420 protein-coding genes, 17 tRNA genes, 3 rRNA genes and 3 pseudogenes (2 of these 443 running past the window's edge) are annotated in these 461373 nt (G+C 28.2%); 212 read left to right on the forward strand and 231 right to left on the reverse strand.

Annotated features, from left to right (window positions below; genetic code table 11):
- Positions 1–780 carry the 3' portion of a VWA domain-containing protein gene (locus tag D3Z07_RS06495; protein ID WP_076084407.1) on the forward strand. The gene continues 126 nt to the left of window position 1, outside the view, so the window shows 780 of its 906 coding nt (coding positions 127–906); its start codon lies off the left edge, out of view; the stop codon is at positions 778–780.
- A gap of 7 nt (positions 781–787) precedes the next feature.
- Here the strand turns inward: D3Z07_RS06495 and D3Z07_RS06500 are convergent, their stop codons facing one another.
- The 5 genes from D3Z07_RS06500 to ileS all read right to left on the reverse strand — a co-directional run bounded on the left by D3Z07_RS06500 (position 788) and on the right by ileS (position 6372).
- Positions 788–1393 (reverse strand): 2'-5' RNA ligase family protein, encoded by a 606-nt coding sequence (locus tag D3Z07_RS06500; protein WP_083657085.1) that lies wholly within the window; start codon positions 1391–1393, stop codon positions 788–790.
- The gene (locus D3Z07_RS06505; RefSeq protein WP_076084401.1) at positions 1381–2664 is read right to left on the reverse strand and encodes a UDP-N-acetylmuramoyl-L-alanyl-D-glutamate--2,6-diaminopimelate ligase; all 1284 of its coding nucleotides are present in this window, start codon (positions 2662–2664) and stop codon (positions 1381–1383) included. Before D3Z07_RS06505 ends, D3Z07_RS06500 begins: the two co-directional genes overlap by 13 nt.
- Positions 2645–3238, reverse strand: a complete 594-nt coding sequence (locus tag D3Z07_RS06510) for a hypothetical protein (RefSeq protein WP_076084398.1) — start codon at positions 3236–3238, stop codon at positions 2645–2647. The genes D3Z07_RS06505 and D3Z07_RS06510 overlap by 20 nt, the downstream gene beginning before the upstream one ends.
- Positions 3238–3516, reverse strand: coding sequence for a NifU family protein (locus tag D3Z07_RS06515; RefSeq protein WP_076084395.1), 279 nt, complete (start codon positions 3514–3516; stop codon positions 3238–3240). The genes D3Z07_RS06510 and D3Z07_RS06515 overlap by 1 nt, the downstream gene beginning before the upstream one ends.
- Positions 3517–3642: 126 nt before the next feature.
- Positions 3643–6372, reverse strand: a complete 2730-nt coding sequence (gene ileS, locus D3Z07_RS06520; RefSeq protein WP_122893380.1) for an isoleucine--tRNA ligase — start codon at positions 6370–6372, stop codon at positions 3643–3645.
- Positions 6373–6624: 252 nt separating this feature from the next.
- Between ileS and D3Z07_RS06525 the strand changes: the two genes are divergently transcribed.
- The 33 genes from D3Z07_RS06525 (at position 6625) to D3Z07_RS06685 (ending at position 27375) form a co-directional block, all read left to right on the forward strand.
- Positions 6625–7989 (forward strand): FAD-dependent oxidoreductase, encoded by a 1365-nt coding sequence (locus D3Z07_RS06525; protein ID WP_076084389.1) that lies wholly within the window; start codon positions 6625–6627, stop codon positions 7987–7989.
- A 135-nt stretch (positions 7990–8124) separates the two neighbouring features.
- Entirely contained in the window at positions 8125–8631 is a 507-nt protein-coding gene (locus D3Z07_RS06530; RefSeq protein ID WP_122893381.1) for a CinA family protein, read from the forward strand.
- Positions 8632–8687: 56 nt separating this feature from the next.
- A tRNA-Lys gene (locus D3Z07_RS06535) sits at positions 8688–8763 on the forward strand.
- A gap of 22 nt (positions 8764–8785) precedes the next feature.
- Positions 8786–8860: transfer RNA gene (locus D3Z07_RS06540), tRNA-Glu, on the forward strand.
- A gap of 13 nt (positions 8861–8873) precedes the next feature.
- Positions 8874–8949, forward strand: a tRNA-Val gene (locus tag D3Z07_RS06545).
- Positions 8950–9043: 94 nt separating this feature from the next.
- Positions 9044–9120: transfer RNA gene (locus tag D3Z07_RS06550), tRNA-Asp, on the forward strand.
- 15 nt (positions 9121–9135) lie between these two features.
- Positions 9136–9211 (forward strand) — tRNA-Lys (locus tag D3Z07_RS06555).
- Positions 9212–9233: 22 nt separating this feature from the next.
- Positions 9234–9308 (forward strand) — tRNA-Glu (locus tag D3Z07_RS06560).
- A 13-nt stretch (positions 9309–9321) separates the two neighbouring features.
- Positions 9322–9397 (forward strand) — tRNA-Val (locus D3Z07_RS06565).
- A gap of 94 nt (positions 9398–9491) precedes the next feature.
- A tRNA-Asp gene (locus D3Z07_RS06570) sits at positions 9492–9568 on the forward strand.
- A 14-nt stretch (positions 9569–9582) separates the two neighbouring features.
- Positions 9583–9658, forward strand: a tRNA-Lys gene (locus D3Z07_RS06575).
- Positions 9659–9680: 22 nt separating this feature from the next.
- A tRNA-Glu gene (locus tag D3Z07_RS06580) sits at positions 9681–9755 on the forward strand.
- Between the two features lie 13 nt (positions 9756–9768).
- A tRNA-Val gene (locus tag D3Z07_RS06585) sits at positions 9769–9844 on the forward strand.
- Positions 9845–9938: 94 nt separating this feature from the next.
- Positions 9939–10015 (forward strand) — tRNA-Asp (locus tag D3Z07_RS06590).
- A 14-nt stretch (positions 10016–10029) separates the two neighbouring features.
- Positions 10030–10105 (forward strand) — tRNA-Lys (locus D3Z07_RS06595).
- A gap of 22 nt (positions 10106–10127) precedes the next feature.
- A tRNA-Glu gene (locus D3Z07_RS06600) sits at positions 10128–10202 on the forward strand.
- 13 nt (positions 10203–10215) lie between these two features.
- Positions 10216–10291, forward strand: a tRNA-Val gene (locus D3Z07_RS06605).
- A 94-nt stretch (positions 10292–10385) separates the two neighbouring features.
- A tRNA-Asp gene (locus tag D3Z07_RS06610) sits at positions 10386–10462 on the forward strand.
- A 14-nt stretch (positions 10463–10476) separates the two neighbouring features.
- A tRNA-Lys gene (locus D3Z07_RS06615) sits at positions 10477–10552 on the forward strand.
- A 110-nt stretch (positions 10553–10662) separates the two neighbouring features.
- Positions 10663–12246, forward strand: coding sequence for a sensor histidine kinase (locus D3Z07_RS06620; RefSeq protein WP_076084383.1), 1584 nt, complete (start codon positions 10663–10665; stop codon positions 12244–12246).
- Positions 12227–12889: a response regulator transcription factor gene (locus D3Z07_RS06625; RefSeq protein WP_076084380.1), complete on the forward strand. Its 663-nt coding sequence runs from the start codon at positions 12227–12229 to the stop codon at positions 12887–12889. Before D3Z07_RS06620 ends, D3Z07_RS06625 begins: the two co-directional genes overlap by 20 nt.
- A gap of 176 nt (positions 12890–13065) precedes the next feature.
- Positions 13066–13320 carry a DUF4212 domain-containing protein gene (locus D3Z07_RS06630; protein ID WP_076084377.1) on the forward strand — a complete coding sequence of 85 codons (255 nt, stop codon included), beginning with the start codon at positions 13066–13068 and terminating at the stop codon, positions 13318–13320.
- A gap of 12 nt (positions 13321–13332) precedes the next feature.
- The gene (locus D3Z07_RS06635) at positions 13333–15213 is read left to right on the forward strand and encodes a sodium:solute symporter family protein (RefSeq protein WP_076084374.1); all 1881 of its coding nucleotides are present in this window, start codon (positions 13333–13335) and stop codon (positions 15211–15213) included.
- Positions 15214–15309: 96 nt separating this feature from the next.
- Positions 15310–17127 (forward strand): DUF294 nucleotidyltransferase-like domain-containing protein, encoded by a 1818-nt coding sequence (locus tag D3Z07_RS06640; protein ID WP_076084371.1) that lies wholly within the window; start codon positions 15310–15312, stop codon positions 17125–17127.
- On the forward strand, positions 17127–17759 hold the full coding sequence (locus D3Z07_RS06645) for a 3'-5' exonuclease (protein WP_076084368.1): 633 nt from the start codon (positions 17127–17129) through the stop codon (positions 17757–17759). The genes D3Z07_RS06640 and D3Z07_RS06645 overlap by 1 nt, the downstream gene beginning before the upstream one ends.
- Before the next feature lie 231 nt (positions 17760–17990).
- A complete protein-coding gene (locus D3Z07_RS06650; protein ID WP_076084365.1) occupies positions 17991–18305 on the forward strand; it encodes a DUF485 domain-containing protein in 315 nt (104 codons plus the stop codon).
- Positions 18305–19957: a cation acetate symporter gene (locus D3Z07_RS06655; protein WP_076084362.1), complete on the forward strand. Its 1653-nt coding sequence runs from the start codon at positions 18305–18307 to the stop codon at positions 19955–19957. The genes D3Z07_RS06650 and D3Z07_RS06655 overlap by 1 nt, the downstream gene beginning before the upstream one ends.
- Positions 19958–20316: 359 nt before the next feature.
- Positions 20317–20631, forward strand: a complete 315-nt coding sequence (locus D3Z07_RS06660) for a DUF485 domain-containing protein (protein WP_076084359.1) — start codon at positions 20317–20319, stop codon at positions 20629–20631.
- Positions 20631–22280 carry a cation acetate symporter gene (locus D3Z07_RS06665; RefSeq protein ID WP_076084356.1) on the forward strand — a complete coding sequence of 550 codons (1650 nt, stop codon included), beginning with the start codon at positions 20631–20633 and terminating at the stop codon, positions 22278–22280. Before D3Z07_RS06660 ends, D3Z07_RS06665 begins: the two co-directional genes overlap by 1 nt.
- Positions 22281–22426: 146 nt before the next feature.
- Positions 22427–24268 carry a putative nucleotidyltransferase substrate binding domain-containing protein gene (locus tag D3Z07_RS06670; protein WP_076084353.1) on the forward strand — a complete coding sequence of 614 codons (1842 nt, stop codon included), beginning with the start codon at positions 22427–22429 and terminating at the stop codon, positions 24266–24268.
- On the forward strand, positions 24261–24881 hold the full coding sequence (locus D3Z07_RS06675) for a 3'-5' exonuclease (RefSeq protein ID WP_076084350.1): 621 nt from the start codon (positions 24261–24263) through the stop codon (positions 24879–24881). Before D3Z07_RS06670 ends, D3Z07_RS06675 begins: the two co-directional genes overlap by 8 nt.
- A gap of 265 nt (positions 24882–25146) precedes the next feature.
- On the forward strand, positions 25147–26139 hold the full coding sequence (pta, locus tag D3Z07_RS06680; protein WP_076084347.1) for a phosphate acetyltransferase: 993 nt from the start codon (positions 25147–25149) through the stop codon (positions 26137–26139).
- Positions 26140–26172: 33 nt separating this feature from the next.
- Complete coding sequence (locus D3Z07_RS06685) at positions 26173–27375, forward strand: acetate/propionate family kinase (protein WP_076084344.1); 1203 nt, start codon at positions 26173–26175, stop codon at positions 27373–27375.
- 69 nt (positions 27376–27444) lie between these two features.
- Here the strand turns inward: D3Z07_RS06685 and sppA are convergent, their stop codons facing one another.
- From sppA to aroQ, 3 genes are read right to left on the reverse strand one after another with little or no spacing between them, the layout of a single operon-like run.
- Positions 27445–28335 (reverse strand): signal peptide peptidase SppA, encoded by an 891-nt coding sequence (gene sppA / locus D3Z07_RS06690; RefSeq protein WP_076084341.1) that lies wholly within the window; start codon positions 28333–28335, stop codon positions 27445–27447.
- Positions 28328–29551, reverse strand: coding sequence for an aminofutalosine deaminase family hydrolase (gene mqnF, locus D3Z07_RS06695; RefSeq protein ID WP_122893382.1), 1224 nt, complete (start codon positions 29549–29551; stop codon positions 28328–28330). Before mqnF ends, sppA begins: the two co-directional genes overlap by 8 nt.
- 10 nt (positions 29552–29561) lie before the next feature.
- Positions 29562–30038: a type II 3-dehydroquinate dehydratase gene (aroQ, locus tag D3Z07_RS06700; protein WP_122893383.1), complete on the reverse strand. Its 477-nt coding sequence runs from the start codon at positions 30036–30038 to the stop codon at positions 29562–29564.
- 76 nt (positions 30039–30114) lie between these two features.
- On the opposite strand from aroQ, the gene D3Z07_RS06705 reads away from it, so the two are divergent.
- Genes D3Z07_RS06705 through mnmA (D3Z07_RS06720) form a run of 4 tightly spaced genes read left to right on the forward strand, consistent with a single transcriptional unit; the run spans position 30115 to position 33791 of the window.
- Positions 30115–31140: a M24 family metallopeptidase gene (locus D3Z07_RS06705; protein WP_122893384.1), complete on the forward strand. Its 1026-nt coding sequence runs from the start codon at positions 30115–30117 to the stop codon at positions 31138–31140.
- A 21-nt stretch (positions 31141–31161) separates the two neighbouring features.
- On the forward strand, positions 31162–31653 hold the full coding sequence (gene folK / locus D3Z07_RS06710) for a 2-amino-4-hydroxy-6-hydroxymethyldihydropteridine diphosphokinase (protein ID WP_122893385.1): 492 nt from the start codon (positions 31162–31164) through the stop codon (positions 31651–31653).
- Positions 31650–32747, forward strand: a complete 1098-nt coding sequence (gene mnmA, locus D3Z07_RS06715) for a tRNA 2-thiouridine(34) synthase MnmA (protein ID WP_122893386.1) — start codon at positions 31650–31652, stop codon at positions 32745–32747. Before folK ends, mnmA (D3Z07_RS06715) begins: the two co-directional genes overlap by 4 nt.
- A gap of 9 nt (positions 32748–32756) precedes the next feature.
- Positions 32757–33791, forward strand: a complete 1035-nt coding sequence (gene mnmA / locus D3Z07_RS06720; protein ID WP_122893387.1) for a tRNA 2-thiouridine(34) synthase MnmA — start codon at positions 32757–32759, stop codon at positions 33789–33791.
- A gap of 32 nt (positions 33792–33823) precedes the next feature.
- Here mnmA (D3Z07_RS06720) and D3Z07_RS06725 read toward each other — a convergent pair whose 3' ends face one another.
- On the reverse strand, positions 33824–34915 hold the full coding sequence (locus D3Z07_RS06725; RefSeq protein ID WP_122893388.1) for an Opr family porin: 1092 nt from the start codon (positions 34913–34915) through the stop codon (positions 33824–33826).
- Positions 34916–35117: 202 nt separating this feature from the next.
- On the opposite strand from D3Z07_RS06725, the gene D3Z07_RS06730 reads away from it, so the two are divergent.
- The 10 genes from D3Z07_RS06730 (at position 35118) to D3Z07_RS06770 (ending at position 47620) form a co-directional block, all read left to right on the forward strand.
- Positions 35118–36050, forward strand: coding sequence for a ribose-phosphate pyrophosphokinase (locus D3Z07_RS06730; protein ID WP_076084324.1), 933 nt, complete (start codon positions 35118–35120; stop codon positions 36048–36050).
- A 60-nt stretch (positions 36051–36110) separates the two neighbouring features.
- Positions 36111–37199 carry an OmpA family protein gene (locus D3Z07_RS06735; RefSeq protein WP_122893389.1) on the forward strand — a complete coding sequence of 363 codons (1089 nt, stop codon included), beginning with the start codon at positions 36111–36113 and terminating at the stop codon, positions 37197–37199.
- A gap of 166 nt (positions 37200–37365) precedes the next feature.
- Complete coding sequence (locus tag D3Z07_RS06740; RefSeq protein WP_122893390.1) at positions 37366–38490, forward strand: OmpA family protein; 1125 nt, start codon at positions 37366–37368, stop codon at positions 38488–38490.
- Positions 38491–38640: 150 nt separating this feature from the next.
- Complete coding sequence (gene lepA, locus D3Z07_RS06745; protein ID WP_122893391.1) at positions 38641–40428, forward strand: translation elongation factor 4; 1788 nt, start codon at positions 38641–38643, stop codon at positions 40426–40428.
- 51 nt (positions 40429–40479) lie between these two features.
- Positions 40480–41052, forward strand: a complete 573-nt coding sequence (locus D3Z07_RS06750; RefSeq protein ID WP_122893392.1) for a ComF family protein — start codon at positions 40480–40482, stop codon at positions 41050–41052.
- Between the two features lie 29 nt (positions 41053–41081).
- The gene (gene hisH / locus D3Z07_RS06755; protein ID WP_122893393.1) at positions 41082–41687 is read left to right on the forward strand and encodes an imidazole glycerol phosphate synthase subunit HisH; all 606 of its coding nucleotides are present in this window, start codon (positions 41082–41084) and stop codon (positions 41685–41687) included.
- Positions 41688–41705: 18 nt separating this feature from the next.
- Complete coding sequence (gene hisA / locus D3Z07_RS06760; RefSeq protein ID WP_122893394.1) at positions 41706–42413, forward strand: 1-(5-phosphoribosyl)-5-[(5-phosphoribosylamino)methylideneamino]imidazole-4-carboxamide isomerase; 708 nt, start codon at positions 41706–41708, stop codon at positions 42411–42413.
- Positions 42413–42574 carry a protein YpmT gene (ypmT, locus tag D3Z07_RS14420; RefSeq protein WP_407641341.1) on the forward strand — a complete coding sequence of 54 codons (162 nt, stop codon included), beginning with the start codon at positions 42413–42415 and terminating at the stop codon, positions 42572–42574. Before hisA ends, ypmT begins: the two co-directional genes overlap by 1 nt.
- Positions 42571–43815, forward strand: coding sequence for an MFS transporter (locus D3Z07_RS06765; RefSeq protein WP_122893395.1), 1245 nt, complete (start codon positions 42571–42573; stop codon positions 43813–43815). The genes ypmT and D3Z07_RS06765 overlap by 4 nt, the downstream gene beginning before the upstream one ends.
- 100 nt (positions 43816–43915) lie before the next feature.
- On the forward strand, positions 43916–47620 hold the full coding sequence (locus D3Z07_RS06770; RefSeq protein ID WP_122893396.1) for a transporter substrate-binding domain-containing protein: 3705 nt from the start codon (positions 43916–43918) through the stop codon (positions 47618–47620).
- A gap of 28 nt (positions 47621–47648) precedes the next feature.
- Here the strand turns inward: D3Z07_RS06770 and D3Z07_RS06775 are convergent, their stop codons facing one another.
- The 18 genes from D3Z07_RS06775 to D3Z07_RS06860 all read right to left on the reverse strand — a co-directional run bounded on the left by D3Z07_RS06775 (position 47649) and on the right by D3Z07_RS06860 (position 69882).
- Positions 47649–50609, reverse strand: coding sequence for a MutS-related protein (locus D3Z07_RS06775; RefSeq protein WP_122893397.1), 2961 nt, complete (start codon positions 50607–50609; stop codon positions 47649–47651).
- A 1-nt stretch (position 50610) separates the two neighbouring features.
- A complete protein-coding gene (locus tag D3Z07_RS06780; RefSeq protein WP_122893398.1) occupies positions 50611–51030 on the reverse strand; it encodes a heme-binding domain-containing protein in 420 nt (139 codons plus the stop codon).
- A gap of 9 nt (positions 51031–51039) precedes the next feature.
- A complete protein-coding gene (locus tag D3Z07_RS06785; RefSeq protein ID WP_122893399.1) occupies positions 51040–51369 on the reverse strand; it encodes a thioredoxin family protein in 330 nt (109 codons plus the stop codon).
- A complete protein-coding gene (locus D3Z07_RS06790) occupies positions 51332–53356 on the reverse strand; it encodes a DUF1538 domain-containing protein (RefSeq protein WP_122893400.1) in 2025 nt (674 codons plus the stop codon). Before D3Z07_RS06790 ends, D3Z07_RS06785 begins: the two co-directional genes overlap by 38 nt.
- Positions 53357–53488: 132 nt before the next feature.
- Positions 53489–55042: a 2-isopropylmalate synthase gene (locus D3Z07_RS06795; protein WP_076084284.1), complete on the reverse strand. Its 1554-nt coding sequence runs from the start codon at positions 55040–55042 to the stop codon at positions 53489–53491.
- Positions 55043–55282: 240 nt separating this feature from the next.
- Complete coding sequence (locus D3Z07_RS06800) at positions 55283–56563, reverse strand: GGDEF domain-containing response regulator (RefSeq protein WP_122893401.1); 1281 nt, start codon at positions 56561–56563, stop codon at positions 55283–55285.
- Between the two features lie 34 nt (positions 56564–56597).
- The gene (locus tag D3Z07_RS06805) at positions 56598–58196 is read right to left on the reverse strand and encodes a sensor histidine kinase (RefSeq protein ID WP_122893402.1); all 1599 of its coding nucleotides are present in this window, start codon (positions 58194–58196) and stop codon (positions 56598–56600) included.
- Complete coding sequence (locus D3Z07_RS06810; RefSeq protein WP_122893403.1) at positions 58193–59074, reverse strand: type 2 periplasmic-binding domain-containing protein; 882 nt, start codon at positions 59072–59074, stop codon at positions 58193–58195. The genes D3Z07_RS06805 and D3Z07_RS06810 overlap by 4 nt, the downstream gene beginning before the upstream one ends.
- Before the next feature lie 82 nt (positions 59075–59156).
- Positions 59157–61184: an ATP-dependent zinc metalloprotease FtsH gene (gene ftsH / locus D3Z07_RS06815; protein ID WP_122893404.1), complete on the reverse strand. Its 2028-nt coding sequence runs from the start codon at positions 61182–61184 to the stop codon at positions 59157–59159.
- Between the two features lie 12 nt (positions 61185–61196).
- Entirely contained in the window at positions 61197–62006 is an 810-nt protein-coding gene (locus D3Z07_RS06820; RefSeq protein ID WP_122893405.1) for a 50S ribosomal protein L11 methyltransferase, read from the reverse strand.
- 84 nt (positions 62007–62090) lie between these two features.
- Positions 62091–63038 carry a tRNA dihydrouridine synthase gene (locus D3Z07_RS06825; protein ID WP_122893406.1) on the reverse strand — a complete coding sequence of 316 codons (948 nt, stop codon included), beginning with the start codon at positions 63036–63038 and terminating at the stop codon, positions 62091–62093.
- Positions 63038–64051: a hypothetical protein gene (locus D3Z07_RS06830; RefSeq protein WP_122893407.1), complete on the reverse strand. Its 1014-nt coding sequence runs from the start codon at positions 64049–64051 to the stop codon at positions 63038–63040. Before D3Z07_RS06830 ends, D3Z07_RS06825 begins: the two co-directional genes overlap by 1 nt.
- Before the next feature lie 16 nt (positions 64052–64067).
- On the reverse strand, positions 64068–64421 hold the full coding sequence (gene dksA / locus D3Z07_RS06835; RefSeq protein ID WP_122893408.1) for an RNA polymerase-binding protein DksA: 354 nt from the start codon (positions 64419–64421) through the stop codon (positions 64068–64070).
- Positions 64422–64471: 50 nt separating this feature from the next.
- Positions 64472–64927: a 23S rRNA (pseudouridine(1915)-N(3))-methyltransferase RlmH gene (locus D3Z07_RS06840; protein ID WP_122893409.1), complete on the reverse strand. Its 456-nt coding sequence runs from the start codon at positions 64925–64927 to the stop codon at positions 64472–64474.
- 96 nt (positions 64928–65023) lie between these two features.
- Positions 65024–65893 carry an acetyl-CoA carboxylase, carboxyltransferase subunit beta gene (gene accD / locus D3Z07_RS06845; protein WP_122893410.1) on the reverse strand — a complete coding sequence of 290 codons (870 nt, stop codon included), beginning with the start codon at positions 65891–65893 and terminating at the stop codon, positions 65024–65026.
- A 19-nt stretch (positions 65894–65912) separates the two neighbouring features.
- Positions 65913–67121 (reverse strand): methionine adenosyltransferase, encoded by a 1209-nt coding sequence (gene metK / locus D3Z07_RS06850; protein ID WP_122893411.1) that lies wholly within the window; start codon positions 67119–67121, stop codon positions 65913–65915.
- Between the two features lie 95 nt (positions 67122–67216).
- Positions 67217–69022 carry a glutamine--fructose-6-phosphate transaminase (isomerizing) gene (glmS, locus tag D3Z07_RS06855; RefSeq protein ID WP_122893412.1) on the reverse strand — a complete coding sequence of 602 codons (1806 nt, stop codon included), beginning with the start codon at positions 69020–69022 and terminating at the stop codon, positions 67217–67219.
- Positions 69023–69108: 86 nt separating this feature from the next.
- Positions 69109–69882, reverse strand: coding sequence for an inositol monophosphatase family protein (locus D3Z07_RS06860; protein WP_122893413.1), 774 nt, complete (start codon positions 69880–69882; stop codon positions 69109–69111).
- A gap of 236 nt (positions 69883–70118) precedes the next feature.
- On the opposite strand from D3Z07_RS06860, the gene D3Z07_RS06865 reads away from it, so the two are divergent.
- The 3 genes from D3Z07_RS06865 to D3Z07_RS06875 all read left to right on the forward strand — a co-directional run bounded on the left by D3Z07_RS06865 (position 70119) and on the right by D3Z07_RS06875 (position 72131).
- Positions 70119–70523 (forward strand): BLUF domain-containing protein, encoded by a 405-nt coding sequence (locus D3Z07_RS06865; RefSeq protein ID WP_122893414.1) that lies wholly within the window; start codon positions 70119–70121, stop codon positions 70521–70523.
- 79 nt (positions 70524–70602) lie between these two features.
- Positions 70603–71532 (forward strand): AEC family transporter, encoded by a 930-nt coding sequence (locus D3Z07_RS06870; protein WP_122893415.1) that lies wholly within the window; start codon positions 70603–70605, stop codon positions 71530–71532.
- 20 nt (positions 71533–71552) lie between these two features.
- Positions 71553–72131: a hypothetical protein gene (locus D3Z07_RS06875; protein WP_122893416.1), complete on the forward strand. Its 579-nt coding sequence runs from the start codon at positions 71553–71555 to the stop codon at positions 72129–72131.
- 105 nt (positions 72132–72236) lie between these two features.
- Here D3Z07_RS06875 and groL read toward each other — a convergent pair whose 3' ends face one another.
- The 6 genes from groL to D3Z07_RS06905 all read right to left on the reverse strand — a co-directional run bounded on the left by groL (position 72237) and on the right by D3Z07_RS06905 (position 76201).
- Positions 72237–73877 carry a chaperonin GroEL gene (groL, locus tag D3Z07_RS06880; protein WP_122893417.1) on the reverse strand — a complete coding sequence of 547 codons (1641 nt, stop codon included), beginning with the start codon at positions 73875–73877 and terminating at the stop codon, positions 72237–72239.
- 1 nt (position 73878) lies between these two features.
- Entirely contained in the window at positions 73879–74136 is a 258-nt protein-coding gene (gene groES / locus D3Z07_RS06885; protein WP_076084228.1) for a co-chaperone GroES, read from the reverse strand.
- Positions 74137–74258: 122 nt separating this feature from the next.
- The gene (locus tag D3Z07_RS06890; protein WP_122893418.1) at positions 74259–75122 is read right to left on the reverse strand and encodes a polyprenyl synthetase family protein; all 864 of its coding nucleotides are present in this window, start codon (positions 75120–75122) and stop codon (positions 74259–74261) included.
- Between the two features lie 4 nt (positions 75123–75126).
- Complete coding sequence (locus D3Z07_RS06895; protein ID WP_122893419.1) at positions 75127–75447, reverse strand: YbaB/EbfC family nucleoid-associated protein; 321 nt, start codon at positions 75445–75447, stop codon at positions 75127–75129.
- Positions 75440–75823, reverse strand: a complete 384-nt coding sequence (panD, locus tag D3Z07_RS06900) for an aspartate 1-decarboxylase (protein WP_076084223.1) — start codon at positions 75821–75823, stop codon at positions 75440–75442. Before panD ends, D3Z07_RS06895 begins: the two co-directional genes overlap by 8 nt.
- A gap of 21 nt (positions 75824–75844) precedes the next feature.
- Complete coding sequence (locus D3Z07_RS06905) at positions 75845–76201, reverse strand: (2Fe-2S) ferredoxin domain-containing protein (protein WP_122893420.1); 357 nt, start codon at positions 76199–76201, stop codon at positions 75845–75847.
- Positions 76202–76349: 148 nt separating this feature from the next.
- On the opposite strand from D3Z07_RS06905, the gene D3Z07_RS06910 reads away from it, so the two are divergent.
- Entirely contained in the window at positions 76350–76880 is a 531-nt protein-coding gene (locus D3Z07_RS06910; RefSeq protein WP_122893421.1) for a peptidylprolyl isomerase, read from the forward strand.
- A gap of 21 nt (positions 76881–76901) precedes the next feature.
- Here the strand turns inward: D3Z07_RS06910 and D3Z07_RS06915 are convergent, their stop codons facing one another.
- The 16 genes from D3Z07_RS06915 to D3Z07_RS06990 all read right to left on the reverse strand — a co-directional run bounded on the left by D3Z07_RS06915 (position 76902) and on the right by D3Z07_RS06990 (position 93787).
- Positions 76902–78257 (reverse strand): response regulator, encoded by a 1356-nt coding sequence (locus D3Z07_RS06915; RefSeq protein ID WP_122893422.1) that lies wholly within the window; start codon positions 78255–78257, stop codon positions 76902–76904.
- A complete protein-coding gene (locus tag D3Z07_RS06920) occupies positions 78244–78648 on the reverse strand; it encodes a response regulator (RefSeq protein ID WP_076084213.1) in 405 nt (134 codons plus the stop codon). The genes D3Z07_RS06915 and D3Z07_RS06920 overlap by 14 nt, the downstream gene beginning before the upstream one ends.
- 16 nt (positions 78649–78664) lie before the next feature.
- Positions 78665–79144 (reverse strand): chemotaxis protein CheW, encoded by a 480-nt coding sequence (locus D3Z07_RS06925; RefSeq protein WP_122893423.1) that lies wholly within the window; start codon positions 79142–79144, stop codon positions 78665–78667.
- Positions 79145–79211: 67 nt separating this feature from the next.
- Complete coding sequence (xseA, locus tag D3Z07_RS06930; RefSeq protein WP_122893424.1) at positions 79212–80465, reverse strand: exodeoxyribonuclease VII large subunit; 1254 nt, start codon at positions 80463–80465, stop codon at positions 79212–79214.
- A gap of 16 nt (positions 80466–80481) precedes the next feature.
- Positions 80482–81192: a bifunctional demethylmenaquinone methyltransferase/2-methoxy-6-polyprenyl-1,4-benzoquinol methylase UbiE gene (gene ubiE / locus D3Z07_RS06935; RefSeq protein WP_122893425.1), complete on the reverse strand. Its 711-nt coding sequence runs from the start codon at positions 81190–81192 to the stop codon at positions 80482–80484.
- A gap of 25 nt (positions 81193–81217) precedes the next feature.
- Positions 81218–81478: a hypothetical protein gene (locus D3Z07_RS06940; protein ID WP_228144687.1), complete on the reverse strand. Its 261-nt coding sequence runs from the start codon at positions 81476–81478 to the stop codon at positions 81218–81220.
- 5 nt (positions 81479–81483) lie between these two features.
- Positions 81484–82275, reverse strand: a complete 792-nt coding sequence (locus D3Z07_RS06945) for a P-loop NTPase family protein (RefSeq protein ID WP_076084203.1) — start codon at positions 82273–82275, stop codon at positions 81484–81486.
- 5 nt (positions 82276–82280) lie between these two features.
- The gene (locus D3Z07_RS06950) at positions 82281–82922 is read right to left on the reverse strand and encodes a 3-methyladenine DNA glycosylase (RefSeq protein WP_206423308.1); all 642 of its coding nucleotides are present in this window, start codon (positions 82920–82922) and stop codon (positions 82281–82283) included.
- Complete coding sequence (locus tag D3Z07_RS06955) at positions 82915–83742, reverse strand: TIGR00282 family metallophosphoesterase (RefSeq protein WP_122893426.1); 828 nt, start codon at positions 83740–83742, stop codon at positions 82915–82917. The genes D3Z07_RS06950 and D3Z07_RS06955 overlap by 8 nt, the downstream gene beginning before the upstream one ends.
- Positions 83743–83812: 70 nt before the next feature.
- Positions 83813–84970 (reverse strand): BaiN/RdsA family NAD(P)/FAD-dependent oxidoreductase, encoded by a 1158-nt coding sequence (locus D3Z07_RS06960; protein WP_228200589.1) that lies wholly within the window; start codon positions 84968–84970, stop codon positions 83813–83815.
- On the reverse strand, positions 84958–86211 hold the full coding sequence (locus tag D3Z07_RS06965) for an ArsS family sensor histidine kinase (RefSeq protein WP_228200580.1): 1254 nt from the start codon (positions 86209–86211) through the stop codon (positions 84958–84960). The genes D3Z07_RS06960 and D3Z07_RS06965 overlap by 13 nt, the downstream gene beginning before the upstream one ends.
- Positions 86204–86881, reverse strand: a complete 678-nt coding sequence (locus D3Z07_RS06970) for a response regulator transcription factor (protein WP_122893428.1) — start codon at positions 86879–86881, stop codon at positions 86204–86206. Before D3Z07_RS06970 ends, D3Z07_RS06965 begins: the two co-directional genes overlap by 8 nt.
- A 238-nt stretch (positions 86882–87119) precedes the next feature.
- A 5S ribosomal RNA gene (gene rrf / locus D3Z07_RS06975) occupies positions 87120–87235 on the reverse strand.
- A gap of 155 nt (positions 87236–87390) precedes the next feature.
- Positions 87391–90306 (reverse strand): 23S ribosomal RNA (locus D3Z07_RS06980).
- 375 nt (positions 90307–90681) lie between these two features.
- Positions 90682–92198 (reverse strand): 16S ribosomal RNA (locus tag D3Z07_RS06985).
- The 16S, 23S and 5S rRNA genes sit together here, the layout of an rRNA operon.
- A gap of 344 nt (positions 92199–92542) precedes the next feature.
- Complete coding sequence (locus D3Z07_RS06990; protein WP_122893429.1) at positions 92543–93787, reverse strand: BaiN/RdsA family NAD(P)/FAD-dependent oxidoreductase; 1245 nt, start codon at positions 93785–93787, stop codon at positions 92543–92545.
- Positions 93788–93846: 59 nt separating this feature from the next.
- Here D3Z07_RS06990 and D3Z07_RS06995 point away from each other — a divergent pair, with 59 nt between their 5' ends.
- Complete coding sequence (locus D3Z07_RS06995) at positions 93847–94845, forward strand: endonuclease/exonuclease/phosphatase family protein (RefSeq protein ID WP_122894203.1); 999 nt, start codon at positions 93847–93849, stop codon at positions 94843–94845.
- Between the two features lie 169 nt (positions 94846–95014).
- Here D3Z07_RS06995 and mfd read toward each other — a convergent pair whose 3' ends face one another.
- Complete coding sequence (gene mfd / locus D3Z07_RS07000) at positions 95015–98002, reverse strand: transcription-repair coupling factor (protein WP_122893430.1); 2988 nt, start codon at positions 98000–98002, stop codon at positions 95015–95017.
- Positions 98002–98310 carry a hypothetical protein gene (locus tag D3Z07_RS07005; RefSeq protein WP_122893431.1) on the reverse strand — a complete coding sequence of 103 codons (309 nt, stop codon included), beginning with the start codon at positions 98308–98310 and terminating at the stop codon, positions 98002–98004. The genes mfd and D3Z07_RS07005 overlap by 1 nt, the downstream gene beginning before the upstream one ends.
- A 245-nt stretch (positions 98311–98555) precedes the next feature.
- Here D3Z07_RS07005 and D3Z07_RS07010 point away from each other — a divergent pair, with 245 nt between their 5' ends.
- From D3Z07_RS07010 to D3Z07_RS07025, 4 genes are all read left to right on the forward strand, one after another.
- Positions 98556–99407, forward strand: a complete 852-nt coding sequence (locus D3Z07_RS07010) for a transglutaminase family protein (protein ID WP_076084181.1) — start codon at positions 98556–98558, stop codon at positions 99405–99407.
- A 196-nt stretch (positions 99408–99603) separates the two neighbouring features.
- Complete coding sequence (locus tag D3Z07_RS07015; RefSeq protein WP_122893432.1) at positions 99604–102972, forward strand: transglutaminase family protein; 3369 nt, start codon at positions 99604–99606, stop codon at positions 102970–102972.
- Entirely contained in the window at positions 102973–105474 is a 2502-nt protein-coding gene (locus D3Z07_RS07020; protein ID WP_122893433.1) for a circularly permuted type 2 ATP-grasp protein, read from the forward strand.
- Between the two features lie 2 nt (positions 105475–105476).
- Entirely contained in the window at positions 105477–106406 is a 930-nt protein-coding gene (locus tag D3Z07_RS07025; RefSeq protein WP_122893434.1) for a transglutaminase family protein, read from the forward strand.
- A 39-nt stretch (positions 106407–106445) separates the two neighbouring features.
- On the opposite strand, the gene D3Z07_RS07030 is transcribed toward D3Z07_RS07025, so the two are convergent.
- Together D3Z07_RS07030 and D3Z07_RS07035 are read right to left on the reverse strand one after the other, a co-directional pair.
- Positions 106446–107111, reverse strand: a complete 666-nt coding sequence (locus tag D3Z07_RS07030) for an alpha-E domain-containing protein (RefSeq protein ID WP_122893435.1) — start codon at positions 107109–107111, stop codon at positions 106446–106448.
- 1 nt (position 107112) lies between these two features.
- Positions 107113–108477, reverse strand: coding sequence for a circularly permuted type 2 ATP-grasp protein (locus D3Z07_RS07035; RefSeq protein ID WP_122893436.1), 1365 nt, complete (start codon positions 108475–108477; stop codon positions 107113–107115).
- Positions 108478–108761: 284 nt separating this feature from the next.
- Here D3Z07_RS07035 and D3Z07_RS07040 point away from each other — a divergent pair, with 284 nt between their 5' ends.
- Positions 108762–109529, forward strand: coding sequence for an SHOCT domain-containing protein (locus D3Z07_RS07040; protein ID WP_122893437.1), 768 nt, complete (start codon positions 108762–108764; stop codon positions 109527–109529).
- 18 nt (positions 109530–109547) lie between these two features.
- On the opposite strand, the gene D3Z07_RS07045 is transcribed toward D3Z07_RS07040, so the two are convergent.
- Genes D3Z07_RS07045 through D3Z07_RS07060 form a run of 4 tightly spaced genes read right to left on the reverse strand, consistent with a single transcriptional unit; the run spans position 109548 to position 131253 of the window.
- The gene (locus D3Z07_RS07045; protein WP_122893438.1) at positions 109548–110885 is read right to left on the reverse strand and encodes an HlyD family type I secretion periplasmic adaptor subunit; all 1338 of its coding nucleotides are present in this window, start codon (positions 110883–110885) and stop codon (positions 109548–109550) included.
- Entirely contained in the window at positions 110879–112558 is a 1680-nt protein-coding gene (locus D3Z07_RS07050) for an ATP-binding cassette domain-containing protein (protein ID WP_122893439.1), read from the reverse strand. The genes D3Z07_RS07045 and D3Z07_RS07050 overlap by 7 nt, the downstream gene beginning before the upstream one ends.
- Positions 112558–129906, reverse strand: a complete 17349-nt coding sequence (locus D3Z07_RS07055) for a Calx-beta domain-containing protein (RefSeq protein ID WP_122893440.1) — start codon at positions 129904–129906, stop codon at positions 112558–112560. The genes D3Z07_RS07050 and D3Z07_RS07055 overlap by 1 nt, the downstream gene beginning before the upstream one ends.
- Before the next feature lie 18 nt (positions 129907–129924).
- Positions 129925–131253 carry a TolC family protein gene (locus tag D3Z07_RS07060; RefSeq protein WP_122893441.1) on the reverse strand — a complete coding sequence of 443 codons (1329 nt, stop codon included), beginning with the start codon at positions 131251–131253 and terminating at the stop codon, positions 129925–129927.
- Between the two features lie 383 nt (positions 131254–131636).
- Between D3Z07_RS07060 and D3Z07_RS07065 the strand changes: the two genes are divergently transcribed.
- The 10 genes from D3Z07_RS07065 (at position 131637) to D3Z07_RS07110 (ending at position 143982) form a co-directional block, all read left to right on the forward strand.
- The gene (locus D3Z07_RS07065; RefSeq protein WP_122893442.1) at positions 131637–132821 is read left to right on the forward strand and encodes a tyrosine-type recombinase/integrase; all 1185 of its coding nucleotides are present in this window, start codon (positions 131637–131639) and stop codon (positions 132819–132821) included.
- Positions 132811–134010, forward strand: a complete 1200-nt coding sequence (locus D3Z07_RS07070) for a hypothetical protein (protein ID WP_122893443.1) — start codon at positions 132811–132813, stop codon at positions 134008–134010. Before D3Z07_RS07065 ends, D3Z07_RS07070 begins: the two co-directional genes overlap by 11 nt.
- A 96-nt stretch (positions 134011–134106) precedes the next feature.
- Positions 134107–134301 carry a MerR family transcriptional regulator gene (locus tag D3Z07_RS07075; RefSeq protein ID WP_122893444.1) on the forward strand — a complete coding sequence of 65 codons (195 nt, stop codon included), beginning with the start codon at positions 134107–134109 and terminating at the stop codon, positions 134299–134301.
- Positions 134302–134316: 15 nt separating this feature from the next.
- Positions 134317–135867: a primase-helicase family protein gene (locus tag D3Z07_RS07080; protein ID WP_122893445.1), complete on the forward strand. Its 1551-nt coding sequence runs from the start codon at positions 134317–134319 to the stop codon at positions 135865–135867.
- Between the two features lie 80 nt (positions 135868–135947).
- Entirely contained in the window at positions 135948–137003 is a 1056-nt protein-coding gene (locus D3Z07_RS07085) for a hypothetical protein (protein WP_122893446.1), read from the forward strand.
- Positions 136993–138885, forward strand: a complete 1893-nt coding sequence (locus D3Z07_RS07090; RefSeq protein ID WP_122893447.1) for a hypothetical protein — start codon at positions 136993–136995, stop codon at positions 138883–138885. The genes D3Z07_RS07085 and D3Z07_RS07090 overlap by 11 nt, the downstream gene beginning before the upstream one ends.
- Positions 138886–138979: 94 nt before the next feature.
- Positions 138980–139972, forward strand: a complete 993-nt coding sequence (locus D3Z07_RS07095; RefSeq protein ID WP_122893448.1) for a hypothetical protein — start codon at positions 138980–138982, stop codon at positions 139970–139972.
- Positions 139973–140767: 795 nt separating this feature from the next.
- Entirely contained in the window at positions 140768–141556 is a 789-nt protein-coding gene (locus D3Z07_RS07100; protein ID WP_122893449.1) for a substrate-binding periplasmic protein, read from the forward strand.
- A 14-nt stretch (positions 141557–141570) separates the two neighbouring features.
- The gene (locus D3Z07_RS07105; RefSeq protein ID WP_122893450.1) at positions 141571–142815 is read left to right on the forward strand and encodes a GGDEF domain-containing protein; all 1245 of its coding nucleotides are present in this window, start codon (positions 141571–141573) and stop codon (positions 142813–142815) included.
- A 732-nt stretch (positions 142816–143547) separates the two neighbouring features.
- Positions 143548–143982 (forward strand): hypothetical protein, encoded by a 435-nt coding sequence (locus D3Z07_RS07110; protein ID WP_122893451.1) that lies wholly within the window; start codon positions 143548–143550, stop codon positions 143980–143982.
- Positions 143983–144198: 216 nt separating this feature from the next.
- On the opposite strand, the gene D3Z07_RS07115 is transcribed toward D3Z07_RS07110, so the two are convergent.
- Positions 144199–144801: a TlpA family protein disulfide reductase gene (locus D3Z07_RS07115; protein WP_122893452.1), complete on the reverse strand. Its 603-nt coding sequence runs from the start codon at positions 144799–144801 to the stop codon at positions 144199–144201.
- Positions 144802–145078: 277 nt separating this feature from the next.
- On the opposite strand from D3Z07_RS07115, the gene D3Z07_RS07120 reads away from it, so the two are divergent.
- The 3 genes and pseudogenes from D3Z07_RS07120 (at position 145079) to D3Z07_RS14365 (ending at position 145932) form a co-directional block, all read left to right on the forward strand.
- Positions 145079–145276, forward strand: coding sequence for a hypothetical protein (locus D3Z07_RS07120; protein ID WP_122893453.1), 198 nt, complete (start codon positions 145079–145081; stop codon positions 145274–145276).
- A gap of 110 nt (positions 145277–145386) precedes the next feature.
- A pseudogene (locus D3Z07_RS14425) lies at positions 145387–145746 on the forward strand (putative iron-sulfur cluster-binding metallochaperone); the annotation flags it as partial.
- Positions 145747–145773: 27 nt separating this feature from the next.
- Positions 145774–145932, forward strand: coding sequence for a GDCCVxC domain-containing (seleno)protein (locus D3Z07_RS14365; protein WP_303572596.1), 159 nt, complete (start codon positions 145774–145776; stop codon positions 145930–145932).
- 137 nt (positions 145933–146069) lie between these two features.
- Here the strand turns inward: D3Z07_RS14365 and D3Z07_RS07130 are convergent, their stop codons facing one another.
- On the reverse strand, positions 146070–146744 hold the full coding sequence (locus tag D3Z07_RS07130; RefSeq protein WP_122893455.1) for a DsbA family protein: 675 nt from the start codon (positions 146742–146744) through the stop codon (positions 146070–146072).
- Position 146745: 1 nt separating this feature from the next.
- A complete protein-coding gene (locus D3Z07_RS07135; RefSeq protein WP_122893456.1) occupies positions 146746–147165 on the reverse strand; it encodes a disulfide bond formation protein B in 420 nt (139 codons plus the stop codon).
- Positions 147166–147404: 239 nt separating this feature from the next.
- On the opposite strand from D3Z07_RS07135, the gene D3Z07_RS07140 reads away from it, so the two are divergent.
- From D3Z07_RS07140 to D3Z07_RS07180, 9 genes are all read left to right on the forward strand, one after another.
- On the forward strand, positions 147405–148667 hold the full coding sequence (locus D3Z07_RS07140) for an SO_0444 family Cu/Zn efflux transporter (RefSeq protein WP_122893457.1): 1263 nt from the start codon (positions 147405–147407) through the stop codon (positions 148665–148667).
- Positions 148668–148669: 2 nt separating this feature from the next.
- The gene (locus D3Z07_RS07145; RefSeq protein ID WP_122893458.1) at positions 148670–149014 is read left to right on the forward strand and encodes an ArsR/SmtB family transcription factor; all 345 of its coding nucleotides are present in this window, start codon (positions 148670–148672) and stop codon (positions 149012–149014) included.
- A gap of 200 nt (positions 149015–149214) precedes the next feature.
- Positions 149215–150789, forward strand: a complete 1575-nt coding sequence (locus D3Z07_RS07150; RefSeq protein WP_122893459.1) for an IS1182 family transposase — start codon at positions 149215–149217, stop codon at positions 150787–150789.
- Between the two features lie 312 nt (positions 150790–151101).
- Positions 151102–151317, forward strand: a complete 216-nt coding sequence (locus D3Z07_RS07155; protein ID WP_122893460.1) for a hypothetical protein — start codon at positions 151102–151104, stop codon at positions 151315–151317.
- A gap of 1 nt (position 151318) precedes the next feature.
- Positions 151319–152302 (forward strand): leucine-rich repeat domain-containing protein, encoded by a 984-nt coding sequence (locus D3Z07_RS07160; RefSeq protein WP_164707209.1) that lies wholly within the window; start codon positions 151319–151321, stop codon positions 152300–152302.
- Positions 152299–153537, forward strand: a complete 1239-nt coding sequence (locus tag D3Z07_RS07165) for an RES family NAD+ phosphorylase (RefSeq protein ID WP_122893462.1) — start codon at positions 152299–152301, stop codon at positions 153535–153537. The genes D3Z07_RS07160 and D3Z07_RS07165 overlap by 4 nt, the downstream gene beginning before the upstream one ends.
- A 1-nt stretch (position 153538) precedes the next feature.
- On the forward strand, positions 153539–155101 hold the full coding sequence (locus D3Z07_RS07170) for a hypothetical protein (protein ID WP_122893463.1): 1563 nt from the start codon (positions 153539–153541) through the stop codon (positions 155099–155101).
- Positions 155098–157287, forward strand: coding sequence for a WD40 repeat domain-containing protein (locus tag D3Z07_RS07175; protein ID WP_122893464.1), 2190 nt, complete (start codon positions 155098–155100; stop codon positions 157285–157287). Before D3Z07_RS07170 ends, D3Z07_RS07175 begins: the two co-directional genes overlap by 4 nt.
- An 11-nt stretch (positions 157288–157298) precedes the next feature.
- Positions 157299–160460 (forward strand): AAA family ATPase, encoded by a 3162-nt coding sequence (locus tag D3Z07_RS07180; RefSeq protein WP_122893465.1) that lies wholly within the window; start codon positions 157299–157301, stop codon positions 160458–160460.
- A gap of 141 nt (positions 160461–160601) precedes the next feature.
- Here the strand turns inward: D3Z07_RS07180 and D3Z07_RS07185 are convergent, their stop codons facing one another.
- From D3Z07_RS07185 to D3Z07_RS13860, 7 genes are all read right to left on the reverse strand, one after another.
- Positions 160602–161504, reverse strand: coding sequence for an IS3 family transposase (locus D3Z07_RS07185; RefSeq protein ID WP_122893061.1), 903 nt, complete (start codon positions 161502–161504; stop codon positions 160602–160604).
- On the reverse strand, positions 161480–161776 hold the full coding sequence (locus tag D3Z07_RS07190) for a transposase (RefSeq protein ID WP_076083151.1): 297 nt from the start codon (positions 161774–161776) through the stop codon (positions 161480–161482). The genes D3Z07_RS07185 and D3Z07_RS07190 overlap by 25 nt, the downstream gene beginning before the upstream one ends.
- Positions 161777–162081: 305 nt before the next feature.
- Positions 162082–162384 (reverse strand): DUF2958 domain-containing protein, encoded by a 303-nt coding sequence (locus D3Z07_RS07195; protein WP_122893466.1) that lies wholly within the window; start codon positions 162382–162384, stop codon positions 162082–162084.
- 1 nt (position 162385) lies between these two features.
- The gene (locus tag D3Z07_RS07200) at positions 162386–163075 is read right to left on the reverse strand and encodes a Rad52/Rad22 family DNA repair protein (protein ID WP_122893467.1); all 690 of its coding nucleotides are present in this window, start codon (positions 163073–163075) and stop codon (positions 162386–162388) included.
- A gap of 10 nt (positions 163076–163085) precedes the next feature.
- Positions 163086–163682, reverse strand: a complete 597-nt coding sequence (locus D3Z07_RS07205; RefSeq protein WP_122893468.1) for a hypothetical protein — start codon at positions 163680–163682, stop codon at positions 163086–163088.
- A 10-nt stretch (positions 163683–163692) separates the two neighbouring features.
- Positions 163693–164508, reverse strand: a complete 816-nt coding sequence (locus D3Z07_RS07210; RefSeq protein ID WP_122893469.1) for a DUF932 domain-containing protein — start codon at positions 164506–164508, stop codon at positions 163693–163695.
- Positions 164509–164645: 137 nt separating this feature from the next.
- Positions 164646–164798, reverse strand: coding sequence for a hypothetical protein (locus D3Z07_RS13860; RefSeq protein ID WP_164707210.1), 153 nt, complete (start codon positions 164796–164798; stop codon positions 164646–164648).
- Between the two features lie 259 nt (positions 164799–165057).
- Here D3Z07_RS13860 and D3Z07_RS07215 point away from each other — a divergent pair, with 259 nt between their 5' ends.
- The 7 genes from D3Z07_RS07215 to D3Z07_RS07245 are packed head-to-tail and all read left to right on the forward strand — an operon-like array spanning position 165058 to position 178262.
- Positions 165058–165234: a helix-turn-helix domain-containing protein gene (locus tag D3Z07_RS07215; protein ID WP_122893470.1), complete on the forward strand. Its 177-nt coding sequence runs from the start codon at positions 165058–165060 to the stop codon at positions 165232–165234.
- 2 nt (positions 165235–165236) lie between these two features.
- Positions 165237–167999 carry an SNF2-related protein gene (locus D3Z07_RS07220; protein WP_164707211.1) on the forward strand — a complete coding sequence of 921 codons (2763 nt, stop codon included), beginning with the start codon at positions 165237–165239 and terminating at the stop codon, positions 167997–167999.
- Positions 167996–170920: a DNA methyltransferase gene (locus tag D3Z07_RS07225; protein WP_122893472.1), complete on the forward strand. Its 2925-nt coding sequence runs from the start codon at positions 167996–167998 to the stop codon at positions 170918–170920. Before D3Z07_RS07220 ends, D3Z07_RS07225 begins: the two co-directional genes overlap by 4 nt.
- Positions 170921–170922: 2 nt before the next feature.
- Positions 170923–173514, forward strand: a complete 2592-nt coding sequence (locus D3Z07_RS07230) for a TrlF family AAA-like ATPase (protein WP_122893473.1) — start codon at positions 170923–170925, stop codon at positions 173512–173514.
- Positions 173502–174668: an RNA-binding domain-containing protein gene (locus tag D3Z07_RS07235; RefSeq protein ID WP_122893474.1), complete on the forward strand. Its 1167-nt coding sequence runs from the start codon at positions 173502–173504 to the stop codon at positions 174666–174668. Before D3Z07_RS07230 ends, D3Z07_RS07235 begins: the two co-directional genes overlap by 13 nt.
- Entirely contained in the window at positions 174658–177741 is a 3084-nt protein-coding gene (locus tag D3Z07_RS07240) for a DEAD/DEAH box helicase family protein (protein ID WP_164707212.1), read from the forward strand. The genes D3Z07_RS07235 and D3Z07_RS07240 overlap by 11 nt, the downstream gene beginning before the upstream one ends.
- Positions 177742–177749: 8 nt before the next feature.
- On the forward strand, positions 177750–178262 hold the full coding sequence (locus tag D3Z07_RS07245) for a hypothetical protein (protein ID WP_122893476.1): 513 nt from the start codon (positions 177750–177752) through the stop codon (positions 178260–178262).
- Between the two features lie 143 nt (positions 178263–178405).
- On the opposite strand, the gene D3Z07_RS07250 is transcribed toward D3Z07_RS07245, so the two are convergent.
- Positions 178406–179113 carry a DUF445 domain-containing protein gene (locus D3Z07_RS07250; protein WP_122893477.1) on the reverse strand — a complete coding sequence of 236 codons (708 nt, stop codon included), beginning with the start codon at positions 179111–179113 and terminating at the stop codon, positions 178406–178408.
- Between the two features lie 123 nt (positions 179114–179236).
- Between D3Z07_RS07250 and D3Z07_RS07255 the strand changes: the two genes are divergently transcribed.
- Entirely contained in the window at positions 179237–180949 is a 1713-nt protein-coding gene (locus D3Z07_RS07255; protein ID WP_122893478.1) for a lysophospholipid acyltransferase family protein, read from the forward strand.
- Between the two features lie 8 nt (positions 180950–180957).
- On the opposite strand, the gene D3Z07_RS07260 is transcribed toward D3Z07_RS07255, so the two are convergent.
- The 12 genes from D3Z07_RS07260 to yajC form a co-directional block, all read right to left on the reverse strand.
- Positions 180958–182571 (reverse strand): cation:proton antiporter, encoded by a 1614-nt coding sequence (locus tag D3Z07_RS07260; RefSeq protein WP_076084157.1) that lies wholly within the window; start codon positions 182569–182571, stop codon positions 180958–180960.
- Positions 182572–182588: 17 nt separating this feature from the next.
- The gene (locus D3Z07_RS07265) at positions 182589–184712 is read right to left on the reverse strand and encodes a DEAD/DEAH box helicase (RefSeq protein ID WP_122893479.1); all 2124 of its coding nucleotides are present in this window, start codon (positions 184710–184712) and stop codon (positions 182589–182591) included.
- A complete protein-coding gene (locus D3Z07_RS07270; RefSeq protein ID WP_076084151.1) occupies positions 184699–185136 on the reverse strand; it encodes a bactofilin family protein in 438 nt (145 codons plus the stop codon). Before D3Z07_RS07270 ends, D3Z07_RS07265 begins: the two co-directional genes overlap by 14 nt.
- A complete protein-coding gene (locus tag D3Z07_RS07275; RefSeq protein WP_076084148.1) occupies positions 185082–185984 on the reverse strand; it encodes a M23 family metallopeptidase in 903 nt (300 codons plus the stop codon). Before D3Z07_RS07275 ends, D3Z07_RS07270 begins: the two co-directional genes overlap by 55 nt.
- Complete coding sequence (locus D3Z07_RS07280; protein ID WP_122893480.1) at positions 185974–187143, reverse strand: Mur ligase family protein; 1170 nt, start codon at positions 187141–187143, stop codon at positions 185974–185976. Before D3Z07_RS07280 ends, D3Z07_RS07275 begins: the two co-directional genes overlap by 11 nt.
- Positions 187144–187146: 3 nt before the next feature.
- Complete coding sequence (gene lptE / locus D3Z07_RS07285) at positions 187147–187692, reverse strand: LPS assembly lipoprotein LptE (protein WP_228200526.1); 546 nt, start codon at positions 187690–187692, stop codon at positions 187147–187149.
- Positions 187693–187699: 7 nt separating this feature from the next.
- On the reverse strand, positions 187700–190165 hold the full coding sequence (gene leuS / locus D3Z07_RS07290) for a leucine--tRNA ligase (RefSeq protein WP_122893481.1): 2466 nt from the start codon (positions 190163–190165) through the stop codon (positions 187700–187702).
- A complete protein-coding gene (locus tag D3Z07_RS07295; protein WP_076084139.1) occupies positions 190165–190509 on the reverse strand; it encodes a DUF6394 family protein in 345 nt (114 codons plus the stop codon). The genes leuS and D3Z07_RS07295 overlap by 1 nt, the downstream gene beginning before the upstream one ends.
- A 73-nt stretch (positions 190510–190582) precedes the next feature.
- Positions 190583–191074: a hypothetical protein gene (locus tag D3Z07_RS07300; protein ID WP_122893482.1), complete on the reverse strand. Its 492-nt coding sequence runs from the start codon at positions 191072–191074 to the stop codon at positions 190583–190585.
- A 130-nt stretch (positions 191075–191204) separates the two neighbouring features.
- On the reverse strand, positions 191205–192173 hold the full coding sequence (gene secF / locus D3Z07_RS07305) for a protein translocase subunit SecF (RefSeq protein ID WP_076084133.1): 969 nt from the start codon (positions 192171–192173) through the stop codon (positions 191205–191207).
- Entirely contained in the window at positions 192173–193738 is a 1566-nt protein-coding gene (gene secD / locus D3Z07_RS07310; RefSeq protein WP_122893483.1) for a protein translocase subunit SecD, read from the reverse strand. The genes secF and secD overlap by 1 nt, the downstream gene beginning before the upstream one ends.
- A gap of 76 nt (positions 193739–193814) precedes the next feature.
- Positions 193815–194090, reverse strand: coding sequence for a preprotein translocase subunit YajC (yajC, locus tag D3Z07_RS07315; RefSeq protein ID WP_076084127.1), 276 nt, complete (start codon positions 194088–194090; stop codon positions 193815–193817).
- 28 nt (positions 194091–194118) lie between these two features.
- Here yajC and D3Z07_RS07320 point away from each other — a divergent pair, with 28 nt between their 5' ends.
- Positions 194119–195351, forward strand: coding sequence for an apolipoprotein N-acyltransferase (locus D3Z07_RS07320; RefSeq protein WP_122893484.1), 1233 nt, complete (start codon positions 194119–194121; stop codon positions 195349–195351).
- 7 nt (positions 195352–195358) lie between these two features.
- Here D3Z07_RS07320 and D3Z07_RS07325 read toward each other — a convergent pair whose 3' ends face one another.
- From D3Z07_RS07325 to D3Z07_RS07380, 12 genes are read right to left on the reverse strand one after another with little or no spacing between them, the layout of a single operon-like run.
- Positions 195359–197350, reverse strand: a complete 1992-nt coding sequence (locus D3Z07_RS07325; RefSeq protein ID WP_122893485.1) for an EAL domain-containing protein — start codon at positions 197348–197350, stop codon at positions 195359–195361.
- Positions 197351–197383: 33 nt separating this feature from the next.
- Entirely contained in the window at positions 197384–198787 is a 1404-nt protein-coding gene (locus D3Z07_RS07330) for a CCA tRNA nucleotidyltransferase (protein ID WP_122893486.1), read from the reverse strand.
- On the reverse strand, positions 198762–199589 hold the full coding sequence (locus D3Z07_RS07335) for a mechanosensitive ion channel family protein (protein ID WP_228200527.1): 828 nt from the start codon (positions 199587–199589) through the stop codon (positions 198762–198764). Before D3Z07_RS07335 ends, D3Z07_RS07330 begins: the two co-directional genes overlap by 26 nt.
- A gap of 16 nt (positions 199590–199605) precedes the next feature.
- On the reverse strand, positions 199606–201327 hold the full coding sequence (locus D3Z07_RS07340; RefSeq protein WP_122893487.1) for a proline--tRNA ligase: 1722 nt from the start codon (positions 201325–201327) through the stop codon (positions 199606–199608).
- A 16-nt stretch (positions 201328–201343) separates the two neighbouring features.
- Positions 201344–202636, reverse strand: a complete 1293-nt coding sequence (gene hemA / locus D3Z07_RS07345) for a glutamyl-tRNA reductase (protein WP_076084112.1) — start codon at positions 202634–202636, stop codon at positions 201344–201346.
- Positions 202636–203535, reverse strand: a complete 900-nt coding sequence (locus tag D3Z07_RS07350) for a polyprenyl synthetase family protein (RefSeq protein ID WP_122893488.1) — start codon at positions 203533–203535, stop codon at positions 202636–202638. Before D3Z07_RS07350 ends, hemA begins: the two co-directional genes overlap by 1 nt.
- Positions 203536–203543: 8 nt before the next feature.
- A complete protein-coding gene (locus tag D3Z07_RS07355; RefSeq protein WP_076084106.1) occupies positions 203544–203846 on the reverse strand; it encodes a DUF2018 family protein in 303 nt (100 codons plus the stop codon).
- A gap of 39 nt (positions 203847–203885) precedes the next feature.
- The gene (gene hisD, locus D3Z07_RS07360) at positions 203886–205181 is read right to left on the reverse strand and encodes a histidinol dehydrogenase (protein ID WP_076084103.1); all 1296 of its coding nucleotides are present in this window, start codon (positions 205179–205181) and stop codon (positions 203886–203888) included.
- Positions 205182–205691 (reverse strand): shikimate kinase, encoded by a 510-nt coding sequence (locus tag D3Z07_RS07365; RefSeq protein WP_228200529.1) that lies wholly within the window; start codon positions 205689–205691, stop codon positions 205182–205184.
- Between the two features lie 51 nt (positions 205692–205742).
- Positions 205743–207653 carry a sensor histidine kinase gene (locus D3Z07_RS07370; protein ID WP_122893490.1) on the reverse strand — a complete coding sequence of 637 codons (1911 nt, stop codon included), beginning with the start codon at positions 207651–207653 and terminating at the stop codon, positions 205743–205745.
- Positions 207654–207681: 28 nt separating this feature from the next.
- Positions 207682–209586, reverse strand: a complete 1905-nt coding sequence (locus tag D3Z07_RS07375; protein ID WP_122893491.1) for a sensor histidine kinase — start codon at positions 209584–209586, stop codon at positions 207682–207684.
- 14 nt (positions 209587–209600) lie between these two features.
- Positions 209601–210467 carry a 1-aminocyclopropane-1-carboxylate deaminase/D-cysteine desulfhydrase gene (locus D3Z07_RS07380; protein ID WP_122893492.1) on the reverse strand — a complete coding sequence of 289 codons (867 nt, stop codon included), beginning with the start codon at positions 210465–210467 and terminating at the stop codon, positions 209601–209603.
- A gap of 63 nt (positions 210468–210530) precedes the next feature.
- Between D3Z07_RS07380 and D3Z07_RS07385 the strand changes: the two genes are divergently transcribed.
- Both D3Z07_RS07385 and D3Z07_RS07390 read left to right on the forward strand, forming a co-directional pair.
- Positions 210531–211007 (forward strand): MotA/TolQ/ExbB proton channel family protein, encoded by a 477-nt coding sequence (locus D3Z07_RS07385; protein WP_076084090.1) that lies wholly within the window; start codon positions 210531–210533, stop codon positions 211005–211007.
- A 4-nt stretch (positions 211008–211011) separates the two neighbouring features.
- Positions 211012–211401 (forward strand): ExbD/TolR family protein, encoded by a 390-nt coding sequence (locus D3Z07_RS07390; RefSeq protein WP_122893493.1) that lies wholly within the window; start codon positions 211012–211014, stop codon positions 211399–211401.
- Positions 211402–211433: 32 nt separating this feature from the next.
- Here D3Z07_RS07390 and D3Z07_RS07395 read toward each other — a convergent pair whose 3' ends face one another.
- A complete protein-coding gene (locus D3Z07_RS07395; protein ID WP_122893494.1) occupies positions 211434–211814 on the reverse strand; it encodes a DUF779 domain-containing protein in 381 nt (126 codons plus the stop codon).
- 95 nt (positions 211815–211909) lie between these two features.
- Positions 211910–213406 (reverse strand): aldehyde dehydrogenase family protein, encoded by a 1497-nt coding sequence (locus D3Z07_RS07400; RefSeq protein ID WP_076084084.1) that lies wholly within the window; start codon positions 213404–213406, stop codon positions 211910–211912.
- Between the two features lie 217 nt (positions 213407–213623).
- Here D3Z07_RS07400 and D3Z07_RS07405 point away from each other — a divergent pair, with 217 nt between their 5' ends.
- Both D3Z07_RS07405 and D3Z07_RS07410 read left to right on the forward strand, forming a co-directional pair.
- Positions 213624–215537: an FIST N-terminal domain-containing protein gene (locus D3Z07_RS07405; protein WP_122893495.1), complete on the forward strand. Its 1914-nt coding sequence runs from the start codon at positions 213624–213626 to the stop codon at positions 215535–215537.
- A complete protein-coding gene (locus D3Z07_RS07410) occupies positions 215534–216193 on the forward strand; it encodes a response regulator transcription factor (RefSeq protein ID WP_076084080.1) in 660 nt (219 codons plus the stop codon). The genes D3Z07_RS07405 and D3Z07_RS07410 overlap by 4 nt, the downstream gene beginning before the upstream one ends.
- A gap of 38 nt (positions 216194–216231) precedes the next feature.
- On the opposite strand, the gene D3Z07_RS07415 is transcribed toward D3Z07_RS07410, so the two are convergent.
- Positions 216232–217107: an AraC family transcriptional regulator gene (locus D3Z07_RS07415; RefSeq protein ID WP_076089180.1), complete on the reverse strand. Its 876-nt coding sequence runs from the start codon at positions 217105–217107 to the stop codon at positions 216232–216234.
- Between the two features lie 125 nt (positions 217108–217232).
- On the opposite strand from D3Z07_RS07415, the gene D3Z07_RS07420 reads away from it, so the two are divergent.
- Positions 217233–217916, forward strand: a complete 684-nt coding sequence (locus D3Z07_RS07420; RefSeq protein ID WP_076084078.1) for a hypothetical protein — start codon at positions 217233–217235, stop codon at positions 217914–217916.
- Positions 217917–217964: 48 nt separating this feature from the next.
- Here D3Z07_RS07420 and pqqE read toward each other — a convergent pair whose 3' ends face one another.
- The 10 genes from pqqE to D3Z07_RS07470 form a co-directional block, all read right to left on the reverse strand.
- Entirely contained in the window at positions 217965–219065 is a 1101-nt protein-coding gene (gene pqqE, locus D3Z07_RS07425) for a pyrroloquinoline quinone biosynthesis protein PqqE (RefSeq protein ID WP_122893496.1), read from the reverse strand.
- Positions 219058–219327, reverse strand: a complete 270-nt coding sequence (gene pqqD, locus D3Z07_RS07430; RefSeq protein WP_076084073.1) for a pyrroloquinoline quinone biosynthesis peptide chaperone PqqD — start codon at positions 219325–219327, stop codon at positions 219058–219060. The genes pqqE and pqqD overlap by 8 nt, the downstream gene beginning before the upstream one ends.
- Positions 219299–220039 (reverse strand): pyrroloquinoline-quinone synthase PqqC, encoded by a 741-nt coding sequence (gene pqqC / locus D3Z07_RS07435; RefSeq protein WP_206423273.1) that lies wholly within the window; start codon positions 220037–220039, stop codon positions 219299–219301. Before pqqC ends, pqqD begins: the two co-directional genes overlap by 29 nt.
- Positions 220040–220056: 17 nt before the next feature.
- The gene (pqqB, locus tag D3Z07_RS07440) at positions 220057–220974 is read right to left on the reverse strand and encodes a pyrroloquinoline quinone biosynthesis protein PqqB (RefSeq protein WP_076084066.1); all 918 of its coding nucleotides are present in this window, start codon (positions 220972–220974) and stop codon (positions 220057–220059) included.
- Positions 220975–221079: 105 nt separating this feature from the next.
- Entirely contained in the window at positions 221080–221154 is a 75-nt protein-coding gene (pqqA, locus tag D3Z07_RS07445; RefSeq protein WP_076089178.1) for a pyrroloquinoline quinone precursor peptide PqqA, read from the reverse strand.
- Between the two features lie 36 nt (positions 221155–221190).
- Positions 221191–222957 (reverse strand): methanol/ethanol family PQQ-dependent dehydrogenase, encoded by a 1767-nt coding sequence (locus D3Z07_RS07450; protein WP_076084063.1) that lies wholly within the window; start codon positions 222955–222957, stop codon positions 221191–221193.
- 117 nt (positions 222958–223074) lie between these two features.
- Positions 223075–223857 (reverse strand): ABC transporter permease, encoded by a 783-nt coding sequence (locus D3Z07_RS07455; protein ID WP_076084060.1) that lies wholly within the window; start codon positions 223855–223857, stop codon positions 223075–223077.
- A gap of 29 nt (positions 223858–223886) precedes the next feature.
- A complete protein-coding gene (locus D3Z07_RS07460) occupies positions 223887–224606 on the reverse strand; it encodes an ATP-binding cassette domain-containing protein (protein ID WP_076084057.1) in 720 nt (239 codons plus the stop codon).
- Between the two features lie 5 nt (positions 224607–224611).
- A complete protein-coding gene (locus tag D3Z07_RS07465; RefSeq protein ID WP_122893498.1) occupies positions 224612–225571 on the reverse strand; it encodes a PQQ-dependent catabolism-associated beta-propeller protein in 960 nt (319 codons plus the stop codon).
- Positions 225572–225604: 33 nt separating this feature from the next.
- Positions 225605–226024 carry a cupredoxin domain-containing protein gene (locus D3Z07_RS07470; protein WP_122893499.1) on the reverse strand — a complete coding sequence of 140 codons (420 nt, stop codon included), beginning with the start codon at positions 226022–226024 and terminating at the stop codon, positions 225605–225607.
- A 128-nt stretch (positions 226025–226152) separates the two neighbouring features.
- Between D3Z07_RS07470 and D3Z07_RS07475 the strand changes: the two genes are divergently transcribed.
- Complete coding sequence (locus D3Z07_RS07475) at positions 226153–227301, forward strand: type 1 periplasmic-binding domain-containing protein (RefSeq protein ID WP_122893500.1); 1149 nt, start codon at positions 226153–226155, stop codon at positions 227299–227301.
- Between the two features lie 5 nt (positions 227302–227306).
- Here the strand turns inward: D3Z07_RS07475 and D3Z07_RS07480 are convergent, their stop codons facing one another.
- The 3 genes from D3Z07_RS07480 to D3Z07_RS07490 form a co-directional block, all read right to left on the reverse strand.
- Positions 227307–228029, reverse strand: a complete 723-nt coding sequence (locus tag D3Z07_RS07480; RefSeq protein ID WP_122893501.1) for an ABC transporter ATP-binding protein — start codon at positions 228027–228029, stop codon at positions 227307–227309.
- A gap of 1 nt (position 228030) precedes the next feature.
- Positions 228031–228708, reverse strand: a complete 678-nt coding sequence (locus D3Z07_RS07485) for an ABC transporter permease (protein WP_228200530.1) — start codon at positions 228706–228708, stop codon at positions 228031–228033.
- 65 nt (positions 228709–228773) lie between these two features.
- Entirely contained in the window at positions 228774–229742 is a 969-nt protein-coding gene (locus tag D3Z07_RS07490) for an ABC transporter substrate-binding protein (RefSeq protein WP_122893503.1), read from the reverse strand.
- A 148-nt stretch (positions 229743–229890) separates the two neighbouring features.
- Between D3Z07_RS07490 and pedF the strand changes: the two genes are divergently transcribed.
- Entirely contained in the window at positions 229891–230307 is a 417-nt protein-coding gene (gene pedF, locus D3Z07_RS07495) for a cytochrome c-550 PedF (RefSeq protein WP_076084037.1), read from the forward strand.
- 9 nt (positions 230308–230316) lie between these two features.
- A complete protein-coding gene (locus D3Z07_RS07500; protein ID WP_122893504.1) occupies positions 230317–231177 on the forward strand; it encodes a substrate-binding periplasmic protein in 861 nt (286 codons plus the stop codon).
- Between the two features lie 21 nt (positions 231178–231198).
- Here D3Z07_RS07500 and D3Z07_RS07505 read toward each other — a convergent pair whose 3' ends face one another.
- The 4 genes from D3Z07_RS07505 to D3Z07_RS07520 are packed head-to-tail and all read right to left on the reverse strand — an operon-like array spanning position 231199 to position 235173.
- The gene (locus D3Z07_RS07505) at positions 231199–232635 is read right to left on the reverse strand and encodes a leucyl aminopeptidase (protein ID WP_076084031.1); all 1437 of its coding nucleotides are present in this window, start codon (positions 232633–232635) and stop codon (positions 231199–231201) included.
- Positions 232636–233235: a M15 family metallopeptidase gene (locus D3Z07_RS07510; protein WP_122893505.1), complete on the reverse strand. Its 600-nt coding sequence runs from the start codon at positions 233233–233235 to the stop codon at positions 232636–232638.
- A 42-nt stretch (positions 233236–233277) separates the two neighbouring features.
- Positions 233278–234345, reverse strand: a complete 1068-nt coding sequence (gene fbaA / locus D3Z07_RS07515; protein ID WP_076084028.1) for a class II fructose-bisphosphate aldolase — start codon at positions 234343–234345, stop codon at positions 233278–233280.
- An 18-nt stretch (positions 234346–234363) separates the two neighbouring features.
- Positions 234364–235173 carry a foldase protein PrsA gene (locus D3Z07_RS07520; protein ID WP_122893506.1) on the reverse strand — a complete coding sequence of 270 codons (810 nt, stop codon included), beginning with the start codon at positions 235171–235173 and terminating at the stop codon, positions 234364–234366.
- Between the two features lie 167 nt (positions 235174–235340).
- On the opposite strand from D3Z07_RS07520, the gene hsrA reads away from it, so the two are divergent.
- Positions 235341–236042 (forward strand): homeostatic response regulator transcription factor HsrA, encoded by a 702-nt coding sequence (gene hsrA, locus D3Z07_RS07525; RefSeq protein ID WP_076084022.1) that lies wholly within the window; start codon positions 235341–235343, stop codon positions 236040–236042.
- A 9-nt stretch (positions 236043–236051) separates the two neighbouring features.
- Entirely contained in the window at positions 236052–237347 is a 1296-nt protein-coding gene (locus D3Z07_RS07530; RefSeq protein WP_122893507.1) for a sensor histidine kinase, read from the forward strand.
- Between the two features lie 9 nt (positions 237348–237356).
- Here the strand turns inward: D3Z07_RS07530 and D3Z07_RS07535 are convergent, their stop codons facing one another.
- Positions 237357–237785 carry a CoA-binding protein gene (locus D3Z07_RS07535; RefSeq protein WP_122893508.1) on the reverse strand — a complete coding sequence of 143 codons (429 nt, stop codon included), beginning with the start codon at positions 237783–237785 and terminating at the stop codon, positions 237357–237359.
- Positions 237786–237860: 75 nt separating this feature from the next.
- Entirely contained in the window at positions 237861–239675 is a 1815-nt protein-coding gene (locus tag D3Z07_RS07540) for a mechanosensitive ion channel family protein (protein WP_122893509.1), read from the reverse strand.
- Positions 239676–239802: 127 nt separating this feature from the next.
- Between D3Z07_RS07540 and D3Z07_RS07545 the strand changes: the two genes are divergently transcribed.
- The 5 genes from D3Z07_RS07545 to D3Z07_RS07565 are packed head-to-tail and all read left to right on the forward strand — an operon-like array spanning position 239803 to position 245095.
- Positions 239803–240786 carry a zinc transporter ZntB gene (locus tag D3Z07_RS07545; protein WP_122893510.1) on the forward strand — a complete coding sequence of 328 codons (984 nt, stop codon included), beginning with the start codon at positions 239803–239805 and terminating at the stop codon, positions 240784–240786.
- Positions 240786–241829, forward strand: a complete 1044-nt coding sequence (locus D3Z07_RS07550) for a peptidase M42 (protein ID WP_076089174.1) — start codon at positions 240786–240788, stop codon at positions 241827–241829. The genes D3Z07_RS07545 and D3Z07_RS07550 overlap by 1 nt, the downstream gene beginning before the upstream one ends.
- On the forward strand, positions 241822–242301 hold the full coding sequence (locus tag D3Z07_RS07555; protein ID WP_122893511.1) for an ATP-dependent zinc protease family protein: 480 nt from the start codon (positions 241822–241824) through the stop codon (positions 242299–242301). Before D3Z07_RS07550 ends, D3Z07_RS07555 begins: the two co-directional genes overlap by 8 nt.
- Complete coding sequence (locus D3Z07_RS07560) at positions 242298–243710, forward strand: mechanosensitive ion channel family protein (protein WP_122893512.1); 1413 nt, start codon at positions 242298–242300, stop codon at positions 243708–243710. Before D3Z07_RS07555 ends, D3Z07_RS07560 begins: the two co-directional genes overlap by 4 nt.
- Before the next feature lie 20 nt (positions 243711–243730).
- On the forward strand, positions 243731–245095 hold the full coding sequence (locus D3Z07_RS07565; RefSeq protein ID WP_122893513.1) for a magnesium transporter: 1365 nt from the start codon (positions 243731–243733) through the stop codon (positions 245093–245095).
- A 10-nt stretch (positions 245096–245105) separates the two neighbouring features.
- Here the strand turns inward: D3Z07_RS07565 and D3Z07_RS07570 are convergent, their stop codons facing one another.
- The 6 genes from D3Z07_RS07570 to rpsO all read right to left on the reverse strand — a co-directional run bounded on the left by D3Z07_RS07570 (position 245106) and on the right by rpsO (position 249532).
- Complete coding sequence (locus tag D3Z07_RS07570; RefSeq protein ID WP_228200531.1) at positions 245106–246161, reverse strand: succinylglutamate desuccinylase/aspartoacylase family protein; 1056 nt, start codon at positions 246159–246161, stop codon at positions 245106–245108.
- Positions 246151–247077: a 30S ribosomal protein S6--L-glutamate ligase gene (rimK, locus tag D3Z07_RS07575; RefSeq protein WP_076083995.1), complete on the reverse strand. Its 927-nt coding sequence runs from the start codon at positions 247075–247077 to the stop codon at positions 246151–246153. Before rimK ends, D3Z07_RS07570 begins: the two co-directional genes overlap by 11 nt.
- Positions 247074–247508, reverse strand: coding sequence for an ATP-dependent zinc protease family protein (locus D3Z07_RS07580; protein ID WP_122893514.1), 435 nt, complete (start codon positions 247506–247508; stop codon positions 247074–247076). Before D3Z07_RS07580 ends, rimK begins: the two co-directional genes overlap by 4 nt.
- A gap of 136 nt (positions 247509–247644) precedes the next feature.
- Positions 247645–248706 (reverse strand): DHH family phosphoesterase, encoded by a 1062-nt coding sequence (locus D3Z07_RS07585; protein ID WP_076083990.1) that lies wholly within the window; start codon positions 248704–248706, stop codon positions 247645–247647.
- Positions 248703–249104: an RrF2 family transcriptional regulator gene (locus D3Z07_RS07590; RefSeq protein ID WP_076083987.1), complete on the reverse strand. Its 402-nt coding sequence runs from the start codon at positions 249102–249104 to the stop codon at positions 248703–248705. Before D3Z07_RS07590 ends, D3Z07_RS07585 begins: the two co-directional genes overlap by 4 nt.
- Before the next feature lie 155 nt (positions 249105–249259).
- A complete protein-coding gene (rpsO, locus tag D3Z07_RS07595) occupies positions 249260–249532 on the reverse strand; it encodes a 30S ribosomal protein S15 (RefSeq protein WP_076083984.1) in 273 nt (90 codons plus the stop codon).
- Between the two features lie 177 nt (positions 249533–249709).
- Here rpsO and D3Z07_RS07600 point away from each other — a divergent pair, with 177 nt between their 5' ends.
- Positions 249710–250348: a hypothetical protein gene (locus D3Z07_RS07600; RefSeq protein ID WP_076083981.1), complete on the forward strand. Its 639-nt coding sequence runs from the start codon at positions 249710–249712 to the stop codon at positions 250346–250348.
- A 13-nt stretch (positions 250349–250361) separates the two neighbouring features.
- Here D3Z07_RS07600 and moaA read toward each other — a convergent pair whose 3' ends face one another.
- Complete coding sequence (moaA, locus tag D3Z07_RS07605) at positions 250362–251333, reverse strand: GTP 3',8-cyclase MoaA (RefSeq protein WP_076083978.1); 972 nt, start codon at positions 251331–251333, stop codon at positions 250362–250364.
- A 59-nt stretch (positions 251334–251392) separates the two neighbouring features.
- Complete coding sequence (locus D3Z07_RS07610; RefSeq protein ID WP_122893515.1) at positions 251393–252310, reverse strand: glycosyl transferase; 918 nt, start codon at positions 252308–252310, stop codon at positions 251393–251395.
- Positions 252311–252397: 87 nt separating this feature from the next.
- On the opposite strand from D3Z07_RS07610, the gene D3Z07_RS07615 reads away from it, so the two are divergent.
- From D3Z07_RS07615 to D3Z07_RS07645, 8 genes are all read left to right on the forward strand, one after another.
- The gene (locus tag D3Z07_RS07615; protein WP_122893516.1) at positions 252398–253063 is read left to right on the forward strand and encodes a Crp/Fnr family transcriptional regulator; all 666 of its coding nucleotides are present in this window, start codon (positions 252398–252400) and stop codon (positions 253061–253063) included.
- Complete coding sequence (locus tag D3Z07_RS07620; RefSeq protein WP_122893517.1) at positions 253060–254067, forward strand: type IV pili methyl-accepting chemotaxis transducer N-terminal domain-containing protein; 1008 nt, start codon at positions 253060–253062, stop codon at positions 254065–254067. The genes D3Z07_RS07615 and D3Z07_RS07620 overlap by 4 nt, the downstream gene beginning before the upstream one ends.
- Positions 254068–254209: 142 nt before the next feature.
- A complete protein-coding gene (locus tag D3Z07_RS07625; protein ID WP_076083968.1) occupies positions 254210–254536 on the forward strand; it encodes a hypothetical protein in 327 nt (108 codons plus the stop codon).
- Between the two features lie 18 nt (positions 254537–254554).
- Entirely contained in the window at positions 254555–255229 is a 675-nt protein-coding gene (locus tag D3Z07_RS07630) for a c-type cytochrome (RefSeq protein ID WP_076083966.1), read from the forward strand.
- A complete protein-coding gene (locus tag D3Z07_RS07635; protein WP_076083964.1) occupies positions 255219–256640 on the forward strand; it encodes a cbb3-type cytochrome c oxidase subunit I in 1422 nt (473 codons plus the stop codon). The genes D3Z07_RS07630 and D3Z07_RS07635 overlap by 11 nt, the downstream gene beginning before the upstream one ends.
- A 9-nt stretch (positions 256641–256649) precedes the next feature.
- On the forward strand, positions 256650–256805 hold the full coding sequence (locus tag D3Z07_RS13865) for a hypothetical protein (RefSeq protein ID WP_164707213.1): 156 nt from the start codon (positions 256650–256652) through the stop codon (positions 256803–256805).
- 147 nt (positions 256806–256952) lie between these two features.
- Positions 256953–258671, forward strand: a complete 1719-nt coding sequence (locus tag D3Z07_RS07640) for a nitrite reductase (RefSeq protein ID WP_122893518.1) — start codon at positions 256953–256955, stop codon at positions 258669–258671.
- A 57-nt stretch (positions 258672–258728) separates the two neighbouring features.
- Positions 258729–259868, forward strand: coding sequence for a multiheme c-type cytochrome (locus D3Z07_RS07645; protein ID WP_122893519.1), 1140 nt, complete (start codon positions 258729–258731; stop codon positions 259866–259868).
- Between the two features lie 92 nt (positions 259869–259960).
- Here D3Z07_RS07645 and D3Z07_RS07650 read toward each other — a convergent pair whose 3' ends face one another.
- Both D3Z07_RS07650 and D3Z07_RS07655 read right to left on the reverse strand, forming a co-directional pair.
- Positions 259961–260146 carry a hypothetical protein gene (locus D3Z07_RS07650; RefSeq protein ID WP_076083958.1) on the reverse strand — a complete coding sequence of 62 codons (186 nt, stop codon included), beginning with the start codon at positions 260144–260146 and terminating at the stop codon, positions 259961–259963.
- Between the two features lie 10 nt (positions 260147–260156).
- Positions 260157–260774, reverse strand: coding sequence for a tetratricopeptide repeat protein (locus tag D3Z07_RS07655; protein ID WP_122893520.1), 618 nt, complete (start codon positions 260772–260774; stop codon positions 260157–260159).
- A 125-nt stretch (positions 260775–260899) separates the two neighbouring features.
- Between D3Z07_RS07655 and D3Z07_RS07660 the strand changes: the two genes are divergently transcribed.
- Genes D3Z07_RS07660 through cobA form a run of 4 tightly spaced genes read left to right on the forward strand, consistent with a single transcriptional unit; the run spans position 260900 to position 264178 of the window.
- Positions 260900–261229 carry a c-type cytochrome gene (locus tag D3Z07_RS07660; protein WP_122893521.1) on the forward strand — a complete coding sequence of 110 codons (330 nt, stop codon included), beginning with the start codon at positions 260900–260902 and terminating at the stop codon, positions 261227–261229.
- 1 nt (position 261230) lies between these two features.
- The gene (locus D3Z07_RS07665; protein WP_122893522.1) at positions 261231–262352 is read left to right on the forward strand and encodes a radical SAM/SPASM domain-containing protein; all 1122 of its coding nucleotides are present in this window, start codon (positions 261231–261233) and stop codon (positions 262350–262352) included.
- A gap of 1 nt (position 262353) precedes the next feature.
- Positions 262354–263448 (forward strand): cytochrome D1 domain-containing protein, encoded by a 1095-nt coding sequence (locus D3Z07_RS07670; protein WP_076083952.1) that lies wholly within the window; start codon positions 262354–262356, stop codon positions 263446–263448.
- A 1-nt stretch (position 263449) separates the two neighbouring features.
- A complete protein-coding gene (gene cobA / locus D3Z07_RS07675; RefSeq protein WP_076083950.1) occupies positions 263450–264178 on the forward strand; it encodes a uroporphyrinogen-III C-methyltransferase in 729 nt (242 codons plus the stop codon).
- A 25-nt stretch (positions 264179–264203) separates the two neighbouring features.
- Here cobA and D3Z07_RS07680 read toward each other — a convergent pair whose 3' ends face one another.
- On the reverse strand, positions 264204–264836 hold the full coding sequence (locus D3Z07_RS07680; RefSeq protein WP_076083948.1) for a Crp/Fnr family transcriptional regulator: 633 nt from the start codon (positions 264834–264836) through the stop codon (positions 264204–264206).
- 90 nt (positions 264837–264926) lie between these two features.
- A complete protein-coding gene (locus D3Z07_RS07685) occupies positions 264927–265307 on the reverse strand; it encodes a hypothetical protein (protein ID WP_076083945.1) in 381 nt (126 codons plus the stop codon).
- 147 nt (positions 265308–265454) lie between these two features.
- On the opposite strand from D3Z07_RS07685, the gene ahbA reads away from it, so the two are divergent.
- The 8 genes from ahbA to D3Z07_RS07725 all read left to right on the forward strand — a co-directional run bounded on the left by ahbA (position 265455) and on the right by D3Z07_RS07725 (position 273726).
- A complete protein-coding gene (gene ahbA / locus D3Z07_RS07690; RefSeq protein WP_122893523.1) occupies positions 265455–266456 on the forward strand; it encodes a siroheme decarboxylase subunit alpha in 1002 nt (333 codons plus the stop codon).
- A gap of 9 nt (positions 266457–266465) precedes the next feature.
- The gene (locus D3Z07_RS07695) at positions 266466–266852 is read left to right on the forward strand and encodes a hypothetical protein (protein WP_076083939.1); all 387 of its coding nucleotides are present in this window, start codon (positions 266466–266468) and stop codon (positions 266850–266852) included.
- 189 nt (positions 266853–267041) lie between these two features.
- Positions 267042–268058 carry an amino acid ABC transporter substrate-binding protein gene (locus D3Z07_RS07700; protein ID WP_076083936.1) on the forward strand — a complete coding sequence of 339 codons (1017 nt, stop codon included), beginning with the start codon at positions 267042–267044 and terminating at the stop codon, positions 268056–268058.
- Positions 268059–268141: 83 nt separating this feature from the next.
- Positions 268142–269326, forward strand: coding sequence for an amino acid ABC transporter permease (locus D3Z07_RS07705; RefSeq protein ID WP_122893524.1), 1185 nt, complete (start codon positions 268142–268144; stop codon positions 269324–269326).
- A gap of 1 nt (position 269327) precedes the next feature.
- Positions 269328–270404: an amino acid ABC transporter permease gene (locus tag D3Z07_RS07710; protein WP_076083930.1), complete on the forward strand. Its 1077-nt coding sequence runs from the start codon at positions 269328–269330 to the stop codon at positions 270402–270404.
- 18 nt (positions 270405–270422) lie between these two features.
- Positions 270423–271169 (forward strand): amino acid ABC transporter ATP-binding protein, encoded by a 747-nt coding sequence (locus D3Z07_RS07715; protein ID WP_076083927.1) that lies wholly within the window; start codon positions 270423–270425, stop codon positions 271167–271169.
- A gap of 143 nt (positions 271170–271312) precedes the next feature.
- The gene (locus D3Z07_RS07720; RefSeq protein WP_076083924.1) at positions 271313–271876 is read left to right on the forward strand and encodes an SCO family protein; all 564 of its coding nucleotides are present in this window, start codon (positions 271313–271315) and stop codon (positions 271874–271876) included.
- Entirely contained in the window at positions 271876–273726 is a 1851-nt protein-coding gene (locus tag D3Z07_RS07725) for a methyl-accepting chemotaxis protein (RefSeq protein ID WP_076083921.1), read from the forward strand. Before D3Z07_RS07720 ends, D3Z07_RS07725 begins: the two co-directional genes overlap by 1 nt.
- A 54-nt stretch (positions 273727–273780) precedes the next feature.
- Here D3Z07_RS07725 and D3Z07_RS07730 read toward each other — a convergent pair whose 3' ends face one another.
- A complete protein-coding gene (locus D3Z07_RS07730) occupies positions 273781–274407 on the reverse strand; it encodes a LysE family translocator (RefSeq protein WP_076083918.1) in 627 nt (208 codons plus the stop codon).
- Positions 274408–274452: 45 nt separating this feature from the next.
- Entirely contained in the window at positions 274453–275346 is an 894-nt protein-coding gene (locus tag D3Z07_RS07735; protein WP_076083916.1) for a glycosyl transferase, read from the reverse strand.
- A 136-nt stretch (positions 275347–275482) separates the two neighbouring features.
- Between D3Z07_RS07735 and napA the strand changes: the two genes are divergently transcribed.
- The 12 genes from napA to D3Z07_RS07795 all read left to right on the forward strand — a co-directional run bounded on the left by napA (position 275483) and on the right by D3Z07_RS07795 (position 286426).
- Positions 275483–278287 carry a nitrate reductase catalytic subunit NapA gene (gene napA, locus D3Z07_RS07740; protein ID WP_122893526.1) on the forward strand — a complete coding sequence of 935 codons (2805 nt, stop codon included), beginning with the start codon at positions 275483–275485 and terminating at the stop codon, positions 278285–278287.
- 58 nt (positions 278288–278345) lie between these two features.
- Positions 278346–279146 (forward strand): ferredoxin-type protein NapG, encoded by an 801-nt coding sequence (napG, locus tag D3Z07_RS07745; protein WP_076089168.1) that lies wholly within the window; start codon positions 278346–278348, stop codon positions 279144–279146.
- Positions 279146–279976, forward strand: coding sequence for a quinol dehydrogenase ferredoxin subunit NapH (napH, locus tag D3Z07_RS07750; protein WP_076083910.1), 831 nt, complete (start codon positions 279146–279148; stop codon positions 279974–279976). The genes napG and napH overlap by 1 nt, the downstream gene beginning before the upstream one ends.
- Positions 279963–280565, forward strand: a complete 603-nt coding sequence (locus D3Z07_RS07755; protein ID WP_076083907.1) for a nitrate reductase cytochrome c-type subunit — start codon at positions 279963–279965, stop codon at positions 280563–280565. The genes napH and D3Z07_RS07755 overlap by 14 nt, the downstream gene beginning before the upstream one ends.
- A 9-nt stretch (positions 280566–280574) precedes the next feature.
- The gene (locus D3Z07_RS07760) at positions 280575–281051 is read left to right on the forward strand and encodes a ferredoxin-type protein NapF (RefSeq protein ID WP_076083904.1); all 477 of its coding nucleotides are present in this window, start codon (positions 280575–280577) and stop codon (positions 281049–281051) included.
- 12 nt (positions 281052–281063) lie between these two features.
- Positions 281064–282020: a WD40 repeat domain-containing protein gene (locus D3Z07_RS07765; RefSeq protein WP_076083901.1), complete on the forward strand. Its 957-nt coding sequence runs from the start codon at positions 281064–281066 to the stop codon at positions 282018–282020.
- A gap of 31 nt (positions 282021–282051) precedes the next feature.
- The gene (locus tag D3Z07_RS07770) at positions 282052–282438 is read left to right on the forward strand and encodes a chaperone NapD (protein ID WP_076083898.1); all 387 of its coding nucleotides are present in this window, start codon (positions 282052–282054) and stop codon (positions 282436–282438) included.
- 2 nt (positions 282439–282440) lie between these two features.
- Entirely contained in the window at positions 282441–282896 is a 456-nt protein-coding gene (locus tag D3Z07_RS07775) for a PAS domain-containing protein (protein WP_122893528.1), read from the forward strand.
- A gap of 38 nt (positions 282897–282934) precedes the next feature.
- Positions 282935–283324, forward strand: a complete 390-nt coding sequence (locus D3Z07_RS07780) for a hypothetical protein (RefSeq protein ID WP_122893529.1) — start codon at positions 282935–282937, stop codon at positions 283322–283324.
- A 501-nt stretch (positions 283325–283825) separates the two neighbouring features.
- The gene (locus tag D3Z07_RS07785; RefSeq protein ID WP_122893530.1) at positions 283826–284041 is read left to right on the forward strand and encodes a 4Fe-4S dicluster domain-containing protein; all 216 of its coding nucleotides are present in this window, start codon (positions 283826–283828) and stop codon (positions 284039–284041) included.
- 2 nt (positions 284042–284043) lie between these two features.
- Entirely contained in the window at positions 284044–284676 is a 633-nt protein-coding gene (locus D3Z07_RS07790) for a ferric reductase-like transmembrane domain-containing protein (RefSeq protein WP_076083886.1), read from the forward strand.
- Between the two features lie 4 nt (positions 284677–284680).
- Positions 284681–286426 (forward strand): FAD-dependent oxidoreductase, encoded by a 1746-nt coding sequence (locus tag D3Z07_RS07795; protein ID WP_122893531.1) that lies wholly within the window; start codon positions 284681–284683, stop codon positions 286424–286426.
- On the opposite strand, the gene D3Z07_RS07800 is transcribed toward D3Z07_RS07795, so the two are convergent.
- The 3 genes from D3Z07_RS07800 to D3Z07_RS07810 form a co-directional block, all read right to left on the reverse strand.
- Positions 286423–288876, reverse strand: coding sequence for a transporter substrate-binding domain-containing protein (locus D3Z07_RS07800; RefSeq protein ID WP_122893532.1), 2454 nt, complete (start codon positions 288874–288876; stop codon positions 286423–286425). The genes D3Z07_RS07795 and D3Z07_RS07800 overlap by 4 nt on opposite strands.
- A 111-nt stretch (positions 288877–288987) precedes the next feature.
- On the reverse strand, positions 288988–290232 hold the full coding sequence (gene serS / locus D3Z07_RS07805; protein WP_122893533.1) for a serine--tRNA ligase: 1245 nt from the start codon (positions 290230–290232) through the stop codon (positions 288988–288990).
- A gap of 74 nt (positions 290233–290306) precedes the next feature.
- Entirely contained in the window at positions 290307–290513 is a 207-nt protein-coding gene (locus D3Z07_RS07810) for a hypothetical protein (RefSeq protein ID WP_122893534.1), read from the reverse strand.
- 119 nt (positions 290514–290632) lie between these two features.
- Between D3Z07_RS07810 and D3Z07_RS07815 the strand changes: the two genes are divergently transcribed.
- Complete coding sequence (locus D3Z07_RS07815) at positions 290633–291919, forward strand: TAXI family TRAP transporter solute-binding subunit (protein WP_164707214.1); 1287 nt, start codon at positions 290633–290635, stop codon at positions 291917–291919.
- Positions 291920–291966: 47 nt separating this feature from the next.
- A complete protein-coding gene (gene trpS / locus D3Z07_RS07820) occupies positions 291967–292932 on the forward strand; it encodes a tryptophan--tRNA ligase (protein ID WP_122893536.1) in 966 nt (321 codons plus the stop codon).
- Positions 292933–292968: 36 nt separating this feature from the next.
- Here trpS and D3Z07_RS07825 read toward each other — a convergent pair whose 3' ends face one another.
- Genes D3Z07_RS07825 through D3Z07_RS07850 form a run of 6 tightly spaced genes read right to left on the reverse strand, consistent with a single transcriptional unit; the run spans position 292969 to position 297023 of the window.
- On the reverse strand, positions 292969–293571 hold the full coding sequence (locus D3Z07_RS07825; protein WP_122893537.1) for an FmdE family protein: 603 nt from the start codon (positions 293569–293571) through the stop codon (positions 292969–292971).
- Between the two features lie 46 nt (positions 293572–293617).
- Positions 293618–294316, reverse strand: coding sequence for a class I SAM-dependent DNA methyltransferase (locus D3Z07_RS07830; RefSeq protein ID WP_122893538.1), 699 nt, complete (start codon positions 294314–294316; stop codon positions 293618–293620).
- Complete coding sequence (hisG, locus tag D3Z07_RS07835) at positions 294316–294924, reverse strand: ATP phosphoribosyltransferase (RefSeq protein ID WP_122893539.1); 609 nt, start codon at positions 294922–294924, stop codon at positions 294316–294318. Before hisG ends, D3Z07_RS07830 begins: the two co-directional genes overlap by 1 nt.
- Positions 294902–295537 (reverse strand): type III pantothenate kinase, encoded by a 636-nt coding sequence (locus D3Z07_RS07840; RefSeq protein WP_228200532.1) that lies wholly within the window; start codon positions 295535–295537, stop codon positions 294902–294904. The genes hisG and D3Z07_RS07840 overlap by 23 nt, the downstream gene beginning before the upstream one ends.
- Complete coding sequence (locus D3Z07_RS07845) at positions 295515–295847, reverse strand: hypothetical protein (RefSeq protein WP_122893541.1); 333 nt, start codon at positions 295845–295847, stop codon at positions 295515–295517. Before D3Z07_RS07845 ends, D3Z07_RS07840 begins: the two co-directional genes overlap by 23 nt.
- 45 nt (positions 295848–295892) lie before the next feature.
- Positions 295893–297023, reverse strand: a complete 1131-nt coding sequence (locus tag D3Z07_RS07850) for a DUF3095 family protein (protein ID WP_122893542.1) — start codon at positions 297021–297023, stop codon at positions 295893–295895.
- A gap of 166 nt (positions 297024–297189) precedes the next feature.
- Here D3Z07_RS07850 and D3Z07_RS07855 point away from each other — a divergent pair, with 166 nt between their 5' ends.
- Both D3Z07_RS07855 and D3Z07_RS07860 read left to right on the forward strand, forming a co-directional pair.
- Positions 297190–297963 carry a threonine/serine exporter family protein gene (locus tag D3Z07_RS07855; protein WP_122893543.1) on the forward strand — a complete coding sequence of 258 codons (774 nt, stop codon included), beginning with the start codon at positions 297190–297192 and terminating at the stop codon, positions 297961–297963.
- A gap of 1 nt (position 297964) precedes the next feature.
- Entirely contained in the window at positions 297965–298435 is a 471-nt protein-coding gene (locus D3Z07_RS07860) for a threonine/serine exporter family protein (RefSeq protein ID WP_122893544.1), read from the forward strand.
- A gap of 31 nt (positions 298436–298466) precedes the next feature.
- On the opposite strand, the gene D3Z07_RS07865 is transcribed toward D3Z07_RS07860, so the two are convergent.
- From D3Z07_RS07865 to trmD, 12 genes are all read right to left on the reverse strand, one after another.
- Positions 298467–302036 (reverse strand): proline dehydrogenase family protein, encoded by a 3570-nt coding sequence (locus tag D3Z07_RS07865; RefSeq protein WP_122893545.1) that lies wholly within the window; start codon positions 302034–302036, stop codon positions 298467–298469.
- A 201-nt stretch (positions 302037–302237) separates the two neighbouring features.
- Positions 302238–302963, reverse strand: coding sequence for an amino acid ABC transporter ATP-binding protein (locus D3Z07_RS07870; protein ID WP_122893546.1), 726 nt, complete (start codon positions 302961–302963; stop codon positions 302238–302240).
- Positions 302960–303610 (reverse strand): amino acid ABC transporter permease, encoded by a 651-nt coding sequence (locus D3Z07_RS07875; RefSeq protein ID WP_206423274.1) that lies wholly within the window; start codon positions 303608–303610, stop codon positions 302960–302962. The genes D3Z07_RS07870 and D3Z07_RS07875 overlap by 4 nt, the downstream gene beginning before the upstream one ends.
- Positions 303610–304275, reverse strand: coding sequence for an amino acid ABC transporter permease (locus tag D3Z07_RS07880; protein ID WP_122893548.1), 666 nt, complete (start codon positions 304273–304275; stop codon positions 303610–303612). Before D3Z07_RS07880 ends, D3Z07_RS07875 begins: the two co-directional genes overlap by 1 nt.
- A 58-nt stretch (positions 304276–304333) precedes the next feature.
- Positions 304334–305161 carry a transporter substrate-binding domain-containing protein gene (locus D3Z07_RS07885; protein WP_206423275.1) on the reverse strand — a complete coding sequence of 276 codons (828 nt, stop codon included), beginning with the start codon at positions 305159–305161 and terminating at the stop codon, positions 304334–304336.
- 35 nt (positions 305162–305196) lie between these two features.
- The gene (locus tag D3Z07_RS07890) at positions 305197–305856 is read right to left on the reverse strand and encodes a hypothetical protein (RefSeq protein ID WP_122893549.1); all 660 of its coding nucleotides are present in this window, start codon (positions 305854–305856) and stop codon (positions 305197–305199) included.
- Positions 305856–306155, reverse strand: a complete 300-nt coding sequence (locus D3Z07_RS07895; RefSeq protein ID WP_228200533.1) for a hypothetical protein — start codon at positions 306153–306155, stop codon at positions 305856–305858. The genes D3Z07_RS07890 and D3Z07_RS07895 overlap by 1 nt, the downstream gene beginning before the upstream one ends.
- A gap of 130 nt (positions 306156–306285) precedes the next feature.
- Positions 306286–307161 carry a DMT family transporter gene (locus D3Z07_RS13900; protein WP_122893551.1) on the reverse strand — a complete coding sequence of 292 codons (876 nt, stop codon included), beginning with the start codon at positions 307159–307161 and terminating at the stop codon, positions 306286–306288.
- Complete coding sequence (locus tag D3Z07_RS13905; protein WP_122893552.1) at positions 307162–307767, reverse strand: DedA family protein; 606 nt, start codon at positions 307765–307767, stop codon at positions 307162–307164.
- 9 nt (positions 307768–307776) lie between these two features.
- A complete protein-coding gene (locus D3Z07_RS07910; RefSeq protein ID WP_122893553.1) occupies positions 307777–308298 on the reverse strand; it encodes a hypothetical protein in 522 nt (173 codons plus the stop codon).
- A 35-nt stretch (positions 308299–308333) separates the two neighbouring features.
- Entirely contained in the window at positions 308334–308690 is a 357-nt protein-coding gene (gene rplS, locus D3Z07_RS07915; RefSeq protein WP_076083750.1) for a 50S ribosomal protein L19, read from the reverse strand.
- A complete protein-coding gene (gene trmD / locus D3Z07_RS07920; protein ID WP_076083747.1) occupies positions 308687–309364 on the reverse strand; it encodes a tRNA (guanosine(37)-N1)-methyltransferase TrmD in 678 nt (225 codons plus the stop codon). The genes rplS and trmD overlap by 4 nt, the downstream gene beginning before the upstream one ends.
- Positions 309365–309467: 103 nt before the next feature.
- Here trmD and D3Z07_RS07925 point away from each other — a divergent pair, with 103 nt between their 5' ends.
- From D3Z07_RS07925 to D3Z07_RS07940, 4 genes are all read left to right on the forward strand, one after another.
- Positions 309468–309812 (forward strand): hypothetical protein, encoded by a 345-nt coding sequence (locus D3Z07_RS07925; RefSeq protein ID WP_076083744.1) that lies wholly within the window; start codon positions 309468–309470, stop codon positions 309810–309812.
- A 62-nt stretch (positions 309813–309874) separates the two neighbouring features.
- Positions 309875–312145 carry a 5-methyltetrahydropteroyltriglutamate--homocysteine S-methyltransferase gene (gene metE / locus D3Z07_RS07930; RefSeq protein WP_076083741.1) on the forward strand — a complete coding sequence of 757 codons (2271 nt, stop codon included), beginning with the start codon at positions 309875–309877 and terminating at the stop codon, positions 312143–312145.
- Between the two features lie 101 nt (positions 312146–312246).
- The gene (gene ilvA, locus D3Z07_RS07935) at positions 312247–313452 is read left to right on the forward strand and encodes a threonine ammonia-lyase (protein ID WP_076089160.1); all 1206 of its coding nucleotides are present in this window, start codon (positions 312247–312249) and stop codon (positions 313450–313452) included.
- A gap of 89 nt (positions 313453–313541) precedes the next feature.
- Entirely contained in the window at positions 313542–314228 is a 687-nt protein-coding gene (locus D3Z07_RS07940) for a F0F1 ATP synthase subunit A (RefSeq protein ID WP_076083738.1), read from the forward strand.
- Between the two features lie 67 nt (positions 314229–314295).
- On the opposite strand, the gene D3Z07_RS07945 is transcribed toward D3Z07_RS07940, so the two are convergent.
- Positions 314296–317028, reverse strand: a complete 2733-nt coding sequence (locus tag D3Z07_RS07945; RefSeq protein WP_076083735.1) for a RecB-like helicase — start codon at positions 317026–317028, stop codon at positions 314296–314298.
- Between the two features lie 112 nt (positions 317029–317140).
- Between D3Z07_RS07945 and argB the strand changes: the two genes are divergently transcribed.
- The 5 genes from argB to D3Z07_RS07970 all read left to right on the forward strand — a co-directional run bounded on the left by argB (position 317141) and on the right by D3Z07_RS07970 (position 322343).
- The gene (argB, locus tag D3Z07_RS07950; RefSeq protein ID WP_076083732.1) at positions 317141–318046 is read left to right on the forward strand and encodes an acetylglutamate kinase; all 906 of its coding nucleotides are present in this window, start codon (positions 317141–317143) and stop codon (positions 318044–318046) included.
- A gap of 9 nt (positions 318047–318055) precedes the next feature.
- Complete coding sequence (thrC, locus tag D3Z07_RS07955) at positions 318056–319537, forward strand: threonine synthase (protein ID WP_076083729.1); 1482 nt, start codon at positions 318056–318058, stop codon at positions 319535–319537.
- Positions 319538–319697: 160 nt separating this feature from the next.
- Positions 319698–320198 carry a ubiquinol-cytochrome c reductase iron-sulfur subunit gene (petA, locus tag D3Z07_RS07960; protein WP_076083726.1) on the forward strand — a complete coding sequence of 167 codons (501 nt, stop codon included), beginning with the start codon at positions 319698–319700 and terminating at the stop codon, positions 320196–320198.
- Between the two features lie 10 nt (positions 320199–320208).
- The gene (locus D3Z07_RS07965; RefSeq protein WP_076083723.1) at positions 320209–321459 is read left to right on the forward strand and encodes a cytochrome b; all 1251 of its coding nucleotides are present in this window, start codon (positions 320209–320211) and stop codon (positions 321457–321459) included.
- Positions 321459–322343 carry a c-type cytochrome gene (locus D3Z07_RS07970; protein ID WP_076083720.1) on the forward strand — a complete coding sequence of 295 codons (885 nt, stop codon included), beginning with the start codon at positions 321459–321461 and terminating at the stop codon, positions 322341–322343. Before D3Z07_RS07965 ends, D3Z07_RS07970 begins: the two co-directional genes overlap by 1 nt.
- 80 nt (positions 322344–322423) lie before the next feature.
- Here the strand turns inward: D3Z07_RS07970 and D3Z07_RS07975 are convergent, their stop codons facing one another.
- Both D3Z07_RS07975 and D3Z07_RS07980 read right to left on the reverse strand, forming a co-directional pair.
- Positions 322424–323095: a 16S rRNA (uracil(1498)-N(3))-methyltransferase gene (locus D3Z07_RS07975; RefSeq protein WP_122893554.1), complete on the reverse strand. Its 672-nt coding sequence runs from the start codon at positions 323093–323095 to the stop codon at positions 322424–322426.
- Positions 323095–323490: a hypothetical protein gene (locus D3Z07_RS07980; protein WP_228144679.1), complete on the reverse strand. Its 396-nt coding sequence runs from the start codon at positions 323488–323490 to the stop codon at positions 323095–323097. The genes D3Z07_RS07975 and D3Z07_RS07980 overlap by 1 nt, the downstream gene beginning before the upstream one ends.
- A gap of 92 nt (positions 323491–323582) precedes the next feature.
- On the opposite strand from D3Z07_RS07980, the gene D3Z07_RS07985 reads away from it, so the two are divergent.
- From D3Z07_RS07985 to accA, 8 genes are all read left to right on the forward strand, one after another.
- Positions 323583–324803, forward strand: coding sequence for a molybdopterin molybdotransferase MoeA (locus tag D3Z07_RS07985; RefSeq protein WP_122893555.1), 1221 nt, complete (start codon positions 323583–323585; stop codon positions 324801–324803).
- Positions 324796–325485 (forward strand): 7-cyano-7-deazaguanine synthase QueC, encoded by a 690-nt coding sequence (gene queC, locus D3Z07_RS07990; RefSeq protein ID WP_076083708.1) that lies wholly within the window; start codon positions 324796–324798, stop codon positions 325483–325485. The genes D3Z07_RS07985 and queC overlap by 8 nt, the downstream gene beginning before the upstream one ends.
- 2 nt (positions 325486–325487) lie before the next feature.
- A complete protein-coding gene (locus tag D3Z07_RS07995) occupies positions 325488–326021 on the forward strand; it encodes a 6-carboxytetrahydropterin synthase (RefSeq protein ID WP_122893556.1) in 534 nt (177 codons plus the stop codon).
- Positions 326014–326778: a 7-carboxy-7-deazaguanine synthase QueE gene (locus D3Z07_RS08000; protein WP_122893557.1), complete on the forward strand. Its 765-nt coding sequence runs from the start codon at positions 326014–326016 to the stop codon at positions 326776–326778. The genes D3Z07_RS07995 and D3Z07_RS08000 overlap by 8 nt, the downstream gene beginning before the upstream one ends.
- A 61-nt stretch (positions 326779–326839) precedes the next feature.
- Positions 326840–327583 carry a 3-oxoacyl-ACP reductase FabG gene (gene fabG / locus D3Z07_RS08005; RefSeq protein ID WP_076083699.1) on the forward strand — a complete coding sequence of 248 codons (744 nt, stop codon included), beginning with the start codon at positions 326840–326842 and terminating at the stop codon, positions 327581–327583.
- 94 nt (positions 327584–327677) lie between these two features.
- Positions 327678–327908: an acyl carrier protein gene (gene acpP, locus D3Z07_RS08010; protein WP_076083696.1), complete on the forward strand. Its 231-nt coding sequence runs from the start codon at positions 327678–327680 to the stop codon at positions 327906–327908.
- A gap of 129 nt (positions 327909–328037) precedes the next feature.
- Positions 328038–329294, forward strand: coding sequence for a beta-ketoacyl-ACP synthase II (locus tag D3Z07_RS08015; RefSeq protein WP_076083693.1), 1257 nt, complete (start codon positions 328038–328040; stop codon positions 329292–329294).
- 69 nt (positions 329295–329363) lie between these two features.
- Positions 329364–330305 (forward strand): acetyl-CoA carboxylase carboxyl transferase subunit alpha, encoded by a 942-nt coding sequence (accA, locus tag D3Z07_RS08020; RefSeq protein WP_076083690.1) that lies wholly within the window; start codon positions 329364–329366, stop codon positions 330303–330305.
- 44 nt (positions 330306–330349) lie between these two features.
- On the opposite strand, the gene D3Z07_RS08025 is transcribed toward accA, so the two are convergent.
- Entirely contained in the window at positions 330350–330682 is a 333-nt protein-coding gene (locus D3Z07_RS08025; RefSeq protein ID WP_076083687.1) for a histidine triad nucleotide-binding protein, read from the reverse strand.
- 130 nt (positions 330683–330812) lie between these two features.
- Here D3Z07_RS08025 and D3Z07_RS08030 point away from each other — a divergent pair, with 130 nt between their 5' ends.
- From D3Z07_RS08030 to efp, 7 genes are all read left to right on the forward strand, one after another.
- Positions 330813–331811, forward strand: a complete 999-nt coding sequence (locus D3Z07_RS08030) for a phenylalanine--tRNA ligase subunit alpha (protein WP_076083684.1) — start codon at positions 330813–330815, stop codon at positions 331809–331811.
- Positions 331808–334129, forward strand: a complete 2322-nt coding sequence (pheT, locus tag D3Z07_RS08035) for a phenylalanine--tRNA ligase subunit beta (protein ID WP_122893558.1) — start codon at positions 331808–331810, stop codon at positions 334127–334129. The genes D3Z07_RS08030 and pheT overlap by 4 nt, the downstream gene beginning before the upstream one ends.
- Before the next feature lie 28 nt (positions 334130–334157).
- Positions 334158–335435, forward strand: coding sequence for a 3-phosphoshikimate 1-carboxyvinyltransferase (gene aroA, locus D3Z07_RS08040; RefSeq protein ID WP_076083678.1), 1278 nt, complete (start codon positions 334158–334160; stop codon positions 335433–335435).
- 119 nt (positions 335436–335554) lie between these two features.
- On the forward strand, positions 335555–336391 hold the full coding sequence (locus tag D3Z07_RS08045; protein WP_076083675.1) for a 4-hydroxy-3-methylbut-2-enyl diphosphate reductase: 837 nt from the start codon (positions 335555–335557) through the stop codon (positions 336389–336391).
- Positions 336392–336456: 65 nt separating this feature from the next.
- Positions 336457–338109: a 30S ribosomal protein S1 gene (locus D3Z07_RS08050; RefSeq protein WP_076083672.1), complete on the forward strand. Its 1653-nt coding sequence runs from the start codon at positions 336457–336459 to the stop codon at positions 338107–338109.
- Positions 338110–338129: 20 nt separating this feature from the next.
- Positions 338130–339716, forward strand: a complete 1587-nt coding sequence (gene serA / locus D3Z07_RS08055; protein ID WP_076083669.1) for a phosphoglycerate dehydrogenase — start codon at positions 338130–338132, stop codon at positions 339714–339716.
- A gap of 9 nt (positions 339717–339725) precedes the next feature.
- Positions 339726–340286: an elongation factor P gene (efp, locus tag D3Z07_RS08060; protein ID WP_076083666.1), complete on the forward strand. Its 561-nt coding sequence runs from the start codon at positions 339726–339728 to the stop codon at positions 340284–340286.
- 56 nt (positions 340287–340342) lie between these two features.
- Here the strand turns inward: efp and ribD are convergent, their stop codons facing one another.
- From ribD to nadA, 12 genes are all read right to left on the reverse strand, one after another.
- A complete protein-coding gene (gene ribD, locus D3Z07_RS08065) occupies positions 340343–341353 on the reverse strand; it encodes a bifunctional diaminohydroxyphosphoribosylaminopyrimidine deaminase/5-amino-6-(5-phosphoribosylamino)uracil reductase RibD (protein ID WP_122893559.1) in 1011 nt (336 codons plus the stop codon).
- Between the two features lie 86 nt (positions 341354–341439).
- Complete coding sequence (gene rimP / locus D3Z07_RS08070) at positions 341440–341868, reverse strand: ribosome maturation factor RimP (RefSeq protein ID WP_076083660.1); 429 nt, start codon at positions 341866–341868, stop codon at positions 341440–341442.
- Complete coding sequence (gene rbfA / locus D3Z07_RS08075) at positions 341865–342224, reverse strand: 30S ribosome-binding factor RbfA (protein WP_076083657.1); 360 nt, start codon at positions 342222–342224, stop codon at positions 341865–341867. Before rbfA ends, rimP begins: the two co-directional genes overlap by 4 nt.
- Before the next feature lie 2 nt (positions 342225–342226).
- Entirely contained in the window at positions 342227–344929 is a 2703-nt protein-coding gene (gene infB / locus D3Z07_RS08080) for a translation initiation factor IF-2 (protein ID WP_122893560.1), read from the reverse strand.
- Positions 344919–345194 (reverse strand): DUF448 domain-containing protein, encoded by a 276-nt coding sequence (locus D3Z07_RS08085; protein WP_076083651.1) that lies wholly within the window; start codon positions 345192–345194, stop codon positions 344919–344921. Before D3Z07_RS08085 ends, infB begins: the two co-directional genes overlap by 11 nt.
- Positions 345195–345230: 36 nt before the next feature.
- Positions 345231–346112: a homoserine kinase gene (thrB, locus tag D3Z07_RS08090; protein WP_076083648.1), complete on the reverse strand. Its 882-nt coding sequence runs from the start codon at positions 346110–346112 to the stop codon at positions 345231–345233.
- Between the two features lie 11 nt (positions 346113–346123).
- A complete protein-coding gene (locus D3Z07_RS08095) occupies positions 346124–346576 on the reverse strand; it encodes a hypothetical protein (RefSeq protein ID WP_076083645.1) in 453 nt (150 codons plus the stop codon).
- Between the two features lie 9 nt (positions 346577–346585).
- The gene (gene lpxC, locus D3Z07_RS08100) at positions 346586–347491 is read right to left on the reverse strand and encodes a UDP-3-O-acyl-N-acetylglucosamine deacetylase (RefSeq protein ID WP_076083642.1); all 906 of its coding nucleotides are present in this window, start codon (positions 347489–347491) and stop codon (positions 346586–346588) included.
- The gene (locus D3Z07_RS08105; RefSeq protein ID WP_076083639.1) at positions 347488–348873 is read right to left on the reverse strand and encodes a M23 family metallopeptidase; all 1386 of its coding nucleotides are present in this window, start codon (positions 348871–348873) and stop codon (positions 347488–347490) included. Before D3Z07_RS08105 ends, lpxC begins: the two co-directional genes overlap by 4 nt.
- On the reverse strand, positions 348857–349843 hold the full coding sequence (locus tag D3Z07_RS08110) for a DHH family phosphoesterase (protein ID WP_122893561.1): 987 nt from the start codon (positions 349841–349843) through the stop codon (positions 348857–348859). Before D3Z07_RS08110 ends, D3Z07_RS08105 begins: the two co-directional genes overlap by 17 nt.
- Before the next feature lie 60 nt (positions 349844–349903).
- Positions 349904–350725 carry a carboxylating nicotinate-nucleotide diphosphorylase gene (gene nadC, locus D3Z07_RS08115; RefSeq protein ID WP_122893562.1) on the reverse strand — a complete coding sequence of 274 codons (822 nt, stop codon included), beginning with the start codon at positions 350723–350725 and terminating at the stop codon, positions 349904–349906.
- The gene (gene nadA / locus D3Z07_RS08120) at positions 350722–351711 is read right to left on the reverse strand and encodes a quinolinate synthase NadA (protein WP_122893563.1); all 990 of its coding nucleotides are present in this window, start codon (positions 351709–351711) and stop codon (positions 350722–350724) included. The genes nadC and nadA overlap by 4 nt, the downstream gene beginning before the upstream one ends.
- Before the next feature lie 112 nt (positions 351712–351823).
- Between nadA and plsY the strand changes: the two genes are divergently transcribed.
- The 5 genes from plsY to prfB all read left to right on the forward strand — a co-directional run bounded on the left by plsY (position 351824) and on the right by prfB (position 356040).
- The gene (gene plsY / locus D3Z07_RS08125; RefSeq protein ID WP_122893564.1) at positions 351824–352447 is read left to right on the forward strand and encodes a glycerol-3-phosphate 1-O-acyltransferase PlsY; all 624 of its coding nucleotides are present in this window, start codon (positions 351824–351826) and stop codon (positions 352445–352447) included.
- Positions 352447–352758, forward strand: coding sequence for a dihydroneopterin aldolase (locus D3Z07_RS08130; protein ID WP_122893565.1), 312 nt, complete (start codon positions 352447–352449; stop codon positions 352756–352758). The genes plsY and D3Z07_RS08130 overlap by 1 nt, the downstream gene beginning before the upstream one ends.
- A 226-nt stretch (positions 352759–352984) precedes the next feature.
- Positions 352985–354148 carry a porin gene (locus tag D3Z07_RS08135; protein WP_122893566.1) on the forward strand — a complete coding sequence of 388 codons (1164 nt, stop codon included), beginning with the start codon at positions 352985–352987 and terminating at the stop codon, positions 354146–354148.
- A 125-nt stretch (positions 354149–354273) separates the two neighbouring features.
- Complete coding sequence (locus D3Z07_RS08140; RefSeq protein WP_122893567.1) at positions 354274–354915, forward strand: c-type cytochrome; 642 nt, start codon at positions 354274–354276, stop codon at positions 354913–354915.
- A 30-nt stretch (positions 354916–354945) separates the two neighbouring features.
- Positions 354946–356040: a peptide chain release factor 2 gene (gene prfB, locus D3Z07_RS08145; protein ID WP_122893568.1), complete on the forward strand. Its 1095-nt coding sequence runs from the start codon at positions 354946–354948 to the stop codon at positions 356038–356040.
- Positions 356041–356070: 30 nt separating this feature from the next.
- Here the strand turns inward: prfB and D3Z07_RS08150 are convergent, their stop codons facing one another.
- The 12 genes from D3Z07_RS08150 to D3Z07_RS08205 all read right to left on the reverse strand — a co-directional run bounded on the left by D3Z07_RS08150 (position 356071) and on the right by D3Z07_RS08205 (position 367910).
- On the reverse strand, positions 356071–358431 hold the full coding sequence (locus D3Z07_RS08150) for a PD-(D/E)XK nuclease family protein (protein ID WP_122893569.1): 2361 nt from the start codon (positions 358429–358431) through the stop codon (positions 356071–356073).
- The gene (locus D3Z07_RS08155) at positions 358421–358981 is read right to left on the reverse strand and encodes a hypothetical protein (RefSeq protein WP_122893570.1); all 561 of its coding nucleotides are present in this window, start codon (positions 358979–358981) and stop codon (positions 358421–358423) included. Before D3Z07_RS08155 ends, D3Z07_RS08150 begins: the two co-directional genes overlap by 11 nt.
- Positions 358982–359620 carry a hypothetical protein gene (locus tag D3Z07_RS08160; protein WP_122893571.1) on the reverse strand — a complete coding sequence of 213 codons (639 nt, stop codon included), beginning with the start codon at positions 359618–359620 and terminating at the stop codon, positions 358982–358984.
- A gap of 103 nt (positions 359621–359723) precedes the next feature.
- Positions 359724–359996 carry a DUF4006 family protein gene (locus tag D3Z07_RS08165; protein ID WP_122893572.1) on the reverse strand — a complete coding sequence of 91 codons (273 nt, stop codon included), beginning with the start codon at positions 359994–359996 and terminating at the stop codon, positions 359724–359726.
- A gap of 1 nt (position 359997) precedes the next feature.
- A complete protein-coding gene (locus D3Z07_RS08170; RefSeq protein ID WP_122893573.1) occupies positions 359998–360885 on the reverse strand; it encodes a cbb3-type cytochrome c oxidase N-terminal domain-containing protein in 888 nt (295 codons plus the stop codon).
- A 1-nt stretch (position 360886) separates the two neighbouring features.
- Positions 360887–361105, reverse strand: coding sequence for a CcoQ/FixQ family Cbb3-type cytochrome c oxidase assembly chaperone (locus D3Z07_RS08175; protein ID WP_076083601.1), 219 nt, complete (start codon positions 361103–361105; stop codon positions 360887–360889).
- A 10-nt stretch (positions 361106–361115) separates the two neighbouring features.
- A complete protein-coding gene (ccoO, locus tag D3Z07_RS08180) occupies positions 361116–361799 on the reverse strand; it encodes a cytochrome-c oxidase, cbb3-type subunit II (RefSeq protein WP_122893574.1) in 684 nt (227 codons plus the stop codon).
- Between the two features lie 14 nt (positions 361800–361813).
- Positions 361814–363280, reverse strand: coding sequence for a cytochrome-c oxidase, cbb3-type subunit I (gene ccoN, locus D3Z07_RS08185; protein WP_122893575.1), 1467 nt, complete (start codon positions 363278–363280; stop codon positions 361814–361816).
- A gap of 465 nt (positions 363281–363745) precedes the next feature.
- Positions 363746–364222 carry an SsrA-binding protein SmpB gene (smpB, locus tag D3Z07_RS08190; protein WP_076083591.1) on the reverse strand — a complete coding sequence of 159 codons (477 nt, stop codon included), beginning with the start codon at positions 364220–364222 and terminating at the stop codon, positions 363746–363748.
- Between the two features lie 8 nt (positions 364223–364230).
- On the reverse strand, positions 364231–364992 hold the full coding sequence (locus D3Z07_RS08195; RefSeq protein WP_076083588.1) for a 4-(cytidine 5'-diphospho)-2-C-methyl-D-erythritol kinase: 762 nt from the start codon (positions 364990–364992) through the stop codon (positions 364231–364233).
- Positions 364989–365837: a tRNA pseudouridine(55) synthase TruB gene (gene truB / locus D3Z07_RS08200; protein ID WP_122893576.1), complete on the reverse strand. Its 849-nt coding sequence runs from the start codon at positions 365835–365837 to the stop codon at positions 364989–364991. The genes D3Z07_RS08195 and truB overlap by 4 nt, the downstream gene beginning before the upstream one ends.
- An 18-nt stretch (positions 365838–365855) precedes the next feature.
- Positions 365856–367910: an ATP-dependent helicase gene (locus tag D3Z07_RS08205; RefSeq protein ID WP_122894209.1), complete on the reverse strand. Its 2055-nt coding sequence runs from the start codon at positions 367908–367910 to the stop codon at positions 365856–365858.
- A 117-nt stretch (positions 367911–368027) separates the two neighbouring features.
- Here D3Z07_RS08205 and D3Z07_RS08210 point away from each other — a divergent pair, with 117 nt between their 5' ends.
- Both D3Z07_RS08210 and D3Z07_RS08215 read left to right on the forward strand, forming a co-directional pair.
- The gene (locus D3Z07_RS08210) at positions 368028–368924 is read left to right on the forward strand and encodes a LysR family transcriptional regulator (RefSeq protein WP_076083583.1); all 897 of its coding nucleotides are present in this window, start codon (positions 368028–368030) and stop codon (positions 368922–368924) included.
- A 94-nt stretch (positions 368925–369018) separates the two neighbouring features.
- Positions 369019–370542 (forward strand): bifunctional GNAT family N-acetyltransferase/carbon-nitrogen hydrolase family protein, encoded by a 1524-nt coding sequence (locus D3Z07_RS08215; RefSeq protein ID WP_076083581.1) that lies wholly within the window; start codon positions 369019–369021, stop codon positions 370540–370542.
- A 46-nt stretch (positions 370543–370588) separates the two neighbouring features.
- On the opposite strand, the gene purF is transcribed toward D3Z07_RS08215, so the two are convergent.
- The 7 genes from purF to trxA all read right to left on the reverse strand — a co-directional run bounded on the left by purF (position 370589) and on the right by trxA (position 378617).
- Positions 370589–371935, reverse strand: coding sequence for an amidophosphoribosyltransferase (purF, locus tag D3Z07_RS08220; protein WP_122893577.1), 1347 nt, complete (start codon positions 371933–371935; stop codon positions 370589–370591).
- A gap of 92 nt (positions 371936–372027) precedes the next feature.
- Positions 372028–372801: a 4-hydroxy-tetrahydrodipicolinate reductase gene (gene dapB, locus D3Z07_RS08225; RefSeq protein WP_122893578.1), complete on the reverse strand. Its 774-nt coding sequence runs from the start codon at positions 372799–372801 to the stop codon at positions 372028–372030.
- Positions 372802–372816: 15 nt separating this feature from the next.
- A complete protein-coding gene (gene trxB, locus D3Z07_RS08230; protein ID WP_122893579.1) occupies positions 372817–373746 on the reverse strand; it encodes a thioredoxin-disulfide reductase in 930 nt (309 codons plus the stop codon).
- 136 nt (positions 373747–373882) lie between these two features.
- The gene (locus D3Z07_RS08235) at positions 373883–374539 is read right to left on the reverse strand and encodes a response regulator transcription factor (RefSeq protein WP_122893580.1); all 657 of its coding nucleotides are present in this window, start codon (positions 374537–374539) and stop codon (positions 373883–373885) included.
- Entirely contained in the window at positions 374539–376701 is a 2163-nt protein-coding gene (locus tag D3Z07_RS08240) for a sensor histidine kinase (RefSeq protein WP_122893581.1), read from the reverse strand. The genes D3Z07_RS08235 and D3Z07_RS08240 overlap by 1 nt, the downstream gene beginning before the upstream one ends.
- Positions 376702–376749: 48 nt before the next feature.
- Positions 376750–378162, reverse strand: a complete 1413-nt coding sequence (locus D3Z07_RS08245; protein ID WP_122893582.1) for a DASS family sodium-coupled anion symporter — start codon at positions 378160–378162, stop codon at positions 376750–376752.
- 137 nt (positions 378163–378299) lie between these two features.
- Entirely contained in the window at positions 378300–378617 is a 318-nt protein-coding gene (trxA, locus tag D3Z07_RS08250; RefSeq protein ID WP_076083564.1) for a thioredoxin, read from the reverse strand.
- Positions 378618–378801: 184 nt separating this feature from the next.
- On the opposite strand from trxA, the gene alaS reads away from it, so the two are divergent.
- Both alaS and D3Z07_RS08260 read left to right on the forward strand, forming a co-directional pair.
- The gene (alaS, locus tag D3Z07_RS08255; protein WP_122893583.1) at positions 378802–381357 is read left to right on the forward strand and encodes an alanine--tRNA ligase; all 2556 of its coding nucleotides are present in this window, start codon (positions 378802–378804) and stop codon (positions 381355–381357) included.
- A gap of 9 nt (positions 381358–381366) precedes the next feature.
- Positions 381367–381843, forward strand: coding sequence for a hypothetical protein (locus tag D3Z07_RS08260; protein ID WP_122893584.1), 477 nt, complete (start codon positions 381367–381369; stop codon positions 381841–381843).
- Between the two features lie 35 nt (positions 381844–381878).
- Here D3Z07_RS08260 and D3Z07_RS08265 read toward each other — a convergent pair whose 3' ends face one another.
- Both D3Z07_RS08265 and D3Z07_RS08270 read right to left on the reverse strand, forming a co-directional pair.
- Positions 381879–382073, reverse strand: a complete 195-nt coding sequence (locus D3Z07_RS08265; RefSeq protein ID WP_076083554.1) for a hypothetical protein — start codon at positions 382071–382073, stop codon at positions 381879–381881.
- A gap of 67 nt (positions 382074–382140) precedes the next feature.
- A complete protein-coding gene (locus D3Z07_RS08270) occupies positions 382141–382698 on the reverse strand; it encodes a hypothetical protein (RefSeq protein WP_122893585.1) in 558 nt (185 codons plus the stop codon).
- 85 nt (positions 382699–382783) lie between these two features.
- Between D3Z07_RS08270 and D3Z07_RS08275 the strand changes: the two genes are divergently transcribed.
- Entirely contained in the window at positions 382784–383296 is a 513-nt protein-coding gene (locus D3Z07_RS08275) for a C40 family peptidase (RefSeq protein WP_122893586.1), read from the forward strand.
- A 50-nt stretch (positions 383297–383346) separates the two neighbouring features.
- Positions 383347–383961 carry an NlpC/P60 family protein gene (locus D3Z07_RS08280; RefSeq protein ID WP_122893587.1) on the forward strand — a complete coding sequence of 205 codons (615 nt, stop codon included), beginning with the start codon at positions 383347–383349 and terminating at the stop codon, positions 383959–383961.
- A 147-nt stretch (positions 383962–384108) separates the two neighbouring features.
- Here D3Z07_RS08280 and D3Z07_RS08285 read toward each other — a convergent pair whose 3' ends face one another.
- The gene (locus D3Z07_RS08285) at positions 384109–385398 is read right to left on the reverse strand and encodes a tellurium resistance protein TerC (protein WP_122893588.1); all 1290 of its coding nucleotides are present in this window, start codon (positions 385396–385398) and stop codon (positions 384109–384111) included.
- Positions 385399–385404: 6 nt separating this feature from the next.
- Positions 385405–386286, reverse strand: coding sequence for a DMT family transporter (locus tag D3Z07_RS08290; RefSeq protein WP_122893589.1), 882 nt, complete (start codon positions 386284–386286; stop codon positions 385405–385407).
- Between the two features lie 115 nt (positions 386287–386401).
- Between D3Z07_RS08290 and D3Z07_RS08295 the strand changes: the two genes are divergently transcribed.
- Positions 386402–386734: a hypothetical protein gene (locus D3Z07_RS08295; protein ID WP_122893590.1), complete on the forward strand. Its 333-nt coding sequence runs from the start codon at positions 386402–386404 to the stop codon at positions 386732–386734.
- Here D3Z07_RS08295 and D3Z07_RS08300 read toward each other — a convergent pair.
- On the reverse strand, positions 386724–387674 hold the full coding sequence (locus D3Z07_RS08300; protein ID WP_122893591.1) for a ketopantoate reductase family protein: 951 nt from the start codon (positions 387672–387674) through the stop codon (positions 386724–386726). The two genes, D3Z07_RS08295 and D3Z07_RS08300, sit on opposite strands and share 11 nt — an antisense overlap.
- Before the next feature lie 80 nt (positions 387675–387754).
- On the opposite strand from D3Z07_RS08300, the gene maf reads away from it, so the two are divergent.
- Complete coding sequence (maf, locus tag D3Z07_RS08305; protein WP_122893592.1) at positions 387755–388324, forward strand: septum formation inhibitor Maf; 570 nt, start codon at positions 387755–387757, stop codon at positions 388322–388324.
- Here maf and D3Z07_RS08310 read toward each other — a convergent pair.
- The 3 genes and pseudogenes from D3Z07_RS08310 to D3Z07_RS14430 all read right to left on the reverse strand — a co-directional run.
- Positions 388293–389396: an ADP-ribosylglycohydrolase family protein gene (locus D3Z07_RS08310; RefSeq protein WP_206423276.1), complete on the reverse strand. Its 1104-nt coding sequence runs from the start codon at positions 389394–389396 to the stop codon at positions 388293–388295. The two genes, maf and D3Z07_RS08310, sit on opposite strands and share 32 nt — an antisense overlap.
- Before the next feature lie 13 nt (positions 389397–389409).
- Positions 389410–389805, reverse strand: a complete 396-nt coding sequence (locus D3Z07_RS08315) for a PAS domain-containing protein (protein ID WP_122893593.1) — start codon at positions 389803–389805, stop codon at positions 389410–389412.
- 9 nt (positions 389806–389814) lie between these two features.
- Positions 389815–390420, reverse strand: a pseudogene (locus tag D3Z07_RS14430) (methyl-accepting chemotaxis protein); the annotation flags it as partial.
- 1006 nt (positions 390421–391426) lie between these two features.
- Between D3Z07_RS14430 and D3Z07_RS08325 the strand changes: the two are divergent.
- Positions 391427–392788 carry a L,D-transpeptidase family protein gene (locus tag D3Z07_RS08325; protein ID WP_122893595.1) on the forward strand — a complete coding sequence of 454 codons (1362 nt, stop codon included), beginning with the start codon at positions 391427–391429 and terminating at the stop codon, positions 392786–392788.
- A gap of 21 nt (positions 392789–392809) precedes the next feature.
- Here D3Z07_RS08325 and D3Z07_RS08330 read toward each other — a convergent pair whose 3' ends face one another.
- The 9 genes from D3Z07_RS08330 to gap form a co-directional block, all read right to left on the reverse strand.
- Positions 392810–393277 carry a hypothetical protein gene (locus D3Z07_RS08330; RefSeq protein ID WP_122893596.1) on the reverse strand — a complete coding sequence of 156 codons (468 nt, stop codon included), beginning with the start codon at positions 393275–393277 and terminating at the stop codon, positions 392810–392812.
- Positions 393278–395083 (reverse strand): 1-deoxy-D-xylulose-5-phosphate synthase, encoded by a 1806-nt coding sequence (dxs, locus tag D3Z07_RS08335; protein ID WP_122893597.1) that lies wholly within the window; start codon positions 395081–395083, stop codon positions 393278–393280.
- A 14-nt stretch (positions 395084–395097) separates the two neighbouring features.
- Positions 395098–396204: a histidinol-phosphate transaminase gene (gene hisC, locus D3Z07_RS08340; RefSeq protein WP_122893598.1), complete on the reverse strand. Its 1107-nt coding sequence runs from the start codon at positions 396202–396204 to the stop codon at positions 395098–395100.
- A gap of 26 nt (positions 396205–396230) precedes the next feature.
- Entirely contained in the window at positions 396231–397298 is a 1068-nt protein-coding gene (pheA, locus tag D3Z07_RS08345; RefSeq protein ID WP_122893599.1) for a chorismate mutase, read from the reverse strand.
- A 21-nt stretch (positions 397299–397319) separates the two neighbouring features.
- Positions 397320–398528 (reverse strand): diaminopimelate decarboxylase, encoded by a 1209-nt coding sequence (gene lysA / locus D3Z07_RS08350; protein ID WP_122893600.1) that lies wholly within the window; start codon positions 398526–398528, stop codon positions 397320–397322.
- Positions 398529–398768: 240 nt separating this feature from the next.
- On the reverse strand, positions 398769–399593 hold the full coding sequence (gene fabI, locus D3Z07_RS08355; RefSeq protein ID WP_122893601.1) for an enoyl-ACP reductase FabI: 825 nt from the start codon (positions 399591–399593) through the stop codon (positions 398769–398771).
- Complete coding sequence (locus D3Z07_RS08360) at positions 399594–400304, reverse strand: triose-phosphate isomerase (RefSeq protein ID WP_076083506.1); 711 nt, start codon at positions 400302–400304, stop codon at positions 399594–399596.
- A 2-nt stretch (positions 400305–400306) separates the two neighbouring features.
- Positions 400307–401503 (reverse strand): phosphoglycerate kinase, encoded by a 1197-nt coding sequence (locus D3Z07_RS08365; protein ID WP_122893602.1) that lies wholly within the window; start codon positions 401501–401503, stop codon positions 400307–400309.
- A gap of 39 nt (positions 401504–401542) precedes the next feature.
- Entirely contained in the window at positions 401543–402538 is a 996-nt protein-coding gene (gap, locus tag D3Z07_RS08370) for a type I glyceraldehyde-3-phosphate dehydrogenase (protein ID WP_122893603.1), read from the reverse strand.
- Between the two features lie 88 nt (positions 402539–402626).
- Between gap and nadD the strand changes: the two genes are divergently transcribed.
- On the forward strand, positions 402627–403175 hold the full coding sequence (gene nadD, locus D3Z07_RS08375; RefSeq protein ID WP_122893604.1) for a nicotinate (nicotinamide) nucleotide adenylyltransferase: 549 nt from the start codon (positions 402627–402629) through the stop codon (positions 403173–403175).
- A 3-nt stretch (positions 403176–403178) separates the two neighbouring features.
- A complete protein-coding gene (gene rsfS / locus D3Z07_RS08380; protein WP_083657055.1) occupies positions 403179–403505 on the forward strand; it encodes a ribosome silencing factor in 327 nt (108 codons plus the stop codon).
- Positions 403506–403663: 158 nt separating this feature from the next.
- Here the strand turns inward: rsfS and argS are convergent, their stop codons facing one another.
- The 9 genes from argS to D3Z07_RS08425 all read right to left on the reverse strand — a co-directional run bounded on the left by argS (position 403664) and on the right by D3Z07_RS08425 (position 410953).
- A complete protein-coding gene (gene argS, locus D3Z07_RS08385; protein WP_122893605.1) occupies positions 403664–405253 on the reverse strand; it encodes an arginine--tRNA ligase in 1590 nt (529 codons plus the stop codon).
- A 10-nt stretch (positions 405254–405263) separates the two neighbouring features.
- A complete protein-coding gene (gene tatA / locus D3Z07_RS08390; protein ID WP_076083494.1) occupies positions 405264–405494 on the reverse strand; it encodes a twin-arginine translocase TatA/TatE family subunit in 231 nt (76 codons plus the stop codon).
- A gap of 63 nt (positions 405495–405557) precedes the next feature.
- On the reverse strand, positions 405558–405944 hold the full coding sequence (locus D3Z07_RS08395; RefSeq protein ID WP_076083491.1) for a fluoride efflux transporter FluC: 387 nt from the start codon (positions 405942–405944) through the stop codon (positions 405558–405560).
- Complete coding sequence (locus D3Z07_RS08400) at positions 405934–406620, reverse strand: lysophospholipid acyltransferase family protein (protein ID WP_076083489.1); 687 nt, start codon at positions 406618–406620, stop codon at positions 405934–405936. Before D3Z07_RS08400 ends, D3Z07_RS08395 begins: the two co-directional genes overlap by 11 nt.
- Positions 406607–407677 (reverse strand): hypothetical protein, encoded by a 1071-nt coding sequence (locus tag D3Z07_RS08405; protein ID WP_122893606.1) that lies wholly within the window; start codon positions 407675–407677, stop codon positions 406607–406609. The genes D3Z07_RS08400 and D3Z07_RS08405 overlap by 14 nt, the downstream gene beginning before the upstream one ends.
- Positions 407678–407719: 42 nt before the next feature.
- On the reverse strand, positions 407720–408391 hold the full coding sequence (gene purQ / locus D3Z07_RS08410) for a phosphoribosylformylglycinamidine synthase I (protein ID WP_076083483.1): 672 nt from the start codon (positions 408389–408391) through the stop codon (positions 407720–407722).
- Between the two features lies 1 nt (position 408392).
- Complete coding sequence (gene purS, locus D3Z07_RS08415) at positions 408393–408638, reverse strand: phosphoribosylformylglycinamidine synthase subunit PurS (RefSeq protein ID WP_076083480.1); 246 nt, start codon at positions 408636–408638, stop codon at positions 408393–408395.
- 62 nt (positions 408639–408700) lie between these two features.
- Complete coding sequence (locus tag D3Z07_RS08420; RefSeq protein ID WP_122893607.1) at positions 408701–409654, reverse strand: phosphoribosylaminoimidazolesuccinocarboxamide synthase; 954 nt, start codon at positions 409652–409654, stop codon at positions 408701–408703.
- 12 nt (positions 409655–409666) lie between these two features.
- The gene (locus D3Z07_RS08425; protein WP_122893608.1) at positions 409667–410953 is read right to left on the reverse strand and encodes a S41 family peptidase; all 1287 of its coding nucleotides are present in this window, start codon (positions 410951–410953) and stop codon (positions 409667–409669) included.
- Positions 410954–411067: 114 nt separating this feature from the next.
- Between D3Z07_RS08425 and D3Z07_RS08430 the strand changes: the two genes are divergently transcribed.
- Together D3Z07_RS08430 and D3Z07_RS08435 are read left to right on the forward strand one after the other, a co-directional pair.
- On the forward strand, positions 411068–411649 hold the full coding sequence (locus D3Z07_RS08430) for a hypothetical protein (RefSeq protein ID WP_122893609.1): 582 nt from the start codon (positions 411068–411070) through the stop codon (positions 411647–411649).
- 9 nt (positions 411650–411658) lie between these two features.
- On the forward strand, positions 411659–412642 hold the full coding sequence (locus tag D3Z07_RS08435; protein ID WP_122893610.1) for a PQQ-binding-like beta-propeller repeat protein: 984 nt from the start codon (positions 411659–411661) through the stop codon (positions 412640–412642).
- A 24-nt stretch (positions 412643–412666) separates the two neighbouring features.
- On the opposite strand, the gene dksA (D3Z07_RS08440) is transcribed toward D3Z07_RS08435, so the two are convergent.
- Complete coding sequence (dksA, locus tag D3Z07_RS08440) at positions 412667–413026, reverse strand: RNA polymerase-binding protein DksA (RefSeq protein ID WP_076083467.1); 360 nt, start codon at positions 413024–413026, stop codon at positions 412667–412669.
- A gap of 109 nt (positions 413027–413135) precedes the next feature.
- Between dksA (D3Z07_RS08440) and D3Z07_RS08445 the strand changes: the two genes are divergently transcribed.
- The 4 genes from D3Z07_RS08445 (at position 413136) to D3Z07_RS08460 (ending at position 416617) form a co-directional block, all read left to right on the forward strand.
- On the forward strand, positions 413136–413483 hold the full coding sequence (locus D3Z07_RS08445) for a nucleotide pyrophosphohydrolase (RefSeq protein WP_122893611.1): 348 nt from the start codon (positions 413136–413138) through the stop codon (positions 413481–413483).
- Positions 413484–413808: 325 nt separating this feature from the next.
- Positions 413809–414987 carry an ABC transporter permease gene (locus D3Z07_RS08450; RefSeq protein ID WP_122893612.1) on the forward strand — a complete coding sequence of 393 codons (1179 nt, stop codon included), beginning with the start codon at positions 413809–413811 and terminating at the stop codon, positions 414985–414987.
- Positions 414984–415652 carry an ABC transporter ATP-binding protein gene (locus D3Z07_RS08455; protein WP_122893613.1) on the forward strand — a complete coding sequence of 223 codons (669 nt, stop codon included), beginning with the start codon at positions 414984–414986 and terminating at the stop codon, positions 415650–415652. Before D3Z07_RS08450 ends, D3Z07_RS08455 begins: the two co-directional genes overlap by 4 nt.
- Positions 415649–416617 carry a hypothetical protein gene (locus D3Z07_RS08460; protein WP_122893614.1) on the forward strand — a complete coding sequence of 323 codons (969 nt, stop codon included), beginning with the start codon at positions 415649–415651 and terminating at the stop codon, positions 416615–416617. The genes D3Z07_RS08455 and D3Z07_RS08460 overlap by 4 nt, the downstream gene beginning before the upstream one ends.
- A gap of 24 nt (positions 416618–416641) precedes the next feature.
- Here D3Z07_RS08460 and D3Z07_RS08465 read toward each other — a convergent pair whose 3' ends face one another.
- Positions 416642–419437, reverse strand: a complete 2796-nt coding sequence (locus D3Z07_RS08465; protein WP_122893615.1) for a DUF3427 domain-containing protein — start codon at positions 419435–419437, stop codon at positions 416642–416644.
- A 64-nt stretch (positions 419438–419501) separates the two neighbouring features.
- Here D3Z07_RS08465 and D3Z07_RS08470 point away from each other — a divergent pair, with 64 nt between their 5' ends.
- The 15 genes and pseudogenes from D3Z07_RS08470 to D3Z07_RS08540 all read left to right on the forward strand — a co-directional run bounded on the left by D3Z07_RS08470 (position 419502) and on the right by D3Z07_RS08540 (position 434518).
- Entirely contained in the window at positions 419502–420215 is a 714-nt protein-coding gene (locus D3Z07_RS08470) for a GNAT family protein (protein WP_122893616.1), read from the forward strand.
- Between the two features lie 83 nt (positions 420216–420298).
- A complete protein-coding gene (locus tag D3Z07_RS08475) occupies positions 420299–421252 on the forward strand; it encodes a YbgA family protein (RefSeq protein WP_122893617.1) in 954 nt (317 codons plus the stop codon).
- Positions 421249–422592 (forward strand): cryptochrome/photolyase family protein, encoded by a 1344-nt coding sequence (locus D3Z07_RS08480; RefSeq protein WP_122893618.1) that lies wholly within the window; start codon positions 421249–421251, stop codon positions 422590–422592. Before D3Z07_RS08475 ends, D3Z07_RS08480 begins: the two co-directional genes overlap by 4 nt.
- Complete coding sequence (locus D3Z07_RS08485) at positions 422582–424012, forward strand: NAD(P)-binding protein (protein WP_122893619.1); 1431 nt, start codon at positions 422582–422584, stop codon at positions 424010–424012. The genes D3Z07_RS08480 and D3Z07_RS08485 overlap by 11 nt, the downstream gene beginning before the upstream one ends.
- Positions 424005–424994: a sensor histidine kinase gene (locus tag D3Z07_RS08490; protein ID WP_122893620.1), complete on the forward strand. Its 990-nt coding sequence runs from the start codon at positions 424005–424007 to the stop codon at positions 424992–424994. Before D3Z07_RS08485 ends, D3Z07_RS08490 begins: the two co-directional genes overlap by 8 nt.
- 11 nt (positions 424995–425005) lie before the next feature.
- Positions 425006–425737 (forward strand): LytR/AlgR family response regulator transcription factor, encoded by a 732-nt coding sequence (locus D3Z07_RS08495; RefSeq protein WP_122893621.1) that lies wholly within the window; start codon positions 425006–425008, stop codon positions 425735–425737.
- Between the two features lie 56 nt (positions 425738–425793).
- Positions 425794–427557, forward strand: a pseudogene (locus tag D3Z07_RS14230) (cache domain-containing protein); the annotation flags it as partial.
- Positions 427537–428061: a sensor histidine kinase gene (locus tag D3Z07_RS14235; RefSeq protein WP_407641345.1), complete on the forward strand. Its 525-nt coding sequence runs from the start codon at positions 427537–427539 to the stop codon at positions 428059–428061. The pseudogene D3Z07_RS14230 and the gene D3Z07_RS14235, both read left to right, overlap by 21 nt.
- A gap of 85 nt (positions 428062–428146) precedes the next feature.
- A complete protein-coding gene (locus D3Z07_RS08510) occupies positions 428147–429007 on the forward strand; it encodes a TIGR01777 family oxidoreductase (protein WP_122893624.1) in 861 nt (286 codons plus the stop codon).
- Position 429008: 1 nt separating this feature from the next.
- On the forward strand, positions 429009–429461 hold the full coding sequence (locus D3Z07_RS08515; RefSeq protein ID WP_122893625.1) for an SRPBCC family protein: 453 nt from the start codon (positions 429009–429011) through the stop codon (positions 429459–429461).
- A gap of 75 nt (positions 429462–429536) precedes the next feature.
- On the forward strand, positions 429537–430484 hold the full coding sequence (hemH, locus tag D3Z07_RS08520) for a ferrochelatase (RefSeq protein ID WP_122893626.1): 948 nt from the start codon (positions 429537–429539) through the stop codon (positions 430482–430484).
- Positions 430485–430502: 18 nt separating this feature from the next.
- Positions 430503–431273: an ABC transporter substrate-binding protein gene (locus tag D3Z07_RS08525; protein ID WP_122893627.1), complete on the forward strand. Its 771-nt coding sequence runs from the start codon at positions 430503–430505 to the stop codon at positions 431271–431273.
- A gap of 3 nt (positions 431274–431276) precedes the next feature.
- Positions 431277–432665 carry a cryptochrome/photolyase family protein gene (locus D3Z07_RS08530; protein ID WP_122893628.1) on the forward strand — a complete coding sequence of 463 codons (1389 nt, stop codon included), beginning with the start codon at positions 431277–431279 and terminating at the stop codon, positions 432663–432665.
- Positions 432655–433968 carry a DASH family cryptochrome gene (locus D3Z07_RS08535; protein WP_122893629.1) on the forward strand — a complete coding sequence of 438 codons (1314 nt, stop codon included), beginning with the start codon at positions 432655–432657 and terminating at the stop codon, positions 433966–433968. Before D3Z07_RS08530 ends, D3Z07_RS08535 begins: the two co-directional genes overlap by 11 nt.
- A gap of 13 nt (positions 433969–433981) precedes the next feature.
- Positions 433982–434518 carry a lipocalin family protein gene (locus D3Z07_RS08540; protein ID WP_122893630.1) on the forward strand — a complete coding sequence of 179 codons (537 nt, stop codon included), beginning with the start codon at positions 433982–433984 and terminating at the stop codon, positions 434516–434518.
- Between the two features lie 122 nt (positions 434519–434640).
- Here the strand turns inward: D3Z07_RS08540 and D3Z07_RS08545 are convergent, their stop codons facing one another.
- A complete protein-coding gene (locus D3Z07_RS08545) occupies positions 434641–436215 on the reverse strand; it encodes an IS1182 family transposase (RefSeq protein ID WP_122893459.1) in 1575 nt (524 codons plus the stop codon).
- 315 nt (positions 436216–436530) lie between these two features.
- On the opposite strand from D3Z07_RS08545, the gene D3Z07_RS08550 reads away from it, so the two are divergent.
- The 9 genes from D3Z07_RS08550 (at position 436531) to D3Z07_RS08590 (ending at position 444738) form a co-directional block, all read left to right on the forward strand.
- Entirely contained in the window at positions 436531–437178 is a 648-nt protein-coding gene (locus D3Z07_RS08550) for a CoA transferase subunit A (protein ID WP_122893631.1), read from the forward strand.
- A gap of 4 nt (positions 437179–437182) precedes the next feature.
- Complete coding sequence (locus tag D3Z07_RS08555; RefSeq protein ID WP_122893632.1) at positions 437183–437821, forward strand: 3-oxoacid CoA-transferase subunit B; 639 nt, start codon at positions 437183–437185, stop codon at positions 437819–437821.
- A 65-nt stretch (positions 437822–437886) separates the two neighbouring features.
- A complete protein-coding gene (locus D3Z07_RS08560) occupies positions 437887–438936 on the forward strand; it encodes a TRAP transporter substrate-binding protein (RefSeq protein WP_122893633.1) in 1050 nt (349 codons plus the stop codon).
- Between the two features lie 31 nt (positions 438937–438967).
- Positions 438968–439564, forward strand: coding sequence for a TRAP transporter small permease subunit (locus D3Z07_RS08565; protein WP_122893634.1), 597 nt, complete (start codon positions 438968–438970; stop codon positions 439562–439564).
- Complete coding sequence (locus D3Z07_RS08570) at positions 439564–440949, forward strand: TRAP transporter large permease (RefSeq protein WP_122893635.1); 1386 nt, start codon at positions 439564–439566, stop codon at positions 440947–440949. The genes D3Z07_RS08565 and D3Z07_RS08570 overlap by 1 nt, the downstream gene beginning before the upstream one ends.
- Positions 440950–440972: 23 nt before the next feature.
- Positions 440973–441749: a 3-hydroxybutyrate dehydrogenase gene (locus tag D3Z07_RS08575; RefSeq protein WP_122893636.1), complete on the forward strand. Its 777-nt coding sequence runs from the start codon at positions 440973–440975 to the stop codon at positions 441747–441749.
- 9 nt (positions 441750–441758) lie between these two features.
- A complete protein-coding gene (locus D3Z07_RS08580; protein ID WP_122893637.1) occupies positions 441759–442958 on the forward strand; it encodes an acetyl-CoA C-acyltransferase in 1200 nt (399 codons plus the stop codon).
- 26 nt (positions 442959–442984) lie between these two features.
- Positions 442985–444085: an ATP-binding protein gene (locus D3Z07_RS08585; RefSeq protein WP_122893638.1), complete on the forward strand. Its 1101-nt coding sequence runs from the start codon at positions 442985–442987 to the stop codon at positions 444083–444085.
- Positions 444082–444738, forward strand: coding sequence for a response regulator transcription factor (locus D3Z07_RS08590; RefSeq protein ID WP_122893639.1), 657 nt, complete (start codon positions 444082–444084; stop codon positions 444736–444738). The genes D3Z07_RS08585 and D3Z07_RS08590 overlap by 4 nt, the downstream gene beginning before the upstream one ends.
- Positions 444739–444886: 148 nt before the next feature.
- Here the strand turns inward: D3Z07_RS08590 and D3Z07_RS08595 are convergent, their stop codons facing one another.
- The 18 genes from D3Z07_RS08595 to D3Z07_RS08680 all read right to left on the reverse strand — a co-directional run bounded on the left by D3Z07_RS08595 (position 444887) and on the right by D3Z07_RS08680 (position 461194).
- Positions 444887–445138, reverse strand: a complete 252-nt coding sequence (locus D3Z07_RS08595; protein WP_076083390.1) for a TIGR03643 family protein — start codon at positions 445136–445138, stop codon at positions 444887–444889.
- Positions 445135–446673, reverse strand: a complete 1539-nt coding sequence (locus D3Z07_RS08600) for an ABC1 kinase family protein (protein WP_076083387.1) — start codon at positions 446671–446673, stop codon at positions 445135–445137. Before D3Z07_RS08600 ends, D3Z07_RS08595 begins: the two co-directional genes overlap by 4 nt.
- 19 nt (positions 446674–446692) lie before the next feature.
- A complete protein-coding gene (locus D3Z07_RS08605; protein ID WP_076083384.1) occupies positions 446693–446962 on the reverse strand; it encodes a hypothetical protein in 270 nt (89 codons plus the stop codon).
- Positions 446963–446965: 3 nt separating this feature from the next.
- On the reverse strand, positions 446966–447910 hold the full coding sequence (locus D3Z07_RS08610; RefSeq protein ID WP_076083381.1) for an NAD(P)-binding protein: 945 nt from the start codon (positions 447908–447910) through the stop codon (positions 446966–446968).
- 73 nt (positions 447911–447983) lie between these two features.
- Positions 447984–448340: a sirohydrochlorin chelatase gene (locus D3Z07_RS08615; protein WP_076083378.1), complete on the reverse strand. Its 357-nt coding sequence runs from the start codon at positions 448338–448340 to the stop codon at positions 447984–447986.
- Positions 448341–448379: 39 nt separating this feature from the next.
- Positions 448380–448922 (reverse strand): DUF3833 domain-containing protein, encoded by a 543-nt coding sequence (locus D3Z07_RS08620; RefSeq protein ID WP_076083375.1) that lies wholly within the window; start codon positions 448920–448922, stop codon positions 448380–448382.
- Positions 448919–450145, reverse strand: coding sequence for an SAM-dependent methyltransferase (locus D3Z07_RS08625; protein WP_076083372.1), 1227 nt, complete (start codon positions 450143–450145; stop codon positions 448919–448921). Before D3Z07_RS08625 ends, D3Z07_RS08620 begins: the two co-directional genes overlap by 4 nt.
- A gap of 2 nt (positions 450146–450147) precedes the next feature.
- A complete protein-coding gene (locus tag D3Z07_RS08630; RefSeq protein ID WP_076083369.1) occupies positions 450148–450888 on the reverse strand; it encodes a DUF1365 domain-containing protein in 741 nt (246 codons plus the stop codon).
- Positions 450885–452153, reverse strand: a complete 1269-nt coding sequence (locus D3Z07_RS08635) for an NAD(P)/FAD-dependent oxidoreductase (RefSeq protein ID WP_076083367.1) — start codon at positions 452151–452153, stop codon at positions 450885–450887. The genes D3Z07_RS08630 and D3Z07_RS08635 overlap by 4 nt, the downstream gene beginning before the upstream one ends.
- Position 452154: 1 nt before the next feature.
- Positions 452155–452685 (reverse strand): lipocalin family protein, encoded by a 531-nt coding sequence (locus D3Z07_RS08640; protein ID WP_228144677.1) that lies wholly within the window; start codon positions 452683–452685, stop codon positions 452155–452157.
- 84 nt (positions 452686–452769) lie between these two features.
- Positions 452770–454035 (reverse strand): MFS transporter, encoded by a 1266-nt coding sequence (locus tag D3Z07_RS08645; protein WP_122893641.1) that lies wholly within the window; start codon positions 454033–454035, stop codon positions 452770–452772.
- A 1-nt stretch (position 454036) separates the two neighbouring features.
- A complete protein-coding gene (locus D3Z07_RS08650; RefSeq protein WP_122893642.1) occupies positions 454037–454456 on the reverse strand; it encodes a nuclear transport factor 2 family protein in 420 nt (139 codons plus the stop codon).
- The gene (locus D3Z07_RS08655) at positions 454453–455214 is read right to left on the reverse strand and encodes an SDR family NAD(P)-dependent oxidoreductase (protein WP_122893643.1); all 762 of its coding nucleotides are present in this window, start codon (positions 455212–455214) and stop codon (positions 454453–454455) included. Before D3Z07_RS08655 ends, D3Z07_RS08650 begins: the two co-directional genes overlap by 4 nt.
- Before the next feature lie 68 nt (positions 455215–455282).
- Positions 455283–457472, reverse strand: a complete 2190-nt coding sequence (locus tag D3Z07_RS08660; RefSeq protein WP_122893644.1) for a cache domain-containing protein — start codon at positions 457470–457472, stop codon at positions 455283–455285.
- Positions 457462–458142, reverse strand: coding sequence for a response regulator transcription factor (locus D3Z07_RS08665; protein ID WP_122893645.1), 681 nt, complete (start codon positions 458140–458142; stop codon positions 457462–457464). Before D3Z07_RS08665 ends, D3Z07_RS08660 begins: the two co-directional genes overlap by 11 nt.
- Positions 458143–458171: 29 nt before the next feature.
- The gene (locus D3Z07_RS08670; protein WP_076083355.1) at positions 458172–459689 is read right to left on the reverse strand and encodes a tripartite tricarboxylate transporter permease; all 1518 of its coding nucleotides are present in this window, start codon (positions 459687–459689) and stop codon (positions 458172–458174) included.
- The gene (locus D3Z07_RS08675) at positions 459686–460174 is read right to left on the reverse strand and encodes a tripartite tricarboxylate transporter TctB family protein (RefSeq protein ID WP_076083353.1); all 489 of its coding nucleotides are present in this window, start codon (positions 460172–460174) and stop codon (positions 459686–459688) included. Before D3Z07_RS08675 ends, D3Z07_RS08670 begins: the two co-directional genes overlap by 4 nt.
- Positions 460175–460222: 48 nt before the next feature.
- On the reverse strand, positions 460223–461194 hold the full coding sequence (locus D3Z07_RS08680; RefSeq protein ID WP_122893646.1) for a tripartite tricarboxylate transporter substrate binding protein: 972 nt from the start codon (positions 461192–461194) through the stop codon (positions 460223–460225).
- 136 nt (positions 461195–461330) lie between these two features.
- Here D3Z07_RS08680 and D3Z07_RS08685 point away from each other — a divergent pair, with 136 nt between their 5' ends.
- Positions 461331–461373 carry the 5' portion of a sodium-dependent bicarbonate transport family permease gene (locus D3Z07_RS08685; protein ID WP_076083349.1) on the forward strand. 947 nt of this gene lie beyond the right edge of the window, so the window shows 43 of its 990 coding nt (coding positions 1–43); its start codon is at positions 461331–461333; the stop codon falls past the right edge of the window.

The raw sequence follows: 461373 nt of genomic DNA on the forward strand, positions 1-461373 counted from the left end.
AAATCAAATGAAAAATCTTCTTTAATCATGAATTTATTAAAGTTTTCTATTATCACACTTTCTATAATAGCACTAGCTTCTCCTGTAAAAAATCAAGACACCCAACTAATAAAAAATGATGGAATAAATATATTATTAGACTTAGATGCAAGTGGTTCGATGAATTATAATGATTTAGATAAAGAAGATACTAGTAAAAATAGATTTGATGTAGTAAAAGATATTGTAAAAGATTTTATAAAAAAAAGGCCCTCTGATAATATTGGTTTATTAATTTTTGGAGATTCTGTAATGATGGCAAGTCCATTAAGTTTTGATAAAAATGCACAAAGAGAAATCATAGATTATTTAGAAGTAGGAATGGCAGGAAAACAAACAGCATTAATTGATTCAATTGCGAGAAGTGTAAATATATTAAAAGATAAAAAAGCAAAATCAAATGTAATAATAGTATTAAGTGATGGAGAAGATACTGCAAGCAAAATTCCATTAAAAGTAGTTATAAAACTTCTTAAAAAATATAATATCAAAGCTTATACAATAGGAATTGGAAACTCTAATAAATATGTATTAAATCAAATATCAACAAACTCAAATGCAAAATCTTATACAGCATATTCAAAAGAAGATTTAATTGATATTTATGATGATATTAATAAACTTGAAAAATCTAAAATTGACCAAAATAAAATTATTTTAAAAGACTACTTATTCTTTTATCCACTATTTTTTGCTGTTTTATTTTTAATCTTATATATTTATTTAAAAAATAAAGAGTAATAACCTATTATTCTAAGCAAATTCGATGTAAGACTTTATAAGGACCTTGAACATCTTTTGTTTCATATTGAGCAAAAACAATTTCATTAACATCAAATTCAATATCATTAAAACTAGCCAATGATATATCCTTGAATACATCAGATATTTCATAAATTTTATTATATAAGCCTAAAGTTACATGAGGAGTATAAGTACTTGCACTATTCTCCTTTGATATTGAATTTAAAGAATTTCTTATCTCATCTAATATTTTTGAATCATCTTTTATTTGTAAATAAGGACAAGTAGCAAAACTGTCAAAATTTGATAATTTTAAAGGAAAAGAGTTTATTTTACTTTCTTTTATTTTTTGAATTTGTTTCAAAAGTAAGTCTTGATTAAAATGTTCATCATGAAGTAAACCTGCTGCACTTAGTGTAATATGAGCTTGTCTTAAATAATTTGCATGTAATTTATTACTTAAGTGATTTTGAAATTGTAGAATTTTTTCTGCACATCTTGAATTTGAAACTTCAATAGCCCAAAATCCAAAATGCTTAATTCCTTTGTGCCATGAAGTAAAATCGCGAAGTTCACTAGGAATTGTATATTTAAAATCTAGTGATTTAATTGTTTTAAAATCTCTTCTTTATCAGAAAAAGGAAGTTTCTTATCATAAATAATTTGACTCATTTCATCGCCTTTTCCTAAAACTAGAACAACTGAGTTTTCATCAGCCATTTCAATAGCTTTTTTAATAGCTGCTTTTCTATTAACATCAATATTTACACTTTGATGATTTTTAATGCCCTTTAAAATATCTTCAATAATTAAATCAGGGTCTTCAAATCTTGGGTTATCGCTAGTTACAATAATATGTTTTGCATAATTTGCTGCAATTTGCCCCATTAAAGGACGCTTATCTTGATCTCTATCTCCACCTGCACCAAATACACAAATAATATCTTTATGAGCAAAACTTTGTAAAACTTCTTTCATCCCATCAGGAGTATGAGCAAAATCAACAATTACTAAAGGATTATCACTAATAACTTCCATTCGTCCACTTACCCCTGCAAAGTTTTCAACAGCTTCACAAATCTCGTCTAAAGGCTTTTGAGTTGTAATATGAACAGCACTTAAAGCAGCCATTAAATTATAAACGTTAAATATTCCCATCATTGATGATGAAAAAGAGTGCATTTCATTAAAATATGAAAACATCACATGCATACCATTTTTAAAAGAATATGCTCCGACTTTATAAGTTGATGGGTCATCAAGTGAATATGCAAAACCATTTTTTACATTATATTTTACAATTTTGTCATCTTTATTAATAAGTTTTTTACACTCATCAGAAAAAAATGAATTTTTAATATTGATATACTCTTCAATAGTTTTGTGATAATCTAAATGATCTCTTGTAATATTAGTATGAATTTTAAGCTCAAAACTCAAACCTTCAATTCTTTTTTGAACTATTGCATGAGAACTTACTTCCATAATAAAAAAGTCACATTTATTCTGCATAGCTTTTTGTATATGTGCAAAATTTCCAAGTTGCATTGGAGTAGTTAGTGAGTAATCTTCAACTCTTTCATCATTGATAAAAAAACCACGAGTACCTTGAAGCGCAACTTTGTATCCTAAATCTAAAAGAATAGAATAAATAGCAGCTGCTGTTGTAGTCTTACCATTAGTTCCAGTAATTCCAATTATTTTGATACTTGACATATCAAGATAGTTTTTTAAATCACTTGAAGCAATAATTTCCTTACAACCATTATCTATAGCACTTTGTTTAAATCTTTCATTAAAAGATGAAAGTACAAAAGCAACATTTTCATTCGCTTCATTTGAATTATCTGTAAATATTTTATTATTGATTGTTAGCTGCAAAGTTCTTCTCTTCTAATCTTTTATATAGTTTTTCAATTTCATCATCATAAGCAAAATACTCATTAAACCCATCTAAGTAAGTATAAGCCGTACTATTAAAATCATTATCAATTAATTTAGTAACAAAATCAAAAAAATCATCTTTATTTTCAATTGCTACTTTTGTAGAAAACATTATATCTTCAAAAGCAATTCGAAAAGAACCTCTTGCGCTTATTAGTTTCTTAAAATCTTCATATTTTATAGCATCTAAAGCATCAACAGTAGAAAGACTTAAATCTTTAAGCATTTCCATCATTTTGTCAATATCACCATCATAAGCATCCACAATGTCTTCAACATAAGTTATAGCTTCTTCCAAACTATCTTCTTTTACTACAGAAAAATAGTCATATAAAGACAAGGCTTTTTCTTCATCTTCACTTGCAATATCACAAAATAATGCATAAATTGGGTATTCTTTATTGTCTTTAAAAGTTGATGATAATTGAGCATAAATAAATAATGCTTTTTCAAAATTTCTTTGTAAGAAAAAGCTATTAGCTTCATTTAATAATCTACTTTCATTTATCATTAAAGCTCCTCTAATTTATCTTCCATTCCTTGAGGTACATTTACAATATCTAAGTCTGGATGAATTGCAGTTTTTAATTCTTTTTCTACAATATACTTTAAAGTACTACTACTTGCACTACAACCAACACAAGAACCTTGTAATTGGATAAATACTCTTGCATCTTTAATTGTTAGTAATTCAATAGCACCACCATCTCGTGCTAACATTGGAGCAATTTTTGTTTTTATAATTGAACTTACTGGAGCTTGTAAGTCTTCATCTGAAAATGGCATCATTTTATTTTTCCTCTTTTGCTTTTTTTTTCACTAAAAATATTCCAAGTGCAGTAAGAGCTAAAATAGCTCCTATTGTTTGAAATATAAATGTTAATGTTACTTCATCTTGAAACATAATATTATTTCCTAATTCATCACTTCTTCACATCTTGAACAAAGAGAATCTTCTTTTGTTGATGTAAATTTCCAACATCTTGGACACTTATGCATTGAAGCTTTATAAACTTCAAAGTTTGTTCCATCAATCTCAAAAGAACCTAGAACTTCTGATTGAAGTTTTTCATTTGAAACAGAAGAAACTAAGAACCAATCTGAGGCTTCAGTATTATCTAAAACTAAAATATCAGAATTATTAGTATATAAATCTAATTCTAGTGTTGATTTAATCACTTTTTCTTTACTTAAAGAATCTTTGATTTCAGAGAACTTCTCTTTAGCTAATAATAACACTTCTGCATTAATATTAACTTCAACTTCTGGTAATTCAACTTTTTTATAATCAAAAATATCATTACAATCTTCTTTTAAAAATGCTGGTGCAAAAGAAAGTAATTCATCCATTGTATAAGTTAAAATACAAGCAAGTGTAGAGATTAACTTTTTAGCAATTAATGCCATCGCACTTTGAGATGCAAGTCTATGAATATCATTTTTATCATCACAATATAATCTATCTTTACATACATCTAAATAAATTCCAGATAAATCAACAACTAAGAAATTGTTTAATTTATTTAAACCTTTTGAGAATTCATAAACTTTAAATGCTTCTTCAATTTCATTAAATACTGATTTCGCTCGAGATAAAACCCATTTATCTAAAGGACCCATTTTATCAACAGAAATAATTTCTTCTAAATCAGAAACATTTGCAAGTAAAAACCTAGCTGTATTTCTAATTTTTCTATAAAGCTCAGCATTTTGTTTTAAAATATTATCAGAAATTTTTAAATCACTTTGATAATCACTCATAGCAACCCATAGTCTTAAAATCTCAGAACCATACTGTTTCATTACCTTATCAGGTGCAACAACATTTCCTTTTGACTTAGACATTTTTTCACCCTTTTCATCAACAGTAAAGCCATGAGTTAAAATTGACTTATAAGGTGCAATCTCAGATGAAGCTAAAGTAGTTAAAAGTGAAGATTGGAACCAACCTCTATGTTGATCACTTCCTTCTAAATACATATCAGCAGGGAAAGTTCCTGCATCATAATTCCCTGATCTTAAAACTGCATTTTGAGTAGAACCTGAATCAAACCATACGTCTAAAATATCAGTAGTTTTTTCTAATTCACTTGCATTATATTTTGAATTTTCAGGTAATAACTCGTGAATTTCTAAATCATACCAAGCATCACAACCTTTTTCTTCAAAAATTTTAGCAGTATGAGTCATAACTTCTTCATCAAAAATAATTTCATCAGTTAATTTATTTCTAAAGAATGCAATTGGAACACCCCAATCTCTTTGTCTTGAGATACACCAATCAGGACGTCCGTCAAGCATAGCTTTTAATCTATTTCTTCCCCATTCAGGATAGAAAGTTAAATCTTCAACAACTTTTAAAGCATTTTCTCTTAATGTTTTTTTCTCTTTTCCATACTCATCATCAATAGAGATAAACCATTGTTTAGTTGCTCTAAAAATAATTGGTGTATGAGTTCTCCAACAATGTGGATACGAGTGAGTAATATCAATTCTTTTTAATAAAGCATCACCCAATTCTTCTAAAATTGGTTCATTTGCTTTGAATACATTAATACCTAAGTATTTATCAGTATCTCTAAAAAGTTTTTCTCTTACGATTGTTTGGTCATACTTTCCAAAAGCATCAACAGGCATAATTACATCTAAATCGTATTTTAAACCTACTTTATAATCATCCTCACCATGACCTGGCGCAGTGTGAACAGCACCTGAACCTGAATCCATCATTACGTGTTCACCTAAAATAATTTTAGATTTTCTATCATTTAACGGATTAATCGCATAAGTATTTTCTAAATCATTTGGATTAATATCTTTAACAACTTTTCCAGAAATTACTTCATTTTCAATTAATGAGTTATATAATTTTTTAGCAACAATAAATTTATCATCAGTTAATACATATTCTTCTTCACCATTTAGTGAAATACCAGTATTTGCAGGAAGTGTCCAAGGAGTTGTAGTCCAAATAATTACACTTGCATCTAAAGTTTCATGTTTAAATGCAACATAAATTGATGGAGAGACTTTATCTTCATGTTCAACTTCAGCTTCAGCAAGAGCAGTTTGTGCGGCCCATGACCAGTAAACTGGCTTAGATCTTTGAATTAATAAACCTTGTTTTGCAATAGCACAAAGTTCTCTAAAAATATTTGCTTCAAACTTAAAGTCCATTGTTAAATATGGGTTTTCCCAATCAGCAATAACACCTAATTTTTTGAATTCATCTTTTTGAATATCAACAAATCTAGTTGCATGGTCTCTACATAATTGTCTTAATTTTGATTTTGGCAGTTCTTTCTTTTTTGTACTTCCAATTTTTTCTTCAACTTTTTGTTCAATTGGTAAACCATGACAATCCCAACCTGGAACATATCTAATTGATTTTCCATCAAAATAGTGAAATTTATTTATAATATCTTTTAAAACTTTGTTTAAAGCATGACCAATATGAATATGACCATTTGCATAAGGTGGTCCATCATGAAGTGTAAAAGAAGGAGCACCTTCTCTATTTTTCTTCATCTTGTCATAAACTTTTTGGTCATCCCATTGTTTATACTTTTTTGGTTCGTTTTGAGGAAGATTTCCCCTCATTGGAAACGCAGTTTTTGGTAGTAGTAAACTCTCTTTATAATCCATTTTCAAAATACCTTCAATTATCATATTTGTTGTTTTTCATTAAATCGTAGATTATAACTAAAATAAATTAAATTTTATATAATCTATATATAGTTTGAAATAAAATCATTACACTGTGTATAAATTTTACAAGGTGTTACCAATCTCTATATTTTATTGATTTATAAAGTGTTTTCTAATTTCATTTAGCTAGTCCAAAACATTTATGTGTTAATATTTTTGAGATAATTAAACAATACATAGGAAGTGTACATGAACGAAAAACATTATGAAGTTGTAATAGTTGGTGGGGGAATCTCAGGAGCAGCATTATTTTACGAACTAGCAAAATATTCTACTGCAAAAAATATTTGTATGTTAGAAAAGTATGAAGCTTTAGCTACTTTAAATTCAAAAGGTAGTAGTAACTCTCAAACAATTCACGTTGGTGATATCGAAACGAACTATACTTTAGACAAAGCGAAAATCACAAAAAGAACTGCAAAAATGATTGAAAAGTTCTGTTTACAATATGGACTAGAAGAAAAAATCATGTTTAAACATCAAAAAATGGCTTTAGGTGTTGGAAAAGAAGAAGTTGAATTTATTACAAATAGATACAATGAATTCAAAGAATTATTCCCTTACTTAGAATTATGGGATAAAGAACAATTAAGAGAATTAGAACCTAAATTAGTTTATGCCGACAAAGAGCAAACTAAAGATAGACCAGAAGAAATCGTAGCAATGGGTGCTAGAGATGAGTACACTACTGTTGATTATGGTGCTATGACTGAAGAATTAGCAAAAGCTGGTCAAGAAGCTGATGAATCAAAAACAACAGATATTTTCTATAACTCTGAAGTTGAAGATATAGAAAAAGTTGGAGATAAATACAAATTAACAACTGTAAATGGTACTGTATATACAGCTGATTTTGTTGTTGTAAACGCTGGTGCTCACTCATTATACTTAGCTCATAAAATGGGTTACGGTAAACATATGGGTTCTTTATCAATGGCTGGATCGTTCTATATTACTAGTGGTGAATTTTTAAATGGAAAAGTTTACATGGTACAAAATGATAAATTACCATTTGCTGCATTACATGGTGATCCAGATATTTTAGAAGATGGTAAAACAAGATTCGGACCAACTGCATTAGCACTTGGTGTATTAGAAAGATATAAAGGATTAAGTTCTGTTGGTCAATGTTTAAAAACTATGAATATTGATGGAAATATCTTAAAAATATTCTGGGACTTATTAAAAGATTCAGAAATTAGAAACTATGTATTTAAAAACTTCTTATTTGAAGTTCCAGGAATTAATAAAGGTTTATTTGTTAAAGATGCACAAAAAATTGTTCCATCATTAACAAAAGATGATATTGAATATGCAAAAGGATTTGGTGGTGTTAGACCTCAAGTTCTTAATAAAGATGAACAAAAACTAATGTTAGGAGAAGCATCATTAAGTGAAGGTAATGGTATTATCTTTAATATGACTCCATCTCCAGGTGCAACTTCTTGTTTAGGAAATGCACAAAGAGATATTAAAGAAGTATGTGACTACTTAAATTTAGAATTTGATGAAGAACAATTCTTAGCAGACTTAACAGATCCAGAACCTGTTTAATTTCTAAAAAATAAAATAAGAGTTTTATCTCTTATTTTATTAACTTAATTTTTAATCCAAAACTTCCATAAATAAATCTTTTTTAATTTAATTTTGTATATCATAATATATTAATAATATATAAAGGTAATACTTATGTATGATGAAATTTTCAATGACATACAAATGCAAGAACTTCAAGATATGCTTAGAATTAATAAACAATCAATTACAACAGCAGAATCTTGTACAGGTGGTCTTATTTCATATATGATTACAAAAGTGCCAAATTCATCAGATATTTTTAATGGGGCAATTGTAAGCTATTCAAATAATATAAAAAATAAACAATTAAATGTAAAGAATTCTACACTTGAAAAATATGGAGCTGTAAGTGAAGAAGTTGTAAGTCAAATGCTTGATGGAATTACAAAAAAACTTGATGCAAATTATGCTATTGCAGTATCAGGAATTGCAGGTCCAGGTGGCGGTTCAATTAATAAACCAATAGGTACTGTTGTTATCGGTATAATGGGCTTTAAAGAAGAAAAAATAATTGATATTTATCACTTTAATGGCAATAGAGAAGAAGTACAAATTCAAGCAGCAAAAACAGCCCTTGCAAAAATTTATGAATTTATTAAAAAAACTATTGACAAATAAAAAGAAATCTATTATAATTCCACTCCATTTTAAGAAAATATTCTTAAGATAATAGTGACCCGTTAGCTCAGCTGGTAGAGCATCTCCCTTTTAAGGAGGTGGCCGATGGTTCGAATCCATCACGGGTCACCATTTATAAATGTTATTTGATTATGGTCCCTTCATCTAATGGTTAGGATTTTGGATTTTCATTCCAACCATAGGGGTTCGAATCCCCTAGGGATCACCACTAACATTTATATGGTCGATTAGCTCAGTTGGTAGAGCGCTACCCTTACAAGGTAGACGTCGCAAGTTCGAGTCTTGCATCGACCACCATTTTTAAGAATCACAAAATGCAGTGGCATTGATTTTTAAATCTTATTTTAATTGTGACATCTATTTACAATTTTTGTATTTAGTATTTTTAAGCGCGGTAGTAGTTTAGTTGGTTAGAACGCCTGCCTGTCACGTAGGAGGTCGAGGGTTCGAGTCCCTTCTACCGCGCCACTTTTTACTTAATGTGACCCGTTAGCTCAGCTGGTAGAGCATCTCCCTTTTAAGGAGGTGGCCGATGGTTCGAATCCATCACGGGTCACCATTTATAAATGTTATTTGATTATGGTCCCTTCATCTAATGGTTAGGATTTTGGATTTTCATTCCAACCATAGGGGTTCGAATCCCCTAGGGATCACCACTAACATTTATATGGTCGATTAGCTCAGTTGGTAGAGCGCTACCCTTACAAGGTAGACGTCGCAAGTTCGAGTCTTGCATCGACCACCATTTTTAAGAATCACAAAATGCAGTGGCATTGATTTTTAAATCTTATTTTAATTGTGACATCTATTTACAATTTTTGTATTTAGTATTTTTAAGCGCGGTAGTAGTTTAGTTGGTTAGAACGCCTGCCTGTCACGTAGGAGGTCGAGGGTTCGAGTCCCTTCTACCGCGCCACTTTTTATTTATGTGACCCGTTAGCTCAGCTGGTAGAGCATCTCCCTTTTAAGGAGGTGGCCGATGGTTCGAATCCATCACGGGTCACCATTTATAAATGTTATTTGATTATGGTCCCTTCATCTAATGGTTAGGATTTTGGATTTTCATTCCAACCATAGGGGTTCGAATCCCCTAGGGATCACCACTAACATTTATATGGTCGATTAGCTCAGTTGGTAGAGCGCTACCCTTACAAGGTAGACGTCGCAAGTTCGAGTCTTGCATCGACCACCATTTTTAAGAATCACAAAATGCAGTGGCATTGATTTTTAAATCTTATTTTAATTGTGACATCTATTTACAATTTTTGTATTTAGTATTTTTAAGCGCGGTAGTAGTTTAGTTGGTTAGAACGCCTGCCTGTCACGTAGGAGGTCGAGGGTTCGAGTCCCTTCTACCGCGCCACTTTTTATTTATGTGACCCGTTAGCTCAGCTGGTAGAGCATCTCCCTTTTAAGGAGGTGGCCGATGGTTCGAATCCATCACGGGTCACCATTTATAAATGTTATTTGATTATGGTCCCTTCATCTAATGGTTAGGATTTTGGATTTTCATTCCAACCATAGGGGTTCGAATCCCCTAGGGATCACCACTAACATTTATATGGTCGATTAGCTCAGTTGGTAGAGCGCTACCCTTACAAGGTAGACGTCGCAAGTTCGAGTCTTGCATCGACCACCATTTTTAAGAATCACAAAATGCAGTGGCATTGATTTTTAAATCTTATTTTAATTGTGACATCTATTTACAATTTTTGTATTTAGTATTTTTAAGCGCGGTAGTAGTTTAGTTGGTTAGAACGCCTGCCTGTCACGTAGGAGGTCGAGGGTTCGAGTCCCTTCTACCGCGCCACTTTTTATTTATGTGACCCGTTAGCTCAGCTGGTAGAGCATCTCCCTTTTAAGGAGGTGGCCGATGGTTCGAATCCATCACGGGTCACCATAAAATCTTACAATAAACTAATCTACAAATCATATTTTCAAAGTAACTCTTTATCAAAAAAAAGATATCCTTAATATACAACTTCATTAAATTTACCTAGGATAAACTCAATGTTCAAAGCCAAAAGTCTATATCATCTAATTCTTTACAGTATACTTTTTATTATTATATTAATTTCTTTTTTTACTTTTATAATAATTAACAATGCTCATGAAGAGTTACAAGAAAAAATTCTTACATTAAAAACTGATTATTCAACTAATCAACAAGCTTTAATAAAAAATGATGTTAACTCTGTAATTAATTTTATAGATTATTACCATACTAAACATAAAAAAAATAAAAGTACTAAACAAATACAAAAAGAAGTATTAGAAGCATTAACAAAACTAAGAGTAAGTGATAATATAAATGACTATTTATTTATATATGAATTTGATGGAACCTCTTTATATCATCCAATTGAAAATACTAAAATTGGAGAAAATTTAATTAAACTTACCGATGTAAATGGAAAAAAAGTTATAGAAGAATTAATTAATATTTCAAAAAAAAATGAGGGAGGTTATATTGATTATGTTTGGTATAAACCAGATATAGAAGATAATGCAAAAAAAATATCGTATGCAAACTCATATAAAGAATGGAACTGGACTATTGGCAAAGGTGTATATTTAGATAAGATAAATAAACTTGTACTTGCAAAAAACTATGAGTACAATCAAAAAATATCTGATTATACTTTACAAATAACATCACTAACAATAATGTTAGTACTTTATTCTATATTCATTTATAAAAATGCAACTATACTTATTTTAAATGATGTAAAAGAAATTGGTAAATATTTTAAAGAATCACAAAAAAATGATGAACCAATAAATCAAAATAGAATTATTTTTGGAGAGTTTAAAGTTATTGCAAATTATGCAACAGATGCAATGAATAATATAAAATTAAAAACTCATATGCTAGAAGACTTAAATAAAAATCTAGAATATAAAGTAGATGAAAAGACAAAAGAGCTTACAAAGCTTATTGAATCACAAAAAACTTTTATAAAAAACTCCGTACATGAAATCAACACTCCTTTATCAATAATTCAAACAAATATTGATTTACTAAAAATGAAAGTTCCTGAAAACAAATATATTACCCATATAGAATCAGGAGCAAAAATAATTCAATATATTTATGATGACCTATCATATTTAATAAAAAAAGATAGAGTTATATATGAAAAAGAGTATTTAAATCTTTCAAATATCGTTATGCATAGATTAGATTTTTTTGGAGAAATTGCAAAATCAAACTCTTTATATTTTGTTAGTAATATACAAGAAGATATTTATATAAAATTTAATATTACAGAATTTCAAAGAGTTATAGATAATAATATATCAAATGCCATAAAATATTCATATGCAAAATCACCTATTTTTGTAAGACTTGATTATATAAATGATAATGAAGTTGAATTTTCAATTACAACACATTCTAAAAAAATTGAATATCAAAATAAAATTTTTGATGATTTTTATAGAGAAAATTCTGCCCGTGGTGGATTTGGTCTGGGCTTAAAAATTGTAAAAGAAATCTGTGACAAGAATTTAGTTATAATAAGATTAGATTCAAACGATAAAGAAACAAAATTTACTTATAGGTTTAAAATAAATGAAAATACTATTACTTGAAGATGAATTAATGTTAAATAACTCAATATGTGAGTATTTAAGAAATATTGGGCATATGGTTGAAAGTTTTACTGATGGACAAGATGTTATTGACAGTGTTGATACCTCTTTTGACCTTCTAATTATGGATATAAACGTTCCTACTAAAGATGGCTTTACAATTTTGTCTGAACTTAATGAAAAAAAGATATATATTCCGACAATTTATATATCTGCGCAAATTGATATTGAAGATATTTCTAAAGCATATGACTTAGGTTGTAGAGAATATATAAAAAAACCTTTTCATCTAGAAGAACTAGGTATAAAAATAAACCAATTATTAAAAAAAGATCAAAGCAATACTTCTCACATAAGATTCTCAGAAAATTACTCTTATGCAAAAGATACTCAAACCTTATATTTTAATGGAGAACCACAGAACCTAACAAAGAAGCAATTAGAGATAATTCATATTCTAGCACTTAATATAAATATGATAGTAGACTTCGAGCGATTTAGAATTGACATCTGGGATGGAGAGAATATTGATAATCCTACTATAAGAGCAGAGATCTCAAGGCTAAAAAAAGCACTAAAAGAAGATTTCATAAAGAATATTAGAGGTTTAGGTTACAAAATTGACAGATATTACTCTGTTTAACTAAGCCCATTATTTGGGCTTTACTAGCGTTATTTGCTACCTTAACGCTACCTTCAAAAAAAACTTTTCAAAAAAAATTTTAATTGCTATCTTTTTGCTATCTACACTTATTATACTTTCAATGTTAAATTATTAAATGATTCATTTATTTAATGATAAAAAATAAGGAGAGCAGGATGAGTCCAGAAAAGGCACAAGCATACTGGAAAGAAAACATTTCAATGATTCTTAAACTACTTGTAGTTTGGTTTATTGTTTCTTTCGGTTGTGGTATTTTATTTATTAACGAACTTAACGCTATTGAGATTAGTGGTGTTAAATTAGGATTTTGGTTTGCACAACAAGGTGCAATTTATGTATTCGTAGTATTAATTTTTGTTTACGTTAAAGTAATGACAGGAATTGACGAGAAATACGGCGTTCACGAATAGGAGATTCAAAAAATGGAATTACAATCATTAATTTACCTATTTGTAGGTATTTCATTCGCAGTTTATATTGGTATTGCTTTATGGGCAAAAGCTGGTTCAACTAAAGATTTCTATGTTGCAGGTGGTGGTGTTCATCCAATTGCAAATGGTATGGCGACAGCAGCAGACTGGATGTCAGCAGCTTCATTTATTTCACTAGCAGGTCTTATTTCTTTTAAAGGTTCTGATGGTGGTGCTTTCTTAATGGGTTGGACTGGTGGATACGTTCTACTTGCAATGTTACTTGCTCCTTACTTAAGAAAATTTGGTAAGTTTACAGTTCCTGATTTTGTTGGTGACAGATACTACTCTGACACAGCTAGATTAGTTGCAGTTATTTCAGTTATCTTCGTTTCGTTCACATATGTTGCTGGACAAATGAGAGGTGTTGGAATTGTATTCTCTAGATTCTTACAAGTTGATGTAAATACTGGTGTATTAATCGGTATGGGTGTTGTATTCTTCTATTCTGTTTTAGGTGGAATGAAAGGTATTACATATACACAAGTTGCTCAATATGTTGTTATGATTTTTGCATACATGATTCCTGCAATTTTCTTATCATTACAAGTTACTGATACATTCATTCCTCAATTAGGTGTGTTTGGTCAAACTACATTTGCATTTGATTCTGGAGTTTCTGTAATTCCTGAAGGAACATATCTGTTACATGCACTTGATCAGTCTATTTCTGATTTAGGATTTACTGAATATACACAACCAGGTAACTTATGGAATACATTTATGTTAACTACAGCGTTAATGCTTGGTACTGCTGGACTTCCTCACGTTATTGTTAGATTCTTTACAGTACCAACTGTTAAAGATGCTAGAATATCTGCTGGATGGGCGTTAATCTTTATTGCGATTATGTATACAACTATTTCTTCTGTTGCTGCATTCTCAAGAGTTAACTTAATCAAAAACTTACAAAACACTGAATATAAAGCGTTTGTAAATGGTGAGATTGAAGGTAACAATGGGAACTGGTTTAAAACTTGGGAAAATGGTGGATTAATTGCATGGCATGATAGAAATGGCGATGGTAAAATTCAATATGCTACAGGTAAAGCATTCGATGGAGCTAAAGGTAAACCAGCATTTGATGGTGATAAAAGAGGCGAAGATGGACATAGACTTGTAACTAATGGTAAAGGTGCTGCAGATGCTGCAGAACTTGCTAAAGGTAACGGAATTGCAAATGAGTTATACGTTGATAGAGATATCATGGTACTTGCGAATCCTGAAATTGCAAACTTACCTAACTGGGTAATTGCATTTATTGCAGCTGGTGGTTTAGCAGCAGCATTATCAACAGCAGCAGGGTTATTACTTGTAATTGCATCAGCAATTTCTCATGACCTTATGGGACAAGTTGTTTACAAAGACAAAGAAACTGGTAAATCAACATTAAATGAAAAAACAGAGTTAACTTATGCAAGAATATCAGCAGTAGCTGCTATTTGTGTTGCGGGGTACTTAGGGATTAACCCTCCAGGATTTGTTGCACAAGTTGTTGCTTTAGCATTTGGTATTGCTGCAGCTGCATTCTTCCCAACAATTATCCTTGGTGTATTTGATAAGAGAATGAACAAAGAGGGTGCGATTGCTGGTATTATTACTGGTCTTGTTGCAACTGTTGGTTATGCGTTCTATTTCATCTGGGGTGGCGGAAAACCTGAAGATTACTTCTTAGGAATTTCTCCAGCGAGCTTCGGTACGATTGGAACAATACTTCACTTAGTAGTGGCGTTAGTTATTTCTAGAATGACTCCTGAGCCTCCACAAGAGATTCAAGATCTTGTAGAGTCAATCAGAATTCCTTCTGGAGCTGGTGAGGCTGTTGATCACTAGTTAGACTTACTATAAAGTATGCCCTTGGGCATACTTTTAGTATTTTTTTATGTTAAAATTAATTAATATAAAAAAATACTAATTCAAGGAAACTTAATGAGCTTAAGAGATCAAGAAGACTTTCTTTCAAATATACATCCTTTCGAAGTTTTAAATCAAAATCAAATCAACGATTGTATTAAACATATGGATATAGCTTATTATCCAAAAGATTCAACATTAATTTGTCCAAGTAAAATATCTAATCATTTCTTTATTATTATAAAAGGTTCAGTTTATGAATATAGTGATGATGAAGTTGTTATGGATTATCATCAAGAAGATTCCTTTGATGCTAACTCTTTAATATATAATGAAACAAAACATACTTTTAAAGTTCATGAAGATTTAATTTGTTACGAATTAGAAAAGAAAACATTTTTAAAGCTAATTGAAGAAAATCAAAAATTTAAAGATTTTTTTTTAAAAAACCTTGTAAATAAAATTCAAACATTAAAAGACAAAGAGTATACATCTGAATTATCATCTTTTATGATTGCAAAAGTTGAAGATACAATTATACATGAAGCTTGTATAGTTGATGAGAATACAAAATTAATAGATGCTATTGAAAAATCAATGAACTTTAAAACATCAACAATTATTGTAAAAAAAGAAGATGAAACTTATGGGATAATTACAGATTCACTTCTAAAAGTTAAAGTATTATTAGAGAAAAGAACTCTTGATATACCAGTATCTGATATTGCGGTATTCCCATTAATGACTATTTGTAATGATGACTACTTATTTGAAGCACTTACAGTTTTAATCAAAAGAAATATCAAAAGAATTGGTGTAACAAATAATGAAGGTAAAATGATTGGTGTTTTAGAACAAATTGATGTTCTATCACATTTTGCTAATAATACATATGTTGTTGATACAAAAATCAAGAAAGCTAAAACAATTGAAGAATTAAAAAATTCAAGTAATGATTTAATTAATATTATTAAAAGTTTACAAGCAAAAGGTGTGAAAGTAAACCATATCTCAAATTTGATTGGACAACTAAATACAAAAGTTTACCAAAAACTATATAACTTAGTTGTTCCAACTGAACTTAAAAAAGATGCATGTTTGATTGTTATGGGAAGTGAAGGAAGAAATGAGCAAATCATAAAAACTGACCAAGACAATGCATTAGTTATTAAAGATGGCGTTGACGTAAATTTATATCGACCTTATATGGAAAAACTGACAGCACATCTTATAGATTTTGGTTATCCTCCTTGTGAAGGTAATATTATGGTTTCTAATCCATTTTGGTGTAAAACTGTTAGTGAATATAAAGAAGAGACAAAAAGATGGATCGATGCTCCTGATATGCAAAATTATATGGATTTAGCTATTTTCTTTGATTCTTTTGCAGTTGCAGGAGACAAGCAACTTTTAATTAATTTAAAAGATGATTTATTTGATAAACTACATGACAAAGATGTTTTTATGGCATATTTTGCAAAAGCTACTTTAGCTTTTGACACACCTAGTACGGTTGCAAATTTTATGACAAAAGTACATTATATAGATATTAAAAAAACTGCAGTTTTCCCAATTGTTCAAGGTATTAGATCATTAGCATTAAGAGAAAAAATTAGAGAAACTACAACAGTAAAAAGAATCAAAATATTAGAGCAAAGAAAAGTTTTAGAAAAAGAAAAAGCTGCCGAATTACTTGAAGCTTTTGATGTTGTAAATACTTTAAGATTAAAGTCTCAACTAGTTAAAATACTTGAAAATAAAGAAATAAACAATGAAATAGATACTCATAACCTTGGTAAAATTGAACGAGATTTATTAAAAGATTCTTTCAAAATTGTAATTGATTTTAAAAAGTTTATAGCCTACTCTTTTAAAACAGATAAGATTTCATAATGTTTAACAAGTTTTTAAAAAATTGGAATAGAAAAAAATTAAAAGATAAGAAATATGACTTCTTATTTGATGAACCTTTAAATAATGAATATGTATGTCTAGATTGTGAGACAACAGGGTTAAGCCCAAGAAAAGACGAAATACTTTCTATTGGTGCAGTTCATATAAAAGATAATAAGGTAATTATGAGAGAAACGTTTAATATTTTTGTTAAGCCTTCAAAAAATATTAGTGCTGAATCTATTAAAATTCATCATATACGTCCTATAGATTTAGAAAATGCAGTAAGTCCTAAAAAAGCAATACTAAAATTATTAGATTTTATTGGCTCTCGTCCAATAGTTGGCTATTACATAAAATTTGATATAGCAATGATCTCAAAATACACTAAACAATATATTGGAATAAACTTACCAAATGAAAGTATTGAAGTATCATCAATGTTTTTTAAATCAAAGAAAAAAACTAGTGAATATGAATTTATTGATTTAAAATTTGATACTATTATGAAAGAACTAGATATTCCATCTTTAGGAAAACATGATGCTTTAAATGATGCAATTATGACATCAATGATGTTTTTAAAACTTAGAAACTTAACTCCAGCAAAAACAACATTTTACACAAGCTAAAATATCAAGGAGTAAAAGAATAAATTATTCTTTTACTCCTTGGCGCTTCTAAAAGTTACACTTATTATTATTTAAATTTAAATTAAACTTAAATACCCTAAACACCTCTTTAACATAATTTTATACTACTATAATTAGGCTCATTTTTAAAATGCTAGACTATTGCTATGTTTTAATTTTTCAATTAGAATATATTAATTTTCTTCATTTAATAAACCGTAGGAGGCAGAAATGAATGATGAGTTAGTACAACGAATCAAAAACAACCCAAAGTATCAAGAACTAATTAAAAAAAGGTCAAGTTTTTCAATCAAACTTGCAATTTTTGTATTAGTTATGTTTTATGCATACATTTTAACTATAGCATTTGAACCAACTTTATTAGGTACAAAATTAGGTGATGGTGTAATGACAGTAGCATTTCCAATTGCAGCAGCTATTATTGTTATTAGTTTTATTACTACATTAATTTATGTAAAAAGAGCAAATGGTGAATTTGAAGATTTAACAAATGAAATAAGAGAAGATATAAAGGATGCATTATAATGTTTAGAATTTTAGCACTAATTTCTATTTTTGCAATTGCTGCATTCGCAGCTGGTGATGCAGAATTTGAAGCGGTTCAAAGAGATATTAATATTCCTGCGATTGTAATGTTCTTTGTATTTATTGGAGCAACTTTAGGTGTTACTTATTGGGCAGCTAGCAAAACAAAATCTGCAAGTGACTTTTATACAGCAGGTGGAGGAATAACTGGATTCCAAAATGGTATGGCAATTGCTGGTGATTATATGTCAGCTGCATCATTCCTTGGACTTTCTGGTTTAGTTTACTTAAAAGGTTATGATGGTTTAGTTTATGCAGTTGGATTCTTAGTTGGATGGCCTGTAATTTTATTCTTAATGGCTGAAAAATTAAGAAACTTAGGTAAATTTACTTTTGCTGATATTGCAGCTTTTAGACTTGGTCAAAAAGAAATTAGAGTATTAGCAGCATTTGGTTCTTTATCAGTTGTTACATTATATTTAATCGCACAAATGGTTGGTTCTGGAAAATTAATTCAAGTATTATTTGGTTTAGAATATGAATATGCTGTAATGCTTGTTGGTGTTATGATGATTATTTATGTTACTTTTGGTGGTATGCTTGCAACTACTTGGGTACAAATTATTAAAGCAGTTTTATTATTATCAGGTGTAACATTTATGGCATTCTTGATTTTACAACAATTTGATTTTGATTTTACATTATTAGCTACAAAAGCTGTTGAAACACATACCTTAGGTCAAGATATTATGGCACCAGGTGGTTTTATTTCTGATCCTATTTCTGCTATTTCACTTGGTCTTGCATTAATGTTAGGAACTGCTGGTTTACCTCATGTTTTAATGAGATTCTTTACAGTTGGTAATGCAAAGGAAGCAAGAAAATCTGTTGTTTATGCAACTGGTTTTATTGGTTACTTCTATTTAGTAATTGCAATTATCGGATTAGGAGCAATTGTTTTCTTAAATTCTGATGCAGGTGCACAGTATTTTGTTGATGGAAAACTATTTGGTGGAAATAATATGGCTGCAATTCACTTATCACATTTTGTTGGTGGAGATATATTCTTAGGATTTATTTCAGCTGTTGCATTTGCTACTATTTTAGCTGTTGTTTCAGGACTTACACTAGCTGGTGCATCTGCAATATCTCATGATATTTATGCTAATGTAATTTGTAAAGGTAAAGCTGATGAAGCAAAAGAAATGGCAGTTTCAAAAAGATCTGTTATTATTATTGGTGTTGTTGGTGTTGCATTAGGTATTGCTTTTGAACATCAAAATATTGCATTTATGGTAGGACTTGCATTTGCTATTGCAGCATCTGCAAATTTCCCAATTCTTTTCTTATCAATTTATTGGTCTAAATTAACTACAAGAGGTGCATTTATTGGTGGACTTATGGGTCTTATCACTGCTGTTGTACTTGTGATATTAGGTCCTGTTGTTTGGGTCTCTGTATTAGGAAATGAAGAAGCTATCTTCCCTTATAAACACCCTGCACTATTCTCTGTTGCTGTTGCATTTATAAGTATTTGGTTCTTCTCAATTACTGATAAATCGCAAAGAGCAAAAGATGAAATTCATGCTTTCGAAGCACAAAAAGTTAGAGCGGAAACTGGTTTCGGCGCTGATGGTGCTGTTGATCACTAGATTAGAAAAATAATGTTACTAAAGAGTTTATCTCTTTAGTAACAATTTATCTCTTTATATTACTATACTACTCAAAATATATAATTTTTAATATTATAATATAGCTTTTTAACATACCTTAAATTGATATTAAATTTTACTATTAAATTTAATAATTTATTATGCTTATTTTTGTTACTTTTTTACAAAATGTACATTATTTCTACATAACTTTTTATGATTTTTGAACTTTTTATGATCTTATCTATGTATAATAAATTAAGATTTGCTATTTTAATGCTACTACAATCATTAGCATTGATTATCAAAATTTAAATATAAGTATAATATTTAGTTATATTATATGACAAGGAAGCAGAATGAACAAGGACTTAGTTGAACGAATTGAATCTAATCCAAAGTATCAAGAATTAGTATCTAAAAGAACTAGTTTCGGTATAAAATTAGGTGTTTTTGTATTAGTAATGTTTTATACATTTATCATGGTAATTGCATTTAACAAAGAAGTATTAGCAACAAAAATTGGTGATGGAGTTACTACAATAGCTTTTCCAATTGCTTTAGCAATCTTAGTTATTAGTTTTATTACAACTCTTATTTATGTAAAAAGAGCAAATGGTGAGTTTGAAGACTTAACAAATGAAATTAAAAAAGATGTAAAGGATTTAATTTAATGCTTAAAATATTAACACTAATTACAATTTTTGCACTAACAGCGTTTGCTGCTGGTGATGCTGAATTTGAAGCGGTTCAAAGAGATCTTAATATTCCTGCGATTATTATGTTCTTAATTTTTATTGCTGGTACACTTGGTATTACTTACTGGGCTGCTAGTAAAACTAAATCTGCAAGTGATTTTTATACTGCTGGTGGTGGAATTACAGGTTTTCAAAATGGTTTAGCAATTGCTGGAGATTACATGTCTGCTGCTGCATTCTTAGGAGTTTCAGGTCTTATTTACTTAAAAGGTTATGATGGTGTTATCTATGCAGTTTCATTCCTAGTTGGTTGGCCAGTTATTTTATTCTTTATGGCAGAAAAGTTAAGAAACTTAGGTAAATTTACTTTTGCTGATATTGCTGCTTATAGATTAGGCCAAAAAGAAATTAGAACTCTTGCTGCGTTTGGTTCTATTGCCGTTGTAATTTTATATTTAATTGCTCAAATGGTTGGAGCTGGTAAATTAATTCAAGTATTATTTGGTATGGAATATGAATATGCTGTATTCATGGTTGGTGCATTAATGATTGTATATGTTACATTTGGTGGAATGCTAGCAACTACTTGGGTACAAATTATCAAAGCTTGTTTATTACTTTCAGGTGTATCATTCATGGCAATTATGGTTTTATATCACTTTGATTTCTCTTTTGAATCTTTAGCAGTTCAAGCTGTTGAAAATCATTCAGCAGGTGAATCAATTCTTGCTCCTGGTGGATTTATTTCTGACCCTATTTCTGCTATTTCTTTAGGTATGGCTCTTATGTTAGGAACTGCTGGTTTACCTCACGTTCTTATGAGATTTTTTACTGTTGGTAATGCTAAGGAAGCAAGAAAATCTGTTGTTTATGCAACTGGTTTTGTTGGTTATTTCTGGATTATTATTACAATCGTTGGTTTTGGTGCAATTGCATTCTTAAACTCTGCAGATGGAGCTCAATACTTCGTAGATGGTAAGTTATTTGGTGGAAATAATATGGCTTCTATTCACTTATCACATATGTTAGGTGGAAATGCATTCTTAGGATTTATTTCAGCTGTTGCATTTGCTACTATTTTAGCAGTTGTTTCTGGTCTTACACTTGCAGGTGCTTCTGCAATATCTCATGATATTTATGCAAATGTTATTAACCCAAATGCAACTGACGAAAAAGTTGTAAAAATTTCTAAAATTACAGTTATAATCGTTGGAATTGTTGGTGTTACACTTGGTATTGCATTTGAGCAACAAAATATTGCTTATATGGTTGGATTAGCGTTTGGTATTGCTGCATCTGCTAACTTCCCAATTTTATTCTTATCTATTTACTGGAGAGGATTAACAACGAGAGGTGCATTTATTGGTGGATTTATCGGTCTTATCACTGCTGTTACTCTTGTAATTATTGGGCCAATTGTATGGGTTTCTATTTTAGGAAATGAAGAAGCTTTATTCCCTTATAAACACCCTGCTTTATTCTCAGTAACTTTAGCATTTGTTTCAATTTGGTTCTTCTCTAAAACAGATAATTCTCAAAGAGGAAAAGATGAAAAAGAGATGTTTAGAGCTCAAAATGTTAGAGCAAATACTGGTATTGGGTCAGCTGGAGCTGTTGATCATTAGTAGTTTAAAACAAAGAGGATAAAACCTCTTTGTTAAATAAAAAATAAATATTTTGTAAATTTTTATTATTGATTTCAGTTTTATATCATTTTGCCTATGATAATCTTTAACTATAAGAATCAAAAATTAATAATAAAGACTTTAAAATGAGTATACTAGAACAAACAACTTTTCTAAAATCAATTCACCCTTTTGAAAATCTTACAAAAGCTCAGTTAGAGAAATTTGCTGAAGCCTTAGATATTGTCTACTTGAAAAAAGATGAAATTATACAAAAGCAAGGAGACGAACCAGAAAATATTTACTTTATTTTAAAAGGTTTAGTTCAAGAAAAACATGAAGATGAAGTTTTATCAATCTATTCAAATAATGAGTTTTTTGATCCAATTTCTCTAATTGAAAATTATTCTAAACATACTTTTGTAACTGCTCAAGAGACTATTTGTTATGTCTTAGCAAAAGAAGTTTTTATTAAAACTTTACGAGAAAATAGCTTATTAGAGAGTTTTTTCTTTCAATCAATATCTCAAAAACTAAATGCAAATATTAATAATGAAAAAAACAAAGAACTTTCAAATTTAATGGTAGCAAAGGTAAAAGAAGCAAATGTCCATCGGGCTATAGTTTTGCCTTATGAAACATCTATTTTTGATGCAGTTACTACAATCAAAAAAGAGAAAGTTCCAACTTTACTTTTAAAAGATGATGAGAATAAAATGTATATTGTTACAGATTCAGATTTTAGAGAAAAAGTAATTTTAAATAGAATGGATTTTGATGATATTGTTGGAAAAATATCAAATGAAGGTCTAGTATACGTTAATGAAAATGATTTTTTGTTTAATGCACAATTAATCATGGCTAAACATGGATTAAAAAGAGTCGTAGTAAAAAATGATAATGATGAAATTTGTGGAATTATTGACCAAATATCTTTATCTTCTTTCTTTGCAACACATACATTCTCTGTATCAAATACAATTGCAAAAGCCGAAACAATTGAAGAATTAAAAAAAGCAAGTCAATCTTTTACAAAAATTATAAAATCTCTTAATGCAAAAGGTGTAAAAGTAGATTTTATTTCTAAATTAATTAATCAATTAAATAGAAATGTAATGGATAAACTATTTAAAATGACTGCACCAAAAGAATTATTAACAAATGCCTGTCTTGTTGTTATGGGTAGTGAAGGGAGAGGTGAGCAAATACTAAAAACGGACCAAGATAATGCTTTAATAATAGATGATAATTGTTCTTTAAGCGATGAAGAAATATTAAAATTCACACATGAATATACTGAATATCTTGTTGATTTTGGATTTCCTAGATGTGAAGGTAATATTATGGTTTCAAATCCATATTGGTGTAGAAGACAAAAAGATTATAAAGATCTAATTTATGAATGGATAACACAACCAAGTGGTGATAACTTTATGAATCTTGCAATTTTTTATGATGCAATGGCTGTAAATGAAAATAGAGCAATGCTTACAGAACTAAAAGAATATATTTTTAAAATAGGCTCAACTTCAAAAACATTTTATATGCATTTTGCAAAAATCATTATGGATTTTGATGTTCCTTTAGGTTTCTTTGATGGTTTTGTTTTTGATTCAAAAAATAAAGAACATAATAATGAAATTGATATTAAAAAAGGTGGTATTTTTATAATTGTACAAAGTATAAGAACATTATCTTTAGAATATAAATCAATGAGATTAAATACAATAAAAAGAATCAAGGAACTTCAAGAAAAAGGAGAACTTGATGAAGAGTTTGCTTCAGAATTAATTGAAGCATTTAAATTCTTATTAACAATAAAATTAAAATCTAATCTTGAAAAAATGGATAGTGGTGAAGTTATTGATAATTATATAAATCCCGATAATTTAAATACAATGGAAAAAGATTTATTAAAAGACAGTTTTAAAATTGTTAATAGATTAAAGAAAAAACTAGAGCATCATTATAAGTTGAATTATGTTTAATCAAATAAAAAACTACTTTAATAAAAAAAATCTAAAAGATGAAAAGTACTCTTATCTTTTTGATAAAGCTAATGATGATGAATTTGTCTGCTTTGATTGTGAAACTACAGGTTTAGATCCAAAAGTTGATGATATTATATCTATAGGTGCTGTAATTATAAAAAACAATACAATAATTTCAAGTAAAAAGTTTGTAAGATTTGTAAAGCCAAAGACAAAACTACAAATAGAAGCAATAAAAGTTCATCATATAAGAGAGATGGATTTAGAAGAAGCAGAAGATATTGATAATGTTATTGAAGAATTTCTTGACTTTATTGGCAATAGAAAACTTGTTGGTTATTACTTAGAGTTTGATATTGCAATGATAAATAAATACATAAAACCAAAACTTGGAATATACCTACCAAATAAAAATTATGAAGTATCTGCAATTTATTATGATTATAAAATTGAAAAAATTCCTCAAGCAAATATTGATTTAAGATTTGACACGATAATGAGAGATTTGCAAATTCCTACTATGGGAAAACATGACGCATATAATGATGCAGTTATGACTGCTTTAATATTTGTAAAACTAACAAATTTTCCAAAAGTTAAAATCAGATAGTTAATATCGTTTAATTATTACACATAACGTACAACTTTTATACATTTTACTTTAAAAAAATCTCTTTAAAGGTCATTTATATCATATTTTATTACCAAAAGTCACAATTTTATATTTTTAAAATTTTTATGTATATTTTATGTACTTTTAGAAAAATATAATATACAATATATATCGAAGAAGGTTATAAAATTATGCTATCTATTTGCTATGATTTTTAATTATAATCTTTCACAACTTTATAAAGTAGAAAGGATAACGTAAAATGGGTTTAATCGAAAGTATTAAAGAGAAAGCAAAATCAAATTTAAAGACTATTGTTCTTCCAGAGACAGAAGATGAAAGAGTACTTAAAGCTGCTCAACAAGTATTAGATGAAAAAACAGCAAATGTTGTTTTAATTGGTAATGAAGAGACTATTAAAACTCAAGCTGCATCTTGTGGAGCTTTTATTGGTGGAGCTACAATTATTGATCCTAAGTCATTTGATGGTATTGAAAAATATATTGATGAGTTAGTTGAACTTAGAGCAAAAAAAGGTTTAACTAGAGAAGAAGCTACAGAAATCATGACTACAGAACCAAGATTTTTTGGTTGTATGATGGTAAGACTTGGCGATGCTGATGGTTTAGTTGCTGGTTCAAACTCACCGACTGCTGATGTTTTAAAAGCTGCAATTCAAGTTATTAAAACAGCTCCTGGTATTAAAACAGTATCATCTGCTTTTGTTATGGAAACAGCTGATGGTAAATTTGGAGATAATGGTTTAATTCTTTTTGCAGATTGTGCTGTATTACCAGATCCAAATGCTGAGCAATTAGCTGATATTGCATCTTCAACTGCTGCAACTGCTAGTTCTGTAGTTGGTTTAGATCCAAGAGTTGCAATGTTATCATTCTCAACAATGGGAAGTGCTAAGCATCCATTAGTTGATAAAGTACAAAATGCTGTACAAATCTTAAAGGATAGAAACGTTGATTTCGCTTTTGATGGTGAAATGCAAGCAGATGCTGCAATTGTTGAAGCTATTGGAGCAAAAAAAGCACCAGGTTCAAAAGTTGCTGGTCATGCAAATGTATTAGTATTCCCAGATTTACAAGCAGGAAACATTGGATATAAATTAGTTCAAAGATTTGCAGGAGCGGATGCTCATGGACCAATTGTTCAAGGTTTAGCAAAACCTGTAAATGATCTTTCAAGAGGTTGTTCAGTAGAAGATATCTCAAATTTAGTTGCAATTACAGCAACTCAAGCATAACAATTAAATTAAACTAAAAAAAAGGAAGCAAATATGTTAGTATTTATTTTAAACGCAGGAAGTTCGTCATTAAAGTATCAGTTAATGAACCCAGTAAGCAAAGAAGTTTTAGCAGTAGGGCTATGTGAAAGAATAGGAATTGATGGTGTTTTAAAACATGAATTTGGTGATGATGCAAAACTTAAATTAGAAGTTGCAATGCCTACACACAAAGAAGCTATTGAATTAGTATTAAAAACATTATGTGAGGGTGAAGGTAAAGTTATTGATTCAATTAATGATATTGATGCAATTGGACATAGAGCTGTTCATGGTGGAGAAGAATTTGCTTCATCTGTAATGGTATCTCCAAAAGTAATTGAAACAATGAAAAAGTTAATTCCTTTAGCTCCTTTACATAATCCAGCAAACATTATGGGAATGGAAATTTGTCAAGAATTAATTCCAGGTAAACCTAATGTTGCTGTATTTGATACTGCATTCCATCAAACAATGCCTGATTATGCTTACATGTATGCATTACCTTATGACCAATATACTAAACATGGTATTAGAAAATATGGTTTCCATGGTACTTCACATTACTTTGTATCAAATGAAGCGCAAGGTATGTTAGACAAAAAACACAATACAAGAGTAATTGTTTGTCATTTAGGAAACGGTTCATCTGTATCTGCTGTTTTAAATGGTAAATGTATTGATACATCAATGGGTCTTACTCCTGTTCAAGGTTTAATGATGGGAACTCGTGCTGGTGATGTTGGTGCTGGTGCACTTTCATATATGATGAGTCAAGAGAATTTAACTATTGATGGTGCTTTAGATGTAATGAACAAAAAATCAGGAATTTTAGGAATCTCTGGAAAATCTTCAGATTTAAGAGAAGTTCTTGAAGGTATGCAAGCTGGTGATGAAAGATGTAAATTAGCAGTTGAAATGGTAGCATATAATATTAAAAAATATGTTGGAGCTTATGTTGCTGCACTTGATGGTGTTGATGCATTATGTTTCACAGGTGGTATTGGTGAAAACTCAGCATTAATCAGAGAAATTGTTTGTGCTGGTCTTGATGGAATGGGATTAAATATAGATCCAACTAAAAATAATAAAAGATCACAAGAGCCTAGAGATATTGCTACAAATAGTTCTACTGCTAGAATCTTTGTTATTCCTACAAATGAAGAGTATGTTATTGCAAATGATACATATAAAATCGTTACAGGACTTGAAAAGTAATTCAAACATAAAAAAAGCAGATAGTTTAAAACTATCTGCTTTTGTCTTCTTTAAATCAAAAGAAACTTTCTAATAAGCTTTTAATCCACTTACAAAATTCATTGAAATAGATGAAACAGTTTCACTAATAAATTTATCAATAAACTTATCAAATTTATCTTGTTTTTGCCAAATAGCAATATCAACTTCTGCTAACTCAACAATTGCTTTCTCTGCACTTGAAACAGTAGCTACCTCATCAACTAAACCAACTTCTTTTGCTTGAGATGCAGTAAATACTTTTGCATCAGCAAATTGCGTGTGATTTTTAACATCAAGTTTTCTAGCATTTGCAACATCTGTGATAAACATATTATAAGTATCATCAATTATACTTTGTAATTGTTCTTTTTCATAATCAAACCATTTTCGTGTAGGAGTCCCTGATTCTTTATATTTTCCAGCTTTTACAGTTTGTGTAGAAATTCCAATTTTTGCCATTAACTCTTCAGTGTTAACACCTTGCATAATAACTCCAATAGAACCTACCATTGCACCAGGATTTGCAATAATTTTATCACTCCAAATAGAAGCATAGTAAGAACCACTTGCAATTATTCCACTTGCATATACAACAACAGGTTTAATTGCACTTAATTCTTTGATGGCATATGCTAATTCAACAGAAGGAGCAACTGCACCACCTGGAGAATTAACTTCTAGTAGCACACCTTTAATATTTACATTTTGTTTTGCTTTTTGAATTTCACCCATGGTTTTACTAACATCTAGAATTGGACCAAAAAGTTCAATTTTTTGTAAATTAGCAACTTCAAAAGTGCCATTTTGGTTCATTTTATCATTTGGTGAGTAAACAACAAAATACATTATTGTTAAAAATACTATTGTTTTAAAATATTTTGTAATAAAGTCTAATATTGCAATAATTGGTGAAAACAATATTTTAAAAAAATTAAACAAACTCTCCTCCTATTATAGTTTTATTTACAGATTTAGTATGTAAAATAATTTGCATCGCTAAATCTTCTTTATCTTCAATTTCATCTGGTAATTTAAAAGATATTATATCTGCGTCTTTTTGTTTTTCTAAACTTCCTTTATTCAATCCTAAAGCAATATTACCATTTAAAGTAGCAGCTTTTAAAAGAGTTTTAGAAAATTCGATTATATTTTCATCTACATGAATCATTAAAGCAGTTCTTAACTCATCAAACATAGATAAAGAGTTATTTGAACTCAAACCATCAGTTCCAATAGAAAACTTTATATCTTTTAATTTTGATAAATCTAATTTACTATTGTTAAGCACCCTATTTGATGTGGGACAGTGATTAATAACTGCATTCAAAGATTTTATCTTTTCAAAGTCAGCATTACTTGCTTCCACACAATGTGTGAAAGAGAGTTTTTTAACATTTGAGAATTGTGTTAAAAACTCCATAGGTTTTGTAACCGCTGTACTTTGATTTAAAAAGTTTTTAAAAAAATCTATAAATAAACCTTCATTTTTATGTAACCATTCAAACTCTTCACTTGATTCTAAAAAATGACTTGAAACAGCAAGATTTTCTTGTTTTGCTAGGGCTAAACTCTCTCTTACTAAAAATGGATGCACTGAATAAGGTGAATGAATAGCAACAGCTGGAATAAAACTTTTTGATGAGCATTGTTTAGCTCCTTCAAGTCTACTTTTAAAATCAGCAAACAAAGTATCTGCCATATCAGCTTTACTTCCAATTACTTCACAAAAAAATACAGTATTAATAGGTGATTTTACACATGGTTCTAAATCAAATGAATAAGAAGAAATTGCACCTATTGTTGTAGTACCTGTTTTTTTCATTCTGTCTAATTTTGTAGAGATTAGTTTTTGAGTAGCTTTTTCTATTAAAGTATCTCTATTTTTAATTACAGAGTTTAGCCAAGCTAAGAAGTTACCATATTTTAATGTTGTTGTATTTGCACTAAATTCTAAATGAACATGAGAGTTTATAAGTCCAGGCATTAAAACAGAGTTTTCTTCAGCCTCTTGTATTTCTTCATTTGGATATTTTTTTTGGATATTTGAAATTGTATCAATATCAATAATTTTATGAGAAAAAACAATAGCACCATTTTCAATGATACTAAAGTTTTCATCGCAGGTAATAACCCACTTAGCACTTAATATATTCATATATTTTGAATTATTCAGTTACTTCTTGTTGTTGAGCTTCTTCAACAGCTTTAATTTCAGAAATAATTTGCATTAATGCAATTAATCCCATGTGGTAACCAAATGGTCCAAATCCTGAAATAACACCAGTAGTTGCGCTTGCAGTTACAGATTTTTGTCTAAACTCTTCTCTTTTGTAAATATTTGAAATATGTACTTCTACTGTTGGAAGTTCAACTGCACTTAATGCATCTTTAATAGCAATAGATGAATGTGAATATGCTGCTGGATTAATTAAAATTCCATCAACTGTTCCTAAACACTCTTGAACTCTATCAACTAATTCACCCTCTAAGTTTGATTGGAAAAACTCTAATTCAACTCCATTTTGTGCAGCTGCATTTTTTAATTGATCGTGAATTTGTTCTAAGTTCATTGGACCATAGATGTGTTGTTCTCTAATACCTAACATATTTAAGTTTGGTCCTTGAATTACGGCTATTTTCATATTATATTCCTTTTATAAAATTTAGGTAAGATTATATTTAAATTAACGTTAAACCATACCAAAGGAAAGAGATTTTATGAAAAATTTTATTTTATTAAATGAGAATGCTGTATATTTTGAAGCTTCTTTTTCTTGTGATAATGTACTTTTTTTATCACTAAGTGGAGATAATTATTTTATTACAGATGCAAGATATACAACAGAAGCAAAAGAGTTTACAAAAAACTGTGAAGTTATAGAGTCATCAAACTTAATAAAAACAGCACAAGAAATATTAATCAAAAACAAAATAAAGAAAATAGTATTTGATCCAAATGATTTTAAATATTCTACTTATGTAAAATTGTCAGAAGATATTAAAACAACTTTTATTCCAAAAGAGAATTTTTCAAAATTAAAAAGAATAATAAAAACAGATGAAGAAGTTAAAATATTAAAAAAAGCAGCAAAACTTGGTCGTGAAGGTTTTAAGAATTTAGCTAAATTCATTAGAAAAAATGGCTTTAAACAAAGCGAACAATTTATATTTTTTAAAGCAATTGAAAAAATGAGTCAAAGCGGAAAACTAGACTTAAGTTTTGATCCAATTGTTGCATTTAATGAAAATGCAGCAAAACCACATGCACTACCTACTTCTAAAAAATTAAAATTAAATGATTTAATACTAGTTGATGCAGGAGTAAAATATAAGAGATATTGTTCAGATAGAACTTGCGTTACATCTGCAAACTTTGAAAAATTATCTTTTAAAAGAGAGCAAAAGTTTAAAAATAAAAAACATCAAAAAATTTATGATTTAGTTTATAAAGCTCAATTAAACGCAATTGAAAAAGCACGTGTAGGAATGAAAGCATCTCAAATTGATGCACTAACACGTACTGTAATTGAAAAAGCAGGATACGCAGATAAGTTTATTCATAGTACTGGTCATGGTGTAGGACTTGATATTCACGAGTTTCCAAATATAAATGCTAAATCAGATGTAATAATTGAAGATAATATGGTTTTTACAATTGAACCTGGAATTTATTTACCAAAAGAGTTTGGTGTTAGAATTGAAGATACTGTTGTTATGAAAAATGGTAAAGCTGTAATACTATAATTAAAGAAAAAGAAGAAAAATTTGAAAAAAAAAATTAGCAAAGATTTAACACTTTTTTATACTCCAAATTTTCCTAAATCTTATAAAAAAGATACAAATAAAAAATATCATGTAACTATTGGTATTGGGGGAAATATTGGAAATATGAAAAAAACATTTGATAAATTAATCTTATGTTTAAGACAAGATGCAAGATTTACTGTACTTAAAACTTCACCACTTCTTCTTAATCCTCCCTTTGGATTCTTAGAACAAAATGATTTTTTAAATGGTATAATCACGTTTAAAACTAATCTTAGTGCAAATGCTGTATTAAAAGCAATGCAAAGATATGAAAATAAATTCGGAAGAAAGCGATCCTTTCAAGATGCGCCTAGAACCTTGGATATAGATATAATCTTTTTTGATAATAAAAAAATCAATACAGAAAAACTTATTATTCCTCATAAAGATTGGGCAAATAGAGAATCAGTGATTATTCCTTTAGAAGAAATGAAAAGGATATATAAATGAAGAAAAAAGTAGTTGTAGGAATGTCAGGTGGCGTTGATTCTTCAGTTACTGCTTTATTATTAAAGCAACAAGGCTATGAAGTACAAGGCTTATTCATGCGAAATTGGGAATATGGAATTAAAGGTAGCCAATGTCCTAATAGAATAGAGTTTGAAGATGCAAAAAAAGTAGGAAAACTTTTAGGAATTGATGTAAAAGGTATTGATTTTGTTGAAGAATATAGAACAAAAGTATTTGATATATTCTTAGAAGGTCTAAAAAAAGGTCTTACTCCTAATCCTGATATTTTATGTAACCGTGAGATTAAATTTAACGTATTTTTAAATGAAGCAAAAAAAATGGGTGCTGATATGATAGCAACTGGACATTATGCAAAAATAGCTAAAAATGGCGAGCATTTTGTATTAGATACTCCAAAAGATTCTTCAAAAGATCAAACATATTTCTTACATGCACTATCAAGCGAACAACTTTCACATGCAATGTTTCCACTTGGAGATTTAACTAAAACAGAAGTTCGAGAAATAGCAAGAGAGCATAATTTAAGTGTTAGTGATAAAAAAGATAGTACGGGAATTTGTTTTATTGGGAATCAAAGATTCGATGAATTTATTACACAACATTTAAAAGCAGTTCCTGGTGATATTATTGATGAACATGGAAAAGTAATAGGAAAGCATAAGGGTCTTATTTGCTACACATTAGGTCAAAGAAAGGGTATTGGTCTTGGTGGTATTAAAGAAACAGAAAGTGATGGTCATATTCATAAGCCATGGTATGCTGCTAAAAAAGATCTTGAAAATAATACCTTAACAGTTGTTCAAGATACAGTTCATCCACTACTAATGAATGAAAATGTTGAAGCTAGTCATATGCACTGGGTATTAGAAAAACCTGCCAAAATTGGAGATAAACTAATGGCACAAGTTCGATATCGTCAACAAAAACAAGCATGTACTGTTGTTGAAACTACAGACGATAAAGTAATAGTAAAATTTGATAAACCTCAAAGAGCTGTAACTTTAGGTCAAAGTCTTGTTTTATATGATGGCGAATATTGCTTAGGTGGCGGATTTATAAGTGATTACTCTTAAGTGTCTGTAATGAAAAAAAAAGTAATGGTAGGCATGAGTGGAGGAATTGATTCTTCTGTGACTGCTTATATGCTTCAAAAAGATGGCTATGAAATTGAAGGAGTTTATTTAAAACTTCATAATAGAAATGATGGTTATCATGAAAAAAACTTAGAGCATATTGAAGATATAGCAAAGTTTTTAAATATCAAATACCATATTTTAGATTTAAGTAATAAATTTACACGTGAAATTTATGACTATTTTGTAGAGTCTTATCTAGAAGGCACAACACCAAATCCATGCGTAAAATGTAATAAACAAATCAAATTTGGTTCAATGTTAAAATTTGCAAAAGAAAAAGGTTGTGATTTTTTGGCAACAGGACATTATGCTAAAAGTGATGGAACTTTTGTTTATGAAGCCGATGATAAATCAAAAGACCAGAGCTATTTTTTATCACAAGTTGATAAAGAGGCAATTGCTTTTATGAAGTTTCCATTAAGCACTTATAAAAAAGAAGATATTCTTAAATTTGCAAAAGAGTTAGATAGTGTTTTTGAAAAAATTACACAAAAAAATGAATCTCAAGAGATTTGTTTTGTTGAAACTGTTTATACAGATGTAATCAAAAAACATGCAAATATAGATATGCCGGGAGATGTTTTAGATGAAAAAGGCAATATTGTAGGAGAGCATAAAGGTTATATGCATTATACAATTGGAAAAAGAAGAGGTTTTACAGTAAAAGGTGCACAACATCCACACTTTGTAAAAGAATTAAATCCTAAAACAAATACCATTGTTGTAGGTAAAAAAGAAGTCTTAGAAGTAAATGAAGTAATAGCAAATGGACTTAATATGTTTATTGATGATACTACTTTTACTGCAAATGTAAAATTAAGATACAGATCAAATGCAAATCCTTGCGAAGTTAAAATAGAAAATAATAAAGCTTATATAAAATTAAAAGAACCAGCTTTTGGAGTTGCATCTGGTCAACTTGCAGTTTTTTATGATAATGAAAAAGTTTTAGGGAGTGCTTGGATTGAAAGTACTAAATAATTTAGGAGTTAAACTCCTAAATTATTCTTATATTAAAAAGAGTAAGCTAAAGTAGCAGAGTAATCTTTGTAATCAGACGAAGAAGAACCTTCTAAGTCATAATCAACAAATAATAATCCTAAAGATAAAGAATCTGTAAATGAATAACCTGCAGATAAGTTTAACTCTTTTTCTTCACCATTTGCAGTAAAATCAGTTTCTCCATATAACACTCCTAAATCTACACCTGCAATAGTGTAACCAAGGCTACCATATACCATTTTAGCATCAGCTTGAGTATAAAGAGCATCTCCATTATCTAATGGTTCAAAATTGTCACCAACTAAAGCCATTGAACCAATTCCGCCTTTATCATCAGTAGCTATATAACCAGCTGCAACTGAAACTCCTGATAATGATGTGCTAAGTTCTAATGCTAATAATGAACCATCATTTGTTGTTGAAACATCTTCGCTTGAAGCTGCATAGTGAGCTAAAGCACCAAACATATCAGATGAGTAAGTTGCTTTTAAACCATACCAGTCTGCAATATCAGGAACTGAATAATAATAAGGATTAAATTCAATAGCTTCTAAACCAGTATATTTAATATCTGCAACATATGCACCATCATCTTTAATACCATCACCATTCAAATCACCTGTAAAATCAGTAATTTCATCTTCATCTGCAAATGCAATTTGATTAGAGTAACCTAAAACAATTGATGTGTCAGGAATAGCTGTAATTTCTGCAACTACTGCTTCATGGTAATCACCCATCCACTCTAAATCAATTGCTTGTCTACCTGCTGTTAATGAAACCATATCATTTGCATATTTGATATATGCTTCAGTCATTAAAGCATCATTTGCTAATGCACCATCATCCATTGCATGACCAGCTTCAAAACCAGCTTTTGCACTAAAACCTTTATAAGATGCTGTTTCATATCCTAAATTTATAGTTCCGTAACCATTTGATTCATCTGGTGTACCACCTTTATTATCTTTTTTTTGTCCATATGCTGTTAAAGAACCTGATACACTCCCACTTTTAAATGCTTCATCTATTGAATCTGCTCCAAATGCCATACTTGTACTTAATAATAAACCACATGTTACTAAACTAATTTTTTTATTCATATAATTTCCTTTTATTTTAATTATTTATAAATATGTACGCGCTACATATTATTTTTTTTAGAAGAACATTAAAATTTTATCAATATTTTTAAATTTAGTATACATAAATTTTGTATACTAAATATACATTTTATTTTTTCTATTCATTAAGTACTATTTAGATAAAATCGCAAATATAAACATATTAATTAAGGGAATTTTCATGTCAAGATATAAAATTTTTAGTGGAACTGCAAATCCTGAGTTTGCTGCAAAGGTTGGAAAGTATTTAGGAGTACCAGTATCTAATGCTAAATGTAACTCATTTAGTGATGGAGAAATGTCTGTTCAAATTACAGAAAGTGTAAGAGGTCAAGATGTATTTATAATTCAACCTACATGTGCTCCAACAAATGACAATTTAATGGAACTATTAATTATGGTAGATGCATTAAAAAGATCTAGTGCAAAATCAATATCAGCAGTAATTCCATATTATGGATATGCAAGACAAGATAGAAAAGCAGCTCCAAGAGTTCCTATTACAGCAAAATTAGTTGCAGATTTACTAGAAGCTGCTGGGATTACAAGAGTTGTAACTATTGATTTACATGCAGCTCAAATTCAAGGTTTCTTTAATATTCCAGCTGATAACTTATTTGGTTCTATTTTATTTGTTGATTATATCAAAGACAAAAAATTAGCAAATCCTATTATTGCAAGTCCAGATATTGGTGGAGTTGCACGAGCTAGATCTTATGCTGATAAATTAGGATACGATTTAGTAATCGTTGATAAAAAAAGAGAAAAAGCTAATGAATCTGAGGTTATGAATATTATTGGTGATGTTGAAGGTAAAGATGTAATTTTAGTTGATGATATGGTTGATACAGCTGGAACACTTGTTAAAGCTGCAGAAGTATTAAAGAAAAGAGGTGCAACTTCTGTAATGGCTTGTTGTACTCATGCTGTTTTATCAGGACCAGCATATGATAGAATTGCAAATGGTGTTTTAGATGAATTAATTGTATCTGACACAATTCCTACACGAAAAGATGCTAAAAAGATTACAGTATTAACTGCATCTGTTATAATTGGTGAGACAATAAGAAGAATTCAAAATAATGAGTCTGTAAACTCGATTTTTATCGCTTAATATACAAATTATAATTTTTTAGCTATAATACGAAAAATTATTAAAATTAAAGGAAAAACAATGAAAAAAATTATTTTATCTACAGTTGCTTGTGCAACAATGATGTTAGCAGCAAATGAGTACAAATATGAAATTACACCTATGATTGGTGGAGCGTATACAGAAGGTAACTTAGGTATGCAACAAAACTACGTAAACGGTGGTTTAGCTTTAGGATTTAATCAAACTGATTCTATGATAGATCAAGTTGAGATTGCAGCATTCAGAACAGTTGAAGATGCAAAGTATTATAACTTAGGTGGAAGAGATACTGGAATTACTAGAGTTTTTGTTAACTTAGTTAAAGATTACCCATTATCTTCAAACTTTTCATTATATGCATTAGCTGGTGCTGGTGTTGAATTCTTTGATGATGAAGCTAATGACAATAATGAAAATGGAATTGTAGGAAACTATGGTTTTGGTTGGAAGTATAAAATTGCTGAACAATTTGCATTAAAAGCAGATGTAAGACACTTAATTGAAGCTGATCATGGAGATAACACTTTATTATATAACTTAGGTTTCTCTATTCCATTTGGACAAGTAGCTAAAGCAGCTCCTGTTGTTGCAGCTCCTGTTGTTGTAGCTCCAATGGATTCAGATAACGATGGTGTAATTGACGCAAAAGACAAATGTCCAAATACTGTTGCAGGTGCTACTGTAAATGCAATGGGTTGTGAAATGGATGATGATAAAGATGGTGTTGTAAATAGATTAGATCAATGTCCAAATACTATTTCTGGTGCAAAAGTTGATACTGTTGGATGTATGACATTAGTTAATTTAAATATTAACTTTGATACTAACTCTGCAGTTGTAAAAGATCAATACAATCAAAGAATTGCTAACTTTGCAAATGCAATGAAAAACAACACAAAATTAAAAGCTACAATTGAAGCACATACTGATTCAGTTGGTTCTGCTAAATACAACCAAAAATTATCAGAAAAAAGAGCAGCTTCTACAGTTGAAGTTTTAAAATCATTAAATATTGATGCATCTAGATTAACTGCTGTTGGTTATGGTGAAACTAAACCAGCTGTATCTAATATGACGAAAGAAGGAAGAGCTCAAAATAGAAGAGTTCATGCTGTTATTACTAAATAATTAGTTTCTTCTTATAAATAAGATTAGGATTTAATCCTAATCTTATTACTTTTTCTCCTCAAAACATCTTCAAAATTAAATTTTATAACATAAAAAAAAACTTTTAATAAAAAAATCAATAAATTTTGCTATAATGAATTAAATTATTTAAATACAAGGAAGTTAAATGAAAAAAATTTTATTAACATCTGCATTATGTGCATCTATTATGTTCGCTCAAAGTGCACCAAGTAGTAACTATAGCTATGAAGTAACTCCTTTTGCTGCAGGAATTTTATCTGATAGTCAATCAAATCTTGCAAATGACAATTATGCAAATGCTGGTATTTCATTAGCTAAAAATTTAAAAGAATCTTTTTTAGACCAAGTTGAACTTGCAATTATGAGAAGTGATAGCCTTAATTATAAAGGTACAACAAATGGAAATACTAATATTAATAGAGTATTTTTAAATGCTGTAAAAAAATTACCATTAACTGAAAAATTAGCTGCTTATGGTTTAGTTGGTGCGGGATACCAAGATGTAACTCAAGAAATAAAAGATCATGATGATTCGGCATTAGTAAACTATGGTGTTGGATTAAGATATGATCTTCCATATTATGGAGTTGCTGTAAAAGGTGATGTAAGACACTTATTTGGATTTAATGACAAATCAAATGATGTAATGTATACACTTGGGCTTGCAATGCCTTTAGGTAAAAAATACTCAGAAAATATTGCTGCTAAAGTTCCAGTTATTGAAGAACCTGTTGCTGTTGTACCAGTTGTTGATGGTGATGATGATAATGATGGAGTATTAAACTCAAAAGATTTATGTCCAGATTCACTTCCAGGTGCAGTTGTTAATGAAAATGGTTGTGAAATTGATGATGATAATGATGGAATTGTAAACAGACTTGATAAATGTCCAAATACATCTCCTGGTGTTCAAGTTAATGAAGATGGTTGTCTGGCAACAATCAACTTAAATATTAAATTTGATACTATGTCTGATAAAATCAAATCTAGATACAATTCTAAACTTCAAGAGTTTGCAAATTTATTAAATGAAAATACAAACTTAAAAGCTACAATTGAAGCACATACAGATTCAAGAGGTTCTGAAAGCTACAACCAAAGACTATCTGAAAAAAGAGCTGCTTCAACAGTAAGATCTTTAGAAAAATTAAATATTTCACCTTCAAGACTTCAATCAATTGGATATGGAGAAACTCAACCAATTGCTACAAATGATACAGCGGAAGGAAGAGCAGAAAACAGAAGAGTTACAGGTTTAATTAACCAATAACAAACAATAATCTTCTAAAATATATAAGACTTAGATAAATTATCTAAGTCTTTATCTACACAGTAAAACTACTACTTTTAAAATTTAACAATAAACTTACAAAACTTTAGATATAATCGCGATAAATAATAGACATTAAGGATAATAACCTTGCAAGAAAATATTAGAAACTTTAGTATCATTGCTCATATTGATCACGGAAAATCAACACTAGCTGATAGAATTATTCAAGAATGTGGTTCAGTAGCCGATAGAGATATGTCAGCACAAGTAATGGATACTATGGATATTGAAAAAGAACGTGGTATTACAATTAAAGCACAAAGTGTAAGACTTGATTATGTAAAAGATGGTCAAAACTATGTTTTAAACTTAATTGACACTCCAGGACATGTTGACTTTTCTTATGAAGTAAGTAGGTCTTTAGCTTCATCTGATGGTGCACTTTTAATTGTAGATTCAACTCAAGGTGTAGAAGCTCAAACTATTGCAAATGTATATATTGCAATGGATAATGATTTAGAGTTATTGCCAGTTGTTAATAAAATTGATTTACCTTCTGCTGATCCTGATAGAGTACTAGAAGAAGTTGAAGAAGCTATTGGACTTGATTGTACAGAGCACAACTTAATATCTGCAAAAACAGGATTAGGTGTAAGAGATTTAATTGATTCAATTGTCGATAGAGTTCCAGCTCCAAAAGGTGATACAAATGCACCTACAAAAGCATTAATCTATGATTCATGGTTTGATAGTTACTTAGGTGCATTAGCACTTGTTAGAGTATATGAAGGAAGTATTAAAAAAGGTCAAGTTGTTCGTATGATGAATACAGAACATGAACAACAAGTATTATCTTTAATGTATCCTCATCCTTTAAAAAAACAACAAACTGATGAAATTAAAACAGGTGAAATTGGTATTGTAGTTCTTGGAATTAAAACTGTAGATATTATTGCAGTTGGTGATACAATTACAGATGCAAAAAACAGAACTCCTCAAGCTATTGATGGATTCGAACCTGCTAAACCTTTTGTATTTGCAGGAATTTATCCAATTGATACAGATAAATTTGAAGACTTAAGAGATGCCTTAGATAAATTAAGACTTAATGATTCTTCAATTTCTTATGAACCAGAAAGTTCAGCAGCACTTGGAAGTGGATTTAGAACAGGGTTTTTGGGTATGCTTCATATGGAAGTAATCAAAGAAAGATTAGAGAGAGAATTTAATCTTGATTTAATAGCAACTGCTCCAACTGTTGTATATGAAGTTTTAAAAGTTGATGGAGAAAAAATCTCAATTCAAAACCCTAGTGAACTTCCTATGCCAAATCATATTGATACAATTTTTGAACCTTATGTAAAAGCAACTATTTTAGTTCCTGATGAGTTTTTAGGAAATGTAATTAAACTTCTTAATGATAAAAGAGGTGTTCAAAATAAAATGGATTACATAGGTAAAAGAGTTTTACTAGATTATGATATTCCTATGAATGAAATTGTAATGGATTTTTATGATAGATTAAAATCTACTACAAAAGGTTATGCGTCATTTGATTATGAACCAATTGGTTTTAGACCAGGAGTTTTACAAAAACTTGATATTAAAGTTGCAGGTGAAGTTGTAGATGCATTATCTATTATTGTTCCAGAGAATAAAGCTTTATCAAAAGGTAGAGAGTTTATTAAAGCCTTAAAAGAATTAATTCCAAGACAACTATTTGAAGTAGCAGTTCAAGCTAGTATTGGAGCTAATATTATTGCAAGAGAAACTGTAAAATCAACAGGTAAAAACGTAACAGCAAAATGTTATGGTGGAGATATTACAAGAAAAAGAAAATTACTTGATAAACAAAAAGCTGGTAAAAAAAGAATGAAATCTATTGGAAAAGTAAACGTTCCACAAGAAGCATTTATGGCGGTATTAAAGATTTAATTCTTTAATACCCAAGCTTTACATTTATAGTAATAAATAGTATTATTATAAATGAAATGTTTAGCTTGTCATAATCTATGTTTTTCAATAATTTGTAAAACATGTCAAAAAAACTTACTCTCCCCCTCTTTTCATAAAAGAGAAATATCAAAAGATTTTTATAATTATTCATTTTATGCTTTTAGCGATATAGAAGATTTAATTCTTTCTAAATACTATTTTCACGGAGATAGAGTTTTTAATTTGTTAGCAAAACTCTCATTTGCTAAATTCTCTAAAAATTTTAACTATGATGAAAATATTATTGCAATTGCTATTGATGACCATACAAGGCATGAGTTTTCACATACTGCAATACTTAGTAAACATCTTAAATCAAAAATCATAAAACCTAAATATAATAAATGCAAAGCTAGAAATATTGTAAAATATGCAGGAAAAGACCAAGAGTTTAGAAAAAATAATCCTAGAGATTTTGAAATAAAAGATATTTCAAATCAAAACATCATACTTTGTGATGATTTAATCACAACAGGTAGCACAATACTTGAAGCAAAAGCAGCTTTAGAAAAGAAAAACAATAAAATCCTCTTTTCTTTAACCTTAGCAGATGCTAAACTTTAGTATAATTGCGTTTTAATAAAGGGATTAATGTGATAGGAATTATTGATTATAATATGGGAAACTTAGCAAGTGTTTATAATGCTTGCCATTTATTAGATGCTAAAGCTACAATTATTAAAGATCCAAACGACTTAAAAAACTATGATAGAATCATATTACCAGGTGTTGGAGCATATAAAGATGCTATGGAACACTTAAATGATACTGGTATGTATAGCGCTATTCATGAGTTTTCAAAAAGTGGAAAACCAATGATTGGTATTTGTTTAGGAATGCAACTTTTATTTCAAAGTTCACAAGAGTTTGGACATACTGATGGTCTTGGATTAATTGAAGGCGAAGTAATTAAATTTGATAAAACAAAAATGCATGAAGATTTCAAAATACCTCATATGGGTTGGAATACAATTACTAATAAAGAACATGCACTTTTTGAAGGTTTAAAAGACCCTTATCTTTATTTTGTTCACTCATATCACGCAGTAACAAAAGAAGAAAATATTATTGGAAAGACAACTTATGGTTATGATTTTGTAAGTGCTGTTAATAAAGATAATATTTATGGTTTCCAACCACACCCTGAAAAGTCTCATGATAATGGACTAAAAATTTTACAAAACTTTATGAAGATATAAAAAGAGGAATAATAAATTATGGATATTTTACCAGCGATTGATTTAAAAGATGGAAAAGCAGTAAGACTTAGTAAAGGTTTAATGGATAGTGCAAAAATCTATTCAGATGAGCCTTGGATGGTCGCTAAAAGATTTGAAGAATTAGGTTCTAAATGGCTTCATATTGTTGATTTAAATGGTGCATTTGCAGGAGAACCAGCAAACTTAGAGCAAATTAGAAAAATCAGAGAAAACTGTAATTTAAAAATTGAACTAGGTGGTGGTATACGAGATGAAGAAACTATTAAGATGTATATTGAACTTGGAGTTGATAGATTAATTTTAGGCTCAATTGCAGTTAAAGATCCACAATTTGTAAAAGATATGGCTTCAAAATATCCAATAGCAGTTGGAATTGATGCAATGAATGGAATGGTAGCAGTTGAAGGTTGGGCTGAAGTTTCTACTATGGAAGCTACAACATTAGCTAAAGAGTTTGCAAATGCAGGTGTAGAAGCTATCATTTGTACTGATATTTCAAAAGATGGAATGCTATGTGGTGTAAATGTAGAATTCACTGAATCAATTGCACTTGCATCTGGTATTGATACAATTGCATCTGGTGGAGTAAAAGATATCAACGATATAACAAACTGTAAAGAAAATGGAAACATTGCAGGTGTAATTGTAGGAAAAGCTTTCTATGAAGGTACACTTGATTTAGAAGAAGGTTTTAAGGCTCTTTAATGTGCCTTATTATCTCTATAATATTCTCATTTCTTGCATATACATTTTTTGAAGATGGTAATATGCAAGGCTTTTATATAAATATTTCTATTGCATTATTTTTTATTCTATTAATGCTTAGAAATATCCTCAAAACAAAAAAAGACAGAAACCAAAAATGAAAGAAAAACTTAGATTAAAATCAGAATCAATTTATGAAAAAATGATGAATGAAGAAGATGCAAGAGTTTGTAAAGCTATTGATGAAAAAGCTTGTAAAGTAGTTCCTGGAAATTTCTTTTTAACTATTATTAGCTATTTTTTTAATAAGCTTGCAGATTCAGTTGCTAATACAAAAGTAATCATTCCTTGGATTATGGAGTCCTTAGCAGTTCCACTATTTTTAATAAGTTTTTTAGTTCCAATTAGAGAATCTGGCTCACTTTTACCTCAACTTTTAATAGCTGCTTATGTAAGAAAACTTCCTATAAGAAAATATATTTGGAGTATTGGTGCTTTTTTACAAGCTTTGACAATGATTGGTATTGGAATAGTTGCTTGGAATATGCAAGGCCTTAGTGCTGGAATTGCTATTATTTTTTTAATTATACTTTTTAGTTTAGCAAGAGGTTTAAGCTCAGTTGCCGCAAAAGATGTACTAGGAAAAACAATACCGAAAACTAGACGTGGAGCTTTAAATGGTTACTCAGGAAGTTTAGCAGGAGTTTTAATTATAGGACTTGGTGTTTATTTTTTATTTGTAGGAGAGAAACCTTTTTCACCTCAAAACTTTGGAATACTACTATTTTGTGCAGGATTTTTTTGGATAATTGCAGGTTTAGTTTACTTAAAAATTAATGAATTTGAAGGTGAAACTGATGGTGGAGGAAATGCGATTAGTGTTGCTTTAAAAAAAATTAGCTTATTAAAGACAGATGAAAGTTTTAGACTATTTGTAATTTCAAGAGCTTTATTTTTATGTTCAGTTTTATCTGCTCCATTTTTTGTAATTTTAGCGCAACAACACTCTAATTCAAATAACTATTTATTAGGTTTATTTATTTTAGCTTCTGGACTTGCAGATTTTTCTTTAGGATTTTTAGTATTTATTCTAGCTACATTTTTTGAGAATATCTTCTCTATTATTTGGCTTATGCCTTTAATCTATTTTGTTTTAACTGTTGGGTATCAAGGTATAAGAATTGGAAGAAAAACTTATCTTGTAGATTTAGCAGGTGGTAATAAACGAACTGATTATGTAGCTGTTAGCAATTCAATTATTGGTTTTGTTTTACTATTTGCAGGCTTCATTGGGTTTTTAAGTTCTTTAATTGGTCTAAATGGAATTATTTTACTACTTTCTTTAATTGGTGTACTTGGAATATTTATGGCTTTAAAACTTCCTGATGTTACGAAAGAATAATTTCTCTTAATTATTTCTTAAAAATAAATAAATAATTTTATCTCCTAGCTTAATTATAGTAACTCTATGATATTATAATATATTAAGATAAGGAGTTACAATGAAGTATTTATTAATACTATTCATTTTTTTATTTTCAGCGCTTGCAAATAATAATAAAGAAATAAATCTTAATTTGACAGATAAAGAATTAGAATATTTAGAAAACAAGCCTATTATTAAAATAGCTTATGCTGATGTATTCGAACCATATATAATAAAATCATCTACAGGAAATATAAGAGGAATTATACCTGACGTATATAATCTTTTAAGCCAGAAGTTCAATTTAAAATTTGAATATCATATAGATGATTGGCAAACAACATTAAAAAATCTAAAAGATGGTAAAGTAGATGTAATTCCTTATATGAACTATACAATAGCAAAGAAAAGAGGCTTTTTAACTGCAACAACATTTGCTAATGGTTCATTAAGTATATATGCAAAAGATGATGAAAACGATAAAATAAACTCTATATCTGATTTAAAAGGAAAGAAAGTAGGATTTAATACTAATATAATTTTTTTACATAAAGCTTTAGCTAAATACAAAGACATTATTGATTTTACTCCAACTAAAACTTCTATTGACTCTTTTTATAAATTAGATAATGGCTCTTTAGATGCAGTAATATCTTTTAGCAGTGATAAATATCTACTTGCAGATTATGCTTTAACAAATATAAAAACAGCATATAATATAACAGAATTTTCACTTGATACAACTACTGCAATTAAACCAAATGATAAGCTTTTACAATCAATTATAGATAAAGCTATATCAACTTTAAATGCAAATGAAAAAGCAAAAATATTTAGTAAATATCTAGGAAACGATGATAAAGTATCAAGTCTTAATTTAAGTGGTGAAGAAAAAAAATATTTAGATTCGAAAGCTTTTCTTAGAACACAATTTGAAGATAAATATTTTCCATATTTATTTAAAGAAAATAATTTAAATAGAGGTTTTCTTGTTGATTTAATTAAAATAATTAGTGAAAAAATAGATAAAAAAATAGAGTATATTCCAATAGAAAATAAAAAAGAAGCAAAAGATATGCTTCTTAAAAATAAGCTTGATTTTGTAAGTCATTATATAAAAACTCCCCAAAGAGATACAGAACTTTTATTTACAGAAGAATCAATACTTGATACAAATATAGGATTAGTGTCTTTAAAAAATAAAAACTATACTTTTAATGATATTGAAAATAAAACAGTAAGTGTAGTAAAAGGTTATCATATTGAGAAAGTACTTAGAAAGTATTATCCTAATACAAAAATAAAGTTGCTTGATAATAATTTTGATTTAATTCAATCAGTAATAGATGAAACAAGTGACTTTGCAATATCAAATCAAGCAGTTTTAAAATATATAATTAATATAAATGAGCTTGAGAAAAAAGTTAATAATGTTACTTTAAATAACAAACATTTCTTCACAAGACTTACTTATATAGTTTTTAATAACTCAAACGAAATATTAAAATCAATATTTGACAAAGCCTTTTCTTCAATATCAGCGCAAGAAATGAATATTCTTTATGATAAGTGGTTTATAAAAACTCCAAAGAAATCATTTTTATCACAAGAAGAACAAAACTGGCTTAAAAATAATAAAAGTATAAGAATGTGTGCTAATCCAATTTGGGAACCAATTGGTTTTTATAATGAAACTGCTAAACAATATGAAGGTATTTCTATTGATACAATGAATCTTATTAAAGAAAAACTTAATAATAAAATTGAATTTGAATACATTCCTACAACTACATGGAAGCAAACTCAAGAGTTTTTGAAAGATAAAAAGTGTGATATCATCCCCATATTAGTAAAAAATGAAGAAAGATCTAAATATGCCCTTTTTACAAAGCCTTATCTTAATTATAGATATGCAATTCTTACAAAAGATGATAAACCTTTTGCAAAAGGCTTAGAAGATATTGTTGATAAATCAATCGCTAGAAAAGAAGGTTCTGCAACAATTACTCAAATATTAAAACAATATCCAAATACTAAAATCATTGAGACAGAGGATTTTCTTGATTCTCTAAGAAAAGTATCAAAAGAAGAGGCTTATGCTGCTTTAGCAATTTTGCCTACACTTTCATATAATGCAAGTCACTTTAATACAAAACATATCCAAATAGCAGGATATGCAAATATGGAAATGAATTTAAGTATTGCAAGTAGAAAAGATAAAATTATCCTTCATAATATTTTAGAAAAAGCCCTTTCTAAAATTACTAAAAAAGAGCATAAAGATATTCAAAATAAATGGATGGGAATTGAAATAAAAGAAGTAAAAACGAATAATACTTTTTATATTATAATTTCAATTATACTTTTATTATTAGCTTTTTATTATTTTTATAAAGACTTTAAAAGTAAAAAAGAATTAAAAAAGATAAATATTAAACTACTAAAATTTAATGAAAACTTAGAAGAAAAAGTAAGTGAACAAACAAAAGATTTAAAAAACCTTAACTTAAAGTTATCAATATCTAATGAGCAATTACAAACTACAAATCAAGAACTTCAAAATTCAAATGAAGAGCTTTTAATTACAGAAGAAGATTTACGTATTAGGCAAGTTGAGTTAATTAATCAGCATGAAAAAATTCTTGAACTATCAAAAATAAAAGCTCAGTTTTTAGCAAACATGTCGCACGAAATTAGAACACCTTTAAATGGAATAGTAGGTGTTACTAGACTTATGTTAGATGAAGGTGATGATCTTAAACAAAAGCATAAAGAACAACTAAAAATCATTCAAAAGTCATCAGAGATATTAACTAATATTGTTAATGATATATTAGATTACTCAGCCCTATCAACTGGAAATATAAAACTATTTGAAGAAGAGTTTTCACTTAGATCTATGATTGCTCATATTAAATCAATAACTGAGATAAATATAAAAGAAAAAGGATTAAAATATATAATTGATATAGATGAAGAAATACAAGAAAATGTAATTGGAGATGAATTTAGAATTTCACAAATATTAATGAATATAATAAGTAATGCTACTAAATTTACAAATAAAGGTTATATAAAACTAAAAATTAGGAAAAAAATTAAAAAGAATGGTGATAATGTTTTAAAATTCACTATTGTTGATACAGGAATTGGGATGAATAAAGAAGTTCAAAAATCTTTATTTAATTCATTTAATCAATCTGATCAATCAAATACAAGGGAACATAAAGGAACAGGTTTAGGGCTTTCAATTGTTTATCAATTAGTTAAACTTATGGAAGGTAAAATATCTACGCAATCTACACAAGGACAAGGAAGTACATTCTTTGTAGAGCTTTCATTAAAAAGTACTGGTATTGAAAATGATGTTAAAGAAATCCCTACTAGCACTTATTATTCTTTAACAAAAAGTAAAAAAGCATTATTTGTAGAAGATGATGAAATTAATCAAATTGTGATATCTGAGACATTAAAGAAGATTGGTTTTAATACTGATTATGCAATAAATGGAAAACAAGCAGTAGATAAAGTAATGGAAAATGAATATGATATTATTTTTATGGATATACAAATGCCAATTATGGACGGTTATGAAGCAACAAAAATAATACGTCAGAGTAATAAAAATATTCCTATTATTGCTTTAAGTGCAGGTGTTATGCCTAAGGATATCGATAAGTCATTGAAAGCTGGAATGAATATGCATATTGCAAAACCAATTGTTTATAATGAAATGAATGAGGTTTTAGATAAATACTTTAAAGTAGAAATTAAAGAATAAATATTAAGTTATTTAAAACTTCCTATACTTATGATTTACTAGCATCAGTATAGTGAAGTTCTAAACCGCTTGATGTTGCTACAAAACCATTTACATTAATTGTTCCATCATGTACTTGCTTGTGATGTTCTTTACATAAAGGAATAAGGTTGTATTTATGATTTGCATTTATATGCTCTATAAAACCTTCTTTATTTGCTTTTGCTTGCTCTTTTATGTGATGAACATCATCACAAGCTTTTCCACAAATTACACATGAACTTGCATACACGTTCTTATTGTATTTAGAAGTTTTTCTCATACTCAATCTTTCAATTGAATCATAGTCATCTGTTAGTTTTTTTCTAATATCATTTGCTACAGATAAAAACTCTTTATCCATATGTAAAGATTTTGCATACTCTAAGCCATACATAGAAGAACCACTTCCGTAAGCTAGTTTTCTATCAAAGATTAGCTTATCTTCATCATTGTTGTACATAACAGATAAATGAAGTGCAATAATATTTTTTAGTTTTTCAATATCTTCAATTTCAGGTAATTGATGTAAATGCGTTGCAAAAACAAAAATTGATTCAAGTTTTGAAAGCTTTAAAATTGAGCTTGCAACTATTGATAACCCACTCATTGTTTCAGTACTATGTGATATTTCATCACCTAAGATAAGTGATTTTTTCGTTGCACGATTGAATATATTTTTTAACTCAAGCATTTCAACTGCAAAAGATGATAATCCTTTTGCAATATTATCAGCTCCAGAAATTCTAGTATAAACAGCATCAAAAATTGAAAATCTCATAGATTTTGCAGGAACATAAAAACCAGCTTGTGCAAGAATTACAGCTATTCCTATTGCTTTCATAAGTGAAGATTTTCCAGAAGAATTAATACCATATAATAAAACACCATGCATTTTATTATTATTCATATTAACAGGGTTTGAGTTTTTAATGATTACATTATCTTTGTACTCTTTTGATGCAAGGGAGAGTTCACCTAAAATAATATCATTTGGTACATAAATACCCTGCTCTTCATTTGCTTCAATGATTGGATGTCTTAAATCAATTGCTTCAATAAAATTTTCATTATCTTTTGTTTTTACAATTTTAGGACAAACATAATTATATTTTTTTGCTGTTTTAATATTTGATACAGTTAAATCAACTTCTGCAATAAACTGCACTAACTCTTCTAAAAGTGTTGCAAACTTTTTTTCAAACTCTGTAATTTTTTCTTTAAATACAAGTTTATTTAATTCAATAATTTTTCTTAAATTATGTACATATTTATCAGAAACTTCTTCTGTTAATTTACAAAATATTTTCACAGAGTTTGTTTGAATTTTTATAGTAAAGTCTTTAAATAAAAGTAAATCATCATCAATAATAATATGAGAATTTAATAAATCTTCTTTGATTAAATTAAATCTATTTTTTGTTAAAGTTAAGAAAAAACCTTCTTTATCTAGTCTATTTATTCCTACAAAATTTGAGTCTTCACTGCTATTTAAAAAACCTAATATATGTTTTTTTAAAAGCTCTAATTTTGAATACAAAATATCATTTTGTGTATTTAGTTCATCAATTTTTGTATTGATTCCACCATTTACCATATTACCTTCAACATCTTTTAGCATATATTTACCACAAATTGATAAATCAAATGTAGAATCAATTGATTGAATAAATTGTTCTAATTGTGCACTTGTACAAGGTGGTTTAATAAACTTATAGTTTTCCATAAAAGAAACAACTTCTTTAATACTTAAAAGTGAATCATATAAATAGTTTAACTCAAAAGGATGTAAACGATTTAGTTTAATTCTTCTTGTTAATCTTTCAATATCATAAATATTTGCTAACTCATTTTCAATAGGAGCATGATAATCATACAACTCTTTTGAAAGTGCAAATCTTCGTAAGAGCTCTTTTGAATCTTTTACAGGATGCGTTAGCCTTTCTTTTAAAAGTCTTTTTCCCATTGCTGTTGAAGTGTTGTTTATTAGTTTTATTAAACTTGGATTATGTGATGTTTCAATTATATTTAATTGCTCAATTGCATTATTTCCTAAATAAATATATTTACTAATATCTAGTTTAGAAGGAAGCGATAATTTTTGAATAATATTAGAATCATGTCCTATTACAAAATCAATTAAAACACAAAGTGATTCAGTACTTAAAGGGACTCTTTCCATATCTAAATGCTCAATTGCTGTTAAAAGCGATTGAATATTGAATACATTTTTAAATAATTCATTTTGATAAGAAATTTTAGGTCTAAAAGAGGCAATATGAAAAGTTTTTAAAGATAATTCAAGATAATCAATTACCTCTTTTTGATTTATATTTTTATCTGCAAAGGTAATTATAACTTCATTAGTTTTATGCATATTCATATAATTAAATACCTCATCTAAGGCAAAAAACTTATCTTCACTAGTTCCATGAACTTCGTTGTAATAACACTTTCCGGTTGTTACATCAATTGCTGAATATCCAAGTAAATATATTCCTCTAATTTGGTCAATTAAAATTGAAGTAATATTATTTTCATCTTGATCTAATACAAAATCAAAATTTGTTCCAGGACTTACAACTGTGTCTAGATATCTAGTAACATTAGGTGGAATTCCTTTTTGTTTTATTAGTACTACTGTGTATTTTTGCTCTGATATTATTCGAGCAAGGTGTTTTTCAAGTGAAATTGCTGGAACCCCTGCCATTATAGGATTTGTAGGAGAGTTTTCTAAAATAGTTTTGTTTTTTCTTGTAAGTTGTATATTTAATAGTTCTGCAATCTCTTTTGCTTTACCTATTTGTTCTTCATCATTATTTACTTCATAAACTTCAAAGAATGTTCCTATTTCCATAAGAACTACGGTATTTTTACCATATTTCTTTTCAAACAATCTTTGTAATTTAAAATATGTAATTGTTAAAAGTGTTTTCCTGTCACTTAATATTTCTGCTACTTCTTCTCTCACTTTACTTTCTAACCCCAGTCCATTTTCTAATTAAACTTCTTTGTTCTTTTGTTAAATCTGCTTCAGGATGAAGCCAAATATAACTTGGTAGTGGCATTACTGCGTAAACCGTTCTATATATATCTTTTAGTTCTTTTTCTTTTTCTTCTTTTGTATATGTTTCCCACTGCGAGAAATTCAATGCATCTCTTCCACTATTTACATGTGAACTTATAATCCAAGAAGCAGGTGCAATTTTTGAGTACCAAGGCCATTTTACATTATCTGAATGACAATCATAACAAGACTGTTTTAAGATTGTATAAACTTCCAAAGGAGCTTTAATTTCATTATCTTTAACAATGGCTTCATTTGATTGCTCTGTTTGAATAAACTGCATTACTATAAATACAATTAAAAAAATAAGAAGTGTTCTTTTCATTTATATACTCTATTTTGTCATTAAATCATATGGTCTTTTTAATTCTTCAATAAACATAGAAACCGATATATTACGACCTTTTCTAAAAAACTCTTTTTTATCAAAAAATACCAACATTGTAGGTATAGAAAATACCGTAAAATGACTTGTAATTTCTTTATGTATATCTGTTTTAACTTCATAAGTTTCAAATAATGGGAAATTCTTTTTTATCTCTTCTTCAATTTTTGGTTTTAATACCTTACAAACAGAGCAGTTTTCACCAGAAAAATATACTAATACAGGAGCTCCTGTATTAATACTATTTTGTAGTTGTTGAAGGTTTTGTACTTGCTTCATTATTATCCTCATGTTCTTCATCTAAACAAGAAATTGGTTCATCTTTATTTAGGTTTACTTGATAAGCTTGTTCTTTGAAAATATCTTCTTTTGATAAAGAGATACCTTTCATATGTGTTAATGGGAAGGCAAAGGCAATACCTTTTCCACTTGTTGTAATATGTAATGAATGTATAATTTGTTTTACAACTTCATTTACTAAATATTTTGGAAGTAAGAACAATAGTAAAGTATCATTTGCTTCAAAAGATGTTCTATAGAAATTTGCCATTTCTTCAAGCCCAATTCCATCAGCTCTTAAAACAGTAACACCTGATGCTCCTGCTTTATGTGCTGCTTGAATTGCATCAAGTTTTTTATCAACAGGAACTATTACAACAACAGCTGAAAACTCTAAAGATAATGAGTGTCTTGTAGTTGAACCATCAATATTAACAGTTGCTAAGTCCATATTCTCAGCATCAGCTAAATTATCATGAAGTAAATCTTCTTGTTCAATTTGAGTATCTGATTTAACACCAAATTTCTCAGTTAAAATTCCATATACCATAACAGTAATCATTGGAAATAATGAAGCAAAAGCAATAAGACCAAAACCATCAATAAGTGGACTTCTTCCTTCAATATTAGTTGCTAATCCAATACCAAGGGCAGCTACGAGAGGAACTGTTACAGTTGAAGTTGTAACTCCACCTGAATCATAAGCAATTGGAATTATATATTTAGGAGCTATAAAAGTAAGAAGAATAACAATTAAGTATCCAACAATAATGTAGTAGTGAATATGACCACCATCAACAATTCTAAATGCACCTAAAGCAATACCAATAGCAACACCAAGTGCTACGAATAATCTTAGTGCAAAATCATTGATTTTACCATCTGAGATATCTTTTGCTTTTTTTGCAATTGCCATAAGTGCTGGTTCTGCCATAGTTGTAGAAAAACCAATCGCAAAGGCAAATGCATAAATTACAAAAACAGAATCTCTTTTTGTTAATTGATAAGCCATTGTCTCACCAAGTGAGAATAGACCCATTTCAAGACCTAAAATAAAGGCATATAATCCAATAATAACAAGTGCAAAACCTAAAAATACTGTTTTAAGATTTTGAATAGGTTTTTTTAATACACCATATTGAAAGAAAAGTATAATTGCTAAAATAGGAATTACATCTTTAATTACTGATACTATTCCATAAAGAACAGATTCAAATGTAATATCTGTAGGTGAAGAAATAGCAGCTTTAACTACAACATTTGCAACATCTTGAGCATCAACTAAATTATATACTGCAATTCCATAAATTTGTACAAATATCATAGGTGTTAATGAAGCAAAAGCAATAAGACCAAAACCATCAATTACAGGATTTCTTCCTTTAATATTTGAGGCAAGGCCAATACCAAGAGCTGCAACTAAAGGTACTGTTACAGTTGAAGTTGTAACTCCACCTAAATCATAAGATAATCCAATAATTTCAGGAGGTGCAAAAAAAGTAACAGTAACTACTAAAATATATCCAGCAATGATATAGTAGTGAATAGGATGACCTTTAATAATCCTAAATACACCTAATAAAATTGCAAAACCAACTGAACCTGCAACTACAAATCTAAGAACACTTGCATCAATTCTTCCACTTGAAATGGAAGCTGCTTTATCTGCAATTACAGCAAGTGCAGGTTCTGCTATAGTGGTACCAAAACCAATTAAAAAACCAAATATTAAAATCCAAGTTGTCCATCCCGATTTAGCAAAATCTCTTGCCAATCCTTCACCAACTGGGAAAACACCAATTTCTAGACCTTGTAAGAATATTGCAAGTCCCACACCTACAATACCTAAACCAATTGCAGTATTTACCCAACCTTCTGGTACGGCTTGAATAATTGCTAATTGGAAAAATAAAATCACAACAATAATTGGAATTAAATCCCTAAAAGATTCTCTTAAAAGTTTTAAAAAGAAGTTAAACTGCATCATATAACTATATGTCCTCCATGTTATTCTAGATTATTATTTAATCTAGCTAATATAGATATTATAGCCTTTTTTTGATAAGAAATTGATTTGTGTCAAGTTATTTATAAAGTAGAGAAACTCTACTTTATATTATTAAACTTGGTGAGAAGTTTGTTTAGATAATCTTTCTTTTTGAGAAAGATAAGAATTTAATGCACTTAAATATGCTTTTGCAGTTGCAAGCATTGTATCAATACTTAAACCATGTCCTACAAATGCAGGTGAACTTTCATCAAAAGCAACTCTAGTTGTAACTTTTGCTAAAGCATCTTTACCTTCAGATACAGATGTAACTTTATAATCTTTAAGTTCGCCATTGTATCCTGTTAATCTATCAATTGTTTTGAAAATAGCATCCATTGTTCCATCACCAATTGCTGCATCTTGCATAATTTGGTCTTGGAATTTAATAGAAACAGCCGCTGTTGGAACACCGTTTGAGCAATCAGAAATTTGTAAACCAACTAACTCATAAGTTTTATCTTGATTTAATGCTTCATCTGTAATTAACATTCTGATGTCATCATCACTTACATCTTTTTTCTTATCTGCTAAAATTTTGAATCTTTCAAATGCAGCATTTAACTCTTCATCTGTAACTTTATCAAAACCTAAGTGCTCAATTTTATCTCTAAATGCAGCACGACCTGAATGTTTTCCTAAAATTAAAGTAGAGTCTTTAAACACTCCAACATCTTCAGGTTTCATAATTTCATAAGTTTCTTGATGTTTTAAAACACCATCTTGATGAATTCCACTTTCATGAGAAAATGCATTTTTACCTACAATTGCTTTATTTTGTTGTGGTTCAACACCTGTAATTGTTGCAACTAATCTAGATGTTGGGTAAATTTCAGCTGTATTAATTCCAGTGTATAAATCACCAAAAGCATCACGTCTTGTTTTAATAGCCATTACAGCTTCTTCTAAAGCGGAATTTCCAGCTCTTTCACCTAAACCATTAATTGTAACTTCAATTTGTCTAGCACCGTTCATTACAGCATCTAAAGTATTAGCAGTTGCTAATCCTAAATCATTATGATTATGAACAGAAATAATCGCACGATCACCTGCAAAATCAGATAATTCTTTTACCATTGCACCTAATTCATGAGGTAATCTATAACCTACCGTATCTGGTAAATTAATTGTAGAAGCACCTGCAGCAATTACTGCGTCCATAACTTCTTTCATAAAAGGAATTTCAGATCTACCTGCATCTTCTAGTGAAAACTCAACATCATCAACAAAAGTTCTTGCATATTCTACTGCATGAACTGCTCTTTTAATAACTTCTTCTTCACTCATTTTTAATTTATATTTCATATGAATTGGTGAAGTTGCAATAAATGTATGAATTCTATGTTTAGCTGCTTTTTGTACCGCTAAACCTGATTGTTTGATATCATTATCAATTGCTCGACTTAGTGAACAAATAGAAGAATTAGAAACTCTTTCAGCAATTCTTGAAACTGCATCAAAATCTCCAGGACTTGCTGCTGCAAAACCTGCTTCAATAACATCAACACCTAGTTTTTCTAACTGTAATGCAATTTTAATTTTTTCTTCTGTATTCATTGAACAACCAGGTGATTGTTCTCCATCTCTTAATGTTGTATCAAATACTATAATCCTATTTTTGTCCATTGTTGTACCCTTTAAAATGTATATTATTATATCTTTTTTTATATAAAAAAAGAAAAACTGTAATGTAATTTATTTGTTTGAGAAAATCTAATTGTAGAAATTAGAGAGATTTTGTAAGTAGCAATGAAGAGTTAACACTTTTGATGAAATGGTTGTTAGCAAAATTAAATATTTTCATAGAACTCTCCTTAAATTTTAAATATGCAGTAGTATAATTAATTTAATCTATTTTGTCAAGACTTATTTAGAATGATCAGAAAGAACTGCTTGATTTCTACCTTTAACTTTTGCTTGATACAAAGCGATATCGGAATGTTTATATAATGTTTCTTCATTAACTATATCACTTGCATTTTGCACAATTATTCCAGCAGAAACAGTTACAAAGTCACTATTTTTACTATTTTTATGTTCAATTTTTAGATCTTCAATTTCTTTAATAATATCTTCAACATGCAAACAAGAATCAGTAATTGTTGAATTAGAGAAGATTAAACAAAACTCTTCTCCTCCAATTCTAAAAGCATAATCACTAGATCTTAAAGTATTTTCTTTTAATACTTTTCCAATAGTATATAAGACTTTATCACCCATTGGATGGCCATAAGTATCATTATATTTCTTAAAGTGATCAATATCAATACTAACTAATGTAATTGTAGAGTTTTCTCTTTTTGCTCTTCTAATTTCTTGGTTTAGTATATTATTAAAATGCCTTCTATTATAAAGTTTAGTTAAATCATCTTCAATTATTAATTGTTCTAATTTCTTTTTATTTGTAATATCACTTCTAACAGCTGTATAATTGATTATTTCTTCATTTTTAAAAACAGGTGTTATTGTTAAATTTGCCCAATAAACTGTTCCGTCTTTTTTCTTATTTCTTATTTCAGTATTAAATGTTTTTCCTACACTAATAATGTTCCACATATTTTCATAAAAACTATCAGGAGTTTCCTCATGCCTTAAAAGTCTGTGATTTTCTCCAATTAGTTCATCTTTCTTATACTGAGTAAATTCACAAAATGCACTACTAACATCAATAATAGTACCTTCTTTATCTGTAATTGAAATAAGAACATTTTCATCAACTATTTTTAAGAGGTTTTCTTTTTCAAATAATTTATCTTGAAGATAATTATTTGAAACACAAGATTGGACATCTAAGATTAATTCTATTAAATTAATTGGTTTTATTACAAACTTACAGATTTTAAGCTCAATTGCTTTTAAAAAATACTCAATATCAGAATACGCTGTAGTAATTATAATAGGTACTGATGTTACACCTATTTCTTTTATCATATCAAGCCCATTCATTTTTGGCATTTGAATATCAGTTATTAAAATATCAGGCTGTATTTCTTTAAAAAGTTTTAAACCCTCTTCTCCATTATTTGCAATAAAAAAATCTTTTACATATTTTTTAAAATAGAAAGAGACTTCTTCACTAATCATTTTTTCATCTTCAACATAAAGGATAGTGATATTACTTAATAATGTTTTATTTATTCTTTTCAATTATACTTTCCCTTAATGGTATTAAAATTATTATTTAAATTATACATAAAGGGACCTTAACTGTAAACATTGCACCTAAATTTGTATTATCCACACTTAATTGTCCATTCATATTTTTTTCAATAATAATTTTAGACATATATAACCCTATTCCTGTACCCTTACCTTCTTCTTTAGTTGTAAAGTAAGGATCAAATATTTTATTAATAATATTTAATGCTATTCCACCTGCATTATCTTTTATAGTTACATAACCATAATCACTACACTTTTTAATTTCTAATGTAATTTTTCCATTTTTGATTTTATTTTCAAGTATTGCATCTTTTGAATTTGTTAATATATTCAAAATAACTTGTGAAAATTCATTTGGAAAACCAATAACAACAATTTCTTCATTAAAATCATATTCTAATTCTATATTATTATGATTAAGAGTCGAACCTATTAATTCAAATGAGTTATTAATTGCAACATCAAGTTTAAATTCTGTAATCTCTTTATTCGGTTTAAAAAAGTTTCTAAAATCATCAATTGTTTTAGACATTGATTTTGTTAATAAATTTGCTTTTTCTACTGATTTATCAAGAAATTCTTCATTCATTTCATCCATCATATAAGATAATTGAATATTTTGGATAACTAAACCTAGTGCATTTAATGGCTGTCTCCATTGGTGAGCAATATTACCAATCATTTCTCCCATAGCTGCAAGTTTAGATTGCTGAATAAGTAATTGTTCTTGTTTTTGTCTTTTTGAAATTTCATCTTGTACTCTTGATTCTAGATTATCATTTAGTTCTTCAAGTTGCTTAGATTTATTTTCTAATTCATCTGTTCTTTCTTGTACTCTTGATTCTAATTGAAAATGAGATTTTTTTAATTCTAATTGTGACTTTTCTAATCGATCAATCATTTTATTAAAAGTTATCGATAATCTTCCAATTTCATCTGTACTTTTTACATTTACTCTTTTTGATAAATCTCCACTATAAATTTCTTCTGAAATTTCTTCTAATTTTACAATAGGCCTAGATACCATTTTTGCAATTAAAAAAGAAACAATTAATGTTGAAAAAAACATAATTATTGCTAACAATAAAAATTGATTATACATACTATTTAGTTTCTTGTTATATTCATCTAATGATAATTCAAAATGTAACCATCCCCAATGAATTGCTGTTAAATATACAGGATAAGAATATTTGAATACATTTTTATTTAAAGATTTAGAAAAGCCGATACTATATCGTTCTTTTTCTTTTTTAACTTGTTCTTTATCATCAATTTTTATTGTATTTTCTTTTAGTTCCCATTTATTTACTTGAATAAGTAAATCATTACCATTTCTTCTTGAAACAATAAGTTGTTGTATTTCTTTATTCACTTGTACAAAATCATAAACAAATTCAAGTATTTTTATTTCATCATCAATAATCATAAATTCAGAATTAATAAAAACAATAGAATCTGCCATACTTTTCGCTTGAGATTGAATTGTCTCAAGAATTGATTCTTTCTGTAATCTTGTTACTTCATAAGAAAAAATACTTAAAACTAAGAAAATCGCCATAAAAATTAATAAAAATACTTTTAAAAAAATCGTATTTTTAAAGTTCTTTATACTCATTTGTACTTCTTTATTAGGTTAAAGTATTCGCTATAATATTTATCTAAAACTTTTAAATATTCATTATCTATTTTAAATATGGTATTTATTTTTAATAACTCAACCATTTTCTCAATGCCATCAACATTTTTTAATTCTTTACTTAATTTAAAAAATACATTAATAACTTTTTTATCTGTATTTTTATGAAAAATTCCTATAAAAGGAATATGATTTTTTTTGGATTTTTTAATAACTTCTAAGTTATTACTAATAGAAGGATTTAGTTCTGTCATAATATCCCATGTTCTTTTTCTAATAACTGCGAAATCAGATTTATTAAAAAAAACATTTAAAACTGCAAAAGATTCTTTTTTCTTTTCTTGAATTTCTTTTGTTACTTTCTTCAATGAAGATTTATTACTAATATAAGAATTTTTATCAGCCCAAACAAAACTTCCTAAAGTACCTTTTTTTAAAGATACTGTTTTATTTTTTATATCTTTAAAACCTTTTGCATTTAAAGACTTTTTTGCTATTAAATAATATTGTGTAAATTTATCATCAACTACACTCAAAGACCAAAAATTATCGCTTGTTTTAAAAATATCTTTTTGATTTTTAATAAAAAAAGGTAGGTCTATTACAACCATATCTAAGTTTCTATTTTTTAGAGCTTTATACAAAGAACTTGAAGTTTTATGAAATTCTATTTCTACTTCTGTATCATTATCATCAGCTGTATCTTCTAGCCAAACTTTAAGTGCAACACGTGCGTCTTTAAATGTAGATAAAATTGTACCTTCAGATAAAAAACCAAAGCGAGTTTCAAGTTCTTCATTTGCATATAAGGTAAGGGATAATATGAGTATAAGTAATAATTTAAGTAAATTATTCATCACTAGCCTAAATATTATTTTCTCTTAGTATAGCAGAATAGATATAAAAGATAAAAATTATTTTATCTTTTATATATTTTAATTAATCGTTTTTTGGATTTTCTTCTTCAGTAGTATCATCATTATTTTCTGATGACTTAGTATCTTTTTCTTCTTCATCTTTTACAAGTGCATCACTATGTAAATCTTCATCTTCAAAAACAGTTCCACCATTATCTTTGATAATATCTCTTACTCTTTGACCTGTAATTACTTCAATTTCTAATAATTCTGCTGTCATTTCTTCAATTGCATCTTTATTTTCTCTTAAAGATTCAAGAACGGCATCGTATCTTTCATTTAAAACAGTTTTTACATGTTCATCAAGATTTTTTGCCATATCATCAGAGAAATCTTTTTGAGTTTGTCCACCTAAGAATTGGTTTTGTCTTTTTTCTAAAACCATAAGTCCAGCGACATCACTCATACCATATACAGTAGCCATTGATTTAATAATATCAGTTGCTCTTTCCAAGTCATTTCCAGCACCTGTAGATATCTCACCAATAAATACTTCTTCTGCAGCTCGTCCTCCTAAAAGAACATCTACTTCAGCCATTAACTCATGCTTTTGCATTAAGTATTTATTCTCTTCTGGAGTATTAAGTGTATATCCTAAAGCAGCCATTCCTCTAGGAACTATAGAAACTTTATTAACTTTCTTAGCACCTTTAGTAATCTCTGCCATTACAGCATGACCTGATTCATGGTAAGCTACAATACGTCTTTCTTTTGGAGATATTCTTCTAGATTTTTTCTCTAAACCTGCAATTTGTCTCTCAACTGATTCTTTGAAATCTTCATATGTAACTTTTTCTTTATTAGCTCGACCTGCAAGTAATGCAGCTTCATTAATAATATTTGCTAAATCAGCACCAGCAAGTCCCGCAGTCATTTTAGCAACTTCTACTAAGTCTACATCATCACCAATTGCAACATTTTTAATATGTACAGCAAGGATTTCTTTTCTACCTTCAAAATCAGGTTTATCAACTAATACTTGTCTATCAAATCTTCCTGGTCTTAAAAGTGCTGGATCTAAAACTTCTGGTCTATTTGTAGCTGCTAATACAATAACTGGTGCTTCATCAGTAGCAAATCCATCCATTTCAGCTAGTAATTGATTTAAAGTTTGTTCTCTCTCATCATTACCACCCATTGGACCACCACTAGCTCTAGATTTACCAATTGCATCAATTTCATCAATAAAAATAATAGCAGGTGCAACTTTCTTAGCTTGTTCAAATAAATCTCTAACTCTTGAAGCTCCAACTCCTACAAACATTTCAATAAAGGCAGAACCTGAAACACTTAAAAACTCAACATCTGCTTCACCAGCAACTGCTTTAGCTAATAATGTTTTACCAGTTCCTGGAGGTCCTACTAGTAATACACCTTTAGGAATTTGTGCTCCTAGTTTTACATATCTTTCTGGATTTCTTAAAAATTCAACTACTTCTTGAACTTCTTCTTTAGCTTCTTTATTTCCAGCCATATCATCAAATTTAACGTTTGGTTTTTCAGAATTAATCATCTTTTTAGATGAACCAATTCCAAGAAGACCACCGCCTCCTCCACCCATTGATTTTGACATTCTTTTTGCAATAAACATCCAAATAGCAAAGAAAATAAAAATTGGTAAAACCCAACCAAATAAAATGTCAGCTAGAACATTCTCTTCGTTAATTCCACCATAATTAATTCCATTTTTTTCTAGTGAAGGAACTAATGTTTCATCAGGAATAACTCTTCTTGCTGTATAAGTTGTAACTTGTCCAGCTCCAGATTTAGAAACAGCTCTAATTTGAGTATTTCCAATACCAACATATTCAATTTTACCAGAGCTTATTAGTTTCTTTAAGTCTGAATAAGGAATTGTTTGATTCTTAGCTTGCGTATTAAATGGTGTTACACCATTGTTAGAGTTACCACCCATTTGATTTTCTGGAAATAATGCTTTAAATGCAAAAATAGTAACTATCGAAAAAATTACAAATACTAATAATGGATTATTATTAAAAAAATTATTATTATTTCCACCATTATTGTTATTATCTTGTCTATCGTTCATAAATTAAAACTCCTAATTATTTTTAAATACAACTGTTACCCATTCATTTTTATGAATAAGTTCTAATTGTTCTAAGTCTTTAAATTTGTTTAACACTCTATCAATGTGTTTATCTAAAATACCTGAAATTATCAATATACCATTATCATTTAAACTATTTTTCAAATCTTTTGAAATCATGGCTAATACATCTGCTACAATATTTGCAATTACAACATCATATTTCTTTTCTGCTTTATTAGCTGAACCAATCCATGAGTTTTTAAAGCTAACTTCATTTAATTCAAAATTACTAGCAGTATCTTTTATACAAACATCATCAGTATCACAAATATCAACTATACAATTTTTCTTTGCAGCAGCAATCGCTAAAATACCACTTCCTGTTCCTACATCTAAAACATTAGAATTTTCATTCACATATTTATCAATAGCTTCAATACAAGATGAAGTAGTCTCATGATGGCCTGAACCAAAAGAAAGTGCAGGATCAATTATAATATCGATTTTATCATCTTTTTTTTCTTCCCATGAAGGACGAATATAAAAGTTACCAATTTCAACTGACTTTACAGATTGTTGGTATTGTTTAATCCAATCAATATTCTCTTTTTTTTCATGAGTAATTTTACACTCAATATTTAAAGCATTTGCAAATTGTACAATACCTTCTTTTACATCACTTAAATCTTCTTCACTTCTTGCAATTAGTGTACCGTCAAGTTCTTCAATAGCATTGTTTGTTAAAGACGTAAGTAAGTCTAAGAAAAGTTCATAATTTTTATTTGGATTAATTGTTAATTCAAAATAGTATTCAGACAAATATTTCCTTTTTATTTAACTATATAAAATTAAATTATTTTATAAAAAGTGAGATATTTTATCTAAACTACTATGTAAGTAATATTAAGAAGGGTTGAAAAAGCTTTCTATCATGTCTCTCATAACTGATGCATCAGAAATACCATTTATAATATCTCTAAATTCATGAGCTCCAGTGTAACCTTTTGAGTATGAGTGTAATAGTTTTCTAAACATTACAGTTCCGTGTTGACCATGGAATTTTAGTGTTGCATCAAAATGTTCTAATACAATTTGTTTTTTTAAAGCTTCCGAGATATCTTTATCTTCAATTTGCTCTTTTAATTGATGAAATATCCAAGGACGTCCAATTGCACCTCGACCTATCATAACACCATCAGCTTTTGTGTATTCTAATACTTCTTTAGCTTTTGCATAATCTTTTATATCACCATTTGCAATAACTGGAATTGAAACAGCTTCTTTCATTGCTTTAATTGCATCATAATCAACAGGTGCTTTATATTTTCCAGCTCTAGTTCGTCCATGAACTGAAACAAAATCAACGCCACAAGCTTCAACCGCTTTTGCAATTTCAACTGGTATTTTATCATTCACCCCAATTCTAACTTTAGCACTTGTATATTGTTTTGTTGAATATTTTTTAACAGTAGATAATATACTTTCAAGTTTGTCTAAATCACCTAAAAGGTTTGAACCTGAACCATGAGAGAATACTTTTGGAGCAGGACATCCACAGTTTAAATCAATACCATCAATACCATCAATATCATTCAAAATCAAAACTGCATCTCGAACTAACTCAGGACTATTTCCAGCAATTTGAACTATATAAGGATCTTCACTAGGAGATTTTTCAATCATTTTTAATGTTTTTTCTGATTTGTAAACTAAAGCATTTGAAGATATCATTTCAGAAATAGTAATATCTGCACCAAATTTTTTAACTACAGATCTAAAGGGTAAGTCAGTATAACCAGCAAGTGGCGCCAACACCATTAAGGGTTGGCTAAAATCAATCTTTTTTGTCATTATTTATATGAAATCGATTCTAAATCGTAATGTTTACCAGCATCTTTTAAATCTAAAAGTGCTTTAAATGATGTATACTCACCTTCAGGTGTAGTATCAACAATTTCTCTTACTTTATCAATCATTTCATATTCAAATAAAACATGTAAATATGCAGGAGTTGAAGCATCAATTTCAGAACTTAATTTCTCAAATAATGCAATAATTTGATCTGGCTGTAAAATTGATTCATAATTTCTAGCAAGTGCTAAATAATCTTCTGTAGTATAATCTAAATCTTTAACAATTTTAGAAATTTCTTCTGAAGAGAAACCAAATTCATTATTAGCAGCATCTTTTTCAAATAACATTCTTGCAAGTTCTTTATCTAATTTAACATTTTTATAAAGTTTTTTTATTGTAGTCATTGTTTTTTCATTAATAACATTAATAAAAGATTGTCTTACAACATTTGGAGCATAATTTTCTACTTTCTTAAGAACATCTACTGCAAAGTCTGGTTGCTCATTTACTTTATTAAGTAAATTTTGATTTGCTAAATCTGAGATTTCATTTAGTTTTATTGACTTATCAGTAACAAATTTACCAGCTTTAATATCTTGAATATTAGCTATTAAATTATTTAACTCAGCATCTGAAGAAGAGAATGTACTTTCTTTTACATTTAGCTTAAATTGTGAAATCACAGCAGAAAGTTCTTTAAAAGCTTTTGTTTTAAATCTTTTTGGAGGATTTTTTTCTAATAAATTCGATTTAATTAGAGTAATCATTGTTTCTTTATCTTTATTAATAGCTCTTTGTTTAAATGCATTTATTAAACCATAAAATAAAATATGTCCAACAGTTGCTATAAATAAAATTGCTAGTGGAAGAATAATCCAAACTGCTACTGGTAAAAGCAATGAGATGTCAAGTATTGTAACTTTGTAATCTCCTAACTCTAAACTAAATGTATATCCATAAATAACACCAATAAACAATACTGAAAAAACAATATACTTTTTAAAACCCATAATTAAATCCTTTTTACTATTTTTCTACTTCATAAATTTCTCTACATGGTGTACAAAACTTTGCAAATGGTTTAGCTCTTAGTCTACCAATTGCAATTGATTCATCACACATATCACAAATACCATAGCTTCCATCTTGAACTCTTTTTAATGCGTCCTCGATTTCACCTAATTCTTTAACTTGTTGATTTGCAATAATTCCTTCTTTAAAACTATCACTTGATATTTCTGCATAATCAAATTCATCTTTACATTCAGAATTTTTCAAAGAATCAATACTATCTCGACTACCTTGGATATTTTTAATGATTAATTCTTTTCTTTCTAATAAAGTTAGTTTTAACTCTTCAATTTGTTTTGCGTTAGCCACATTATACCTTTAAATTTAAAATTTTGCCATTATACAAAAAATTTCTTAAATTATTTATGATACGGATGGTTATTTTTAATACAAAGGCCACGAAAAATCTGTTCAGCCAAAACAACATTGGCTATTTTATGAGCCATTGTCAAATCACTTAAAGATATTATACTATCACATTTCTTTAAAAAATCTCGTTGAAAGCCAAAAGCGCCACCAATGAAAAAATTTACTTCATTCTTCCCATCTAATAACTTAGAAAAAGAATAAGAGTCTATTTTCTTTCCTAAAACATCTAAAGCAACGTTATAACCTTTTAATAAAGGTTCATAAGTATCACTATATGACTGCTGTGCTTCTTTTTCACCAATAGTTTGTGCTTTTGCTATAGTTTTATTAAATATGTAATGTACTTCAACTTTTGCATATTTAGAAGACATTTTAATAAATTCTTTAATTAAATCGTCAAATTGATCTTTTGAAGGTTTTACAATTGAATAAATATTAATTTTCATAAGAAGTTTTTACCTTTGTAAAAAGTTAGATTATATGAGTTAAGAAATAAAAACTTTAGGTATAAAACCTAAAGTTTCTAAAGTTTTATTAGTTTACTAGTTAGCTATTTTTTCTTTTTTAAACATTTTTAATAAATCAGATAAAGTTTGCTTCATATCAGCTCTATTCACAACCATATCAATTGAACCTTTATCAAGTAAAAATTCAGCTCTTTGGAAGCCTTCAGGTAAATCAGCACCAATAGTTTGTTTAATTACTCTTTGCCCTGCAAATCCAATTAAAGCACCTGGTTCTGCCATAATAATATCACCTAAAAATGCAAATGATGCAGAAACACCACCCATTGTAGGATCAGTTAAAATTGAGATATAAGGTAATTTTGCATGATCTAATCTTTTTAATGCAGCAGAAGTTTTTGCCATTTGCATTAATGCAAAAGTAGACTCTTGCATTCTTGCACCACCTGATGCAGAAACAATTATTAAACCTTGATGTTTTTCAAGAGATCTGTTTACAGCACGAACAATTTTTTCACCTTCAACAGAACCTAAAGAACCTCCCATAAAAGAGAAGTCAAATACAACTATTTGAACAGCATTACCATTTATTTCACACTCTCCACTTACAACAGAAGAAGTTCTACCAGTTTTTTTCTCTGCTACTTCAACTCTTTTTTTGTATGAAGTTTTATCTACAAATTTTAAAGGATCGTTTGGTCTTAAATCTTCATCATACTCAACAAATGTACCTTCATCTGCTAAAATTTCAATTCTTCTTTTAGCACCAATTCTCATATGAAAATTACACTTTGGACATATATTATCTTGATTTTCAACCTCTTTAAAGAACATTAAAGAACTACACTCAGGACATTTAACCCAGTGAGATGGAGCATCTTTTTTTGTTGCTTGTTCTTTTGAGTCACTATCAAATGATATTTTGCTAAATAAGTTTTTTAAATCCATACTAAATCCTTTTTAAATCTTATAAATTTTTAAATTTTTCTAATTCGTCAAGTTTTTCCCAAGGGTAATCACTTTGACCAACTTGTCCTCGTGCAGCTACATCTGCATAAAGGAAAGTCTCTTCACTTGGTTTATCTAAGGCAAATTTATCTGTAATCCATTTTGGAGTTAATGCAAAGTTTTCCATAACAAAAGCAGATAAATCATCATCATTAGCTCTTGTATATGTACCCATTGTATCAACTGAAACTGAAGTAGGACGTGCTACTCCAATTGCATAAGATATTTGAACAACAGCTTTTCCTGCAAGTCCTGCTGCAACAATATGCTTAGCTAACCATCTAGCTGCATATAAACCAGATCTATCAACTTTTGTATAATCTTTTGAACTTTGAGCTCCTCCACCAATTGGTGAGTAACCTCCAAATGAATCTACAATAAGCTTTCTTCCTGTTAATCCACTATCATGTAATGATGAGTGAGATACATATCTTCCTGTTGGGTTAATATGAATAATTGTACTTTCTTTATCATACATATTTGTTGGAAGTCCAGAATCATCAATTAAACCTTGAATTAATTCTCTTACTTCTTTTATATCCATTCCTTCAACAGAAGGAGCTGATACTACAATAGTATGGATTTTTTGTGGTTTACAATTTTCAAAATTTTCTTTTGTTCCATAATCAACAGTAACTTGTGTTTTAATATCAACACCTAATTTATGATTATGAGCTAATGCATAATTATAAACTTTATCACTTAACATTCTTGCATATGAAATAGCTGCTGGCATATAATCAGCAGTTTCAGTCGATGCAAATCCAAACATAATACCTTGATCACCAGCACCAATATCGCCAGTTGTTTGATCAACACCTTGAGAAATATCTGGGCTTTGTTGGTTTAATAAAACTTGAACATTTACATCATCAGGATGTAAACACTGCTCTTTTGTAAAGCTTGACTTTCCGTCATAACCAATTTTTGCTAAAGCATTTTTAACTAATTTCTCATAATCTTCATTAGATAATTGGCAAGTTGATTTAACTTCTCCACCAATTACAACATTCTTTCCTGCTACAAAAACTTCAGAGGCAACTCTGCTGTTTTTATCTTCAATAATTAACTTATCAACAATAGTATCCGCTATAATATCTGCACATTTATCAGGGTGACCTGGGCTTACTACTTCTGATGTAAATAAATACTCTTTTTTGTTTTCCATTTTTGTTTTCCTTTATGGTTTTCCATTTTTGTTTTCCATTATTTTTAATTCTGTTATTGCTGCTTAAAAAATAATAAATACAACAGCAATCAACTTTATTCTACGGTTACTGATTTTGCCAAGTTTCTTGGCATATCAACATCATTTCCTAATCTAACTGATATTTCCATTGATAATAACTGTAATGCTATTAACATTTCAAAAAATTCTAACATATAATGATCAGTTTTTTTAGTTTTTATAAAATCATCACTTAAATCAAATTCAAGTGGTGATATAGAACAAATAGTACTATCTCTAGCACTTAATTCTTCAACGTTTGATTTTATTTTATCATAAAGTAAATTTTCAGGCATTAAAGCAATAGTGAACAGTTCTGGATCAGCTAATGCAATAGGACCATGTTTCATTTCACCTGCAGGATAACCTTCTGCATGTAAATATGAAATTTCTTTAAGCTTTAAAGCTCCTTCTAATGCTAGTGGGAAGAATACATCCCTACCAATAAAGAAGAAACCATGACCATGTAGGTACCTTTTTGAAAGTCTTTTTGTTTTTTCATGAATTTTATCATCAATTATTAAAGACTTTGGAACTTCTCTTAATGCGTGAAGTTCACTTTGTAATTTATCATTTTCAATTACATTTTTAGCTTTCCCAAAATAAAGAGCTAACATCCATAATACAACTGTTTGAGTTGTAAATGCTTTTGTTGATGCAACACCTTTTTCGATTCCTGCACGTGTTAAAATAGTAGCATCTGCTGTTCTTGTCATTGAAGAGTTATCAACATTACAAACTACAAGAGATTTAAGTCCTGCAGCTTTTGCCATTTTTAAAGCTTCTAAAGTATCAGCTGTTTCCCCACTTTGAGAAATTACAATAAATAATGTATCTTTTGTTAATAAAGGATCTTTATATCTAAATTCACTGGCAATTTCTACATTACATTTAATTTTAGAAAGTCTTTCAAAAAGATATGAGGCTGTTAATCCTGAGTGATATGAAGTACCACAAGCACAGATTTTAATTTCGTTTATTCCTTCAATTAATGACTTATCAATTTCATCAAATAAAATCTCTTCATCATTAAGTCGACCTAACATACAATCACCTACAACATCACTTTGCTCATAGATTTCTTTTTCCATAAAGAATCTAAAACCATCTTTTTGGGCAAATTGCTTTGAAGTTGGTAAACTAGCCCATGAATAATTATCACTAAAGAATTCTATTCCTTCTGCGCTTGCAATTCCACCAACTCCATCTTCTAAATAAACAACATCGTTGGCTAAACCAATTAAAGGAGCATCAGAAGATGAAAATAAAACTTCACCCTCATCTTTTCCATTTGCTACAATTAAAGGTGAGCCATGTTTAAAGAAAAAAACTTTTGTAGGATCTGCTTTTGTGATTAAAAGAATTGAAAAAGCACCCTCTAATCTTTCAATAGTACTATGAAAAGCTTTTGTTGTATCATTAAATTTATTATTATAATTTTCAAATAAATGAACAATAACTTCTGTATCAGTTTGTGATACGAATTTATGTCCAAGTGCTGTTAATTCTTCTTTTAATTCTTTGTAGTTTTCAATAATTCCATTGTGAACTACATAAGAGTATTCACCTAAGTGTGGGTGTGCATTTAATTCTGTTGGTTGTCCATGTGTTGCCCATCTTGTATGACCAATTCCAAGTTCATATGAATCTAGTGTTTTTGTATCTAATACTTTTTCTTCTAAATTATGAAGTTTTCCTAAGGCTTTGAATACATCGATTTTATCTTGGTTTAATACAGCAATTCCTGCAGAGTCATAACCTCTATATTCAAGCTCTTTTAAACCATCCAGTAATATTTTTGTAGTATCATTTTTACCTATATATCCAACTATTCCACACATAAAGACACGCCTTTGAAGTTAATTTTAATCAAGGATTATACTCAAAAGTTACTAAAAAATTGCTTTCTTACTAAAAAAATTATTTTTTATTGCTTTAAATTTTTAATTAATTCATCATGAATTTTCGTATTAGAAGCTACAATATATTTACTTTCAAATAAGACATAAGCATCGCCATCAAGATTAGATACCTTTCCACCTGCTTCTTGAAGTATAATTAAACCAGCACTAACATCCCAAGCTTTTAAATTCATTTCATAATAACCTTCATAAACTCCCTTTGCTACATAACAAAGATCAAGTGCAGCAGAACCAAGTCTTCTGATATCTTGACATTTAGGTAATATATTTTTCATTTTTTTCATTACATCATTTAAGTCATCTTCACATGTTCCTGATGAATAAGGAAAACCTGTTGAAAGAAGTGCTTTTTGTAAATCACTTTCATTTGAAACTTCAATCTTTTCTTCGTTACAAAAAGCACCCTCACCTACAACCGCTGTATAAATTTCATCTAAAATAGGATTATAAACAATTCCAATATATGGTTTTTTATCTTTATAAACTCCAACAGAAATTGCAGTATGTGGTACTTTATTTACAAAATTCGTTGTACCATCTATTGGATCAACTATTATTGAATTTGAGAATATTTTATTTGTATTATCTGATTCTTCTGCTATTACATTAAAATCAGTAAATTCTTTTTCAAATTTTTCTTTCAAAAATTTTTCTACTGCCACATCATATTTTGTAACTAAATCTTTTTTGGCTTTAAATGTCACATCTTTATTTGAATAATATCCATCTTTAAATATAACTCCTGCTTCTTTTATTATTTCTATTAGTTTATCTTTCATTAAAAATTCCATTTTGTTAATTAATTTATTTATTTACTTTATTTTAGCAAAGAAGAATTATAAAACGATTAACTCTACTTTCATTAAAATATTATTTTCTAGCCATTATTTACAGTTGAACAAAGAAACAAGTGATATAATAAAATACTAATGAAAATTTTAAAGGATAATAAAATGATACTTTTTCAATACACTGTTTTAGTATAATTTATTATTAATTTATAAGGAGAAGCATTATGTATCGAATAATGTATATGAGTACTGCAACAAGAGCCATTCCAGATGAAGAATTAGAAGAACTTCTTGCAAAAGCAAGAATAAAAAATAAAGAAAGAGAACTTACAGGATTACTAATAGTTAAAGGAAGAGTTTTTCTTCAATGCTTAGAAGGTGAAAAAGAAAATGTCTTAGAAATTTATAATACAATTTTAAAAGATGAAAGACATGAAAATGTAATAGATTTAACTGAAGAAGATATTAAAACTAGATTATTTCCTTCTTGGCAAATGGGTTATAGAAATCTTAAAAGTTTAGAAGATATAAAAAGTAAAAAATTAAAAGAGATATTATCTGTAGATGATTTAAATATAAAAAAAGAAGATATCTCAGAAATTATAGAAAACTTTATATCTTTTAATTAACTTGACTATTCAGTCTATATAAACTTATTTTTCACTAAAATATAATATATAATATATTGATATTTAAATAAGGGAGAAAATGAGTTTATTTCTAGTTATTCTTTTAAAAGTATTTCCAATTTATATAAATGTTGTGTTAGGGTTTTTATCTTCAAAACTACTAAATGTTCAAAGAGAATCAATCGCAACTTTACTTATTTATATTTTAGGTCCAATTGTAGTTTTTTCAGCAACTATAAGTGTAAAAATAGATTTTGCAGTGGCTATTCTTCCAATATTTTTATTTATTTTTTGTTCTATAATAGCTTTTACTTCATTAGCAATTTTTCAAAATTCGTGGAAAGATCCAACTGGTAATATTTTATCATTCTCAGCAGGAACTGGTAATACAGGTTTTTTTGGAATTCCTCTTGCAATAATTTTATTTCCTCCTTATCTTGCTGATATTTATATATTTACAGTATTAGCATCACTTTTATATGAAAGTACAACAGGTTTTTATGTAACTGCTAAAGGAAATTTTACAGTTGCACAAGCTTTAAAAAAGATGTCAAAACTTCCTATTCTATATGCTTTTATATTTGGTATTATTTTAAATATTGCGGGTTTTGAAATTCCTGAAACAATTAGTTCTTACACCGCACAATTTAAAGGCGCATATGGAATCTTAGGAATGATGATGCTTGGAATGGGACTAATTGGATTAAAAAGTGAACCTGGGAATTTTGATGTTAAATTCATATCAATTACTTTTTTTCTAAAGTTTATATTTTGGCCACTTGCAATATTAGGAGTAATTTATATAGATAGAGAATTTTTATTTATATTAACTGAAGAATTATATGATGTAATGTTTTTATTTGCAATAGTTCCACTTGCAGGAAATACTGTAACATTAGCGGTATTACTTAATGCAAAACCAGAAAAAGCTAGTTTAGCCGTTTTCTTAAGTACTGTTGTTTCAGTAATAACTATACCTTTATATATTTATTTATATGGTGGATTTTAAATTTTTGGAGATAAGAAATAATGAGAATTTTAATTTTTGATACCAATTCTTATGAAGACGATATCTATGATATTGTTTTAACACATTTAGAAATTTCTTTTAAAAAGATAGTTTTAGAAGACGAATTTTACGAAGAATATAAAAATCTAGAAGAAAACAATTTGCTTATAATTGATGTAACAAACAAAATTGGTGAAAAAATATTTAATCATATAACAAACACCACTCCAAAGCAAAAAGTATTAGTTTTAAGTAAAACTCTTTTATATAATCTTACATTTACATGTACACAATGTGCAGAACTATTTAATAGAAAGCTACTTTTAAAACCTCTCAATGCAGATCAATTAATTGACTATATTCAAAATTTCGATGATTTATTATGTAAGTATTCATCAGATTCAAGTGAGATAACTGAAATAATGAATGATATTTTAAAACACTATATATATTATTCATATGATAAAGAAAAAAAGATGATAATGCTAGAAAAAACTCTTTCTTCAAACACTAAAGAACTTTTAAATATTACTGAACTATTAAATACTCATAAAATTAGATATGAAATGGAAGAGGACAATATAAGGTTGTTTTTTTAATTAATGATATTAAGATAAATGCAGTTAGATTTTTCTATTTTTAAATTGGTAAAAACGTACCTTAGAAAAAGTACGTTTTTTAGATATAACTATAATAAATATAAATTACATTCCCATACCAGGCATACCACCCATTCCACCCATATCAGGCATAGCAGGAGCAGCTGGAGTATCAGCTTTAATATCTGTAACTGTAGCTTCAGTTGTTAATAATAACGATGCAACAGAAACTGCATTTTGCATTGCAACTCTTTCAACTTTTGCAGGATCTACAATACCAGCTTCAAACATATCTACATATTGTCCACTTGCTGCATTAAATCCTAAGTTTTCATTATCAGATTTTTCAACTTCATTTGCAACAACACCAGCATCAAAACCAGCATTTAAAGCAATTTGTTTTAAAGGTGCTTTAATAGCTCTTAATACAATATCTGCACCAATTTGCTCATCACCTTCTAAAGATAAAGATACTTTTGCAGCAGCTCTAATTAATGCAGCTCCACCACCAATTACAATACCTTCTTCAACAGCAGCTCTTGTTGCAGATAATGCATCATCAACTCTATCTTTTTTCTCTTTCATTTCAGTCTCAGAAGCAGCTCCAACTTTAATAACTGCAACACCACCTGAAAGTTTTGCTAATCTTTCTTGTAACTTTTCTTTATCATATTCAGATGAAGTTCCTTCCATCTCAGCTTTGATTTGGTTTACTCTAGCTTGAACCTTATCAGCTTCACCAGCACCATTTACAATAGTAGTATTATCTTTATCAATTACAACTCTAGCTGCAGTTCCTAATACTTCCATTCCAGATGATTCAAGTTTCATTCCCATTTCTTCAGAAATCACAGTTCCAGCAGTTAAAACAGCAATATCTTCTAACATTGCTTTTCTTCTATCACCAAAACCTGGAGCTTTAACAGCTGCTATATTTAATGAACCTCTTAATCTATTTACAACTAAAGTAGATAAAGCTTCACCTTCAACATCTTCAGAAATGATTAATAAAGGACGTCCAGTTTGATTAACAGCTTCTAAAATAGGTAACATCTCTTTTAAGTTAGATATTTTTTTCTCACATAAAAGAATAAATGGATTTTCCATTTCAGTAGTCATTTTTTCAGTATTTGTAATAAAGTAAGGAGATAAATATCCTCTATCAAATTGCATACCTTCAACAACATCTAGTTCATCAGAGATACCCTTTGCTTCTTCAACAGTAATAACACCATCTTTTCCAACTTTATCCATAGCTTCAGCAATCATAGCACCAATTGCGGTATCAGAGTTTGCAGAAATAGTAGCAACTTGTTCAATTTCTTTTTTATCAGCAACAACTCTAGAAGCTTTTTTAAGCTCAGCTAAAATAGCTTCAGTAGCTTTATCCATACCTCTTTTTAAGATAATTGGATTAGCACCTGCAGTTACGTTTCTTAAACCTTCTTTGAAAACACTATGAGCTAATACAGTTGCAGTTGTAGTTCCATCACCTGCTTCATCAGCAGTTTTAGAAGCAACTTCTTTTACTAATTGTGCACCCATATTTTCTAATGTATCTTCAAGTTCAATTTCTCTTGCAACTGATACACCATCTTTAGTAATTGTTGGTGCTCCAAATGCTTTTTGTAATAATACGTTTCGCCCTCTAGGACCCATTGTAACTTTAACTGCATCTGATAATTTTTCAACACCTGAATATAATCTATTTCTTGCTGAATCGCTAAATAATACTTCTTTTGCCATCTTACATAACTCCTATAATATTTTCTTGTTCTAACACTAAATAATCTACACCATCAAGTGTAAACTCAGTTCCTCTGAACTGTTCAAAAACGATTGTATCACCTACTTTAATTTCAGTAATTTCTCCACCGATTGCTTTTACTTCTGCAGTATTTGGTTTTTCTTTAGCTGAATCAACTAAAATAATCCCACTTGCTGTTTTACTTTCTACTTCTGTTCTTTGTACTAGAACTCTTTTTCCTAATGGTTTGAAATTCATGTTAATCCTTTTATTAAGTTTTATAATATTTATTTATAATTAATAGTTTAGCACTCTATTTTTTTGAGTGCTAAATTTTATATAATTTTTGTTTAATTGTCAAGTAGTTTGAGTTAAATTGACTAAGAGTTATGTCTATTTATATATTTTAGTAGTAATTCTTCTAATGATTGCTTTAAATTATCATCTAGACTTGCTAAAGTTTGTTCACATTTCACAGCTAATTTATCTGCAGCTTTTATCGCACCATCTAAACTTAATAAGTTTACAAATGAGTTTTTAGCGTCATCATTTTGTGTTGTTTTACCAGCTTCTTCATCACTGCAAGTTTCATCAATAATATCATCTTGTATTTGAAACAATAATCCTAAATCAATTCCAAAATCATATAATTTTTCTTGCACATCTAAATCATATTCAGAAATAATCGCACCCATTTTAAGAGATGCAGCAATTAATTTTGCAGTTTTGTGGATATGTAAATATTCTAATTGAGAAAGCTCAAGTTTTACATTTTCAAAATAACAATCAATTGCTTGACCAATTATCATACCATCAATTCCACCATTACTTGCTAAACATTTAATAAGATTAATTTTCACATCATTATGCAAAGGAGCATTTGCTATTTTGTTAAAAGCTTCAGTATTTAATGCATCTCCAACTAAAATAGCTGTTACTTCATCATATTTTTTATGTAGTGTTTCAAATCCACGTCTTAAATCAGCATTGTCCATAGAAGGTAAATCATCATGAATAAGTGAATAAGTATGAAGCATCTCAAGACCTAAAGCAACAGGTAAAGAGTTTTTAATAAGTAAGCTTTTATTTGATTTTATAACTGAAAGTAAAAGCATAGGACGGAATCTTTTTCCTCCTGCTTGTAACATATCTGACAAAGCTTGTTCAAAATTAGGATGAAATGTTTTTGAAGATGGAAGATTAGCTAATAAATAATTTTCAAATTCATTAAGCAAATCTTTCATTTGACTACTTTTGTCCAACTGAACCTAATCCACCCATCATATTCATTGCCATCATTTTTTGATTTTCTTCAGTTTGTTTGATAACATCATTCATACATGATATTAATAAAATTTGTAAAGAATCTTTATCTTCAAGTAAAGAATCATCAATTTTTAAATCAATAACTTCTGAGTTTCCATTTATTGACATCTCGATCATTCCGCCACCAGCTTTTGAAGTAAATATTTTTGAAGCATTTTCTTCTTTTGCATTTGCAGCCATATCTTGAAACTGTCCCATCATATCATTTAAGTTTAAGTTTTTTAAATCAATTCCATCAAACATGGTCACTTCCTACTAATTCATTTGTAATCATATCTATATTATTCTCATCATCAACAATTACAACAATAGGTTTATAATTTTCTAATTCTTCTTCAGAATAAGAAGCATAAGAGATTACAATAATTTTATCGCCTATTTCTACTTTTCTTGCAGCTGCTCCATTTAGACACATGTCCTTACTTCCAGCTTTACCTTTAATAACATAAGTAGCAAATCGCTCACCGTTGTTAACATTAACAATTTCAACTTTTTGTCCTACTCTTAAACTTGAAGCTTTCATCAAATCTTCATCAATAGTGATTGATCCAACATAGTTCAGGTTTGCATCAGTAACAGTTGCTCTATGAATTTTACTATATAGCATCTCAAATGTCATATAATTTAGTCCTCTTTAAATTTATAGTTTTGCAGGCTCACCCCAATATTGTTCAGGCATTAAATACTCAACAACAGGGTTCCCACCTAATATGTGTTCTTCTATGATTTTATCTATTTTTTCCTTAGATAACTGACAGTACATATGATGTCCAGGTTCAATTAACATAACTGGTCCCATTTGACATCTACCAAGACATGAAGTTCTAATTGCTTGAACTGGCCCCATTAGTCCTTTTTGCATAAGAGATTGTGCCGTATGATTAAATAAATCTCTTGTATTTTCATTTACACATGAAGGTTTTGGCATACCTGGAGGTGATGCTTGTTCACACTTGAAAATATAAAATGTTGGTTGCGGAACTGAAGGCATTGACATATCTTGTCCTTTTATAGATAAAATTTGTATAATTTTAGTGAATTCTAACACTTTTTTATTAAAACTTAATAAAAAATGCTATTTAATTTTTTTTTAAATCTAAAATAATATACTAATTACTCAAATTTTTAATTATAAAAGGCTACATATGAAAAAAATACTTTTTATTCTTTGTTCATTTATCTTAGCTTTGCAAGCTGCAAACCCAATAGCTATAATAGAAACAAATCAAGGTAATATAGAAATAGAATTAAGAGAAGATCTTGCTCCAAAAGCAGTAGAAAACTTTGTAACACATTCAAAAAATGGTTATTATAATGGATTAATTTTCCATAGAGTTATTAAAGGATTTATGTTACAAACTGGTGACCCTACAGGAACAGGAAGAGGTGGTGAATCAATTTGGAAGAAAAATTTTGAAGATGAATTTTCACCAAAAGCATTATTTGATAAGCCAGGAATTTTAGCTATGGCTAATAGAGGTAGAAATACAAATGGTAGTCAATTTTTCATAACTACAGTTCCAACATATTGGTTAAATGGTAAGCATACTATTTTTGGTTACGTAACTAAAGGAATGGATATAGTGAAAAAAATTGAAAGTGTTCCAACATCAGGAAGAAGTGGTGGTGATAAACCATTAAGTGAACAAAAGATAATTAATATCACAATAAAATAAATCAAGTATATCTTGATTTATTTAATTAAAAACCTTATTTAAAATATCTTTATTGGCATGGGTCATAATTTGTTTTTCTAAATTTTCGAATCTTTTTGATTCATTATTAGCTTTTTCTTTCCAATATGCTAACTTTTGAACAAGTACATCATCTGTTTGTATTGCTTCATATTTTTCTTTTAACTTGGTCAATTTTTCTGTAATTTCATCTATTTCAATTTGGAAATTAACTTCTGCTTGTTTTTTATCTTTTTCAAACTTTATTCGATTATCTTCGATTTTTATTTTTAATCTTTTTATGTCAAGTCTTAAATCAGAGTTTTCTTTTGTTAATTTTAAAGAATTACTTAGTTTATCTGAGTTTCTTTTATATGCATTTAGTTCAGATTTTAGATTTCTATTTTCTAAAGAATACTTTTCTGCTGTGTATATATACTTATCAGTACTTCTTTGTACCTTAAAGAGCTCTTCTTGAGCATCTTCTAGTTTCATTTTTAAATCATTAATAATTGTGTGCTGTTCCGCATTTCCTTCTTTACTTCTAATAAAGATTTCACTTTTATCTTTCATTAAAGCACGTTGCATTTCTCTTTTTTTTGTAAGTTCTTCAGTTATATCTCTTTGGATAGAAATTGCACCTTCGACCTCTTCTGCATCATTTAAAAGTGTAATCATATAGCAATCAGTTATGAAACTTGCATTATCTTTTGTTCTGTTTTTTAATTGACCTTGCCAAGATTGATTATTAAGAACATCTGCATATAAGTTTACATATAAATCATTTGAAGCTTCACTATGTTTTAAAAATTTAAAATCCTGACCAATTAATTCTTCTTTTGTATATCCAGATACTTTACAACATAAGTCGTTTACTTTTACAATTTTCATATGAATATCAGTTTCAATAACAATATTATTTAAATCTGTTACTTCTTTATATTTTTCTAATTCTCTGTTTTTTTGATCAATTAAAAAATCTTGATATAAGACAGAAGCTAATTCATTCATCAATGATAAAAGATGTCTTATATCAATTGGTTTAATTATATACTCATAAATTTTCAATTTAATTGCTTCAGAAAGAAATTCATTATCAGAATGAGCCGTTGCAAAAAATATAGGAACTTTAGTATCAACCCTTCTAATTGTCTTAACCATGTCAATACCACTTAGTTTTGGCATATTAATATCAGACAAAATTATATCAATATCATCTTGATTTTTTAAATATAGTTCTAGACCTTCTTTTCCATCTTCAGCTGTATAAACTGTTTCAAAAAAATTTGATAGTAATTGAGATAATTCTGTTCTAATAATAGCATCATCTTCAACATACAATATTCGTAGTCTTTTTAATAACTTTTTATCTATTGACATATTTTTTTATTTCCATACTTGTAATTAATTCAATAAATTTTATAAAATCAAAAGGCTTTAATAAATATTCATTAACACCATATTCTTCAGCTTTAGTAATATATTCAATTTCTGTATGAGCTGACATTATAATTATCGGGATATCAAACCCTTGATCAATTATGTTTTTTATCATGTCTAAACCATTCATTAAAGGCATATTTATATCTGTAATAATAGCATCGATGTCAGGATTTTCTTTTAAGATAGCTAAGGCTTCAATACCGTTATTTGCAGTAAGAAAATTAGCTTGTAGTTTAGTTAATGCATCACTAATTATAGAAAGTAAATCTTCTTCATCTTCAACAAAAAGAAGTTTTAAACCTCTTAATTTTTCTATTTTTTCATGCATTTTCTTTCCAATTTAGTTAGTCTTGTAATTCTTCTTTATCTACTACTCTTTCAATATCCATTATAACTAACATTTCATTATTATCTAATCTTACATAACCTTTTAAATATTTAGAAGGAATTGCTGAACCCATTTCTGATACAGGTGCAAGAGTAGTTGTGTCCAATCTTTGAACATCATCAACTAAATCAACAATAATACCTACCATTCTTTTATCTTCGGTAATTACAGCAATTACTGATGTATTTTCATCATAAGTGCCTTCGCTTGTATTAAATTTAAGTCTAATATCTAAAATAGGAACAACTTCTCCTCTTAAATTAATAAGTCCTTTTACCCAATTTGAAGTATTAGGTAGAGTTGTAATATTATCTGGATAAGTTAAAATTTCTCTAATTTTTGGTAATTCAATTGCATATTTCATCGAACCTAATTCAAATGTCATAAATTCACTAGTGTTTGCATAATCAATTACTTTATCTTCGTTATTATCCATATTAATTCCTTTTAGTATACTTCTTTTTCTACAATTTACTTTATTTTATCAATTCTAAACTTAAAGCTTATTGTTTTTTTAAATTATTTATTACACATGTAGCAATATATTTGGGACTTTGTAAAGATACTATATCTCCAATTTGTATATTATCTAATGAGATTAATTTATTATCTTTTGATATCTGTACAAAGCCGTTTTTATCTTTTTTATCAGGATGGTTTAGTTCATAATTGTTTTTTAATAAGTCAATATTATTTTGAAGTTTTAATATATTTTGAGAATAACTATTTTCAAAAGTTCTTTTTAACATCTCAAGTTCATTTTTAGAGTTTGTGATTTTTTGAGATAAATTAGATTCAAAAGATGATTTAAGCATTTTAATTTCAGATTCAATAAATTTAAATTTACTCTCCATAGAGTTTTGTTCAAATAAACGCTTTAAATTAATAATATCTTGTTCTTTATTAAACAATATTCTTTTTAATAAATTATCATACTCATTCACTAAGGTATCTAAATACATTCTATGTTCATTTATATCAGGAAGTGCTATTTCAATTGCATTAGATGGAGTTGCAGCTCTTACATCAGCTACGAAATCTGAAATTAAATAATCAACTTCATGTCCAACTGCTGAAATAATAGGAGTTTTAGCTTCATAAATTGCATTTGCAACTATTTCTTCATTAAAAGCCCACAAGTCTTCAATACTTCCTCCACCACGTCCTGCAATAATAATATCTATATTCAAACTGTCTGCATATTTAATTGAAGCAGAAATATCATAAGCAGCACCCTCACCTTGAACTAAAGTTGGAATTAAAATAAATTCAACTAAAGGCCAACGATGAAGTGCAACTTTTTTCATATCTTCAATAGCTGCACCAGTTGCTGATGTAACAAGTGCAATTTTTTTAGGATATTTAGGAAGAATTCTTTTTCTTGTTTGTTCAAAATATCCTTTATTTTCAAGTTTAGCTTTTAATTGTTCATATGCTAATGCTAGTGCACCTTGACCTGAAGGTTCAATCTTATTACAAAGAAGTTGATAATTACCACGTGGAGCATAAACTGTAATATTTCCAGTGATTGTTATTTTTTGTCCAACTTCAAGTTGAAATTTTAAGTATTTTGTATTCCCTCTAAACATCACACAAGAGATTGTTGAGCTTTGATCTTTTATTGAAAAATAGATATGACCAGAACTGTGATAAGTTAAATTAGAAACTTCACCTTCAACATAAACTTGAATAAATGTAGTTTCTAAAAGAGATTTTATTTGTGTATTTAAAGTTGAAACATTAATTGGTGTATTCATAAAATCTCTTTTTTATTTATATTTTTTTTGCAATGATTAATGTTGAGATATTCATTGAAAATGCTTTCACATGAATTGGTTCAAGTCCTGCAAGTTTTAATTCTTTACATAAATTTTCTGTTGTTAAAAATTCATCAATTGAATCTGGTAAATACGTATAAGCTTCTTTATTTCTTGAAATTAATCCACCTAAAACTGGCAAAATTTTATTCATATAAAAATCAGTTAAATAATCTAAAGGATTTGTTTTCTCATTTTTAGTAAATTCTGAAATTGCAACTAATCCATCTTTTTTTAGAACTCTTGCAAACTCATGAAAAGCTTCTTGTCTTTGAACTACATTTCTAATTCCATAAGAAATTGAAATAATATCAGTACTATCATTTTCAAGTGGCATAGAAGCAGCTCCAGCTTCAATAAATTCAACTTCAGGAAGTTTCTTTTTCCCTTCAGCCATCATTCCAACACTTGGATCAATACCTACAATATTTTGAATCTCAATACTATTTTCTTTCGCTATCTTTTTCCAATGTTGAATCATATCTCCTGTTCCACAAGCAACATCAACAATCTTTTCTATTTTATTTTTTCCGTAAAAATCAAAAGTTTTGTTACATGCTTTATTTCTCCAAGATTTATCGATTCCCATTGATAAAACTCTATTTGCAACATCATAAGTTCCTGCAATGTCATTAAACATTGAGACAATTTTTTCTTGTTTACCCATAATTATATCTTCCTAGTTTAAAATTTTATAGTATATATTTCCCAATTATAAGTCCTAATATAAAACCTATATTTACAGCAACAGCTAAAAACATCATGGACATTTTTTTATTGTTTTGTGGGATTTGTTCTAGTATTTTTTCTTGTTTATTAAGAGTTTTATCAAAATTTTCACTAGCTTTTCCCAAAGTTTTATATGAATCATCTAAAACTTTAGTTGCATTTTTAAGTGCTAACTCTGAAAATTCCATTCTTTCAACAAGCTCTTTAGCTTGCTTAAAACTCATTTCACTCATTTTTTAATATCTATCCAAGTATCTAAATCACAGAATATTTTGTTTAATACTGTAATTACATAATCTTTTGCATCTGTTTGTATTCTTCTAAAAAATAGATATTTCCTCGCACTTTCAATATCACCTAACTCTTTTGCTTTAATTGCTTTTTGTGCAAAATCCGTATTATTATAAGCCATTTCCCATACAGTTGAGCCTAAATATCTACTCATAGTAATAACTTTATCATTTTTAACAGGGAAATATTTTGGATTTTTTACAAAATCGCAAATAACTGAGTTTGAATCAATGTACTTGTGACCAAAAAAATTAATAAATTGTTCTTCTATATAATCAGGTTGCATGGAAATAGCTCTATTTAAGGCAAAAATTACATTTTCAGATGGATTATCTTCAATTTTTTTGATTTTTTTCATCGTTGCAATTGCATTTTTACCATCAAGTTCACCATCCCCTAAAGGAATAATCCACTTTATATTTCCAAATGTACCAACTTTTTTAATCTCATCTAAAACTAGTGTTGAAGTTTTATTACCACCAACATCAACAATAACTTCATGATTGTCATCCATTAAAATTAATTCATCAAGTTCAGTTAATTTATTAGTCCCTAACATTCTTTTATTTACAATTTCAGTTCTTGTAAAAGATTTAGAATCGTTATTTTCATCATCAATTTCGATATATGTAATTTTTTTACCATGTTTTTTATAAAGATAAGGAGCAATAACTTGCATAGCAACAGTAGATTTACCTACGCCACCTTTTGTTTGAGGAATAATAATCATTTAAATTAACCTTTTGGATTACATTTCATATACTCAATAATTTTTCCATGAAATCGAGCATATAATTTGTTTAATGAGATATCATAATTATATAATTCGGCAATTTTATCGTAATTTTCATTAATACCAAATTCACACCAAGCTTGTAATTGTTCATAATCTTCAAACTCATATCCGAATCTTTTAAGAAGTCTATTAGTATAAGAGTCAATTACCATATACTCTTGCCTACAAGCATAACAAAGTATTGCATCTGCAGTCTCAGGTCCAATTCCTTTTTGTTCTAAAAGCCAAGTTCTATCAACTTTTAAACAAAAGTTTTCAAACGTTTCAAAATCTTTAATAATATTCTTAGCAAGTGCAATTAATCTACGTGATTTTTGATTTTTAAAACCACTTGGAGTAATTGCGATTATAAAAGTTTCTAAATCAATATTTGCTAATTTTTCAAGAGAATTAATATCTAATAATCTTAAGTTCTCTAAGGACATTTCAACATTAGTCCATTTAGTATTTTGAGTTAATATTGCGCCAATTAATATTTCAAACTTATCATTATTAGGCCACCAATATTCATATTTATCATCTATTAAATTTTGTTCTTTTAAAAACAAAAAAAGATCATAAGAGTTTGATATACTAATCAATCATAGCCTTTGTAATAATATATTCCTGATTATTACAAAGTTTTTTTATTTTAAAACTATTTGTAGCTTTTCCTTCTTCATCAATATCAGTAACCATCATTTGAAGTATTGTTTTACAAGAATTTGGAACTTCGAAGTGACCACCTAAACCAGTCGTAACTTTTTGAATAGGTATTTTTTTATCCATTCCAATTACATTATCCCTACAACCAGTTAATCCAATATCAGTTAAATAAGCAGTATTATTAAATATTTGTAAATCATCAGTTCCAACATGAGTATGAGTTCCACAAATCATGCTAACTTCATTTTGAAGCATCATTAGCATAATTCTTTTTTCACTTGTAACTTCTGCATGAAAATCGATAAATATACTTTTTATACCATCTTCGTGAAGTTGATTTACTAATTTTCTAGCCCAGTTAAAAGGGTTTTCAACTGTTGGCATTGTATATTGACCCATTAAGTTTATAACAGCTAGTTTTTCTATTCCATTAGCAGTTATAACATCACATACTTTTAAACCACTTCCTATTAAACCAGGAGGGTAATTATCAGGTCGTAAAACTGGTTTAGTCTCGAGTAAAACCATCATTTCTCTTTTTTTATCAAAAGAGTGGTTACCACCTGTAATTAAATCAATTCCCATTTTTAGTAATTCATCACAATTCTTAATAGTTAAACCAAAACCATGACTCGCATTTTCACCATTTGCAATGACAAAATCAATATTATATTCTTCTTTTATTTTAGATAAATTATCTTTTATTATCTTACGTCCAGGTCGACCTACTATGTCACCTATAAATGCAATTCTCAATTGAATCCTTCGAAACTTTTTTCAATATATTTTGTGATTGTAGCAAGTGTATGTTTAGGTATAACTTTCTTTAGAGTTGATTTAAGTGCATTGCACAAATATTTGCTTGTGAAAATGCTATTTGAAAATTAAAACCACCTAGTTCTCCTGTAATATTTAAACACTCACCTATAAAATATAAATCATTTTGTTTCAAACTTTCAAAAGTATTATGGTTAATCTCATCCGTATTTATGCCACCACGTGTTACTTCAGCTTTTGTATATCCAAAATTTCCAGCAGGAGAGAACTCATAATATTTCAATAATGAGAGTTTTTCTTTTTCATCATTTTTCAGTGATGAAATAGCTTTATCTTCTAAATCAATTGATTTTAAAAACTCTTCTATAAACCTTTTAGGAAGTGGTAAAATTGAAGATATTTTTTTATTACTTTTAAAAAAACTTTCCATTTTCTTATTTGGTAAAAAATCAATAGCTAATTGACCTTTTTTCCAATATAGTGATGAAGTTAAAATAACAGGGCCAGAACATCCTTTATGTGCAAAAAGAAATGAACCTTCAAATCTTTTTCCTTCAACAAAAGTATTTACATATGTAGAAATTCCTGATAAGTTTTTAAACCAAAACTGATCTTTTTGAACTGTAAAACCAACAAGTGAAGGTTCAAGTTTTTCAATACTATGACCAAACTTTGTAGCTATATCAAAAGCAATAGAACTAGCTCCTAATACAGGATAGGATAATGCACCACTTGCAACAACTATTTTTTTTGCTTCAATAATTTGATTATTTGTTTTAATTTTATAATATTTATCATTTTCAATAAAATCAAGATCTAAAACTTTAGTGTCTAAATATTTTTTTACATGAGTAGTAAGCTTTAAAAACATATCAATAACATCTTGTGATGAGTTACAAAAATATGTTCCTTTTACAATTTTAGGATTTATTTTAGGATTTACACCATTTTTATTTAAAAAACTTAGTAAATCATCTTTTGTGTATTTAGTTAAAATTTCTTTTACAAAGTTTCTATCACCTAAATAGTTTTTATTTGTCACTAATTCATTTGTAATATTACATTTAGCTCCACCTGAAACTTTAATTTTAGGTCCAACTTTTTTATTTGCATCTATTACACAAATATTTTTATATTTTCTTTTATCAAGATTAGAAGCAAGCATTAAAGAACTAGCTCCCGCACCTATTATTGCTATATCGTAGATTCTTTTTCCTTTTTACAAATAAATCTATTTATTCCATCTTTGTATTCATACTCTAATGTATAGTTATTCGCTTTTAAAATATTATGAACAATATATAATCCTAAACCAAAAGAATCTTTTGATTTATCTTCATTTGCAAAAAACGGTTCAAAGTATTTTTCTAATTCATATTCTAATTTTTTTCCAGTGTTTTCAAATACTATATTTTCATTTTCAGTAGAAATTGTAACTTTTTTATCTAATGAATACTTAAGAGCATTATCTATTAAATTCTTACTTGCAATTGAAAATAATTTATAATTTACATTTATTTTTTTATTTTCATATTTACTAATTACCGATTCATCTTCAAGCATTAAGATATCTTTTGCGTTATCAATTACATCATCTAAAAAATAAAATTTCTTTTCTATATTTTTTGTAGAAGAGATCAACTCTTCAATAGATGCAAATTCATTAATAAGCTGCTCAAGTCTTGAAAAAACAGACTTTAATTTTTCATTATTTTCTTCATTTTGTTCTAATTGAGTTAAAAAATTTCCTTTTGTAATTGGTGTTTTTAACTCATGCATGATATTTCTAATAAAAATATTCCTAGATTCTTTCAAACTTTTTAACTTTAATGCCGTTTGTTTAAACTCCATTCCTAAAAGTGAAACTTCATCTTTTGAATTACTATTACAACACTCAAAATCAAAATTTTCATCCCCTAAAGTTTTTACTTTGTCTTTTAATATTTTTAAAGGCATTAGTTTTCGTATTGTAATTAAGTACATTAATATAATAGTAATAATTACAATTGCAAAAACTAGTATAATATAAATTTGACTATTACCTTCAGCACTTGAATTATCTTTAATTAAAATAGTTTTATTTTTCCTTTTCATATACAAGTAATTATTATCTTTTAGTTGCAATATTCTAAATGTAGTTTTTGCTCTTATATCTTTTCTTTCAATTAAAACTTTTGTTTGTGGATTATATGTAATTGCATTAATTTTACCTTTGTTACTAAATAAAGTAAAATTTGAATCTTCCAAACTTCTTGCAAAATTAAGGTTTAATCCACCCTTGTGATGTTTACGAATAATTATTTTAATAATTGGTATATATTTTTTTAATAATTCAGCTTCTTTAACTTTATAGTTTTCAGTCATTAAAATACCGAAACTAGCAATTACTAAAATAATAGAAATTATAAAACTAACCGTAATTGTGAAAAATATTGATTGTCTATTCATTATGAAATTTATACCCCATTCCTCTAATTGTATGAAGATGTTTCGGTTCTTTTGGATTATCTTCAATTTTTTGTCTGATTCTATTTATAATAACTGCTAGAGAACCAGAACCTTCATAGTCTTGATTTAATAAATCTGAATTATCAAAAATATCTTCACGCGAAATAACAAAACCTTCTCTTTTTATAAGTAAAGACAATACCTCAAACTCTGCAGCAGTTAATTTAATATATTTATCATTTTTAGTAATTTCTTTTTTTTCTAAATCTAATTTAAAAGTTTTACTCTTTTCTTCTTGAACATTCTTATGATTAAATCTTCGTAAAATTGTTTTTACTCTTACCTCAAGTTCTCTAGGATCATAAGGCTTAGGTAAATAATCATCTGCACCTAATTGTAAAGCAGTAACTTTATCAGTAATATCACTTCTAGCACTAGAGATAATAATAGGTATATCAAAATCTTTTACAATTGCTTTACAAACATCTAAACCATCCATACCAGGAAGTGTAAGATCTAGAATAATTAAATCATAAGTATTTAAGTTTAATGAAGATAAAGCTAAAAAAGGATCTTCATAATTAGTTACTTTTATATTAAATTGCTTTAAGTATTCTGTTAAAATTTCAGCAAGTTCTGTATCATCTTCAATCATTGCTATTTCTATCAAAATATTTCCTTAAGTGTTTTGAAATGTTTAAATGATTTTATCATATTATCTCTTTTTGATTCATTACTTTATTTGAATAATTATGACACAAGAATTTTAACCAATTATAACAAGAATAAAAATGATTGATTTATAAAAAGAAATCCGAGGGGAAAGAGCCTAGAAAAGCGGGCAAAAAAAAAGCTTTAGCAAAGATAACCGAAGTTAAATTAGCTAAAGCTATTTGTAAATACTCAAGAGCTGGCAGCGGCCTACGTTTCCACAAGGGGACCCTGCAGTATTATCAGCGATGAAGAGCTTGACTTCCAGGTTCGAAATGGAGCTGGGTATTTCCTCTTCTCTATAACCACCAGCAAAACTGAGTAATCAATATACCATTGCAAAAATGCTAGTATACTCATTACTCAACTTTAGGTTGAGTAAAGATATTAATAATGTTAAAGTCAACACATTTTATTTTTTATTCATACATTGCGTACACTTAATAAGATAGTAAACCAAAGAATACTAAAAATAAGCCAAACGATCTATTAGTACTAGTCAGCTAAACGTCTTACAACGCTTACACATCTAGCCTATCAACCAGCTAGTCTTGCTGGGATCTTCAGGGAAAGTTAATCTTGGAGTTGGCTTCGTGCTTAGATGCTTTCAGCGCTTATCTCATCCGTACGTAGCTACCCAACGATGCTCTTGGCAGAACAATTGGTACACTAGTGGTACGTTCATCCCGGTCCTCTCGTACTAGGGACAAATCTCCTCAACTTTCCTACGCCCACGGAAGATAGGGACCGAACTGTCTCACGACGTTCTGAACCCAGCTCGCGTACCGCTTTAAATGGCGAACAGCCATACCCTTGGGACCTGCTTCAGCCCCAGGATGCGATGAGCCGACATCGAGGTGCCAAACCTCCCCGTCGATGTGAGCTCTTGGGGGAGATCAGCCTGTTATCCCCGGCGTACCTTTTATCCTTTGAGCGATGGCCCTTCCACACAGAACCACCGGATCACTATGACCGACTTTCGTCTCTGTTCGACTTGTATGTCTCACAGTCAAGCTAGTTTATGCCATTATACTCAACTGGCGATTTCCATCCGCCATGAACTAACCTTTGTAAGCCTCCGTTACTTTTTAGGAGGCGACCGCCCCAGTCAAACTACCCACCAGACATTGTCCTGAAAGAGGATAACTCTTCCCAGTTAGTAACTCAAATATTCAAGGGTGGTATCTCAAGGATGGCTCCACTAGAATTGGCATCCTAGTTTCAAAGCCTCCCACCTATCCTGCACATGAATATCCAAGCTACAGTGTCAAGCTGTAGTAAAGGTGCACGGGGTCTTTCCGTCTTTCCGCGGGTAGGAGGAATTTTCACCTCCACTACAATTTCACTGGATCCCTGGTTGAGACAGCTCCCATCTCGTTACGCCATTCATGCAGGTCGGTATTTAACCGACAAGGAATTTCGCTACCTTAGGACCGTTATAGTTACGGCCGCCGTTTACTCGGGCTTCAATCAAATGCTTCGATAAATCTAACATCATCAGTTAACCTTCGAGCACCGGGCAGGCGTCACACCTTATACATCCTCTTACGAGTTAGCAAAGTGCTGTGTTTTTGGTAAACAGTCGGGAGGGACTCTTTGTTGCAACCTCTCTAGCTTTCGGAAGTAAATTCCTATACCAAAGTAGGCACACCTTATACCGAAGATACGGTGCTAGTTTGCAGAGTTCCTTAACCAGGGTTCTTCCACGCGCCTTAGAATACTCATCCCACCCACCTGTGTCGGTTTACGGTACGGGCAACAAACAATATGCTTAGTGGCTTTTCTTGGCACGACAGTATCATCGATTCTGCGTTAGTTCCGAAGAACGGCAGCAGCCTGTAAGATCTCGGTCTCATGTAATCCGGATTTGCCTAAATTACGACCTACGTCCTTCGACCCACTATTCCATCAGTGAGCTCGATTAACTCTATGCGTCCCCACATCACGCTTGTTTGTTGGTATTGAAATATTAATCAATTTGCCATCGTCTACCCCTTTCGGACTCGACTTAGGACCCGACTAACCCTACGATGACGAGCATCGCGTAGGAAACCTTGGGTTTTCGGCGTTGAGGATTCTCACCTCAATTATCGCTACTCATGCCTGCATGCTCACTTCTATCCGCTCCAACGCTCCTTACCGGTACATCTTCAACGCTGAATAGAACGCTCTCCTACCACTCAATATAAAATATTGAATCTAAAGCTTCGGTGCATATCTTAGCCCCGTTATATTTTCCGCGCAGAATCACTAGACCAGTGAGCTGTTACGCTTTCTTTAAAGGATGGCTGCTTCTAAGCCAACCTCCTGGTTGTCACAGTAACTCCACATCGTTTTCCACTTAGATATGACTTTGGGACCTTAGCTGTTAGTCTGGGTTGTTCCCCTCTCGACATAGGATTTTATCACCCTACGCCTGACTCCTGCGATTACACATATAGTATTCATAGTTTGATAGGGTTTGGTACCGCGGTAAGCAGCCCTAGCCCATTCAGTGCTCTACCCCTATATGCTACTACGCAAGGCTATACCTAAATATATTTCGGAGAGAACCAGCTATCACGAAGTTTGATTGGCCTTTCACCCCTATCCACAAGTCATCCGAGCACTTTTCAACGCACACCGGTTCGGTCCTCCACTGGCTCTTACACCAGCTTCAACCTGCTCATGGATAGATCACTTCGTTTCGGGTCTGCAGCATCTGACTAAGTCGCCCTATTAAGACTCGCTTTCGCTACGGCTTCGCACTTGGCTTAACCTTGCCAGACACCACAACTCGCAGGCTCATTATGCAAAAGGCAGTCCGTCACCCTGATAAATCATAGGGCTCCGAATGATTGTAAGCTAATGGTTTCAGGTTCTATTTCACTCTCCTCGCTGGAGTACTTTTCACCTTTCCCTCACGGTACTTGTTCACTATCGATCTGTAAGTAGTATTTAGGATTAGAGGGTGGTCCCCCTAGATTCAGACAAAATATCACGTGTTCCGTCCTACTCAGGATACCAATAGAGCTATTGAACATTTCGATTACAGGAGTATCACCTTCTACGCTTAACCTTTCCAGGTTATTCATCTATATTCTCTAGTCTCACATCTTGGTCCTACAACCCCCTATGCAAGCATAGGGTTTGTCCTAATCCCATTTCGCTCGCCGCTACTTTGGGAATCTCTTTTGATTTCTCTTCCTCTGGTTACTGAGATGTTTCACTTCACCAGGTTTGCCCACTTTCGTGTAACTAATATCTCTATTAGCTGGGTTGTCCCATTCGGAGATCTACGGATCAAAACTTCTTGACAGTTCCCCGTAGCTTTTCGCAGTCTAGTACGTCCTTCATCGCCTCTTACAGTCTAGGCATCCACCATTAGCCCTTAATAGCTTATAATAAACAGAATTTAATCTGTCGCATTTGATAATTATTCTTTGGCTACTATCTTATTAAACATACTTTAATGCATATTTTATAAAATAATAAATTGTGTTCTATCTAATTAATTAGATAGTTTTTAAAATTGTTTATTAATCTTTACTAATAAATTAGTATTAATTAATGAAAAAATTAAAAGACTTTAACATTATATTTTTAAATATCATTTTGGTAATTAAACCAAATATAAATACTTTATATTAAGTACTTATATTTAGTTTGAATAACTAAACTCTAATATGTAAGGTTTTTAATAATCTTTATAAACCGAACATAATACTCTTTTTTTGTTTTTCTTGATGAGACTTAAAACGAATTAAGTCTCTGTCTCTGAAAGGAGGTGATCCAACCGCAGGTTCTCCTACGGTTACCTTGTTACGACTTCACCCCAGTTACTGAATCCACTGTGGAGGGTAGCTACTTTAGCATTCCCGCTTCGAATGAGTTCAATTCCCATGGTGTGACGGGCGGTGAGTACAAGACCCGGGAACGTATTCACCGTAGCATTGCTGATCTACGATTACTAGCGATTCCAACTTCAAGCAGTCGAGTTGCAGACTGCTATCCGAACTGGGAGATATTTTTGAGATTTGCTCCACCTCACGGTATTGCTGCTCTTTGTATACCCCATTGTAGCACGTGTGTAGCCCTGGACGTAAGGGCCATGATGACTTGACGTCGTCCTCACCTTCCTCCTGGTTACCCAGGCAGTCTCATTAGAGTTCTCAGCCGAACTGTTAGCAACTAATGACGAGGGTTGCGCTCGTTGCGGGACTTAACCCAACATCTCACGACACGAGCTGACGACAGCCGTGCAGCACCTGTATGATAGTTCTAGCAAGCTAGCACTATTACATCTCTGTTATATTCTATCTATGTCAAGTCCAGGTAAGGTTCTTCGCGTATCGTCGAATTAAACCACATGCTCCACCGCTTGTGCGGGTCCCCGTCTATTCCTTTGAGTTTTAATCTTGCGACCGTACTCCCCAGGCGGCACACTTAATGTGTTAACTGCATTACTGCAAGGTCTAGCCTCACAACAACTAGTGTGCATCGTTTAGGGCGTGGACTACCAGGGTATCTAATCCTGTTTGCTCCCCACGCTTTCGAATCTCAGCGTCAATAATGTTCCAGTAGATCGCCTTCGCAATCGGTATTCCTTCTGATCTCTACGGATTTTACCCCTACACCAGAAATTCCATCTACCTCTCCCATATTCTAGATAGAAAGTTTCAAAAGCAGTTCAATAGTTGAGCTATTGGATTTCACTTCTGACTTTTCTATCCGCCTACATTCTCTTTACGCCCAGTGATTCCGAGTAACGCTTGCACCCTCCGTATTACCGCGGCTGCTGGCACGGAGTTAGCCGGTGCTTATTCATATAGTACCGTCATTATCTTCCTATATAAAAGGAGTTTACGCACCGAAATGTGTCATCCTCCACGCGGCGTTGCTGCATCAGACTTTCGTCCATTGTGCAATATTCCCCACTGCTGCCTCCCGTAGGAGTCTGGACCGTGTCTCAGTTCCAGTGTGACTGATCATCCTCTCAAACCAGTTAAGCGTCATTGTCTTGGTGAGCCATTACCTCACCAACTAACTGATACTGTACAGGCCGATCTTCAAGCTATAAATATTTCCCTTGCAGACTTAAGTCCTAAAGGCATATAGGGTATTAGCAATCGTTTCCAATTGTTATCCCCTTCTTGAAGGCACGTTACCTATATATTACTCACCCGTGCGCCACTTAGCTGACAATTAAAGCAAGCTTTAATCCGTTCTCGTTCGACTTGCATGTGTTAAGCACGCCGCCAGCGTTCACTCTGAGCCAGGATCAAACTCTCCATAAAGAAGTGCGATACAAAGTTGACTTAATGTCAAGTTTTATAAACGCGTCTAGTTTGATACTGACAAATTTGTATTGTTATACAAAATTATCACTCAAATTTATAGACAAGAATTAATTCTTGTTATAATTTTTTTATTTTTTTTAAATCTATTTCTTTTAGATTATATATTAGAGTATTATATTCAGTTTATAAAGATTACTTTACAAACTTCATTACATTGTTAAAGATCATCCGTTTATGTGTCGCTTGCGCTCTACTTAAATTGGACGGGAATTATAGAGAATTTTTTATACTTTGTCAAGAGGTTTTTCTTTAAATAAACTTAAATTTTAAAATTTAAGTTTTTACTCTTTTAATAGATGTCCTGCAAGATTACCACTTGAAAATGACCATTGTAAATTATAACCGCCACAAGGTCCATCTAAATCCATTACTTCACCACAAAAATATAAACCATTTATTAATTTACTTTGCATTGTTTTTGGATTTATTTCTTTTAATGTTACTCCACCTCTTGTAATCATTGCTTTTTTGTAGCCAACTGAATCTATTACTGTTAATGGAGTTAAAGCTACAATTTTCACAAGATTATTTCTAACTTCTCCTATTTGGTCTTTAAATTTTAAAGAAGTATCTGCATTTACAATATTGCATAACTCTTTTGAAACTGATAAAGGAAGAAGCAAAGATAAAACTTCTAAAACATTTGCATCTGGTTTTTCTTTTGCTTGTTTTTTAAAGTGTGAAAAAATATCATCTTCAGTTTTTCCTTTTACCATGTTTATAAGTAAAGGCACTTCATCATATTTTTCTAATAATGGTGTAATTTCTCTTGAAAAATCTAAAACAACTGGACCTCTTAAACCTTTTGATGTAAATATCAAATCTCCAACTGCTTTTAGTTTCTTTGCTTTTTTTAAATCAATTTTTATAATTGCTTTTGCAATAGTATCCGCTGTACAATTTGCCACCCATGTTTCTTTTGTATAAACAGGAAGCATTGCAGGATATAAATCTGTAATTTTATGTCCTAACTCTTTTGCAAAAGAATAACCATCACCATTAGCACCCAACATTGGAAAGCCCAAACCACCTGTTGCTACTATTACATTCTTGCAATTAAAGTTTCCTTTGTTTGTTTTAACTCCTGAGATACTGTTTTCATTACAAAGTAAATTCTCAACTTTTACATCACATTGTATTTCAACTGCTAAGTTATTTAACTCTTTTTCTAAAGCTTTAATTATTGTAGATGAGTTGTGAGTTACTGGAAAAATTCTAAAACCATCTTTTGTATCAGTTTGAACTCCAATACTTTCAAAAAATTCTCTCAATGAGTTTTTATCTAACATTTGTATTGCAGTACTCATAAACCGACCATTTTTCCCAAATGAGTTCATAAAGTCTTCATTACTTAATGTGTTAGTTAAATTACATTTACCTCCGCCTGTTGCTTTTAATTTTGCACCAAGTGTTGGAAGTTTTTCTAAAAGAAGTACACTTTTTCCTAATTTTCTTGCAGTTATTGCAGCAATCATTCCAGCACCGCCAGAACCTATTACTATTAGATCATATATATTTGTTTTCATTTGCTAATAATAACCAAAGATGCTTGAATATATTGTCTAAAATTAGATACAATTTGGGCATGAAAATAAGACTTGCCACATTTAACCTATTTCAATTTACAAAACCTCCATACTCTTGGTACACGAAAAAAGAAAGATTTACAGAAAAGCAATGGCTTATAAAAACTTCATGGATTAAAAAGCAAATACTTAAAATGAACGCAGATATTATTGGTTTTCAAGAAGTATTCTCAAGAGATGCACTTAAGACTTTAGTTAATGAACTTGGATACAATTATTTTGAAACAGTAGATGTTCCAAAAGTTAGTAAAACTAATCCTTTAATTTATATGTCTACGACTGTTGCAATTGCTTCTAAATATCCAATTTCTAATATGCAAGAAGTAAAAGTTCATATTCCAAGTATTAAAAAACATAAATATGAAGGATTTTTTAAATTTTCTAGAATTCCAATTAAAGCTACAATTACTCTTCCTAATGAAGAAGACTTTTTAGTTTATGTTTGTCATCTAAAATCAAATAGATTAAATGAATTTGAATATGTATTTAATGAAAAAGATACTTTAGAACACAAAAAAGAATTAATCAATAAAGCACTTAAAGATAAATATTCCGAAGCATTGAAAACTAGACTTTGTGAAGCTTCTTCATTATTCTTTGATATTAAGAAATCTAAAAAGCCATGTGTTTTAATGACAGACTTAAATGATAAAGAGTTTTCAATTACAATAGATGCTTTAAGTAACAATAAATATCATGATGAAAAAAGAAGAGAATCATTTATATTACATGATTCATATTTTCAAATTGAGAATAAAGTATATAATCCTCACCCTGAACAAAAAGAAGCAAAGAGAGTTCCTACTAGTTACTTTGCTGGAAAAGGAAACGTTTTAGATTATATTTTTTTATCAAAAGAGTTTAATAATAAAAATAAAAAAAACATAGCTTTTGTTTCTTCTTTTGAAGTTTTTGATGAAGCTATTAAAACTAATCATGATGGTTCACTACTTTCAAGTGATCATGCACAAGTTTTGTGCGAATTAACCTTTCATTAATTAAGTATTTACAAAAGCTTAACAATTGAAGTATATAATACTTTTATCGTTTAAGAAAGACCGCGAATCTTTCTTACTCAAATGAAAGTAATTTTTTTGCGATTTTTACTTTTCTCCTTAAGAAAAAAGGCCAGATATCAAAAGATATTTGGCCTTTTTTTATGCTAATTTATTTTCTTAAGTATTTTAAAGTTGTAATAATAATATCATCGTCATCTTTACTTGGGCTTTTAATTGTTTCTTTTGTATCATCTGCTTTTGTAAAAGTGATATTCATTTCATATGAACTTACTGTTTGAATACCTTTTTGTAAACATAAAATCTTAATCATAATTAACTCTAAGAATTGTTTTGTAGGAAGATCTGGTTTTCCAAATCTATCTTCCATTTCTTCTTCTATTTTATAAACTTCTTCTTTATCTATTGATTTTGAAAGCCTTCTGTATAATTCAAGTCGTACTCTATCTTCAACAATGTAATCATCTGAGATAAATGCAGAAATAGCTAATTTAATATCTACGCTTTTTTTCTCTTCTTTTGAATCTCCACTAAGAGTTGAAAGTGCATCTTCTAACATTTTTAGATACAAACCATACCCAATTTGTTTGATATGACCACTTTGAGCTTCACCAATAATATTTCCACCACCTCTTATTTCTAAATCTTGATGAGCTAATGCTGTTCCACTTCCTAAATATGAGTTTGATTCTAAAGCTACTAATCTTTTAACTGCATCTGATGTAATTTGCTTTTTATCTTCAACTACGTAATAACAAAAACCTTCTTTATTACTTCTTCCTACTCTTCCTCTTAATTGGTGTAAGTCTGCAATACCAAATCTATCTGCACCATCAATTATAATTGAGTTTGCATTTGGAAGGTGAAGTCCTGATTCAACAATTGAAGTTGCAAGTAAAATATCAAATTTCTTTTCTTCAAAGGCATCAAGAATTTTTTCAGCATCTGCTGGTTTGATTTTTGAGTGAATAATTTCAACTTTAATATTTGGGATAATCTCTTCTATATCTGCTTTTTTTGCTTCAATTGAAGCAATATTATTATGAACATAAAAAAGCTGTCCACCTCTTCTTTTTTCTCTTAAAACAATCTCTTTAATTAATTTGTCACTATATTCTTTTACATAAGTTCTAACACCTAATCTTTCACTAGGAGGTGTTAGTAGTGAACTCATTCCTTTTAATTTTGAAAGGGCAAGATTTAGTGTTCTTGGTATTGGGGTTGCACTCATTGAGAAAATATGAACATCTTCTCGTAAGTTTTTAAGTTTTTCTTTTTGTTTTACACCAAATTTATGTTCTTCATCGATTATTACTAAAGCTAAATCTTTAGCAGTAATTCCTAATAATGAATGAGTTCCAATTACAAACTGTATTTCTCCAGAACTTAAACCTTTTTTGATTTCACTTTTTTCTTTTGCTGTTGATTTTCCATCAAGTTTAGCCATTGAAATACCATAAGGTTCAAATCGTTTTTGCATTCCATGGAAATGTTGTGTTGCAAGTAGTGTCGTAGGACAGACAAAAATTGCTTGATGTCCATCTAGAATTGTTGCTAAAAGTGCATTCATAGCAACTTCTGTTTTACCAAAACCAACATCTCCTGAAAGCAATCTATCCATAACTCGACCTGAGCTTAAATCCTTAAAAATTTCACTAACAGAACGACTTTGATCTTTTGTATAATCAAAACCTGAACTTTTTCTAAACTCTTGTAGTGTGTGTTTATTAGTATCTATTTTTATACCATTTACAAGCTCACGTGCTGCTGCTAATTTTATAATATCATTTGCAATAGCAAATAATCTATCTTTTACTTTTTCTTTTAATTTAGCAAAAGAGCCTTTTCCAAGTTTGTCAACTACAGCATATGAACTTCCATCTGCTACATATCTATCTACTAAATCAATATTTTCAACAGGAATTAAAAGCTTATCATCTCCTGCATATGTAACAATTACAAAATCTCTTTTTGCTCCCATTACAGTAACAGGTTCTATTCCTTTATATTGTCCAATTCCATGTTTTTCATGAACAACAAAATCATTTACTTGTAATTCATCAATAACTAGTTTTATTTTTTTCTTTCTTCTTTTTTTAATCTCTTGATTTAGTGAGATTATTACCTCATCATTACTTACAAGATTAATAATATAAGGTTCAATTAAATACTTGATTTTGCTATCACTTAAATCTAAATCATGAGCTTTTACTTTAGCTTCTGTACTTGAAATAATAGTAACTTTTTTACCTTCATGAAAAGAAATGAACTCTTTAATATTTGCAGGAGCTATTTCTTTATGAGTTTTACTTTTAAAAACTTGTGGAGTTGTTAAAAACTTATCTTTATTTATTCTTTTTTCTTCAAAAACATAAACTTCATCGAGTTCTTCAAGTGATTCTTGAGTTATAAAACAATTCATAGAATTTGGTAAAAATTCACCTAAGTCATTTAAATACCAAAAACCTAAAGAATGAATATCTTTAATAAAAGCATCACTTGAAACTTTTTGAATTTCTTCTGTTATACCTTCATATGTTTCTTCATCTAAAGCTAAAAAAGCAGGACTAATTTGTATAGTTTCTATCTCATCTTTAGTTGATTTTTGATCTTCAATATCAAATTTTCTAATACTTTCAACTTCATCATCAAAAAGTGAGATTCTATATCCAAATTCGCTCCCTAGTGGACAAATATCAATAATATCTCCCCTAATTGAAGCTTCTGCTTCACTTGTTACAATATCTACAAAATAGTATCCCCAATTGTAAAGTTTCGACTTGAATTCTTCTATTTTTATAGTATCTGCAAAATTTATTTCATAGGAGTCAAAGCATTTTTCTTTAGGAAGAGAAAAAGAGATTGTACGTACAGGAGAAATTAAAATCTTATTTTGTTTTTTGTGAGAGTAAAACTCATTTAATACTTTAGTGATTTCTTGTAATTCAGTTGAAAAAGATAATAAATCATCACCAAAATTTGCTCTAAAATCTGATAATACAAAAGGAGTAAAACCTAAAAAAGAGACAATATCACTAGCAATTTGAGCTTGCTTATCGTCATTTACAATTAAAAGTTCACACTCTTTTAGTTTTTTATCATCCTTTAAATTTTTTAAAAATTCATAAATATTATTCACTACTGATTTTCTTCTTTTGAAAGTTCGAATTCTTTTGTTGTTTTATCATAGTAATATGCTGGGTAAGGTGTTTCATTTAATAAAAAGATTAAATTTGCATCACTAAACCCTACTTTTTCTAAACCTTCTTTGAACATTTGTAAAATAAATGCTTTTGTTGTAACTAAAGTTGTAGTTGAACTTGATGTATACACATTTTTTTCACCCTCAACTACTTTAAAACTTTTTCTTTTTAAAAACTTATTTAATTTTTCTTCATCTTCTAAACCACTTACATCTAATAACACTAATACTTCAATATTTTCCATAATTTATAATTCCTATATATTTATCTCATTAAATCGTATTGTATTAAAAATAGGTTTAATTTATGAATAAGAGTCTTTTAAATAAACTCTTATTTATACTTCTTTAAAACTAAATTATTCTACATATATACTATAAAATAAACAGATGTTAATTAATTACTTCAAAAAATTTGCTAAGATATGTACAGCTTTTTATATATAACTAGCACTTTAACTTTATAATAACTCTGTATTAGGATATTAATATGCAACGATATAAAATAGTTCATCGTACTTACTATAATTATACAGAAAGAGTAGACTTAGGAACTCATCATTTACTTTTACGTCCAAGAGAAGATTATGAACTAAGAATAGAATCCTTTACATTAAAATGTACACCCGAAACTAAGATATTGTGGCACAGAGATATTGAAAACAACTCAGTTGCAGTAGCAAACTTTAATCATATTACACAACAACTTCTTATTGAAAGTGAAGTAATACTTCAACAATATAATATATCACCATTGGATTTTATAGTTTCAGACTATGCTATTACTTACCCATTTGACTATAAAGAAGATGACAAGTTTCTATTATCACCTTATAGAGTTTTACCAGATGAAGAAACTAGACAATTATTAAATAATTGGATTTTCAATATCTGGAAATATGATGAAGAAATTCAAACATATACACTTCTTCAAAAAATAACAAAATATATCTATAGCTCATTAGTATATAACATCAGAGAAGAAACTGGTGTTCAAAGTATTAAAGAAACATTAAGTTTAAATTCAGGTTCTTGTCGTGATTTTGCATTTTTGTTTATGGAAGCTGTTAGATGTCTAGGATTAGCAACACGATTTGTAAGTGGTTATCTTTATGCACCACTTATGTCTGAACAAATAGGCTCTACACATGCTTGGGCAGAGGTTTATTTGCCAGGGGTTGGATGGAAAGGTTTTGATCCTACAATTGGAGATTTAGTTGGGAAAGATCATATTCCAGTTGCAGTATCTAGGCTTGCACATGCTGTTCCTCCAATATCTGGCTCATTTGCAGGTGATGCAAAATCTAATCTTGATGTTGGAGTATGGGTTACACAATGTTAGATATCTATCAAGAAGTAAATTTGATTTTTAGAAACTTGTAGTCTCCTATAAGTGTTACAATGTTATAATTAAAGTTAAAATAGTAAACAAGTTTACAAGTTTTTTGTCTATATTGAATATTTAAGTATAGACAAAACTGACATAAAATTAAATGTTATAATTTTATATTTATTAATTAATCTATTAAGGAAAAAAAATGTCATTAAAAGTAGTCCTATCTCATAAAACACATTATAAATACGATAAGTATATCTCTCTTTCACCACACACAATTAGGTTGAGACCAGCACCTCATAGTAGAACACCAATTGATGCTTACTCAATGAAGATAACTCCTGAGAATCATTTTATTAATTGGCAACAAGATGCTTATGGGAATTATTTAGCAAGAGTTGTTTTCCCTGAAAAAGTAAAAGAATTTGGAATTGATGTAGAAGTTATTGCAGACTTAATCTCAATTAATCCTTTTGACTTTTTTGTTGAAGAATATGCTGAGCAATTTCCTTTTGAATATAAACCTGAATTGAAAGCAGAACTAAAACCATATTTTGAAGTTACGGAAAGTGGGAAAGAGCTTAAGAAATTCGTTAAATCACTTGATTTAAAAGAATGTAAAATTAATGACTACCTTGTTTATTTAAATACAGAAATATATAAATATTTAGATTATACAGTTCGTTTAGAAGCTGGTGTACAAGATTGTGAGACTACTCTTGATAAAAAACTTGGAAGCTGTAGAGATTATGCCTGGTTATTTGTTCAAGTATTAAGAAGTTTAGGTCTTGCAGCAAGATTTGTATCAGGTTACTTAGTTCAATTAAAACAAGATGAAAAATCTCTTGATGGTCCTAGTGGTCCTGAAGAAGACTTTACAGACTTACATGCTTGGACAGAAGTTTATCTTCCAGGTGCTGGTTGGGTAGGACTTGATTCTACTAGTGGATTATTTGCAGGTGAAGGACATATTCCTCTTGCATGTACTGCACATTATGAAAGTGCTCATGCAATTGAAGGTTTAAGTGATAAATGTGAAACAGAGTTTGATTTTTCAAATACTGTAACAAGAGTCTTTGAATCTCCAAGAGTTACAAAACCATACAGAGATGACCAATGGGATGCAATAAATTCTTTAGGTTATAAAGTTGATGATGAACTTCAAAAAAATGATGTAAGATTATCAATGGGTGGAGAACCTACTTTTGTATCTATTGATGATATGGAATCTGAGCAGTGGAACACAGCTGCTGATGGTCCTTTAAAAAGAGAATTAGCAGATAAATTGTCAAGAAGACTTTTAAGCTCTTTTGGTAAAGGTGGAATGCTTCATTACGCACAAGGAAAATGGTATCCAGGTGAACCAGTTCCTAGATGGCAAACTTCAATTATTTGGAGAAAAGATGGTAAGAAAATTTGGAAAAACCCAGATTTATTTGCAAATATGAATGAAACATACGAATACACAAATGATGATGCTAAAAAATTTATTGAATATTTAGCACTTACTTTAAAAGTATCTGATAAAACTATACTTCCAGCTTACGAAGATCCTATTCATTATATTATGAAAGAAGCTGAATTACCAATTGATATTGATTCAGCTGAATATGATATTGATAATTCAATTGAAAGAAAAACTATTGCAAGAGTTCTTAGTCAAGGTTTAAGTAAACCTGTTGGTTATATCTTACCTTTAAACTATGCAGAAAGTGAATGGATGACTTCTTATTGGACATTTAGACGGGATAAGATTTTCTTAATTCCTGGTGATTCACCTTTAGGACTTAGATTACCTATGGATTCTCTTATTGAAAATCCTGAAAATGAATTACCTTTACATTTTGAGCCAGATCTTTTTGCAAAAGCACCAAAACTTAAGAAGTTTTTGAAAAAAGCAGAAAAACGTGCTCAAGATGCAGGAAATAAAAAAAATAAAAATAATCCAGAAGACACATTTATTAGAACAGGATTAAATGTTGAAGTAAGAGATGGTAAGCTTTATATATTCTTACCACCTTTAAATCATACAGAAGCATTTTTAGATTTAATTGCTTCAATTGAAGCAGTTGCTAGAAAACTTAAAATAAAAATAGTTCTAGAAGGGTATGAACCAGCTCATGATTTACGTTTAGAAACTATAAAAGTTACTCCAGATCCAGGTGTAATTGAAGTAAATATTCAACCTGTAAATACATGGAAAGATTTAACATCAAATTTATTTACACTTTATAATGATGCAAGAGAATCTAGACTTGGAACAGAGAAGTTTATGCTTGATGGAAAACATACAGGAACAGGTGGTGGAAATCACGTTACTATTGGAGCAATGAGACCAGAAGACAGTCCATTACTTAGACGTCCTGAAGTTCTTAGAAGCTTTATTACATTTTGGCAACATCACCCTGGTTTATCTTACCTTTTCTCAGGAGCTTTTATAGGTCCAACATCTCAAGCACCTCGTGTTGATGAAGGAAGATTAGAAAATCTTTATGAATTAGAAATTGCATTTTCTCAAATTCCAGTAGGTGAAGACGTACCTTTCTGGTTAACTGATAGACTATTCCGTCATATGTTAACTGATATTACAGGAAATACTCATCGTTCTGAATTTTGTATAGATAAGCTTTATTCACCAGATTCAAGTACAGGAAGACTTGGTATTTTAGAACTACGTGGTTTTGATATGCCACCACATCCTAAAATGGCACTAATGCAGAACTTACTAATTAGAACATTAGTTTCATTGTTCTGGAAAAAACCATATACTCATAAGCTAGTAAGATGGAATACACAGCTTCATGATAAGTTTTTATTAGAGCATTATGTAAAAGAAGATATGAAAGATATTGTTGAGTTTTTAAATAATGAAGGTTATGACTTTAATCTTGATTGGTTTGATCCTTTCTTTGAATTTAGATTCCCTCTATATGGAATGGCTACAGTTGAAAATGTACATCTAGAGCTTAGGGCTGCTATTGAGCCTTGGCATGTACTTGGAGAAGAAAGTGGTTCTCAAGGAACATCTAGATATGTTGATTCATCATTAGAAAGAGTTCAAATTAAAGTAAATAACTTTGTTCCTGAAAGATATATTCTTACTTGTAATTCAGTTGTAATTCCTTTAAGCCCTACAGGAGTTGAAGGTGAATTTGTTGCAGGTGTTAAATATAAAGCATGGCAACCTTGGTCAGCATTACATCCTACAATTGGTGTTGATACGCCACTTACATTCGATATTGTTGATAAATGGAATAAAAGATCAATTGGTGGAATGACATATCATGTATCACATCCAGGTGGAAGAACTTATGAAACTTTCCCAATTAATGCAGGTGAAGCAGAATCAAGAAGAATTAATAGATTCCAACCATTTAATCATACACAAGGAGAAATAGAACATATTTCTTCTTCAAGTGTACAAAAAAACTTAGTAGAAATAAATGGCGCTAAAAGAGCAGTAGTTTTAAAAGATAAACTTAATAATGAGAAATTCCTTTTCCAAGAAATTCCTGTAAGTTTAGAATATCCAAATACATTAGATTTAAGAAGAAAGTGGGCAAAGCAATAAATGAGCATATTTGATACTTATGTTTCTGAGTCATTATTTGATGAAATGCATGATGACAAGGATAACATAAGGGATTGTTGGAAAGAAGTTGTATCTGATATTGAAAATGCTGGATTACATACTTTAGAAGATAAACAAAGTGAAATTGATTGGCATCTTCAAGATAATGGTGTAACATATAATATCTATGATGACCATGATGGACCTAAGAACCGTTCTTGGAGCTTAGATCCAATTCCTTTTGTTATTGAAGAAGAAGAAGAATGGAAAATAGTTAAAAAAGGTCTTCAACAAAGAGCAAAGCTTTTTAATCTAATTATTAAAGACCTATATTCAGAACAAAAACTTATAAAAAACAACATTGTACCTGCAGAAGTTATCTATGGGTACAAAGGTTTTACAACTGAAGTTTTTGATTTTGGAAGTAAAGAAGATTTTAATCTTTACTTTTATGCTGCTGATATTGCAAGAGGTCCAAATGGTAAAATGTGGGTTGTTAGTGATAAAACACAAGCACCATCTGGATTAGGCTATGCTATTGAAAATAGATTAACAATGAATGTTGTTGCTCAAGATTTATATCCTAGTATTGAAACAAAAAAATTAGCATCATTTATTCAAGAGTTTAAAGACTTATTAAAAAAACTAACAAAAGGTGATATTTCATCTGCTGCTCTGTTAACTCCTGGACCTTACAATGAAACATATTTTGAACATGCATACCTTAGTAATTTTTTAGAATTAAATATGGTTCAAGGCCAAGATTTACTTGTAAAAAATAACACAGTATGGCTAAAAAGTTTAAGTGGCCTTAAAAAAATCAATACACTTTTAAGAAGAGTTGATGATAGATACTCAGATCCACTTGAGTTAAGAAATGATTCTAGACTTGGTGTTGCTGGACTTGTAGAAGCATTAAGAGAAGACAATCTTAATATGATAAATCCAATAGGAAGTGCAGTTGCTGAAAATATTGGACTTAATCCTTTTATGAAAAAAATTTGTCAATACTTTTTAAAAGAAGATTTAATACTTCCTCAAATTGCAACTTGGTGGTGTGGACAAAAAAAAGAACTTGATTTTGTTTTAGAAAACTTCGACAAACTAATTATCAAAAAAATTGATATACCAAATAATATAAAAGTATATTTTGGAAGAAAATTATCTAAAGATGAGAAAAAAAATCTTATTAATCATCTTATTCAAAACCCACATCAATATGTTGCTCAAGAAGAAATAGAATTCTCAACAGTACCTTACTATACAGAAGGAAAAATTGAACCACGAAATGCTGTAATTAGAACTTTTTGTTTAAAAAAAGATGAAGATTATTCTGTAATGAATGGTGGACTTGTAAGAATTTCAGAAAATAAAGAAAACTTACTTACTTCATCAAAAAGAAAAGGTGGAATTAGTAAAGATTTATGGATATTAGGAAAAGATGATATTCCTTTAAGTCAAATCAATTCACTAACTCACACACCATATATTGAAACTTCAATTGATGAAATTTCTACATTAAAAGCTGAAAATCTTTTTTGGTTAGGAAGATACCTTTCTCGATCTATTTCTACTTCAAGATTAATTTTACATATAATTAAAAAAATTACAAATTTTTACAGATATGAAGTATTAACATCAAATAAATCTCAAATTATTTTACAAAATGCATTAACACATATGACTATGACTTATCCAGGTTTTATTAATTCTGATAATGAAAAGATTCAAGATATTAACCCTATTGAGGAAATCACTTCTGTAATTAAAGATACTCATAGATCAGGTTCTTTAGCATCAACTGTAATGATGCTTTCAAATACTAATGTTAATATTAAAGATCTTTTAACAGTTGAATCATGGAAACTTTTTGAAGAAATGCAAAAAAAGTGGAATAGATTTATAAATAAAAAAAATGATTCTTCAATGTCAATGGCTAGTGAACTTGATAAATTTCTTATTTATATGATGGCTTACAAAGAACTTGTTAATGAAAGTATATTTAAAGAGCAAGGTTTAATATTATATGATATTGGATATAAAATTGAAGATGCATTACATCTAATTTCAAAAGCAAGATCAATATTATGCTTGAAACTTGATAAGTCTATTGGATATGATGTTTTAGAAGGGATGCTAACATCTTTAGGTAGTTTTAACGCCTATAGAGCACACTACAAAAGCTCATTAACTTTAGAAAATGTTGTAGATTTTTTAATTTTAAATCCACAGTTTCCAAAATCTTTAATGTATATGACTGAAAACCTTTTAAAAGAGTTTAAAGAATTACCAAAGGCTAAAAAAGATTTCACTTCATATGAAGAAGCCATGCTCAAGTCACAAGAATTTCTAAATTCAATGGACTTACAAACTTTAATAAAAATCAAAGAAGAAGAAGGAGTATATGTGGAATTAGATAAAAATTTATCAAAATTATCAGATTTATTTTTAGAGTGTTCTAATGAGTTCTCAAATACTTATTTTTCACATAATGACGAGTAATTATGATCTATAATATTTATCATAAAACAGAATTTAAATATCAAAATAGTGTTTCTTTTAGTCATAATATCGCAAGACTAAAACCTAAGAGCACTATGTATCAAGAAGTAATAGATTTTACAATGGAAATATCACCAGAAGTTTATGATTCAAAAGAATTTATTGATATGTTTGGAAATACAAATACATATATGTTAATAAGAGAACCTCATACATCACTTAGTGTTACAGGAAAATCTACAATAAAATTATATCCTGAACGTAGAGAAGCATATATTGAAAATATTAAAAAGGCAAGTCTAACATATGAAGCTTGTATTGATCGTTTATCAAAGTTTAATATTGATGACTTACATGCAAAGCAATATTTATTTGAATCTGATTTAATTCCAAGGGCCTCTTTTGAAATAAAAGAATACGCATTAGAATCTTTTCAAAAAAATAGAGATGTTTTTGAAGCTACAGAAGAGTTTATGCAACGTATTTTTACTGATTTTAAATTTGTTTCTGGATTTAGCGATATAACTACCCCTATTGAAGAAATATTTAATGCTAAAAAAGGTGTATGTCAAGATTTTGCACAGTTTGCAATATCTGCATTAAGAACTATTGGACTACCTGCTAAATATATGAGTGGATATATAGAAACACTACCTGCTAAAGGTGAAAAAAAACTCTTTGGTGCTGATGCATCTCATGCATGGTTTAGTGTATACATACCAAATGCAGGTTGGGTAGAATTTGATCCTACAAATAATATTATTCCAAAAAATCAACATATTCTTTTAGGTTCAGGAAGAGATTATAATGATATTGCACCTTTAAAAGGTGTTGTATATAGTAGTGGAAATAGTAACCTATCTGTAATGGTAGATGTCAGAAAACAAGAAGAGATAACTAACATACAAAGTCAGCAACAAAGTCAACAGTAATTTAATTAACTTAAAGAAAAATCTTTAAGTTAATTGTTTTTAGTCTTCAACAATTAGTTTTTCAACTAAATTATGAATTTTATCCATATTAATATCTGAACTATCTTCAATCGTATCAATTACCAAATCTAATTCAGGATTAAGAATTTTGAATATTACATTAATTTCATCTATAATTTGTTTTAATATTTCAAAATCTCTATTAAACCGAAGACAAATATCTAACTCTTCAACTAGTCTACCTAATTTAAAGAAATAATCACTACTACTTTGTTTCTTTCTACTAGCAGTTTCTCCCCAAATTTCTTTTATTAAAGAAAGAGCATGATCTAAGTCTTTATAATCTATTGGATCAGCATCATTTGATTTTCTTTTAAATAAAGCGTCTAATTCAATAATCTCTCCAAATGCAGAATTATTGATATAAATACGACTAATGATAGCACTTTCTCTAGCATTACTAGTTATTGTCATAATATTAGCTGTATGATCACCATATATTGCTTTTTTTAAAAAATCTGCAGAATTAGTGTATTCTAATTCTATTCCAAGTTTTTTATAAAGTTTAACACCTGCACTTTTATCTACATCAATTGTTAGATTAAATGCTTCTTCGATTTTATAAAGTGCTGTTTCAGCACGTTCTAAATATCGACCAAGCCAATACATATTTGTAGCAACATTTGCTGTTAATAATTGATCCATTTTATAACTCCATTACCCAAGTATCTTTAAACCCACCACCTTGTGAAGAATTTACAAGGAAGTTTCCTTCTTCTAATGCGTATCGTGTAAGTCCACAATTCCAAACCTTTACATCTTCTCCTGCAACTACATATGCTCTAAAATCTGCTTTTCTATCTTTTAATTCATTATTTAAATAACATTTCTCATCATAAAATTGAATAAGTTCTTGTGCTATGAATCTTCGAGGATTAGCCTTAATTGTAACCTTAAGATCTTCAATTTGTAAAGCAGTCATTGAATGTCCAAATAAAACACCATAACCACCTGCTTCGGCAACATCTTTGATTACAAGTTTTTCCATGTTTTTCATTACATAATCCATATCATCTTTAAAGTAAGGAAGATATGTTGGAGCATTTTTTAAAATCGGTTCTTCATTAAGATAATATTTTATCATTTTTGGTACAAAATAATAAATTCCCTTATCATCAGCAACACCATTTCCTATTGCATTCATTAAAGCAACATTACCACTTAAATAAGCATCAACAAGGCCAGGAACACCAATCAAACTTTCTGGATTAAAAAACTTTGGATCAATAAAATCATCATCTAGTCTTCTATATATTGAACCAACTAGGATTTTTTGTCCATTATAATTTTTAAAATATACTTTTTTATCTATTACAACTAATTCATGAGCACGAACAAGTTGTGCTCCAATTTTTTCTGCAAGATAACTATGTTCATAATAAGCTGAATTAAATCGACCTGGTGTTAATAAAACATTAATTCCACCAGTGTTAACATGATTCATTGCATCTGTAATAAACTTTGGATAGGATTTAATTGGTTCGATTTTGAAGTTCTCAAAAAATTCTGGATATATTTTTCTGTAAGTATTACGTACAGATAAAGGATAACTTGAACCACTTGGCACTCTTAAATTATCTTCTAAAACAACCCATTCATCATCTTTTGAATCTTTTACAAGATCTATGCCATTAATATGAGCTCTAATTTTTTTGGAAGGTGAAAAACCAACAAACTCTTTTAAATAGCCTTCTGCATTTTCAATAAACTCTTTAGGAACAATCCCATCTTTTACAATTTTTGCATCTGTATATAAATCTTCTAAAAAAAGGTTTAAAGCTGTAACTCTTTGAACTAGACCTTTTTCAATCTTACTAAACTCTTGTTTAGAAATAATACGTGGAATAACATCAAAAGGTAAAGACTGTTCTACAAAATTTCCATCTTTATAAAGATTAAAATTGACCGCAAACTTATCCATATATATTTTGAATTCTTCAATTTTTTGTCTATCTTGTTTTGAAAATATTTCCCAAAACTTCGTATGAATCTCAGTTGGTTTTTCTAACATTGAACGCCCTTCGTCATAAATTTTATATATATTTTGAATCTTAAATAAACGATTATAATAATATCTTAAATCATACAATAATATTTTGATAATATGTATATTATTTATACTTATTATTATTTATTGTTTAAAAATTCATACATATCTTCTATTGTATACTTATATGTTTTAAATTATGCAATAAATATATAGATATATGATAAGTTTTCAAACTTTATTCAAAATAAAATCATTTATCAATTAATATGCTAAAATAGTAATTAATATAGTAAAAGGAATAAAAATTGCAAACACTTACACAAGAAGGTCAGAATCTAGTAAATAATCTGTCAAACAAATATAATTTAAGTTCAGATGCAATCATTCATATGATTGCATCTGTAAACAATGGCGGAGGAACAATGGCACAATTTAATTCACCAGAACTTGGTGGATCAGGTCAATGGATGCAAGGTGGTATGACAATGGTAGGTGATATGTTCAATAATGGCCTTAAAAATACTGTTGATAATCTATGTTCTGAAATTTCAAATGCATTATTAAGTATGCAAATCTTTCCTATTATTGAAGCAGGAACACCAGGGAGTAATCAATGGTGGCCAAATGATTTAGGAGTTCCTTTCTCAAGCGGTTCTCAAAACAATACAAGATATGCAGTTTTTCCTAATAGACTAGCTGTTGAAATAAACTCAGAAGTAACTGTTTATGATACACTAGATAATAATATAGGTGGAGTTTCACAACAACAAGGAGGAGACAACTCTCTTACTTTTACTAGTCAATATGGAACAATTAGTGTTTCTTCTCTTCCTGTAATCTCAGGAGGGGATATTACATCTATGCAAAACAATGATTTTATACAAGAAACTCAAACAAACTTTATAGAACCTTCTGTCTTTATTGAAGAAGCACCTATACTTAATACTGCAAAAAATGAATCATCTAATGAAATTATAGAAATGATTGAACAACTTGGTCGTTTACATCAAGCAGGTATTCTTTCTGATAATGAATTTGATACAAAGAAAGGTGAATTACTAAGTAGGCTTTAAAAACCTACTTTAGTTTTTTTATGTCTCACTTAATGCATTATTACTTATATCTTGAAAAGGAGTGAGAAGATAATCTAAAATTGTTCTTTTACCAATTAATATAGATGATTGAATTTTTACACCCGGAATAAGAGGAAACTTAACATTACCTCTTGTAAAAAAGCTTTCTAGTGGTTTTATTCTAACAATATAATATGTGATGTTTTCGTTATTTATTATCTTATCTGCACTTATATATGTTACTTTTCCAAGAATGGGTTGGAAACCTCTTGCAGAAGATGATATAAGTTGAAGTTTTACATTATCTCCAATTTTTATTAGTCCAACATCTCCAACTTCAAGTTTGGTCTCAATTAATAATGGATCTTCACTAGGCACTAAACTCAAGATTGTACCACCTGGATTAACAACTGCTCCTTCAGAGAAAACATTTAAATTTAATATTGTTCCATCTATTGGTGATGTTATCAATAATCTTTTATCCTTATCTTTGTACTTTAAGATCTCTTCTTTTAATTCTAAAAGTTTATTATCACTTTCTTCTATTTCTAATTTTAATGTTTCTTTTTCAGTAACTAAAAGGTTTTCCATTTTTGAGTTTTCTTGTGATAAAATAGTTTTAATTTTTCGAATCAATGCTTTTGTTTCTGCAATTGAAGAAGTAATCCCTTTTTTCTCTTTTAATAAATTCAATCTTTCATACTCATTAGCTAAACCTTTTTTCATAAGTTTTGCATTAATTTTTAATTGTTTATTTACAATAAAAAGTTTATCTCTAAACCCCTTATTTCTCACAACAGACTCATTTAATTGCTCTTTTTGCTGAGCTATTTTAAACTTTTGTGTTCTTACAAGTGTAGTCACTTTATTATTATATGATTTTAAAATTTCATTAGCTGCATTGACTTTCTTAGAATATTCGAGTTTAATTTCTTCATTAATTTCCAAATTTTTTTTATTCTCTAACTGAGAAGTCAATCTTGCTTTTTTAATTTTTAAATTAATAATTTGTGACTCTATAAATGCTAAATCAGATTGAGAAGAAACCTTTTCTAACTCAATCAAGGTTTCATTAGCTTTTACATTTTGTCCTTCTTTTACAAATATTTTTCTAACTATTCCACCTTCTAAATGCTGAACTGGTTTGATTTGTGTTGCAGGTATAACTTCCCCCATTGAATGACTTGCAATGTCTAATTCAAAAATTGACATCCAAATCAATATTAAGAAAACTAATAGAATAGTTACATAAACTCTTACCCTATTGATAGTCAAATCTTTTAAATCAAGTAATTCATCATCAAAATCACTTTTTAAATCATCTTTTTTTAAATCTATTTTAAAAAAATTTAACATTTTTTATTCCTCGGTGTAATCATTTTACTATTGTTAATAATTTCAGCTTTTGGTTTTTTATTTAAATCTACAATAAGATCTGCAGCTTTTATTATAAAATCTTCATTTGTCATAATAAAAATTGTTTTTCCTTCTTTTACTAATTTACTTAAAATTGATGCAATTGATTTAACTCCTTTAACATCTAAAGATTCAGTTGGTTCATCGAAAATAACTAGAGGAGCATTATTTAATAATGCTCTAACTAAAGCAATTCTTCTTTTTATTCCTAAAGGAAGAGATTGTCCATTATTGGTGATTGTAGTATATAGACCTTCTTTTGTGTTATCTAAAAATTCATTTAGTCCTACATCAAAGCAAGTTTTTATCAGAAATTCATCATCAAATTTTTCATTACCTAATGTAATATTCTCGTGAATTGTACCATTAAAAAAAGTTGCTTCTTGAGGTAAATACATTATTTTTTCTCTCCACCAAGTTGGGTCAGCTTGTCTTAAATCCATTCCATCAATTTTGATTCTTCCTCTCGTTGGATCCATTAATCCACATAAAAGTTTTGCAAAAGTTGTTTTACCAGCTCCATTAAAACCCGATATACATATGATTTGTCCTTTTTTTATATCTAAATTAAAAGATTCAATAATCGGAATTGCTTGCCCATTATATGCAAAGGCAAAATCCTCAAAAGATAAATCACCATTCCAATTAGACAACATCATTTTTTTATTATCTGTTCTAGATAATTTAGACAATAATGAGATACTCTCTAAAGCTCTTTCACCTCTTTTTATAGGTTCCACTAATTGTAAAATCTTTGTTATATTCCCCATTGACCTTGATGCTAAAATACTAATACCAATTAAAGAACCTACATCAAGGTTCCCTTTCATAACTTCTATTGCACCTATAGAATAAATTAATATAGTTTGAATTGCAGTTGCAGAATATGTCAAAGATGTACCTAAACTTTGAATATAAACAACTATTTTTCTAAGTTTTAGCACGTCAACTAATGATCGATTCCACTTATCTCTTAAAATATTTTCAACATTGAAAGTTCTAATTAATTCTGTATTAGATGATATTATAGATTGCTCTGAACTCCAAGAAAGTGTAGAATTTGTTAACTGTTTTGAAGGTTCATCACTATTTGAATAAATTATTAAAGATAATAATATAATCAAAAGCATTAAAATTGTTATAGCAAATGCTATATTTGGATTAAGCATAAATATTATGTATAAAAATAATAAACTAAAAGGCCCATCAACTATAGATATTAAGTTTTGTGCACCATATGTCATTTGAATTGTATTTAAGCCATTTAAAGCTTCTTTTCTATTCTCTATAGGCAAAGATTCTATTGCACTATATCTTGATGAAGAAATTAGTTTATATGTAATATCCGATAGCTTTTTATCAGCTCTTAAACATATCCATTGAACTATTTTTAGCCTTGAACTTCTTGTAATAAGTTCTAATATTAATGCTAAAACAACACCTATTGTTAAAGTTATTAAAGTACTGTCAATTCCTAGTGCCAGATACCTATTTAAAACTTGTATACTATATACAGATGAAGCTAAACCTAAAAAGTTAATAATAAAAGAAACAAAAACTATCTCCCAAGTTAGCCGTTTAACTGATGTTAAACGTCTCCAAAATTCTTTCATTAAATACCCTGTTCTATTTCGATTGTATTAATCATTGTTGTTGCATCAGTTACATCATTAAATTCAGCTATTAATTGCATTCCATTTCCATCTATACCAGAGTCGGTATCACTATCAAAATATAGTTTTGTATCTGTTCCATCAGAAATTAAGAAGAAAGCTGAACCACTATGATCAGTATCTGTGATACTACTTTCTAAATTTGCAAGGTTTAAATTTTCATCTGCATTTAGCATATAAATATCAACATCAGCTTTTAAAGATAATGCAGTTAGTGTTGTTTCAATATTAGTATCAAAATCTTGTTTAACAAAAGTTGATGGTACAATATTTCCAAAACCACTACTTACAATAGCAATTTCATCAATGCCTACCTCAAAATCTGTAACAATATCTATCCCATAATCTTTCGATTCAAAAACAAATCTATCTGAACCTTCATCTCCCGTTAAAATATCTTCACTATCACCACCAAATAATTTATCATTTCCTGATCCACCTGAAATGTAATCAGAACCATCTTTTCCATATATAATATCATTTCCACCTAAAGCATAAATGTTATTTCCACTATTATCATCCTCAATAATATCCTCATTTTCAGAGATAATATCATCATTTTGAACATTAACAATTGCTGTATTATTTAGAATATCAAGAGAACTATTAGACGTAATTAAAACAGATAAGAATTCATTTGATTCAACAATAGAATCTTTTAAAACTTCTATTGTAATTTGTTGTGTTCCATCACTATCAAATGTAACAGAACCTGACGGAAGAGTATTGTTAACTAAATCATTAGAATCTATGTCCCTATTTGTATTTGACAGTAGTGACCAGTTTACAATTGTTTGTTCTGTAACTCCCAATGCAGTAATATCAAACAATACAGAAACAGTATCTGTATCTGTGCCTTCGATTACTGTTTCATTTACAGCATTTATTCTTATTCCTTCTTCATCTGCACGAATCACACTATCTACTGATGTCGAAGATAATCCTGAAGAAGAGAGTGTCAATTGGAAGCTTTCATCACTCTCTTTTATATCATCACCATTTACATAAAGTGTAAATATTTTACTTTCTTCACCTGAATCCATATTAAAAGACCCATTTAAATCAGAAATAAAATCATCTTGATTAATATCTCCAGTAATTGCATAATTAACAGCTATATTACTATCTGTATTCCCTGATCTTAATACTTGATAAGTAAATGCTGTTTGAGTAGATCCTTCACCTTCATCTTTATTTGCATCTAATGCATATAAAATCAATCCATTATCATCAGTTAAAACTTCTGCAGTAGCGCTACTATTAGTTTGAGATAAAGAAACACCTACGCCAGGGTTAATAAGATCTACAGAGAATGTCTCGTCCAACTCAGTAATTGTATCAGATAAAATTTCTACAGTTATCGTTTTTGTACTTTCTCCATTAGTGAAAGTTACTGTTCCACTTGGTAGAACTCCTCCTACAAAATCATCTGCTGAAATAGGATTTGAACCTATTGATGAAACTTCCCAATCTACAGTTGCTGTTTCTTCTGTAGTTCCAATTCTTGTTATCTCAAAAGAGTATATAGTAGATCCACTATCTCCTTCAAACTTACTTACTGATTCATTTACAGTAACAATACTAATCTCGGAATCATCATTTTGAATTATACCTGTTGCTGTGTTATCAACAATATCATCACCATCAATGATTATATTAAATGTTTGATCTTCCCCAACTATATTATCACCTTCAACTTGAATTGTGATATCTCTAAAACTCTCACCCTGAACAAAGTTAATTGTATCAGAAGGAAGTACACCACCAACAAAGTCATCTGCACCTGCAGGATAAATACCAGTTCCAATTAAAGACCATGTAACAGTTTTTGCTTCTAATTCTCCCACTCTTTCTACTCTAAATGTAAAATTAGTTATATCTCCATCATTTCCTTCAAGTTTACTTGAATCAAGCTCTGCTATTGAAATACCTGTATCATCATTAGTTATTTGTGTTTCTGCTACACCCTCTAAGATTACTGCATTTGTAGCATCAGATAATTCAACAGAGAATGTTTCATTAAACTCTCCAACATCATCTCCAAGTACTTTAACTTCAATTTGCTTAGTAGATTCACCCGCACCAAATGCTACCGCACCACTTGGATAAACACCTCCAAAATCAAATGCACTTGCAGCTTTATCTCCACTTGGTATTACTTCCCAAAGAGCTGTACTCGAACCTGTAGTATCACCACTTCTTGTTACTGTAAAAAAGTAGCTTGTTTCAATGCCATTATCACCTTCGTTTTTTGAAACTTGATCTGAATTTATTAATAGTACCGCATCTTCGTTTCTTACTATACCAGTTGCCGTATCAGTTGAAGCTGTTGAACCATAACTTGGATTCAATAATGAAACAGTAAACTCTTCATCATATTCACCTACAGTATCAGAATTTATCTCAACAGTAAATGTTTTACTAACTTCTCCATCTTCAAAGTTTACTGTTCCTAAAGAAGAAGCAAATTCATCACTTGATAAAGCATTTGTTCCAGAACCTATTGCTTGCCATTGAACACTTGCCTCACCAGTTGATGTACCCGATCTATCTATTTTAAATGTATAAGATACTGTTCCTGAATCAGCTTCAAAGTGATCAGTATTTACAGCTGACAATGTTAATGTATCATCATCATCAACAATTGTTCCACTTATATTATTAGATATAATATCTGCTGTAGACGTTTGATTTGATAATTGAACTGTATATGTTTCATTTCCTTCATCTAATCCATCTCCTAAATAATCAACAATAATAGTTTTAGAAATTTCATTAGCTGCAAATGTTATTGTTCCACTAGGTAATACTCCTCCATCAAAATCAGCTGCAATTGCACTTCCCGCTATTACATCCCAAGCAACAGTAGTTTCACCACTAGTATTACCAGTTCTTGTTACTGTAAATGTAGCTGTTCCAGCATTTGTGCTATCTCCTTCTACAATAACCACATCTGTTGCACTTAATGCTAAATCAATATCATCATCCTGAATCGTTCCTGTTGCAGTTGCAGTTCCTATTGTACTTCCGGCACCAGGATTTACTAATTCAACAGCAAAGTCTTCATCACTTTCAATGTCTCTATCCCCAACTACTGTGATACTAACTACCTTACTACTCTCTCCATCTGCAAAATTCACCGTTCCTGTTGTTGCACTAAAGTCACTGCTATTTGTATCTGTGTGATTTATTTGCCAATCTACACTTGAACTACCTGTCAAACTTCCATCTCTTGTTACAGTAAAAGTAAATGTATTATTTGAATCTATTCCTTCTGTTTTAATTGCATCTAAAGATGAAATTGACATAATATCATCGTCGTCAGTGATAGTTGTTGTAACGCTTTGATTATTAAATGAGTGAGTGAAACTATCATTTGGAGCTGTTAAACTTATAGTGAAATCTTCACTTAGCTCTTTTATACTATCTCCTGAAACTTTTATAATAATATCTTTACTCATTTCTCCTTGTGCAAAAGTTAATGTATCAGAAGGGAATAAGTTTCCTATAAAATCACTTGTATTGGCTTCAGTACTTGAAACTGACCAATCTATTGTCATAGCTTGAGAAGCTCCAGTTCTTGAAATAGTATAAACAAAATCACTTGAACTATCACCTTCAACACTAGGAATAGTTTTTTCTTCTACATTCCATTGAACATCATCACTTACTATTGTAGCTGTGGCACTAGATACAATAATATCAGCACCAACTGATGCATTTGATAAATCTACATTAAAGATTTCATTTCCTTCAATAAGAGTATCACCTTTAACAGAGATTGTTATTATTTGAGAGTTTACACCATCTGCAAAAGTTAATGTTCCTGAAGGTATAGTATCTCCTTCAAAATCTTCAGCAGTAATATCTGTACTTGATAAGTCCCAGTCAACAGTAGCTTCTAGTGCAGTATTTCCTGTTCTTGTAACAGTAAATGTATAATCAGTAGTACCTGATTCTCCTTCATTTTTAACAGCATCTGTTGCTTCTATTCTTAAAGAAGCTTCATTATCAATAACAACTGCATCTGCACTATTATTTGTAAAAATCAGTTCAGAATCACCAGTTAGTGTAAGTCTAAAGCTTTCATTTGCTTCACCTTCAAAATCACCTTTTACTAAAACAGATATAGTTTGAGTAGTATCATCAGCATTAAATGTCACTGTTCCACTTGATGCATCAAATTCAGATAATGAAAGAGGGTCCGAACCAATACCTTCAACACTCCAGTTTAATATTTGAGAACCACTGAGGTTTCCACTTCTTGTAACTACAAAATCAAATGTAGTATTTGCTCCTGTATCTACTTCTAGAGTATCAGTTGGACCACTAATATCAAATACTATATCATCAGCTTCAATAGTTCCTGTTGCAGTAGCTGTTGTTATATTTACTCCAGAAGACGGATTAGATAAAGTTACAGTGAACTCTTCTTCAAGTTCTGCTAACTCATCACCACTTACTAAAATTGTTAGGGTTGTTTCAGCTTGATTTGCAGGAAGAGTTAAAGTACCACTTGGTAATGTTCCTCCAAAATCAGCAGCATCTGCACTATTTACCCCTGAACCTGTAATAGCATATGCAACAGTCTCTGCTTCACCTAAATATCCAGTTCGTGTAACTGTAAAAGTAAATGCAGTAGTCCCTGAATCACCCTCATCTTTACTTGCACTTAAAGTACTAATTGCAATAGTTGAATCATCGTTTGTAATTGTTGAACTTGCCGTTCCACCATTTATGATTTCACCATTTGTTGGGTTAGATAAAGTAACTGTAAATTCTTCATCTGATTCAACATCTAAATCACCTACTACATTAATAGTAATAGTTTCTTCAGAATCACCATTAGCAAAATTTACAGTACCTGAAGATAAACCACCATTAAAATCACTTGCATTTGCATCTGTACTTGATAATGCCCAATCAACACTACCTATTCCTGTAGTATTACCTGTTCTTGTAACAGTAAAAGTAAATGAAGTATCACCTAAATGATCTTCTAATTGACTAACACTATCAGCAACTATTTCGTAAGTAGCATCATTATTAATTATTCCACCTTGTACAGTATCTGTAGTAATTGTATCTCCAGTAGCACCTGCACCTAAAGAAATAGTTACATTATAATCTTCATCTGTTTCTGAAGTAGAATCATCATTTGCAGTTACAGTAAATGTTTTACTTAACTCATTCCCTGTAAAAGTTACAGAACCAAAAGGAAAAGAACCTGAAAAGTCATCAGCATCTGCAGTTCCTGCACTTACAGCCCAATTTATAGTTTGATCTTGTTCAGTAATATGAGTTCTAGTGATAGTATATGTTTGAGCTGAACCTTCTTCACTATCAGCTGATGCACTTAATGTAAATGTATTATCATCATTATTAATTGTTCCTGATGCTTCAATATCAATTAATTCATCTACATTTGTGAAGTTAGAAAGATTTATTTTGAAAGTTTCAATTTGTTCAGCTGTTACATCACCGGCTACAGTTATTGTGATATCTTTACTTGATTCATTTGCACTAAAACTCAAACTTCCAGAAGTTGCTCCTACAAAATCATCCGCGTTCGTAGTAATATTATTTAAAGCCCAATCCATTGTAGTAACTACAGTTAAATCTCCACTTCTTGTAACTGTAAAAGTTAAAGTTTGATTTGCATCACTTTCAGTAATAGTTGCATCAGAGATGCTAATACCTGTATCATCAGTTATAATAGTAATATCTGCACTTGCAACATTATGAGTATTAGTAATATCAGGATTTGGGGTAGTTAAAGTATCTTCATATAAAACTACTTTAAAACTTTCATTATTTTCTGCAATTGCATCACCATTTATTAAAACACTAATTGTTTTTTGTCCAGCTACTCCTGTTTCACCATTTCCAAAACTAATAGTTCCTGATGGCAAACCACTATTATCACCATTAGAATCAGAGCTTGTAAAATCAGTTACATCAGAACCATCAACTGAAACAACTTTCCATTTTACAGTTGCAGCTTGAGTATATCCAGTAGATTCTCTTTGAACAGTAAAAGTAAATGTTTGATTTGACCCTTCATCAGTTTCCACTTGACTTGTAGAACTTGGTGTAATTGAATAAGTTGTATCATTATCATAAACAGTTCCACTAATAGCTAAAGAACTACTAGAACCACTATATGAAATGTCTTGAGTACTAGAACCATAATAACTTTGGAATAATACAGATGAACCAGTTTCATAACTCGGTGTAGTTAAAGTTAAGGTAAAAGACTCATTTGATTCAACAATACTATCATCAGTTAAAATATCTGTTAATGTTACTGTATTATTAGTACCATTATCTCCGGATAAAATAAAAGTGCCACTTGTAGTATTAAAATCTCCCGCAGTTGTTGTTCCAATTGTAATTGTATAGCCTAATGTAATATCATTATCCATTCTACCAGCTCTTACAATATTAAAATTTAAGTCATTACCTTCATAAGCGGATACAAAAAGATTAGTGTTATAGCCATTTGCATCACCACTATATGTATCCCATCCTTCAATCCAAAGTCTAACATCGTCATTTTTAACTGTTAATGTCTCTTCTATATAACTACTATTAGAGTCAATATCTCCGGGACCATAACCATTTTGTTCTGAAACGCCACCATAAACATCATACATCCATGCATCACCTGAAGAATTATCCATCAATCTAAAAGTTAAGTTTTCATCACTTTCAACAAGATTATCACCATTTAATGTAATTGTAAATGTTTTCTCAGTTTCACCAGCTTCAAAATACACATTTCCATATGTTGTAGAAGAATTATATTCATATGCTCTATTTACAGTACCATAATCTTTAATATCTGATAACCATCCATTATTAATGTTTGAATTATAAAGATACCAACCAACAGTAGATGTATAATCTGGAGCACTACCTGTATCAGATGAATTTGTTCTACTAACTGTTACTTCAATTGTGTTACCATCTGTCACAGAAGTACCTACTGTTGTTCCAGCTGTTGTACCTTCAAATACTTCAGTTTTATCAAAAGAGACATTATAAAGAGTATCTGGATCATCATCATATACATACCCAGTATCAGTATAACCTGTAGTCGCTGTCTCTTCATCATGATTTGTTTCACTATTATCTACATTATCAGGATTACCTAAAGTTATACTAACGCTCTCCTTCCATGTTTCTCTAATAGTATCATCAATAGTATCAACAGTTATTGTTTTTGTTGTTTCTCCATCTTCAAAGGTCATAGTCCCATACCATCTACTATTTCCTGCATCATATGTTGCAGTTCCATTAGATGGTAAAGGAGTACTTACATCAGATGCGTCAAGTTTATACCATGTAGATTCATCACTATTTGATTCATTTGTAGTTTCAGAACCAGGGAAATTTATATACCAATCAACTGTGTCAGTACCTCTGCTATCTCCATTTCTAGAAATCGTGAATGTTAATGTCTCACCTTCATTAACATCATTTGATGAAGCATCAAATCTTGTATCATCATTTACAACAAAACCTATATTATAATTGTATGAATTTGTATCATAAGTATATACAGAACTTCCAGCACTTGGATTTTCTAGATAAACCTTAAATCCTTCATCATATTCACCAGTATCATCAACTGCTGTATAAAACTTAACATAACCCCATTCTTGTCCATCTACAAAGTTTACTGTACCTGAAGGTAACTCTGAAGCAGTACTTATTGCTGTAATATTTCCATCAAAATCAAATGTAAGATTTACAAAATCATTAGCACTAATTGAATTACTATATGTTCCAATTTTCCAATCTACTGAAGCTGTTCCTGATTGTGATATTTGTCTTTGTACTGCAAAAATATGTTCAACGTATCCATAATCTGTCTCATCTATAGTTAATATAGTTGAACCTACTCCACCATCAGATGGAGTATCACCTTCATCTCTTTGGTATAAAGTATTTCCAGGAGATAATGTTTCGATAGCATCATTTGCAACTTCTCTATCACTTAAATAAAATGTTGCTTCATCTCTTTCAATTGAGGTATATAACATATTTGTACCACTCGAAACTCCATTTGAACTACTACTTAATTCTACATCAGTATCAATGTAATGCCATGAAGCTCTATCAGGAGAAAGTACTCTAAAAACATCTGTAGTATCACTTTCTGTTGGATCTTTATAAATAACACTTATTTCATCATATCCACTAGTACCGTCAATTTTAGTTAAAAACCATTGGTCATCTTCAGCAATATCATCTCCAGGGACAGTAACACTAAAATTTGCAGTCGTATCACCACTATTTATTGTTATAGTATCTCCAGGGTAAGAACCACCAAAGTCATTTGCATCTGCCATGTATTCATTACGATTATCTGTATAGTCATAGATATTTGTGTAGTTATTTAAATAACTTGCAGTATTAACTGACCAATTAAATGTTGATGATTGATCAATATACCCCTCTTTTGTTACAGTATAATTAAAAGTTGTACTTTCTCCTGATTTTTTTTCAGCTTTACTATAATCATCAACAGTTAATATCAGTTTTGTGTCATCATTTTGAATTGTACTATCAAAACTTGAAGTTGAACCTATTGAACTTCCTTCATTTGTATTACTTAAAACAACACTAAATGTTTCATCATCTTCAACACTTCCTACCCCTGTATCACCATTTACATATACAGTTATAGTTTTAGTAGCTTGACCAGAAGTAAAACTTAATGTTCCACTTGGATTAATCACAGCATTTACACCATTTGAAAAGTCATTTATATTTGTTGTTCCATGATTAACATCCCAATCCACTGTTGTTGTCTGATCTAAGTTACCTGTTCTTGTTACTGTATATGTATAAGCAGTTGAAGTGCCATGGCCACTATCACCTTCAAGTTTTGTAGCAGTACCAGCTGTAATATTTAATTCAGCATCATCATTTGAAACTGTTCCCGTTGCTGTATCTTTTGATGAGTCTAATACTGAACCAGTCGTTGGATTTGATAAATCAACTTTTAATGCTTCATCAGCTTCTAGTACACTATCACCTTTTATTTGAATAGTAATAGTTTTTGTTGTTTGACCACTAGTAAAATCTAGTCTTCCAGAAGGAATAGAACCATTATAAAAATCACTTGCATCAACAGAATCACTAACTGTTGAATCTATAGACCAATCAACACTATTTGATTGTAATAAATCTCCTGTTCTTGTTACTTGATAAGTAAATTCAACATAATCACTATTACCTTCAACTTTTTCGGCAAGTAATTTTTCTATTTTATATGTTGCATCATCATTTACTATCTCTGTAGAAACAGCAGCTGTATCAATGTTAGTATTATCAGGTGCATTCGAAAGTGTAATAGTCATAGTTTCATTAGACTCTTCTACTGTATCACCTAAGATATTAATTGTGATATTTTTTGTTGATTGCCCATCTGCAAAACTAACTGTTCCTGTTGATGCTTGTCCACTTGCTAAATCAGTTGAAGGGTCAAAGCCATTTAATCCTGTTACTGTCCAAGTAAGATCTCTTGCTCCATCAAGAGAACCTGTTCTAGTTACTGTATAGGTGATTGTATTATCAGATTGACCTTCATCTTTTGATGTTGTTAAAGTTGATATACTAAAGCTATCATCATCATCTAGAATTAAACTACTTGTTGTTCCTTCTCCACTTTCAATAGTAGCATTTGTAGCTGCAGATAAAACAACTTCTAATGTTTCATCTGATTCTAAAGTAAGATCTCCAGAAACATTTATAGTTATATCCATACTAGAAACACCATTTGCAAAACTAACTGTTCCACTTGGTAATCCACCGTTTGTTGTTAAAACATCTTGATTACCAACAAAATCTGCACTTGTAAGACCTGTTGCTGTACTAACATTCCAGTTTACACTAGCAGTTCCAGTTGTATCACCTGTTCTTGTGATTGTATATACAAAAGCTGTTGTTTCACTAGAAGTACCTTCAGCTGTATCTAAAGGTGAAGAAATAACAAAGTTTGTATCATCATTTGTTACAGTTGTTGTATCTGATGCTGTAGTAATTATTCCAGAAGATTGATTACTTATAGTCATTGTGTAAACTTCGTTATTTTCAGCTAATGTATCACCATTTACATTTAGTGTTACTACTTTTTCAAACTCTCCAGCTGCAAAAGTTAGAGTATTTGAAGGCAAAGAACTACCTTCATAATCTACAGAATCAACTCCTGCACCACCTGAAATAGTATAATCAACTGCTACAGACTCATTTAAATTCCCTGTTCTAGTAACTGTAAATGCAATTTGAGTAGTATCTGTATCACCTTCATTTATAGTTGTATTTGCAGAACTTACTGCAAAACTTTGATCCTCATTTAAAATAGTTCCAACTGCTGTTGCATCTACTATAATTTGAGGTGTATTATTTGCCAGCTTTGCATTAGATATTGTTACAAGAAAACTTTCATCTTCTTCAACAATTGTATCTGCTGAAACTGTAATACTAAGTACTTCACTTGCTACGTTTTCGGCAAAATTAATAGTTCCCGAAGGAAAAGCACCACCAAAGTCTGATACATTAACTGGCTCTCCACCATTACCTGTAACTGCCCAATCAACACTAGCTGCACTTGCTATATCTCCTGCTCTTGTTACTGTAAAAGTATATATAGTAGTTCCACTATCTCCTTCATCTTTTGAAGAGTCTAAAGTAGCTATTGAGAAACCAGTATCATCATTAGTAATAATTGAAGAAGCAGTAACAGTAGATAATTCAACATTATCACCTGCATTTTGTAGCGTAATACTAAAGCTATCATCACCTTCAACTACATCATCTGTTGCTACATTTATAGTGATTGTTTGTGTTAATTCACCATCTGCAAAACTTACTGTTCCACTTGGCAATCCACCATTTGTTGTAAGTGCATCTTGCCCCCCTACAAAATCACTTATAGTTGACGTTCCAAGTGTTAATACCCAATCAATATCTGTAGCTAAAGTTGTATCACCTGTTCTTGTTACTGTGAAAGTAAATGCAGTACTTGCACCATCTATTGTATCACCTTCATTTTTTGAAGCATTATCTGCACTTATTACAAAAGCTGCATCATCATTTGTCACTATTGTTGTTGCAGTATCTGTTGTAATATAGGCCTGAGAAGATGATGCATTTGACAATGTTACTGTTAATGTCTCATTACTTTCATTATCATTATCACCTTTTAAAGTTAGGTTAATAGTTTTTGTCAATTCATTTGCAGAAAAGGCAATATTTCCAGTAAGATTTGTACCATCAGCAAAATCAGAAACATCCATTCCTGTTGCTGCCCAATCTACTTCTACAGCTGATGCTATATCTCCACTTCTTGTTACTGTAAATGTTAATATCTTACTTGTTTCAGCTTCACCTTCTAATACAGAAACATCACTTGAAGCAATAGATAACTCTATATCATCTGCAACTATTGTACTTGTTGCTGTTGCTGTTTGAATATCTGCATTAGCATCTGCATTACTTAATGTTACTGTGAAACCTTCTGTTGATTCTATATCTGTGTCACCTAATGTTGTAACTTCTATAGTCTTACTAGTTTCTCCAATTGCAAATAAAACTGTACCAGAAGGTATTGTTCCTCCAAAATCAGCTGCGTTGGCAGCATTTGTACCACTTCCTGTTACTGCCCAGTCTACACTTGTAGTACCTGTAGTAACTCCTGTTCTTGTAACAGTGAATACATGTATTTGAGTACCTGTATCATTTTCTACTAAATCTGTAGTTGTTGCATTTACATCTAAACCCGTATCATCATTTATAATATTTGTAGAAGCTGTTGCAGTTCCAATCTCGGTTCCAAAAGAAGCTGAATCAAGTGTAATTTCAAAAGACTCATCATTTTCTTTGTTATAATCACCATTGATTTGTACAGTAATTGTTGCAGTAGATTGGTCTTTTATAAAGTTAACAACTCCAGAAGGAAGAGTTCCTCCAACAAAATCAATTGCATTTATTGGATTTCCACCTATACCAGATACACTCCAATTTGCACTACTTGAAGTACTTAGGTCCCCAGTTCTTGTTACTGTAAAAGTCACATCTGTAGCAGCACTATTACCACCTTCTTGAACATTTGCATTATCAGATGATATAACAAGATAATCATCATCATTTTCTATAGTTACAGTTGCAGAATCATTATCTATTGTTGTTCCTGCACTTTCATTGCTAAGTGAAACTAAAAAAGACTCATCCTGTTCTAAAATTGAATCTGTTTTTATATTTAATACTATATTCTTTTCAAATTCATTAGCATTAAATACAACAGTATCAGAAGGAAAGCTTCCTGAATTAAAGTCATCTGCCATTATAGCATTTGCCCCTACTCCAGATACATTGTATTGAACTAAATCTGTGCTTGTTAAGTCACCACTTCTTGTTATTTTTAATGTTACTTCCGTAATACCACTATTACCTTCTAGAACAGTTTTATCAGCTGAAATATCAAATACTGCATCATCATTTCGAATAAACCCATTTACTTCATCTATTAATATATCTGTTCCCGCCGATGCATTTTTTAATTTTATAGTAAACCCTGCATCGTTTTCTAAAATATTATCATAAGAAAGAGGTATTGTAACCAGTTGAGAAGAAACACCTAAAGTAAATTCTAAAGATCCAGATAACACAGACCCCTCAGCAAAATCGGTTATTTGTGTTCCATTTTCAGAATTTGGAATAAGTTCCCATTCTACACTAGATGTACCTTTAACATCCCCACTTCTTTGAACTGAAAAAGATAATTGAGAAGGATCACTAAAGTTACCTTCAAATACATCTAAATTAGTTCCAACTAAAGTTAAAGCATCTTCATCATTTAAAATCATACCGCTAGCAGTATCATCTAAAATAGATACTCCTGATTCAGAAGTAGTTAGAACGACATTGTATCCTTCATGTGATTCATAATCTAAATCAGCACTAGGATTTAATGTAATTATTTTAGATATTTCATTTGCTAAAAAAGTTATTGTTCCAGAAGGTAACACTCCTCCAAAATCATTAGCATCTACTTGGTTTGTACCATTTCCAATAACATTCCAATTAATTGTTACTTCACTATTTAGATAATCACTTCTAGTAACTGTGAAGGTGTGACTATTTGGCGTACCAGAACCTTCATTTACTATTGAATTATTTGCTACTATACTTATAGAAGAATCATCAGGTTGTATACTTCCAATAGCTGTATCATTTAAGATTTGAGTATTATTATCTGTAGAACTTATTTTTACAATATAAGATTCTAATCCTTCTAATATACTATCCGGATTAATATTTAAAGATATAATAGATGTACTTTCTCCTGAAGAAAAACTAGCACTTCCAGTTAATGAAGAAGAAAAATCATTTGAATCAATTGGATTCTCTCCAAATCCAGTAACATTATAGTTAAGTGTTGCAGAAGAAGAAAGATCCCCTGTACGTGTAATTAAATACTCATGAGTATTGTTTGATGGTTCATTACCTTCAAGAGATGTTGATACTATTGATGAAAGTGTATATTCAATTTCATCACTATTTATAGATCCTGATATTTCACCAAATAGTATTTGCGTTCCAGAAGGAGCATTTGATAGAACAACACTAAATGTTTCATTATCCTCAACAATATTATCTCCAGAAACATATATTGTTACTAGTTTACTTGTTTCATTCGCATCAAAACTAACAGTTCCACTTGGTCTCTCACCATTTGTAGTTAATATATCTTGAGAAGAGACAAAGTCATTTTCATTAATTGTTTTAGAACCAAAAGGTATTAATTTATAATCAATATCCATAGCTTGATTTAAATTTTCTGATCTTACTACATAAAAAGTGATAGCTGTTTGTGTTGACTGAGCACCTTCTATTACGTTTACATTATCTGCAATAATACTAAATCCAATATCATCATTTAATATTGTAGTTGTTGCACTAGGAGATACTATTATTTGATTGTCACTTGCATTTGATAAAGTTACTGTTAGGTCTTCATTTTCTTCAATATTTCTATCTCCAAGTAAAGGAACAGAAATAAACTTAGTAGATTCACCCTTCAAAAAAGAAACAGTCCCACTTAAAGAAGCGGTATCAACTATATCGTTGTTATCTATTCCTGTTATAGTCCAATCAACAGATGATTCTATAGAATCATTTGTTCTTGATACTTTGAAAGTTACAAGTTTTGTTTCATTATTTTGTCCTTCGTTTACTGATACTTCTAAAGATGAAATAGAAATTAAAGCATCATCATCGACAATTATTGTAGAGGCTATTTTGTTATTATTATCAAGATTAAGATTTTCTCCTGGATTACTAATTGAAATAATCCAATTTTCATCCAATTCAATATTGTCATCTCCTCTTATAATAAAATCAACATTTACAGTATTTTCTCCTTCTGCAAAAGTAACTGTACCATTAGGAATTACACCTTTAGAAGTAAAATTCTCAACCCCACTTAATTGCCAGTTTACAGTACTTTCAGAAAGGGTGTTCTCTCTTGATAATACAAATGTTAATGTTTTTGATTCTCCTAAAGCCCCTTCATATAAACTCATAGAATTTGCAATAACAGTTACTTCTGAATCATCATTTATAATTGTTGTTGTTACATTTGAATCACCTAAAATAATATTATTTCCAGGGTTTTTTAATGATATATTAATATTCTCATTCTCTTCTATTAATTTATCACCTAGAACTGTAACTTCTATATCTGCACTTGTTTGTCCTGGTATAAAATTTATTACTCCACTTGTATCTTGTCCCTGTGCTAAATCTGATAATTCAACTCCTGTTAGTTCCCATTCTACACTTCCTGAACTTATTGAATTATCTCTTGTTACTGTATATGTAATAACTTGACTAACACCATCAGAACCCTCTTCTATACTACTTTTATTCGTTGTTATATTTACTTCTGAATCATCATTTATAATTGTTGTTGTTACATTTGAATCACCTAAAATAATATTATTTCCAGGGTTTTTTAATGATATATTAATATTCTCATTCTCTTCTATTAATTTATCACCTAGAACTGTAACTTCTATATCTGCACTTGTTTGTCCTGGTATAAAATTTATTACTCCACTTGTATCTTGTCCCTGTGCTAAATCTGATAATTCAACTCCTGTTAGTTCCCATTCTACACTTCCTGAACTTATTGAATTATCTCTTGTTACTGTATATGTAATAACTTGACTAACACCATCAGAACCCTCTTCTATACTACTTTTATTCGTTGTTATATTTACTTCTGAATCATCATTTATAATTGTTGTTGTTACATTTGAATCACCTAAAATAGTATTATTTCCAGGGTTTTTTAATGATATATTAATATTCTCATTTTCTTCTATTAATTTATCACCTAGAACTGTAACTTCTATATCTGCACTTGTTTGTCCTGGTATAAAATTTATTACTCCACTTGTATCTTGTCCCTGTGCTAAATCTGATAATTCAACTCCTGTTAGTTCCCATTCTACACTTCCTGAACTTATTGAATTATCTCTTGTTACTGTATATGTAATAACTTGACTAACACCATCAGAACCCTCTTCTATACTACTTTTATTCGTTGTTATATTTACTTCTGAATCATCATTTATAATTGTTGTTGTTACATTTGAATCACCTAAAATAGTATTATTTCCAGGGTTTTTTAATGATATATTAATATTCTCATTTTCTTCTATTAATTTATCACCTAGAACTGTAACTTCTATATCTGCACTTGTTTGTCCTGGTATAAAATTTATTACTCCACTTGTATCTTGTCCCTGTGCTAAATCTGATAATTCAACTCCTGTTAGTTCCCATTCTACACTTCCTGAACTTATTGAATTATCTCTTGTTACTGTATATGTAATAACTTGACTAACACCATCAGAACCCTCTTCTATACTACTTTTATTCGTTGTTATATTTACTTCTGAATCATCATTTATAATTGTTGTTGTTACATTTGAATCACCTAAAATAGTATTATTTCCAGGGTTTTTTAATGATATATTAATATTCTCATTTTCTTCTATTAATTTATCACCTAGAACTGTAACTTCTATATCTGCACTTGTTTGTCCTGGTATAAAATTTATTACTCCACTTGTATCTTGTCCCTGTGCTAAATCTGATAATTCAACTCCTGTTAGTTCCCATTCTACACTTCCTGAACTTATTGAATTATCTCTTGTTACTGTATATGTAATAACTTGACTAACACCATCAGAACCCTCTTCTATACTACTTTTATTCGTTGTTATATTTACTTCTGAATCATCATTTATAATTGTTGTTGTTACATTTGAATCACCTAAAATAGTATTATTTCCAGGGTTTTTTAATGATATATTAATATTCTCATTTTCTTCTATTAATTTATCACCTAGAACTGTAACTTCTATATCTGCACTTGTTTGTCCTGGTATAAAATTTATTACTCCACTTGTATCTTGTCCCTGTGCTAAATCTGATAATTCAACTCCTGTTAGTTCCCATTCTACACTTCCTATGCTTATTGAATTATCTCTTGTTACTGTATATGTAATAACTTGACTAATACCATCAGAACCTTCTTCTATACTACTTTTATTCGTTGTTATATTTGCACGTGATTGTAAGTTAACAGGTGTTGGTTCTTCTGAAAAATTAACATTTTGAAAAGGTTCTTGATCAACTCCCGTTCCTTGTTCAACTCCATTTTTAACTAAGCTTTCACTCCCATCAACGGTTAAGAAAGAACTTTCTGTATTTAAACTTTTTGAACTTATTTGAGGATTTGAATTATCACCTGTTAATACGGTAATTTCAGTAGGAGCTGATTCACTTTTACTTTTAGAAGAGTTATTATTAGAATTATTGACACTTAATCCTGTAACTTCTACCTTTTCTAATTCTTTAAAGTTATTGTTATCATTATTTGAGTTATCATTATTTTCAAATGTATTATTCTTTAAAACATTATTAGATGCTTTTTGAAAATCATTTTCTTGATCTTTATTCTGATTCTGATTCTGATTTTCTATTGGATTATTATTTATAGGATCTATGAAATCAAAAACATCCCTATTTAAAGGAATATTAAATTCATTTGAAATATCGATTAATAAATTATTTAATTCGTCCTTTTGTATGTCTAAGGTTTTTATTAAACTATCAATTTTTTTATTTAATAAATTTAAATCACCTCGATTCTCTTCAACTAAATTTTTTAATTTTTCTTTTATAACTTGAACATCTTTCATTACATAATCCTTAAAATATTAATTATCGAAAACTTTATTTTGACTTATATAGATACTTTCATCTTTAAATAAGTCCATATTTAATTCACCTATACTTCTTAAAACTCTAAAAGAAGAAATAATCTCTTCAATCTTAGAAGATGCAAACTCACCTTTTGTTCTCAATAAACTAGTTTCTCCATTTAAAATATCAATTAAAGACCTTCTTCCTATTTCTCTTTCTTCTCGAGCTAATTTAAGGAAATTTTCTTGAATTAATATTTGATTTTTTAAGTATTTTGTTCTCAGTCTTGCCACCTCTAAATTATTCCAAACTTTTCTTCCTTCTTCTAATGCTTGAACTTCTACATATTTTGCTTTTTCTCTACTAGATAAAGATGCGAATTTTGCTGCATTTATTTCATCACTAGCTCTTAATCCTAAATTAAAACCCCATGAGAATGTAACTAATGCTTTGGAATCATATCTTTTACCATTTACTCCATCTTGTTCTTCTGAAAAAGACCTACTTAAATCTAAATATATATTTGGACTATATTGTTCTTTTTTAATAACATCTTTTTCTGAACTTGATACAAGAGCCCTTGCTTTTGCAGCTAATAAATCAGGATTATTTGCTTTAATTTTCTTTTCAAGTGAGATTAAAGACTCTGGCAATTTTTTTTCATCAATAATAAAAGCATTCATCTTCTCAATTTCTGGATTTTCATTTTGAAAAACAGCCTTATATCTATACTCAGATATTTTTTTCTGTCCTTGTGCATATATTTTATTTGCTTCAGCACCTGATAATGAAGCTTTTGATTGAAGAACATCAGTTGAATACCCTTTTCCCATCTCAACTCTTGCATTCTCTAATCTAGTTTGTTCTTTTATATTACTTTCTGATTTTAAAGAATTTTTATACAAAAAATCAGATTTAATTAATTCTAATTGAGATTCAACTGCAGCTAATAATAGATTTTGTCTTTGTAATTCATTTTCATGTTTTTCTTTTTCAAAAACTTTTTCAGCACTATTAATTCTACTATTTGTTATTCCAAAGTCATAAATCAATTGCTTAATTTCTGCAGAAACTTTTTTTGGGTTATAAGAACCAGATTCTCCTAATTTTCTATTTATCTTATCATTTCCATATGAACCTTTTATAGTTAGATAAGGATACCAATTAGATTTAGCTGATTTTACTTGTTCTTCTGATGTTTTTAAATCGTAGTCTACCATTTTAATCAAATGGTGTTTCTCATATATCTTTATAATCTTTTGAGAAAAATTATTTCCCAATAAACTTGTATTCATTGCTAGGAATAAACCACCACTTAGTATTAAGCCTCTATTTAAATTCATTTTAACCCCTCAAAATTATTTTATAATAATATTATACTATAATTTGACATAAAAAAGTTATAAATATTCTAAGATCGCTTATGTATCAATTAAAACAATTACATTATTGAAACATTATGTTATTAAAGTTGAAACAAATCCAATCAGTCCACCAAAGACTGAACCCATACTTTTATCACCTTTTACAAATATCACTCAAAGCTCCTTAAAATAAGAAGTTATAATACATTTTATTTTTTTCACTCTTTTCATATTTCCTCATTTTTTCGCTATTTTCATACAATATGTAGTAAAATTTTGTAGTAAAATATTATATCTATTATGTTAATATATAAATTATGAATGATATATTAATGTTAGTTTTGTAGTAAAGAGGTAAAGAAATGGGATTTAGAAAAGTAAAAGGCAAAAAGTATAATAGCATTTACGAATATTATAAAGATTCTGATCATGATAAAAAAACAATTGCCTATTATATAATGTACAGAGATATTGAAAATAAACCTAAAAAAGTCAAATGTGATGCAAAAAGTAAAAACGAAGCCTTAAAAATCTTAAATGATAAAAAGATACAAATTTCAAAAGATAGAAAAGAGATACAAAAAGACTCTTCTCTTTTACATCAAAAAGTCATGAGTGGCAATTTAAGCCTTGAAGATGTAGCAAAACTTTACTTTCCTACGAAAACAGCTAAATCAACTGATATGATTAAATCAGCCTATAATAGACTTGTTAATCCACATATAGGAAAAAAGAATATTACAAAGATAAAAACAGAAGATATTAAAAACCTTAGTAATATCCTAAAAAAAACTCCCTCAAGACAAGGTACACCATTTAATCCCCGAACTGTAAAAAAAGTCATAAGTTATCTAAGAGCACTTTTCAACTGGGCAATTAAACAAGGATATACAGATAAAAATCCAGTAATTATAAAAGATATAATCAAGGTTGATAGAAATGAAGCGGGAAGAGTTTTATCTGATGAAGAGATTGAAAAGCTTTGGAAGTTAGATGATTTTATTATGAAACCTAGATTACTATTGTTCTTAAAGGCGTGTTACCATACAGGAGCAAGACCATCAGCTGTAATAGATATAAAAGTTAAACATATCAATTTTGATAAAGGAACAATTCACATTAGAGCTATAAAACAAGGTAAACCCTATGATGCAAGAGTAAGCCAAGAATTATTAACTTTATTAAAAAAGTGGATTACTCAACATAACCTAGTGCATGATAATTGTATATTCTATCCAGAACAACTATATAAAAGAGCTACTGAAAAAGACGAAAAAGAAGAATACAAAAATCAGTCTACACGGTATCAAAAGTATGCAGAACAACTAAGAACAATATTTAATAAACATTTTAATCAAAATATAGGAACATATGACTTAGCATATAGGGTTAGTGTTTATACAATGAGAAGAACAGCTGCAACTAAGGTTTATAAGAAATTTGGAATCGTTCATGCAAAAAAGTTTTTAAACCATACAGAAATTGATACAACAATGAAGTATTTAAATATAGAAGATGATATGGAGCTAATTGACTATGGACTATAAAACAAAAAAGAAGATACCTAAACGAGATGAAAACAAATATAAAGAAATAGAAGATTTTAAAGATTTTGAATTAGTAAATAATGCCTTTTATGAAATGGGTATTAGAACAAAGAGATTTAAAGAGCTTGAAAAAAAATATGTCTATTGTGAAAACTTATATACTAAAATATATAAATATATAAACTGGGATAAACCTTTAGAAAATATTGAATCTGGAGACTTTTCAAATGATGAGGATATAATATATACTATTGTAAACAAATCTGCAAAAGAGAACTTTGAAGAGGCTTTAAAAAAGTATGCAAAAGACTCTTTAGAAATACATAATGAGGAAATGTTCAAATTATTAGAATTAGATTTTGAACAGTTTAAAAAAGAAATACAAATCACATCTTTAGAAAATAAAGAAAATGATAAACTTATTGAATCTTATTGTTGGATTGAAGATCTTTCATTTATTATCCCTAAAATAATTAAAAAGGATTTATATATAGATTTTTTTGAATACTACAATGAAGAGGAAGAAACAGATCCTAAAATAGGTGTTGAATATGAAGAATCCTCTGCAACATCTTTATACAAGAAGTATGAATATAAGAAAACTTATTATATCGAAACAATTATTGATGATGACAATAACAAGATTACAAGAAGTTTATATCCTCTAACAAAAAGAAAATTACTAACAGACCATGTACTCAAGTTTTCATCGAACCATTTAATACTTCACAAACAAGTAATTAAATTTTTAGAAGATTTTTTCAAAGTTATTGAAGTAAAAATCAAAAAACAAACAGCTCTTGCAGATGCATTCTTTTGCTATGACTATTACAAGTTTAGAGTAGAAGAAGTAGAGCAAGAAAATAAAAAACGAGAAAAAGAAAATCTAGAAAATACTATTCTACAAGAGGCTAAAGACAGTATAGAAAAAATAGATAGGGACACATACTCAACATATCAACAAAAGGCAGAAGAACGAATTCCATATAAAGAAACCATACAATATGAAGAATTAAAGCCATTAAAAAAACCTACTATTAGGAAAGGTCCAAACCATATCTTTGATGAATCAAATTTTAAGAAATCAAATATAAAGCCTGGTACTGCTTATAATTACTACGACTGGATAAAACCATATATTGATAACAATGAATACATTAATATAATAAACTCCGAACAGCTATTTTAAACTACTATGTACCCACAAAATTATAAAAAAAGTGGGTACGCAAAAAAAACTCTCATGTAATAATTCTCCTCAATATTAAAAAAGGAGAAACAACTTATGTCAAATCTAAACTATTTACGACAAAAATATCCAACGAAGTCGTTATTAAAGAAGAAAGAAGCAGCTATGGAGATGAACTGTAGTATCGCGACTTTAGACAGGCTTAGAAAGCAAAACATTATATCATCAAAAAAAGTAGGAGGTGGGATTTACTTTACTTTTGAAGAAATTGCATCTTTCTTAGATTCATAATAAATGGAGTCTATTATGGAAAATTTAGATAACAATTTTTTTGAAACACAAATTTTTGGAGATGATGAAAAATCTACTGGAAACAATGAAGGTGTTGTACCGCAAGAGACAATAATTAAAACTGATGATATATTTGACAAAAATAAAGAATTAAAAATCACAAATACAAATATCATTTGTGATGGTAATGGTTTTCAAGATATGCTAGGAGATGGAAAATCAGATTCAGCACCTGATTTTACAAAATATAAGTTCAACAATTTTAGAGTTTCTGATAATGAGTATCTTATTAAGCTTCAAGATGTTGGGGGAACATTAATTATGTTTGATGATGGAGAGCTAATGTTAAAATCATCTTCTGATACAGATTTAAAAAAAATAACGGAGGAAAAAGCTAGCAGAGTGGTAAGTCAACTTATTGGTGAATTTGTAGTAATAGGTAGAGGAACAAAGGATAATCCACCAGATATTAAATATAGTGATTTAATGCTAGTTTCAGAAGTTGTCTTCAAACCTCATATTATGGCTGAGTTTTACGAAGAAGGCAAGACTTATAAAATGAATAAGTTTAATCCGAGTGAACCTTTGATGCTTAATAAAAATACACCATATAAAAAGCCTGTTTATACTTTACATCTGATAGCACATTTAGTGAATTATGACCCAGAAAGGTTTCACTACCTTATTAATTGGTTAGCTTTTATGTTTGTATATTTAAACAAATCAATGGTTGCCATTGTACTAAGAGGTATACAGGGAAGTGGTAAAGGTCTATTATTCAACAAGATTATTACAAGTTTATTTGGTGAAGTTTTTGTAGTTACTGTAGGTAATAAGAATTTAAAGAGTCAATTTTTAGCAGCATTATTCGAATGCAGACTTTTTATAAACCTAAATGAAATGTCTCATGATTTGAAATCAAATAAAGAATTAAAAAACTTTATTAAGGAATTGATAACTGAGCTAAAATTATCAGCAGAAAAGAAGTATGAAAATCTATCTAAAGCTATTGATCTATGTGCTCAAATTCTGATTACATCAAATGAAGCATATATACTTGAAATTGAACCAGAAGATAGAAGGTTTACTGTTTTTTCAACGGCAGGGAATATTTCTCATGAGGAATGTAACTTTTTTGGATTGGGAGATTTTAAAGTTTTCAAGAAACAATTAGAATTAGAACTATCTGATTTTGCATTATACTTGAAAAATTATCCTATTGATACAAATCTTGCAAATACAGCACTCAATACGCCTGAGAAAAAAGCTTTAGTCAAAGGAACGAATGATAGATTTAAATTGTTCATTAATGCACTATTAACTCAAAATATAGAATATTTTGAGCCCTTAAAAGTAACTGATTCAATCATATATGCAAATATTGTTACTGGGTTCAAAAAAGGAAGGATTTATCAAAGGGATATCTTAACTGCTTTTATTGTCGTAAACCCTCGTGATTATCAGATGTCTACTCAAGCACTACTTGACAAACTTGAGATATATGAACCAACAAAGTTTTCAAGAGAATTAAGAAGAAAATCAGGTGACTGGTACTTCAATTTATAATTGAATATAGCTTTAGATCGAAAGGTCTAGAGTTATATTTTTTTATTCTAAAAAACTAAAAATACAAAAGGATCAATAAAATGTTTATAACACCATATCATAAAACCTTTAACCTATGCCTAAACTGGTTAAATAAGACAAAAAACAATATACATAATGACGAGATTCTAAATATACAAGTTTCTTCTCATGGAATGAAAACTTTTCAAATAGTTAAAACACTTGTAAAAACTATTATGGAAGAACATCAAGAAGAAATTCTCGAAGATTCAAGAAACTGTTTTGCAACAAGATTATACTCAGTATATTTTACATCGACTACTAATATACCTGATATTTACTATGAACAAAACAGAAATATTATTCTGATAACACTTCATATTCCAAGTTTAATTGAAGTACATAGACCAATATTATGTGTTTCTTTCAAAGGTTATTCACTTGACTTAACTAGTAGCTTTAAGAAGGATCCACTTAAAGATGAGCTTTTGCACAAATTAACTCATGAAGTAGACAGTTTTTCAAACAAACCTAGAATAAACCAATATGAAGAGTATGCTAGCTATATTAAAAAGTTACCATTATTAGAACTAATGAAAAATAAAAACTATGAAAAGATTGGTAGTTTTGCTTACAATATTATTCTTAAAGAATCTTATCCCTTTATGTTTAGAGAAATACTCATTGATACTGAATACATATCGACTAAATATCCTTTTCAAGGTTTAATTCTCGATGATATCAAAATGTTTATAAATGAAAAAGTTTTATTAACTAGACTATCTATTATCATATACAGACTATCATTTTTAGAGTTTGACAAAAATATATCTGACATAACTAAATTTTTTAGTCAAAAACTTGCTTTAGGAAATAGTAAAAATCTATGTTTGGACAATCTAAATTTTATCAGCAGAGATTTAAATACCAGTTCAAGTTACGATGTTTATGATTTAAGATACTTAGAATCAAAACAAATAGCAAAAGCAAAAAACATCATCCAAAATCAGAAAAATAGGTATGGGTATGAGCCTAAATTTGAATTTGATAGAGAAGCAATATATCACGCGACATGCCTTTCGTATAAAGATATAGAGTTACTTATCAATACAAAGGAGTTTTCCTATGGAAGATAATGAATCAAATTGGATGATTGATATTTGTGATGAGATAATCTTTATGTTGGATAACAATCAATTTAACTACACAAATAGTACCAAGTATAATAGTTTAATAGTAAAGCTTTTTAAAGACTATGAGAAATATATAGATTCTTATAACAATCAAGAAGAAGATTCTGAAAAATTTTTTGAAAATTATAATCAAGAAGAATCGCTAGCTTTTGATATTTTTAAAGCTTTAATTAAAGATAGTTGTAGACTTATAAATATAGATATAAATAATCAAAATGATATAGATTTTCTAGAAGATTATTTCAACAAAATTGCTGTGAGTCTTGATAATACTACATCTGCTCAAGTAATTAATACCGATCCTTCAACAAATTTATCCATGACAACAGTTATTTCTCATGCAAATAGCAATAAGAAAAAATTCATCAAAGTCAATGAAAGAAGGCTTGATGATATACATCTTATCAAAGAGCAGCAAAGAAGAATAGATTTAGAACAAAGCTTTTTATATCAGAAGGATATCAATAGAAAAGATAAGATTATACAAAATCACTATAGAACAATTAGTATATTAGAAAGCCAAGATTTAAGCATCTGGAAAGATCAAAACAACAAACTTTTCTATAGACCAAAAGCATTTGAAAAAGAGCAAAAAATAAATAAGGCTGACATTGAAGATATTACTAAAGACTTGTATGCCAAAGTCTATGATTCTACAGAAGATGTACAAGTTATAAATGCAAACTATATAATCATTTCACTATTACCTACAGTTCGAAAAGATATCTTTTGTCCTGCTTTAAATAGTGAGTTCGTATTTATCTCAAATAATCTACATGACAGAAATAAGTTTGATTATACTAAGTTATTAGAAAAGAGATTAAACTCTATTAATGATTCATTAGTAATTAACCATAACAATTTTATAGAACAGTTTCTTGAACTTCTTTTTCAAAATGAAGATGAGTTCTATTTTTTTATAAGATGGTTATCTAGTTTCTTCTACTATTTGGAGAAATCGAATACTGCACTTGTTCTTATAGGAGATAATGAAACTACTGATATTATAATGGACTTCATAATTAAACCAATATTTATTAAAAAAAAGAAATATCTTAGTACCATTAATAATAGTGCTTTAGATAAAGAGAGGGATAATAACAAACTATTGGAAGACAAGATTTTTTACCATGTCAATAATCTTAACAGTAAAACTGATACAAAAAGAGTTAGCAAACTCATAAGAAGCCTTGTAAAGCCTAATCATATTACACCCAATGAAGCTTGGGATAATGATGAACAATATATCCATGGTGAACTTCTTGTTACAGCAAGTAAAGAGAGTCCTTATTTATATTTAAAGAGTGTCTTAAGTAGTTGTTCTGTTATTAGAGTTAAAGATATTGAAAGTGTTTTAAATAAATTAGATATGGATTATTCTGATTTTGAAAAATCTATGACTGATGATATTAATAATTTCACTAATAAGTTAGTTCAATATAGTCAAAATAATTACTCTTTAACTGTTTTAAATACTGATGAAAAAATTTATCTGAATACAATAAAAAATGGTGTACTTATTACACCAAAGATTGATAGAAAAATTAATTGTTTTGTAGAAGATATTTTAAAAGGGAATATTGATGCTTTTCACTCTATAAAACAATACGATGAAGATCTCTATGGTGAGTTGCTATACAATTTTAAAGAAGAGATGATTGCACAACCAATTTTAAGTAAATACTTCAACATTATTCATGAAGAAGAACTAATTCCAGATAATAATGAATTTATTAAAATCTTACAAGAAAAAGCTAAAATGTATAATGAAACACCATCTGATAAAAGTAAATATAATGCTAAAAAGAGGTATAAGATTTTTTAGTATAAAACTTTATATAAATAGATAGGTTATCTTAATTATAGAAATATCACTTTAATTGATATAATCTTCTATCTAAATAAATGGAGTTTAAAAAATGATTAAAAAAATGATTAGTAAGTGTAGAAAGAAGAATAATCCCACAAGAATAAAATTAAAACAATACTATGATTCTATTTCGAGTGAAAGTACTTACGATTATAAAAATCTCATAGAAAAAGATGCATTGTTTTTTCTCACTTACAAAGATAAAATTATGTTTTTTTTAAACAATAGAATAAAGCATCATAATTTCTCAAAAGTTGAAAAACTTTTATTAAATTTAATTTCCCATCATGAAAATGAAAAGAGTATGGATACAATTGCCCAAGAACATTTTGAATCATATGAAATAATAAATAAACTAGTAGGTGATTTTATTGAAAGTAGAGATGCATTTAATTTTAAAAAGATTATCGAATATTATTTAGAAGAAGAAACTATTAAGTTAAATAGTTTTAGTACGGATGTCACAATCTGTCTACAATTAGCAAAAGCGATTCCAAGTGTAAATAGAGACTATATTAAACACATTAATTCCATCTTTATAAAACAGGCTAAGCATTTAATATCAAAGAATTATGAATTTGAAAAGATACTCATATTTAAAACAAATACTACAGTTGGGTTAATTGCGATTAGATTAGGTTCAGATTCATTTCTATATCCTGACGTATTTAAGAAAGATATAAAAATAATACTTTCTACAACGTATTATAAAGATATGTTTGATAATTTAACAACAATTAGAATATTAGATATTGTTGGTTCAAAACCCAACTCAATTATTAATCGCAAAGGATTCGCGAATCTTATGATCCAGGCTTTTCTTAAAACATGTTCCACTACAATCAATGAAAGTCAGTTGAAAATATCTGGATCTAGAGATGATTCAGGTGAGCAAAAAGATAAAGATAGAGTGAATGCATTTTGGAATAAGTTAAATGTTCTTAATACAACCATCGATACTAAAAAGTTTCAATCATTAGATTTACGTAAATTTAAAGTAAATAATGAGGAGATTATTGAAATTGTTAATATTACGATTTAACTGTCTCTCTAGGTAAAACATCAAATAATCTATAAAAAACTTTTTGTACCCACTTAAAAAATATATTAAACCTACTTAGATACTGGGTCTATTGTCCCCTAATCCTATAAAGATTCTATTAGCATCTCAGTAGGATTTTCTACGATAGCTTATCATTATATTTATACAGTCAGATTTTTCATTTGATACATTATGGGTAAAAAACTGGGTAAAAGAAAAAAATCTTTTTTATGATTTTAAATTTGTACCAAATTTTACTTATCTTTATTTTCCTATTAAAAACTACATAAATTTCTTATATCTTATAATATTCACCCCTGCAAAGATTCCTGCTAAGGAATCTTCTTTGGTGAAATATTATAAATATACATAGAATTATTAGATAGAGGGTAAAAAGCTTATTGTAAGAGAATAAAAATAATAAATATATTTTAGGAAAGAGAAGAACTATTATTAAAAAATACTTTTAAATTCAATACCCTAAATTTTACCCAAAAAATATAACATAGTAAAGAGCGTTCAGAGTTTTATATCAATACCTAGAATTTTAGCATAGTTAATCTTACTAATCCTAAATTACGCCAAAAAGTACAGATTGTTGAACTTGCTATTTTAACGTAGAGATGTTGACATTCATTATGTCGACTAGTTTTTTCAAGAATATTATTTTTCCAAAACTACCTTAATCTCAAAGCTTAGATAAAAGAAATAAAAGACATAATATTAAATGTAAAAAAGTGGAATATCATTTAAAAATTGAAGAATAATTCAAATAATTCATTAAGGAAGAAGCGGATGAAAAGTTTAAAAAAAACAGCAGGTATAGTAGTATTTAGCTTAAGCATACTATTACCACTACATTTGTTTTCAGATACGTTAAAAATAGCTACAGATGAATGGTGCCCATACGATTGTTTACCAGGACAAAATGATGAAAAAGTTGGTTATTTAGGTGATTTATTAGTTGAAACTATGAAAGCAAGAGGTCATAAAGTTGAGTTTGTAGAAGTTAATTATACGCGTGGTTTAGAATTAGTTCGAGAAGGAAAACTAGATGGTACTATGGCTTGTTTTAGAGAAGAAGCACCTGATTTTATTTTTCCAGATTTTCCACTTGGAAAAAGTAACAGCACCTTTTTTACCCTTAAAGACTCTTCGTGGAAGTATACAGGAACCCAGTCACTTAAACAAGCAAATATGATCGGTGTGATTGATGGTTATGATTATGTTGATCCTAAGGTGATGGAATATCTTAATAAAAAACCAAATAATATTTTAGCAATGAAGGGTGAAAAACCATTAGAAAGATTGTTAGAGATGTTAATTAGTGGCAGGATAACTACTATTATTGAAGATAAAAGTGTTTTGGAATATAAAATCACTCAAATGGGTAAAGAAAATTTAATAAAAGTCTCTGGAGTAACAGACGCAGTTATCGATGTTTTTGCTAGTTTTTCACCAAAGAAAAAGAACTCAAAAGAATATGCTAAAATTCTATCAGAAGAAACTATAAAAATGCGAGAAGATGGACGTTTACAGGAACTTTTAGATAAATATGGAATTAAAGACTGGCAGTCTAAGTAAATGATTATTTAAGTATGAGTGCTCTATTTAAACATTTTCGTCAAAGCATTGCTTTGCACCTATTAACTACGATTTTTGGCTTTTATTTTTTAGTTGCAGTACTGGTAACAGTTGTTCAGCTTTATAAAGAGTATGAAGATACTAAAGCTAATTTTTATAAAGAGATTCAAACCTTGCCAGCTACTTTTAATCGAGGTATTGTTGACTCAGTTTGGACCTACAATAATGAATTGCTGCAATCTATTTTGCTAGGTATGTATAATTTACCAATTGTAGTAGGAATTAAAGTTGAATCTATTGATCATAAAATGGATTTACAAATTGGAGCTGTGCTCAACGAAAAAAATGAGATAACTTATTATGATTCTTCTGGAAAAGTAACGGAACAAAAAGAGTTTGGTTTTGGTACTGATACATTATTTAAGCATGAGTTCCCAATGCAATATGAAGGAGCAGCTTTTGATCATAAAATACCTTTAGGTCAAGTAACATTATACTCTAATAATCAACTGGTATTCGATCGGGTTAAATATGGTTTTATTCTTATTTTAATCAATTCTATTATCAAAACAATCGCACTCTGGTTTATTATTTATTATTTTATAAAAAAATATCTAAGAGAACCTTTGGAGGAGTTTACCAGTAAAATACGTGAGCAAGATGTACTCTCTCCACAAGCTATTGATCTAAACCTTCACTGGACAGATACAAATGAACTGTTAGTATTGAAAGATAGTTATAACCAGATGATTCTACGTTTAAATGAACATAAACTAATTAGTATTACAGATAAACTCACAGGACTATTCAACAGAGTAAAACTTGATGAGGCACTTGATGATGAATTTAACCGAAGTAATCGCTTCAAAAGAAGTTTCGGTATTATTATTATTGATATTGATCATTTCAAAAAAGTTAATGACACCTACGGTCATCAAGTTGGTGACCAAGTACTTATTCAATTTGCCAAAATACTTAAAGAAAATATCCGTAAAATTGATATTTTAGGACGCTGGGGTGGTGAAGAGTTTATGATAATATGTTCAGAAACTGATTTCCAGGGTACTATCAAACTAGCAGATTCTCTTCGCCAAATAATTAGTAAATATGATTTTCCAACTATTGGGGATTTTAGTGCAAGTTTTGGAGTATCTGCATATGCTAGTGATGAAAATATAGATAATATTATTGCACGTGCTGATAAGGCTTTATATAAAGCAAAAGCAAATGGTAGAAATAGAGTTGAAGGTATGCAATAGTCTTATTCCTTAACCTCTTGAGACTGCGAAAGAACTATCAAATCCAGTCATAATGGAGGTAATCTTTAAAGTACCAAGCAAAAAATAGCGGACTATCTTGCAGTTTTATACTTTTCTGAGGCATTTTTTTGTCAAAAAATGCGCTTGTGGGTCTGAAACTTGAAAAATATTCTTATGTTCAACTCTTTTTATTTATATAGAGCTAATTCTTTCACAGTCTCTCTTAATTTTAGAACAGTTTTTACAAACAAAAAGTTTTTCCCAAATAGAGTTGAACTTTGGAACATTCTCCAAAAGCTACAGGTTGTTGAACTTATTTTTATAACTTATCTTTGTAATAATTTTTTACCCACCAGAAAATGATGATACACCAGATTATATATTAAGTAATAATAAAGATGAGATTTTATGTGCCATGAATTCAAGTGAACATAATGCAAATCATAGTTACTTAAAAAATTGCTAGTTTTTATTCTAGACTTACACTTATAAACTTTAATAGTAAGTCTAGAAAAATTTAATATTTCTTCCCTTCTACTTCTTAAACATCAAATTATATTAATACAACCATTCTAAAACTTATTCACTTTCTTTATCTTTATCTTTCTAAATTCTAACCGAATATATAGAATAATTTATTTTCAAAAAGTTTTAAATATAATATAAAATTTCCTCATTCCTTCCTTATTAAATCCTTATAATACACCATATAAAAAATCAAAAGGATTTAAAATGAAAAAGATTATAACAACAGGTTTACTAGCAAGTTTATTAGCAGCTTCATTATATGCACAGAATGATTTCTCAGCTTTCTACCCAATAGAAAATGATGATACACCAGATTATCTTGTAGAGAATAAAGTTGAAAATTTAAATACAGTTAGCGCTTCATCAGCATCAACAATTGATGCAAATACTTTGTTAGCATTTTATCCACTAGAAAATGATGATACACCAGATTATCTTATAGATAATAAAACACAAGATTTAAATACAGTTAGAGTTTCATCAACATCAACAATTGATGCAAATACTTTGTTAGCATTTTATCCACCAGAAAATGATGATACACCAGATTATATATTAAGTAATAATAAAGATGAGATTTTATGTGCCATGAATTCAAGTGAACATAATGCAAATCATAGTTACTTAAAAAATTGCTAGTTTTTATTCTAGACTTACACTTATAAACTTTAATAGTAAGTCTAGAAAAATTTAATATTTCTTCCCTTCTACTTCTTAAACATCAAATTAATAATTACTAACTCTTTTAAATTTAAAGTTTTAAATAATTCATAGAATAAAAATATTCTATGAATTATTAGAGTATCAAATTTATATCAATTAAAAAAATTATCTATTAAAATGAGTAAACTGAGATTATCGTATCTCAAGTTTATTTTCACCTATAGCCATTTTAAGAAATATTTCATACGTTTCTAAGTCTGTTTCCCCAAGAAATTTTTTTACAAATTTTCCATCTTTAGAAAATAAAAATAGTTCAGGAATTCTTTGAACATCATCTAAATCTTTTGCTAATTTAAAGTTTTCTTCTCCAACAGTAATAGGATAAGTAATATCATACTTTTTAATAAAATCAATAATTTCTGAGGTAGGTTTATCTTCTTCTTTCTCATAAAGTACTGATATTATTTCAAAATCATCTTTATATTTTTCTCTTAACTCTTTTAAAATAGGCAGACCTTTAATACATGGGGGACACCATGTTGCAAAGAAATCAACTAAAATAGCTTTTTTACCTTTGTAATCTTTGAAGTCTAAACCTTCTTTTGTACTCGTAAGCTCAATTATCTTACCATCTGTTGTTGTAAGTTTAAATGTTTTAGATACAAACTTTTTTACATAAGGTGTATTCTTTTTAGTATTTGCAATTAAGCTATCGTCAATCTCTGATTTAGAATCACAACCTGTAAATAAAAAAAGTGATGTAAGAAATACGGCAAAAAAGTAATTAGTTTTCATGATTATCCTAATGTTTATAAGTTTTATTACTTGAAATTATAGTAATAATAAGTTAATAGATGATTAATTAAATGCCGAAAGTTCTTTTAAAAAATTTGTAGTTTCTTCTTTTGTTTGTTGATAATATAACCATTCTAAAACTTATTCACTTTCTTTATCTTTACTTTTCTAAATTTCAACCGAATATATAGAATAATTCATTTTCAAAAAGTTTTAAATAAAATATAAAATTTCCTCATTGCTTCCTTAGTAAATCTTTATAATACACCATATAAAAATGAAAAAGTTAACATTATCAGTATTAGTTGTAGGTTTATTTGCAGGAAGTCTATTTGCAAGCGAAAATAATAAAATGATGAATATGAGTAAAGAAAATTGTATAACAATGCATAAATCAATGCACCAAGATAAAACTTTAGCAACATTTGAAAAACATCAAGCAATATTAAATAATTATGGAATACCTACTCTATAATTATTTAATCCCCCTCCTCTCCTAAATTTTGAAACTTTAAAGGAATTTATAATGTGGATTTTTCATACAAAAGATATATGTCCTACTTGTAAAAACATAGCGAAAATGTTTCACCTGTTACGATTAAATCTTTAGTTAAAGAAGAATACTTAAAGGAACTTTCATCTATTGAAGACTTCCTATTCTGTCAAACACCAAATTGTGAAGTTATCTATTTTAAACTAAATGAGCTAATTAAACAAAATCAACTAATAATAGAAGTTGGATTGAAAGATTGGGCTAATCCTTCTACTATTTGTTATTGTTTTAATTGGACGAAAGAAAAAATATCTAATAAAACAAAAGCTATTGAAGATATTTCAGAAAAGATGAATAGTATTGGTTGTAATTGTGAGAATAATAACCCATCTGGAAAATGTTGTTTAAAAGATATTAAAAAGGCAGTTAAAGAATTAACTCAAAAGGAGTAAATTATGAAAATCCAATGAAAACCTATAATTACTTGTCCTCTATGTGGACATAAAGAAGAAGTTATACTAACTGACTCTTGTCAATTTTTTTATCAATGTAGAAATTGTAATAAAATGATTAGACCAAAAGGACAAGACTGTTGTATTTTTTGTTCATATGTAACAGTGCCTTCTCCTTCTATTTAAATAGTGCATAAATAATTAAATATTTATGCACTATTTTCAATGACTTGGACTTAACTTACCTTTGAATTAGAAGCAGAGAAAAATAAACTCAAGAAATTGCTACAATTATTCTTTATATAGTTTTTATATTCTTCTCTTTATTTATCCATTTCAGATTGTATTAGGTCTTTTAGATTTTGAAGTCCAAATTGTTGAAGTGGTTTTCCATTTACGTAATATGAAGGAGTTTTTGTAGCACCTAATTTTCTACCATCTTCAATATCTTGTATTACTATTTTCATTAATTCAGGGTCTTTCATGTCTTCTAATAATTTATCCATATCCAGTCCCAAATCTGAGAGGGTTCCCCAAAGATTATTCAGATTGTGTCCATTGTGTCCAGCCCAATTTCGTTGTGTTTTAAAAGAGGCTTCAAGAGATTCCAAAAACATATCTTGTTTCTTAGTAGCTTCTAACATAACTACAACCTTATCCGAATCTTTATGAAGTGGAGCATATCTAAGAACTAATTGAATTTTATCTTTATTCTTTTCCAAAATATCTTTTATGTATGGATGAAATTGAGAACAAGTTTCACAGGCAGGATCAAAGTATTCTACTAATTGTACTTTTGCATTATCAGGACCAATTGTAAAAGAGGAATCTCTTTTAAATAACACTGATTGATTTTCTGATAGAGTAACAGTTTTATTATTTTGTGATTGATTATAAGTGTATTTCATACCAAAAAATATTCCAATTAAAATTATAATAGAAATTACTATCATAGTTTTATTCTGCATTACTGTATTGTTGTTGTTTTTATTTGCCATGTTATTTTTCCTTTCCAAATACTAATAGTATAAAAAGCATAAAATATGCTATAAACGAGAGAGACGGGATAGTTATAAATCCAAACCAACTGATATATTCAGTTGAACATGGTACTCCGCTACTGCAGGGAACAATTGATTCTGGGATTATATCTAACATTAAAAGGTTATGATAAATAGCAAAAAGCAATCCAACTACTACTATAGGAAATGTATATTTATACACATTATCATCAGGATAGAGTAAATTAATTAAAAATAATATAGAAAGAGGATACATAAATATCCTTTGATACCAACACATATTACATGGAATAAATCCCATAATATCACTAAAAAATAAACTACCTAAGGTCGCACTACTTGCTACTAAAAAACATAAAAAAATGATTTTAGTACTAATTCTTATATTTAGATTCATCAAATACCTTTTATCTTTAAATATTGAAGTCTATCTCTTTAAGATTAACGAACAATTAACATCTATATTTAACACTTAATAGAAATTTTGTGAATAAGTATTTTTAGGAATATATACCATAATAGATTAAGAATTATCCCCACTATATAGTCTTAATTAAATTTTAAATAATATATCAATATAATTACAGTATATTAGATTATGCTAATATACTATCACATATTCTAAAAGGAATTATTATGGAACTATTATCAAGTTTTTTAGACAATTTTATAATTTTATTAAATGCAATGTCAATTTATATAATTTTAGGTTTATTTTTTGCAGGTATTTTAAAACAATTAATACCAGACAATTTTGTTTCATCACATTTAGGAAAAGATTCTACAAGTGCCGTTGTAAAAGCAACATTGTTTGGGATACCTTTACCTGTTTGTTCTTGTTCTGTTATCCCATTAGCACAAGGATTAAGAAAAGAAGGAGCAAGTAAGGGTGCTGTTCAAAGTTTTTTAATATCAACTCCAATTACTGGTGTTGATTCAATATTAGCTACATACTCATTATTTGGTTTTGTATTTACAACATTTAGAATTATATCTTCAATTATAATTGCAATTACAGTAGGACTTGTTCAAAACTTTGTTCAAAAAGATGACAATATACAAGTAGAAGCTTCTGAATCTTCTTGTGGTTGTTCTTCAAATTGTGATACTCCAAGTGTAAAAAAGAAGTTTTTATTTAAAAATGTTTTTAAATATGGTTATGGTACATTATTTAATGATATGGCGAAAGCACTTCTAATTGGTTTAATTTTAGGTTCAGTATTTGTTACATTTACACCAAAAGAATATACAGAAATCCTATTTGAAAATCAATTCTTAACTTATATAGTAGTTATGTTATTTGCTATGCCTTTATATACTTGTGCAACTGCTTCACTTCCTATTGCTGCTGCATTTATGTTACAAGGTATGTCACCAGGTGCTGTATTTATATTCTTAACTGCTGGACCTGCTACAAGTGCAGTTACAATGAGTGTTGTTTATAAAATGTTGGGAAGAACATCTTTAATTATATACTTAGTTGTAATAGCTATATTGGCTTTCTTCTTTGGGTATATATATGATACATTTTTTAAAGAGCTTAGTCTATTAACAATTACTATGGATAATGATGATGTAAGCATTTTTAATATTTCATCTTCTGTTGCAATGATGTTATTAATATTCTATCACTTACTAAAAGATAGGTTCAATAAAAAAGTAAATAGTTATACTAATAGCAGTGATAGTTCTATTGCTCCTAAGAATAATACATTCTCAGTAAACAATAGTCTTTCTCCAAATAAATTAAGTAATAATATTAATACTACATTGAAGAAACCTGATAACATAGAAGAGAAGAACTTTACTACTAATTTAAATAAAAACATTGATTTGACATCAAAGCCTAAGTTTAGTAATCATATACCACAAAAGAATATGTTTAGAGAGAAGGAATAAGATTGAAAAATGATACTACTTGTCTAAGAATAACAGTTGATAAAGATAAAATTGATTATGAAAAACAACAATTAATTTTAAAACAGGATATGTTTTCAGAAAAAGAGAAACTCTTTTCATTGTTAGGAAGTGAAGTTAGATTAAAAATTGTCTATCTTCTCTTAAAATATGAAAGATTATGTGTTTGTGATATTAGTGATATATTAGGTATGAAACAATCTCCTGTATCTCAACATTTAAGAAAGTTAAAAGATGCAGGGATACTTTTTTCTAAGAGAGAAGGACTTATGATTAATTATTATATTTCTTCACAATATATCCAAAAATTGTCATCATTTTTAGATTAAGGTCATTAGTTAGTTTTTCTTTATATATATTTAATATAAGAATCTTAAATATAAACTCGTATGTTTATTTTCCAAGTTACAGCTATTACTTGATTCAAATTACTGTTCTATAACCTCTTGAGACTGTGAAAGAACTAAAGCCATTGATAACAACAAATTAGCTAAAATATAGATATCAAAGATTAACAAAAAGGCCTAACATGCCGAACTACAAAGAAGGATTAGACCGTCATCAACAACTCTTATTTCCTCCTAGTATGGATGAGTATGTTGATGAAAATAATCCAGTAAGGGCTATTGACAGCTATGTCGATAGTATAGATTTAGCTGCTGTTGGAGTATTTACTTGTAACGGTGGTTCTGAAGGTCAACCAGCATATCATCCATCACTACTTTTAAAGATTTACCTCTATGGATATCTAAATAGTATAAGAAGTTCTAGAAAGCTTGAACGTGAGCTTAAACGTAATGTTGAAATGATGTGGCTTTGTATGGGACTTTCTCCTGGATACAAAACTATTGCTAACTTCCGTAAAGATAATCCCTCAGTATTAAAACAATTATTTCGTGACTTTGTAATGCTATGTCGCTCTGTTGATTTAATTGATGGAGAAGTTGTTGCTATTGATGGTGCCTTTCTACGTGCTAATGCATCAAAGAATCAACTTATCTCAGAAAAAATGACACGTAAGGATATGGAATCAGTGGAAGAAAAGATAACAGAGTATCTTTCTTCACTAGAGTATAGTGACACTTGTGAGAATAAAGAGATAACTCCAGTAGTAAAGAAGCAAAATCTAAATCGACTTAAAAAAAATAAATTAAAATTGAGTAGTAATTTACGGACATTAAAAGAACATAATGCAACTCAATACTGTAAAAGTGACCCCGATGCTACTTTGATGAGTAAACCAGCACATAATCTAATGGCCTATAATACTCAGATTGCTGTTGATGGAAAATATAAGTTCATTGTTGCCACTGATATCTCCAGTAAAGGTGTTGATCTAGATCAGCTTTACCCAATATCAATACAAGCTAAAGAGGCCACAGGAAATAAGAAGATAAAAGTTGCAGCCGATGCAGGTTATTACAATCCCAAAGAGATTAAGAAATGCGTTGATGAAGGTATAGATGTTTATGTACCCATACAAGATAAGCAAAAACAACAAAAAGACAAAGGAAAATTTACTCGTGATGCATTTGTTTATGATGAAGCTAAGGATTGCTATATCTGTCCTAATGATAAGGTGTTAAAGCGGAGAAAAACTATTTATGAAAAGAATGGTATTAAGCGTTTAATGTACTTCGGTACCCGCTCTGTATGTACAGTTTGTCCAATACGTTCACAGTGTCTTCCTCCTAAAACACCTGCAAAACGTCTTTGGCGTTGGGAACATGAATCACTCATAGAGGCTCACCGTACAAAGATGCAGACACACAAAGCAAAAACTATGATTAAACAGCGTGCCGCTTTGGCAGAACACCCATTTGGTACAATCAAACAAAAGCTAGGATGGAGCCATTTTCTAGTACGTGGCAAAACAAAGGTTGCGGGAGAGAATGCTTTAATTATGCTCACCTATAATTTTAGACGATTGTTGAATCTAATTGGTATTACACTGTTTCAAAAGCTGGTAAAAGCCAGTAAAAGTGGCAATATTGAGGATATAAAACAAGAAATAGTAGAGTACATTGCAGTTCTACACTTTTTTAAAGCTTTATTTCGTCAAAAAATGTGTTTATACATCTGGATATTGAAAAAACTTTCTTAGTCTTGATTCTTTTACTTATATAAGGTTAGTTCTTTCACAGTCTCTCTTATATTTGGAGCAGTTTTTACTAATTGTAAGCTTGTTCCAAATAGAGTTGAATTGTTGAACATTCTCCAAAAAGTACAGGTTGTGGGACTTATTGTTTTATCTCAGAATCTTTTAATTCTGAGTATGAATTCAGTCGCCACTCCATCTTTTTAAAATAATGCCGAAAAGAATAAAAAACTAATTTACCTATATATTTTATTAGAACAATAATAAAATATTTGTTATTATTTAGATACAATTTATTTATAACTAAAAGAAGAAATAATGACTTGTAAAAAAGAACAAATAATATTAAATAATAACAGAACAGTAGGTGAACAAACACCTGTAATCATATCAGCTAGTAAAAACACAGATATACCTTCATTTAATACTTATCCTCATATGTGTAATTATTGTTATGCTAATACTTCTAAAGAGATAGCTAAGAAAAATTATAAAATGCATTTGGAAAATACGAATAGTGAAAGTATTTTATAAAATGGATGATTTAAATTGGTTTAACGATATTTGTAAATGGGCAAATAAATATAACATAAGTGAAGAAGAATTTCCAAGAAATAAATTTTTATTACAAAATATGACTGAACTTGATATTTCTAACAAAAATATAAATGAAATACCACCACAAATACAAAACTTAACAAAACTACTTATGCTTATAGCAGATAACAACAATATAAAAGAATTACCATTAGAGCTTTTTAAATTGAAATCATTATGTATGTTGATTTTTTCAAATAATGAGATATCTATTCTTCCAGATGAAATAGAGAATTTAAGTATAGTTTTTTTGGATATGTCAAATAATCCTATTAAAACAATACCTCAAAGTTTTTATAGACAAAAAAGAATAAATACTTTATATTTGCATAATACTCAACTCAATAATATAGAAAAAGATATATTTCAATTAACCAATTTACATAAACTAAGTTTTGATGACAAACACCTACATAATATAGCTAAATATATAAATTTATTACCTAATATCGACTCAATAAATCTTAGAGAAAGTAACTACGATAAAACATCACAATTAATACAGAATCTAGGTTTAAAACTTGAAATAAAAAAGTGGCTAGAGGAAGATAGAAAATCAGACAATAAAATTGTTATGTTACTTAAAGAAAATGACGATGATTATGATGTAAAGAACTATATGGAAGATTTGGTCTCTTATTCTCTTAAAATAGTTGATATCAAACCTTTTATAGCATTAGATCTATTTTATGAGGTAGATTCTTTATATGATGAAGTAGGAGTTTTCCCAGATCAAATGATTGATCTTAGTATAGATATAGTTTTAAATACTGCAAAAACAGATATTCAACAAGCTATAAATCTGCTAGATATCATAGATGTAAAAGACTTTAGGATAGAAACTATTGATGAACTTATAAGAACAACAGAAGATAAAAGATATAAGGTGATTTTAGAGAGTAGGAAAGAGGCCTTGAAGTGATTCGATATAAAAAATATTTTTGTATAAATTGTTTTGAAGATGAAAATATAAAAAATTTTATTAAAAATAAAGGTAAACGAATAAAAAAGGAACATTTTAAATGTAAGTTCTGTAATCTTGTAGATTGGAAGCATAATGAAAAGTATGATATAAAAGACTATGATGATAAAGAATTTATATCAGATAAAATTTACATAATAAATCAAAATGTTTTTAATAAAAAGATTATTAAAATTATTAATAAACACTTTGAATATGTTGAATCGCCAAAATACGATGAAGAGAAGCAATTACTAAATTTAGTAGATATTTTATCTGATAAGCTTTTTTGGGATGAATCTACTGATATATTAATAAAACTAGCAAAATATGAGTTTATCAAATTAAAGAGATTCCCATTTAATCAAAGTGTACAATTAGAGTACCCTGATAAATCTAAACATAATTATGATGGTCAAGAAATTCATTTGATTAAATGTTGGAAAAAAAAAGAAAATATTTCATGGAAGGAATTTAAAGAGCATACCAAACATAAGGCAAGATATTTTGATCATAAAAAAAGTCATTTTAAATTGAGTCAACAGATAGAGCCTTTTAAAAAGCTTTTTAAATCATTAGAAAAGAATTTAAAAAATCAAAAAGTTTATAGAGCTAGAATAATTAACTCACAAAAAGAAAGAGATGATATTAAAAAATCACCAAATACAGAACTAGGTAAAGCACCTGTAAAAATAGTTAAAAATAATAGATTTAGCCCAATAGGTATATCCTATGGATATTTTAGTTTTGATGAAAAAACAGCTATTAATGAGATTAGAGCAGAGCTTAATAAGGAAGTAGCTATTGGAACTTTTAAATTAAATGAAAAGTTGTCTTTAGTTGATTTTACAAAATTGTATTGTTTATCTTCTGAAATTTATGGAAAAAAAGACATGAATCCTTTTGATAAAGGTTTCAATATTTTGCTTACAGATATTTATGAGTTTATCAAGGATATATCAAGACCTATAAACGAAAGTGATACTTTACTAGAATATGTACCTACACAAATTATGGCTGAATATATTTGGTCACTTGGATATGATGGATTTATATTTGATAGTAGTCAAAATAAAGATGGTGAAAATATTGTTTTATTTGGAAACAATCCAAGTTTAAAAAAATATGAAATATTAAAAATAAAAGATAAGAATATAGCTTATAGAACCTCTCTAATACAAAAGGAGATTTTATAATATGAATTTGAGTGATTTTTTAACTTATATTGGTTTCTTTATAGCTGCATATAGTATAACACAAGAATATAATAGAATAAAATTTAGACTTAGTAGTAAATACTGGTTAGTACTATTTTATCTCTCATTATTTTTAATGTTTTTCTCTACATTTGATTGGTTAAAAACACTATTGATTCAAGAATATTATATAAAATGCATATTTAATGATTTTTTTTGGCAATCAAAGTATCAGATTATTTTTCTAATTAATATAATTAGTTTATATTTTATGTACACTTCTACCAAGTTAAGAAAAAGCAATAGTAAAGAATTTTATGAATTATTATATGAATTAGAAACAGAAAAGAAATATTCATATTTTGATAAACTTGTTAAAGAAAATTTAGAAAATATATTTAAATACAAAAATTTAATAAACTTAAGAGTTAGAGTTTATAATAAGATTGATCCATCTATAAGTCATAACAAAAGAATAATGAATAATAATAGTGAACTATCACTTAAGAAAAAAAAGTTTTTAGATGATGGAGGAGATTTTAGTAAATTAAATAATATAGGAAATATCCCAAGTACCAGATATACATTTATTGAAGATAAGAGAAGATCAATATCAAATATTTTAAAAACAAACAATAATGATTTTGAAAATATTTATAATATTACTGTTGCCAATACTAACAGAATAAAATGCTATAAAAATTATGATGAAAATTTTGCTTTGGGAATCTTAAAAAATATTGCTAAATACCAATATTATAGTGAGTCATTTAACTACATAGAAAAATATTTGACTGTAAACCTAATGGATAGAAAATCATTGTTATTTAAAAATTTGTATCATGATGAAAATAATATTCAAACTAATTTTATATATGAAAATCAAAATTATGAAGCAGGATTTGATTTAGGTTATATTATTTGTACGGTTATTGTAAAACTATTAAAAAAACATCAACTATTGTTATCTAAAAATAAATATGACTATGGAAATAATGAGCATATAAAACATATATATCAATTGTATGAGTTACTTGGTAGGCTAGATGGTAATAAAACTCATTTAAATGGAGAACCACTTTATATTCAAAGGGATTTAATCAAACTTATTGATTTTACTAAGACAGTAGAAAACCAAAATATTGCATTTGATATTTTATTAAATCAAATTAATATAATACAAGAACTACTACTTAGTTCAAAAGAAACAAATAATCTTAATTTATATGAATCTATGTTAATAAATATTTTTAATATTGATAATATTCTTGACAACATATTAGTAGAGATAGGTTTATCTTACAGTAATTATATATTTGATAATAAAAATGGTAAAACTATTGAAGAAAAAATTGAAGAATTTAGAATATTTATAATATCAAATCAAAATAATATAAGCTGTATACAGGTTTTTATGAAGGTATTTGATGAACATAGAACATACAATGGAAGAGATTATATTTCTTACACAAAGAATTGTAAATCTAAACAAATGTATTGGAAAACAATTTTTGAGTTTTTAGATACTATAGAGCAAAGAATGAAAAAGGAAGCAATTAAATGAATAACACCCTAACAACAAACAAAAACAGTAAACTAGCCCTAGCTAAATCAAAGAGCTTACTTAATATCACCAATAAAATATTATCTAAAAAAGATATAGATACTTTAGTACAAAGTTTCGAATATAAAACATTTATAAGAGAATTTGGTCACTCTGATGGGGTTAATTCAGTAACAATAAGCCCAGATGGAAAATATATCATCTCAGGAAGTGGTGATAATACTATAAAGATATGGGATATAAACTCAGGTCAATGTTTAAATACTTTAAAAGGTCACTCTGGTGAAGTTAATTCAGTAACAATAAGCCCAGATGGAAAATATATCATCTCAGGAAGTTATGATAATACTATAAAGATATGGGATATAAACTCAGGTCAATGTTTAAATACTTTAAAAGGTCACTCTGGTGAAGTTAATTCAGTAACAATAAGCCCAGATGGAAAATATATCATCTCAGGAAGTGGTAATCTTAGTGAAGACGGTAAAATAAAAATATGGGATATAAAATCAGGAGAATGTTTAAATACTCTAGAAGGTTACGAGGGTATGGTTAACTCAGTAACAATAAGCCCAGATGGAAAATATATCATCTCAGGAAATTGGGATAAAACTATAAAGATATGGGATATAAAATCAGGTGAATGTTTAAATACTTTAAAGGGTCACTCTGATTCGATTAGTTCAGTAACAATAAGCCAAGATGGAGGATATATCATCTCAGGAAGTGATGATATATCAGAAGACAGTGAAATAAAAATATGGGATATAAACTCAGGTAACTGTTTAAATACTTTAGAAGGTCACTCTGAGGGGGTTGAGTCAGTAATAATAAGCCTAGATGGGGAATATATTATCTCAGGAAGTTATGATAATACTATAAAGATATGGGATATAAACTCAGGTCAATGTTTAAATACTTTAAAAGGTCACTCTGGTGAAGTTAATTCAGTAACAATAAGCCCAGATGGAAAATATATCATCTCAGGAAGTGGTGATAAAACTATAAAGATATGGGATATAAACTCAGGTGAATGTTTAAATACTTTAAAGGGTCACTCGGAGGGGGTTTCGTCAGTAACAGTAAGCCCAGATGGAAAATATATCATATCAGGAAGTGGTGATAAAACTATAAAGATATGGGATATAAAATCAGGTCAATATTTAAATACTTTAAAAGGTCACTCTGGTGAGGTTAATTCAGTAACAATAAGCCCAGATGGAAAATATATCATCTCAGGAAGTGGTAATCTTAGTGAAGACGGTAAAATAAAAATATGGGATATAAAATCAGGAGAATGTTTAAATACTCTAGAAGGTTACGAGGGTATGGTTAACTCAGTAACAATAAGCCCAGATGGAAAATATATCATCTCAGGAAATTGGGATAAAACTATAAAGATATGGGATATAAAATCAGGTGAATGTTTAAATACTTTAAAAGGTCACTCTGGTGAGGTTAACTCAGTAATAGTAAGCCCAGATGGAAAATATATCATCTCAGGAAGTGGTTATTTTTTTGAAGACGGTAAAATAAAAATATGGGATATAAACTCAGGTCAATGTTTAAATACTTTAAAAGGTCACTCTGGTGAGGTTAATTCAGTAACAATAAGCCCAGATGGAAAATATATCATCTCAGGAAGTTATGATGATAGTATAAAGATATGGGATATAAAGTCAGGTGAATGTTTAAATACTTTAAAGGGTCACTCTAATTGGGTTAGCTCAGTAACAATAAGCCTAGATGGGGAATATATTATCTCAGGAAGTTCGAGTAACACTATAAAGATATGGGATATAAAATCAGGAGAATGTTTAAATACTCTAGAAGGTCACGAGGGTACGGTTAGCTCGGTAGCAGTAAGCCTAGATGGAAAATATATTATCTCAGGAAGTAGAGATAACACTATAAAGATATGGGATATCCAATCGCTTAAATGTATTTATACTATCGATAACAGATACAAGGTTGCAATAGATAACGATGGATATTTCCGAGCAAATGATGAGAAGATAGAAAAATATCTAGTAGTAAAAGAGTCGTCACTAACAAAAAGAAAACTAACATTGGAAGAGATAAAACACTTTAGAAAAAAAAGTGATTTTTTAGAGATAGGTCAGATAAAAGAAAAAGCAAAAATACAGCCTATAGATATAAATAATGATTGGGAAATACCGTTTTAGGAATAGAATAAATGAAACAAATATTTAAAAGATTAGAGATAATTAAATCATCTTTGGAAATTGAAGATGAAGAGATAATTGAATTACAAATACTAAAACTAAAAGATTTAGATATTGACGATATCATAAAAGATATTATCTCTAGACTTGAGAGATTGGAATATAATAGTGTGATAACTGATATACAAAACTATCTCGTAAAATATAACGGGATGGTAGAATATATAGATAGTGAACTTGCAGAGCTAAAACTAGAACTAAAAGCATCAGAAACTACACTACAAAAACTAAGTGAACAAAAAATAGAATATTTAAATGAAATAGATGAATTCAATACCGAATATCACTTGCAATTAGGTGCTATTATAGAAAATATTCTCAATCTAAAAAAAGAGATACTCTATAAAAAAACTATAAAACAACAAAAAATAAAAGAGCAATATAGAGAAGACTTAGAAACCTATGAAGATACAAGAGCTACTATAGAGGAGCTACACTCAACAATATCCGAACTAAAAGAAGCACTAGATAATATAGATGAAACCCATGATCAATATGATGAGATAAAAGATGCTTATGATGAGCTTCAAGAAGAGCTAGAAAAGCTAGAAGAAGATATCAAAGAGCAAAAACAAAAGCTAGATGATACAGATGAAACTATCAAAATAGATGATGATGTATTTGAAGAGTATGAAGATATTAAGTCAAACTATGAAGAGTTTAACCATGAATATGAAAACCTAAAAAAAGAAGATGAAAAAAATATAAAACTCTCCCATAGTGATAAAAAAGAGCTTAAAAAACTCTATAAAAAAGCAGCAAGACTTTGTCCCCCTGATATAGTAACAGATACACTTAAAGAAAAAGCTCACGAAATAATGCAAGCACTCAATGATGCATATAGTAAAAAAGATATAAATCAAGTAAAACAAATACTTCTCTCACTAGAAAATGGTACAAGCTTTGAACTATCAAGTGATAATATCAACGATAAAGAACTTTTAAAATCAAAACTAAAAGAGTATAAACAAACTATAACAGAATTAAAAAATGATATAGAAGAGATAAAAAGTGATGATACATTTATCACTATATCTAGTCTTGATGACTGGGATAAGTATTTTGAAGAGTTAAAAAATGAACTTTTAAAAGAGCAGGAGATTTTGGAGATTGAAGCTAGAAAAGTTTTGAGAGAGAAATATAAAGCTGAAAAAAATTTAATTAAAAGAGACAAAGATTTTACAAATAAAAATAATCGTAAAATTATAAAAGAAAAAAAAGGATCATTTTTATCAAGTATTGGTGAAAGTATAACTAATAGTATAGATACATTCAATGGTGGAATACAAACATGCAGAGAAACACTTGAACTTACAAGAAATGCTCTTCAAGATGCAATTGAACAATCAAAATTAGATTTGGTTAATACAAAAAAGAAAGCTGTTATTCAATATCTCGATTTAGGTTTTTCAATAGAGGATATATCTAAGGAATTAGATTGGGAAATAGATATAATACAAAATATAATAAAAGAACAAACCATAAATTCTGAAAGTTACATATCTACCATAAAATATTTATCCACATCTGCAATAGCCAGACGACATAATATTCAAGCAAAACCAAATCTTTTTGATAAATTATTAGAATTAAACTTACTATATAAAGATGATAAAGCTTATAGACTAACTTCTGAAGGGAAAAAAACTGGTGGAAAATATAGAAATAATGAAAAAGGTGAAGAGTGGGTAGTTTGGGAAGAAAACTCTTTAAATGAAATTATAGAAGACTTAAAAGTAAAACCTGTATTGAGAGATAATGAAATACAAACATTAACCACTCATCAAAATCAGATATATGATAAAGTAACTACAAATATAGAAGATATTTTCAATGGATTATTTATAGGTGAGAATAGAATATCAATTAGTGGTTCAGCAGGGGTTGGTAAAACTTTCCTAATTATTAAGATTATTCAATATTTAAAACAAAATGAATTTAGTTTAATTGTAACAACTCCTACTCATAAATCATTATCAGTTATTAGAAATAACTTGCATAAATACAATATTGATGATATTCCCACTAAAACATTACACTCCTTCTTGCAGCTAAAATTAGAAATTGATGAAAGAACAGGTTCAAAAGTATTTGTAGTTGATGACAAAAATAAAGAAGAGAATACAACAGAAGTATTAATTGTAGATGAGAGTTCTATGATTGGTAATGATTTATTTAACTTTATAAATCAATCAATAGAGGAAGGTAGAATTAAGGCAGTTATATTCGTAGGGGATCCTTATCAACTTCCTCCTGTTAATAGTGAAAAAAATACTATTTTTAAATTAAAAAATTCATATTTATTAGAAGAAATAATAAGACAACAAAAAGATAGTTATATTATAGATATTGCAACTAGAATAAGAGATTGTATCATTAATCAAGATTTTTCATTAGATATCGAAGACTTTTTTCAAAAGAATTTAAAAGAGTTAAAAATATTTACAAATGAAGATAACTTCTTAAATCTTTTCTTTAGAAATGATTCAGAGTATTGGTATTCTAAAGATCAAATTATTGCAGATTATACTAATAAGAGTGTAGATAGGTATAATCACATAGTTAGAGAAAGATATTGGTCGGATAGAGGTATTTCAAATCCTAATCAAATTGAAATAGATGATATAGTTGTATTTCAAGAAGCTGTTCTAAAAGGAGAAAAAGTAATTTACCAAAATGGATCTATTACTAAAGTTAAAAAAGTAAGTCAAGGATATGATAAAGAACTTGAGTTGTCATTTTGGTTGTGTGTAGATGAATATGAAAGAGAGTTTAAAGTTGTAAATCATCTAAATAATAACAAATATCAGCATATGTTAGAAAATAAAATAAAAGAAGCAAAAAGTGCAAAAGCAGGATATGAAAAAAAACTAAAGTGGATTGAATATTATAAATTTAAAGAAAAATATGCAAGCATTAAATTTAACTATTCAAGTACAATTCATAAACTTCAAGGTAGTACTTATGATACTGTTTTTATTGATATTAGAAAAATGCAAAATCTATATAAATACAGTAACAATATAGAAAAAGAATTTTTATTTAGATTGTTATATGTAGCTGTTACACGTGCTTCTAAAAACATTAATTTATTAATGACAATTAACAACTAAAGTGAGTGAAGATAAGAACTACATAGAAAACCTGAATTAGATATAAATAATGAAAAATTGAAAGACCATTATAACTTCTATTCAATAGAATGGAGTATAAATGGAGAGGTAACTAAAATTCATACACTTTTTTGCTTATCCCTAAGCCACCATTTCACTTTGTAACGCATTTTGTTTTTCTTCAAATTTAACAGGAGATAAATTTCCTACATAACTATGACTTCTAACTCTATTATAATAAAATTCAATATATTCAAATATCTCTTTTTTAGCTTGTTTCTTTGTATAAAAATATGTGTTATAAACTAATTCTTGTTTCAATGATTTAAAAAAACTCTCAGCAACAGAATTGTCCCAGCAATTGCCTTTTCGACTCATACTTTGTGTAATATTGTTTTTTAATAATAAATCTTTATGGCTATAAGAAGCATATTGTGAGCCTCTATCTGTGTGCCAAATGAGTCCAGAAGGTGGATTCCTATGAAGTATTGCCATACTTAATGCATCATTTACCAATGATACTTTCATCGTATCATCCATGCTCCAGCCAACTACTTTTCTTGAGTATAGGTCAATTACCGTTGCTAAATATAACCAGCCTTCACCTGTTGGAATGTAAGTAATATCCCCTACATATTTTTGATCTGGACTTGAAGCATAAAAGTCTCTATTTAAGATATTAGGTGCAATTGGCAGATTATGATTAGAATCAGTTGTATTTTTATATCTTCTTTTCATTTTAACTTTTAGATTTAAATCTTTCATGATATTTGAAATACGTCTTCTTGAAATAATTAATCCATATAATTCTTTTAGTTTATCTCTAATCCTACGAGTACCGTAGTTATTCCTACCTTGAAGAAAAATAATCTCAATTAATTCATTAAGTTTTTTATCTACTTTTTTTACAACAGACCCTGTTTTTATCCAATGGTAATAAGAAGATAAATCTACTTTAACAACTTTACACATAAGCTTAATGCTAAAACTCTTTTTATTCTCAAATATCCAAGCATACCTTATAGAGTTTCTTTTGCGAAGTATGCTGCTGCCTTTTTTAAAATGTCTCTTTCTTGTTTTAGTATTTTATTCTCACGTCTCAGTCGTTTTAGTTCTTCATTATCACTTTCTTTAGAAGAAGAATTTATATCTCGTATTGGTATATTATGAGCTTTTTTATATATAGTAACCCAATGATATAATGTCTTTGTATTTAAACCTAAATCTTTTGCTACTTTTACAACGCTTTCACCATCATTTAAAATTAATTGTACTGTGGAATCTTTGAACTCTTTACTGTATTTACTCTTTCTCATTTGTAACCTTTATTCATTTTATTTTATCTCAGAATTGTTAAATTCCGAGTATGAATTCATGTTACCACTCCAAAACAATAAATAGGATACAAAGTTCTGAATAATCTCTTCCTCAACCTCTTATATTTGGAACATTAAGCACTCTTATTAGTTTTTCGTGTTCCACAAAGTGTTCAAAAAGTAAAAACTGTAAAGTTCCACAAACCTTATGGGATTATGGAACAAAAAAAGTGAGTATTTAAATTACATATTTAAAGCTTTACCATACTTCTAAAAGCAATATTAGAGTTTTTGTTTCTATCATATTATGCAGCCTTTTTTATCTTTGATAGTGGTGAAGGAGAAAAGATTAAATCTCTTTCTACTCCTATACCAAGGCTTCCTTTTAGTTCAAAAAGTTCTGCTAGTGAAAAATAGCCAAGCTCTCCACTACAAAATGATGATACTACATATCCAAAGCAAATATCACCATCCATTGACATTTCTGTCACATACCAAGTCCAGCCATCTAAAAACAGTTTTACATAAACAATTGGATCTTTTTGGTCTTCTGTTGCATAAAATGGTGGAATAGTTTTTCTAATCTCTTCTGGTATTAAATTACCCATATCAAGCCGCCCCTTGTTCAATTTGTTTATACCAACTTTTAGTTTTTGGATCAAATCTAAACCCACAAGCTTTTATTGAGTCTTTTTTAGCATAAATATTATCACCCATTACTATTAAAAATCCTTTATTTTCTACAACATCTAATCCAATATTAAAAAGTGATTGATATTCATATTGATTAAAAGATGATTGTTGATTTTGTGGAGTAGGACTTCTTGTATCTTGATTACTATTTTGAGATTGGTTTGGTGTATTGTTTTGATGGTTTTTAGACTTATCATAAAGTGAATTACCAAACTGATTTCCTAATGAACGTAAACATCTTTTCAATGAATCTGTCACAGCCTCTTTAGCCCCATTTTCATGTGCATCAGCTAATGTCTTAGCTATTCCAGTTCCAAAGCCTACATCCTCTTTATAGACGTTTCTAGAGTGGCTTTCATCATAAATTAAAATCTTTACAATAGCCTTATAACAGATAACTATATTTTGGTTTTGATTTGTTTCTTGTGATACTTGTTCTAATTTAGTAACTGAATATGACCAATTGAAGTTAAACACTTTATTTGCTGTTTCAATTAGATCAAATCCCTCTAAGTAAGAAAGATTTACAGTGCCCTTACTTCTACTTTTTATTCGCTTACTAGCTAATGGTAAGTCTAGTACTTTTAATACTTCTTTATTAAACATATTTTTCTCCTTATGCTACCATTTCAGATTTTTCTTCAATGATTAATATTTCATCAGTTTCATTATTTGCAGATGCCTTTTTTGAATTTACTTTTATTTTTGCAGGTGTTGATACAGTAAGCTTTGTAACGTCAATTAAGTCTTTCAATTCATCTAAACCTTTCTCCGTCTTGATTGCGTCTTCTACCCCCTTTAAATCGACGCTAAAGCACACATATCCAAGACTCATTACCTTTTGTTCATCTTTTACAGAAATAATGTTCTTTTCTTTTGAAGATGCCTTTGTTAAGGTAAGAGATGACACTTTATTTCCATCTATACGATCTATTCCATTTTCTTCAAATATCTGTGCAGTTAACTCTTTTGCAATCTCTAATGCATTTATTAGTTTCTTTTTTAGATTTTGAAGTTCAATTATATCTTTTGAAAGACAATCTATTTTTGACTTGGTCTCATGAAGAGAAAGTCCTATATAATCAGCCCTCTGGTAATATGGTTTAGATTTTTCTGTTAAAATTGTTTGTAAATATTCCTTAAAAAACTTTGACGATTTTAAATCTGAGAGACATTCTATTTGAGTTTGTAGCTGATAATTCACTAATTTCATACCTTACTCCTTATGCTGCTATTAGATAATCAGAATTTTTGATTGAAGCTATTTTTTCAGCTATCTCCCAAATGCCTTTATTTACATAAGTATCAGTAGAGATTGAAGTAATCTCTTTACTTGTAAATCTTCTTTGTGTTTCTTTATTAGTTCCTGATAAATTTCCACGTATTAAATTTTCTTGAATAACATTTAGTACCGTATATAGGTCATCTTTTTCATCTTCTTCTCTATGGGGTACAAGTAAGTCTTGATAGTCTATTTCTAGGTGTTCTTCAAATCTTAGAGGAAGTGAGCTTTTTGCAAATGACTCTTTTTCAAGTGTTGAGAGTTCAATAGATTCAAGCTTTTTGATTTTATTCATTAGCTTTGCTTTAACTGCTGTAATATTGGCAACTGCATTTGCAACATCATTATCACGTTCACCTAGATGCTTGATTTTATAGCTATCAAAAACACTATCAGCAATTACTAAACCATTACTACAAACAAATCTATAAATTCCTGCACTAATAGAAAAACTTTTACTTCTATCATGAGAATTAAACAATAATATTTCTACTGCATTCTCTTGTGGATTTAGTAAATCATCCATGTGTTGGAACTTTACAAGGTGCTGTTGGAAGTTTTCTTTTTCTTCATCTCTTACATTTGCTTGAGAAACTGATACTGGATACCAATTATTTGTTCTTATTTCTTCAACTACATCAATAGTTTGAATAAAGTGATATTTATCTGATACTTCACTGTGTGCTTGTTGAGTGAATAACGCTGGTGCTTGTTGTTTTAACTGTTCATTTGTTAATGGGTATATATTTTTTGACATGATTTTTCCTTTTTGTTTTATATTTGGGTTTTTAGACTGATTAATAACTTAGTTATCTTCTTTATCTAGTGTTTCTTTTAGAATGGTAGCGGTGGTAATTATTATTGCTAATACTATACTTGGGGGTATATTCATCTTTATGCTCCTAGTATGGGGTTATAATTTGAGTTATTGACTGATTGTTCATGGTCTTTTTCCATTTGAATTAAAATTTCATTACTAGGATCAGTAATAAATTTCAGTAACCACTTTTCATATGCTAGATTTACTTTGAAGTTTTTACTACTCATAATCTGCACCTTTTATCTCTTTTCCACCCTCTACTATCACATATAGTTTTATTTATTATATCTTTTGGTTTGGTAGAGAAAAATATACTTTTTAGTTTTTTTAACATTAATACTCCTTATATTGATTTCCTACTAATAATATATTTTTATAATTTTTTTGAAACTCCATTTTCATCATTATTGTGGACTATTCAGTATTAAATATTATATTTAGGCTATAAAAGATAAAATATAATAATTTAATAAATAAGGTTGCTTTATGGAAGGTCGTTGGTTAACAGTTGATGATATATGTAAATACTTATCTGTAACAAAAGATACTGTTTACAAATGGATTGATACTCGTAATATGCCTGCAAATAAAGTAGGTAGAAAATGGATGTTTCAAAAGAGTGAAGTTGATAGATGGGTAAAAAGTGGAAAAGCAGCGGATTAAATATGTATACACAATATCACTCTAAATATTATTCACATTTATTAACCCTACAAAACAACTCTAATAGTATAGAGAGACTATCGCAATCTATATTTGATGCTAAAATCGATTTAAATCCACATCAAGTTGAAGCATCCCTATTTGCATTTCAATCACCACTACAAAATGGTGTAATATTAGCAGATGAAGTTGGTCTTGGTAAAACAATTGAAGCAGGTCTAGTACTTTGTCAATATTGGAGTGAAAGAAAAAGAAAAATAATCATAATTGCACCAGCAAGTTTAAGAAAACAATGGAGTATGGAATTAAAAGAAAAGTTTTTTATAGACTCGATTATCATAGATGGTACAACATTCAAAGAAGAAATCAAAAAAGGTAATAAAAATCCTTTTATACAAGATAACAAAGTGGTAATTACATCTTATCCTTTTGCTTCTAGAAAAGAAGAGTTTATCTTCTTAGCAGGTTTCCAACTTTCAATTCTAGATGAAGCTCATAAACTTAGAAACTTTCACAGAGGTGAAAAAGCAAAACAAGCATATAGTATAAATAAAGCATTAAGAGATACGAAAAAACTACTACTTACAGCAACTCCTTTACAAAACTCTCTCTTAGAAATCTATGGATTAGTAAGTCTTATCGATCCTTTTGTATTTGGAGATAAAAAAGCATTTCAAAAACAATTCAACAGTGGAAACTTGACTGTAAGTGATATAAACGATTTAAAAAATAGATTAAATCCAATAGTTCATAGAACACTTCGTAAAGATGTACTTGAATATATCAAATACACAAAAAGGATACCACTAGTTCAAGAGTTTACACCAACAGATGATGAGATCACCTTGTACAATTTGATATCAGAATTTTTACTAAATGAGGAATTATATTCTATTCCAGTTGCACAAAGAAACCTTATTACACTAGTAGCAAGAAAACTTTTAGCGTCATCTACTAAAGCTATTACTGGTACTCTTGAGACTATGATAAAAAGACTGGAGAACTTAGCTCATGATGAGAGAATGGAAATTAATCAATTTATTAAATTTGAAGATGATGAAGAGTTAATCGATGAATATCTAGATGAAGAAGATAACCATACTTCTTATGAAAAAATAGAAATTAAAAAAGAAGATATTAAAGCTATTGAATCAGAGATTGAACAACTTAAATCTTTTATAGATATTGCTAAAAGTATTGAGGTAGATACTAAAGTAAAAGCACTCTTACAAGCACTTGATAGAGGTTTTGAAGCACAATCAAAACTAGGTGCAAATAAGAAGTCAATAATTTTTACAGAATCAAAAAGAACACAAGAGTTTCTATTTGAATATCTTGAGGACAATGGATATAAAAATAAAGTTGTTTTATTTAATGGTACAAATAATGATAAGAAATCAAAAGAAATTTATAATAACTGGATTGATAGATATCAGGAAACAGATAGAATAACAGGTAGCAAGACAGCTGATATGAAACAAGCTATTGTTGATTATTTTAAAGATGAAGCTGATATATTAATAGCCACAGAAGCTGGAAGTGAAGGTATCAATTTACAGTTTTGTAATATGCTTATTAATTATGATTTACCATGGAATCCGCAACGAATAGAACAACGAATTGGAAGAGTTCATAGATATGGGCAAAAACATGATGTAGTTGTAATAAATTTTTTAAATAAAAAGAATGAAGCAGATAGAAGAGTTTATGAACTTCTTAGTTCTAAATTTAAACTGTTTGAAGGTGTATTTGGTGCTAGTGATGAAGTACTTGGCACAATCGCTAGTGGTGTAGATTTTGAAAAAAGAATACTCCAGATCTACCAAACTTGTAGAACAATAACACAAATAGAAAAAGCATTTGAATCTTTACAAGATGAGTTTTCATCACAGATTAATGAAAAAACACTAAAAACAAGAGAACAACTAATAGAGCATTTTGACCAAGATGTACATTTAAGATTAAAAAATCATTTAGAAGATATGCAAACTTCAAAAAACAAATTTGAAGAATATTTACATTTGATTTCAAAGATTGAAAATATTGATTTACCTAAAGATGTTAAATTCAACTCATCAATAGTTCAAAATATGTTAGAAACCTCAATATCAAGAGAGCTTGAAACTACAAAACTTGTTTTTAATCTTACAAACCATACTTATAAAGTTTCTACACTTGAGCCTTACAAGAACAAAAGTGGTTTTTTATTGGTTACAAAAGTTACAATAGACTCTTATGATACTGAAGAGTACTTAGTTGTAACTGCATTAACAAATGATTATAAAAAAATAGATGATGAAGTAGCTACTAAACTATTTTCATTAGAAGCTAAACAATCATCAAAAACTCATATAGATAATAGTGATATTCAAAGGTTAAAAGAGATATATCAAAAGCAAAAAGATATAATCTTAGAATCAAACGAACAAACAAATAGTGAACACTTCTCAAACGCAAGTATAAAGCTTCATAAATGGTCAGATGATAAGCTTAATGAGATAAATAAAGAACTCAAAGAGACAAAAGCTAAAGTAAAAGAACTAAACAGGCAAAGTTCTTCATTAACTCAAATAGAAGAGATAGAAAAGATTCAATTAGCTATTAAAGAACAAGAGAGAAAAAGAAAAAAAATTCAAAGAGAGATTTTTGATATTGAAGATGAAATAGAGAACAAAAGAGATGAGCTTATAGAAGAGCTAAAATTAGCAAAAAAACAAGAAATTAAAGAAATAGAATTATTCATATGTGAATGGGAGATTAAATGACTGAAAAACAAGAAAAGCTGATTAAACTATTAGAGGATATGTTCCAACTAAACCAAACAGATTTAGATTTTGGAATATATCGAATAATGAATGCAAAAGCTGATGAAATAAAACAATTTATGCAAAAAGACTTAATAGAATCTATAAAAAATGCTTTTACTTCAAATAACAATGATGGACTACAAAAAGAACTAGATGAATTAATATCAAATATTACAAATGCAGGGATGAATCCTGATGATAGTCCAAAAGTAAAAGAATTAAAAGAAAAACTTTCATCATCTACATCTAGCCAATCACATGAAAATGAAGTTTATTCATATTTGTCAAATTTCTTTAGCCGTTATTACAAAGATGGTGACTTTGTAAGCCTAAGAAGATACAAAAAAGACACTTATGCTGTTCCTTATGAAGGTGAAGAGGTTAAACTTCACTGGGCAAACTCTGATCAATACTATATAAAAACTAGTGAGTTCTTTAGAGATTATACTTTTAAAATAGAAGATAAAACATACCACTTTAAAATAGTTGAAGCTGATACTGAAAAAAATAACAATAAAGCAAGTGATGAAAAAGAGAGAAGATTTGTATTAGATTATGAGTATCCAGTTTATGAAGAGGATGGTGAGTTGTTTATCAGATTTGAGTATAAACATATAGGAAAAGAAAAACAAGAAAAACTGAATGATAAAGCAGTTGAAGCAATACTGAAAGAAGAAAATTTATTAATTGAAAATTTAAGAATTTTATCTCCTACAACTAAAAATAAAACTAGAACATTACTAGCAAAATATCTTACTGATTATACGGCTAAAAACAGTTTTGACTACTTCATTCATAAAGATTTAAAAGGCTTTTTAACTAGAGAACTTGACTTTTTTATAAAAAATGAGATTTTATACATCGATGATATTTTAGAAGTATCAAGTTCACAGATAGAGAGTTCACTAAACAAGGTGAAAACTTTTAAAACTATTGCCAATAAAATCATAGCTTTTTTAACTCAACTTGAAGAGTTTCAAAAAAAACTATGGCTTAAAAAGAAGTTTGTTATAGATACAAACTACTGTATAACACTTGACAAAATACCACAAAAATACCATGAAGAGATTTTTGCCAATGATGCACAGCTCAAAGAGTGGGAAGAGCTTTTTAGTACTACAGAAAAAAGCGATTACCTGGTAGTAGATACAAAGTTTTTTAATCAAGAATTTAAAAATAGACTACTGAGTGAGTTTGACAATATAGATGAAGAGTGTGACGGTATACTGATAAATAGTGAAAATTTTGGAGCATTGAATCTTCTTCAAGATAGATATAAAGAGCAGATAAAAACAGTTTATATTGATCCACCTTATAATGCTCAATCTAGTGAGATACTATATCTTAATTCTTACAAAAACTCATCATGGTTATCATTAATAGAAAATAGAGTAAATACAGCTAAAAAGTTATTAAAAAAAGAATTTGTCTTTATAACGGCAATTGATGAAGTAGAAAATTTTCATTTAGGAATGATGTATAATGACTTATTCCCAAATTGTGAAAATTCCACAATATCTGTTGTTCATAATCCAACAGGTCAACAAGGTAAAAACTTTTCATTTACTCACGAATTTGCACATTTTATATATCCATACAATGTAGAAAGTATTGGACTTGAAGATAGAAATGATAAAACTAAAGAAAGTAAACCTGACATTAGACCATTAAGAAATGTATCATCTGGTAAAAACCATTTACGAGAATCTGCAGCGAACTGTTTTTACCCTATATTTATTAAGAATGGTCAAATTACTGGGTTTGGTGATGTATGTGATGATAATTTCCATCCTGAAGGAATAAATGAAACACTCGAAGATAATACTATTGCAGTCTATCCAATTGACCCATCAAATATTGAAAGCAAGTGGGTATTTGCTAGAGATACAGTTGAATCTATTCTTAGTGAATTGACACCTGAATATAATACTAAAAAAGGCACTTGGGATATTATTAGAACAAAAAGCCATTTTAGATACAAGTCACTTTGGTCAGATAAGCGTTATAATGCAAATAGCTGGGGAAGTGTTATTTTAAATAATATGTTTAATAGTACTCCATTTACATATCCTAAATCAATTTATACAGTCTTAGACTCTATTGATGCTGGGTTAAAAAACAATTCTAATGGTACAGTTTTAGATTTTTTTGCAGGCTCTGGCACGACAGGTCATGCAATAATAAAACTTAATAGAAAAGATAATGGCTCTAGAAAATACATACTAGTTGAAATGGGTAACTATTTTGATACTGTTACAAAACCTAGAATACAAAAAGCTATTTATAGTGATAAATGGAAAGATGGTAAACCTCAAGACAAAGGTGGTATTTCACAAATGTTTAAATATTTCAAGCTTGAAAGCTATGAAGATAGCTTAAATAATCTTGCTTTTAAAAATGTAGATAAAGATTTATTTACAGATGAAATTAAAGAAGACTACCTATTAAATTATATGCTTGACTATGAGACAAATGAATCATTATTAAATATAGACGCATTTAAAACTCCATTTGATTATAAACTAAAAATAGCATCTTCAAGTGCAGGTGAGACGGTAGAAACAAATGTAGACTTAGTAGAAACATTTAATTATCTAATTGGATTAAAAGTAAAAACAAGACAGATGATAAAAGGATATCTTGTAATTGAAGGTCAAAATCTAAAAGATGAAAAAATACTTATCATCTGGAGAAATGGTCAGTCAAATGATGAGTTAAATAGTTTCTTTGAAAAAATGGACTTTACAGTTTATGATAGAGAATTTGACACTATCTATGTAAATGGTGACAATAACCTTGCAAATCTAAAAAAAGATGAAGACCACTTCAAAGTTAAACTAATAGAAGAAGAGTTCAAAGCTAAAATGTTTGGAGAGTAATTATGAGTGATAAATTTTCAAATGGTTCTGTGTGGGTAAGATTCGATTCGCATCTACATACAAAAGCGGACAAAGAGTTTAAATATAGGGAACATGAAAATGAGTTTGCTACAAAATATGTAGAACAACTTAAAGCTGAAAAGATTGATGTAGGAATAATCACTAATCATAATAAATTTGATATTGATGAGTTTAGAGCATTGAAAAGAAAGACAAAGAGGGAAAATATTTTTCTTCTTCCTGGTGTTGAACTTTCAGTAAATGATGGAGCTAATGGAATACACTGTTTAATAGTATTTAATCAAGAAGAATGGCTTGAAAATGGGAATAATTATATAGAACAATTTTTAAATGAAACATTTGCAGGAAAAGCAAAATCAAATTACGAAAATGAAAATGGTAGAAGTAATGATAGTTTAATTACAACTATTGAAAAGTTAAATAAATACCATAAAGATTACTTTATAATATTAGCTCATGTAGAACAGAGAAGTGGCTTTTTTAAAGAGTTGGATGGTGGTAGAATTCAAGAGTTTTCTAAACATAAATTATTTAGAGAAAATATTCTAGGTTTTCAAAAAGTAACGAAATATGATTTAAGTATTTGGAATCAATGGTTTGATAATAGTTTACCAGCATTTACAGAGGGAAGTGATCCTAAAAAGATTGATGAGATTGGTAAAGGAGAAAAATCTTATATCAAAATTGGTGATTATAACTTTGAAGCAGTAAAATTTGCATTGCAAGATAAAGATTTCAGAGTAAAAAAAGAGAAACCTACAATTGAAAATGGATACATAAAGTCAATATCATTTGATGGAACATCATGTAAACTTGATGGACAGACAATAGAGTTTTCAAGTTCTATGAATAACTTAGTAGGTGTTAGAGGAAGCGGAAAATCATCTATTATAGAAGCTATTAGATATAGTCTTGATTTACCATTTGGAAATAATAGTGTAGACACTAACTATAAGAATGAACTAGTAAAACAATTACTGGGAAGTGCAGGTAAAATTTCTATAAAAGTTGAAGATAAAGATGGTAAAGAGTTTACTATTGAAAGAGTATTTAATCATGCTTGTGAGATAAAAGTAGATGAGGAACTAAGGAATTTAAATACAAATCAAATTTTAAAGAAGCCTCTATACTTTGGTCAAAAAGATTTATCTAACTATAGAGATGATTTTGAAAATGATCTTATCTTAAAGCTAATTGGCGATAAAACCAAGGAAATTGAACAAAAAATTGATACAAAGAGACAAGAGATAAAGATTCAACTAGAAAATATAAAAAAGTATGATAATTTAGGAACTAAAAAAGAGGAAGTTGAACAAAAAATAGAAGAGCTCAATATGAAAATAGAAGAGTTTAAAAAACATAATATAGAAGAAAAACTCAAAAAACAAATAGAGTTTGATAAGGATAATTCAAACTTTACAAATGTCATAAAAGATCTACAAGAATTTAGAGATGATGTAAATAGTTTCTTATCAAGCTATGAGAACGGTGTGTTCTTTGATACTTTAAAAAGCTATCAATCTAAAGAAAATCAAGATATTTTTAATGAACTATACAAAATTATAGATACATCAAAACAAAGCTTTTTAGATATTTCAAATCAACTTAAATTGTTATTGGATAGCTTTAAAAATATTAACACTGTTAATACCTCTTTTAAAGAAAGATATAAAGCATTTAACGATGAATTTTTAAAGATTCAAAGAGAAATTAACCTTCCTAATAATTTAAGAGCAGATGATTTTATTAATTATACAAAAACACTTAACTCTCAGAAGTTAATGAAAAATGAGATTGAGAAATTATCTGAGAAAAAAGTTGAAGGGAAAATAACTCTTAAGAAATTATTGTCCCAGCTAAATGAACTTTATAGGGAAGAGTTCAAAATTATTGAAGATGAAGTTAAAAAGATAAATGATTCTCAAGAATCTATAAAAATAAAATCTGAATTTAAAGGTCAGAAAAAGGATTTTGATAAGTTTTTAAGAACTGTATTTAGTGGTAGTGGTTTAGCAAAAAATGACTATGATAAACTAACTACTTATATTGACCCTGTAGCAATATATGAAGACTTTGAAAATATATCAATGGGCGGGAATAAACTTTTAGTTTTTAAAGAAAAATTTGAAAGTTCATTATCGTCTTTATTAACATATAAAGTTCCTAATAAAATAGATATCTTTTATAATGGAAAAGAGTTAACAAAACATTCATTAGGACAAAGAGCATCTGCTCTTATTATTTTTATACTTACACAAAAAGATAATGATGTGATTATTATAGATCAGCCAGAAGATGATTTAGATAATCAAACTATTTACAATGAAGTTATTAAAGAGCTTATTAATTTAAAAAGTAAAACACAATTTATTTTTGCTACTCATAATGCAAATATACCTGTTTTAGGAGACTGCGAGCAAATTGTAGTGTGTGATTATGAAGAAGATAAAATTGATACAGATGCAGGAAGTATTGATAATCATAAGATTCAAGATAGAATTATCAACATTATGGAAGGTGGACTAGAAGCCTTTGACAAGAGACGGGAGATTTATAACCTATGGAAACACTAGAACTAATCGAAAGAATAGGTAATGGAGAAGATAGCTTTACTCAATTTAAAAGTAATATCAAAAATATAACTTCACTTGCTTATGAACTTATGGCTTTTTCAAATGCAGAAGGTGGAACTTTAATTATTGGAGTTGATGATAAAACAAATGATATTATAGGTTTAAACGATGAAGATATACATAGGTTAAATCAATTATTAGGAAACGCAATAAGAGATAAAGTAAAACCATTAATATATCCAATAGTAGAAATTAAACTTATTGATTCAAAAAAAATTTTAGTAATAGAAGTAAATAAAGGAATAAACAAGCCATATGATGTTGATGGTGTCTACTATACAAAAGCAGGTAGTGATAAAAGGCAGGTTTCACAAGAAGAATTAAGAAGATTATTCGCAGAATCTAAGAAATTATTTGCAGATGAAGAGATAGTAAATGGTACTGATATTGGTGACCTAAATATTCATGTTTTTGAAAACTATTTAAAGAAATTTGATGCTTCTTTATTTCAAGAATATGAAAATAAAGATTTAGATTTAAAAACACTATTACAAAACTCTGATATTATGAGAAATGATAATTTGACTATTGCAGGTAATTTAATATTTGGAAAAGATCCACAAAAATATAATAAGTCATTTTATATAGATTGTTGTTATTTCGATGGAAATGATATAGATGTTACAAATTATATTGATGAAAAAAGAGTATATGGTACTTTTGAAACATTATATGAAGATAGCCTTAGATTTTTAAAGGCTAACCTACAATCAAGACAACAAGAAGAAGATTTTAATTCTAGTGGTGTTTTAGAAATTGATGAAATTGTATTAAGCGAACTTATAATTAATACTCTTATTCATAGAGATTATCAAATCAATGCTCCTATACAAATATTTATGTTTCACAATAGAATTGAAATAATTAGTCCAGGTAAACTTTTTAATTCATTAACAGTAGAAAAAATAAAGCTAGGGAATACAATAAGAAGAAACCAAACACTAGATCGAATTTGTAATGTTGTTCTTCCTTATACCGGAAGAGGAAGTGGTATTCGAAGAGTAATAAAAATCAATCCAGAAGTAGAATTTATTAATGACACAGAGAAAGAGCAATTTATATGTATTATTCCTAGGAAACTGCATGAGATTTAATGAGAAACTAGTACTTAATCAATATATATTTTCATTATTTGGTGTAGAAAACTTTGAAGATTTTTTAAAACATGAACCAATAATTAAAACTGATACAAATTTAGAAAAGATAGACGAAGAGGGAATCTCTTTGTACTATCATCTTTTGACTAGTAGATTTTTTACAAATTTAAAAATTGACAAAATTAAGCTACTTGAATACGATAATAATATTGTAAGACATACACAAGAATTAAAAAGAGAAGTAAAATGGAAATACTTCCAATATATGACTTTACTTTTTACAGAAATATACCTTGATATGTATTTTTCTAACAAAGATGTTTTACTTAAAAATTTAAATAACTTTTTAAAAGAGTTTAATTCAAAAATAGCAAAGAAAGAACAATTAGAAGAATTTAAAATAGAGGATCTTAACAAACTTGCTTTTTGGAATGCAACAGGTAGTGGAAAAACACTTTTGATGCACATCAATATCTTGCAGTTTAAACATTATAATAAATCTTCATTACACAAAATAAACAAAACAATACTTATTACACCCAATAGTGGTTTAAGTAATCAGCATTATAAAGAGTTTGAAGAAAGTGGTTTAGAAGCTGAAATATTTAATAAAGATGGTAATAACCTTTTTACTGGTGATTCAATAGAAATTATTGAAATTCACAAATTAAAAGATGAAGAAAAAGAGACTACAGTTGCAGTTGATAGTTTTGGAGAAAATAACCTTGTATTTGTAGATGAAGCACATCGTGGTAGTAGTGGTGATGAATGGAAAACAAATAGAGATAAACTTAGTAATGAAGGTTTTGCATTTGAATATAGTGCAACCTTTGGACAAGCTGTAAATAGTGCAGCAGCAAAGAAGAAGAAGGAACTAGTTGAAGAATATAGCAAGTCAATTCTTTTTGATTATAGTTATAAATATTTTTACGAAGATGGATTTGGGAAAGACTATACTATTTTAAACTTAAAGGATGAACCAAGTAATGATATAAAATATAATTATTTAGTTGGTTCAATTTTAAGTTTTTACCAACAAAAAAAGATTTTTGAACAAAATAGTTCTAAAATGAAAGAATATAATATTCATAATCCTTTAATGGTATTTGTTGGAGGAAAAGTATCACAAAATATTAGTAAAGCAGAAGGATCAGATATTACTAATGTTTTAAAGTTTTTTCAGAAATTTATAGATGAAAAAGAAAAGACGATAGAAGCTGTGAAAAATATATTAGATTATAAAGGTGGTATTAACACTACAAGTGGTGTTGATATTTTTACCAATAGATTTGATTATTTAAGTTTTCTTAATCAAGAAGCATCTGCTATATACAGTGATATATTAAACTCAATGTTTCATGGCTCAAATGGAAAATTACACCTTGATGAATTAAAAGGTCAAGATGGAGAAATAGGATTAAGAGTTGGAGATGGAGAATATTTTGGAGTAATCAATATTGGAATCACTAGTGATTTTAAAAAACTTTGTGAAGAACAAGAACTTGATTTAACTACAAAAGATTTTTCACACTCTTTATTTCATGGCATAAATCAAGATGATTCAAAGATAAACTTCCTAATTGGTTCTAGAAAATTTAGCGAAGGATGGAGTAGTTGGAGGGTTTCATCTATGGGGTTACTAAATATGGGTAAAAGTGAAGGTGCTCAAGTTATACAATTATTTGGTAGAGGTGTTAGACTAAAAGGTAAATCAATGAGTCTAAAAAGAAGTACTTACTATGGTAAAACGCTAGAGACAAAATACACAAAAGTAGAACAGCTTAATATTTTCGGACTTAGAGCCAACTATATGGATGAATTTAGAAAATATCTTGAAAATGAGGGAGTTCCAAGTGGTGAAATGCTTGACTTTATGTTACCAACTATTAAAGATACTAAATATCAAGGGAAAAACTTAAAAGTATTAAAAGTAAGAGATGATAAAGATTTTAAAAGAGAAGAAAAAATTGATTTATTATTAAATACAAAACCAGCTATTACAAAAAAGGTAGTTGTTAACTATTATGCTAAAGCACAAGTAATCGGAGTAATTGCAAGTAATGACTATATGACAAAACCTGATACTTATAAATTTACAAATAAGGATTTAGCATTTATTGATTTAGATAAAGTATTGCTAGAGCTTATCAGATATAAAAATGAAAGAAACTATTTTAATCTTAATATTTCAAAAGACTCATTTTCAGAGTTTATAACATCAAGCCAATGGTATACATTAGAAGTACCAAGCAAGTATTTTAGTATTAAAAGATTTGAAGATTATAAAAAAATTGAAGATGTATTTATAGCACTTTTAAAAAAATACATAGATGAATTTTATAAATACCATAAAAATGACTGGGAAAAAGACTTTTTAGTCTATAAAGAAATTGAAGATGATGATAATAACTTTGTTGATAATTATAAAGTTTCTCTTGAAGACAATAGTGAAAACAGTGATATTATACAAAGAATCACACACATTAAAGAAGATCTAGACAAAGGTTTGTTGCCTAGAAATATAAGTTTAAGCTACTTCAAATCATTTACATCAAATACTCACCTCTATAATCCTCTGCTATTTAAAGACGGTAGAGTTAGTAAGATTAAAATATCTCCTATAGAGCTTAATGATGGTGAAATAAAATTTGTAGAAGATTTAGAAGATTATCTAAATCAAAGAGATATAGACAATAGTGAAATATTCTTATTGAGAAACAAATCAAAAGCAGGTGTTGGTTTCTTTGAAGATGGTGGCTTTTATCCAGACTTTATTTTATGGGTATTAAAAGATGGTAAGCAATATATTAACTTTTGTGATCCAAAAGGAATAAGAAATCTAAATCCTAAAACAGATCCAAAAATAAACTTTCATAAGTCAATCAAAGAAAAAGAGCTTAAACTAGCGGATAGCAATATAGTCTTAAATTCTTTTATCATATCAAATACTCCATTTAACGAAATTCAGGATTTACATAGTGACATTAGTAAAATAGAAATGGAAAATAAAAATGTTGTATTTCAAAATGAAAGTGGATATATCAATTCTATGTTTACAAAAATTTTATAGGATAAAGAATGGAAGATGAATCGCTAAGAATAGCTATATATGAACGATTAGGATTGGAATTTGGCAGTTTACCATCAGAAAGTGGTAATGATTGGCAAAGAGCAAAAGAAGAGGTCTTAACAGAACTAAAAGCAAAAGAATTTGAAAAATTTAAAAATTTAACAACGATAGATTATCTTACAATTGATAAAAATAGTGAAGAATTTAAATTAGCATTAAATTCGAACTCACTATTAACTCAAAACTATAAAATTTTGATAGCCAAAAGAGAAGATTTAATAGATGATGAGATTAATTATCTTATAAACCAAGATAACAAAGATATATCTATAAATATTGCAAGATACCAACAACTAAATATAAGTCAAATTGATAGAATTATTCCAAATAGTGTTTTTTTAACTAAAAAGTACCTAATAGAGAGTCAAAATTTAAACAATGAACAAAAGCAACAGTTGAATGAAATAATGAGTTTAAATAAAAGTTTTTATAAAGATTTAATAGAAAAAATCAATAAATGAAAAATACATACAGTATGCAATATCTTTTATTTACTTTTTATAATTCTCAATTTATATCAAAATATAGTAGTTTTTAAACCTTTTGTTGTAAAAATATGTTGTAAAATTTTATTATATTTAAATTTAAATACCCTATTTTAAGGTTAAGTTATAATAGTTGATATAAATCCAATTATTCCACCAAATACTGCACCCCAAACAACTAACCAACCTAAATGTTCTTTTATAATATTTTGAACCATAACTTTTACCATTGAAGGTGTTAATTCATCTAATCTTTTATTTACAATTGAACTTAATTTTTCATATATATCATCTGATAAACTATCTGATTTTAAAGCTTCTTCTAGTACATCTTGGAAAGCTTTTGATTTTGTGATATCTACAATTGAAGATTGAAGTTTATTTGTAAAAGGCTCTTTTAAAGGTTCAAGTGCAGCCTCTCCACCAAACATTCCTAACATTCCTCCAAAAGATGATTCCATTACTGATTCTTTTAAAGAATTATAAGCAGGTGTAAAATCTGTTTTATTTAATATCTTTTCAAAATCTATTGTATTTTTTGCACTATTCATCTCATCTTGAAAAAATCTTGATAAATTCTCTTTTGTAAAAAATTGATTCATTAATAAATTATGGATTGAATTTTTAAACTTTCCAAAATTCTTTTCAATTACTCCACTTCCATAAAGATAAGGGACTTTTTCAAAAAGCATGTGAATCGCAAGAGTATTTGTAATTGCTCCACTTAGAGCAAATAGCCCAACAGTAAAAATTATATCATAGCCATTTGAGTAACCATAAGCCATTATTAAAATTGTAAGTATATTAGTGATATCTGATTTATTCATGTAAAAAATCCTTTTTTAAAAAGTGATTTTAACATAAAAAATATTTTTAAAAACTTATTTCTTTTCTTAGGGCTGTTACCACTTTGTAATCAAAGATTATTACAATAAAAAAAAGGATTACATATGATAGATGTACAAAAAGAAATAGAAAAGAAGTTTCCAAATATAAACAAGAAACAAGACTTCTTAAAAAAATCTCTATTTAAAATTGCTAAAAGAATAGTCCATGAAGACTCTATAAACAAATTTTTAAAAGAAAACTCACATTTAAAAGGGCTTGAGTTTGTTGATTGCGTATTAGATTATTTCGATTTTGATTATAATGTTTCAAGTACAGATTTACAAAATATTCCAAGTTCAGGAAAAGTAGTGATTATTGCAAACCATCCTTTAGGAGGTTTAGATGCCCTTTGTTTACTAAGATTGATTTCTCAAGTAAGATCAGATGTAAAAATAGTAGCCAATGATTTTCTTGTAGGTTTTGATGCTTTAAATAATCTTTTAATTCCAATTGATAATTATAAAATTAGACAATCAAAAAAAGACATAAAAAATATATATGAAGCTCTAAAAAATGAAGAAGCAATCATTATTTTTCCAGCAGGTGAAGTAAGTCGGGCTAGTGGAAAAGGAATAAAAGATCCTTCATGGAGTAAAGGCTTTTTAAATTTCGCACAAAATTCAAACTCTCCAATTCTACCAATATTTTTAGATGCAAAAAACTCTAAAACATTTTATACTATTTCTCTAATAAATAAAACTTTTTCAACACTCTTACTTTCAAATGAGATGTTTAATAAAAAGTCAAAAAGAATAAATATTAAAATTGGAGAAATTATTCCAAATGAAAATATTAAACCAAAAGGCTTAGATAAAAAATATTTAATTAATCTTTATAAAAAACATTTATACTCACTAAAAAAAAGAAAAAAGAGTTTTTTCCAAACACAAAGTGCAATTGCACATCCTCAAAAAAGACAAGATCTAATTAATGAATTAAAATCTTCTCAATTAATTGGAGAGACAAATGATGGAAAAAAAATATATCTATATGATTACTCAGATGATTCAATTGTATTAAAAGAACTAGGGCGATTAAGAGAGCTATCTTTTAGGAAAGTTGGAGAAGGTATAAATAAAAAAAGAGATACTGATAAATATGATATATATTATCAACATATTATTCTTTGGGATGAGAATGACTTAGAAATTGTAGGTTCATATCGAATTGGCAATGCTAATTTTATTTTTAAGAATATTGGAGTAAAAGGTTTTTATTCAAATACTTTATTTAAATATAATGAAGGTTTAACTCCATATTTAAAAAACTCTATTGAACTTGGACGTAGTTTTGTTCAACCAAAATACTGGGGTACGAGAGCACTTGATTATTTATGGTATGGAATTGGAGCTTATTTAAAAAAGAATCCAAATATTAAGTATATGTTTGGTCCTGTGAGTATTAGTGCAAGTTTTCCAAGTATTGCAAAAGATATGATGATATTTTATTATTCACATTATTTCAAAGAGCCAAAACAATTAGTAAGTCCTAAACTTCCTTATCAATATTCAAATAATATAAATGAGATTAAAGAGCTATTTTGCTTAGATGATAAGAAAAAAGATTTTAAATTTTTAAAATCTACTCTTTTAGGGATGGGAGTTTCTGTTCCAACTTTATACAAACAATACAGTGAAATCACCGAAGAAGGTGGTGTAAAATTTTTAGGTTTTAATGTAGATCAAGATTTTGCAGATTGTGTTGATGGTTTTATTTTAGTAAATGTAAATAAAATTAAAAATGCTCCAAGAAAAAGATATATAGATAGAGAATAACTCTCTATCTAATCAAGTCTACAATACATAACTTCATCAACAACTGCTTTTGATAAATGCTTAGTTTCAACTACAATATGTTGTAAATGTAAACTTTCTAAAGTCTCTTTTTCACTCTCTGTTGTAACTGTAACGATTGTTTTTGTATTATGTGTTAAAGAATCAACTGCTTCACAAATTAAATGTAAGGCTTCAGGATTATTAACTGCTACAATTACAGCTGATGAACTAGTAACATTTACAGATGTTAAAATATGTCTTTGCGCTGCATTTCCAAATACAATTGGTTCTTTCCTATCTTGTCCAAGTTGGAAAAACTGTACATTATGCTCAATAATAATATATTTTTGACCTAAAGATTTAAGCTCTTCAACAATTGCTTGTCCATATCTTCCATATCCTAAAACAACAACATGATTTTCTGTATCTTTATCAATATTGTATGTAGTATTTACAACTAAAGGATCTTCGCTTATTAATAACCCTGCTGCTTTTGATAGGTTTTTTAGAATTATAGGTGTTAATATCATAGAAATTACTATAGTTACAATTAAAATTTGTGAATATGTTGGATCAACTAAACCTTGGCTTCTTCCTAATTCTAAAATTGCTAAAGAAAACTCTCCTATTTGAATTAGTGAGAATGCTGTTTTAAAAGCAACTCTTCTTGTATCATCAAGCCTAACTAATGAATAAATAATTAGATATTTAAGACCCATTAAAACCGGAAGTAAAACAAGAATAATTAAAATATAATCTGAAATTACTGTAAAATTAATTTGCATTCCAACTGTTATAAAAAATACACCTAATAAAATATTTCTAAAAGGAATAAGGTCAGCTTCTACTTGATGTTTAAATTTTGTTTCTGCAATCATCATACCTGCGATAAATGCACCAAGTGAGTATGAAAACCCAAAATAGTAAGCTAAGTATGATGATCCAATTGCTAGAAGTAAAACAGAAGCCACGAATAATTCATCAGACTTTGTTTTTGATACATGAGTTAAAAAAGGCTCAAGCAAATATTTACCTGATAAAAACAATAAGCCTAATAATACAACAGCAGCAATAAGTGTTTCAAAAATCATATATGCAACACTACTTTCTTCACCCATTGTGAAAAATGATATCATTAATAAAATAGGAATTACAGCAATGTCTTGCATAATTAAAATACCAAGAACTCTTTTTCCATAAGGTTTTTTAATCTCTTTTGTTTCATTAAAGGTTTTTAAAACAATTGCAGTTGAAGATAAAGAAAGTGCAGCACCTATTACCATTGAGGATTTAACATCTAAACCAATTGCGTAATGAGACACTAAAAAAACAAAAATTGTTGTAAGAATAATCTGCAAAGAACCTGTGAAGAAAACCTCTTTTTTCATCTTTTTTAAATGTTCAATTGAGAATTCTAATCCAATTGTAAACATTAAAAATACTACCCCAAACTCTGCTATTTCTTTTAAATCATGATTATTTACAGCATCGTGTAAATTAAAAGAGTAAGCAATGATAGTCCCTGTGATAATATAACCTATAATAGTGGGTAATTGAAATTTTTTTAAAATCAAATTTATTACTAATGCAATAAATATTGTCGCAACAATTATTCCTAACATTTTATATACTCCTTTTTTTATTTGTAATGCATTTGCTTATAACCTTCAGCTCTTTTTTTGAAAGCTGAATTAAGCATTGCATTATTTGAATCTAAAAAATCAATAGCTAAACACTCTTGATTTCCTCTTCCTATTCGTCCTAGATATTGAACTAACCTTCCATAATATGAAATTGGCGTTGCAAAAAGAATAGTATTTAAATGAGGGAAATCAATTCCTTCACCAAAATAAGAAGTAGTAGCAAGAATCAAAGATTTTTGTTTTACTAAATTCATATTTTTAACTTGTTCTTTTTTATTTTGACTTCCATGTATACTTACATAATCAATATTCTCACACATCAATAAATGCTCTAGAATATTTATATGCTCTATTCTATCAGTTAAAAGTAAAATTTTTCTATTAATATTGTTCTTTATTGCATCAATTATTAAATTATTTCTATTTTCATCAATACAAAGTTCATTTATTATACTTGCATAATTATCAGCTTGACAAATAAAATCTGTTCTTACAACTTCAAGTTTATTTGTATGTGTTCTTTTCTTTTTATATTCATAGGCAACATTTCCTAATTGTTGATATAAAATTGGCTGTAACCCATCTTTTCTATTGGGAGTTGCACTTAATCCTAAAATATATTTCCCTCTAAATTTTTTGATTATTTGCTCAAAAGTAAGAGCTGGTATATGATGACATTCATCAACAATTACAAAAGAATAATTATGTATATAATCTGGATTATTTTTTAAACTTTGCATTGTTGCAACATCAATAATTCCATTTAATTTATTTTGGCTTTTTCCAAGGTATCCTATATCTTTTTTGTCATATCCAAAATAATCAACAAATCTTTCTATCCATTGATTTAAGAGCATATTTTTATTAACTACTATTAAAGTTGAACAAGCTCTTTTTTCAAACATTTTCGCACCAAGTAAGGTTTTACCAAAACCTGGAGGTGCGACACAAATACAAAAGTCATTTTTTAAAATCTGGTTTATAGCATCATTTTGTTCTGGTCTTAAAGTAAATTGCACTTTTTTAGTTTCACATGAGTTAAAATATCTTTTATTTTCAACATTAAAAGACACTGCATTTGAAGTAAAAAAATCACAAACTTTCGATTGTAAACCTCTTGGAAGCATTAAGTGAGTGTTATCTTCTTCAAAGCTTTGTATAAGTCGTGGAGTATTGTACAAAGGCTTTCGTAAAGCCAATAATACTTTTATTTGAGGATTTTCAAAAGATGCAAAAGATTTCAATTTATTAATTAAACTTTTTGACAACTTTGCAGTTGGAATATATAAATAATCATATGAAACCATATCTATACAATCAAGTGGAAAATCAATATTCCCAAAATCTTTTTCTTCATTTAAACTTGAACTTGTTTGTGTGTTATTATAAATAATTTGTTTTGAAACTTTTTGAACATTATTTAAAACTACCCATTGGTCTTCATATATTTTATTTGTGTTTGCATCAATAAAAATAGTTTTATTCTTTTCTCTATTTTTTAAATGCAAAGGAATTTCAATGCAATTACCTAAATTTGATTTATTTGAAAATTCTTGATTTGGGTATGTTTTTGCATTTATATTTGCTTTTTTTAAAATATATGTAGCAAAATTATAAACAATTTTACTATCTATTGCTTCTTCTAAAAATATCCATGCTACTAAAGAATTATAAGTATTTAATTCATAATAAGCTCTAATATTTAGAGAGTTCAAAGCAATTTGAAGTTTAAATTTATTTTCATCTAAAATTTCAAAAGCAATAAATTTTGATAAATTATTTGAATCAATACAATAAGTTGCAAGATGTTGTAAACCTCTTAAATGTGCTTCTATTTCTTTATTTGTAATAGGTATAAAATCTTCACCTTGAAAAGTTTGTGTAACAGGATAAAACCCTTGTTTATTTCCATCCTTAGAAATCCATTTTTTTGCATAAATATCAAAACGTGCAATAAAAAGTGATTTAAATATATCTATTTTTTCAAGTTTTAAAAATGTAGTTTTTGATGATTTTTTAGTTTTTTCACTTTTTATTTTATCTTCAAGTTCTTTAATCTGTACTTCAATATTTTCTTTTTGTAAATAAAGATCTTCTAGTTTTTTTTCAAGACTTGTCATGAGCTATTGCAGAAGGTGAAACAATAATATTATTAATCTTTTGCTCAACTTCATTGTATCGACTTTTTAAATCAGAATTCTTTCTAATTCCTCTTCCTTCAAACTTTCCATTAGATTCTATAATTAGTTCATTATATTGCATATCCCCAATTACTTTTCCTTCTGCTAAAATTTGAACAATATTGCAATCAATTTTTCCATCAAACAGACCATTTACTACTAAATTATTTGCTTTTATATCTCCAATAACTTCACCTGTAAGGCCTATTGAAATTACATCAGCTTCTAAAATAACACCTTCAAACTTTCCATCAATATGAACTGTACCTTTTGTATTAATACCACCAATAATACATGTTCCTTGAGCTATTACAGTAGCTCCATTGGGTGTTGATCCTTTATCAGATTTATTAAAGACTCCCATTCAACTTTCCTTTCTTTTTTGAAAATACTCTCATACGTATTAAGATTCCAATTTATAAAATTTTTTGGACTAAGTAATGTACTTGCATATCTAATTTCATAATGTAAATGTGGACCTGAGCTCCTACCTGAACTACCTACTAGACCAATGATTTGGCCTTTCTTTACTATTTCACCAACTTTAACATAAGTTTTATGCATATGAGCAAAAGTAGTCTTAAATCCATAATTATGGCTTACTTTTATAACTCTACCATAATCTCCTACATTTTTACTTTGCACATGTTCTACTATTCCATCAGCAGTAGCACGAATTGGCGTTTTTCTAGGAGCTGCTAAATCAATACCGCGATGAAATTGTTTTCTTTTTGTTATTGGATTTATTCTATAACCAAAGTTTGAAGAAACCTTAATTTTATCAAGTGGTTTACCATTTGGAATTACTCTTAGAGTATATTTTTTCTTTTTAAGATTAATTGCAGACAAAGTTTTTTTACTAATTTCATCTTTAGTTGCATTTTTGCCAACTCCAATAATTGTGTGAATTTCATCAAGTTTTTGATTTAATTCATCAATATCATTAATCTTACTTTTTATTTGTATTGAATAAAGTTTATTTTGAGCAAGAAGTTTTTCTTCTTTTTCATTTAATATTTTAAATTCTATTTCTTTATTTTTCTTAACACTTGTGACTTCATTATCTAAATACGATATAAACCAAAAACTACAAGCTAATACTAATAAAACAATTAATATTACAGAAACCAGAACTTTTTTCAATAGCTGATGTATATTATAAGACTTTGTTCCTTTTATATCTGAAACAGTAATTATTAATCTATTTTTCATTTATCCCAATCAAATATAAGAATTTTTCAACAACTAAAAATGAACCAAAGACTAAATACTCTTCATTATCATTAATTTCAATTATTTCTTCATTTATTATATTCAATTTATCTATAATTTTTAATAAATTATTTTTAGGAACAATTCTTTTATCATCAAGTTCAATTATAATTATTTTATTTATTATTGGTTTTAATATTCTTAAAACTTCTTCATAATCTTTATCTGCATATGAATTATATATCAATGTAATTTTTTTATCTTTAAATTCTTCTTTTAAAACTTTTGCAGCAAGAGGATTATGCCCTACATCAATAGTTATATTTTTTCTAATTTTCTGACATCTTCCAAAAAGTTCAACATCATCAAAAAAATCTAAATTAAGAGAAATCTTTAGCTCTTCTAAACATTTGATTACTAGATGTAAATTACGTTTTAAATAAGTTGCAAACTTTTTATCTAAAGAATATTTTTCAAAGTTTTCTACATAGTCGATTTCAATATTTATATTTCTTTCTTTTAATATTTGTTCTTTTACTTTTTGTGCACTTTGTTTTACACTATCATGAAGTTGATAACCTATTAGCATTTTTTTATCAACTGAACGCATTTTAGTTTGTGCTATTTCTTCTACAGTATTTCCTAAAAAACTTTGATGGTCTAAATCAATTGTAGTTATTAAAGATAAATCATTTTTAACTACATTTGTAGCATCAAACTCACCACCTAAACCTGCTTCAAGAACAAGATAATCACAATTTTTTGATAAATAAAACGATAAAAGTGTAAGATACTCAAAATAAGTAAGTTTTTCTAATAAATCTAAAGGATATAACTCTTGTAAAAATTGATGTGCTTCTTCTAAATCAAAATCATTTACATCACTACCATTAATCCAAATTCGTTCATTTAATTTAATAATATGTGGAGAGCTATAATGTAAAACCTTGTAATTACTTTTATTCAAATAGTGAGCTAAAAACCTTCCTGTACTTCCTTTTCCATTTGTTCCAACAAGATGAATTACAAAAGGTAGATTAATTTTTTTAGATAGCAGTTCCCAAGAAGATTTTACTGTTGTAAAATCAATCTTGTCATAATAAAGAGTTTTAAACTCTAAAAATTGAGATAATGAAGCTTTTTTTAAATCAAGATTCATTAATTATTTTCTAAATGAAGCTACTGCAATTTTTGATAATACTTCATCTAAAGCATCATCTGAAGCTTCTTTAATCGCTTCAAATCTAATTGTATCAGTAATAGTATCATCGTCGTCATCACCAACTGAGAAATCATTTTCTCCACTAACAGTAAATGTTGTTGGGATATTTTTCTCTTTTTTAGTATAACTTACTAAAATATTTACACTAGCTCTGTAAAGTTGATTATATCCTTCACTATCATATTGTAAAACAGACATATCAACTGAATTTATTTTTAAATTCATAACAGTATCAGCTTGTGCTTCATCATAAACTAATTTAGCCCCTAATTTTTGTACTAATAATTGGTTCATTGAATCTTTTATTAAAACAGAATTTCTTGGGTCTTTTATATTAACAAATAAATTCACAAATACTTTTCCTGCTAATTCTTTTTTCGCATAAGAAACTGTAGGCTTATATCCGCAGCCATTAAGAGTAAAAAAACAAAAGCTTAAAGTTAAAAGTACAAATAGCACTTTTTTAATATTATTTATACTTTTCATACTTTAATTATCCTTTGATTACTAAGTTTACTAATTTATTAGGTACTACGATTTCTTTTATAATTTCTTTACCTTCAATCCATTTTTGTGAATTTTCTTTTGCAAGTGCTAAAATATCTTCTTTTGAAGCATTTGGTTCAACTTCAATTTCACATCTTTTCTTACCATTAATAGTTACAGCTAAATTTATTGAATCCATTTGGAAAACTTCTTCTTTTACTTCTAAAGTATTATTGAAATTCTCTTTTTTAAATAATGAATTAGATATTTCCCAACATGCATGAGGAATAATAGGCTCTAAAATATTAGATAATATATAATACCCTTCTGTCCAAACAAGCTCATTTTTTTGTGATGACAAGGCATTTAAAGCTTCCATTGATGAAGCTATTAAAGTATTAAATGTGTATGTTTTATTAAATACTTCATTAGATTTTTGTAAAGCTTCATATACTTTTTTTCTAGCATTTTTTTCATCTTTACTTAAATCATTATGATTAATATTTTTAAAACCATCTACTCCAACTTGAGTAACATTTGAAGCACGTTCAAAGAATTTTTTAATAAATCTAAATGCTCCTTCAACTGCTGAATCATTCCACTCTAATTCTTTAGTTGGAGGTGCAGCGAACATCATAAATAATCTTGCAGTATCAGCACCATAGTTCTTAACAATTAAATCAGGGTCTACTACATTTCCTTTAGATTTTGACATCTTAGCACCATCTTTTAAAACCATACCTTGTGTAAGAAGTTTTTTAAAGGGTTCTTTTGAGTTTGTATATCCTAAAGAATTAAGTGCTTTTGTAAAGAATCTTGCATATAAAAGGTGTAAAATTGCGTGTTCAATTCCACCAATATATTGATCTACATCCATCCAGTAATCACTATCTTCTTTTGAAATACCTTCTTCATTCCATTTTTTAGGATTTGTTGCATATCTTAAGAAATACCATGATGATTGTACAAAGGTATCTAAAGTATCAGTTTCTCTTATAGCATCTTTTCCACATTTAGGACAAGATGTATGTTTCCATGTAGGATGTGTATCTAAAGGATTACCCTCACCTGTAATTTCTACATCTTCAGGTAATGCAATTGGTAAGTTCTCACTTTTTTCAGGAACTAATCCACAAGAATCACAATGAACAAAGGGAATAGGAGCTCCCCAATATCTTTGTCTTGAAATTCCCCAATCTCTTAATTTGAAATTAACTTTTTTTATACCTAATGAATTTTGCTCAAAATGGTAAGTTATAGCTTTTTTAGCTTTTGTATTTTTTAATCCTGTAAAACTTTCAGAATTAATTAATTCACCTTCAAAGACATAAGCTTCTGTTTGATTTTCGATTAAACCATCACTTCCTACAATTACTTGTTTTATTGGTAAATCATATTGTTTTGCAAATTCAAAGTCTCTTTGATCATGAGCAGGAACAGCCATTACTGCACCTCCACCATAAGAAGCTAAAACAAAGTTTGCAACCCATACAGGAATTGTTTCACCAGTTAAAGGATGCATTACATCAATTTCTAATGATACTCCAGCTTTATTTTGTGTTGCTCTATCTCTTTCACTTACTTTTTGCATATCTTTAATTGCTTGAAGTTTTTTCTCAGGTAACAACTTATGTTCTAAAATATACTTAACAATTGGATGTTCTGGTGCAAGTGCTGAATATGAAATTCCATAAATTGTATCAGGTCTAGTTGTAAATACTAAATATTTAGAAAAAGATCTATTTAATTTATTTTTTGCATCAATAGATAATTCAAATTTAAACTCTAAACCTTCACTTCTCCCAATCCAATTTTCTTGCATTGTTAAAACTTGTGAAGGCCATGTGTCTTTTAGTCCATCTAAATCATCAAGTAATTCTTGTGCATATTTTGTAATACCAATATAATATCCTGGCATTTCTTTTTGCTCAACAGGTGTGTCACATCTCCAACAACATCCTTCTTCTACTTGTTCATTTGCTAAAACTGTATGACAAGGTTCACACCAATTAACTGTTGTAGATTTTCTATATAATAACTCTTCTTCATACATTTTTATGATGAATTCTTGTTCCCATTTTGTATATAACTCATCAGAAGTAGCAAACTCTCTAGTTTCAGAGAAAGATAAACCTAAACCTTTTAACTCATCTTTCATATAATCAATATTTTCATAAGTCCATTTTTTAGGATGTGACTTATGTTTTATTGCTGCATTTTCAGCTGGCATTCCAAAACTATCCCAACCAATTGGATGTAAAACGTTAAAATCAGATTTTCTAAAGTGTCTAGCAAAAGCATCACCTAAACAGTAGTTTCTAACATGCCCCATGTGAATCCGTCCACTTGGGTAGGGAAACATACTTAAGATATATTTTTTTTCTTTACTTTTATCATCTTCTGGTTCGAAAGATTTATTTTCGCTCCAAAATTTTTGCCATTTATCTTCAATTGCTTTTGCACTGTATTCCATTAAAATTCTTCCTTGTCTTGACTTTTTGCGCTTTCTATTAATGCTAAGGCTATTGAGAAAATATTTGCAACAACTGCACCAATAGCTAATGAAATTGCTAAAGATATATCATTCATAAAAGTTAATACCATAAATGCTGGAATTAGATGTAAATCTGCTACTAATGAACTTGCTAGTAATTCTGCTGCTAATAAGTTTTTAACACCAAGTTTTAAAACTGTTGATATTACATTTACACCTGCTGCTATGAATAATGCTATTTCATTTTGTTCATATAAAAACCCAGCTGTAGTTGTAAGAGACATTAGTGAGAAAAATATATATGTTACTTTACCCCAATCCATTTTTATCCTTTTATAGTTTTACTTTTAAATTAATAGGAGATAATAGCTAATTTTTAATAATAAATTGCTTCTACTAACTTTGCTTTTTAGTTTTGATAGCTGAAAACATTTTAATTAATAAGTAGATAATAACTATTTTTAATAGCACTTGAAAAATCATATAAAAACCAAAACCATCAATTCCTAATTCAAAAGGATTTAGGTTATGAAGTAATAAATTAAAAGTCAAGTCATGTGTAATTGCAAGATAAATACAAACTGAACCATACAAGCTTAATATTACAAACTGTTTTCTATACATAAATATTATACTACTTACAAGATACCAAACAAAAGATACAAAAATTGCAGAGATTAAAAGTTCTTTGAAAATACTCTCTTCCATATAAAAAATATAAGCTTTTCCAACATCAAGATAAATATACTCTAGAATACTAGAAAAAAGTTCCAAAATAACTATCCAAATAAATGCCAATACCCAATCTTTTCCATTATTTGATGTTACTTTATCAAATTTATTTAAATAGTTTTTAAATTTATTTGCAGATAAATTATTCTCTTTCACTTTAATCTCCAGAATCTTTTTTAATTAGTGTACTAATTCTATATCAAATATAATTAAATAGTCTTAAATAAAAAAAGGCTAAGAAGAAACTTCTTAGCCTTTTTAAACAAACTTGTAAATTATAAAAAAATTACATAGTACCTTGTTCGTACATAGCTCTCATTTTATCTTTTTCTTTTTGTCTTTTTAATTTATTTGCTTCTTTAGTTCTAAAATCATCAATTGAGAATTTTAATTGAACTAAAAAAGATGCTGCAATAAATATAGATGAATAAGTACCTACAATAACTCCTACAAGCATTGTAAAGGCAAATCCATTAATAATCTCACCACCGAATAAATAAAGCGTTACAACAACAAAGAATGTTGTTAATGAAGTAAGAGTAGTTCTTGATAAAGTTTTACTTACAGATTCATTTACAACTTTTTCTAAAATAGACTCTTTTGAAGTTTGAACACCTTCTCTAATTCTATCAAATACAATAATAGTATCATTAAGAGAGTATCCTAAAATTGTTAAAATCGCAGCTAAAATATCAAGATTAACTTCAATGCTAAATAAACTAATAGCACCCATTGCAATTATAATATCATGAGCAAGTGCTAAAATAGAAGCAACTGCAAAACGCCATTCAAATCTGAATGATACATAAGCTAGAATTACAATTAAAGATAAAGCTAAAGCCATGATACCTTTTTCTCTTAATTCACCACCTACTTTTGGTCCTACAATATCAACTCTTCTGATTTCAAAATCACCAGTTGGTTTTAATATTTGGTGCATTTCATCACCAATATCATTTGCAATATTTGAAGATGAACCTGTAATTCTAATTACAACTTCATCAGGGCTTCCAAATTCTGTAATTGAAGCATTATTGTATTTTGTATCTTTTAAAATATTTCTAATATCATTTATTGGAGCTTTTTGTTCATATTTAGCTTGAACAATAGTTCCTCCTTCAAAATCAATACCAAAATTAAGACCTTTTGTAAACAATAAAACAATTGAAGCAATAACTAATAAAGAAGATAAACCTAAGAAGGGTAATCTACTTCCCATAAAATTATAAATTTTATTTGATTTAAAAATTTCCATTAGCTAACTCCAAACCATTTTTTTAAGTCTTTATCTTTTGATATTTTTCCTTGTAATGCTTCATAGATACCATGAGTACCTAAAATAGCAGTTAACATTGAAGCTAAAATACCAATAGAAATAGTAACAGCGAAACCTTTAATAGGTCCTGTTCCATATGCATATAAAATTACAGCAACTAAAAGTGTTGTAACATTTGCATCTAAAATTGCTCTCATTGCATTAGAGTAGCCATCTTCGATAGATTTTGCAACTGAGTTTCCAGCTTTTAATAATTCTCTAATTCTTTCACTAATAATAACATTAGCATCAACAGCCATACCAACTGTTAATACAATTCCTGCCATACCAGGTAAAGTAAGTGTTGCTCCAAACATTGCCATAACCGAGATGATTATGAAAATATTTGTAATTAATGCAATATTTGCAATAACTCCAGCACGTCTGTAATAAACTATCATAAATACAAATACTATTAAAAAACCTGAAACTAAAGCAATTGTAGAAGCTTTAATTGAATCAGCACCAAGTGATGGTCCAACAGATCTTTTTTCAAGTAAATTAACAGAAGCAGGTAATGCTCCTGATCTTAAAGCAATTGCAACGTTTCCCGCTTCTAAAGTTGAAAATCCTCCAGATATTTGTCCAGAACCACCACCGATTCTTTCTCTAATATTAGGTGCTGAATATACTTTCCCATCTAAAACAACAGCTAATCTTTTTCCTACACTTCTTCCTGTAAAGTCTCCAAAAATTCTAGCACCTGTAGAGTTAAGTGTAAAGTTAATTATAGGTTGATTCCCTTGATCAAATGCAACTTGCGCATCAATTACTTGAGAACCATTTAAAATTGGAATTTCTTTTACTAGATATTTTCTATTAGCATCATTTGTATCTTCTAAAATTATGTCACCATATTCAGAAGCTTGTGATCTTGTAAGTGTATATACTTGATCAGCTCTTTCTTCATCAACTTCCATAAGTTCTAGTTTTGCAGGTTTTGAAATAAGTTCTCTTGCTGCTTTTTCTTCAGCTTGAGTTTTAATTCCTGGCAATTCTACTACAATATCAGTAGCACCTTGTCTTACAACAGAAGGCTCAGCAAGTCCAAATTGGTCAAGTCTATTTCTAATTGTTTCAACAGCTTGTGATACGGCTGAATCTTTTGTTTTTTCTATATCATCTGCTGTCAAAATAAGAGTATAAGACAAGTCGTTTTTTGAAACTTCAAGCCCTTTTATTTGCTTTAACATTTCATCCATTTTTGGAATTTCGTCTTTATCTAATACAGTAAAGTTAACACTTTCATCATCAATAGATAAACCATCAATAAGTAAGTCTTCATCATCAGCATAATATTTTACTGTTGTTGCAATTGTTTTGATTTTAGAAATTACGGCTTCATGAGTATTCACACCAAGTCGCATGTGAAGTCCACCTTGTAAATCAAGTCCTAGAGATATTTTTTTTCCGCTATCTGTTTGTAAAAAAGATGGAATTGCAAAAACAACACCAAATATAATACTTAATGCAAAGATAACAAGTCTATAATTAAAGATTTTCAATCTTGGTCCTTAGTAAGGGTTTTGTATTTTGAAGTGTAAAACATGTAAATAATTTACATGTTTTATATAATGAAGTTTAGTCTTCTAAAAGTTTAGAAACAAACTCTTTAACAAGCTTCATTTCTGCACCGTCACTATTTTTAACAGTAAGGCTTTCTTCACCTACATTAGAAACTTCTACGATTAAGCCTCCATTTGTTACAATCTTATCACCTTTTTTTAAGTTAGCAATCATCTCTTTATGAGCTTTAGCTTGTTTTTGTTGTGGTCTAATGATTAAGAAGTAAAATATTGCAAATAATGCAACAAGAGGTAATAATGAGCTTATTAAATCAGTACTTGAACTGTCCATTAAATTTCCTTTTTATAAGTAGTTTATTTTGTTTTTAGTAAAACGCGCTAATTTTAACAAAAAATTTATAATAAAGGGCTTGATTACTGGTATTTTATTAAGTGCTTTTATTTACTTAAGTTATTTTAACATCGAATATAGATTTATCAATACAATTTTAGGGCTTTTAGGACTATATTTTTTACTTACTATTCCAAGACCATCTGCATTTTTTGCAGGTTTCACAACTGGTGTTTTATGGTGTTATTGGATGACTGTAAGTTTAGAATATTATGATTTAGTTTATTTAACTCCAATTTTGTTAATTTTAATTGGCCTTGTTTATGGCTTGATTTTTTTAATATTTACTATATTTGATAAAACATCAATAAGACTAATTTTAATATTTGCATTTACATTTATAGCTCCTTTTGGTTTTAATTGGATGAAGTTTGAACTTATATTTATTGATTCATATTTAGGTACGTCGAAAGAAGATTTTGCATTAATTTTACTTTCATTATTTTTGATGATAAAACTTCATAGAATGAAAATATTATCAATTCTTCCACTACTTTTTGCAATAAATATTCAAAATGGTTTATATATAGACAATCCAAATGCGAAAATAGCTATGCCACAAATGAATATAAAACAAAATCTTAAATGGGAAAAAGATTACAGAAATACAATATTTGAAAAGAATTTGTTTGAAATAAACAAAGCAATTGAAAATAAAAAAGATTTAGTAATTTTACCGGAAACTGCATATCCAACACTTTTAAATAAAGATGAAGTTTTATTAAAACAATTAAAAGAGAAATCATACAAAATTGATATTATTGCGGGTTCTTTATTTTTAGAAGATAATCAGTACTACAATGCAACTTATCACATATCAAATGGTATTGTTAAAATTGCAAAAAAAGTTGTTTTGGTTCCCTTTGGTGAAGAAATACCTTTTCCAAAATTTCTTGTTAATATAATTAATGATATTTTTTACAATGGTGCACAAGATTATGCAAAAGCTTCTGAAGCAACTGATTTCGAAATAAAAGGACAAAAGTTCAGAAATGCAATATGTTATGAAGCAACAACTGATAAAATATTTGAAAATTTAAATGATGTTAAATATATGATTGCAACTTCTAATAATGCATGGTTTACACCTTCAATTGAACCAACACTACAGAAGTTATTACTTAAGTATTATTCAAAAAAATATGATATTACGATTTTTCATGTTGTAAATGGAAGTGAAAACTTTATATTTAGACCCTAAATTTACTCTAAAAAGATTTTGAATATTGATAAACTTCATCAAAACAAATAGCTTTTGAATAATACCATCCTTGAATTATATTAATTTTGGGATTAACTAGTTTATCATATTCATCTTGTGTTTCAATTCCTTCTAAAATTATTTGATAATTTAAGTCTGAACATAATTCACAAATGTTTTTGTATAAAATAAACCCTTTTTTATCTTTTGTATACTCGATTATTTTTCTATCTATTTTTACACTACTAAGTGGTATTTCATAAAGAATAGAGAAGTTGGTAAAACCAACTCCTAAATCATCTAATGAGATTTTAAAACCTTCTTGTTTCATCAATTTAATATTTTCAAAAACATTTTTATTTAACGAAGACCGTCTTTCAATAATTTCAAAACAAATATTATAACCTTTTAGAATACTAATAATATCATTGATATAATTTTTGTCCTCTAAAGTATGAGGAAAAATATTAATTGAAATTTCTGGATAAAAATCTTTTTCAGCCCATAATTCTAAATCTTTTTTAACTTCTTTGCATACCCAAATATCAATTATTGAAGCTAAACCTGAATCTTCAATATCAATAATAAAATCAGGTCCTCTCATAATCCCATTTTTGTCTTTTATTCTTATAAGTGCTTCAAATTCATTACAAGTTTTATTCTGAATATTTATTTTAGGTTGATAATAAAGAGTAAGATTATCTTGATTTATCTCATCAATAATTTTATTGATTTTATGATGAGATTTAATAAGAGAAGATTGAGCTTCTTGAAATTTAATGTCTCTTCTTGATTCAACTTCTAAAGAAATATCAAATTTTCTTGCAGTTTTTTCTAGCGAAAGAGTAGAACTTTGAGTTCTTGTATAACTTTTAATAAATGGCATATAAATAAAAGATCCAATAATAATAAGAAAAAGTTGAAAAAGTATAGCAATTATATTTCCATCTGTACTTAAATAAATATTCATTAAAGCAGGAGTTGTCCAAGGAAGAAATGTATCATTAAAAAGAATAATATCTGTATAAGAAATAAAAATATACGATAGTGTAAAATTAAAAATAGGAACTAATATAAAAGGAATTATTAAAGAAAAATTCATAAAAATAGGTATTCCGAAGATTAATATTTCATTGATATTAAAAATAACAAAAGGCAAAGACATTTTTCCAATTAATGTGGTATGTTTATCTTTTGAAAATAGAAATATTGACAAAAGTAAAGATAATCCTGCACCTGAACCACCAAGAAGCACAAATAAATTAAAAAACTCTTTGTAAGTTAAGTTCTCTGAAATGAAATTATCAAGAATTTGAATATTAATTAATGTATCAAAAAAGTTAATACCATGGATTCCTAGTAACCATAAGAAATTAGATATTATTGTTCGGAAAAAAAGAAGCAAAGTCTCTTGACCTTCTTCAAAAATAGTTATATTACTGGTTAAATCTAATGCAATACTAACGCTTGAAAAAAGAAATGTTAGAAGAAAAAAAATTAAGATAAAAGGTATAATATAAATTAACATAGTTGCAATATTATTTGAAATACTATTATTTAATTTTTCTTGATAAGATTTTGATATTTTTAAATAATTTGAAAGTAAAAAATTTACTACAAGTGGTATTAAAATTGCAAATATCATAGATTGAGGTAAGATATATTTTTCTATGTTAATACCAAATACAATTAATTCTACGCATAAATAAATAATTAAAGATAAAATAATTGTCAAAAATCTATTAGCACTTGTGAAATGGGAGTTTGTCAAATGAAATGAAATACTAATATTGACTAATAAAGGCAACAAACCAACTACTAATTTTACTAAATTATGTGATTCTTCTAATGTAAAAAAAGATGAGAATAAATTAAAATGCTTTAATATTTCAATTAATAATAAAACTGTTGAATATAAAACATAATAAGGCACTAATGAAATAAAAGAAGCTCTTAAAATATTAATAATTTCTAAAAACTTATTTTTAATTAATATCATTATAAATCCTAATTTCTTCTATTTTATCCTATATTACTTTTTATATCTTTTAATTACTCTCTTTATTATTTTATTCTTTTCTAAATTTTCTTCAATTTGTAAATCTAATGCAAAATCTAAAACTTCTTTAAATTGTTTTGATGGTTTCATACCAAGAGCTATTAAATCTCGTCCAAGTACAAGTGGTTTAAGTGCTGATTTTTCAATATTTAATTCTTTTGCTTGCTCTAAAAGCCAAGATGTAGCTTTTGGGCATTTTTCTTTATCTTTTATATCTCGACCTAAACAATCTGCTAGACAAACTAAACATAAATCTTCAATATTAACTTTTAAGGATAATCTTTTTACTGCCTTTAATGAAGAATCTGCTAAATATAATTGAAAAGGTGCTAAGTGATTTTTTACTAAAGGAAGTATCAAATCTACAAATTTTTTTTCATTTGTAAGTCTTGCTAAAAAAGTTTTTGTAGGTTCAATTCCTAAACTTTCATGTTTATGCGAAGTTATTCTTCCATTTATTTCTTCAGTACAAAGAGGCTTTCCTAAATCATGACAAAGTTCTGCATAAAATAAATATAAAATTCTATATTCATCTTTTATTTCTTTTTCTCTTATTATTTTTGCCATTTCATCTAAAGTCATTAAAGTATGAACCCAAACATCACCTTCAGGATGATACTCTTTATCTTGTTTACAATTTACTAAGGCTTGAAGTTCAGGAAAGTATCTTAAAGCACCTAACTCTTTTAATAATTTAAACCCTATTGATGGTTTTTGTGATTTTAAAAAAAGTTTTTTGAACTCTTCATAAATTCGCTCAATTGCTAAGTGTTTTAAATCATCATTTAAAACCATTTTTTCGCAAAGTTCTTTTGTCTTTTCATCCACATCAAATTCAAATCTTGAAGCAAATTGAATAACTCGATAAACTCTTAAAGCATCTTCAATAAAAGTATCATCATTTATATGTTTTAGCTTTTTATTTTCTAAATCTTTTATTCCATTAAAGGGGTCTAAAAACTCATCATTTATAAAATCATAGCCAATTGAATTAATTGTAAAATCACGCCTTAAAGCAGCTTCTTCATAGCTTAAAAAAGCATTTGTACTTACCTCAAAGTCATTATGACCAAGACCAATTTTTTTTTCTGTTCTTGCAAGTGCAAAATCAAAGTCATATTCATCTATTTTTAGAGTTAAAACTCCAAAAGATTTTCCTACAAGTTTAACATTACCAAATTTTTTTAAGGATTTTTCTATAGTTTCTAAGCAGTTTATTTCAAAGATTTCAACATCATAATCTTTACAAGGAATTTGTAAAAGACTGTCTCTCACACAGCCACCTACTAAAATAGGTTTTGCTCCTATTTTTTGTAGGTCATTTAAAATCTCTTCTAATATTGAAGGAATATTAGGCTTGATTATGGTGATGCACATCTTGTTGAGGATAAGGAATTGAAATTCCTTCTTTATCAAATCTTAATTTAACTTGCTCAGTTAAATCAAACTTTACAGCCCAATAATCAGGCGTATTAACCCAAGCTCTAACTACAAAGTTTACAGAAGAATCAGCTAGTTCTGAAACAGCTACTGTTAAACCTTTATTATGAATAATTCTGTCATCGCTTTCTAAAATATTTGTTAAAACATCTTTTGTTTTTTTAATATCATCATCATAACCAATACCTACAAGTAAATCTACTCTTCTAGTTGGATTAGCATTTACATTTACAATAGTTCCAGATGTAATTGCACCATTTGGTACAATCATTTTTTGATTATCACCTGTAATAATTACAGAACTGAAAATTGAAATCTCTTTTACAGTTCCTGATACTCCAGCAACTGTTACAAAATCACCTAATTTAAAAGGTTTAAACATAATTAGCATAACACCAGAAGCAAAGTTTCCAAGTGAATCTTTAAGTGCAAGACCAATAGCTAAACCAGCAGCTCCTAAGATTGCAAAAAACGAAGTTGTTTCAACTCCTAATTTTGAAAGTGCTGTTAAAACAACAACCATCATTAAAATATAGTAAATAATATTTTCTAAAAATCTTACTAATGTTTCATCCATACCTTTTACTTTATTAAGTAAAACAACTATAACATCTGTAATTTTTCTAGCTATCCATTTACCAATAACAAATACTGCAATTGCTACTAAAATATTAATTCCAATAGGAATAGCCATATCAATTAATGCATTTATTCGTTCTGCGTTTAAATATTCTTCCAATTTTTTTCCTAATTTTTTATATTAATTCTTGTAATTTTGATACAACATTTTCAATTGAAACTTCAATTTTATCTGCTGTATTTTTTCTATCTACGATTTCAACTAAACCATCTTGTAATTTTTTACCAACAACAACAGCGTAAGGGAATCCAATTAATTCAAAATCACCCATTTTAAATCCAAATCTTTCTTTTACTCTATCATCAATAATAGTTGAAATACCTGCACTTTTTAAATCTTCATAGATTTTAAGTCCTGCGTTTAACTCATCTTCTTTTTTTCCATTTGAAACAATTACATCAACCATAAAAGGAGCAGTTGTTTTAGTCCAAATACATCCTTTATCGTCATGATGTTGCTCAATTACAGCTGCAACTAATCTAGAAATACCAACACCATAGCAACCCATAATAAATGATTGTGATTTTCCATTTTGATCTAAGAATTTTGCATCCATTGCTTCAGAGTATTTATTTCCTAATTGGAAAATATGTCCAGCTTCAATTCCTTTTGTATATTCTAATTTTCCACCACAACAAGAACAAATATCACCTTCTTGAACTGTGATTAAATCAGCATATTTAGCATCTTTTAATGCAGATAAATCAGTATTTACAAAATGATAGTGCTCTTCATTTGCTCCACAAGCAAGACCTACTTCATTTTCTAATTCACTATCAATTACAAAATTAATTTCCTCAGGTAAATTAAAAGGTCCACAATAACCTGGAGTTAGACCAGCAGTTTTAAGCTCTTCTTCTGAAATATCTTCTAATTCTAAAGCAGCAATAGCATTACAAGCTTTTGTTTCTTCTAGTTCATCATCACCTCTTACAAAGAAAATAACAGCTTCACTATTTTCTTCATAAATAGCTTTTTTCATTACAGCTTTAATATTTTGTGCTTTTGCAACACTTAAAAAATTTGAAACGTCTTCTATTGTTTTTAAATCTTGTGTTAAAACTTTTTCCATAGTTGCAGGAGTATTTGTATTTTCAAACCATGCATCAAAATGTCTTTTTTTTCTAACAGCAGCTTCAATATTTGCACCATATTCACAATCAGGACAAACTACAATAGTATCTTCACCAGAATTTGCTAATACGTGAAATTCTTTTGAACCACTTCCACCAATAGCACCACTATCAGCTTCTACAACTCTAAACTCTAGACCTAATCTATTATAGATTTTTTTATAAGTCTCTTCCATTAGATTAAATTCTCTTACTAAATCTTCTTGCGTTGAGTGGAAAGAATAAGCATCTTTCATTAAGAATTCTCTACCTCTCATAAGACCAAATCTAGGTCTTGCTTCATCTCTAAATTTTAAGTTGATATGATAAAGATTTAATGGTAAATCTTTATATGAAGTTACTCTATTTTTTACAATATTTACAACTGCTTCTTCATTTGTAGGTGATAATACATAATCAGCACCTTTTCTATCTTTAAATTTAAGTAACTCAGGACCCATTGCAGTTGAACGACCTGATTCATCCCAATAAGACATTGGTGTAACAAATCCCATTTGAATTTCATTACAACCTGCATTATCCATTTCTTCTTTTACAATTGTTTTGATTTTTTCAAGAACAATTTTACCTAATGGTAAAAAATCATAAATTCCAGCACCAGTTTGATTAATAAACCCACCTCTTACTAAATATTGATGAGATGGTAAAGTTGCATCTTTTGGAGCTTCTTTAGTTGTTGGCATAAATAATCTGCTAAATTTCATTAATTGTTATCCTATTTTAATTTTTTGATAAATGTTCACATTTGTATTGTTCATGATTTTCATCACTATTTTGTGCGAACATATTTTGTATTGTTCCTACTACAATATCACATTCCATATTTTTAGAAATATTCTTTAATTTCTTTGATGGAGTGTGTAGATATTCTGTAATAACTGTTTGACAAAGTTTTCTAATATTCTCTTCATCTTCAGCTCTTATAAAACCTTTTTTTATTGCATGTTCTACTTTTTTATCTATCACAGAATCAGCTTTTGTATAAAGGTTTTTTACAACTGGTTCTATATCTAAAGATTTTAACCAATCGTAAAATTCTAAAGACATTTTACTTACAATTGAATATGCAGTTTTAGCTTGTTCTGCTCTTAAACTCATATTTTCATTTACTATATCTTGTAAATCGTCAACTGAATAAATCTCTAAACCAAATTTATTAATATCATCTATATCTCTTGGAACTGCAATATCAAACCAATATCTTTGAAAATCTACATCAGGAGTATTATCTTCTGTAATAATTGGATAGGGAGCTGAAGTTGCTGTTATCATTACAGGAACTTGACCTAAAAGTGTAGATAAACTCTCATAAGGTGCTACATCAATATTTTCTTCAAAACTATTTGCTAAATTTTGAGCTTTTTTAATATCTCTACTTGTTAAAATTACATCAAAACCACTTGAAAGTAAATGCTTGATTGTTAATTCACTCATTTCTCCAGCACCAATTACAAGAGCTTTTACACCACATGTATTTTTGATAATATCTTTTGCTTTTGCAACTGCTGTGGAAGCCACTGAAACAGAACCAGTTCCTAATGATGTTGCATTTCTTACTGTTGCTGCACACTTAAAAGCATAGTGCATTATTCTAATAATCTTTTGGTCACAGTGCCCTTTTGATTGAGAAAATCTAAAAGCATCTTTTAACTGTCCTACAATTTGCGTTTCACCAATTACAAGTGAATCAAGTGCAGAAGCAACAGTGAAAAGATGGTGAACAGCTCCATCATTATCATAAATATCTGCACGTTTATATAAAACATCATATTCAACGCTAGAATAAATTGCTAGTTGTTTTAAAATTAATTTTGCACTATTGTTGGGGTTTAAAGATCTTGTGATTATTTCAACTCTATTACATGTTGATAATAAAACTGCTTCTTTTGTAATACCATCTTCTAAAATTAATTTTAAAAATCTATCTTTTTCTTCATCAGATCCAAAAGCTAGTTTTTCTCTCATTTCAATATCTGTATTTTTATGAGAAAAACTAATTATTAAATAACTCATTAAAACTCTCTTTCAATCATTGCTTTCATTATAAAAATTAAAGTTTGACTATTCTCTTCATCTTTAACAGCTTGTATTGCTTCATTACCAATGTCTTTTGCCATTTTAATTGAATCTTCTAAAGCTTTTGTTTCACTCATTTGCTCTTTAATCCAAGAAGATTCTTCTTGTGATAAATCTTTTTTATATAATTTTTCTAGCTTTGATTTATCTTCTAATCTTTCATGTAATAAAAGATAAGGAATAGTTACTTTACCTTCTACAAAATCCAACATTGCAGGTTTTCCTAAAGTAGCACTATCTTGTGTGATATCTAAAATATCATCTATCATTTGAAAAGCAAGACCAAGGTTTCTACCATAAAGGGCATATTTCTCTTCATCTAAACCTGCTAGTATAGCTGCTGCTTTTGCTGCTGCTTCAATTAATGAAGCAGTTTTTTTATAAATCATATCATTATATTTTTCATAAGAAGTATTAAAACTATTTGTTAAATCTACATCTAACATTTCACCAATACTAAGTAGTGTAACTGCATTAGAAACTGTATATGCAATTTTTTTATCCATTAAAGTAAGTTGCGTGAAGGCTTTTGAATAAAGAATATCTCCAAACATAATAGATGTTTTATTATCATATAAAGCATTTACAGAAGGTTTTCCTCTTCTAGTATCTGCTTCATCAATAACATCATCATGCAATAGTGATGCAGCATGAATCATCTCAACAACTGCACATAATTTTATACTCTCAATACTTTCACCTGCAATTTTTAAAATAAGTTTAGATCTTAGCATCTTTCCAGTTGCTAATTTTTCTAATAATTCTAAACTTTTTTCATCATTACAATCTTCTACAAATCTCTTTATTTGACTTTTTACAGCTTCTAACTCTTCCACTTTTTACCTTATGAATCTAATCTACAAATAATCTCACCAGTAAATTCAACGTATAAACCTTTTTTTACTGCATTTACTTTTTCTATATTATCAAAAGTGTATTGCTTAATAACTTGATTGATATCAAAGTCTTCGCCTTTTCCTTCTGAAAGCATCATTTCTAATACTGCTAATTTTTCAATTACTTTATCCCATTCATCTTCAACAACATCAACAGATGCCTCTCTACTTACATCAAAAAACTTTGATTTTGGGCTTCCCATAAATATATCATCTTCATCTTCACTTAACCATTCATTAAAAACTGACATTATTTTTCCTTTTATTTTCTTTTATTTTATTTTATAATTCTATTTATCTTCTAATCTAACTCTAACTGATTTTGCATGTGCTGTTAAACCTTCTGTATCAGCAAGAAGTGCACAAGCTTCACCAAGTTCATTTATAGCATTTTTTGAAAAGTTTATTATTGAACTTTTTTTCATAAAATTTTCCACATTTAAGGGACTATAAAACTTAGCTGTACTTCCTGTTGGAAGTGTATGATTTGGACCTGCTACATAATCACCAATAGGTTCAGGTGTATTTTCACCTAAGAAAATAGCTCCAGCATGTTTGATATATGGTAATAATTCAAAAGCATTTACAGTCATAACTTCTAAGTGCTCAGGAGCTATTTCATTCATAAGCTCAATTGCTTCATCCATGCAACTTGCAACAATAATAGCACCTCTATTATCAATAGAAGTTCGTGCGATTGTTTCACGTTCTAAAGTTTTAAGGTAATTTTCTACCTCATCACTTGTTTGCTTTGCAATATTTTCATCTGTTGTAATCAAAATAGAACTAGCCATTTCATCATGCTCTGCTTGTGATAATAAATCAATCGCCAAGTATTTAGGCTTTGCGCTTGAATCTGCAAGAATTCCAATCTCAGATGGTCCTGCAATCATATCAATATTTACTTCCCCAAATACTAATTTTTTAGCAGTTGCTACAAAAATATTACCAGGACCAGTTATTACATCAACTTTTGGAATAGTTTCCGTTCCATATGCCATTGCTGCAACTGCTGATGCACCACCTACTTTATAAGCTTTTTTAATTCCACAAAGGTGGCAAGCTGCTAAAAGCAATTCATTTATTTCATTATCAGGTGTAGGAGTACAAACAACTATCTCTTCAACTCCAGCTACAATTGCAGGAATTGCGTTCATTAAAAGAGAACTTGGATATGCTGCTTTTCCACCAGGAATATAAAGTCCAGCTCTATCAACTGCTGATACTTTTTGACCTAGAATAGTTCCATTTGATTCAAAATCTAACCATGATTTAGGAAGTTGTTTTTCGTGATATTTTTTAATTCTATCGTATGTCGTATGAAGTGCTTGTCTTAATTTTTCATCAATATTATTATAAGCATTTTCCATATCAACAGTTGAAATTAAAAGCTCATTGTCATCTTTAACTTCCCATTTATCAAACTTTGAAATATGTCTTTTTAAAGCTGTATTACCTTCTTCAACGATTTCGTCAATAATTCCTGTAACAATTGATGAAACACCTTTTATGTCACTTTTAGCACGTGCTAAAATTCCATCAAACTCTTCTTTAAAATTTTTATCTTGCGTATTTATTATTTTCATTTATATCTGTCCTAAAATCTCTTCAACAATAATTTTTAATTCTTTTTTCTCAACATCAATAACAATATCAGCTACTCTCTCATAATCACTTACTCTTGAATCATAAAGCTTTGTAGCTTCTTCTAGATTTTGTAAAAGTGGTCTTTTTTTAAGTTTTTTATCTGCATTTGGACAAGCGTTTATTCTGTCTAAAATCCCTTGAAAAGATGATTTCAAATAAACTACTTTTCCAATATTGTTAATATTTTCTTGCTTATAAAAACCTCCACCAGTTGAAATAATCGTGTTTGATACATTATCTTCCAACCATAGTGCAGTTTTCTTTTCTAAATTTCTAAAGTAAGGTTCACCTTCAATTTCGAAAATCTTTTTTATTTTTCGGTTTTCCATACTTTCAATTAAATCATCAGTATCAATAGCAAACATAGTAGAATTATTCACTAATCCTCTTGCAATTGTACCCTTGCCAACACCCATAAAACCTATTAATATTATATTGTTCTTTTTCATAGTTAGCGATTATATCTAAACTTAAATAAAAGAGTATAAAAAAGATTTAACTTAATTTTTTAAATCAAGAGATATTTTAAACCTTGCACCTTTATACTCTTTTTTATTAAAAGTAAATTCTTTATTCTTAACACTTATGGAACCTTCCAAATGTTTTACAATTATTTCCCTTGACATATAAAGTCCTATACCTGTACCTTGACTTTTGTCTTTTGTTGTGAAATATGGTTCAAAGACTCTATTTATAATACTTTCATCAATTCCACCTGCATTATCTTTTATAAGTATATTTGCTTTTTTGTTTTTCTTTATAAGTTCAATAATAATTATTCTTTCTTCAAGATTTGATCTTTTAAATTCATCTTTACAGTTATTAATTATATTAAGAAGAACTTGAATCAACTCGTTTTCGTATCCAAATACTTTTATTTTATCAAGATAAGAAATTAGTTTAATATCTTCTTCTTTAAACTGTACTTCTTGTAAACTTATTGCTTTTTTAATTGTTTTTCTTAAATCAAATTCAATTTGTTTTTTATTTGGGTTTGAGAAATCTCTAAAATCTTCAATTGTTTGAGATAAATACTTTGTAGAATCATTAATCCTTGTCATCGATTCTATTAATGTCTTTTCGTCAAAAAGGCCTAATTCTTTATTTACTTTTATTCCTGTAGAAATAGTACTTATTAAACTTAAAGGCTGCCTCCATTGATGTGAAATATTTTGAAGCATTTCTCCCATTGCAGCCATTTTTGATTGCTGTGCTAGAAGATTATCTTTTTCTCTATTATTTTCTATGTACTTAAAAACTTCACTCTTATATCTTGAAAATTCTTTTTTTAATAACCTTGAAATATATAAAGATAATAATGTAAATACTATTAAAAAAATTATACTTATACTTAATAAACTTATTAGCTCTTTTTTATTTTTATTATAAAGTTCTAATTCTTTTAATTTTAGTTTTTTAGTTAATTCATAATGATAGAAACCACTTGAAACGGCCCAGTTCCAGTCTTGGAAACCTTTGGTATAAGTAGTTTTAGGTGAAGCAATATTAGGTTCTGGTTTAATTGTACCCATATATTGGATATAACCATCTCCATTTTTAGCAGTTTTAATAATCTCTTTTGTAATCTCAACACCATTTTTATCTACTAAATTAATTCGGTTAAGACCTAAATAATTCTTTTTAATATGAGCTAAATAATTTCCCTCATAATCAATAATAAAAACATAACCATATTCAGAATACCGAAGAGAACTAATATATGAAAGTATCTTATTTTTAAGCTTTTTTTCAAAATCAACAACATATTCTCCAGTACCTATAAACCAATTATATGGCTTAAATACTTTATTGTAATTAATCTTTTTATAATCATTATCTAAATCATTTTCTTTACCCCAATATACTGTAGTAAAAGAACTATTCTTATTTTTTAAAGTTTTTATAGAATCAAGAAAAGTAAAATTCCCTCTTTTGTCTTTTAAATTACTTATATTGGTACCTTCAAGTGAAGGATTCAAGGAGTGTAAAACATTTAAACCATCAAAATTATTTATAAAGAAGTAGCCTTGTTTATTGTTATATCTATAATTTCTTAAAATATCTTTTATTCTCTGTGTAATTTGTTCTTTTGTTTCTATATCTTTATATTTATTGTAATTGGCAGTTATTATAGAATGTACTTCATTAACCCTATTTTTTACAGATTCTTTTAATCTTTCTTCACTATTTGATTTTTCATGTACTATATATTTATATACTCTATTTACTTCTGAGTTAATAATTTCTTTGTTTTGTTTTATAAAAGTTTTTTTTAAATTATTTACATCTTTTTGATATGTAGAAATATTATGTAAATAAATAAGGAATATAAGAAGTAATAAACAGATGAATACTAAGAAAGGTAAATAATTAATAAAGTTAATAATTTTCTTTTCATTTCCTGAAAGCATTTTCAATCCCTATATTAATTTACTTAATCTAATGAAGAGTTATTTCAAAAGTTGCACCTTTATATTTTATTCCATTATGGCTAAACTCTTCATTATACACAATAATTGAACCTTTCATATGTTTTACTATGATTTCTTGAGACATATAAAGCCCTATTCCAGTACCTTGACTTTTATGTTTTGTAGTAAAATAAGGTTCAAATACTCTACTTAGTATATTTTCTTTAATTCCACCTGCATTGTCTTTTATGATAAGTTTTATTTCATTATCTTTTTTATACATATCAATGATTATAATTTTTTCGTTTTGGTCTTTTTTTATTAATTCATCTCTTGAATTATTACAAATATTTATTATTACTTGTATTAGTTCATTTTCATAGCCATGAATTTGAACTTCTTCAACATTTTTTATTATTAATATATTTTTATTTTCAAATTGTATTTCAAGAAGTTTTATTGCTTTATTGATTGTCTTTTTTAAATCAAAAGTACTTATTTTTTTATCTGGGTTAAAAAACTCTCTAAAATCTTCAATAGTTTGGGATAAATACATAACAGAACCATTAACACTATCCATTGATTTTATAAGTTCATCATCTTCTAATAATCCAAACTCTTTTTTAAATTTAATTCCACTAGAAATAGTACTAATCGTATTTAATGGCTGTCTCCATTGATGTGCAATATTTTGAAGCATTTCTCCCATTGCTGCCATTTTTGATTGTTGTGCTAAAACAGTATCTTTTTTTCTATTTTCTTCAATATGTGAAGAAACTTCTTTTTTATATTTTAAAAATTGCTTTTCTAGGATTTTTGATATGTAAAAAGACAATAAAATAAAAATAAAAATTAGTATTGCGCTAATTAAAAGAAAATTAAAAATATCATCAGCATTATTTTTTTCTATTTCTTTTTCTTTCTTTTTTAATTGTTCTTCTAATTCTTCTGTATAAAAGCCAGTTGCAATTGCCCATTCCCATGGTGCAAAACCTTTAACATAAGTAGTTTTTTCAGCAGGCAAATTTGTATTTGGTTTTACTGTTCCAATATATTTTAAGAATCCAGAGCCATTTTTAGCATGTTTTATAATCTCTTTTGTAATCATAAAATTATTCTTATCTTTTAAAGATATTCTATTTAAACCTATATACTCTTTTTTGACATGGGCTAAATATTTACCTTCAAAATCCAAAATAAATACATAGCCATTTTTTGAGTATTTTAAATCTTGAATATAAGATAATACTTTTTCTTTTAATTCATTTTCAAAATCTTCAATATATTCACCAGTCCCAACAAATAAATCATATGCTTCAAATTCTTTTATAATTCCTAATTTTCTTTTTTGTTTCGTATTATCATTTGGTTTGTACCAATACCATTCATAAAAAGATTCACTATTATTTTTAAGTAATTTAACCATATCTTGAATTATAAAAGAACCTTTTGAATCTTTATATTCCCAAAAATCTTTCCCTTCTAGATGTTTTTTAGTTGGTAATAGAATATTTTTACCACTTTTTTCATAAATATAAAAATATCCCCTATTGTGATTAAATCTATAATTACGTAATGAATCTTTTATTCTATTTATTATTTGTTCTTTTGACTCTTTGTCTTTATATTTTTCATATATAAATGTCATATTTTTATGAGCTTCATTTACTTTTTCTTTAAGTAAAATTTTAAGTCTTTTTTCACTATTAGTTTTTTCATGAAGTATATAATTATAAATTCGATTTACTTCTAAGTTTATTCTATTTTTATTATCTTCAAGAAATCTACTTTTTAAAGAATCTACATCTTTTTTGTATTGTATGTTTTTATCTAAAAAAATTAGATAAGTTATAAGGATTGAAAAGAAACCTACTATTAAAACGGGAGTATATTTAATTAGTTTTAATATCTTTTTTTCATTTTTTGATAGCATAGTTTTCCGAATTTTTATTGGATTTTATCATATTTATAGTTATATCTTTCTCTCATTGATATATTACCTAGTAATCCGCCTTGATGTATGTATAAAATATTATATTTCTTAGTATTTAAATGCTTATTTACACATAACCACCCTAAAGAATCATAAAGCAAATCAAATTCAATATTTGTTTGTTTATTTAACTGTTTATTAATTTCATAAAACTCTTTATATAATTTCCCAAAATGGTATTTTTTTTCCATTTCTAAAATTGTTGGATGATTATTTCTTTCTAAAAGATTAAATTGTTTTTTCAAATATTCACTATCACCTACACAAGCGCATGTTAATACTTCAAAAGGTAAATACTTTTGTAAATATAAAGCAGTTGTTCCCGTACCTGAGGGTAAAAAAACTTTTAAGTCTTTTTGTTTTGTTTCTTTTGACCATGATATTATTTCATCTGCTAGTATTTTTATTCCATATTGAGCTTCTTGCAAAGCTCCACCTTCAGGAATAAAAATTGTGTCCTCTTCAAATTTTGATGGGATTTCTTTTTCTAATTCTTTTTCAATAATACACATACCATTATCTAAAGCACCCTTATAATTACCAATTGGCTTATCTTTTAAATAGCTTGGAATATGGTCAACATAATACTCAAAATCCCAATTTCTAATTTTGCAAAGACAAGAAAGGGAGTACATAGCATTAGATTGACAAGAACCATAAGATACTACTTTTTTAATATCTTTAAAGTCATTTTTTAAAAAATAGTAAAACTTTCTAGCTTTATTTCCTGAAAAGTCTTTATGCAATAAATCATCTCTTTTTACAAAAATCTCTTGATTGTTAAATGTAATTTGTTGTATTGGGGAATTTGTATAGTTCATAAAAAATTGTACCATCTATTAACAAAAGTTTTGTACAATAAAAGAAAAATTTATGAGGTATTTATGGTTTTAATGGATTATATTGATAAAGGTGGAATAATAGTTTATATTTTAATTGCACTTAATGCAATTGGATTTACAATAATTCTTTGGAAGTTTTTTACACTTCCTCGAAAAAATGCAATGATAGAAAGAATAAAAAGTAAAACTGATTTAAATAGTAAATCTACAATATTTTCACAAATAGAATATGAAGTTAAAAAACTTGAATCTGGACTAACACTTATTAAGAATATTGCAACTATTGCACCTTTACTTGGTCTTTTAGGAACAGTATTTGGTGTATATAAATCTTTTGAAGCAATTACTAAAAGTGGATTAGGTGATCCTACTATTTTTTCAAATGGTATTGCAATTGCATTAATTACTACAATTGCAGGTTTAATAGTAGCCATTCCTCATCATATTGCATATAATCATTTTATTTCAATGCTTGATGCAATTGAATTAAAAGCTAAAAAAGAAATAGTTGGTTCATAAATAAATGAAAAGAAGAGAAGCACTAGGCTTAGACTTAACTCCAATTATTGATGTTGTTTTTATTCTTTTAATATTTTTTATTGTTTCTTCTGTTTTTAAAAAAGATGAATTAGCTTTAATACTTGATTTACCAAGTTCAAATGCAAAAGAAATGCAAGTAGATAAAGATCAAGTATTTATTGAGTTAAGCTCACAAAAACTAGCTATTAAAGGTATTGAAGTATCGTTTGAATCACTTGAAGAAAACTTGAAAGCAATTGAAAACAAAAGTAAATCTGTAATAGTTAGAATAGATAAAAAAGTTGAATATCAAAGAGTAATAAAAGTTTTAGATTTGCTTCAAAAATATGATTTATCTAACTTAGCACTTGTTACAAATGAGCAAGAAAAATAAAAAGTAGAAAATAAATTCTACTTTTTATTTTTCTATTTTTTCTCTTCAGGGCTTAACTGATTATATTCTTCATCAGTAAAAATCCGTGAAACGGTAATAAACTGATAACCTAAATCAATCTCTAGAGAAAAAGAATTACCAAAAGCACCCTTTTCTTCTTTAACATCAATAGTAATATGAGAATGTCTAAAGTATTCAAATTGGTCTTTATCAATAAAAAACTCAACTCCACATACTTCACCTAATTTAACATTTCTACTTGGAACATAAAAATCACTTTTAGCATAACACATAGGAGCAGTTCCATCACAGCAACCGCCACTTTGGTTAAATACTAACTCGCCATTTTCTTTTTTTAATCTTTCAACTACTTCTGCTGCTGCAGGAGTTATAGCTACTCTTTCTATACTCATAATAAATCCTTTATATTATGTAAGATGCAAAAAAAAATGCATAGAAGAAATCTTCTATGCATTTATCTTAACTGTTTAGATTTAAGGCTTTTGGCCTAGAAGAATCCCATAGCATCTTTTGAGTAAGATGTTAAGATATTTTTTGTGTGTCTGTAAGAGTTTAACATCATCATGTGAGTTTCTCTTCCGATTCCTGATTTTTTATATCCACCAAATGATGCATGAGATGGGTACATGTGGTAACAATTTACCCAAACTCTACCAGCTTCAATTCCTCTTGAGAATTTATGTAATTGGTGAGCATCTCTTGACCATACTCCTGAACCTAATCCGTAGATAGTGTCATTTGCAATTTCAAGTGCTTCTTCTTCTGTTTTAAAAGTAGTTACTGCTAAAACTGGTCCAAAAATTTCTTCTTGGAAGATTCTCATTTTGTTATGACCTTTAAAGATTGTAGGCTTGATATAGTTTCCATTAGGGAAAGTTTTATTATCATAAGCTTCACCACCAATTAAACACTCAGCACCTTCATCTTTACCAATTTTAATATAAGAAAGAATTTTCTCTTTTTGTGAAACTGAACACTGTGCACCCATTTTAGTAGTTGGATCTAATGGGTTTTCTTGTGTAATTGCTTCAATTCTTTCTAAACATCTTTTCATAAATGGCTCATAAATTGATTCTTGAATTAATGCTCTAGTTGGTGCTGTACAAACTTCACCTGAGTTAAATGCGAATAATACTAAACCTTCGATTGCTTTATCGAAGAATTCATCATCTTTATCCATAATTGATTCTAAGAAAATATTTGGCGATTTACCACCAAGTTCTAATGTAGAAGGAATAATATTCTCAGTTGCATACTGCATAATTAATTGACCAGTTGTAGTTTCTCCTGTAAATCCAACTTTTTTGATATCTGGATGAGTTGATAAATGCTTACCAATTTTTCCACCAGCACCATTAATAATATTAACAAGACCTTTTGGAAGAACTTCTTGAATTGTTTCCATTAACATTAAAATTGACATTGGAGTCGCTGATGCTGGCTTTAATACAACTGCATTTCCTGCTGCTAATGCTGGTGCAATTTTCCAAGCTGCCATTAATAATGGGAAGTTCCATGGAATAATTTGAGCAACAACACCTAAAGGCTCATGAATTTCTTGAGAAATTGTATTTTCGTCTAAGTCAGAAACATCACCAGATTCACCTCTAATAACAGATGCAAAATATCTAAAGTGATCAACAACTAAAGGTACATCAGCTGCAAGTGTTTCTCTTACTGCTTTACCATTATCTAAAGTTTCAGCAATTGCTAAAGCTTCTAAGTTTTCTTCAATTGCATCTGCAATTTTATTTAACATAGTTGATCTTTCAATTACTGTAGAATGCTTGAATGATTCAAAAGCAACCATACCAGCTGCAACTGCTGCATCTACATCAGCTTCATTTGATCTTGGAATTCTTGTAAGAACTTCTCCATCTACAGGTGAGATATTATCAAAATATTCTCCACTTAATGGTGCAACCCATTCTCCACCGATGAAATTTTCAAATTGTTCTTTATATTGAGGTTTAGCGTATGCCATTTTATATCCTTTTAGTTTTTATTTTTTTAAAAAACATCTCTTTAAAAGAGTTTATGTTTTTTGCTTAGTGAAATTCTACATGAGATTTATAGCCTAATTATAGCTATTGTATAGCTTGAATATAGCGCTGCGTTTTTTTGTTACAATTTCCCAATTTTAGGTACTTTTAACTCGTTTTTTTTCTTCTAAATTTTTAATATATATGATACAATATTTTATGAAAACATTTAACTATACATATAATGAAGAAGACTTAGATATATTAATAGACTTTTCATTATTAAAAAAAGAAAAAAACATTCTAATACAAATTTTTTGCGGACATAATAAAAATGTATTAAAAGCAATTGCAACACAATTATTAGAAAAACTTCCACAAGCTATTTGTATAGGTTCATCTACTGATGGAGAAATTAATAATAGTAAAGTAACAACTTGCCATACAATTATTTCTATTTCAATATTTGAAAATACTACATTAGAAACAACTTTTGTAAGAAAAAAAGACTCTTTTACAAATGGTGTTGAATTAGCTCAAAAGTTATGCAAAGAAGATACTAAACTTCTTATTACATTTTCTGATGGTGCAAAGACAAATGGTGAAGCTTTTATAAAAGGTATTCAATCTGTAAATAATAAGGTAATAGTTTCAGGAGGAATGGCAGGTGATAATGCAAACTTTACACAAACCTTTGTTTCTTCACAAGGTGAAGTTATTATAAATGGTGCAGTAGGAGTTGCTTTAAACTCCAAAATATTAAAAGTTTGTAATGCTTACAATTTTAATTGGTCACCAATTGGAATAGAACATACTATTGATAAAGTTAAAGATAATAGAGTGTATCAAATATCAGGAATGAAACCTTTAGACTTTTATGAAAAGTATTTAGGAGAGTATGTAGCAAAAGCACTTCCAGCTACTGGAATTGAATTTCCATTAATTGCACATAGAAATGGTTTACCAGTAGCACGTGCTGTTATAAATAAACATAAAGATGGAAGTCTTAGTTTTGCAGGTAATTTATATGAAGGAGATAATGTAAAATTAGGTTTTGGTAATGTAGAACTTATCATGAGTAATCCCTTAGAGTCCTTATTTGATACATGTAATATAAAAGACACTCAATCTTTTTTCATTTACTCATGTATGGCAAGAAGAAGATATATGCCAAGTATGGTTGAAATTGAAATAAAGCCTTTTTCACAAATCGCCCCTACTTCAGGTTTCTTTACTTATGGAGAGTTTTATCATGATAATGGAAATAATGAATTACTAAATCAAACATTTACTATTGTTGCTTTAAGTGAGAAAATTGATGATACAAATAAAAAAACATCATGTGATATTCAAACATCAAATCAGCCAATAAGTGAACATGCCAGAAGTTTACAAGCCTTGACTCATTTAATACAACAATCATCAAAAGATTATAATGAACAATCAAAAGAACTAGAAGAAGGAAAGATTTATGCGCAAAATCTAGTAGATTCTCAAAAACAATTTCTAAAACATGCAGTTCATGAAACAAATACTCCTTTATCAATTATTATGGGGAATATTGAAATGTATGAAATGGAAAGTGGTAAAAATAAACATATGACGAATATTGAAGTTGCTATGAAAAATATTTCAAGTATATATGATGACTTAAGCTATTTAATTAAAAAAAATCAAGTCAATGAAGCAACACATGAAATAAACCTTGTTGATTTTGTAAGATCAAGAATTGATTTCTTCTCACAATCTGCAATAAAATTTAAATGTAATTTTGACTTCTCATCGCAAAGAAAAATAATACTATTAAACTTTAATGAAATTAAACTTCAAAGAATTGTAGATAATAACCTTACAAATGCAATTAAATATTCACTACCAAATGAAACAATAAAAGTAAAAATGAATGTTATAAACCAAGATTGTTATTTAGTAATTGAAAGTCGTTCAAAGCAAATACTAGATCAACAAAAAATATTTGAAGAGTATTATAGAGAACAAATAAGTGACCAAGAAGGTTTTGGACTTGGATTAAATCTAGTAAAAAGAATTTGTAGTGAAGAAAATGTTGGTATACAACTAGAGTCAGGTGAAAACTGGGCATCATTTACATATATATTTAAGGAAATAAAATGAAAATATTACTATTAGAAGATGACGTAATGTTAAATGAGATGATAAGTGAATACTTAGGCTCAACAGGACATGTTGTAAAAAGTGCAACTACAGGAAAAGAGTGTATACAAACTTTAAGTGAAGAAAAATTTGACTTGTTAATCTTAGATATTAACTTACCTGATATTAATGGTTTTACAATATTAGAAAGTTTACATGAACAAAAAAGAATGATTCCAACAATTTATATATCAGCACTTATTGAAATTGAAGATATTTCAAGAGCCTTTGATATTGGCTGTCATGATTATTTGAAAAAACCATTTCATTTAAAAGAGTTAACTATTAGAATAAACAAGATTTTAAAAACAACTATTGTTCCTCAAAGACATAAAAGACTATCAAAGAATTATTCTTATGATTCAGAAACTATGACTTTATTGTTTAATAATGAACCTCATATTTTACCAAAAAGACAAATACAAATTATTGAGTTACTAGCACATAATAGAAGCTTAGTAGTTCAATATGATATGTTTAGAAACTATGTATGGAATGATGACTTTATAGATAATGCAACAATAAGAGCAGAAGTAAATAGAGTTAAAAAAGTACTAAAAGAAGATTTTATCAAAAACATTAGAGGAAGTGGATATATGGTAGAAAGACCTAATTAAGTCTTTTTATCTTTATTTCAAATTTCAAATTTCAAATCCTAAAAATTAATAGAAACATAAAAACTAATGTCAAATTCATTTGAATTATTTAAATGATTATTCTTTCTATAAACAGTATAAGATGGTTTTGTTGTTGTTTCATACTCACTTTTTGGAAGCCATTCATGATAAACCCAATGAATGAATTTTAAAACATCTCCTTGCTTACCTTGCAAATCAAATTTTGCATAAACACCTGAAGCTATATTAAAAGAAGGAAGTCTATCACTATTTATTTTCTCATCATTGCTTGGAACTATACAAGCTATATATTGACAATCATCTAGAGGTGTGATTGTAGGATTATCATGAAAAAGTGCGATTTGTTTATAATCTTTAATTTCATTTATTAAAACCCAAGTTTTAAGTTTTTGCCAAGTTTCTTTGATATTGGATGTATAACCTTTGTTCCTTATATAGTAGCTTTTCATCGCTGGCATTTTTACAATATCAGGCTTTACATTTGAAAAGTCTGCTGTTGAATTTTTGGCAATTTCAAGTTGTTCTAAAATTTTATTTGAGTATTCTTTATATCCACCTTTTCTCCACTGTTTAGGAGTTTGTTCAAATCTATCTTTAAAAATTTTTATAAAAGAGGATTGAGATGAATAGCCACACATATTTGCTACATTAGAAATTGTAGAGTATTTATTTGTTAAAAGTAGATTTGATGCTTTTTGTAATCTAATTGATTTAATACTTTCATAAATATTTCGTCCAAATACCTCTTTAAAAATACGATGCATATGAAATTTACTTACCTTTAAATCAATACTAAGCTCTTCTAAATCAATATGTATTTCAATATGAGTATAAATATAGTACAAAATATCATTAGCTATTTTTGTTCTTTTTTCTAGAGTTTCTTTTTTCATAATATATTTTAACACAAACAAACCAATAAATTAGCACAAATAGAACATTATTATAGCAATAAATAAGAAGAACTAATTTAAAAAAATCAATACAATGGTGCTTAAGTTTTACAAGTAGGATTATTATGAATAATGAAAGTCAAATTAAATTAGTATTAAAACAATGTGAAGGTATTAATTTACAAAAACTAAAAGTTGATACTCTACTTTTAGTTGTACACTCCTTACTAAATGATTTTGATAAGTTAGATTTCTCTGATGATTCAAATCCAATGCTTATAAGTGCTAGTAAAAGTGATATAACACTTATAAATAAAAGTGTAGAAAGTCTTACAAATTATCTTGATTCAAATATTATAAGCAAAGATACTTTAGTAAATTTATATAAAAACCCAAATCCATCAGCACTAAATAGTAAAATAAAAAGAAGTTTAGAGCCTATGAGAGACTATTATAAGTATCTAAGTGCTATTTTTTCTACAAAGATACAAAAAGGTTCAATGTGGATTCCCGAATTATTAGCCTTCTCACTACTTTATAATTATAAAAAAGAGCATGGAAAATCTTTAAATTTATATCCATTAATAGATAATTTTCCAATTGAAAAAATATTACAAATATATAATAAAAACAATTTAGAACTTAAAAAAAATATAGCAAATAAAGACAATAAAACTACATGGAAAGTTAAAACAGATATTGATGAGATGTATGATATTTCTGAATTAATGATAAAAAAATATCTTAATTATAATTTTAAAATTAATCCAAAGAGAGTTTCTAAAACTAGAAGTAAAAAAAGAAGATAGACTGACAAAAACTCTAGATTATGAAATTAAATTTCATAATCTAAACTTCTAAGAAAGTAATAGTGAATTTTTTCTATTTCTATACCATATCTTTGCATCTGTAGTACCTAAACTTTCAGCAACTTTATCAGTAACTACATGATGAAAATCAGATTTTGAACAAACAGGATCAGCTTCATTCATATCTCCTGTAAGTGCAAAGGCTTGACATCGACACCCTCCAAAATCTTTCTCTTTTTCATCACAAGTTGCACATGTTGGATTCATCCAGCTATCACCTCTGAAATAATTGAAAGCATGAGATTCATTCCAAATTTGCTCAATTGAAAACTCTTTTACATTTGGAAACTCTAATGGTAAAGTATTTGCTGTATTACATGGAAGTGCAACACCGTCTGGATTAATAGTTAAAAAAGTTGTTCCCCATCCATTCATACATGCTTTTGGACGATCTGCAAAATAATCAGGAACTACAAAAAATACTTTCATAGCTTTTTCTTTACTTCTGTAAGAATCTGTTACTCTTTTTGCTTCATCTAACTGCTCTTGTGTTGGAAGAAGTGCATTTATATTTTTTAATGCCCACCCATAATATTGAATATTTGCAATTTCAAGATAGTTTCCTTCAAGTTTGTCTGCAAACTCGATAATTTCACCTACTTGATGAATATTTTGTCTTGTTATACAAGTATTAATTATAAGCTGAAGTCCTGCTTCTTTTACTTCTTTGGCAAAGGCAATTTTTTCATCATATGAATTTTTATTATTAGTAATCAATGTCATAGTATTTCTATCATGAGATTGAATACCTAATTGCACAGTTTTAAGTCCTGCTTCTTTTAGCTTTTTTACAATTCCTTTTGGAGCACCAACACCAGAAGTAATAAGGTTTGTATAAAACTTTTTATTATTTGCATACTCTACAATTTCAACTAAGTCTTTATTTAAAAGTGGCTCTCCACCAGAAATTCCAAGTTGTACAGCACCCATATCTCTTGCTTCATCCATAACTCTAAACCAATCAGCTTTACTCATAGCATCTTTTGTATTTGTAAAATCTAATTGGTTATAACAATATGAACATTCTAAAGGACATTTATGTGTTAATTCCAAAAGTATCCATAACGGAGGTTTTATTTCATTAGTCATTATAAATTACCCACTTTCTATTCATTGCGTCTTCTAAAAACTCTATAATATCACTTTGTAAACCAACTAAATTAAATTTTTTTTCTAGTAAATCTGTAATATTTAAAGTTGTATTTTCTCCATTACATAAATTCATAATCTCACCAGCACTTTGGCTTAGTTGAACCATTCCTTCTGGATATAACAATACAAAACAATTTTGCTTTTCTTCCCACTGTAATTGAAAGTGCGCATTAATCGCAAGTGATTTTTCTAGTTGCATTACAATCCTTAATGTTAAAATATGGTGGTCTTTTTAATTCATATGCTAAATATAAAGCATCACACATTGTCCATAGAATATCTAATTTAAACTGTAATATTTCACATGCTCTATTTTGTAACTCTACTGTATCAAACTCAACTAATGTCATTGAAAGTCCGTGCTGAACATCACGTCTAGCTTCACTTAATCTTTTTTGAAAATATCTTAAACCATTTTGTTCTATCCAAGGATAATTTTTAGGCCAAGTGTCTAATCTTTGTTGATGAATTTGAGGTGCAAACATTTCAGTTAAAGATGACATTGCAGCTTCTTTCCATGGACTTCTTCTTGCAAAATTAACATAAGCATCAACTGCAAATTTAACAGCTGGTAATACAAATTTATGAGATTCTAAATCTTCTTTTTTTAAACCAACTGCAACACCTAAATCAAGCCAAGCTTCAATTCCACCACCAACACTATCATGATCTAGTATTCTATCAACCCATTTTCTTCTATCTTCAATAGGAGGATTATTTGACATAATAGCAGCATCTTTTATTGGAATTGCACATTGGTAATAAAATCTATTAGCAACCCAACCTTGTATCTCTTCTTTAGTACAAGACCCCTCATACATTCTTACATGAAAAGGATGATGAATATGATACATTGATCCCATATCTTTTAGTTTTTTTTCAAAATCTTCTTTACTTAATAATTCACTCATATTTATTTCCTTTATCTTTAAATTTCAATACTCATACCATCATATGAAACTTCAATTCCATGTGAGATAAGCTCTTTATATTCATCATTTGCTTCATCTAAAATAGGATTTGTATTATTAATATGAATTAATATTTTTCTTGGTTTTTCTAAAGTATCTAAAACTTTAATCAAACCATGCTCTCCATTTAAAGGAATATGTCCCATATCTGTTCCAAGTTTGTTTGAGAACTTACCTTTAATCATTTCATCATTTGTCCAAAGAGTTCCTTCTATTAGTAAGACATCTGCTTTTTTCATTTCTTCGAAAACATGGTCTTCTAAAACTCCAAGTCCAGGAAGATAAAATAATCTTTTTCCAGTATTTTTATTTACTACAGTAATTCCAATATTATCACCTTTTCTAGGTATATCTCGATATTTCGAATATGGAGGTGCATTTGAAATTAATGCATGTGCATAAAATTCATAAGAAGGCATCACAGGTATTTCAAACTTTGTTGTGCTATCTGGAAGAATTTCATTCCATTTTGTACCACCTCCACCCCAATGCTCAAGCATTTTAAACAATGGGAAAGATGTTGATAGTTCTTCATTTACTTCTTTTGTACAGTATACCTCATGAGGACAGCCTTCACGTAACATTAAAAGCCCAGTTGTATGGTCAATTTGTCCATCATTAAAAATAATAGCTTTTATTTTTGTTTCTCTTAATTCTGAAGGATGTAAAAAAGGAGAATTATGTATTTGCTCTAAAATATCTGGTGAAGTATTAAATAAAACCCAATTAACACCATCTTCACTAACTGTAATAGAACTTTGAGTTCTTCTTTTTACTGTTTTTGAACCTGCTCTATATGCTTTACAATTATCACAGTTACAATTAAATTGAGGAAGACCTCCTCCTGCACCAGAGCCTAAAACTTGAATTTTCAAAATAAATCCTTTACATTTTCATTTAAATAAGCTTTAAAAAAAGCCCATTTAAATAAAAAAAGATTAGAAACCAAGGCTTCTAATCTTTTCAAATCATTAATGAAATTATATTGTACAAATGTACATTGTAACTTCAAAGCCAAATCTATTATCTACATAAGTTGGTTTTTTCCATTCCATGATAATCTCCTTTCATTAAGATTTTATTTTTACTTTTTATTTGTGTAATTTAAACACGTGAACTGATCCACCTTGGTTTAAATACTTAACAGTTTTTGCAACTTCACCACCCCATAAAGGAACAGCTCCACCCCAACCTGCAACTACAGCGATATATTGAACACCATCTGTACTCCAAGTAATTGGAGAACCTACAATACCAGTACCAACATTAAATTGCCAAACAATTTCACCAGTTTGGTCATCAAATGCCATTAACTTACCTTCAGGATTTCCTGTAAATACAAGTCCACCAGCAGTAGTTAAAACACCACCCCATAATGGAGCTTTATTTTTATAAGTCCATTTAATCTCACCAGTTTTAGGATCAACTGCTTTTAAAGCACCAATGTGATCTTCAAATGTTGGTTTAATTGTAAATCCAGCACCTAAATAAGCAGCACCTTTTTTATATGCAACAGGTTTATTCCAAATATCCATTCCCCACTCATTTGCAGGAACATAGAATAATCCAGTATCTTGTGAATAAGCCATTGGATTCCAGTTTTTACCACCTAAGAATGAAGGTGTTGAGTAAACAGTTTTACCTTTTTTATCAGCACTTGGTTTTCCAGGTCTATTATCTTCATTTACTATTGGACGACCGTCTTTATCCATTCCTTTTGCCCATGTTATATTTTCTACAAAAGGTACTGATCTGATATATTTACCTGTAACTCTATCTAATACATAGAAGAAACCATTTTTATCAGCTGTTGCTCCTGCTTTAATTGTTTTACCTGCTTTATCTTTATATTCAAAAGCAACTAGTTCAGAAATACCATCATAATCCCAACCATCATTTGGAGTTGTTTGGAAATGCCAAACAATTTTTCCTGTATCTGGATTAATTGCTACTCTTGAAGCAGAATAAAGGTTATCACCCGGTCTATCATGTGAATTCCATGGAGATGGATTTCCTGTTGGAACATAAATTAAATCAGCATCAGGATCATAAGTTACACCATTCCAAGGAGCAGCACCACCATGTTTCCATAAATCAGCTGGCCATGTTGCATTTGTTTGACCTGTGATTCCATTATCTTTACCATTTAATGTTCCCATATGTCCTTCAACCATTGGTCTAGTCCATACAAGTTCACCTGTTAATGGGTTTCTTGCATCTAATTGTCCAACAACACCAAACTCACCACCAGAATTTCCTGTAATTAATAAACCTTTTACAATTAAAGGAGCTGCTGTATAAGAATAACCATCTTTATAGTTAGCTATTTTCTTCTTCCATTTAACTTTTCCAGTTTTTCTATCAAGTGCAACAAGTTTTGCATCTAATGTTCCAAAAATTACTAAGTTTTCATATAGTGCTGGACCTCTATTGATAACATCACAACAAGGTAAAATAGCACCAGGAAGTCTAGCATCATATTGCCATAGTTCTTCACCACTTGCTAAATCAATAGCATACATTCTAGAATAAGATGCAGTTACATACATAACACCATCTTTAACTAAAGGTTGCGCTTCTTGACCTCTTTGCTTTTCACCACCAAATGAAAAATTCCATACTGGAACTAAATCTTTGATTGACTTTTTATTAATTTGATCTAAAGGTGAATATCTTTGACCTTTTTGACCTAAACCATATGTTACTACATCTTCAACAGTTTTTGCATCATTTGCAATATCTGCATCAGTTACAGGTGCAAAACCTGCATTAGCTGATAATGCAGTTATTGCACTTGCACTTAGTAATGTTGATAATGTAACTTTTGCTACATTATTAAGAAATTTACTCTTCCCCATACCTCTCTCCTTAAGATTAATCTGGCAACTTTAAGTTGTCTTGAAAGAAGTATACATGAGAAATATAGCCTGAATATAGGCAAGAAAAAAAGTAGTGTTTTTTACTAAATAAGAGTCCTATCTTTTTAGTACATTCTTAGTGTTATATCCTATAAAAGCGAGTGTTAGTGTAATTATAAAGATTCCTAAAATAATTAAAAAAGTATTTAAATCAAATTTTAAATAAAGTGTAAATCTTACAAATTCAACTATATAAGTAAATGGATTTAATACACAAACTTCATATAAAAACAAGCTAGAATCCTTTATCTTCCATAATGGATATAAAGCTGAAGATAAAAAGAACATTGGAAAGATTACAAAGTTCATAACTGAAGCAAAATTTTCAAGTTGTTTTATAACAGAAGAGATAAATAAAGCAAAAGCATTCAATATAATTGAAGTAAATAAAATCACAGGAATTACTAGAAAATATCCTAAAGTTGGAATATCAATTCCATATAAAAAAGCAATAAATAAAAATACTGTAGCTTGAATTGTTGAAACTATACCAGTTGCAAACATTTTACAAAATAGAAGATATGACCTTGAAATATTTGAAGTTAAAAGTATTTTCATAGAACCCATTTCTCTATCAAAAATCATAGCTAAGGAGCTTTGCATTCCATTAAAAAGTAAAATCATTCCAACAAGACCAGGCACAATGTATGTTTCATAAGTTATATATGTTTCATATGGTGGAATAATTGCAAGGCCTAGTGCTGATTTAAATCCAACTGAAAAAATAAATAGCCAAAGTAAAGGTCTTACAAGTGCTGAAAAAAACCTACTTTTTTGTTTGATAAATCTTAATAATTCTTTGTAAATAATTCCTAAGGCACAGTAATATAATTTTCTCATTTCTCATTTCTCTACTTTCACTTTTGCTTTTACTTAGTTAAGTATTCAAAAACTTCAGTTAATGAATCTTTGTTGTTTTGTTCAATTACATCTTTTACAATTCCACTTGCAATTATTTCACCTTTTTTGATAATAGCAACATCATCATTTTCATTTATTTCATCAAATAAATGTGTAATCCATAAAACAGAAATTCCTCTTTTTTTTACAATATCTTTTACATAAGAGATTATTGAGTATCTACTTTTTATATCAAGACCTGAAGTTGCTTCATCTAATAAAAGTAGTTTAGGATTATTTATTAAAGCTCTTAAAATCTCAACTCTTCTTCTATGACCACCATTTAAAGCACGAACTTTTACATCTAATTTTTCTTCTAATTCTAATGTTTTTAGTTCATCTTTTATTGAATTCATTGTTTCTTTAAAAGATATTCCTTTTAAAGAACCATAAAATATTAGATTTTGTTTTACAGTCAAATCTAAATCAAGTGTTGGTTCTTGAAAAACAATACCGATATTTTCTAAGGCTTTTTTATAATTTGAAAGAGGAAAAGAGTCAATCAAGATATCACCATCTTGAAGTTTAAGCAATCTAGTAATTAGTGCAAAAAGAGTAGATTTTCCAGCACCATTTAGTCCAAGAAGGACTAAGAATGATGCTTGTTTTATATTTAGATTTACATTTTTTAAAACTAAATCTTTATCATATTTATAAGAAACATTTTTTATTTCAAGTTGATTTGTCATTTGACCTACTTTGTTGGTTTAACTGCAATTCCCCATGGGAATCTTCCTACTTTTACTGTTTTTTCAACTTTTAAAGATTCTACATCAATAATTGATACATCTGAACTAACACCATTAGTAGTATACAGTTTTGTTTCATTGTTTGCCAAGTCTAATTGCCAAACTCTTTTACCAACTAACAAATACTTAATAACTTCATAAGTTTTAGCATCAACTACAGCTACATGATTTGCAGGCCCAAGGGCTACAAAAGCATATTTGCCATCGCTTGTTAGTTTAATACCAACTGGCTGAATTTTGTCTTTATAAATACCTGGAATTTTAAAAGAAATTTTACCAAGTGATTCTTTTGTTTTTGTATCAAGAATGATTACAGTTCCACCAATTTCACTTGATGCCCAAACTTTATCTCCAGTTTTTGAAAACTCAATATGTCTAGGTCTTTCATCAACTAATGTATTATGTACAATTTCTTTAGTTTTTGTATCAATCCAATGCAAAAAGTTAGATGTTTCAGATGAATTAATAGCTACAGATCCATCAGGACTTACAGCCATACCTTCAGGCTCAATTCCAACTTCAATTTGTTTTATAACAGTTTTATTTACAGTATCTACAACTGTTACAATACCATCATCTTCATTTGAAATATAAAGTTCAGTTCCATCTGGGTGTAATGAAAACTGTTCTGGATCTTCTCCTGAAGGAAGATTATATAAAATCTTCCCAGTTTTAGTATCCATTGCTTGAACAGTATCATCATCACTTGCACAAATATATAGTTTTGAATAATCTTTTGTAAGAGTTATTCCTCTAGGTCGTTGACCTACTTCATAAGTTTTAACAACTTCATTTGTAACTGAATCAATTACAGAAATAGTATTGTCTTTTTCATTTGATACAAATATTGTATCTGCAAAAAGAACTGAGCTTAAAATAGTGACTAATCCAATTTTCTTTAGCATTTTTTATCTCCTTAAATATTTTATTAACAATTTTTATTCAACTATAATAATAGCTCTTTCTCTATCACTTTTAGCAGTTGGTAAACCTAAAGTAAAAGTTCCAGGTTTAATTGGAATAAATGTAAGTTCAATCTCACCTTCATCATCAAATTCAAAACTATCAATTCCTAATGGTCTTACTTCAATATCATTAATAGATACTTGATTTACCCAGATATTTCTAAAAAACTCAGCTCCAACAATAGGTACTTCTCTTGAACCATCACTTTTTAAAACTAACTTGTAGTATTTACCTGCTTCTAATTTATAAGGTTCTGTAGCTAATGGTTCACCTGCACTAATATTAATAGGTACTAATGTAGTTCTTGAGTGTAATAAACCCTTTAAATTCTTTGCACTTGCAAACTCTGCTGTTATAAATACCATCATTACTAACATTGCAATTTTTTTCATTTTCTATCCTTAATTTTTTGATTATGAAAGTGTAGTAAATAATTATAGCCTGAGTTTAGCAATATATATTTTGCTAAACTGAAGCTATAAAAATAATATATACTAAAAGAAAAAAAGAAGGGAACCCAATGAAAATAGTACTATTTTTGACACTTTTATTTTCATTTATAAAAGCAGATATTCTAGAAACAAATATCTTATACTTAGAACAAAAGATAAAAAGACCTCCTGTTTTATCAAATGTAATTAAAATTCCGGATGATTTAGGAATACAAGGAGCTAAAATTGCTGTAAAAGATTCAAATAAAACAGCAAGGTTTTTAAATCAGAAATATAATTTAATTGAAAAGATTTCATTTGATAAAAAAGATTTATTATCTTCACTTGAAAAATTTATAAATGAGAAAAACTCTTTTGTTTTATTAAAAGTTGAAGATGATTTTTTACAAGAGCTTATAAATAATCCTTTATTTAAAAAAGCAATATTTTTTAATATTGCAAATAAAAACTCTGATTTTAGACAGAACTTATGTCAAACAAACCTTTTACATACAATTGCATCAAATGCAATGTTATATGATGGATTAGTTCAATTTTTGGTAAAAAGAGATTTTAAAGATATCTTTTTAATTTCAGGAACAAAGCAAAAAGATTTACAAATTACAAAAGATATTAAAAGAGCCGTAAAAAAGTTCAATGCAAAAATTGTAGAAGAAAAACAATGGACTTATGATGCAGATATTAGAAGAAAAGCTGCTGATGAGATTCCTGTATTTACACAAGCTAAGGATTATGATGTAATTGTAACAGCAGATAATTATGGAGATTTTGGAGAGTTTATTTATTTTAATTCTTGGCTTCCAAGACCACTTGCTGGAACACAAGGACTAACGCCTAAAACGTGGCATAAAGTAATTGAACAATGGGGTGCTGCTCAAATGCAAAAAAGGTTTGAAAAGTTTGCTTCAAGATGGATGGAAGATGAAGATTTTGCCGCTTGGATTGCTATTAGAACAATTGTTACAAGTATTGCTAAGACAAAAAGTAATGATATGAAAACTGCTTTAAATTTTATTTATTCAAAAGATTTTGAGTTAGGAGCTTATAAGGGAAGAAAATTAACATATAGAGATTTTAATGGACAAATTAGAATGCCAGTTGCTCTAGTACAGCCAAATGCACTAGTATCAACATCACCTCAAGATGGCTTTTTACATCCTACAAATGATTTGGATACTTTAGGTATTGCATCTTATCAAGTTGAGTGTAAGAAGTAAAAATACTAACTTATATCTCCACTTAATATTTTTGGATATTTTGACAAGATATTCTCTTTTATTTGCTCAATTTCTAAAGAGTCTAAATTAGAAGAGAAATCTTTTTTATTTTCAAAATCTAAAATAACCTTCATAGGTTTTGAATCTAAAAATATTATACGTTTTGATAAAGTAATTGCTTCTTTTAAATCATGAGTCACTAATATAACTGTAGGTTTATACTTCTCGTAAAACCTCATAAAGTCACTTCGTAAACTCTGAGCTGTTGGATGATCAAGAGAGATAAAAGGTTCATCAAGTAATAATACTTCTGGTTTATTTATAAAAGCACGTACAAGTGCAACACGTCTTTGCATTCCACCTGAGAGCTCTTTTGCATATGAGTTTATATAATCTTTTAAACCTACTTCAATTAATGCATTTTTAATCTCTTCTTCATTTTTTGATATAGAAACTAACATAATATTTTCAAAAACACTAAGCCATGGAATAATTCTTGAGTCTTGAAACATTACACCAATATTACTCTTAGAGATATTTTCATTATCAAATAATATAGAACCTAAATAGTCATCATCAATATTTGAAACAATATTTAAAAGTGATGTTTTCCCACAGCCTGATGGTCCAATAATTGATATAAATTCGCTTTTGTTAATTTTTAATTTAAAGTTATCAATTATTTTATTTTCTTGATATTTTTTTGAATTTATATTTATACTTAACATCTTATCTCCACTTATTTGCTTTTTTCTCTAAGGGTCTTAAAATATATGTTTCAATTAAAAGTATTACAATAATAAAAGCCATAGAATAAGCCATAATACTTTCAATATCAAAAAACTGAAAAAACATAGACAACTGAAATCCAATACCTGAACTTCTTCCTAATAATTCAACTACTAAAACTATTTTCCAAATTAGTGAAAGACCAGTTCTAGCACTAGCCATTATATATGGGTAAATTTGAGGTAAATATATTTTTGTAAAAGTATCATACTTTGAAACTTTATAAACTTGAGCTATTTGCATATATTTTAAATCAATTGTTCTAGCACCTTCTCTAATTGTAACTATTACAGTTGGAACTTTGTTTAAAACAACAGCTAATAAAGCTGCAAAATCTGTTAAACCAAACCAAATATAGCAAATGATTATTGTTACAAGTGCTGGAATATTTAACCCAATTACTAGTAATGTATCTAAAGAATTATCAATTCTTTTATACTCCCCCATTAAAATACCAAAGAAAACTCCAATACTCATTGCAATGAAGAATGTAATTGCAACTCTTCCTAAAGTAATACCTAAATGATAAAAAAGTTCACCTTCACTTATATGATAAAAAAGGCTTTTAAATACAGAAACAGCTGTTGGAAATGTATCGGAAGATATAAGTAATGCCAATGTTTGCCAAAGGATAAATATAGTTAAAATTGAAAGGAATCTAGTTTGACTTGGCATTTTTTATTTTACCACTTAATATTTGGAGTAAAATCCCAAAATATTTTTTCATCTAAAAACTTACTTTTTCCTACAAGTTTTTCTCCACCTTCATTATATAAAATATCAAATACTTTTTTTGAACTTTCAATATGTTCTTTATTAAAATTCTTTACAGTACCATTTATATATCCATTTTTTAAAGCTTCAAACATTTTCTCATTTTTTACTTTCATTAAAGGTTTTATTCTAATCCATTCTTCACTTGAAGTGCTTAATAGCTTTTTTGTTTCATATGAGGCTTGTAAAAAACTATTAATAGTTTTCATGTTTTTTCTTCCATAATCACTATTAAATGTCCAACCAATTAAAGGAATATCACTATTAATATTAAACTCATTAAGTATTTCTTTTACACCTAACAGTCTTTTCATTTTTTTTGAATCTAGTTTAGCATTGAAATGCCAGAAATTAATTGCAGCACTCAAAGATTTATCAAGCATCTTTTTATATAAAATAGGAGGTGCCGCAAATACAGGTTCTAGCATATTTTTTAAATCTTTATCATACATCTTTTTTGAATAAGCTCTAAATAACAACCATGTTTTATCTACACTTCCACCTGCAATTCCTAGTTTTTTATCTTTTAAATCTAGAATAGAATTTATTTTCTCATCATTTACATATAAAGCTCCAACTGCTTTAGAATAAGGATAAAAAGAGATATCTTTATTAGAAGCTTTTTGTCTATTTACCCAAATCCAATCATTTACAATAACATCAACACTATTAGATTGTAAAGCAATTGACACTGCATTTTTTGAAGCTAGTTTTACTACTTCTACTTCAATTCCATATTTTTTATCAAAGTTATTATGTTTTAAAACTTCTAATTCCCAATTTACAGTTCCAAAAGCTAAAACACCTATTTTGATTTTTTCATTTGCAAAAAGATTTATAAGTGTAGCAAATAATATAATTATTAGTTTTAATTTCATAATTATTCCTTCTTTATTTTCAATATTGTAATGCAAGAAAATAGCCTGATTATAGCGCTATTTTTTTCTATATAATCGCTATAATCAAGCTATAAAATAAATATATACTTTCAACATCTTAAAAAAATATCAAATAAAAAGGATAAGTATGAAAAGTTTAAAAAAAGTTGTATTAGTTGCATTAGCTACTTCTACATTAGCATTTGGTCATGGAGACGTTGTACCACATTCAGTAGAAACTAAAGGTTTAGCAAATGTTGCAGATGATGTAATAGTTAATCCATTTAGAGGAAATGAAAAAGCAATAGAAATTGGGAAAGGTGCTTATAATACTAACTGTGCAAGATGTCATGGTTTAGGTGCAGTTTCAGGTGGTGTTGCTCCTGATTTAAGAGCATTAGATGCAGGTGATGATGATATTGATGAATATTTTGTTACTAAAGTTATAGAAGGTGCTGTTAGAAATGGTAATGTATATATGCCTCCATTTGGAGAAGTATTATCACCAGCTGCAATTTGGTCAATTAGATCATGGGTTGAAACTTTACCAACAGACGATTTATAAGATTTAATCATGTTATATAAAATTACATTTCTAATCATTTTACTAATATCAAACCTAAGTGCTAGATCTCTTGAAGAAATCCAAGAATCTGGCGATATTATAATAGCTGTATATGAGAATTTTCCTCCTTATTCATATATTGAAAACGATGAACCAAAAGGTATAGATATAGACCTTGGTAAGCAAATTGCAAAATCAATGGGTGTAAAGCCAACTTGGTATTGGACAGGTTCAGATGAGACTTTAGACGATGATTTAAGAAATGTAATTTGGAAGGGGCATTTAATTCACAAAACAAAAGCTGATGTGATGCTTCGTATTCCTTATGATTATGAATTTATTAGAGAAAAAGACAAAAGTACAGGTGAATTAAACAATGATCTTGTAGTTATGAAAGCACCTTATCATACAGAAAGATGGGTAATAGCAACAAATAAAGAAAAAATTCCTGAAATAAATACACTTGGTGTTTTTATGTACAACAAAATTGGTGTTGAATTAGATACTTTGCCTGACGCTCATTTAACATCATCATTTATGGGAAAACTTCGTAATAATGTAGTTCATTATCCTTCAATACTTACAGCAATTGAAGACTTAAAAAGTGGCAAAATCCAAGCAGTAGCGGGCTTGAAGTCACAACTAGAACAACAACTAAAATTTAATCAAAATAAAGACAAATATTTTATGACAAAAAAAATAGATTATGTAAAATCTAAATGGGATATAGGTATTGCTGTAAGAACTGATTTTAGACCCCTAGGATATGAAATTGAGGGGTATATTGAAGAATATATAAGAAGTGGTACTTTAGAAAAGATATTTAATAAGTATGATGTTAATTATGAAATTCCTCTTGCCTTACAATAAAAATAAATAGTAGGAATCCTACTATTTATCTAAGTTTCTTATAAAATCTAATGTTAATCTAACTCCAGCTCCAGTTGCTCCAAATGAGTTATATCCCCATGGTGATTCAGTATATGCAGCACCTGCAATATCTAAATGTAACCATTTCTTTTTATTCTCTTTTTTGATAAAGTTATCTAAAAATAATCCAGCTGTAATAGATCCTGCTGCTCTTGTATTTGTAGAATTAACAAGATCTGCAATTGAACTTTTTAATTCTTTTGGTAAATATCTATTAAATGGAAGTACTCCAATTAATTCACCTGAAGTGTTTGCTGCTTTTTGCATTTTATCTTTTAATTTATCATTATGTCCCATAGTTCCAATCATTTGATTTCCAAGTGCAACTACAACAGCACCTGTTAATGTTGCATAATCAAAAATATAATCAATATCTTTTATTTCATCTTGTGCATAACATAAACAATCAGCAAGAACCAGTCTACCTTCTGCATCAGTATTTCTAACTTCAATTGTTTTACCATTCTTTGCAACTAACACATCATCAGGTTTATAAGCATCTCCACCAATCATATTTTCAACTGCTCCAATGATTCCATGAACTTCATAATCAAAATTTAAAGCTTTTAAAGTATTCATAATTCCTAATACAGCACTTCCTCCACCTTTATCACATTTCATAGAAACCATACTTCCACCAACTTTTAAGCTTAAACCACCGCTATCATACGTTAAACCTTTTCCAACTAGTACAATCTTACCTTTTGGTTCTTTTGGCTTATATGATAGGTGTATAAGCTTTGATTCGTGTCTTGAAGCTCGTCCAACATTATACATTGCATTCATACCATTTTTAAGAAGATATTCTTCTCCTTGAATAATACATTGTAAGCCATTTTCACTTGCAATATTTTTTGCATCGTTTGCCATTGTATCTGGGAAATAATCTTCAGGAGGAGTATTGATAATATTTCTAACCATATTTACACTTGCTGTAACTGCTAAGCTTTCATCTAATTGTTTTTGAAGTTCATCTTTATCTTTTTTTGAATTTGTTGTAGAAATAGTAATTTCAAGTTTTTTTTCTTTTTTCTTAGCTGATTTATATTTAGTAAATTCATATGCACCTAAAATTAAACCTTCTACAATTTCGTCTATTTTTAACTCTTTTTCATCTTGAATTAAATCAAACTTTACACTTTTGATATTTAATTTTTTAATTGATCTAATTGCAGAACTAAAACATAGTTTTAAATCTTCTTTTTTTAATTTTAATGTTGAAACATAAAACTTGTTTTTATTTGCATCAAAGAATGTATCAAATGATTTTAAATCAAATGATACTTTTTTAAGAAGTTTTTGCTCTTTTTTTTCTAATTTTTTTAAATCTTTTACTACTACTAATTCAATATCGCAATCAATATTACTTAGTTCTTTTTTTGATAATTTAATATTCATTTATTTTCCTTTTCTTTTGTATTCAAAGTGTTGGTAATCTTTGATTGTAATCCAATCTCCACCCCAACTCCATCCATATTTTTTAAATATCTTAACAGCTTCATCATCTTTTAATAAAATAGCTCTATCTTTTAAAGTATTCTCTTTATGCACTCTTTTTCTATATTTTAAGGACTCTTTATGAGAAATATAGCCCTTTCTTGAAATATAAGGATTTTCAATAGGATTAATATCTATTGCTTTTCCATAAGAATGATTTGACCATTTTTTTGTACCTGCAACTACACGACAGTTATAAGCTGATGTGTTATTTGCTTCAATTGATTTCCAATCATCATTATTGTAATTACTTACTAATTTCATTTGATAAATTGGGTATTTTATTTCATATAACTCTTTAAATATTTTTTCTACATTTGAAGAGATATCTTTATGAACTAAAAGTTCCCCTATTTTATCTTTTCCATCATATCCTAGATGTTTAATAGAAAGAAGTTTTAAATCTTTAAAGGGTACTGGACAATTTTTTTTTGAACTATTTTGATAAGCTTGTGAAGAAGAAAGGAATATAAATATGATTAAAAAAAAGTATTTTATCATAGATATATTCCTTTTATATGTTTTAATTTTTATCTAGTTTTTTTAGTTTTTGTTTAAACCATTTAAATCAGAAAATGCTATTTCAAGTCTTGCAATCATTGATTCTTGTGAAGCTCTTAACCATTTTCTTGGATCATAATAAGATTTATTTGGCTTATCTGGACATTCTGGATTTCCAATTTGACCTTGTAAATAAGCATGGTTTTTCTCAACATAAGATCGAACACCATCCCAAGTTGCCCATTGAGTATCTGTATCAATATTCATTTTGATAACACCATAATCAATTGCTTCTCTAATTTCAGATAGTTCAGAACCAGAACCACCGTGGAATACAAAATCAACAGGTTCAATTTGCGTTCCATGTTTTTCTTGGATAAATTTTTGAGAATTATCTAAAATTTTTGGAGAAAGTTGAACATTTCCTGGCTTATATACACCATGCACATTTCCAAATGAAGCTGCTATTGTAAAGTTAGGACTTACTTTACTTAACTCTTCATAAGCATATGAAACTTCTTCTGGTTGAGTATATAAAAGTGCGTTGTCAACATCAGAGTTATCAACACCATCTTCTTCTCCACCTGTGATTCCAAGTTCAATTTCAATCATCATATCAAGTTCGTTCATTGTTTTAAAATATTCAACACATGTTCCAATATTTTCTTCTAAAGGTTCTTCACTTAAATCTAACATGTGAGATGTATATAAAGGACGACCTGTTTTTTCAAAGTGTTCTTTTCCAGCTTCTAATAAACCATCAATCCAAGGTAAAAGCTTTCTAGCTGCGTGATCTGTATGTAAAATAACAGGAATACCATAAGCTTTTGCCATAGTGTGAACATGGTTTGCACCAGAAACTCCACCTAAAACAGCAGCGTCAGAAGTCTTTAAACCCTTACCTGCATAATACCCTGCTCCACCATTTGAAAACTGAATTATTACAGGAGAGTTAACTTTTGCAGCAGCTTCTAAAACTGCGTTAACTGAATCTGTTCCTACAACATTTACTGCTGGAATGGCAAACTTATTTTCTTTTGCGTAAGCAAATAATTTCTTTGCTTCACTTCCAGTTAAAACTCCTGCTTTTACTATTTCTAATACACCCAAAACTAATCCCCTTAAAATTTATTTAATTACAATTTTTGCTGTTTTTCTTAATTTGTCAGAAATCTCTTTTACACTTTTATTGTAAGCATTTCCTACTAACATTTGTGCAATATTACCTTTTACTTCATTAAAAGATAATGACTTACCAGCTATTTTATCTTTTAAATAAATAACATGGTAACCAAATTGTGTCTTTACAGGTGTTTTTGAATAAGAGTTTTTATTTAACTTATTTGCTGCTGCTGAGAATTCTGGTACCATTTGATTTGATGGGAATTTACCTAAATAACCACCTTTAACACCAGTTGGTCCAATTGATTTAGTTTTTGCTAAAGATGTAAATTTTGCAGATTTATTTGAAGCACTATTAATTTGTTTAATAATATCTTTTGCTTCACCTTCAGTTTTTACTAAAATATGACTAGCTTCAAGAGTAGTTGGAACTACAAATTCTGCTTTATTTTTATTATAAAAATCTTGAATAGTTGAATCACTAGGTTTGTGTTTTGCTAGTTCATTTTTTTGCCAAACTTGAAATGCTAAATCTTGTTTCATTTTATTTAAAGCATCTTTGTATGATGAATCATTTTCAATTCCATCTTTAATAGCTTGTTTTGCTAAAAGCTTTTTGTTAATAATTTGTTCTAATACTTGCTTTTGAGCATTTTTTGGTAATTTTGAAAAATCAATTCTTGGATCTTGTAAAACTAAAGCTACATCTGCTTTAGTAATTTTGTCTCCATCTACTGATGCGTAATAATCAGCTGCATTTAATGATACAGTAGTAATTGCTAGAGTTGCTACTAAACTTGAAATTATTTTTTTCATTTTTTTCCTTGTAAGTTTAAATTTTTATTATTTTATCAATATTAGGTTAATAGTAGGTTAACTTAAAAGAATTTTAAAATTTAGCTTAAAATACCTTTAATTTTTTGTTTATTTATGATACAATTCCGACAAATATTAAACTTAACTTAATTTAAGGGATACAACTTATGAGAATATTAATAATTGAAGATGAAATAACTTTAAATAGAACACTTCAAGAGGGCTTAACTGATTTTGGATATCAAGTTGATGCCGCAGAAAATTATAAAGATGCAGAATACTTTATTGACATTAGAAACTATGACTTAGTTTTAACAGATTGGATGTTACCAGATGGTGACGGATTAGAACTATGTAAAATGGTTAAAAATAGAAGTTCAAGAACAGCAGTTGTTATCATTTCAGCAAGAGATGACAAAGAATCTGAAATTGAAGCATTAAAATCAGGTGCTGATGATTACATCAAAAAGCCATTTGATTTTGATATTTTACTAGCAAGAATTGAAGCTAGATTAAGATTTGGTGGAACTAATGTAATTGAAATTGATGATTTAATTATCAACCCAGATGAAGAAAAAATTGAATATGCTGGAAATGAAATAGAATTAAAAGGTAAACCTTTTGAAGTTCTTACTCATTTAGCAAGACATAGAGACCAAATCGTTTCTAAAGAACAATTACTTGACGCAATTTGGGAAGAACCTGAATTAGTAACTCCAAACGTAATTGAAGTTGCAATTAATCAAATTAGACAAAAGATGGATAAACCATTACAAATTTCTACAATTGAAACAATCAGAAGAAGAGGTTACAGATTTTGTTACCCAAATTTAACTGAAGACGAAAAAGCAGCTAAAAATAACAGCTAATTAAAAAATATGGAAGCGAAGAGTATATATAAACAGTTTTATACAAAACTAATAATTGCAACTTCGCTTTTCATTATTACACTTTCATTTATTTTCTACGAATACACAAGAAGTACTGTTTATGAAAACATCCAAGAAAAGATGTTAAAAGATGCAAAAGAAATTTATTTAATATCTCTAAAGAAAAAACTTACAAAAGAAAACTTTGAAGCAATTGAACATGATGATGTTACAATTGAACTAGTTAGTAATATAAGTATAAAAAAATACAAATTCTACAGATACAAAAAAAATGAAACTTACTATATAAAATTGATTTATCCTCTTGATTTAAATAATAAACTTTTTGTTCAAATTAACAGAAATATTAATTTTGAAAGAGATTTAGTATATTCAATAATATTTAAGAATCTTTTTATTTTAGCAATTCCAGGTTTTATTTTAATGCTTTTATATTCACTTGCTGTTTCAAAATCATTACTTAAACCTATTATTCAAATAAATAAAAAACTATCGAATATGGATGAAAACTCACTAACACAGATTGATAAAAAAGACTTACCAATTGAGTTTCATTCCTTATCAAATTCAATTAATTCTTTAACAAATAGAATTGAAACCTATGTAAAATTTAAAAAAGAATTATTCATTGGAGCTGCTCATGAGCTTAAAACACCACTTGCAGTTATGAAGCTAAAAAATGAAGTAACTTTGCGTAAAAAAAGAGAAGTTGAAGCATATGAAGAAACATTAAAATTAACAGTTAAACAAATTGATGATATGAATATAATGATTTCTTCTATTTTAGATATAGGTCGTGCAGAAGGTGCTCAGTTTGAACAAACAATTGATTTAGATTTAGTAGAATATTTAAAGAAAAAATCTAATGATTATAGAATGTTAAGTGCTCAAAAAAATATCATTATTACATTTTTTTCAAATGTAAATACATTAAATACATCAATTCAAATAACTTTATTAAATCAAATATTGCAAAACTTTGTGCAAAATGCTATTAAATTTACGCCAGAAGATAAATCGATTGCAATTAGATTAAAAAAAACAAGTGCCAAAATTGTAATAACAGTAACTGATGAAGGTGCTGGTATTGATGAAAATGTTGATTTATTTGCTCCATTTAAAAGATATGGAAATCAAAGTGGTGTAGGATTAGGATTATTTTTAGCAAAAAATGCAGCTGATGCCTTAAGAGCAAAAATATCTATAAAAAATAGAAAAGATGGGAAAAAAGGATGTATTGCTAAACTTGTTATTAACAATACATCTACATTTAAAAATATCTAAAATAAAAGTCTAAAATAAATTGGCGTGTTCTATTTTAGTACACTTATTTTGAACTACTTTTATTCCAGCTTCTTCGGCTTTTTTAGCAGCTTCGTTATTTACAAGTCCAAGCTGAGTCCATACACAATCAATATCTCCTCTTGCAATACAAGCATCTACAACAGCAGCAATAGCATTTGGTTTTCTGAAAACATCTACCATATCAATTTTAAAAGGTATTTCTTCTAAACTTCTATATACTTTTTCACCTAAAATAGTCTCTTCTTTTGGATAAATAGGAACTATCTTGAACCCTGCTCTTTGTAAATATCTTGCAACCATATTTGAAGCTTTTTCTTCATTGGGTGAGAGACCTGCTATTGCTATTGTTTTTGTATTTTTAAATATTTCTTTTATTTCTTCATTATTTGAATTAACACTTGGGAATTCACATTCCATATTTATATCCTTTTTTATTAGTATAATTATTTTTGTAAAATAAATTATATCAAAAAACTATAAGTAGTAAATAAACTACTTTTTCTTTAAATGTAAATCAAGTTGAGGAAATGGTATTTCAATTTCATATTTATATAAAGCATTATAAATTAATGTTAAGAAGTCAGATTTTAATGAATTTGGTTTAAATTTATCATTTGCTTTTACCCAAACTAATAGCTCAAAATCTACACTGCTTGTATTCATATTTTCAAGTCTGATATCTGGTTCTTTATCTTTCACATTTTTTAAATATGTTAGTTCACTATTATTAAGTTCAAGCAAGATTATCTCTTTTACTCTTTCTATTTTAGTACCATATGCAACTCCAAAAGGTATATGTAATCTTCTTGTTGCATCATCAAGTGTCCAATTTATAACATTATTTTGAATAAAAGATGAATTTGGAATAACAATATCAATATTATCAAATGTTTTAATAGTTGTTGATCTAATTCTAATATCAGTTACTGTACCTTTTAATAAATCACTAATTTCAATAATATCGCCTATTCTTATAGTTCGTTCAAACATTAGAATAATTCCTGCAATAAAGTTTGAAACAACTGTTTGAAGTCCAAAACCAATACCAATAGATAAAGCTCCCGCTATTAGTGATATTGACGACATGTCAATGCCTAAACTACTCATTGAAACCATTATTGTAATCAATATAATTAGGTAATATCCAATATTTGCAATTAACCTTAATGACATTTGACTCATATTTGGCCATCTTGCTGAGATTTTAAAAATCCATCTTTTATAAAACAATCCAGCTAGAAAACCTATTACTATTAGAAATAATGATTTTATAATACTTAAAAGACTTATTGCTTGTTCGTTAAATACAAAAATAGTCGATGTAAATAAACTTTTAATTTCATCAAGATAATTTTTACTTTCAAATAAAGACTTACCAAAAAAAGCTTTTGTATTTCCAAATATCTTCTTTGAAATATTTTTTAGTATTGTATTTTGAATAAGATATATATTCATAAGTTCTGTATTTAAATTTGGAATTAAAATACTTACTTCTTCGTGTAATTTTAGAAAAGATTGATTATCTTTTGAAACTAAAGAGTCCAAAATCTTATCATTTAAAAAGTTTAGCTTTTCTAGGTAATTAAATTGAAGTGCTTTTTCAACTTTTTGTATTTCTTTTTGCAACTCTTCTTTAGTTTTTTCATTTCCAATGATAATTTCTTTTTCTAATTCAATCTCATAGCCAGCTTTTTGCTGAAGAATTTTTTTAATATTTTCATCAATTTTATCTAGCTCTTTTACAGCTTTCTCATCTACAAAAGAATCTTTCTTTTCAATAATCTCAATAATTGTATTTAATACAATATTTTTATTATTGTCAAATAATTTAAGACTATATTCAAGATTAGTTTTTTGTATTTTATAATATGCGTATTGTAATTGGTATGATAATAAGAAGTCTTTTTCTTTTTCAATAATATTTTCTATTCTTTTTTTAAGAAGAGATAATTTACTTTGAGTATCTACTGAAATCTCATTTTGTTTATTTTGCTTTACTTCAATTTCAGATACATAAAATAAAGCTTTTAAAATTGAATTTTTTAAATCTTTTTCTTTTTCTAATAAAGTTAAATCAAATGCATCAAGCTTTATTTTAATAGAAGATGTTTCTTCTAATCTTTTTAAATTGCCTTTTTCTGCACTTATAATATCTCCACTTTTTGATTTTAATTTGGCACTTTGATTAATTTGTTCATCAATCTCTTGAAAATATGTTTTATTTTGTGTTAAATCATATAATTTTGTATCTATTTGTGCACTAAAAAGTGTAAAAACAACTAGCATAAGAGATATTATATATTTCATTTTTTTCTGTCCTTGAATATTATAAATGATTATATTATATTAATTTACAAAAAGTACTTATTTTAAGTATAAAAAGAATAAAATTGCACAAATTAATATGGAGTGACATTCAAATGTTAACTAAATAATGAAAAAAGCAATTGATGAAAATGGTTTCTGTCATGGCATTATATTTGATGGACAAGGTGGCGCAAAAGATATAAGTTTTGAAGAACTTAATACTTACGATTCTTCAAAAGGTATTTTATGGGTTCATTTTGATTATACAAAAAAGCAAAGTATAGATTGGATTACAAATAAAAGTAATATTGACCCAATTGCTGCTGAAGCTTTGTTATCACAAATTACAAGACCTAGAACTACTATTTTAAATGATTCAATACTATTAGCATTAAGAGGAATAAATCTTAATCCAAATAGTGATCCTGAAGATATGATATCTATAAGATTATATGTTAGTGAAAATTTGATAATTAGTACAAAAAAGAGAGATCTTATTTCTGTAAATGATATTTTACAATATTTCAAACAAAAACAAGGACCTACTAATTCATCTGAATTCTTAATTCAATTAATAGATAGACTAACAGATAGAATGGAAGATTATATTTTAGACTTAGAAGATAGAGCTTCAAGTTTAGAAGAGCAAAGTATTGAATCAAGCAATGCAGTTTTAAGAACAAGTATTTCACAAATAAAAAGAGAATCAATTTCTTTAAAAAGATATTTAAGTCCTCAAAAAGAAGCAATATTTAAACTATATGAGCAAAAAATTACTTGGATTAATGAGTATGAAAAAATACAATTAAGAGAAATCAATCATAGGTTAATCAAATATATTGAAGACCTTGATTCAATAAAAGACAAAATATCTTTAGTTCAAGAAGAAATATCCAATAACTTAAGTGAGCAATTAAATCAAAGAATGTATGTACTTTCAATAATTTCAGCGATTTTTTTACCACTTGGTTTTTTAACAGGGCTTTTAGGTGTAAATGTAGGTGGAATACCAGGAGCAGAAAATAGCTTTTCTTTCTCTATATTTACAATATCGTTAATATTTATAGTTGTAGTGCAACTATATATTTTTAGAAAGAAGAAATGGCTTTAATGAACAATTTTTACGATATTTTAAAACAACTTATAAAAATACCAACAGTAGTTGGATATGAACACTCTTTTTTTATGTACCTAAAAAGAGAATTAGAAGATTTAAATGTTACTGTTGAGTACTATGATGGTGTACTTGTTGCAAAAGGAAATAATCCTACAAGTGGTTATATTTCAGCGCATTCTGATAGACATGGATTAATTTGTACAGGACACAATGAGTTTCAATATGCAGCATATGTAGCAAAAAATCAATCAGATTTAGATAATGTTTCAAATAGAAATCAAATGCTAAAAAACTTTGAAAAGAGATTTGTAAATCAAAAAGTTCAAGCTTATGAGCCATGGTCTGGTTCATATTTAGGAATGGGGACAATTGAAAATGCTTTTCTTTGTGAAAGAAGAAACAATATCATATTTAAAATAAACGAGTTTGATCATTTATTTCCCGGAACTCCAATTGCCTTTATGGATAAACTTCAAATAGGAAATGAAACAATTGCAGCACAGCTTGATAATGTTTTAAGCGTTGCCATTTTAGTTTATATGTATGAGTTAGGATACCAAGGAACTGCATTTTTTACGGCAAGTGAAGAAGCTGGAAAGAGCTGGAGATTTTTACTTGAGTACTTCAGAAGATTTGATATTACTACAAATGAACTTTTAGTTTTAGATACTAGTCCTTATAAAACAATTGAAGATATTAAATTATTAGATATTGTATTAAGAAATAGAGATGAGAATGCATATTTTAGATCACCACTTAAAGCAAAAATAAAAAAAATAGCTTTAAAAAATAGAATCAAATATCATTATAAAGATGAATACTTAAAAACTATTATGAAACAAACAAATACAAAATCATCACTTGGTATTACAGAGCTTGGAAGAATAATTAGTGCAAGTAAAGGTAGTATTCAAGGAACAACATTACAAGTTCCTACTATTGGGTATCATACAGTTGAAGAAACTGCATTAATACAATCAATTGATAGTATTTTATTAGTTTTACAAAAGCTTTATTTAGAAGAAAAGAATGTTTAAGTTTATCTTTTTTTTATTTATATCTATTCAGTTTTTAATCGCAAATAGTACAGTAATTGGAAAATATGATAGAGTTGATTTACCTTTATTAAAGTTAAAAAACTTAAGAGCAAAAGTTGATACAGGTGCTAAAACTTCATCTTTACATTGTATGTTTATTAAGCAAATAGAAGATGAAAAAGTAGAATTTGATGTATTAGATAAATCACATAAAAAATATAAAGACCAAAAGTATATTATGCCAATTAAAAGAATAGCAAAAGTTAGAAGTTCAAATGGCATAGTTGAAAAAAGATATGTGATTTCAACAGAAGTTATAATTTTTAATAAAAGTTATGAAGTTGAGTTTACATTAAGAGATAGGAAAAAAATGAGTTATCCAATTTTATTAGGAAGAGAATTTTTGGAAAAAGATTTTATCGTTGATGTAAGAAAAAAGAATTTATCTTTTATACAAAAGAATAAAAAATGAAAATAAAATTTATTATTCTTTTTTTACTTTTATTTACTTCAGTAGCTTTTACAAATGAACTTAATGAAGCTAGTACAAAAAAAATTTCAAATACAAATATTTGGTTAAAAACATATTCAAACTATAAAAATTATAATACAGTTTTAAATAATATAAATAAAATTGAATTAGAAATTCTAAAACCTAAAATAAGAAACAATCAATCAAAACTACAAGAATATATGAATAAATTAAATATTTATAAATCAAAACTATTTTTATATGAAAAGAAAAGTAGTTTTGATGAATTACTTAAAAACAAAAAATATGAGATTCCTAATATTAATATTTATGATTATTTGTTTAATATCTCAGAAGAAGAATTAAGAAATAAAATAAGAAAATATGACTCTTTAAAAAAAGAGTTTTACTCAGCTTTTGTTTATCTTCAAGACTCTTATGAAGAGCAATTAAAAGTTGATTCTAAAGGTAAAAGAGTAATTCAATTAAAAGAACAAATTGACTATTTTAGTGAATATACTGAAAATATAGAAAAAATGTATGAAACACTTTTAGAAACAAAAGATGATTTAAAAAGAAAATATGAAGAGTATAAAAACGAAGTTTTTATTAAACATATAACAACATTTAGCATAATTATAGTTTCTTATTTTATATATAAAATTTCATTATTTATTTTCTTTTATCTTGTAAGAAATAAAGAAAGTGAAGAACTTGAAAAGAATTATAGAAAACTTATGGCCTTACTTTTTGTACTTTCTATTTTAATTTTTATCATTATAAGATATATCAACGATATCATGTATATTATTACATTTTTAGGAATTATTGCTGCTGCTTTAACAATTGCAACACGTGAGATAATACTAAATATAGCAGGTGCAATTTATATCTTTTTCTCAAATGTAATAAGAGTGGGAGATAGAGTTATGGTTCAATTTGAAACTAAACATACTATTGGAGACATTACTAATATTTCACTAATCAAAATCAAACTAAATGAAGTGAGTGATTATACAAATATCAAAGAAATTAAAAATGTAGGTAGAACTATTTATATTCCAAATAGCTATATTTTTACAAAAGTTTTTTATAACTACTCTTTAAAAAAGAATGGAGTTATAAATGATTTAATTGAGTTTGAATTTGATATAGACAATAATTTTGATTTTATTGAAGAAATAACAGCTAAAGTATTTGAAAAGTTTGATTTAATACATACACTTTCATATTCACTAAACTCTACAAAAACAGCTATAATAGCGATAATTTCATATCAAATAAACTATAAAACAGTATCTAGTAAAAGAGGCGAAATATCGATATCTTTACTAAAAGAGTATGAAAAAAATGAGAATATAAAACTTAAAGCAGCAAAAAAAGTTATAAAAAAAGATAGTGAAGAATAATAAATTTAACTAGGGAAGAAATGGATCAAACACAAATAGTATTAGAATTAAATACAAAGTTAATATCAATTATTGAAGATTATAAAAAAGGTATTAGTGATATTCATCCTTTTGATATTGCAAAAGATTTACAAGATTTAAGAGATATTGAAATTAATGAATACAAAAATATCTGTAAAAAAATCCCAAGTGATTTATTTGCACAAATATTAGTGAATATGCCAACATATATTCAAGAAGAGATTACTAATATAATAAGTGAAAAGAAAGTTGCAAAAGTAACGTCAAGTATGGATAGTGATGATGCATCTATGCTTATTTATAATATATCTCAAAAAGATGAAGGTGCAGCACAAACAGTTTTATCTAAGCTAAATGATGAAGATAAACAAATTATTGAAGAGCTTAATGCTTATGAAGAAGAGCAAGCTGGTGCATTTATGCAAAAAGAGCTATTTTCTGTAAATATAAATGAAACAATTGATACTGCTTTAAAAAGATTAAAAAAAGAAAAAGATTTAAATATCTTACATGATATTTTCCATGCTTTTTTAACAGATGATGAGAATAACTACTTAGGTTCAATTGGTTTAGAAGAGTTGATTTTATTTGAGAGAACTCAAACTTTTAAAGAACTACCTAAGGATATCATTGAACACTATAGCTTTAATGATAAAGAAGAAATAGATGAAGTAGTTAGTATGTTTACAAACTATAACTTAAATGCTTTAGCAATCATAAACTCTGATAATAAACTTCTTGGTCGAGTAACGCATGATGATGTAAGAAATCTTATGCAAGAACAAGATACAAAACAACTTTACTCACTTGCAGGGGTTAGTGATAAAGCCGAAGAAGAAGAAAGTATTTTTAAAATTGGTAAAAATCGTGCTTTTTGGTTAAGTATAAACTTAATTACTGCCATTTTAGCTTCAATTGTAATTGGATTATTTGATGCAACAATCCAATCACTAGTTGCTCTTGCAGTTTTAATGCCAATAGTTGCTTCAATGGGTGGAAATGCAGGAACACAAACACTTACAGTAACAGTAAGACAAATGGCATTGGGTTCAATTGAATATGATGATGCAAAAAAGACTATTATAAAAGAAGTGATAATCTCACTTGTAAATGGTTTATTATTTGCTTTTGTTATTGGAGTAATTGCATATTTTTGGTTTAATATTCCACTTCTTGGAATTGTAATTGCAATATCTATGATTATAAATTTAGTAAGTGCTGGTTTTTTTGGAGCAGTAATTCCATTAGTTTTAGAAAAATTAGATATTGACCCTGCTATTGGTTCAACTGTAATATTAACAACAGTAACTGATATTGTAGGATTCTTTAGCTTCTTAGGTCTTGCAACTATAATTTTATTATAGTTGCATCACCCTATTCTATTGTTTCTTCTTCTTTTAATTCTCGAAATTCACTTTCAAAAATTGCGTCTTCATTAAAGTATTCAATTTTATTCTCTGCAATTTCTAAATCTTTTAGCTTTGCAATATGAAAAATTGCATCACCTTCTTGTATTAAAGGTATTTCAGATTTTCCAATAATCACGCCATCAAAAGATGCTTTTATTTCAAAACTTTCATCATCTAAAGGCTCATCTACATAAGCAATTACTTCATTTTCTTTTACAATATCACCAAGTGCTTTAATAGTTCTAATAACTCCACTTTCAGTTGATCTAATCCATTGGCTACTTCTTGTAACAATAGGCATTTTGTATTTTCTTTTTTTACTAACAGCAGGAAGCATATCAAGTTCTCTTAGAACATTTACAATGCCTTTTACCCCAATTCTAATAGAAGTTTCATCAAATCGTAAAGCCTCTCCTGCTTCATATAAAAGTACAGGTATTCCTTTTTCTTGTGCTTCTGCACGAAGTGAATTATCTCTTAATTCTGAGTGTAATACAATTGGTGCTTCAAACTTCTTAGCTAAGTTATTTGTAAACTCATTATTAAGATTTGTTCGCACTTGTGGTAAATTTGATTTATGAATTGCAGCTGTATGTAAATCTATTCCAAAATCACACTTTGATACAATTTCATCAAAAAATACTTTTGCAACTCTACTTGCTAATGAACCTTTTTTAGTACCAGGAAAAGATCTATTTAAATCTCTTCTATCTGGCATATATCGTGATAGTGTCATCACTCCATAAATATTAACAATAGGAATTAAAACAACAGTACCTTTTAGTCTTTTAAGAATACTTAACTTTCTAAATCTTCTAATTATTTCAATACCATTTAATTCATCACCATGAATTGCAGCACTAATAAAAATAGTAGGGCCATCTTTCTTCCCTCTAATTACTCTAATTGGTAAATCCATAGGAGAGTGATAAAGTTTAGGTAGTTCTAAATTTAAAGTTACGTTTGTACCTTTTAATATTTCTGTACCTGCAAACTCTACCTTTGAATTCTTATGCTCCAATGTTGTCTCTTTTTATTTTTCTTTTTTTATTAGGAGTTGTTGGAGTAACGTTTTTCTCAATATAATCCATAAGCTTTCCTGCAATATCTAATTTAGTAGATTTTTCAATACCTTCTAATCCAGGAGACGAATTAACTTCCATAACCAAAGGACCACGACTTGATGGAATCATATCAACCCCACAAAAACCAAGACCCATAGCTTTAGCAGCAGCTTGTGCAGTTGATTTTTCTTTTCTATTTAACTTATAGGCAGTTGCACTTCCACCCTGATGTAAGTTTGACCTAAAATCACCCTCTGCACCTTGTCTTTTCATAGCACCAACTACTTCACCGCCAACAACTAAAGCTCTAATATCAGCTCCACCTGCTTCTTCAATAAACTCTTGAACAAGTAAGTTTACATCCATTCCATAAAATGCATCAAGAACTGATTTAGCAGCTTTTTCACTATCAACTAAAACAACACCAACACCTTGAGTTCCTTCAAGAATTTTAAGTACTAAAGGAGCTCCACCACTTAAAGCAATAACATCTTTTGCACTTGATTTATTTGAAGCAAAAACTGTTTTAGGCATATCTACATCATTTTTTGAAAGTACTTGTAAACTTCTTAATTTATCTCGGCTTCTTGCAATTGCTAAATTTCCAGAAGTTGAGAAAACATCCATCATCTCAAAGTGTCTAACCATTGCAGTTCCATAAAATGTTCTACTCGCACCAATTCTTGGTATAATAGCATCAGGTGTAGGTAGAACTTTTCCTAAATAATTAATTACTAATTCACCTTTCATAATCTCAATAGTACATTTTAAATAATCAATAACTCGAACGTCCCAGTTTCTTTCTTGTGCAGCTTCAACTAATCTTGCAGTTGAGTATAACTTTGCATTTCTTGATAATATGTAAACAATCATTTTGTTTCCTTTTTTATTTCTTTACTCATGTATTCTTTTGATACATCAACTAAAAATCTTTCTTGCATAAATCTTCTCCCTATTAACATAGGAAATTTCATATCAGCTCTATTGGTTAAAGATATAATGCTCTTATATTTCTTTCCCATAAACTCAACAGATACTTTAATAGAAGGTCTTAATTGAATCTCACCATTTGAGCTTTTTACCTTTTTTACTTTATATAAAGGAAGTGACATTCTTTTTCCATGATAAGACTCATGTACTTCATCTAATAAACAAAAATGTACCATATCATTTTCAATAACGATATTATCACAATGTAAGGCATTTGAATCTGCACCTGTGTCAACTTTTGCATCTAAATCATATAAATCTAAATCTAAAATTGAGATGGTTTCTTTCTTACCAATTATTTTTTTTTCTTTCATTTTTTCTCTTTTAATTATGAGTGTTTTAATAATAGAATTATATCACAGTATTTAATTTTTACATCCTAAAAAATATAAAAAGTTTTAGTATAGAAGGAAGGGTTTAAAATAGGGGTTTAAAGGGGGAAAAGGAAAATTAGATTTTGTCTAATTTTCCTTGTACATAAGTTTTTACATCTTCATAATTGATAGTTTCTTTAAAATCAAGGAATTTTGCACCAGAAGCATTTACATGACCTCCACCTTTTGCAAGCTTAGCTGCCATTTGTGCAACATCAACTTTTCCATCAGCTCTAAAGCTAGAATTACCTTTTCTTCCAACATCAATAAAAAAATCAAAATCTGTATTTGCTTTTAAAAATGCATTTGCTGGAATAGAAATAGAACCTAAACAATATGTTAAAAGTCCTTTATGACCTTTGTATGTAATTGTTAATTTATCTTTAATATCAGCAAGTGATTTTACTAAAAACTTAGCTGATAAGTTATCTAGTGTATCATCTTTTTTATCTAGCTTTAAAAACTCTTTCTTCATAGAATGAAGAGCATTATCAAGTAAGATATTTCCATCTCTTTTCTCTAAATATTTACAAGCTTCTTTTAATAAGTAAATTCTATATTCTCTATTTAGATCAGCAAAAAGTATATTATTTACCTCTCTTGCTTTTGAAACCATCATTAATAAAACTTTACCAAACTCAAAGTTTTTAATTTCATGATCCAGCCAAATATCAACAGCATTAATTGCATCTACTAAAGGAGAAAGCCATGCTCTTTCATCGCAATTAAAAGCATTATACTCTTCACACATATAATCATATACAATTTTTGTAGCACATCTATTTATATCTAAATAGTACCAATGATACATGTCTGCACTTTTTTGTCCAGTTGCATGATGGTCTAGAACCTGTAACTTTATATTAAAACCATTTTCATTTAATTCATTTATATTTTTATCTAAATCTTTTGATTCTTGAGTAGTTAAATTTAAATCTGAAATTAATAGAAAAATCTCTTCTTCTTTATAATCTTCTATTTGTTTTAAAACTTTTTTAATAGTTAACTTAACTTCTTGACCATAATTTGCATTGTAAAAGAAAGCTTCTTTAAAATGTTCTAAACGAAGCATCTCTTTAGTAATTAATTGACATCCATATCCATCTAAATCTGTATGTGAAATATGAAATAGAGTCATGAAGCAATATCTTTTAAAGTTAAATCCCCTAAAAATCCATCAATTTTTGCTTGTAAATTATTTAATAAAGGCCAAATAGTACATAACATTCCTACTTGACTTGGACAAGAATTCACTGACGGTGAACATTCAAAAACAGAAGGTACTTTTTCTTCTGCTGCTGTTGTAATTTCTAATATAGTAATTTGATCATAAGATTTTTTTAAAGCAAATCCACCATTAACCCCTCTATGAGAGACTACAATTTCGTGCTTCGCTAAATTTTGCATAATTTTTGCTAAAAATGATTTTGATATATTTAATTCTTTTGATAATACATCTACGTTAATTGGTTCATCGCTTCTAGCAATTGAAATCAAAGAAAGTAGTGCATATTCACTTTTTTTTGTTAATAACATTTATATCCTGACATATTTTATTGTTTATATTTTACATAAAACATCATTAATATTCGTTATTCTAAAGAATTAATTGTAAAATTTAATTTTTTGAGTAAAAAAAAAGGCTTACAGTAAAACTGTAAACCTTTTTTAAAGAAGTTAGAAAACTAAAATTATTTAGCTCTAATTCCTAATGAAGCAACTAATTCAGTAAATCCTGCAAAGTCAGTTCTTCTTAAATATTTTAAAAGTCTTTTTCTTTTTCCAACCATTTTTAAAAGTCCTAATCTTGAAGAGTGGTCTTTTTTAAATGTTTTTAAGTGCTCAGTTAATACTGAAATTTGCTTAGTTAATATAGCAATTTGTACTTGTGCTGAACCTGTATCACCGTCTTTTTTTGCGTATTTTGCAACAATCTCTGCTTTTAAATCCTGATCTAAAGCCATCATGACCTCCTAATAGGTATATGTATTTCACTTCAATTTTTGTAAGTGGACGCGTATTATAGTAAAAGTTCCTTTAATAAAAGTTAAATAGAACTACAAAATAGTTAAAATAAGACTATAATGTATTATTAAATAATATGTTATAATATTTTTTATACAAAAAAAGAAAGAGTTACAATGATTAATACACCAGAAATATTAAGAAATCCTAATGATAAAAGTTTTAATTTAAGTGAATCTGAAAACTATTCTTTTAAAGAAGCTTATGATTTAATTAAAATAGAAAAATACACTTATTCCCTATTTGCTATTTGGAATGCTGTTGTAATAAATATCCAAAGAAGAATCGAAGATTTCGGAATTAAAAATTTATATAATGTAATTGATGACAAAAAAAACTTTAATGATAAAGGCACAAATTTAAAAGATAGATGGTTAAATGTAAATGAATACAAAATAATTGATTATGCAAAAAATTTAAATATAATTAATCATATTACACATGACATAATTACAACATTATATTGGATGAAATCAATAAATGAAGAAAAAGAGAATCAAAAAATTGACCCTTTTGAAATTTATGCAATTGTTTATTTACTAGAAAAAAATTTATTTTTAAAAGATTTTAAAATTGATCAAAGAGTAAATGAAATAAATACAGAGAATAATTTTAAACGTAGAGAAGAAGATAGATATAATGATTTAAATCTTATACCACAAACACATCAAGAAATGCTTCTAAGAGCAGGAATCGATGCTTTTAATAAAAAAGACAAAGATAGGACAACGTCTCTTTTAGATAAGTATGTTTAATACTTATCTAATATCATCCGCCTGTTTCATAGAAGGCTCTAGTTGATACTTCATTACCATCATCAACTGACCATTTATTTTTTTCAGGTTTACCAGCTAATACTTTTTTCAAGATTTCAACAGCTTCATCAATTCTATCATTTTGAACTGCTTCTTTGATACTCATTGCATCTTCAAAATATAAACATGGAATTAAGTAACCTTCCGAAGTAAGTCTAATTCTATTACATGCTGAACAAAAATCATCTTTATGAGGTTCGATAATACCAAATTGATATCCATCTTCTAATTCATAATATTGTGCAGGTGAGCTTGTATCTCTTGGAACTTCTTTGAAGTTTTTATATTTTCTTGAAATAATCTCTTTCATTTCATCAGAAGTTAAACCTTTAGCTCCATCTTTTGCATGGTTGTTTTCCATAAATTCAATGAATCTGATAACATAACCACGTTCTTTACAAAAATCCAATACCTCAACAATCTCTTGATCATTAATTCCTTTAATTGGAACACAATTTATTTTGATTTTTAATCCTGCATCATCTGCTGCTTGAATACCTTTTAAAACTGTTTTTAAAACATCTTTTTGTGCAATTTTTGCTGCTACATCAGGTCTTAAGGTATCTAATGAAATATTAATTCTTTTTAATCCTGCATCTTTTAATTTTTGAGCTGCATTTGGAAGTAAAAAAGCATTAGTTGTTAATGCTAAATCTATATCATTTTTATAATCAAAAACCATTTTTATAAAAGTATCTAAACCTTCTCTTAAAAGTGGTTCACCACCTGTAATTCTTACTTTTTTTATACCCTCATCTATTGATGCACTTATAAATTTAAATAAATCTTCATATGAAAGTAAATTCTCTTTAGGAACCCACGAAAAAGGTTTCTCAGGCATACAATACTGGCATCTAAAATTACATCTTTCTGTAACTGATACTCTTAAGTAGTCGTGTTTTCTACCATATCCATCTATTAACATATTTTTTCCTTCTATTCTTAACTTGCAAGATTAATATAATTTAACTTAAAAAGGTCAAATTAATTTAACCTTTCCCAAGCTTCTTCTAAACTATCAACTCTTTTGGCAAATACTAAATAAAGAGCAATATTAAACTTTGCAAGTTTTATAATCTCTTCATCTGGATTTTTAACTATCTCTAAGGCTTCTTCTAAAGAAATTTTATCATACGTTTTATCATATGAAATTCCAAAATCTTTTAATGAAAAAGGAAATTCTTGGATTTCTCCATTTACTTCTTTCCAGTATTTTCCATCTTTAAATACCTCAGGACTTCCTTCACTAGCTTTTACAACTAGAACTTCTTTATAATATTCTTTAAACATTGCTAAATATTTTTTTACATAGGGTTTATGAAAAGCTGTTGTAACTCCATATTCACTTTGAGCAGGATTTAATAACTTCTCAACTGTATTAAATACAGTTCTTAATCCTAATTCATGTCTTAAAGGCGTTATATCACTTAACTCTTTTAAGTATTCTATCCTATTGAAAAAGTATACGTGTTGCTTTAGGTCAAGAGATTCAAATATTTCTTTTGTTGTAATTCCATTTTTTGCAGGTTGTAGTAAATCCCCTGAAATAATTAGATTTAATTCCCTTATATCTTTATTTTTTTCATGAAATTCTTTTAATACATTTTCATATAAAGGAAATAAAAATGGATTATTAGTTCTACCATCAAACGAATATCCTAATTCTAATGAATTCTCAACTTTGCTAAACTTCATGTATCTTTTTAAAGCTTTTACAGCAGCTGTTAGTTCTTCATTTGTCTCAAGTTTTGTTCGCCATCCAATTAAAAAAGCTCCTATTTGGCTTTGTGTAACTTTGTTTTCTAAGATTGCTTCTACTGCATTAATTACTTCATCTTCTTCTAATTCTCTATTACCTTTAGGACCAGTTCCAACTGCTTTAATATACTTTTTAAAATTCATTTTAAATAACCTTATTTTATTGTTTAATATACTTTTACAAAAGGATAATATAGAATTGCTTAAATAAAACAATAAGTTAGGAATACCTTGACCATACAAGAAACTATAAATGAGATAAGTTTTTTCGATACTTTAGATGAAAAGCAAAAAGAACAGATTGCTTCAATATCAAGTATTTCAAAATATGAAAAAGACTCTATTTTATACTATGAAAGTGAAACTAAACAAAATATACTTTTTTTAGTTTCTGGATTACTAAAAATATTCAAATTAGATAAGTTCGATAATGAAATTTTTCTTTATCATATATATAAAAACTCTATGATATCTGAGTTATCATCGATTAAGAATCATGATATATATTGTTTTTCAAATGCTGAGTTTGTAAAAGATTCCCTTGTCTTATCAATTGACTTTAAACAGTTCCAAGAGATTTTTTTATCTAAAAATATTTTAACAACAGAGCTTATGGAAATATTACTAGATAAAACTCATCAATTACAATGTATTTTAAATAGAGAGCTTGTATTTGATGCTACTTCAAAAGTAGCTTTTATGTTAAATCAAGATCTTGAAATGTTTAATAAACTTAAACGTCAAGAAGTCTCTTTTATGCTACATATACAACCTGAAACTCTATCTAGAGTATTAAAAAAGCTATCAAGAAATGGAACAATACAAATTGATAATGGTGAAGTAATAATTACAAATAAAACTTCTTTAGAGAATATCTTCACAGGAGTTGGAATATGAAAACAAATACAATAAGCAGAAAAATTAAACTACTAGGAATTTTATTCATACTATTAATGCTAAGTATAATTAATACAACTATTTATCTTAGTGAAAAAAATAAAAAAGATGCCTTGATTATAAATCTTGCAGGAAAAGAAAGAATGCTTACTCAAAAGATTTCTAAAAATATTTTTTATACTTATCATAATAAGCACTATTCTTTTAATGAACTAGATATGGCAACTATTGAATTTATATATAATCTAAACTCTTTAAAAGATGGAAATACTTTAATTGGTATTGAAAAATCTCCTACTGAAGTAATTTCAAATCAAATTTCTAAAATACAAAAACTTTGGGATGATTTTTATTTAGAGATAAATAATTTTAAAAAATATACAATGGATAAACAAACAAATAATGAACAAAAAATAAAAGATATTATAAACACTATTCATAATACAAATAATATACTTTTAAATGAAGTAGATAGCTTAGTTACTTTGTATACATTGCACGCAGAGGAAAAAACTGATTTTATTAGATATATTCAATACTTATTTTTCTTGTTTAGTATTCTTCTAATAATATATAGTTTTGTTCAATTAAGAAAAATGGAAAGTAATGCAAAAAAGTTTTTACAATATTCTAAAGAATTAGTTCAAACATCTGATGTTTCTGAATTAAAACCAATGAAAATTGAAGCAGAAAAAGAGATTGTAGAAGCTTCTGATACTATTAACTGTTTTATTAATAAGATAAATTCAGCTGTTAATTATTCACAAGAAGCAATTGAACAATCACAAAATGCTTCAGTACAGCTTGAAGAAATTACAGATGAGTTTGATAAGATAATTGATGAACTAAAGCATTCAGGAGATCTTTCAACTTATCTAGATAAAAGCGAAGATATGGTTATTCAATCACATGAAGACTTAATAAAATCTACAGAAAAACTTAATAATTTAAAAGACCAATTAAATACGCTTTTACAAGCTTGTAAACCTAAAAAAGACCAATAGTAAATAGTTTTAAAAACTATTTACTTTTTTATTTAAATTCCTTATAAATTTCACTCAAAATTGACATATATCATTTTTTTTATACTCTCTTTAGACTAAAATTTTTCCATAGTTCTTGTATTAACAAAAGAGGAGAAGAAGTATGGAACCTGTTTTAATTATTAGACCGGAAATTGCATTAGATGATTTCTTACCTATATTTTTATCATCTTCATTTGTATTGTTATTTGGACTGTTTTACATAGCAATATATACGCTAGTGAAAATGGAGAAGATAAGAACAGTATATATGCCATTCGCATATATGTTTTGGGCTTTACAAACATATTGTATGTATTACGTTGCTACTACTATTCAAAGTAATGCTTTTACTATAAAAGCATTAATGGTAACAATGGTGTGTTATTTGATCCTTCCACACCTTTACTATTATTTGAATATTAGAAGTGAACAAAGATACGAACAGTAAAAAAATTAGGAGGAACAAGTGTCAAAAAAAGTTGTTTCAGTATGGACGAGTATTCCTTTTTGGAGAAGATCAGCAGCGTGGGTAACTGGTTTTGCTTCAATATTATTAATTTGGTTAACATTTGATTCGTTAGGTCAAATTAGTATGGGGACAGATGAAGATCTTAAAGCTGGTATTACAAAAAGAGTACCAGGACCAACAGTAATTAATTACAAAATTACTTACGAAATGGATACAAAAAGAGGTCATGAGGTGCCAGTTATTGGTGAGAAAGAAAAATTCTTTGGTAGAGATGACTGGAGCGAAGAAGAAGCTCGTGAGTTACTTCACTTAGGTAAATTAGGTTCACAAGCTAAAAACTGTATGAACTGTCATACTTTACTTGGAAATGGTGCTTATTATGCTCCTGATTTAACAAAAGCGTGGTTAGATCCAGCATGGGGACCAAATGGGCCATATTTAGGAATGACTAATTCTACTACAAAAGAAGAAGCTATGTCTAAATTTTTACAAGACCCTTCACAATATCCAACTCATGAAAGAATGATGCCGGATTTAGATATTACTGAAAGAGAAGCTATGGGACTTGTAGCATTCTTAAAACATATGTCATCTATTGATACAAACGGTTTCCCAAGAAACTTTGCGAGAATGTCAACTGATGGAGTAACAGGAGCGATTCATGGAAAATAATTTAAAATTTGAATCTCAAAAATTAGCGATTAACTATTTTGTAGTTGCAGCTATTTTATTTGGTGCACAATTATTAATGGGGCTTATTGCAGCCACTCAATTCTTATATCCAAGTTTTCTTTTTGAAATCTTTGATTTTTCAGTAGCTAGAATGGTACATATTAATGCACTTGTTGTTTGGATGTTATATGCAATGATTGGTTCTGTTTATTACCTTTTACCTGAAGAAACTGGTATTGAAACTGTTGGTATTGCAATTGGTAAATTAGCTTTTTATATTTTAACAGCAGCTGTTACTGTAGTTGTTTTAGTATATATTCTAGTTCAAATTGGACCTGCAACTGAATCTACTATTTGGTTTATTAACGAAGGTAGAGAATACATTGAAGCTCCAAGATGGGCTGATATTGGTATTGTTGTTGTTGTTTTAGTATTTGTTTTTAACCTTTTTGCAACTGCAATGAAAGGTAAACAAACAGGTATTGTTACTGTATTAATGGCAGATGTTTTAGCACTTGCTGGTTTATATCTAGCTGGTATGTTCTTTACTGATAACATTTCTATGGATCAGTACTGGTGGTGGTGGGTAATTCACTTATGGGTTGAAGCAACTTGGGAAGTATTTGTTGGTTGTTTATTATCTTATGGATTAATCAAAATCATTGGTGCAAGAAGAGAAGTAGTTGAAATGTGGTTATGGATTGAAGTAGCTATGTTATTTGGATCTGGTATCTTAGGTATGGGTCATCACTATTTCTGGATTGGTACTCCTGAGTACTGGTGGGAAATTGGAGCATTATTCTCTGCACTTGAACCTGTTCCTTTAGTAGCTATGTTTGTACACGTTGTTTATGACTGGGGTAAAGAGACTGGAATTAAAGAAGGCGCACAATCTGGTGAAAAAACAATGAATAACTCACCTGCTTTTGCATGGTTTGTTACAAATGCTTTTGGTAACTTCTTAGGAGCTGGTGTTTGGGGATTCTTCCATACATTACCACAAGTTAATATTTATACACACGGTACACAGTTTACATCAGCTCACGGTCACTTAGCGTTCTTTGGAGCTTATGCAACTATTTTAATTGGTATGTTCTATCTTGGTGTTCAAGGTAAAAATGGAATTAAAGTTATGAAAGCTACATTTGAATCTAAAATGGCGATTTTCTTAATCACATTTGGTGTTTTAGGAATGACTGTTTCTTTAACAGTAGCTGGATATGGTCAAGTATTAGTTGAACGTGCTCAAATGGGAGCAACATGGGAAGCATTCTTTGTATCTCAAGACATGGTATGGTTTGTACAAGGTCTAGGATGGAGATTAGCAACAGGTGTAATGACTTTCATAGGTTTTGTGTACTTAATAAAAGATTTATTAACTACATCAAAAAATGCAAGACACGAAAGATAAGGAGATATTATGTTTGAACCAATGACTGACCTAGTACCTAGCTTTTTTGCTACGTTAAACCAAGGTCCTTTAACACTAACACTTTTTCTTCACACATTTATTATAATTCCAATGTTTTGGATTTATAAACAAGAGAAGAGAAAACTAGAGGAAGAAGAAGATTAAAAAAATGAGAGGAAGTCGTGTTCCTCTCGTTTAAATGATTTTAAGAGAAAACTTCGCCGAGATATTACTTATTTATCTAAAGAGGGTAAATAACTAATATCTTGGCCTTCAATGATTATTTTTATATTAAATATAAAGGGAGAAATTATGAAATTAGGTAAAGTTTTAAGTTTAGCAGCGTGTACAGTTGTAACAGCAGGTTCTTTGTTTGCAGGTACTTCAGATATGAATTTTGCAGAAGTATATGAAAAAGAGTGTCAGGGATGTCATGGACCAATTCACCAAGGTGGGGTTGGGTCAGATTTAAGACCAGGTGCTTTAAAGAAAAAAGAAAGACACGTATTAAGAGATGCAATTTTAGCAGGTGTTGAAAATACAGCAATGCCTCAATGGGATCATTCATTCTCTAAAGATGATGCAGATGGTATGGTTGATTGGTTAATGGATTGGAAAGATAATACAAATTATAAATTAGATTTCGATCAAATTCACTCAACTTGGACAAAATTAGCTGATAGAGAAGCATTAGCTAAAAAATATACTAAATCAGCAGATACTAAATCAGTTCTTGATATTACATTTGCAACTGAAAGAGATGCCTCTTTAGTTGACTTTATTGATTCAACTAATGGAAAAGTATTATCTAGACATAAAGCTGGATTCGCAGTTCACGTAACAGTAACAAATAAGAAAAACCCAAGATATGCTTACTCAATTTCAAGATCTGGAAGATTAACTATGTTTGATATTGCAGCACCTGGTCAACCAGCGCTTGCTTCTGTTCAAGTTGGTTTTGAATCAAGAGGACTTGCAGTATCTCCAGATGGTAAATATGTAATTGCTGGAAACTATACTCCAGGTGGAGCAGTTTTATGTGATGCAATGACTTTAGAGCCATTAAAAGCATATGATACATCTGCAGTAATTAATATGAAAGGTCAAATTGAAGCGTCTAGAGTTGCATCTTTAGCAGATACTCCTTATGGTCCTTACTTTGCAATGGCGTTAAAAGATGCTGGTAGAGTATATATTATTGATTATTCAAAACCTGATTTCCCAATCGTTGGAGATGTTCCAAATATCGGTGAAGTACTTCATGATGCATTCTTAAATGAAGATGAAGGTGAAGATTTTGGTAGATATTATATGATTGCATCTCAAGGTTCAGATGTAATGGGTATTGTTGATTACAAAGAGAAAAATTTAGCTGCAAAAGTTTACACAGGTAAAAAATCTAAACCACATCCAGGTCAAGGATCTTCTTGGTTTAATAAAAAAATGGGTAAACAATTACATGCAACTGTAACTATGAATCAAGGTTCTGTAGTTATTTGGGATTCTAACTGGGAAATTGTTAAAAAAATTGAAACTTCTGGTGGTGGATTATTCATAGGAACTGCACCACATACTCCATATTTATGGGCAGATACAGTTCTTGGTAAACCAGCAACATATAATGAAGTTTACTTAATTAACAAAGAAACTTTAGAAACTGATAAAATTGTAAAAGTTGGTAAAAAAGAAGGTCAATTAATTGATGCTAAAACTAAAAAAGTATTACAAACTTGGGATGCAACACAGTATAAAACTATAACATTCCCTGAATCTAATCCAAAAATTGGTAAAGATAAAGTTATTGAATATACTTCTAAATTAGGTGATAAAGTTAAAGAACCTGTACAACCAAGATTACTTCATGCAGAACCTGCAAACCATGGTAAATGGACTATGATTTCTGAATGGACAACTGGTAGAATTGGTATTTATGAATCTGAAAGTGGAAAATTTATTAAATATATTAATAACTTAACTACTCCTACATTTACATACTCTGTTGAACACAGACAACATATCCCTGGTGCATAATTAGGAATATGTAAATATTCATCTCTTTTGAGATGAATATTTATCAAAAGGATTAAAATGAAAAAAGATATTTTAATAAAACTTTTAATTTTAATCCTTCTTTTTAACTCTCAACTCTTATTTTCAAAATACTTAGATTCAAAATCATGTAACGAATGTCATCCAACCATCTATAAAGAGCACGCTTCAAGTATGCATCACAAATCTTCTATTTATACTGATGAAATTCATACTAAAATGAAAGAAGCAATAAGTCCAAGAAAATATGCATGTGCTATATGTCATACACCTGCTGTAAAAAATTTAAGACCTTTAATGCAAGGAAAATCTCAGCCAAGTGAATTTGATCATAGATTAAAAGATGGAGTTTCCTGTTCATATTGTCACCAAATTTCAAAAGTGATTTTTACTAAACAAAAAGGTGTTAATTTTTCAACTATGAATGATAAATTAAAACCAACATTTTTTGGAAATCTAGAAAGTCCAGAGAGTTCAAGTAAACATAATAGTTCTAGTAATAATTCAAACTATGTAAACAGTAAAGTTTGTATGGGTTGTCATTCACATAAAATCAATAAAAATGATATTCAAATTTGTAGTACTTTAGATGAAGTTGGACAAACAAGTGATTGTATTTCATGTCATATGCCAAAGAAAAAAGGAACACCTACAAAATTAAATGCAAAAGCGAGAGTAGAATATACTTCACATGAGTTTTTAGGAATACACTCTGAACAAATGGTTAAACAAGCTATTGAGTTAAAATTAAAACAACTATCAAACAATTCATTTGAATTATATATAAAAAATAAAATGGGTCATTCCATAATTACACAGCCTATGAGACTTAAATATGCTAAAACAGAAATTTTAAGAGATAAAAAAATCATATGGCAAAATTTTGATAAAAATCCTTATAAAGATAAAGATACTACTTTTTCTATAGTATTTAAAGATATAAATAATAAACCAACTTTTCCAGCTTTTGCAAAAGGATATATTTATAATAATAACTTAAAATCAAAAGAAGAAAAAAGAGTTATCTATAAACTTAAAGAGTTAAAAAAAGGTGATATTATAAAATCCACGTGGGTTTCATATATCATAGCTCCAAAAATTGCTAAAAAACTTGATATTACAGATAAAGAATTAACCAAACAAATCTTAGGTCAAACAGTTCAATTAAAAATTAAATGATAAAAACTATTCTACTATTATTAATTTTTATTAGTTCATGTTTTTCATATAATATATCATGGTATTCTTAATAAGTATTTTATGAAACAAGATTATAGATAATATAAAAGTGCACCAGTAATTAATGAAAGTACAATTGTTAAAACAACTGTTGAAATATCATAAATTCTATCACTAATTTCTATTTTTGTTTCTACAAATTCTACTATTTTCATAGCAGGATAAATCATAAAAACTAAAAGTACCGATGAGAAAACTAAAGTTAATACTATTTCCATTTTTTATTCCTTAATATTTTGATAATTCAAATTCATTCCAAAGCTCTAAAGCCTTTGGGTTTCCAGAATCTTTTGCTTTTTTTATATACATAGCAGCTTTACTCAAATCTTTTTTTACACCTTGAGCTGATATATACATAAATCCTAAATTTACTTGTGCGTTTGTATTACCTAAGTTTGCAGATTTTTCATACCAGTAAACTGCTTCTTTTGGATTTTCTTTTACAGCAAGTCCTACAGTATACATATATGCTAAATTAAATGAAGCTTGTGAATTATCTAAAAGTGCAGCTTCTGTAAACAGTGCTACTGCTTTTTTATAATCTTTTAAAACTCCATAACCTTGCATATAATTACTTGCTAATTGAGTCATTGCATAAGAGTTTTTTGCATTACTTGCAATTTCTAACCATTTAATAGACTCTCTTAAATCTTTTTTAACTCCATCCCCATTATTGTACATAATAGATAGATTATGAGCAGATTTCGAATTGCCATTGTTTGCACTTTGTAAAAATAAGTCATAAGCTTTTTTAAACTCTTTATTTTTATATGATTCTAATCCATCATCATAATTACTTGCAAAAAGTAAGGAAGCACAAGATAAAGCTAATAATACTTTTTTCATTATTATCTCCTTTATAAATATATCTATAATTTTATCTAATTATATTCATAATATATTGATAGCTATCAAGTCTTCATATTTGCATTTATGTTAACATTTAACATAAAAAAAATAAGGAGTACAAAATGAGTATAATAAAAAAAATACCACTTGTACTAATATTTTTTTGTTCATTTAGTTTTGCACAAGATATAAGTGGCGAAAAAGTATTTAAAACGTATTGTTGGGGTTGTCATCACCAAACCTCAGTTGCTTTTGGACCCTCATTTCAAGAAATGGCAGATAAAAGAACAAGAGGTGAAATTCAAGGTCATATAATTGCACCTAAATCTACATATAAGCAATTAGGTCACAAAAGATCAGTAATGCCAAGTTTCCAAGACAAGCTTTCTATTGAAGAATTAAATGCAATAACTGATTTTATATACACATTTAAATCATCAAAGGATAAATAAAATGTTTAGATTGTCAAACTTAATCAAAACTACTTTAGAAGATACAAAATCTAGAACTCTAAATGGTTCTATTATGATATGGAACTTTACAAATCGTTGTAACTTATCATGTCATCATTGTTACAGTAAAGCTGATGCAAATGAAAAAGATACTTTAACTTATAAAGAAATAGAACAAACTATTTCAAGACTTAAAAAAGGAGGAGTTAACTTTGTTATCTTCTCAGGTGGAGAACCTCTTTTAAGGAAAGATATTTTTGATATTGCACAGTGTATGAAAGATAATGGAATTATGACTTATCTATCTACAAATGGTTTATATATAAATGAAAAGAATGTTGACCAAATTATTGACACATTTAATTATATTGGTATTTCAATTGATGGTATTGAAGAAATCCATGACCAATTTAGAGGTCAGAAAGGTTCTTATAAAAAATCTATTGAAGCAATTAAATTAGTTCAAGCTCATGGTGGAAATGCTGGAATTAGATTTACAATTACAAAAGAAACACAAGATAGTTTTTATGCAATGTTTGATTTATGCGAAGAGTTAAATGTTGATAAACTTTATATCTCTCATCTTGTTTATTCAGGACGGGGAGAAGAGAATCTAGAAATTGACATTTCAAAAGAGCAAAGAAGAGAATATGTTGAATTTATAATCGATAAAGCCTTTGAATATTATAAAGATAATAGTAAAATTGACCTAGTAACAGGAAATATGGAAATGGATTCAATACTGTTATTAAATAGATTTAAAAAACAATATCCACAAAAAGCTGAGATTTTAGAGAAAAAACTAAAAGCTTGGGGTGGAAACTCTGCTGGAAATAGACTTGGAAATATGGATTGGGCAGGAAATGTAAAACCAGATCCATTTTTTCCATTTACAGTTGGAAATTATTTAGAAACTCCTTTTGATGAAATTTGGACTTCAAATGAAAATGAAATTTTAAATAAATTAAGACAAAGCCCTCGTGAAATAAGAGGAAAATGTTCAAACTGTAAATATATAGATATTTGTAATGGTGGTTCAAGAAGCAGAGCTTATGCAATGACAGGTGATTTATGGCAAGAAGACCCATCATGTTATTTAACAGATGATGAAATTAGGAGATAAAATGAAACTTATAAAAATACTTTTAGTTGCAGTAATTGCACTAAGTTCAAGTTATGCAAAAGAAAAATTCTTTGTAGTTGAGCGAGAAAGTTCTTCACTTGCAACAATCTATAATGGTTTAAAAAGAACTAATATAGAAGGTATGCGAAATATGAACCATGGGGTTGTAAAATTTGAAGGTAAAGATGGTTATGTAATTTCAAGAGATGGTTATGTAATTAAATTTGACCCAGAAGCTGAAAAAATATTAGCAGAATACAAAACATCAAAATCAGCAATTGGCTTTGTAATTGGGAAAACTTATGTTGCAGTTGCAAATTATGATGACAAAAGTGTTGATATTTTAGATAGAGATTTAAATCCAATTAAAAAGATTAAAACCAATTCTAAAAATGTTGGTATTAAAATATATAAAGACTATTTAATTTTCTCTCAAATGGATAATGACACTATTTCTGTTTATAAAGACATGAGTGAAGGAAAAAGTAAAGCTGATTTTAAAGTTTTTAAAGAGTTTAAAGATGTAGGAGAGTTACCTTTTGATGCAATGATAAAAGATAATAACTATATTGCAGGATTTTTTACCTCAGCACACTATGGAGTTGTTGATTTAGATACAATGACTTTCAAAAAAATCAAAATCTATTTAAATGATGAGCGAAAAATGGTATTAAAAGTACCTCACTTCGGATTTTGGAGTATAGGCGGAGATAAAGTATTCGTTCCTGCTGTTGGAGATAATAAAGTTTTAGTTTATGATAAAGATTTCAACTTTATCAAAAATATTGAGACTCAAGGGTTACCTGTATTTACAAGTTTAAGTCCTGATAAAAAACATTTAGCAGTAACTTATTCAGGAAAAGATTTTCCTACAATACAAATAATAGACACAAAAACATTAAAAATTATACATACATTTAATTTTGATGGAAAAGTATTACATATCAGATGGTCAAATAAATCACCACAATTATATGTATCAGTAAATGACACGAATAAAATAGCAGTAATACACACAAAAGAATGGTTTTTAAATAGAGAAATATTTAATGTTAAAAAACCTTCGGGAATATTTATATATGAGGATGGAAAATAAAATGGGAAAAGTATACTTAACAGGCGCAGGTCCTGGTGATATTGAATTAATGACAGTGAAAGCTGCAAGAATTGTTACAGAAGCTGACATTATTATATATGATAGATTAGCTAATCCAAAGATTTTAGAAACGGCAAAAAAGGAATGTGAATTAATCTATGTTGGAAAACAAGATGGAAAACACTCAGTGCCACAAGATGAAATAAATGAAATCATTTATCAAGCAGCATTAAAGCATGAAAAAGTTGTAAGACTTAAAGGTGGAGATCCTTTTGTATTTGGTCGAGGTGGAGAAGAAGCAATTTATTTATTCGAACGAGAAATTAAGTTTGAAATAATTCCTGGTATTACTTCATCTATTTCTGTACCTGCATATGCAGGAATTCCAGTAACTCACAGAGGTATTACAACTTCATTTAGAGTAGTAACTGGACATGAATCAACAAAAAGAATTTCTCAAATAGAATGGGAAAGTTTCTTAAATGATGAAACACTTGTATTTTTAATGGGATTCCATAATATTGGATTAATTACAAGAAAACTAATGAAATATGGTAAAAGTAAAGACTATCCATGTGCAGTAATCTCAAAAGGTTCAACACCTGATCAAGAAGTTACCGTTTCAACTTTAGAAAACATTGTTGAAGATTCAAAAGGTATGCCAACACCAGCTATTATAGTTGTAGGAGAAGTTGTAAAATTAAGAGAAAAAATTAAATGGACTTATTAGTCCTTTAATTTTCTCACCTTTTAATCTAAGAAAAGAAAAGTCTCAACTTTTCTTTATCTACTGTTTTTGCTTTACTATCAATTAAACCATCATTTTTAAATACTCTTAACATTCTTGATAAAGTCTCAGGAGAAATATTTAATATTTCTGCAACCATAATGTTTTTTGTATTAAAGAAATCTTCTGTATGTTCACATAAATACTTTGCAATTCTTTCTTTTGAATCAAGTACTACATGTAATGAAACAAGTTTTTCTAAGTTTCTAATTTTTTTAATAAGTGAAGTTTGAATCATAAATGATAATTTTGGATCTTTATACATAATGTCTTTTAATTTAATAAAATCAATTCTTAATACTTCACAAGGACTAAAAGCTTGAGCAGTTGCAGGATAAGGAATACCTTCAAAATTTGCAACTTCGGCTATTAATTCATTTGAATGAAAATATTTCATAACAATTTCTTTGTCATTTGATGCAGTTTTATACAACTTTATTATTCCAGAACCTAATAAATAAAGATATTTAGATTCATCACCTTCATAAAATAGTATATTGTCTTTTGATAATTTGATAAGTGTAGTAAATTCTTCAATCTGAGATAGTGTATCATCACTTAAATCTTGAAATAGGAAAATATCTTTTAACTTAACCTTCATGTAAACTCCTTATATTTCGGTGTTATTTTAATGAAAGTATAGTTAAAAATTAAACCTTAACACTTGACTTATGTTAAGTGTTAAATATTTTTATTTAAATTCAAAGTAATCTTTTACCCATGAAAGTTCTTCTTGATTTTTTAGTATGATTTTTGTAATCTCTTTTTTATTTTTATCAAGAATAAATAGATTATTTCCTTCTAGTTTTAAAAACTCCATTCCCCATTGTTTTTCTAATTGCTCTAATCTTAGAAAAATATCTTTTGCTGGTGGCTTTTCTTTTATTCCTGTGATTTTACTTTTAATAGAAAATCCACCTGCTCTTTTTTCAACCACATAAGGCATGTGCTTTTGTAATATTGAATAAACTCTTTCATTCTTAGGTGAAGGCATTCCTTGTTTTAATGCACTAATTCCTAAAAACATAAATATTGCAAAAAATGCAATTATTAATAAATTCTTTGTTTTCATTTTTTATCCTTGAGTTTTATGCTTAGAATTATAATTAAAAAAATAAGTTAAACCCTTAATTTATATCAAGGAAAATAATTGTTTTAAATCAATGCAGTGAAAAAAAATTGTTGATATACTTTGCTCAAATTGATAATAGGAATAAGTATGAAAGATGAAATTTTATATAGAGTACAAAAGAATTTTCCACTAGTAAAAAAACCTTTTGAACAAATAGCAAAAGAGTTAAATACAACAGAAGACGAAGTAATAAAAATTCTACAAGAAGAAAAAGCCAATAATATAATAAGACAAACATCTGCAATTTTTGATACTAAAAAATTAGGATACAAATCTTCACTTGTAGCTTTTGAAATTGATGAAGATAAAATTGATGATGCAGTTGTTATTCTAAACTCTAATCCTGGAATATCACATAATTATGAAAGAAACCACAAATACAATATTTGGTTTACAATTGCTATTTCACCTCAATCAAAATCTAATCTTGAAGATACAGTTGAATTACTATCAAAACTTACAAAAGCAAACGATTATATTCTTCTACCAACTCTAAAACTATTTAAAATATCTGTTAAACTTGATACAACAAATAAACAAGACAAAAAAGAGAAAGTAGAAAAAAAGAACTTTAAAGATTTAGAATTAAATGAATTTCATTATAGTGTAATAAAAGAAGCACAAAATGATATCAAAATTGTATCTGAACCCTTTAAAGAAATAATAGAAAAACTCAATATTACTTATGAAGATTTTTTCAAAACACTCCAAGACTTCCAAGATGCAGGTGTTATGAGAAGATTTGCTTGTATATTAAATCATAGAAAAGCAGGCTTTGGTGCAAATGCAATGGTAGCTTGGGATATAGAAGAAGGAAAAGAAGGTGAAAGAATAGGAGAAATAGCAGCTTCGTTTTCAGCAGTTTCACACTGTTATTTAAGACCTAAATATCCTACTTGGAATTATAATTTATTTACTATGATTCATGGAAAAACAAAAGAAGATACACAAGCAGTGATTGAAAGTATTCAAAAAGAAATACCATATAAATCAAACATGCCACTTTATTCATCAAGAGAATTTAAAAAAATTAGAATCAAATACTTTAGTGATGAATTTAAAATCTGGGAAGAAAAATATATTAAATAAGGAATAAAAATGGAACTATTTTTAAAATTAGAAGCTGGTTATCTAGGAATTGCAGCCTTTGCATTAGTCATAACATTAATTGTAACGACAAGACCTTTTATGCCAAAAGGTGCTCTAAAAAAAGGCTTTCTTTTAATGTTTTCACTTTCTTTTACATTTATAGCATTACATTATTATGTAACTTCAAGCAGAATTTCAGAAGTTGAAACTGCTTTTAATAGTGGTGAAAAAGTACTTTGTGAAAGTCGTGCAGTTAGAAAAGTTGCCCAAAGTGTTAGTATTGAGAAATCAAATGAATGGTCTTTAAAAGATCACATGTTTAGTTCACCTAATTATTCAAGAGAATTTTTTTCAGCTAGATGTATTAAATATGTGCCAATAACTCTATCTAAATAATTACACAAGAAGTAAAATAAATCAAATTTTACTTCTTTTAATAAATACTTCTTATTCACTAAATTTCATATAAATTATCTATTAATTACACAAATATTGAAATTGTTTATATAATATACAATTTTGCTATGTAATTGCTACATTTAAAATATACAATTATTTCAGATTAAAATAAAAAGGATTAAAAAAATGAAATTTTTAAAAACTGCTTCATTATCAGTTGCTGCATTAGCTTTAGCTTCAAGTGTAGTATCTGCTGATACTCTAGATAATGTTAAGGCAAAAGGTACACTATCTTGTGGTGTTTCTACTGGTATTGCTGGTTTCTCTGCTACAGATTCAAGTGGTCAATGGAAAGGTTTAGATGTTGATATGTGTAAAGCTGTTGCATCTGCTGTTTTTGGTGATGCTTCAAAAGTTAAATATGTTCCTTTAACTGCAAAAGAAAGATTTACAGCTTTACAAAGTGGTGAAATTGATATGTTATCAAGATCAACTACATGGACAAATACTAGAGATACTTCTTTAGGTCTTAACTTCGCTGGTGTAAATTATTATGATGGTCAAGGTTTTTTAGTTTCTACTAAAATTGGTGTTAATTCAGCTAAAGAATTAGATGGTGCAACTGTTTGTATTCAAGCGGGAACTACAACTGAGTTAAACTTAACTGATTACTTCAAAGCTAATAAAATGACTTATAAACCTATTACTTATGATACATCTGGTCAAACAATTGAAGGATTTAAATCAGGAAGATGTGATGTTGTAACTTCTGATGCTTCTCAATTATATGGTCTAGTATTAAAAGTAAAAGATCCATCTTCAGTTAAAGTACTTCCTGAAATTATTTCAAAAGAACCTTTAGGACCAGTAGTTAGACAAGGTGATGACAAATGGTTTAATATCGTTAAATGGTCTCATATTGCAATGTTAAATGCTGAAGAATTTGGTATTACTAAAGCAAATGTTGATTCAATGAAAGGTAGTAAAAACCCTGGAATTAAAAGAATCTTAGGTGAATCTGGTGAAGCTGGTAAAAACTTAGGTTTAGATGCTAAATGGGCGTACAATATTATCAAAAATGTTGGAAACTACGGTGAGTCATTTGAAAGTAATGTTGGTAAAGATTCTCCACTTAAAATTTCTAGAGGTTTAAATAATCTTTGGACTAAAGGTGGATTACAATACGGAGCACCAATTAGATAGTCAAATATAAATTTAATATATACACATCTAATTAAAAAAAAGGGGAAATTTAATTTCCCCTTTTTTAATGACAAGGCAAACAAATGAAAACACACAAAAAAGCTCGACAAAAAGAGGTTGCTTTTTATAATAACCCCGAAAATAGAGCCATAATATATCAAGTACTTGCACTTGCAGGTATCTTTATCTTTACCTATTTCATTTTAAACAATATGTTTGAAAATATTGAAAAACGTGGGATTAATACAGGATTCGATTTCTTAAGCAGCGAAGCTGGCTTTGGAATCTTACAATCACTAGTTGCATATGACGAATCAGATTCACATGGAAAAGTATTTCTTGTTGGATTATTAAATACTATTTTAGTTTCTGTAATTGGTATTATATTTGCAACAATAATTGGACTTTTAGTTGGAATTGGAAGATTATCAAAAAACTTTATGGTTTCAAAATTATCTATGATTTATGTTGAAACATTCAGAAATATTCCTATATTACTACAAATTCTATTTTGGTATAATGTTGTATTAGCTTCACTTCCGAGTCCAAGACAAAGTATATCTTTCTTTGATTCAATTTTCTTTAATAATAGGGGTTTATATATTCCAAGACCTATTTTAGAAAGTGGATTTACAGCAGTAATTATTGCATTTATTATTGCAATTGCATCTGTAATTTATCTAAAAAAATGGGCAACTAAAAGACATGATGAAACCGGAGAGGATTTTCCTTTATTTTGGGTTTCTATTGGTATTTTAATTGCTGCACCTACTTTAGTATTTTTATTAAGTGGTATGCCTGCAACTTTAGAAATAGCAACACTTAAAGGGTTTAACTTTAAAGGTGGTTGGACTTTAATTCCTGAATTACTTGCACTTGCTTTTGCACTTAGTATCTATACAGCTACTTATATTGCCGAAGCTGTTCGTGCTGGTATTGAAGCTGTTCCAAAAGGGCAAAAAGAAGCAGCTGCTGCTTTAGGATTAAAAGATAGTACTATTTTGAAAAAAGTTGTATTACCACAAGCGCTTAGAGTAATTATTCCACCAGTGATTAATCAATATCTTAACTTAGTTAAAAACTCCTCACTTGCAACTGCAATTGGATATCCTGAGTTAGTTACAGTTTTCTCAGGTACTTCGCTAAATCAAGTTGGTCAAGCAATTGAAATTATTCTTATGACAATGGCAGTATATTTAACTTTAAGTATTATCATCTCTATTTTAATGAATTACTTAAATTCAAGAATGCAAATAAAGGAGAGATAAGATGGCAATTTATGAAAAATTAGAAGCTAAACCAGCTCCCCAAGGAACAAAAGGAATAGTACATTGGGTTAAAGAAAACCTTTTTCCTTCTGTTTTAAGTTCGATATTAACAATTATCTCTTTTTATATTCTTTATATTACTATTCCTCCATTATTAGATTGGATGATCTTTGATGCAACTTGGAGTGGAACAAAAGAAGAAATTACAAAAGATGGTGCTAGATGGATTTTTATTTTTGAAAAATTCAATCAGTTTATTTATGGTTTTTATCCAGAAGAATTATATTGGAGACCTAATTTAGCCTTAGTAATTTTTGTTGCATATATAATTGCTTTCAAAAGAGTTAATGTTAAATTAAAAGCATTTATTATTATTTCTTTTCCAATTATCACTTATACTTTAGTAGCTGGTGGTTTTGGTTTAGAACACGTTGAAACAGAAAAATGGGGAGGATTACTTCTAACTATTATTGTGGCTTCTGTTGGTATTGTTGCATCTTTTCCAATTGGGATTTTATTTGCACTTGGTCGTCAATCGAATATGCCAATTATTAAAACCATATCTGTTTTATATATTGAGTTTATTAGAGGTGTTCCTTTAATTACATTACTATTTATGTCATCTGTAATTTTACCTTTATTTTTTCCTGAAGGAATGGATTTTGATAAGTTACTACGAGCTTTAATTGGTATTACATTATTCCAAGCTGCTTATATTGCAGAGGTTATAAGAGGTGGATTACAAGCAATTCCAAAAGGTCAATATGAAGCTGCTGATGCAATGGGACTTTCTTATTGGCAATCAATGGGATTAATTATTCTTCCGCAAGCACTTAAGATATCAATACCAAATCTTGTAGGATCATTTATTTCACTTTTTAAAGATACTACTCTTATTTTAATTATTGGGTTATTTGATATTTTAGCAATGGTTACATTAACAAATAGTGATACAAATTGGTTAGGATTCGAAACAGAAGGTTACGTTTTTGTAACAATGATATATTGGGTTATTTGTTTTAGTATGTCTAAATATGCTAAATCAATTGAAGATAAATTTAATACAGATCATAAATAGTAAAGAATAGGAAGAATTATGAGCAAATTAGAAAATATGATAGAAATGAATGAAGTTAACAAATGGTATGGAGATTTTCATGTACTTAAAGATGTTAATTTAAAAGTAAAAAAAGGTGAAAGAGTTGTAATTTGTGGACCATCAGGATCTGGAAAATCAACTACTATTAGATGTATGAATAGATTAGAACCTTTTCAAGAAGGTCAAATCATGATTAATGGTTTAGAATTAACTGAAGATGTTAAGAGAATTAGAGAAGTTAGAACTCATGTTGGAATGGTATTCCAACATTTTAATCTTTTCCCTCATCTTTCAATTTTAGAAAATTTAATTTTAGCACCAACATGGGTTGGTAAAAAGCCTAGAAAAGAAGCAATTGAAACTGCAATGCATTATTTAGAGCGAGTAAAGATTGCAGACCAAGCTGATAAATATCCAAATCAATTATCTGGTGGACAACAACAACGTGTGGCAATTGCAAGATGTTTATGTTCAAATCCAGATATTATGCTATTTGATGAACCAACAGCAGCACTTGATCCTGAAATGATTGGTGAAGTTTTAGATGTAATGACAGAATTAGCAGATGATGGAATTACAATGGTTTGTGTAACACATGAAATGGGATTTGCAAAAAAAGTTGCTGATAGAGTAATTTTTATGGATGCAGGTCAAATAGTTGAAGAAAATGAGCCAAATGAATTCTTTGATAATCCACAATCTGATAGGTTAAAAATGTTCTTAGAACAAATATTAGACCACTAAAACTTAAAAATAAAACGAATACTAATGATTAGTATTCGTTCTTTTCTTTAAACAAATCTACAAGACCTAAAAATTATTAAAATAAAAAAAACTTATACTTTAATTTTAAATATGTTAGAATTTATCTGTAAAAAGGATAGGTTGTGTCAAAAAAGAAATTATTTCTTGGAATATTATTAATTATAATTTCTTTTACTATGATAGCATTTATTAATTTTATATATTTATTTAGTGATTCTGGAAAAATCCAAAAAGAACTTAATGTTAATTTTAAATTCTTAAAAGAAGAAAAAAAAGATATAGCAATTTTATATTTTGGATATACAGGATGTTCAAACATTTGTATAATTGCCTTGAATCAACTTAACAATTTATATAAAACAATAGATAAAAAAAGAGTCTCAGTCTATTTTATAAATCTTTTAACAAATGCAGATAAAAATTTAACTAACGATTATGTTAAGTCTTTTAATAAAGATTTTACTGCTTTAAATTTTTCAAAGCAAGAACTTTTTAAAATTACAACAAAATTAAAAGTAAATTTTGCACCCTCATTGTTAAATAAAGAAGAGATAAATCATACTGGATTTTTATATCTATTTCAAAAGAATGATAAGGGATATAAACAAAAATATGTTTATACAAATACACCTTATGATATAGATTTAATAAAAAAAGATATAAATAAAATCTTAAAGGATAAATAATGAAAGAAAAATTACATATGTTATTTCCAATATTTAGTAATTTAGAAGATAAAATTAAAGTAATCTTAACAAAAGATTATGAAGATAGTGATAAGTATATGATGATTATTTCATCAGTGTTATTATTAATTACAGTTGGTATTTCTTCTATACCAAATAGTATGTATTTATTTGGCTTAATTACTGGGGGAATACTATTTGCACTTAGTTTTATTGCTTATAAGTTTTTTAAAGGAACAATGATATCAAGAATAATTTTTGGTATTGTTCTTATGAGTTATCCTTCAATTATGATTATTCAAAATTCTGGAATGATTGAAATGCACTTTGCTTACTTTATTCTTGCTGCTACACTTGCTAGATACAAAGACTTAACAGCATTATTATCTGCAACTTTAGCAGCTGTTATAAATCACGTATTATTTACATATTTACAGTTAAGCAATGTTCAAATGAATGGTGAAGTTATAATGTATTTTTCTTATGGTTGTTCATGGGAAATTACACTACTTCATATTGTAATGTTTGCACTTGAAGCAATTTTACTAACATTTATTATTTACTCTTCAATTGCACAATTTATTCTTGCTGAAAGATTAAAAATTCAATCTGATGAAACTTTAAATAAAATCACTCAAGAACAAAAAGAAAATGAAGTAATTATTAATTCAACACTAAGTGTTGTTACTGAAGTAAAAGCTGGGATTATGACAAGAAGAATTGAAGGTTCAACTTCAAATGAAAGCGTTAATTCATTAAAAAATCTTCTAAATGAAATGCTTGAAAATCTAGAAAAACTTTTAGGTGAAGATTTAAATAAATTAAGTGATGTATTAAGTAAGTATTCACAACGAGATTTTCTTGCTAAACTTGATTCTAAAACTTCAGGTGAAGTTGGAAATAAAATTATTGAAATGCATGATATGATTACAGAAATACTACAAACAAATCAAGAAGATGGTATCACTTTACAAAATAGTTCAATCCAACTTACTGAAAATGTAAGTACACTTTCTAACAATGCAACAAGTCAAGCAGCATCATTAGAAGAAACAGCTGCTTCAATTGATGAAATTACAAGTAATATCCAACAAACTAATCAAAAAGCACAAGAGATGTCAACAATTTCTAATGACACAAAATCATCTGCAAATGAAGGTCAAAAACTAGCTGATGATACAGCAAAGGCTATGGATGAAATTAATGATACTGTTATAAATATTAATGAATCAATTTCAGTAATTGATCAAATTGCATTCCAAACTAATATTCTTTCTTTAAATGCCGCAGTAGAAGCAGCAACAGCAGGTGAAGCTGGAAAAGGTTTTGCAGTTGTTGCACAAGAAGTAAGAAATCTTGCTACAAGATCAGCTGAAGCAGCAAAAGAAATTAAGAATTTAGTAGAAAATGCAACAGCTAAAGCCAATAATGGTAAACAAATAAGTACTAAAATGATTGATGGCTTTACTCACTTAGAAGCAAAAATTTCTAATACAAATGCATTAATAGATGATGTAACAAATGCTGCGAAAGAGCAAAGTATTGGTATGACACAAATATCTGATGCAATTAATCAACTAGATAGCTTTACACAACAAAATGCTGCTATTGCAGACAAAACAAAAGAGATTGCAATTGAGACAAATACAATAGCATCAAGAGTTGTTCAAAATGTTGATAAAAACAGTTTTGAAGGGAAAGATACTAAACGTAAAATAGAAGAAAAACAAGATTTTGTACAAAAAGAAGTAATAAGAGAAGTTACAAAAGAAAAAGTTACTAAGAAAACAAGTCCAATTAAAAAAGAAATCACTGAAAAAGTTGATACAGACGAATGGGAAAGCTTTTAAAATATAAATCTTAACCATATTAAAAAGTAGCAATATTTCTACTTTTTAATATCATCAACTACTAGCTAACCAAACTCCAATAATCATCATTAAGGTACCTGCAACTTTATTTACTAATCTAACGTTTGAGCTATCTTGAAGTAGTTTTCGTAAAGTTTTACCTCCACTTGCATAAATAATTAAACATAAAAATTCTAAAAGTAAAATCATAATTATTAGTACAACTAGTTGTGAAGTCATAGGCAAAGAATCATCAATAAAAGGTGGTAAAAGTGCTATAAAAAATGCCCAACCTTTTGGATTTGCAATTGCTGTTATAAAACCTTGAATAGCTAAACTTTTCTTTGAAATATTGTAATTACACTCATCAAGGTTAATTGCCATCTTCCCGCGTGAAAGCCACATTTGAACTCCCAGATAAATCAAATAAGCTCCACCACCATATTTTAAAACTAAAAAAATTGTAGGATATTTAAGCATAATTGTAGCAACACCAATAACAGAGGAAGTTGCAACTAAAGCAACTCCAAGTAATTCTCCATACATCATATAAAATGTTTTCTTTAAGCCAATGCTCATTCCCATACTTAAAGATAATGTCATACACATTCCTGGAGTAATTGATACTACAAAAAATGTAGGAATGAATACAGCAAGTAAAGCTAAGTTTATAAAATCCATAATAATCCTTAATTAAAAAAGGATTATACACAAAAAAATAAGATACTAATTAATCATTTCGTATGCTTTTTTTATATCTTTAGTTTTTTTTGCAGCTATTAAAAACATTGCCGCATTTAACTTAGCTAGTTTTTCTAATTCATCACTTGGATTTCTTGTCATATTTAAAGATTCTTCTTTACTTATTATAGTAGTAGATTTTTTATAATTAATACCAAAGTATTCAGGGTCTATTAAATGTTCACTTATATCTCCATCATTATTTAACCAATATTTACACTTAGAAAAAATCTCTGGTGTTCCTTCATTTCCTTTAATAATTACCAAATGTTCATAATTTTTTCCAAATAGTTCATTATACTTTACAACATAAGGTTTATGAAAAGCTGCATTGATTGCATATTTAGAATTTCCTGGATTTAGCAACTTCTCTACTGTATTAAAAGCAGTTCTTAATCCTAAGATATTTCTAATTTTAGTTAAATCACTTAACTCTTTAAAATAGTCTGCTCTATCGAAATAATGGATATTATTATCTAATTTAATGTTTGCATTTAATTCTTTTAAGGTTAGACCTTTTTTAGCAGGTTGTAATTCGTCACCACTAATAACCAAATTCAAATCAAACTTCTTTAAATGTTTTGAAACTAAAGGTAATATATATGGATTATCTGCTTTTCCATCAAATGGATAACCTAACTCGATTGAGTTTTCAACAGTTTTTCTTTTTATATATTTATCACATACATTAAAAGTTATTTTTAGTTCTTCTATTGTTTCAAGACGAACTCTCCATCCTAATAAAAACGCAGCAATTTGTTCAGAATGTACATTTTGATTTAAAATCGACTCCATTGCATCTATCATTTCTTCTTTTTTTAATTCTCTGTTAGATTTTGGACCAGTTCCAACTGCTCTAATATATTCATGAAAGGCCATAGTTTCCCCTGTTACTTAATATAGGACAAATTCTATCTTAATTTAAACTTAATTTGCTTGACATTAGTCAATTGATAGATAGTAATTAATTGCTATAATTCTTAAGTAAAAAATTAACTTGATTAAAGGAGAAAGTATGTCGCTATCAAGAAGAGATTTTCTTAAAAGCTCAGCAGCAGCTTCAGCAGCAGCAGCAATTGGTATGAATGTACCAACAGAATTAGCAGCAAAAGCAACTGCAGCCGAAGGTGGTTGGAGATGGGATAAAGCAGCTTGTCGTTTCTGTGGAACTGGATGTGGAATTATGCTTGCTACTAAAGGTGGTAAGATTGTTGCAGTTAAAGGTGATCCAGCAGCACCAGTAAACAGAGGTCTTAACTGTATTAAAGGTTACTTTAATGCTAAGATTATGTATGGAGCTGACAGATTAAAACAACCATTATTAAGAGTAGATGCAAAAGGTAACTTTGATAAAAAAGGTAACTTCGCACCAGTTTCTTGGGAAAGAGCTTTTGATGAGATGGAACTTAATATCAAAAAAGCTTTAAAAGAAAGTGGACCTGAAGGTGTTGGTGTATTTGCTTCTGGGCAATACACTGTTATGGAAGGATACGCAGCTCAAAAGATGATGAAAGGTGGATTTAGATCAAATGCAATTGATCCAAATGCTAGACACTGTATGGCATCTGCTGTTGTTGGTTTCTACCAAACTTTTGGAATTGATGAACCATCTGGTTGTTATGATGATATTGAGCTTACTGATACTATTGTATCTTGGGGTTCTAATATGGCAGAAATGCACCCTATTTTATGGTCAAGAGTTACTGATAGAAAATTATCTGCTCCTGATAAAGTTAAAGTAATTAATATTTCAACTTATAGACATAGAACTTCTGACTTAGCTGATAGTGAAATCATTTTCACTCCAAATACAGACCTTGCTTTATGGAATTATATTGCAAGAGAAATCGTATATAACGCACCTGAATCAATTGATTGGGATTTCGTTAAAGAACATATCGTATTTGCAGCATCTCCTGTTAATATGGGTTATGGTATGAGAAGAGCTGGTGAAAAATCTATTGTTGATGGTAAATATTCTAAATTAGAAATGGAAACTATTGATAAAGAAATGGTTAAAGTTGTTTCTGAAACTGAAGCACCTGCATTAGCTCCTTATGGATATAAAGCTGGCGATAAAATGGAAAATAAACCAGCTGGTCTTAAACACTGGGAAATTTCTTTTGAAGAGTACAAAAAATTCTTAGAGCCATATACTTTAGATTATGTTGCAAAAATTTCTAAAGGTAATCCTGATGAAGATATCAATAAATTTAAAGCTAAATTACAAGAATTAGCAAACCTTTATATTGAAAAAAATAGAAAAGTTGTATCTTTCTGGACTATGGGAATGAATCAACATACAAGAGGAACTTGGGTTAATACTTTAGCATACAATGTTCACTTCTTATTAAATAAACAAGCTAAGCCAGGTTCTGGAGCATTCTCATTAACAGGTCAACCATCTGCTTGTGGAACTGCAAGAGAAGTTGGAACTTTCTGTCACAGATTACCTGCTGATATGATGGTAGCAAATCCTAAACACAGAGCAATTACAGAAAAAGCATGGCAAGTACCTGCTGGAACTTTAAATCCTGTTGGAAACCAACATATTATGAAAATCCACAGAGATATTGAAGATGGTGTTGTTAAATTTGCATGGGTTAATGTTTGTAATCCTTACCAAGATACAGCATCTGCTACTCACTGGATTAAAGCAGCAAGAGAAATGGATAACTTTATTGTAACTTCTGATGGATACCCTGGTATTTCAGCAAAAGTTTCTGACCTTATCTTACCATCTGCTATGATTTATGAAAAATGGGGAGCTTACGGAAATGCTGAAAGAAGAACACAACATTGGAGACAACAAGTATTACCAGTAGGTGATTCAATGTCTGATACATGGCAATGGGTTGAACTTTCAAAAAGATTTACTGTAAAAGACGTATGGGGTGAACAACCACTAAGAGGTGGAAAAAAATTACCAGACGTAATAGCAGCAGCAAAAGCAATGGGATATACAGAAGATACAACTATGTATGAAATTCTTTTTGCAAATGAAAAAGCAAAATCTTATAAAGTTGATTTAGAAGATCCAATTCAAGCTGGTTATGATAACTCTGAAGCACTAGGTGATTCAAGAAATGTGATTGGTTCAGATGGTAAAGTATTTAAAGGATACGGATTCTTTATTCAAAAATACTTATTTGAAGAATACGCAGATTTCGGACGTGGACATGCTCACGATTTAGCTGATTTTGATACTTACCACAAAGTAAGAGGACTTAAATGGCCAGTTGTTGATGGTAAAGAAACTCAATGGAGATTTAATACTAAATACGATCCATACGCTAAAAAATATGGTAAAGATGGAACTGATTTTGCATTCTATGGTACATTAGCAAAAGCATTATCTCAAGGTGATTTATTAGGTGTTAAAGAAAAAGCTAAAAAATCATTAAAAAATAAAGCTAAAATATTTGCAAGACCATATATGGATCCTCCAGAAGTTCCAGATGAAACTTACCCAGTATGGTTAAGTACAGGTAGAGTTTTAGAACACTGGCATTCAGGAACTATGACTATGAGAGTACCTGAATTATATAGAGCAGTACCAGAAGCATTATGTTACATGCACCCTGAAGATGCTAAGAAATATGGTGTTAAACAAGGTGGTTTAGCATGGGTTGAATCTAGACGTGGAAAAGTTAAAGCTAGAGTTGAGACAAGAGGAAGAAATAGACCTTCAAAAGGTTTAGTATTTGTACCTTGGTTTGATGAGAAAGTTTTCATTAACAAAGTATGTGCTGATTATACTTGTCCTCAGTCAAAACAAACAGACTTTAAAAAGTGTGCAGTTAAAATTTATAAAGCGTAAATAAGGAGGGTGTATTGTTTTGAGCAATATTAATCCTTCAATTAAAAAAGAGTCAAAAATGAATACTGGTAAAAAAAGTCCTATTAATGATAGAAGAAGATTTTTCCTAACAATTGCAAGAGCTATTGGTCTTGCAGTTTTAGGAGGTCTTACATGGAGTGCATATGTTAGTGAAGTTACAGCAAATAGACTAATATTAAGACCTCCTGGTGCTCTTGAAGAAGAGGACTTTTTAGCAACATGTATTAAATGTGGTATGTGTGTTGAAGCATGTCCATTTGATACATTAAAATTAGCAAAACCAGGTGATAATAAACCTCTTGGTACTCCATTTTTTGAGCCAAGAGATGTTCCTTGTTATATGTGTCCTGATATTCCTTGTGTTCCTGTATGTCCTACAGATGCACTTGATATTTTCTCGGTGCAAAATGACAAAAAAGAACTAGATATAGCTAAAGCAGATATGGGTGTTGCAGTTATTGATGATAATTCTTGTATTGCTTTTTGGGGAATTCAATGTGATGCATGTTATAGAGCTTGTCCTCTTTTAGGAGAAGCTATTAGCATTGAATACACAAAGAATGAAAGAACAGGTAAACACGCATTTATGAAACCAATCGTTCACGCGGACGTATGTACTGGTTGTGGAATGTGTGAAAAAGCTTGTGTAACTGATAAAGCAGCGATTTTTGTACTTCCTAGAGAAGTTGCAGAAGGAAAAGCAGGTGATTATTATATCAAAGGCTGGGATAAAACAGATGAAAAAAGACTTGAAAATGCAACAAGTAAAGAAACAAGAACTGAAATTAGTAAAGATTCTGCATTAGATTCTTTAAATGACTCAGGAGACTTATACTAATGAAAACACTATTAGATAAATATAGATTTTTAATAGCAAGAAGAATCTCACAAGTTTTAATTATGGTTTTATATGTAATTGCGAATGTATATGGAATAAATTTTCTAACAGGAAATTTATCTTCATCATTATTAGCAGGAATTATTCCTCTTAGTGATCCATATGCAGTATTACAAATGTTTGTTGCAGGTGCAGTAATATCAATTGATATTATTGTTGGAGCTTTAATCATTACAATTTTTTATATGACTGTTGGTGGTCGTGCTTTTTGTTCTTGGGTTTGTCCTGTAAATATGATTACAGATTTAGCAAACTATTTAAGAAGAAAACTTGGATTTAATCAAATCCAAAAAAAGCAACCAGCTTCACGAAATATAAGATATTGGGTACTTGCTATTAGTTTAGTTATTTCATTTTTTATGGGATTAGCTGCATTTGAGTTTATTTCACCAATCTCTATGGTTCATAGAGGAATTATATTCGGTTTAGGTTTTGGTTGGGCTGCAATACTAGTAATATTTCTTTTTGATTTATTTGTTTTAAAAAATGGCTGGTGTGGACATGTTTGTCCTCTTGGTGGAGCTTATTCACTAATAGGGAAAACTAGTCTAATTAGAGTTCATCATAATGCACCAAATTGTACAGCTTGTATGAAATGTAAAGAAGTTTGTCCTGAAGTACAAGTTCTTCATATGGTTACAAAAGAATCAATTCCCGTATTAAGCGGAGAATGTACAAATTGTGGAAGATGTATTGAAGTGTGTGATGATGATGCTCTTAATTTTTCAATTAAGAATTTAAAAAAAGGAAAAGATAATGAAGTTAGGTAAATTAACTTTAGCAATTGCTGCAGTAGCAACTTTATACGCTACAACAATGAGTGCTGCAGAAAAGACTGTTAGTGAAGAATCTTTAGGATTAAGAAAAACAACTATTTATAGTGAAAAAGATACTACTGCTGATAAAGTAATGTATGGAACAGATGCAGCAGGTACATCTAAGAAAATCAAAAGAGCATTTCAAGATGCTCCACCAATGATTCCTCATGATGTAGATGGTATGTTACCAATTACTATTAATAATAACCAATGTACAATGTGTCATGAACCTGCAGTTGCAGAATCAATGGGCGCAACACCAATTCCTAAATCACACTTTATGGATTTTAGACCAAAACATAAATTTGATGGGAAACAATTTACAAAATCAATTGATAATATGAAAAATGAAGTTTCAGTAAAACCAATTGAGCAATTAGCAGGAGCAAGATTTAATTGTACTCAATGTCATGCACCTCAAACAACTGGTAAATTAGCAGTTAAAAATAATTTTGAAGCAGCTTTTACTAAAAAAGATGGTGAATTTAAATCAAGCTGGGATGAAGTAATCCTTGATGACTTAGATACATTAAAAAAATAAGTATTAGTTATGGAAAGAAGAGAGCTATTTAGCTCTCTTGCTTCTTCTTTTAAAACAAAAGAAAAGCAAGAGATTATTTTAAGACCACCTTATTATAAAGATGAAGAAGTTTTTTTAACAAACTGTATAGAGTGTGATGGAATTTGTAGTACTGTTTGTGAAGAAAATATTATCGTTATAAAAGATGATAAAACTCCAATAATTGACTTTTCCTTAAATGGATGTACATATTGTGATGAATGTGCAATTGCTTGTCCAAATGAAGTTTTATCTATTGAAGATAAAAAGAATATAAATGCTAAAATACAAATAGATATAAGTACTTGTTTAGCATGGAATGATACTATGTGTTTTTCTTGTAAAGATCCTTGTTTTGATGAAGCTATCGATTTTTTAGGTATGTTTAGACCTGAAATAAATGATAACTGTACATCATGTGGATTTTGCATAAAAGTATGTCCAACACAAGCTATAAAAATAATCTAATAAAGGAAAACTATGACTTTTATCAAAGCAGCTATTTTTCTAGTTTTATTTCTTTTTACATTAAATGCAAAAGATATAAATCCAAGCTACACATATTTAGCAAGTGGTGGTATTACAGATCTTGTAATAAAAAATGGTAAGTTATATGTAGCAACAAAAGCATCAAAAGTAGATATTTTTGATATAAACACAAAAGAAAAGATATCTTCAATTACATTACCTAAAATAAAAGATTTTATGGGTGATGAAATTAATTCTAAAATATATAGTGTTGATGTTTTAAAAGACTCAATACTAATACTTTCACAAGGAAACAAAGGTGGAAGAGCTATAAATATTTATAAAGATTCAAAGCTAAAAGAAATAATTTCAGCAAAAGAAAAAATGTATATTGCACGTGCAAAATTTGTATCAGAAGATAAAATATTATTTGCACTTTTATCAAATGAATTATATTTATATGATTTAAAAACAAATAAAAAAATATATGATATACAATTATCACAATCAAAGTTTTCTAACTTTTCTTTAAACGAAGATAGAAAACAAGTTGTAGTAGCTGATGAAAGTGGTATTTTAAAACTTGTAGATGTTGCTAGTTCTGATTTAATAAAAACATTTGCAAAACAAAACTTAGATAATGTTTTTCAAGTAGATATAAAAAACAATATCATTTTAACAGCAGGTCAAGATAGACGTGCTGCTGTTTATGATATAAAAGCTAATAGTGCTTATCATAAAAACACATCTTTTTTAATTTATAGTGCAGGATTAAGTCCAAGTGGAAAAATTGCAGGAATTGCAAGTAATGAACAAAATGAAGTAAAAGTTTTTAATACTAAAACACAAAGAGATTTATCTATGCTAAAAGGTAATAATACAACTCTTACAAATATTGTATTTATAAATGAGAAAGAAGTTTTTGTCACAAGTGATGATGAAAGAATAAATTACTATAAAATTGATTAAGATTAATTGATTAAAACAAAAGGATTATAAAATGAACGTTTCAAGTATTGTAGTGCAAACATTACCAAAGTATCTAGATGAAGTAGTAGAGTCTTTAAAAAAATGTGATGTATGTGATTATCATATGCATGATGAATTAGGAAGAATTATTATTACTATTGAAGGTGCTGGAGTTGAAGAAGAGCTAAAGAAATTAAGAGTAATAGAAGCAATTCCACATGTAGCATCAGCTGATATGCAAATGGCATATAGTGAAGATGAGTTAAGTGCACATATGGAAGTTTTAGATAATGCGGAAGTTGTACCAAAAGTTTTAAATGACGAAGATATAGATCCTAAAGATATAGTTTATAATGGGGATTTAAAAAAGAAAGATTTAGAAGGTTTTGCAAGAACATTTGATAATACAGGAAAATAATCATGGAATATAATTCAAGTAATTTTTTATTAGAAACAATTGTACCAAGTGAAGAGTTAATCGTATCAAGAACAGATTTAAAAGGTGTTATTACTTATGTAAATGATACATTTGCACAAATTTCAGGATATGAAGCAAATGAGTTATTGGGTCAATCTCATAATGTTGTAAGACACCCTGATATGCCAAAAGCTGTATTTCAAGACTTATGGAATGAATTACAAACAAAAGGTAAGTGGTCAGGTTATGTAAAAAATTTACGAAAAGACCAAGGTTATTACTGGGTATATGCTGAAATTTCTGGTGTATATAAAGATGATAAATTAGTAGAATATAAATCTATTAGAACTCCAATGAGTTTTGAAAAAAAAGTTGAATATCAAGTTAAATATGACCAACTAAAATTAACTTCTGGTGAATTAATTCGTCATGTAAGTTATTCACCTTATAAAAAATAATTTACAAATATTTCACAAAAATATAGTAAAGTTATCTTATGAAAAAAATATTTATAATTTTAACTTTACTATTACTTTCAATAAGCGGTTTAAATGCTTACTCTTCAAAAATTAAAAAAGTACATGCTATTGGAATTTTTCATGAAAATGGCAAAGGTGAAAATGTTCAACATCTAAAAGAAACAAAAGATAATTACAATGGAACTTGTTATTCAAAAATTGTAATTTTTGGAAATATGAATAAAGATAAAGCAGATGTAAGAATAGGAAATTCTATTGGAGTTTTAACTAAGTCAATTTCAATTTATAACAAGCAAAAAATAAAAATAGCGCAAGAACAAACCTTTATACATAAAAAGGTGACAAAAGGTTATCTTGAAGTAAGAATTAATAAAAAACTATATGATTCAAAAGTTTTTGTAAAATAGCATTTTATTGATTTATGTCATTAACTTAAGATTTTGATACTGATACAATTACACCATAATAAGAAGTTTTATCTCTCCCCTCCTTTTAAAATAAAAAGTCAATATAAGATTTTTCATGATAAAACTTCTTTTATACCTTTCTTAAAAAATCATCCATTACTTATATTCATTTTCTTTTTACAAAAATTAAAATTTACTTAAATTTATATTCTAATATACAAATTTCAAAAAAAAATACTAACGTAGCATTAAAATAGCATTTTTTATGATATAATTTTTGAAATAGAAGTTTTATCTATTATCTCTCCTTAGTAAAGAAATTACGTAGCTGTAAAATTTTTTTCAGGATAAGACTTCTCTTTTAAACTTTCAATATAAAAATCAAAATAATTACAATCCAAAATTTTTAATAATTACTCATTTACCTTTATTTACTTAATATTTATAACTTGTTTAAATAACAAGCCTATAATTACTTTATAAAAATATGGAGTGATTATTATGGCTATATCAGATATTAGTGCTTGTATTGGGTGTGAAACATGTGTTAAAGTATGTCCAACTGATGTAATTAGAATGAACAGAAAATCAAATAAAGCAGAAATAAAATATGTTGAAGATTGCCAGATTTGTCATTTATGCAGACTCTATTGTCCTGTAGATGCAATAACAATAACATCAGAAAAATCAATTCCAGTAATAGTGTCTTGGGGTTAGAAATGAACTTAAATCTTAAATCCTTATATATGGTATTGCTATTAATATTTTTTGTCTTTTTACCTATGGTTTTTTTTATATTAACACAAATACCACAAAGAAGCATTTTAAAAGATACTATTTCAATTATTACAATCCTTGCTTTTTTTGTAGTACTCTTACAATTCTTTTTATCAAATTTAAATATTGGATTAAAGAGCATTTTTCAATCTTCAAAAATTATAAAAATACATAAAATTCTTGGATATACAGCTATACCTATACTATTATTTCATCCTTTTTTAATTGTTGTTCCTAGATTCTTTGAAGTTGGACCAAGACCTCTAGATTCATTTATAAAAATGATTACAACTTTTGATAGCTTAGCAATTATAATAGGTATTATTGGCTGGTGTTTAATATTACTTCTTGGACTTACTTCAATATTAAAAGATAAATTAAAAATGAGTTATAAAGCATGGAAAATATTCCATGGAAGTTTAGCTTTAGTCTTTATAATTTTTGCTTCTTGGCATTCAATTGAAACAGGTAGACATATGAATCTCAGCATGAGTATCTTAGTAATTTTAATTAGCTTAGCAGCTTCTATACTTCTATTTAAATCGTATTTTACAACAAATAAAAACAAAGGATAGAATCATGAAAGAAAATAATACTTCAAGAAGAGAATTTTTAAATATTACAAGTAATGCAATTAGTATGCTTTGGTTAACAAGCTTAAGTTCTACACTTGGATGGGCTAATAATGAAGTAAAGATTAATCTAGAAAACCTAGAAGAGAGTAACTATGAAGTTGATGTTCTAGTAATTGGTAGTGGAATGGCTGGACTCTTTGCAAGTGTAAAAGCTCATGATGCAGGTGCAAAAGTCATGATGGTATCAAAAGGAGGACTTGGAACTTCTGGTCAAACTCCATTTGCAAAAGGAATATTCTCTTATGATGAAGAAAAAGAAAAACTATCTATTGATGAATTTGTTGAAAAAGTTTCAAGATCAGCTTTAGGTACAAATAATAAAACTTATACAAAACAAATGGCACAAAATTCAAAACAAAGAGTTAAAGAATTAAAAGATTGGGGTTTTTTTGAATCAGCTTTATATAATAAATCTTTTTCTAAACCTATTGAAGAAAGAAATATTCCACTTTTAGAACGTGTAATGATAACTCACTTGATTAAACAAGATGGTAAGATTGCTGGTGCAGCAGGATTTAGTTTAGATGATGAAAAGATATATACTTTTACTGCAAAAAGTGTGATTTTATGTACAGGAGCAGGAGGCTTTAAACCTAACGGTTTTCCATTAAGAGATTTAACTCATGATGGAACAATTATGGCTTATAATATAGGTGCAAAAGTTACAGGGAAAGAGTGGAATGATGGTCATGTTGGGAATTCAAAAAACCCTGCAGATGCTTTTGGTAATTGGCATGGAATGTTTGAGAAAAAACCTGAAACTACACAAGTTCAAGTAAATCATCATTTAGGAGTAGATATTAATTATATGGCATATACAAGTGGTAATGATGTGAAAATGGGACCTCCAGGGATGATTACAAGTGATATAAAAGGTGGGCCTTATACTCCTAGTGAATTTAAAATGACTGAAGACCCAAGTGGTGATCATAAACACAGAAAAGGACCTCCTCCTCCAAGAAATGGCAAAAAAGAAGGTTTACCTCCAGGTATGAATGGAACTCCTGTTGGAGGTTCTAGTGCTGGATTAGCAATACATAAATCAGAGGGACTAGTTCCTATAAATGAATTTTGTGAGTCTACAATTAAAGGCTTATATGCTGCTGGAGATGCTCTTGGTTCTTATATGTCAGGTGGTATATATACTCAAATTGGTTCATCTTTGGCAGGGTCAGCTGTTCAAGGAGATATAGCAGGGAAAGCAAGTGCTGAGTATGCAAAAAATATAAAAATGACAAAGATTTCAGATAAAAAAATAGCAAAAATAAAAAAAGAAATCTTAGCACCTTTAAATAAAAAAGCTGGATATTCTCCTGCTTGGGTAACTCAAACACTGCAAGGAATAATGATTCCAAATTTTGTTTTATATATAAAAAAAGAAAATATGCTAAAAGGTGCTTTAGCTTATGTAGAAGAGCTTGAACAATCTCATCTTCCATATTTAAAAGCAGAAGATTTTCATGAATTAAGACTTGCACATGAAACTATCAATATGATAATAAGTGCAAAAATGAAATTAAAAGCATCATTAATGAGAAAAGAGAGTCGTTGTAGTCATTTTAGGTCAGATTATCCTAATCTTGATAATAAAAACTGGCAAGCATGGATAAATATTTATAAAAGCAAAAAAGGAAAAATGAAGTTTGAAAAACAAGCTTTTGGGACTTGGGCTAAATCTAATATTTCCTAAGTTTCCTTAGGAATTTTAATCACAAATTCAGCCCCACTATACTCATTATTTTCATAAGTATATTTTGCATTGTGAACTTCAATACTTCCATTCATACCTTTTACAATTAAGTTATATGTCATATGAAGTCCAATACCTGTCCCCTTAGATTGATGTTTTGTAGTAAAATATAAATCAAAAACTTTAGGAAGAATATCCTTATTTATTCCTCTTGCATTATCTTTTATTTTTATGATTATATTGTTGTTTTCAGTATACGATGTGATAAAAATATATTTGTTTTTAATTTCTCTTTCTAATAATATATCTCTAGAGTTATTAAAAATATTAATCACACATTGAAGAAGTTCATTAGGATAGCCAAATAATTCAAGTTCTTTTTCTATATTAACAATCATGTTAATATTATTATTAGTAATAGAACCTTTTACTAAACTTAGGGACCTATTGATTTCATTACTTAAAGTGAATACAACTTTAGTTCTATCACCTAGAATAAAGTTTCTAAAATCATCAATTGTTTTAGAAAGATATTGAGCATTTTCATTTATATCAATACAAGTTTGCTCAAAGAATTCATCACTAAGTAAGCCATGACTCTTCTGTAATTGCATACCTGTTGCTCCCATAGATATCATAGATAAAGGCTGTCTCCATTGATGGGCAATATTTCCTATCATTTCTCCCATAGATGCCATTTTCTCTGATTTAAAAAGCTTTTCTTGTATATCTAAGTTCTTTTCTACCTCTTCTTTAATTCTTGATTCTAAACTTTCATTTAATGCTTGTAAATCTTTTGTTTTCTTTTCCACAGCAATTTTTAAATCTCTATTAGATTTTTTTAAGCTATATTGTCTATATAAAAATAATAAAGCTATTACAAATACTGCAACTAATAAATATATTATAATTGTATAATTAATTTCTTTTTCATATTTTATAGATATCCAATTACTTAATATCCTTTGATGTTCTAAAACATCCATCTTTTCAACTAGTTTTTCTAAAATATTAAATAATATCTTATCATCATTCCTAACAGCAATTGCAAGTTCCCATTTCTCATCAAACTTTCCAGTTATCTTAAGAGCTGTGCCTAAACCATTTTGGAATTGATAACTAATACTAGCTAGTGTTCCTATATAGCCATATAATTCACCTTGATTAACTTTTTTTAATCCATCTTTAATATCATCAACTTCAATAATATTTATATTTTTATATTTTTTCTTTAATAATTCAACAAAAGCATATCCTTTAGGAATTCCAACACTTTTATTTTTTAAACTTGCAATATTATCAATAAAAGGAACATCTAGTTTTGTAGCAATAACTATTGGTATTTTTAAATACGGAGTTGTAAAATCCATATATTGTTTTCGTTCTGGTGTTTGCATTGCTAAAGATAAAATATCACATTTTCTACTCTTTGCATATTCTATAGATTGATTCCAACTAGTTGTTTTTATTACTCTTATATTTTGATTTATCATCTTACTAAAAATTTTATAATAATCTGCAGTAATTCCTATATGTTTACCCTTTTCATCAAGTTTTTCAAAAGGCATCCAAAGAGGATCAATACACATATTTATAAACTCTTTTTCATCTAAATGTTTTTTTTCTTCTTTGGTTAAACCAATATCATTAGCTTGCTTATCAGGTATTATACGTGTATTAAACCATTTATTATTTAGTTTCTCGAGTTCTTCTCTTGAGATTAATTTTATAGACTTATTTATAATTGAATATAAAATATTATTCTCTTTTTCTACTCCAATTCTCAAATCTTCTTTTTTTATTGTATTACTATTTAACTCATCAAGAATTTTTATATTTGTATATCCAGCTTCACTAACATATCTTTGTCCACTCATATGATTATTAAAGGCAGCATCAACATCTCCAAATGCTAATGCTTTCATATTTTCCTTAGAATTCTTATAAGTTACCAGCTCAAAAAGATTTAAATCTTTTACCGTATCGTAATAATAAATATCTTTTGTTATACCAATTTTCATTCCTTTTAAAGATTCAAAGTTTTCATAATCAAGGAACTCACCTTTACGGGCAAAAATTACATTTGCAATTTGAAAATAAGGCTCTGTAAAGTTTGTAAAACTTTCTCTGTCTTTTTTATATGAAATAGTATCAATTAAATTAAGTTCTTTATTTTTGAATTTTTTTAATATATTACTCCATGTATCCATTTTGATATCTATTTTTAAACCACTTTTTTTAATAATCAAATTTAAATAATCATATGAATATCCATTTGGTTTTCCATTATTTTTAAATGCAAAAGGATAGTAATCTTCTATCATTCCAATTGTTACTGTATTTGTTTTTATATACTCTTTTTCAATATCTGAGAAAGATTCATTTTTTTCTATATTTATTTGTGCTATTACACTTGAGAAAAACATCATAAATAATATTATTATTTTCATTTTATACCCTTATAACAATAGTATATCTTTATATTAACGATTAATCAATTTAGTAATAATTTTTAGGAGTTTAGAAGAGAGATAAAAGAACTAAGCTTAAGCTTAATTCTTTTACATATATTTTTTAAGAACGTCTGGGATAGTGATACTTCCATCTTCATTTTGATAGTTTTCCATAATAGCAACAAGTGTTCTACCAACTGCTAAACTTGAACCATTTAAAGTATGAGTTAAAATGTTTTTCTTTCCATCTTTATATCTGATTTTTGCACGTCTACTTTGGAATTCTTTTGTATTAGAAATAGATGAAATTTCCCTATATTTATTCTGACCTGGTAACCAAACTTCTAAGTCAATTGTAGTGGCTGCAGAAAAACCTAAATCACCAGTACAAAGCTGCACTTTTTGATGAGATAAACCTAAAGAAGTTAATAAATCACTTGCACAAGAAACCATATCTTCAAATACTTTTTCACTTTGTTCTGGTGTAGTAATAGCAACCATTTCAACTTTATCAAATTGATGTTGTCTAATTAAACCTCTTGTATCACGTCCTGCACTTCCTGCTTCTTTTCTAAAACAAGGAGTATAAGAAGTCATTAACATTGGTAATTCTTCACTTGGAATAATTTCATCATTATAAAGGTTTGTTAAAACAACTTCTGCTGTAGGGATTAAGTATAAATCCTCGTCCTCAATTTTAAATAAATCATCTTCAAATTTTGGAAGTTGACCTGTTCCTTGAAGTGTATTAGTATTTGCCATAAAAGGAACATACCACTCTTCAAAACCTCTTTTAGCATTAAAATCAAGCATATAATTTATAAGTGCTCTCTCCATTTTAGCAGCTTGCCCTCGCATAGCTACAAATCTAGATTTTGCTAATTTAACACCTCTTGGAAAATCTAATGAACCATCTTTTTCACCTAAATCCCAATGTTCTTTTGGCTCAAATGAAAACTCCGGTTTTTCACCAATTGTTTCTAAAACTACATTTTCATCTTCATTAGCACCATTAGGAACACCATCATCTGGCATATTTGGAACACCTAAAATAATAGAAGTAAGTTCTTCTTCAATTACTCTAACTTCGTCTTCTAATACTTGTTTTTTTGCTTTTAATTCATTAATATTAGCTTGCAAAGGAGCAATATCTAGCCCTTCTTTTTTATATCTTCCGAATTCTTTTGATAGTTTATTTTGCTCAGCTGTAACATTTTCCATGTCTTGTCTTTTTTGCTTTGCATTCTGTGAGATAGAGTTTAAGTTGTCTAAAATTTCTTGTGCTACACCTTTTCTTTTTAAGGCACTTGCAACATTGTCAAAATCTTTTTGTAGTAGTTTTATATCAATCATCTTTTCTCTTTGTATTTGTATTTTTGTGAATTATATCTAAAAATTGCTACAAAGAGATTAGATGAAAAAAAGTATTATCCGTTCATTTCCATTTTAATTAAAACTTGTCCATCTTCATAAGCAGTTTTAAATCTATGCTTATGACAGAAGTCTTCATTCATAGTCATTACCATTTCATTTGCTTTTTCTAATGCTTCATCAACATTTGCACATTGAGTTTCCATTTCTAAATCTGAATTTTTAACGCATCCACATGCTCTTTCTATTTTTACTGTTGCCATTATAATAATTCCTTAATTTTTTGCGAATTGTATCATAAAGATATTTTAATTATCTTTTAGCAAGCTATTATATGATTTTTATAAAGTTTTGTATAAGATATAAGCAAAAAAGATTTCAAATGAAAAATAAACTTCTAACTGTTTCCATACCTATTTTACTACTTATTATTGCATCATTTTATATAACTTCACAGTTTATACAACCAAGTCCAAAAAAAGAGTTTACTATTGCAACGGGGTCTTTAAATGGACAATATTATAAAACAGCTTTACAGTATAAAAAAATATTAGAAAAACAAAAAGTAAAAGTTAATATTCTTACATCAAATGGATCTGTAAATAATCTTGAACTTTTAGAGAATAAAAAAGCAGATATGGCTTTTATTCAAAATGGAATTGATTACGATAAAAAAGATACAAATATAGAAGCTATAGCTTCAACTTATTATGAACCTTTATGGATTTTTTATAAAAATGAAGGCTATGAGATGGATTATATTATCCAACTAATCTCAAAAAAAATATCACTGGGAGAAAAAGGAAGTGGTACTTTTGATTTAGCTTCAAAAATATTAAATGATAATAAAATAAATACCACTAACTCAGAACTTTTAAATTATTCAACAAAAGATGCAAAAGATAAACTTTTAAAGGGAGAAATAGATGCAATGTTTGTTGTTATTTCACCTGATTCTGAGATTATTAAGGAGTTATTAGAAGATCCAAGTATAAGTTTATTTAGTTTTAAAAGAGCAAAAGCCTATAGCAGAAAATATACATTCTTAGAATCACTAAAACTATATGAAGGAACGCTAGATTTATATAAAAATCTTCCATCTGAAGATATAAGTTTATTATCAACAACGGCTTCACTAGTTATAAGAAGTGATTTTTCTGAAGAATTAACAAGACTTGTTTTAAAAAGTATTAAAGAAGTTCATAATAAAAAAGGTTTATTCCAAAAAGAAAATCAATTCCCAAATGCACATAATATTACAATACCTTTAAATGAAGAAGCACAAAGATATCATAACTATGGAGACACATGGTTAGAAAAAATATTTCCATATTGGATTGCTTCAAACCTTGATAGATTAAAAATACTTTTGATTCCTTTAATTACACTTTTAATACCACTTTTAAAAGGTGGGTTTCCTCTTTATAGATGGAGTATTCGTTCAAAAATATATAGATGGTATGATGAAGTTCAGAATATAGATTTATCACTTGAAAGAAAAGCTACAAAAGAAGAATTAGAAGAAAAACTATGTGAAATTGAAGCCTTAAAAAAAGAGATAAAATTAGAAACTAAAGTTCCACTATCTTATATGGGTGAATACTATGATTTAATAATGCATATAGAACTTATTATCTCAAAAATAAACCTAAGAATTGTAAATAATTAATTTTAGGTCTTTTAGATATAATTACAAAAAAATATAAGGAAAATACTTTGAGAATTTTATCTGGTATTCAACCATCTGGAACATTGCACATAGGAAACTACTTTGGTGCAATTAAAAGAATTATTGAATCACAAAACCAAGGAGAACTTTTTGCTTTTATTGCATCTTATCATGCATTAACATCTGTAAAAGACAAAGCAGTTCTAGAGCAAAATACATTTGAAGCGGCTGTAAACTTTTTAGCATTAGGAATGGATCCAGAAAAAGCAACTTTTTGGGTACAACACCATGTAAAAGAAGTTTTAGAGTTATACTGGTTACTTTCAAATCATACTTCGATGGGATTATTAGAACGTGCTCACTCTTATAAAGATAAAACAGCAAGAGGAATTCAAGCAAATCATGGTTTATTCTCATATCCTGTATTAATGGCAGCTGATATTTTATTATTTGACTCAGAAGTAGTTCCAGTTGGAAAAGACCAAATACAACACGTTGAAATTGCAAGAGATATTGCAACTTCAATTAATCATACTTATAAGCAAGATTTATTTGTATTACCACAATCAAAAGTAGATGAAGTACTAGCAACTGTTCCTGGGACTGATGGTGCTAAAATGTCTAAGTCTTATGGAAATACAATTGATATGTTTAACACAAAAAAGAAAATCAAGAAACAAGTTATGGGAATAGTAACAGATTCTAAAGAGCTTGATGAAGCAAAAGAATGGGAAAATTGTAATATCTATAAATTATCTGAATTATTTATGAATGAAGATGAATTAAAAGAATTACAAACAAGATATGCAACTCCGGGTGAAGGTTATGGACATTTTAAACTAGCTTTATTAGATAGTATGACTGAATATTTTGCACCTTATCAAGAAAAAAGAGAACATCTTTTAGCAAATCCAAAAGAAGTACATGAAATACTTGCTTATGGAGCCCAAAAAGCATCTAAAATTGCACAAGAAAAAATGAGAATTTTAAGAGATGTAGTAGGATTAATATAAAAGAGATTTTCTCTTTTATATTCTTTATAAGAAGGATTAAACTTCTTTTACTGTTATAACATTAGAGATATTTTTAGAAATATTCTCAACTCTTTCCTGCCAAAGTTTTCCAAACTCTAACTTTTCAGCTTCATCTGCATTTCCTTGAACACATTTTTGCATCAAAGCTTGCATAGAAGGTGCGAATTGTATCGAACTTGGATCATAAAACACATCAACACTTTGTTTTGTATCTACTCTTGTAAATCTTGCACTTGCATCACTTATATCTTGCTCAAATTTTAAAAGATAATTACGGTCATATTTACCTGCAATTCCTTTAAAACCGTTATTTGTACAAGCACCTGTAATATTCATAGCAACATTCCCAATAACACCTGCAACTGCTTCACTTTGTCGTTGTGAAAATGAAACTTCAACTTCACCCCTTTTTGCAGGTTCATTAGAATATAAAGCTTTTAAAGCTTCTAAATTCATAAGATAAGCGCCTAAAACGGTAGGACAAGAATGCCCTGCACCTTTTACAATATCTAAATATGAAATTTCATAAATTCCATCTTCAAATGTTCCTAAAAATGATGATAATTCATCTTGTACTTTGATTGTTTCAATTTTATTATAAAAATCTGGATAAGTCATAATTTTGTGCCTTTTTATTTAACACAAAATTATAAATAGTTTTGTGTTAATTAGTTTTTTTGCATATAAAGATTAATTTATCAGCGTCTTCATCACTATGTAAATTAAACTCTTTTATCTCTTGAATTTCGAAATTGCATTTTTTTAACAATTTTGTTAAAAACTCTTTTGAGTGGTATTGCTGTATTATTGAGTCACTTGTCTTTGTATATAAGTTATCTTTATTTTTTTCAAAAAGTGTTAAATCTGTTTGAAGTTTTTCATTTTCAAAAACTGCATCAATACCAATAAATTTATCTTCTAAATCTATTGTAATACAACCTTGTGCAATATATTCAAATCCAAAGTGCGAGTTTACATCAAATACAAAATATCCGCCTTGATTTAAAACAAGATTTGTTTCTTGAATAAACTGCTCTAAGTCTTCGCTTGGAATGTAATTTAATACATCAAAAATAGCACTTGCACAATCAAATCTTTCTTCAACTTCACCTAAAGGAATAACTTTTGCATTTAAGTTTTTAGCTTTACAAACTTTTATTTGTTCAACACTTAAATCAACTCCAAAAGCAGTTTTTTTGTTTATTTGAAGATTATCTAAAAAGTAGCCTTGACCACAACCAATATCAATAATATTATCAAGCTCATTAACCATAACGAACTCCATAAATTGTCTGTGAAGAGTATAAACCTCATCTTCAAAATCTAAATAAGGTTCAATCCTTGAATATAATTCTAAACCCATTAAAGTTGAGCTTCTATCTTTTCTTTTAAATCCAAAATTAAATCTTTCTTTGCATAATAAGAATTTTTATTTGCAATTAAATGTGCGCTACTTTCCATAATTGTAGGACCAACTTCAAGTCCATTTTGCTTCATAGTTTCACCAGTTTCAACAATATCTACAATACAATCAGAAAGATTTACTAAAGGTGCTAATTCAATAGAACCATAAAGTTTGATAATCTCAACAGCCATTGCTTTTTCTTCAAAGTATTTTTTTGCAATTACTTCATGTTTTGTAGCAACTGTAATTTTACTTTTTGTCATATCAAGCTTTTCGCCTTTTCGTAATCCAAAAGCAACTTTACAACGTCCTAATTCTAAATCAAGTAATTTTATTAAGTCGTACTCTTTTTCTTCTAATACGTCAAGTCCAACAACACCTAAATCAGCAGCACCATGCATCACATATGTAGGAACATCTTGGTTTCTTACATTTAAAAATCTAAATCCAGCTTTTTCTAGTATTAATTTTCTATCTTCAAAAACAAACTTTTCATCAAAAGCAGCTTCAAATTTTGCTAATGTCTCTTTAGCAATTCTTCCCTTAGGCAATGCAATTGTTAGCATCAATAATCCTTTTCATATTTTCAAATATTAAATCTTTTTTATATACACTATTCTCAAAATAAGTGCTTAGCAACTTTCCATCTCCACCTGTAAATATAATATTCTTATTTTTAGAAACTTCTTTGATGGGTAAAATGATTGATTTCATCATAGCATATTGTATGGCATCAATCGTGCGAAGCGGTATTTTATCTAAATTTATTTCTTTTTCAAAATCAAATTTTAATTTTTTAGAAATTTTCGGGTAAGTTTTAATAAACGCTCTAAATCCAGGTAATATAAAACCACCTTTATGCTTAGCTTTTTTCATAATATCAACGGTAATTGCAGAACCTGCATCAACAATAATTGCATCTTTAGAAAATACACAAGCAAGAGCTCTATCTATTCCTAATCCTACATATTTTGTTTTAAATTGTAAAATTTCACTTATATCTTTTGCATGAGGATTTGTTTTCAAAAGTTTTTTTGTAGCTTCTTTATTCACAGATACAAAATAAATATCCTTTTTAAAAAAAGGAATTTCATCTTTTACACTATATTTTTTGTGTTTATTTTTTATTAAAAAATCAAAAGTTGTATTTCCAATATCACATAAAATCAATATAAACACTCCACTTATTCTCTTTTAAATATGCTTTAGCTTTTGAACAAAGTGGGCTTGATATTAGTAATACTTTTTTCTTAAAATTATGGTCTAGATGTTTTGATAAGGTATCATTTAAAGCCATTAAATCATCTGCATTTTTACGTAAAAACCTGCTTTTTGCATCTATAATAAAAATTGAGTAAAATTCTTTTTTAACAGATGTTGCATGATAGATTTCTAGTTTTTTTCTTGAACCAATTTCTTTTGGAGTAATTTGATTAATTTGTTTGAATATAATATCTTTATTCATAAAATAGTTTGTTAATTCTTTCACTTAAAGCCTTTGTAAATTAAAAAGATTATAGCTAATTAAATCTTACTATTCTTTTTCAATTCTATTTTTATATGCTTTAGAAGCAAGTGCATATCCACCATCAGAAGAGTCAATAAAATGAATATGACGTCCATGTCTTTGAAAAATTAAACAAGTCATTAATGCTGAACTAGATTCATGAACACCATAAACCAAATTACCTTTTTTATACTCTTGTTCTAAATATTCATTTAAATTATTCGTTTGTATATTTGTTGAAGCAACAACCATTCTTAATAAGTCATCAAACTTTTCTGAGTCAATTGTTGCACTTATTCTATCTTTATATGTTCCCCATTTACCTAAGTTAAATTTCATAAAAACTAAACCTATAAGATTAATACATTTAAATTTAAAAATATTAGATTTTGTTTCTTTTTTATCACTTGAAAATAGTTTTGCTTCACATTCAAGCTCTTTACTATCAAATGATAATCTCAAATTACTTAAACTCAAAGGACATCTATTTTTTTTATTTCCTAATATTTCTTCAAATTTATTTAGGACGTCTTTATAATAAGCATCATTTTTACATTTTAAAATAATAGATAAGGTTTTATCTTTAGGTGATTTTATTTGTTTCCATCTACACTCTAAGCCTTCTAAATCTAAATTAAAACTTTCATCTATTTTTTTATTAATAATATATTTATGAGAGTTTTTTACAAGCTCATCTGCTAATTCTAATCCACCACCTTTTATGATTGCTTGAAAAGAATCATCTTTTAGCTGTAACTTTGTAATTTTTATCTCTTTTTGTTCTTTATAAATATCAGTAATTGGAATTATTCCAATTCTTAAATCTAGTAAATACACTTCTTTTGAACGTCTTTGCATATGAAGTAAGGCTTGTTGTACTTGTGCAATCATACTATTAGGAATTAAAACAAATGAGCCATCTCCACCGAATACAAAGGGTAAATCAAGTTTTTTATTAATATTTAATATTCCAATAATTGACATAGCACCAATTAAATTAATATTTTTATACATACCTTCTTTTATAGCATTTGTTGAATTTCTAATATCAGTTACAATAATTGACCAAGTATTTGGAATATCTTGATATTTATTTTCATCTAAAATATCATTAATATTTGCTATTGATTCTAAATTAGTATAAAAATTTTCATTCATAAAGATCTCCTCTTAAGCAATAAATAACTTTTATATTTTGACATAATTTAATAAAATATACTATTTATTTAAAAAAGAATTTATACAATTTATTAAATAATCAATTTATCATAACATTAACATACAATTTTGATATAATTACAAAAATTAAATATAAACGAAGAAAATGCAAGAAATAAGCTACGAAGAACAAACAAAAATCACGCGTGCAATCATAAAATCTGCAGTACTAATGTTAGAATTTGGAGCAGAAAGTATTCTAATAGAACAAACAGCTCAAAGACTAGGTGCTGCTCTTGGGGTTACTTCCGTACAAATGTCATTAATACCTGCTGCTATTGTATTAACAACTTTACATAATAACCAATCAGTTACAACAACAAGAAGTGTTCATCATAAACCTATTAATATGTCTATAGTTTGTGATGTACAAAGAATGGTAATTGAAGTAGAAAAATATAAACATCCATCTGAATTTGTAAATACAACTATTAAACACATAAAACCAAACCTTTATAATAAATGGTTAATTGTTTTTATGGTTGGGTTTGCATGCGCTTCATTTGCTATTTTACAAGAGGGTGATGTAAATTCATTTTTTATTACATTTATAGTTGCTAGTATTGCTATGTATATTAGGCAAGTCTTAAATAAAAAGAGATTTATGATGATAATAACTTTTGGTATTACTGCTTTTATAGCAACAGTTATTGGAAGTATTATTATGCTTTATTATCCAAGTAAAACGCCTAATGTTGTTTTAGCTTCAAGTGTTTTATTACTTGTTCCTGGTGTTCCTTTTATAAATTCATTTTTGGATGCCTTTAAAGGTTATTTGAGTATGGGTTGGGGAAGATGGCTTCAAGCTTCACTTCTTACAGTTGCTTCATCAATGGGCATTGTTTTAGCAATGTCTGTTTTAAATATAAAGGGTTGGTAATATGATTGCAATTATTTTAAATATCTTATTAAAATCTGTTTTTGCAAGTGTAGCTTCTGCAGGTTTTGCAATGCTTTTTAATGTTCCAAAATCTACTCTAAAATTTTGTGCTCTAGGTGGTGCTATTACATATATTATTAGAAATATTTCAATGCAAATGGGATTGTCTATTGAGTTATCAACATTTATAGCAGCTGCTTGTATTGGAATTATTACTCTAAAATGGTCAAAAAAGTTTTTTATACCAAGACCTGTTTATTCAGTTGCTTCAATTATTCCAATGATTCCAGGAACCTTTGCCTTTACAGCAATGATTTCTTTAGTAGACATGAATTCACATGGAGTAACACCTGAATTAATTACAATATTTATTGAAAATGCATTAAAAGCCTTATCAATCTTAGGTGCTATTACTTTTGGTTTAGCACTTACTTCTTTATATTATATGAGGTTAAATAGGCCTGTAGTTTAATAAGAGAGTTTAAAACTCTCTTATTAATATTTTATGATAATTCTCTTGCACCAATATTTCCATATCTATGGAAAGAGTGAGAGATTGATTGTTCAATGAAGTAGTTAAGAAGTTCTAATCTACCTTCCATCATTGGTTTTTGTCTAACTATAAAAGTTAAAGTTTGGGCTGATTTTTTAAATACAATATCTGATACTTTTGCAATATCTGAATAAATCACTCTATCAAATTTATCCATTGTTTTAATCATTTGTTCTTCTGTTTGATAAACTAAACCATTTCTTGGACCAAATAACTCTTTAGAAGTTTGTAAGAAAGATTCAACTAATTTATTATCATGAATAGAAACTTTAAATCTAACACCAGAAACTTTTGCTGCTAAAATTCTTGAAACTGCTTCAAAAATTGTATCATCAGAAGATACTCTAATTAGTACATTGTCTAATGGTAAATATCTAAAGTGGTTATCTTCACCACGAACTTTTGCATAATCTTTTTCTTTTGAAAATTCAGAATCAAAATTAGAATAATATGATTGTAATGCAATAGCTAATTTTTTGAAATCTTCTTGATTATTATGAGTTTTTACACAATTATCGATAAATGCTGATAATTCTGTATTATATACCTTTGAACTTTTTGGATTCTTTGTTTCTTTTACATCAATAAATTGAGTTATATAATTATAGAAACCTGCTTTTCTACCAGCACCAATTGCTGATTTTCCCATTCCACCAAAAGGTTGTCTAAGAACTATTGCACCTGTAGTTCCTCTATTTACATAAAGGTTACCAGCTTTTAGATTTTCTTTCCAATATGTAACTTCTCTTTCATCTAAAGATTCAATTCCTGAAGTTAAACCATAACCTGTTGCATTTACTATTTTTACTGCATGCTCTAAATCACTAGCTCTCATTACTGCAAGTACTGGACCAAACAATTCATTCATATGAATAAAACTACCCTCTTCAACTCCCCATTTAATAGCAGGTTTTAACATATAAGGGTTACCATCTACATATGAAGGTTCAATTGCCCAAGACTCATTACCTTCAAGAGAATTAATAGCTTGTTCAAGGTTACCACTTACTTTATTTGCTAGTGTTCCAATTCTATTTTTCATATCCCAAATAGAACCTACATTCATAGAACTTGCAGTATCTATCAAGGCTTTCTTAAATCCTTCATCTTTATAAACCTCATCTTCTAAAATAAGTAATGAAGTAGCTGAACACTTTTGACCTGAATTTCCAAAAGCACTTTGACATACATTTTTAACAGCTTGTTCTCTATCTGCCATATTTGTAACAATAGTTGCATCTTTTCCACCAGTTTCTGCACTTAAGAATAAATCATTTCTAGTTTTCATCATAGTGCTAGCTGTATCTTCTCCACCTGTTAAGATTAAGAAGTCAATATCTTTATTAGGTATTAAATGCTCACCTGCAAGTGCTCCAGGACAAGGAAGGAATTGTAAAGTATTTTTTGAAACTCCAGCATCCCAAAAACACTTACACATTTCATAAGCACATAAAGCTGCAACTGAAGCTGGTTTTATAATTACTGTATTTCCAGAAGCTAAAGAAGCTGCAACACCACCAACTGGAATTGCAATAGGGAAGTTCCAAGGAGGTACGACAACACCAACACCTTTACCCTTAATCTCCAAGTTTTCATAAGCTTCAAAATGTCTCACTGCATGTGAATAAAACTCAATAAAATCAATTGCTTCAGATACTTCTACATCAGTTTCAGTAAATACTTTCCCAACTTCAGCAGATGCAACTCCAATTAAATCATCACGTCTTTCTCTAAATTTAATAGCTGCATCTTTTAATATATAATGTCTTTGGGCATGAGATAAATCTCTCCAACCATCTTTGTCTTTTTTTGCTACTTCAACTGCTTTTTGAATATCTTCTTTTGTAGCAAGTGCAAATCTTCCAGCTAATACACCATCTTCTAATTGTGATTTATCAATAGCATCATATATTTTTCTCTCACCTATTAAATCCTCACCACCTACAACAACAGGAGCAATTAGATGTTCTGTATCTTTTGAATGCTTCCATTTTTTTACAATATTAGCAGCCCATTGGTGGTTTTTTTCTAAAATAAAGTCAGTGTCAGCTTCAGCATGGTAAGAGTTTGTATCAAAAGATGATTTTGAGAAATCATCCCATTTCTCTTCTAATCTATTTTGAACTCTTTTAGAACCTACAAAAGATGTTTTTTCAACTTCGAAAGATTCTCTAAAAAGATTCTCTTGCATTTTCCAATCTTTACTTCCTACTGTTAATCCAAATGAGTATCTAATAAAGTTATTAGGACCTGTATTTTCATCTAGACGTCGTACTAAATATGCAATTGCATTTGTAAACTGCTCTTTAGATGCAGTTGGTGCATATAAAATTACTTCTTTAGAAATTTCTTTAATAGCTAATCTTGCAGATTCACTCATACCTTCTAACATCTCTAAAGTATGAAATTTACTTGTACCATTTTCTTCTGCCATAACTGTAGCAAATGCTAACTCAAATAAGTTGTGAGAAGCAGTTCCTATATGCATAAAAGGAGCGTTATCAGCATTTAATGCATATCTTACCATTCTTTTGTAGTTTGAGTCTGTATCAGCTTTGTCTACGTAAGTAACCATTTCCCAATGTTTTTGAGATGCTTCCGTTTCTTCCATTTCCATATTTGCACCCTTAACAAGTCTAAACTTGATAGGGCTTCCGCCATTTTGCACTCTTTGTTTTGCCCAAGCACTTAAATCTTGTTGCCAAAGGAATGAATCTGGTAAATAAGCTTGTAATACAATTCCAGCATAAAGGTTTTTAAACTGTGGTTTTTCTAAAGTTTTTTTGAATACTTCAACAGTAATTGCTAAATCTCTATACTCTTCCATATCAAGATTTATAAATTTATCTCTTTTCTCCCCTGCTTTTGTGACATACTGATTTTTTTGTGCTGCTTCATATATTTTTGTAAGTTTTTCAACTAATATTTCTACAACATTATCAAAATTTAAAGGATTAATTTGAGAGAAAATTGTAGAAATTTTAATAGAAATATAATCAACATTTGGATTTTCTAATGCTTTTATATATTTTTCCATTCGCTCTTGTGCTTCTTGCTCACCAAGAACCACTTCACCAATAAGGTTAATATTAACTCTAGTACCTTCTTCTTTTCTTTTTTCTAAATGTGTATTAAAGATTTCTTCTTCACCTTTAATTACAACAGTTTTAGTATCTTCTCTAATTTGATTTACAAATAATGGAACAGAAATATTTGGTAAATATTTACCTATATTTTGAAATAAATATAATAGTGTTTTATCTTTTGTCGTAAAAAAATGTGCCATTCCATGTTTTTCAAGTAAAAAACATATTTGATCTGCGATTCTTGCATTTGATTGGGCTCGAAAGCATTGATCCATCAATTCTATTAAAAGTGCTTTATCTTTTGGTTGTTCTAGCATTTTATTCATTTTTACATAGAATTCTCTATCCCAATCACTAACTAATTGAGTTGCTCTATTTTGCCATTTTTCAGCTTGTTTTACTGCTGAATCTATAAGTTCTTGTTCTTTCTTCATCTTTAGTCCTTAAATTTTATTACTTTTTAAATAAATTTTAAGTAGTTTAGAACGCACACTTTTAAATGTGTTCTAGAGGGGAGTTACCGCCAAGTATGACCCTCTTACTACTTTATTTTCTTCTTTTATTATTAATAAGGATTACTCTGGCCTTTATGAAGGTCCTGTACTTTTGATTTACATCTTCTTTTATGTCTCATATTAGTGTAAAACTTTACTTAAGAATTGTTGTGTTCTCTCTTTTTTAGGATTCCCAATAACTTCATCAGGAGTTCCCATTTCTTCAATAACACCTTGATGAAAAAACGCAACTTTATCAGATACTTCTCTTGCAAATGCAATTTCATGAGTTACTGTAATCATTGTCATTCCATCATCTCTTAAAAGTCTTAATGTATCAAGTACTTCCCCAACTAATTCGGGATCAAGTGCAGAAGTAACCTCATCAAAAAGCATGTATTCAGGTTTCATTGCTAGTGCTCTTGCAATTGCTAATCTTTGTTGCTGACCTCCAGACATTCTAGTTGGATACATATCAAACTTATCACCAAGACCTACATGAATTAGTTCTTTTTTCGCAATTTCCATTGCTTCTTCTTTACTTTGTTTTAAAACAACTTGAGGAGCTAAGGCTGCATTTTCAAGAACAGTTAAATGAGGAAAAGAGTTCCATTGTTGGAAAACCATTCCTAGCTTTTGTCTTAACATATCTTGATTTGTTTCTTTAGCATGAACATCAACATCATCAACAATAATTTTACCTTGTTGAATTTTTTCAATCGCATTAATACAATATAAAAGTGTTGACTTACCACTACCACTACCACCAATTACACTAACAACTTCACCTTTATTAACATCTAAGTCAATACCTTTTAAAACTTCTAAATCTCCAAACGATTTGTGTACACCTTTAATTTGAATCATAATGCCATTTTCCTTTCTAATCTTTTACCATATAATGATAGTGGGTATGAAATAATAAAATAAAATATTCCAACACCAATAAGTATTTCTAAGGGTTGTTGAGTCCTTGAAATAAGTTGTTCAGATGTTCTAAGTAATTCCATATAACCAATTACTGAAACTAATGCTGAATCTTTAATAACAGAAAGTGCAACACCAATCCAAGAAGGAAGCACTGCTCTTAATCCAATTGGAGTTCTTACATATCTTACAGTTTGCCAATAAGTCATACCTAAAGATCTTGCAGCTGTTCTCATAGATTTATGAACACTTTCAAATCCAGCTCTAAATACTTCTGTCATAAAAGCCATTGTATATAAAGAAAGAACTATTGAACCTGCTATAAAAGGATTAAGAGGATAGCCCATCACACCCATAAATGTAGTAAATAATACTAGTTGAATAATTAAAGGAACTGATCTTAAGATATCTAAAAATGCACCTATAAGCATATTTCCAATTTTTCCGCTTTCAGCTCTTAAAAAACCAACAATTAGACCTAAAATACTTCCTATTACAATTGCAACAATTGAGATATAAATAGTATTTAATAAACCTTCAAGAATGAAACCTGCATCATTCCAAGATAAGGGAGTAAATAATGACATTATATATCTCCTTTAAATAATTTTTTAGAAACTAAGTTTGCAACAAATAAAACAAGCTTAGTAATTATGTAATAAATAATTGCAGCTGCTATAAAAAACTCTAATGTTCTAAAAGATAAAGATTGTAATCTTTGTGTCTCACCTGCTAATTCACTCATACCAACTAAAATACCAAGTGAACTCATTAATATAGACCATACAAACTGATTAGTCATTGGATGATGAATTTTTCTAAACATTTGAGGTAAAATTACATATCTATATACTTGAAATTGATTCATGCCTAAGGATTTAGATGCACTGTATTGAGTTTTTGGAATTGACTGAAAACCACCTCTAAAAGTCTCTGCTAAATAACCTGCATTAATAAATACTAAGGCAGTAAATACAGCAAAATAAGGACTTAAGTGAATTCCAAAAGCTCCTAGACCAAAATATGCCATGTAAATTTGGAATAATGCTGGCGTATTTCTTGCTATTTCTATCCATGTATTTGAAAAATATGAAAATAGTTTATATTCAGACATTTTTCCTAATGCTAGAAATACTGCAATGACAATACCAACTAACATAGATAATACTGATACATGTAATGTAACAAAAGCACCATCTAATAGTTGTGGCCATGCATTAATAACCACATTCCAATGAAATTCGTAATCCATTATTTCTCCTTATTTGAAATTTTCCAACGAGGTCTTAAAAAGACCTCTATGCAAAACTCTATTTATTGTCTCTTAAAGACTGAATTAAGCTCTCAGGTGCTGATGCACCAAAATGTTTTTTGTGTGCAGCTTCTAATTTACCATCTCTGATTTGGTGAACTAGGAATAGATTTAAGTAGTTAATAAATGCTACTTCAGATCTTTTTGTAATAATTCCAACTACATCATCATAATTAGGTACAAATGGACCTGCTACATAATCTTTAAACTCTTTTGTTTGAAGTTTAGTTGCAATATTAGTGTTTGTTGAAATAATTGCATCTACTTTACCTTGGTATAATCCTAAGTAAGCATCATTTTCAGATTTGAATGATGTATAGTTGCTTTTTCCCCAACCTTTTTCTTTTGCGTAATTTAAATATTCAGTTTCATAAGTTGTACCAATTGCAGCACCAACTTTTACATTTTTTAAATCATCAAAAGAGTTAATAGCTGTACCTTTTTTAGAAATAACTTGGAATTTAAATACAAAATATGGAGTAGTAAAACCTGCTGATTTTGCTCGCTCTAAAGTATCAGAAGTAGATCCAATTACAACATCAGTTTTACCAGATACTAATGATGGAATTCTATCAGCCCATGTTAAGTTAAGTACATTTGATTTTACACCTAAAGCTTTTGCTAAATCATTACAATAATCAACATCAAAACCTGCTGGTTTATTATCTTTATCAAAATAACCCATTGGTGGGAAATCTAATACAACACCACAGTTAAGTTGGTTCTTCTTGATGATATCATCTAATTTATCAGCACTTGCACTTGTCATTAATCCTGCAACAGCAACTGTAGCTATTGCCATTGAAATTTTGTTAAATATTTTCATTTTATTTTCCTTATGTTTATTTGATTTTAATTTTCTTATACAGTAGGTTCAATAATATAACAACCCACACACCATTCGCCAATATTGTCAATTTTATTAATATCGCCTCCTTTAAAGCTTGATTTCAAATTTTTATGTGAAGATACTATTTCATCAAAAGCTTCAATAATTTCTTCTAATCTTTTTTTACTCTTCTTTCTTGCTGTATTTGAAATATCTAAATAAAAAGAGAATAAACCATAATCTAATGTAGATTCATCAGCATTTTCTCTTTGAAGTATTTTACACATTTTCTCAATATCTGCTTTATATTCATTCTGTGCATTTCTAACCCCATTTCTAATACTCATAATAACTCTTGAAATAGAGTCATTGTCACTTTTATGCTCAAATCTTTCATCAAGAGTTAAACAGATTACATCTTGTGCAATATTATTTTCTTTCATATAAGATTTAAAAGCATCTCTTTTAGGTAGTGAACATCTAAGAATATCAGCTATTGTTGCATCTATAAATATTTCAGGGGGATTTTCTAATTTAGCTATTTCTTGAGATACATGGATTGTTAAAAATTTAGGTGGTCCATAAGATAAAAAAAGTTCATCTGCAGTCCAGTTAGTATAATTAGTTTTTGCAGTTGTAATTCCTTTTATAACTGCATCTACAATTTTTTCTTGACTTGGAAAACTATTCACTATTCTTCTCCATGATAATTTTCATCAACTTCTTGAATAATACCACTTTCAAAAAGTATATCTTCAATTAGTTTGTTTTTAGATATATTCAATGACTTACTCAAAGTTATAAGTGCAATATCAAGTTTTTTATCAATCTTAATAGTAAGTTGAGAAATCTCTTTCTTATTACTTTTTATATGATTGTTAATTACTTTTTGAATTACAGTACTTTTATTCTTTTGTTTTGCCATTTTTAACAACTTTTCATAAAGATAAATTAGTAGTACTTTTAGTACTACTAATTTTTGTATAGTCATTATTTCGAATAAAAACTTATATGAAACTTAAAATTTTAGGCTTAGTTGTATAGAAAGTAACGAATATTAATAATTACATTAAAATGCTATTTTAATGCTATTTATATGTAATTTTGTGAAGATTTTATATTTATTTAGATGTTTTTAATTGTTGCATTACAAGACCAATTATTATTGTAGTTAAACCAATAACAGTAGATACCAAAATCTTTTCTCCAACTATAAAATAAATAAATACTAAAGAAACAAAAGGTGAAATAAAAATTAAATTTGCAATTTTTGATGTTGAAGTTGCTATTTGCATTGCTTTTAACCAAAATAAAAAGGTAATTCCCATTTCAAAAAAGCCTACATAAGAAGCAGCTAGTAAACCTTTGATATCTGGTAGAACTAGGGGTTGAGTTAAAAAGAAATAAATTACAACAATAGGTGCTGCAATCACAAAGTTTGAAAATAGTCCAACTATTGGTTCTACTTTTATTTTAGTATTTATAATCCAATACATAGCCCAAATAATTGTAGATAATAATGCAAAAAACACACCCTCAAGATTTGAAAAGCTTAAAGAAAAAGGCTCACCTTTTGTTGCAATTATTAAAACACCAAAGTAACATAAAATACCTGCAATAATATCATTTATTGTAAGTTTTTGTTTTAAAAAAAATACAGAAAGAAAAGCTAACATTAAAGCCCAAGTATAATTAATAGATTGAGCTTCTTGAGCAGGTAATAAATCGTAAGCTTTAAATAGTATTAGATAATATAAAAAAGGATTTATACATCCTAATATAAACACCAGTTTAAAATTTGATTTAACATGTGTTTTTACATCAGGTAGTTTTTTTTGATAAATTACAATAATAAATAAAATTAGCGTAGACATTAAAGATGCATACAATACTAATTCTGTAGGGCTTAGATAATTTAATGCAATTTTAAAAGCAGTTGCAACTGTAGACCAGCAAAATACTGCAATTAATGCATATTTATAAGCTTGACTTTGCAATTAAATATCTTTAGTTTTTTTAATTTTTCTATAATATAAAAATCCAATCACAGCTAGTAAGACTAAAATACCTGCAATAATATATCTTAAATACTCTTTTATAAGTGCTTCATTATCACCTAAATAATATCCAAGTAATGTAAGAATAACAACCCAAATAGCAGCACCTAAAGTTGTATAAATAGAAAAAATTAATAAATTCATTCTAGCAAGTCCTGCTGGAAATGATATATATTGACGTACTGCAGGAATTAAACGACCTGAGAAAGTAGAAATATGTCCATGTGATTTGAAGAACTCTTCCATTTTTGTAATTGTTTCTTCTTTAATAAAGAAATATTTTCCATATTTAACTAGAAATTTTCTCCCAAATTTTACAGCTAAGAAATAGTTAAAAAGTGCACCAGTTAGAGAACCAGCAATACCAGAAAAAATTGCAATATAAATATTCATTTCACCTTTATATGCTAAGTATCCTGCTGGAATCATAACAACCTCAGAAGGGAAAGGAAAAAATGAACTTTCTAAAAACATCATGATAAAAATACCAATATAGCCTAAACTACCAACTGTATCTACAACAAAGTTAACCATATCATGAAGCATAAAATACCTTTATTTAATTAAGTTTTTCCATTTCAAAATTGAATCATTTATAAGTTGGAATATTTGCTTTTCATTAGGTTCTGTCTCATCAAAATAATCTGAAACAATTTTTAATATATAAAAGTCTTGAATATTGTCTTTGCAAGTTTCTCTAAAAAATTCTGCTTGTTTATCAACAAGTAATGTTTCTAAATGCTCATCTGTTTCAAGTGGTTTTTCAACTGTTGTAACATTTGCAAAATTAAGTCCATTGATAAATCTATTAGTACAAAAAAGTGTTCCTAAAGCAATTGATCCATCACTGCATGATGCAATACTTAAATCAAATGCTTTAGAAATTTGATAGTTTTCAAAAATATAATTTAAAGATTCTAGTATTTTTTCTTTACTTACACCAGAAACGATAAGTATTAAATCATCATTAGAATAAATTGTATTTTCAATAGGATTAGTTAATTTTTCTAAATTAAAAAAATCAACTATAGGTTGTGCTTCTATTAAAGAAGTAGTATGAATTAATATTTTTGACATATTAATAACTAAGAGCCTTAGGCTCTAAAGTTTTACTATCTTTTTAATTCTTTAATTCTTGCAGCTTTTCCTCTTAATCCTCTTAAGTAATGTAATTTAGCTCTTCTTACTCTACCTCTTCTTAATACTTCAAAAGATTTGATTGAATCAGAATATAATGGGAAAATTCTTTCAACACCAACAGAGTTAGCACCAATTTTTCTTACGTTAAATGTTGCAGAAACACCTTCACCATGTCTAGCAATTACGATACCTTCGTAAGTCTGAACTCTCTTTTTTTCACCTTCTTTAATCTCAATACCAAGTCTTACAGTATCTCCTGCTCTAAATTGAGGGATTTCTTTTGACTCTATTTGTGCAGTTTCGAAACTAGCAATATATCTGTTTTTCATCGTTTTTCCTTATTAGGTCTATAGTATTTTGTCTTACAAATTGACATCTGGTTTTTTAAGTCGGAAATTTTACTATGATTTCCCTTTAAGAATTCTTTAACGACACTTAAATTTTGGAAAATTTCAGGTTTAGCAAAAGATGGAGCTTCTAAAAGTTGATTTTCATAACTCTCAACATCTAAAGATTGGGCATTCCCAAGAACACCATCAACATTTCTAGAAATTGCATCACTCATTGTTAAAGATGGTAATTCTCCACCTGTTAAAACAAATTCTCCTATAGAAAATACCTCATTTGCATATTTTTCTATTACTCTTTCATCAATTCCTTCATATCTTCCACTTACAAATACTATGTTTTTTTTCTTTGCCAAACGCTTTGCATCATTTTGTTTAAATGTTTTTGCAGCAGCTAAAGGAAAAATAATATAAGCATCTTCATTTTCTTCTTTTATTTTATCTAAGCAATCAAACAAAGGTTGGCAAGTCATAAGCATTCCTGCTCCTCCACCTACCATTTGTTTATCAACTTTCAAATGCTTATTATTTGTGAAATCTCTTGGATTATAAAACTCATAAGATATAAAATTTGAATCAACTGCTCGTTTTAAAATAGAATCTTGAAAATATGGTTCAATTAAGTTTGGGAAAAGTGTCACAAATGTAAATTTCAAACTAATACTCTACCTTTTTTATTGGAATAATACCATATTTATTTTTATTTGTAATTAAGCATTATTAATTTAAACTGCACGAAAAATTTATTAAGGTTATTATTTGAAACTACTAAGAGGTTTTGGCAAAAAGTATTTTACACTAAGTTCTATACAAGCATATTCATTAGCTACACAATTACATAGTGTCCTAACGTCTACAAAAAACCATATCAATAATAAACTTTTAATTTCTAACGAAAACGATGAAGATGAAGATGCACCTCCAAATCTCATTGAAAACTTAACTTTATGTCTTATTCAAAATAAGAAGCCATGTCATTGTGAATGTATCTTTAAAAAAAGAACTGCTTTAGCTATAACTCTATTTAAATTTATTCCTCGATGTCCATTTTACAATGCTTTTTTTGCCTTTAGAAGAACAGGAGTACACCCTCCTTTTGCATAATTTATTCAAAAATTAAAACAAAATCATATAAAAATAAATTATTAATAACAAAAGGATTAGTTATGCAAAAGAATTACGTATTAGGATTTCCTCGTATTGGAGAAAAAAGAGAACTTAAAAAAGTTTTAGAAAAATATTGGTCAAAGCAAATAGGCTTTGAAGAAGTTAAATATGTAGCAGAACAATTAAAAAAAAGACACTGGAATTATCAGAAAAAAGCAAAAATAGATTTTATTTCATCAAATGATTTTTCATATTATGACAATATGCTTGATACTACAATTTTATTAGGAGCAATTCCAAAAAGATTTGAGAAGCTAAAAGACGAAGAACAATACTTTTCAATGGCTAGAGGAAATGACAAAGCTCTTGCAATGGAAATGACAAAATGGTTTAATACAAATTACCATTATATAGTTCCAGAAATTTCAAAAGAAACTACATTTAAATTAAATAGTAAAAAAGTTATAAATGAATACAAAGAAGCTAAAGAATTAGGTATTAAAACTAAAATCAATTTAATTGGACCTATTACATATTTAGGTCTTAGTAAAAGTATTGATAATAGTGATACATTTTCTCATATAAATAAAGTTGTAGAAATTTATAAAGAACTATTATTAGAAATATCAAATTTAGATGAAGAAATTGTTGTTCAATTTGATGAGCCTTTATTTGTAAAAGATTTAGACTCAAAAATACTTTCTCTAATAAAACCTACTTATGATCAATTAACAAGTATTGCAAAAAATATTAAACTTGTTGTTTCTACTTATTTTGAACACTCTAATGAAGCAACAAAAAATTTTGTTAACACTCCTATTTGGGCTCTTGGTTTAGATTTTATTTATGGAAGAAAAAATCTTAATTGCTTAAATTTAATCAAAGATTCAAATAAAGTATTAATAGCAGGTGTAATTGATGGACGAAATATTTGGAAAAGTAACTTTGAAGAGAAAAAATCACTTTTAGAAGAAATAGCAAAAGTAATAAAAAAAGAAAATATTATAATTTCTACATCTTCATCACTATTACATGTACCTTTTACTTTAAATTATGAAGAAAAATTGGATGAGCAGATTAAATCTTGGTTAGCTTTTGCTTGCGAAAAATTAAATGAATTATCACTTCTTTCAAAGCAATTTTTCAATTTAGATTTAAGTTTAGAAGAAAAGTCTGCAATACAAAAAAATATTGAAGATAATAATAAAAGAAAAACATCTACAAAAATTCATAATAACAAAATTCAAGAAGAGTTAAAAAATCTGAAAGTATTACAAAGAGCAGATAAATTTGAAGATAGAATTAAAGCGCAAAGAGATTATTTCAAGTACGATTATCTAGCAACTACTACAATTGGATCTTTTCCTCAAACAAAAGAAATTAGAGAAAATAGAAAGAATTATAAAGCCTCTTTAATTAGCAAAGAAGAATATGAAAAAGAGATAAAAAAATATATTGATGATTGTATTTCATTTCAAGAAGAAATTGGACTTGATGTACTAGTTCATGGAGAACCTGAAAGAAATGATATGGTTGAATATTTTGGTGAGATGTTAGATGGTTTTGCTTTTACTAAAAATGCTTGGGTTCAATCATATGGAAGTAGATGTGTGAAACCACCATTAATTTATGGAGATGTAAACAGAGAAAATCCAATGACTGTAAATTGGACTAAATATGCTCAAAGTAAAACATCAAAAACAGTAAAAGGAATGTTAACAGGTCCAGTTACTATTTTAAACTGGTCTTTTGTAAGAGATGATATGCCAAGAAGTGAAGTAGCAAAACAAATAGCCTTAGGAATTTGTAAAGAAGTTGATGACTTACAAAATGCAGAAATAAAAATGATTCAAGTTGATGAAGCAGCTTTTAAAGAAGGTTATCCTTTAAGAAAAGAAAATATTGCTGAATATGAAAAGTGGGCTGTTGATAACTTTAAACTAAGTATTTCTTGCGCAAAAAGTAATACTCAAATTCATACACATATGTGTTATAGTCAATTTAATGACATTATTAAAACAATTGAAGCTATGGATGCTGATGTGATTTCAATAGAAACAGCAAGAAGTGGAAATAAACTTTTAAAGATATTTAAAGAAGTAGCTTACAAGCAAGAAATAGGACCAGGAATTTATGATATTCATTCACCAAGAGTTCCAAGTATTGAAGAAATGGTTAAACAAATTGAAGCCTTAGTTGAAGTTTTACCAAAAGAGCAATTATGGATAAATCCAGATTGTGGATTAAAAACAAGAAATTGGCCTGAAGTAAAACAAAGTTTAAGAAATATGGTTAAAGCCGTACAAATAATAAAAGAAAAAACTTACTAGAGTCTTTAGACTCTAGTAAAAATATGTTTTATCATAATTAATTATGATAAAACATATTTTTAGATAATATCAAGGAATTATATAAAATGAGAAAAGAAGAAATGATTACATTAAACAATATTAAAGAAGCGAAAAAAAGATTAGCAGGCACTGTTTTAAATACTCCATTAGTTAAAGCTCCAATTTTAAGTAGTGACTTAAATGCACAAATTTATTTAAAAGAAGACAATTTACAACTTACAGGTAGTTTTAAAATAAGAGGTGCTTTTAATAAACTTGCATGTATGGAAGATAAGGTAAGAAAAAACGGTGTAGTAGCTGCAAGTGCTGGTAATCACGCTCAAGGTTTAGCATATGCTGCAAAACATTTTGATTGTGAAGCTACAATTTTTATGCCAGAATCAACTCCTCTTACAAAAGTAAGTGGTGTAAAATCTTATGGTGCAAATGTTGTTTTAGTTGGTGAAAATTTTGATGAAGCCTATGCAACTGCAATAAAATTTTCTGAAGAAAACAATAAAGAGTTTATTCATCCTTTTGCAGATGATGCTGTTATTGCTGGGCAAGGAACAATTGCTTTAGAAATTCTAGAAAAAATAGATGATATTGAACATATTGTTGTACCAATTGGTGGGGGAGGATTAATTTCAGGAATTGCAATCGCAGCAAAAGAAATAAATCCAAATATAAAAATCACAGGTGTAGTTGCAAGTGGTGCTAGAGGAATGAAAGAATCTTTTGAATCAAAAATGCCAATTGATTCAGCATCAGTTAAAACAATTGCAGATGGAATTGCTGTAAGAGATGTAACTCCAAAACTTTTAGAAATTATTTTAGAACATGTTGATGAAGTTGTTGAAGTATCTGATAATGAAATAGCAAATGCCATTTTATTTTTACTAGAAAAACACAAATTAGTAGTAGAAGGAGCAGGTGCTGTCGCAACTGCTGCTATTATGCATAAAAAAGTAGAAATAGAAAATCAAAAAGTTTGTTCAATTGTTTGTGGTGGAAATATTGATGTTACAATGCTTTCTTTAATTATTGACAAAGGTTTAGTAAAATCATATAGAAAAATGAATCTAATTGTTACTTTAATGGACAAAGCAGGTGCTCTTATGAGATTAACTGAAGTACTAAAACAAAGTGATGCAAATATTGTACAAATAGATTATGATAGAAACTCCGTTAAATTAGAGTTTGGAGAAGCACATGTAACAATTGCGGTTGAAACAAAAGGCGAAGAACATCAAAAACTAATTAGAGAAAATTTGAAACAAAACGCATACAGATTCAAACAAATTTAAATTAATTTATAATCTTTATATAGTTTTTAGAAAACAAATCATATAATGCAGAGATAATTTAGTATTGAGAAACAAAAAAAAGGAAGAAAATGGAAGGAAGACTATTTACATTCTTGGGATCTATTGGTGGTCACGGTCAAGAATGGATTATCTTATCACACTTTGTCCTAGTGGTAGGTATAATATTTTTAATAGCACGATCAGCTACAAAAAGATTACAATTAGTTCCAACTGGTAGCCAAAATGTTATGGAAACATTCATTGGTGGTGTTATATCTGTAGGTGCTGATACAATGGGTGAAAAAAATGCTAGAAGATACATGCCTTTAATTGCATCTTTAGCGTTAGTAATTGTTTGTTCTAACTTAATTGGTGTTATTCCAGGTTTTGAATCACCAACAGCTAATATAAACTTTACTTTATCTTTAGCTCTTATAGTATTTGTTTACTATAATTACTTAGGTATTAAAGAAAATGGTTTTATAAACTATTTTAAACATTTTATGGGTCCAATGCCAATTTTAGCTCCATTAATGTTCCCTATTGAAATTATTTCTCACATTTCTAGAATCGTATCTCTGTCATTCAGACTTTTTGGTGCAATTAGAGGTGATGATATGTTCTTAATGGTATTATTAATGTTAACACCATGGATTGTACCTTTATCTGGATTCTTTATGTTAACAGCATTTGGAGTTTTACAAGCATTCGTATTCGCTATTTTAACTTACGTTTATATAGCTGGATCAATTATGATGTCAGAAGAAGATCACTAGAACTTTAAGTTTTCTTAATATTTAAAAAAGGGATGAAGAAATTCATCCCTTTTTTTATGCCTATATTTTAAACCTCATCAATTAAAACTTCATTCTCTTTTAAATACACTAAATATGAAAATACTTCTTCACTTTTGAATATCTCTTTAATTGCTTTTTTATAGTAAGTTACTTGTAAGATATGATCATGTGATTTTTCTTTTGTAGTTTTATAATCTAAAATATAATATTTGTCACCTTTAAATAAAAGTAAATCAATAATTTTAATTTCTCCATTATAAACTAAAGCTTGCTCAGATATAAACTTTGAATCTTTAATTAAATTGGCAAATAACTTATGTTCAAGTAGTTTTGTTATTCTATTTTTAATATTAATAAAATCACTCTCATCTAAATAGTTTGAATACCTAGTTCTTACAAGATTCAAACAATAATCTAAATCAGCTTTATCAAAGTCATTCATCATTTCAAGACAAAAGTGAGTTGCAATACCAAAGTATTTAGAATGAAGTCTATTATCATCTAAATCTTTTTCTTTTGCAATTTGTTTTTCTTGTTGACCTAAATCCATTGGAGTATAAAGAATTTTTTCGCTTTTTTCATAATTTTTTGATACATTTGTACTTTCAATTATTTGACCAAATATTGAAGCTTTCATACTTAGGATATCAAAAACTGATGACTTCTCTTTTTTGAAGATTATCATATTATTTTTAGCACGAGTAAGAGCAACATATAAAATATTTATTTCATCTTCTAAGCTTAATGCTTTTTCTTTTGCAATAGCATTTGAGTATTGTTTATTATAATTTTCATAACCTTTTATTTTGTAAAAGATATTTTTTAACTCAACACTATCATATTCAAAAAGTAATGATGACTTATCAGAATTTTTTCTTTTTATTCTATCAAGTAAAATTACAGTATTAAACTCTAAACCTTTTGATTTAAAAATTGTAAGTATTTGTAATCCTGAAGATTCGCTATTTTCCATAACAGCATCAAGTTTATCTATTTCGTAAACAAAATCTACAATATTATTATAAATAGTACTACACTCTATAAACTTAACAACATTTTCATCTATTATTTTTAATGATGTTGCTATTTCTTTTATAATTTCCTGAACAGATTTTTTATCTACTTCAAAATTAATTGCAAGCTTTGTTAATACTTTATTTCCAATTAGTGCATTTAAATTTTCTTTATAAATCTCTTCTTTAAAATAAATATATTTAATTGCATTTATTACAGCTTGTACATTTTCTTGATTTATTAATTTTGATGTCATTTCAGTAGATATTTTTAAACTTGGAAATTTATTCTTTAAATAATTATACATATCTAAAACATCAGAGTTAGTATATGTTAATATTGCAATATCATTTGAGTTTACACCTTGTTTAATAAGTTGTGCAATCTTTGAAGCAACTGTTGCAAACTTTTCTTCTTCAACTAATTGTTTATCAACAAGAACTTCAACATATCCACCTTTCCTGATTGATAACTGATCATAATATTCATAAGAAGGTAAATTTACAAATAATGAATTTACAAAATTTATTACATTTTCACAAGACCTATAGTTTGTATTTAAAACTTCAACCTCTAAGGATTTATTTGTATTTGCTACATAATCAAATAATTCTCTTTTTCCACCTCTAAATCTATAAATAGATTGTTTTGTATCCCCCACATAAAAGAAGGATTTGAATTTATTTTGTTCACCAGACAATGACTCTTTTATAAGTGGTTCTAAAATTTTATATTGTAAAAGAGAAGTATCTTGAAACTCATCCATTAAAATATGGGAAAATTGAGAATCTAATCTAAAATACAAAAACTCTTTATCTATTTTTGTTGATAATAACTCATATACTAAATTTGAAATATCATTAAATTCTAAATAGTTTTTATTTTTATTAAATGTTAATTTAAAATTTTTAAACATCATATATAATTCAAAAAGTTTACTAAGACTATATCCAGCTCTTAGCTTATAATAAAGTCCTATTTCTTCTTTTACATTTGCAAAAAAGCTCTCCAATGTATCATTTGAACATTTTTTAAAATATGAATAATCACTTAAAGTCTCTTTTCCTATCCATGTTTTTGTAAACAACTCATCAAAGTTTTCAAAATCAACTGCTTTTTTAGCTGAATTACTTGCAACTTCACAATTCAAAATGGCTTCTTTTATTTTATATGCACTTAATAAAACTTGATCTTTTTGAATATTTATTAACTTTGCATCAATATCAACAATTTCAATATTTTCATTTTTTTCAAGTAGGTTTTTAAATAAATCAAAAATAGAATTAAACTTCTTTTTTTCATAAATTGAAAAATCAATCAATGAGTCAAACTGCTTTACATCAAGAGATTGTAAAAACTTCATAGATAAAGCTTCAATATCATCTTCTTTTATTTCAAAGTCATCTGATATTCCAATATAACCACAGAATTCTCTTAATATACTATTTATAAATTTATCAATTGTAAAAATACTTAAATTTGCATTTGTAAAGGACTTTACTAAAAAGTTTTTCTTACCTAAAATTTGTTCTTTTGAAAGTGATGATTCTTTTATAATTGCATTTAAATATGCTTCATCATCACCTAGAGTTAAAAGTGTATTATATATTCTTTCACTCATCTCATTTGCAGCTTTATTTGTAAATGTAAGTGTTAATATTTCATTTGGTTTTGCATCTAATAGTAGTAGTGTAATATACCTAACTGTAAGTGCGAATGTTTTACCAGAACCAGCGCTGGCTTTTAATGCTAAAAATTTTTTCATAGTGAATAATACAACAGTAAAAATTATAAGTGTATTATTAAAAAGCTACTTTTTCTCATTAAGATAGATTTAGATATAATCATTACCTTTAAAAATAATCATAGGAAATATTATGCAAGATAAACATCAAAAAGTACAAACCCTACTTGATGCCATTCCTTATATAAAAAAATTCAATAGCAAGACTATTGTAATTAAATATGGTGGTTCAGCACAAACAAGTCCTGAATTACAAGAAAAATTTGCTCAAGATATTGTTCTTCTTTCATTACTTGGTATTAATCCAGTTATTGTTCATGGTGGAGGAGCAAGAATTTCTGAGTTATTAGAAAAACTTGAAATAAAATCTGAATTTATAGATGGTCATAGAGTTACTTCAAAAGAGACAATGAGAGTTGTTGAAATGGTACTTTCTGGTGAAATCAATAAAAACATTACCTCACTTCTTAATCATCATGGTGCAAAAGCTATTGGTATCTCAGGAAAAGATTCTGCAATTATCAAAGCACGTCCAAAAGATGGTGGAAAATTTGGTTACACAGGTGAAATCACTGAAATAAATGGAGATTTAATCAATAATTTAATTAAAGAAGGTTTTATTCCTGTAATTGCACCAATTGCAGATAGTGCAGAACCAAATCATCCAGGATTTAATATTAATGCGGATTTTGCAGCATCAAAAGTTGCTGTTGCACTTGGAGCTCAAAAAGTACTATTTCTTACAGATATTATTGGAGTGTTAGATAAAGCTGGTGTTCATTTAACAACTTTAGATAAAGAACAAGTTGAAGCTTATAAAGCTGATGGAACAATTGCAGGTGGAATGATTCCTAAAGTTGATTCATGTATTGAAACTATTCATGATGGTGTAAATAAAGCACATATAATTGATGGTAGAGTTGAGCATTCGATTTTACTTGAACTATTTACAAAAGATGGAATTGGTACACAGTTCTTAAGAAGAGATAACCCTAATAATGGGATTGATATTGAAAAATTATTAAATGAAAATGACTAAGGAATTATTATGAATTTTATTGAAACAAGAGGAAATGATGGAATTAAACCTACAGAAGTTCCATTTAGTGAAGCTATTTTAAATCCAAGTGCTTCTTTTGGAGGATTGTATGTTCCAAAAGAGTTACCAACTTTAGAAGAAAACTTTTTACAAAATCATGTAGATAAAAGTTATAAAGAATTAGCTTATGATATTTTAAAAGCTTTCCAAATTGATATTGATGAAAATGAGATAAATAAAGCACTTGATTTGTATGATAATTTTGATGATGCTTCAAACCCATGTCCAGTTGTACGTGTAAAAGATGATTTATTTGTTCATGAACAATATCATGGTCCAACAAGGGCTTTTAAAGATATGGCACTTCAACCTTTTGGTTCAATTTTAAGCTCAATTGCTAAAAAAAGAAATGAAAACTATTTAATTCTTGCGGCAACTTCAGGTGACACTGGACCAGCTGCACTTAATACTTTTAAAAATAAAGAAAATATACAAGTAGCTTGTCTTTATCCAGATGGAGGAACTTCTGATGTTCAAAGATTACAAATGGTTTGTGAAGATGGGAAAAACTTAAAAGTAATTGGAATCAAAGGAAACTTTGATGATGCACAAACAGCTTTGAAAAATCTTCTAGCATCACAAAGTTTTAAAGATGAATTACAAAATGATGGAATTAAATTAAGTGCAGCAAACTCTGTAAACTTTGGAAGAATTATTTTCCAAATTATTTATCATTTCTGGTCATATATTCAACTTCTTAAACAACAAGAAATCAAAATGGGTGAAAAAATATACCTAGTAGTACCTTCAGGAAACTTTGGAAATGTATTAGGAGCTTTTTATGCAAAAGCAATGGGAGTTCCAGTTGAGAAATTTTTAGTTGCTTCAAATGAAAACAATATTTTAACACAATGGATTAACACTGGTATTTATGATATTCGTGGAAAAGAGTTAAAACTTACAAAATCACCTGCAATGGATATTTTAAAATCTTCAAATATTGAAAGAGTTATGTATTCACTTTATGGAGCACAAAGAACAAAAGAATTATTAGATGATTTAAAAGAAAACAACATCTTTAAAATGAGTAAAAATGAAACACTTAAACTTCAAGAAGAGTTTGCAGCTGTAAATTCTGATGATGCTTATGGTCAAAAAATTATAAAAGAGTTTCTGGACGATGGATATTTAATGGATCCACATACAGCAACTTGTTTAAAAGCATATGAAGATTTAAAACAAAAAGATTTAAAAACTGTGATTTATTCTACAGCAGAATGGACTAAATTTTCTCCAACAGTTCTTAACTCTTTAAATCAAAATGATGTAAAATATACGGACAAAGAGGCATTAGATGAGATATCTTCTAAATATAATGCTAACTTACCTCAAAGTATAAAAGATTTATTTAACTCAAAAATAAATCATGATTCAATTATTGATAAAAAAGATATTGAATCGCAAATTGTTAAATTTATTAGAGAGTCATAAGTCTCTCTAATAATAAACAATACTACACATTATCTTACTTTTGTGTATAAATTTCACAAATAATAGCATTAACATAACATTTCGTGACATAAGTCAATTCATTTTAAGACAAAAGACAATATAATTGTAGGATTTTAATTTAAAAAAAAGGAAGCCAAATATGTCTAATCAAACTAATAGACGAGATTTTCTTGGTTACTCATTTGCTGCAGTTGCTGCAGTAGGTGGTGCTGCGTCACTTGTTGGAATGAAACAAGCATGGGATCCACTTCCAAGCGTTTTAGCTGGAGGTTTTACAAATGTAGAACTTGGTAGTTTAAAAGCTGGAAATCCTGTAACTGTATCATGGAGAGGAAAGCCAATTTTCTTACTAAAGAAAACTGCTGAAATGGAAGAAGCTCCTAGAGACTTAATAATCGGTTCTGACAGATTTACTGTTGCAATTGGGTTATGTACTCACTTAGGGTGTATTCCAGCATGGAAGAAAGATATGTGGAAATGTGCATGTCATGGTGGAGAGTTTAATGCTAGTGGAACACAAACATTTGGACCTCCTCCAAGACCTCTTGATTTACCACCGTTTAGTGTAAAAGGAACATCTATCGTTTTAGGTGAAGAAGGTCCTGAATACAAAAAAATCGCTGCTGCGATGATGGCATAAGGAGTAAGCAATGGCAAAATTTGAAAAAGCTAACTCTGTTGGTGAATGGTTAGACCAAAGGTTAAATACTACAACATTCAATAAAGTTATGATGACTGAATATTGGATTCCAAAAGATATTAACTTCTTGTGGGCAATGGGTGTATTATTAGCTACTACATTTGGTATTTTAATCATTTCTGGTATTTTCTTAATGATGTATTACAAACCAGATATTGGTTTAGCATTTGATTCTGTTAACTACACAATTATGCAAGAAGTTGCATTTGGTTGGTTATTTAGACATATGCATGGTGTTGCAGCTTCGGTTGTATTCTTAATTATTTATATTCACATGTTTACAGGTATCTACTACGGTTCTTATAAGCAAGGTAGAGAAATGATTTGGATTTCAGGTATGTTATTATTTATGACATTCTCTGCTGCTGGATTCTCTGGATATATGTTACCATGGGGACAAATGTCTTACTGGGCTGCAATGGTTATTACAAACTTATTTGGTGGAGTTCCTGTAATTGGTGATGCTTTAGTTATTTGGATTAGAGGTGATTTTAATGTGGCCGATGCTACATTAACTAGATTCTTCATGTTACACGTATTCTTATTACCTATTACTATTATGGGTATTATTGGATTACACTTCTATACATTAAGAATTCCTCACGTTAACAACCAAACTTCTGATGAATTTGATTTTGATGAAGAAGCTGAAAAATATTTAGCTGGAAATAAAAAAGAGTCAAAAGTTATTCCTTTCTGGCCTGTATTTATTTCTAAAGATTTAGCTGTATTAGGTATTTTCTTAATATTCTACTTCTATTTAGTATTCTTCCATTATAACTTTGCAATGGATCCAGTTAACTTTGATCCTGCTGATAATATGGTAACACCTGCTCACATTTATCCTGAGTGGTATTTCTTATGGTCGTATGAAGTATTAAGAGGTTTCTTCTTTGATATTGCTGGATTTAAAGCCTTTGATATTGGATTAATTGCATTTGCATTTGCAAACGTTATTTTCTTAGTATTACCATGGTTAGATAGAGATCCTGCAATTTTACCAGCACACAAAAGACCTGTGTTCTTTATTTGGTTCTGGATATTAATGGCAGATTTAATTGTACTTACTGTTTATGGTAAATTACCACCAACAGGTGTAAATGCATGGGTTGGTTTCTTTGCAGCAACATTATTTATTATTATGTTCTTAGTACTACCAATTGTTACAAAAATAGACGCTAAGAAAAGGGGAGCATTATAATGAGAGAATTAAAAATACTAGCAGTAGTAGTAGCTTTAACGCTTATTACATACTGGGGAGTTGAGCCATTTGCTCACTCTCAAATGCACCCACATGTTGCACCTGCAGATTTTAAATTTGAAGATGTACAAAAAGACGTTGCTGATGTTACTTCATTAGAAGGTAATGCAACAGCAGGTGAAGCATTAGTTACTGCAAACTGTACTGCTTGTCACTCTATTAAATCTAAAGGTTTCCCTGAGATTATGGATAATGCAAGTTCAGCAGCAGCTTACGGTGTTACACCTCCTGATTTAGGAAGTGCAGGAAAATTATATGATGCTGCTTATTTAGCTGCATTTATTAAAAACCCTGCAAAAGCTTCTGATGTTTCTCATAAATTTGTTGATGGACGTGCTCATCCAATGCCTGGTTATGATTGGATGCAACCACAAGAAATTGCTGATATGGTAGCATACTTAAAATCTATTGCTCCAGAAGAAATGAGTAATAAAGAAGTATTTACAGATGCTTGTCAAAGATGTCACTCAATCAAATACGCTGATATGCAAAAAGGTACAATGGCAGCATTTACACCTGATGAAAATATCAAAGCATATATGGGTAAACTACCACCTGATTTATCTCAATACATTAAATCAAGAGGACATGAATATTTAGAAACATTCATTAATTTACCTCAAAAACATCTTGAAGGTACTGCAATGCCTAGAGTTGGATTAACTGAAGAATCTCAAGAACAAGTTGTAACTTATCTTGAAGAAATTGGAGATCCAAGTAAAGAAGCTAGATCTGAATTAGGACCTAAATTCTTAATTTATATGGTAATCTTTGCTATATTTGCATTCTTATGGAAAAACTCTAAATGGAGAGAAGTTCACTAGAACTTCTTTTTATAAGGAAATAAAAAAGGCCTAGAAGTTTTACTTCTAGGCCTTTTTTTTACTTTAAAAACTATAAATATTTATATTAATATTTTAGATGCTGCACTTAATATTGCTGTTTCACTTCTTAATATTATATTTGATTTAAAACCAACTATCTTTTCTTTGTTAAAAGTCAATCTTTCATCTTTTGAGAAGCCACCTTCACAACCAATAACTAAAGTTTTAATATCTTCTTTTTTATCATCAATTGAAATATCTGAAAAATCCAAGAAATAAACATTCTCATTTTCTTTGATAACTTCTTCTAATGAATTACAAAAATCTAATTTTATAATATCTGATCTTCCACATTGAGAAGAAGAATTAATTAATATTTTTTCTAACTTCTCAAAATTTAATTTAAAATTCTTTTGTGAATATTCACAATAAACAAAAGTAATTTTTTCAACTCCTAATTCATTTAAAGAAGCTAAATACTTCTCAATTGTTTTAGGATCAACTAAACACCAAATTAAATGTAAACTATTTTCATTTCTTACTATTTTTTCTTCACTTGAAATTAAATTAAAACTAGCACTTCTTCTATTTATTGAACTTAGCTTATATAAATAAAGCAAATCATTCTTTAAATTTCTAAAATATATTTCATCATTAATTTTGTGCCTTCTTGCTTTTATTAAATATTTATATGTATCATCACTTATTTCTAAGAATTCATTTCCGCAATTAATATCATAAGTGAATTGCATTAAAATACTTTACTTATAAGGTAAATAGAAACTATTACAGAAATCTCTATAATATAGATTTTTTTTGCATACTTATAAAACTCTTGTTGAGCTTCTACATCAGCAAACTTAATAACTCTCATTTTCTTATATCTTTTAATTTCAATTACTAGTAAAAAAATAGAAGCTGGTATCATTAAAAATATTGTAATACTCATAACTTGAGCATAAAAAGCAACAATTGTTCCTGTATAAATTACAATAGCATTTGTTAAATGATATAAAGGCGTCATTGCTTTTAATCTTTTAGCTAATTTTATAAACTCTGTTTGTGTTAGTACTGAATACAAATTAAATAGCATAACTGCTAAAAAAAAGTATATTACATAGACGTGTGTATCGATTGCACTTTGCATTAATTCCATTATTGTTTATCTCACTTTTAAAATTTTTCGCTATTATAGCTAACTTGTCATAAGTTTTTATCTTAATTAAAAAAAGGAATAAAATGGCTATTAGTGTTAATGATGCAATAAATATTATTTCAAATATCAAAACAACTTTAAAATATGAAATCATACCAATTGAAGATGCTGTTAATAGAATTTGTGCGCAAGAGGTAATAGCAAGTTCTTCTTTACCTAAATTTGACAATTCTGCAATGGATGGATATGCAATAATATACAATAATAAAGAAAATGAACTTGAAATAATAGATACGATTTTTGCAGGTGATGATAATAAAACTGCTCTAAAAGAAAATACATGTATTAAAATAATGACAGGAGCTAGAGTTCCTTTAAATACAACAGCTATTATTCCAAAAGAAGATGTAAAAACTATAGATAACAAAATAAAAATATTAGAAAATGTTAAAGAATTTCAACATGTTAGATTTATTGGTGAAGATATAAAAACTGGTGAGAAGTTAATTGATATTGCAGACGAAATAAATTTTGCAAAAATTACACTTCTTGCAAGTCAAGGAATTTCTCACATAAAAGTTTATAAAAAACCAAAAATCGTAGTATTTTCAAGTGGTGAAGAATTAAAATTGCACTACCAAAAAATACAAGATCATCAAATATATAATTCAAATACACCTACATTTATAGCGCGTGCCAAAGAGCTTGGTTGTGATGTTACATTTATAGGACAGGCAAAAGATAGTATTGAAGCAATTAAAGAATTAGTATTAAATTCACTTGATGCCGATTTAATAGTAACCTCAGGTGGGGTATCTGTTGGTGATGCTGATTTTACAAAAGATGCTTTTAATGAATTAGATTTTGAAACCTTAATTGATGGTATTAAGATAAAACCAGGGAAACCTACAATATTTGGTAAAATAAATAACACATATATTTTAAACCTGCCAGGAAACCCACTTGCATCTGCATTAATTTTTGAACTGTTTGGGAAAATATTAATTCAAAAACTATTAGGTTCAAACGAAATAAACCCAAATTATATAGAAACAAACATAAGTGAAGATTTTAAAACAAGAAAAGGAAGAATTACAATTATTCCAGGATATTTTAATGGACAAGAATTTACACTTGCAAGAAAAAGATCACCAGGTATGGTTTCAATTCTATCTTCATGTAATTCAATAATAGTATTAGATGAAAAAGTTGAGTATTTAGAAAAAAACTCAACAGTGAAAATATTACCAATAAATTGGAAATTCTTTAGTAAAGATAAAAAGGACTTTTTAACATATGAGTAAACAAACAACATCTAAAAGCAAAAAAGCTATATGTATTTTAAGTGGGGGAATGGACTCTACACTTGCATCATATATTGCAAAAAAAGATGGTAATGAAATAATTGCTGTTCATTTTAATTATGGACAAAGAACAGAAAAAAGAGAATTAAAAGCATTTAGAGATATTTGCAATGATTTAGAAATTTTAAATAAATACGAAATAGATATTCCATTTTTCACACAAATTGGAGCAAGTGCATTAACGGATGAAACAATTGATGTTCCAGTAAATGGAGTTGAAAGTGGAGTTCCAATTACTTATGTGCCTTTTAGAAATGGAATTTTTCTTTCAATTACAGCTGCAATTGCTGAAAAAGAAGAAGCAAGTGCTATGTATATAGGTGTTGTTCAAGAAGATAGTTCAGGTTATCCTGATTGTACTGACGAGTTTATTGCTGATATTACAAAAGCTATTAATCAAGGAACAAAAGAGACTACAAAAATTGAAATAAAAACACCTCTAGTACATTTAAGCAAAAAACAGATTGTTCAACATGCAAAAGAATTAAATGTTCCTTTAGAGCACACATGGTCATGTTATAAAGAAAGTGAAAAAGCCTGCGGTGTATGTGATTCTTGTAGACTTAGATTAAATGGGTTTAAACTTGCAAATGCAAAAGACCCAATTCCTTACAAAGTATAAAGATGCATTGGAAAATATCAAAAGAGTTCGATTTTTGTTATGGACATAGAGTTTGGTCACAAACTTTAAACACAGAATTTTCACTAGATGGGTGTTTGAAATGTAGACACTTACATGGTCATCAAGGGAAAATTCTAGTTTACCTTGAAGCAGAAGAATTAAAAGATGGAATGGTAACTGATTTTAAGCATTTAAATTGGTTTAAAGTTTTTATTGATGATGTACTTGATCATAAATTTATTTTAGATATTAATGATCCTTTATTTGAAACCTTAATACCAAATGTTTCAAAAAAAGAATTAATATCTTTTGAAGAAGGCTATTCAATAATAGATTTAAATAAGTTTTCAAATGAAGCCATACATTTAAAAGAACTTTACGAAGGTTATATTATTGTTGATTTTGTACCAACAAGTGAAAATTTATCAGCTTGGTTTTTAAGAATTGTACAAAAGAAAATGAATAAATTAAATGTAAAAGTTTCGCATATAGAATTTTTAGAAACACCAAAGAGTAAAAGCACATTTTATGCTTGAAATAAATGAAATTTTTGGTCCAACTATTCAAGGTGAAGGAAAACTAGTAGGAACTCCTTCAGTTTTTATTCGTTTTGGAAAATGCAATTTTAATTGTATTGGTTTTGATGTTGAGTATGAAACACCAAGTGGAATTAAAAAATGTGGCTGTGATTCATTTTATGCCGTCGATAAAGAATTCAAAGACTCTTGGACAAACTATAAATCTTACGAAGAGATTGTAAAAGAAGTAGATATCCTAACAAAACAATCATCATCACTATATAAAATGGATATTGTAATTACAGGTGGAGAGCCTTTACTTTATTGGAATAAAGATGAGTTTCAAAAACTATTAAAACACTATATTGAAGAAGGTCATCAAGTAACAATTGAAACTAATGCCTCTTTAAATCTTAATTTCACATATGATTACCAAGAAAAAATCATATTTTCAATGAGTGTTAAATTAAGTAATTCGCTTGAATCATTAAAAAAAAGAGTTAATTATGAGACTTTAAATAAGATATTAACAAAGACTAATGACTCTTATTTAAAGTTTGTAATTGATACAAAAATCATAGAAAATGCTAAAAAAGAGATTGAAACAATATTAGATAATATTCCAAAAACACAAGTTTATTTAATGCCCTTAGGTGATACAGCAGCTAGCATAAATGAAAATTGTGAAGAAGTTATTCAAATGGCAATTGATTATGGCTATTTATATTGTGATAGATTACATATTAGAGTATGGGATAATAAAAGGGGCGTATAGCTATAATACGGAATTATGTAAGAGCTATCTTACAACTATTAAATTTTAATAAAGGATAAAAATGAATTTTACAGGTTCAAATGTATTAGTAACTGGTGCTAGTCGTGGTATTGGTGCTCAAATTGCAAAAACTTTAGCTGGCTATGGATTAAAAGTATGGATTAACTATAGAAGTGGAGCAGAAGCTGCACAAAAGATTCAAGAAGAAATAGAAGCTGCGGGTGGAAAAGCTGCAATAATTAAAGCTGATGTAACAAATGAAGAAGAGTTTAATGCTGCAATTAAAACTATTATTGATGCAGATGGTGAAATTTCATACTTAGTTAATAATGCTGGAATTACAAAAGATAAATTAGCATTAAGAATGAGTGTTGATGATTTTAATGATGTAATTTCTGCAAACTTAACATCTACATTTATTGGATGTAAAGCTTCATTAAAAGCTATGGGTAAAAAAAGATTTGGATCTATTGTAAACATCTCTTCAATTGTTGGAGAAATGGGAAATCCAGGTCAAACAAATTATGCTGCATCAAAAGGTGGAGTAAATGCTATGACTAAAGCTTTTGCAAAAGAAGCAGCAGCTCGAGGTATTAGATACAATGCAGTTACTCCAGGATTCATTCAAACTGATATGACTCATGAATTAAAAGCTGAAGTTAAAGCTGAATATGAAAAAAATATTCCGTTATCAAGATTTGGAAATCCAAGTGAAATTGCTGATGCAGTTGCATTTTTATTAAGTGATCATTCATCTTATATTACAGGTGAAATATTAAAAGTTAATGGTGGATTATACGTATAATCAAAAATACGTATTAGCAAAATTTTATAATTTAAAAGACTTTTTAAAATCTTTTTTGTTATAATACTGAACAATTTTATAAAAGGAATTAAATATGGCATTATTAGAAGATGTAATAGAAGTTGTAGTTGAGCAATTAGATTGTGATGCGGCAGAAGTAAAAGAAGATTCAAAGTTTATTGAAGATTTAGGTGCAGATTCACTTGACGTTGTTGAATTAGTTATGGCTTTAGAAGAAAAATTTGATATTGAAATCCCTGATGAAGATGCAGAAGGTATTTTAACAGTATCAGATGCTATTAAATACATCGAAAATAACGCGTAATTTTAACGCAATAAAATAGAAAACTAGGAAACTGGTCTTCTATTTTTTTAATTTAAATTCTTGAATTTTTTAATACAAGATTGAATAATTTAAATAAAAATTAATAATTAATTAGACGGAGTAAATTTGATGAAAAGAGTAGTTATAACTGGATTAGGAACTATCAATTCAATAGGACATAATGTTGAAGATTCATTCAAAGCTGTAGTTGACGGTGTTTGTGGAATTGATACAATCACACTATTTGATATTGAACAATTCCCTGTAAAAATTGCAGGAGAAGTAAAAGATTTCGATCCAACAACTGTAATGGATAAAAAAGAAGTTAAAAAAGCAGATAGATTTATTCAATTAGGTATAAAAGCAGCACATGAAGCTATGATGGATTGTGGCTTAGCTGGTGAAGATGGTAAAGTAGCAATCGAAGATTCTGAAAGATTTGGTGTTATTTCAGCTTCTGGAATTGGTGGATTATCTACTATTGAAAAGAACTCAGTAGTATGTGCTAATAGAGGTCCTAAAAGAATATCACCATTCTTTATTCCTTCATCATTAGTAAATATGCTAAGTGGTTTTATTTCAATTGCACATGGATTAAAAGGTCCTTCATTATCACATGTAACTGCTTGTGCAGCTTCTACACATGCATTAAATGATGCAGTAAAAACTATTGCACTTAATGGTGCAGATAGAATTTTAGTAGTAGGTGCTGAAAGTGCTATTTGTGGTGCAGGAATGGGTGGTTTTGCATCTATGAAAGCATTATCATCAAGAAATGATGATCCTAAAACTGCATCAAGACCATTTGATAAAGATAGAGATGGGTTTGTAATGGGTGAAGGTGCAGGTGCTCTTGTAGTTGAAACACTTGAATCAGCAAAAGCACGTGGTGCAAAAATCTATTGTGAAATTATTGGTTTTGGTGAATCTGCAGATGCCAACCATATTACAGCACCTGTTATGGAAGGTCCATTAAGATCAATGAAAGCTGCTATATCTATGGCAAGTGCTAATCTTGGTGAAGATGTTAAAATTGATTACATTAATTCTCATGGTACATCAACACCAGTTGGAGATGGTAATGAATCAAAAGCGATTGTTGAACTATTTAATGGTGTTGAAAACTGTCCACCTGTTACATCTACAAAAGGTCAAATTGGTCATTGTTTAGGAGCAGCAGGTGCTATTGAAGCAATTTTTGCAATTAAATCATTGAATGAAGGAATTATTCCTCCAACAATTAATATTCAAAACCAAGACCCTGAATGTCCTTTAGATTATGTTCCAAATACTGCTAGAAAAGTAGAATTAACAACAGTTATGAGTAATAACTTTGGATTTGGTGGAACTAACGGTACTGTAATCTTTAAAAAATACCAAGATTAATAACTACACATTATTGAATTAAAAAAGAGCTAGATTTTCTAGCTCTTTTTTTTTACTAAAAGGAAAAAAATGGCAACTTACTTAGAATTTGAAGATAAGATAAAAAAAATAGAAGAAGATATCATAGTTGCAAGAACTAAAGCAGATGAACCAGCTGTTGAAATCTTAGAAAAAAAACTTGAAAAAGAAGTTGAAAAAACTTTTAAAAACTTAAGTGATTACCAAAAACTTCAATTAGCAAGACATCCAGATCGTCCTTATGCAATGGATTATATAAGTGGATTATTAACAGATGCTTATGAAATACATGGAGATAGACATTTTGTTGATGATAAAGCAATTGTTTGTTATCTTGGATATATTGATGAACAAAAAGTTATGGTTATAGGTGAACAAAAAGGACGAGGTACAAAGGATAAGCTACATAGAAACTTTGGTATGCCACAACCTGAAGGTTATAGAAAAGCGTTAAGAGCTGCAAAAATGGCAGAAAAATTCCAAATACCAATTCTTATGTTAGTTGACACTCCCGGTGCATATCCAGGGTTAGGGGCTGAAGAGAGAAATCAATCTGAAGCAATTGCTAGAAACTTATATGAATTTGCTGATTTAACAACTCCAACTGTTTCAGTTGTAATTGGTGAAGGTGGTTCAGGTGGTGCTTTAGCTATTTCAGTTGCAGATAAACTTGCAATGATGAGATATTCAGTTTACGCTGTAATCTCACCAGAAGGTTGTTCAGCCATTTTATGGAATGACCCTTCAAAAGTTGAAACAGCAGCAAATGCTCTTAGAATTACGTCTGATAATTTAAAAGATTTAAATTTAGTTGATGATGTAATTAATGAACCATTAATTGGTGCACATAGACAAAAAGAAGAAGCAATAAGAGCTTTAGGTGAATACTTTATAACTTCAGTTAATGAATTAAAACAATTAACACCTGCTCAAAGATACCAAAAGAAATATGAAAAAATCATGGCTTTAGGATCTTTTAAAGAAGGAAAATAAAACTTCTTTAAATCATAAATTTAAGTAGTTAAAACTACTTAAATTTAATCTCTAACTAAACGACCAACACTTTCTCCACCTAATAAATGAAAATGTAAATGAGAAACTTCTTGTCCACCATCACTTCCAATATTTGTAATTAATCGATAACCACTCTTTCTAATTTCAAGTTTTGCAGCTACTTTATGAATAAACTCTGTCATACTTGCCATAATTTTTGGTGGTACTACGTCAAAAGAATCATAATGTTCTTTTGGAATAATTAAAACATGAATCTTTTTAGCTGGATTAATATCATTAAATGCTAAAAAGTTATCATCTTCTAATATAGTTTGATTTGGAATTTCACCTTTTACAATTTTACAAAATATACACATTGCTTTTCCTTGAATTTGAATCGTAAATAATTATAACCAAACTCTAATAAATCTTTAAGTATAATCGCAAGAATATAGAAATAGAATAATTAAAACAATCCAATATTATTCATAAAAAACAGGAGATAAAGTGACAGAATTGATTCAAAATATTAGCAATGCAGCATCACTTGAAGAGTTAGAAAATCTTAGAATTGAAACACTAGGTAAAAAAGGTATTTTAACTTTAGAGTTTGCAAAAATGAAGAGTATTCCAAATGAAGAGAAAAAAGCATTTGCTCAAAACTTAAATGAACAAAAAGTAAAAGTTACTACAGCTATTGAAGATAGAAAAGTAATTTTAGAAAAAGAAGCTTTAAATATAAAACTACAAAGTGAAAAAATCGATGTAACAAGATTTAATAATGAACTATCTTGTGGAGCAACACACCCTGTTGTTGAAACAATGAATAGAATTATCACTTACTTCCAAAATCTTAATTTTGCAGTCGAAGAAGGACCTTTAGTAGAAGATGATTTTCATAACTTTGAAGCATTAAATCTACCTAAATATCACCCTGCAAGGGATATGCAAGATACTTTTTATAATAAAGATTATACTCTTTTAAGAACTCATACATCTCCTGTTCAAATTAGAACAATGTTAAAACAAGATCAAAATACTCCAATTAGAATGATAGCACCTGGAACTGTATTTAGACGTGATTTTGATATCACTCATACTCCAATGTTCCACCAAATTGAAGCTTTAGTTGTAGATGATGCGGGAAAAGTTTCATTCGCAAATTTAAAGCATGTATTAGTTGAATTTTTACAACATATGTTTGGAGATGTAGATGTTAGATTTAGACCATCATTTTTCCCATTTACAGAACCTTCTGCTGAAGTTGATATTTCATGTGTCTTCTGTAAAGGTGATGGATGTAGAGTTTGTTCACATACAGGATGGCTAGAAGTTTTAGGTTGTGGTGTAGTAGATCAAAACGTATTTAAAGCAGTTGGTTATGAGAATAAATCGGGATATGCATTTGGTTTAGGTGTTGAAAGATTTGCTATGTTAATTCATAATATTGGAGATTTAAGATCTCTATTTGAAAGTGATACAAGATTATTAGGACAGTTTAGATGATTATTACAAGAACTTGGATACAAGAATTTATAGATATAAAAGATATCTCAACAGATGATATTTGTAAAACACTTAACTCAATTGGATTAGAAGTTGATAGTCTAGAAAGAGTTTCAATTGCACCAAAAGTAGTAGTTGGAAAAGTTTTAGAAAAAATCAAGCATCCAGATGCTGATAAATTAAATATTTGTCAAGTTGATATTGGGTCGGAAACTGTTCAAATAGTATGTGGAGCAAAAAATGTAGACGCTGGACAATTTGTACCAGTTGCAACAGTTGGATGTAAATTATCACCTGACTTTAAAATCAAAAAAGCAAAACTAAGAGGTGTTGAATCAATTGGAATGATTTGTTCTTCAACTGAATTAGGACTTGCAAAATTAAATGATGGAATTTTAGAATTAGATAATTCTATTGGTGAATTAGTAATTGGTAAAGAACTAAATGAATATCCACTTTTAAATGATGATATTATTGAAATTGAATTAACTGCAAATAGAGGAGATTGTTTAAGTATAAACGGTGTTGCTCGTGAGTTAAGCGCTTATTATAATATACCAATGAATGCTTTTGAAAAAAACCTTAATGAAAGTGACTTAGGAATTGGACAAATATTAGGTGTAAAAGCAAATAATATTGATTCATCTTTAATATTCAAAGCTGTAGATTTAGAAAAGTATAAACTAGATTTAATGTCAAAATTAAGAACATCAATAATTGGTAAATATGAAGAAGAAAATGATATTAAAAATGCAATAACATATGCAACACATTGTACTGGAGTACTATTAAATGCATACGCAAAAAATCAAGCAAAAGATGAAAATGCTTTAAGTTTATTAGAAATTAATAAAGATGAAAATGCTTTTGATTGTGTTTATGGGAAAGAAGCTTTAAGTACTATTTGTGTTGAGCATAAAAAAATTAATACAGATGATAATACGCTAATTATTGAAGCATCATATTTAAATCCTGAAAAGCTTTGTATGCAAGTATTTGAAACAAAAGTAACAACAGGTGAAATTTACTACAAATCATCAAGAGGATCTGAACCTGATATTAATTATGGAATTGATTTTTTAACAACTTTTCTTTCACAAAATGGTGCAAAAATCTATAAAGGGAATGAATCATTTATTGAAGATTCTCAAAAAGCAACACTTGATTTTACAATGGATAAAGTTAATTCAATTATAGGTCAGGATATTCCTGCTTTAGAAGTTGAAAGAATTTTAAGCTCATTAGGTTTTGAAGTTAAAAATGCATTAAATGATATTATAAGTGTAAAAATACCGTTCTTTAGACATGATATTAAAAATATTGCGGATGTTACTGAAGAGATTGTAAGAATTGTTGGAATTGATAACATTCAAGCAAAACCTTTAGCAATTGATGAAGTAAATAGAATTAATCAAACTACGAGTGATTTAATCAAAAAAAATAAATTAAGAGCAAAAGCTTGTGAAAATGGTTTTAATGAAACATTAACTTATGTTTTCTCTTCAAGAGAAAGTTTAGAAAAATATTCATTTCCTCTTGTAAAAGAAGAATTAGATGTTTTAAATCCAATTGTAAAAGAGTTAAATACATATAGAACAACAATTGTTTTAAATTTATTAGAAGCTTGTGCAAACAATTATAAAATTGGCGCAAAATCAACTTCATTTTTTGAAATTGGAACAGTTTTTGATGTAGAAAGAAATGAATCAAAAAGAATTTCATTTATTCAAACAGGAGCTTGCGAACTTGAAGATGTAACAAATGCAGGAAAACCTGAAAATGCAAGTTTATTCTCATTTGCAAAAAAGATTTTAAATACAATTGGAAAATTCGATTTAGAACCTATGACTAAAATTGAAAATGACTTCATTCATCCATACCAAAATGCAAATGTAATTGTTGATGGTGAAATTATAGGTTTTATTTCAAAAGTTCACCCAAGTGTGTGTGAAGATTATGATTTATCAGATACATTTATTTCAGAAATCAATTTTGATTTAATTAAAAACGATTTAGTTAAAACTGTAGGATATTCTAAATTCCAAGCATCTAAAAAAGATTTAAGTATTATTGCTCCGAAAACTTTAGAATATAGAGAAATTAAAAATGTAATTAATTCTTTAAACGATACTAATATAAAACAATATAATTTAATTGATGTATATAGTGATGAAAGTTTAGGTGAAGATGAGAGTTTAACAATCAGATTTGTTTTACAAAACGATGAAAAAACAATGGAAGAAGAAGATATTACAACTTCAATGAACAATATTTTAGAAGCATTAGAAGCAAAATTATCAATTGGTTTAAGACAATAAAAAAAGATTAAAAATTAAAGGCAAAAAAGTGGAAAAATTTAGTATAAAGAAATTAGACAAAGCATTTAATATTGAAATAGATTCAATTGCAAGTGACAAATCAATATCTCATAGATGTGCAATGTTTTCACTTTTTTCTAATGAAACATCATATATCAAAAACTTTTTAACTGCAGAAGATACATTGAATACATTAAGTATTGTTGAGCAGTTAGGTGCCACGATTAAAAGAGATGGTTCAAGTGTAGAAATTACACCAACTTCAAAATTAAGTGAACCAAATGATGTTTTAGATTGTGGAAACTCAGGAACAGCAATGAGACTTTTTTGTGGTTTATTAGCTTCTGTTGATGGAGCTTTTACATTAGTTGGTGATAAATATCTAATGAATAGACCTATGAAAAGAGTTGCTAATCCTTTAAGATCTATTGGTGCACAAATAGATGGAAGAGAAGAAGGAAATAAAGCTCCTTTATTTATACGAGGAGTAAAAGAATTAACTCCTTTTACATACCATTCACCAGTTGATTCAGCACAAGTAAAATCGGCAATGATTCTTGCTGCTTTAAGAGCAAGTGGAGTTTGTAAATATAAAGAAAATGAATTAACACGTGACCATACAGAAAGAATGCTAAAAGGTATGAGTGCAAAACTTCACACAGATGAAGATGGGTTTATTAATATTCATCCATTAGAAGGAAATTTAAAGCCTTTAAATATAACAGTTCCAACAGACCCTTCATCTGCTTTCTTTTTTGCCCTAGCAGCTGCTATTACAAAAAACTCTCGTGTATTAATTAAAAATGTTACACTAAACCCAACAAGAATTGAAGCATACCATGTTTTAAAAAGAATGGGTGTTACTGTTAATTTTATTGAAAAAGAAAATGTTTATGAACCAATTGGTGATATTGAAGTAATTAATAATGAATTAAATGCAGTTGATGTTAATGAAAATATTTCATGGCTAATAGATGAACTTCCAGCACTTTCAATAGCAATGAGTTTAGCAAAAGGCAAATCAACAGTTTCTAATGCTAAAGAGTTAAGAGTTAAAGAATCTGATAGAATTTCCGCTGTAGTAGGTAACTTAAAACTTTGTGGTGTTGATTATATTGAGCATGAAGATGGTTATGAAATTAATGGTGGAAGAATTACTAAAGCTACTATTACATCTTGTGGCGATCACAGAATTGCAATGAGTTTTGCAATAGCTGGATTGAATAGCGATATGGAAATTGAAGATACACAATGTATTGATACATCATTTCCAAATTTTAAAGAGATTTTAGACTCTTTATATTAAGAACAACTCGTTGTTCTCTTTAGGGTTTGCTTCTTTAAATGGAATTTATTTCCATTGTTAAAAGAAGTCATTAAATAACAGGTCCCTTAGAAATTGGGACAATTTTTAAGGATGAAAAGATGAAAGTAAAATTAGCTTCAAATTATGGATTTTGTTTTGGCGTTAAAAGAGCTATAAAAATAGCAGAAGAGTATAAAAACTCATCAACAATGGGTCCATTAATACATAATCAAGATGAAATAAATAGATTACAAAATGATTTTAATGTAGGACTTTATAAAGATTTGAAAGAAGTTAAAGATGATGATACTGTAATAATCAGAACACATGGTATTCCAAAAAATGACTTAAAAAATCTAAAAGCACAAAATGCAAAAGTAATAAATGCAACCTGCCCTTTTGTAACAACTCCACAACAAATTGTAAAAAAAATGTCAAAAGAAGAGTACTCAATACTTATTTTTGGAGATTCAGATCACCCAGAAGTAAAAGGTGTGCAATCTTATGGTGAAGACCAAGAAGATGTACATATTGTATTAGAACCATCTGATTTAGAAAAAGTAAATTTCAAATATAACAAAATTGCAACAGTAGCACAAACAACAAAAAAGAAAGAAAAATATCTTGAAATTGTAAACACTTTGATTTTAAAAAACAAAGAAGTAAGAGTTTTTAATACCATTTGTGATGCTACTTTTGAGAATCAAGATGCAGCAAGAGAGCTATCAAATGAAGTTGATGTTATGGTTGTAATTGGAGGGAAAAACTCTTCAAATACAAAACAACTTCATTCTATTTGTAAAGAGAATTGTCAAGATTCTTACCTTATTGAAAATGAAAAAGAAATAGATAAAGAGTGGTTTAAAAATAAAACTCTTTGTGGTATAACAGCGGGTGCATCGACTCCTGATTGGATTATACAACAAGTAGTAAATACTATAGAAGCTTGCCATTAAATAGTTTAAGTATTCTTTTTGTATAATCGTGCATTAAATAAAAACGGTAAATATGAAGGAATAAAATGGGTATCGAAGATATTGATTTAGGTGAAGATTTTGATTTTGAGCAAATGCTTAACGAGTCTTTTGAGAATGCTGAGAATAACTCTGTAGTTGATGGTGTAATTGTTGAAATCTCTGGTGACAGAGTTCTTGTTGATGTAGGTCAAAAAGTTGAAGGTCAGATTTATGTATCTGAAATAACAATTAATGGTGAAGTAAAATTCAAAGAGGGTGATACAATCCCTGTAATGTTAATGGGAAGTAGAGGTGAAAGACCTAATATTTCACATAAAAAAGTTCTTCAAAAAGAAAAATTTGACGCTTTTGTTAAATTACATGGTGAAGATGTTGAAAATGTAACAATTGAAGGTAAAATCATTTCTGTTAAACAAAGAGGTGGATTTATTATTGAAGACGAAGAAGGTTGTGAATACTTCATGCCTATGGCTCAGTCTTACTTAAAAGCAATTGGAGCAGTTGGTAAAAAAGTTAAAGCTAAAGTTTTAAAAGTAAACGAAGCTCAAAATTCAATTATTGTTTCTAGAAAGAAATTAATTGAAGAAGGTAAAGCAATTAAAGATTCTAGAGTTGCTGATATCTTAGAAAAAAATGAACCAGTAAATGGTACAATTAAAAAAATTACTTCTTACGGAATGTTTGTAGATTTAGATGGAATTGACGGTTTAGTTAATTACAATGAAATCTCATACAAAGGTCCTGTAAATCCTGCTAATTACTACAATGAAGGTGACGAAGTTACTGTAGTTGTATTATCTTATGATAAAGCAAAACAACATTTATCATTATCAATTAAAGCTGCACTTTCTAACCCTTGGGAAGAAATTAAAGACGAATTAGAAGTTGGTGATACAATTACTGTTACAATTTCTAACTTTGAATCTTATGGTGCATTTGTTGATTTAGGAAATGATATTGAAGGTTTATTACATATTTCTGAAATTTCATGGAATAAAAACGTTAAAAACCCAAAAGAATTATTAACTTTAGGTGAAGAAGTTAACGTTGAAGTTATCGAATTAAATGTAGATGCAAAAAGATTAAGAGTATCTTTAAAGAACCTACAAGAAAAACCTTTTGCTAAATTTACAAAAGAGCATAATGTTGGTGATGTAATCACTGGTAAAATTGCTACATTAACTGACTTTGGTGCATTTGTTACTATTGGTGATGTTGATGGTTTATTACACAATGAAGAATCTTCATGGGAAACTAATGCAAAATGTAAAGCCTTATATAAAAAAGGTGACGAAGTTGAAGTTAAAATTATCAAAATTGATAGAGAAAAAGAAAATATTTCATTATCAGTTAAAGAAATTGCTGACTCTCCTGCAAAAAGATTCCAAGAAACTCATAAAATTGGTGATATCGTTAAAGGAACTGTTAAAGATGCAAAAGACTTCGGTGTATTCATTAAATTAGAAGATAACTTAGATGGTCTTATTAGAAATGAAGATGTTGAGCCATTAGTAATTGAAGAAATCAAAGCTGGTGACGAGATTGAAGCGGTTGTTGTAAATATTGATACTAAAAGAAATAGAGTTAGATTATCAGTTAAAAGATTAGAGCAACAACAAGAAAGAGAAGTTTTAAAATCTGTAAATGATACTTCATCTATGACTTTAGGTGATTTATTAAAAGATCAAATTAAATAATATAATAGGATTAATTTAAAATGAGTAAACACACAATCGTAGTTTGTGACCATATACATGAAGACGGATTAAATATTTTACAAAATACTGAAGACGTAAATTATGTATATGCAGCAGATATTGATAAAACTGAACTTTTAAATGTAATTAAAGATGCAGACGTAGCAATTACTAGATCATCAACTGATGTTGATGAAAAGTTTTTAACTGCAGCTGTTAATCTAAAAGCTATTATTAGAGCTGGTGTTGGATATGATAATGTTGATATGGAAGGTTGTAGCAAAAGAGGAATCATTGCTATGAACGTTCCAACAGCAAATACAATTGCAGCAGTAGAATTAACAATGGCTCATATGCTATCGTGTATGAGAAAATTTCCATATGCACACAATCAACTTAAACAAGATAGAATCTGGAAAAGAGAAGATTGGTATGGTAATGAATTATTCGGTAAAAAATTAGGTGTTATTGGTTTTGGTAACATAGGACATAGAGTTGCATTAAGAGCTAAATCATTTGAAATGGAAGTAGTAACATACGACCCTTATATTCCTTCAACAAAAGCGACTGATTTAGGTATTAACTATACAAATAATTTTCAAGATATTTTAGATTGTGATATTATTACAATTCACACTCCTAAAAATCAAGAAACATTAGACATGATTGGTGAAGAAGAAATTGCTAAAATGAAAGATGGTGTAGTTTTAATTAACTGTGCTAGAGGTGGTTTATATAACGAAGATGCATTATATAACAATCTTAAATCTGGAAAAATTGCAATGGGTGGAATTGATGTATTTATCAAAGAACCTGCAATTGATCATCCATTATTAGATTTACCAAATGTAACAGTAACTGCACACTTAGGTGCAAATACAAAAGAATCACAAAAGCAAATTGCTATTCAAGCTGCTGAGAATGCAATTGAATCAGCACGTGGAATTGCATATCCAAATGCTTTAAATTTACCAATTGACGAAAGTAAAATTCCTTCATTTGTAAAACCATATATTGAGTTAACTCAAAAAATGGCTTTCCTTTCTGCTCAAATTGATAAATCAGCAATCAGATCTATTTCTGTATGCGCACGTGGTGAAATTGCAGAATACTTAGACTCATTAAATACTTTTGCAACTGTTGGAGCATTAACTGTTTCTTCAGGTGATGAAGTAAATTATGTAAATGCTAAATTCTGGGCTGAAGAAAAAGGAATCACAATTGATTCTAATGTAATGGCTAATAATACAAGTGGTTATAGTAATAAAGTTACTGTAAAAATCACTACTGAAAAAGGTACTACATCTATTTCAGGTACTGTTTTTGATGAAAATGTTCAAAGAATAGTTGAAATTAATGATTTTGTATTTGATATTGAACCTAAGGGTAAAATGATTATTATGAGAAACAATGACATCCCTGGTGTTATTGGAGAAGTTGGAAGACTTCTTGGTGATAATAATATTAATATTGCTGACTTTAGATTATCAAGAGGAAAAGACGGTGCATTAGCTGTTATTCTTGTTGATGAAAAAGTTTGTGCAAATACATTAAAAGAATTAAACAGCTTAGAAGCAGCAAGATCTGTTTCTTATGCACAAATTTAAGGAGAGACTATGGCTTTAGGAATGAGTGATTTAAAAAAAGGTATGAAGATTGAAGTGGATGGAATTCCATATAGAATTACAGATTACGCACATGTTAAACCAGGTAAAGGTGCAGCATTCGTAAGATGTAAAATCAAAAATTTTTTAAATGCTAAAACTATTGAAAAAACATTTCATGCAGGTGATAAATTTGAAATCCCTGATTTAGAACAAAAAACTATGCAGTTTTTATATGACGATGGTGAAATGTTACAATTTATGGATACAAATACTTATGAGCAAATAGGTTTAACTTATGAGCAAGTAGGTGATACTGAAAAATGGATTATTGACGGAATGAATGTTGATATGATGTTTTTCAAAGGTGAGGCAATTACAGTTGAACCACCTGCTACTGTTGAAATGAAAATTGTAGAAACTCCACCAAACTTTAAAGGTGATTCTCAAGGTGGTAGAAAACCTGCTACTTTAGAATGTGGTGCAGTTGTACAAATTCCTTTCCACTTAGTTGAAGGTGACATTATTAAATGTGACACAAAAACTGGTGAATACGTGGAAAAAGTTAAGTAATTAACTTTCCTTCTGCTAAAAAGGCTATATCAATATGATATAGCCTTTTTTTATGCCTAGCTTTTTCTCTTTAAAAAAACCAGCTTTTCTTCACCAATATAATTCTCATGAACTATTTCAAAATCAATATCTAAATCATTTAAAGCATTACTACCTTTTCTAATTTTAGGATTAACTATTAATAAAATATAATCTAGTTTTTCTTTTAAAGTATCTAATAAAGTATAAGTACCCTCAACCATAATAAATTTATGATCAAGTAATTTAAATAAATCATCACTAATAACAACATCTCTATTAGGAATATGAAATAAAGGTATTTTTCTATCAAAGATTTTATTTTTACTATAAATCATTACATTAGGTGCTCGACCTGCTATATATCTTGCATCCAAAGTTGGTTTATCAGTTCTTACTGTGTTTCCGCCAATAAGTAATAAATCAATCTTATCTCTTAAACTATGTACATATGCTTTTGCTTGATTAGCAGAAATCGCTCCATCTACACTACCATTTAATGTTTGAGCCATTTTGTAAAAAATAAAAGTCCCACTATTCCACTTTAAAAAAGGATATAAAAGCTCATAGGCTTCTTTCTTTAAGCAATCAAGTTCTATATCTATATCTGCAAGTTTAAGCGTTTCTATACCACCTTTTGCATCTTTATTACTATCTTCATGTCCAATAATTACTTTGTTTGGTTTTAGCTCTTTAATTAGATTTGCACATGATGGTGTTTTTCCTATATGATTGCAGGGTTCTAAGGTAACATATACTTTACAATCATTAAAAAAACCCTTATGATTTTTGATTAGATACTCATGTATTTTAAAAGAATCATTAAGAGTTTTTAATACATCATTAGGATGGTATTTTAAAAAAGCTGCTTTAAGTGCATTAACTTCTGCATGTGGCATTCCAGCTTCTTTATGTGCTTCAATAGCTAATATTTCACTTTCACCTTTAACAACCACACATCCAACAGCTGGATTTGGATATGTTAAAAATTGATATTTCCAAGCTTCATTAATAGCTAGATTCATAAAAAAATCATTATTTATTTTCATATTTTATTCTCTTATATTAAATTTTTATTAAAAAAAAAGGAAGTTGAAAATCAACTCCCTTTTTTTGATATTATTTATATTTTAATTTACCATTCAAAATAAGTAGATGCAGATAAAACAGAAGCATGTTCTATTTCTTCAACACCAAATTCTGTTTCAATAGTAATTTTTTCATCATCGCTACTTAAAAGTTTCCCTTTAAAAGTTTCAGTTGAAATATCTTTTACTTTTACATTTTCACCAACTGAAGCAGCAAAATGTTGCTTAGATTTAAGTCTTCTTTCAATTCCAGGAGAGCTTACTTCTAACTTGTATTTACCACCTAAAGGCTCATCTAAATCTAAAATAGGAGATATCATTCTTGAAACTTCAGCACATTTATCTAAGTTTACACCACCAACAGCTGTGATAGAAACTCTATAAATATTATCATCATGTTCTCTTGCAGTTGTAATATCATAAAGTTCAACACCTAAACTTTCAACTGCTAATTTTATAGATTCTTCTAAATTCATTCTTTATCACTTTTTGATTTATTTATTTGAGCAAATAATGACTCAATATTTCTTGATTGTTCTAAAGCAGTATCATTTAAAAATTTAAAATCAGGACATTTATACCAACCAGTACTAGCTAATATATGTGATTTCAATCTTCCATTTGCTTTATTTAATAATGAAATCATTTGAGTTATTTCTTTTTTTTCATAATCAGAACCATCAAAATAAACTAAGGCATCATATTTTCCATTTTTACAGTTTACATGTGTAATAGCAAGTGTATTAATTCGAGCATCACCTAAAGTAGATAATGCTTCTGGAATTAATTCCATTAATAATGATTCAGTTCTTTGTAAATTAACACTTTTCATAATTAGTCGTCAATCGATACTTTTTCTTCAATTTGAATAAATGTTTCGATGAAATCTCCAACTTTAATATCATTGAATTTATCGAACATAATACCACACTCATAACCATTAGCAACTTCTTTAGCATCATCTTTAAATCTTTTTAATGATGAAATTTTACCTGTATAAGTAACAACACCATCTCTAATGATTCTAGCATGACCACCTCTGATTACTTTACCATCAGTTACTAAACATCCTGCAACTGTTCCAACTTTAGGAACAACGAATGTATCTCTTACTTCTGCTTGACCTGTATTTTCTTCTCTAATTACAGCACTCATCATTCCAGATAATGCATCTTTAACATCATCAATTAAATCATAAATAATTGTATATGTATTAATAGTTACACCATCAGCTTTTGCTTTTTGTTTAACAGAACCTGTAGGTCTTACATTAAATCCTAAGATAATACAACCCTCTGATGCATTTGCTAATACTAAATCAGATTCAGTAATTCCACCAACACCTGCATGAAGAACTTTAACTTTTACTTCTTCATTTGCAATTTTTTCTAATGAACCTTTAATAGCTTCTAATGAACCACCAACATCAGTTTTAATAATTACTGGAAGTTGTTTAATTTTACCTTCAGCAATTAATCCACTCATTTCTTCTAAAGATACTTTAGTAGATTTTGATAACTCTTTAGCACGTGCATGCTCAGCTCTTGTTGTTGCAATTTCTCTAGCTTCTTTATCAGAATCTTGAGCAACCATAACAGCACCAGAAACAGGAACTTCATTTAATCCTAAAACATTACCTGTTTCAGAAAGTCCTAATTGTTTTACTGGTTTTCCTTGGTCATTTGTAATTGCTTTTACTCTACCATAAGTAGTATCACAAACAATATTATCACCAACTTTTAATGTACCATTTTGAACAATAATAGTTGCAACTGGTCCTCTACCTTTTTCAAGTAAAGACTCAACAACTGCACCTTTTGCTTTTGCACTTGGATCTGCTTTAAGTTCAAGAACTTCTGATTGAAGTAAGATATTTTCTAATAAGTCATCTATTCCCATACCAGTATGTGCAGATACTCCAATAAATTCAACATCTCCACCCCAATCAACTGGAGTCATTTCTCTCTCAGCCATTTGAGCTTTTACCATATCCATATTTGCAGATTCTTTATCCATTTTGTTAACAGCAACAATAATTGGACATCCAGATGCTTTTGCATGTGAAATTACTTCTTCAGTTTGTGGTTTAACACCATCATCTGCAGCAACAACAATAATAATTACATCAGTAATTTCAGTACCTCTTGATCTCATTTCAGAAAACGCAGCATGTCCTGGAGTATCTACGAATGTAATTTTTTGACCATTTTGATCAACTGTATATGCAGAAATATGTTGAGTAATTCCACCAGCTTCACCTTTAGCTACTTTTGCAGATCTAATTTTGTCTAATAAAGAAGTCTTACCATGATCAACGTGTCCCATAATTGTAACAACGGGAGGTCTTGTTACAAAATTTGAATCATCAATATCTTCTTCATGATAATCATCAACATAATTAACATCTTCTAAAGCATCTTTAACAGTTACTTCAATTCCAAATTCTTCACCAAGAATTTCTAATTCGTCTTGTTTTAAGAAGTCATTTTTAGTAACAAGCATTCCTAAACCAAATAATACAGAAATTACATCTGATGCAGATTTTCCACAAGCTTCAGCAAATTCATATACTCTACACTCTTCAGGAATTGTAACTTCAGTTATCTCAATTTCTTCTTCTGTTCTTTTAAATCTTTTCTTTCTCTTACCTCTTTTTAAACCTTGAGGTCTATTTCCAAATGCAGCTGGTCTAGATGATCTAGATTGCTTATTTTGGTTTTGAGGTTTTGTCTCTTCTAATAATTTTGATTTATCTGCTAAACCTAAATCAAGTAAGAATACTTCTTCACCAAGTAAAGAATCTGTTGAAGTTGAATTGAAATCATTAGATGATTCTCTTTGAACTTCAAGTTTTCTACCGTGGTCTTGTGCTCTTACATTAGTTTTCTTTTTATCTTTTTTAGATTTAACTTTTTGTTCTGTAGAATCTTTTTTATCTTCAGAGTTATTACCTAAAATTTCACTAAGAGATTTCATTTGTTTTTTAGGAGTTCCAGTAGCTGGTGTATTAAATTCTACTTTTGGAGCTTCTTCAACTTTTGGCTTTTTCTTTTTAACAATTTTAAGCCCTCTTCTTTTAGGGATTATTTTTTTAATAACTGGTGCTTCAGAATCTTTATCTTCTGTTTTTTTAGCAACTTCTTCTTTTGCTTCAGGTGCTTTTTTAACTTCTTCGATTTTTTCTGTTTTAGATGCTGGAGTATCTACAGACTTAGGTTTAGAGATTGCAGGTTTTTTAACAACTTCTTTTTTTTCTTCGACTTTTACTTTCTCTTCTACTTTTACAGCAGCTGGTTCTTCTTTCTTTTCTTCTACTTTTTTCACTGCAGCTTTTTTAGCTTTAACTGGTGCTTTAGCTGGAAGTTTAGAACTTTTTCCAGTCATTATATAATTTGCAATTTCCTCAGCATCCTCGAATGATACCGCGCTTTGTGGTGATTTAAGTTCTATATTTAAATCTTTAGCTTTTGCAATTACATCTGAGCTACTAGCTCCCGCCTCTTCTGCAATTTCATAAACTCTTACTTTATCTGACATCTGTTAGCATCTCCTTAAGTTGTTCAACATACTTATCTTTATTTTTACACTCTCTAAAAAGTGATTTTTCTATCTTTTTATAGGTTTTTTGATTAATATCTGATTGTAATAAATTAATACAATCCCTACAGATATAAAAACTTCTACCATAGTTGTTATATGATACAAGTTTTTTATCTTCACATTTTAATCTAAAAAGCTCTTTTTGTTCGTTTTTATTTCTACAAACAATACATGTTCGAAGTGTCGTTTTCAATTTAGCCAATGATTATACCTAAAATATACTTAATATCAAAAAAACTTAAATTTCTATACGAACACCACTGTTATCAAAGTCACATGTGAAAACTTTGAAATGTGGGAATTTAGTCTTAAGTGCTTTTTCTATTTTCTTTGCATCTTCTGAAAAACAAATAGAAAAAAGTGTAGAACCTGAACCTGAAAGTGTACTCATTAATGAACCTGATCTTAATGATGTTTTTTGAACATCAAATAATTCTGGCATTTGTTTCATTCTGTACTTTTGATGAACTTTATCTAATGAAGCAGTTCTAAGCATTCTCCAATCTTCACTCATAAAAGCAGCTGTTAATAGTGATGAATGAGAAATATTAAACACAGCATCCTCTTTTGAATATTTAAAAGGAAGTGATTTTCTAGATAACTGTGTTGAAATTGGTCTATTTGGAATAACAACAACAGCTCTTAATATATTTGGTATAGATTTATTTATAAATTTTACTTCATTTTCTTGCACAGTTGCTACATTAAATCCACCCATAACAGCAGGTGTTATATTATCAGGATGATTTTCATAAGCAAGTGCTAAATTTAATAGTTTACTTTTCTCTAACTTTATTCCTTCAATAGCATATGCAGATGCAATTGCAGAAACAATTACAGCAGAAGAACTACCAAGTCCACGTGATAATGGAATCTCATTATAGAATTCAAATCTATAATGTCTTTTTTTTACAGCTAGATTATGATAGAAATCATTAAAAATTGAGATAAACATATTATTATCTTTTAAAGCTGGGTTATTAGCACCCTCACCTTTTAATGACACACTATGAAATTTTGATGGTCTGATTATTACTTGGTTTTTCATTGCAATTGCAAGTCCTAGTGAATCAAAACCAGGTCCCAAGTTAGCACTAGTTGCTGGAACGCTTATTTTCATATATTTCCTTCTTAAACAGCTGGTAAATTATAAATTGGCAGTGTTTGTTTATTAAAATTTATTTTATCTATATTATTAGGTAATTTAAAGTCGCGAATTATATCGTCTTTTTCTAAAAAGTCAACTTTAATACCATTTTCATCTTGTTTAAAGTATTTTTTTCCTAAAGCTTTTATTGGAGAATTCTCATTAAATTCAAAGCCATTACAAGCTTGAAACTCTATATTTTTTGTAATACTAATAGTTTTTAAAAATATATAAGCAACTTTAATTGCCATATAAGAGCCAGGTGAATTAACATAATTTATTCTTTTTATATCAAACTCTTTTAATATATTTTCAAATAAAGAAGGAAGTAAATCAGAAGTTTTACCTTCTAATTTATACTCTTTTATTAATTGTTTATTCTCATAAAGACCAATTAATATAGGATTTGAAATACTAATAACTAAAACTTCTATCAAATAATATTCCTATACTTCTACTTTTGAATATGCTAATTCAAATACTTCAGCTTCTTCGCTTGCTTCTTCTAGATCAATAATTTCATAATTTGAAGCATCTTTATAAAGCTCTTTAGTTAATAAGTGATTTAAGTGATGACTTCCAGCAACTGCATCATATTCTCCAACCATTGTATAACCTAATAGTGCCATATCACCAATTGCATCAAGTATTTTATGTCTTACAAACTCATCATCAAATCTTAAACCTTCAGGATTTAAAACTTTTGATTGGTCTAAAACAATAGCATTTTCCATAGATCCACCTTGAGCTAAGCCAATAGATCTTAAATATTGAACTTCATGTAAAAAACCAAAAGTTCTAGCTCTTGAAATATTCTCTTTATATTCATTAATAGAGTAATCAAAATGGAAATTTTGTTCACCAATAGAAGGATGATCAAAAGCTATTTGGAAATCATAAATAATTCTATTTGATGGTTTTAATGTAACTCTTTTCCCATCTTCAGTTGTAATTTCAACTTCTTTTTTTACTTTTATAGCTTTTTTACTTTTATTTAATTCTTTAATACCAGCTTCTTCAATTAGCATACAATAACCAGAAGAACTTCCATCTAAAACAGGAACTTCATCATTGTCAATTACTACTCGTAAGTTATCAATTCCATAAGCATAAACAGCTGATAATAAATGCTCAATTGTAGAAATTACAATTCCATCTTTTCCAATTACAGTTGCCATTTTTGTATCTACAACATTTTCAATACATAAAGGTATTGTAATTCCTGCATCAACTCTATAAAAAATTATTCCAGCATCTTCTTCTAAAGGTTCAAGTTTCATTTTTACAGGAACGCCTTTGTGAAGACCAATTCCTACTATTTCAACTGATTTTGCTATTGTTCTTTGTTTCATTTGCTTTCAATCGCTTTCTTTGCATTATCTATAACTTTAGTAATATTTTCTCTAACCCAATATCTACTAAGCCATTCTGTAGGATTAACTTCTATTCCTTGAACCAATACACCAAAATGTAAATGATCACCAAATACAGCCCCACTTGATCCTGTATTTGCAATATAAGCACCTGCTTTTACTTCATCATTTACTTCTACAACTGATCTACTTGTATGTGCATATAAAGTACCTAATCCAAATTTATGGTCAATAATAATTGAATCACCATAAATTCCTAAATAATCTTTAAAGATAACTTTTCCAGCATTTGTAGTAAATATTTTTGCTTTTTTAACACTAGCCCAATCCATACCTAAATGCCAAGCTTCATCAATTTTTTTACCTTCATATGTATAGTGTCGTCTTTCACCATAACCTGCAAAAGTCATAGATGATGGTAATTGTTTAAAAGCTTTAATATCAAATTTTGTAACTTTATCTTTATTCATATTATTTCTAGATACACTTTTTATTGTATCTACGTTTCTTTTTCTTAAATCTTTGTTAGCTTTTACAAATGTTTCTGCTTGACTACTTGGAATATCAAAACCACTTTTTGTAAGTACATTTTTACTAACTTTATCAATAAATCTATCAGAAATCTTTAAATTATCAATTTTTACTTTTAACTCTTTAATATATAAAGGTATTTTTGTTACTGTTTTATTTCTAGCCTTATCTATAGCAACTAAATTAACTCTTTTAAATTCTTTTATTTCAATTGGCCATGCAATAATTGCTATATAAAAATTATCTTTATAAAAAGGAAATAATTCAAATCTCTCTTCATTATTAAAAGAGATATAAAAATCTTCTAAATTTTCATCTTTAACTTCAACAACAACAGCAGCACTTCCACCTTGATTGATTAAGTATGAGTTACTTAATACATTTGCAATTGGTCTTTTTTTATCTACTTTGATTTTAATATCTTTAGTAGCTTTATTTCCCATAAAGAAATTCCATTTACTTGTATCTGAAACTTCAATTTTTAACATTGCATTTTGTGTTTTAGTTGATAAATCAATTTTTGGAGCAATAATATCTAAATCAATTGAACCTTTTGAAACATTTAGTTTCTTAGTATCTAATTTGATTTCATTATTATCATCAAAATATGTAATAACATAAGAAGCAATTTCATTGTCATCTGTAAAATTAACTTTTAAAGGTGATTTTAAATTCCAAAATATTTCATTTTCCAATGAGATTTTAGGACTATTTTTTTCAAAAGTAGGTGATAGAAATACAAATGCACCTAATCCTATAATTATTGCAATAATAATATATACTAATGCCATCTTCGCTTTATTATTTTTTCTTCTATTTGTATAACTCAAAAATTTCCTTTAAAACTAATTGTTTTGCTTCATTTACATCATCTGTATCAATACTACAACCAGCTGCATTAAAGTGTCCACCGCCACCAAAATGTCCTGCTATTTTTGATACATCAATATTACCTTTTGATCTTAAAGATAATCTTGCTCTATTATTAACAATTCTTACATAAGCAGCTACTCTTACAACTGCTATACTCATTATCATATCTAAGGCATCTTCACAATCTCTTGTGTGTGCTCCAGTTTCTTCAAACCACTCTTTTTTTGCAATAATAGTTGCAACTTCACCTTCTTTGAATAACTCTAAGCTATCAAGTACTTTGGGAATTATTCTATATTTTGCAAGAGAGTCTCTTCTTAAAAGTTTATTTGCAATTGCTGAAGGACTTGCTCCACATTGAACTAAAAAGTTCACCTTATCAAATGTTAATTCATCACATCTACTAAGTGAAAAAGCTAGTGAATCATCATAAATTCCTACATAAAGTGCAGTTGCTGATTCTTTCGTAATATATAAACCATTATGCTTAAAAAAGTCATATACAATTTCTGCTGTTGAACTTTTCATTGGGTCTACAATATTTATAGTTCCAAAATTATTGTTTGATTTATGGTGATCAAAATTAATCAGTGGAATACTATCATCTAATTTAAATCCTAATCGTGGATATGTTCCACAATCAACTGAAATTGCTAAATCAAAAAACTTTGGCAATTGGTCTGTAATTTTATCAAACCTATGTAAAAAATTTAAATTATTTGGTAAATCCGAACTTATATTAAACACTTTGTGTTTTATTTTGTTTTCATGAAATAAATTTGAAAGTGCAAGAGCTGAAGAGATAGTATCAGGGTCTGGATTTACGTGAGTAATTATAAGAATATATCTGCTTTCTTCAATTAGCTTTAAAGCTTGAGTATATGCTGACATATCAATTTTATTACTTACTATGAAATCTTTTTTCAATACCTATCCTTCAATTTTAACTATTATTATATGAAAGTAAAACTAACCAAAAGTTAATGATTAGTCAAACTTCATTGAAAAATCAAGCCATGTAGCTTGATGAATTATACTACCACTACTAATAGCATCAACACCTGAAAGTGCATATCCTCTTATTGTATTAAGGTCAATATTTCCACTAGCTTCAAGTAAAATATGTGGATAAGTTTCATCTCTGAATTTAACAACATCTTTTATTTGAAGAGGAGTCATATTATCACACATAATAATATCAGCACCTGCATCCATTGCTTCTTGAACTTGCTCAAAAGTTTCACACTCAATCTCTATTTTTGTAACCCAAGAAATTCTTTTTCTTGCTTTTTTTACAAACTCTTTTAAGTTATCAATTGTTCTTAAGTGAGTATCTTTTAACATTAAACAATCATCAAGTCCAAGTCTGTGGTTAATTGCTCCACCAACTCTTGAAGCATATTTTTCAAAATCTCTAAGTTGTGGTCGTGTTTTTCTAGTATCTAGTAAAACAACTCCAGTACCTTCCATTAATTTTGCATATTGGTTTGCCATAGTAGCAATTCCAGATGCATGTTGAAGCATATTTAAAAAAGTTCTTTCAGATGATAAAAGAATAGAAGCCTTACCTTCAAGCTCTGCAATTGTTTCACCTGCCTTAATTGTATCACCATCTTTTTTCAAAAACTTACAATCAAACTTTTCTGTTCTTGCTAATACTTTTGCATATTGAATTCCTGCAATAATTCCATCAGATTTTGAAATAGCACGTGCTGTAAATCTACCTTTTGGAGCAACATCGAAGAATAAATCTCCTCTTCCATTATCTTCAATAATGGCATTTTTTACAAACTTTTTAATATTAATCATATTTCAAACATCCTTTCAAGTGCTAATCTAGCGTATTTTATATTTTCTTCTGATACAGAAATTTCTGTTTCTTTCATAATGTTATCATCTTTGATTGATTTTAAAGTATTGTAAACATCTTGAAGTGTTGTTTCATTCATTGTTGGACACTCAGGTTTAGTTGAGCTTAAAATATAAGTATTTTTTGTTCTTAATCTATTTACCATATTAAACTCAGTTCCAACTGCAACTTTTTGATCAACTGGTAACTCTTTTATATATGTAATTAATTGAGATGTTGAACCTACAAAATCAGAAGCATCACAAACTTTTGGATCACACTCAGGATGAACTGCAATTAAAATATCAGGATATTTTTCTCTATAAAATTCAATATCTTCTACAGTAAATTGTTGATGAACAGAACAAAAACCGTTATAACATATAATATCAGCTTCTTTTAAATCACTTCCATCTCCAACTATTGCAGATTTTAGATTTAATGATTTAGCAAAGTTTTGACCTAAACATCTATCAGGAACAAAAAAGATTTTCTTCCCAGATTCTAAGCCTTTTTCAATAATTTTATAAGCATTTGATGAAGTACAAACCATTCCACCCATTTTTCCTACTCTAGCTTTAACAGCAGCACTTGAGTTTATATAAGTAATTGGTAAGATATCATCATTTGAAATACCAGCTTTATTTATTACTTCAAGATTTTGTTCATAATAACCCTCATCAATCATTCTAGCCATTGCACAACATGCAATTTTTGGCATTAAAACTGTTTTCTCAGGGCTCATAACTTTTACACTCTCACCCATAAATCCAACACCACAAAATACAATATACTTAGAATCAGTTGCCTTAGCTTTTTTTGCTAATTCTAATGAATCACCTGTAATATCAGCTAACTCAAAAACTTCATCTCTTTGATAAAAGTGAGCTACTAATGTTACATCTAATTCTTCTTTTAGCTTTATAATTTCTTCTTTTAAATTCAAAACAAACCTTCAATTAAATGTTTTTATAAATGATAATATAACAAAATGTTTGTTATAATCCATTTAACTTAAACAAATAATAAAAACTCTACATTAATATAAAAGGTAATAAATGGATTTTTTCACTAACTCAAATATTTTATTTTACATAAGCGCATACTTAATTGGTTCAATTCCTTTTGGATTACTACTTGCAAAATTTTTTGCAGGAGTTGATGTAAAAAGTGCAGGAAGTGGTTCAATTGGTGCAACAAATGTATTAAGAGTAGTAAAAGAAACAAATCCAGCCTTAGCAAAAAAACTAGGAGCTGCAACAGTTATACTTGACGCACTTAAAGGAACACTTGTTTTATTAGTAGCTATGAGTATGGGATCTAGTGATTCAACACTTTGGGGAATTGCTGTTTTATCTGTACTTGGTCACTGTTATTCAATATATTTAAGTTTAGAAGGTGGAAAAGGAGTTGCAACTGGGCTTGGTGTATTTATAGCACTTATTCCAATTCCTACTTTAATAGGTGCGGCTGTTTGGATAATCTGTGCAAAGGTTCTTAAAATATCTTCACTTTCGTCACTACTAGGACTTACAGCTGTAATTGTAGTAGCAAGTTTTTTAAATGATGGATTAAATGTAGGTTCAAATATCCCTATGTATATTATTGCATTCATTATATACTACAAACATATTCCAAATATTATGAGAATGATTAAGGGACAAGAGTCAAAAGTAATCTAATGAAAGTACAAATAAATGACTTATCTTTTAAATGTATAATAGGAATACTTGATTTCGAACGAAAAAAAAAGCAAAAAGTTATAGTAAACCTATCATTTGAATATGAATTTAAAGAAGATTTTTTCATAGATTACAGTGAAATCTCTGCATTTGTTGAAAAACAAATGAAAAAAAGAAAATTTTTACTAATAGAAGACGCCATAATCTTCCTAGAAGCCAAACTATACAAACTGTATAAAATAAATAATCTAATTATCAATATATCTAAACCTAACATCCTAAAAAACTGTATTGTTTCAGTATCAAACTAAAATAATACAATTTTTATCCTATTTATCATTAACGAACTATTAACTAAACCCTAGCTTAAATTAACCCTTAATTAACATAAAAATCATGCATTTTAAGAAAACTTTAAAATTTAGTGGTGTAGAATGCTCGTAACGGGATGTCGGAAAAGGTTCAAATAAATCATTTTGAATGAGTTCGCGCGCTCCGACAGACTGAAATATATATTTCGAAAATTTAGGAGAATACATGAAAAAAATCGCAAAATTAAGTTTAGTAGCTGCAGTAGCAGTAGCAGGATTAACAAATGTTAACGCTGCATCTTTAGAAGAAGCAATCAAAGGTGTTGATGTTTCTGGACAATTTAGATTTAGAGCACAAGACAAATCAGACGTAGTTAACAATGGTGTTACAACTGCAACTGCTGAAAATGGTACTGATGTTGAAATTGAAGTAGGTGTTAAAGTTCCTGTAACTGAAAACGTAACTGCAGTATTCAAAATTGATAATGCACCAAATAATGGAAATAATGAACCAACAACTGATGCTTTAGATGTTGAAGATTACTACTTCTCTTACAATGCTGGAGCATTAACTGTTAATGCTGGTCAACAAAATATCCCAGGAAGAATTACTGATGGTGCACAAGGTGACGGTCTTGTTGCTTTATATAACTTAGGTAACTTTACTGTGGGTGCTGCGGCATTTAATAACCATGACGCAGGAACAAACGATGTAGCTGCAGTTAATTTCAATATTAACACAGATACTGGTGTTACACCTGCAACTACTCCAGCTGCTGCTGTTGTTGGGAATAGTGGTAAAGATCTTTATTCTGTAATTGCAATGGGTACTGTTGGTCCTGTTTCTTTATTAGGTCAATATGCTGACGTTGCTGATACTTTAAACACTTACAATTTAAAAGCTGATGTTGCTTTCCAAATGGTAAAAGTTGGAGCTGAGTATACTGAATCTGATGTAGATGGTTCATCTGCTGAACTTTCAACTGCTAAAGCTTATGTATCTGGTAAAGTTGGAATTGTTTCAGCTAAATTATCTTATGCAAAAACTGGTTCTCAAGGTTCAGGTTCTTTACATTCTGTAGCTGGTGGAGCTGCTGCTGGTCTTGAAACACCTGCTGAAGCATTATTATGGAACATCGGTACATCTGCAAGAGCAGGTTATGAAGCATATACAATTGATGCATCTGTAGCTGTAACTCCAAAAATCTCATTAAGAGCTGCTTATTCAGCAGGTGAGCAAGGTCCTACAGATTTAGACGTAACAGAAGCTTTAGGTCAAATTTCTTACAAAGTTGCTAAAAACTTAACTACTTACGTAAGATTTGCTGACGTTGAAGATCAAGGTGACGAATATACTAGAGGTAGAGTTGAAGCTAGATACTCTTTCTAATTCTTAGATAGATTTTTACTAAACTTATAAAAAGCTAGAAGATTTATCTTCTAGCTTTTTTTTTACCTTAAAAATATCTCAAGTGACTTTATGGTAGACTATTCCTTTAATTTAAAAGGATAAAAATGAAAATTCTTAAGTCTATATCACTTACATTACTTGCAACAACGTTAGCATATTCACAAACTACAATGTGTTTTAAAGAAAACCACAACTCAATGAGAACTATCGAAAATACAGCGCTTGATGGTGGAGAGTGTAAAAGCACTCAAACTGTTAATAATATGAAAGCAAATGGCTGGAAAGTAGATGATATTAAAATCACTACAAAAGATGGAGGATATGACTTCATATATATCTTCAAAAAAAATCAATCTCAATCAAATTTTGCACAAGTGAATACAAATACAAATGTATCAGATGCTCAACTTGAAGAAAGAATTCTAAAAAGAATCGAAGCAAAAAAAGTTCAAGAAGCAAAAGAAAAAGAAATAAAAAGAGTTTTAGAAAATAAAATTGCAGGTAAAGAACTTTATACTAACAAATGTCAATCATGTCATGGAGAAAAAGGTGAAAAAGCAGCATATAATGTAGGAATGGCTTTAAAAGATATGTCAGCAGATGATATGGCTCATGCTATAGGACAATATACAAATAGAAGTGATTATGGCTATGATTATAATATGGTTATGAGACCAATAGCAGCAAATACTACAAAAGCAGATATTGTAAAAATCAAAGATTATTTAGATTCTATAAACAAATAATTAATAAATCAAATATTAGGAATAACATACGTGGACGCATACGAATATTCGCAAATTTTAAAACTATTAAATACTAAATTAGAAAATATTGAAAGTATTTTAAAACCTGATTTATTAAATGCTAGATTAGATGAGATAATACAGCTAGAATCAGACCAAGATTTTTGGAATGATGTAGAAAATGCTACAAAAATTGGTATTGAAAAAAATAGATTATTATCAAAATTAAGTAAGTTTAATAAAGCAAATGAAGCACTAAGTGGTACAAATGAACTTTATGAATTAGCACAAGAAGAAAAAGATGAAGATACCTTTGCAATGCTTTATGATGAAGCAAATGAATTAGATGAGCTAATCAAATCAACAGAAATATCTGTAATGCTAAGCAATCCTGATGATGTTTCTAATGCAATTGTTACAATTCACCCAGGAGCAGGTGGAACAGAATCACAAGATTGGGCTGCTATGCTTTATAGAATGTATTTAAGATGGGCTGAGCGTCAAAACTTTAAGATTGAACCTCTTGATTATCAACCAGGTGAAGAAGCTGGTATTAAAGATGTATCATTTATCATAAAAGGTGAAAATGCTTATGGATATCTAAAAGCTGAAAATGGTATTCATAGACTTGTACGTATTTCTCCTTTTGATTCAAATGCAAAAAGACATACTTCTTTTGCATCAGTATTAGTAAGTCCTGAAGTTGATGATAATATTGATATTGAAATAGAAGATAAAGATATTAGAATTGATACATATAGAGCAAGTGGAGCTGGTGGTCAACATGTTAATAAAACAGAATCAGCAATCAGAATAACACATATAGAAACAAATATAGTAGTTCAATGTCAAAATGACAGATCACAACATAAAAATAAAGCAAGTGCTTTAAAAATGTTAAAATCAAGACTTTATGAATACGAACTAGAAAAACAACAAGCTGCAAAAGATGGTGTTGAAAAATCAGAAATTGGTTGGGGACATCAAATTAGATCATATGTAATGCAACCATACCAACAAGTAAAAGATACACGTTCAAACATTGGATACTCAAATGTAGACGCAATTTTAGATGGAGATATTACAAAAGTAATAGAAGACGTTTTAATAGCAACTGCAAAATAGCTTAATATAACTATAGATAAAACATAAGTTTTATCTATTACATATAACTTTATATGGACAATATAAACAAGTAGTTTTTTCTTCACACTTAGCAAAATCAATATCAGCTTTTGATAATGTTTTTATATCTTCAAATTTTTTAGTTAATACTTCTAACTTTTTATCTAAAGCTATTTCTTCTATTAATTTAGTATTTGCTAAATCATAATAAAAAGCTTCAATTTTATCAGTTTTATACAATTCACTCATGGCTAAATAATAAAACTCTAGTTGAAAATCATTTGATTTTTCATAGTTTTTTAAAGTATCTACTTTTAAAGAACTTGAAGTTTTGTAATCAATTACTTCATATTTATCTTCGTATAAATCAACTCTATCTATTACACCTTTTATTTTTATATCATCAAAAGTGATATTAAAATTCTTCTCAAGTTCTATGATTTTCCTATTTTCTAATCTTTGCTTATCATATAAATAAAAATCATAAAGTTTCTTTTTCCATATTTCTAAATCTAGAGCTAAAAAAGGATTTGAAGATCTATATTCAAAAAATAGATCTTCAATCATTTTATACGAGGAATCAAATGTTTGCTCTTTATAATACTTCTCTAAAATAGAATGTACAATATTTCCTAACTCAAAAGCTTTTGGTTTTAGAGAAATTGTATGTTCATGTATTTTTAAAATATATTGTAAATAAAATCTTCTTTTACACTCTAAAAAGTTTTTAAGTGAAGTTGCAGACCATTCAAATTTACTTAAATCAATTTTTTGAATAATTTGTTCTTCAAAATGAGTAATATTATGATTATTGTATAAAATATGCTTGTACAAATTATCGCTTCTATCATGAGAAATATCATTTGGGAATAATTCATTTGCAAATCTTGAAATTTGATTTATATCAGAATTCACATAAGAAATATATACATTTGAAGATGAGTCTATTAACCTTTTGTAATAATACTTTTGTAAAGATTCTCTATCAAATGCAGTTGGAAGATTTGCCATGCTTTTGATTTTTGTTGATAAAAACTTATCTTTTATTGAACGTTTTGGAATAAAGTTTTCATTAAAATCACAAACAATAATTGTATCAAAAGAAACTGCCCTAGTTTCAAGTAAACCTAAAACTGTAATTTTTCCTGAATTTACATCATCAAGTGTGATTTTTGATATTTTTTGTAAAAATATTTTATACAAATCTTTTACTAAAATATTGTTTTCATTTGAAAATAAAAGTATATTTAGCTTATAAAGTATTTCATCATATTTTTCTAATATTTCTTCATTGTCTTCATTTTGTTTTATATAGTTTGTAATTAATTCAAAGTTTTCTTTTGTTGAAACTTTATTCCATAAAAGTCTTATTGTTTTATCAATTGCACTTTTGTCTATTTTTAAATACTCTAAATTACTTGTATGTTTGATTTCATCTTCATTTAAATATGAATTAATAGCATATGCAACTTGATAAAGTCTATAGTTTTTTATACTTCTACCCATTGCGTAGTTAAAATACTGTTCATTGTCAAATAACTGCAACCAAGAGGCAAAACTCTCATCCGGTAATACCAATGCAATAGAAGAAGGATTAACTCTATTTTCGATAGCTTTTGTGATACTTGATTTAATATAAGCTATTTGATTTATTCTAGAATTAAAACCTTTTATTTCTAAAGAGTTTATTTTACTTTTGATTTCTGATTTTGAAAGTATTTTCTTTTGATTTAATGAAATATTATATTCATAATTTAGCTCTATCTTTTCATCTAAAATATCTAATACTTCTAAAGATTTTTGATTATATTCATTTGAGTAAAACTTGATATTCAAATTTACATGTGAGCTAATACTTTTAATAATATCAAATTCAACTTTTGTAAAATATCCTTCAAATACTAAGTCAATGTCATCAAATCGTTTTAAAAACTCTTCATTGATTTTATAATGCATGGACATATTAACTCTATCAACAGATGAATTTTCATCCAAAATACTTAAATAGTTGTTTCTAATTTGTTCTAAAATCGATAAATGTTCCGCAAAGTATTCATAAGTATCTGCATCTTTTATACTTTGTATTTCAACTTTTTCGCTTGCAAGTTCTAAAAAAAACCGATAAATATAATCACTTTGTTTTAAAAACTTAGTAAAATTATCTGAAATCCCAAGCTTTTGTATATTTGTATTAGCAATTGAATTCTTTAAAAATAAAAATCTTTGTTCTTCATCAATGTACTTTTTGTCTTTAAAAACAATACATTTTTTAAAAAATTCATCAATTGTAAGAATAGAAGGAAGTAAGGTATTTATATCTTTTTGTAATGATATATAAGATCGAATTGATCTTGAAGTAGGAAAGACTAATAGCTTTTGTTTAAATTGCATTAGTCTTTATATAAATAGAACCTGTAAGTCCATCAACTTTGAATGTTCCTGTGATGTTCCAATTGTTTTCTTCTATTATTTTGAAGTTTGTATTATATTCATTTTGCGTATTAGTAAAATTTTCATTTTTTAATAAAATATCAAAATTATTTGAAGAACTCATAGTGATTTTTAATACTATATCAATAGCTTTCTTTTCTTTTGTAATTTTATCTATTACAAATAATTTAATATCATTTTGCTTATCATATTTTAATAAATTTTTATGTTTTGAATGCTTTTCTAAAACTCTTTGTGAAAACTTAATATCATCAGTTGTTAATCCAAAAGTCTTATCATTTATTACAAGATTAAAATCATATTTTTCTAAAAACTTTTGATTTGAAATAATGATATCATTATAATTTGCATCAACATCTTGATATGATCTTAAAAAACTTTTATCATCACTTACTGGTGTTTTAACAGCACTAACAATTGTCCATACAATTAAACTAAAAGTAAATAGAAAAATTCCTATAAAAAATAGTGGCCAATAGTTTCTTTTCATTTATTTTTTTCTCTTCTTTTCTCTTAAAACTACAAAAGTATAAACAAGTAATCCAATTACAACAAGAGTATACATCATTACTCTCCATATTGTACTTGCTATTTTACCTTGACTTCCTATACTGCTTTCTAGTTTTATGTTTTTACTATCTGCAATTGTATCTGCAATTGCTGCATAACCATTTAATGTTGCAGCACTTACTTTTGCATATAATGTATTTTTATCTTTTGAAGCTAATAGTGGTACTACATATCCATCTAAAATATCATTTTTATCGATAATCTTTTTTAAAGAATCACTTACTAATAAATTTACATGTTGTTCTGTAATTGACATCGTCATTAAAACATAAGGTTTTTTTAACACTGGCAAAATTTGAGACTCATGATCTTTTAGATAGATAATTTTATCTTTACCTTTGATTTTGTCACCTAAACCATAAGTATTTTTTACATAAACGTAAATATTAACACCTAATTTTTCTTTAGATTCTAAACCCATAACATTTATTTTCTCTTGAGCACGAGGATCTATTAATCCATCTTCACTTAAGATAAAATTGCTTGCTAATATATTTTGTGATAAAAAAAATAGAAGTGAAAAAATCACTCCTATTTTTATACTATTAAAACTTTTCATTTAACCAATAAATATTTTTGCATCATTAAAGAAACTAAAATATAAAGTAAATGCAGCTGAGGCAACAAGTAAAATACCTATAATCTTATCCATATCCTACTCCTTACTTACCATTACCAATTAATTGATAATTTTTATTTTGTTCTTCTGCAGTGTTTTGTTTTCTATCAGAAGAAAAACTTCCAGATGTTAAACCATTAAGATCTTGATTAACCTTGTAGAAATTAGTTGACTCATTTTGTTGTACACTAATTGCACTAATAGTTAAACCAACTAAAATAGCTAATAGTAAAACTGTTGCTATTAACATACCAGTAATACCACTTAACTTAAAGATTCCTCTTTCGTTTTCGTTCATTTGCGTATTTCCAGCCATCTTACTCTCCTAAACTTCTTAAATATGCAGCAACAGCTTTTTGCTGTGTTTCATTTAGTCTTCCATCAAAACTTGGCATCATACCAATGTTTCCTTTTTTACCATCTTTTAACACAGCCATTACTAATGCATCATCATATTCTCTAATGTTTGGACCAACGTAAGCCATACCTTTACCATCCATACCATGACATCCAGCACATACACCGTAAGCAGCAGGTTGTTCACCTTTAAAGCCACCAGCAACATATTCTGCAATTGCATCTACATCAGGTCCAAAAGCCATACCAGCTGGCATTCCACCAGGATATGCAGTTTTTAAGTTGTTAGCCCCATTATTAATTACATGAACAACTTGCTCTTTAGAAATTCTCTTTGTAAAGTTATGAGCTTTACCTTCAATACCTTCAGCATCAATACCATGACAAGGTGCACATTGCACTAAGTACGTAGATTGACCCATTGCTTCTAAAGTTTCAATAGAAGGGTTTTCCCATTTCTTTTCAAATTTCGCATTATATTCTAATGTTTCTTCATTCCATTGACCAATTTGTGAGAATCCATTAATTGGATAACCCATAGTCATATACCAAAACATCCAGATAATTGTACCTATGAATGCTAAAGCCCATCCTGTAGGAACATTATTTTGGTATTCACCAATACCATCCCAATTCTCATCTTTTAATTCACCACTAGCTGTATCATTTTTCATTTGATTAATATATTTAAGCGATGTAAATACTGTAATTACAATAATTGCAATAGCACCTAACATTGTTAAACTATTAATATAATCGTCACCGATAAAAGCATCACCTGCTGCAAAGTAAGTTCCTGCCATTAATGCGATGACAAGAATAATTCCACCTATAACCATAGATTTCATACTATTTCTCCTTGTTATCTATATTGTCTTCTCTTTTTTCAAGAGGAGTAGAGGAAGATGAATCATCATGAACCAAGTTTGAATATTTTTCAAAATCTCTTTCACCTTTCTTATCTCTACTATAAATAGAGTAAGCATAAGAGTAAAAAACTACAAATACAACAAGTATTAAGAAAAACTTTACATAACCCTGTATGTTCAATAACTCTTCATATTCCATTATTAACCTCTTATTTTAAAGAATTTAAATATGCAATTAATGCAACTATTTCAGGAATCTGACCATTTGCAACAGCATCTTTTACAGCTTTATTTTTCATATCAGCTGCGATTAAAGCTGCATCTGCTTTTGCTTTTGCAATTGCAGTAGCGTGATCACCTAACTCAACATCAACTTTTCCATCACCATCTAAATCTTGATCATATGGAGTAGCAAAAACAGTTTTAACTGTATAAGCTTCTGCATATGCTGTATCTAAATCAGCAATATTCTCAAATTGGTGAGGATATGCTGGCATAACAGTTCCAGGTACAACAGACGCTGGATCCATCATGTGATTTTCATGCCAATCAGTAGTTCTATAATTACCAACTCTCATTAAATCTGGACCAGTTCTTTTTGATCCCCATAAAAATGGTCTATCATAAGCATACTCACCAGATAATGAATACATACCATATCTATCAGTCTCTGATTTAAATGGTCTAATTAACTGTGAGTGACAAGCGTTACAAGAATCTTTAATATAAACTTGTCTACCTGCTAATTCAAGAACTGAATAAGGCTTTGTACCTACAGTTGGTCTACTTTGTTTTGCAAAATCTGGAATTATTTCAATAATACCTGCGAATGCAACAAACACGAATACTAGAACCGCAAAGAAAAACGGTCTTTGTTCAAACCAATGAAACATAATTTCTCCTTTTCTTACGCAGCTACAGGTGTAGCGTTTGTTGGTTCTTTATCTAACACTCTTCCACATTTAATAGTTTTGTAAATATTAAATGCAAACATAAAGAATCCAATAAGGTATAATAACCCACCAACTGCTCTAATTGTATAATACGGTTGTAATACAGTTACTGTATCAATGAATGAATAAACTAAAGAACCATATTCATCATATGCTCTCCACATCATACCTTGAGTAATACCTGCAATCCACATAGAAGTAAAGTATAAAACGATACCTGTAGTTTGTAACCAGAATTGTGTATCCATTAATGACTTAGAGTAAATTTCTCTTTTGTACATTCTTGGAACCATATGGAATAATGCTGCCATTACCATAAATACAACCCATCCTAAAACACCATCATGAACGTGACCTGGAATCCAATCTGTAAAGTGCGCAATTGCATTTACTGATTTGATCGCTTGAATAGGACCTTCAATAGTTGATAACATATAGAATGTTGAAGCTAATACCATAAACTTAATTAGTGTATTAGTTTGTAACTGTTGCCACTCACCTTTCATAGTTAAAAGCATATTAATAGCAGATCCCCATGATGGTAAAATTAATACAACAGACATAACAGAACCCATTGTTTGCATCCAATCAGGAACAGTTGAATATAATAAGTGGTGTCCACCAGCCCATAAATAAACAAACATTAATCCCCAGAAAGCTAAAATCGAAAGTTTATAAGAATAAACATTTTGACCAGATTCTTTTGGAAGAAAGTAATAAATCATAGCAATAATAGGAGTTGTGAAAACGAATGCAACAGCATTGTGTCCATACCACCATTGTACTAAGGCATCATTTGTACCAGCATACATAGAAACTGAATGCATCCATGAACCATAACCAGATACTAATGCAGTTGGAACTTCCATATTGTTAAATAAATATAACATTGCAATTGCAATAAATGTAGCAATGAAATACCATAATGAGATATATAATGTTCGCTCTCTTCTAATCCCAATAAGACCAAAGATTGAAACACCCCATAAAACCCACCATACAACAACTAAAATATCTAATGGCCACTCTAACTCAGCATACTCTTTAGAAGTTGTGAAACCCATAAATAAAGTAACAACAGCTAATAAAATTGTAATAAAGTAAAGTGCAAAATGTAATTTTGCTACACCCATTAAAAATGGAGATTCTTTTAAAGAAACTTTTAATACTCTTTGCCCAATGTAATACCATGAAGCAAAAACACCACTTAAAGTAAAACCAAATGCCACACCATTTGTGTGTAAAGGTCTTAATCTACTAAATGTACCATACTCCCCAGCTAAGTTATTTAACTCAGGAAACGCCAATTGAAACGCAAGTACAACACCAATCGTCATACCTATGATACCAAACAAAATTGTTGCAAATGTAAAGGCTTTTGCAACTGAGTAATCATACTCAATTTGTGCACCGTTTTGCATCAATCTCCTCCTACTAATTTTATATACAAGTCACAATTCGTCACTTATGAGTCAATATTAACTGAAAATGAATAAGATTTCACTTAATTTTAGTATAAATTAAGTATAAAATTTTAATAAAAATAATTAAATTGTTTAAATTAATACTAATGGCAATTATAAAATCATAGAATAAGTATAAATATAATTTTACAAAAGCAATTATAAGCTCAACTTATATGTATTAAGAAAGTGGTTTTTCTTTATATGAGATAATAATTGTCTTATTTAGCTATATTTAGGCTATATTATACTCATAGTGATTATCAAAACTATAAAAAATTAGAAGTAGAAGAAATTTATAATAAAAAATGAATTTATAATAATTGAATTTAGGGAATAATCATTAAATACAATTCTTTTGTAAAAAATAATAATATTTTGTCTCTTTAATGCTATGAAAAGAAAGAGACAAATGTATAGGCTTTATTTCCAGTTTTTAATAGCTATTTGAGTCTCTCTTAACATGGTTTTTTTCTTTAAATCTTCTCTTTTATCGTGAAGTTTTTTACCTTCAGCTGTTGCAATTTGTACTTTTACTTTATTTCTAGCATTAAAATACATTTTAAGTGGAACAATTGAAATACCATCTTTAGTAACTTTAGCAAAAAGCTTAGCTATTTCTTTATTATGTAACAATAGTTTACGCTCTCGTCTTTCATCAGGTCTATATGTTACATGAGCTGTATTTAAATGAGAAATATGCATATTAAATAAAAATACTTCACCTTTTATAATACGAACAAAAGAGTCTTTTAGATTTGCACGACCTTCTCTCATTGCTTTTACTTCACTACCTTCTAATACAATTCCAGCTTCCATACTTTCTAAAATTGTAAAATCATGAAATGCTTTTTTGTTTTTAAATACTAGATTCTTTTTTTCTTCTTTTTTCTTTGCCATAATTAACCTTACTCATTTATCTTAAAAAATGAACTTCCACTTCCGCTAAAATACCAATTTTCTTTTTCATATTCTTTAAGTTTGGGTTCTACTGTTATTGCCGCTTCATATAAATCATTTGCTTCATATATACTAAACTCTTTTAATATTTCTTTTGAGCTTAAAGCTAGTAATCTATTTTCTTCTTCTTTTGATATTTGTTTGTAAAACTTTTCTCTAAAAATATTAAAAATTTTACCTGTGTCACATTTTATTTTTGGTGTAATTGTTTGAACATCTAATACTTCTTCATCAAACTTTTCTACAATTTCACCAATACCTCTTACATTTGCACTATCATACTCATATACAAAAAAAGGAACATCAGCACCAACTTGTACTGCAATATCACAAAGTTCATCTTTTGATAAATTTAAATTACAATATTCGTTTACCATTATTAAAAACGTAGCAGCATTTGAGCTTCCACCACCAAGACCTGCAAATTCTGGGATATTTTTTTCTACTTTAACGCTATAAATTTTAAAAAATTCCTCAACACTTTTATAATGTTTTAGCAAATTGTATACTTTATATACAGTATTGGATTCTAATTTACATCCAAAATCACCTATAATATACATAGCCTTCTTATTAGTTTTTACAAATGACATAATGTCAAACAAATTATGAACTCGTATAAATCTCGATACGAGCTCATGATAATTATCTCTTTTATCTGCAATCTTTAAAAATATATTCACTTTTGCATAAGATTTGAAACTTTTCATAAAGTAACCTTATTTAATAAATAGTTTACATCATTCCCAACAATTTCGATTATGCTAAAAAAATCATCAAAGACAATTAAATATTTACCTTCTTCTTTATTTTCTAAAAAATCTATTGAAATCTTTTTTCCATTAAAAAGCCACTCTTTTGTACCTTTATAATTATTGTGTGGAATATCTAAATAGTCTAAAGGATTTAAATCTTTTTCATTCTCGTAATAAAATTTTCCTTCATTTATTCGTTCTAAATAAGATAAAGTTCCTTTTACATCTAATCTTTCACATAATATTTGAGCAAGAGATCTTATATATGAGCCTTCACTAACACTTGCTTCAAAAGTAATAAAAGGATGATTGTAGTTTATAAATTTTGTATCAACAATATTCATAATTGATTTTTTCATTTCAAAGTCTACGCCTTCACGTGCTAAATCATAAGCTCTTTTTCCATCTATCTTTTTTGCAGAAAACTTTGGTGGTATATACTCTATTTCACCAATAAGCTTTTTTATCTCATTTTGTATTGTTACAGCATCTAGACGTTTTGATTCTTCAATTGAATTTACATTCTCAATATCTAAAGATTCGGACTGAACACCTAACCAAATTACAGCTTTATATGTTTTAGGTGTTTTTGATAAATATTTAAATAGTTTTGAATATTGACCAAAAGCTACGATTAAACAGCCACAAGCAAAAGGATCTAAAGTTCCACTAAACCCTGCTTTTTTATTTTTATACTTTCTTTTTATTTTATTTAAATAAGTATTTGATGAAAGAAAAATTGGTTTTTTAACCACTAAAAGTTTATTTAGTGGTTCTTTATTATAAAGTCTTGTTTGCATATATTCTCTAAATAAGTTTTATGATTTTTCAACAAAAGAAGATAAAATATCTCTTTTTGTTCCACCAAAATTAATTGTAAGTTTATAGTCTTTACCAGCTTTAGTAGCTTTTTGAACTCTACCCATACCAAAAATTTTGTGTTGAACTAAATCACCTTTTTTGAAGTTTGATTGTTTTTCAATTGTTAAAGAACCTTTGATTAATCCTGATTCACTTAAAAATCTACTCTTTTGTAAAATTGCCCTTTTACCTTTATAAAATCTTGAATGAACAAAAGAAAGTGTTAAATTATCCATAGCTCTTGTAATTGCTACATAACCTAATCTTCTTTCCTCTTCAATATCAGCTCCATCACCAGTTAATGGGAAGAAACCTTCTTCAAGTCCTATTATAAAAAGATTTTTAAACTCTAAACCTTTTGAAGCATGAATACTCATCATAGAAATAGCTTCATTATTATATTCACCATTTTCACTCTCTAATGCAATTTCATTTAAAAAGTCTTTTAATTCTAAATGTGGATTTTGCATAAAATAGTCTCTAATGTATCCATTAAACTCGTCGATATTTCCTTGTCTTTCAAAACCATCAGGAACATTATCATAAGAGGCTCTATAATCAAAAGTATCTTCAAAAGCATCTAAAAACTTCATTTTTGATTCTGTTAAAATATCTTTTAAATCCATTATTGAAGCTTCAAAAACTTTTAATGTTCTAGAGTTTTTCTTCCCTACAATTGCTGCAAGTTCATCTGCACTAAACTCTTGAATTAAATCAAAAATTGGTTTTTGTGTTTGAATTGATTTTGCTTCAAGCTTATCAATTGTTGTTTTTCCAATACCACGTTTTGGTTTATTAATAACTCTTTTTAATGAAAAATTATCATTTGAGTTTGTTAGTATTCTAAAAAATGCAATTAAATCTTTAATTTCTGCTCTTTCATAGAACTTCATACCACCAACAAGTTTATAGTTTAATCCAGCTTTATTAAAACCTTCTTCAAGTGATCTTGATAAAGCATTTACTCTAAATAGTATTGCTACATCTTTTGCACTTATACCTCTATCTAATAAAGCTTTTATATCATCGATTATTTTTCTTGTTTCTTCATTTTCATCATGTGACTCATATACTTTAATTGAATCACCTTTCGCACGAGTTCCAACAAGTTTTTTTCCAAGTCTATCACGATTGTGTTCAATTAACTGATTTGCATGATTTAAAATAGTATCCGTTGATCTATAATTTTCTTCAAGTTTTACAACTTTTGTACCTTCAAAATGTTCTGAAAAATTAAGAATATTTTTAATCGTTGCACCTCTCCAACCATAAATACTTTGGTCATCATCACCAACTACACAAAGATTATTATGTGTTGCGCATAAAAGTCTTAATAATCTGTATTGTAATTCATTTGTATCTTGGTACTCATCTACCATTATATATTGATATTTTTGGCTAACTTGTTGTGCTAATTTTTCATTTTTCTTTAAAATTTCATAAGGTAATAACAATAAATCATCAAAATCTACAAGATTGTTTTTTAAAAGATATTCTTGGTATTTTTGGTACACAAGTGCAATTTGTTGATATAGTTTAAGTTCAGCTCCTGCAATTGCTTCAGCAGGTGACATTAAAGTATTTTTATACTTTGAAATTTCAGATACTAAAAGTGAAGTTGTAATCTCTTTATCTATTGACTTAATGATTCTTTTTTTGTCATCTGTATCAATTATAATAAAGTTACCTTTTCTTCCTAATTCACTCATGTGAAATTTTAAGAATAATAATCCAAATTTATGAAAAGTACATAATAAAGGGGGAGTATTTATAGATGCTTGGTCTATCATTGAAAAAGCACGTTCTCTCATTTCAGAAGCTGCTTTATTTGTAAATGTTAGTGTTAATATTGAAGCAGGATCAATTCCTATTGAAATTAAATAAGCTAATCTTGTAGTAATTGTTTTTGTTTTTCCTGAGCCAGCACCTGCAAGTATAAGTAGTGAACCATCGATATGTTCAGCTGCACTTTTTTGCGAATCATTTAATAATGATAATAAATTTTCAGACATTTGTTCTCCCATTAATATATAATTATACCATATATTAAATAAATTCATTATTCTTCTTAATTATTTTATATATAAATAAATGTTATGATAAATATAATTTATAACACGGAGGCTATAATGCTAACAGATTTTGCAAAACTAGAGACTTTTCTTACAGTAGTGAGAGAAAAATCTTTTTCAAAAGCTTCAGCAAAACTTGGTATTTCACAACCTGCTGTAACACAACAAATGAAATTTATAGAAGACTATTTAGATGTACAAGTAGTTGATAGAAAAAAGAATGGTATTAGACTTACAAAAGAAGGTCAAATGCTTTATTCAATTGCTATAAAAATTGAAAAGTGTGTTGCTAATGGTGAGAAAGAATTACTAAAAATTATGAACAAAGATGTAACATTTGTATTTGGTGCATCATTTATAATTGGTAACTATATTCTACCTAGATTTTTAAATAATCTAAAAGAAAATATTAATAATGAAGTATCAATAAATGTTTCAGTTTCTCATGAAGCAATTGAAGATTTATTAGATAAAAAAATAGATATGGCTTTAGTTGAAAACTATGTTTCAAATGATGATATTATCTATAGAGAATGGATGGAAGATGAAATTGTAATTTTCTCTAACCAACAATTACCAGCTAGAGCAAAAGCTGAAGATTTATTATCATATAAATGGGTTTGTAGAAATCCTGAGTCAAATACAAGAGCTATTTTCAAAGAAAACCTTGATAAAGCTAACTTCCCTGATTGTGATACATTTGATGTTACAAGTGAAGTTACAAGTGCTACTACTATTGTTCAAACAGTTTTACACTCTGATAAATCACTTACTCCTACAGTTTCAATTGTTTCAAGAAATGCAATTGAATCACTGCTTAAATCAGGTGCATTATATGAATCAAGAATTAACAATCAAAAGATGGTTAGAAAACTATATATCGCTTACAGAAAAGATAGAAAGCATGATGCATTTATTGACAATGTAGTTGATTATCTTTTAAAAATTAAATAATACTAGAATTTTTCTGGTATTATTTCAAAAAACTTATACACACATATTCCAAACAATTTAACTTAAATTACATTTTTAAATACAGAGGTATACAATGGATAATATAGATAAGATAGAACTGATTTATCTTAAAGTTGAAGATCACAAAAACATAGAAATTTTAATGAATGATGAGTATAAACATTTAGATGATTCATCATGGAGTCTTGAAGAGTTTACTACTTTATTAAACAAATTCCCAAAAGGTCAAGTTGGTATTAAAATTGATGGCGAACTAGCAGGTTTTGCACTTAGTATTGTTGTTGATTATGATAAATATGATGATTCTCATACATATAAAGAAATTACAGCAAATTATACTTTTGATACTCATGATGATGAAGGTGATACACTTTATGGTGTTGATGTATTTGTTAGTAAGAAATATAGAGGATTAAGACTTGGAAGAAGACTTTATGAATTTAGACAAGAACTTTGTGAAGAGTTAAATCTAAGAGGTATAATTTTTGGTGGAAGGTTACCAAATTATAAAAAATATTCTGATACTTTAACGCCAAAAGAGTATATTTCAAAAGTAAGAGCAAGAGAAATTTATGACCCAGTTTTAAATTTTCAACTTTCAAATGATTTTTATGTAAAAAGAGTTTTAAAGAATTACCTTGAAGGCGATGTTGAAAGCTGTGAATATGCATCATTATTAGCATGGGATAATATATATTATGCAAAGCCTTCAAAAGCTCCAATGCAACAAAAAACTGTAATTAGATTAGGTCTTATACAATGGCAAGTGCGTTTATATAAAAATATTGAAGAAGTTTTTGAGCAAGCTGAATATTTCGTAGATGCAGTATCAAATTATAGAAGTGATTTCGCCTTATTCCCTGAATTTTTTAATGCTCCATTAATGGCTGCATTTAATCATTTAGGCGAAGCAGAAGCTATTAGAGAATTAGCTAAATTTACTCCAAAATTTAAAGAAGAATTCTCAAGACTAGCTATTGCTTATAATATCAATATTATTACTGGAAGTATGCCCCAGTTAGTTGATGGTGACCTTTATAATGTTGGTTTTTTATGTAGACGTGATGGTTCAATTGAAAAGTATGCAAAAATGCATGTAACTCCTGATGAGAAAAAAGTTTGGGGATTAAAAGGTGCAAATGAAGTAAAAACATTTGATACAGATTGTGGAAAAATTGGGGTACTTATTTGTTATGATAGCGAGTTTCCTGAACTAGGAAGAATGCTAGCAAAAGATGGAATGGATATATTATTTGTTCCATTTTTAACTGATACACAAAATGGTTATTCAAGAGTAAGATTTTGTTCACAAGCAAGAGCTATTGAAAACGAATGTTATGTGGCAATTGCAGGTTGTGTAGGAAATTTACCAAAAGTTAGTAATATGGATATTCAATATGCACAATCAGCTGTATTTACACCATGTGATTTCGCATTTCCTGCAAATGGAATAAAAGCAGAATCTACTCCAAATACTGAAATGATTTTAATTGCAGATGTAGATTTAGAATTGTTAAAACAGTTACATAGTATTGGAAGTGTGACTAACTTAAAAGATAGAAGAACAGATGTATACGAAATAGAATTAAAAAAATAAATATTAGGGTTTACCCTAATATTTAAAGTTTACAAAATAAGAGTTATTATTTAACGAAGTAATCTCCATCAAAACTCTCTAAGGCATAATTCCTATCACCACCAATTGCATTAACTAAATCATCAACTGATAAGTATTCTAAAGAATCAGCTTCAATATATTTACAAACTTCATCTTTAGTCATGTTATTAGAAATTAATTCTTCTTTATTAGGTGTATCAATACCATAATAACAAGGGAATTTAATCTCAGGAGAAGCAACTCTAAAGTGTACTTCTTTTGCTCCCGCATCTTTAAGCATTCTTACAATTCTCTTAGAAGTAGTACCCCTTACTATTGAATCATCAATTACAAGTAAAGATTTACCTGCAATTAATGATTTCATAGGTGAAAGTTTCATTTTAACTTTCATGCTTCTCATTTCTTGAGTTGGTTCAATAAATGTTCTTCCAACATAATGATTTCTAATTATTCCGTATTCAAAAGGTACACCACTTTGTGCTGCATAACCAAGAGCTGCTGGAACTCCTGAATCTGGAACAGGTACAACCATATCATATTTTACAGTTGAAGCTTTATCATTTAATGCTAAGGCTTTACCCATATGTTCTCTTGTTGTATATACATTTTTTCCATCTATTTCTGAATCTGGTCGCGCAAAATATACATATTCAAAAGCACAAGGTCTAAATTCTGGTTCAAATAATTGAATTGATTCAGGCTCATCATAATCTTCACTAAAAATTAACATCTCTCCAGGCTTAACATCTCTTACAAAAGTTGCATCAACTAAATCAAAAGCACAAGTTTCAGAAGCAACTATATAACCACCTGATTTTAATTTTCCTAAAGATAATGGTCTAATTCCATATTTATCTCTAATTACAAACTGTTTTGATCTTGATTGAACAATAAAACAATAAGCTCCAACTGTTCTTTGTAGTGCTTCTTTAATTCTATCTCTTAATCTATCTTTAGTGTTCTTAGCAATTAAATGAATTAAGTTTTCAGTGTCCATTCCTGTTTGGAAAATTGCACCTTTATCAATTAAATCTTTTCGTACTTCATCTTTATTGATTAAGTTTCCATTATGAACAATAGATATTTCACCAAGTTTATACTTAGCAAATACAGGTTGAGCATCTAAAATAGAATCTCCACCTGCTGTTGAATATCTATTATGCCCAATAGCCATATTCCCTTTTAAGATTTTAAGTGCAGACTCTTTAAATACATCTGATACTAAACCTCTATTTTTAATCGTGTGAATTTTTCCTTCACACGAAGAAGAAATACCTGTAGCTTCTTGCCCTCTGTGTTGCATTGCAAATAAAGCAAGAGATGCAAGTCTTGCAGCATTATCGTTTCCGTAAATTCCAACTATTGCGCACATTTATTTAACCTTATTGAAAAGAAAAAAGTGAAAGTGTAAATGTCTTTTATCTTTTAGTTTTATTTTATTAATTTTGTTTAAAAGCTTAAGTTCTATAAACCTAAAGCGTCATTGATTGAGTAAAGTTTTGGCTCTTTTCCAATAATCCATTTTGCAACTTTAATAGCACCTTTTGAAAAAGTGTTTCTAGCTGTTGCTGTATGGTTTAATTCTAAGAATTCACCATCATTATATAAACCAACAGTATGTCGACCTACAATATCTCCACCTCTTAGTGCCATTACTGCAATTTCATCTTTAGTTCTTGCACCAATTTGTCCATCTCTTCCTGAAACTCTTACCTCATCAAGATCTAATCCTCTTGCATCTGCTGCATGTTCAGCAAGTGTAAGAGCAGTTCCTGAAGGTGAATCAACTTTATGTTTATGATGTTGTTCAACAATCTCAATATCAAAATCACTTAATGTTTTAGAAGCAAGGGCTACTAGTTTATTTAAAACAGCAACACCTAAACTCATATTAGTAGCATATAAAATAGGTACAAGCTTACTAGCTTCAATTAATAAATTTTGTTGGTGTTTAGTAAATCCAGTAGTTGCAATAACTAATGGTTTTCTAGCACCATTTTCAACAACTTCATTTAATAAAGCTTCAGTTGCAGCTGGTGCACTAAAATCAATAATTACATCAGAAGAATCAAATAATACTTTCATATCATTAGTTACAACTGTATCTTCAGGTAATTGTTTTTTTAATTTATCAAAAACATGAACAGCACCTACACGTGCATGTTCATCAATTTCTAAATCATCAATTAATAAAGATCCAACTCTTCCTGTACTTCCTAAAATTCCAACTTTAATCATTTAATTAATTTCCTTTTATCCTAAATATTCAATAATATTAACAGCAGCAGTAGCACCATCACCAGCAGCACAAACTACTTGTTTCGAAGCTTCAATTCTAACATCACCAGCAGCATATAAACCAGGTACATTAGTTTTCATTCTTAAATCAACTACAATTTCTCCAGCTTCATTTGTTTCACAAAGGAAAGATCCATCTTCTTGTTTTAAAGAATCATTTAATACATCTCGTCCAACAAAAACAAATACACCAGGAACTGGAATATCTCTAATTTCACCTGTGATTTTAGATTTAACTTTTATTCCAGTTACACCCATATTATCACCATAAACTTCATCAACATCAACATTTGTTACTTCTTCAATATTTGAAGCTGCTTTCATATGTTCAATTGTAGATGGTGCTGCTCTGTATGTATCACGTCTATGAACAATATATACTTTTGAACACATTTTTGATAAATAAACTGCTTCTTCTAAAGCAGTATCTCCACCACCAATTACAGCAACTTCTTTACCTTTGTAGAAGAAACCATCACAAGTTGCACAAGTAGAAACACCTTTTCCAAATAACTGATCTTCACCTTTAAATCCTGCTCGTCTAGGAACTGAACCTGTTGCTAATAATACTGATTTTGCTTCTTGAGTTTTTCCATCAGCAGTTGTAAGTGTAAAAATATCATCATTTTTTGTAACAGTCATTACTTGATTCATTTCATGTTTTAAACCAAATCTCTTACATTGCTCTGGCCAATCTTCCATTAAAGCCATACCTGTTACAATCTCTTTTTGTCCTGGGTAATTTTCTACTTCAGATGAAGTAGTGATTTGACCACCTGGCATTCCCATTTCAAACATTGTAACATTGCTTAAACCACCTCTAGTTGCGTATAAACCAGCTGTTAATCCAGCAGGTCCTCCACCAATAATTGCTAAATCTAACATATAAAATCCTTGTACTTTGTAATTTATAATTTATAGTATTTATTAAAGATGTAATAATACTAAAATATATGTAAGTTATAGTTTAACTAATGTTAACTTAAATTAAAGGATAATTTTTATCTTTTAATAAAAAATATTAAATTAATTTCACATCTTTAGAAAGTGAATACCCCATACCTTTAACAATGACTATAGATTCATATGGAATTTTTTTTCTTAATCTTTTTATCATAGCTCTGATATTTACAAGATTAGTGTCTTCACCTTCCCATACATACTCTTCAATCTCTTCATAACTTGCAACATGATGTAAGTTTTTTGAGAAAAGTTCTAAAAATAAAATCTCTTTTTTTGTTAATTCAAGCTCTTTTCCATTTTCATATAATATATGATTAATAAAATCATATTTATATGAAGAATCAAACTCTAAAAACTTTTTTTGAATCTTACATAATTTTTTTACTTTTTGAACTAACTCTAAAATAAAAAAAGGTTTTTTAATATAATCATCACAACCTAAATCATAAGACTTTTGGATTTTCTCAAAATCGTGATTTGAGCTTATAATAATTACAGGAGTGTCTTTATGATTAATTCGTAATAACTCTAACAAAGATATACCATCGATGTTTGGAACATTTATATCTAAAATAAAACAGTTATAGCCATTATCTAAAGCTTCAAGTGCATCATCTCCATCTATAAATGTATCAACACAATAACTCTCTTTTTCTAAAGCATTTTTAATTACATTTAATAATCTTTGATTATCTTCTAAAACTAATACTTTCACTATATATTCTCCAAGGTAATCTTAAAAGATGCACCATCTTCTAAATTTTTCACACTTAATTTTCCATTCATTTTATCTTTTATAATCATTTTTGCCATATATAAACCTATTCCATGTCCATCTTTCTTTGTTGAGAAATAAGCTTTAAAAACTTTATGAATATCTTTTGCATTTATTCCACCTGCGTTATCATTTATTTCAATATTTACATTTTTATTTTCGTTATATATAAGAATATTAATATTTCTATTTTTGATATCAATTTTTAATAGCTCATCTTTTGCATTATTTATAATATTCAAAAAAGATTGCATAAATTCATTTCTATATCCATTTACATTTAAATTTGTATCTTCTTTAACGTCAATGTTTATATTTATATAATTGTATTTAATATTATGATTAACAATTTCTAGCATAGAATTTACAGCTTCTAAAACATTAAAAACTTTTTTTTCATTAAAAGGAATTATAAACTCCTGAAAATCATTTATTGTTTTAGTCATGTAGTTTACTTGTGTCATTATATCTTTTACATAAGATTCATCTTCGTTTAAACTGCTGTTTGAGTTATAAAAACTCTCTTGAGCGATTGTAGTAATTTCAACTAAAGGTGATTTCCATTGATGAGCAATTGATGAGAATATTTCTCCAACTTCTGCAAGTTTTGATTGTTGGATTACAAACTCTTCATTTTTTTTCTTTTGCTTTTCTATTTCTTTTTCTTTTGTAATATCTGTAAAAATTGTAACTATTCCACTTTTTTTAGTTTTATTGTCACAATACAAGGCTTGTTTGATAAAAAAAGTTTTTACTTCATTTTTAGATATATTAAATTTAAATTGATTATTTAACTCACTATTTTCTTTAAATTTTTCTAAAATTTTAATTATTAAACTACTTTTAGTATTTTTTAAATCACTTAGTTTTTTTCCATATATTTCTTTAGCATTCAAATCAATAAAATTACAAAACCTTAAATTTGAATCTACAATCAAACCTTTATCATCTTGCCAAAAGATTGGACTTTCAATTGCATTTAGTAAAACTGTATCAAACTCTATTCTTTGCTTTAATTTATTTTGACTATGAATTCGTAAATAAATATTATGAAATAATCCTATAATTAGTAAGATTAAGAAAGGAGAAATAGTAAAAACAAAGTTAATAAAACCTCTATATTTATCATAAAATGTTATTCTTTTATTTACTACATCATAATCATGATTTATTTGACTAATTGATAGTGTAAAATTATCTAATTTTAAAGCATCAAAAACATATGAAAAATCCTCTGATAATTTAACTATTGATTTTTTATTTTCCAAAATATCTAAGGCCATTTGCCCTGAACTATTTCCAAACTTTTCAAGTTCTACAATTTTTCCACCAACTGCGCCTTTTTTGTTAAAAATTGAATCTGTTATAAATATTGGTATTTTTGCATCATTTATAAATTTCGCTATTTCTTGGTTTTTATTTAGCTCTCCATTACTATTTTTATAAAACCTTACAAATAATAGTGCAGAATTTTCTTCAAATTTAGAAAATCTTTTTTCTAAAGCTTTTAAGCTATCTTCTCTTAAATAAATTAATTCATATTTTCCCTCAAAGTCATCAAATAGCTCTTTTATCAAAGGTTCTGTATGTTTTGCATTTTCACTTTTGTCATTTATTACATAGAGTTTTTTAATAGAAGGAATAATTGTTTCTATTAGTTTTACGTTTGCTTTTAAATCTCTTTTTTCTAGTAAAGCTGATACTTTATTTTCAAGATTATATTTTTTTAATCTTACTTGATTAAAATTTTCAATTCCTACACTTAAAATAAGTTCATCTTTAAAAAGTTCATTATAATTTTCTAAAACAAAATCATATGCAAACCTATCAACAGCTAAAACTAAATCATATTTTCTATTTTTTAACTGTACTTTATATAGTTCTTTTAGGTTCTGGAAATATTCTAAAGTTGATATTCTTTTTGAATCCATATATAAAATATTTATATCAATATTAGTATGAGGATATAAAGTGTTTTCAATACCTTTAATTATACTATCACTCCATTCATAACCTTTATGATAAGAGTTTATAATTAAAATTGATGAATTTGCAAAAAGAAAAGTTGTAAAGAGAATTGATATTAAAATAAGTTTTTTCATGAAGTGTATTATAGCAGTAATTTAATTACTGCTATAAATATTTTGTTACTAAAGTATCATAAACCCTAATAAAACTAGAGCGCCTAAATAAACTGCTCCAAAAATAAATCCTAATTTCCACCATGTAGCTTGTGAAAGATATCCTGCCCCATACCAAATAGGAGATGGTCCTGTTGCATATGGAGTTAAAATACCCATAAGACCTAATGAACCTACTAATAATAAAGCTAAAGGTTCCATCATACTTGCTGGTAAAAGATTAGTAGCAACTCCTAAAAATAATGGCAATAATGCAACTGTATGTGCTGTAACACTTGCAAAGAAGTAGTGAAATACAAAGAATAATACTACAAGCATTATTACAATTGTAATTGGGTCAAGTCCTACTAAACCACCAGAAATTAATCCTGATGCCCATTTTAAAAACCCAACTTTTTTAAGCCCTGAAGCCATTGCTACTAAAGTTGCAAACCAAATAAATACATTTATAGCTGCTTTATTTGTTATAACATCTTCCCAAGTAATAACATTAGTTAAAACAAGTAAACATAATACAAAAATAGCTGCTGTTGTACCATTTACACCAATAGTACTACCAAAAATCCACATTACTAAAGCTAGTATTCCAAGACCTAACATTAAAAGCTCTTTTTTACTAATAGGTCCCATAATATCAAGCTCTTTTTTTGCCCAAGCTGGAGCTTCGGGTGATTTTTTTTGTTCGGGTGGATAAACAATATATGCTAAAAATGGTACAAGTAAAAATAATGGAATCATTATAATTGCAAGTGTTCCAAACCATTGTCCCCAAGAAATTATGATATTAGTACTTTTTTCTACTAAAGATACTGCTAGTAAATTTGGAGCAAGTGCTGTTAAGAACATTGAACTTGTTACACAAGTTGCTGCAATTGCTACCCATGAAATATAAGAACCTAATTTTCTTGGATCTTTTTCTGGCGTTGATTCAAACATTTGAGGAATATTAATTGCAATTGGGAAGATAGTTCCTGCACTTCTTGCAGTATTTGAAGGCATAAAAGGTGCAAGTATTCCATCAGCAAAAGCAACCGCATATCCTAAACCTAAAGAAGTTTTTCCTAAGTATTTAACTAATAAAAGTGCAATTCTTTTTCCAAGTCCACTTTTTTTATAACCTAAGGCAAACATAAAAGCTGCAAAGATTAACCAAATCACACCATTAGAAAATCCACTTAAAGCCCAATCACGACTAGCTTTTGCAGTTTCACCTACTAAACCAAAAGTTGCAGATACTGCAACACCTGTTAAACCTATAAGTGCTGCTGGAATTGGCTCTAAAATTAAACCAACAATAACACCTAAAAACACTGCAAAGAAATAGTGAGCATTTACACTTAAACCTTCTGGTGTTGGAAGTATTGCCACAATTAAAACTACTAAAAGTGGTAATATCATTTTAATTTTACTACTTTGGAACATTATTTACTCCTTAATATTCTTTATAATGAAATATTAAAATAGTAAAATGACCTCTATATGACTTTTAAAAGATTTTTTGCATAAAAAAAGGGAAGATGCATTTGCATCTTCCCTTTTTTAATATTTATTAGTATTTATTAGATTAATGAATTAATTTTATCAGTAAATGCTTGTTTAGAAGAAGCACCAACCATAGTATCAACTACTTCACCATCTTTCATGAAAATGATAGTTGGAATTGATCTAATTCCATATTTAACTGCTAAGTCTTGCTCTTCATCTGTATTTACTTTACAAATGTTTGCTTTACCTTCGAACTCTTCTGCTAATTCTTCAATTACTGGAGCAATCATTCTACAAGGTCCACACCATGGAGCCCAAAAGTCAACCATAGATACACCACTGTTAGTGATTTCTTCAAAGTTTGCTGGAGTTAATTCTGTATATTTAGCCATTTTATTTCCTTTATTATTAATTGTTTTGTTTTCGATATTTAAAATAGTTTAAAAAATTAAACTAAGCTATTCTATCTTTTAATAGCTTAAAATAAGTTTTATATGTACTTATACAAACTACTAATCTTGCCTAAATTAATTTTTGGATAAAATATTTGACTTAAATTTAAAATGGATAATTTTTATGGATATTAGAAAAGAGTACTTAGAATTTTTTAAAAACAAAGGACATGACATTGTTTCATCAATGCCTTTAGTTCCTGATGACCCGACACTTATGTTTACAAATGCTGGAATGGTTCAGTTCAAAGATATATTTACAGGTGCAATTCCAAGACCTGCTAACCCAACTGCAACTTCTTGTCAGTTGTGTGTAAGAGCTGGAGGAAAGCATAATGACTTAGAAAATGTAGGATATACAGCACGTCATCATACATTATTTGAAATGCTAGGAAACTTTTCTTTTGGTGATTACTTTAAAAAAGAAGCTATTGCTTATGCATGGGAATTTATCACAGTTAATCTTGAACTTCCTATTGATAAATTATGGGTTACGATTCATGAAACAGATGATGAAGCTTACGAATTATGGCAAGAACATATTGATGCTTCAAGAATCAAAAGATTTGGAGATAAAGATAACTTCTGGTCAATGGGTGATACAGGTGCTTGTGGACCTTGTAGTGAAATTTTCTATGACCAAGGTGAAGAAAACTTCAACACAGATGAAGATTATTTAGGTGGTGAGGGTGATAGATTTTTAGAAATCTGGAACCTAGTATTTATGCAATATGAAAGAGACACAAAAGGTGTTTTAAATCCTCTTCCAAAACCTTCAATTGATACAGGTATGGGATTAGAAAGAGTTATTGCTATTAAAGAAGGTGTTTTAAATAACTTTGATTCATCAAATTTCCAGCCAATTATCAAAAAAATTGAAGAACTTAGTAAAAATGAAATTACAAAAGAAAACATTGGTTCATATAGAGTAATTGCAGATCACTTAAGAGCAACTTCATTTATGCTTTCTCAAGGTATTTTATTTGGAAACGAAGGAAGACCTTATGTTTCTAGAAGAATATTAAGACGTGCAGTAAGACATGGATATTTATTAGGATTTAGAAAACCATTTTTAGCAAAAGTTTATGATACTTTATGTGATATTTTAGGTTCACACTATACTGATTTAGTGCAACAAGCTAACTATATAAAAGAGCAATTAACACTTGAAGAAGAAAGATTCTTTAAAACTATTGATTTAGGTATGACAATATTTAATGAAGAGTTAGCAAAAACAAAAGAGATATTCTCAGGGGAAGTTGCATTTAAATTATATGACACTTATGGTTTCCCATTAGACTTAACAGAAGACATGTTAAGAGATAAAAACCTAAAAGTTGATAATGCTAAATTTGATGAATTAATGAATGCTCAAAAAGCAAAAGCAAAAGCTGCTTGGAAAGGTAGTGGAGATACTGCATCTGAAGGTGACTTTAAATCTTTACTTGAAAAATATGGTAAAAACAATTTTGTAGGATATGAAAAAACATTTGAAAATTCTACAATTGTAACTTTACTTGATGAGAAATTTCAAGAAGTTGATACTTTAGAAGCAGGCCAAACAGGATGGGTTATGTTAGACAACACTCCATTTTATGCAACTTCTGGTGGACAAAGTGGAGATACTGGAGCTTTAGAAGACAATGAACATATTGCAATAGTAGTTGAAACTTCAAAATTCTATGATATTAATCTTTCAAAAGTAATAGTTGAAAAGTCAACACTTAAAAAAGGTGAAAATGTTCAAGCCGTTGTAGTAAATAGAAATGAAATTGAAAAACATCATAGTGCAACACACCTTTTACAATCAGCACTAAAGATGGTTTTAGGCGATACTGTTGCACAAGCTGGTTCTTTAAATGACACTTCAAGATTAAGATTTGACTTTACATATGCTAAGGCAATGACACAAGAACAAATTAAAGAAGTTGAAGATTTAGTTAACTCTATGATTGCAAGAGGAATTAAAGGTAATGTTGAAGAATTACCAATTGAAGAAGCTAAAAACAAAGGTGCAATTGCTATGTTTGGTGAAAAATATGGTGATAGTGTTAGAGTTGTAAGCTTTGATGATGTTTCAGTAGAATTTTGTGGAGGAACTCACGTAAATAATACTTCTGATATTGGTTCAATTTATATAACAAAAGAATCAGGAGTAAGCGCTGGAGTTCGAAGAATTGAAGCTGTTTGTGGTTTAGCTGCAATTGAATATACAAATTCAATTATAAAAAAATATCAAGAAGTTCAAGAAGAAGTTAAAAACCAAGATGCAATTACTGGTATAAAAAAATTAAAAGAGCAAATCAAAGAGCTTAAAAAAGAAGTTGAACTTGCACAAAGCCAAACAGCTGCACCAATTAGTGAAGAAATGATTGGTGATGTAAAAGTTGTTGTTGATGTAGTTCAAAATGGTGATATCAAAAAAATTGTAGATGATTTAAAAAATGCAAATGATAAAGTAGCTGTTTTATTACTTCAAGCAAAGGGTGAAAAAGTAATGCTTGTTGCTGGAAGTAAAGATACAAATATTAAAGCTGGTAACTGGATTAAAGAGATTGCTCCAATCGTTGGTGGTGGAGGTGGTGGAAGACCTGATTTCGCACAAGCTGGTGGAAAAGATGTATCAAAAATTGAAGAGGCTAAATTTGCTGCATTAGAATATGCAAAAGCAAATTTATAAGAAATAAAGATGACTGAATCAACAACATTTTTATCTTTTGTAGTTTTTTTACATGTAATCTCTGCTGTATTATGGGTTGGAGGAATGATTGCAATTAGATTTGCAGTTCACTATTCAATGCAAAATATAGTAGAACCTAAAATAAAATTAGAAAGAACACTAGAAAATTTAAAAAGATTTTTTAATATGGTTATTCCAGCAATTATAATATTACTTATAACTGCTGTTATTTTGATTTTAACTTTAGGATTTAAAGGTACACCTTTATATTCATTTGTTATTGCAAAAGAAGCGATATGGACTGTTATGACTATAATTTTTATAACTATTTATATAAAAAGAAATAAAGCTGAAAAAGCTTTTATATCTGGTGATTTTTTAGGTGCAAAAAATGCTCTTATGCCTATTGCAAAGTATTATATACCTTTAAATATTGTACTAGGAATTGTAGCTATTTATTTTGGTATTACTTTAAGAGGATTTTAGTCCTCTTAAAATCTTTTTCTTTAAAGAAGAAAAGGCTATCTACGATGCCCTCTATATCCTCTGTGATGATAACCCCGATGATTATAATAACCTCTGTGATAAGGTTTATGCACAAAAGGACTAATTATTACTGCAGGAACTATAACTGCTGCTGATACAATTGGATGTAATCTATGACAACCTGTAAATAATATAACTGTTGTAATTAATAAAAATATACTTTTTAACATTTAAACTCCTTAATTAACTATTTTGTATTATTAGTAAATATTGTGCAAAAATTGTATATCAAAAATATTATAACTCTTCAATCTCTTTATTAAAATAATCTTTAACTATATTTTGATTTACTAAACTACTATTATAATTTGAAGAGAATCTAGGTTTTTCCAAATAGACACTTACATAATTTTTATCAAATTTTTTAATCATCTCGTTAAAAAGTAGACCTTTATAATCAAGAGTAAAAACACTTTTAGAACCTGAAAACTCAGATATTAGATTTAGGATATATTTATCATTAATTAAATAAGTACTAAACTCAAAATTTTCAAAATCTACTCTTTCAACAGCTACCATACTTTTTACATGAGTTTTTTCTTTAAATAAATTATCAAAATATGACCTACTAAATCCATTCCATTCACAGTTAGTATTTAATTCTACATGTTCAATAAAAATCTTTCCATATTTAGGTGTTTGACTATTAATAATAAAAGAATTAAAACTACACGTGCTATTTGTAAATTGTTTTCTTTCTTTTTTTAAATCAATATAATTTGTTATGCCATTATAATTTGTAGCACTACAAGCGTTAAAGAAAAAAACAATCCCTATTAGATAAATATACTTCATTATCTTGTCCTTTTTATTAGAAAATTTTATATTTTATTATATGATAATACTATTAATCATTATTAAACAAATATCTAGGAATATCATGTATTTAAAAACTTTTCTATTTTCTATTTTTCTTTTCTTTATGGGATGTTCACAAAAAGAAATAAATTTAAAAAAAAACACCTTAACTTATCCTAGTGCTTCATTAGAAAAGACAATTCAAGAATACAAAACTAATACTACTTATATAAATAAAAGTCTAAGTAGCTTTTATAAAGAATGGAAAGGTGTTAAGTATAAATTTGGAGGTAATAGTAAAAGTGGAATAGATTGCTCAGCATTTATTCAAAAAGCATATAAGCAAAGCCTTGATATTAAAATACCAAGAACAACACTTCATCAATCAAAAATAGGAAAAACTGTAAAAAAATCACAGCTTCAATATGGGGATTTAGTCTTTTTTAAAACAGGTAAAAACTCCCGTCATGTTGGCATATACATTGATAATGGAAAGTTTATGCATGCTTCTACAAGTAAGGGTGTAACAATCTCAAAGCTTAATAATATCTACTTTAACAGACACTATTGGAAATCTAAGAGAATTATTGATTAAGTAAAAAAACGATAAAATGACTTATAGAACAAGTATAAAAAGGATTGAAAATGATTAAAAAATCACATTTAGCTTTACCGTTATTTTTATTTTTTATTGGCTGTCAAAGCAAATCAGAAGTTTACGTAGAGAATACATTATACAAAAATAATACAGATTCAAAAGCTCAAAATGCCAATCTTTTAGTTAAAAATGAGCAAGCAGAAAAAACTGAAGTAAAATATGAACCTATTATAACACCAGAAGAATACAAAAAATTAATAGATGCAGATGAAACTATAACAGAAAATGATGTAAAAGATATGAACCAAGAGTTTATGGATTTTTATAATGAATGGAAACATGTAAAATACCGATTTGGAGGAAACTCAAAAAAAGGAATTGATTGTTCTGCTTTTACACAAAGAATTTATAAAGAGAAATTTGATATTAAAATTCCAAGAAGTACTAGAACACAAGTAAAAGTTGGAAAAGAAGTAAAAAAATCTAATCTAGAATTAGGTGATTTAATTTTCTTCAAAACAGGAAAAGTAGATAGACATGTTGGAGTATATATGGGAAATGGTGACTTTATGCATGCATCAATAAAGGGTGTTAAGTTTTCAAAAGTGGATAAACCATTTTATAAAAAAGCATATTGGACATCAAGAAGAATTATATATTGATTTAAAAAGAGTTTTGTAAGTAAAAGTAAAAGCAAGGTAAATACAAAAGATTTATAATTTAGGAAGCAGAAAGGATACAAATGAGTTTGCATCTACCTCTTTTACATAAAAATTATATAATAGTGATATGATAATTGTATGATTTTATCATATTTGTAAATATGAAGATAAAATAAATAAACATAAAACACATATTATATACATCTTGAGTGCATACTTTATATTTAATTTAAATATTCTAGAACCTTCAACTTTATATCTAGCAACTATTGTTAAGTTTAAGCCACTAAATGGTGATGTAGAAACCGTAGTTGACCAAGCCATTAGAAATGTTACTGCTAATAGTGTATGATTAACACCACTTAAAAAATCACCAATAACTGCAATTGTAATTATTGGATGAATTCCCACAAAAGCTAAGATAATAAATATTGCTAAAAGAATAGAAGCAATTATCCAATCAAATACTTCAAAAGGTAAACTTAGATTTAAACCTATTAATATTGAACCAATTGAAATACCAAACATTCCTGCTATTAAAAAAAGTGACATTTCCATTTTCATATTTGGAAGTTCTTTACTTATATGAGTATTTAACTGCTTTATAGCTTCTTTAAAACCTTTCTTAATAGGAAGTGTAAATAGTGTAAGAAGTAAAGCAAAAGAAGATACTAAAACTATTACTTTAATTTGTGGAAAATAATGATTTGTAAAAAGTACTAAAAAAGCTAAGCATAAAGGCAGATATAAACTATCAAAAGATAAAGGATAGCCTTTGAACTCATCTATCTTAAACTCTTTATTTTTTATTATTTCTAAATATGTAATTAAAAATGCAATTAAAGCTAAAAAAAGACCATTTACAAAAATAATAGAAGCATTTAAATTTGGTGTATAAGTTAGTACTGCTGCAAAAGCTACAAAAAATGGTGACCAATATGCATCTGAAGAAAAAGCTCTTGTTAGCAAAATTATTTGAGTATTAGTCAAAGGACCTTTTTTATAGAATTTATCAGCAACTAAAACTAAAGAAGAAAGATTAATAACTGATCCAAATAAATGTACACCTAAATATGTTTTGAAAAAAGACTCTTTTCCTATTGGTAATTTGTTTTGCTTATCTTTTTTAGGAATTGCAATAAGCCTTAAAAACCCAACACCAATTAGTAATGTTAGTAAGTACTGATTTACTGTAAAGACTTTTATAAAATCTATTTCAAAACCATTTAATAAAGAAATAATAAAGGCAAGTAAACTTAAGAAAAAAAGGATTAAAAGCATCTTTTTCTTTACTATTGATGTAAACAATATAATAAGTGCAAGCCAAGCTGCTAAACTTGCATATATGAGTAATTGTGGGTTATAAAAATAAGAAAAGATAGTAAATAGAAAAGAAAAGAAAATTAATAAACCCGCAATACTTGTAAGAATTTTCATAATAAACTATACTTTTTTTAGGAAAATTGATAAATAAATACCAAGAGCTATAAATAAAATACCAAAAACATGATACATTTCTAATCTTTCACCTAGAAAAATAAAAGCTAATATTGCCCCAAAAATTGGCATCAAATGTGTAAATTGCCCTGCTCTACTTGCACCTATTTCAACAATTGCTGTATTCCAAAAATAAAAAGATAATAATGAAGGAAAAACAACCATATAAATCAATGAATATAAAACCTTGTCATTTTCAAATACAGCTAAATCAAAACTATAACCTGCATAAAAATAAACAATGCTTAATACAATTATTCCTATAAAAACAGTAATACTTAAAAAATCTAAGGCATTTAATTCTTTGGGTTTATATTTTAAAAGTACCGTATATAAAGCCCAATTCACACAAGCAAACAGTATCCATAAATCCCCATGAGTAAAGTGTAGATTGATTATATTCTCAATACTTCCTTTTAGTATTAAGAAAATTACTCCTAGAGTTGAAAGAATGATTCCTAAGCCTTGTATTTTAGTAATAGTAGTTTTTAAAATAAACGCAGATAAAACTATAATCATTATTGGAATACTAGAATTAATTAATAATGCATTTGTAGCAGTTGTAGTCTTTAATCCTAGATATAAAAAAGTGTTAAAACCTGCAACTCCAATAATTCCAAAAATCATAAGAATAAGATAATCTTTTTTAAAAAATTTCATAATATGTTTAGATCTATATATTAAATATGGTAATAAAATTAGAAATACAAAAAACCATCTAAAAAATGATAGTTCTATTGCTGCTATTTCACTAGAAACCATACGTCCAAAAACAAAATTTCCAGACCAAAATAAAACTGCAAGAGTTAAGTAAATAAAATATTTCATATAATCGCTTTGATTTTTTTGACATTATACATAAAATCTTACATATTGTTATAAAATTGTTTGTTTGTTTTATATTAAACTATAATAAAAAATGAAAAAAAATAAGGACACAATTGTGAATGGAAAAATTGAAGTTACATATAAATTATTATGTAAAAACGATGTAAATAAAGAGATTAGTTTAAAAGAGCTTTTAGAGAATGAAAAAATTGCAAAAGTAATAAAAAATGAGTTTGCAAAAGGTTTTAGAAATATTCATCTTGTTTCAAATGAAGAATCAAATGAAGCTTTTAAAATTGGAACTGTAAAGCAGTTTTATAAACTTGAAGTTCAAAAAGATGACTTTCCTGATATTTTAGCACTAGCAGAAGAAGATGCAGCAGCTAGAAAACTGTTTAAAAAAGACTGTAATAGAATAGAGTTAGTGAATATAGAAACTATTCCTTAACTCTTCTTTTTGCATATAAGAATTCTAATACAGTAGAAATACTTCTAGTATAAGGAGCATCAAAACCTTGGCTTTCACAGTTCTTGATAACAACTCCACAGATTTCATCTAGTTCTAGGTCTCTGTTGTTTTGAGTATCAACCCACATTGATGGTTTTACAGATTGAAAAGTTTTCATTAGTTCAAACATTTTATTTGCATCTTCTTGTGTAAGGTTAACGCCAACTGCATTTGAGGCAAGTGCTGCTTCACTCATTAGTCCATAAATTAATTTTGATGTTTTTTCATTTTCTAATAAAGGACCTGATTCTTCTTGTATTAAAGCACAAATTGCATTTACACCATTATTTATAATAAGTTTATTCCAAAGTTCAAGTTTAATATCTTCACAAATAAATGTACTTGTTTGTGTTTTATCTAAAATGATTTTTAATTCATTTAAAAAAATAGCATTCTCTTTTGTATGATTTAGGGCACCTATTAATGTCTGAACTTCACCAGAACAATGAACATGACCTAAAGATACAGTATGTGAAACAATAAGTCTAGTAAGTCCCCCTATTACAAAATCTTTAGGATAATATTTTTGCATAATATCTTCATTTTCAACACCATTTTGTAGTGATACATAGTATGGAATATCTTTGCTATTTTCTATCCATTTTGCTAATTTTATTGAAATACTTTCTGTACTCATAGCTTTTGTAGCAATTATTATCGCATCAAAATCACTTGGATTTAAAGCTGTTAATTCTTCTATACTTAATGTGTTTATTTTATCTTCTATTACATAATTTGGATGAGTCATTTTCATTTTATTTTCTTTTAAATATTTTAAATTCTCCCCTCTTGCTACAAAGGTAATATTACATCCAACTTCATGTAATATCATTCCATAATAAGCTCCAATTCCACCTGCTCCAATTATTGCTATATTCATATTTATTCCTATAATTTTTTGTATTTTTTAAAACGCTATTATATACAAATTGTGTATAATTCAAATAAAAAAGGTATCTCGTGATAAGATTAGGTTCAAACTCACCTACTAGAGCTTTAATATTAAATAATGCAAAGATCAACTTTATTCAAAATGGTGGGAGTTTTGATGAAGATAGCATAAAAACAACAAATCCAAAATCATTTTGTTATGAAGCAACAAAAGGGAAATTCAACGAATTATATAAAAAATATGGCGTTGAAGATATGCCTTTATTAGTTTCAGATAGTGTAGTTACATCAAATGGTGAACTTCTAAGAAAAGCAAAAGATGAAGAAGAAGCAAGAAGAATGCTAGAACTTCAAAGTGGAAATGAAACTTCAGTTATAACTTGTATGATTTATAAATCAAAAAATAAAGAGCTAATTGATATATCAATTACTACATATTTATTTGAAAAATTTGATGAAAAACATATGGAAGAGTATATTAAATCAGGTGAATGCTTTGGAAAAGCAGGCGCTATTATGGTTGAAGGTTTTTGTAAACCTTATATTAAAAGTGTAAAAGGTTATGAAAGTACAGCTATGGGACTTTGTGTTGAAAAACTAAAAGTTTTTATGGATAAAACTTGTCAAGCCACTGATTGATTAACAACTCTAAGTTTTTGTGTTGTTCTAAACTCTTATATAAATCTTCATCAAATTTATTTGAAGCTAGTCCAATAATAGAACCTAAAACAGAACCTCTATGAGCATTCTCACCGCCTAGATTTGTATTAATAAGTAAAGCTTTTTTAGGATCTTCATAATATTTAGATGCCAAATAACAAACACTAGGCCAAGAGTCTGTGATATAACAAGCAAGTGAATACTTTTGTCCTAAAACATAAGAGTCATCTTTATCTAAACTAATAAGCTTAGATATTTTAGTTTTAGGAATCACACTTGCTGCTTTATCTATTTCATTAAGAATTTCGACATTAGAAGTTTCATGAAGTAAATTATGTAATAAAATAACATAGCTTTTTACTACATACATTAAGCCTTCATCAGGATGCGTTAAGAAAACATGTTCTTGACAAGTTTTAATTACTTCCTCTAAAGATTTATATGAAAATAAACTCAAAGCTAAAATACTTAAACTAACAAGTGCCCCCATTGAAGGAGTATCATGTGTTATACCACCACATTTTAATACTTCTTTACCATTTGAGTAATTAGCAAAAAACTCTCTATGATAACTCTCAGCATAGGTATCTGGATGATTAGGTTTAGAAGAAGTCATCAAATTAATATACTCTTCTGCCCAGTCTTTACAATTATATTCATCTTGTTTTACTAGACTTTGCATAAGCCATTTAGCACACCAAGCATTTAAAGTATTCTCGCCTGCTTTCATTTCATGATGATAATGAATATTAGCCTTTCCCCATAAATGACTCTTACCTTTTAAGATAACATCACCTACAACTTCTTTTTCTAGATTATTTTTCTTATTTTTTCTTCCACCACTTTTTGTAGAGTGTAAATTCATTATTGAACTTGGGTGAAATGAAGGAGCATCTTCCATTTTTGTAATACCATAAGGAGAGAAAGCTTTTAAAATATCAAAACGATTATAAAACCAATGAACAGGCATTGATAAAGCATCACCTATAAATAGATTTATTATTGCAGCCTTTGCTTTTTCTCGTTTTAAGTTTGATTTATCAGTATCCAATTTACTATCTCTTTTATTTTTCTTTTAAAATTAAATCTTTATATAGTTGTGTATGTTCTTCGATTTCTTCTCTTGTGGCTTTTCTTCTGCAAGATAAGAAACCTTTTTTTCCATCAGATGTAATTGTTGGGAAAACTGTTGCAAATACCCAATAATAATTACCTGATTTAGTTGAATTTTTAACAAAACCACTCCAAACTTCATCTCTTTGTACAGTCTCCCATAAATCTTTAAATGCAGCTTTTGGCATATCTTTATGTCGTACTATATTATGAGGTTTACCAATTAGTTCATCAACTGAATATTCTGCTAAATTACAAAAATCATCATTTGCAAAGTTTATAAGTCCTTTTTCATCAGTTTCACTTACTAAAAATGCATAATCATCTAAAATCATTTCTTTTCCCATAATTCTTTCCTAATTCACTTTCTTATTTTTAGCATCTTGAACTAAAACTTCCGCCATTGAAAGCGTTTCATCTGCAAATACTGCAACACAATTGGCTTCATTGGCATTTTCTTGAGTTACTTTGTCTAAAACAGATACGGCATCATTAATTTGCTCAATTCCCGTTAATTGCTCATTTGAAGCAGTACTTACATCATCTATTATAGTGATTGTTTCAGATATCAATTGATTTAAGTTGCTATATCCTTCACTCATTTCATCTGAAATCTTTTTACCTTCACTTGTTTTGAAACTAGCATTTTCAACTAAATCTTTTATCTCTTTTGCTGCTTGTGTACTTCTTGTTGCTAAATTTCTAACCTCACCTGCAACTACGGCAAAACCTTTACCAGCTTCTCCTGCGGTTGCGGCTTCTACTGCTGCATTTAAAGATAATATATTAGTTTGGAAAGCAATTTGGTCAATCACACTTATTGCTTCATTTATAGCTTGTACTTTTTGATTTATTTCATCCATTGATGAAGTTGTTTGGTTTGCTAATCTTTCACCTTGTTCAACTGATGATTTTACACTTTTACTAAGTTTTGCCATTTTTATCGCATTTTCATTATTGTTTTTTGTTATTGATGTAATTTCTTCTATAGCTGCTGCTGTTTCTTCTAAAGAAGCAGCTTGTTCATTTGCTCGTACAGATAGATTTTCAACAGACTTATGCATACTAATAGAATTACTTTCTAGTTTTGTTCCGTTCTTTAAATTAAGTTTAGCATTATCATTTAACTCTTGACCTAATTTATTTATTTGTTGCATTGTAATAAGCATTTTACCTTTTAAGATAGGATTTATATCCATTTGGTCACGATAATCTTGATTTGCATATTTATCCATAATAGCAACAAGTTCTTCCATATTTTTATCAGTTGTTAAAAGAGTTGAATTTACAATTCTTTTAAGCGTGCTTATCATAAAGTTTTCCGAATCTGCATGAATTCTTGAAGTGTATATACCTTGAGAAACTTTATTTAATGCAATTACAACTTCACCTAAAACATGCATATCTTTTTTTCTCATTGAATCAAATTTATCAACATATTGATTTAATTCATGTAAAATAGCACCAATTTCATCATTTTTAATATATTCAGCTTTTTTAATACGATTTGTTCTAAAGAAAGCAAATTCCATTAAATCGTCTATATATTTTTTAAGTCTATCAATTCCACCTATGATTCTATTCATAGATGAAATTGTAAAATACGTAATAATGATGGCAAAGATTACATTTACTGTAACAATTGCTATAATTTTAGAATTACTTAATATTGCAACAATGCTTATAATTGCAAATCCTATTTGTGTTAATACTAAGTTAAGTATTAGACGTTTTTTAGTTGAAATGTTTTTAACCATGAGCTCACCACTTTTTATAAAAATTATTTTATTATACTATAATAATTATAAATATATATAAACCTTTATAAAATGCCTAGTTAACGCTATATGTTCAATTATTTATTTTATTTTACTTATCATTGTAAATAATATAAATAGTTATATTAATTAACTGTTTACCTATTTTAGATATAATGCATAAAAATAACTAACCAATGGTGGACTATTAATGAAAATATCAAGCATCTTATCAACTATTGCAATTCTTGCACTAGTTAGTGGTTGTACAAATAAAATTGTAGAACAAGACGTATCAACATCTGACAATATGGCTGTAAATAACTCAATGCAAAAACAAGTTATTAAAGATGTAAAGATTCAAGAAGTTAAAAATGTAGAAAAAACTCCTACTATAAATCTTAAAACAAATGAAATAGAGTTTTTAGAGATATTAAAAAATGATAAATATGCTTCAATTTGTGGAAGTGAAGCTGATTATCAAAATATCTTACAATTAGATAATCCTGCAGAAAAGTCAAAAAAATTAGAAGAGCTTTTTTATGAATATACTAAAAATTTAAGTAATTCTTGTATCAATCAATCTGCATTTAAAAAAGAGTTAAGAAAAAGAAAATATAGAGATGCAAATCAAGATTATGAAGTATATAATGTTGATATAAATAAAGAAAAACTAATAGAAAAATTTTCTTCAAATACTCAAAGTGTTAGTTCTATCTTAGAAACTTATACACCAAAACATCCACAGTTTTTTGCTTTAATTAAAAAGCTAAATGATTCTTCTTTATCACAAGCAAAACAAAATAAATTAAGATTAAATATAGAAAGACTTAAATTATTAAAGTATTCAAATAGTGATAACTTTATTCAATTAAATGTGCCTACATACAACTTCGCATTTTATGAAGAGGGTAAAAGAACAAAAACTTTTGGAACAGTTGTTGGTGCTCCAGATGCACAAACACCAGTTCTTTCAAGTAAATTAGCATATTTTATTGTAAATCCAACATGGAATATTCCAGATTCAATTGCTAAAAGTAGTATTATTCCAAAAGCTTTAAAAGATAGGAACTATCTTAGAAAGAAAAATATAGTTATTAGAAAAAACTATAGACTTGATTCTAAAAAAATCAAATGGGGTGATGTTAAATGGAAAAAATATTTAAAGAAAAATGTTAAATATATTCCATATAAGTTTATTCAACTTCCATCAAGAACAAATGGAATGGGAAGAATGAAATTTATTTTCCCCAATGACTATGCTGTATATATGCATGATACTATTGGAACATGGAGATTTAAATCTTCTAAACAAAAGATACGATTTACTAGTCATGGTTGTATTAGATTAGAGCATCCAGTAAGCTTAATGAAATATTTATCAACAAACTATACAAAGTATTCATATAAAAAAGTTAGAGGTATTTATGATAGCCAAAAAACAGATACAATTAGACTAAATAAAAAACTACCTATTCACCTAACATACCAAACAGCACAAGTTAATAATGGTAAATTATCATTTTATAATGACGTATATGGATATGATAAAATTCAGAAGTTAAACTTCTGAATTAAACCACGATAAAAAGCTTTAAAAAAGAGACTTGATAATAGTTACCATTCCTGTATGTAAATTATAATTACCTACAGGAAAATCTAAATTATCCTCATCTATAAGATTTACTTTATACGAACTTAGATACTTTCCTAATTTTTCTAAATCTATTTTTGAATAATTAACATCTTTATAAGACGTTCTACAAAGTGAGTTTTTTTCATTACTAATTTCTAAAGTAAAAGCTAGTGTTCTTAGTGATATTAAATCAGTCCATTTATAAAATAAATCTTGGTTTAATACTTTTTCTATTTTTCCTTCAGGTGTGAAAAGAAGATTTTGTTCTTTAAGAGGGAATAAAACAGAAAGAATTGCATCTACAAAAGGAAGAATTTTCTCTTTCCAAAAAGGTGATTCATCGCTTTTATCTAATGCATTTTTAATATATTCTAAAAGTTCATTATTTGTATCTTTATTTAATAACTCACTTAATTTATCATTCATTTATTTTATTTTTGTAACTAGTTGAGAAGGTAATAATCCTAAACTTTCTTCAACTATTTTAGTATCCCCATGATCTATGAAATCATCTTTATATTCAAAAGAAGTTACTTTTATATTTTGAATATTTTCTTCATTTAGAAATTCTAAAATTGCACTTCCTACTCCACCTTGTTTTTGTGAATCAGAAAAAACATACCAATCATCATATTTATTTGCTAATTGTTTTAAACACTCAACATCAAGTGGTTTAACAAATCTTAAATCTACAATTGTAATATCTTCATCATGAAGTTTCTCAGTTTCACAGGCACGTCCTACTGCTGCACCATAACCAATAAATAGCTTATTACTTTTACCTTCTTTTAAAACTTGGGCTTTTCCTAATTCAAAAGGGATAACAGGGAAATCAACAGGAGTAAAAGCTCCTCTTGGATATCTTATTGCACTAGGACTTTTTAGAGTATAAGCAAAGGCTAATCCCTCTTCTAGAGTTTCATTATCTCTTGGAGCAAAAACAATCATATTTGGAATAAATCTTAAGTAAGAAATATCAAAAGCACCTTGATGTGTTTCTCCATCATTCCCTACAATTCCTGCTCTATCTATTGCAAATACAACTGGTAAATCCATTAAACAAACATCATGAATTATTTGATCAAAACCTCTTTGAAGAAAAGTAGAATAAATAGTAATAAAAGGTTTAAAACCTTCTTTTGCCATTGCAGCCATTGATGTAACTGCATGTTGCTCAGCAATTGCTACATCCCAAAATCTTGTTGGGAATTTTTCCATAAGTTTATTTATACCTGTACCACTTGGCATTGCAGCAGTAACTCCTACAACATTTTCATGTTTACATGCAAGACTTGATAAAGCATCTGCAAAAACAGCAGTTGCAGCTTTAGGTGCAGGTTTTTTAATAAAAGCGCCATCGTTTATATTAAAAGGACCTACTCCATGCCAATGTTCATGTTGACCTTCTGCTATTTCATAACCCTTACCTTTTACAGTTCTTGCGTGAACAATTACAGGTTTCCCCATATTTTTTGCAAGCTCTAAAGTATCAATTACTTCTTCTAAATTATGCCCATCAATTGGACCTATATAATCAATACCCATTTCTTCAAACAAAATTCCAGGAGTAATAAGCTTCATAGCTTCTTCCATTCTTTTTGCTATATATGTAGTACCTTCTGGCATATTATTTTTAATAAAATTATCAACTCTACCTTTAAAGCCTTGGTAAGTTTTACCTGCAAGAAGTTTTGAAAGATGTTTTGATATTGCTCCAATTGGTTTAGCAATTGACATTTCATTATCATTTAAAATAATTACAACAGGTAGTTTAATATCTCCTAGTTCATTTAAAGCTTCATAAACCATACCAGCTGTCATTGAACCATCTCCAATCATTACAACGGGGATTCTGTCTTCATTTTTAAGTTTAATAGATTTTGCAGCTCCAACAGCAAGAGAAATTGAAGTTGAACTATGTCCTGCAATAAAGTAATCAGCATCAGATTCATTAGGTTTTGTAAAACCGCTCATTCCTCCAAATTGTCTTATTGTCTCAAACTCATCCCATCTATTTGTTAACAGTTTATGAGGATAACATTGGTGAGAAACATCAAATATAAAAGGATCACTAAATGCATCAAAAACCTTATGCATCCCAACAGTTAATTCAACTGCTCCTAAAGTAGAAGAGAAATGTCCACCTTTTCTTGATACTACATCAATAATTCTATCTCTAATATCTTGTGAAACTTGTTCTAATTCTTCTAGTGATTTATCTTTTATATTCATATTATTTCCAGATACTATTTTAATTTTTCTAGTACTTCATCTAAGATTTCAAATACTTTTGTATTTTGTTCTTTTGAACCTATAGTAATCCTAATTGCATTTACACCATAACCTGTTAAATCTCGAACAATTACTCCAAGTTCTAGTAGGTTTTGTGCAACTTCTTTAGATGAGAATAAATCTCCAAATTTTAGTGTTATAAAGTTAGTATATGAATCAATGTAATCAAAACCTTTTTGTTCTGCATATTCTTCATATCTTTTCATCTCTTCAAAGTTTAAAGCAATACATTTATCTACAAACTCTTCATCTTTAAGAGCTTCAATAGCAGCTGCTAGTGTTAAAGTAGTAATATTAAAGGGTGCTCGAAGTTTGTATAAAGTTTTTATAATATCTTCTTGAGCAATTCCATAACCTACCCTCATTCCACCAAGTGCATATGCTTTTGAAAATGTTCCTAAATAAATACAATTAGGAAAAGTATTAATTAAATCTTTTGGATTAATTCTTTTCTTTTCATCTTTAAAAGATGCATACTCTTGATAAGCACCATCAACTACTACTAATGTATCTTTATCTATTGTTTCTAAAAATGTATAAACATCATCTTTATCTAAACATTCACCTAATGGATTATTAGGTAAACAAAGGAAAATAATATCAGCCCCATGCTCTTTATACATAGCAGAAAATTGTTCTAAATTATGTTCATCGTCTACTGTTTTAATAACACTTGAGCCAGTTTGCTTTGCATAAATTTCATACATTGCAAATGTAGTTTTACTCATTAAAACTTTTGAGTCTTTATCACATTTTGCATGAACACAAAACTCTAAAATTTGGTCACTTCCTGATCCAACAATTACATTTGAAGGTTTTACTTCAAATTTGTTGCTAAGAGCATCTTTTAATTCATACATAGAATCATCAGGATATACAAACATATTTCCTGCAATTTCTTGTATCTTTTTTGTAACCTTTGGAGATGTTCCATAAGGGTTTTCATTTGATGCTAGTTTAATAATATCTTTAGGGTTTATTCCATATTCACGTACAACTAATTCAATTGGTTTCCCAGCTTCATAAATTGAAACATTGTCTAATACTTTATTAAAATTCATTTATTTTCCTATATTTATATATTCTATTAAATATCGTTTATTTCTTTTACATAAGATCCTAAAATCTTAACATTCCCATCATATTTTGATAATACTTTTTTTACATTTTCATCATCTTTATGACCATCAAAATCAATAAAGAAAATTGAATTTCCTTCTACAATGTGTGATTTGATTTTAGTTAGATTAATATTTACTTTATTAAAATCAGTTAAAAATTCAACTAATGCACCTTGTTTATCAGAAAGTGTAACCAAGATAGATGTTTTATCATTTCCACTTTGTCCATTTTCAAAATCGCTAATTATAAAAAATCTAGTTTTATTATTGTCTTTATCTTCAATATTTTCAAATAATATTGGTAGGTTATGTAATTTTGCACCAACATGAGGACAAATAGCAGCACTACCTGGTTCATTTACTGCAATTTTTGCAGCTTTAGTTGTTGATTCAATTGGTATATGCTCAACTTCATCTAAACCAAAATTTGAAAGAAATTTTCTACATTGTTCAAAAGCAATATCTTTTGAATATATTCTTTTTATATCTTCAATTTTATCACAAGTAGAAGCTAAAGTATGGTGAATATCAAGAACTACTTCTGCAATAATTTTTAAATTGTATGTATTTAAACAATTGATTGTATCTGTTACTATTCCATTTGAAGAGTTTTCAATAGGAACTACACCAAATCTTGCTTTTTTAGTATCAACTTCTCTAAAGATTCCCTTGATTGATGAAATAGAAACATATGAACTCATAGCTCCAAATCTAGCTTCAGCTGCTTGATGAGTAAAAGACCCTTCAGGTCCTAAATAAGCTACATTTTCTGGTAACTCAAGATTTCTTGAAATTGCAAATATTTCTAAAAATAGTGCTTCAATTGCTGCTCTATTTAATTTACCAGTATTAAGACTTTCTAACCTATCAATAATAGCTTTTTCTCTCTCAGGTCTGTAAATTGCACCACCACTATGAGCTTTTACAACTCCTACTTGATGAACAATTTCCATTCTTTCATTGATTAATTTTAATAATTCATTATCAATATTATCAAGTTTATCTCTTAAAGCGTCTAATCCTACTTCATTCATTCTAATCCTTTTTGATAATGACTATTTTATAAACTCTTCTTCTAAAGCAATAATATCTTCAAAAGTTTCTCTTTTTCTAATTAATCTATCTTTCCCATCTTCTATTGCAATTTCTGCAACTTTTCCTCTAGTGTTATAATTACTAGCCATTGTAAAACAGTATGCACCAGCAGAATATAAAACAACTAAATCATTATGTTGTGTTTGTGGTAATTCAATATTTTTAGCGAAGAAATCTCCACTTTCACAAATTGGACCAACTAAGTTACAATCTGTGAACTCTTTATTGTCATTTAATACTTCAACTTTATGGCTTGCGTTATAAAGTGCTGGTCTAATTAAATCATTCATAGCCCCATCAACAATAACAAATCTTTTAGAACCATTTACTTTTTCATATAACACTTTACTTACAAAAGCACCTGAATTTCCAACTAATGACCTACCTGGTTCACATACGATAGTAATATCTAAACCAAACATAGTTTCTAATACACTTTGAGCATAATCATTTACATCAATTAAAACTTCATCATCGTAAACAATACCTAAACCACCACCAATATCAATAAATGATAAATCAATATTTAAAGCACTTAAATTTCTTACTAAATCTGCAACTATTTTAACAGATTCTTTAATTGGCGTAAGTTCAGTTAATTGAGACCCAATATGACAGTGAATTCCAACTGGGTCTAAGTTATCAGAGTTTTTACATTGAATATACATTCTTTTTGCAGTATCAATATCAACACCAAACTTGTTTTCATGTAATCCTGTTGAAATATATGGATGTGTTTGTGGGTCAATATTTGGATTTACTCTAATTGAAATTCTAGCTTTTTTGTCAAGCTCTTTAGCAATTGTTTCAACTCTATTTAATTCAGCTGCACTTTCAACATTTATCATTAAAATATCTAATTCTAAAGCTTCTTTAATTTCAGAATCAATTTTTCCAACACCTGAGAAAATGATTTTATAAGGAACGATACCTACTTTTAATGCACGTTTAACTTCACCAATTGATACACAATCAGCACCAGCACCAAGTTGAGCTAAATGTTTAATAACTGAAAGGTTCGAGTTTGCTTTAACTGCGTATGCTATTAGTGATTTTCTTGCTTTAAAAGCACCTTTTAAAGATTCATACTGAGTTGTTATATGATCAAAATCATATACATAATATGGTGTTTGGTATTTATTTGCTAATTCTTTAAAATCTATATTCATTTTTTATAACTTTCCTATTTCTTTATTCATTTTCTATTTATTAAAATTTTAATTTAGAATTTTTAGAATTCTAAATTAAAATTTCTTCTTTTCTTCTGTTTGAAATAAATATTAGAAAGTGTAAGATTTTGTACAAGACCAAGGCGGAGAGAAAATTCAAAGCAAGAGCATACTAAAGTATGTGATTGTTTTGAATTTCCTAGACAACGCAGGTATTGTGCTAAAGCTTATACTTTATATTTAATTTTCACCATTCCATGCAATTTGTTGTTTTCCATTTTCATCAAATGAAGTTGCAGGCATTCCCATAATATTAAATCCACAATCAACATAATGAATTTCACCCGTTACTGCTGAGCTTAAATCAGAAAGTAAGTACATACCAGAGTTTCCAACTTCAGTTGTTGTTACATTCTTTTTAAGTGGTGAGTGAGCTTCATTCCATTTAAGCATAAATCTAAACTCACCAATTCCAGCTGCTGCTAGAGTTTTAATTGGACCTGCTGAAATAGCATTTACTCTAATTCCATCTTTTCCTAAATCTTCAGCTAAGTATTTTGTAGTCATTTCTAAAGCTGCTTTTGCAACTCCCATTAAATTATAGTTTGGAATATATTTAACTCCACCATAATAAGACAGAGTTAACACAGAACAATTATCACTCATAATTGGTTTAAGTTCTCGAACTACTTCAATTAATGAATATACAGAAACATCCATAGCAATATCAAAAGACGCTTTTGGAATATCATAAAATCTTCCAGTTAAACCATCTTTTGGAGCAAAAGCAATTGAATGAACAATAAAATCAATTTGACCCATATCTTTTTCTAAAGATTCTTTTAAAGCTTTAATTTCATCAGGATTTGATACATCACAAGGATATACTAAATTTTCACTTCCAAATTCGCTCGCGATTGGTTCAACTCTTTTCTTTAAAGAATCATTTAAATAAGTAAAAGCAATTTGTGCACCTTGATCTGCACAAGCTTTTGCAATTCCGTAAGCAATTGATTTGTTATTAGCAACTCCTAGAATTACCCCTTTTTTACCCTTCATAAACATCTATAAATCCTTTGTATTTTCAATAATTTGTTTAAAATCTTCAACTTTCCAAGAAGCAGTTCCAATTAATGCTCCATCAACACCATCTAAAGAACAGATTTCACGAACATTTGCTACTTTAACACTTCCACCATATAAAAGTGGTTTTGCAATTCTTGCTTTAATTGCAGAATGAACAGATTTTATATCTTCATTTGTAGCAGTAACCCCAGTTCCTATTGCCCAAACAGGTTCATAAGCTAAGATTAAATTTTCATAATTTGTATCAATTCCTACAAATTGCTCATAAATATACTCTAAAGTTTGCTCTAAACCTTGTTCTTTTACCTCTAAAGGTTCACCAATACAATAAATTACTTTGTATCCAAGCTCGCTGTAAAAGCTGAATTTTTTTGCAATTTCTTCTTGAGATTCATTAAGAACATGTCTTCTTTCACTGTGACCTATTAGAATTGTTTTAATTCCAAATTCATCTAATTGTTCTGTTCCTATTTCACCTGTAAATGAGCCATTTGCTGTTGCATAAGCATTTTGAGCTCCTAGTGTTAAATTTGAAACAGTAGCAAATGTATCAAGAGAAGTTGCTGTTGGGAAAACATATACATCTTCACTAATACTATTTGTATTTAAAAAATCATTTACATTATTTATAAAATCAGCTGTTGATTTTCTTGTATGGTTTGTTTTAAAATTCGAAGCAATAATTGCCATTTTTATTCCTCTATTAGAAGTGCTTTAACACCTGGAAGAATTTTTCCTTCAATTAATTCTAAAGAAGCTCCACCACCAGTTGAAATAAATGTCATTTCATCTTCATCACCTGTTACTCTAACTAAGTCAGCTGTATCACCACCACCAACAACAGTTGTAGCAAAAGAAGACGCAACTGCATGTGATACTTTTGTACTACCTTTTGCAAATTTGTCCATTTCATAAACACCCATTGGTCCATTCCATAAAATAGTATTTGCATCTCTTAAGGCAAGAGAGAATAACTGAGCAGTTGCTGGTCCAATATCAAGTCCCATCCAATTTTTTGGTATTTCTTGAACTGTTACATGTTTTGCAATTGCTTCTGAATCAAAAGCTTCAGCTGCAACTACATCTACAGGTAAATAAAGTTTAACACCTAATTTTTTTGCTTCTTCCATAATTCTAAGTGCTTCAGGAATTAAATCTTCTTCAACTAATGAATTACCAACTTCATGTCCAAGTGCTTTTAAGAATGTAAAGGCCATTCCTCCACCAATTAAGATCTTATCAACTTTTGGAACTAAATTATATAATGCTTCAAGTTTTCCAGATACTTTTGAACCACCAACAATAGAAACAAAAGGACGCTTAGGTTCATGTACAATGTGATGGAAAAATTTAATCTCTTTTGCAAGTAAGAAACCTGCTGCTTTATGTTCAATATCGAAATGCTTAGCAATACCTTCAACAGAAGCATGTGCTCTATGAGATACACCAAAAGCATCATTAATAAATACATCAGCCATTGAAGCTAATTTTTCGGCAAAAACAGGGTCATTTTCTTTTTCACCATCGTTATATCTAAGGTTTTCTAATAATAATATTTCACCTGATTTAAGAGTTTTTGCAAGATCTAAAGTTTCTTGTCTTACTATGTGCTCAGCCATTTTAATATCTTGTTTTAAAAGTGTATGTAATCTTTTTGCAACAGGTTTTAATGAAAATTCAGGGTCAAATTTTTCTTTTGGTCTACCAAAATGTGATGCTAAGATAATTGAACAATCGTTATCTATACAATATCTAATTGTATTTAAAGCTGATCTAATTCTTCTATCATCAGTGATGTTATTATACTCATCCATTGGTACGTTAAAGTCACATCTAATAAATACTCTTTTACCGGAGATATCAATATTTTTAAGTTCTTGTAATTTCATATATTTTTGCCTTTATTAAAATTTCTAATTAGTTGATTATTAGTTATTTGCTACGTGTACACCCATGTCTACAAGTCTTGTAGAGTAACCCCACTCATTGTCATACCATGAAAGAACTTTTACCATATTATTTTCAATTACTTGAATTGTATCAAGTGGAACTACAGTTGATAAAGTTTCACCATTGAAATCAGAACTTACTCTTCCTTCTGTATCTATTCCTAAAATTCCTTTTAAGTTTCCAGTTGATGCATTTGTAAATGCAGCTTGTACTTCTTCAAGTGTTGTATCTTTTTTAAGTGTAACTGTTAAATCAACCATTGATACATTTGGAGTTGGAACTCTAATTGCTTGACCGTTAAGTTTTCCATTTAAATGTGGCATAACTTTTCCAATTGCTTTTGCTGCACCTGTTGATGCTGGAATTAAGTTAGTAGCTCCTGCTCTTCCTTTTCTTGGATCTTTTTTATCTTTTGCATCTAAAATTGGTTGAGATGAAGTGTATGAATGAATTGTAGTCATTAAACCTTTTTCAATTCCGTAAGTATCATCAAGAACCTTAGCAACTGGAGCTAAACCATTTGTAGTACAAGAAGCATTTGAAACAATTGATTGACCTTCATATTTCTCTTCATTTGCACCCATTACAAACGTTGGAGTATCATCTTTTGCAGGTGCGCTCATTACAACTTTTTTAACACCATTATCAACATATGCTTGACATGCTTCTTGAGTTAAAAAAGCACCAGTACATTCTAGAACAACGTCTGCACCATAAGAAGCAAAATCTAATTTAGCAGGATCACGCTCTGCCAATAATTTAGCTTTATCATTTCCAATAGTAATAAAACCATCTTCAACTTTTATATCTTGGTTATTTCCATGAACTGTGTCATATCTTAGGTTATATTGAATCATATCTTCACTACCACTAGCATTTACTGCTACTAATTCAACATCATTTCTTGAAGCAACTATCTTTGCTACACATCTTCCAATTCTTCCTAATCCATTAATTGCAACTTTAACAGCCATATTTTCCCTTTATAAATCTTAATTGGTAGATATTTTATCCAAAAGTTGCTATAATATTATTTAAGTATATAATAAAGGTATGATTTAGGTGCGACTTGCAGTATTTGGTGGTAGTTTTGACCCCGTACATATAGCTCATGAAGCGATTGTAAATGAGGCATTAAAAGAACTTAATATTGATAAATTAATTGTAGTTCCTACATATTTAAACCCTTTTAAAAATAGCTTTAATTACGAACCAAATATTAGAGAACAACTTTTAAGAAAAGTTTTTTCTAAGACTTCTAAAGTAGAAATTTGTGATTATGAAGTAAAACAAAAAAGAGCTGTTTACTCAATTGAAACTATCAAATATTTAAAAAACTTATATAAACCATCAAATATTTATTTAATTATTGGTGCTGATAATGTAAAAGATTTAAATAAATGGCAGGGAATTGAAGAACTCAAATCTTTAGTTGATTTTGTTGTTGCTTCAAGAAGTGGTTTTATTGATAATAATTTTACAAAGTTTAAAAACTTAAAAGTTAATATTGATATTAGTTCTACTAAGCTTAGAGATAAAATTGATTTAAACTTTATACCTATACAAATAAAAGAAGATATAATAAATCTTCAAAGAAATAAAAAAGGTTAATTCTTGAATAGACTAGAAACTATTAAAGCGCTTTTAGATGAAAAAAAAGCAGAAAATATTGATGTTATTGATTTAACATCAAAAGATTACATTGTTGATTATGTTGTTATTGCAACTACATTAAACTCAAAACATGCATTTGCATTGTTAAATTACTTAAAAGAAGAATTAAAGCCAATGGGTGAAGAATTCTTAAGAGTAAATGAAGATGATAACTGGACAGTTATCGATTTAGGTGATATGTTTATTCACTTAATGAGTGAAGAATATAGAGCTAAATATACTATGGAAGATTTCCTAAGTAAATTAGACAATAAAGAAGAATACTAAAAAAAAAGAGAAGTAACTTCTCTCTTTTTTAACTAAAATTTAATTTGCAGGTCTCAAGATTTTATTATAATTACCAGCCGCATCTTTTGCGCCACCCATATTACCTGTATAAATTGCAATTGCTACAACAACTGCTAATATAATTAAAAACCATTTCATTACATTTTATCCTTAGCTTTTATTCCTAGTAAATTTAAACCAACTCTAATACTTAAAGCTGACATACTTAATGCTTTTAGATACATATTCTGTTCAGCACTTCCTACAACCTTATGGTCATTATAGAACTTGTGAACAGATGCTGCTAGTGAAGTTAAATATTCAGTAATTTTTTGCATTTCTCTTTTTGCAAAGGCTTCATTTAGAACTGAACCTAATAATAGAGATTCATAAATTAAATTTAATCCATCTTGATTTAAGTTTTCAAAACTTTCATCTTTAATATCATCAAAAGTTAATTCTGCTTTTTTAAATACTTGATTAATTCTTGCATGAGCATAATTAATATAAAAAATTGGGTTTGAACTATCTTGATTAGTTAATCTATCTAAATCAAATTCTAAATGAGTATCACTTTTTTTAGTTAAAAATACAAATCTTAAAGCATCTGAACCAATCTCTTTTGTAATATCAGACATTAAAATGACATTACCAGCACGTTTAGACATTTTGTAGGGTTCTCCACCTTTTAAAAGTGAAACCATTTGAGATAAAAGTACCTCAAGTTTAGAAGAATCATTTCCTAAAAACTCAATTGCAGCTTTAACTCTTTTGATATAACCATGATGATCAGCTCCCCAAATATTAATATATTCGTCAAAACCTCTATCATATTTATTTTTATGGTAAATAATGTCACCAGCAAGATAAGTTGGAACTCCATTATCTCTTACAACAACTCTATCTACATCATCACCAATATTAGTTGAACGAATCCAAACCTTTTCATCTTTAGTATAAAGTGAATCATTATTTTCTAATACTTTTCTTGTTTCATCCCAAGAAGAATAAAGTGATTTTTCAGATACAAAAGTGTCAAACTCAATACCTAAATCTTTTAAATCACTTGTGATAATATCCATAACTAAATCTTTTGCGAAAAATGCAATTTCTTTATATCTAGATTCATCTCTTAGTGCATCAGCTCCAAATTTTTCAATTACTGCTGGCGCAATTTCTTCTAAGTATTCACCTCTATAATAAGTTTCAGGGTATTGTACTTCTTCTTTAAAGATAAATTCTCTAGCAGCTAAAGCAATAGAAAGTCCTAGCATATCCATTTGAGAACCTGCATCATTTACATAGTATTCAGTTGTAATATCAAAACCTAAGTGTCTTCCAACACGTGCAATTGTATCACCTTGAATTGCACCACGTGCATGACCTATGTGAAGAGGACCAGTTGGGTTTGCTGAAACATACTCTAAAAGAATTTTTTCTTTTTTTGTTTCTTCTTTTGCAAATTCATTTCCACTTTTTAAAGAAGTATCAACTAATTCTTGTAAAAATGAAGCTGAAAGTTTAAAGTTTATAAAACCTTTTACTGCTTCCACTTTTTCAAACATAGTTGAGTTTTCAAATTTTAAGGCTAAATCATTTGCAATAATCATTGGAGATTTTCTTAATTCTTTGGCAAGTGAGAATGCAACAGGAGTTGCATAATGACCAAAAGACACATCTTTTGGTTTCTCAAGAACAACGCTAGTTTCTAATATACTTTCAATGTATTCTTTTACTAAATTTTGCAATTATCTACTCTTATACTGATTTAGTTTCGTTTTTGTCTTCTACTTTAGCTTCAGCTTTTTTTTCGATTTCATCATTTTTGTTTTCAGCAACTTCATTTTCTTCATCATCTTTTACAGCTTTTTTGAAGTTTTTAATTCCAGAACCTAGACCTTTAGCTAATTCAGGTATTTTTTTACCTCCAAATAGTAGTAGTACTACTAAAGCTATTAATATCCATTCCATTCCGCCAGGCATTCCCATGACTAATCCTTATGTTAATTTGGACTTATTATAACTTTTTAATGCTTAAAATTTTTTTGTGATTTATTTAAAGAAGAATTGAACTATTTTATAACCAGAACCAGCAGCAATAATTGTTCCAAAAACATTTAAAACTATATTTGTAATTGCTAAATATATTGATGTTCCAAATAGTAAGTATGATTCAATAGCAAAAGTTGAATATGTAGTAAGAGCTCCAAGAAATCCTGTAGTTAAAAAGGCTTTTAGAGTATCAGAAACTGCAATATTTGCAAAATAAGCAAAAAGTATTCCTATTATAAAAGAACCAATAACATTTACAATTAATATTCCAAGAGGAATATCTAAAGGAATATATTTATTTGACAAATGAACACTATAAGCACGAGCTATTGCACCAAGGAAACCTCCTGCTCCAATTGCTAAGATAGTTTGCCAACTAAGAGACATAACTTTTTATCTCTTGCTCAAATACTTCATTCATTTTTATTTCTGTATCTTCAAACCACGAAGTTGATTTGTCTGCTTGAATTGGATCTAAATATATAATTTTTACAGTTCCTGGTGTGGCCGTTAATTTCTTTGAATCTACTATATTTCTAGTATTTAACATAACAACTGGTTGTACTTTTAATTTAAATTTATTACCAACCATTTTTGCACCTGCTTTAAACTTAAGCATTTTTGTTCCATCTGATCTTGTACCTTCTGGAAACATTGCAATTGGTCTTTTCTTTTCTAGTCTGTCTTTTACTTCTTTAAATAAGTGCATAATTCCAGCTTTATTTTCTCTATCAATAGATATCATTCGAGGAGCTTTTATAATATGTCCAAAAAAGAATAAATCTGCAATTTCTTTTTTTGCAACCCAAGCTAAATCTCTGTTGTGAATATACTCCATTACAATAATGTCTAATAAAGATTGATGGTTCATCAAAACTAAATCACATGATTCATCAATTTTTCCTACAGTTTGAATTTTTATACCTAAAAGTTTAATCTGAATTTTCATCCAAAGTTTTATAACTTTATGTGTATGATTTCTAAATAAGTACATTGCTAAAACTGTTATTGCAACTGTTATTGTAAACTGTATTAAAAGTATTATTCCTCTAATTCTTGCCAAGATTTTCTTCCTTTATCCATCCAATAAACTTATTCTTAATTCCCATTACTTTTATAAATTCTCTTTTTTTATTTAAAACTTCAACTTTTTCTTCATTTTTTAACTGAAAGAAAATTGTAGATTTATCAGTAGGTAAGATATAGATATATGAATCTTTTTTTACAATACCTGTTCTATTTGGCATTAAATAAATTACTGAGATTATTAGTAAAATAATTGAAATTATTAAATATATTTTATTTCTTTTCCAAATATAAAGAATTATGAATAAAACTAATATAACAACTAATGCCATTTTTTTGTATTTCTCAAAACTTGAATCATTAGGATTTAAATCTGTTTGAGTACTAACTAATTCGTTTTGTAAAATTAAAGGAACTGTAACAGTAACAAAACTTTTTGTTGCTGTATTATAATAATTAAACTCTATTTTTTTCTTATGTATAGGAAGAACTAGATAATAAATTAAATTTTGATTAGGATAATTATCATTTAATTCAGAAGTACCTTGTTCTTCTATTCCTTTAATTTTAAAATCTTCAAGATTTGAATTAAGAGCATCTACATCTATTATTGTTAAAGATTCTTTATTGTTATATTGCTTAGTTTTATAAGCTTTTAGTTTAAAGTCTTTTGCAATTATATTAGAAAACCTTTCATCATCAGTGGCAATATCTGAATAAGTTATATTTCTACCACCTAAATTTGTAGTTTCTATAACATTTCCATTTTTAATTAACTTTACTGAAAATCTTGGTAATTTAAAACTTCCCGTACCTACTTTGAAAAAGAAATTTGTTTCATAGTTTGCACCTGATGTATTTACCCACTTACTTTTTGGATTTAATACTTTTATATTTTTAGAATTAGAAAAAGATGTTGTAATATAATCGAAGTTTTTAGTAGTAATTAAAGCTTTTAATTTGATTTGGAATTTTTGATTTTTGTATACTTTTTTAGGTATTTCTTTATAAGAAACATATAGATTCTTTGCAGCAAATAAATTTACTGATAATAAAATATTTACTAAAATTATTAGAGATAGTATTTTTTTCATAATTTGCTTTTTATCAATAAGTATATAGCCGAAGCTATACTCTTATTGTAAAAAACCTTTAAGCATTCTAATTCCATCATCTCCACCAAGTAATTCTTCCATTGCTCGCTCTGGATGAGGCATTAAACCAAATACATTTTTTTCTTTATTACAAATACCTGCAATATTTGAAACAGAACCATTAATATTTTCAGCTGTTCCATTTTCATCACAATATTTCAATAAAATTTGATTATTTTGTTCTAATTCTTTTAAACCTGCTTCATCAATAAAGTAATTTCCATCATGATGAGCTACAGGAATATTTAAAACTTGATCATCTTTTAAAAGTGAAAGAAATGTATTATCATTGTTTATAACTTTTAAATTATGAAATTTCGAAATAAAATGTAAAGAATCATTTCTTTTCATAGCTCCAGGTAATAATCCAGCTTCTAGTAAAATTTGAAAACCATTACAAATTCCTAAAATTTTACCACCTTTTGCAGCATAAGCTTGAACAGAATCCATAATAGTAGCAAATCTAGCAATTGCACCAGATCTTAAATAATCTCCATATGAAAACCCACCAGGAATTACTAGTAAATCTGTATCTTCAGGTATCTTTTTTTCTTTATGCCAAACAATTTCAACTTGTGCACCTAATTTTTCAAAAGCATATTGTGTATCATACTCACAATTTGTCCCTGGAAATTGTAATACTGAAACTTTCATATTAACCTACTATTTCGATGTCATAATCTTCAATAACAGTATTTGCAAGAAGTTTTTCACACATCTTTACAACTTCTGCTTTAGCATCTGCTTCATTTGAAGAGTTAAGTTCAATGATAATTTGCTTACCAATTCTTACATCTTTTACAGTTTCTTTAAATCCTAAAGTATCTAATGCATGATGAGTTGCTTTACCTTGGTCATCAAGTACACCTTGTTTTAATGCTACGTTTACAATTGCTTTCATTTGTTACCTTTTTAATTTATATTTTGCGATTATATCTAAAACTGTCTTATAGCAGTTTTTTATTACTTACTTAAACTTGTATGAATTCTACTGTATCCAGCTAAAATAGTATTTTTAATTGAATCTGGAACTTCAACTTCTAGTTTTTCACCAGCTTTTAAAGTCTTTGACTTTTCTTTCCAGTTGTTCTCTTTTCCAAAATCTCTTAAGATTTGTTTATCCATTGAAATAAACTCACCCTTATCAAAATCTTCAGAAGCAATAAATCTTGAACTTTCAGGAGTTAAAATTTCATCACCTAAAATCCACTCACCTTTTGCATTTATAAAAGCTTCAAATTTTGTATCTACAATAACAATTCCATTATCTAATGCAAATTGTGTGAAATCTTTAAATAGTTTTTCTAAACTAGAAATAATTTCAGGGAAAACCTCTCTAACTTTTGCAGTATTTAAAGGAATATCTTTAACACCTTTAGTTGTTGGTGTAAAAATTGGTGTTTCAAATTTGTGCCATTGTTTTAAATCGTTTGATAATTCTAAACCATAAGGGTCATTTCCATTTTGACAAGCTTCATATAAAGAACCAGTTAAATAATTTCTAAAAATAAATTCAAACTGTACTACTTCACCATCAATTTCAGCTTCTAAAGGCTTACATAATTCCATTAATTGACATCTAGGAGCTACACTTAAACTTTGGTCAACTTGTTCTTCTAAAATAGCAGTTCTAATACCTGCTTGTCTTGCAAATTCTGCTCCAGAATTTGAAATAGCAGTTTGAGAAACTCCTTTTCCTTCAATTTCAAGATTTAATGGAATATCAAAAACTGAACATCTATCACTTCTTACTAATAATACTTTTGCATCTTTTCCAGGACATGTATAAAGGTCTGCATTTTTACCTATATAAAATAAGTTATAACCTAATTCTTCTAATTCAGAAATACCTTTTTCCGAAGTTGTTTTCTTTGACTGTGGCCAAAGACCAAGCTCGATAATCTCACTTATGTTCATTCGTTCTCCTACTTATTTATTAATTATAATTAAAGATTTTAAAATTCCAATAGATGTATTTAATTGATTATCATTTAAAACATCTTCACTTGTAATGATTTTTTTATCTTTTTTATTTTCTTCTTCTTTTTTTACTTTTTCATCAACTTTTTCTAATTCACTTTCTAAGTGTTTTTTTAAGTCTGCTTCTTTTATTTTAAACTCAGAACTTTCATCTTGAGTTGCTTTTCCTGCATATGCAAGAATATCTGGAGTAACACCAACTGCTTGAATTGTTCTTCCACTTGGAAGATAATATTTTGCAATTGTAAGTTTAATAGTCTCTGTTCTATCTTCTGTAATTGGTAAGATTGCTTGAACAGAACCTTTTCCAAATGTTTTTTCTCCAATTACAATTGCTCTTTTATGATCTTGTAATGCTCCACTTACAATTTCAGAAGCCGAAGCAGAACCACCATTTACTAAAACAACCATTGGAAGTCTTGAAATAGTATTTGATGCAGATGCTTCAAATTTTTCTTCATCTTCAGCTTTTCGTCCTTTTTGAGAAACAATTACACCTTCATCAACAAAAAGATCAACTACACCTATTGCTTGAGAAAGAAGTCCACCAGGATTATTTCTTAAATCAAGAACTAAACCTTTTACTTTTGGATTATCTTTAATTGCTTTTTCTAAACCTTCAACAACTTTTCTATCGAAACTTGTAACTCTTAAATATAATAAGTCTTCTTTTTCAAAAGTTTTAGAAAATACTGATTGAATTTTAATAATATCTCTTGTAATAGTTATTTTTACAGGTTTGTTTTCACCTTTTCTAACAACTGTAAGTAAGATATCTGTTTTAGGTTTTCCTCTCATTAATGATACAGCTTCGTCTAAAGTCATATTTAAAGTTGATTTATCATCAATTTTTAAAATAATATCAGATGCTTTTATGCCTGCTTCAAAAGCTGGAGTATCATCAATTGGTGAGATAACAGTTAATGCACCATCTCTCATACCAACAGTAATACCTAATCCACCAAATTCACCTTTTGTTTGTATACTCATCTCTTTTGAAGATTTAGCATCTAGAAAACTTGAATGTGCATCAAGCTCTTGCATAAGACCTTTTAGAGATTTATTTACAATTTCTTCTAATTCTATATCATCTACATAATATTTTTCAACAGTACCAATTACTTTTGTTAATTTTGATAGTGATTCGAATCTTGTTTTTTCAGATACTTCTTCTTTTGCAAAAACTGATTGAGTTAATAATAATGCTAGAGATGAAGCTAATAATAATTTCTTCATATGTATATAACCTTTTAAATTTATAAAGATAAATTATACAAAAAAATTTATAAAAGTAAGGTTTTATAAACTTTTTTGTAATATATCATCTAGTTTTAAAAAAGGTTTATAAAAATGAGTATGAAAGAAAATGTTGATTTCGTAAAAGAAGAATTAAACAGCGAAGAGAAATTCCTAGAAGGTACTGTAAAAGTTGAAAGATTTTTCAAAAAATTCAAAGCATTAATTATAGGGCTTGTTACAATTTTAATCATTGCAGTTGTAGCAATAAGTGTAAAAAATTATAATGATGAACAAAATTCAATCGCTGCAAATATAGCTTTTGATAAAGTGATTGCAGATCCAAGTGATAAAGAAGCTCTTAATACTTTAAAAGAATCGAATAAAAAACTTTATGAAGTAGCTTTATATTTACAAGCTAAAAAAGAAGGTAAATATCCTGATACTGATATTACTTACTTAAAAGAATTAACTCAATATCAAAAAGCACTATCAAGTAGTGATGTTAGTTCATTAAATACTTTATCTATGCAAAATGATTTTTTATTAAAAGAGTTTGCAATATTTAATAAAGCACTAATTTTAGTTAATGAAGGAAAATATCAAGAAGCAAAAGTTGCGCTTAAATTAATTCAGAATTCATCAAAAGCTTCTGAGTTAGCAAGCTTATTACAACACTATTTATTAACAAAATAAGGAACCATTATGAAGCATCTTTTTATTTTAGTAGCAGCATTATTTTTATTAACAGCTTGTGGAAGTAAGAAATATTTTGAACCTGAAGATGTAAAAAGTTCTTTAACAGTAGAAGAATCATCTCTTCAAGCACCAATTATTTCTATGAATAGAGAGGGTGCTACTTTAGAAGATGGTACTATCATTACAAGAGATGGTGTTTCTAAATTTAAATTACCTGAAAAATTTCAATTTTTAAATGTTAGTAATACAGGAAAAGTATTATCTACAAACTACAAAGATAAACTACTAATTGGAAATGAAGAATTAGATGTTGAAAGTATTGTAGTTGCTGCATCACTTAAAGATAATAAACTAGCACTAGTTTATGCAAATAATTCAATTGAGTTATTTGATTTAGATACTAAAAAAACATTGTTTAAAGAGTATTTACCAATTTCTTTAGCAAATGATACAAGAATTGCAAACCCACACTTTATGGGTAACTTAGTATTATTTCCAACTTTAAATGGAAAAGTAGTAATTATTTCATCTAAAACAAATGAATCTGTAAAAAATATTTCAGTTGATTTAGATAGTCAATTTAACAATATTATTTTCTTACAAGTAATTCAAGATGAGCAAACTTTAATTGCTGCAACTGCGAATAAAGTTGTAACAATTTCTACAAAAAATATCTTGTCTAAAGATTATGAATTAAGAGATATTATTGTTAATGGGAAAAATATTTATTTAGCTACGATTGATGGTAGATTAATCAAGTTAGACTTAGCATTAAAAGAAGTTGCTAGCAAAAAATATAAATATTCGAAGATTCATGCACTTGCATTTACTGATTCTTTGTATGCAATTGAATCACAAAGCTTTATAATAAATGTTAGTAATGATTTTACAAAAGATAGAGTATATGATTTTAATTTTGATAATGAAGAAAGATTGATTGTTATTGGAAATAAAATTTATACAGATTCTAGAGAAATTACACTTCCATAAAACTATTAGGATTTCCTAATAGTTTTACTTCATTTGCTCATTTTCATAAACAGTTCTACACTCAGTACAAAACTTTGCAAAAGGTTTAGCTTTTAATCTTCCAATAGGAATAGTTACAGAACACATCGCACAAGTTCCATAAGAGCCATCATCAATTTTTTTAATTGCTTCTTCAATTTGTTTTAACTCATCTAATTGATGATTAGCAATCATTCCTTCTGTAAAAGAGTCACTTACTAATTCAGCATAGTCCAAATCATCCTTTATTTCTTGATCTTTTAATTGATCAATATTTGCTCTACTACCGTTTATATTATTTAAGATAGTTTCTTTTCTTAAAATTAATGTATCTTTTAATTCATTAATTTGCTGTCTATTTGGCATTAATGTTCTCCTTAGTATTATTATAATTATATACTTTTTAATATATATATAATATAAGAGGCCTTATAATAACTAAAAATAGGCACATACAAAGAAAAAGGATGAGTTCATGAATATAGAAAAAATCAAAGAAAAGATATTAGCATTTTCAAATGACAGACAATGGGAAGAGTTTCACAATCCAAAAAATCTATCTATGGCTTTAAGTGTTGAAGCATCAGAGTTACTTGAAATATTTCAATGGCTAAGTTTTGAGCAAGCCTCAAATCTAACAGATAAAAAACATGAACATGCAAAACAAGAAATAGCAGATATTGCTATTTATTTAATAAGAATTTGTATGAAACTAGATATAAATTTAGAAGATGCAATAAATGAAAAAATGCTTTTAAATGAAAAGAAATATCCGCTAATAGACGAGAATGGAAATAAAATTGAGTATGGTAAAAAAGAGTAAAGCTAAATAAAAATATTTAACACTTATTTAATTAATTAAAGCTAAAATAGCATTTATTGTTAAGAGGAGTTTTATATCACTACTTTATCTAAAAGTTTTACTTTTATTATTACTATATTATTATCTATTTTTATTTTTTTTATATTCATAGACTCAAAAACAAGTAATGATAATATAATCTTTAGTAAGACTATTTCTTCAATAACTTTGCTTCCAGGAATTTCTTATTCAAACTCAATTTATGAGCCAAGAATAAAAACTTATAAAGATTATTCACACACTTTTTATCCTGAACAAAAGAAAATTAATTATTCGGATTTTATATATGAAAACTAGTACTTTTTTTAACTTTTTATTTTTATTAATTTATAAACATAAATCAAAACATATTGCAATTTCTTTAATCTCAATTCTTATTGTATTTTTAATTTCATCAGTACTTTTTATCTCTTCATCTATTCAAAAAGAGGTATTTTCAACGCTAGATTCACAAAGTGATTTTGTAGTTCAAAGAATGAATCAAGGAAGAGTAATTAATATTCCAAACTCTTGGATTGATGATTTTTCTTCTATAAATGGAATTAAAAATATACAACAAAGAGTTTATGGTCAATACTATTTTGAACCTTCACAAAAATACTTTACAATTGTTGGTATTGATTTATTTGAAGAGTCAGCTAATAAAAACATCAAAAAACTTCTTTCAATACTTGATGTATCAAAATTTCTAGATAAAGATTCTATGATTATAGGAAATGGCGTTAGAAAAACTTTAGATGAACTTTATTATTCAGATAGCTATTCTTTTAAACTTTATGATAGATCTATAAAAAAAGTAGCTATTTTTAAAGACTTACCAAAAGAGGCAAACTTAATAGCAAATGATTTAATTATTATGGATATTTCACTTGCAAAAGAGATACTAAATATAAATGAAGATGAATCAAGTGATATTATATTAAATGTTCCAAATGATTTAGAAAGACCAAATGTGGAAGTTGAGTTGATTTTACAGCATTTAGATATTAGAGTTATTCAAAAAGAAGATATCAAAAAAGCTTATGAGAACTTATATAACTATAAAGGTGGAATGTTTTTAATACTTTTTATAATCGTAATGATTACTTTTGTATTAATTTTATATCAAAGATATACAATGATAAGTTCATCTGATAAAAAAGAAATAGGTATTTTAAAAGCAGTTGGTTGGAGTATAAAAGATATTATAAAATTAAAAATATCTGAGACTTTTATTGTTGCTTTTATTTCTTTTATTATTGGAATTATTTTAGCTTATATTTTTGTTTATTTTTTAAATGCACCAATATTAAGTAATATATTTTTAGGATTCCAGAACATACAAAATGAGGTAAGCTTTACTCCTAATATTTCTATTTCAAATATTATTACACTATTTATATTTTTTATAATTCCTTTTATATCTGCTGTTTTAATTCCTGTTTGGAAAATTGCAGTTATAGATGCACAAGAGAGTATGAAATGATACAAGTAAATAAACTAAATAAGATATTTAATGAAAATACAAAAAAGCAGTTTCATGCATTAAAAGATATTAATCTTCAAATTCAAACATCTTCTTGTGTTATTTTAAAAGGAGTTAGTGGAAGTGGAAAATCAACTCTACTTTCAATTTTAGGAACACTTTCTAAGCCTTCAAGTGGTGATATTATTGTAAATGATGATAGTATTGCAAAACTACCTGATTTACACGCATCTTCTTATAGAGCAACAAATTTAGGTTTTATTTTTCAATCATATAATCTTTTTAATGAACTTGATGTAATACAAAATGTTTCAATACCTTTAATTCCTTTAGGCTTTACGCAAAAACAAATCAATGAAAAAGTAAGTATTGCATTAAATCTTGCAAATATTGAACATAAGAAAAATGAAACCGTTTCAAACCTTTCAGGAGGAGAGAAACAAAGAGTTGCAATTGCAAGAGCTTTGGTAAATAATCCTGATATTATACTTTGTGATGAACCAACTGCAAACTTAGACAAAGACAATTCTTTAAAGTTTATAGAAGCAATGAGAAAACTAAAAACTTTAGATAAAACAATTATTATTGCAACTCATGATCCAATTTTTGAAAATCTTGATTTTGTTGATGAAGTAATAAATATAAAAGATGGAGAAATAGTTTGAATAATGTACTTTTATCAAATGAAATTATCGTATTTTTATTCACGCAAGTAATACTTTTTATTTTACTTGCTATTTCTTTTTTTTACGCTTTATTTATTATAAAAAAGTGGGATTATTCAAAAACTACACAAACACAATATAAGCTAGAAAAACGTTCGTATTTAGTGATTTTAATCATTACTTTTACAATGTTTATTAAAATATTTTTAATGCCCTATTTTGCTTATAGTATTGATCTTTTATCCCATATAGTTCCTGGAGCTATGTGTGCTGCTGGAGTTATTGATGCAAATGAATATGGTCAGCCTTTATTTATTTTTAAAGTCTTTTTATTGTTTTTTATAGGTATTTGGATGATTTTAAATAGCTTAGATTTAAAAGAAAAAACCTATCCTTATACAAAGAAAAAATTTTGGTTTTTTATTTTTATTTTTGCACTTGTAATTATTGAGCTAGGCCTTGATATTTTGTATTTAACAAACATATCTACAAAAGAGCCTGTTTTATGTTGTTCTGTGATTTTTGGAGCAAGTTCAACGGGTGGTCAAATTCCATTTAATTTAAGTACACCAATGCTTTTAGTGATTTTTTACTTGCTTTATTTTTTAAGTGTTTTTGTTAATCTTCAAAAAAATATCTATTTAAATATAATTATAAATATACTATTTTTATATATTTCTTATTATGCAGTTACTTACTTTTTTGGAACATATATTTATCAGCTTCCAACACATCAATGTCCATTTTGTATGCTTCAAAGAGAGTATTCTTATATTGGCTATTTTATATGGGGAACACTGTTTTTAGGAACATTTTTTGCATTTGCTTTTTCTAGCTTAAAACTAATAGTAAATAGATCGCTTGATTATACTTTAAAATATTCACTTATTTTTAATGCTTTATTCGTATTTATTTGTACTTTTTATGTTCTAAAATACTATTTAGTAAATGGAGTTTTTTTATAAAATATAAACTTTATAATTCAAACTCTAATCAACAACTTTTGTAAACTCTTCATATAACTTATCATCAAGTGGATTTTCAAGTTTTAAAGTAGTTGATATTGGTTTATTGCCTTCGTATTTTATAGTATTTGCTAAGCCTAAGTATATAAAGCCTTGAGTTTTTTTATCAACTTGTGCAAATTTTCGCACAAAAATATGAAGTTTTACATTTAGCTTTTTATTGTTTGTTAGTTTATTTCCATCCACACTATCTTGAGCAGTACTTGGTTTACTTTGATAGGTAAAAGTATCTTTTGATAAAAAAGCATTATCATAATATGATGATTTTGAAAACTTCTCTTTTTCTAAATTTATAAACAAAAAGAAATCGTCTTGATATTTTAAAAATCCACTTCCTCTAAACGAAGAGTGTATTTTATTAAAATTACAAAGTTGTGCAATATTTAGCATATTATATTTTGCATAAAGTTTTAAAAATGGCAAACCGTAATCTTTAGCTTCAAACTCTTTTTCATAACGCATAATTCCATAATCAATACTATCTTCAAATATTTTTTTGTATTCAGTATTTAACAACATTGCTTCAAATTCTTTTGTTTTTGTAAGCTTGTTATTCTCATAATTTACAAGTTTAATATACCTTGAAACTTGTGCTTTATCAAAGTAGTTTTGATTTAAGAAATTAAAGCTATGTGTTATGGTTTCTTTATTTATTTTATTTAGATATTTTCCAAGTATTTTAAAAGCTATTTTTTCATCTATGCTTTTGTTTGAAAGTAAATATTTTAAAATCACAAACTCGTAAACTCTTTTTATAGGAAGTAAATAATCAATAAATCTTATAGCTTTTATAAATACCTCATCTTTACATATTTGTTTTAAGTGCTCATTATCTTCAACTAAAGATAAAAACTCTATATACGATTTGCTATGGCTTATAAAAGCTAAAGGACATAGTATATTTTCATAATGTAAATAATCAAGTAAAGAAACTCTTTTATTTCCTAAAATCTCTTTAAACTTATAGTACTGTTCTTTTAGATACTTTATATGATTAAAGTTTTGATTAGTAATTTGCTCTAATATTCTTTGCTTTGAAATTTCATCCATTTTTATAAATACATTTTGCATATTGGCAAAGTTGTTTTGCACGGATATTTTGATACTTTCTTTATCAATTATTTTATTTCCAGCAAGTGCTAAAGCTATTAAATATGCTTTATTATGATTTCCAATGAAATCTAAAACAGTTAAAAATTCTTTATTTTTATACTTACGTAAACCACGACCAAGTTGTTGAATAAAAATAATAGGTGAAGAAGTTGGTCGAAGCATTAAAACAGTATTTATAGATGGAATATCAATACCTTCATTGAAAATATCAACTGTAAATATAACTTCTAAAGAGTTGCTATCATCTTCTAAGTTTTTAATAGCCTCTTCTCTTCTACTTATGCTATTATCACTTAATAAGAATGTTGAGTTTATGCCTTTTTTATTAAACTGCTCACTCATGTAAATACAGTGTTTTTTTGAAACACAAAAAGCAATAACTTTTCTTTTTGAACCACTATGAGAATAAAAGTTCATTTTTTCAACTATATAATCAACTCTTTTATTTACATTTAAAACTCTTGCCAATTCATCAACTTTTGAAATATCAATATTACTATAATCAATACTATTAATATCACTAATTCCATAATAATGAAAAGGCGTTACAAGACTATTTTCTAAAGCATCATTAAGAGTAATATCACAAGCAATATTTTCATCAAAAACTTTGTAAATAGACTCTCCATCCATTCTATTTGAAGTTGCTGTTAAACCTAGAAGGAATTTTGTTTTAAAATAGTTTATTACTTTCATATAAGAGTTTGAAACTACATGGTGTGCTTCATCAATAATTATATAATCAAAGTCATCTTTATTAAAATCTTCAAAATTTAAACTCATAGTTTGAACAGTTGTAAATAGATAGTTTTTATCTAGTTCTTTTTTGTTTCCTGTATATAAACCACAAGTAAAGTTTTTATCTATTATTTTTTCAAAGCTTTGTTTTGCTTTTATTAAAATATTTTCTCTATGAACTATAAAAAGTAGTCTTTTAGGTCTTACACTTTTTACATCAAAAGCTGCAAGATAAGTTTTTCCTGTGCCTGTTGCTGCTAAGGCTAAGGCTTTTGTTTGTTTTTTCTCTCTTAAATCTTGAAGCTTTTGCAAGGCTTGTTTTTGCATATAGTTGCTATTAAGAGTATTTGAACTATTTATATCACTTACTTTAAATACCTTTTGAAACTCTTGATTTTTCTTAAACTTTTCATACTCTAATAAAAACTCTTCACTTGCATTATATGAACTATTCCATAAAGCTTTAAACTCATTTAACACATCATTTAAAAACAAATCCTCTTTTTTAGATATTGTTTTTATATTCCATTCAATATTTGTTTTAAAAGCACTTGCTGTTATATTTGATGAACCTAGTAATATTTCATAAACCTCATCAAACTCAAAAATATAAGCTTTTGAATGAAAGCCAATATTACTCAATGAACTATCATATATTTTAAGTTCAATATTCTTAAACTCTTTTATTTTTCTCAAGGCTTCAACTTGTGTAAAATTTAAATATGTAGAAGTTAAAACTTTTCCTTTAACTCCTTTTTCTTCCAAAGTTTTTAAGCTATCTAACAACAGCTGTAAGCCTGAAAAATTGATAAATGCAACATTAAAAATAAAACTATTACAAGTTTTAAGTAAATCTTCTAAATGATTATGAAAGTTTGTAGTTTGATTGTTTGTAATTAGTGTATTCAAAAAAAGCCTTATAATTATTGTTTATTATAATTAAATGAAACGTAATCTATGCTAAAATCCTTTTATGAGCAAAGACAATACAATATACTACTTAACCTTTGAGAATATCAAAGATACAGATATTCTTTTTAATGATATTTATTCAAATGAAGATACAAACTACTACTTTTGTGATGATTTTTCAAAAGACTTTTATATTTATTTAGCACGTTGTGGTTTTATTTGTACTTCTACTATTTACCAAGACAAGCTTTATTTATTACCTGAAATGCAATTTGAATATGCCCTTTTAGATTTTGAGAATCTTCATATTAGTAAAAAAGTAAAAAAACTAATAAAACAAGATGATTATGAATTTACATCAAATACAAGATTTGAAGAAGTAATTAAAAAAATAGATGAATACCACGAACCAAATTGGTTAATAGGTGAATATAAAAGTTTACTTATAGAACTTTTTAAAACTTGTGATAACAATGATTTTAAACTCATGTCTTATGAAATAATAGATAAGAATACAAAGCAGTTAATAGCTGCAGAAATTGGCTATAAAATCTATGATACTTATACTTCCCTGACAGGTTTTAGTTCAAAAGATAAAAAATATAACAACTATGGAAAACTACAATTAGTACTCCTAGCACAAGAGTTAGAAAAAGAAGGCTTTTCATTTTGGAATTTAGGCCATCCATATATGCAATATAAGTTTGATTTAGGAGCTGTTAAATATTCAAGAAGTGATTTTTTAAAAAGATGGTTACCTAAGGTTTTTATTTAAGTAAACTATATTAATTAACATTTTACTAATACAAAAAAACAAATAACTTTATTATAATACAATATTAAAATTAAGGATAATAAATGAAAATAGGTATTTCTTCTTGCCTTTTAGGTACACAATGTAGATACGATGGTGGACATTCAAAAGATGGGTTTATAGTAAAACAGCTTAGTAAGTATTTTGATTTTGTTCCATATTGTCCTGAAAAAATGATTTTCCCAACTCCTAGAGAAGCCATTAGATTAACTAGAAAAGATGGCATAATAAAAGTTAAAACATCAACAACAAATTTAGATGTTACAAAAGAAGTTCATGATATTTCTAAGCAAATAGCAGATGAAATTCAAGAAGAAGAATTATGTGGTTTTATCTTTAAATCAAAATCTCCAACATGTGGAATGGAGAGAGTTAAACTATATCCTGAAAATAAATCAGGTCAAAGTGAGAATGTTGGTGTTGGAATATTTGCAGGAAAAGTAAAAGAGAAATATCCACTTTTACCAGCTGAAGAAGAAGGACGATTAAATGATGCTTGGCTTAGAGAAAATTTTCTTATGCAAATATTTGCATACAAGCATATTTTTGAATTTTTAAATTCAAATCCAAGTATAAATGATTTAGTACAGTTTCACACTTCTTATAAGTATTTAATTTATGCAAAATCACATGAAGCATATAAAGAGCTTGGGAAAATTGTAGCAAATCATGATAAAAGAGATATAAAAGTTGTTTTAGAAGAGTACAAACATTCATTTTTAAAAGCAATTTATGAAAAAGGTACTATTTCAAATACTTATAATGTAGTTTTACACATTTATGGATACTTTAAAAAACTTATTTCACAAGAAGAAAAAGAAGAATTATTAGAAGCATTTGAAGAGTTTAAAAATGAAATTATTCCTTTTATTGCAGTTATAAAATTATTAAACCTTTACACAAAAAGATTTAATATAGAGTATCTTAAAACACAAAAGTTCTTAAATCCATACCCAAAGGAATTAGCACTTAGATCAACAATATTGGCGTATAAATGAGTCAAGTATTATGGTTTAGAAGAGACCTTAGAATAGAAGATAATGCAATACTTTCTAACGCAAAAGGGAAAGTATTACCTATTTTTATTTTTGATAAGAATATTTTAAAATCACTTTCAAAAGATGATATGAGAGTTAGTTTTATATATAAGTCTGTTTTAGGCTTAAAAGAAAAACTTAAAAACATTGGTCTAGATTTAGCAATATTTTTTGATGAACCTGTAAATGTATTCAAAAAACTTGTTGAAAATGGCTTTGATGAAGTTTTATGCTCCGTTGATTTTGACTCTTATGCAAAAACAAGAGATGAAAAAATAGAAGAAATAATTCCAATGAGAAGGTTTCTTGATTCGTTTATTTTAAACCCAAATGACCACTTGAAAAAAGATGGAACACCATATAAAGTATTCACACCTTTTTACAACTCTTTAAAACTTATTACTTCTTCAAACAATATTGAAGAGCTAAAAAGAAATGAAACTCTTCAAAAATCTATTTTTGATTATGATTTTATTCCAAGTTTAAAACAAATGAACTTTGAAGAACAAGAATTACCAGATTTTTTAAAGCTTGATGCTTATGAATTATTAAAGCAATTTAAAGAAAAAATAAATGATTATAAAGTTCAAAGAGATTATATTTACGTAAATGCAACATCAAATATATCTGTTCATTTAAGATTTGGTTTAATATCTCCTAAGCAAGTATTTAATTATTTTAAATCTTTTAACGATGAAAATAGTGAATTCTTTATACGAGAGATTTTTTGGAGAGAATTTTATAATTATATACTAGTTCATTATCCATATTCAGAACACTCAAACTTTAATAATATCGAGCTTTCATGGAATGAAAATGAAGATGATTTTAATAAATGGTGCGAAGGTAAAACAGGAATTCCAATAATTGATGCAGCAATGATTCATTTAAATAAAACAGGAACTATGCATAATCGTTTAAGAATGATTGTTGCATCGTTTTTAACAAAAAACCTTTTTATTGATTGGAAAAAGGGTGAAAAATACTTTGCATCAAAACTTTTAGATTATGAAGCTTCTTCAAATATTGGAGGTTGGCAATGGGGTGCTAGTACAGGCGCTGATGCTAGTCCATATTTTAGAATATTTAATCCGTATTTACAATCAAAAAAATTTGATAAAGATGCTATTTTTATCAAAAGCGTACTTCCACAATTAAAAGATTTAGACGCTAAACTTTTTCATATAGAAAATGGTGCATCATCAAATTTATTTGTAGATTATCCAAAAAGTATGGTTGATATTTCATTGTCAAGAAAACAAGCTATTGAAAAATTTAAAAGAGCGAAAAATGAGCACTGATATTAAAGATATTGCAGTTGTAGGTTCTGGTATTGGAGGAGCTTTAATTTCTGCACTTAATAAAGATAAGGATTTAATACTTTTTGAAAAAGATATAAACCTTGGAGGTTGTGCAAGTACATTTAAAAAGAAAGGAAACTATTTTAATGCAGGAGCTACAACATTTGTAGGTTATGAAGATAATCATCCAATAAAAAACATCTTTGATAAAGCTTCTTTCGTACCAGATATCAAAAAAAGTGAAATTGCAATTAGAATTATTCAAAATGGAAAAACACTTGACAGAGTAAAAGACTTTGAAGAGTTCTTAGAAAATTTAAATGAAATTTATCCACATAAAAACAATAGAATATTTTGGACAAAAATAAGAGACCTAGATGCTAGATTTTGGCAATTTAAAGATTTATATTTTGCAAAACATTCTTTATCTTCATATATTAAAACAATTAGCTCAAACTTAAAACTTTTTTCAATTTTTGGTTTTGATATATTAAAAAGTGCTGATTCCTTTATAGATGAAACTTTAAATGATATTACAAAAGAGTATAAAGATTTTATTAATTCACAGCTTTTAATAACACTTCAAACAACTTCAAATGAAGTGTCATTGATATCTTTGGCACTTGGATTATCTTATCCTTTTCATGATGTTTTTTATGCAAATGGTGGAATGGGAGCAATTTTTGATGGCTTATTAAAAGATATAGATGTTCACTCAAAAGAAAAGATTTTAAATATCAAAAAAGAGAAAGATTTTTTTAGAATTATTTCAAATAAAAATGAATACAAATCAAAAAAAGTGATTTTAAATAGTACTGCATATGATAGTTCAATTCTTTTTGATGATGAACAAATTAAAAAATATTACAATAGTTTCTCATTTTCAGACCAAAGTGCTTTTGTTATTTATATGTCTTTGAAAAAAGAGAATATTAAAGAAGAACTTTTACATCATTATCAAATTATTTTAGATGAGAATATTCCAAACTCTATTTCAAACTCTTTTTTTATTTCTATTTCAAGTTTAGATGATGAAAAAATGTCAAGTGATTCATATAGTATTACAATTTCAACTCATACAAAAGCACTTTATTGGAAAAACCTTTTACAAGAAGATTATGAAAAACAAAAAACACTTACTCAAGAGTTTATTGTAAATGAGTTTTTAAAAAACTTCACATCAATAAAAAAAGAAGATATAAAAAACTGTGTTAGTGCAACGTCTAAAACCTTTAAAAGATATATAAATAGGTATAATTGCGGAGGAAAAGCAATTACAATAAAAAATATTCTGCAAACACCTTCTTGTAATACTCCTTTTGAAAATCTTCATAATGTAGGAGATACTATTTTCGCAGGTCAAGGTTGGCCAGGTATCGCTCTTGGTGTTGAGATATTAAATAAGGAACTAAATGACTAGTGTAAAACTAAAAATATCAAAACTTGATTGGTTATATATTATTATAATTGGTGCATTTTTTGGGTTTTTCATTTCACTTTTTTTATATTTAATTAACAGTAATTTAAAAGAGTTCTCAACTATTATTTACGGAACAGCTAGTGCAGTTTGTATTTCTCTTAGTGCATTTATTTTTATTACTATCTCAAATGATTTTATACTTCCAAAGCTTCAAGAAAAATTCTGGTACATGATTTCTTTTATTTTTTCTTTTCTTTCTGGATTTTTAGGTTTTACAAGTTCTTATTTTCTATTTTCTTTTTCTGATTTTGCAATAATAGATTTTATTAGACCTATTTGGCTTTATATTGCCATTATTATTGGCTTTTTTACAGTTTTAATTGGAGTTATTCTTCATCAATTTATTTCAATGAAATATAAAAATGAAGCTATTAAAAGTGAAGTTCTAGAATCAAAAATAAAAGCTTTAGAAAATGAATTAAATCCTCATTTTTTATTTAATGCACTAAATTCAATATCAGAATTAATTTATCAAGACCAAAAAAAAGCAGAAAAAGCAACACTTGATTTATCAGTTTTTTTAAGAAATGCAATTACTAAAGACACTTTAATAACTTTTGATGCTGAAATTAAAATGGTTGAAACATATTTAGAAATTGAAAATATAAGATTTGAAAATAATATAAAAATGCATCTTGATATACCTTCTGATGATTTAAATATTATGGTTCCTAAATTCTCAATTCAATTACTTGTTGAAAATGCGATAAAACACGGTTATTTACAAAAAGAGCTAAATGTTTATATAAGTTCAAAAGATAAAACTATTGAAGTTTGTAATGATGGATTAATATCAAAAAATATTAAATTTGGAACAGGATTAAGTAATTTAGCTACAAGATTAAAGCTTTTAAAAATTGGTTACTTGGATAAAGAGATACAAAATGATAAAATGGCTTTTATAATTAAACTTAAAAAATAAAAAGGTAATAAATGAAAGTACTTATTGTTGATGATGAGAAACTAGCACTTAGTAGATTAAAAAGAATATTAAATGAAGAAGGTATTTCAAATATTCATGAATGTAATAACCCAATTGATGCTATAAAAATTGCAACAAAGTCAAAGTTTGATGTTGCTTTTTTAGATATTTCAATGCCTACTATGAGTGGACTGGAACTTGCAAATACAATTTTAGAAATGAATCCTAATATTTTTATAGTTTTTCAAACAGCATTTGATGAATATGCACTTGAAGCTTATAAAACAGGGGGTTTAGATTATTTATTAAAACCTATTTCAAATGAATCAATACAAAAATCTCTTGAGAAAATCAAAAGATTTATGAATACTTCAAATAATGAAAACATATCTGCAAGTGAAGTTAGTAAAAAAATTGTAGCAAAAAGAGGTTCAAAAATTTATATGATAGATATTGATGATATTTACTATATAAAAGCAGACCTTGATGAAGTAATAATTAGAACAAAAGATACAGATGCATATGTACGAAAAAAAATGCAAGATATGCAAGAGGTACTAAAAGGAAAAAACTTTTTTAGAGTTCATCGTTCATACATTGTAAATGTAGATAAAATAAAATCTATGAAAAGTGTTGAACAATCAAAATTAGAAATATCTTTTATAAATATTGATGATATCGTAACAAGCTCAAAAGATGGAGCTAAAGATTTTAGAGAGTATATTGAAGAGAGAAGTTTATAAAATTTTCAGATAAAAAAGAGTAAGATATCCTTAATTTCAATTAATTAAGGAATCTTGTGGGTTCAATACAAAAAGAAAAGATCTTACTTAAAATAATTAAATATACTCCTACTATCTTAATACTCTTAAGCTCAATTTTCATCACAACTTATATAACATCAAAGTATGATAGAGCATCAAAAGAAGAACAAATACAAATCAAAAAAGATTTTTTAGAATCAAATAAGAATAGAATAAAAGTTGAAATAGACTCTTTAGGTAGACTAATAAATAATAAAATTATAAATGAAGATAAACAACTAAAAGATGATTTACAAGATAAAATAAATCTAGCGACTAAAATAGCTACAAATATTTATGAAAAGAATAAAAACAAGCTATCAAAAGAAGAGATAATTTATCATATAAAAAATTCTATTGAAGCTTTAAGATTCAATGATGGTCAAGGGTATTTTTCTATACATACATTAGAAGGTATAAATATTCTTCAACCTGTGCATAAAGAGTACGAAGGAACTTCTGTATTAAATAGAAAAGATTTAAGAGGGGAATACACTGTAAAAAAAGCTATAGAAATTGCTTAGACTAAAGGTGAAGGATTTATGTCTTGGTATTCTAATAAACCAGATGATAAAACTAAACAATTTGAAAAGCTTGGAATTATAAAAAAAATTGAACCATATAATCTAATTATTACAACAGCAAGATTTAAAGATGATTATAAAAAACAAATCAAAAAAGAAGTATTAACACTTTTTGAAGTTTTAAACCAGAGTGATCATGGTTTTATTTTTGTTATAAACGCGAAAGGAGATTTACTATCAACTGATACTAAATTAGCAAATATTAAAGATGCAAAGCATGATTTTTCAAAAGAATATAAAAACTTCTTAGAATCTAATAATAAATCTGTGTATATAGAATATCAATTTTCAGAACTTAATGAAGAAAAATATTTAAAAATATCATATTTAAAAAAAATACCTATATTTGATTGGGTTATTGCTACAGGATTTAATTATGATGGTATTAATTCATTAGTAAATAAAAAACAAAAAGAATTAGAAGAAGAATACAATAATGAAATATTAACAATTTTTATAATTTCTATAATTGTAACTTTGATACTTTTAATACTATCAATAATTTTATCAAAGTTTATTGAGAATATATTCTATGATTATAAACAAAAACTAATAGAACAAGAAACTTTAAAACTTGAATCAATATTAGAAGAATTGAATCTTATCTTAGATAATTTACCAATGATGATGGTCTTAAAAGACACAAAAGATAATATTTTAAGAGTAAATAAAACTTTTGCTAATACTATAGGAGTAAATGTAGAAAAGTTAAGAAACGTAGCTACAAAAGACATTTTCCCAATTGATTATAAACAATATTATAAAGATGATTTAGAAGTTATCCAAACTAAAAAAGAAAAACTTGGAATTCGAGAAAAGGTAGTAACACAAAATGAAGTAAAAAAGGTAGAAACAAATAAAGTTCCTATTTTTGATAAAGATGGCAATGTTATAAATATTATTGCTTTTGTTTTTGATATAAGTGAAACAATCGCTTTAAAAGAAGATAATAAGAAAAAAGAAGTATTACTATATCAACAAAGTAAAATGGCAACAATGGGAGAAATGATTGCAAATATTGCACATCAATGGAAACAACCATTATCGACAATTACAATGGCATCAACAGGTGCTAAACTACAACAAGAAATGGACTGCTTAGATCCTAAACAATTAACAGATGAATTAGATACAATAACTCATTCAGCACAATACATGGCTCAAACAATAGATGACTTTAGAAACTTCTTTAATCCAAACTCTAATAATTTGAAAGAATTTGACCTATCTTCTCCTTTTGAAAAAACATTAAAACTTTTAATGCCAAAATTTAAAACTCAAGATATTGAGCTTATTAAAGATATAGAAGATACACAAATTAAATCTTTAGAAAATGAAGTAATCCAAATATTAATTAATCTTCTAAATAATGCAAGAGATGAATTAATAAAATATAAACAAAGAAGATTAATATTTATAAAAGCTAAAAAAGAAAATGATAGTTTAATTCTAGAAATTAAAGATAATGCAAAGGGAATAGATAAGGAAATTAAAGACAAAATTTTTGATGCATATTTTACAACAAAAGAATCTAATGAAGGTACAGGATTAGGTCTTTATATGTGTAAAGATATCTTAGACAAACTTTTTGATGCAAATATAAAAGTAGAAAATGAAACTTATGCTTATGAAAATGAAGAATATACTGGAGCAAAGTTTACAATACAAATCAAATTGTAAGTTTATTAAACAACATAAATATACTACTAATGAGTTTTAATTATATTATAATCTAACAAATAAAAGATTTTCAAAGGAGTATTCCATGAAAACAGTAGCAATAGCAGGTTCAAGTGGATTTGTTGGTACGAATTTAAAAAGAGTATTTGAAGCAAAAGGCTTTAAAGTTCTTGGAATTAAAAGAGAAGAATTAAAAGATAATAAAAAACTCATATCTATAATTGAAGAAGCTAATATACTTATAAATCTAAGTGGTGCTAATATTATAAATAGATGGACGCAAAAATATAAAAAACTTTTAAGAAGTAGTAGGTTAGATACTACAAATGCTTTAGTAAATGCTATGAGTGAAGCAAAAAATAAACCTGAAGTTTTTATTTCTACATCAGCAGTTGGTATTTATAAAAATAAAGCATGTTATGATGAAGAAAACTATGAATATGAAGATGACTTTTTAGGAAATCTTTGTAAAGATTGGGAAGAAGCTGCTCTAAAAGCAAAAAATCTAGATGTAAGAACTGCGATTTTTAGATTTGGAATAGTTTTAGGAGATGGTGGAGCAATGGCTAAAATGCTAACACCTTTCAAACTAGGGCTTGGTGGAACGATTGGAAATGGACAGCAAGATTTCTCATTTATTCATATTGATGATTTAACAAATGCTTATGAACATGTGTATAAAAATAGTTCATGTGAAGGTATTTACAATCTTACAGCACCAAAACCAACTAATAATTATAAATTTACAAAAGCTCTTGGAAAGGTTCTAAATCGTCCAACTATTTTGCCAATACCAGAGTTTGTTTTTAATTTAATATTTAGTGAAGGTGCAAAAGTTTTAACAGATGGACAGTGTGTTACTCCAAAGAGATTATTAGATAGTGGTTTTGAATTTAAATATAAAAGTATAGATGAAGCATTAACACATCTAATCAAAAAGAGTTAAAATGAAAACATTTGAAAAAACAACTTTAATAAATTGTGAAATACAAGAACTTTTTGATTTTCATACAAATATGAAAAATCTTGAAGCAATTACACCTTTAAATATGGATTTTGAACTAATCAACAAAGATTTTGTTCCACATGAAGGTGGAGTTGTAAAGATAAGAACTGTAAAAAATTTTATTCCAACATCTTGGGAAGTAAAAATTGATAAACTACAAAGTCCAAATTTATTAGTTGATATTGCGATTAAATCGCCTTTTAAATATTGGGAACATTCTCATATTTTTACAAAAAAAGGCTCGCTTTGTGAACTTAAAGATGTAGTTAAATATAAACTTCCTTTTGGAAAATTTGGAGAACTATTTGATTTTTTTATTCAAAAAGAATTAAAAGATATGTTTGAATATAGACATTCAATTACAAAAGGTCTTTTAGAACCTAGAAAAATATAAAACAACAATTTTACTATACAAGATAACTCAAGAAACCAATAAAATACCATATAAAATAAGAATAAAGGTAATATCTTGAAAAAAGCTGTTGTATTAATGAACATGGGTGGTCCAAATAATTTAGACGAGGTTGAAGTTTTTCTAAAAAATATGTTTAATGACAAATATATTATTGGAGCGCCTCAGCCAATTCGAGCAATGATTGGTTTATTAATTACTACTCTAAGAAAAAAAGAAGCAAAAGAAAACTATGCCGAACTTGGAGGTATGTCACCAATTGTAGGACATACAAAAAGATTAGTAAGACGTTTAAATAAAACTCTTGATGCTGATGTTTTTTATAAAATGAGATATACACCTCCTTTTGCAAAAGATGTTCTAGAAGACTTAAGAGATTATGATGAGATTTATGCAATTCCTATGTATCCTCACTACTCATCAACTACTACAAAATCTTCTATTGAAGAGCTGCAAAAATGGGCTAAGAAGCTTAAAATCAAAGCTAAAATCAAAACTTTAGATTCATATTATGATAATGAAGATTATAATAAAGCAATTGTAGAAAGAATCAAAGAAAGAATGAGTGATGTTAACACAGAAGATTATGAATTAATATTCTCAGCTCACGGTCTTACACAAAGAATTATTGACAAAGGTGACCCATACCAAGATCACGTTTTAAAAAATGTAGAGTGTGCAAAAAAAGAGCTAGAAAAACAAGGTATCAAATTCAAAAATATTCAAGTAGCATATCAATCAAGACTTGGACCTGTTGAGTGGATTAAGCCTTATATGGATGTAACATTAAATGAAATGGCAGGTAAAAAAGTACTTGTTTATCCAATTTCATTTACAGTTGATAACTCTGAAACTGAGTTTGAGTTAGTTGTAGAGTATAAAGAAATAGCAGATGAAGTAGGAATTGCAGATTATAGAGTTGCAAAAGCACCAAATCATGATGAGTATTTTATGAAAACGGTTAAGCATTTATATGAAAATGAATGTAACATAGAAGTAAGTTAACAAATTAAAAGGCTTTAAATGACAAAGATTAATCTAGCTTTAGAATGGTTTTTAAATCCAGATCATTTACCTATGATTGTAGGTTTACAAAAAGGTGAATATAAAAAAGCAAATATAGACTTAAATATAATTGTTCCAAAAGAACATTATGATGGTTTTGAAGAATTAGGCAAAGGTTCAATCGATATTCATTGTAATGAGCCTATTCATCTTTTTGAACACTATTTTACTGGTATTAAATCACTTGGTTGTTTCTTTGAAACAAGAGGTGGTGTTATGATTAGAAAAACTAGTATTATGAAGCTAATCAATAATGAGAAAATAAAAATTACAACACCAGCAGCTAATGAAATAACAAATAAAATTGGCTTTGAAATACTAAAAAGATATGCAAAAAAAGAAGGTTTTGCCCTAGATAGAAAAAATGTAGAGTTTATAGAAACAGATTTCTGGCATATCCAAAATATGAAGAATAACCATAGTTTCGATGGAGCTTGGCTATGTTTTTATAATTTTGAAGGAATTGAAGCTGAACATGAAAACTTTGAAAATCTTTTTATTGATCAGAATCTTTCTCCTTATCCTAATTTTTCTGCCTTAGAATTTATTACAAGTTCTAAGATTTTAGAAGAAAAAAGTGAATTAATGGATAAAATCATTGAAGATACAATTCCTAGATTAAAGAGTGAGATTAATTCAAATAAAGATAAATGGCTTGATTTATCACATTTCTTAGAAGAGCTTAAAGTTATAAAACTAAGCAAAGAAAACTACAATAATATTTGGTAAGAAATGAATATATTTTTACTCTACCCTCACCAACTTTTTGAAAATATAGAGAAATTAAGAGGTTTCAAAATTTTACTTATTGAAGAGCCTCTTTTTTTTACACAGTACAAATTCCATATTCAAAAACTAGTAATGCATAGAGCTTCTATGAAGTTCTATCAAAACTACTTAGAGCAAAATGATATAGAAGTTCAATATTGCGGAAATGAAAACTATTTAGATGACTACACAGATGAAAACATAACAATATATGATGTAGTTGATGATTGGCTTATTAAAAAAATCTCTAAAAACTTAAAAAACTTAACAATACTAGATAATCCAAATTTTTTAAATCCAAAAGATGAAAATAGATTTTTTCATAAATACTATATAAACAGAAGAAAAGATTTAGAACTGTTTTGTCCAAATGGAAAACCAGAAGGCGGAAAGTGGAGTTTTGATGAACAAAACAGAAAAAAGATGCCAAAAGATGAGTTTTTACCATTAAAACTAGTTTTTGAAAATGAATATATAATTGAAGCAAAAAACTATTGTAAAAAATTTGATAGTTTTGGCTGCTGTGATGAGTTTTTATATCCTGTAACTTTTGATGAAGCTAAGGCAAACTTAGGATACTTTTTAGAAAATAAGTTTTCTAAATATGGAACTTATCAAGATGCCATTGTAAAAGATGGAAAGTTTTTATTTCACTCAAATATCTCATCAAGTTTAAATATTGGGCTATTAGATTTAAATCATGTTATTGAAAAAAGTAGCCAAGTTGATGTACCTTTTAATGCAAAAGAAGGTTTTATAAGACAAGTTATTGGATGGAGAGAGTTTATGCTTTCTATTTATAAATCTTCTCATATCCAATTAAGAACTACAAACTTTTTTGAATTTAAAAACAAAATGCCAAAAAAAATACTTGAAGCAAAAAGCTTAATAACTCCACTTGATGATGTGATAAAAAAGCTTGATAAAACTTCATATAATCATCATATAGAAAGACTTATGATTTTAGGAAATATATTCTTACTTTTAGAAATAGACCCAAATGATGTTTATGAATTTTTTATGAGTTCATATATAGATGCTTATGATTGGGTTATGGTTGGAAATGTATATGGTATGAGTGGCTTTAGTGATGGTGGAAGTATTACTACAAAGCCATATATTAGTTCAAGTAATTACATTGTAAAAATGTCAAATGATTATAAAAAAAGTGAAGCCTGGTGTAAGATTATGGATGGACTTTATTGGAGATTTTTAAATAAATACAAAGAGCTTTTTAAAAGTAATATTAGAATGAGAATGCAACTAGCCATTTTAGAAAAAATGCCAGAAGAAAAACTTCAAAATCATTTACAAATTGCAGAAGATTATTTAAAAGAGTTATATGATGAATAAAGAAAAATTAAATGTAGTAGTTTTTAGAAATAATCTTAGAATTGATGATAATTATGCTTTATTTAATGCTTTAAAAAATAAAGAAAAAGTATTTTGTCTTTACCCTTTAGAAATTTTAGAAGGTACAAATTTTGGTTTTAAAAGCTGTGGCAATTTTAGAAAAAAGCTAATATTTCAAGCAATAAATGAACTTAAAGAAACACTAGGGAAAAAGAACATTCCTCTTTATTGTGTAAAAGATATAAGTAATAGTTTAAAAACACTTTCTGCGAAATATTCTATTAAAATATTTTATGAAAAAGAAGTAGGTACGCAAGAATTAGAGTTCGAACAAAAACTTGAAAACTTTCATTGTGACTCTTATTTTAAGCAAACAATGCTTGAAGTTTTTGATATTGATATAAGCAAAAGTTTTAGTAACTTTAGAAATAAAGTTGAAAAAGCTTTAAAAACAAATAAAATGCAAATACTAAAACCTTTAGAGTTTGAAATAGCAAATCAAAAAGAAACACTAAGATTAAACCTTCAAGATGAAAAATTAGAAGTATTAAATGAAAACTTAATACTAAAGGGTGGAGAAAAAGCAGCAGTTAAAAGAGTAGATGAGTACTTATCAAAATATATCCATAAATACTTTGATACAAGAAGTTTAGTTGATGGTTTTGATAATTCTACAAAGTTTTCTATTTATTTAAGTATAGGATGTATTAGTGCAAGAAGAGTGTATCAAAAGTTAAAAGAGTATGAAAGTAAAAGCTATGAGTCAAAGTCCTCTTATTGGATATTTTTTGAGCTTTTATGGCGTGATTATTTTCACTTAGTAATGAAACAAAGTTCTAATAAGCTGTTTTTAAAAACTGGTCTTATGGAAAATAGAAGCTATGACTTTAGTATAAATTCGCAAAAACTACAAGAGTTTTTTGATGCAAAAACTGGTGTTGATATTATTGATGCAGGAGTAATTGAACTAAAAACTACAGGATGGGTTTCTAATAGATTAAGACAATTACTAGCTAGCTATTTTGTAAAAAATCTTGGGCTTGATTTTAGGTATGGAGCTGCTTTTTTTCAAGAATATTTATTAGATTTTTCATGTGCTTCAAACTACGGAAATTGGGCTTATCAAGCTGGAGTTGGAAATGATAAACAATACAGAGTGTTTGATCCAATGAAGCAATCACGAGCATATAAAGGAAAAGCTTATGTGCAAAAGTATTTAAATAAAGAAGAATCAATACCAAGTTTTGATTATGCTAAAATGGCATTAAAAGTTAAAGAAGAGATATTTAAAATCATAGATTAAAAAAGGATTTAATATGAAAAAAATTAGTTTAAAACATGTCTTAAAATACATTCTAGGCTTATCGTTAGTACTTTTTTTTGTTGGTTGTAGCACAAAACATGCATATTTACCAACAAACAAAAGCGTAGATTTAAATAGTTACAAAGGTACTTGGTACGAAGTTGCTAGATTTGAGCATTTTTTTGAAAAAGGTTGTAAAAACGTAACTGCAACATATAATCTAAGAAATGATGAGAAAATTGATGTAATCAATAGATGTACTAAAATTGAAGATGAAAAGAAAAAAGAAGCCAAAGGTATTGCATATGCAGTTGATAGTACAAACTCAAAATTAAAGGTAAGTTTCTTTAGACCTTTTTATGGAGATTACTGGATTATTGATGTAGATAAAAATTACGAAGTAGCACTTGTAGGAAGTCCATCACGTGAGTATTTATGGATTTTAAGTAGAGAAAAAACTATTGATGAAAAAACAAAACAAAGACTACTTTTAAAAGCAGAATCTTTTGGGTTTGATGTAGATAAATTTATTTGGACAATTCAAGAATAATACTTCATAATACAAATTTCAATGGTCTTGCTTGAAAACAAGACCATTTAGAGTTTTGTAAAAGTTCCAAAAAGTACAGAGACTGTGAAAGAACTAACCTTATATAAGTAAAAGAATCAAGACTAAGAAAGTTTTTTCAATATCCAGATGTATAAACACATTTTTTGACGAAATAAAGCTTTAAAAAAGTGTAGAACTGCAATGTACTCTACTATTTCTTGTTTTATATCCTCAATATTGCCACTTTTACTGGCTTTTACCAGCTTTTGAAACAGTGTAATACCAATTAGATTCAACAATCGTCTAAAATTATAGGTGAGCATAATTAAAGCATTCTCTCCCGCAACCTTTGTTTTGCCACGTACTAGAAAATGGCTCCATCCTAGCTTTTGTTTGATTGTACCAAATGGGTGTTCTGCCAAAGCGGCACGCTGTTTAATCATAGTTTTTGCTTTGTGTGTCTGCATCTTTGTACGGTGAGCCTCTATGAGTGATTCATGTTCCCAACGCCAAAGACGTTTTGCAGGTGTTTTAGGAGGAAGACACTGTGAACGTATTGGACAAACTGTACATACAGAGCGGGTACCGAAGTACATTAAACGCTTAATACCATTCTTTTCATAAATAGTTTTTCTCCGCTTTAACACCTTATCATTAGGACAGATATAGCAATCCTTAGCTTCATCATAAACAAATGCATCACGAGTAAATTTTCCTTTGTCTTTTTGTTGTTTTTGCTTATCTTGTATGGGTACATAAACATCTATACCTTCATCAACGCATTTCTTAATCTCTTTGGGATTGTAATAACCTGCATCGGCTGCAACTTTTATCTTCTTATTTCCTGTGGCCTCTTTAGCTTGTATTGATATTGGGTAAAGCTGATCTAGATCAACACCTTTACTGGAGATATCAGTGGCAACAATGAACTTATATTTTCCATCAACAGCAATCTGAGTATTATAGGCCATTAGATTATGTGCTGGTTTACTCATCAAAGTAGCATCGGGGTCACTTTTACAGTATTGAGTTGCATTATGTTCTTTTAATGTCCGTAAATTACTACTCAATTTTAATTTATTTTTTTTAAGTCGATTTAGATTTTGCTTCTTTACTACTGGAGTTATCTCTTTATTCTCACAAGTGTCACTATACTCTAGTGAAGAAAGATACTCTGTTATCTTTTCTTCCACTGATTCCATATCCTTACGTGTCATTTTTTCTGAGATAAGTTGATTCTTTGATGCATTAGCACGTAGAAAGGCACCATCAATAGCAACAACTTCTCCATCAATTAAATCAACAGAGCGACATAGCATTACAAAGTCACGAAATAATTGTTTTAATACTGAGGGATTATCTTTACGGAAGTTAGCAATAGTTTTGTATCCAGGAGAAAGTCCCATACAAAGCCACATCATTTCAACATTACGTTTAAGCTCACGTTCAAGCTTTCTAGAACTTCTTATACTATTTAGATATCCATAGAGGTAAATCTTTAAAAGTAGTGATGGATGATATGCTGGTTGACCTTCAGAACCACCGTTACAAGTAAATACTCCAACAGCAGCTAAATCTATACTATCGACATAGCTGTCAATAGCCCTTACTGGATTATTTTCATCAACATACTCATCCATACTAGGAGGAAATAAGAGTTGTTGATGACGGTCTAATCCTTCTTTGTAGTTCGGCATGTTAGGCCTTTTTGTTAATCTTTGATATCTATATTTTAGCTAATTTGTTGTTATCAATGGCTTTAGTTCTTTCACAGTCTCTACAGGTTGTTGAACTTATTACTATGACTCGTCTTTTCGTGTCCTATTTTCTTTTGGACAGATCAGTTTTCTCAGGAAGACACTGTGAACGTATTGGACAAACTGTACAAAAAAACAATATGTTTGAATAGTTTTTATATTAGTAATTATATATAAAAATTTTAAAAATCATTTATTGCCATAATTTTGTCATTTTTTATTTTTATACTTCTCTTATGAAAAAAAGGATGAGGTATGGAAAAGATTATATCTATAAATGAAATAGGAAAATTTTTAAAAGATGGTATGACAATTTCTATTGGTGGTTTTATGGGTTGTGGAAATGCTCATGAGATTATTGAAGAGATTTTAAAAACTAATGTTAAAGATTTAACATTAGTTGCTACAGATACTGCAAGTGATGGATACGGAATTGGAAAGCTTATTGATGAAAGAAGAATCAAAAAGCTTTATGCTTCACATATTGGAACTAACAAACAAACACAAATACAAGTTATTGAAGGTTTTATTGATATTGAACTTGTTCCTCAAGGAACCTTAGCCGAGAGAATTAGAGCTGCAGCTGCTGGACTTGGTGGAGTTCTTACTCAAACTGGACTTGGTACAGAAGTTCAAGAGGGTAAAGATGTGATTAATATAGATGAAAAAGATTATATCTTAGAGAAACCAATTCATATAGATCTTGCATTTATAAAGGCTAAAAAAGCAGATAAAGCTGGAAATTTAGTATATAACGGGGCAACTAGAAACTTCAATGTCCCTATGGCAGGTGCTGCAAAAATTTCAATTGCTGAGGTTGAAGAGATTGTTGAAAATGGTGAACTAAACCCTAATTTTATTCATACTCCATTTGTATATATAAACCATATTGTAAAGGCTTAAGAAGATGGATGCAAAAGAGATAATAGCTGCACGTGTTGCACAAGAGTTTAAAGACGGTGACTTTGTAAATCTAGGCATTGGTTTACCTACAAAAGCTGTTGATTTTATGCCTGAAGGTATCAGTATTAATCTTCATTCTGAAAATGGTTTTGCAGGTGTTTGGGATAGTGCAACATCTGAAACATTAGATAAAGATGTAGTTGATGCTGGTGGTAGTAATGTAGTTTTAAGAGAGGGAGGAATGTTTTTTGATTCTGTTACCTCTTTTGAGATTATTAGAGGCGGTCATCTTGATATGACAGTTTTAGGTGCTTTAGAAGTTGATGAAAATGGAAACCTAGCAAACTGGAAGATCCCTGGAAAGCTTCTACCTGGAATGGGTGGAGCTATGGATTTAGTAAATGGTGCAAAAAAAGTAATTGTATCAATGCAACATACAGCAAGAGGAAATCCAAAGATTTTAAAAGAGTGTACTCTTCCTCTTACTGGAAAAGGTGTGGTAGATATGATTATTACTGAAATGGCAGTGTTTGAATTTAAAGATGGGAAACTATTTTTAACAGAGTTAAGTGATGATGTTAGTTTAGAAGAGCTAAAAGCGGTAACTCCTGCTTCTTATGAAGTGGCATTAACCCCTACTTAGGAGGTGTATGATATTTGACTTTAATAGGACGTTTTATAGTAGAAAAATTACAAAAGGATAAAAACATGAAATTTAAAAAATTAGCAGTATCAGCGGTAGTAACAGTAGGTCTTTGTTCTACATCTTTAGTAGCAAAAGAGAAAAAAGTATTACTGAAAGTTCCAGTAACTTTTCCTACAAGTTTAATAGGACTAGGAACTCCTGTAAAGACATTTAAAAGTGGATTAGAATCAATCTCTTCAACAATGAAAGTAAAGATTTATGAGCCTAAAAAGTTAGTAGCTCCCTTTGAAATTTTAGATGCAGTTTCCACTGGAAAAGTAAATGCAGGTTGGTCAACAGCAGGATATTGGAAAGGTAAAATACCAGCAGCTGCAATTTTCTCAGCAGTTCCATTTGGTCCTGAAGCACCGGAATATTTTTCGTGGTTATATGAAGGAAATGGTTTAAAACTTTATCAAAAAATGTATGATGATGCAAAATATAATGTAAAAGTTGTACCTTGTTCTATCTCTGCTCCAGAAACAGCTGGATGGTTTAAAAATGAGATTAAATCAAAAGAAGATTTAAAAGGTTTAAAAATTAGATTCTTTGGACTTGGAGCAGATGTTATGACAAAAATGGGTGCCTCTGTATCTCTTATTCCTGGTGGAGAAATTTTTTCAGCACTTGAAAAAGGTGTTATTGATGCAAGTGAATTTTCTATGCCTGTAGTAGACCAAAAACTTGGCTTTTATAAAATTGCAAAATATAACTATTTCCCAGGATGGCATCAACAAGCAACAGTATTTGAACTTTTAGTTAATAAAGATACTTGGAAAAAGATGAGTAAGCAACAACAAGCAGCTGTAGAGATGACTTGTAAAGCTAATATGACAACATCACTTGCAGAAGGTGAAGCAGCACAAGGTAAGGCTATTAAACAAAATATTGAAGAAAGAGGTGTAATTGTTAAAAAATGGTCACCTGAAATGTTAAATGAGTTTAGAGGTGCTTGGAATGAAGCCTTAGTTGATTTAAGAAAAGATAAGGCATTTAATGAAGTATGGAGCGATTTATCTAAGTTTAGAGAAGAGTATTCATACTGGAATAAAAATGGATTTTTACCTAGATAAAAGTTAAAACAATACCTTACAAGGAAAGAAGATGAATAATAAAGATCATATTATAGACCCTGTCCATGAATTTGAGGAGATTAGTCATACCTATGAATCCCAAAAAAATGAACAGAATGAAAAAATTCCAAAAGTTTGTAAGGTATTAGATTCAATAGTATATAAAATAGGGGCAGCCGTATCGTGGGTGTCTCTTATTTTAATAACAGTGATTGTTGTACAAGTACTCTTAAGATATCTTTTTTCTGTAAACTTTGTACAGTTAGAAGAGTTACAGTGGCACCTTTATGCCGTAGTTTTTATGTTTGGGTTATCCTTTACTATGGTAAATCATTCTCACGTAAGAGTTGATATCTTAAGAGTGCATTTTAGTCCAAGACTACAACGGAAAATAGAAATTTTTGGAATTTTATTTATGATGATTCCTTTCATTTTTATTGTTATTGATTATGGATATGACTTAGCAGCAGAGGCTTATAGAGTAAATGAGAGTTCAAACTCTCCAGAAGGATTACCTTATAGATGGATTATCAAAGGGATGATGCCTTTAAGTTTTTTCTTTCTATTTATTGCAAGTGTATCTAGAGTTTTAAGACATGTAAGTTATTTAATACGAGGAGAGAAATAATGGAAATTAATGATTATTTAGTAATATCAATGTTTGTATCTTTTTTAGTTTTCCTTTTCTCTGGAATTCCAGTTGCTTGGGTTTTAGGTGGAGTAGGAGTTGCTTTTGTAGGTGTTGGATATTTATCTGATATATATCTTGATACCATTACAGGGCTTGATTATAATACTATTGGTTTAGTTGCAAACCGTATTTATAAGATTATGGATAACTGGATTTTAGTTGCTCTTCCTATGTTTATCTTTATGGGACTAGCCCTTGACGAGTCTGGAATTGCCGAAAAACTTTTAAAATCTTTACAAAGATTTTTTGGGAAAATGAGAGGTGGTTTAGCGATAACAGTTGTAATTTTAGGAATTTTACTTGCTGCTTCAACTGGTATTATTGGTGCATCAGTTGTTTTACTTGCAGTAATGAGTTTACCTATGATGTTAAAACAAGGATATGATAAGCAGACAGCCCTTGGAGTAATAGCAAGTTCGGGAACTTTAGGGATCTTAATCCCTCCTAGTATTATGTTAATTATTATGGCCGATCAGTTAAGTATTTCTGTTGGAGATTTATTTATGGGAGCATTGTTCCCTGGTATTTTACTTGGTGTTTTATATATGGGATATATTTTTATTATGGGGCTATTAAAGCCAAATAAGATGCCAATTGATAAAGAAACAGAAGATGAGAAACTTGATTTTGCGATTGCATTTGATTTGTTAAAGAGTATTATTCCTCCAGCTGCGTTAGTTTTAGCAGTTTTAGGTTCAATATTTTTTGGCTTAGCAACTCCTACAGAGGCTTCAGGGATTGGTGCTGCAGGTGCTTTATTTTTAATGGCAATGAATGGTCAGTTTAATTTTGAGAAGTTAAAAAATATTTCATATTCAACAATGAATACAACAGGGTATATTTTTGCAATTTTTGTAGGAGCAACTTGTTTTTCTTTAGTTTTAAGAGAGCTTGGAGGAGATGAATTAATCTCTTCTGCACTTCATGCAATATCTGAAGATCCTATAATTATTATATTGTTTATTTTAGCTTTAGTATTTATCTTAGGTTTTGTTTTAGATTGGATAGAGATTACACTAATTATACTACCTTTAGTAGGACCTATTGTTATGGATTTAGCAATTGATATTCAAAGTTACGGTATTGAAAATGCAACATTAGTTTGGTTTGTCTTGCTTGTTGCTATGACCTTGCAAACCTCATTTTTAACACCACCTGTTGGGTTTGCACTCTTTTATTTAAAAGGGGTTTGTCCTCCAGAAGTGAAGTTATCAGATATATATAAAGGTGTGATTCCTTTTATTATCTTACAATTAATCGGGTTAGCAATTGTATTTTTCTTTCCTCAAATAGTAACTTGGCTACCTTCTGTAGCCTATTAAAAAAATATAAAAGGATTATAAAAATGGTAAAAGATAAAGTAACAGTAATTACAGGTTCAACATCAGGAATTGGTCTTGATATAGCTAGAGTTTTTGCTCAAAATGGTGCAAAAGTAGTAATCTCAGGAAGAAATGAAGAGGTTTTAGAAAAGACGGCACAAGATTTACGAGATGAAGGGCTAGAGGTTATTGGTATTAGATGTGATGTTGGAAGTGAAGAAGACATTAAAAGTCTAGTGGCAAAAACAGTTGAGTATTATGGAACAGTACATGTTTTTGTATCAAATGCAGGTATTCAGCATGTAGCAAATATAGAGGATTTTCCAACAGAAAAATATGAACAGATTTTGAAACTTATGCTTGTTGGTCCATTTATTGCAATTAAAGAGCTATTTCCTATTATGAAAGAGCAAAAATGGGGAAGAATAATCAATATGGCATCTATAAATGGATTAGTTGGATTTGCAGGAAAATCAGCATATAACTCTGCAAAACATGGACTTTTAGGACTTACAAAAGTTGCAGCTTTAGAGGGAGCATTAGATGGTATTACTGTTAACTCTATTTGCCCAGGTTATGTTGATACTCCATTAGTTAGAAACCAATTAGCAGATTTAGCAAAAACAAGAGGTGTGACTCAAGAAGAAGTTTTAGAGAAAGTGATTTTTTCACTTGTTCCTCAAAAGAAACTTTTAACAACAGATGAGATTGCAAACTATACGATGTTTGTGGCAAGTGAACACGCTTCATCTATAACTGGACAGGCTTTAGTTATGGATGGTGGATATACGATTCAGTAAAGGGATTTTATGAAAGTTTATATTATAGAAGCAAAAAGAAGTGCAATTGGAGCATATCTTGGGACACTTAAAGATATGGATCCTGGTCACTTAGCTGGTGAAGTTATAAAAGATCTTATAAAAGATATTGATAAAGAGATTGTGGATGAAGTTATTGTTGGAAATATTTTAAGTGCTGGACACTCTCAAGGTATTGGAAGACAAGCTTCTATTTATGGAGGGCTTCCCGATTCAACAGTTGCATACTCTATAAATATACTTTGTGGTTCAGGTATGAAATCAGTTATGAGTGCAGTTAGTGAAATAAAAGCAGGAAATAAAGATGTGATTATTGCAGGAGGAGTTGAATCTATGTCTCAATCTCCTTATTTAATTCCTGCAAAAGGAAGAGGCGGTTTAGGACTTGGAAATTCACAAATAGTTGATTCTATGGTAAATGATGCTTTAACAGATGCCTTTGGTGGTTTTCATATGGGAATAACTGCTGAAAATATTGCCGATAAATATAGTATTAGTAGAGAATCACAAGATGAGTACGCAATTTACTCACAAGAAAAGGCAATCATAGCTGACGATGCAGGAAAGTTTAAAGATGAGATTACACCAATTACTATAAAAACAAGAAAAGGTGAAATTGTTTTTAATAAAGATGAGTATATCAATAGAAATACTTCTTTGGAAAGGCTTTTAAAACTAAGAGCTGCATTTAAAAAAGATGGAACAGTTACAGCAGGAAATGCTTCTGGAATAAATGATGGAGCAAGTTTTACACTAATAGCTTCGGATATTGCAGTAAAAAAGTATGGTTTAAAACCACTGGCTGAAATAGTAGATTGTGAACAAGTTGGAATTGACCCTGCATATATGGGGTTAACTCCTGGTTATGCTATTGGAAAATTGTTAGATAAAAATATGTTGCATTTTAATGATATTGATATTTATGAGATAAATGAAGCTTTTGCCGCACAATGTCTAGGTGTTCAAGAGATTTTAAAAGATAAGTTTGATATTAGTAGTGATGAGATAAACAGACGTGTAAACCTAAATGGAAGCTCTATTGCTTTAGGCCATCCAGTAGGAGCTAGTGGAAATAGAATTATTGTATCACTTGTTCATGAAATGCAAAAAAGAAAATCAAATTATGGAGTAGCATCACTTTGTATTGGTGGTGGATTAGGAACATCTATTTTACTTAAAAATGTAGAATAAAGATGGTATGATAAGGTAAACTAACTATGGATTATAAAATGAGTAAAGAAGAGTTTGATGATATTTTATTAGATAGTTTACCTAATCCTGTTTATTATAAAGATGTAGAGGGAAGGTTTGTTAGGTGTAACAAATGTTTTTCAGATTTAGTAAAAACTCCCAAAAAAGATATATTTGGTAAATTAGCTTATAAATTTTTCCCAAAAGAAGCAGCTGACAGACATAAGATAATTGACAAAAGGATTATGAAAACATTTGAAACTATTTTAGATGAGGTAAGTTTCTTAACTCCGGATGGAGAGATAAAGTATTTTACATTAAATAAAGTTGTTCATCTAAATGATGATGGTAGTGTTGCTGGAATTGTTTGTGTGATGAATGATATTACTGAAAGAATTAGACAAAAAGAACTTTTAATTCAGCAGAGTAAATTTGCAGAGATGGGGGAAATGATTGCCTCAATTGCACATCAATGGAATGAACCACTAGTCGAGATCTCTGCACAGATTCAAAAGATGCAAATCCTTTACTCAATGGATAGAATGGATAAAGATAAGTTATCAGGTATTGTAAATGATTCAATGGTTCAAGTAGAGTATATGTCTGATACCTTAAATGATTTTAGGAATTTTTTAAAACCTTCAAGTGTAAAAAAAGAGTTTGGAATAAAAAAAGCTATCAAAGAGATATTTGAGATTGTAGGTAAGCAGATATTCTATTTTAATATCAAAGTAGAATTTGATTATGAAGATGATGAAGAGATTTTTATATATGGTTTTGAAAATGAGGTAAAACAAGTACTTTTAAATATTATCAACAATGCAAAGAATAAGCTAGTTAAGCTTGATGAGAAAAAAGGTTTTAATGGAACTATAAAAATAAAGGTTTTCACAAATGATAAATCAACAATAATTGAGATAGCTGATAATGGTGGAGCTATAGAAAAAGATATTATGGAACAAGTATTTGAGCCATTTTTTACAACAAAATCAAAAGGGATGGGTTTTGGTCTATATATGGCAAAAGTTATTGTTGAAGATAAAATGTCAGGAGAAATAAAAGTTGAAAATAGAGAGGATAATGTGATTTTTTCTATAAAACTACCAAATAAAGAGAAGTTATTATGAAAATTCTCCTTTTAGAAGATAATAAAACTTTAAATGAAACAATTACATTAAAGCTTGAAAATAGTGGACATAAGGTTTCCAATTTTATAGATGGTCAAGAAGCCTTAGATAATATTACAGAGGGTTTTTCTTGTTTTATTCTTGATATAAATGTTCCAAATGTAGATGGTATTAAGATATTAAAAAAGATTAGAGAGTTTTATGATGAAGTTCCTGTAATAATTATTTCAGCAACTGTAGAACTTGATATTATTAAAGAGTCTTATGATTTTGGGTGTAATGATTATTTAAAAAAGCCATTTTTTATCGATGAACTTGAAATAAAGGTTGAAAAGCTTTGTCAAATACCAAAAAATGAGATTGAATTTAGAGATGACTGTTCGTTTAGTTTTAAAGATAGTAGATTGAAATTCAAAGATAAAGAGATAGAACTAACAAGAAAAGAGACACTAATGATGAACCTTTTTTTAATAAATAAGAATCAAATAGTTACTTATGAAAATATTCAAAACTATGTTTGGGAGGGTGAATATAGTTCTTTAGATGCAATTAGAACACTTATTAGAAGACTTAGGAAAAAGCTTCCTACTGATTATATTAAAGCTTCTTCAAACAGAGGTTATACTTTTTTAATATTGGAATGTCCCCTCTAAGTTAGACAATTACTAATCAATCAACAACCTCTTATTTTGGAACACGAAACACTCAAGTGAGTTTTCCTGTTCCACAAAGTGTTCAAAAAGTAAAAACTACAAAGTTCCACAAACCTTAAAGGATTACGGAACAAATAAAGAAAAATTTCTACCAAGGCCCTTGAAATCTAATTGGTTTATATTCAACTTTCTTTTCATGTTTTGTTTTACGATTATGAACTCTTTTTCTCCATCTATTATATGCAGGTTTTGAAATAAGTGTTCTCATTACATTTTTAACTTGATTTTCACTAAGACCAAACTCTCTTTTAATTGCATCAAAAGTAGTTCTATCTTGCCATGCCATTTGTATTAATCTATTTTTATCGTCTTCATTTAATTCTAATTTTAATTTTTTCATTTGTATAATAACCTTGCAAATCCTAAAGCAAAAAGCCCAATCGCGACTTCTTTTGGTTCAAAACCATACAATAAATAGAACATTGAAGAAAAAATAAGTCCTAGAGATATTACATAAGATTTTATAAGTTTTCTTGTAGTGTTTGTAATATACTCTACTTGGTTATTTGATACTTCAACTTCTAAAGTCCCTTCACTAGCCTTTTTAATAACTGTTTTCAAATCTTTTACAATAAAAGGCAAGTCCTTGATCTCTTCTGTTATTGTTTGTGATATTGACTCTTTTGCACCCAATGCTTTTGGAAGATTTTTTGTAAGTATTGGTAAAATATCTTTTACACCATTAAAGTTTTCTATATATGTAGTTCCTAATCCTTCAACAATTGCACTAACTCTTAAAATATAAATAGCATCACTTGGTAACTTAAAAGGTAAATCTCTTGTGCTTTCTAACACTTCAAAAGCTAGTTTTTGCATTGATTCACTATCCAAATTATCATTTGAGAAAATATCAAACATTTTTGCAGTAAATTCCGCTAACTCTGAACTAGGAGCTTCATAAGCAATGGTTCCTAATTTTTTGCTTGCACTTATGTATGTGTCATAATCTTGCTCGTTAGCAGCTTTTATAAGCTCAATAATAGCTATTCTTTTATCATTTGGTACAGTTTTAACCATTCCAAAATCTAAAAGTATTAATTGCCCTTTTTTATTCACAAGTAAATTACCAGGATGAGGGTCTGCATGAAAGTATCCATTGATAAGCATTTGAGTAGTATAGAAATCTACTAGGTTTGCAATAATTGCTTTGAAATCTATATTATTGCCTAGAATATTTTCTTTATCATCAAATCTAAAACCTTCTTCAAAACTCATAACTAGAGCATCGTCACAGGAGTGTTTTGCGTAGCCTTTTGGAAATCTTACATTTTGATCTTTATAAGTTTTTTTGAAAGTCTTTAGATTTTTCATTTCTTGATTAAGACTAACTTCTTCTACAATCATTTTTGAAAACTCTGAAATTACTGCTTCAATAGAATTTTTTGTATATGAAGAAAATAATGGTTTAAATAAAGTATTAAAAAAACTGATTATTTTAATATCTGCTAATACTTGCTCTTTTATACCTTTTCTTCTTAATTTAACTGCTACTTTTTTTCCATTTTTTAAGTACGCTTTATGTACTTGTCCAATAGATGCAGATGCAATTGGTGTATTTTCAAAACTTGTAAAAATATCTTTATCTTTAAAAGCTATGTTATAAATTTCTTCAAAATCATCTTTTTGCATAGGAGGAATTTGATCGTGTAAGTTCTTTAACTCATCTAAATAATCTTGTGAAAAAAAATCAGATCTAGTAGCTAGAACTTGTGCAAGTTTTATAAAACTAGCTCCTAATTTAACAATAGTATTTTTTAATCTTTGAGGTTTCAAAGGCTTTAAAAATAAAAAGCTATCTTTCTTTTTTATAACTAAATAAACAGTTAATAAAAATGTAAAAACCCTATAGATTCTTAATAATGAATAATATTTAATAACATATCCTTTTATCTAATTATTTCTTTTTTAATTCTTGCTCTAATCTTTTTAAATCTTTTTTAGTAGCAAGTCCTAGTTCATTGATTATCTCTTTCATCATAGATCTTACATGTTTTTTAAGCTCTTTATGTTCTTTTTTACCTTTTTTTTCTATTTCTTTTATATGCTTTTTAAAATCACACTTTTTCATTTTTCCATCTTTTTTTAAAGCTTTTAAATCTGTTTTCATTTTTTCTTCTGCTGCTATTTTTGCACCTATTACTGTATTCATTAATTCTGTTAACATTTTCTATCCTTTTTTATAAATTGAATTTATTTCATCTGATATCTTTAAAGAGCTTTGATAGGTAGCTTCTAAATTAATACCATTGAAATAATCACCACAAATCCCGTAAGATTTTTCTTTATTTAAAATAAAATCTTTTTCAAGTTGCTCTTTTGCAAAAGCAAATTTCCAAAAATGTTCAACAACATTGAAATCTTCTTTTAAATTAATATCAAACTCTTTTGAGATTTTTTGATGAATTAATTCAAATAATTCATTCTTTTCTAAATTCATATTTTCTAAAACAAAATCTTTATTTAGATGAAATACATAACTTTCAAAATCTTCATAATCATATTTTGTTGAATTATCTATAACTTTGTAAAAAAGTTCACTTTTATTTAGGTCTTGATTTTTAATTTTTTTAGTGTTTGTATTATTTGTATAGCAAATCAAGCTAGCCATTGGAGCATATGAAATATTTTGTAATTGTTCTTTTGTATCTTCATCTAAATCAAAATCATTTTCTAAAATTTGTGTAGCAGGAATTGTAAAAACTACAAAATCGAAATCATCATATATAGTATTCGTATTATCTGTTAAAGTCCATTTTTGATTAATTAATTTTGCATTAGTTATTCTAGTATTTGTAATTAAATCTTTTTTATTAATCAAAGATGAACATAATTTGTTGATTCCGTTTGTAGGGTAGTATTTTTTATCAATATTTCTTAGAGTATTTTGTGTAACTTTTTTATCTAAGAAATCTAAAAAGTTTGCAGATTTATAATTTCTAGTATTTATAAAAGGTGTTCCATGGTCTATGAATTTATCATCAATATATTTAGTACTAAGTCTCCCACCTGTACCTCTTGATTTCTCAAATATTGTAATATCATGATTTTGTTGTTTTAGGTTTTTATAAACATTACATCCACTTAAACCTGCACCGATAATTGCTATTTTCATTTTTCCACTTTTTTGTTTTATTTTATTACTTTTAAATAAACATTAGTAGTGAAAAAATGTCAGTTTATACTATCTATTCAATATCACTTAGTATAATCTCTTCAATTCTTTTTGATTTTCCAAAATGTTCTAATAGTGTAAAGTTAATATCTTTGTACTCTTTTTTTAATCCATCGATTATTTCAGGTAAATCAATTAATACATGTTTTCCCGAATTTAAAAAGAATGGGTAAAAAGATATATCTTTTGCACCTTTTTTTATAAACTCTAATGCAGTCTCTTCAATACTTGGGCTTGCTAATTCCAAAAAAGCTGCTTTTTTCAATTCATAAGTTTTAACATTCTTTGAAATATTTTCAACTAAGGCTTTAAACTCATTATTTGATTTGTCTTTTTTGCTTCCATGTGCTATAAATATTATTGCTTTCATTTTAATACCCTTCTATTCTTATTTGATACTTTAGTATTTTTAATCTTTGATGATGGTAATAACTAGCTCACCAACAGTAAAGCCAAACTTTTTCATTTTTGAGTGATTTATTATTACTCCATCATCTTGTAAGTGAAGCCAATCTTTTACAGAGATATTAATAGTACTGTCATTATAAGGTACTTCCATAACATAATCAATCATTACAGTATTTCCATTAGCAATCATTTTTGCAGTTCCAATTATATCTCCTGCTGTTGCATCAAAAGTTTTTTTGCCTGTTGGTTTTAATTTCCAAACTCTAGTTAGTTTTTCTCCATCATCATATACAAATTTTTCATCTAAAGTACCAATGCCATTTTCATCCCAAGAACCTTCAAGTTCACCTTTGAAAGTTCTGATAATTTTTCCACTTCTGTCTTTTACTAAACCATAAGCTCGTAATTTACCTTTGAAATATTCTTGTGGAATAAATTCAGGGCTTTTATTTGTAAAGTCTTCTATTTGCATTTTTGAACATCCTATGAATATTATAAAAATAATACTTGTAATAATAGTTAATGAAAGAAATTTTAGTTTCATGCAACTAAACCTTGATTTAATGCAACGTTTTGATATCTTGTAAAAGCAACTTGAACAAGATTAATATTTCTTGTTAAGAATCCAGCTTCACAATAACAAAGATACATTTTCCACATTCTAATAAAGTACTCATCAAAACCTAAGTTTTTTACTTCTTCTAATTTTTGGTTAAAGTTCTCATGCCAAACATTTAAAGTTTTTGCATAATGTTCTGTGTATTCTTCCATATGAAGAAGGTTTAATTTTGTATTTTTACTTGTAACATCTAGTATTTTTCCAACACTTGGAAGATGACCACCTGGGAAAATATACTTTTGAATAAAATCAGTTCCCTTACAGTATGAAGAGTATCTTTGATCAGGCATTGTAATAATTTGCATCACTAAAATTCCATGAGGATTTAATAGCTCTTCACATTTTTTAAAGAACACATCAAAATACTCACGCCCCACTGCTTCGAACATTTCAACTGCAATTACTGCATCAAACTGCCCTTGCATATCTCTATAATCTTTTAATATTACATCTACAGACTCTTCAATATTATGCTCTTTGAATCTACCTTCACATAGCTTTTTTTGCTCTTTTGAAAGTGTTAAAGTTGTAACTTCACAACCATACTCTTTTACTAAATGCATAGCCATAGCACCCCAACCTGAACCAATTTCTAATACTTTTGAGCCTTTTTTAAGATTTAATTTCTTTGCTAAAATATCAATTTTTCTTTTTTGTGCTTCAAAAAGTGGTTCATCTGGCTTTTCAAAAACAGCTGATGAGTACATCATTGTATCATCTAAAAATAGTTCAAAGAATTGATTTGATAAATCATAATGCTCTTGAATATTTTTAGCAGACCTAGTTTTAGAGTTCTTTCTTAATGAATGCTTTATTTTATTCATAACTGGGAATAAATTATGAAGTGAGAATTTCTTTGCATCTTCACTTTTAGTTTCAAGTGATTCAGAATTAATAATACCTATTTTGATTAATGCAGTTAAATCATCACATTCAAAATCTTTATCCATATAAGATTCAGCAAAACCAATATCTCCAAATAATGTCAATCGTCTAAACAAATCTGCATTATTTAAAACAAGTTTTGCTTTTGGTTCTTGGTTATTACCATATATTTTTGTACTACCATCACTGTAAACTACTTCTAAAGTTCCTTGAGTGATTTTTGATAAATACTTATCCCCTAGTTTATTCCATAAAGTCTTCATTATTATGCCCTCCTTACTTGGTCTTGTGCTGTTGGCTTATTAAATTTTAAGCCTTTTAATTTAAGTTTTAAACTTTGCCATAACGTTCTAGTAACTACCCATACAGTTAAAAGTGTATGAGAGAAAAATAGTGACAGAACATTTACTTCATTAAAAACTCTTGATTTTCCTACAAATGTTGAATTCAACATTTTTTTATCATTTTCAAAAAGATTTATGCCTAATGAAAACTGATTTGCTTCATATATTAATGAAAACTCATATCTTCCATCTCTTTGGAAAAAAGGAGATACATACATATCTTTAAGCCCTACACCTTTAAAATGTTTATTATCTTTTGATTCTAATTTTACTGGATAAATAACCCTTCCACCATTATAATTATGAACCTCAGCAATCATGTGTGTTGGTGTATCTTTTTCAAAAAGAATAAGCACACTAATAGGATTAAAAACATATCCTAAAATACTAGGTAGTGTTATAAATCTCATTTTTTGTGTAGCTTCAATAGAGTATTTATTTAGTATCTCTTTTATATTTACTCTAAAATCATCACTTGCACCAAAGTGATCTTTTGTGTTAAAAGAAAAAAGATTAAAGCTATTTTTTGAGAAATATTTATTATCAAGTTTTTCGTAAGCATTCATATCAATATCAAGCATAAAGAACTTATATTTAAACTCATGTTTTTTTGGACTTACTCTTTTATGATAAATTATTCCTTCTTGAAACTTGTGACTCATAACTCACATCCAAACTCTTGGGCAATTGTATTAGCAGAATACAAACCATCTTCATGGAATCCATATCTCCAATATGCTCCTGCAAAATATGTATTGTTTTTACCGTTTATTACATTTCTTTTACTTTGAGCATCAATTGCTTTTACATCAAATTGTGGATGTTCGTATGATATTTCTTCTATAACCTTATCAATTTTTTGTGTCTCATTTAATGATACAAAATACTCTTTTTCTGATTTTAAATTTTGTAATCTATTTATCCAATAAGATAGTGTTACATTTTCATCTGTTTTATTATCATCTTTCTCATTTGTTTTATAATTCCAAGCTGCATATACATCTTTATTTGGGTACAAAGCTTTTGTATCATTATGTAAAAGTGCTTTGTTTTCTTTATATTCAAAACATGAAAGAATATTTAACTCATCAATTGTCGGTTCATCAATTAACTTTAAAGCATCAGGTGCATGCATTGCGAAAATCACTTTGTCATAAACTGATCTGCTATTATCTTCGTGAACAAGTACTACTTCATCATCTTCTCTTTCAACTGATATTACATCACTATTTTTTATAATTTTTCCAGAGATAAATTCTGAAATTTTATTTACATAGTTGATTGAACCACCACTTACTGTTAACCACTGATGTTGTGTATCAACACCTAAAAGTCCATGGTTTTTAAAAAAATGTAAAAAAGTTCTTGCAGGAAATTCATTCATTTTTTCACTAGGAGTTGACCAAATAGAAGCACCCATTGGAATAATATATCTTTGTTTAAAAAAGTAAGAGTAATCTTTTAAATACTCTCCTAAAGTTAAATCTAAATCAGCATGATCTGTATCTAAATCATTATTAGCTTTTTTATTGAATTTTAAAATATCACTTATCATTTTCAAGTGTGAGTATGAAAAAAGGTTTTTCTTTTGAAAAAACATTCCTCTTAATGATTCACCATTATAAGCTAGGTTAGTTTTTTTATTCCAAAAGGCAAAACTCATATCGCTGTTTTCAATTTTTACATCAAGCTCTTTAAAAAGTTTTGTAAGTAATGGATATGTTTCATGATTAAAAACTAAAAAACCTGTATCAACTCCAAAAGTCTTACCATTTTCACTAACTTGTGTAGTTCTTGCATGACCTCCAAGTCTATTCTCTTTTTCATATAAATCTACATCATGTTTTCTACTTAATAAATATGCGCTTCCTAAACCACTAATACCAGCACCTAATACTGCAATTTTTAATCTTTTTTCATTTTTCATTTTAGTCTTCTTTCTTTTTATGTGGAGTGTAAATTAATTTTGAGGTATCCATGTGTTTATCTAAAGAAGCCACAATATTGTCAAGTTTTTCTTTTTTCATAAAAGGTTTTCTATTTATTATCCATAGAGTTTTCATATCTATATCAGATACAACTGCCCATTCGTAGTTTTCATCTAAATTTATTATTCTATATTCTTTTGTAAAAACCCAAAAATATGTCATATCAATTTCTGACATATCTTTTCCATTGCTAGGTTTTGCAGTACCATTATATTCTATGATTTTCCCATCAAAGGTATTTTTAAAGCATTTATTAATTATTTCATATTTTAAAGGTTCTACATGTTTATACTCAACTGTTGAACCTACACAGTCTTTTTCAAAATCATTATATGTTCTTGCAATTTCGTACCATAAGCCACTGAATTGTTTAGCATTTAAATAGTTTACAGGCGCAGGTGCTTTTGCAAGAACATAAGGAGTTTGAGTTATAACCATGGTAATAAAAAAAGATATAATATTTAATTTCATCTCAAACTCCTTATAATGACATTCTATATTTTTATAAGGTTTTTTTGTAGTAAAAAAATGTTTCTTTATAAAGAAACCTGCTTTTTATTGTTGAATATCTTTGTATTTATTAATAAAGTAAATGGCTGCAAGTTTAAAGAAAACTGGAACTAAACCATAAAGTAAAGACAATATCAGTAATGAAGTACTACTAGGACTACTTGCTTCAAAGTCAAAAATACCAAGTATTACAAAACCTAAAGCAACTGCAAGAGCAAGAGTTAACTTTGTAATCATTGTCCAAATACCAAAAAGTAAACCTGAGATATTAAAAGATAACATTTTTGTTTTTTGAACTAAATCACTTTGTATAGATGTAGGCATTGCCATATCAGCACCTAAACAAAGTCCTGTAATTATACTAATGATTATAAAAGCAGTCAAATCACCCTCTTGTAAAAAAGGCACAAAAATAAAAGCACTTGAAGCTAATAAAATAGAAGCTATCCATGTTTTTTTCTTGCCAATTTTATTTGAAAGTTTATACCAAAAAGGTAAGGCTACAATACCTGCAAAGAAATATAAAATCAAAACCATTCCACTTGAGTCTTTTTCCTTTATAACAAGTTCTATAAAAAGTAAAAAAAGTGTTGCAGGTAGAGCATTTGCAAGATTATTAAGAAAGTAACCTACTTGTAAAAGCTTTATATCTGGTATTTTCTTGTAAACACTTTTAATATTTTTAAAAGAAAAATCACTACTTTGTATATCTGCATTAATTTTTATTTTATTCATTGTAATTAAAAATAAAGGCAAGAATAAAAACAAAAAAGTAAAATATAGTAAATTTAGAGTTTCATTTGGGTTTTGAGCTACCTTGTAAACATAAGGAACAAGCAAAGCAATTAATACTCCAATAATAGTAAAAAGTTCGCGAGAACTATTTAAAATAGTTTTTTCTTCATATATTTGGCTTATCTCACTACTCCATGTAAGATAGGGAATATTTATCATACTCCATCCTATATAAATCAAAACAGAAAAACAAAAAAGCCAAAGTTCAGGATATTGTAAATTTGGATTAATAAGTGCGTAAAAACTTAGTATCAAAATAAAAGAACCAAAAATCATAACAGGTTTTCTGCTAGAGAATTTCTTTACACTCTCATCACTTAAAAGTCCAAAAAAAGGATCTGTAAAAACATCTGTAAGTCTTGCAATAAAAAGAATCAAACCTACAATGCTTACATTTATACCAACATCACTTACGTAAAAAGTTGGTAAATAAATATATAAAGGTAAGCCTACAATTGCTAAAGGTATAGCTATTAAACTATAATAGATTACAGTCTTTTTATCAAGAGTTTTCATCTTAGCTTTTGATTTTTCTTTTTACTAATTTTATAAAAAAAGAAAGAATGGGAATTTTTTCATATAAGTTTTCTGCACTATCCCAATAATCAACATGAGAGATAACCTTTTGATTTTCATTAAACTCAACTCTTGAAACTCCTTCAAAAGAATTAAGCAAAGAATCGTTTTTAAAATTAAACTCAAAAATCCATCTTAGGTATGAGATATCACCTTGTTCTACTATTTCAATTACTTTAAATCTTGGATTATCAAGCTTTATATACATATCTTGAAAAATATCATATATTTTATCTAAGCCCTTAACCTCATTAAAAGGGTCCTTGAACTTTGCATTAATATCAAATACATTTTCATACTCTTTTATTGGTGTTTCTTTTGTAATATTTTCAAAGAATAAAGCGTAATCTTGTGTTTTCATGGAAGCATCTTTTTTGTTAAATATAGTGAAACTTTATATGGTAATATTCTTAATATTCTTAAAAATAAAGAAAGAATATAAGGAAACCTAATCTCAAAAGAGTCTGGGTTTTCAATTCCTTCTAAAATCTTTTGCGCTGCATATTTTGGCTGCATTAATTGTGGCATTTCAAATTTATTTTTATCAGTAAGTCTTGTTTTTACAAAACCATGATTTATGATTTGAAGTTTTATATTTAAAGGGTCTAATTCTGGTTGTAAAGATTGTGCAAGATTTACTAAAGCTGCTTTTGGAGCTGAATATCCACCACCTTGAGGTAAACCAAAATAAGAAGAGATACTAGAGTTCCAAACCCAATGACCTTTTTTACTCTCTTTAAAATAAGGTAATAATTCGTTCATTAATCTTATAATTCCAAGATAATTAACTTCATTCATTTGCTCAAATTTTTCACTATCCCAAGTATCAATAGTCATAACTTCATAAGCACCTGCGTTGTAAAACCAGATATCTAAACCATCAAAAGCATTCCAAGCTTCTTTAACACTACTTGCAATATTTTGCTTATTAGATACATCAAGGTCTACTAGCGCTAAATCTTGAGAGAAAACATCTTTTAGTGCTAATAATGACTCGTTTGTACTAGCACTTCTAGAGGATACAACTACTTGATAATTAGCATTTAAACACAAGTTTACTAGTTTTAAGCCAATACCACTACTTCCACCTACAATCCAGATTCGCTTTTTAGCTTTCATGATAAAGCCTTTTTTGTTATATAATAATCTAATTAGATATTTTTAGTAGTATTTAAATGTTAGTTTATCTATACTTTAATAGAAAATACCGCTCCATCATTTAAGTTTTCAACTTTTATAACTCCATTCATTTTCTCTTCAATAATTAATTTTGTCATATAAAGCCCAATTCCTGTTCCATATTCATATTTAGTTGTAAAATATGGATCAAATATTTTATCCATAATTGAAGCATCAATTCCACCTGCATTATCTTCAATAAATAATATAATTTCATCATCAATTTCTTTTACATATACTTTTATTTTTGCATTTTTTATTTTTTGATCAACTAAAATATCTTTTGCATTTGAAATAATATTAACTATTGCTTGTAAATATTCATTTTTATATCCATAAATCTTGTATTTTTTATCACATTGAATTTGAATATCGATTTTATGATGTTCTAAAGTTGATTTTAAAATCTTTATTGCTCTAAAAACTGCATCTTGGATTAAAAACTCTTCTTTTTTGGAAGTTGGATTAAAGAAGTTTCTAAAATCATCAATAGTTTTAGACATATATTCAAGTAGATCATTTGCATCACCAACTCTTTGAGATAAGTATTTTTTATCTAATTCTTTATAATCATAAGCTGATTCTATGTCAAAAAATAAACCTGAAATTTGTGATAAAGGCTGTCTCCATTGATGTGCAATATTTCCTATCATTTCACCCATTGCTGCCATTTTTGATTTTTGAATTAATATATTTTGCTGTTTTAGTTTTTCTTCTTTTAAAAGAGTTCTTTCTGTTATATCTCGTAAAGATGCAAAAAGTAGATTTTGATTTTCGTATGAATATACAATCATATTTAATTCAATAGTTCTAATTTCTTTGTTTTTTCTTACTAGTTTAACTGTTTTGGATAAAGACTTAGATTTTTTAGTTTCTTCTAAATCTAGATTATTAAAAAGGTCAAAAAACTCTTGTTCTAAAATTTCACTAGATTCATACCCTGTTATTTTTAGTGCAGTTTTATTAAGACTTAAAATAAGTGTTTTATCTTCTTTCATTTGTGAAATTATAAAACCATCATTACTATAATTAAAAAGAAGTGCATATTTTTCTTCGTTTTGTTTTACTGTTTGTCTATATTGTATGAAAAGTTTCTCTATTTTTCTTGTAAAACCAAGTGAGAACATAAAAAATATTACAGTCATTATTAAAATAATAATTGCTAATTTTAATATTTTACTAGATAGGTTATCAATTGAAGTAGCTCTTTCTTTTTTTATAATATTATTGATTTGAGTTAAATCAACTCCAATTCCTATAAAATAACGTAAGTTTGTAACAAAAGTTCCATAAAGGAGTTTCCTTTTATTATCAAAATAAATATAATCATTTCCTTTATAGTTTGTTTCTATTAGTAAATCTTCCATAGCTTTAAGCTCAACTTTACTTGAAATAATATGTTTTTGTGTTAATAAATCACTTTTACTAGCAATGTTATTTAAACTATTTATTTTATATATTAAAACAAACTCTTCAGTATTATAGTTTTGATTAAATATCTTTTTTGATATTCTCTTTTTTAATTTATTTTTTTCTACTTCAAGGAAACTACCTGAACCAATTATAATTCCTAACTCTTTTAAATGTCTTGTATATGTAATCTTTTTTGCTGTGATATTACTATTTGGTTTATACCAAAAATATTCAATAAAGTTTTGTTTATCTTTATTTGAATCAATCATTTTATTTATAAACTTTAAACCATTTATATCCTCAAAATCTAAAAAAACTTCATTTTCATCACTATTATTTTCACTATTCAAAATCAATCTACCACTTGTATTTAAAATAAAATAGTTAATATCACTTTGTTTTTTTGAGATTTGCTTTATCGAATTTTTTATAAAATTTATTTGTTCATCTTTTGATAAGTTTTTAGTTTTCTCATATAAAGAGTAAGCTAAATTATAAGCAATTATAGATTGTTTCTCTATTCTTTCTTTTTTAGAATTTAAAATTGCTTCTTCTTCAAACTTCATATCACTAACTAAGTTTTCTACAGCTGTTTTAATATAAAATTTTTCTCTTTCAATTAAAGTGGTTTTAAAATTTTCTATATGAGTTTTAAAGTTATTGTATTCTGTTTTAATAAGTGTTGCACCAATTACAGTTGCAACAATAATGATAATAATTGTGGAGCTAAGTAGTGTAGTTTTCTTTACACCTTGTTCAATTTTTCTTTGGTAATTAACTTTCAAGTTTTAATTTATATCCCATATTTGAAATGTTTTTAATACAATTTACTGGTATCTTTTTTCTCAAAAATCCAATCGTAGTTCTTAATGAGTTTAAACTCATATACTCTTCTTCCCAGACATATTGTTCTATTTCTTCATAGCTTACAACTCTGTTTTTATTTAAGCATAATAGCTTTAAAAATAGTAGCTCTTTTTTATTTAATTCTATAACCTTTTCTTCAAAATAAAAAACAGACGTTTGAGTATTAAAATAGAAATCTTCTGTAATTTCTATTTTAGAATTTTTGTTTTTTTCTAAATCATCAACTGCTTTTGTAAGTGCTGGGATTAAGTTTCTACTTGTAAGTGGTTTAATTATGTATTTTTCTAAATGTAATTCAATTGCTTCTAATAAATATTCTTTATCACTAAAAGCTGTTGAAATAATTATTTTAGTTGTAGTATCACTTTGTCTGATTTCTTTTGCAAGTGTGATACCATCCATCTCAGGCATTTGTATATCTGTTAGAATGATATCAGGATTGTGTTTTTTATATAAAGATAGTCCTTCAAGACCATCTCCAGCTTCATAAAGTTCATTAAACATACGTTTTAAAAACCTTGAGTTGATTGTTCTTACAGCTTCATCATCTTCAAGATATAAAATTGTATATTTTTTAAATTTTTCCATGAATACCTCTTTTAAGGTAAAAAGAAAGCTTACGCCTTTTTACCTTTTTTAATTCTAGCAAAATATTCACTAACTAGTGGTAAGAATAATAATACAATTGTTAATATTAAAATACTTAATGTAATTGGTCTTTCCCAAAGAAAAGCTAAAGAACCATCACTAATTGTAAGTGCTCGTCTAAGATTACTTTCCATCATTCCACCTAAAATAAATCCTAAAATCATAGGAGCCATTGGGAAATCAACTATTCTTAAAAACAATGCAACAACTGCAAAACCTGTCATCATATAAATATCAAAGTTGTTAAATGTAACTAAGTAAACTCCAATTAATGAGAAAAAGATAATCAATGGTAATAACAATTGTTTTGGAATTGTTAATAGTTTTGCAATATAGGGAATTAATGGTAAATTTAAAACTAATAATACAAGGTTACCAATATACATTGAAATAATTACAGACCAAAATAGTGCTGGATTATCTACATACATAGTTGGTCCTGGTTGAATTCCATAAGAAATTAATGCACCTAAAATAATAGCAGTAGTACCAGAACCTGGGATTCCAAGTGTTAATAAAGGTACAAATGAACCTGAACAAGCTGCATTATTTGCACTTTCAGGAGCTGCTAAACCTTTTACATTTCCTTTTCCAAAAGTAAGCTTATCTTTTACATTTGCAATACTTCTCTCCATTCCATATGCTAAAAATGAAGCAATAGTTGCCCCTGCACCTGGAAGTACTCCAACAAAGAAACCAAGAACAGATGACCTTCCAACAGTTGGAGCCATCTCTTTTACTTCTTCTTTTGTAATTTTTAATGAACCAATATCTTTTTTAAGAGCATCTACTTCTTCTTTTGTTTGCTTATGATTTTCTAAAATATTCATCATAGCTTCAGATAAAGCAAAAGCTGCCATTGCTAGAAGTAAAAATGAAATTCCATCGATTAAGTCTAATCTTCCAAAAGTAAATCTTGCAATTCCTGAATCAGAATCTGTTCCAACAGTTGCTAACATTAGTCCAAAAATAGTCATAATAGCTGCTTTTAAAAACTTTCCTTTTCCAGCAAAAGCTGCAACTGCTGTTAACCCTAGAACCATTAAAGCAAAATAATCAGATGACTGAAAACTCAAACTTACATTTGCAAGTGCTGGTGCTGCAAAAAGTAAAAATACTGCTGCAATTGTTCCACCTGTAAATGATGAATATGCAGCAATTGCTAAAGCTTTTCCAGCCTGACCATTTTTCGCCATTGGATAACCATCAAAAGAACTAGCAACAGTTCCTGCAACTCCAGGAGCATTAATTAAAATTGAAGAGGTAGAACCTCCAAAAATTGCACCATAATAAACACCTGCAATTAGAATTAAACCAGAAGAAGGCTCCATTCCATATGTAATTGGAATCATTAACGCAATTGCAGAAATTGGTCCAAGTCCAGGAAGCATTCCAATAAAAGTTCCAGCAAAACAACCTACTGCAACCATTAAAATATTATACATAGAAAATGCAGTAACAACACCTGCTAATATACCATCCATCATGATTGTTCTCCTAAGAAATATTCATATAACATTCCAGGGTCTATATAAACACCTAAAACATTATTTAGCAATAGGTAAAATCCTATTGAAACACCGCATGAAATTAGTAATATTCTTTTTATATTTTTCTCTTTTAATAGTAGAAAACCTATTAGTAAAAAAATTATAGTCGAGATAATGAATCCTAATGTTCTAATTGTAAACCCATAAAAAATCATCGCAATAACGAAATATAATGTAGTTTTAAAATCTAATGTTTTTAAATACTTCAATGTTAAAAAATCATTATCATCTTTTTTTATAAGAGAAAATATAAGAATCATAAGTGAAACTATTATTCCAGCTAATCCTATATAAAAAGGGAAAGTAGAAGCTGTCATTACTTCAAACTGACTACCTGGCATTTTCTTAATACTAAATACATTAAAAAAATAAAAGCTTGAAAAAACTAAAAAAAATATTGAACCTATTGTATTTTTTGTCATATTATTAACCTTTAATAATAAGAAGAGGAAAACCCTCTTCTCTTTATTCTATAAGAATCCCATTTCTTTCATTAAAGAACCAATTACTTCTTCTTGTTTTTCTAGGAAAGATTTAAATTCTGTTGTTGGTTGATATAAATTTGCCCAACCATTTCTTTTTCTAACAACTTCCCACTCAGGTGTGTCATACATTTTTCCAATCACATCAGCAAATGCTTGTGTTTTTTCTTCAGAAAGGTTTGGAGCGCCAAAGAATCCTCTCCAGTTTGCAAAAAATGCATCTGCACCCATGCTTTTGAAACTTGGAATTCCTTCAATATTTTCATTTGAAGTTACACCAATAATTCTTAATTCACCTTTTTTATGCTTTTCTAATACTTCACCAAAACCTGTTGATAAAACATCTACTTCACCAGTTAATAAACCAGCAAGTGCTTTTCCACCTGCATCATAAGGTACATATCTTACTGATGTTGGATTTCCACCAGCAGCTTTAAAAATTTGAGCAGCAACTAAATGATCCATAGAACCTCTTGAACTTCCACCTGCAACTTTTACATTTCTAGGACTTTTATCAAAAGCAGCTTTTACATCAGCCCATGATTGGTATTTAGAATCATTTTTAACAACTAAAACTCCATAATCAGCGACAACTGAAGAAACTAAAGTTAAGTCTCTAAAAGACTGAGGAAAAACACCTTGAAGAGATCTAATTACAATTGGAGTTGAATTTACCATTAATGTGTTTTGTTGTTTTTTAGCAGTTTCAATTAAGTATGCAATGGCTTTACCACCACCGCCACCTGACATATTTTCAAATGATGTTTCTTGAACAAGATTTGATTTCTTTAAAGCTTCACCAACACCTCTAGCAGTTCCATCCCAACCACCACCAGCTCCTCCAGGAATTAGGAAGTGAACTTTATCAACACTTGATGCAACAGAAGATGTAGCAAGTCCTGCAACTAAACATCCTGCAAATGCAAGATTCTTGTAAACTTTTGTAATCGAATTTTTCATAATTTAGCCTTTTATTTTTTATATAAAAGCAGTATAAAGGAAAAAAATGTAAGAAAAATAAAATCACAAATTTATAAGCTAATAAAAATAAAAAAAAAGTATAATCGCTTTTAATATTTCAATTAGGAAACAAATTATGAACTTAGACTTAATATTACAAAATATTTTAAACCCTCCTA

The sequence above is a fragment of the Arcobacter peruensis genome, assembly GCF_003711085.1.
GTDB classification, from domain to species: domain Bacteria; phylum Campylobacterota; class Campylobacteria; order Campylobacterales; family Arcobacteraceae; genus Poseidonibacter; species Poseidonibacter parvus.

What these genes read in the sequence shown, in the direction of transcription:
- D3Z07_RS06510 (WP_076084398.1), bottom strand. Translation starts at nt 3,238, where the DNA reads ATGATAAATGAAAGTAGATTATTAAATGAAGCTAATAGCTTTTTCTTA.
- D3Z07_RS06515 (WP_076084395.1), bottom strand. Translation starts at nt 3,516, where the DNA reads ATGATGCCATTTTCAGATGAAGACTTACAAGCTCCAGTAAGTTCAATT.
- ileS (WP_122893380.1), bottom strand. Translation starts at nt 6,372, where the DNA reads ATGGATTATAAAGAGAGTTTACTACTACCAAAAACTGCGTTTCCAATG.
- D3Z07_RS06525 (WP_076084389.1), top strand. Translation starts at nt 6,625, where the DNA reads ATGAACGAAAAACATTATGAAGTTGTAATAGTTGGTGGGGGAATCTCA.
- D3Z07_RS06530 (WP_122893381.1), top strand. Translation starts at nt 8,125, where the DNA reads ATGTATGATGAAATTTTCAATGACATACAAATGCAAGAACTTCAAGAT.
- D3Z07_RS06620 (WP_076084383.1), top strand. Translation starts at nt 10,663, where the DNA reads ATGTTCAAAGCCAAAAGTCTATATCATCTAATTCTTTACAGTATACTT.
- D3Z07_RS06625 (WP_076084380.1), top strand. Translation starts at nt 12,227, where the DNA reads ATGAAAATACTATTACTTGAAGATGAATTAATGTTAAATAACTCAATA.
- D3Z07_RS06630 (WP_076084377.1), top strand. Translation starts at nt 13,066, where the DNA reads ATGAGTCCAGAAAAGGCACAAGCATACTGGAAAGAAAACATTTCAATG.
- D3Z07_RS06635 (WP_076084374.1), top strand. Translation starts at nt 13,333, where the DNA reads ATGGAATTACAATCATTAATTTACCTATTTGTAGGTATTTCATTCGCA.
- D3Z07_RS06640 (WP_076084371.1), top strand. Translation starts at nt 15,310, where the DNA reads ATGAGCTTAAGAGATCAAGAAGACTTTCTTTCAAATATACATCCTTTC.
- D3Z07_RS06645 (WP_076084368.1), top strand. Translation starts at nt 17,127, where the DNA reads ATGTTTAACAAGTTTTTAAAAAATTGGAATAGAAAAAAATTAAAAGAT.
- D3Z07_RS06650 (WP_076084365.1), top strand. Translation starts at nt 17,991, where the DNA reads ATGAATGATGAGTTAGTACAACGAATCAAAAACAACCCAAAGTATCAA.
- D3Z07_RS06655 (WP_076084362.1), top strand. Translation starts at nt 18,305, where the DNA reads ATGTTTAGAATTTTAGCACTAATTTCTATTTTTGCAATTGCTGCATTC.
- D3Z07_RS06660 (WP_076084359.1), top strand. Translation starts at nt 20,317, where the DNA reads ATGAACAAGGACTTAGTTGAACGAATTGAATCTAATCCAAAGTATCAA.
- D3Z07_RS06665 (WP_076084356.1), top strand. Translation starts at nt 20,631, where the DNA reads ATGCTTAAAATATTAACACTAATTACAATTTTTGCACTAACAGCGTTT.
- D3Z07_RS06670 (WP_076084353.1), top strand. Translation starts at nt 22,427, where the DNA reads ATGAGTATACTAGAACAAACAACTTTTCTAAAATCAATTCACCCTTTT.
- D3Z07_RS06675 (WP_076084350.1), top strand. Translation starts at nt 24,261, where the DNA reads ATGTTTAATCAAATAAAAAACTACTTTAATAAAAAAAATCTAAAAGAT.
- pta (WP_076084347.1), top strand. Translation starts at nt 25,147, where the DNA reads ATGGGTTTAATCGAAAGTATTAAAGAGAAAGCAAAATCAAATTTAAAG.
- D3Z07_RS06685 (WP_076084344.1), top strand. Translation starts at nt 26,173, where the DNA reads ATGTTAGTATTTATTTTAAACGCAGGAAGTTCGTCATTAAAGTATCAG.
- mqnF (WP_122893382.1), bottom strand. Translation starts at nt 29,551, where the DNA reads ATGAATATATTAAGTGCTAAGTGGGTTATTACCTGCGATGAAAACTTT.
- aroQ (WP_122893383.1), bottom strand. Translation starts at nt 30,038, where the DNA reads ATGAAAATAGCCGTAATTCAAGGACCAAACTTAAATATGTTAGGTATT.
- D3Z07_RS06705 (WP_122893384.1), top strand. Translation starts at nt 30,115, where the DNA reads ATGAAAAATTTTATTTTATTAAATGAGAATGCTGTATATTTTGAAGCT.
- mnmA (WP_122893386.1), top strand. Translation starts at nt 31,650, where the DNA reads ATGAAGAAAAAAGTAGTTGTAGGAATGTCAGGTGGCGTTGATTCTTCA.
- mnmA (WP_122893387.1), top strand. Translation starts at nt 32,757, where the DNA reads ATGAAAAAAAAAGTAATGGTAGGCATGAGTGGAGGAATTGATTCTTCT.
- D3Z07_RS06725 (WP_122893388.1), bottom strand. Translation starts at nt 34,915, where the DNA reads ATGAATAAAAAAATTAGTTTAGTAACATGTGGTTTATTATTAAGTACA.
- D3Z07_RS06730 (WP_076084324.1), top strand. Translation starts at nt 35,118, where the DNA reads ATGTCAAGATATAAAATTTTTAGTGGAACTGCAAATCCTGAGTTTGCT.
- D3Z07_RS06735 (WP_122893389.1), top strand. Translation starts at nt 36,111, where the DNA reads ATGAAAAAAATTATTTTATCTACAGTTGCTTGTGCAACAATGATGTTA.
- D3Z07_RS06740 (WP_122893390.1), top strand. Translation starts at nt 37,366, where the DNA reads ATGAAAAAAATTTTATTAACATCTGCATTATGTGCATCTATTATGTTC.
- D3Z07_RS06750 (WP_122893392.1), top strand. Translation starts at nt 40,480, where the DNA reads ATGAAATGTTTAGCTTGTCATAATCTATGTTTTTCAATAATTTGTAAA.
- hisA (WP_122893394.1), top strand. Translation starts at nt 41,706, where the DNA reads ATGGATATTTTACCAGCGATTGATTTAAAAGATGGAAAAGCAGTAAGA.
- ypmT (WP_407641341.1), top strand. Translation starts at nt 42,413, where the DNA reads ATGTGCCTTATTATCTCTATAATATTCTCATTTCTTGCATATACATTT.
- D3Z07_RS06765 (WP_122893395.1), top strand. Translation starts at nt 42,571, where the DNA reads ATGAAAGAAAAACTTAGATTAAAATCAGAATCAATTTATGAAAAAATG.
- D3Z07_RS06770 (WP_122893396.1), top strand. Translation starts at nt 43,916, where the DNA reads ATGAAGTATTTATTAATACTATTCATTTTTTTATTTTCAGCGCTTGCA.
- D3Z07_RS06780 (WP_122893398.1), bottom strand. Translation starts at nt 51,030, where the DNA reads ATGAAAAGAACACTTCTTATTTTTTTAATTGTATTTATAGTAATGCAG.
- D3Z07_RS06785 (WP_122893399.1), bottom strand. Translation starts at nt 51,369, where the DNA reads ATGAAGCAAGTACAAAACCTTCAACAACTACAAAATAGTATTAATACA.
- D3Z07_RS06790 (WP_122893400.1), bottom strand. Translation starts at nt 53,356, where the DNA reads ATGATGCAGTTTAACTTCTTTTTAAAACTTTTAAGAGAATCTTTTAGG.
- D3Z07_RS06795 (WP_076084284.1), bottom strand. Translation starts at nt 55,042, where the DNA reads ATGGACAAAAATAGGATTATAGTATTTGATACAACATTAAGAGATGGA.
- D3Z07_RS06805 (WP_122893402.1), bottom strand. Translation starts at nt 58,196, where the DNA reads ATGAGTATAAAGAACTTTAAAAATACGATTTTTTTAAAAGTATTTTTA.
- D3Z07_RS06810 (WP_122893403.1), bottom strand. Translation starts at nt 59,074, where the DNA reads ATGAATAATTTACTTAAATTATTACTTATACTCATATTATCCCTTACC.
- ftsH (WP_122893404.1), bottom strand. Translation starts at nt 61,184, where the DNA reads ATGAACGATAGACAAGATAATAACAATAATGGTGGAAATAATAATAAT.
- D3Z07_RS06825 (WP_122893406.1), bottom strand. Translation starts at nt 63,038, where the DNA reads ATGACAAAAAAGATTGATTTTAGCCAACCCTTAATGGTGTTGGCGCCA.
- D3Z07_RS06830 (WP_122893407.1), bottom strand. Translation starts at nt 64,051, where the DNA reads ATGGGTTTTAAAAAGTATATTGTTTTTTCAGTATTGTTTATTGGTGTT.
- D3Z07_RS06840 (WP_122893409.1), bottom strand. Translation starts at nt 64,927, where the DNA reads ATGAAAATTAATATTTATTCAATTGTAAAACCTTCAAAAGATCAATTT.
- accD (WP_122893410.1), bottom strand. Translation starts at nt 65,893, where the DNA reads ATGGATTTAAAAAACTTATTTAGCAAAATATCATTTGATAGTGACTCA.
- metK (WP_122893411.1), bottom strand. Translation starts at nt 67,121, where the DNA reads ATGGAAAACAAAAAAGAGTATTTATTTACATCAGAAGTAGTAAGCCCA.
- glmS (WP_122893412.1), bottom strand. Translation starts at nt 69,022, where the DNA reads ATGTGTGGAATAGTTGGATATATAGGTAAAAATGATACTACAAAAATA.
- D3Z07_RS06860 (WP_122893413.1), bottom strand. Translation starts at nt 69,882, where the DNA reads ATGAAAGATAAACTAATAGAAATAATAAAAGAAGCAGGAGTTATATTT.
- D3Z07_RS06865 (WP_122893414.1), top strand. Translation starts at nt 70,119, where the DNA reads ATGTATCGAATAATGTATATGAGTACTGCAACAAGAGCCATTCCAGAT.
- D3Z07_RS06870 (WP_122893415.1), top strand. Translation starts at nt 70,603, where the DNA reads ATGAGTTTATTTCTAGTTATTCTTTTAAAAGTATTTCCAATTTATATA.
- D3Z07_RS06875 (WP_122893416.1), top strand. Translation starts at nt 71,553, where the DNA reads ATGAGAATTTTAATTTTTGATACCAATTCTTATGAAGACGATATCTAT.
- groL (WP_122893417.1), bottom strand. Translation starts at nt 73,877, where the DNA reads ATGGCAAAAGAAGTATTATTTAGCGATTCAGCAAGAAATAGATTATAT.
- groES (WP_076084228.1), bottom strand. Translation starts at nt 74,136, where the DNA reads ATGAATTTCAAACCATTAGGAAAAAGAGTTCTAGTACAAAGAACAGAA.
- D3Z07_RS06890 (WP_122893418.1), bottom strand. Translation starts at nt 75,122, where the DNA reads ATGAAAGATTTGCTTAATGAATTTGAAAATTATTTATTAGCTAATCTT.
- D3Z07_RS06895 (WP_122893419.1), bottom strand. Translation starts at nt 75,447, where the DNA reads ATGTTTGATGGAATTGATTTAAAAAACTTAAACTTAAATGATATGATG.
- panD (WP_076084223.1), bottom strand. Translation starts at nt 75,823, where the DNA reads ATGACATTTGAGATGCTATATAGTAAAATTCATAGAGCAACTGTTACT.
- D3Z07_RS06905 (WP_122893420.1), bottom strand. Translation starts at nt 76,201, where the DNA reads ATGTCAATGCCTTCAGTTCCGCAACCAACATTTTATATTTTCAAGTGT.
- D3Z07_RS06910 (WP_122893421.1), top strand. Translation starts at nt 76,350, where the DNA reads ATGAAAAAAATACTTTTTATTCTTTGTTCATTTATCTTAGCTTTGCAA.
- D3Z07_RS06915 (WP_122893422.1), bottom strand. Translation starts at nt 78,257, where the DNA reads ATGTCAATAGATAAAAAGTTATTAAAAAGACTACGAATATTGTATGTT.
- D3Z07_RS06920 (WP_076084213.1), bottom strand. Translation starts at nt 78,648, where the DNA reads ATGCATGAAAAAATAGAAAAATTAAGAGGTTTAAAACTTCTTTTTGTT.
- D3Z07_RS06925 (WP_122893423.1), bottom strand. Translation starts at nt 79,144, where the DNA reads ATGGATAATAACGAAGATAAAGTAATTGATTATGCAAACACTAGTGAA.
- xseA (WP_122893424.1), bottom strand. Translation starts at nt 80,465, where the DNA reads ATGAATACACCAATTAATGTTTCAACTTTAAATACACAAATAAAATCT.
- ubiE (WP_122893425.1), bottom strand. Translation starts at nt 81,192, where the DNA reads ATGGGTAAACAAGAAAAAATTGTCTCAATGTTTAATGACATTGCAGGA.
- D3Z07_RS06940 (WP_228144687.1), bottom strand. Translation starts at nt 81,478, where the DNA reads ATGAGTTTTAAGCAAGCTAAAGAGCTTGTTGAAAGAATGGAATTTTCA.
- D3Z07_RS06945 (WP_076084203.1), bottom strand. Translation starts at nt 82,275, where the DNA reads ATGATTATTATTCCTCAAACAAAAGGTGGCGTAGGTAAATCTACTGTT.
- D3Z07_RS06965 (WP_228200580.1), bottom strand. Translation starts at nt 86,211, where the DNA reads ATGAATAGACAATCAATATTTTTCACAATTACGGTTAGTTTTATAATT.
- D3Z07_RS06990 (WP_122893429.1), bottom strand. Translation starts at nt 93,787, where the DNA reads ATGAAAACAAATATATATGATCTAATAGTAATAGGTTCTGGCGGTGCT.
- D3Z07_RS06995 (WP_122894203.1), top strand. Translation starts at nt 93,847, where the DNA reads ATGAAAATAAGACTTGCCACATTTAACCTATTTCAATTTACAAAACCT.
- D3Z07_RS07005 (WP_122893431.1), bottom strand. Translation starts at nt 98,310, where the DNA reads ATGGAAAATATTGAAGTATTAGTGTTATTAGATGTAAGTGGTTTAGAA.
- D3Z07_RS07010 (WP_076084181.1), top strand. Translation starts at nt 98,556, where the DNA reads ATGCAACGATATAAAATAGTTCATCGTACTTACTATAATTATACAGAA.
- D3Z07_RS07015 (WP_122893432.1), top strand. Translation starts at nt 99,604, where the DNA reads ATGTCATTAAAAGTAGTCCTATCTCATAAAACACATTATAAATACGAT.
- D3Z07_RS07020 (WP_122893433.1), top strand. Translation starts at nt 102,973, where the DNA reads ATGAGCATATTTGATACTTATGTTTCTGAGTCATTATTTGATGAAATG.
- D3Z07_RS07025 (WP_122893434.1), top strand. Translation starts at nt 105,477, where the DNA reads ATGATCTATAATATTTATCATAAAACAGAATTTAAATATCAAAATAGT.
- D3Z07_RS07030 (WP_122893435.1), bottom strand. Translation starts at nt 107,111, where the DNA reads ATGGATCAATTATTAACAGCAAATGTTGCTACAAATATGTATTGGCTT.
- D3Z07_RS07035 (WP_122893436.1), bottom strand. Translation starts at nt 108,477, where the DNA reads ATGTTAGAAAAACCAACTGAGATTCATACGAAGTTTTGGGAAATATTT.
- D3Z07_RS07045 (WP_122893438.1), bottom strand. Translation starts at nt 110,885, where the DNA reads ATGTTAAATTTTTTTAAAATAGATTTAAAAAAAGATGATTTAAAAAGT.
- D3Z07_RS07050 (WP_122893439.1), bottom strand. Translation starts at nt 112,558, where the DNA reads ATGAAAGAATTTTGGAGACGTTTAACATCAGTTAAACGGCTAACTTGG.
- D3Z07_RS07055 (WP_122893440.1), bottom strand. Translation starts at nt 129,906, where the DNA reads ATGAAAGATGTTCAAGTTATAAAAGAAAAATTAAAAAATTTAGTTGAA.
- D3Z07_RS07060 (WP_122893441.1), bottom strand. Translation starts at nt 131,253, where the DNA reads ATGAATTTAAATAGAGGCTTAATACTAAGTGGTGGTTTATTCCTAGCA.
- D3Z07_RS07065 (WP_122893442.1), top strand. Translation starts at nt 131,637, where the DNA reads ATGGGATTTAGAAAAGTAAAAGGCAAAAAGTATAATAGCATTTACGAA.
- D3Z07_RS07070 (WP_122893443.1), top strand. Translation starts at nt 132,811, where the DNA reads ATGGACTATAAAACAAAAAAGAAGATACCTAAACGAGATGAAAACAAA.
- D3Z07_RS07075 (WP_122893444.1), top strand. Translation starts at nt 134,107, where the DNA reads ATGTCAAATCTAAACTATTTACGACAAAAATATCCAACGAAGTCGTTA.
- D3Z07_RS07080 (WP_122893445.1), top strand. Translation starts at nt 134,317, where the DNA reads ATGGAAAATTTAGATAACAATTTTTTTGAAACACAAATTTTTGGAGAT.
- D3Z07_RS07085 (WP_122893446.1), top strand. Translation starts at nt 135,948, where the DNA reads ATGTTTATAACACCATATCATAAAACCTTTAACCTATGCCTAAACTGG.
- D3Z07_RS07090 (WP_122893447.1), top strand. Translation starts at nt 136,993, where the DNA reads ATGGAAGATAATGAATCAAATTGGATGATTGATATTTGTGATGAGATA.
- D3Z07_RS07095 (WP_122893448.1), top strand. Translation starts at nt 138,980, where the DNA reads ATGATTAAAAAAATGATTAGTAAGTGTAGAAAGAAGAATAATCCCACA.
- D3Z07_RS07100 (WP_122893449.1), top strand. Translation starts at nt 140,768, where the DNA reads ATGAAAAGTTTAAAAAAAACAGCAGGTATAGTAGTATTTAGCTTAAGC.
- D3Z07_RS07105 (WP_122893450.1), top strand. Translation starts at nt 141,571, where the DNA reads ATGAGTGCTCTATTTAAACATTTTCGTCAAAGCATTGCTTTGCACCTA.
- D3Z07_RS07110 (WP_122893451.1), top strand. Translation starts at nt 143,548, where the DNA reads ATGAAAAAGATTATAACAACAGGTTTACTAGCAAGTTTATTAGCAGCT.
- D3Z07_RS07115 (WP_122893452.1), bottom strand. Translation starts at nt 144,801, where the DNA reads ATGAAAACTAATTACTTTTTTGCCGTATTTCTTACATCACTTTTTTTA.
- D3Z07_RS07120 (WP_122893453.1), top strand. Translation starts at nt 145,079, where the DNA reads ATGAAAAAGTTAACATTATCAGTATTAGTTGTAGGTTTATTTGCAGGA.
- D3Z07_RS07130 (WP_122893455.1), bottom strand. Translation starts at nt 146,744, where the DNA reads ATGGCAAATAAAAACAACAACAATACAGTAATGCAGAATAAAACTATG.
- D3Z07_RS07135 (WP_122893456.1), bottom strand. Translation starts at nt 147,165, where the DNA reads ATGAATCTAAATATAAGAATTAGTACTAAAATCATTTTTTTATGTTTT.
- D3Z07_RS07140 (WP_122893457.1), top strand. Translation starts at nt 147,405, where the DNA reads ATGGAACTATTATCAAGTTTTTTAGACAATTTTATAATTTTATTAAAT.
- D3Z07_RS07150 (WP_122893459.1), top strand. Translation starts at nt 149,215, where the DNA reads ATGCCGAACTACAAAGAAGGATTAGACCGTCATCAACAACTCTTATTT.
- D3Z07_RS07155 (WP_122893460.1), top strand. Translation starts at nt 151,102, where the DNA reads ATGACTTGTAAAAAAGAACAAATAATATTAAATAATAACAGAACAGTA.
- D3Z07_RS07160 (WP_164707209.1), top strand. Translation starts at nt 151,319, where the DNA reads ATGGATGATTTAAATTGGTTTAACGATATTTGTAAATGGGCAAATAAA.
- D3Z07_RS07170 (WP_122893463.1), top strand. Translation starts at nt 153,539, where the DNA reads ATGAATTTGAGTGATTTTTTAACTTATATTGGTTTCTTTATAGCTGCA.
- D3Z07_RS07175 (WP_122893464.1), top strand. Translation starts at nt 155,098, where the DNA reads ATGAATAACACCCTAACAACAAACAAAAACAGTAAACTAGCCCTAGCT.
- D3Z07_RS07180 (WP_122893465.1), top strand. Translation starts at nt 157,299, where the DNA reads ATGAAACAAATATTTAAAAGATTAGAGATAATTAAATCATCTTTGGAA.
- D3Z07_RS07190 (WP_076083151.1), bottom strand. Translation starts at nt 161,776, where the DNA reads ATGAGAAAGAGTAAATACAGTAAAGAGTTCAAAGATTCCACAGTACAA.
- D3Z07_RS07195 (WP_122893466.1), bottom strand. Translation starts at nt 162,384, where the DNA reads ATGGGTAATTTAATACCAGAAGAGATTAGAAAAACTATTCCACCATTT.
- D3Z07_RS07200 (WP_122893467.1), bottom strand. Translation starts at nt 163,075, where the DNA reads ATGTTTAATAAAGAAGTATTAAAAGTACTAGACTTACCATTAGCTAGT.
- D3Z07_RS07205 (WP_122893468.1), bottom strand. Translation starts at nt 163,682, where the DNA reads ATGAAATTAGTGAATTATCAGCTACAAACTCAAATAGAATGTCTCTCA.
- D3Z07_RS07210 (WP_122893469.1), bottom strand. Translation starts at nt 164,508, where the DNA reads ATGTCAAAAAATATATACCCATTAACAAATGAACAGTTAAAACAACAA.
- D3Z07_RS13860 (WP_164707210.1), bottom strand. Translation starts at nt 164,798, where the DNA reads ATGAGTAGTAAAAACTTCAAAGTAAATCTAGCATATGAAAAGTGGTTA.
- D3Z07_RS07215 (WP_122893470.1), top strand. Translation starts at nt 165,058, where the DNA reads ATGGAAGGTCGTTGGTTAACAGTTGATGATATATGTAAATACTTATCT.
- D3Z07_RS07220 (WP_164707211.1), top strand. Translation starts at nt 165,237, where the DNA reads ATGTATACACAATATCACTCTAAATATTATTCACATTTATTAACCCTA.
- D3Z07_RS07225 (WP_122893472.1), top strand. Translation starts at nt 167,996, where the DNA reads ATGACTGAAAAACAAGAAAAGCTGATTAAACTATTAGAGGATATGTTC.
- D3Z07_RS07230 (WP_122893473.1), top strand. Translation starts at nt 170,923, where the DNA reads ATGAGTGATAAATTTTCAAATGGTTCTGTGTGGGTAAGATTCGATTCG.
- D3Z07_RS07235 (WP_122893474.1), top strand. Translation starts at nt 173,502, where the DNA reads ATGGAAACACTAGAACTAATCGAAAGAATAGGTAATGGAGAAGATAGC.
- D3Z07_RS07240 (WP_164707212.1), top strand. Translation starts at nt 174,658, where the DNA reads ATGAGATTTAATGAGAAACTAGTACTTAATCAATATATATTTTCATTA.
- D3Z07_RS07245 (WP_122893476.1), top strand. Translation starts at nt 177,750, where the DNA reads ATGGAAGATGAATCGCTAAGAATAGCTATATATGAACGATTAGGATTG.
- D3Z07_RS07250 (WP_122893477.1), bottom strand. Translation starts at nt 179,113, where the DNA reads ATGAATAAATCAGATATCACTAATATACTTACAATTTTAATAATGGCT.
- D3Z07_RS07255 (WP_122893478.1), top strand. Translation starts at nt 179,237, where the DNA reads ATGATAGATGTACAAAAAGAAATAGAAAAGAAGTTTCCAAATATAAAC.
- D3Z07_RS07260 (WP_076084157.1), bottom strand. Translation starts at nt 182,571, where the DNA reads ATGTTAGGAATAATTGTTGCGACAATATTTATTGCATTAGTAATAAAT.
- D3Z07_RS07265 (WP_122893479.1), bottom strand. Translation starts at nt 184,712, where the DNA reads ATGACAAGTCTTGAAAAAAAACTAGAAGATCTTTATTTACAAAAAGAA.
- D3Z07_RS07270 (WP_076084151.1), bottom strand. Translation starts at nt 185,136, where the DNA reads ATGGGAGTCTTTAATAAATCTGATAAAGGATCAACACCCAATGGAGCT.
- D3Z07_RS07275 (WP_076084148.1), bottom strand. Translation starts at nt 185,984, where the DNA reads ATGAAAAATAGATTAATAATTACTGTTTCAGATATAAAAGGAACAAAG.
- D3Z07_RS07280 (WP_122893480.1), bottom strand. Translation starts at nt 187,143, where the DNA reads ATGAATCTTGATTTAAAAAAAGCTTCATTATCTCAATTTTTAGAGTTT.
- lptE (WP_228200526.1), bottom strand. Translation starts at nt 187,692, where the DNA reads ATGAAAAGTATAAATAATATTAAAAAAGTGCTATTTGTACTTTTAACT.
- leuS (WP_122893481.1), bottom strand. Translation starts at nt 190,165, where the DNA reads ATGGAATACAGTGCAAAAGCAATTGAAGATAAATGGCAAAAATTTTGG.
- D3Z07_RS07295 (WP_076084139.1), bottom strand. Translation starts at nt 190,509, where the DNA reads ATGGATTGGGGTAAAGTAACATATATATTTTTCTCACTAATGTCTCTT.
- secF (WP_076084133.1), bottom strand. Translation starts at nt 192,173, where the DNA reads ATGGAAATTTTTAAATCAAATAAAATTTATAATTTTATGGGAAGTAGA.
- yajC (WP_076084127.1), bottom strand. Translation starts at nt 194,090, where the DNA reads ATGGACAGTTCAAGTACTGATTTAATAAGCTCATTATTACCTCTTGTT.
- D3Z07_RS07325 (WP_122893485.1), bottom strand. Translation starts at nt 197,350, where the DNA reads ATGATATTAATTAAAAATAAGTTTTTAGAAATTATTAATATTTTAAGA.
- D3Z07_RS07330 (WP_122893486.1), bottom strand. Translation starts at nt 198,787, where the DNA reads ATGTGCATCACCATAATCAAGCCTAATATTCCTTCAATATTAGAAGAG.
- D3Z07_RS07340 (WP_122893487.1), bottom strand. Translation starts at nt 201,327, where the DNA reads ATGAAATTTAGCAGATTATTTATGCCAACAACTAAAGAAGCTCCAAAA.
- hemA (WP_076084112.1), bottom strand. Translation starts at nt 202,636, where the DNA reads ATGAGTTATTTAATAATTAGTTTTTCTCATAAAAATACAGATATTGAA.
- D3Z07_RS07355 (WP_076084106.1), bottom strand. Translation starts at nt 203,846, where the DNA reads ATGTCAGTTTTTAATGAATGGTTAAGTGAAGATGAAGATGATATATTT.
- hisD (WP_076084103.1), bottom strand. Translation starts at nt 205,181, where the DNA reads ATGAAAATAATAAATACGCAAGATAAAAATTTTAAAGAAGAGTTTGAT.
- D3Z07_RS07365 (WP_228200529.1), bottom strand. Translation starts at nt 205,691, where the DNA reads ATGAAAAAGAACAATATAATATTAATAGGTTTTATGGGTGTTGGCAAG.
- D3Z07_RS07370 (WP_122893490.1), bottom strand. Translation starts at nt 207,653, where the DNA reads ATGCTTTCAGGAAATGAAAAGAAAATTATTAACTTTATTAATTATTTA.
- D3Z07_RS07375 (WP_122893491.1), bottom strand. Translation starts at nt 209,586, where the DNA reads ATGCTATCAAAAAATGAAAAAAAGATATTAAAACTAATTAAATATACT.
- D3Z07_RS07380 (WP_122893492.1), bottom strand. Translation starts at nt 210,467, where the DNA reads ATGAACTATACAAATTCCCCAATACAACAAATTACATTTAACAATCAA.
- D3Z07_RS07385 (WP_076084090.1), top strand. Translation starts at nt 210,531, where the DNA reads ATGGTTTTAATGGATTATATTGATAAAGGTGGAATAATAGTTTATATT.
- D3Z07_RS07390 (WP_122893493.1), top strand. Translation starts at nt 211,012, where the DNA reads ATGAAAAGAAGAGAAGCACTAGGCTTAGACTTAACTCCAATTATTGAT.
- D3Z07_RS07395 (WP_122893494.1), bottom strand. Translation starts at nt 211,814, where the DNA reads ATGAGTATAGAAAGAGTAGCTATAACTCCTGCAGCAGCAGAAGTAGTT.
- D3Z07_RS07400 (WP_076084084.1), bottom strand. Translation starts at nt 213,406, where the DNA reads ATGGCATACGCTAAACCTCAATATAAAGAACAATTTGAAAATTTCATC.
- D3Z07_RS07405 (WP_122893495.1), top strand. Translation starts at nt 213,624, where the DNA reads ATGAAAACATTTAACTATACATATAATGAAGAAGACTTAGATATATTA.
- D3Z07_RS07410 (WP_076084080.1), top strand. Translation starts at nt 215,534, where the DNA reads ATGAAAATATTACTATTAGAAGATGACGTAATGTTAAATGAGATGATA.
- D3Z07_RS07415 (WP_076089180.1), bottom strand. Translation starts at nt 217,107, where the DNA reads ATGAAAAAAGAAACTCTAGAAAAAAGAACAAAAATAGCTAATGATATT.
- D3Z07_RS07420 (WP_076084078.1), top strand. Translation starts at nt 217,233, where the DNA reads ATGAATAATGAAAGTCAAATTAAATTAGTATTAAAACAATGTGAAGGT.
- pqqE (WP_122893496.1), bottom strand. Translation starts at nt 219,065, where the DNA reads ATGACTAATGAAATAAAACCTCCGTTATGGATACTTTTGGAATTAACA.
- pqqD (WP_076084073.1), bottom strand. Translation starts at nt 219,327, where the DNA reads ATGCAACTAGAAAAATCACTTGCGATTAATGCGCACTTTCAATTACAG.
- pqqC (WP_206423273.1), bottom strand. Translation starts at nt 220,039, where the DNA reads ATGAGTGAATTATTAAGTAAAGAAGATTTTGAAAAAAAACTAAAAGAT.
- D3Z07_RS07450 (WP_076084063.1), bottom strand. Translation starts at nt 222,957, where the DNA reads ATGGGGAAGAGTAAATTTCTTAATAATGTAGCAAAAGTTACATTATCA.
- D3Z07_RS07455 (WP_076084060.1), bottom strand. Translation starts at nt 223,857, where the DNA reads ATGAGAAAATTATATTACTGTGCCTTAGGAATTATTTACAAAGAATTA.
- D3Z07_RS07460 (WP_076084057.1), bottom strand. Translation starts at nt 224,606, where the DNA reads ATGACAAATCAACTTGAAATAAAAAATGTTTCTTATAAATATGATAAA.
- D3Z07_RS07465 (WP_122893498.1), bottom strand. Translation starts at nt 225,571, where the DNA reads ATGCTAAAGAAAATTGGATTAGTCACTATTTTAAGCTCAGTTCTTTTT.
- D3Z07_RS07470 (WP_122893499.1), bottom strand. Translation starts at nt 226,024, where the DNA reads ATGAAAAAAATTGCAATGTTAGTAATGATGGTATTTATAACAGCAGAG.
- D3Z07_RS07475 (WP_122893500.1), top strand. Translation starts at nt 226,153, where the DNA reads ATGAAAATAGTACTATTTTTGACACTTTTATTTTCATTTATAAAAGCA.
- D3Z07_RS07480 (WP_122893501.1), bottom strand. Translation starts at nt 228,029, where the DNA reads ATGTTAAGTATAAATATAAATTCAAAAAAATATCAAGAAAATAAAATA.
- D3Z07_RS07490 (WP_122893503.1), bottom strand. Translation starts at nt 229,742, where the DNA reads ATGAAATTAAAACTAATAATTATATTATTTGCTACACTTATAAATCTT.
- pedF (WP_076084037.1), top strand. Translation starts at nt 229,891, where the DNA reads ATGAAAAGTTTAAAAAAAGTTGTATTAGTTGCATTAGCTACTTCTACA.
- D3Z07_RS07500 (WP_122893504.1), top strand. Translation starts at nt 230,317, where the DNA reads ATGTTATATAAAATTACATTTCTAATCATTTTACTAATATCAAACCTA.
- D3Z07_RS07505 (WP_076084031.1), bottom strand. Translation starts at nt 232,635, where the DNA reads ATGAATATTAAATTATCAAAAAAAGAACTAAGTAATATTGATTGCGAT.
- D3Z07_RS07510 (WP_122893505.1), bottom strand. Translation starts at nt 233,235, where the DNA reads ATGATAAAATACTTTTTTTTAATCATATTTATATTCCTTTCTTCTTCA.
- D3Z07_RS07520 (WP_122893506.1), bottom strand. Translation starts at nt 235,173, where the DNA reads ATGAAAAAAATAATTTCAAGTTTAGTAGCAACTCTAGCAATTACTACT.
- hsrA (WP_076084022.1), top strand. Translation starts at nt 235,341, where the DNA reads ATGAGAATATTAATAATTGAAGATGAAATAACTTTAAATAGAACACTT.
- D3Z07_RS07530 (WP_122893507.1), top strand. Translation starts at nt 236,052, where the DNA reads ATGGAAGCGAAGAGTATATATAAACAGTTTTATACAAAACTAATAATT.
- D3Z07_RS07535 (WP_122893508.1), bottom strand. Translation starts at nt 237,785, where the DNA reads ATGGAATGTGAATTCCCAAGTGTTAATTCAAATAATGAAGAAATAAAA.
- D3Z07_RS07540 (WP_122893509.1), bottom strand. Translation starts at nt 239,675, where the DNA reads ATGAAATATATAATATCTCTTATGCTAGTTGTTTTTACACTTTTTAGT.
- D3Z07_RS07545 (WP_122893510.1), top strand. Translation starts at nt 239,803, where the DNA reads ATGAAAAAAGCAATTGATGAAAATGGTTTCTGTCATGGCATTATATTT.
- D3Z07_RS07550 (WP_076089174.1), top strand. Translation starts at nt 240,786, where the DNA reads ATGAACAATTTTTACGATATTTTAAAACAACTTATAAAAATACCAACA.
- D3Z07_RS07555 (WP_122893511.1), top strand. Translation starts at nt 241,822, where the DNA reads ATGTTTAAGTTTATCTTTTTTTTATTTATATCTATTCAGTTTTTAATC.
- D3Z07_RS07560 (WP_122893512.1), top strand. Translation starts at nt 242,298, where the DNA reads ATGAAAATAAAATTTATTATTCTTTTTTTACTTTTATTTACTTCAGTA.
- D3Z07_RS07565 (WP_122893513.1), top strand. Translation starts at nt 243,731, where the DNA reads ATGGATCAAACACAAATAGTATTAGAATTAAATACAAAGTTAATATCA.
- rimK (WP_076083995.1), bottom strand. Translation starts at nt 247,077, where the DNA reads ATGATTGTTTACATATTATCAAGAAATGCAAAGTTATACTCAACTGCA.
- D3Z07_RS07580 (WP_122893514.1), bottom strand. Translation starts at nt 247,508, where the DNA reads ATGAAAGAAAAAAAAATAATTGGTAAGAAAGAAACCATCTCAATTTTA.
- D3Z07_RS07585 (WP_076083990.1), bottom strand. Translation starts at nt 248,706, where the DNA reads ATGACTCTATTTCATATTTCACATACAGATTTAGATGGATATGGATGT.
- D3Z07_RS07590 (WP_076083987.1), bottom strand. Translation starts at nt 249,104, where the DNA reads ATGTTATTAACAAAAAAAAGTGAATATGCACTACTTTCTTTGATTTCA.
- rpsO (WP_076083984.1), bottom strand. Translation starts at nt 249,532, where the DNA reads ATGGCTTTAGATCAGGATTTAAAAGCAGAGATTGTTGCAAAATACGCA.
- D3Z07_RS07600 (WP_076083981.1), top strand. Translation starts at nt 249,710, where the DNA reads ATGATTAATACACCAGAAATATTAAGAAATCCTAATGATAAAAGTTTT.
- moaA (WP_076083978.1), bottom strand. Translation starts at nt 251,333, where the DNA reads ATGTTAATAGATGGATATGGTAGAAAACACGACTACTTAAGAGTATCA.
- D3Z07_RS07610 (WP_122893515.1), bottom strand. Translation starts at nt 252,310, where the DNA reads ATGAATTTTAAAAAGTATATTAAAGCAGTTGGAACTGGTCCTAAAGGT.
- D3Z07_RS07620 (WP_122893517.1), top strand. Translation starts at nt 253,060, where the DNA reads ATGAAAACAAATACAATAAGCAGAAAAATTAAACTACTAGGAATTTTA.
- D3Z07_RS07625 (WP_076083968.1), top strand. Translation starts at nt 254,210, where the DNA reads ATGGAACCTGTTTTAATTATTAGACCGGAAATTGCATTAGATGATTTC.
- D3Z07_RS07635 (WP_076083964.1), top strand. Translation starts at nt 255,219, where the DNA reads ATGGAAAATAATTTAAAATTTGAATCTCAAAAATTAGCGATTAACTAT.
- D3Z07_RS13865 (WP_164707213.1), top strand. Translation starts at nt 256,650, where the DNA reads ATGTTTGAACCAATGACTGACCTAGTACCTAGCTTTTTTGCTACGTTA.
- D3Z07_RS07640 (WP_122893518.1), top strand. Translation starts at nt 256,953, where the DNA reads ATGAAATTAGGTAAAGTTTTAAGTTTAGCAGCGTGTACAGTTGTAACA.
- D3Z07_RS07645 (WP_122893519.1), top strand. Translation starts at nt 258,729, where the DNA reads ATGAAAAAAGATATTTTAATAAAACTTTTAATTTTAATCCTTCTTTTT.
- D3Z07_RS07650 (WP_076083958.1), bottom strand. Translation starts at nt 260,146, where the DNA reads ATGGAAATAGTATTAACTTTAGTTTTCTCATCGGTACTTTTAGTTTTT.
- D3Z07_RS07655 (WP_122893520.1), bottom strand. Translation starts at nt 260,774, where the DNA reads ATGAAAAAAGTATTATTAGCTTTATCTTGTGCTTCCTTACTTTTTGCA.
- D3Z07_RS07660 (WP_122893521.1), top strand. Translation starts at nt 260,900, where the DNA reads ATGAGTATAATAAAAAAAATACCACTTGTACTAATATTTTTTTGTTCA.
- D3Z07_RS07665 (WP_122893522.1), top strand. Translation starts at nt 261,231, where the DNA reads ATGTTTAGATTGTCAAACTTAATCAAAACTACTTTAGAAGATACAAAA.
- D3Z07_RS07670 (WP_076083952.1), top strand. Translation starts at nt 262,354, where the DNA reads ATGAAACTTATAAAAATACTTTTAGTTGCAGTAATTGCACTAAGTTCA.
- cobA (WP_076083950.1), top strand. Translation starts at nt 263,450, where the DNA reads ATGGGAAAAGTATACTTAACAGGCGCAGGTCCTGGTGATATTGAATTA.
- D3Z07_RS07680 (WP_076083948.1), bottom strand. Translation starts at nt 264,836, where the DNA reads ATGAAGGTTAAGTTAAAAGATATTTTCCTATTTCAAGATTTAAGTGAT.
- D3Z07_RS07685 (WP_076083945.1), bottom strand. Translation starts at nt 265,307, where the DNA reads ATGAAAACAAAGAATTTATTAATAATTGCATTTTTTGCAATATTTATG.
- ahbA (WP_122893523.1), top strand. Translation starts at nt 265,455, where the DNA reads ATGAAAGATGAAATTTTATATAGAGTACAAAAGAATTTTCCACTAGTA.
- D3Z07_RS07695 (WP_076083939.1), top strand. Translation starts at nt 266,466, where the DNA reads ATGGAACTATTTTTAAAATTAGAAGCTGGTTATCTAGGAATTGCAGCC.
- D3Z07_RS07700 (WP_076083936.1), top strand. Translation starts at nt 267,042, where the DNA reads ATGAAATTTTTAAAAACTGCTTCATTATCAGTTGCTGCATTAGCTTTA.
- D3Z07_RS07705 (WP_122893524.1), top strand. Translation starts at nt 268,142, where the DNA reads ATGAAAACACACAAAAAAGCTCGACAAAAAGAGGTTGCTTTTTATAAT.
- D3Z07_RS07710 (WP_076083930.1), top strand. Translation starts at nt 269,328, where the DNA reads ATGGCAATTTATGAAAAATTAGAAGCTAAACCAGCTCCCCAAGGAACA.
- D3Z07_RS07715 (WP_076083927.1), top strand. Translation starts at nt 270,423, where the DNA reads ATGAGCAAATTAGAAAATATGATAGAAATGAATGAAGTTAACAAATGG.
- D3Z07_RS07725 (WP_076083921.1), top strand. Translation starts at nt 271,876, where the DNA reads ATGAAAGAAAAATTACATATGTTATTTCCAATATTTAGTAATTTAGAA.
- D3Z07_RS07730 (WP_076083918.1), bottom strand. Translation starts at nt 274,407, where the DNA reads ATGGATTTTATAAACTTAGCTTTACTTGCTGTATTCATTCCTACATTT.
- D3Z07_RS07735 (WP_076083916.1), bottom strand. Translation starts at nt 275,346, where the DNA reads ATGGCCTTTCATGAATATATTAGAGCAGTTGGAACTGGTCCAAAATCT.
- napA (WP_122893526.1), top strand. Translation starts at nt 275,483, where the DNA reads ATGTCGCTATCAAGAAGAGATTTTCTTAAAAGCTCAGCAGCAGCTTCA.
- napG (WP_076089168.1), top strand. Translation starts at nt 278,346, where the DNA reads ATGAATACTGGTAAAAAAAGTCCTATTAATGATAGAAGAAGATTTTTC.
- napH (WP_076083910.1), top strand. Translation starts at nt 279,146, where the DNA reads ATGAAAACACTATTAGATAAATATAGATTTTTAATAGCAAGAAGAATC.
- D3Z07_RS07755 (WP_076083907.1), top strand. Translation starts at nt 279,963, where the DNA reads ATGAAGTTAGGTAAATTAACTTTAGCAATTGCTGCAGTAGCAACTTTA.
- D3Z07_RS07760 (WP_076083904.1), top strand. Translation starts at nt 280,575, where the DNA reads ATGGAAAGAAGAGAGCTATTTAGCTCTCTTGCTTCTTCTTTTAAAACA.
- D3Z07_RS07765 (WP_076083901.1), top strand. Translation starts at nt 281,064, where the DNA reads ATGACTTTTATCAAAGCAGCTATTTTTCTAGTTTTATTTCTTTTTACA.
- D3Z07_RS07770 (WP_076083898.1), top strand. Translation starts at nt 282,052, where the DNA reads ATGAACGTTTCAAGTATTGTAGTGCAAACATTACCAAAGTATCTAGAT.
- D3Z07_RS07775 (WP_122893528.1), top strand. Translation starts at nt 282,441, where the DNA reads ATGGAATATAATTCAAGTAATTTTTTATTAGAAACAATTGTACCAAGT.
- D3Z07_RS07780 (WP_122893529.1), top strand. Translation starts at nt 282,935, where the DNA reads ATGAAAAAAATATTTATAATTTTAACTTTACTATTACTTTCAATAAGC.
- D3Z07_RS07785 (WP_122893530.1), top strand. Translation starts at nt 283,826, where the DNA reads ATGGCTATATCAGATATTAGTGCTTGTATTGGGTGTGAAACATGTGTT.
- D3Z07_RS07790 (WP_076083886.1), top strand. Translation starts at nt 284,044, where the DNA reads ATGAACTTAAATCTTAAATCCTTATATATGGTATTGCTATTAATATTT.
- D3Z07_RS07795 (WP_122893531.1), top strand. Translation starts at nt 284,681, where the DNA reads ATGAAAGAAAATAATACTTCAAGAAGAGAATTTTTAAATATTACAAGT.
- D3Z07_RS07800 (WP_122893532.1), bottom strand. Translation starts at nt 288,876, where the DNA reads ATGAAAATAATAATATTATTTATGATGTTTTTCTCAAGTGTAATAGCA.
- serS (WP_122893533.1), bottom strand. Translation starts at nt 290,232, where the DNA reads ATGATTGATATAAAACTACTACAAAAAGATTTTGACAATGTTGCAAGT.
- D3Z07_RS07810 (WP_122893534.1), bottom strand. Translation starts at nt 290,513, where the DNA reads ATGGCAACAGTAAAAATAGAAAGAGCATGTGGATGCGTTAAAAATTCA.
- D3Z07_RS07815 (WP_164707214.1), top strand. Translation starts at nt 290,633, where the DNA reads ATGAAAAATAAACTTCTAACTGTTTCCATACCTATTTTACTACTTATT.
- D3Z07_RS07825 (WP_122893537.1), bottom strand. Translation starts at nt 293,571, where the DNA reads ATGACTTATCCAGATTTTTATAATAAAATTGAAACAATCAAAGTACAA.
- D3Z07_RS07830 (WP_122893538.1), bottom strand. Translation starts at nt 294,316, where the DNA reads ATGGGTTTAGAATTATATTCAAGGATTGAACCTTATTTAGATTTTGAA.
- hisG (WP_122893539.1), bottom strand. Translation starts at nt 294,924, where the DNA reads ATGCTAACAATTGCATTGCCTAAGGGAAGAATTGCTAAAGAGACATTA.
- D3Z07_RS07850 (WP_122893542.1), bottom strand. Translation starts at nt 297,023, where the DNA reads ATGAATGAAAATTTTTATACTAATTTAGAATCAATAGCAAATATTAAT.
- D3Z07_RS07855 (WP_122893543.1), top strand. Translation starts at nt 297,190, where the DNA reads ATGCAAGAAATAAGCTACGAAGAACAAACAAAAATCACGCGTGCAATC.
- D3Z07_RS07860 (WP_122893544.1), top strand. Translation starts at nt 297,965, where the DNA reads ATGATTGCAATTATTTTAAATATCTTATTAAAATCTGTTTTTGCAAGT.
- D3Z07_RS07865 (WP_122893545.1), bottom strand. Translation starts at nt 302,036, where the DNA reads ATGAAGAAAGAACAAGAACTTATAGATTCAGCAGTAAAACAAGCTGAA.
- D3Z07_RS07870 (WP_122893546.1), bottom strand. Translation starts at nt 302,963, where the DNA reads ATGATTCAAATTAAAGGTGTACACAAATCGTTTGGAGATTTAGAAGTT.
- D3Z07_RS07875 (WP_206423274.1), bottom strand. Translation starts at nt 303,610, where the DNA reads ATGTCATTATTTACTCCCTTATCTTGGAATGATGCAGGTTTCATTCTT.
- D3Z07_RS07880 (WP_122893548.1), bottom strand. Translation starts at nt 304,275, where the DNA reads ATGGATTACGAATTTCATTGGAATGTGGTTATTAATGCATGGCCACAA.
- D3Z07_RS07885 (WP_206423275.1), bottom strand. Translation starts at nt 305,161, where the DNA reads ATGAAAATATTTAACAAAATTTCAATGGCAATAGCTACAGTTGCTGTT.
- D3Z07_RS07895 (WP_228200533.1), bottom strand. Translation starts at nt 306,155, where the DNA reads ATGACTATACAAAAATTAGTAGTACTAAAAGTACTACTAATTTATCTT.
- D3Z07_RS13905 (WP_122893552.1), bottom strand. Translation starts at nt 307,767, where the DNA reads ATGCTTCATGATATGGTTAACTTTGTTGTAGATACAGTTGGTAGTTTA.
- D3Z07_RS07910 (WP_122893553.1), bottom strand. Translation starts at nt 308,298, where the DNA reads ATGTCAAAAATATTAATTCATACTACTTCTTTAATAGAAGCACAACCT.
- rplS (WP_076083750.1), bottom strand. Translation starts at nt 308,690, where the DNA reads ATGAAAAACAGATATATTGCTAGTTTCGAAACTGCACAAATAGAGTCA.
- metE (WP_076083741.1), top strand. Translation starts at nt 309,875, where the DNA reads ATGCAAAAGAATTACGTATTAGGATTTCCTCGTATTGGAGAAAAAAGA.
- ilvA (WP_076089160.1), top strand. Translation starts at nt 312,247, where the DNA reads ATGATTACATTAAACAATATTAAAGAAGCGAAAAAAAGATTAGCAGGC.
- D3Z07_RS07940 (WP_076083738.1), top strand. Translation starts at nt 313,542, where the DNA reads ATGGAAGGAAGACTATTTACATTCTTGGGATCTATTGGTGGTCACGGT.
- D3Z07_RS07945 (WP_076083735.1), bottom strand. Translation starts at nt 317,028, where the DNA reads ATGAAAAAATTTTTAGCATTAAAAGCCAGCGCTGGTTCTGGTAAAACA.
- argB (WP_076083732.1), top strand. Translation starts at nt 317,141, where the DNA reads ATGCAAGATAAACATCAAAAAGTACAAACCCTACTTGATGCCATTCCT.
- thrC (WP_076083729.1), top strand. Translation starts at nt 318,056, where the DNA reads ATGAATTTTATTGAAACAAGAGGAAATGATGGAATTAAACCTACAGAA.
- petA (WP_076083726.1), top strand. Translation starts at nt 319,698, where the DNA reads ATGTCTAATCAAACTAATAGACGAGATTTTCTTGGTTACTCATTTGCT.
- D3Z07_RS07965 (WP_076083723.1), top strand. Translation starts at nt 320,209, where the DNA reads ATGGCAAAATTTGAAAAAGCTAACTCTGTTGGTGAATGGTTAGACCAA.
- D3Z07_RS07970 (WP_076083720.1), top strand. Translation starts at nt 321,459, where the DNA reads ATGAGAGAATTAAAAATACTAGCAGTAGTAGTAGCTTTAACGCTTATT.
- D3Z07_RS07975 (WP_122893554.1), bottom strand. Translation starts at nt 323,095, where the DNA reads ATGCAATTCACTTATGATATTAATTGCGGAAATGAATTCTTAGAAATA.
- D3Z07_RS07980 (WP_228144679.1), bottom strand. Translation starts at nt 323,490, where the DNA reads ATGCAAAGTGCAATCGATACACACGTCTATGTAATATACTTTTTTTTA.
- D3Z07_RS07985 (WP_122893555.1), top strand. Translation starts at nt 323,583, where the DNA reads ATGGCTATTAGTGTTAATGATGCAATAAATATTATTTCAAATATCAAA.
- queC (WP_076083708.1), top strand. Translation starts at nt 324,796, where the DNA reads ATGAGTAAACAAACAACATCTAAAAGCAAAAAAGCTATATGTATTTTA.
- D3Z07_RS07995 (WP_122893556.1), top strand. Translation starts at nt 325,488, where the DNA reads ATGCATTGGAAAATATCAAAAGAGTTCGATTTTTGTTATGGACATAGA.
- D3Z07_RS08000 (WP_122893557.1), top strand. Translation starts at nt 326,014, where the DNA reads ATGCTTGAAATAAATGAAATTTTTGGTCCAACTATTCAAGGTGAAGGA.
- fabG (WP_076083699.1), top strand. Translation starts at nt 326,840, where the DNA reads ATGAATTTTACAGGTTCAAATGTATTAGTAACTGGTGCTAGTCGTGGT.
- acpP (WP_076083696.1), top strand. Translation starts at nt 327,678, where the DNA reads ATGGCATTATTAGAAGATGTAATAGAAGTTGTAGTTGAGCAATTAGAT.
- D3Z07_RS08015 (WP_076083693.1), top strand. Translation starts at nt 328,038, where the DNA reads ATGAAAAGAGTAGTTATAACTGGATTAGGAACTATCAATTCAATAGGA.
- accA (WP_076083690.1), top strand. Translation starts at nt 329,364, where the DNA reads ATGGCAACTTACTTAGAATTTGAAGATAAGATAAAAAAAATAGAAGAA.
- D3Z07_RS08025 (WP_076083687.1), bottom strand. Translation starts at nt 330,682, where the DNA reads ATGTGTATATTTTGTAAAATTGTAAAAGGTGAAATTCCAAATCAAACT.
- pheT (WP_122893558.1), top strand. Translation starts at nt 331,808, where the DNA reads ATGATTATTACAAGAACTTGGATACAAGAATTTATAGATATAAAAGAT.
- D3Z07_RS08045 (WP_076083675.1), top strand. Translation starts at nt 335,555, where the DNA reads ATGAAAGTAAAATTAGCTTCAAATTATGGATTTTGTTTTGGCGTTAAA.
- D3Z07_RS08050 (WP_076083672.1), top strand. Translation starts at nt 336,457, where the DNA reads ATGGGTATCGAAGATATTGATTTAGGTGAAGATTTTGATTTTGAGCAA.
- serA (WP_076083669.1), top strand. Translation starts at nt 338,130, where the DNA reads ATGAGTAAACACACAATCGTAGTTTGTGACCATATACATGAAGACGGA.
- efp (WP_076083666.1), top strand. Translation starts at nt 339,726, where the DNA reads ATGGCTTTAGGAATGAGTGATTTAAAAAAAGGTATGAAGATTGAAGTG.
- ribD (WP_122893559.1), bottom strand. Translation starts at nt 341,353, where the DNA reads ATGAAAATAAATAATGATTTTTTTATGAATCTAGCTATTAATGAAGCT.
- rimP (WP_076083660.1), bottom strand. Translation starts at nt 341,868, where the DNA reads ATGAATTTAGAAGAATCTATAAAATTAGCAGTTGAAAGTTTAGGTGTT.
- rbfA (WP_076083657.1), bottom strand. Translation starts at nt 342,224, where the DNA reads ATGAAAAGTGTTAATTTACAAAGAACTGAATCATTATTAATGGAATTA.
- infB (WP_122893560.1), bottom strand. Translation starts at nt 344,929, where the DNA reads ATGTCAGATAAAGTAAGAGTTTATGAAATTGCAGAAGAGGCGGGAGCT.
- thrB (WP_076083648.1), bottom strand. Translation starts at nt 346,112, where the DNA reads ATGAAAATAAGCGTTCCAGCAACTAGTGCTAACTTGGGACCTGGTTTT.
- lpxC (WP_076083642.1), bottom strand. Translation starts at nt 347,491, where the DNA reads ATGAAACAAAGAACAATAGCAAAATCAGTTGAAATAGTAGGAATTGGT.
- nadC (WP_122893562.1), bottom strand. Translation starts at nt 350,725, where the DNA reads ATGATTAATATTAAAAAGTTTGTAAAAAATGCCATTATTGAAGATAAT.
- plsY (WP_122893564.1), top strand. Translation starts at nt 351,824, where the DNA reads ATGGATTTTTTCACTAACTCAAATATTTTATTTTACATAAGCGCATAC.
- D3Z07_RS08130 (WP_122893565.1), top strand. Translation starts at nt 352,447, where the DNA reads ATGAAAGTACAAATAAATGACTTATCTTTTAAATGTATAATAGGAATA.
- D3Z07_RS08135 (WP_122893566.1), top strand. Translation starts at nt 352,985, where the DNA reads ATGAAAAAAATCGCAAAATTAAGTTTAGTAGCTGCAGTAGCAGTAGCA.
- D3Z07_RS08140 (WP_122893567.1), top strand. Translation starts at nt 354,274, where the DNA reads ATGAAAATTCTTAAGTCTATATCACTTACATTACTTGCAACAACGTTA.
- D3Z07_RS08150 (WP_122893569.1), bottom strand. Translation starts at nt 358,431, where the DNA reads ATGCAATTTAAACAAAAGCTATTAGTCTTTCCTACTTCAAGATCAATT.
- D3Z07_RS08155 (WP_122893570.1), bottom strand. Translation starts at nt 358,981, where the DNA reads ATGAAAAGAAACTATTGGCCACTATTTTTTATAGGAATTTTTCTATTT.
- D3Z07_RS08160 (WP_122893571.1), bottom strand. Translation starts at nt 359,620, where the DNA reads ATGAAAAGTTTTAATAGTATAAAAATAGGAGTGATTTTTTCACTTCTA.
- D3Z07_RS08165 (WP_122893572.1), bottom strand. Translation starts at nt 359,996, where the DNA reads ATGGCTGGAAATACGCAAATGAACGAAAACGAAAGAGGAATCTTTAAG.
- D3Z07_RS08170 (WP_122893573.1), bottom strand. Translation starts at nt 360,885, where the DNA reads ATGAAATCTATGGTTATAGGTGGAATTATTCTTGTCATCGCATTAATG.
- D3Z07_RS08175 (WP_076083601.1), bottom strand. Translation starts at nt 361,105, where the DNA reads ATGGAATATGAAGAGTTATTGAACATACAGGGTTATGTAAAGTTTTTC.
- ccoO (WP_122893574.1), bottom strand. Translation starts at nt 361,799, where the DNA reads ATGTTTCATTGGTTTGAACAAAGACCGTTTTTCTTTGCGGTTCTAGTA.
- ccoN (WP_122893575.1), bottom strand. Translation starts at nt 363,280, where the DNA reads ATGCAAAACGGTGCACAAATTGAGTATGATTACTCAGTTGCAAAAGCC.
- smpB (WP_076083591.1), bottom strand. Translation starts at nt 364,222, where the DNA reads ATGGCAAAGAAAAAAGAAGAAAAAAAGAATCTAGTATTTAAAAACAAA.
- D3Z07_RS08195 (WP_076083588.1), bottom strand. Translation starts at nt 364,992, where the DNA reads ATGAAAAGTTTCAAATCTTATGCAAAAGTGAATATATTTTTAAAGATT.
- truB (WP_122893576.1), bottom strand. Translation starts at nt 365,837, where the DNA reads ATGCAAACAAGACTTTATAATAAAGAACCACTAAATAAACTTTTAGTG.
- D3Z07_RS08205 (WP_122894209.1), bottom strand. Translation starts at nt 367,910, where the DNA reads ATGTCTGAAAATTTATTATCATTATTAAATGATTCGCAAAAAAGTGCA.
- D3Z07_RS08210 (WP_076083583.1), top strand. Translation starts at nt 368,028, where the DNA reads ATGCTAACAGATTTTGCAAAACTAGAGACTTTTCTTACAGTAGTGAGA.
- D3Z07_RS08215 (WP_076083581.1), top strand. Translation starts at nt 369,019, where the DNA reads ATGGATAATATAGATAAGATAGAACTGATTTATCTTAAAGTTGAAGAT.
- purF (WP_122893577.1), bottom strand. Translation starts at nt 371,935, where the DNA reads ATGTGCGCAATAGTTGGAATTTACGGAAACGATAATGCTGCAAGACTT.
- dapB (WP_122893578.1), bottom strand. Translation starts at nt 372,801, where the DNA reads ATGATTAAAGTTGGAATTTTAGGAAGTACAGGAAGAGTTGGATCTTTA.
- trxB (WP_122893579.1), bottom strand. Translation starts at nt 373,746, where the DNA reads ATGTTAGATTTAGCAATTATTGGTGGAGGACCTGCTGGATTAACAGCT.
- D3Z07_RS08240 (WP_122893581.1), bottom strand. Translation starts at nt 376,701, where the DNA reads ATGAAAAAACTTATTTTAATATCAATTCTCTTTACAACTTTTCTTTTT.
- D3Z07_RS08245 (WP_122893582.1), bottom strand. Translation starts at nt 378,162, where the DNA reads ATGTTCCAAAGTAGTAAAATTAAAATGATATTACCACTTTTAGTAGTT.
- trxA (WP_076083564.1), bottom strand. Translation starts at nt 378,617, where the DNA reads ATGGCTAAATATACAGAATTAACTCCAGCAAACTTTGAAGAAATCACT.
- alaS (WP_122893583.1), top strand. Translation starts at nt 378,802, where the DNA reads ATGGATATTAGAAAAGAGTACTTAGAATTTTTTAAAAACAAAGGACAT.
- D3Z07_RS08260 (WP_122893584.1), top strand. Translation starts at nt 381,367, where the DNA reads ATGACTGAATCAACAACATTTTTATCTTTTGTAGTTTTTTTACATGTA.
- D3Z07_RS08265 (WP_076083554.1), bottom strand. Translation starts at nt 382,073, where the DNA reads ATGTTAAAAAGTATATTTTTATTAATTACAACAGTTATATTATTTACA.
- D3Z07_RS08270 (WP_122893585.1), bottom strand. Translation starts at nt 382,698, where the DNA reads ATGAAGTATATTTATCTAATAGGGATTGTTTTTTTCTTTAACGCTTGT.
- D3Z07_RS08275 (WP_122893586.1), top strand. Translation starts at nt 382,784, where the DNA reads ATGTATTTAAAAACTTTTCTATTTTCTATTTTTCTTTTCTTTATGGGA.
- D3Z07_RS08280 (WP_122893587.1), top strand. Translation starts at nt 383,347, where the DNA reads ATGATTAAAAAATCACATTTAGCTTTACCGTTATTTTTATTTTTTATT.
- D3Z07_RS08285 (WP_122893588.1), bottom strand. Translation starts at nt 385,398, where the DNA reads ATGAAAATTCTTACAAGTATTGCGGGTTTATTAATTTTCTTTTCTTTT.
- D3Z07_RS08290 (WP_122893589.1), bottom strand. Translation starts at nt 386,286, where the DNA reads ATGAAATATTTTATTTACTTAACTCTTGCAGTTTTATTTTGGTCTGGA.
- D3Z07_RS08300 (WP_122893591.1), bottom strand. Translation starts at nt 387,674, where the DNA reads ATGAATATAGCAATAATTGGAGCAGGTGGAATTGGAGCTTATTATGGA.
- D3Z07_RS08315 (WP_122893593.1), bottom strand. Translation starts at nt 389,805, where the DNA reads ATGGGAAAAGAAATGATTTTAGATGATTATGCATTTTTAGTAAGTGAA.
- D3Z07_RS08325 (WP_122893595.1), top strand. Translation starts at nt 391,427, where the DNA reads ATGAAAATATCAAGCATCTTATCAACTATTGCAATTCTTGCACTAGTT.
- D3Z07_RS08330 (WP_122893596.1), bottom strand. Translation starts at nt 393,277, where the DNA reads ATGAATGATAAATTAAGTGAGTTATTAAATAAAGATACAAATAATGAA.
- dxs (WP_122893597.1), bottom strand. Translation starts at nt 395,083, where the DNA reads ATGAATATAAAAGATAAATCACTAGAAGAATTAGAACAAGTTTCACAA.
- hisC (WP_122893598.1), bottom strand. Translation starts at nt 396,204, where the DNA reads ATGAATTTTAATAAAGTATTAGACAATGTTTCAATTTATGAAGCTGGG.
- pheA (WP_122893599.1), bottom strand. Translation starts at nt 397,298, where the DNA reads ATGAATGAAGTAGGATTAGACGCTTTAAGAGATAAACTTGATAATATT.
- lysA (WP_122893600.1), bottom strand. Translation starts at nt 398,528, where the DNA reads ATGAATATAGATTTTAAAGAATTAGCAAATAAATACCAAACACCATAT.
- fabI (WP_122893601.1), bottom strand. Translation starts at nt 399,593, where the DNA reads ATGTTTATGAAGGGTAAAAAAGGGGTAATTCTAGGAGTTGCTAATAAC.
- D3Z07_RS08360 (WP_076083506.1), bottom strand. Translation starts at nt 400,304, where the DNA reads ATGGCAATTATTGCTTCGAATTTTAAAACAAACCATACAAGAAAATCA.
- D3Z07_RS08365 (WP_122893602.1), bottom strand. Translation starts at nt 401,503, where the DNA reads ATGAAATTACAAGAACTTAAAAATATTGATATCTCCGGTAAAAGAGTA.
- gap (WP_122893603.1), bottom strand. Translation starts at nt 402,538, where the DNA reads ATGGCTGTTAAAGTTGCAATTAATGGATTAGGAAGAATTGGAAGATGT.
- tatA (WP_076083494.1), bottom strand. Translation starts at nt 405,494, where the DNA reads ATGGGAATGCCTGGCGGAATGGAATGGATATTAATAGCTTTAGTAGTA.
- D3Z07_RS08395 (WP_076083491.1), bottom strand. Translation starts at nt 405,944, where the DNA reads ATGTCTCTTAGTTGGCAAACTATCTTAGCAATTGGAGCAGGAGGTTTC.
- D3Z07_RS08405 (WP_122893606.1), bottom strand. Translation starts at nt 407,677, where the DNA reads ATGAAAAAAATACTATCTCTAATAATTTTAGTAAATATTTTATTATCA.
- purQ (WP_076083483.1), bottom strand. Translation starts at nt 408,391, where the DNA reads ATGAAAGTTTCAGTATTACAATTTCCAGGGACAAATTGTGAGTATGAT.
- purS (WP_076083480.1), bottom strand. Translation starts at nt 408,638, where the DNA reads ATGAAAGCAATTGTAAACGTAGCATTAAAACAAGGTGTACTTGATGAC.
- D3Z07_RS08420 (WP_122893607.1), bottom strand. Translation starts at nt 409,654, where the DNA reads ATGAACATAAGTGAGATTATCGAGCTTGGTCTTTGGCCACAGTCAAAG.
- D3Z07_RS08425 (WP_122893608.1), bottom strand. Translation starts at nt 410,953, where the DNA reads ATGAAGAAATTATTATTAGCTTCATCTCTAGCATTATTATTAACTCAA.
- D3Z07_RS08430 (WP_122893609.1), top strand. Translation starts at nt 411,068, where the DNA reads ATGAGTATGAAAGAAAATGTTGATTTCGTAAAAGAAGAATTAAACAGC.
- D3Z07_RS08435 (WP_122893610.1), top strand. Translation starts at nt 411,659, where the DNA reads ATGAAGCATCTTTTTATTTTAGTAGCAGCATTATTTTTATTAACAGCT.
- dksA (WP_076083467.1), bottom strand. Translation starts at nt 413,026, where the DNA reads ATGCCAAATAGACAGCAAATTAATGAATTAAAAGATACATTAATTTTA.
- D3Z07_RS08445 (WP_122893611.1), top strand. Translation starts at nt 413,136, where the DNA reads ATGAATATAGAAAAAATCAAAGAAAAGATATTAGCATTTTCAAATGAC.
- D3Z07_RS08450 (WP_122893612.1), top strand. Translation starts at nt 413,809, where the DNA reads ATGAAAACTAGTACTTTTTTTAACTTTTTATTTTTATTAATTTATAAA.
- D3Z07_RS08455 (WP_122893613.1), top strand. Translation starts at nt 414,984, where the DNA reads ATGATACAAGTAAATAAACTAAATAAGATATTTAATGAAAATACAAAA.
- D3Z07_RS08470 (WP_122893616.1), top strand. Translation starts at nt 419,502, where the DNA reads ATGAGCAAAGACAATACAATATACTACTTAACCTTTGAGAATATCAAA.
- D3Z07_RS08475 (WP_122893617.1), top strand. Translation starts at nt 420,299, where the DNA reads ATGAAAATAGGTATTTCTTCTTGCCTTTTAGGTACACAATGTAGATAC.
- D3Z07_RS08480 (WP_122893618.1), top strand. Translation starts at nt 421,249, where the DNA reads ATGAGTCAAGTATTATGGTTTAGAAGAGACCTTAGAATAGAAGATAAT.
- D3Z07_RS08485 (WP_122893619.1), top strand. Translation starts at nt 422,582, where the DNA reads ATGAGCACTGATATTAAAGATATTGCAGTTGTAGGTTCTGGTATTGGA.
- D3Z07_RS08490 (WP_122893620.1), top strand. Translation starts at nt 424,005, where the DNA reads ATGACTAGTGTAAAACTAAAAATATCAAAACTTGATTGGTTATATATT.
- D3Z07_RS08495 (WP_122893621.1), top strand. Translation starts at nt 425,006, where the DNA reads ATGAAAGTACTTATTGTTGATGATGAGAAACTAGCACTTAGTAGATTA.
- D3Z07_RS14235 (WP_407641345.1), top strand. Translation starts at nt 427,537, where the DNA reads ATGGCTCAAACAATAGATGACTTTAGAAACTTCTTTAATCCAAACTCT.
- D3Z07_RS08510 (WP_122893624.1), top strand. Translation starts at nt 428,147, where the DNA reads ATGAAAACAGTAGCAATAGCAGGTTCAAGTGGATTTGTTGGTACGAAT.
- D3Z07_RS08515 (WP_122893625.1), top strand. Translation starts at nt 429,009, where the DNA reads ATGAAAACATTTGAAAAAACAACTTTAATAAATTGTGAAATACAAGAA.
- D3Z07_RS08525 (WP_122893627.1), top strand. Translation starts at nt 430,503, where the DNA reads ATGACAAAGATTAATCTAGCTTTAGAATGGTTTTTAAATCCAGATCAT.
- D3Z07_RS08530 (WP_122893628.1), top strand. Translation starts at nt 431,277, where the DNA reads ATGAATATATTTTTACTCTACCCTCACCAACTTTTTGAAAATATAGAG.
- D3Z07_RS08535 (WP_122893629.1), top strand. Translation starts at nt 432,655, where the DNA reads ATGATGAATAAAGAAAAATTAAATGTAGTAGTTTTTAGAAATAATCTT.
- D3Z07_RS08540 (WP_122893630.1), top strand. Translation starts at nt 433,982, where the DNA reads ATGAAAAAAATTAGTTTAAAACATGTCTTAAAATACATTCTAGGCTTA.
- D3Z07_RS08545 (WP_122893459.1), bottom strand. Translation starts at nt 436,215, where the DNA reads ATGCCGAACTACAAAGAAGGATTAGACCGTCATCAACAACTCTTATTT.
- D3Z07_RS08550 (WP_122893631.1), top strand. Translation starts at nt 436,531, where the DNA reads ATGGAAAAGATTATATCTATAAATGAAATAGGAAAATTTTTAAAAGAT.
- D3Z07_RS08555 (WP_122893632.1), top strand. Translation starts at nt 437,183, where the DNA reads ATGGATGCAAAAGAGATAATAGCTGCACGTGTTGCACAAGAGTTTAAA.
- D3Z07_RS08560 (WP_122893633.1), top strand. Translation starts at nt 437,887, where the DNA reads ATGAAATTTAAAAAATTAGCAGTATCAGCGGTAGTAACAGTAGGTCTT.
- D3Z07_RS08565 (WP_122893634.1), top strand. Translation starts at nt 438,968, where the DNA reads ATGAATAATAAAGATCATATTATAGACCCTGTCCATGAATTTGAGGAG.
- D3Z07_RS08570 (WP_122893635.1), top strand. Translation starts at nt 439,564, where the DNA reads ATGGAAATTAATGATTATTTAGTAATATCAATGTTTGTATCTTTTTTA.
- D3Z07_RS08575 (WP_122893636.1), top strand. Translation starts at nt 440,973, where the DNA reads ATGGTAAAAGATAAAGTAACAGTAATTACAGGTTCAACATCAGGAATT.
- D3Z07_RS08580 (WP_122893637.1), top strand. Translation starts at nt 441,759, where the DNA reads ATGAAAGTTTATATTATAGAAGCAAAAAGAAGTGCAATTGGAGCATAT.
- D3Z07_RS08585 (WP_122893638.1), top strand. Translation starts at nt 442,985, where the DNA reads ATGGATTATAAAATGAGTAAAGAAGAGTTTGATGATATTTTATTAGAT.
- D3Z07_RS08590 (WP_122893639.1), top strand. Translation starts at nt 444,082, where the DNA reads ATGAAAATTCTCCTTTTAGAAGATAATAAAACTTTAAATGAAACAATT.
- D3Z07_RS08595 (WP_076083390.1), bottom strand. Translation starts at nt 445,138, where the DNA reads ATGAAAAAATTAAAATTAGAATTAAATGAAGACGATAAAAATAGATTA.
- D3Z07_RS08605 (WP_076083384.1), bottom strand. Translation starts at nt 446,962, where the DNA reads ATGTTAACAGAATTAATGAATACAGTAATAGGTGCAAAAATAGCAGCA.
- D3Z07_RS08610 (WP_076083381.1), bottom strand. Translation starts at nt 447,910, where the DNA reads ATGAAAATAGCAATTATCGGTGCAGGTTTAAGTGGATGTAATGTTTAT.
- D3Z07_RS08615 (WP_076083378.1), bottom strand. Translation starts at nt 448,340, where the DNA reads ATGAAAGCAATAATATTTATAGCACATGGAAGCAAAAAAGACAAATCA.
- D3Z07_RS08620 (WP_076083375.1), bottom strand. Translation starts at nt 448,922, where the DNA reads ATGAAACTAAAATTTCTTTCATTAACTATTATTACAAGTATTATTTTT.
- D3Z07_RS08625 (WP_076083372.1), bottom strand. Translation starts at nt 450,145, where the DNA reads ATGAAGACTTTATGGAATAAACTAGGGGATAAGTATTTATCAAAAATC.
- D3Z07_RS08630 (WP_076083369.1), bottom strand. Translation starts at nt 450,888, where the DNA reads ATGAGTCACAAGTTTCAAGAAGGAATAATTTATCATAAAAGAGTAAGT.
- D3Z07_RS08635 (WP_076083367.1), bottom strand. Translation starts at nt 452,153, where the DNA reads ATGAAAAATGAAAAAAGATTAAAAATTGCAGTATTAGGTGCTGGTATT.
- D3Z07_RS08640 (WP_228144677.1), bottom strand. Translation starts at nt 452,685, where the DNA reads ATGAAATTAAATATTATATCTTTTTTTATTACCATGGTTATAACTCAA.
- D3Z07_RS08645 (WP_122893641.1), bottom strand. Translation starts at nt 454,035, where the DNA reads ATGAAAACTCTTGATAAAAAGACTGTAATCTATTATAGTTTAATAGCT.
- D3Z07_RS08650 (WP_122893642.1), bottom strand. Translation starts at nt 454,456, where the DNA reads ATGAAAACACAAGATTACGCTTTATTCTTTGAAAATATTACAAAAGAA.
- D3Z07_RS08655 (WP_122893643.1), bottom strand. Translation starts at nt 455,214, where the DNA reads ATGAAAGCTAAAAAGCGAATCTGGATTGTAGGTGGAAGTAGTGGTATT.
- D3Z07_RS08665 (WP_122893645.1), bottom strand. Translation starts at nt 458,142, where the DNA reads ATGGAAAAATTTAAAAAATATACAATTTTATATCTTGAAGATGATGAA.
- D3Z07_RS08670 (WP_076083355.1), bottom strand. Translation starts at nt 459,689, where the DNA reads ATGATGGATGGTATATTAGCAGGTGTTGTTACTGCATTTTCTATGTAT.
- D3Z07_RS08675 (WP_076083353.1), bottom strand. Translation starts at nt 460,174, where the DNA reads ATGACAAAAAATACAATAGGTTCAATATTTTTTTTAGTTTTTTCAAGC.
- D3Z07_RS08680 (WP_122893646.1), bottom strand. Translation starts at nt 461,194, where the DNA reads ATGAAAAATTCGATTACAAAAGTTTACAAGAATCTTGCATTTGCAGGA.